We start from the raw sequence: 459,624 nt of genomic DNA, 5'->3' as shown, positions 1-459,624 counted from the left end.
AGCCGTCGGTGCCGATATCGCTGTCAAGGGCGCGGTTATTCATCAAATCATCGGCATGCCACTGGGCTGCTTGGTTTAGTTGCGGGTTGAGGTTGACGTCGTTGGTGCAGCCGGCTTGGTGCTGGAGGATGTACACGCCCTGTGCAAGGCTGTCGTTCAGCCGGCTGTTATTGGGGCCGAGCGTGTTGTTGTCATGGTCGGCATGTGCTGGTACAGCGGACAGCGACCCGGCCAAAACCGTTGTTGCCGCTAGGGTTGACGCCGCGCGAAACATGTGTGAGATCATCGGACCCCCTCCTTTGCTGATCTAAAGCCCCGGCGGACGGTAGCCTGCCGCAGAGTTGCGCAGCGGCCAGATCTGTGCCGGGCAAAGCTCGTTGACGGCCTGGGTAATGAGATACGACGCTTGAAATTCATCCGACGTGGCGAAGTCGGACTTCACATCTCCCGTGATCTGCGGGTAGCTGCGCCCGCCTGCTACCTTGTCGCAGATGGCTTGCCCGTAAGCCGCCGCCGCGTCGGCATTGGCGAAGTTGTAGCCCGGTCGCACAGTGACGTTGACCAAGTACGCGACTACGTCAGCGTGACCGGCAGGCGCGGCCAACATCGACCCGAACATGCCTGATACCAGCGCGACGCCGAACAGCAACCGTCTCAGACCGGGTCGAACTGTGTGATCAACCATCGACCACGCTCCTTGTTGAGGGTCACGCGCACTGTCGATGAGGTGCTCGTGGGCGCATCGGTGCCGATAACGATGCTCTGGTCGATGAAGACCAGGACCACGGCCTCGTTGGCTGTCGCCGAAATCGACGCGGCCGCAGGCACAGTGGCTATCGCCGAAATGTGCTTTTGCTTGGCGCCCGGGACGACGACATCGGTGATGAGTTTCGTGTATTGGTCTCTGAAAGGCTCGGCCAACCGGTCCCGAGCGGCAGTCAGTTCCTTGTCCGCGTTGTCGGGGTGATACGACAGAATCGCGATCGTGGCCTCGGTGGCCGCCTGCAATGACTGAACCCGCGCCGTCTCAGCTTGCCGCGCCGAGTCGACCTGCCATTTCAGATATCCCGAACCGGCTGCGAGGATCAAGGCCAGCGCTGGAAAGATCCCGAAGACCACAATCCGCTTGGTGCATAACCATTTCGATGGCCATTGCCTCGTTTCGATCGCGACATCGTGGGAAGCTCCGTCAGTCGACGCACTTGCGCCATCGGCGTGATCGGTTGTCTTCGATTCGGAGTGTTTCCCGTCAGGCTCGTGACTTGCCAGCGTCTGTTCGACCGGGATGCTGGTCTCCAATCCGTTCGTCATCATGGCACGAACTCCACATCGGCGACCTTTATGGCGTCGTTGACCTTCTGCACATCGATACGCATCCGCCATGCTCGCGGTCTCTGTTCAGGCCCGCCAGCGGTCGTCGTCACGGATATGGCGACCAAGACTCGCGCCTTATCCGTTTCAACGGATTGCAGACCGGCCGCGGTGACGGATCCCGACGTCTTCGATTGCGCTTTCTTGACCACGTCCACGAACGCTGGGGCGCGTTGCGCCCAGTCGTCATGGAAACTGCCAGTGGCTGAGTCCAGAATTCGCGCCACATCGGTTTCGGCAGTGTCGGCGCTGATCGTAGTGAGATTGAGCGCCGCTTGCCGACCGGCCTGGAGAAAGAGGTCGCGCTGTTGCTCGACTTGCCGGTTCTGGTAAGCGCGGTATCCGAGCCACCCGAACAGGCCGGCCAAGACCAGCACTACGACGAGAGCCAGTGCAATCGGCCATCGCATAGTCGATAACCGTTGCTGCGCAGTCGTTCCGGCGTCTGCGGCCCTATACGCAGTACCTGCCGACGACACGTCGTCGGGGGTGACGTCATTGTCTTGTTCGACCGCCGTAGTCACTTGCTCGGCGGTGTCAGCATCGACTGCCAATTCTTCTCCTCTGGTGCGTTTGTGGCCAGGTCGCTTGGGTGTAGATCCGGCCGCGGTTGGCCGCTTCTAACAAGGTGCCGATGTTGGGCGGTATCGAGCTGCGGTCGCGCGCGATCACATCGCCGTTCTTCAATGGCGCGCCAAGTGCCGCCGCCGTTCCAAGACCAACCTGAGTCGACAGCATCATAGATTCCAGCCGAGCGTGGAGAGGATTTGCTTGAGGTCACGACGTTGCCGCGGCGTCACCCTTTTCAACATGCACAGTTCAGCCTCGCGGACGAGGCGTTCCATTTGGTCCAACAAGAGGACGCCCTTCGCGGTCAGCGTGATAGGGCGCGCCCGGCCGTACAGTACCGTCGGCGGACGCTCGAGGAGGCCGCGCTCAATGAGTTCTTGAACCAATACATTCGTTGCCTGTGGCGATACCCCCAGCGCGCGAGCCAATTCGGCGTTCGATGCGCCCGCCGCACGAGACAGCATTCGCATGCAGAGATACTGCGGGAAGGCCAAACCTCGCGTTGCAAGCTTCGCGGTGACCTGTGAACGAAAACTGCTGTATACGCGGTTCAAAAGGTAGCCAAGTGGCTCGTCCCTAGGTACCCGCGCTTTGCTCAGCCCGGCACTGGGAGCTACAGCGTTTTCCTCACCGATTCTGTATACGGCGGAGTCGAGGCGTTTGTCTTTAACTCCCCACGCCACTTCGACTTCACGCTCATGTGCCACGCGAAATGACCTCACTCGGTGTCTGACGCATGGCCACACTGTCGCCCGTCAACGACCCACCGGACAGGACCTCGGGTGCTTCTTCGGCGGTCCTGTAGCCGTCATTGATGGGAGGCATCCCCCCGTACTTGAATTCGTATAGACGAACTTTCAAGTGAATCGACCTCTCTGCTAATCGCTTGCGCGCGCGGCGATCTGGCTTGATGTGAGCGGCTGTCGCGGCCAGCTAAAACTGAGCGTCGTCACTACCGCGTCAGCGGCCGCAATGACAGTTCCGCGGCCTCCTCGGATTTCGCATTCCTGCGTGCTTGGTGGGCCCCCTCTCGAGGGAATGCTTTGAGCTTCCACCGCATCGACTTCACGACCCTCTCTGGAGTTGACACAGAGATGAGGGATCGCCGGAATCGCTTTGGTTTCAATATCATTGGAACCGCGCCTCAACCATTGGGCGGCAAGAGCATCGATTGCCACGTGGGTCGCTCCGCGGACTTGGATAGGTCGGCCTGGGTGTACACCTTGCCATCCGGTCCGACGTAGGCGCCCGTGGCGGGATCGTATTTCGCTACCGAGACGGGTGGAGGTGCGGGAGTCGGAGCACTGTCGGCGGGAGGTGTCGCCGGAGCACCGGCGGCTGGGGCCGATGACGCACGCCCAGCTTGGGCGGCCGATGTTTCTGGCACCGACGGTATCTGCGGCGGCAGTTGGGGCACCGGCTGCCCTGACAAGGTGGCGCTGGGATCACCCTTCCAGTTGGTCCCATCGTTGAGCGGCACGTATTCCTCGCCGCTTTCACACATTTGGAACGTCGGCGCGCGCTTGCCGGGCACCGTCGCGCATGGAATGTTGCGGGCGCCGCGTACCGCGACCAGCGTTGAGTCCTGCGGCACACGGCAATAAAGCGCCCCGGGCGGAAGGTTGGGATAATCCTCGAAAGCCGGTGAACGCTGTTGCTGTGGGGGCAAGAACCCGGTTTTGCATGGGGGTGGCACGTTGAGGTTGAGATTGAAGTCCAGCTGTGCGCCCTTGTAATCCTGCTTGGTGTTGTGACTGGGAACGAGGATTCCTTGCAGCTCCTGAGTCACTTGCGGAACCAAGACCAGGATCTGCTCGATGTTGGGTTGGTACGCGACTGCTGTCTGACCCACAGTGACCAGGTTCGCCATCAGAATCGGCAGTGTCGGCTGTAGCCGTTCGAAAAGCTGCCTGGCCTGATCGGCGGCCTGGGGACCGTGCTCGAGCAGCCCCGCCACCGAAGTGTCGTGCGTCTTCATTTCGTCGGTGATGGTGGCCAAATGTGCTGCCCACGCGCGGACGGCGTCGCTGGTATCGGCCTGGGAATCGAGAACCGGCTGTGCCTGATCGATCAACGTGGTGAGCGGGTCGAGATTCTGCCGCGCGTCGACGGCCAGTGTCGTCGAACCTTTGATGAGACGCGCGATTTCCGGCCCCAGACCGCCGACCGCGGTGTAGCTCTCGTCGACGACGGTCTTGAGGTTGTCACGCGGAATGGCCTGCAGCCCGCGGTTGGTGGCCGCAATGAGCGAGTTGATATCGGGCGGCACCTGGACTCGGCTGAGGGGAATGACATCACCGTTGCGCAGCGGCGCCGACGTGGCGTTACGCGGCGTCAACGCGATGTACTGCTCACCGAGCGAGCTAACACTGTGCACCTGTGCGTCTAGATCGGAAGGGATGGCCACCCCAGACCGCAGCGCGAGCGTGGCTGCGACACCGGTGTCGGTCAGGTGGACATCTTTGACCAGGCCGACTTCGGCGCCCCGGTAGGTGACGTTGCCGCCGGCATAGAGCCCACCGGTGGTAGGAAGCTCGACGGTGACGGTGTAGCGCCCGATCCCGAACAGTGTTGCGGGCAGCCGGATGTAGCCGAATGTCATGATGGCCCCGGCGGCAAGCGCAATTACCGCGCAGATCGCCAATTGGATCTTGATTCGTCTATCTAGGTGCACGTCAGGGTCCCTGGTCGTGGCGATACGGGATGATCAGCGGATTACCCGCCGTGTAGGAGCTGGGAATTTGACCGATCGTGCGGCCCCACTGCATCTCCAGTTCGGTGAGATTGCCTTCCCACCGTGTTCCGGTAAACAGTGCGTTATCGATCCGGCTGAGGGTCAGATCCACGACCATGGTCAAGTTCACGTAATCACCGCGGAACGCATTGGTGATTGTTTCTTTTGCCCACGGGAATGTGGATAGCAGGCTCAGCGACCTCGTCAGGGCCGGGCCGGCATTCGCCAGCGATTCGAGCACGGGGCCAAGGCCTTTCAGCTCTTGAATCAGGTTGTCCTTGGTCTGATTGACGGCGTCGGCGGTGAGCGCGCTGAGCTTGCCGAACCTATCGAGGGCATCGGCAAGGTTGGAGCGCTGATCTTTGAGCACCTGCAGGGCATCGGGCAAGGTTTTCAGCGCGGTATCCAGTGTCGGCTTCTGCTCAGCGAATTGTCCAGCCAGGTGGTTCAGGCTGTCGATACTGTCGATGATGTCCCCGGTTTGGGCTTGGACCTTTCCGATGAACTGATCGATCTGCTGGATCAGGTTCTTGAGGTCACCTTCGCGACCTGCTAACGCGGTGCTGAACTCCTTTGTGATTTCTTGAACTTGGCCGATGCCGCCACCGTTGAGCAGCAGAGACAGCGCGGACAAGGTTTGCTCGGTTGTTGGGTAGTTCGAGGCCGACGACAACGCAATCAAGGATCCGCTGTGCAGCTTGCCCTGTGGCGGGACGCCCACGGGGGCCGCCAATTCGACGTGAGGCGAGCCGAATACGCTGGTCTGGCCGAGGGTTACGGTTGCATTTGCAGGTAGGTCGACGTCGCCGTTGAGGGTCATTGTGATCAGGCCGTGCCAACCTTGGCGTTCGATGCGGGTGACTGTTCCGACGTTGACGTCGCCGACGCGCACGCGCGAATTTCGTTCCAGCGTCGTGACATCGGGCAGCTGTGCCTGCACCTCGAACGCGCCAGGGCCGCGGCCCTCGGTACCGGGCATCGGCAGGGAGTTCAGTCCTTGCCAACCGCAGCCAGACATGCTGAACACGGTCAGCGCACCAACAATGGCGCAGAGAAGCCGTTGTCGCGGTACACGTTTCATGGCCCAACTCCCGGAGGCACCATCAAGCCGGTCAGCCCCGATGCCGGATCGATCGATGTGGCCGATTCTGCTGGAAGCGGCGGGCCTACTGGTAAGGGCTGACCCGGTGCGACATCCGGCGTCGGGGCTGCCGCCATTGGCGGAGTGGACTGTGGCGGCACATAGTCCGGACGCATCCAGTCCTCGCTGTAGGTGACCTCATTCGGCCGGGCCGACGCGCCGACGATCGGGTTGAGGCCGAACGGTAGGAAGTTGTATTGGCGATTCTTGACGATGGGCGCGAGATATTGAACGCACAGCTTTGATGACTGCTCGGCGCCGAGGCGCGACGCTGCCTGAATTGCCCCACACACGAACTGGATTGGATTGTCGAAGTTGGTTATCTCCAGCGCCCCCGACAGTGCAGCCTGCGCAGGCTGATAGACGTTGGAGTAATTCTGTGCCACCGTCGGCACGACATGAAGCAGCTGTTTGATGTCATCGATGCTGTCGACGATTGCTTGAGACACCGCGGTGGCCTTGTCCGACGTTGTGCCGATCGATTCACGATTGTCGGCTACGAAGTCGCGCACGTCACCGAGCGTGGTGTTGAGGTCGTCGATTGCGCGGCCGACTGCGTGGGGGTCGTCGGCCAGTAGCGCGGTCACCGCAGCCAAATTGCGGTTGAGTTGTCGCAACAGGTCGTCGCTGGTGTGCAGCGCCGAGGTGAGCACGGAGAGGTTCCTGACTGTGCCGAAGATGTCACCGCTGTGGTCGCCGAGCACTGAAAAAGCTTGGGACAGTTTGATCAGACTGTCCCGGATGTTGGCACCCTCTCCGCGGAGGTTTCCTGCAGCGGTGTTGATGAAAGCACCCAGTGTGCTGACCCCGCCGGGCTCGGTGGGCTGCAGCGTCTCAGTGAGTTTCTCGAGTTGCTTGCGCAGATCGTCCCACTCAACTGGGACCGCGGTGCGATCTTCGGCGATCACAGCACCGTCGGCCATGACCGGCCCCGCGGTGTACACCGGCGTGAGTTGTATGGCACGTGCAGTCACCAGCATCGGGGCCAAAATGGCGGCCTTGGCGTCCGCGGGCACCTTATATTTCCCGTCGATCCAGAACGAGATCTTGGACCGCATCGGCTGCGGTTCGATGCGGTCGACCGCCCCCACCGGCACGCCGAGAATGCGCACCTCGTCGCCGACGAAAAGGCCGTTGCTGTTGGCGAAATAGGCCACGACGTGGATTCGGTTGGCCTGCTTCCACATTGACTGACCCACGATCACCAGCGCGGCGGTCAGCATCATGGTGAGACTGACTGCCAGCGCGATTCGCGCGGTGCGTGTCGTCACGGTGTACCACCACCGACGACGGGCGGGGCCTCGTTCGGCGCGGGAACGTACACCGGAGACGGGGTGGGCTCTGTCGTCGACGCCATGGACGGCGGCGGCGCAGCTGGCGGCCCCGGTGGGGGACCACCCGGCGGCGGCGCTGGCAGCGGCTCGCGATAGGGGTAGCAGCCCGTAGGGCCCGGCAGCGGCAAGCCCGGCGGACCGCATCCCTGATCGCCCGGCTTCCCGGTGATGGCGTCTGGCAGGTTCAGACGCGGCTCCCCGCCCTGACCCGTACGCGGGTAGGGCACCGGCAGCGCCGGAGTTCCCGGCTGTCCCGTCTGCGGGTCGCTCAATTGTGACGGCGCACGCACATTCGGGTCGAGGCCGAGGTCGCTGAACGCCGCGTCGATGAAAGGCTGGAGGAATTGGCCGGGGATCAGATTGGCGACATAGGCTTTGAAGAACGGCCCTGAGGCCAGCGATTCGCCAAGAGCCATGGTTCCCACCGGCGCCAGCTTGAGTGCTTTCTGCAGGCGTTCTTTGCGGTTGTCGATGATCGCCAGCACACCGTTGAGCTTGTCCAGCGATGGACGCAATGATTCCCGATTGTCGGCGATGAAACCTGATAGCTGCTTGGACAGCGCCGACAGGTGGCCTGAGATCTCACCGAGTGCGTTGCTCTGCGTCAGCAGCTCAGCCATCAGTGCGTTGGTATCGGTGACTAGGCTGACGACCTGGTCACTGCGCTGGGCCAGCACGGCGGTCGTCTTGTTGGCATTGGCCAACAGCCGGCGCAGCTGGGCGTCGCGCTCATCGATGGTCTGGGCGAATCGGGCCACACCTTCGACTGCGACCTTCAAATCCGGTGGTGTGTCTTGAAAAGTCTGAGCCAGCGTGGCCAGCGACTGGGATACCGCATCGGTGTTCAACGCGTTGATCGTCGTCGACAAGTCACCGAGCGCATCGGGCAGCTGGTAGGGCGACTGCGTGCGGTCCTGCGGAATGGGGTCGCCTAGTTGGCGGTCTCCACGGGGGCTGACATCGAGGACCTTGGCGCCCAGAACGCTTTTCGTCTTGATCGCCGCCTCGGTGCGCTCGCCGAGACGGATGCCGTTGTCGACGTCAAACTTCACGAGTACATGGGTGCCGTACAGCTGGATATCGGAGACTTTGCCAACCCGGAACCCGGAGACCTGCACGGCTGCGCCGGTTCGCAGACCCCCTGCATCGGCGAAATAGGCTGAGTACTCGGTACTTTGGTTGATGAACGGAAGTTTGTCGTACTGAAGGGCAAGCACGCTGACGATCACGGCGGTGGTTACACCGACGGCGCCGACGACGACCGGGTTACGTTCAGTGAAGGGTTTCATTTCGGTGCGCACCTTCCAGTGGTCTGGCCAGCGACCTTCACATACACCGGCTGACCGCCCTTACCGTTGAGCTTGAGCACCGCATCACATAGATAGAAGCTGAAATAATCGCCGTATAGGCCTTGCCGGGCCAGAGCCTGATACGCCTCGGGCAATGTGTTCAGAAGATTGTCGAAGTACTCGTGGTCGGCAACCACGATTCCTGCTGAGCGATCGGTTTCATGAACCACCTTCTGCACGTGCGGGCGCGCACGAGTGAGAAGGTCGGTCACCGACGTCGCTGCTGCGTCGGTGGATGCCACCGCGTTCGCAATGTCTGTCTTTCGCTCGGCCAGGCCCTTCATCAGTTCGGACACCGCGACGACGGCCTTGTCGACCTGTTGGCTTTGATCACCCAACGACTGCAGCACCGTGCCGAGGTTTGTGATCACCTCACCGATGAGGTCGTCGCGGTTTGCCAACGTGTTTGTCACAACCGACGTTTGGGCCAGAAACGAACTTATCGTGGTGCCTTGCCCCTGCAGGGCGGCGACGAGTTGACCGGACAGTGCGTTGACCTGATCGGGATCGAGTGCACGAAACAACGGTCGGAAACCGCCGACCAGCGCGTCTAATTCCAGCGCCGGCTGCGTACGGCTTGGTGGAATGGTCGCCCCAGGGCCGAGTCGCTTCGAATCCCCCGCGCCTTCCTCAAGAGCGAGGTAGCGATTGCCGACGGTATCCGCCCAGCGGATGACAGCGTGTGTCCCCTCGGTGAGGACAACGGAATCGTCAGCTGAAAATTCGACGAGAACAAGAGAATTCGCTTCGATCGACATCTTCTTGACCTTGCCGACCTCTACCCCGGCGATGCGGACGAAATTGCCTTCTTTCAATCCCGATCCATTGGTGAATTCAGCGCGGTAGACCTTCTCGGGCTGAAATCGCAACTGCGCGAAGACAAGCAACAATGCGAAGAGCGTAAGGAGGCATACCACGGTAAAGATCGCCAGACGCCAGCTAGCACCGAGCAGGTTGTCCTTCACAACACGTTCCTCATTCGTCGACTGTCAGGGGGCGGGCGGTGCATCGGGTGCCGCGGGTGGCTGGACGCCGGGATATAGCGGTGTGCCCTGCGGCCCGTACTGGGGTGCCCCGTATGGAGGTGCCCCCGGGTACGGCACGGGGCCGATCGCGGGTGGTCCCTGGCCGCGGATGCTCGGGGGTTGTGGGACGGCGCGTGTGGCGGGGAAGAAGTCCTCCCAGAAGGGGTGTCCGATTCCGGGATTCGGCCGCCAGTCCAGTCCGGTGCCCCAGCCGGTGTTGGTGACCAGTTGTCGAACAGGGAAGTTCTTTGTGGCATCCGGTAGCGACCCGCAGCTCGGCTTGCCGCCGGGACCACCCTTGGCGGCGGTGGCGGGCAAGTTTTCCGGGTACCGGTACGGGTCGTCTCCGAAGAGAAAGGCGGCATCGACGACTAACGATCGACCGTTGCCGCCGAGCACGTCATAGCCTCCGTTGTCGAGGAACCACTTCGAGCCCACCAGCAGGCACGTGTACTCCGGGTTGTACTTCAGCAGCAGATCCGTCGTCGGTTGCGCGGTGTTGATGGCGCGGGCGAGGTTGTCCATATTGGGAGCCAGTAGTTTGATGCCGGCGTCCGACACTCCAATGGTGTTGAGCAACAACGCATCTAGGTCGTGGGCATGGCTGGTGATCGTGGTACTCGTGGTGCTGGCCGCGTTGAGGGTGGCCAGGATGTCCTGTCCCGCAGCGCCGTATGTGTCGTAGAACCCCTTCGATGAGCGCCAGTCCTGCGCCACGGTGTCCATCCGAGGATCGAGGGCCAGCAGAACCTGGTTTGAATCGGTGATGGCCTGGCCCATGCGTTCCCCTTGCCCCCGAACCCCTTCGGCCAGCGCGGTCAGTGTTGCGTTGAGCTTGGCTACGTCGATCTGTTTGAGCACGCCGACAAGGTTCTCGAAGACCGTGTTGACTTCTATGGCCACGTTGCGCGATCGCAACACGGCGCCGGCCTCGAGGCGTTTGGCGCTGGGGTCCGCTGGTGGTATCAGTTCGACGAACTTGGCTCCGAATGCTGTCGTGGCCCTGATCTCGGCCTCGACGTTGGCCGGGATGTACTTCATTTGGTCGGGGACGAGTTCGAGTTGAAGGCTGACCGGACCGTGGCCGCCGTTGACTGCTCCGACCTTTCCGACTTCGACGCCACGCATCTTCACCCGAGAACCGCTCTCCATGACCAGCCCGGCCCGGTCGGAGGTGAGCGTGACGATGTCATATGACCGAAACGCCCCTACATAGAATCCCGAGCACACCACCGTGAATGCCGTGACTGCGGCGACAAGACCCAGTGCCCACCAGCCGGGGCCGATCCGGTGTTCGCGTTTGGTGGCTTTCATTGGGTTATCCGGCGAACTGGAAGTTTCCGGTCTGGCCGTAGATAGCCAGCGACATGAACACGATCACGTACGACGCGCTGATCAACGAGGTGCGAACCGCGCGGCCGACCGCCTCGCCGACCCCGGCCGGGCCGCCCGAAGCGGTGAAACCGTAGTAGGTATGCACAAGCATGATGACTACGGCCATCGCCACCGCCAGCGCGAAGGACCAGATGATGTCGGCCGGCTGCAGGAACGTGTTGAAGTAGTGGTCATAAACACCGGTGGACTGGCCGTAGACCGCTGTGGTGCCCACACGGGCGGCCAAAAACGAGGACAGCACCGCCACGCAGTACAGGGGTATGACGACGATCACGCCCGCGATCACACGAGTTGATGCCAAGTAGGCCACCGATCGGATGCCCATCACTTCCAGGGCGTCGATCTCCTCGTTGATCCGCATCGCGCCAAGCTGCGCGGTGGCGCCGGCTCCGATCGTCGCGGCCAACGCGATGCCCGCGACCAGTGGTGCGATCAGACGCACGTTGAAATAGGCGGAGGCGAAGCCGGTCAGGGCTTCCACTCCGATATCGGCGAATTGGTTGTAACCGCGAACTGCGATCAGGGCTCCAACGGACATGGTCAGAAATCCCACGATGACGACCGTGCCTCCGATCACGGCCAGAGCGCCTGTGCCGAGACTCATTTGGGCGATCAGCCGCACCATCTCAGACTTGTAGCGGATCGCCACGTCGGGAGTAGAGCGCAGTGTCGTGAAGTAGAACTGGGTCTGGATGCCAAGGCGACTCCAGCCAGCGTACTGGTCGGCCGCGATACGGCGCAGTCTCGGATGGAGCTTGCTGGGAACGTGGGTCATAGGGTGACCTTGATTTCAATTGCGCTGAGTATCAGGTTGATGAAGAACAGCGCGACAAACGAATAAACGACGGTTTCGTTGACGGCGTTGCCCACGCCGGCTGGGCCTCCTCCCACCGATGTGCCCTTGTAGCAGGCGATTAACCCCGCCGACAGCCCAAAGAGCGCCGACTTCAGCAGTCCGAGAAGCACGTCGGCCAACCCGGTTACCAGCGTCAGGCTGGCCGCAAATGCGCCAGGCGTCACATGCTGTGTGAAGACCGAGAATCCAAACGCGCCAACCAGACCCACCAGGACGACAACCGACGAGAGCAACGAGGCAATAAGTGTCGCGGCCAAGACCCGTGGCACCACCAGCGCCTGAATGGGGTTGATCCCCATCACCCGCATCGCATCAAGCTCTTCGCGGATCGTCCTAGCACCCAGGTCGGCGCACATCGCTGTGGCGCCGGCGCCTGCGACGACCAAGACAGTCACGATCGGCCCGATCTGGGTGACCGTGCCGAACGCCGCCCCCGCCCCCGATAGGTCGGCGGCACCGAATTCCAAGAACAACACGTTGAAGGTGAAGACCAGCAGCACTGTGAAGGGGATCGCGAGCATCAGCGTCGGCAACAGCGATACTCGCGCCACAAACCACGACTGCACCAAGAATTCTCGTAGCGCGAATGGCCGCCGCGGAATTGCTACAAGAGTGTCCAGCGACATCGCGAAGAAGGCGCCGACGGCACCCATCGGTTTGAATGCTCGGTTCGACCAGAAGAAGGTCTGATGACGTTCAGCCACCGGTCACTCCGCGGTTGCGACCGCAGCGCCAGCACCTGAATCGCCGGCGTCCGGCCGGACGGTACCAGGCCAGGAGCCACCCCCCACGCACAGCCGATGCGCGCACCGGCCGCACCTCAGCCGGCGAAGAGTCGAAGCGAAATTGCACGACATGAAGCTAGCGTTGCGTCACATTATTGGCTATATGTTGTGCCGATTACAGAATCGATCAGCAACGTAAGCACTCTCGCGAGATATACCTCGCTTCTCAGTGGCGACTCCGAGGTGTACGGCACGTCCGGCAGAGGGCGTGGCGCGGACTTCAGAGCAGTTCAACGGACGTATTCGAGAATCGATTCGTCGACGAGTGTGGGATATACGGGGGGTCACGAAGAGCGCAAAACCCGCATGGCCCTATGTCAACAGGCGCAAGCTGGCTAATTAGATGCCATATATAATTATGTTCGATACCCGATTATCGATGTCATGAATATCTGTCTTTTTCGGTCTATTCGAATACCGATGCTGCACCCAGGGAGACGTCGTCCGTGCCGGTATGCATGGACGGAGTACTGGGTCGGCGACCCGGACGCTGGAAGGCGCCTCTCAGTCGCCGATTACGACGTTTTCCTCGGTGAGGAATGCAACCGCCGTCGCAGGATCGCAGAACCGCACTTCGTCCTGGGCTAGCTCGGTGAAGGCGGCTTGGCCTCGACGCTGCCGGCGGCGGCGGCCAACGCATCCTGACTGGCCTAGTAGATCTCAGCAACCCCGTCGAACGTTCCCGAGAATCCGCGCCCAGCAGCGAATTATGCGACGAGTTCGGAGTCCAGCCTCACCGACTACCCTGCTCGGCCAGCCCCACGGCGTCCGCGCGACCCTGGCCCGGCGCCGCACCGGCGATCAGCGCGACCTTTCCCTCTACGCTGCCCATCGACTGGCCGGCTTGCCATCGCGCGGCCCGCTCCGGCTGCGGCTTCCCGTCATCGGTGATGTACGGGGGCCGCAGGGAACCGCCATATCCACTTTGTTGTTGCGCGTCAACGCCCTTCGGACAGGCCAGTTGAACGTCGCTGGCATTGTCTGTCCCGCAGACGGTTCCGGCACGCGTGCAGGCAGGTGAGATTGGGGCCGCTGCGTGGCAGATGGGCTCACACCCACGCTCCCACCGGTTCCCAGGCGTTGCTGACCGAAACGCTTAGCAGATGGCGGACGAAGAAGTCTCGCGCTGCGCTACTGGCGTCACCGTGAAGACTTGTGTAGCGATCGGACGGGTCCTGAAATGTCGCCCCGCCCAACCCTCAATTCGGCAGCGCGCGCGGGAGTTCCGCAACGGGGCATTCTTGCGACAGTGCTCTCGCGGCCGTGCTTATGTCATTCGACGCCTGAGGGAACGCAGGCCCAGAGTTTGGCGTGGCGGTAGTGGGAGTCAGCCGTATGGCGTCGCGTCGACTTTGGGCCCTGTTAGCAAGGCCGTCAGCCCATCTGTTCAAAGCACTTTGGATTGATCGGGAAGACAGGTCTCGCGTCGACGCTCGCAGCACGTGACTGAACGATTCTTCGGCTCCAACAACGAGAAGCATGGCTTCGCGCTGCGACGGGTCAATCAGTAGCGCCGTCTTTGCCGGAGCCACATCTGCGTTCCACTGACGTGTCATGTCGCCGACCACATCGCAGTCACTGCGTGGCCCCCGATGTCCCCAATGCAGGATGAGCGCACCCGACACGATAGTGCAGATTGCGATCAACGCCGCCACACCTGACCATATTCGCCGTTCCCTGCAAGAAGCGTTCACCATTGCCTATGTCCTTCGAAAATCGCGCATGACCTCCGTGGCCACGTTCAGTCGAAATGAACCATCGGACGGGCCTCGGTCATTAAAAGGCCTATTGAGCAACCGATTTCGGCCACGCCATGAGTTCAATAGGGCGTCGCTCAGCCCAATCGGCAGCGCGATATGTTGTCGCGCGGCGGCCGCTGTCGCGCACCCACCGCTATCCATGGATGATGGCGTTGCTCGCGGAGATGGAAACTAGCTTCATGTCGTTCCTCTGGCCTCGTTCTATTTTCGTGGTAGCAAGCGGTTCCCTGCGCTAAGGCACAGAGGAACCCGCCGAGCGCGGGCAGCCCAAGGGAGTCGCCGTCGGCGATGGTGCGGTTTATTTTGTTGTATAACAGTCGGATTCGGATGTCTACGATCGCTACCGCTGCTCTCGATCCCGAAATGGCTGCGCTGTACCGCTAATTCCGAGGACTAACTCCGTTGCGGCGCTGGGCTTTCCAGTCGTGTCGACGGGCTTCGCGGATCGGCGGCACGTCCATGCCCTGCACGACGGCGTTGCGGATGGTGCCCAATGTCGTGACCGTCATCTCGACCACGTCCCCGGGCTGGAGCGGCTGCGGCGTGCCCTCACCGGAACGACCCCACAACTCGCCGAGACATCCGCCATTGCCCAGCGTTCCGGACCCCAGGACGTCCCCAGCCCTGACCCACGTCCCGCGCGACGCTTGGGCCAGAAGCTCGTCGAAAGACCAGCTCATGTTGCGCAGGTTGTCCCGGCCGATGACTGTGCCGTTCACCGAAACAGTCCCGTCGATGTCCAAGAGGCCATCGGCGGTCAGAAGGGGATCGAGTTCATCGGCCGTGACGAGGAACGGGCCGAGCGTGGTTGCGAAATCCTTGCCCTTGGCCGGGCCGAGGCCGACCTTCATCTCCCCGGCTTGGAGGTCTCGGGCCGACCAGTCATTGAAGATCGTGTAGCCGAAGATGTAGTCCCGAGCCTTCGCCGGTGCGACGGACGTTCCGTCCCGCGACACGACGGCTGCGACCTCGAGCTCGTAGTCCAGCACCTGGCATCCCGGTGGCACGGCCACGTCGTCAAAGGCACCGATCATCGCGTAGGGATTGCCGAAGTAGAAGACTGGCCGCTTGTACCACTCGGGCTCTACCTCGGCCGCAGCCGTCACCGATCGAGCGACCCCATCCACGTGCTCTTCGAAAGCTGCGAAGTCACGGACGGTGGGGGGCTCTATCGGCGGGAGCAGCCGCACCGCAGCGAGATCGACGGGACGTCTACCCAGTGCGGCCGCCCCGGCTTCGAAGGCCACCGGGAGTCCGGCGCGAACGAGTTCGAGGATCGTGGTCTGCCGGTCGAACGCGTGCAGGCCGTCGTCGCTGGCGACGCCGGTCGTGACCTGACCATCCTGAACCCACGTGGCGAAACGCATGGGTGAAGCTCCTATCGTGTTGGTACGCCGGTCGAGTCACTTGATCGCGACGGGGTTGACCGGCGCGCCGACGGCGCCCGTCACCGGAATGGGCGCGGCAGTCAAGAAGAAGTCGAAGATCCGGTCGGACGCGCAGTCAGCGGCAAGCTTGTCGAGATCCCACATTTCCCCGATGAAGAGCCCCATGTGCGGGATCACGACCTGGTGCAGCGGTTGGAAAGCGTTCTCGAATTCGTTGGGGCGGACTTCGAAGCCCCACGTGTCGGTGGCGATCGCGGCGATCTCCCGCTCGTGGAGCCAATCGGCGGTCGTGAAGGACAACCCCGGGGCGTCACCGCCGGCGTAGCTGCCCCATCCGTCGCGACGGATCCGGGACAGCTGCCCGGTACGGACGAGCATGATGTCGCCACGCCGGACGACGGACGATTCCCCCTGCGCGGAGATGGTGTTCTCCAGATCCTCGACCGTGATCGCGTAGCCGTCGGGCAGCTCCCCGTCTTCCCTGAGCGCGCGACCCACGTCGAGCAGCACGCCGCGCCCTGCGATGCGGTCGGCCACGGTCTCGATGCCCGTCAGAAGGTCGCCCTCGCTGGTGACGACCTTGGACGCGCGACGTCCGTTGTAGGCGACACCGTGGTCGAAGATGTGGCCCAGCCCGTCCCATTGGGTGGAGGCTTGTAGCGGCATCACCACGTAGTCATCGGCACCGCCGAAGCCGTGCGGTAGCTCGGGTGCACCGAACTCAGCATCGAGGCCGCTGACCAGCATGGTGTGCACCGGGTTATTGCGCCGTCGCCAGCCGCGCTGCGGGCCGTTGCCGTCGAAGCTCTGGGCGAGTGAGAAGGCTGCTCCCCGCCGGATTCGAGAGGCGCCCTCGACCCGCTTCGCGTCATCGAGGAAGTTCATGGTGCCCAGCACGTCGTCGTCGCCCCATCGTCCCCAGTTCGAGCAGCGCGATGCAGCTTTGGCGATGGCGTCCTCGGCGGCGGGGCTGTAGAGCGGGCTGGTCGTGTCGACGTTGCGGTTTGTGTCAACGCCGGTGGTGTCGGGCATGTGGGATCCTCACCGGATTGATGGGCGGACGATGCGATCGGCTGGCTGGGGTACTAACCCGTCGGTTGCGGCACCATGGCCGCGAAGGTGTCGGTGACCCAGTCAGCGATGAATGCGCCCACGCGGGGGAGGTGATCGATGCCGATGTGTTCGGCACCGCCCTCCTGCCGGGTGAAGATGCGAAGGTCGCGAGAGGGTGCGTTCACCGCCTGCTCATAGGACCGGTACGCATATTCCAAAGGAATCTGCCGATCGTTCTCGCCGTGCACGATCAGGAATGGCACCGTGATCTTGTCGACGACGTTATCGAGGTGGATGGAGTCGGCGAACTCGATGAACTCGTCGAGATCGTCATAGCCCCAGACCCATTTGACATGGTCCCAGTAGTGCGGAACCGGATTCTCGCCCTCGCGGTCGAGCCGACGCCGCTGCACAGCACCCCAGTTGTGGTTGGCTCCCCACGCGACGCAGAGGGCGAAACGCTTCTCGAAGGCCGCTACCCGTGGCGCGTAGTAGCCGCCCAACGACCAGCCCACGACCCCCATCCGGGCCGTGTCGACATCATCTCTGGCCGCCAGCCAGTCGACGACCCAGCTGGCCCAGGTCTCGGACTCGCGGCGTGCTATCAGACCTTGTAGCCGAAGCGCTTCCCCGGTGCCGGGTTGGTCGAGCATGAGACACGAGATGCCCCGAGCCGCCAGCTCTGCCCAGAATCCCGAGACATACATGTGCTCCTTGGTCGAGTCCAGGCCGTTGAGGAGCATGATGACCGGGGCTGGCCCCTCCGAGGTCGCCGGCGCCGCTGAGAAGTAGGCGGGCAGTGTGGTGTCCTCGAATGGGATGGCGACCCGGGTGATGCTGTGGTCTCGGAGGTCGAATGCCTTCTGTGCCAGCTCGAGCACCCGGCGGTAGGTGGGCACGCGGTCGGGGTGACCCGCCGAGAGCATCCGTTCGGCGGTGCACAGATAATTCGCGGCACGGGCGTACATCCCGCCGGCGGTCCGGTCGTGGCCCGCTTTCTCTTCGACCCGGGCCGCCTCGACCAGCGCATCCGTGAGGTCGGTCCAGACACGCAGGAACTCGTCCGTGCCGGCATCGCTACCGGCTTTCGCCGCTTCTAGCAACGGGCGGCAGGCGCGGTCGATCTCATCGATCTGGCCGCCGGAGTTCAAAGCGCCCACCACGGACAGGTTCCAGACGTAGTTGCCCGGGAAGTATTCGAACATGAGTCTCTTTCTGCTGCTTGCTATCTCGGTTGTAATAGGTGGGCGCTTAGGCGCCCGGCATCGCGGCCACGAGATCGCCGATGCTGATCAGTGCCCGGTTCAGCACACCCGAATCCGCCAGCACCGTCTGCCCTGTCATGACCCTGTTGTGTCGTGACGCCAGGAATGCGTAAAGCGGGCCGTACTCCTCGGGACAGGGCATGTGCTGAAGCGGGGCGAACCACTCGAACTGCTGCCGGAAGACGTCCGCCGGGATGTCGGACTGTCGGGACTCCTGTAGATCGAGGGCGGCAGGGCCCCGCAATTGGCTGTTCGCGATGCCGGTCGGCGCGACCGCGTTGACGCGAACCCTGGGTGCGAATTCGAAGGACAGCTGATTGACCAGGGCGCGGATGGCCCCCTTGCTGGCGGTGTAGGCCACTCCTCCCCCGTCAGCCGCGAATGCCGCCTGCGAACACGTCAGCACGACAGCACCGTCCTCGGCGTCGAGCAGGTCGAAGAAGATCCGTGCGGTGAGGGCGTAGCCCTTGACGTTGACGGCGAACACTTCGTCCAGGAGGGAGTCGAGACGTTCCACCGGAATGTCGGCCAACCGCACGTTGCCGTCCCAGATGCCTTGGGCTCCGACGACGGCCGTCAGGCGGCCGAAGCGCCCGACGACCTCCTCCCGGCAACGTGTCAGGTCAGCAATGCTGCGGACGTCACCGTGTACCACCAGTACGTCGTCGCCGAATTCGTCTCGGAGCGTCGAGACCTTTGATTCGTCGTACTCGAACAGTGCCAGCGTCGCGCCCTCGTCCCGGAAGTGCCTGGCGACGCCGAGTCCGAGGCCGGAGCCGGAGCCGGTGATGAGAACGACGTGGTCATCGAGCAGTTGCATTCTTTGCAGTCCTTCTTGGGTTGTGGTTTGCGCTGGGCTGCAGACACCGATCAACGGGCGGCTGAGCGTGCCAGATCGGGATTCGACGCGTGCGCGAGATCGATGGCGTCGTCCCAGGTGCCGCCTCGAGCGAGAAGCTTGCGATAGCCGCGCAGCGACCGTGACAGCCCGCTGGCGAAGACAGAGTGGAACTCACCATCCCGCCCGAACAGGACCAGGAATTTATCCGTGCTTAGCGATCCCTCCGCGACGAAGATCTCGTCACCGGGGGCACGCCGCCCGTAGCTGTGGAAGCGGCGTCCGAACTGGTCGCTCCAGAAGTAGGGCACGCCGCCGAAGGATTCTTCGGTGCCACGGGCGATGTTGAGCCCGACGTGCCTGCCCTTCTCGACGGCGTGTGTCCAGTGCTCGATGCGCAACGGCTCGGCGAACATGGGGTGAGCGGAACGGGCGACGTCGCCGGCCGCCCACACTCCGGGCACGTTGGTTCGACCTGCCGCATCGGTGAGGACACCGCTGTCCAGCTCGACTCCCGAGCCGAGAAGCCAGTTCACGTCGGGGTCGACCCCGATGCCAACGACGACGTAGGGCGTCTGATGGGTCGAGCCGTCCACCAGGTGAAGCGTGTACGCACCCAGTCCACCCGTCACGGACGTGACGGCACTCGACATCTTCAACTGCACACCGTGCCTGGAGTGCCAGTCGAAGATCACTTGGCCAAGTTCGGGCCCGACGATGGCGTGCATGGGGCGCTCGGTGTCGTGCAGAACCGTGATGGACACGCCGTGGGCTCTGAGTCCAGCCGCGATCTCGAGCCCGATGAGCCCGGCGCCCACGACGGTCACGTCTCCGTGGCGGGCAGCGGCCCGTCGCAGAACCCGGAGATCGTCCGGTGTGCGGAGCACCGGAAGCGCTTCACCTTCGGCCGTCGTAAACACTCGGGCGCGACTGCCACACGCCAGAACCACGGCGTCCCATGGCAGCGTCTCACCGTGGTTGGTGATCACGAACTTGCGATCGATGTCGAGACCGACTGCTTGGTGCCCGAGCAGAAGCGAAATCCGGTTCTCCCTGATTCGCTCTGCTGAGCGAATCTCGAGCAGCTCCGGCTCGCCACGCCCGAGCAGCAGACCCTTTGATAGCGTCGGACGATCGTAGGGGTGGTGCAGTTCTGCGCCCAGGACCGTGATCGAACCTTCAAACCCGCCTTCGCGCAGTCCATCTGCTGCCGCCAAGCCTGCCGCTGAGGCTCCGACCACGACGACGTTGTCGGTCTCCTTCAGCCCGGCCGTCATGTCGGACCAGAACCTTGGAAAATGGCTTGCGCCGGACACGCCCGTACTGCCTCCTCGAGATCTTCCACGTCGTCGGGATCAACCTCGTGACGCAGCAGGACAGCCGACTTGGCGTCCGGCGGAAGATCGAAGACATCGGGCAAGATGCTGACGCAGATCCCATAGGAACGACACCGGACCTGGTCGAGCCGGACGACGGTTTCGTCACTCATCGAAGCCATCCTCTGCTCACAGAAATAGTCCGAGGTTGGGAGTGGCGATCGCCACTTCGGTCAAGAGGATCTCCCTGGACAGGAGTCGTGGCCCGTCCGCTGTGATGCGGAGTTCGTCGTTGCGCCGGTAGGGGATGAGGTCGAAATGCGGATCGATCCCACGCTGTCGATAGAGCAGCACGGCGCTCGAGACTGCAATGACGTTGTCTCGGTCCGTCTTTCGGGCCAAGACCGACCCCACCAGACGCATGGTGCGAGAGGGCGGAATCTCCGAGTACGCCTTGGCAGTGCTCAGACGGTCAATGCGTAGACGTACGTGGGCCAGGGTGTCACGGACCCGGAACGCGGCGCGATTGACCTCGTCCGAACGCTGCTCGGTCGCCTGCCTGATCGGGATCACGTACAGCAGTTCAGGATCCAGCAGCTGATACCAGTCTTCCTCGCGAGCTTCATCCAACAACTTCGATTCGAGAGCCAGGAACTGGGTTGCGATGTTTTGCAGTTCGGTGTCGGCCAGAGGGCTCTCGAGCAGAGATGGTGGTACGTGCTCGGTCGTGTCGATGGTCGTCATCGTGAGTGGCGCCCTTCGCTCGTCGTGGCGGATGCGTCGCCACGCATGACGGCAAGCCAGTGCCGGTAGAAATTCAACTGATTGAATTCCCCAAAGCCGGTGGGACGCTTGATGCCTGGACCGTGATAGTCAGGGTCTGGCGTGACGTCGACCGTGGTTCGACCGGCCTGCTCGAAGTTGAAGCTCAAATTCTCGCGTTGCATCCACGCGCTCTTCGCTGCGCGAGCGGCGCCCTCCCAGGCGACGGTGTCGTCCGCTTCGAAGTTACCGGCGGATCCGAAGGTCAACTGGCCCGTCACATAGGAATCGAGCTTCTCCTGGTCGCTTTGGCACTCGTAGACGAATTGCCAATTCCACAACTCCATCTTTCCCGGCGCGATCGGCTGCCACACCCGGAAAGAGGTGACGACCGCCGGAGGGCCGCCCGGAAGCGTAGGGGAGGCGACGCGGAGGTAACTGAAGTTCGGGAAGATGGTTCCAATTGTCGGCGGGTTGGTCTCGAGGACGTACCGCTGAGCGTCGTCGAGTGCCGAGAGGTCGAACTGAGCGACGGTCTCTGGTGAATAGCCCCACAGGGGTAGGCCGATCTTCGCCCATCCGAAACCGAGCGTCGCGTGGCCGTCGCCAAGTTCGTAGGCGTGCATCATCTCCAGGTTGGCCGTCAGCCCCTGGATCATCTGTACCTCTTCGTTACTCCAGTGCAAACTGTCGGCATGGTAGGCATCACCGGAGAAGTTCTCGGCGCCGGCTTTCCAGTCCGCATTGATCTGATACCGCTCGGGCGGGCCCGCCACCTTCACACCGCCGGGTGCCAGGTTCACCAGGATGTCGAGCATCCAGCCTCCCCCGCCCAGATACTCGTCGAGCGACGGACCTTCCTGCGCTAGTGACGCGAAGATGAAGCCGGACCGGACGTCGACCCGTGGGGCTCTCTTCAAACCCCATTCCTTCGGGTCCAGCCGCGTGCCGTACGCCTCGCGCATGTGTGGCGTGCCGACGAGGTCGCCCTTGTTGGAGTAGGTCCAGCCGTGGTACGGGCATTTGAAGAAGCGTGAATTCCCGGTGTCGGTCTGGCACACCTGGGTGCCACGGTGGCGGCAGTAGTTGGACAACACGTTGATGCCACCCGTGCCGTCGCGCGTGACAATCACCGGATCGAGGCCGATGCGGCGCTGGACGAAGTCACCAGCCTTTGGGATTTCGCTCTCGTGCGCGACGAAGACCCAGCAGGTGCCGAAGACCTGGTCCAGTTCGGCGCGGAAGATCGCGTCGTCGTTCCAGATCTCGGCCGGTACCCGATTCTTCTCGAGCTCTGTCTCGACGCGGTCGAGGATCCGCGTGACTTCCGAGGCAGTCGTGGGCGTGATGACAGTCATGTAGCTCCTTGCAAGCACCGGGTGGGCCGATGTGGCGCCAGTGATGGTTGCCCCATCGTATGACCGCCATCACAGTGCCGGAAGGCGTAACTTTCGATGCCGGACAATTGATGGCATCGATGGAAGACCACACCCGGGCTGGCGTCGTGAGGGCCACGGGCCCGCAGAAGGTATCGATGTCGTCGATGGGCGAGCATTCACGAGGATTGTTTGTCGCGGGTCGCAGGGTCGTCTTAACCTGACGTTGGCCCACTTCCGGACGCGCACGCTCAACCTCAAGGACTCCGCATCATGACGCTATTGCTCGACGACCAGGCCGTCCGCGATTCATTCGGCTGGGCACGGGCAATCGATGCACTCCGCGCTGCTTACGCCGGCGATGTCGCAGACTCCCGCTACCCCGAACGGTCGATGGCTCGCGGTGACGGCAGCTGGCTCCGGACCCTCACCGGGGTATCGGCCGATAACGGTCTCATGGGCGCCAAACTCATAGCGGCGTCCATGAAGACCCGTCAGGTGTCCTACCTGATCCCCTTGTTCGACGAGCACACCGCTGAGCTCGTGGCTCTGATAGACGGTCAGTCAATCACCGGATTCCGCACCGCCGCGACCTCGGCGGTCGCCGCTGACCTCCTGGCGAGTCCCGGCGAGCTCGACGTTGCCGTAATCGGCTCTGGCTTCGAGGCCAAGAAGCACCTTCGCGCCATAACGGCAGCACGCGCCCTGTCCTCGGTCAGCGTCTGGAGCCCCCGTGCGGAGAGCCGGTCTCGGTTCGTCGCGGATCTGGACGATCTGGAACTGCCACTGAGCGCTGCCCAAGATGCCGAGAGTGCAGTCGGCGCAGCCAACCTGGTGATCTGTGCGGCCCGTTCGCGCGACGAATCACCCACCGTCCGTGGTGCGTGGCTCCGGCCCGGAACCACCGTGATATCCGTCGGATCGACCCTCCCCGAACAACACGAGGTCGACGTTGAGCTACTGGATCGCGCTGAGCTCATCGTCGCTGACATGGTCGATGAGGTTCTGCACGACACCGGCGATGCGTTGGCAGCCAAAGCAGCCGGCGTCGATCTCGGGCCGAAAACCATCTCACTGGCAGACCTCGTGGCGGGCCGGCATCCGGGCCGCACGAGTAGCGACCACATCCTGGTGTACAAGTCGGTGGGCTCAGCGGTGCAGGACATCGCCGTCGCAGCCATGTGTCTGGCCGAGGCCCGGCGCCTTCGACTCGGAGTCCCGCTACCCATCTCGATCCCCCCCGTCCACAAATAGAGGGGCGGCTATGACTTCTCAGGTGACCACACAGAGATCTAGCCTCGGTCTCGCCGACCCATCGCTGTTCAGGTCGTCCTCCTACGTCGACGGGCAGTGGCTCAGCCGCGACGGCGGCGAACGGCTCGTCGTGCACAATCCGTCCACCGGCGAACCGATCGCCGATCTGCCGTCGGCCGGCGCCGACGAGACCCAGCTCGCCGTCGAGGCCGCCCAGCGCGCATTGCCCGCCTGGCGCGGGCTGTCCGGCAAAGAGCGTTCGAAGGTCATGCGTCGATGGTTCGAGCTGGTCCGGGACAACACCGAGGATCTGGCGCGACTCATCGTTCTCGAGGAGGGCAAGCCCCTGGCCGAGGCCATCGGCGAGATGAATTACGCGGCGTCCTTCATCGAGTGGTTCGGTGAGGAGGCCAAACGCGTGCGCGGTGATGTTTTTCCCGCGCCCGAGTCGTCTCGTCGAGTCGTGGTGCTCAGGGAGGCGATTGGCGTGAGCGCTGCCATCACACCGTGGAACTTCCCCGCCGCCATGATCACTCGCAAGGCTGCCCCCGCACTGGCCGCCGGGTGCACGATGATACTCAAGCCCGCCGAGCAGACGCCGCTGACGGCACTGGCCCTCGCCGAGCTCGCTGAACGAGCCGGCGTGCCAGCTGGGGTGCTCAGCATCGTGGTCGGCGATGCCCGCGAGATCGGTCCGGTGCTGACTGGCAGCCCCATCGTCCGCAAGGTCAGTTTCACCGGCTCAACCGAAATTGGTCGGCTCCTGCTCGCTCAATCAGCGGAAACCGTCAAGAAGACTTCGATGGAGCTCGGCGGCAATGCGCCGGTCCTCGTCTTCGACGACGCCGATCTCGATCAGGCGGTCGCCGGCGTGATCGCCACCAAGTATCGCAATACGGGCCAAGCGTGCATCAGCGCCAACCGGGTCTACGTCCAGTCGGGGATCTACGATCGGTTCGCCGAAGCGTTGACACGTACGGTCGAGGACCTCGTGGTCGGTGACGGATTCGACGCAGGTGTCCAGCAGGGTCCGCTCATCGACGTCGACGCTGTCGCGAAGGTCGAGGAGCACGTCGCCAACGCGGCCAACCTGGGTGCGCGGGTGCTCTGCGGCGGTCGGCGTCACGCTCGCGGCGGCTTGTTTTTTGAACCGACGGTTCTGGCCGATGTCGACTCCACGATGCGCATCACCCGCGAGGAGACATTCGGACCCGTGACCCCGCTCATCCGGTTCGAGGACGAATCCGATGCGATCCGCATGGCCAACGACACCGAGTTCGGGCTGGCGGCATACCTCTTCACCCGCGACGCTGAGCGTACGTGGCGGGTCAGCGCGGCTCTCGAGGCGGGAATGATCGGCATCAACACCGGCCTCATCTCCAACGAGATCGCGCCCTTCGGTGGCGTGAAGCAGTCGGGTCTGGGCCGAGAGGGATCGGTCTACGGGATCGACGAGTACACGGAAATGAAATACCTCGCCTGGGAGGGCGCTGGCGCGATGTAGAAATCGCCTCCCCCGCAGAACAATTCGCACCTTCAAGAGCCCCACGAGAGGAAACACCATGGCCGTCTACACCCGCACCGAAGCCCGCGAATGGGCCCGCGAGAAGCTCATCGGCGCCGTCAACTGCACCATCCCGTCGTTCACAAGCGACCTCAAATCCATCAACGAGGCAGGCATCCGCCACGACATCCGTCGCGCGAAGGAACACGGCTTCCTCGGCACGCTGGGTGTCTCCGAGGTCAACATCACCCTGCCGGAATACCTGGAATTCCTTCGCATCATCCGCGATGAGGCCGGCCAGGACCTGGTCGTCGTACACCACGGAAGCTGGAGCACCCTCGCCGACAACATCGAGGCCGTTCGCGGCGCCGAGGAGGCCGGCGCAGATCTCGTGCTGCTGTCCTATCCGCCGAACTTCTACCCGGAGACCGAGCAGGAGATCTACGACTACACGAAGGCGGTGTGCGACGCCACCGATCTCGCCGTCATCCTCTTTCCGATGTACCTGTGGGGATTCAGCCCGCGAATCCACCCGTCGGACATCCCCAGCCGCCTCATCCGTCGCCTACTCGACGACTGCCCCAACATCGCCGTCATCAAAGCTGAAGGCGGGTTTCCCTACATCCAGGGAATCATCGAATGCCATCGTCTATTCGGCGAGGAAGTCGTCATCTCCGTGCCCATCGAGGCCGATCTGATCCCACTTTCGCAGATCATCCCCATCCAGCTCTCGGCCACCAGTGACCACGAGTTCTACGGGCCCTTTATTCCGCGGGTCATGCACCTGCTCGCCGACGGCAAAAACGATGATGCTGCCGAATTGTTTTGGCAGACGCATCCCGCGCGCAAAGCCAAGGCGGCCCTGGCGCCGTCGCTCAATGGTGGCGCGTTCATCAATCGCCAGGCGTGGAAGTTCCAGGGCTGGCTACAGGGATACAACGGTGGTCCGCTGCGTCAGCCCACCCAACGAATCCACGACGGTCAAATGCTCGCTCTCCGCAAGGGTCTCATCGACTCCGGCCTCGACCCGTCCATGGACCCGCTCCGCGAATTCTTCGTCGGCCGCAACCCGGCCTGACGCGCGCGATTCAGCGCTAAGGCGTAGCCACCAGATTGGCTGCTTGCGTCCGCAGTCGGTCACGGAACCACGCCTGGGCAGGATCCCCGTCGAGGCGGCGCAGCCAGATGAGCGTTTCGGTGATTGGCTCTAGCTGCATGGGTGGATCGATGAACTGCAGATTGGCGGCCTTGGCCATGCGTGTCGCAAGTGTCCGCGGGATCAGCGTCACCAATGTGGTGTCGCGCAACATGAACGGGGCCACGGCGATGCTGGTACTGACCTCGACTCTGCGCGGTATGCCGAGGACATCGAGGTTGGTGTCACCCAAAGAGGGCCGCCCATCCTCGAAGGTTGCCGCCAGGTAGGGCATGGCGCTGAACTCCTCGACCGTCATCGCCGAACGGACCGCGCGGTTGGCGGCATCGGCAGCCAGCACGTAGCGGTCGCGATAGAGCACCTCGCGACGGACGTCGTCTCTCCAGAGAGCAGGGAACGCCGAGATGACCTCTCGAGGCAGCACGATCACGTCGACACGTCCGCGCAGCATCTCAGCGGGAATATCAATCGAGACCGTTCGAATCTGCACACGAATGTTCGGGTACGTCGACGACATCTCGACCAGCAGCGGGTGAAGAAGCGCGGCCGCCGCGAAATCACTGGCGACCACAGAAAACGCATGCTCATCGACCCTCGGGTCGAACGAGCCCAGGGAGGACAACGTCACCTGGAGCTCGGCCAACGTGCTGCTCACCGAGCTGGTCAGTGCGTTCGCGAGTGGGGTGGCGATCATCGTTCGGCCCTGCCGCACCAGAATCGGATCCTTGAAGAGCCTGCGCAGCCGCGCCAGGGTCGAACTCATCGCAGACTGTCCGATCCCTAGACGCGCAGCTGCCCCGGTGACGCTCCGTTCGGACATCAACGCCTCGAACGCGACCAGCAAGTTCAGATCGACACGGCCCAGCTGTGCCAAAGACGGGTGTGGCGCAGAGCCGGTTTCGGACACGATCGGACTATTCACCGCGCGACGCCCGGCATCGGCGACCACGTTTTCCGGGAGGCGATATCCACCAGCCGTTCTCGCAGCCAGCGATGACTGGGGTCGTCGTCGTTCCGGCATGCCCAGACCATGGCCTCGACCATCGGCTCCAGCGCCATGGGTGGCGTGAGCAACTTCAACCGCGCGCCGTCGGCGACCGCCGACGCCAAACTGGCGGGCAGAACGGTGACGAGTGGTGTGTCGCGCAGCACGAAAGGTGCAAGACCGAAACCCGTAGTCACCTCCAGGCGCCGCGGAATGCCGAGTCGGTCCAGTTGCGTCTCGACGAGCGTGGGGGAATGTCCGTTGCTGCTTGCGAGATAGGGCAGCGACGAAAACTGTTCGAGCGTAATCTCGCTCGAGACCAGCGGGTTGGCCGCATCGACGGCGATGACGTAGGGGTCGCTGTACAGCGTCTGGTAACCGAAGGAATCGGTGATCGAATCCGCGGCCAGCGGCACGATCGTCAGATCGACGTTGTCGGCTGTCATGTCGTCGAGGAAGGTGGCCGACACCGGTTCGACGTGCAGCTCGACGTGCGGCGCTGCATTCCGTAGCTCGACCAGTAGCGGCTGGAGCACGGCCAGGGCAGCGTACTCACTCGCCATCACGGTGAAGCTGCGGCGGTCCCGTTCAGGGTCAAAGACGGGCGGTTCGGTCAGAATCGAATTGAACCGACTCAGTGCCTCTCGAACCGGAACTACGAGTTCCTCCGCAAGCGGAGTCGGGAACATGGTCCGGCCCCGGCGCTCGAGCACCGGATCGTTGAGCAACGCCCGCAACCTTGACAAGGTCGAACTCATCGCCGACTGTCCGACCGAAAGTTTGCGCGCAGCTGCCGTCACGTTCTGCTCGGTCATAAGCACGTCGAACGCCACGAGCAGGTTCAGATCGACCTGCCGAAGATCCATGGGCTGATGGTAGGTCATCGAATTGATCAGGTCGATGGCGAAGTATCGCCAAACATTGTTGGTGCCACGTGATCGGCGCCACTAGCGTTGATTTTGCAGCGTCCGTCCGGGATGCAGTAAAGAGGTGAGGAGTTCACCGATGGCTTCTGGATTCAGTCCGATCACGCATCTGCGGCACGTCGGTCTCGCTGTGCCGAACTATGACCAGGCTGTGGAGTTCTACACCAAGGTTTGGGGTCTGCTGCCAATAGCCAGCGATTCGGGGGTGACGTTCTTCGGGACGCCCGCTGATCCAGAGCACTACATCCTGCGCGTACGAGAGGACCGACAGAAGCGGCTCGACCTGATTGCGTTCGCGGCGGAATCGATCGGTGAAGTCGACCTCCTGGCTGAACGCCTGGGACGGGCAGGGGTGAAGATCGATCGCGACCCAGCCGTGATGACGACCCCGGGAGGTGGGTACGGTCTGCGGTTCTTCGACCTGGACGGCCGTCTCATCGAGGTCTCTGCGGACGTGCAGCAGCGCCCGTTCCGATTGCTCGAGGAGCGGGAGTCCATACCACGCAAGCTCAGCCACGTAGTGATCAACTCGACGGACGTCCACAAGACCAAAGCGTTCTACGAAACGCATCTGGGATTCAGACTGTCGGACTGGTTGGGCGATCTGATGTGCTTCATGCGCAGCAGTTCGCAGCATCACATTCTGGCGATCTCACGGGCGCCGTCGACATCGTTGAATCACATCTCGTTCGAGATGCGTGGGCTGGACGAATACATGCGGGGCACGGGCCGGATGATTCGCAGTGGCTACCGGCCGCTGTGGGGCCCGGGTCGCCACAGCGCCGGCGACAACACGTTCTCCTACTTCTTCGATCCCTTGGACAACGTGATCGAATACACGACCGAACTCGAACTCGTTGACGAGGCCACCTGGGAGCCAACGACATACGACCCGATGCGTGCTGAGACCCAGGATCAGTGGGGCACCGGTGGGGCCATGACCGAGGTAATGCTGCCGATCATGCTGAAACAGCGCGATGACGACGGACTCTGGAGCCCCTCACCGGTCTAGTAAGCCCGTTGTCCCCCACGGCCCGGGAACTCCGCCCGACGAAAGGAAAGACTCGTGTCAGATCTTGACGGCAAGGTGGCTGTCATCACCGGCGGCGCCAACGGCATAGGTCTGGCCTGTGCGCAGAAGCTTAGCGACGAGGGGGCGAACATCGTGATCGCCGACATCGATCTCGCAGCGGCAGAAAAGCGAGCCGACGAACTGCCGACCGACTCACTCGGCGTCCATCTCGACGTCCGGGACTCCGCTTCTGCGAATGAATTGGCCTCGACGGTATTGCGCGAATACGGTCGGGTCGACGTCCTCGTCAACAACGCGGGTATGAACATCGGAGCCCGTAACACCACTGACGTGACCGATGAGGAATTTGACCTCCTGATGTCGATCAACGTGCGGGGCACGTTCACGACGACGCGGGCACTTCTGCCGGCCCTCATCGAGCAGCGCGGCGGGAGCATCATCAACATGTCGTCGATCTGCGGCCAACGAGGCATCGCCCTGATCGCGCCCTACTCGGCGTCGAAGTTCGCCATCGTCGGCATGACCCAGAGCCTCGCAGCCGAGCTCGCCCAGTACGACATCACCGTCAACTCCGTGCACCCCGGCATCGTGGCCACTGATCTGCACGTCAAGGTGGTCGAAGAGTTCAGCGGACTCAAGGGCCTCAGCTTCGAAGACGGATGGGACGGCTTCGTTTCAAGGATCCCGCTCGGCCGGCTTCAGACCACCGAGGACATCGGCGACATGGTGGCCTTCCTGGCGTCCCCCAAGGCTCGCAACATCACCGGCTCAGCGTTCAACGTCGACGGCGGCCTCCTGTTGGCCTGACCAAGGTCTCCGCGTCAAACCTTTTGTAGCTCGTCCTTTCCCGCGATAAGAGGTACGCGGAAGAGCGCTGAGGCCCATCAATCAGCGCACCGCTCGCCTTTGGCTGGCACTTGGCCGTAGTCAACGCCGGGTGCCAGCGTGCGGACCCGAATGCCGTCCAGTGCGGATCATTCGCCGTCACTGAGGCCGCGGCCGCGCGCTATGACAGGACCGAAGGAATGCCCGGAGAACGGCCAGGCCGTCGCTTACACCTCCGACGGCTGCGCAGCGATCCCCAACTGGTGCACCAAGCTGAAGCCACCCAGGACCTCGCACACCGTCGAAATGCTCACAATGGACGCACCGGAGAATCGAATGCGGTCGACGGTACGAGCTGTGAACTGCCTGCCGGTCGGTGGAATCCCGAAGAATTCACCCCGCCAGGTTCCCGACCCAACAAAGAAGACCACTACCTCGTCCTCGTGGGCGATTTGGTCGGTAACGGAGAATGTGAGATCTGGGAAGGCGGTACAGAACGCTTGCAACATCGCAATGAGTTTGTCGCGCCCCTCGATCGGGCTTTCATGTTCGAAGACGACATCCGGGGCGAGGATGTTCGTCAGCGTTTCGAAATCCCGCCGATTGACCGCGGCAAAGTATTCCTTCGCGACAGCATCCGCCTTGGCGACTGCATCCGTTGAAGTCACAAGCTGCTCCTCACGATTTGTTATGTCGTAAGCGTAGGAGCGCTCGGGCATAGCGGGAAAACGGTTTCTGTCAATGGGGTCGCATTGATTGCGTCGATGGAATCGGCTCGCGCACGGACGCTGGATTCACGTCTGTCCAAGGCGGTCGCGCGAGCGCGAAAACATCGCGGGTCGTTACCGGGTTCGTACCGCGGTGCAGACGCCCCGAGGCCCAGGGTGATGTAGTGGGTGAGGGCGCGTGCAGGCGTCGGCGGAGCCACCAGCACTCTCACCTAATCCCGGATCGGACAGTCAGCGCGTGCCGCTCGTCTTGGCCGCACCAGATTTGGCGACCTGGCCGTGCATCGGCAACGTCCGCGCACACCGACTCCGGGCTAGGGGCTTGTGCGCGGACCACAGGGCGCCCGAGGTCTGCCAGCGCCTATCCAAGATTGGCGGTACTCGCTGAGGGGTGCTCAACGTCGTAATCGTTGCTACTCACAGAGGAGCTTCGTGGCCGGCTCGCGTGGAACGTCTAGCGCTTAGCCCGGCTTGCGACCCGAATACCGGTGCTATGCAGGATTTTCGTCGTCGCTGCGGCCGCGGCCGGTCGAAATGACGGGGCCGATCTGGCGGATTTGAGGCAACGTGGTCACCACATGCGCAGTCACTCGATCACTTAGACACACATAGTGGTGCGCCACGTCGCCTGGAAATCGGACGAAGTCCCCTGCGGCCACGTCGACCGGTTCACTGAGCGGACCGGTGCGCAGCCTCCCGGTGATCACGAACAGGTGATGAAGGGTGCCGGGTGGGTACGGATCAACCGCTTTGGGCTCGGCGCTGCCGCGCTCCAGTCGCAGCACGAGTGTGCGCACATAACCCGAGCCATAGATCTCGTCGAGTAGTCGCTCCGACCACTCAGGCCCCCCGCTCCACACCCCGTCGTCGCGGCGTTGGACATACACGGGGGTGCCCCATTCGGTGAGTAGCCGCCGGGCGGGAAGATCCAACGCAGCGCCCAGCAGCGCCAGCGTTTCTACCGTCGGGTTACCGGTGCCCTGCTCGATTTTGGACAAGGTCTGCTTTGCGAGACCGGAACGACGAGCCAACTCACCCAGCGACATGGCACGCTCGCGGCGGAACCGGCGCACGTTACGGGCGACGAGCTGGTTCTCCCCCGACGTACTGTCACTTTTAATAGTCATAGCGTCATTATTGACGAACGCCCCCAGGTTTTGCATCATGTTCACTAAGAGTGACGAACAGGCAAATAGAAGCGACCGTCACACGCCCCGGGAGGAAGTCATGACAGCCGTACTCGACTCCGTGCCCGACGACAGAGCCGCCGTCGACAAGGCGTTCAGCCTGCTGGTTGCATTCGGAGACGAGGCCAGCACCGGTGTCGGTGTTAGCGAACTCGCCCGGCGCGCAAGCCTGAGCAAGTCGACCGCCTACCGCGTGTTGGGGATGCTGGAGCGCAACGCCATGGTGGAACGCATCGGCACCAGCTACCGGCTGGGCCCCCGGTTACACGAACTGGGCCTGGCGGTGTACCCGCGCAGCCACGAGCGGGTGCGCGACCAGCTGATGCCCTTCCTCACCGAACTGTTCGAAGCGACGCACCAGACCGTGCACCTGGCGATGCTGCACGATACCGATGTCGTCTACCTGGCCAAACTCTACGGACATCGCAACGCGGTTGCGCCATCACGCATCGGCGGGCGCCTACCCGCACATTGCACCGCCGTCGGCAAGGTCTTGTTGGCCTATGACCCCGCTACGGTGGAGAGGATCACCGGCGGCCGACTTGCCGCGCTCACCACTCGCTCGATCACTGATGGCAACGAATTGACGGGTGCGCTCGATCGGGTAAGGCGCGACGGCGTGGCGACCGAGCACGAGGAGAGCCGCCCCGGGTTGGGCTGCGTTGCGGCACCGGTGTTCGGCCGCAACGGGTTACCGATCGCCGCGTTGTCGGTGTCGGTTCCCGTGTCCGCCGACCTTCGTCCGTTCACGCACAGCTTGCGGCGTGTCTGCGCTTCCGCCTCCCGGACAATGGGCCAGTCGCACCGCAATGGGTGATCAGGTGCCGGGCACTCGATCGAGGTCGGCGTCCACCTGAGTTACCCACTCCGGTTCTCGGACAAGCAGACTCAATTCCTCACCGGGAACGTCGACGTCGACGACGTGGCGAAAGCCCACCGACTCCGCCGCCGAGAATGCGGCCAGGTCATCGGGTGCAACAGCAACGACAACACGTCGGCAGGCGGGGTCTGCGGCCACAATCGCAACGCCAAGTTCGTCGAGGAAAGCAGTCAGCCGAGACGAGGGCGGGGGTCGGCGTGAGATGCGAATCTCAACATCATGGGCACCCACCGGGTAGGCGTCGCGCAGAGGACCGCCGCTGGCATACCGGGCTACCCCCTCGACGCACTCGCCGTCGTCATCACGACGGATAATGCCGAGGACGTCTTTCTCCCCGGGTGTGACCGTCCACCCCGGCCCCAAGTCCAGCGACAGCCGCTTCACAGATGGTCACCTCCAGCAGCCAAAGCGAACCCGCGCACGCCGATACCACCGTCGACCGAAATCGCCTGTCCGGTAATGGGTCCGCTCTGCTCGCGGCTGGCCAGCAGAACGTAGGATCCGGTGAAATCTCGCGGGTCGGTGCTCGAGTCGTACAGCGGGATCGGTGGCGGCGCATCACCCGCTTTCTTCTTCGCAAAGGACGCCGCCAGTGTGCGGTCCTGCATGTCTAGGGCCGCCGGCCCGCGCAACGCCGTATTCATCGCCCCACAGGCCACGCCGTTGACGCGGACCTTCGGCGCCAATTCGTATGCGAACTCACGCATCAGCCCCAGGCACGCGTGCTTGCTGGCCGTGTAGATCGGGCCGCCGCCGTTGACGTAAAACGAGGCGTTGGACAATGTCATCACGATGCTGCCGCGGGTCTTGACCAGCTCCCGCCACGCTGCCTCAGCGGCCAGCAGATAACCCTTGACGTTGACGGCGAACAACTCGTCGAAGGTCGCACTGAGCTGCGCGCCGGTCATCCGGGTCAGCTGCCGGTGGTAATCCCAGATCCCGGCATTGGCCACTAGCGTGTCGAGCTTCCCGAAGCGGTCAACGGTCTCGCCGACCGCGCGATGCAGGTCCGCCGAATCGCGCACATCCGCGCTGATCGCGTGCAGCTTGGCCGGATCGGCGCTGGCCTCGATGGCGGCGTGCAGCGCATCGGGGTCGCGGCCGAGGATGGCGACCGAGGCGCCCTCGGCGATGAATCGTTCGGCGACGGCCCGCCCGATCCCGGTACTCCCGCCGGTAATCAGCGCGACGTATCCTTGCAGCCAGCCGGTCAACGCAACTCCGTCAGGAACTGCGCCACCAGCAGTTCAAAATCGCGCTGGCGCTCTAACTGCACCCAGTGCCCGCAGTTGCCGAATACGTGCAGCTGCACGTTGCGGATCTGTTTGAGCATGATTTGAGATCCGTCGAGGGTGATGGTGCGGTCATCACGGCCCCATAACAGCAGGGTGGGGGCGGTGACCTTGTGCAGATCACGCCACAGCGGATCCATACCGTGTCGCTTACCGAAGGCGGCGTTGTGTCGGTGATAGAACTCGATGTGACTGGGGTCCAGCGATGCCTCGTACCGCGCTTTGACGACGTCGGCGCCGAACTGCTTGTGGTCGAAGACCATGGTGCGGATGAAGTTCGACATCTTCTTCTCGCTGGGGCCATCACCGTTGTAGTACCGGAACATCTCCTTTTGCACCTCGGTCGGAGTCGGGCCGAATGGCAGCCAGCCACCCCCGGGCGCCATCAGCACCAGTCCGGTGATCCGATCCGGCTGCGCCTGTGCCATCGCGATGGCCGCCGCGCCGCCAAGGCTGTTGCCCAGCAGGTGAAACCGGTCGATACCGATGGCGTCCAGCGCCTCGAAAAGCGCGCCGACCGAGATCTGGGTGATCGACTGCGCGTCGAGGTCGGCCTCGGTGGGGCGGTAGCTGCCGCCGAACCCGGGCTGATCGGGCAGCACGACCCGAAACGTCTTGGCCAGCGCAGGCAGGTTCTGGTGGTAGTTGCTGACACCGGAGGCTCCCGGGCCGCCGCCGTGCAACATGACCAGGACGGGTCCCTCGCCGGTCTCTGACATGGCGATGTCGCCGTAGGAGGTGGTTACCGTCCGCGTGAGCAACGTGGGCATTTCGTCGATCTCAGTGTCGAATTGCGTGCTGGCCACCGGCACGTCCTTTCACTCGTCGGTCTGAAGGAAATCTGTCGACTCAGAAGAAGGTGGAGATGTTCTTGGCCAGCAGGACGCTCTGGTCGAGCAAGATGACCCTGCGGGCGACCTTCAACCCGCCGTCGGGGCTGCGACGCAGGATGTCGGTGCGGCACCCCGCGAACAGGTTCACCTCGCGTTCGAGGCGGTTGCGATACACCAGGAACGCCGAGCGGGCGGCGAGATCAGAGCCACTGGCCTGATCCGAATCGACATGGTGCACCACGACATTCGTGACCAGATGCCGAGTCCGCGATGGCGGATCCTCGGCCCAGGCCATGCCGGAATCGAACCGCCGGATCCGCCAGGCCAGACTTTCCTTGGTCTCGTCGTAGAACGCGGCCTCGCCGCGTGCCGATATCGACAGCGCCTGTTGGCGACGCAACCGGTTGGTTCTCGTGGGCATCCAGTAGTCGAGGTCGTCGGCCAACAGATCGAGCCAGTCAGTGAAGCGTCCGTCGTCGAGCAACTCAGCCTCGGTGTAGTAGAACTGCTCAACCTCGAAGTGAATGTCGTGGCTGGCCCGCCGCGCTCCGTCGATGCTGGCCAATATTGTTGCCGCGCTGGTCATATGCGTACTCTCCGTGTCGTCATCATCGTTTGATCAGCCTGCGTAGGTCTACCGATCGATCGCCTAGTTCGGCCGCGGATACCGTGATGCCGCGGTCGATCATCCTGCGCGCGGCCCTAACAAACGCCGAGTCGTCGACCGCCACCGCTCCGGCAACCCGCCCACCGCGCAATCCGAAGCACGCGTAGGGCTGCTCACCGAGGCGACGGTGATCGACTGTCCGATGACGATGCCCTCGCCTTCGGCGATATCGGCGACGGCGGCGACGCGGATGCCCTCACTCATCGGCGCCCTTGCGTTCATGCCACGCCGGGGTGTTCATCAGGTCACGCCAGTGGGCGTAGAAGGAGCGCGCGGCGGCATCGCTGTAAAGTTCACTGGTTACTCCGGGATGGCGCCCGTCTTCGCGTTCGGATCCCAGCCCCATCTGATAGTTCAGATGGACGGAGTTGGTGATGAATCCGTGCGCGATGGTCTGCGCCTCACTCCAGTTCTCACCGTCGTCCTGTTCGAAGATTCCACTTGGACCGAAGGTGCGCAGGTTGTAGAGGCGCTGCGCCTCCCGCACATGCTCGGGCATCGACTTGTCCAAGATGCACCACGCCCAGACCTCCATCCGGTCAGGTCCTTTCGGGTGCGCCACCCGAATCGACCCGTTGACCGGCAGGTAGGAAAAGTTCGGAAATACCGTACCGTGCCCGGTCGTCAACGGGCCCTCAACGCGTGCCTCGCCCAGCCGCAGCCGCAAAGCGGCGTAGTCCATCCATTCATGTACGGTCTGGTTGTCGAACCGGTTGCGCGGATGCACCGGGAAGCCGTGCCCGTGCCCCCTCGGGTCGACGTACTGCCGCCCAGTACGGTGCACCACTTCGGCTTTGGGCTTCCCACCCGCCAGCACCGTCAGCGCCGAGCCGTGACTCATGTTCACGTGATACCAGTCGCTGGCGGCCTGTTCGGCGGCGAGTTTCCAGTTGCCCTCCACCACCCATTTCTCCACGCCGCCGACAACGACGGTGCCTTCTGGATCGTGGTCGAGCATCGCGTCCAAGTACCAGGTCATCCCGCCCAGCGAGTCGCGCAGGCTACTCGCTCCTGGATCCCAGTTCCCGAAGATCAACCCGTGGTAGGAGTCCACGTTCGGCACCTCGACCAAACCCCAATCACTGGACTGAAAACTGTCCGGATATCCCTCCTTGTTCGGGATGCTGATCAACTTGCCCTCGAGGTCATACGCCCACCCGTGATACGTGCAGGTGAAGCTGCGGGTGGCGCCGAGTTCCGCACGGCACACCCGCACCCCCCGGTGCCGGCACGAGTTCAGAAACGCTCGGATCTTGCGGTTCTTGTCCATCGTGACGATCACCGGGTCCTCACCCATATACGTGGTGAAGAAGTCGCCGGGCTTGTGGAACTGGTCGGTATGGGCGAGGAACAACCAGTGGGTGGCGAAGATCCGCCGCTGCTCCTGCCGGTAGATCAGTTCATTGGTGAACAACGCGCGGTCCAACAGCCCACCCTCGGCGTCGACGAGACCCGACACGTCGATAGTGCGCTCGAGTTCAGCGGGACGTCGTAGCGTGTTGGTCGGCGGCGACGTGAGTGCCTGGCCCTTGGCGCCCGGGTGCATGGTGGAAGTCATACGGACCACACGACTTGGGTCGCCCAACGAATTCAAGCGACCGTTTCGCACAACGGCACACCGACTGTGAACCGAGGCACGACGCAGCCAACGTTGGCGATGTGCTTGCCGCAGTTGCTGTCTCACAGAAATCCTCATGACCCTTTGGAGGGGCTTGAATTCCGTGAAGTGCCGGCAAACCGCAACCCCGGCCCGGATGGGCCCTAGTGAGGGTGGCGGCCTCCGCGCTGAACATGCACGACCTGTGGACCCTGCGCGGTGTCGGACATCCCGCCGACGCCTGCCGATGGTGCTGGGCTGTGACGTGTCGGGGTACGACGAGGACGGAAACCCGGTGATGTTCACCCGGTCATCGCCGACCCCGACGCCGGCCGCGGAAACGAGACGCTAGACCCCAATCGTGCGCTGTTGACCGAGCGGCACAACGGCGAATTCGCCGAGTACATCTCGGTGCCGCGGCGCAACCTCGTCGCCATGCCGCCCTGGCTGACCGTCGATGAGGCGGCTTGCCTGCCGGTGGCGTGGACGACGGCCTACCGAATGTTGTTCACCCAGGCCAACATCAAGGCCGGTGACCGTGTCCTGGTGCAGGGAGTCGGCGGCGGGGTGTCCTCGGCCGCCATCGAACTCGCGGTGGCCGCGGGCGCCGTCGTCTACACCACCAGTCGAAGCGAGGCCATATGCACCGAAGCGCTGCGTTGGGGCGCACGGGAAGCGGTGCCCAGCGGGGAACGACTGCCTGGACGGGTCGATGTCGTTATCGAGACAGTCGGTGAAGCCACCTGGTCGCACTCGCTGAAGTCGGTGCGCCCGGGCGGCACCGTCGTGATCGCCGGCGCGACCACCGGGATGAATCCGCCGGCAGACCTGGGACGCATCTTCTACGTGCAGCTGAGAATCCTAGGCTCCACAGGTGCTACGCGTACCGAGCTCGAGGCATTGCCGCGGTTGCTCGACGCCATCGGAACCCGGCCGGTGATCGACCGGACCTTGCCACTTGCCGACATCCACAAGGGTTTTCAACAGATGCTCGACGGCGACGTCATGGGAAAGATCGTCATCCATCCGTCATCCGAGACTGAGGCACCTAAATGATCGCCGCCGTCGTTGGCCTATCACACTCGCCGCTCATCGGTAAGAACGACCCCGACCCCCGAAACCCTCGCCCGGGTCGACGCGGTAATCGATGCCGCCGCCTCACCTGGAGGCCGATTCCGCGCTGGCCGAACTGTTCGTCTCGCGGGTCCCACTACCAGCCACGCACGGCCGGATCCGGCAAAGTGAGATCAGCTCTAGGCAGAGCGTTCGATCGCGGGCGGTCAGAGTTCCAGTCCACCTGTCTCTACGAAGATTTCGGCTGAGCGGGTGGTCGCGGCAGCTATGCGTTGGTATCCGGTGCGCCAGGCATCAATGGTTTTGAGATGTTCCTTCCAGACCGTTCGGCGCGTGCTGCGGCGCTGCTGGTTGCGCTCAAGGGTCTCTGCGACGATGTCTGGGAGGAGCTCAGTCGGCGTGTGTTCGGCGTGTGCTTGCATGGTGGTGGGTCGGTCGTCGTTGGCCAGGAGGGTGCGGAATGCCTGCGCGGCGGTGGATTTGGTGCCGCGGTGTAGTTGGTGGATCTGTGGTGCGGCGATGGGTGTGGCGTGGTGGTGGTCGGCTTCGTGATTGAGCTTTTGGTAGAGGTATGCGTTGTTGGTGTGGCGGCCGCGGGTCATGGCGACGTAGGCCATAGAGCGGGAGGCGCCTTCGCCGAGGATGGCGTGGCAGGTGTCGGTGGTGACGCCTTGGGCGGCGTGCACGGTGGTGGCGTAGCCCAGGGTGATGTGCTCGGTGAGGTAGTCGCCGTCGAAGACGGTGCGGGCACCGTCGGACAGACGTTCGGCGGCAAGCCGATTGGTGGCGAGGTCGTTGTCACCCGTCGCACGCACCGGTAGCATAAGCGGTAGTGAAACCGGAAGTGCTGGAGGTTTCGGGATGGCCGCTGCATTGGATCGGGCCGTCGAGGCCAGCGAGATCGTGGACGCATTGAAACCCTTCGGCGTCACACAGCTCGACGTTGCCGCGGTTACGCAAGTCTCCGACCGCGCGGTCCGCGGCTGGCGCACCGGCGACATCCGCCCAGACCGCTATGACCGACTGGCCCAGCTTCGTGACCTTGTCCTTCTGCTCTCCGACTCCCTGACCCCACGAGGCGTTGGCCAGTGGCTGCACGCCAAAAACCGCATCCTCGACGGCGCGCGCCCCGTTGACTTGCTTGCTGACGACCACTACGAGGATGTCCGCCGCGCCGCTGAATCCTTCATCGATGGCTCCTACGTTTGAGCCCAACCGATGCGGTTGCCACCGCACCGCGGCGAAAGCTGACCGGTAGTTTCTGGCATCAAGGCCCCACTCGCCATCCACTGACCTCCTGCGTAGATCCCGCCCGCGGACCCGGTCGCTACCACCAGACCGGCGAGCCGGGCGTCTGGTATGCATCCAACCGCGAGCAGGGCGCCTGGGCGGAGTTCTTTCGCCACTTCGTCGAGGATGGAGTCGACCCATTCGAAGTACGCCGCCGCGTAGGTCGTGTATCAGTCGACCTTGACGTCCTCGACCTGACCGATCCCGCCACACGATCGCACCTGGGCGTCGACGCCGACGACTCTCCGAGGACTGCACCATCACCCAGGCCATCGCCACCGCCGCCCGCGATGCCGGATTCGACGCCGTACTCGCGCCCGCAGCCGGACTCCCCGGTTGCACAACACTCGCGGTCTTCGCCCACGCACTGCCCCACGTCGCCGCCGAGCGATCACAGATACGTCAACCTCCCCCACGACTCGCAGACCTTCTCCCGCTCATACGACCCCATGAAGACGTCCCAGACGCTGTGCGCCGGCTGCTCAAAACGCTGGGAAGCCATGGCGCCGAGGAAATCCGGCGCAGACGCACCACATAGCCCAACCGCGCAACACGCCCGATCGGGTGTCAGCTCAGCGCCGACCCGATAGCGTCGGCGGCCACTTGGGCGCTGCGCCAGTCGAGGTGACCGTATACACCGATCGTGGTCTGGATTGACTCATGACCGAGGTGCTGCTGGATGACCGGGAGCGGGACGCCGGCCTGGATCATCCACGAGGCACACGTGTGTCGTAGGTCGTGCACGCGCGGCGACTTGGTCAGCCCCGCCCTCCTCGCAGCCTCACGGGCGGGTTTCCAGCCGCCGTTGAAGAACTCTTGGGCACGAACGGGATTGCCCGCGCCGTTAGTGAACAACAGACCCGGCGCGGTCAAGTCGATGACCTCCAGCGCCGCCGGCGGCAAGCTGATGGTGCGAATCGACTTCTTCGTCTTCGGCGGCCCAATCTGCGGCCGGTAATCACCGGAGTACTTCCATGCCTTATTGATTCGACAGGTCTTCGCATCGGTATCGATGTCGGCCGCGTTCAATGCGGTCGCTTCGGAGAAGCGCATACCGGTAGTCACCAACCATGTCGCCAGGTTCTTCCAGCGATCACCTTCGATGTGATCACGCAGCAGCCGGAACTCCTCGGGCGTCAGGAACACCGTCTCCTCCACACGCGTATGCGGCAGGCGGCGACCCTGACACGGGTTCGAGGCGATTACCCCGGCCCGTACCGCGGCGTTGAGCGCTCCGGAAAGAAAGCCGTGCTTGTTCGCGATCGTCTTGCCGCTGCCACCAAGCTGCTTCACCCACTTCGCGATCGTCGTCTCGGTGACCGCCGACACCGGCATCGAGCCGAACACCGGGTCGATATCGCGGGCGACATAGGTGCGGTAACGAGCCAGGGTCGCCGGCTGCACACCGGTCAGATTGTCGATGTGGCTGCTCAGCCACTCGGTGACCGTCGGGACATGGCGCCCGATCTCGTCGAACTCGATGATCCGCAGCGCCTCGTCGGGACCGTGGTCTTCGAGCAGCGTCTTGAAACGCTCTGCGGCAGGCAGATTTTCGAAGGTCAGCGAGCGCTGGCGGCCATCCTGGCGCCACAGCACGCGGTAGGTGTTCCCAGCGCGGTTCTTCTGGGCGTGGATGCTTGCCACAACCCTTGATGTTCGGTGAACTGTTACGCCGATCCCGACGCAACGTCCAAAAGTGCCTCTGAACTGCGGTTTCTTTGTGGGCCTAAGGGGAGAACTATCGAACCCCCTCACGAGAGAACGTTTAGCCCGCCTTGCGGCGGATTCTGCGGGCGACTGGTTGCCAAGGACGAAAGAAGCCCTCGAAACTGAAAACGGCTGACTTTGGCGGCACCGGTTCGAGTACGGCCGTCGTCGTGGAGGCGATAGGAAGAAACTCGAACCTTGCGCACATGTCGAGAAAATGGTCTGACCTGCGACAACGGATTGGCGAATCTTCACCTCGACAATCCCTATTGTATCAAGACAAGCCGAAAACCCGTTCGAAACGCCATCTGACCCCTCAAGACACCGCTGACATCGTTGCTTGCTACCGAGCTGGTGAGACGACCCAGCAGATCGGTACGCACTACGGCATCTCCAAGACGCGAGTCGCCACCGTCCTCCGCGAGCAGGGTGTCAACATTCGCAAGGCAAGGTCTGGATGCCGAGGAAGTCAGCGAAGCCGCAGTGCTCTACGTCGAAGGCAAGTCACTGGCGTGGCTTGGCGCCAGATATGGCGTGTTGCACACGACTATCGCAACCGCACTCCGCGACCATAGCGTTCCGCTCCGCCCGCGACGCGGGTGGCAGTGACACTCGATGACGCGAAAAGGAAAGTGTTTTCCATACCCAACCAGCGGAAAGCACATTATCTCAAACGGATAGTTGGCGATCGGCTCAGGATCGTAAGCGTCTTCCGCGGTCGGGTAATTGCGACATAGAAGTTTCGTACACTGCCGATATTGTCGGCGTCGCAGAGAATCGCATGGTCATATTCAAGGCCCTTGACCAGGAGTGTTCGAGACACAATGCGCTGCTGCCTGCGACGTCCTGTGTACCGAAGCCGATCCCGGATCATCGAGAGGTTGGCCCGCATGTTCTCACCCGGATTCAGCACAACCGCCTCTATAGCGGCGAGTGTGTCCCGCCACGCCTCGATGCAATAGAGTCTGCCTTCCCGCGCCGACTCGATCGCCCTCATCGCTGTGACGAGATTTCGTAGCGACGGCTTCGTTGCAAGAGCCTCCAGAGCCGCGAGAGTGGATTCAAGTCCGCGACGGCTCAACCCCTCTAAGCCTTCGCCGCGCTGTAACCGACGGAGGATCGGTTGATTGATCTCGCCAAAGCCTGAGAAGCAACTCTTCGCGAAGTAGGCCAACCAGAGCGCGTAACCATCCGGGTCGGACGATTCGAGAGTAGCGAGACTTTCGTGCATGAAGCGGCCGTTGAGATCTTCCATGACGGCGTATGTTCCGCCCAATCGCCCTGCAGTACTAGCGTTGTCAGATCGCCACTGATTGAGAATCAAAACCGACTCTTCGAACGTCGTGAACCCATAGGCTGCATCCGCCACCGCCTGATGGCTCGAAGCCAGCCATTGGAGTCCCGGCACCGAAGTCTGAGATAGATCGAGAGTCGCACCTGAAACGAGTTGTGACCGAACGTCAAGGAGCCATTGTCCAAGCTCCGCGTTGTGGCCTGCCCACCGCCAAGCTGTGTGCTCACGATCGAGGAGTGGATAGCTCGGGAAGACATGTTCGTCCCAGTCGACCAGAGTCTCACCCGCAAAGTCGAAGATCCCCTGCAGGCGGTCCCCAAACACCGCGGCCAATGGAATCGCGGACGCGATCTCCAGTATTAGATCGTGCTGGTTAAGGTTGCAGTCCTGGTACTCATCAACGAACAAGTACGCGAAGCTCGCGGAGTGCATTCGATTGATCGCTCTTGCTTGCGCGACATTCGCTGCACCACTGACATATTCAGGTGTCTGTGTCCAGTCGGGAACTGGTGCGATCTTGATTCCTGCGAGGTCTGGATAGTGACGCACAAGCTCGAACGCCCAGCTAGCGATAGTGTCGACATGAACCATCCGTTGAGGAACTCCAAAGTCTTTCAATCGCTTTCGCAGGGCTGCAACACCGGCATTCGTATGGGTGAGGATGAGGGAAGCCGAGCCGTCATGCGCCGCAACTCCTGCCATGGCAGCGATCAGCTGGGTCTTGCCCGTACCTGCGGGCATCTCCACAGAGAATGGCATTCGCCGCAGTAGTAGCGTCGCCTCATTGCGCAGCGCTGCATCCATCGCAACTACCAGTCCACCTCTGGACGGGTCTCCTCCGACTCAGCGCCGAACACGTCCTCATACAACTGATCAATGACAGTGATCAAGGTCGATCCCGCCAGTACATCGTGATTACCTGCAATCCACTCCGCCAACCGCCGACCCTGATACGGATTCTTAAACCACGCGTACTCCTTTGCCGCGGAAGCAATTAGAGCTCGCGCGGTGACAAGAGTGAACCCGTGGCCGGTGATCCATTCGCTCACGTCGAGTGTGTCGAGGTTGGCACCGCTGCTGTCCTGGTTGTGGAGATCCTGCAATACAGTCTGCTGATTCATACGATGCTCAAGAGCGATTTCCAAGATCACCGTGAGCTGTGCAGCCGTCAGAGTGGCGACCAACTCACGCTCCGTATCGTGGCCGCTGTTCCATCTACGGATAGTCACGCCCTCGCGTGAAGCCTTGTTTACCTCACTATCTACCGAACGATCGTCGTTGTCCATGAGAACGACTGCGTCGTAACCGGCTTCGGTCAGAAGGCGCGCGCGTCGAGTTGCGTTCGATCCGCCCCCTCCATCCGCGATAGCGACACCTAATCCAGCTGCCGGAGTCTCTCCGGCGTCAACTCGCTCCTTATTCCAAAGATCGACCAGACCGAGAAGAAGCCCGTACTCGGTCTTGCCTTCACCGAAGATCACCTTGCGTGACAGGAACGCAGATGGATTCGAGCGAAGAACTGCTTGCGCTCGGTTTGGTCTAGCGGTGAAGTCATGCGTTGAGATATTTCCGTCGCCATCAGAGCGGACAACACAGAGATCAGATGCCGTCAACTGCTCGACAGCAACAGGTGAATGGGTCGTGACAAATACCTGAGCAACTTGACCTGAGTTCCGCAGATGGTGGAGCAAGTACACAAGCCGATGCGGCTCAAGACCATACTCAATCTCATCGATCATCAGGATTGTCTTGTGCGCAAACGCTAATTGCTGTGTTGCAATGCCTGCCAGCCGACGAGTACCCAGACCGTAACTGGTGAGCGGAACCCGTTCCTCGTATAGTGCCAACACACCCGCCGACGAGGACAGCGAGGTGTCGAGACCAGGCTTCAGGGCTGAAAAGTTCCCACTGCCAAGCGAATTCAGGCGCTCTTGCACCCTCCCGGTCAGCGCCTGTAAGTCTTCAGAGATCGACCCCGCAACGGCATCTCGCGATGCGCGGGTGGCTGCTGCAAGCGTCCCTGATGTGCCGTGTACGGCCTCCGTCATCCGACCCAGTGCCGACGTACGAGTCCAACGGAGGTGCCCATCAATTCGCTCGTCTACTTTGAAAACTCCCAACGCTTTTCGGGCACCAACACCTATCTGCGGAAACGGCTCATTTCCGCCCTCGCGATAAACTGACCACACCGGCTCCAGGTCCGCATCGATCTTCAATTGGATGACGACACAGGTCGAGTCAGCGTCCGCAGGATCGTGAGTCAGCTCGCCATCGTCCTTGATGCCGCTCAGTTCCATACCGAGGACGCCGTGCTTCATCACCTCGTTCGACAGATCATCGATCGTCACGCGGATGGTGATTGGCTGCTCAACGTTTGCGTCGTAGAAGTCCGCATCCGACAGCGAAAGTGAATAACGCTCGCACAACGCCAAATACATCGCCTCGAGGATTGTAGTCTTGGTGCTATCGCCGGGGCCCACGAGGCACACGAAGTCCCGATCCTTTGGGGCGATCCAGTTCAGATTCTTGATGCCGCGGAAGTTTTCGATATCTACTCGACGAATACGCATATGTGCCTCTGATTACGAAATCCATTATGCCACAAAGCTCTAACTTAGGGCATGAAATTCTCAACGGTGCGTTTTTGAGGTGGCCTATTCGACATGACCTCTACCTTACGCACGCGAATATCTCGATATGCGTGGAATCGACTGAGCCACGCTGCCCGACGACTTGGAGAACACGCACGTGGTCGAAGGTGTCGTTCGGGTAGAGCCCCAAATGCGAATAGGCGGAGTGGTCGCGCGCGATCTGCCAAGCACAGAAGGCATCGATGATCGTCTTTGCGACGTTATCCACGTCAAGTGATCGACCGGCCTTCGACACGCCGATGCGGAATGCCCACCACAGCGGATCAGCGGGCAGATCGTTAAGAGCTGCTCCTGTAGCCGCCCGGCGATAGTTTTCGCGGCGATCCCGATCGGTCCTACCCGGCTGCATGTCTGCATAGGAATGTGCCCACGGCACTTCCAAGTCGAGCACCTTCACAAATCGTTCCACGTCGTCCAGGTTGAAGTTGTGCATCGCCCTGTCCCCCTCATCATCGCTACGCTTTGTGATCCGCCGCCGGTTGAGGTTGTGTGAAAACACCTCTTCCGGGACCCCTCAACGGACGATCCGTAATACTGGTCGCTTATCGTCGTCGCCCAACATCTCGTTCAGGTGGCTCACTGTCCAGCACAGCTCGATCGCAAGGTCGCGCCGGCTGAGCCCGTACCGCTCCGCAAGATCGAGCGCATCGCGGAGTAGTGAGGGCACCTCGCCCCTGTAGACAGAGATCGGTTCGTCACGGCGCAATTCAGCAGTCGAATTAAGTCGCTGATACGCACGTCGTACAGATACATCGGAAACGACGCGAAGTTCGCCCATCCTCCTAACTAGCGACTGCACCGAAACACCCCATTCGCTACTCAGTTTCTCAAGAGCAGCGATACGCATGGTCCGCGGCAGCAGCGGCGCGATTTCTGCTTGCGGCGTGAGAAGTTCGGCAGCAAACTCGTCAGCCTCTCTCTCCTGCTGACGGTCACCCGGGAGCGGACTCGCATGCAAGATCAAGTGTCCAAGTTCGTGCGCGCATGTGAAGCGGTACCGATAGACCGACGATGCTCTCTCAGGCGTCACGATCACCAGCGGCCGGCCAAGGGCGTCAGTGGAGTACGCGCTGACTCGTCCTACCGATTCGTTCGTCAGCGAAATCAGACTGACAACAATCCCGCGGGACTCCATCAACGCCGCGAGATGTGGCAGTGGCCCCCGTCCGATCTCCCATGCCGTTCGCAGCATCTGAGCGGCACGTGCCGGTGACGTCCCCTCGGGAATGCTTGGTAGGTCAACATCAGGTAGGCGCACTCGCTTCTCAAGTGCGTAGGTCAACTCCCACAGTTGCTCAGCATGGGTCGCGGCTTTCGCGCGATCCTTAGCTCGAGTCGATCGAAGACTACGAAAATGCGCATTCGCAGCATCAAGCCGCCCAATAGGACGGCCCGCCGCAAAGAACTCGATGGGAAACTTCAAGATCTTGGACAGCTCCGGCAGGAGTTCGTGGCGCGGTTTTGTTGCACCGGTTTCATACTGACCAACTGCCGCCGCAGACACGTTAAGTCGTTCTGCCAGTTCGCCCTTCGTCAGCTCCGCGAGAACTCGGGCCTGCGTCAGTCGAGCCGAGTCAAAGGCGCGAACAACGTCATCGATGCTCGATCCGCGCTCTCCAAAAAGCTGCAATTCGCCTTGGGTCTCGTCAGTCATCGTCTGATGCCGGGAGGCCAGAACCCTCGTCCGGTTCCGATCGGTGGCGGAGTTCCTTCTTCGGCAACTCTCCGGCAGTGAACGACTTGCTGCTGTCGACGACAGTAATCGGAGTCGGGGCAGCTACGTCTTCTAGGTCTTCAGTGAATCCCCACGCTATGCGGCCGTCGTCTGTTACCCGGGCTTCGCCCCAGCTCATCTCATGGAGACCCATCGGTGAGCTTGAGATCGCGACAACCACAACCTTGTTAGCGGTCATTGAGGAATCGCCCATTGCAGCTTCGATCGTCTCCGCCAGTTCCTTTTCTTCGTCACTGAGACCGGCGTCGGGCATACCGATCTCGAACTTGCCTTGCGTCGCAACACCATCCAGCTCGAACATCGCCAAACGGGCATCCGAGGTTGCAAACGGAACCGACCCCATCTCCTCACCACGGGCACGCCCCCAACGCCACGCAAAAAGTGCGACTCCGTTGATCACCGGAATCCGGTAGGGGGCTCTACCTGGACGGATCAACGTGGCATGAGACAGATTGTCGAATTCCTCAAACCGCTCCAAGATTCCGTGCCAGAACTGGCCGTACACGCCCTGGCTCCGGTGGCCGGAAGCTTCCTGCGCATCTACCAACGCTGAGTGTTCTTCCCGGACAAGCTCAGCGGCCCGTCCACGGATGTACGCACCGTACTCACCAAACGTCTCGATGGCCCATCGGCGGCCTTCGTCCACGAGATCACGACCTTCCTTTAGTCAACGATCAGCAGGCTATCAATACACTTTATTTTTGGACGGCATCGACACGCAGGGCATTCATACTTTGGTGGGTTTGACCGTTTGCATCGCCGTCGCCTGTACTCCAAGCAGCTGGCAGCAGCATCTGACCCGCGGCGCTAGTAGTCCACCGCGGCGTTCGACTCGTACAAGGCCTTCGCGTCCGTGGCGTCACGCACTGCATTGCGCGCGGATTGCTTCGTCAGGTCCAGCACCCGCAGCGTGTCACCGACCTTCGCCACCGCTTCTATGCGGCCGTACTCAGAGCCGAACGTCTCGGCGAAGTCGGCGAGCCCGCGCAGCTTCGGCATAGCGTCGGACATGTGATGTCCGTGAGGGTCGACGATGTCGGCGGCGATCGAGCCGTCAGAGCGGCGGGAGAAGAACAGAAAATCGGGTCGCAACGCCTTGAACGCACCGCTGGACGGGTCGCGGTATGCGATCGCCAGCGAGTCCTTCGCCATGCGCGACGGGTTTCGCCACCATGCGACAAAACCGGCAGCTTTCATCTCCTGCTCTAGTACCAGCGTCTCCCAGTCGTTCAGATTGGTTGGCAAGTCGCCATTCTCGTCGCACAGCAGATGGTGCTTCTTGGTTTGAAGGTCGGATTCGTTTCCGGCGGCGTCGCGGATCTTGGTATCTGCTTGCCCGGTCCGCGGTCGGGTAAGCAGGATGGGCTGCGGTTGAGTCGTCATCGATTCAAGCTCGTCGTAAACGGCCTGCCGTTCGTCGGGCAGGCCCTTGCGCTGCACGCGGGTTTGCAGCAGCCAGTCAGCGGCGAGTTTGTTTGCCTCGTCGTCGATATCCTCTGACGCTTCAGGCACAAGAGCCAGCGATGCCAATTGGACAGTCGCCTCGCGCAGTTCGTCATCGTCGGCGTGCTCGCCAGCCAGGTGCCCGACATAGGTCCGCGCGAGGTCGGCACTGAAGACACGGCCTGCGGCCCTGTATGAGTCCTGGATCGCACGGTTGTCCGCGGTGTCGGTGAAAGTCTTGCGGGAGATCGCGGTGTTGCTGTGCAGCTTTCCGCGCAGCTCTTCACCTTCCATCGTGAGGACATCCTTGACGGCTTCGTCGATCTTGGCCTTGTACTGGACCCGCCGCCCATCGAGTACCGCGTGCAGGTGCGCGTGCGCCTGCTTCCCAGCATCGGTGACCAGATCGTCGTCGGCGAGTGCCTTCGCGATCGCGGTGAGTCGCTTGATGGGCTTCGCCGCACGCTTCGGAATCGTCTGGGACGATATGGCTTCGAAGCGTTCCCAAACATCTTCCGGGACATCGGGATTGGGTAGAAGCACCACCGGGTCGAACAGCACCCGTCGGCCTGGCCCGCCGCCAGAATCACCGGCACCGCCACCCGTAGCGCCGCGCATCAGCTCCTCGGCGACCGCAGTGGCCGTCCTCCGGTCGAAGAATGGCAGCAGGCACTCGACGGAGTTCAACACTTGATCGCCGGGGATTCGGCGTGCGAGGGGTGTGCGCACCATGCGGCCCAGCAGCTGCGTGATATGAGTGGGGTCGACGGCAGGGCGGAAGGAGACGAGGACCTCAGCGCGCGGGCAGTCCCAGCCCGTGCTGATCGCGGTCTTTGCGAACAACACCCGTATCCACTCCGACTCCTGGACAGTCTCCGGCGCGACATACGGGACCGGGACCTGGTTCACCGACAGGTCCTGGTGCTCGCCGAAAACGTTCGCGAACGACTGGGTGGGCAGATCCGTCCACTCTTCGAAGACCGCATCGACCGCCCTCGCTACCGCGGTCTGCGTCGCGGCGGCGTCGCCATCGCGCACCTGCACCACCAGGAGGGGCACCACGGGATCAGTGTCGCCCTGCTCCTTCGCGTACCGAGCCCACGCCTTAGTGCTCGCGATCACCTTCCGCACAGCACGCTTGAGGAGCACGGTGTCGAAGACACCCGACTCACTCGGGATGGAGAGCACGATGTCGTCCTTGAGCAGACCCGACTCCTGTACTAGCGCAGCGTCCACCTCAACCGCGGGCAACGCCACCCGCCCGTGAGCACCGTCCCTGAAGGCGTCTTCGAAGTTCTGTGTCGTCGCGGAGATACCCCACACGATCGGCATCGGCGGTGTCGTGCCGTGCCCGTTAACCAGCCGCTGAACGATGGTGGTCCGATCACCCGCTGAGGTGTTCCACCCACGATGTGCTTCGTCCTGCACGAAGTACAACGTCAGCCGGTCGTCGGCAATCGTCTCGGCGATGACGTCGTAGATGTTGTTCTGCACGTCGTCGGGACGGGGCACCAACGCCATCTCGTCGGCGTCGCCGTTGCGGTCACCTCGCACGAGTCGCCCGCCCCTGCTGAGCTTCTGCGTATTGAGGAAATAGACGTTGCCGGGTTGCAGCTTCGGCTCGTTGAAGGTGGATTCGATGATCCGCAACCGCGAGTCGAGCTGCTCACCGCCCGCAGCCTGAATCCGCCGGCGTGACTGCTCATTCAGGCTGGGATCGTCGCTGAACCAGAGGACTACTGCGCCGGGGTCCGCGCCGAAGTCGAACTCGTCGCTCCCAAAGAACAGCGCTTCGATAACGGCCGCCGCCATCACAGTCTTTCCGGCGCCGGTCACGGCAGAGAGCGCGAACCGAGACCTGGAGCCGAACTGATTGTAAAGGCTGCGCGCTTGAGTGAGGTTGTCGAGTACACCCGCGACGGCGCCCACTTGGTAGTCCTTGAGCGTGTACTCCATCAGGCGAACCTCCCGGAGTTGATCTCGAAGTTCCGCAGATAGGACTCGTACAGCTGCACGGGCTGCACGCCCTTCGGGAGCTCGCGGCACACCATCTGGAAGGCGAGGTCGTCGTCGGTGACGATGTAGGCCATCACTACACCCGGCGTCTTCCTTACCTCTGCCACGAATCGCGCTGCGGAATCGAGGTCTTCGAGCAGGCCATATACGTCGGTGATTGTAGGTTCCAAACTCGCGTGGCATCTCTCAATTGCCTGACCTGCAGCGATGCAAGTTGTCTCACGCGATGTCATCCGGCTTCTGTCTCAGTTTCTTGTCATTTTTCAGATGAGGGCGCTGGCGCGTTCCGACATTCGCCACCGCTCGCGCTGCTCGCTGGTGGTGTTACGTCACGTGACGGCGCAGGCGTCTCCCGGCCTGTTTCAGTGGCGCCACTGATCGACAGCGTGATAGCTGCATCTCGCGCGGCGACTGATTACTCATTTGCGTAAGTGCAATCCTCTGTGGGACAACGGGACTGGCCCTGATGGATAGTCTCTATTCTCCATCATTGAAAACGCCGTTGTTATCAGATGAATCACGCAGGAACGGGCCGGGGTGCGGGTGTACTCGGGCAGAGGATCGGCGACTTGGGCGCTGCCGCAGCGGGACTCGGAGCGGGCTCCCCCCATTTCAACGATGGTGACGTCAAACACTGATTTCTCGCGTACACCTTCTCGTCTCGCTAACCGAACCCGCACCGTCTGGCGACGCCTTGGGTCACCGCGATCATGTAGCCCCCCAAACGTGCACTACCGTTCGGTAGTCGCAGCGGCTAGCAGCGCCGCGAGTATCGCTTCCTGGGTGGGCACATCCAACCGGCAGTATTCACCGGGCTGCGGAAGCTGGTCGCAGCGCATTACGTCGGTCCCGTCAATCAACTCCGAGAGTGACGGGAACCTGCCGGAACGCTCAACGATTGGTTCGTCGATACCAAGAGTGGACAGACACTCGACAAACACATTACGAGCCGCCTCTGCATTGGGGCAGCCCGGGCTGCTGAGAATCTCTATTCACAACCTAGCCCCTTCCAACAGGCGTCACAGCCAACATCCGGATGAGGAACTTCTTGCGATCCGCAGACGACGCAGCCTTCACCGACATTGTGAAATTTCCGCGGCCATGGCTCGCCGTTGGCGCAGCGAAAGACGCTGGGTCGATCAGCACGGAGGCGATCAGCGCTTTGCGCGAGCAGTTCTGAGCAGTTGCACCGCTTCGCGCTCCTCGACGATATCCGGTGGCACGAAGGCGCGCGGCTGTGGCGCGGTTGAGCCATCGACGGGTTCGATTTCGATCAGCGTGGTACCAGATGACGAGGCCTGCGCCAGGCGGGACGTTCCGACGTCTGCGGTGAGCACATTGGGATTACCATGGCGGTCAAGCGAACCCGATACACCCGGATCCTCCGGATCGAACCACGCTCCCGTCGCCAGCACGACGACCCCGGGCCGCACATCGTCAGTGATCACCGCTCCAGCGAGGCAGGAACCGCGGGAGTTCCACAGTCGTACTACTTCGCCGGAGAGGATGCCTCGCTTGTTCGCATCAAGTGGATTGATCTGCATTGGCTCTCGGTCGGCGACCTTGCCAGCGCGGCTGTAGGAGCCGTTGTCGTACTGGCTGTGTAGGCGACGACTCGGCTGATTCGACACGAGGTGAAGAGGCGACCGCTCGCCCGAGGGTGCGCCGAGCCATTCGCGCGGCTCTATCCACTTCGGGTGGGCCGGGCAGTCGTCGTAGCCGAATTCCGCGATTGTCGCCGAGGTAATTTCGATCTTGCCTGAAGGCGTGTCCAGCGGGTGACGTTCGGGATCGTCGCGAAGTAACATGAAGCTGCCGGTCTGCGGATCAGCGGGCTCGGGCAGTGTCACGTGATGCTGTTGCCAGAATGTGTCGAACGGTGGTATCTCCACAGTTTCAGCCAGGCCTGTGCGAGTGCGCTCGTATAGTTCGCGCACCCACGCGCTGGCGTCTCGACCCTCGGTGAACTGATCCCTGAAACCGAGCCGGGTCGCCAGATCGGAGAAAATCTCGTAGTCGGTGACAACTCCCGAGGGCGGTTCCACCGCGCGATGCATGGCGCTCAATGTCGTATCGGAAGAGCCGGAAGCGATGTCCTCCCGCTCCAAAGACGTTGCGATCGGGAAGACGATGTCGGCAAATCTAGCGTTAGCGTTCCACCACGACTCATGGACAATGACTGTCTCTGGGCGCTGCCACGCGCGCACGAGGCGATGAAGATCCTGATGATGGTGGAAGGGATTGCCGCCTGCCCAGTAAATCATTCGGATGTCCGGATAATGCAGTGACCGCCCGTTGTACTCGAATGAATCACCTGGAAAGAGCAGCATGTCGGCAATCCGTGCTACCGGAATGAAATTCTTGACTGGGTTTTCGCCCTGGGAGAGAGCGGCTTTCGGGTGAGAGCCGCGGCGAACGCCGATCTGCAGAGTGCCCAGACCAGCAGCGAACCCTCCACCGCGACGGCCGAGCGACCCTGAGATAGCGGAAAGAACAAGGCCCATCCAGTGCGCCTGTTCGCCGTGGTCCATCCGCTGCAGTGACCAGCTGACGTTGATTACCGTACGGGATGTGGCGATCTTGGTCGCCAGGGATCGGATCGTTGTGGCGTCGATCTCGGTCAACCGCGAGGCCCACTTCGCATCCTTCTGTACGCCGTCGCTCCGGCCGAGTAGGTAATCAGCAAATGCTTCGAAACCCACGCAACAGCGATTGAGAAAGTCCTTGTCGTGGTGGTCAGATACCACGATTTCGTATGCGAGGCCGAGCATTAACGCCACATCTGATCCCGGGCGAATAGGTAGCCAGTCGCCGCCGAGCGCGTCGTCGGAATCGGAACGGACAGGTGACACGTTCACGAAACGGACTCCGGCCGCTCGGCAACGGTCCTGGAGTGCGGGAACGACGTGGTCGCCAATTCCACCCTGGCAGATCGCGGCGTTCTTGCGCGCCAACCCGCCGAAAGAAACTACAAGTTCACCTTCGGCGGCGATCTCGGCGTAGGTCGGTCCCCGAGTCGAGATACTCATTGGCAGCCCGCCGATGACATGGGGCATGATCACCTCAAGCGCACCGACGCTATAAGTGTTTACCGAGTCGACGTATCCGCCGGCCATTCCCATGAATCGATGGATCTGACTTTTCGCGTGATGAAAGCGGCCGGCGCTGGCCCACCCATAAGAGCCTGCGTAGATCGCGGCGTTGCCGAAAGTACCACGTACACGTTCAATCTCGGCGGCAACAAGGTCGACCGCGAAGTCGTGAGGCACGGGTACGAAACGGTCACGGCCGCGTCGACCGCGCGCCGGGCCCGGTCCTTCGGCAAGCCATCCCTCACGCACCATGGGCTGCGTTATGCGGACGGCGTCGCGGTGGGCGCTGGCCATACCTGACCCGATCGGTGAGGGTGCGCTGTCTTCGGGGGTGGGTTCGAGCGAGACGACCCTTCCGTTGTCGCTGAGGACCGTGTAATTGCCCCAATGCGTCGCGGTGGCGGTGCGTTTCGTTTCTGCTACCACGGGGGGCCGCCCATCCCCGGCTGAGCGCCGCTGCAACTGTATGCTCGCATGCGACCTTCCTCGCGCAGTCTCGTCGCGTGATGGGGGCTTCGAGCGTTCTTCCACGGCGACTTGCCGTTCGTATCGCCGCTGCGAATACCCAACGGATGTTGTATCGTCCACGAAGACCCGCCGGGGCGACGATGAGCGAAGCCTGAGTGGCGGACACAGGAAAGTTGTCTGGACAAGGTCAGTGCACCGTCCATCCCCCGTCAACAACGAGTGTCTGTCCGGTCATGTAGCCAAGGCGGTTGGAGGCCAGAACTGCTACGGCATCGGCGATCTCATCGGGCTGAGCGACACGACCCATCGGAATCTCGGCTTCAATGGCAGATCGTAGACGTGGCTGGTTCAGTCGCCACCGTGTCATGGGTGTTTCCACCATTCCGGGACACACTGCGTTCGCGCGGATGCCGTGTTGGGCATAGTCGAGTGCAATCGACTTAGTGAACTGGATCGCTGCGCCCTTCGATGTCGTGTACGCGCACCGGCCGGGAAACGCAACCATGCCTGCTGCGGAAGCGATGGTGATCACGTGGCCGTCTCGGCGCTGAAGCATGTGGGGCAGGACCGCTCGCGTACACAGAAAAGGACCTCGAACATTGACCGCGAGTACGCGCTCCCACTCGCCGACGGCAGTGTTATGGCAATCGGCGGCCTCGGCAGAGCCACTGATTCCGGCGTTATTGATCAGCACGTCCACCCTGCCGAACCGCTCCGATACCGCGCATATTGCTTGCTCAACACTCGTGGGATCGGTGACGTCCACACAGACGGTCAATGGTTCCGCCGCTGACCCACCCAAAGGCGTGCCGGGCGGCGCACTGAGATCTAAAGCTGCAACACACATTCCATCGTCAAGTAGTCGTGACACGATGGCTGCGCCGATTCCAGACAGCGCACCAGTGACCACAGCGACACGGCGCTCAGGCATGGCGTGGTCCGACTGCGGCGATTGAACTCGCTGTCTCCACGAGGCACATGAGCCCATCCTCCAATTAGAGGTCTTCAAGGTGTGCCTGCCCGGCGCGAATTCGGCTGAGCTGAATGAAATGCTCTGGATTGAGGTAAAGCTCGTTGAGCTCGCCGATTTCGTCGATGGTGAAGCCCTCTGGCCGGCGTACGAGGTAGTCGAGGTACTGAAACGCATCCTTGGCCCCGTATCCCACATGGTGGGCGCCGACGATGCGCCGTGAGTCACCGTCGATCACAAGTTTGAACCAGCCCGAAAGTGCGGGCTCGACAAACGAATACAGCATCGATCCCTCGGCCGCTGGCAGCGGGAAGGTCTCCGGGTTGACGCGGTCCGGAGGCATCTGGATCTTCACGACATTGCTGTACCGTTGCCGCGCCTCCTGCTCGGACAGACCTAGCCAGGTGACCTCGTAGGTCGTGTGGAGGAAGTCGGGGTAGTCGGTCAGGTTGATCTCGTGCTGGTCGCCAATGATGTTGCGGGCAGCGGTTACCCCCGTGCGGCGTGCCTTGAACATCTCCATTGGCCCGGCGAGCAAGTCGCCGGCCGCCCACACGCAGTCGACGGACGTCCGCATCGTTCGATCGGTCGTGATGAACCCGCGCTCGTCGACATCGATGCCCAATGCCTCGACAAATGGCGCCGACATCGGCCGTTCGCCGGTGGCGATGAACACCATGTCGCATGGGACTTGCCGCAGCGATCCATTGCCGTCGCGGAAGCAGACACTGCTCGCGCGGCGATCGCCCTCGATGGACAGAACCTCCACGCCGTGTTCGAAGGTGATTCCCCGACGAACCATCATGTCGACGACGTAATCGCGCAGACCATCGTCAACGTGGTGCAGCGACTTCGATGTCAGAACCGGACGGCGGCTCAGGATGGTGGTCTGGCACCCGGTGGCCTGGAAGAACGATGCGTACTCGACGGCTACCTTGGATCCGCCGATGACCACGCATCGACTGGGTTCATAGTCCAGCTTGTCGACCAGTGACGCGAAATCGTAGACGTTCTCGAGTTCTGTTCCGGCAATGGCGGGTAACTGGGTTCGTGCTCCCGTGCACAGGACGATGTTCTTGGCCCGGAATCGGTAGCCGTCGGCCTCCACCGTGTGTTCGTCGATGACGCGAGCCCGGCTGTTAAGGACGTACTCCAACCCCAGCTGTTCCTTGGATTGCCAGTTCATCACGGCGTGCGGGAAGACTCGCCCGGATCTGAATAGTTCCACGACGTCGAGGATCCGCGCCTGGTCGGGATCGAATTGGGGGTACCAGAGCTTGCCGGACATGGTGCGTGCCAGGTCGAGCTCACGTGCACATTCGGAGAAGAGGTGGTGGGGAACGCAGGCCTGATGGGGACACGAGCCGCCAAGGAATGGCCATGCGTCGATAACCAGTTGTCGGCCACCGCGAGCACGCAGATAGGCTGAACCGAAGCGGCCCGCCGCTCCCCCACCGATGAAGATCGCATCGTACTCGCGGCTGTCTTCATCGGGGGTGGCGACATTCCAAATCGCCTCTTCGCTTGCGTTGCTGACGAACTCGTTGACGAGGACTGACCACTCGCCGACTGTCAACGGCTGATCACTGGTGCCCACATCGCCGACTGGGATCTCCCGGCCGGTCCCTGCGATGAACCTGCGCAGGGAGGCGAATCCATCGCTGGAGTGCCGAACGTCCATTGGTCGCCGGTCCTTTCGCTGTCCTGCGCATCGACGCATGCCTTCGGAGCACTATTCGACGCACCGAATGCACACGCTTCCCAACCCCAATACGTAGGTGCGGAAATGATCACCGTGTACGCATCCACCCGCATCGCCGGCCGCGATGTCCCGGCCCGTGTTGGTGATGAAGACAGCGAGGGAGGCGACTCCATCACTTGAGCGTCGAACGTCCATTGGTCGCCGGTCCTTTCGCTGTCCTGCGCATCGGCGCATGCCTGCGGAGCCCTACTCGGCGCACCGAATGCACACACTTCCCAAACCCAATACATCAGTGCGGAAATGATCGCCAGGCTGCGCGGCGACGGATCGGTGCATACTGCCCGTCAGCACGATATGACCGCGCCGCATCGCACTCTCAGACGCAATAAGCATCCGTGCGACCGCAATGATGCCGACGCACGGGGACTGTCGCATCGATGCGCCTTCGCCGGCGGCAACCACCCGCCCGTTTCGGTTGAGTGTCGCCAGACTGTCGCGCAACACATTCCTGCGAATCGATGGTGCGCCAACGGCGATAGCGACGGATTCGGACTCGGAGTCCCCGCAACCGGCGACGAGCCGCAGAACTGGAAACGCGGACGCGATGTAATCGGTAGGCACTGCCGCCTTCTCACGGTCGACAACGGCGGCGCCAACCAGAAAGCCGACGTGGGTTTCCACCCGAGGGGCGGTTAGTGCGCCGACGCTGACCGCCGAGCAATCCTGCACAAACACCTCGCGAGTAACCGGTTCTACATAGTCATCGATTCCGGTTCCGAAAGTAGATATCCGAGGCGACAGCACGTACCCAGCCGGCTGCGATAGGCCAGCGTCGGTGGAGATAGGGCCGGGATCGTTGAAAAAGCCATCGTCGGTGTCGTTCTCGAGGAAGGCCGAACGTAGTTCTCGAAGGTTGAGCATGGCCTACCTGCCTCCTCGGCGTGGCGAATACATTCCGGGAGGGCTTTCTATCCGGACGGGACAAAGCGGTCGAAAAAGATGTGACGGTCTTTGCAGCCGCTGCTCGTCAGAACATCAAGTGCCGCGTCGATCATGGCGGGAGGACCGCAAAGGTATGACTCGTGGCCCTTCGTGCTAGGAAAATGGCGCTTGAGAACTTCAGTGATCAGACCGGTTTCACCGTCCCAGGGCGTGTCGTCGGGATCGCTCAGTGCGGGAATGAAGGTGAACCAGTCATGTTCGTTTTCCAGTTCACGAAGTTTGTCAACCATCGGCAGGTCGGCGGCCGTGCGCGCGCCGTAGAGGAAGGTGGCCGGGCGCTCGTTGTTCGACTCGATGAGATCAGCGAGCATCGAAAGCACCGGGGCGATGCCCGATCCGCCGGCGATGAAGATGATCGGCCGGTATGACAACCGAATTGCGAACTGGCCGAGCGGTCCCCGCAGTTTCATCGTGGTACCCTCGGCGATTTCCTTGCCGACCTGCGACGTGAAACGGCCACCGGGGATGACCCGCACCACCAGGTGCACGCGCGAACTGATACTGGGCGGGTTGGCCATCGAGAACGACCGCCACTCGTCGTCTGAGCCCGGCACCTGCACCTCGATATACTGGCCGGGAACAAACGTGATGTTCGAGGGTTCGTCCAGTTTGATCTCGATGCCCGCGATGTCGTGTGTGTAGTCGACGATCCGGTCGACCGTGCCGGTGAACTCGACGATGTTCTGCCCGGCGTTGTATTCCTCGTCGGTCAGGTCATCCATCGTGTCGCTGACGTCGACGACGAGGTCGCCTTCGGGGTATGTCGAGCAGAGCAGCACGACGCCGGCGTCGCGGTCGGCGTCGCTGAGCGAGAACGATGTTCCGTCGCTCTGTGTAAAGTCGCCTTCCACCACTTCGGCGCGGCAAGTACTGCATCCGCCGTGCTTGCAGCCGTACTTGACGAATCGACCGTTGCGCAGGATCGCCGACAGCACCGTCTCTCCCGGCTCGACGGGGAATGTCTCACCGAACGGTTGCACCGTCACTGTGTCACCCATGGTGTAGTGCTCTCCAGTCATGCCAGTTGGTGGGGGTCTCGATCGAGGTCGATGGGCCCGTGGCGCCCGCAGGTGGGAAGGGGGCTGCCACGGGCCCATCAGGTTTACTTCAGCGGGTCCTTCACCTCGTAGTGCAGCCGGCGGATGTCGTCGATCGTCCACATCCGTTCGGCGTTCAGGTGCGGCTGGCCGATCAGGGTCTTCCCGTCGGGGCGGACGTAGCCCAGTGCCAGGATGACGTCGGCCAGGTCCATGCCGTCGAATCGTTCCCACCAGTTGGCGCAGCCCGAGTAGATCGTCGGGTTGAGGTTGAAGATCCACTCGCAACCCTCGCTGCACACGGCGAACTTCTTGCCTTCCCCGTAGACGATGCGCGTCTCGGGTGCATGGATACTCGGCACCACGCACGGAACGTGGCACACCTGGCAGAACGCAGGCAGGGCGGGCAGCTCCTGTAGCAGAATCCGGGCCGACGACGGATCGCTCATGTCGCGGAACGCATCCCACAGGCCGCCGTAAGACTTTGTCCACCCCGGGTAGTGGTTCTCGAACCACTCGTAGTCGGCAGGCCCCATCGGATCGGTCCGCCAGAAGTTCAGCGGCCACATCGCCGCGAGCGCGATCGCCACGGAGTGATGCATTTCGTCGACAAAGCGCGCAACATCGCCGAGACGCGCCGGCGGCTTGAGGCCGAACGGGCTCAGCCGGCTCATGTACGAGCCGACGAAGTCGTCGACGACCCACTCTTCCCATACATCCTTGTAAGCCCACGGACGCTCCACCGCGAAGTACTCCGAGAGCACACCGACCAGGGTGTCCATCGACTGATGTTGGTGCCAGAAGTGACGGTCCAAAGACTCCTGCAGGAACGGCAGGTTGTCGTGCTCCTGGATGACGCTCATAAGGGTGCCGTAGCCGTTGGCCATGTGGCGCGACTCGTCGGACTGGATCGACAGGAATGCGGTGGGCATCGCGTGCTCACCGTTGACCGCGGCGACCTGGGGCAGCGCGACCACCAGCGGGTTGGTGTAAGCCGTCTCCAACACAATGTTCAGACACATCGAGACCTCCACCGGGTCACCGGTGTTGAACGGCTGAAACGATGCCCGCGCCAGGGTGCCAACGGGGTGGTTCCCCAGACCAATCTGACCGATGTCGAAGCCGGCCGGATCGTGGTAGTTCTTCAGGTAGTACTTGCGCAGCGCGACCTCGATCTGGGTGTGGCGGACCTCGTCGAGCATCTGGCCGGCGTAGCCCTGTCTGAGTTCCTGGTTTTTCATGGACGCGATCAGGAACCCGGCCCCGCAGACGGCCTGGTATTCGGCGTCGGTGAAGCTGGGGATGCCGAACTTCATACCTTCGATGAAGCGCGGCTCGGCGGACGTTGCGTTACGGTATCGGACGTTGCTGTCCAAGCCTCCATAGACGCGGTTGTCCTTTTCGGATTCCATTGCGGCGTATCCCCGCAACATCGACCGGAACGGGTCCTTGCCTTTGGGCGGGATGATGTAACGGGTCGGGAATTTCGGGTCAGGCTTCGCGTAGTCGAAGCCCCAGTCGTACTTCTTGGACTTTTCGTGAACTACTTCGAGTTTGGGACTAGCCATGTTGGTTGACTCCGTTTCGCGGATTTAGCGGTGGATGTAGTGGGGTGTATTAGTCGCGGAATCGTTCCGGCAGGATCTCCGAATGGATCTCGATCTCGTGATCCTTAACGACAATCCGGCCGTAGTACGTGGTCATGTTCACGAGGAAGTCGTGGACGGTGTAGGGCTTGCCGAGTCGATCGCTGAGTTCGTTCATGTCGAAGCTCAGCAGACCGTCACGCTCGATCTTGTAGAAGACGTCGTTGTCGGTGATCTTGGCGTCCGGCATCAGCTCAGCGACCATGTCTACGGCAACGTTGGTCTCTTCGCTTCCGATCAACGAAATCCCAACGGTGTCACGAACTTTGGTGCGGTCGCGGGAGGGTGTGGGTGCTGACACAGTGGTGTACCTGACTTTCGGGCTAGTTGACGAGTTGGGATTCGAGGTTGATTTCGGCGAGGTATCGAGTCTGTTTGGCGCGAATCTCGGCCATCGCATCCTCGTAGGTGGTTGGCTGCACCGGGGCCCGCGTGAAAACCGGGGCAAACGCATCGCAGGCCTTCACGGAGTAGGTGTTCCACTTCGCAATCCACGAGCTGATGATGGATCGGTTGTGGGCGCCGTGCTCGGGATCCTCGACGAGATGACGTATCAGTTCCTTCGTCCACGCACGCGTTCTCACGGTGTCCGCCTCGGAAGAGGCGATGACCGAAGGCGTCACCAAATCGCCGTTGGCGCCGGCGAATCGGGAGAAGTACTCAATCTTTGCCAGTTCGCCGAACAGCTGATCGAAGCAGAGATTTAACGCGACGACGACTTCCATCCAGTCGTCGAGAGCGATGACATTCTCGATGGCTTCGCGGGCTCCCTGCCATACCGGATCTTCCTTCCAGACCTGAAGGGAGTCGGAATCGTCGAAGTCAGGATGCGCCTCGGCCAGTTCGAACGAGTAGTAGACAACGTCCTGCAGGTGGCGCAGTTTGTCGGCAGCCTCGAAAACCATCGAGAAGGTAACGGTGTCAGACAGCGCCTCTCGCTCGGCATAGCACAACGCGAGGAACATGCCGTACTCGACGAACGGGTAGGTCATGTAGTGCTTGGCGAGGCCTTCCCTCACCCACTCCGGCTTGGCGAAGTCGAACAGTCCCGCCGCGTCAGCGCCGATAAACGTGTTCTGCAAAGCCTTTTCGGCCTCGTGCACGCCGGCGATGTAGGAACGGTTCATCGTCTGATTCGGATCGCGATATGTATACCAGTCGGATGACCGCAGGGCGGTCGAACCTGCGGTATAAGGATCGCGACCGTCGTCAAAACGGACTGGCCAACCCTGGAATGCGAATTGAGCGGGGGTGGACTGCTGGCCGACGGTGAGATCCTCATACTCGGTGGGGCGTTTCCCCTTTGGCGTCACCCACGTAAAGGTCCGGTTTCCGGAAAGGACCTCACGCTGTGGTACCGCGTGGTTGACAGTCATCTAGACGACTCCTTCTTGTTTCATAGCGCGGGCACTAGCTCCGTCGTTGACTTCGCTGTAGATCTTCGATTGGTTCCCAAACCTGTTGGGGGCGCGGGAGAACCAACGTTGAAGGTCTGGACTTGATATTCGCGGGTGACCGCCTGGTTCACATCGTCCTGCGATGACGTTTTCCGTTCAGCCACATGTCTTGTCAGGTCAGGTCGCACCCGGCCGTGCCGGACGATCCACTTGAGCCGGCCGGTCCTAACTGTGTTCGAACACCTGGACTCGATTCCGGCCGCCGTGTTTGACGCAGCGTCGACCGTCAGTCGCGACATCACAGATTTTTGTCGCGGGTTTGAGCCCAACGCTCGCACCAGCGCTGACCCCAGTCCACCGCAAAGCCGGCGAGGACGGCCGCGGAGATGCCTATTGCCCATGTCATGATTTGATCCGCCTTTCGCGATGTACCAGTGCCGCAACTAGTTACGTCTGGTTAGTTCGGCACGAACGATCGCCGCGCCATCGGCCAGTGCGTGCAGTTTGCTCGCCGAGATCATCCGGTTGAGGTTGATCAATCCGCAGTCTGTGGACAGCGCAAGCTGCTCAGCCGGGACAAATTCCAGCACCGACCTGATCCGGTCGGCTACCTCGTCGGCTGTTTCGGTGATCGTTGATTTGACGTCGATGACACCAGCGACAAACGGGCGGTCCCAGTTGTTGTCGAGAAGTGGTTTGAGATCATCAGGCCCGGTCCGACCCACCTCGTAGTTCAATGCGGTGATATTGGTTTGCAGCACCTTCGGGAAGATTGCTGCCGCACGCTCAGTTCCGGCCGAGTGGCTGGTCCTCTTGTCGAGGACCCAGGCGCCGAATTCCTTTTCATTCTCCTCCGGCAAATACCCTGGTGTACCCGAGTAGTTTCCCCAGCAGGTATGAACCCAGAAGTCGCAGCTGATGCCCTCCATCGCGTAGTTGATCGCATCGACCTCCCAGTCCCCGATGCCATAGGGCCACACGAACTCGTCGAGTTGGATGATGTCGCAGCCGTTCTGCTCGATCTCTTTGAAGTCCTCTTTGAACGCCTTCGCGATTGCGATGCCCAGTTCGCGTTCTTCGGAGTAAAAATTGTTCGTCGCCGCAGCGGCCAGTACCTGAATACCAACGTAGGACACCTTGACTGGCTTCTTCGTTGCCTTTCGGGTGGCTCGAAGCGTCGCTAGATGGAAGGGATGCTCGCGTTGTACTTCGGATTCCACGATCGGCGAGTACAGGGTGGAGTAGATCGGCAGTCCGATGTTTGTTCCCGACGGTCTGAATCCGCTCATACGCTCGTAGTAGTGATAGATGATCGATGCGTACGGTGAGTCCCCGCCATAGACCTTCCCGTCGGAAATGATGTCGAGTCCAGCTGCTTCTTGGTCGTGGACGATAGCCAGAACCGCATCTTCAAACGCTTCTCTGCTGATCGCGTCGTAGACAAATTCCCCCTTGGGGAATTGAGCGAATCCGTGTCCGTCGTACCACCGCGGGTTCGGATAGTTGCCAACCATAGTCGTGGGCAGCAGGACGTCTGTCGACCCAACTTTCATTGTGTTCGCTCCTTCATAACGGGCAAATAGTCCAGCTGCCAGGCTAAAACGACACCGCTCCCACCGCGTCGTCCCCACGAGCCCAAGTGACGGGCCAGACGTGTCCTACAGGGACGTCGATTTCCAGTCGACCGCGACAGCGTCCGTGTCGGTCACGATGACCGGATTCAACGTCAGCGTCGAGATATCGGGGTACTCAGCGCACAGCTGCCCCACCTGCACGACAACATCCGCCAAGCGGTCCAGGTTGATCGGGGATGTTCCCCGGGCGCCGGACAGGATCGGGTAGCCAGCCAATCCGGAGATGAGAGCGACCGCCTCGCGGTGTCGAATTGGTGCCAGCGCGAAGGCTATGTCGTTGAGGATTTCTACCCATATCCCGCCAAGGCCCACCATCACCACGGGCCCCAACGAGGAATCGTTTACCGCACCCACCATGATTTCGACACCGGCGAGCTGGGGCTGCACGAGGAGTCCGCCGCCGCCAGCGCGGGTGATCAGATCTGCGGCGGCTGCTGTCAGCTCGTGCCGGGACTTGATGTTCAGGCGTACGCCGTCGCGCTCCGTGCGGTGTTCGGCAGCGGCGATCTTAATCACCGCAGGGAACTGGACATCGGTGTGCTCGACTTCGTCGAGGGAGCGGCACAGCCTGCTCGGGGCGGTGGGTATCCCGAAACGAGTCAGCAATTCTGCCAACTCGGTCTGATCCTTCGAAAGTTGTGGACGTGACGGATCGGGAAGCGGCTGCAGGGGCGTTACTCCGCGCGCGCGCGCTTGGCTGTAGCGGTAGACATGCCCGACGGCTCGCGCGCTGCGAGTGGGTCCGTCAAAACACGGAATGCCGGCATCCTGCAGTGGTTGTAGCGTAGCGCGAACCGCGCGGCCGACGATCGTGCACACATAGATCGGGACCGCGGCAGTCGGTGGTCTCGACCCACCACAACGGGTAGCGATGGCCTGAACGGTCTCCTCGTCCTCAGCGGCTCGATGCGTGAGCAGAACCACCACGGCATCGAGTTCTCCTGACTCAGCAAGGATTTCGGCGATCCCCGGATAGAGCTGAGAATATCGTGACCATACCGGCGTGATGTCTACCGGATTGCGCGCGCTGGCAAATCCGGGGAGCAGAGCGGCAATGCGGTCACGCAACGCATCCGATAAGACAGGAACCGACAATCCCTGTTGGGCAAGTGCGTCGACCATCTCGACGGCGGCACCTCCTGAATTGGACACCACGCCGATACGTGGCCCCGCGAGTAGCGGCTGCATGTCGAATGCCTGTGCGGTGTCAAAGAGTTCCTCGCCTGAACTCACCTGGGCGGCGCCCGCCTGCGCCAACGCGTCGCGCAGCATCGAGCTCGGCGCCGCCACGGCGCCGGTATGGCTTGCCGCTGAGCGTGCACCGGCATCCGTCTGGCCGGCCTTGTACACCACCACAGGTTTACAAGGTGTGGTCAACCGAACTTGTTCGATGAACGCTCGCGCGTCGGGCAGGCTCTCCACGGCAAAACACAACGTCGTGCTCGTGGGGTCGCTCCGAAACTCGGCCAGGAGTTCGGCGGCGGACACATCGGCGGCATTGCCGAGCGCGATGACCTTGCTGAACCGAACCCGGTCGTCATGGGAGTACGCCCGCGCTGCCATGGCGTAGGTTCCTGCCTGACTCACCAAGGCAATCCCGCCACCGGCCAGCGGTAGGCCGCCCGCGATCGACGCGTTCAAAAGAGCGTTACAGTCCTGCACGCCAAAGCAGTTCGGGCCGATCACCCGCGCGGGGCGCGCCGCAGCAATGACCTCCGCCTGCCGATCCCTGCCCGCGGTGCCAGTCTCGGCGAAGCCCGCGGACAGCACCACGATCACCGTCGCTTTGCGCGCCAGCTGATCGACTATCGAGGCAACGATTGGGCCTGGTGTCGCGACGACCGCTAAATCGATGTCGTGACAGTCCTCGCCGAGCACGTCACCGCTGCCCTTGCAGATGAGTTCGCCGGGGAATGCTCCAAGGTTCTCCGTGAGTAGCCGGCCGAGTGTGCCCGGCCGCTGTGAGGCGCCGACTAACAGCACACGCCGCGGCGTGAACAGTGCGGTCAGCAGCAGCATGGCGCGTGATCTGTCCGGCGGAAGCGCCGGCCGAGTTCACGCTGGTCGAATTCCAGGCGCCGACATGCCAGCGGGTCGATGGCGCGCACCTCCGCGAGCTCGGCGACGCTCGGTGGGTGCAACAGTCCGGGCGAGAGGTCGACGATGAGGTCGAACTTCGTTGCGGCACGAACCTCGTCGATGGTGACGTCGGGCCACACCGCACGGAGGCGCGCGTGGTTGTCGGCCGAGAAGTCGAACACCCCGAGTTCCGTGATGAGCCACTTTGGACCGCGCCCGGTGTAGCCGAGCTCTGTGCGCGACCCCTGCGGGGTCTTGTGGCCGATATCGGTGATGAAGTCCACCTTGTCGACCAACGTGCGACCGCTTCGGTGCCGTGTTGTCCACAGCGTGAGTTCCCCGATGGTGGCCGATATGTTACATCCGCCGCCGCCTCCACCCAGTTTGACTTTGGGCCGCAGCGGATCTGGGCCGATGGCGGTCACGTTGGTGTTGCCGTATCCGTCGATCTGCCCGCCGGAGACGAACATGCGGTCGATGTCGCCGCGCAGCGCAGCGTCGAAGAATTCTTCGAATCGCATTCTGTACGCCGCGTCGCGATGCAGGGCTAGGTCGTTGCCCGTTGGTGGGATAAACACGGGGTCGGGATTGACCGCATATGTGGCGCCCTCGATCAGGATCATGTCGCGCGCATGGGTGCGACGCGCAACATGCATTGCGACCTGCGCGCAGGGGCTGGCGAAACCGTGAAAGACGGCTTCCCTGTCGCGAATGGTCCGCGCCAGTGCCACCACGAACCACTCGTCGAAGCTCCATTCGTCACCGCTCATTGAAACAACTCCTGCCATTGCTGTGTCGAGCCCGTCCACCCCGTCAGACGTTGTGCATCGATTTCCTGGCGGTAGGATTCCTCCCCGCGGTAGACGTAACGCTCCAGATAGGCTGAGACGGCTTCGGGTCCTTGTTTGGCCGCGTCGAGATACGTCCTCAAATGCGTTCGGTCGTAGGCGTATTGGGGATAGCACGACGATGGATGGGCTCCGAAAGGCACCTCGGCCACCGCGGTCACCAGGTGACCGGGAATGACAATGCCCGCCGCGGCCACGGCTTCGGGGCTCTTGACGCTCTCGACTGTTGCCACCACTCGAGTCGACGCGGAGGCAAACCGCTCATCCAGAACAAACGGTTGGTCGATGTGCAAGTTGCCGTATCTGTCGCCGAGCGGTGCGTGGATGCACGCCACGTCGGGAACCAGGGGCGGTACCGCCGTGAGCTTCTCACCGGTGAAGGGGCATTCGATTTGGCCGTACTCCCGGTGCAGGCTGGCGATCCCGGTTCCTTTCACGCCACGAACGGGCAGGAAGGGTACCCCCATTTCGGCCGCGCGCAGCTGCGTGAGGATCGTCGCGCAGCAACTCTCCCGTACCTCGATCGTGCCCGAGGTGGCAGCGAGGCGAAAAGCCGGAGCCAAACCCAGGTCCTGTTCAAAGCCGACGTAGCTTTCTTCGCAGATCGCAACACTTCCCGCTGCCACCAGCATGTCGACGTCAATGCTGTGCGCGGATCCGACCAGATGCAGATCGTGGCGGTCGAGCCGAATCATCTCGCGCACCAATGCCATTGGAAGTCGGCCGCACAGACCACCGCCCAGGGCAACGATGTTGCCACTCTGGATCAGCTGCGCCGCCTCGGACAATGATCTGCGCTTGTCCACGTACGGGGAGAACCTGCTCATCGAATACCCGCGCATCCTGTCAGTCCACTGAACCGACGTGGGACATCGTGGAAAGCTAATCCGCTGAGCACGTCGGGAATCACAACGTCCCAAAGGTAATGGCCTGCCAGTCGGCGGGATATAGCCTGCGGGGCTAGACGGACGGGTCAACCTCGGCCGGCGGGGACATATGACCCTGTCCTGCTGCCAGTTCCTCCAGCGTTCCCCACGCCCGGGCTGCCAGTTCGAGATTGAATCGGGCCTCGGGGTCGTTGATGTCGATCCCGAGCAAATCCCGGATACGGGACAGCCGGTACTTCAGTGTGCTGCGGTGGATGTACAGTGCCGCCGTGGTCGTGTCGTAGTGGCCACCGCACTGCAAATAGCCTGCCAGCGTGGCTACCATTTGCGACCCCTTCGCTGCGTCGTAATCGAGTAGGGGGCCCAGCCATTGGCGTACGAAGCTTTCAATGGATTGCTGATTCTCAACTTCGGCAAGGATGCGGTAGACGCCGAGTTCGTCGTAGAAAATGACGCCGGCGGCGGTGGCTGTGCCGCTTCTCCTTTGCATCTTCAGTGCGAGTTGAGCCTCGTGGTAGGACCGGGGAAAGTCCTCCGGACGGTCGCACCACCCTCCGACGCCGACGCGAAAATTGTCGTCGCCGACGGAGGTGCTGATTGCTGACAGGAACTTCTCTCGATCCACTTCGGCGTCGGAGAGAATGACCACCGTGCTGGCGCGGGCGACAATCAGTGAACCCAGTTGAGCATTGCGCGCTGCGCGGCGGACAGCATGGAAGAACTTGTCCATGTCAGCAGTGCGGCCCTGTGGCTCAACGATCAGTACACGGTGGCATCGGCCAAGATCGTGACCTAGCGCTTCGGCGCGTGCCAGCGCGCTCTCGTCTCCGGTGCCGAGGAGCAGCTCTTCGACCAGGTCGCGACGTAGACGCAGCTCGGCCTCCGCGAGGCTACGTAGGCGTGCCAACTCCATTGCCAGCACTGTGGTTCCGTGCTCGAGAGCAACCTGGGCCTGATCTCCGGCAACAGCTTGTGGGTCAATCAGGGACAGGACACCCATGATGTCCACGCGCGGGTTGGCCACCGCGGACAGCCGACCGCCCTGACGAATCGGTTCTCCGGCCTGCACGCAGCGTTGCAGCATGGCCTCTCGCGTCGCAGGGTCGTCTTTTGGATAGGGGTCCGGGCAGTCGGGGCCAGCCCACGCTCGCAAGTTCCCGAAGCGGTCCTCGATGGCCACGGGAAGCCCGGTCAGCTCGTGCAGCGCGGTGGCAATGCCTTCTTCGCCTTGGCCCTTCGTTGCGATCTCGGTGAAGCGGGCGTGGATGTTGGCGGCGTATTCCAGGGCCGTCACACTTTCGGCCAGAGCCACATTGCTGCGCCGTAGGGCCTCAGTACTGGCCTGTTCTTTGCGATGAAGGCGGGCGTTGGCTAGCGCAACGCCGGTCTGCTGCGCCAGAACACGGATAAGGAACTGTTCGCCGGTGGACGGCTCCGCCTCCGCAGCGACAACGAAGTATCCAATGTGCGCCTCTAGGCCGCGAAGCGGCAATGCCACACACCATGAGTATCTCGTGAAGTTGAGCACGCCACCGGATGGGCCAAGGGCCTTGAGCTGAGGCTCGAGCTCGATGCGCTCCAACGAGACATCGTGGGGGTCAAGAGGATTCTGCCAGCCACGGTCGTTTAGATGAATTCCGACAAATGGACATCGGTAGAACGAGGGAACAGATGTGATGCTGAGTTGGATGATCTTGTTTTCGTCGCCACTCTGGGTCATCAACAACGAAAGCATCAGCAATCCCTGGAGATTCGAGATCTGCTCGCGCAGCTCGATATAGCTCTCCGTTGAGACATCCTCTTGCGCTACGGCCACGCGCCACGACCTAGCGAGAAGCAAGATATTCGGCGTGGTCGAGATAGTACGGATTCTCCAGCACAATCCCGCCCAAGATCACCTTTGGGTGTGTCTTGAGAACTTCGACCAACATTTCACCGCTGAATCGGCCGAGCTCATAGAGGCAGACAATAACGGCTGGATACTTCTTGAGGAAGTCGTTGAGCTCGAACTCGTAGGTCACCAGATTCTCCACACCAGGCATCGTCTCCAGGGCCCATGTCATCTCGCCAGCACCCCGGGCGAAGGTGTATCCGTCCTCCATCGCCTGACTTATCGCCGAGTCCCAGTACTCCAACATCCGATCCGCGGAGAAACCGCCACCTTTGAGGTACGTGTCGCCACTACGGTCGACGGCCAGTTGATCACTGTTGTGTGAGTGACATCGAACCGAGTCCAGCTCGCCGTCGGGCGCTGTGGCGTCCGAGACGATGCAAATGCACTTGTCGCCGGCATCCAAGCCCTCCCGCAGGTAGGGAATCAAGATTTCATTGCGCTCCGCGGCGCCCGGGTAGAAAGCGCACACGTGATCCCCGGGCGCCAGGGAAACCCCCATGACGCCAACAGTCGCCGTATCGGTGGTCAGCATGATGTCGCACCTCCTGTGCCCTCCCTACGTCACACGACGTATACGAATGAGACGCTAGTCACAAACCGGCGCCCGCGATAGTCCGTCCAGGACCAAATTCGCGGCCGATACATGTCCACCCGGGACTAACAGGCCTCCGATGATGGTTGTCGGTACTTCTGGCTGTCGCTGAAGGGGCTCCGCGCTGACGTGCTGATCCGTCGGAGGCCCCGCCGAGATGGAAACGGACCAGCCCATCGGGTGTGTCACTGGAACCGTTCATCGACGGCGTCGGCGAATTCGACCTTGCCTGGGATCGCCTTCGCGTCGGTGAACGCGTCCGCGAGTTGCTGCTCCGAGGCGATCACCGCCTCGGTGATCGGGATCGGCCTTTTGATCGAGCGGGTCAACATCAGCTTCGACGCGTCAGCACTGATCTGGGTGAGCTCGGCGTAGTTCGCCGACCACGCGTCGGTGTTCTGCTCGGACCAGGCCGTGGCGTCGGCGAAGCGCCGCAGGAAGTCCTTGATCGCGGCGACCCTGCCGCGGTCGTCGAGCATATCGGCCGAGGCGACCCAGAAGTTGAACCCGTTGGACGCCTGCTCAGCGGTGGCGATCACTTTGGCGCCGACCTCCTGCTCGGCGATCGCCGTGTAAGGGTCCCACGTCGCCCACGCCTGCACGTCGCCGCGAGTGAGCGCAGAGTAGCCGTCGCCGGGTTGCAGGTAGACCGGTGCGATGTCGCTCATCGTCAGGCCGGCCCGCTTCAGGTTCAGCAAAAGGTTCGCGTTGGCCGAAGTGCCCTTGGCCACCGCAACCCGCTTGCCCTTCAGGTCCGCAACGGAGGTGAGGGTGGAATCCTTGCCCACAAGGATCGCGTCGCCCTTCGCCGTCGCCGACAGCGCGCCGACGATCTTGATGTTCGCCTTCGCGGCCAGACCGAAGATGGGCGGCGTATTGCCGACCTGGCCGAGGTCAATCCCGCCGGCACTAGCGGCCTCGACGACCGTAGGTCCCGACGTGAAATTGGAGAAGTCGATCTTGTAGGGCAGGTTGTCCAGCTCGCCGGCGGCGCGCATCAACGGCTCGAGAGCGACCCCTTTCTGATCGCCGATCTTCAACGTCACCGACCCGAGATCGACCGGCGTATCGGGCTTCGGCGAGTCGGCGCTGCCGCACGCAGCGAGCGCGAGTGAGGCAGCAGCGACTAGTGCGATCACGGCGGTGCGAGTACGTTTCACGGTTCCCCTCCTGTGGTGCTATTGCTCGACACCAAGGAGTTCAAGCAGATGCGCCGCGTACGGGGCGCTTTGGGGTGCGGCGTGCCGTCGCGGACGGTCGAGCCGGACCTTGACTTCGTGTGCGATGAGGCCCTTGTCGAGGACAAGGACGCGGTCAGCGAGCGTCACTGCTTCGGCGACATCGTGGGTCACGAGCAGCACGCCGAAGCCGTGCTCGTCGAACAGCCGAAGCAACAAATCCTGCATGGCGATCCGGGTCACCGCGTCGAGCGCGGCGAACGGCTCGTCGAGCAAGAGCAGGACGGGCTCGGCGATGAGTGCGCGCGCGAGTGCGGCGCGCTGCGCTTCTCCGCCGGAGAGCGTGAGCGGCCAGACGTCGGCGCGACCACCGAGGCCGACCTCGTCGAGCACCGCCCGCGCCCGGTGACTACCGTCGCGGCGCTGACGTGGATCGGGCAGACCAAGGGCGACGTTGCGTACGACGGAAAGCCAAGGGACGAGCCGGGACTCCTGGAACGCGACGGCGAACCGGTCGTCGACCTCAACGGTGCCGCAGTGCGCGTCGGACAGCCCGGCCAGCACCCGCAGCAGCGTCGACTTGCCCGAGCCGCTGCGCCCGACGAGCGCCACGATCTCGCCGTGGCGGATGTCGAGGTCGACGCCCTTGAGGACGATCCGGTCACCAAACTGCTTGCCCAGTCCCGAGATTCGCGCGACTGTCCGCGTCACCGCCGCGGTCACGACCGGTTCCAGCGCAGCGCGCGGCGTTCGACCGCGCGCACGATCGAGTCGGTGAGCAGGCCGAACGCGCCGTAGACGAACAGGCCGAAAATCACGATGTCGGTACGGAGAAACTCGCGCGCGTTGTTCACGATGAACCCCAGCCCGGCACTGGCGTTGACCTGCTCGGCCACGATCAGCGACAGCCATGCGATGCCGAGGCTTTGGCGCAGGCCGACCAGGATCTGCGGTAGCGCGCCGGGAATCACGATGTCGCGCAGCCGTTCCCACCGCGTCAGCTGCAGGACCTCGGACAGCTCGAGCAGCTTGCCGTCAAGTTGCCTGATGCCGGCGTAGGTGTTCAGGTACAAAGGGAAGGCGACGCCCAGCGCGATGAGGAACACTTTCGGCTGCTCGTCGACGCCGAACCAGATGATGAAGACCGGGATCAGGCCGAACAGCGGCAGTGTCCGCAGCATCTGCATCGGCGGGTCGACGATGTACTCGCCGAGCATGCTGGTCGCGGCGAGAACGCCGAGCACGACCGCGACCGTCGCGCCGAGCGTGAACCCGATCAGGACGCGCTGCCCGGACACCAGCAGCGCGCCGATGAGATCCCCGCTGCGGTACACCTCAAGCCCTGCCCGGTAGATCACCGGCGGCGCGGGCAACACCCGCACGGACAGCAGTCCGGTGGAACTCGTGACCAGCCAGGCGATCAGCAGGGCGAGCGGGGCGAGCGCACGCAGGAATCCCGGCCGGCGGTAGAACCGGACGGACGGATCCAGCGACCAGACGCCCGCCAAGGGTCGAGCGCTCGCCTTTCGTCCGATGGCGACTGTCACGTCTCTCCTGTCGGTCCAGCGATAGCCACCGCGGTATCCGCGCCGCGGCGCTGAAATCGTCGGCGTGCCGAGGATGCGGTTGTACGCATAATCACGTGTCCTTAAGGCGGCCGTCCCTTCGACGGCGTGGGGTGATGCCTTCTGTGCCGAAACGTTCGAGTCCGATCGCGCGCACCCGCTTGCGGTCGGCCATTTTTTTGGCCATGGCGGACGAGCACCTCGAACCGATCGCAAGCACGTCGCAGCGGCCAATCCTGCTCGACGACAAGCGCGCCGGCTGCAGACCCCCGACCGGATTCACACGACGCCCTACTGTGAACTACTTGGACCGTCCCGCGGTCCTCGCCGTGCTCGACTCGTTGCCATCACTGTGCGGTCATACCCCCGTCCGCTGTGACAATGGAACCTGTCATAAACCCCGAGTCGTCGCTAGACAGGAATAGTGCGACGGCGGCGATATCCTCGGGGGTGCCGAGGCGCCCGATTGGGTACTTGGCGACGGTCTTGGCCAGACCGGCGTCAAGGTCTCCGCCGCCGCGGGCGCGAAGCATCGGTTCCATCAGCGGGGTGAACACGGTGCCTGGGCAGATTGCGTTGACACGGATGCCCTTGGGGGCGCAGTCGATGGCCATCGACCGGGTCAGCGAGACGACGGCACCCTTGGCCGCGCAATAGGCGGCGAAGTTGGGCACTGCGACTAGCGCCGCAACCGAGCCCTGGTTGACGATCGAGCCCCCGCCGGTGGCTTCCATATGTGGAATGACGGCGCGCGACAATAGGTAGGTGCCCTTAGCGTTGACGTTGAAGCAGCGGTCCCAATCGCCCTCCTCCGCGACGTCGATACTGCCGGTGCTGTCGACGCCGGCATTGTTGTACAGCACGTTGATGGCACCCAGTTGTGCTACGGCCTCCTCGACCGCAGCGGCGACGTCTGCGGCGACGGACACGTTGGCGACTACCGCGATGGCGGTTCCGCCTGTCGAGGCGACGATGTCTGCGGTCTCCTTCGCCGCGTCCGCATTCAAATCCAGAACCGCGACTTTTGCGCCCTCGGCAGCGAACTGTTGGGCGGCGGCACGTCCGATCCCCGAACCGGCTCCCGATATCAGGGCAACCTTTCCCTGCAAACGACCTGTCATGTCCTGACTCCTTAAATTGTGAACCTGAGTTGCTAACTGCGCGTCCGGCTTTCTCCGATGTCGCGCGGTCATGCGGGGCGCCTCACACTGGCCGCCTGGGCGGCCAGCAGAATTGGCTCGTACACCGGCGCGTACGGCGGCGCGTACGACAAGTCGGCGCCCAGCAACGCGTCGATATCAAACCCTGCTTGCAGGGCGATCGCTGCGACGTCAATCCGTTTCGCTACGCCGTCTCCGGCACCGATCATTTGTGCACCGAGCAGCCGGCCGTCGGGTCGATGAATCAGCCGAACGGTGACCGGGTCGGTCCCCGGGTAGTACTTCGCCCGCGTTTTTCCGACTGCTTGCGTCGCTATCGCTGGGATGCCTTCTGCTTCGGCTTCGGCGAGGGTCAGCCCGGTGCGTGCCACGGCGAGGTCGAAGACCTTGACCACGGCCGTACCGACGATGCCGGGGAAGGCTGCGTCGCCCCCGGCTGCGTTGGTGCCGGCCACCCGTCCGGTCTTGTTGGCGGCAGGGCCCAACGGGACGAAAGCGGGGCGGTTGAGGATGAGGTGATGGGGCGCAATGCAATCGCCCGCCGCGTATACCGAGGGCAGCGAGGTCCGCATGTGTTCGTCGACCACCAGTGCCTGGGCGGGCCCACAGGCTGCGCCTGCCTGCGAGGCCACCGATGAGCCGGCGCGGACTCCGACTGCGGCGACCATGAGGTCCACCTCGATAGCGCCACCGTTGGTGGTGATGTGCAGGTGTGAGCCGTTGTCATGCGCCGACTCGACCCGACAGCCCAATCGGACTTCCACTCCATGCCGCACGAGTTCGGCATGGACCAGCTCGCCAACAGGTGCATCGAAGTTGGGTAGGACCATCGGCAAAGCTTCGGCGACAATGACTTCGACTCCGCGCGCCGCGAGCGCCTCGGCCGTCTCCAACCCGATGTAGCCACCTCCGACGATGAGTGCACGCTTCACCCGGCGGTCATCGAGAAGTCGGTGAAGGCGCGTCGCGTCATCGAGTCGACGTACGGTGAAAATGCGGTCGCTGTCCACCGCAAGCGGCGGCGGGATGATCGGAGTTCCGCCGGTGGCGACTACAAGACTGTCGTAGGTCAGCTGGTAGGTGCGGCCGTCCTGCCGCACGTCCAACACTTTGCGTTCGGCATCCAGCCGCGTTGCCTCGGTGTTGAACTTCACGTGGATGCGACGCTTGTCTCGAAAGAACTCGGGACTGTAGGCAAACAAGTCGTCAGAGTCGGTGATGACGTCGGCCAGGTAGTAGGGCAATCCACACAGGCCGTAGGCGGCGTGAGCACCTGCCTCCACGACCACGATGTCGAGCTGCGCGTTCACGCGGCGGGCCGCGGAGGCTGCCGACATTCCGGCAGCTCCACCGCCGATCACGATGAGTCGTTTATTCACCTGGTGTCCTCCCTGACACCACAGACCGTAGGCGCCCGCAGCACTGTCTCTCCATGTCCGTGCGGGCTCAACTCGGCCTGATTGTTGGTACATCGGGGACAAAGACGCGGTGTGCCAGTGAATCTAGCCTGAGTGTTGAGCGCCCCATCGACACTCCCTGCGGAAGGACACAGCTGTGTGGGACAGCCCCTGCTTTCTCGATTTGCCTGCGCGGCAGAGCAAACCGCGCAAGACGGGCATCACGCATGTCCTGGACACCGGTGTGCCGACCGCAACGTTAGAAGCCGTGTTGGCCGAAACCGGCCACCTCATCGACATCCTGAAGATCGGCTGGGGCACCGCCTACATCGACCCAGGAATCAAATCCCGCGTCGCGCTGTGTCATACCCATGGGGTCATCAGTTGCCTTGGAGGAACCTTGCTCGAGCTCTGCGAAGCGCAGGGCAGAATTGAAGAGCTTCGCTTGTGGGCCAACGATATTGGCATCGACGCGGTCGAGATCTCCAACGGCATGCAGAGGATCAGTCCCGACCGAAAGGCCTCTCTGGTGGCGCAGTTCGCCGAAGAGTTCACCGTGCTCGCAGAGACCGGAGCTAAGGACAGCCGGGTACCGGTGATCCCAGACCAGTGGATCTCAGAGATGCTCGCCGACCTGGACGCTGGTGCCGCATACGTCATCGCCGAGGGAAGGGAGTCGGGAACGGTCGGGCTCTACCACACCGACGGCTCAGTCAGAACAGACCTCCTCGATTCAATCGCGGAGCTAAACACCGGCCGGGTGATATTCGAATCCCCACGCAAGGCGCAACAGAGCCAGCTGGTGCGGCGATTCGGCGCCGATGTGAACATCGGCAACGTCGCCATCAGCGACATCCTGGCGTTGGAGACGCTGCGCCTGGGTTTACGCGCGGATACCGCGCCACAATTCGACATATTGCGCCACCGATGATCGATCCGCCCGTCTCCAACGACACCACGCGCCCCTACCGGGGGTTGTCGGTGCAAGAAGTCGACATCGAACTGACGGAATCAGGCATATCCCGCTACCTGATGGGGCGAGAGGTCTACCGGCGGACGTCGTATCTGGTGCTTCAAAACAATGGCCTGGCGGCGCTCGTCGCTGTGCGGCAGGAATCGACGGTGCCGTTGTTCTCACCGGTGATTGAACTTCGCGTGTTGGCACTGCCTGAGCGCGTCGCGTTCGTCGACTCGCCCGGCACCGATGTCGGCAACGCCACGGCGCTGGCCCAGGCGGCCGCCGCGCACCGCCGTGCGGGCATTCTCGCCTACGTTGTGCGCGGGTGCTACGAACACATCAACTTCATTTGGGATCCCCACCCGATACCAGTCCACGTTATCGAAGTGGTGCCACCATGGCCGCCGAAGCTCTTCGCGATGGCTCAGCAGGCGATCGCCTTCGATGAGGATCTCCCGCCCATCGAATTGGTGCTCGATGTCGTCGACATCTCCGACATTGCACAACAGAACCCCGCACCGAACTACCTGCTGCCATGTCGAGGAGCCGGCACCGAGGTCGACGGGGGCGTCTCCTACCTCGATACCAGACCAGCAGACCGGTTGGACTGGTTGATGATCGGATGCGAACGATCGCTGGAATTCCACCGCCACTTCTATGGCAATGAACCGCGCCGCATTGACATCTGTCCCCGCCGCCGGGCACGTGGACCGGCCGAGCTGACACTCGCGAAATGCTGCCTGATCGAACGAGGGCTGGAGTTAGAACCAAAGGTGGCCGTGGTGCCCTGGGGGTCGAATCTAGACGAAGTCCGCAGTGCGCTGCGGTATCTGACTGCTGTCACCGACGTGCGTGCCCCTCAGCTCGGGAGGCGGGATGAGCACCAGCCTGTTTGATTCGGTCCTCTATCGGCACCTGTGGGGCACCGACGAGGTTCGTGCGCTGCTCAACGAAACCCTCAAGCTTCAGGCATGGCTGGACATCATCGCAACCTTGGCCGAAGCACAGGCCGAGGTGGGAATTGTTCCTCAAGACTGCGCGCAGCTGATCCGCGAACACGCCGACGTATCGTTGCTCGATATCGACGAAGTGGCACACCAGACCCGTGCCACGGGGCACTCGACGCTGGGCCTCATCCGCTGTCTGCAGCAGGTTCTTCCTGAGCGCGCCCGCGAGTGGGTGTACTTCGGCGCGACCGTTCAGGACATCACCGACACCTGGTTCGCGACGGTCATGCGCAGTATCAGTGACGTCGTGGAGCGCGATTTGAGCAGCCTCGAGGCAGAGGCGTTGCGACTGGCCGAACAGCACCGTGACACGATCATGTGCGGTCGCACTCATGGACAGCCGGGCCTGCCCATCACGTTCGGATTCAAGGCCGCAGTGTGGGCGTCTGAGCTCGGTCGGCACCGAGACCGTCTGCGCGAGGGGCGTATCCGCTGGGAGGTCGTCCAACTCGGCGGGGCCCTGGGCACTATGGAGTTCTGGGGCGACTCCGCACTGCCGCTTCTGCAGGCGTTTGCACAACGTATGAGGTTGTCGGTGCCCGACATTCCGTGGCTTACTGCGCGGGACAGCATCGCCGAGTTCGTCACCGTCCTGGCGATGGTGTCGGCCACCATCGGCAAGATCGGGCAAGAGATCTATCAGCTTCAGCGGCCCGAAATCGGTGAGGTGCACGAACCGCGAACCCCCGGCGTCGTGGGCAGCATCACGATGCCGCATAAGATGAACCCGGAGATCTCCGAGCACCTTGTGACGCTCTCACGGCTGGTCAGGGCGAATGCCTCCACCGCGCTGGAATGCATCCTCAGCGAACACGAGCGTGACGGCAGGTCATGGAAATCCGAGTGGGTAGTGCTACCGGAGGCATGCCAACTCACCTGTGTTGCACTGAAATTGGGAATCGACCTGCTGCGGGGGCTCCACGTCAATGCCGAGCGCATGAAGCACAATGTGATCGCCAGGGGCGGATACGTCTTGTCGGCGCCCGCTCTGCGGTTGCTGGCGGACATGGTGGGCAAGCACACCGCCCAGCAAATGATCTACGACGCGACAATGAAGGGGCAGCGCGACCAGTGCACGCTGATCGATGCGCTCCTGTCCGATGACCGGGTGAGCAGACACCTCAGCGCAGAGGATCTGGCGACGGTCACCGAAGCCCACAGTGCCCTTGGACTGGCGCCAAATTTTGTTGACCGGGTTGTCGGTGCCGCGGCATTAGACCAGCGGAAGAAGGCCGATGACAACTGATCTGAGCACCACTACCATGCCACCGCTGGCACGAGTTTGCCTAATGCGCGGGCCCACTCCGCTGCATTCAGCACCGCGACTGTCCGAAGAACTCGGCGTTGAGGTGTGGTTCAAACGCGACGACATGACCGGTATTGGTCTGGGCGGCAATAAAATTCGAGGCCTGGAGTATCTGCTCGCCGATGCGCTCGCACAGGGATGCGACTCATTGGTGACCGGGGCCGGGCCCCAATCCAACTGGGCGATGCTCGCCGCGTTGACCGCACGGCAAATGGGGATCGAACCCTACCTGGTGTACTACGGCGCAGCGACATCTGCCACCGGCAATCTGCTGCTCTGCGATCTGGTCGACGCGCACCGTTACTTCACGGGTTGTCCCGACCGGACTTCTGTCGATCACGAGATCGAACGAATCTGCAGTCAACTCACCGCTGCGGGAAGACGCCCCTACGCGATTCCCCGCGGGGGCGCCACTAGCCACGGAGCGGCCGGATACGTGCGCGCCGGCCTGGAGTTGGATCGACAGTGCCAGGCGGTCGGCATCGCTCCGACACAGCTGTGGCTTGCCACCGGCTCGTGCGCAACGCACGCAGGTCTTCTGACCGCAGCGTGTTGGCTGGGCTGGAGGACCCAGATCATCGGTGTCACTGTCAGCCGACCGCGCGAGGAGTGCACCGCACGCATTGAGGAGATGTCCGCGGCGGCCGCCGATCTCCTGCGCATCCCGGTGAACAGTGTTCCCCGAGTGTGGGTGGTGGACGGCTACATCGGGCCCGGCTACGGAATCGCATCTCCGGCTGGGCAAGCGGCCATGTCCCTGGTCGCGCGAACCGAGGGGATATTCCTGGACCCGATTTTCGGCGCCAAGGCGATGGCGGCACTGATCGAAGCCGCACGCGGCGGCCGCGTCACAGGGCCGGTGATATTCCTCGTCACCGGCGGAGCGCCAACGCTATTCGCCTCGACAACGGCGGTCACTGTATGACGACGCCCGCGCCAGTCGGGTACCTCGGCGCCGACGGTGCGATCAACAGCGGTCCGGCAAGCGAGCTGGTGGAGGCTGGCTATCAACTCGAGATATGCGACGCGCCGATCCTGCATCGCGGGCTCGGCCTCGCCGACCTGGCCCATCTTCTGACTCTGCACGCACAGGGGGTGCTACCCACCAACCATGCGCTGCCGCTTATCCGTGAAGTACTCGACGTACTGACCATGAAACCCGACGATTTCCCCTACGATCCCGTCTACGGCGATGCCTACAACAGCCGTGAACGCGAGTTCGAGCGCCGCCTGGGCCACGTCGCGGGCTGGCTTCACACCGGCAGGACCCGGCGCGAAGCCGGACGGATCGCGTTCCGCCTTGCCCTGCGCGACATGATCGTGGACCTGCACGATGCGATGGGCCGGTTCATCACAGCCGTCATCGAACAAGCCCGCCGCAATTGCGCCACGCTATGGGCCGACAGCACATATCTACAGCCCGCGCAACCATCAACATTCGGGCACTACCTCGCAAGCTTCGGTGAGCAGGCCGCGCGCCAACTCGACAAACTCCAGTACGACTTCGAATGGGCCGACCGATCCCCCGCGGGTGTGGGCGGCGTCGGAGGCGGCTGGATACCGCTGGACCGCGCGGTTCTCGCCCGCAGGCTCGGCTTCAGCACCGTGGGTGCGCACACCCGCGACATCATGTGGGCCACTGACGGGCTCGCTGATGTCGCAGTGACGGCGGTTCAATGTGCGACTACCGCCGATCGGCTGGCTGAGGACTTCGAGATCTTTGCCAGCCCGAACTTCGACTACATCACACTTCATGCTTCCCTGTGCCGCGCCTCAGTTCTGCTGCCCCAGAAGCGAAACCCGTACGCGCTTGCCGTCATTCGATCGGGAGCCGGGACACTGATCGGACGGGCCACCGGACTCCTAATCTCACAACGCACGCCCTCGGCCCGCACGGACAACTGGTTACACGCATACGGTGAAGTGACCTCCGCCATGGGGCTGGCCACTCAGGTCGTCGCGCTCGGCGCCGAGGTGGTGGCCACCCTCGAAGTCAACGTCGAGCGACTGGCCGCCGAAGCGAACAAGAATTTCACCGGCGCAACCGATCTGGCCGAAGCACTTGTCCTCGCACACCAGGTTGACTACCGCCGGGCCTACCGCGCCGTCGGCCGCGCGATCACGGCCGCCGCGCAACGCGGCGACGACTCGGTCAGCGTCTCTGATGTGGCAGCCGCAGCATCCGAGGTCTTCGGCTTTCCCGTGACCCCCAGTGCCGAACTAGAGAAACTCGTATGCGACCCCACACACGCTGTCTTGCGCCGGGTCGTGCAGGGTGGAAGCTCACCCGCGCTGGTACTGGAGCACATTGAAGGCTTAGAACGCCGCCTTGCGGTCGCGGCACGCTGGCGTGAAGAACAACGTCGATTGGCTCGCGACGCAGAACGACGCCTCATCGAGGAGGCCGAATCGCTCGTCTACGGACACTAAAGCAACCTCGCCGCGCACAGCGAGGATTGATCTCGCGCAGGTGCGCCCGTGAACGCTTCGCAGCAAGAGAGTGAAGACCAGGCCAGGGCGAAACAGGACAAACCGATTCTTCTTCTTGGTCCTACCGAGACAATGCCATGCAGCTCAATGGGTTCTAGGTTGGTGAACATCCTAGACGAAAACACATTGATCGGATGGCCAGCACCGGTTCCTCTTCTAAACGCTTCACCGCAGCACGGTTGCCCCATCCGTGGAAGGTGTTGGTGTAGGCCACTTTGTCGCTGAGCCTGCCCCCGGCGTCGACGGGGCTCGCCAGTTGAAAGGAATGCGCCGTTGCGCCCGGACCTGCTGCCTTTCACACAATCACATGAGGAGCCTGAATATATGGACGCCAGAGATCCGAACAACGGATCTGACTTGACACACAAGGGAATTGAGGCTGCGAATCCGCCTGTCGACGGCGGCGACACTGCAGAACATGGCTGGCCGCTGGCGGCGGGACAACAGTGGGTTCTCATTGACAAAATGGCCAATGACAGCATGAATGCGCTCCGGAGTTTGGCCGCTGTGTACCGTGCCACCACCCTCAACTCCGGGCCGATCTAGATGGAGACCGGCCAACGTGCCACCGGCGGGGCCGGCGAGGCACCCCCGCCCGCAGGCCCTGCGGGCCGCCGCGGTGCCCCAGCAGCCAAACACACCCGGCTAACGTTGCCCCAACGCGACGGGACTCCCGGACGCGGGCGGCCGCTTTGCGTCAAAGGCGACGTGGCGCTGAAGGCCGACCCGCCGACATCCCTGGGCCGGTACGAGTGGGCCATGGTGGAGTTCATCCGACGCTGGTACCGCTTCGGCGGCGGATCAGCCCGCGACATCTTTGAACAATTCGGGCTGGGCGAGCAGGAGTTCTTCACCAGAGTGCTCGATCTCGTCCAGGCTGTCGCACCAGCAGAGGCGCTAGGTTTACCCGCGATGGCGCACAACGACATTCGCAAAGTCTGCCGGTGGCGCCTGCACATCCTCGCCCCGTCCACGAACCGTTCGACGTCGGCCAAGACCGACAATCGACGCCCTGCCGACGAGCGTCTCGCTCCCCCGCAACAGTGCCGCCGTCCAGCTCAGACGTGAGGGCCGTGACAATCGCCCAAGTAGCCGAGTACGCCCACATGAGCCGCGCGGACGTCGAGGCACTCGCGGTTGAATTAGACGCGATACGCCGAGACATCGAGGATTCACGCGGCTCGCGGGACAGGACCTATATCACACGAACGATCGCTCTTCAGCGATGCCTCGAGGTGGCAGCACGGCTCACCATCTGCAGGAGCAAGAGCAACGCCGGATGGGTCATCGGCACGACAGCATTAGCGATGGCCAAGTGCATCGAGAACATGGAAATCGGACACAACATTTCCCACGGTCAATGGGATTGGATGAACGACCCGGAGATCCACTCCACCACTTGGGAATGGGACCTGGTGGGTCCCTCGTCGCACTGGCGGTACTCCCACAATTACCGCCACCACATGTTTACCAATGTCGTTGGGATGGACGACGACCTCGGGTACGGCGTTCTGCGGGTGACCACGGATCAACCGTGGAAGCCAACCTCGTTGCTTCAGCCGTTCGCCGCGGTGCTATTGGCAGCCGTCTTCGAATGGGGTATCGCGCTGCACGGTCTCTATGCACAGCAGAACCGCACGGCGAGCCCCGAAAAGCGATCGACTCACACCCGGGCGATGGTCCGCAAGATGCTACGCCAGACGGTTAAGGACTATGCCCTCTTTCCGATGCTCAGCCCGCAACGACGGCTCCGCACGCTTACGGCGAACATGGCCGCCAACGTGATACGGAATGTGTGGGCGTATGCGGTAATAGTCTGCGGGCACTTCCCGGACGGTGCACAGAAATTCGCTCCCCAAGCTTTAGTGGGCGAAACCAAGCCAGAATGGTATCTGCGGCAAATGTTGGGAACCGCGAACTTTGACGCCGGGCCACTACTGGCGTTCATGACCGGAAACCTCTGCTACCAAATCGAACATCACCTCTATCCCGATCTGCCAAGTAATCGCTACGCGGAGATCTCCCAACGCGTCCAAGCACTCTGCTCAACCTATGACTTGCCCTACACCACCGGTCCGCTGCTGCGCCAGCACCTGCGCACGGTGCGCACAATCTGCAAACTGGCCCTTCCGGACCGGGCGCCCACCGCCACGTCTTATTCAGCAGATCGAAAAGCGAGCAGACCCGGCGGTCCCCGAAGGAGACCGCTCGTGCGGCAGCGCGCATGAGTGGTCAGACGGAACCAACAACGGCTACGGGCCGCCGTTCTACACGCATTTCGTCCTAACCTCGCGTCCTTGCGCACTTTACGAATACCCCGGGCGCGCCGGTAAAGCCGCGCACATGCACGCATGAACCGACTCAACAATCACTTCACGCGACGATAAGCTCAGTGAGCCGAATCGCCGTCATCGGACGCAATCCACGATCATCGTGACCACGCTTCCCATTCTCGATCTGGGCGATGCGGACACCGATCCGGCATCGTTTAGGACAGCACTGCGCGAAGCCGCGCCCCGCGACGGCTTTTCTATCTGACCAGTCACGGTGTGCCCGAGGGCCAGGCTGTCGACGTGCTGCGACTGGCCCCGCAGTTCTTCGCGCTGCCCGCAGCGACCAAGAAAGAGATCAACCAACTGAACAGCCCGCAGTTCCGGGGCTATTCGAGGCTCGGCGGTGAGCTGACCAATGGCAAGGTCGGCCGGAGAGAGCAGATCGACAACGAACCCGAGCGCGACGTGATCTTCGGTGCACAGGGCTATTGGCGGCTGCAGGGCCCCAATCTGTGGCCGTCGGCCCTGCCAGCACTGCGGAAAGCCTTCGGGCAGTGCAGCGCCGCGCCGCGCTGTTGCACGTCGGGTTGCGGCTGCTGCGTCACTCGGCGGCCTCGCTGGGCGCCGCGGAGGTCGAGTCGCCGGCTACGCTGATTAAGGTCATCCGCTACCCAGGTACCACTGACACCGTGCAAGGTATTGGCGCGCACAAGGATTCGGGTGTGCTCACGTTACAGCTGGCGGAACCGGGATCGGCGGGGCTGCAGGTCCAGGTATCGCCTGAGTACTGCATCGACGTGCCTCCGGTCGACGGTACGTTCATCGTCAACATCCGGGAGTTGCTGGAGGTCGCGACGAACGGATACCTACGGGCCACCCGGCATCGCGTGCTGGCGCCCTCACCTGGCGCCGACCGCCTGTCGATCCCGCTCTTCCTCAACCCCGCCCTGGACGTCACGGTGCCCATAATCACGCTACCGCCCGACTTGTCAGCGCAGTCGTGCGGCATCGAGGCCGATCCGAACACCCCGATTTACAACACATACGGGAAGAACGCGTGGAAGTCGCGCATCCGCGCACACCCCGACGTGGCCGAGCGGCCCCATGGCATCGCACCCACGGCTACGGCGAGCCTCTACTTGATGGGCTGGGAGCGTCCTGCTGCGAGACGCATACGTTCACCGCGTTGCATATGCTCGCAACGGCGCTCGCAGCACGCAGAAGACCAGGACACCCCGAGTTTATTCCCACGCGACGACACCCCGAGGCGGCTACCTGCCCGGCTCCGGTGTCCGATTCCTGAAGGGCCAGCCGCTGGCCGGCAACTGTCGCTCACCTCGTATGCGTTGCGGCACTTCGTGATGACCGGCCGATGTTGGTTGTCTTCACCGCAATCACCGCCGCATGATTGACGTGTGGACGTCGAGGTGCGATACGTGCGGAGTTGCCCGAACGTGACCGTCACACGGGAGCGCCTGGCTGTGGCCCTCGACGCGGTCGGTCATTCCGACACGGATGTACGGCTGCGGCTGGTCCGAACGGCGGAGGAGGCTCAGGAACTCGGTTTCCTCGGATCGCCGACCGTACTGGTCGACGGTACTGATCTTTTCGCGAGGACAGACGCGACTGTTGGCTTGTCCTGTCGACTTTACCGCCACGGCGCTGCGATATCCGGATCGCCAAGTGTCGAGCAAATATTGGATGCCTTAACAGCGCGGCTTCGAAAGGGCTAAGGGACGCAGCGCGATCAGATCGCGCTCCCCCCGAGACCGGAGCGGGCCGGATCCAGTTCCACCGACTGTCGCCTTCACACAGACCGACACCCAGTCGACTATGACGGCTGTGGCGCCAAGACCTCACCGCAGTTCGGCGTCGTGGGTAGCCCATTGAATCTGTCGGCGACCCACTGCATGGAGCGTTCTCCGTCGACGAAGTAGGGCAGCAGGGTGTTGATGGACGCTTTGTTCAAGAAGGGAGGTTCCTCGTTGGTCCACAACTGGGCGTCGCCACCTTTGGCGCACCAGTCGCTTGCCAGATTCTGTGACGCTTGGTAAGGGTTGAATGTGTCATAGCGGTTCGCCGAAATATACGCCGGTGCAACGGGCTTGAGCGTCCCTAGGTTCTGCGCGGCCAGCAGACCCTTGACCGGGTCAGTGCCGAACAGTGTCGCCGGGTCGACGTTGAAATACCCGGTGTTGTCGGGAAAGTAGAGATGCCGGAAGCCGAAATCCGCCACCGACTGCACCAGGCAGATCTCACTTGACCACTGCACGAAGTGCGTACCCCGAGGGGTCAGCGTGCCCATAAGCAGGTCCTGTGTTTCCGGGTAGGAGTTCACGATGCCGTTGAGGACATAGCCGAGGGCTCCAACGAGTAGGTTGCCGTCGAGGAACGGCGGCATCAAGGACAGATTAGCCATAGGTGTGTTCAATGCGGCGCCGACGATGTTCAGTTCCGGCGCATAGGTCGACGCCAGTTCAAGGGCCGACCCCGCCGCCTGCCCGCCCGATAACCAGCCCCAAAACGCGACGGGGCCGTGGGGATCCAGCGATGTGCCCGGTAGCTGCATGGCGGCACGCGCGGCGTCGAGAAGCCCTGTTCCCGCGGCGATGCGGTTCATGAATTGGGGGCCGCCCGGTATGTGTGTACCCATACCGATGCCGTCGGCTACGACGATGCCGAATCCGCGGGCGACCATCGTGGCGAGGAAGGTTTCCTCGTAGTTGAACGTGAGGTCAAAGCCTTGGGAGAAGTGGATGCCCTGATCCATCAGCCGCGAAGGGGCACACTGCTCGCCAATGCCATAGGGACCCGGCGCGTAGGCGATCATGGGGCGCGGTCCTTTGCCCGGCCACGGGTTGTTCGGTTCGAGGTACATGCCGGTGGCAGCCACCGGGTTTCCCTTCGCGTCGGTGCTGTGGTACATGATCCGCGTTCCCGTGGCGGCCCAGCTGCCAAGCTGGCCCGAGGGCTCATACACCAACCGCGCCGGCTCAGAACGGATCAGGTCGCCAGGCTTGCCGGGGGGCAGTGGATCCGGGGGTGTGTAGAACGCGAGGTACTTGGTCTCATCGGCCCGCGCAGGCGGTGCCACGTCAACGGTGAATGAAGTTGCCGCGATGGCGCATACCACCGTTAGCAGTCCGGTGAATACTCGTGTGTATGCCGTTGTGCCGGTTTGCGATCGGGACCGATTTCGCCATGGTGTAGATCCGAGGGTCTGCGGGCGACACCGCTTTGTATGGGCAGCTTTGCTCATGAATCGTCCTTTTCGCTTCGAAACGTGGTGGGGAAATTGGTTGCACTGCAAGCCGTCTCATTGCGCCAGCTGAATGGTGGGCGGCGCAAAGTGCGCTCGGTGCCGGTCACACGATGTGTATTGGCTCTCACCGGCATTCTCATCGCTGACCGCAACTACGTGGGCTAGCGGCCGTGCTTCGCCCAGAACGAGGAGAAGAGCTCTTCTTCGGTGACCGCTGGTCGCTGAATTGGTCTCGACACCCACGTCAAGTTCACGAAGTGCCGGGCGTTGACATTCTCCGTGGTGATATTTCCTCCCCACGTCCCGCAGCTGAGGCTCAAGGTGAACGGCAGTCCGTTGCGTGGGCTGCCGGCGCCTTCGTTGAGATTCTGGTTGACCATCACGCGCGCCGTCTTAGTCCGCATCGCGAGTTCGTTGATGTGATCTTCGTTGGCCGAGTGGATACCGCAGGTGTGACCGAGGCCTTGGTACTCGGTGATTGCGTTGACGAGATCAACCGCGGATTTGATGCCGCCCTTGTATTTGTAGACCGTCAGGACTACCGAGAGCTTCTCGCCCGAAAACGGGTAGTCGGGTCCGGTTCCAGTCTCCTCAACGAGGAGAAACGTGCGATCCGCGCCGATCGTGAATCCGCTGATCTCGGCGATATGGGTGGCAGATTTGGCGATAACGTCAGGTGTTGGAATATGCCCACCGTCGGGCCACATCCGATGCTGCAGCGCCCTCTTCTCGGTAGCCGTGCAAACATGGCCCCCCTTGTCGACGAGCCTGGCTATCAATGCGTCGTAGGCAGATTCCTCGACGACGATAGCGTTATCGGCCAGGCAGCTGGTCGCATAGTCGAATGTCTTCGCCGCCGCAATCGCCGCGGCTGCATCGTCGAGGTCCGCAGTTTCATCGACGACGTGAACCGAATTGCCCACTCCGACACCGTAAGCCGGCGTCCCGGAACTGTACGCGGCCTTCACCATTCCAGCGCCACCTGTCGCGACGATCAAGTCAGCCTGGCGCATTAGCTCCTGTGTCTTGGTAATCGACGGCTTGTCGAGAACCTGGATTAGGTCAGCCGGAGCGCCCACCTGTTCGCACGCTTTTCGCATCGTTTCAACAACATTGATGGTTGTCTTCACAGTGCGCGGATGCGGTGCAACGACGATGGCGTTGCGGCCCTTCAGCGCCATCAATGCCTTTAGCGGAGGTGTCGCGTCCGGACCGGTGGTGGGGATCAACGCGGCGATCACGCCTACAGGTTTGGCGATCTTGACCAGCCCGCGGTCGTGATCTTCCTCCACGATGCCCACGGTCTTGACCGTTCGCATGTCGGCCAGCACACCCAGAACTCGCTTGTTTATCTTGGTGACTTTGTCGTCGTAGTTGCCGAAGCCGCCCTCGTCGACCGCCAGTTGGGCCAATGACGTGGTGCGTGCAGGGCGGGCCACTGCCCAGGCGACGGCGGTGCACAACTCGTCCACTTGCTCTTGGGTGTAGCTTTCGATCGCCCTCTGCGCGTCGCGCGCGCGGGCGACGATCGCTGAAACCTCGTCGACGGCAGGACTGACTGTCAGTGTGTCGGTCATGCCGTTAGCGTGTCGTATACGAAGCGTTAGCGGATCGACCGCACAGGACGAACAGTGACGGTCGATTTAGACCCAAGCGGGCACCTGCTGATTGAACGTGCCCATTCATACGGGGGCCAACCGTTGGCAATGAGTGGCACGTGGGTTCATGGCTTCACACGTCCAAGAACGGAGCGACACGGGCTTTCACCACGTGAAGGTGCGCGGTGAGCGGCGCGAGCGCGCATGTGAACGACACACCGCCGGCGTTGTCCCCAAAGCAGGCACTGGACGTCGCAATTGTAGGAAAGGCCAGGCTGGGGTCGGCGAGTCCGGCAGCAGACCACGCTGGCAACCGATTTCGTCACTGTGGCCGAACTCGCAGAGGATATTTCAGTCGGGACGCGAGATCCGCCCGGAAAGACTCTGTGGGACGGCTGAACCTTTCCGCGACACCGTCGGCAGATGCCCGACACGCGGATCTGTTTACCCCGAGGCGGCGCCCAACCGGCGCCGCAGCCGCCACCGACCCTCGTGATCAGCTGTCGTCGAACCCAAATCGTCAGGCGCACAACGTCATTTACCGTCACATATCTGGGCCGCAGAGGGCTGGGTAGCCGGCGGAGCATGGACGGAATATGCTAATCGACCACTTGGCGGACGGACATGAATCCTGTTGCACCTCACAAGTGGTGAGCTTCAAGGCTAGTCGACTCGTTCCAGGCAGCGCGCATGCCTCATTGTGTTTGGGCTCGCCAGTATCGCCGTTATGACCTCATTGGGTTGGGGACTATGTCCTGGATGCGAACTACCCCTCGCCCCGGGCTAATCGCACCAGGTGGTGAAGTTGTCGCCGTCGGGCTTGCCCTTGATTCGGGTACCAGTCAGTGGGCAGAAAGTCCGAGATGCATTGCAGTCGTTCAGTTTCGAATGCACGACGACTCTGCGTCAGATGTAACTCGGTAGGATCCGGTGGAACGAGTAGTGATCCCCGGGATCGTACGAATCACTGAGGCGATTCACCGTTCGCATCTACTCTTGTATTCGGTGACCTCATAGTCGTCGAACTCCCGATTCGAGACGTCGCGCTCGATGGAGTTAGCGGTAAACGTCTCGGTGGTTGGTTTGGTGATCGCATAGAAATCCGCTTCCTCGTAGATACAGTCGAAGTACCAATCGAGGACTCGACGATTGTCGTCGAAGAAGACGCCTCGGGATCGCAGATCGAGGCCAAGTCGACACCTGAGAGGGCGTCGACCCGTGGCTCGACCCAGTGCAGCTGGAAAATCGAGGCTGCTGCCGTACCGGTTGGTGTACCGCACCAAGGCTCCCTTGACGATGACGATGAACTCATTTGGCTCTTCGGTGCCGTACACCCCGCGGCCTCCGGGCTCTTTGTCCGCGTCGTCTGAAAACTGACCCCGTGTCGACGCCCAAAGTAGTCGAGACAACATGACCGCTGTCTTGCTGCAACGTCGTCCGACGAAAGTGCCCAAGAGATGGCACTTTCACGGAGTGATGTGGCTGCGACAAAAGATGATGGACTCAAGGCGGTGATGCCGACATACCCGGCGCAGGCACGGCCGCCGTCGTCTGCAGCCCACTGGGGTGGCGGGAGTTGTGCGGGCGTGTTGCAGGCTGGCGGTGGCTTGATGTGCGCAAATTGCAGTCCTGTCACCCGACGCAGCTGCCGGTCATAAACGTGACTGGAGTCGCTCCGGCTAGACCATCGGTGTCCACTCAGATGACCTAGCGCGGCAGGGCAGTGGAGTCGCCCCCGAATCGCCCTGCTGCGATCGGCTCCAGGACGGTAGGCCTAACCGGCAATCGCCGACGCGATGGCGGCGGCAGTTGCTGCGGCCGCCTTCGCAGTCGCTACCGCGGCGCGTGCGGTCGCTTCGGCTGCGGCCCAAGCGGTCTTGGCCGCAGCTTCGGCGGCCAACCGCGCGGCTCGGGCCGCAGCTTCGGCGGCGACCCGCAGCGGCGGATCAATCGCGCTGCTACCCCGGCTTGCCGTCGACTCCCAGTTTCCCCTGCTCATTCGGCGGCTGGCCCCACCGGTGCAGCGGAACGTCACCGCCGCGGTGCGGAGAAGCTCAGCGTCCAGCGCTTCGGTGAATCTGACTCTGGAAACGCTGCGCGAACCATGGCGCGTACTCGACAGGATTGGGCGCTCGTTGCCTCACCCCCGCGATGAAGGCCGCAGACTCGGTACCGGGTTGTGCGCGCGCCGGCCCGATCGCACCGCGACGGGCGGCTGCGGGCGATTGTCCCTGCTGCCAAACCACATACGGTAGTGATGCCGACTCGCGTCGGTTAGCGCAAAACACGCGCGTAGCGTCGGCCACCGATAGTCCGACATCAGATCGTCTTGACTCAGATGATCCGGTGCCATACGATTTTGTGCATGTCACCGCTTCCTGCGCCTTCCTACTGGACCAAGCCCCTTCCTGAGGCCAACCCGCCTCAGGAGATGAGCATTTACCAACTTCCCACCGGTACCTACGAAACCCGGGCGGCCTTCGCCGTCGCGGGCGGAAAGTTCCGCGACAAGCGCCAGTTCGCCGCGACGGCGATCCTGGTGCAGCACCCCAGGGGCGACCTCCTGATCGACGCAGGCTTTGGCTCGGATGTCGATGCGCACCTTGCGCTTATCCCGCGGGTCCAGCGGGCTCCGCACCACGCGACCGCGACGGTGAGTGCGCAGTTCGACGCCAGCGGCTATGACCGTGATCGGCTACTGGGCGTGCTGGTGACCCACACGCACTGGGACCACGTCGGCGGCCTGGACGAGCTGCAAGCGCCCATCTGGATCAACCCGGGCGAACTGCAGTACGCGGACCAACATCAGGGCGCGAAGGTCTTCCGCACCGTGTCTGCGGGCCACGACATCCACAAGTACGAGTTCAACGGTCCGCCCTATCTCGGTTTCCCGTCGAGCTTCGACGTCTACGGCGACGGGTCAGTGGTGATCGCCCTTGCGGGGGGGCACACGACCGGCTCCGTGGTCGTCTTCGTCACGGTGCCCTCCGGTAAGCGCTACGCCTTCATCGGCGATTTGACCTGGCAGCTCGACGGCATCACGCGGCGTGTTGAACGGCCATGGCTGATGCGTAAAGTCGCCGACACAGATCCCGAGACGGTGCGAGAGGGCCTGCTCAAGGTGATCGCTCTGAACGACCTCATGCAGATCGTCCCGTCCCACGACTGCGACGCCTACGCCGGGATTCCGCAGCTACCTGTCCGGCCTAAAGCTGTCGTGACCCCGTAGATGAGCGGGCGGCCGCTGTGAAGGGTCGGGCGCGTTTCGACAACGCTGACCGTGCCCTCACGGCTCACCCGCCGACGTCCGGCCTACCCCAGGTGTCGGTCCCTAGACATCAGGTGATGTGTATCAATGTAAGGATGACAGGAGAGGGAACCTACGGTCCGTCGGTCAACAATGAGCAAGAAACATAGGGTTCTCCCATGCAGAGTCGAACATCAGCGACCCAGGCTCCGCCGGGTAGGGCAGAGCCCAAGCCGATAAGCGTCAGCCCGTCGGTCGACTCGGAAATCACCTGGCTTCTGCATCGAGCGGCTCAGCGGATGCATAGCGCAACCGGCGAAGTAGCAGAGCAGCACGGACTTCAGCTGCGCGATTACATTGTGCTCAGCGCCCTCGCCATGACCCCGAACCTCACCCAAGGCGAACTGGGGAAGGCGCTCGGTTTGGACAAGACGACCCTGATGAGTCAGTTGGACCGACTCGAGCGCATGGGCCTTGTCGTGCGCCGCAGCGATCCGCGCGACCGTCGCACCCGTATTCCGGAGATCACCCAGGCGGGAAACGCGTTGCGGGAGAAGGTCGCCAGCGCCTGCTCCAGTGTGGAGGCCGCCGTCTTGAGCACCTTCAGCCAGAACCAGGTACAAGTCTTGCGCCGCATGCTCTTCGACATCATCGGCGACAGCGAGGATCCGGGATCGTGCCTGTGACCCACGGCGAAGCCCGCCGCACTCGCTCGAAGTAGGGCTGAAGTCGTTGCTCGATAGCGCCGCGTCGTTCGGCGCCACTAGAGGTCGTAATCGCCCGGCCCGCTTTCGATGACGCGTTGAATCGGCCCGCCGGTCACTTGAGCACCACCACCGAGCGCAGCACCTCGCCTGCGGGCATCTTGTGGAAGGCGTCCTCGATGTCCTCGAGCCCGATCCGCTCGGACACGAACTTCTCCAACGGGAACCGGCCCTGCAGATACAGGCTGATCAGCGTAGGGAAGTCGCGCTCAGGCAGGCAGTCGCCGTACCACGACGACTTCAACGAACCACCCCGGGAGAAGAAGTCGATCAGCGGCATCTCGAGGCTTCATATCCGGTGTGGGCACACCCACCAGCACCACGGTGCCCGCCAGATCACGGGCGTAGAACGCCTGCTTCCACGTTTCAGGGCGGCCGACGGCGTCGATCACCACGTCGGCGCCGTTGCCGTCGGTCAGGTCCTGAATGGTCTTCACCGGGTCGAGCTCTCGCGCGTTGATGGTGTGCGTGGCGCCGAAACCGCGTGCCCAGTCCAGCTTCTTGTTGTCGGTGTACACGGCGATGATCCGCTTTGCCCCCACCAGCGCGGCCCCCGCGATCGCGGCGTCACCCACACCGCCGCAACCGATCACCGCGACCGTGTCGTCACGGGTGACAACGCCGGTGTTGATCGCGGCGCCGATACCGGCCATCGGGCCGCAGCCCAACAGCCCGGCAACAGCGGGGTCGGCGGCCGGATCGACCTTGGTGCACTGGCCCTCATGCACCAGCGTCTTGTCGGCGAACGCCCCGATACCCAGCGCCGGTGTCAGTTCGGTCCCGTCGGTCAGCGTCATCTTCTGAGAGGCGTTGAACGTGTTGAAGCAGTTGCGCGGCACACCACGCCTGCAGGCCCGGCACTGCCCGCACACCGCGCGCCAATTCAGGACCACGAAATCACCGGGCTCCACATGTGTCACACCCTCGCCGACCGACTCGACGATGCCGGCCGCCTCATGGCCGAGCAGGAACGGGAACTCGTCGTTGATGCCGCCGTCGCGATAGGTCAGGTCGGTATGGCAGACACCGCACGCCTGGATGTCGACCACGACCTCACCGGGGCCGGGATCGGGGATGACGACATCCACCACCTCGACCGGTTCGCCCTTCTTCGGTGAAATCACACCGCGCACCGTCTGAGTCATGCGTACAACCTACAGTTGAGCGCCGATTTTGAAACCCTCACTGCTGTGGCCCTTTTGGGTGTGCGAGAAGCCGTCGGCGCCGACGGTGATGTCGGCTTCGCGCGCTTCCTCGCGTTCGCGTGTGGGTACCGCCGTCCCGTCGAGGTCCAACACCGCAGACGCGTCGGTATACCAGCTGGGCACCACCGGGTTCGCCCACCAATCGCGGCGTTGGTTGTCGTGCACGTCCCAACTCACCAGCGGATTGTCGGGGTCACCGGTGTAGTAGTCCTGGGTGTAGATCTCCACGCGGTGCCCGTCGGGGTCGCGCAGATACAGATAGAACGCGTTCGATACGCCGTGCCGGCCGGGGCCGCGCTCGATGGCCCCGGATCGGCGCAGGGCGCCGAGCTTGTCGCATATGTAGAGAATGTTGTGCTTCTCGTGGGTGGCGAACGCGATGTGGTGCATCCGTGGGCCGGTGCCGCCGGTGAGTGCGGTGTCGTGCACGGTGTCCTTGCGCGCGAACCATGCCGCGTAAATGACCCCGTCATCGTCGCGGATGTCCTCGGTGCGCTTGAAGCCGAGATCCTCCAAATACTGTGCGCCGGCGGCGACGTCGGGATGCATCTGGTTGGAATGGTCCAGTCGGACGATCGCCCCGGCGCCGTGCAGCTCGTAGTTCCACGTCAGACGGGGCACATGGGCTACTTGATGGAAGAACTCGTAGGGGAAGCCGAGCGGATCCAGAACCCGCACCACGTCGCCGACGCCGGTGCGGAAGCAGGCTTTCTCACGTCGCACGTCGCAGCCGAGTTCGCGGTAAAACTCTTCTGCGCGTTGCAGATCGGACTCGGTGCGCACCCGGAAGCCGAACGCGGCGACCGCGGGCACCGGACCCTGGCGCAGCACCAGATTGTGGTGGATGAATTCCTCCAGGCAGCGCAGGTGGATCTCGGTAGCGCTCTCCTCTGTGACGATCAGCCCGAGCACGTCGACGTAGAACTCTCGGGAAGCGGCCAGATCTGACACCACCAGTTCGGCGTAGGCGCATCGCACCACGTCGGGCGGCGGGGTGCGCAGTGGGGGGTCGGTAGTGAGCTCAGCCATGACAACTCCTTGCTGATCAGCCGGCGCGGTTGCCGACATAGGCCGTGCCTGTGGTGTGGTCGGCGTCCACGCCGAACCGGGTCGTGTGGACATCGCCGAGCGTGACGTGCACGGCCTGTTGGTCGGTGTAGAAGTCCAGTGATCGATAGCCGCCCTCATGGCCAAGCCCCGACGCCTTCACACCGCCGAAGGGGGGCGCGAAGGTCGCGCACGTTGTGGGAGTTCAGCCAGACCATGCCGGCCTCGATGCGGTCGGCGACGTTGTGGGCGCGGCGCAGGTTGTTGGTCCACACGTATGCGGCCAGCCCGTATTGCACATCGTTGGCGAGATCGACCGCCTCGTCCTCGGTGTCGAACGGTGTGATCGCCACTACCGGACCGAAGATCTCCTCCTGGAAAATGCGTGCGGTGCGAGGCACGTCGGCAAATACCCTGGGACGCAGGTAGTTTCCGTGCGTGAGCTCGGTCGGGCGGTGCCCGCCGGCGACGAGCCTGGCCTCGCCGCGGCCGATCTCGACGTAGTCGCACACCCTTTGGGGGTGCTCGGGGTGCACCAGCGCGCCGACTTCGGTGGTGGGGTCATCGCGGTCGCCGACCTTGATCGCCTCGGCTCGCTCGGCGAAGCGCCGGACGAATTCGTCGTAGATCGGCCGTTGCACGAGGATTCGCGAGGACGCCGTGCAGCGTTCGCCGTTGAGCGAGAAGACACCGAAAAGCGTTGAGTCCAGGGCGGCTTCGAAGTCCGCGTCGGCGAAGACCAGCGCGGGCGACTTGCCGCCGAGTTCCATCGACAGACCCTTGAGCCGGTCGGCGGCGTTGGCGAAGATGAGCTTGCCGGTCGTCGTCTCCCCGGTGAAGGAGATGAGGTCGACGTCGCGGTGACGCACCAGGGCGTCCCCGGCGATCTCACCGATCCCGTTGACGAGGTTGAACACCCCGTCGGGAAGGCCGGCGTCGGCGAAAATCTGGGGTCACAGCGAGGCGCTGAGCGGGGTGAATTCGGCGGGCTTGAGGACCACTGTGCACCCGGCCGCCAACGCGGGCGCCAGTTTCCACGACTCCAGCATGAATGGCGTGTTCCACGGGGTGATCAGGCCCGCCACGCCGACGGGTTTGCGGTTGACATAGTTGAGCTGCACCCCGGGGACCTTGTAGGCGTCGTCGGCGCGCGCCACCACGAGGTCGGCGAAGAAGCGGAAGTTCTCCGCCGCCCGGCGTACCTGGCCGCGGGCCTGGGTGATCGGCAGGCCGGTGGATGGACTACTCCAACCGGAGACAGGCGACATCACCGCGACAGTCGAATTCACAGACGTTCATGGGAAGACTTGGGAGGTCAGGTTCATGGCAAGCACCGCCCCCCAATGCCCACGTGAAATGGTCATCAAATCTACTGAGCGCCAATCGATCCGACGAGTCGGATGAGCCTGGCGGTCACTCTACGACGTGACGCTGCACGCGACGGTCAGCGGAACAGAGGGGCCGGCGATGGCGTTTAGCCTCAGACGGATACACACCGTCCCCACGAGTATGAGCCGCGAAGTGTTTGCGAACTTGGTGGCGCGCCGACGATCTTGACGACGGCTCCGTCATGCAGGGAAGCTATAGTCCGGTCGCATCAGACCGCGCACCGCCGTGGTGTTCGGCCCGAAGTTGAAGAACAGGTTAGCGGTGATCGAAATATCCTGGCGCAGAACGGTAAACCCTTGTCCGCCGCGATGCCCACATCACCGTGTCTACTACGCGCCCTTCCGCTGCGCTGCGGAGCGCACGCCGAAGATGCTGCGAGCCATCGGCTTCTGGCGACATTCCGACAGTACGCGTCCGTATTCGCCCAGCGATTCGGAAGAAGGAACGGGCGTGGGCAAACGACGCCATGCGATGCGCCCACAGACTAGGAAGTACCAGCTGAGTTCTTCTTGCGTAGTGAGGTTTTCGAACGCACGGGTCAGCACTCAGGTCAGCGCTCACGGTCTTGCAATTTGAATGCCGAGACGACCCGGGTTGGCCGCACCCGGACCACGACTCCGCCGGGGGCCGAGTTGCGCTGGCCGAACTCGTCGGCGCGATCGGCTCCCATGTAGCGCGCAGCGATGCGGGTTGCGGTGTCGAGCAGCTGTTCGTGGTCCTCGGTCATGGTGGCCACCCCCTGCAGCTGCACAAACGAAAACGGCGGATGCGGGTCATCGACGCACACCGCCACCCGAGGCTCGCGGGCCAACGCGCGGCCCTTGGCGCTGTCGCGCATCGTGTTGAACACCAGCTCGCCGTCCTCGACAAGGAACCACACCGGCGCCACCAGTGGCCGGCCGTCCGAGCCGTTGTAACCCAGCACCGCGGTGGGGGCGCCGGTCATCAGGAACTCTTCAACCTCTGACGGAATGGACATGCTGTGCTCCCTTCGGATGGTTCTGACCGGAGATGCGTTGGGCGTCTTAGCAATTCGGAGGCCACCGCCCTGCCGCACGAGGTTCACACGATGACGGCGTTGTCGTCGGGTACTGGTGGGACTGCGGGCGTCTGCAACGCTTGTGGTCGCAGATACCGCGTTCCACGCGCTTCGTCCCAGGCCTGGACCAACGCGTCCTCGCCGCGGCCTTTGGCCAGCGCGCGATCGAACCCGCCGGGGAGGTGAAACACCAGAACGTGGGCGCCGCCGGCCTGGGCGTGCCAAGAGCACAGCGACCCGGCGGGCGCGTAGGCGAACGATCCGGCACCGATCTCGGTCGAGGTTTCATCGACCTCAACCGAGACGACTCCATCGAGAACATAGATAGTCTCGTCGGTCCCTAACACTCGCCGCGGCGGACCGGCCCCCTCGGGGACGAGGGCATCGAGCAGGTCATAGTCCCGTTCGGTGTCTCGGCTGTCGGCAAGCACTCGCCAGCGCGCGCCGAACGCCTCAAACACCGGGGCCTGCACGGCACGCACGACGTGCGTATCGCCAACGGCCCACGCATCGGCGGGAGTGTCGATCAGGTCGTGACTCGGCTTCACGCCGAATGGCAGCGCCGCGACCGGATGGGAGCCGTATAACTGCGCGGTGATCTCGATGTACTCGAAGCCGGCGGGCAGTGGGCCCTCCGCCATGCTCGGGCGTCGCCTCTCCTCGGCCGGCCGGGCCAAACCCATCACGTTCAACTCGTTGCCGGCCGGTGCGTAGAAGTTCAGCACGCGGGCCTCGGCGGTCTCGACGGTGAAGGTATGCGGCTTCATCCGCGGAATGTGCAGAAAGGTTCCGGGATCCGCGCGCACCGATCCACCGTCGATGTGGAAGTCGACAACTCCTTCGAGGACAACGAAATTCTCGACGGCCAGTGGATGCCGATGCGTTGGGGGTCCGAGGCCGCCGCCCATCACCTGTTCGATGAGGCTGAAGCGATTACCGGTCTGCGCCGCGGTGGCGTGAAACAGCCAGAGCGTCTCGACCAGCCACATGGCGGGCGCGGTCTGTCGGTCCAACACATACGCGGGGCGATTGCGTAGCAGCCGCGTGTCCATGAGTTGCTCCTTTGTCCAGTTCGGTTGGTCAGGTGCGCATTTGGCTGCGTTGGGACCACTCGGTCACCAAGTCGTCGATGAACTCATCGGTGATGGTTTCTCGCGCGATGACGCGGCCAAATATCACCGGACCGGACAGCCGGGAGTAGTCCTCGGGGGTGACACACCGGCCGGCGGGTTCCAGCAAGGCGTTCAGCGCGTCGCGGACGCCGACCACGACCTGCCCGAGGGCGCAGCGGCTGGCCGGTTCGTGGTGAGCCTGGGCCATCACCGCGACGAGCGGAGCCGAGTAGTAAGGGTCGCCCAGGTCGTCGCGCATCCGGCGCAGGAACTCGCTCACGATCTGCTCGGGAGTGCCTGTGCCGTCGGGCATTCCGGCCATGGACTGTTCGAGGACGAGATCGACGATCAGCGCTTCGCGTGTCGGCCAGTGCCGATACAGGGTCTGGCGGGTCACCCGCGCGCGCGCGGCAAGTTCGCTGTAGGTGACCGCACTTGGGCCTCCGGATGCCAGCAGGTTGCGGGCGTGGTCGAGCACATGTGCGCGTGTGCGCTCGATACGCGGATCTTGCGACGGGCTGCCTACATCAGCTTGGTCGACCATGTCCATTATCATACATTTTGTTCTTTATAGAGCAATATGGGTGGCTATGATACATCTTGTATGATACGTTGGAGTTGTGATCGATTGACCGTGCGGTACCGCCGAGTGCACGCCCAGCGGCTCGGCAGAACAGGAGAAGTCGCCATGATCCTCGTCACGACGGCCGGCAAGGTCGGTTCGGAAGCGTCGCGCCTGCTTGCAGCCCGCGGCGATGAAGTTCGCATCCTGGCTCGACACCCGGAGACGGCTGCCGCGCTCGCAGCGGTAGGGGTGGACGTCGTCCGGGGCGATCTCGAGACGCCCGCGACTATCGACGCCGCAATGAACGGCGTGTCCAGCGTGGTACTCGTCAGCCCAGCAATACCCGCCCAGGAGCGCAACGTCATCGACAGCGCCGTGCGCGCCGGAGTCGCACACGTCGTGAAGATCACCAGCGAAGCGTCGGCGGACTCCCCTATCGCCCGGCGGCGCGGCCAGGCCGCGATCGAGGCCAGGCTGATCGCCTCGGGCCTGGGCTACACGCTTTTGCGCAACAACGCCTACATGCAGAACTTCCTCGTGTTGGCACCGGCGATCGCGGCCACCGGCGCCTTCGCGTCGTGTGCAGGCGACGGCCGAGTCGGCATGGTGGACACCCGCGACGTCGGCGCTGTGGCCGCCGAGATCGCCGCGTCACCCGCCCTGCACGCGGGAAAGACCTACTGGCCGACCGGGCCCGAGACACTGTCCTACGCCGACGCGGCAGCGACGCTGTCGACGGTGCTCGGCCGGCCCATCACCTTCCGGCCGCAGACCATCGACGAGGAACGACAGGCGATGATCAGCGCCGGACTCCCCGAAAGCGTCGCCGAGGACAACGCCCGCGCGCTCGCCCTTTTCGCCGACGGCGACGCGGACTACCTCACCGGGGACGTGGCGGCCCTGCTCGGCCGGCCCGCGCGCACGTTCGAACAGTTCGCCACCGATTACGCCGAAGCGTTCTCACCAAGCCCAGCACAGGTGCGTTTAGCGATGGCCGCCGACCGGCAACGCCGGGTGCGACAGCGACACAACAGGTTTCGCCGATTCGAGAGATCAAGGTAGGAAAGGAAGCGATAGGTATGACTACCTATGGAGTTACTGGGGCCTCAGGCCACCTCGGGCGCTTCGCCGTCGAGGAACTGTTGGCCCGCGAGGTGCCCCCCTCTGACGTCATCGCGCTGGTACGCGACCGCGACAAGGTCACCGACCTTGCCGCACGCGGCCCGCAGGTGCGCGAGGCCGACTACAGCCAGCCCGAGACACTGGAGCCGGCACTGGCCGGCGTGGACCGGTTGCTGCTGGTCTCGGGCAGCGTGGCAGGCCAGCGGGTGGCCCACCACACCAACGTGATCGAGGGCGCGAAAGCGTGCGGGATCTCCCGCATCGTCTACACCGGCATGCTCAACAACGACAACACCACTAATCCGCTGGCCGTTGAGCACCAGGACACCGAGCGGGTACTGGGTGAGGCAGGCGTGCCGTTCACGTCGCTGCGCAACGGCTGGTACGTCGAGAACTACACCGACCAGCTCGGCCAGTACCTGGCCACCGGCGAGATCCTCGGCGCCGCCCGCGACGGAGAGATTTCGGCGGCCTCCCGCCAGGACTACGCCATCGCGGCCGTCAGCGCACTCCTTGGCGATGAGGGCGGGGATCGGATCTACGAGCTGGGCGGGCCGGCATTCACCCTGACCCAACTCGCCGAAACCATCACCAAGGTGACCAGCACCCCGGTGATCTACCGCGACCTCCCGGTCCAGGACTATGCCGCGGCGTTGCATGGCTTCGGTCTCGACGAGACCACCGCCCGGTTCGTGGCGGCTCTCGATGCGTCCCTGGCCGTCGACGACCTGTACACCACTAGTGAGGACCTCACCAAGCTGCTGGGACGCCCCGCCACACCCCTGGCCGACGTCGTCCGCGCGGCATACGACGCTGTCCAGCACGGGGGTAGCGACCCGAGGTGATCATGGACAGGAGTGCATCCGCATCGGTGGTGCTCGTCCACGGGGGCATGCTAGGCCCGTGGATGCGGTCGGACGTCGCGACAATGCTTGAACGACAAGGACTTTCCGTCCGCGTGCCCGATCTGCCGAGCATGGGAAGCGACCCTGCGCAGACGCCGCTGGGCGACTTTTACGCCGACGCCGCCGAGGTGCGCCGCGTGCTGGACCAGTTGCAGCCGCCGGTGGTGGTGTGTGGGCACTCATACGGCGGCGCGGTCATCACCGAAGCCGCCGCCGGCCCGCACCCGGCGGTGACACATCTGGTGTATCTGGCCGCCGCGATACCCGACAAGAACCAGTCCATCGAGGATGCGGCGGCCGCGACATCCGATCACACCGGGCTCGCGGAAGTGCTGACCCCAGTGGGTGGGCTGGCCGGAACCATCATGTTGGAGCCTGATCAGGCGATTTCGGCGTTATTTCACGACTGCACAGATGAGCGGGCCCGGGAAGCCGCCGCCCAGCTGCGCCCGATGAACCCCGCGGGCCGCTTTCAACCGCTGACCGCCGCGGCCTGGCGCGATCTGCCGTCGACACTTGTGCGGGGAAGCCACGATCGGATTCCCGAGATCCTCACCGCGGTCTTTTTAGACTGCGGCCCGGAAGTGCTGACGCTGCCCACCGGACATTGCCCGAACTGGAGCCGCCCCGATCTCGTCGCCGAACGGCTGCTGAGGTGTGTCGAGAAGCTAATCCAGCCGATCGCGACGTGACTGTGCGTTGCGGTTAGGCGATGTGGCAGACCCTCAGGAGGCGCACATGAAGATTGTGATCTTCGGAGCGAACGGCCCGACGGGCCGGCTGGCGACCCGACGGGTGCTGGCCGCCGGTCATCGCGCGGTGGCGGTGACGCGGCGCCCCGTCGATTTTCCGTTGGCAGATCCTCGGCTGAGCGTCGTCGGTGCCGATGTGCGGGAGCCGGGCGCTCTTGCTGACATCGTTGTCGAAGCCGATGCTGTGCTCTCCGCATTGGGGGTGCCGTTTACCCGAAGCCGGGTGGATACCTACTCGGTCGGCATGGCCAACGTGATCCGCGCGATGCGCACGGCGGGTGTGCGCCGAGTCGAGGTGGTGAGTTCCTCGGGCGCATACCCCTCGGCCGGCCGCCGGCGCGGCGTGCCGTTGTCGATGCGGCTACTCGGGCCGATCATTACCCGAACCATTGGCAAGACGGTCTCCGACGACATCCGGCGCATGGAGATGATCGTGCGCGACAGCGGGCTGGACTGGACGATCGTGCGCGCCTACGGGTTGTTCGACCTGCCAGAACCCACCAATTACAGTGCGGGTGAGATCGATCCGATCAGTGGGTTCACCGCTCGAATCGACTTGGCGGATTGTCTGGTCCGGATCGTCACCGACTCCGCGACGATCGGTTCGACCCTGAGCGTGTCCACGACTGAGGACACGCCGACGTTGTGGCAGGTGATCGCGCGCGAAGCGTTCAAGATGCCGAACCGAGAGCTACACATGCGTCGGAACGCCGTAGTAGGCGACGACTGTGTTCGTGGCATTCGTCGTGCGGGTCAAGACGGCGTATGAGCGGACTAGCGCTGGCCCCATGCAGTCCACGTGGACGTTGAAGTCGTCAATCGCAGTCGATAAGTCGGCTCCATTGAAGTTCCGTTCAAGAACCTCGGTCTTGACATACCCCGGATTTACCGCCGCGATCAAACCTGCAGCAAGGCACTGCGCTTCATATCCAACCGCGATGGTGCCGGAAGGCTTCGGCGCTGTTGCGTTGCCGGGGCCACGCAGGGTTGCGTTGAAGAGGCCCGCGACAATGAAGTCGCGTGTGGGCAGGTTCGGATCGGGCGGCGCGAAGAAGGTCATCGTTTCGCTGTTGGCCGATGCCGTCAGCGTCCATCCGTCCGTGGTTCGGGCGGAGGCCGGGTGGAGGGAATCGGCCTAGTGGCCGGCAGGACCGACAACGCATCGTCTCCGGGCGCGGCGGGCTCGGCCGATGCCGATCCAGTGTCGACACCTGTAGCGAAAGCGAGAACCAATCCCAAGCTGACGGCGATGCGGCCGCCCATCCGAATGGCAGACCGGGCGACCGCCAGCGGGAAGGGCCGCTCTGACGCAGCAGGTGAGCGATCGCGCCCCAGCCACAGTCGACGCCAGCCACCGCGCAGTACGAGAAGCGATGCCATGCTGTTCGGGGACTGAATCACGGCCACTTGAAGGCAGCCGACATCGAGGAGTCGAAGTCGTTTCTACACCAACGGGTTCCGCAACACCGTCACGGTCTCGCAGTTCAGCGGCAGCAGATGCTTGGAGCTCGACCGCTGGACTCAGCAGGGCGACGTGGCCGAGATGGAAACGTCCCGCATCGCGGCACGTGCCTGCCGAGCTACACAGGCGCACCCTGTGCCGATGTCGGACCCAGTCATGGCACTGGCCAACGGGTTCATCTCGACGGCGACTTGAAAGGTGGGCCGCTCACCGGAAGACCACGGTGCAGAGCGAGTTCTCGGGGTATTCCGGTGAGCCGTTGCCAGAACAGAATCAGAACATGCCGTTGTTGTTGGCCGACTCTTCCGGGACCTGCTGAATGACATCCCAGTGCTCGACCACCTTTCCGCTCTCGAGGCGGAAAAAGTCGGCCAATGCCTGACCGGGCGTGCCGGGCTCGAGGATCAGGTGAGAATGGGTCACGACCATGTCGCCTTCGGCGATGACCCGCTTGATGTCCAGCTGCAGATTGGGATATTGCCCGCGCGGCCAATTCACGAAGCCTGTGAAGGCCTCGGGCCCGTCTGCGGCGTCGGGATTGTGCTGAACGTAGCGATCACCGAAGTGATCTGCGATTGCCTTTTCCGGATTTCCGCCGAACGCGGTCTGGTAGTAGTCGATCACGATCGCCTTGTTGCCTTCGAGATCAGGCATGCGAATTCACCTTCCGGTTCTTTCTGGTCCCGGATGAACTCGCGAGAAAGGAGAGCGACCCGGGAACCCAGGGATGCTGGATTTGCCCTACGCGTCACCAGGCCACGTGCACGGGTGTGGCTGGCGCTGGTCATACTTTCCCTTGCCGTCCCAGTTCGGAACGTACGGCTGGATCTACCGCCAGTCGACGGCGATTTCCAGTCGCGCGAACCATCGTAAGCGGACCACGAGGCCCGAGCAATCGACGTTTGTCCATGTCCTTGGGTACCTCTTCGCACCTCTGTCGTAAGCTCGCGCCCTCGAGTACCTTTCGGCCGCGGGCTCGTTCCCGCGGCCGTTCGCGAAGCGATCCGACTAACGCCACCCTCAGCCGGTGGGAGTGGAGACCTGTTCAGCAAGAGGTAACTCCTACGGCAGCCACGTTGCCGGACGCGGCGCGAGCCGCGCTGAGGCCAAAACCAGAGTTGATCGACGGCATCGATGCGTGGGATCCGAACATGTTGGCGCACAGACTAATTGATTCTCATCCAAGGACAGCAGGGCAAAGATGCCCGCGCCGAAAATGACGAATTGAACACCGCGGAGCACGAATTAAGCAGCGGCCTCGCAAGCCTAGGTGTACTGACCCCGGGCGTTGGGTGACGGCGTGGCGTCTGACATGACAAAGAACCTCCGAGTGAAGTGTGTGGGCGGCTCGCCGCGGGCCGGTCGACGCCGCCTTTAAGGGCACTCGTCGCGGGTACGGGTCAGGCCGGGAATCAGCACCTCGTCCACCAGCGCGCGGACCGTCTCTTCCGTGGGCGGACGCCCGGAAATCATGGATCGAAACACCAGATATCCCGGCAGTACGTCCCAGACTTCGTCGTGTATCGCCGCGGCGTCGATTTCTCCCCGCCGAGCGGCATCGAAGAGTACCTCAACGATGAGCCGCTTGCGCTGGTGGACGAACTCGTCCTGCACGGCCGCATTCAGCGCCGGGCTGCGCGACACCTCAGGCATGACCGCGCTCATCGTGCGGGCGTGCCGGCGTGCGTGCTCACAAACGGACGCGCCAATATGCAGCAGGTCGCCGCGTAGTGAGCCGGTGCACGGCGGCACCAGTTCGACCCGAGTCCCCTCGATGAACGCTGCCAGCACCAACTCGGCCTTCGACGGCCATCGCCGATAAACGGTGGCCTTGCTGCACTTGGCGTCGTTTGCCACCGCTTCCACGGTCAACCTGTCGTATCCATTCTGCTGCAACAACCGCAGTGTCACCGCCAAGAACTCCGCCTCGCGCGCGGTCCACCGTGAAGCCGACGACGGGACCGCCACGTCGGGTGTCGAGTCAGAAAACACGCGCACTACCTTTCCCTCCGGCGTCGACGCGACCAATGAGCACGTTGCTCGGCTCGACCAACGCATTCGCCGACGCAACGCTGCACAGCTATCCACGCGTCATCGGGTCAATGTTGCAACGGCGCTACCGCGTTAACTAGCACCACGATCTGATCACTGTACAGATTGTATTTGATCGATGTTAAGATGCTGCAGTGACCAAGGAGCGCTACCACCATGGCCAGCTGCGCGAAGCGCTGCTGGACGCGGCTGAAGCACTGGCCCGTGAGCGCGGGGCCGACGGCTGGTCACTGCGGGAAGTCTCGGCGCAGCTGGGTGTGGCACCAAGTGCTGCCTATCACCACTTCGCCTGCCGCGAGGAAATCGTCATCAAGCTGGCCGAGCGTATTCAGGCGGATGTGGGACAGCGACTCAGTCGTGCGGTGGCCCGGGCGGATACCACCGATCCCCTGCAGCCACTGATCGCCTACGCCCGTACCTATGTCCGGTGGACGATAGACAATCGTGGTCTTGCCGCCCTCGCGTTCGCCGCTGCGCGCGATATCGACCTCCAGGCGATGATCAGCCCCCATCCCTACGACATCCTGGCCACAGAACTGGACCGTCTTGTCGATACCGCAGTGTTGACTCGCAGCGCCCGGGTGGGGGCCGAATTCATGGTGTGGCCGGCGGTGCACGGGCTGGCGGTGCTCTGTGCCGACGAAATGATCCGCCACCGCAACCGCCGAACCACCGACCTGGAAGCCGAACGTCTTGTGCGCGCGCTGCTGGCGGGCCTCAACGACGTGACAACACCCGCGCCCGACCCGACAGCGGCAACGTCACCGCATGGGGAGCGCGCCGCCAAACTACGCCGAAACAAGAGCTCCTCGCAGGGACGCTCTAGAGAGAGCGTGGCACCCCAACAGGTTTGACCAGCACGCGGACCGAGGAGGGCAACCGGATATCGCTGGCGCCTTGCTTCGCGAGCGTACGACATTCGCCGCTGACCTCGATGAGTGCCTCGCCATCTCGGTGGCCTCGGTAAAGTGCGCCACGATGCTCGTCAAGCTCGTCGATCTTGCGGCGCAACAGTTTTCCTGTTAGCGCGGCATCCAGGCAATCGAGCCGATCCGTGCGGTAGCGGTCGCCCAGGCGTGGACCAGCGCCGGCAGCTCATCGCGGGTTGGAGCGGCGGCCGTGGTGGCACATCAGATGGCGTCCTGCGGTTCTGGTTCAAGCAGTCCTCGGACTGCGGTACGGGATCCGTAGGGGCGCAACATTCGGCTGGCGGGCCGCGGTCGCACGTTCTGTGGCCACCAGAACCAGCGGCCGAGCAGCGCTGCGACGGACGGCGTCATGAACGACCGCACGATCAAGGTGTCGAAGAGCAGACCGAGGCCGATGGTGGTGCCGATCTGGCCGAGGACACGCAGATCGCTGAACACGAACGAGGACATGGTGGCGGCGAACACCAGACCTGCTGCGGTCACGACCCCGCCGGTGCCGGCCATGGCGCGGATCACGCCGGTCTTGAGTCCCGCCCCGATCTCTTCCTTGAACCGGGATATCAATAGCAGGTTGTAGTCGGCGCCGACGGCCAGGAGCAGGATGACCGCCAGCGCCAGCACGATCCAGTACAACGGGATGCCGAGGACGTACTGCCACACCAGCACCGACAGGCCGAACGATGCCCCCAATGACAGCGCTACCGTGCCGACTATGACCAGGGCGGCAACCAAACTTCGGGTGATGAAGATCATGATGAGCAGGATGAGGCTCATTGCGGCCAGCGCGGCGATGATCAGATCGTATTTGGCGCCGTCCCGAATGTCCTTGTACGTTGCCGCCGTTCCCGCGAGGTAGACCTTGGCATCCGCCAGTGGAGTGGCCTTGATGGCGTCGAATGCGGAGTTCTTGATGGCGTCGACGTGCGAGATGCCCTCAGGGGTAGCGGGATTGCCCTCGTGGGTGATGATCATGCGGGCGGCTTTGCCGTCGGGCGAGAGGAACAGTTTGAGTCCGCGCTTGAAGTCGGCGTTGTCGAAGGCTTCCGGTGGGAGGTAGAAGGTGTCGTCGTTCTTGGCGGTGTCGAAGGCTTGGCCAAGTGCGGTCGCGTTGCGCAGTGCCTCCTGGTTCTGGGCGTCGGTTCCGGCCGTCGTGGCGTAGTTGGACAGGGTGAGGTCGCGGTTTCGTTCTTGAATGGCGATCTGCGGAGGCAACAGGGCCACCAGTTGCGGTTGGAGGGCGTCGAGCTTGTCGAGGCTTGTCGTGATCTGCCCGAATTGATCGGTGAGCGCGTCGATGCCGTCGAGCGCGTCGAAGACCGATCTCAAGGCCGCACAGGAGGGGATGTCGAAACAATGCGGCTCCCAGTAGAAGTAATTGCGCAGCGGCCGGAAGAAGTCGTCGAAGTTGGCGATCTTGTCGCGCAGTTCGTTGACCGTTGCCACGGTCTGGTGGAACGCCTGGGTCTGCTCGTGGGTGGCGGCAGCGCTGGCCTGCTGTAACGCCACTTGTCGTTTAAGGATGTCGATGGTGTTGGAGATGTCGTTGGCCTGCTTGAGCAGATCGGTCGCCCGGTCCTGTTGGTAGCCGAGGTTCATGATTTGGCTGGCGCTTGATGCGCTGATCTGAAATGGAATGGAGCTGTGGGTGATTGGCGTCCCCAGCGGCCGGGTGATCGACTGCACCAGGGATACGCCGGGAGTGTGCAGAACGGCCTTGGCAACGCGTTCGAGGATGAGCATGTCGGCGGGGTTTCGCATGTCATGATCGGTCTCGACCATCAGCAACTCGGGGTTGAGCCGGGCTTGGGAGAAATGGCGTTCGGCCGCAGCGTAGCCGACGTTGGCCGGCGCCGACGCAGGCAGATAGGGACGGGCGTCGTAGCTGGTCTTATACCCGGGTAGGGCGAGCAGACCGACCAGAGCGATCGCGCACGATACGACCAGGACCGGACCGGGCCAACGCACGATGGCGGTACCAATGCGGCGCCATCTGCTTGCGCGCACTTTGCGTTTCGGCTCCAACAGTCCGAAACGGCTGCCGATGACCAGCACGGCCGGCCCCAGGGTCAGCGCGGCCGCCAAGGTCACAAGTACTCCGATGGCGGCGGGCACGCCCAAGCTCTGGAAGTACGGCAGCCTGGTGAAGTACAGGCACGCCACCGCCCCGGCGATGGTCAGTCCAGAGCCGACGATCACGTGCACGGTTCCGCGGAACATGTCGTGATACGCCGCTGCTCGCTCCTCTCCGCGGTTGCGTGCTTCCTGATAGCGGCCAACCACGAAGATGGCATAGTCCGTGCCCGCGGCAATCGCCAACAGCGTCAGTAGATTCGTCGAATAGGTCGACAGCCCAATGATTCCCCAATTCGCGAGCACGGCGACGACACCTCGGGCGGCGACCAATTCGACGAGGACCGTGACGAGCATGATGAGCGTCGTGGCGATGGAACGGTAGACGACGAGCAACATCAACGCGATGACCAACAAGGTGATAGTGGTGACCTTCTCGGTGCTCTTGCTGCCCACCTCGAAGTTGTCGGTGACCAGTGGCGCCGCACCGGTGACGTAGGCCTTGACCCCAGGCGGTGCCGGCGTGCTCGCCACGATCTCGCGGACGGCGTCGACGGATTCGTTGGACAGTGCCTGGCCCTGGTTGCCGGCCAAGTACACCTGGACGTAAGCGGCCTTGCCGTCCTTGCTCTGCGAACCGCCCGCCGTGAGCGGGTCACCCCAGAAGTCTTGAATGTGCTCGACGTGTTTGGTGTCCTGGGACATGCGCTTCACCAGGGTGTCGTAGAAGTGATGGGCATCCGCGCCAAGAGGCTGGTCGCCTTCGAGCACGATCATGGCCGCGCTGTCGGAGTCGAACTCGCCGAAGACCTTGCCGATGTGGTTGAACGCCTGCAACGCCGGCGAGTCCGGCGAGCTCTGCGCCACCGAATGTGCCGCTCCGACCACTTCCAACTGTGGCGCAAGAACATTCGTGAGAACGGCGACGGCGACCCAGGCCAGCAGGATCGGCACGGCGAGCCGCCGGATGATTCGCGCCAGCCTAGAACCCTCGGCCGTCGATTCGACTCGATCATCCACGCGGTGGTCGTTCATGCTGACTTGTCCAGGCAAGCGATGTAACCGTTCACGTTGTTGATGGACCTTTCGTCCTTGACCACACCATTGACGGTGATGCGGCAACCGATGGAAACGCCATCCCCCTGCGCACGGAGGTCAGCGAAGAGGACTGGGTCATCCGTGGTCAACAGTTGTGACCACGGCAGGGGCGCATCCGTGACGCGCTGGGGTTGGGCGTGTTCGTCCAGGAAGTTGATGGTGGCGACCGAGCCCGGGGACCCGAAGACTTCGAACAGGACGCGCTTGGGGTTATAGCCCGTGTTCTCCAGGGAGTCCGCACTGGGACGTGACACCGCGTTGTTCGAGCCGAATATGCCATGCAACCGATAAACGGTGAAGCCGACGAGAGCCACCACGAGCACGGCCACGATGAACGTCCATCGCCGTCTGACGAGGGTGCGTGCCGAGAACCCTTGCATCTCTGGGCCTTTCGAGAATAGGTCCACGTCGCACCTTTAGGCGAGAGGTCCTTAGCTGTCCTACGACACCCAAGCCGGTGCCATAACGCTTCTCCGTGAGTGGCGGTCGATCACCAATAGGCTTCGGCGGGAAGCGTCGCCGGGGTGTCCCTGTTGGTCAGTTCGGATATGCGCATGGCGATCGCGCGTCGGACACCGGGTAGCCGACCCACCACCCTCAAAGCGATGTTGCGTAGTCGGCGGTTCACGGTGGTGCGCACCGTCACCAGGCGGGTGAACCGATCGGTCAACCGGATCACGCCCTTGGCGACTTTGCGGCGTCGGCGCTCGTACTCGTCGAGCAGGGTCAGATCGTCTAGGCGCAGAGCGGCATGTGCGAGTTCCGCGAGTACGACCGCGTCCTGGATACCGGTGTTCATGCCCTGCCCGCCGGCCGGGCTGTGTTGGTGGGCTGCATCGCCGGCCAGTAAGACGCGGTCCCGTCGATACGCCGCGGCGATGCGATGGGCCACCCCGTAGCGCGACATCCAGGCTATCGACCCGATCCGTGCCGTCGTGGTGGCTCGGGCATGGACCAGCGCCTGAAGCGCCTCGCGGGTGGGTGCGGCCGCGGTGGGCACGTCGGTGGTCACGATGCGCCATTTGCCGTCGGGCAGTCGTTCGATCACCATCATGCCCTCGGGCGCCAGGAAGTTGTGGATCGCGTCATCACTGAGGTCCGCGGTCATGTCGACGTCGGCAAGAAGGAAGTCGCCTGCGTAATCCTCACCGACGAACGGGATCTCGACTGCACCGCGTACCGCACTCCTGCCGCCGTCGGCGCCTATCACGAGCTGGGCTCGAATCACACGATGCGCGCCGTCGGGGTCGTCCACCTGGACGTCGACACCGGCCACGTGCTGGCGCAGTCCGCGGAACGTCCACCCGTAACGGACCTTCGGGCCCAACGCGGTCAGGCGTTCCTCGAGAATCTGCTCGGTGCGCCACTGCGGCACCAACAGCATGTAGGGGTACTTCGTCGGTAGACCGTCGAAAGGTAAGCGCAGCAGTGTTTTTGCGCCCTCATGGAACATGAACGCGGAGGCGCGATGACCGCTGGCCACCAGAGTCTCGGTCATCCCGAGGTCTTCGAGGACCTCCAGAGTGCGGGCGTGGACCACCATCGCGCGCGATGTCGTCGATTCACGGGCGTACCGCTTCTCCAACACGATGACGTCGACACCGGCCTGCTGCAGGGCGATTGCGGTCGCCAGTCCTACCGGACCGCCGCCGACGATGAGGACTTCGGTGGATATGGGGGTCAGCTGATCGCGCGTCTGGCCGTTGGCGGGATTGGCGGTCATGCGGCCTCGATGCTTCGGTAGAACGCGTTGGCGACAAAGGGGATCCAGTCGGGGTTGTCCCAGTCGCTCCAGCGGTCACGGGCGTCCAGAACGATCGCTTCGGCCGCCTCCTTGGCGGACGCGCCGGCCTTGTGCAGTCGGGTCGTCTCGGCGCGCACGTAGTCGAAATAGTCGCGGTAGGCCACGATGGTGTTCTCCGCGATCTCGCCGTGGCCGGGTACCACGACTTCTGCCTTGAGGCTCAGCAGTTCGTCCAGCAGCCCGATCCAGCGGGCGACCTCGCTGTCGACGTCAAACGGCGGAAAGTAGGGCGCCAGCGGAAACATCCGGTGCTCCACCAGATCCCCGGTGAACAGCACCCGGTCATCGACGAGAATCACCTGGTCACCCGCACTGTGCGCGGGCCCGATCGAGCGCAACGTGACCCGCGTTCCACCCAGATCGATTTCGGACGAAGTCTGGTAGACCACATCGGGGTCCACCAGCTCGACATCGTCAAGTTCGGCGGCGAACACCGGACTGAGGCCCTTGAACATGCCCAGATACGCCTGTCCCTTGCGGTGCAACTCGTCGCGTTGAGCGGCGTTGTAGACGATGGTCGCCGCACCCTTGAACGCCTGCGCACCGAAACCGTGCTCTGGATGAAAGTGCGTAGTGGTCAGAAACAGCGGGCGATCCTTGGCCAGCTCCCTGGCCTGCTCCAGCACATAGGCACCGTTGCGCGGACCGATACCGGTATCGACCACCAACGCCGCGCGCTGTCCCACCACGATCCCCACATTGGGCACCAGCGGCACCCGGCGATCGGGAACTACATACACCCCCGCACTGACCTCGACGGGCTCGCCCGCCACGAGCGGGGCCGTCGCATCATGCACCTCGGCCACCCCGTCGGGACCAGCCGCCTCGACGTCAATGCTGCACATCTACCCACTCCCTATCTGATCAGTGTTCAAATGCTGTCGCCACGATAGCACGCTATCTGAACACCGTACAGATTTGATTTGATCGATGTTAAGATGCAACGCGTGACCAAAGCCCGCTGCCCGTATGGCGTGGACACCGATCCGTTTGGCGCGCGCGGGGCGCGGCCTCAGCGAATGCAGCGCGGCCAACTTACTCGCACACTCGGCCCGCCACCCCATGGCGCCGCAGTGGATCTATATCCCCTTTCACTCCAATAGATTTCGACCACGATCAGATCAGCACCGCACTGGCAAAGGAGCACTCATGAGCAACCCGGACACATTGCGGGGCTGCGACGGTCATCTGACCTCGAGGGCCGATGGATACCTTCCTGGAATCGTCGACCCCGCGGTCTCAGGAGAACCCGTCGAAGTCTCCGAGGGCGTGTTTGTCATCGGCGATAACCGCGTACCGTTCGTTCCCAACATCGGCATCGTGCTGGGTGACCACGCCGCCCTGGTCGTCGACACGGGGATCGGACCCAGCAATGGAGCCGTCGTCCTCGAGCACGCCCGCCGGTTGGCCGGCGATCGCAAATTGTTTCTGGCCATCACCCAGTTCGATCCAGGTCACGGGTTTGGTGCGCAAGCGTTCCAAGGGGCGGCCACCATCGTTTACAGCGATGCGCAGCGCCACAGACTGCACCATCACGCCGCAACGTACGTGCACACCTTCCAAACGCTCAGCCCCCACGTGGCTGCCAGATTGGATGGCCTCGAGCTCGTCGACTGCGACGTCTCCTACGAGCGGCGTCTGGAGATCGACCTCGGCGGCACACGCGCGGTGCTGAGACAGTGCGGACCTGCCCACACCACCGACGACCAAACCGTGCACATCGACGATCGGGTCCTGTTCGGGGGCGACCTCTTCGAGACTCGAATGTTCCCCATACTTCCGTACTTCCCCCCCTTCGACACTGACTTCGACGGGCGACGCTGGATCGACACACTCGACCGGCTCATCGCAACGTCGCCCGACATCGTGGTGCCCGGCCACGGCGAGCTCACCGACGTCGGTCAGATCGCCGCGGTCCGCGACTACTTGGTCTATCTGTCCGAGCAAGCCCGCCAACAGCGGCTCGCGGGAGCATCACACGCCGAAGCGGCCGCCAGGATCGCCGAGCACGCTCAAACCACCTGGCCCACGTGGGATGGACCACGCAACATCCGATACGCAGTGCGTGCCTTCTACGACCAACTCGACCGCGAACAATGACGCTGTGACAGCAGATCCCAACTATTCGCTCTCATAGGCGTTGTCGTCCGGGCGCACGATCACAGCGGCCCTCATGTGACGGCAGCGCCAAACCGCACGCGCCGACTCCTGCGATGGCGTGGCGGGCGGTCAGCCGCGGCGTGTGCCGGTGACCGCTGAGCGCGGCAGCCGCCCGGCCCGTGAGTGACCGGATAGCTCGTCGCCACTGACCACCACATCGAAGTCCAAGTTGAGCCGCATCGGCTTCTTGACCGACTGGTGCCACGTCACCCGGTCGCCGTCGACCGAAATATCTTGCAGCGGAACCGTATCGCCCTTCAGCGTCGCGGTGCCAGCCAGTCCTTTATCGGCCTGGCTGAACGTGTAACTCACCGCCAACGAGCCGATCGGCGTCTTGATCGTGACGTCCCAATCCCCTACCACGCTCATCTATACCTCCACCGGTTCGTGCCCGGACGGCGCCCACACCGTGCCGCGGCGTTCGTATTCGAATAGTTGCTCAACGGCGTGAGCGACCCGCGGCCCGTAGGAGCGGTGCAACAGGTGCAGCCCGAGATCCAGTCCCGACGTCACGCCTCCGCCGCTGACGAAGTCGCCGTCGTCGACGACGCGGGCGCGCACCGCACGTACACCGGCGGCGTCCAGGACGTCGATTCCCAGAACATGTGTGGTGGCGTGGCGGTCCTCGATGAGCCCGGCCATCGCCAGCAGAACAGAGCCGCCGCAGACGGTGGCGACGGTGACGTCGGGATGGTCAAACGCTTTGCGCATCAACGGGATCAGCGCAGTGTCGACCGCGTTGGCCAACAGCACAGGGATCGTCTCGATGCCATCGTCGGGGTCAGCCGAAATCGGGCCGCTGGCCCCGGGAACGATCACGTATCCGGGCTTGGTGGGGTCCAGTGCCGCGGTGGCGGTGAGCGTCAAGCCGCCGGTGCCGCTGACCACCTCGCGCGGCCCCTCTGCCGACACCAGCTCGACGACGAGATCGCCGCCCACGGCGTCGCTGCCTGCCGAGAGCACTTCGAACGGGGCGATGGCGTCCAGTGGATCGAACGCGTCGAATAACACGATTTGCGCATGCATGTCAGCCATTATTGGGGCGGCTACGCTCATCCACTAGTGGCGTGATAGCCACATTCCACCGGTATTTTGCCGCTGCTGTGGTCGTTGAGCGCAGCCTCGCAAACCAACGCTCTGCCAGTAACAATACTGCGCGGGCAAAGGCAGACATCTAGGTCACACAGGGATCAGCGGCGATCGCCGCCAGCTGTGGTCGCCGTGCGCGGCTGACCCCGCTGCGGTGGAAACCCGGTAGGCACCGCTGCTGGCCGGATACTTGCACACCGAGTACAGATTGCCACCCCACGGACGTAGCATGCAGCAATGCACACGGTCGCGGTGTTGGCGCTGCCCGATTCAGTGGCGTTTGACCTGTCCACTCCGGTGGACAGTCTGGGCCGAGTGCGGCTACCCGACGGTCGCTGCGGCTATGAGGTCGTCGTTGCCGGCGACGAGCCCGCGATTGCGGCGGGTCCGATGCGGATCGTTCCCACCTGCGGCTTAGACCGACTGGCAGGTGCGGACACGATCGTGGTGCCGGGCCGGCACAGTATCCTCGCGCCTGCGCCCGAGGCTGTCGTAGATGCGCTGCGGACAGCATTCGACCGCGGCACCCGGATCGCGTCAATCTGTGTGGGCGCCTTCACGTTAGCGGCGGCGGGGCTGCTCGACGATAGACGCGCAACCACGCACTGGCGCGCCGCAGCCGCATTCCGCGAGGCGTTCCCGCGCGTCCATCTCGAACCGGACGCGCTGTTCGTCGACGAAGGCCAAATCTTGACCTCGGCAGGTGCATCGGCGGGTTTGGACTGTGTCTGCACCTCGTGCAGCGAGACTACGGCGCAGCAGTCGCCGCCGACGCGGCACGTGAGGCGGTGGCTCCCCTGTACCGCAGTGGCGGGCAGGCACAGTTCATCCTGCGCAATCAAGGCTTCGTCGGTACCGACCTCGACGAACTGCTGACCTGGATCGAGGCCAACGTCAGCCAGCCGTTGACACTGCGAGACCTCGCCGAGCACGCGGCGATGAGCCTGCGCACGCTGAACCGGCGATTTCGCGCCGAGACGGGCCAAACCCCGATGGAGTGGTTGATCGGTGTGCGAATCCGCCACGCCCAGGAACTGCTCGAAGCGACACCGGAGAGCGTCGAAAACATCGCGCAGCGAGTCGGTTTCACCTCCAGCACCAACTTCCGCGAGCAGTTTCGGCGCATCGCCGGCGTCACGCCCAGCAGCTACCGCTCCACGTTCCGTGGACGGTTATCGGCCTAGGCTGGCGTGGCAGTTGCCGGACCGGCAGCACACGGCGGGCGACGGCGTGCCGATGGCAAGAATCCGGTGAAGAATGGCTCTCAGCCCGCTGGTATTTCTACCAGGCCCGCCACGATGATGTGGGCAATGACTGCGCTGATGGCGCGCAAGGGCCGTCAGCGCGCACTCGCGGCCGGGCCCTTCACCGCGCCTCGTGCCGAAGGCGGGAATGACTTTTGAACAAGTTGTTGTTGAGCGTGCATGTCGCTGCGTCGATCATCTTTATCGGTCCAATTACGGTGGCCGCCAGTCTCTTTCCGCGGTTTGCCCGCCAAGCCCTCGTTGATGGCGGCGGCGGGTCGAGTGCGGTCGCAGCGGCGATGCACCGTATCACCTGTGTCTATGCCGTGCTGGGGTTGGCCGTACCGGTCGTGGGTATCGTGCTGGCGGTGAAGATGGGCGTGCTGACCGATCTGTGGATAGTGCTGTCGCTTGTCGTCACGCTCGGCGCGGCCGGTGTGCTTGCCGGCCTGGTGCTGCCGGCGCAGCGCGGTCTGATGGCCGCCATCACCGGAGCCTCAGAAAAGCCGAGCGCCGACCAGGATTCGCGCCTGCTGCGCACCGCGCGTCGTCTGTCGATGTTCACCGGCGTGTTCTCACTGCTATGGCTGGTCGTCGTCGTCCTCATGATCGCGCGGCCCGGCTCGACCACGGGAATATGACGATGCGTATCCAACCGTTGGTGGCCATCTCCACCGTCGAAACCTGCTCGTTGGCGGTGCTTCTCGTCAACCTGGCGACCGTTCACAATCCAGCTGTCTCCGGTGTTGTCGGTCTACTGCACGGCCTGGCCTACCTGGGCATCATCGCCAGCGCGACGCTGCTGTCGGTTCCGAACAGGGTCAAGGCGCTGTCGCTGGTTCCCGGGATCGGCGGATTCCTCTTGCTGCGCAATGCACCAGACGAGGCCCGCCTGGCGCGCGCACACATCGATGATCGCGCCGACCCCGACGCCGTCTGAGGTGTGGCGAATTATCGTGGGCGGGCAGGACTCCTGCGTGGTGTTCGGTACTCCCGGCGGACCCGCAGTGGGCGCGTCGTCACCGGCCGGGCGACTTGTCCGTCGACAAGTTCCGGCGTGGCAAACCGATGCGCCTTGCTAAGGAGGTCGCGCAACGCGGGCTCAAAAGCGACTCCGCGATAGCGGTCCAGCCACTCGTCGGTCATCCGCAAGAGCGAGCCCGGAAGGCCGACGTAGCCTTGCACCGCAGCGGTCAGTATCCGGGAGATCGCCGATATGTCGTCACCGCAGCCTATTTCGACAAATGCGGCGGTCCGACTGACGCTGTCCAAATTGGATTTAGCTGTTTCGACCAGTGCCCACGCGAGCTCCGCGTCGGTGATGCGACGGCGTTGCGGCGCAACAGTGGTTTGGCCGCGGATTCCGCCCGCTGCGTTTGGCGCTGGGCTCCCCATGGTGATGGGCACTCCCCTCAGGTCCCAACGTGCTGCGCCGGCCACGCGGCTCGACGGTGCAGCGACGCGCTACCGAACAGCTCCTGCTGCATCACGGTCAGCTGTTTCTCGAGCTTGCTGTCACCGCGGCCGTCAGAGTCGAATGTCGTTTCGACGGTGTTGATCCCGATACCGAGCGGGGTTGGCCAGCCGCGGAGGGCGTGCACAATCGTCCTGAGCTGGTTGAGGGTCGTGACGACGCCTTGCCAGCCAGCGCCGGTGGCGATGCACCCGACCGGCAACCCGTGGAAGTAGGGCCGTGGGTCGGCGCGCAAGTCCTCGGTGTAATCCAGCGCGTTCTTCACCAGACCCGAGACGCCTCCGTGGTAGCCGGGGGAAGCGATGACGATGGCGTCGGCCTTGCGCAGCTCGCTCAGCAAAAACATGGCCATGCTGGATCGCGCCGAGCTGCGCGGGTCATACATCGCCAGCTCGCTGAGTTCGGCTCCGCCGAAGCATGTAGTGGTGGCGCCCATCGCTTCTACCCGCGCGAGCGCAGAACGCAACGCCTGTTCGGTTGAGGAGCCTGGACGGACAGTGCCGCCGATTCCCACGACGTGAAGCGGTTGATCGATCACAAAACCTCCTACAGCGAGTCGGATGTACGCCGCCGCTAGGCCGGCACCGCGTACGTCCCCCTTGGGGTGGGTGCTATTTGAGATAGCCCATCTCTGTCCAGAACTCCTTGGCCGCCGGGTGGAAGGGGACACCCATTTGCGGCGTCTCCGGGGTTTCCACCAGCATCTTCTGCAGCGGCAGGTCCTGCTGTTTGACCGGGCCGATGTTCCAGGGGATGGAGTCCTTCCTGACTTCCAGCGCCTGACAGAATTTGCGGACCAGCAGATCGGGGGCGTCGGCGCGGGCATAAATCGGCCACCCGCTGAAATCGACCGTCGTGACGTCGGCCGCGAGCCCGGTGTAGCGAGATTTTTCGATCTTGGCGGGCGCGAACCCGAGTCGCTGCAGCTCGGCGAGCCGCTCGGGTGCGATGTCCAAGAAACGCAGGCCGGCCCCCACAGCGGCGTTCACCCAGATGAAGACGCCCTCTTCGAAGATAGCGTCGTAGTGCCCGGCGGCGGCGAGCTCGATCCGAGATGGGTTGTTGGGGAACCCGATCGGCGGCATCTGCTGGTCGTAGGAGACGCTGCCGCCCCACTCGACAATGTCGGCGTAGCCGAACCCGTGCACGTTCAAGACCTCCTCCACCAGTTCGGTGGTGCTGTGATCCAGCGACCCGCGGACCGACAACCGCAGCGGATAGCGCTTTTCGCGAATGTCGTCGAGCGAGGTCAGGCCGGACGCCTCGCTGACGGCGAACCCGAGCTGGTCGTCGTGGGGCATCACGGCGATCAGCGCCACCTGCATGGGCTCGTCATACGGACCCACGCCGCGGTGGGCCATCGACAAGATGACCGACGGATTCATGATCGAAATGTCGAGTTTGCGTTCGAAGACCTGGCGGATGGAATCCGGGTGGTTGGCGCCGAAGAACCGGAATACACCCAGTTCGTCACCGGCACTCTGCATCTGGATGGTCGTCTCGCGGTACGGCCACTCGTCGTCGACCATCAGGTACTTCGCGACTTCGAGCATTAACAGGGCGCGGATGTTGACCGGATCCACCGGGCCGAAGCCGGGCACCACCGATGGCATCCCGCCCTCTTTGATGGGCGCGGGGGCATAGGTTTTGTTCGCTGCGTTGCTCATCGTGTGCCTTTCCCTTCGGTTGATTCGGTTCCTTGCTGTGCACCGCCCCGATGGGCTGGGTGGTCAGTTCGCCGCTGCGTCACGACACGGCTGTCGGGACGGGCCCGTTCTTGTTGTCGGCGAGGAGGTTGTCCGGATCACCGTTGGGCGTGAGCCGCAAGAGCCGCTCGGCGTTCTCGTGGGCGATCTTTCGCTTGTCCTCGTCGGAAATGTTCGCCTCGTCCAGAAAGCCGGTCGAACCTGCCATGGGCAGGATTGGATAGTCCGTCGAGAACAGGATGCGGTCGATCGAGAGCATCTCGAGGCAGTACTGAAGCTGTGCCTGGCTGAACATGCCGCTCGGGGTGATGTAGACGTTGTCGCGGAAGTAGTCGATGAACGGTCGGTCGAGCTTGGTGACCCGTTGCGGAAGTTCCCCGTTGATCCGATCCAGGAAGAACGGAACCATCTCGCCCCAATGCCCAAGGATGAACTGAAGCTGCGGGTAGCGGTCGAGCACGCCTGAGAGGACCAGGTGCAGGAAGTGGGCTGCGGTCTCCTGGTGCCAACCCCATGCACTGGTCTGCAGGCGCGCGGTCACGATCGGCGAGAGGCCGCCGACGTAGCAGGCGCAGGTGATGGCCCACGGCGGGACGGCAGGGTGCAGATAGATCGGAACGTCAAAGTCTGCCGCGCTTTTGAGGATCGGATCAAAGCGCGGGGCGTCGAGATACTCCCCATCGGTCCTACCCGTGATGAGCGTCCCCACGAAGCCGAGCTCGGTCACACACCGCGCCAGCTCGGCGGCGGCTGCGTCGGGCACGGCGGTGGGCAAGGCCGCGAAGGCGGCGAAGCGATCCGGATGCCTGCGGGTGGCGTCGGCCGCTTTGTCGTTGACATGGCGGGCCACCTCGACCGCGCACTCCGCGGGGAGAAGTTGGGCGTTCGGGCAGGACAGCACCTGCATCGCAATCCCGCTGTCGTCCATGTCGGCCAACCGCCGCTCGCCCAACCCCTGCGCCACGTCCGGCGGCGGAAAGTCGCCCGTCTCGACGAACGCGGCCATGAAATCGGGGCTCAGTTCTTTGAGCGCCGGCGCAGTCGCCGCCGCGATCTCGGGATCGAGGAAGTGCTCTTCGACTGCGATGATCCTCATTGGCTTCTCCTTGGCGATTCGGCTGCCGCTGGCTCGGCGGTCAGTCCGTGGGCGTCGCGTCGGCTGCACGCAGCACGTTCTTGTTGTGCGCAAGCCGGTTGTCGGGATCCCATTTGCGCTTGAGCTCCACGATCCGGTCCCACTTCTGCGCCGAGCCGTACACATTGCGCAGCCACTCCGGACCGCGGTGCGCTGTCAGATTGATGTAGCCGGTTCCTGTCGAGTAGGGCTCCAGCGCCTCCACACCCTCGGCGACCCAGCCCATGTACTCGTCGTCGGCTGGCTCGGTGTCCCACATCGCGACCACCTCGGATACCCAGGCGGCGCCGGTGCGGGAGAACGCGCAGGCCTCCTCGTCGCCGTCTTGCAATGCGCCGCCAAGCATGGGGAACGAGATCAGACACCCGGTGCTCGGGCCGGTGGGCACCGGCGCCGCCGCGACGCGTTCCAGTGCGAGCGCGGCGATCTCGGCGCTCATCGCCGACAGGTATCCACCACCACTGTGGTAGCGCCCGCCGATCGGTTGAAAGGCATCCACCAGCGAGTTCGTCGCGCACCACGTGGTTGGTCCCACCATGTTGGCCAAAGGTGTTGCCAGGGCGTTGACTTCGCTTATCGCGGCGTCGTAGTCCTCGACTGGGCCGACATAGATGACGACTGCGAGCAGCAGCGGCGTGCCGATCAGCTCCTCGGGCAGGCCCGGCAGCGGCGGTGCGGGCGTGAAGATCATGGGTATGGAGAGGCTCCGGGGAGATCGGCTCATCGCCTCGTCAATGCCGGCGCAGAACGACAGCGCCTCCTGCGGCGAGTAGACGAGGACGCCACTGACGACCTGCGGGCCGACCTTCTGCGCCTGGAAGGTGAACGACGTCGCGATCGCCAGGTTGTGCCCGGCGCCGCGCATGCCCCAGAAGAGGTCGGGGTTGGACTCCGCCGACGCAGTGGTGACACGGCCATCCATCGTGACGACGTCGATCGAGAGCAGATTGTCGACGGTGGCGCCGAAGGTGCGCGAGAGATGACCAACTCCGCCGCCCAGCGCGAGACCCGCTACCCCGGTGTTGCTGACCACCCCGGCGGGCACCGCATAGCCGTGCTCCTGGGTGGCGGCGTCCATCTCGCCAAGCAGGACCCCGGCTTCGAGTGTGGCGCGTCCCGTCGCCGCGTCGACCGAGATCCGCTTCATCTTCGAGGTGTCGATGACCAGCGCGTCGTGCGGCATCGCGTAGCCGTCGACGCCGTGACCTCCGCTGCGGACCGCGACTGTTACGCCGTGGCGACGGGCGTAGTCGACGGCCACCACGACGTCCTCGGGATCAAGGGGCTGCACGATCAAGGCCGGGATGTCGTTGGCGCGCCGCATGTTCCACAGCAGGCGAGATTCTCTGAAGCCTTCGTCGCCGGGCCGCAGCGTCGGCCCTTTGAATACCGGCGGGAAGTCGTCAAACTTCTGGGTGGTCAACTCGCTCGTCACAACCGCACCTTTCGATGATCGTTACTGTCCGCGCATTTGATCCCAAACGCCACGGGCCCTCCCTGCCTGGTGATGACTGTCATGCCGAGGCCGCAACCGTGTCACTGCCGGTCGCCGCGTTGATGGCGGGCATGACTTCCTCGGCCATCAATTCCATCGAGCGACGGCTCAGCGCCGGATCGGTCCAGTTTTTGCCGGCATAGACCAGGGTTCCAAAGGGTCCGGCCGCCTCGCGGATGGCCAGTATCTCGTCAATCACCTGATCGATCCCGCCGGCGATGATGCACTCGTCCACGAAGTAGTCCAGCGTCACGTCCTCGTCGGGCATCTGCGGATCGGTCTTGACCATGCCCAAGGAGCGCCCCTTTTTGAACTTCGTGAACAGGTGCTCAAAGTGCTGGCGATACGGACTCTGCGGATCATCCTTGCCGTAGGAGCGCGCGGTCTTCTCGTCCTCGCAGACGAATATCGAACGCACAACACGCCATTCGTCGCGATCTGCCTGCCGATCGCCGTCAACGCACCCGGCCTCGTAGTTCTCCCAGTGCTCGGCCAGCCGGTTGGCAGGCACGGTGTCAGACGACATGAGCAGCCAGCCGTTTCGCCCGAAAGCCGACACCCGCTTGGAGGCCGGATCGCCTGACGCTCCGAGGATCGGCGGATGCGGCTTCTGGAATGGCTTGACCATGGACCCCAACCCGAGTTCGGGCCACAGCGTGCGCTCGGTGGAGATGTTCCAGTACTTGCCCGCGAGACGGTAGGGCGCCTCCGTCGTCCACAGGGCCACGATCTGCTCGATCGCCTCTTCGAACATCGCGTTGCGATCTTCGTCAAGTCGACCCACGATCTCTGCGTCTGCCCGACCGACGCCTGCCCCGATCCCGAGCATCAGCCGGCCCTGCAGCATGTTGTCGAGCATCGCGACGCTCGCCGCGATGACGGCGGGATGGCTGAACGGAAGATTAAGCACGCCGGGGGCCAGCTTCATCGTCTTCGTCGAGTCGACGAGCGACGCGAGGAACAGCAGTGAGCTGGGAACGTTTTCGATCTGGTCGACCAGGTGCTCGCCGCAAAATGCCTCGGAGAATCCCAGCTGATCAGCAAGGATGAAGATCGCACGATCTTCCGCCAATGTTTCGGCGTAGTCGCGGCCGAGCGGATGGACCGGCTGGGTAAAGAATCCGAGTTGCATCAGCTTCTATCTCTCCTCTGTCGGGACCTCGGGATCCGGTGGGACCGAGGCTCCCTATCCGGGGCGCTGCACATCTTGTCCGATCGGGGCCGTCTTGTTCCTCAGAACAGAACACCATACCGATAGTCAGAACTTCAGTCAGATTAGTCCGCGGAACTATGAGCGTCAAGCAGGCGTTGGCAGCGCCGTAAGAGGAGGTCTAGGCGGCGAGGATGGGCGTCATCAGCTCGACCATCGTTGGTGACGTCCCACGGTTCGAGTGTGCCGCTGACTCTGATTTGCTACAGAATTTGCGGCGAGAGCACAGCTCGACCGCTGTGTACTGAGTCGTTGGTGCGGGCGCACTAGTTGGCGATGCTGGCCATCGACTGCGTCGATCAATGCGTGACATCCTGCGAGGTGGTCTTCAGCGTCCCTCCAACTCAGTCCGCCTATCAATGCTCAACACGATCTTGGCGTCATGGGGCGTCGGCACAACCCAGCAAGCATCTCGAGGCTGATTCGTCGGAATCTGCACAGTGTTCAGATTCGCGCTAGCATCGGATCGTTCATTTGAACACCGCTCAGATAGGACATGGAGATCGCCGAGAACACCATCGAAGACGTCGGACACTCAGTGGATCACTTCGTCGCCAACGCGTAATACCGCGTCGCTCAGTCAGCATCACGGGGCTCTCCGGCGTCAGCGCAGAAGGGGTCACCCGTGACGGGCACGTTCACCGCGGCGACGTTTCTCTCATGCGAACTCGCCCCGATGCGCTAGTCGACTGTCCTGACATCGCCGTCTCCGCCGAGAACTTCGATTCATAGGAAGTAGAAGTGTTGAATTCCCAAGACGTGACCAACGCGATACGCGTTCCCATCCAGACCGCACGGCAGCACCGCAGCGGTGAACCGATGATGACGAAAGTGCCTCAGATCACCGCCCTGTTTTGGGTCATCAAGATATTGAGCACTGGCATGGGTGAATCCGCATCGGACTGGGCGCTCAGGAGGGGCCAGGGTCTACCCGTAATAGGCATTGCAGGCACGCTTGGTCTCGACACGCTGATCTTCGTGGTGGCGCTAGTGCTGCAGTTTTCACGGCGGCGCTACGTACCGGCGGTGTACTGGTTCGCGGTAGTCGGGGTCAGCATCTTCGGCACCGTAGCCGCCGATGTAGTGCACTTCATCATCGGCGTCCCGCTATGGGCGACGACTGCGGCGTATGCGGGCGCGCTTATCGTGGACTTCGGACTCTGGTATCTGCTTGAAAAGACACTGTCCGTGCACAGCATCAACACGCGTCGCCGTGAGACGTTCTATTGGATCGCGGTTTTCTTCACGTTCGCCCTCGGCACCGCGCTGGGCGATGTCGCGGCAACAACTCGCAACCTGGGGTTTCTCTTGTCGGGCGTCTTATTCGCGGTCCTGATCGCGCTGCCAGCGATTGGGCATCGGTGGCTGGGTCTGAACGCTATCGTGGCCTTCTGGTGCGCCTACGTCCTGACACGTCCGCTGGGTGCGTCTTTTGCGGACTGGCTCGCAGTCGTCCCGAACGAAAGCGGCCTCGGATTGGGCGCTGGCTGGGTCACACTGGTCGCGACCATCCTGATCGTCGGCCTGGTCTCCAGCGAGGCGGCGCGACACAAGCACTCCATGACCGCACCCGAACGAGATTCCTAGTTGGCCAAACGTTTGTGGTTCAGGGTTACGTGCTGGCACGTCTCCGGACGGTGCCGAGAGTGACGACATGGGCGCGGCGGTCGCGATGTCAAAGGCGTCTGAAATTGACTCTTTTCTATGGGGTGGTCACCGGCAGCACAAGACCCGGCGGTAAGGCGTTGGCTGACAAGCCATCCCCGGCTCGTACTGCACTTCACTCCAACCAGCTCATCGTGGCTCAACCTGGTCGAACGGTGGTTCGCTGAACCGACCACCAAGAACCGGCGCCGCGCACCCACACCTCGGACCGTCAACTCAACGCCGACATCCGCCGTGATCGACACCTGGAACGACACCCCCACGACGCGACGTCTGGACCAAAGCCACCTGCCAAATCCTGGCCAGCATCGCCAACTAGTGCACCCGAGTTAACGACTCAGGACACTAGGTAGTTTCACCGAGCGCGTAGCCGATCGCATCGTCGAGGTTGAACGACCGGCCCGGCCGACAAACCGGTCTCCCGCTGCTGCACCGATCAGACAAGTGTGTACGCGCGCAGACCAGTTCATCGACACCACGTCGCAGCCTGGTCCGACAACCAATGACACCTGGCAAGCGGGCCGGCGGCCGTTGGCGGTCTGGAATGGCCATCACCGGCAACGTGAGTTGTGTGCGTCGCAGGTCTAGGGCCGCCGTCAATCGAGAGCGGGAAGTGCCCGAGGCCTGCACTTCGGCTCACGCCGCGGAGGACTGCACTGGCGCGTGCTAACCATGGGCATGCAGTGGCTTCCCTGCAAGCGCGAGGTGGGCCTCGCCGAACGCCTCGTTCTGGGTGGGGTGGGCGTGCACCAGCGGGGCGACGTCGCCTGCCTCGGCCTGCCAGTTATAGACAAGCTGGGCCTCGCCGATGAGTTCACCGACGCGGGCGCCGACCATGTGGATCCCGACGACCGGCCCGCCAGTGCCATTTGCGCCGGCCTTGATCAGTTTGATCGCCCCGGAGGTCTGCAAGATCTGGGACTTGCCGTTGCCGCCGAGATCGTATGTGAGCGTTTCGATCTCGGCGAACCTGTCCTTCGCGGCGGCTTCGGTGAGCCCGACCGAGGCGATCTCGGGTTGGCAGTAGGTGACTCTGGGGATCCCTGCTTCGTCGACGGGTCGAGGGTCCAGGCCGGCGATGTCCTCGGCGACAAAGATGCCGTGGGCAAATCCGCGGTGGGCCAGCTGCAAGCCGGCGACCACGTCGCCGACCGCGTAGACGCCGTCGAGGTTGGTGCGAAGACGTGCGTCGGTGCTGACGAAACCGCGGTCGAGCGCAAGTCCGACGTCCTCGTAGCCGTGGCCGGTGGTGTTGGGACCGCGCCCAACGGCCACCAGCAGCAGGTCGGCCTCGATGTGGTCGCCGGAGTCCAACGTGACAGTGACTCCGTCCGGGTGGGCGCTGGCCGCTTTGAGCGCCACGCCGGTCTTGGCGGTGATGCCGCGGCGGCGGAAGGCGCGCTCAAGCGAGGCAGAGGCGAATTCGTCCTCGTTGGGGATTAGCCGCGGCAGGGCTTCGACGACGGTGACCTCGGCGCCGAAGGATCGCCACACGCTGGCGAACTCGACGCCGATCACTCCGCCGCCAAGAACGATCACGCGCCGCGGCACCTCGGCCAGGGTCAACGCGTGATCGGAGGTGATGATCGGACCGCCGATGTTCAACCCTGGCAGCGTCTTTGCGTAGGAGCCGGTCGCCAGCACGACGTTACGGGCGCTGTAGCGGATCCCGTCGACCTCGACCGAATTCGGGCCGACCAACGTGCCGATGCCCTCGATGAGCTCGATGTTGCGGGATTTCACCAGCCCCTGCAGCCCCTTGTGCAGCCGCGCGACGACGCCGTCCTTGTAGGTGTTGACACCGGCCATGTCGATCCCGGCCAGCTGGGACAACACGCCCACCTTGACGCCGTCGCGGGCGGCGTCGGCGACCTCGGCGGCGTGCAGCAGCGCCTTGGTCGGGATGCAGCCGCGGTGCAGGCAGGTTCCACCGAGTTTGTCCTTCTCGACCAGTACCACCGATGCGCCTAACTGCGCGGCCCGCAGCGCGCACGCGTAGCCGCCCGAGCCGCCGCCCAGGATCACCAGATCAGCGGTGCGTTCGATCATCAGACATTCCTTTGCGACGCGGTCGGCGTTTGGGCTCTGCAGTCCGGTGTTTGAGCGGTCCGCAGCGGTCGTCGATGACGTGCGTCGTGCGGGCCGAGGGCTCAGTGGACGAGGGCAAGTGACGGCTGGGCAAGCAGTCGGGCGACGTGGGCGAGCACCTGGCTGCCGAGTTGCCCGTCGACGAGCCTGTGGTCGAAGGACAGCGACAGGGTGCACACGCTACGTAGCGTGATCTCACACTGGTGTTCCCAAGGCCTGCGGGCAATCTGGCCCACGCACAGGATCCCGGCCTCACCCGGGTTGAGGATCGGCGTGCCGCCGTCGACGCCGAAGACACCGATGTTGGTGATGGTGAACGTGCCGTTGGCCATCGCCGCCGGTTGGGTCTTGCCGTCGCGGGCCGTCGTAATGAGTTCGTCGAGCCGGTCGCAGAGTTCGCGAGTGGAAAGCGTCTGTGCCGCCTTGATGTTCGGCACGAGCAGACCGCGCGGTGTGGCCGCCGCGATACCGAGATTCACGTCGCGGTAGTGCACGATCTCGCCCGCCTCGGCGTCCCATTTCGCGTTGATCTCGGGATGTGCGCGCAGCGCGGACAGCGTCGCGCGAACGATGAGCACCAGCGGGGTCGGCCGGACGCCCGCGAAGGCCAGGTCGCTGCGCAGCTGTTCCAGCAGCGCCAGGGAGTCCGTGACGTCGACGGTGACCCACTCGGTGACGTGCGGCGCGGTGAAGGCCGAGGCGACCATCGCGTCCGCGGTCGCTTTCCGAACGCCTTTGACCGGGATCCTGGTCTCTGCGGGATCGGCGGCCTCGTCGGCGGCCGCCGAGGTTTGTGCTGCGTCGACGTCGGTTCGGGTGATCTGTCCCCACGCACCCGTCGGTCTCACTGTCGCCAGATCGACGCCGAGGTCTCTGGCCCGGAGTCTGACCGGCGGTGTGGCGTACGGCCGGTGGGGCGCGCCGGCCACCGGTACCGGATGTACCGGGCTGCGATATCCGGGTTTACGTGGACGCCGCGTTACCGTCGCCCGGCTGGGCCCGTATCCGACAAGCACCGGCTGCCGTTCGTCTGCGGGTTGCTCCGTTGGCTGCGGAGCTGCCGCCTGGTGCGGTTCACCCGCGGGCTCGGATTCCGAATCAGCAGCGTCGCGCTGCGCCGGGTCGCTGGCCGCCGCCGCGCCGGTGAAGCTGACGATGACGGAGCCGACCGCGACCGTCTCTCCCTCGACCGCATGAAGTTTGGCGATGACACCGGCGTACGGGGAGGGCAGATCGACCAGCGATTTGGCTGTCTCGACCTCAACAAGGGTGTCGTTCACCTCGACCGTATCGCCAACTGCGACATGCCATTTGACGATCTCGGCTTCGGTGAGTCCTTCCCCGACGTCGGGCAAGGTGAACTGGTGGGTTTCGGTCATCGTGGTCCTTCAGCGATTCGGGCGGCGTTGCTCAGTACTGATACGTGGCGTCGACCGCATCGAGTACACGGTCGATATCGGGCAGGTAGTGCTCCTCCGTGCGCGCCGGCGGGTACGGGATGTTCCAGCCGCCGACGCGCTGCACGGGAGATGCCAGCTGAGCAAAGCAACGCTCGGTGACCGCCGCGGCGATCTCGGCGCCAAGCCCGGCGAACGTCGGCGCTTCGTGGACGACGACGACTCGGCCTGTCTTGGCGGCCGACGCCGTGAGCGTGTCGAGGTCCAGCGGCGACAGGGATCGCAGATCGATCACCTCCAAGGACCGGCCCTCCGAGTCGGCGACGGTCGCCGCGTCCAGCGCGACCCGAACCGTCGGACCGTAGGCAACGACGGTGCAGTCGGTTCCGGTGCGTGCGATGCGCGCGCGATCGAGCGCCGGAGCATCAGGTGCCACCTCACCGAGGACGACCGGCGCCTTATCCCAGTACCGACGCTTGGGTTCGTAGAAGATCACCGGGTCGTCACAGAAGATGGCCTGCTGGATCATCGAATGCGCATCGGCGGGGCTGGCGCATGCGACAACCCGCAGTCCGGCGGTGTGGCAGAAGTAGGCCTCGTTGGATTCGCTGTGGTGCTCGACCGCGCCGATTCCGCCGCCGCACGGCACGCGGATGGTGACCGGTACGGTGATCCGACCCCCCGACCGCGCCCGCAATTTGGCCAGCTGCGAAACGATCTGGTCGAAGGCGGGATAGATGAAGCCGTCGAACTGTATTTCACAGACCGGCCGGTAACCACGCAACGCCAGGCCGATCGCCGTGCCGACGATGCCCGATTCGGCGAGCAGGGAGTCGATTACGCGGTCGGCGCCGAATTGGGCTCGCAGGCCGTCGGTGACCCGGAAGACCCCACCGAGCGCGCCGATGTCCTCGCCGACGAGCACTACGGAGTCGTCGGCTGCCATCGCTTCACGCAGTCCGGCGTTGAGTGCTGCGCCCAGCGTGATGTTTTCAGCGAGTTCCGCGGAAGTCTCGGCGGTCGCGCTCATGCGAAGGATTCCCGCCACGCCGTGTAGCTCTCACGTTCGGCGCGCAGCGCGACGGTTTCGGCGACAAGCGTGTTGCGGAAGCTGTCCTCCAGCGCGGGTGCGTCCAGCGCCCGGCAAGCCGCGCGCGTAGCTTCGGCAAGCGTTTTCGCTTCGTTGCTCAGTGCGGCGTGGAATTGCGGGTCGGCCCAGCCTTGGGCGTCCAACAGGCGACGTACCCGAAGCAGTGGGTCACGTTCCTCCCAGCGGCTCACCTCATCGGCCGGGCGGTAACGCGTGGGATCGTCGGAGGTCGAGTGTCCAGCCATCCGGTAGGTGATCGCTTCGATCAGTTCGGGTGGCCCTCCGGCGCGTACCCGCCCGGCCGCCGCGGTCGTCGCCGCGTGCACGGCAAGCACGTCGTTGCCGTCAACCAGTGTGGTGGTCAGCCCGAAACCGGCCGCGCGCGTGTGCAGCGGAGTTCGGCTCTGCGCGGTCGACGGGGTCGAGATCGCCCACTGATTGTTTTGGCAGAAGAACACCACCGGCGCGTTGGTCACCGCAGACCAGTTCAACGCTTCGTTCGCGTCGCCCTGGCTGGCGGCGCCATCGCCGAAATAGCACAACACGATCTCTTCGAGGGCAGGATTCTTGCGGCGGTCGGCCGCCACCCCCAGCGCGTACCCGGTGGCGTGCAGCAGCTGCGTCGAAAGCACCAATGAGTAGATGTGGAACCGGTAATCGTCTGGGTCCCAACCGCCGTGGGCGGTACCACGGAACTGCGTCAACAGTTCCGCAGGGCGGATGCCGCGGCACAACGCAGCGGCTTGCTCGCGGTAGGACGGGAAGACGTGGTCGCTCGCTTCCACGGCGCGGATGCTGCCGACTTGAGCCGCCTCTTGTCCGCGACAGGACAGCCACAGACCCAGTTCGCCCTGTCGTTGCAGGTGATACGCCTCTTGGTCGAACTCGCGGGCCAGCACCATGTCGCGATAGAAACCGCGGACCAGCTCGGGTGTGACGCCCGCACTGAGACTCCCGTCGCGCAGCGCACCGTCGGTGGTGATCAGCTGCAACGGTGTCGTGGGCGCACCACCGCGGTCAGCGACCACGATCGGTGCCTCGGCCAAATCCGTCATGGGTCTTCTCCTGTTCGGAACTGCGTTGCTGAAGCTGGTCAGTGGGCGGCGGCAGCCGCGACGAGCGGAGGCCAGTTGGCCGCGCGCGTCGCAGAGCCCGGCACGGCATCTGTCATGACCTCGACGACACCGTGGGATCGAAGTGCCGAGATGAAGGTCGCGCACTGATCGGGGGTTGCGTTCAGGTGCAACACCATTGCGTCGGTGTGGGTTTCGACGATCTCGGCGTGGAAGCGCGCGGTCAGCTCCACGATCCGAATGAGGTCGGTGGGGGCGGTCACCGTTCTCACGTACACCGACTGCGTGCACCGCTCGTCGGGATCGAGCATGGTGACGTTGAAGACGTCGACCAGCCGGTTGAGGCGGCCGATGAGCAGTTCCAGTCGTTCCCGCGACGGCGCGTGTACCGCCAGGTGAACCCACCACAGTTCGGAGTTCGGTGGGTGGCTGAACTGCATGCTGATCATCTCGATGTCCGGGGGCAGCAGCAGCGTGGTCACCCGGGCCGGCACGTCGCGTCCCGGGGCCGCGACGATCTCGAGTTCGAACTCCGGCATCGGGACCACCTCCGACCGATTCGGCTGTGCGGTGTTGTATTCCGCGGTGAGGGATACATTAGGTGAGCAGATGGCCGCCAGCAATATCCCACCCATCAAATACCTCAAGAGGCATATAAGTGGAACCGGTGCTGCCCATGAATAGTCATATAGTTGCTTTGCGGCGCTACTTGTTGCATGGTCATACGATGCTCGACGAGATCGATCGGGACATCCTGCGCCTGCTTCGCGAAGACGGCCGCAGAACCGTGCGCGACATTGCGCATCAGGTCGGCCTGACCGTCGCTCCCGTCAAGCGGCGCATCGACCGCCTCGAACAGACTGGCGTGATCAACGGCTACACCGCACGAGTCGATAGTGCGAAAGTCGACGGCGAACTCGAAGCCGTCGTCGAGCTGCGTGTCGCGGGCAATCTGGAGCTGGAGATGATTTTGGCGTTCGCCGAGAGCGTTCCCGAAGTCACCGAGGTCCTGACCCTGGCCGGAGATCCGGATGCTATCGCCCGCATCCGCGCCGCTAACATCCATGATCTTCAGCGCGTGGTCAACCTCCTGCGCACCAACGGTCGGGTCACGGGGACGAAAACGCTTGTGGTGCTCAATTCTTGGTCCCGCCTGGGGTGACAACGGGGCTGGAGTGAACGCGACATCGGAGAGCCGCCGAGCCGGACCATCCCGTGGTGACTGGTTGGCCTGGGTCAAACATCGGACGGCACAAAGCTATTCATGCTCGGCCAGCCGTCCGTTCGCGGGCTAATAGCCACTAACTCGGCGAGCGCCGAGCGCGACGGGCTTCTTCACGGTGCGCGATATCGCCGCTTGTTCGAGGAGATATCGGCGAATGTCGTTCGCGACCGTCTCGGACTGATACAGCAGGCGCTGATGAAGGTCGAAGATGCCTTGGGCTTCGAGCACCGCGTCGTCGGGGGGATGAAACCACTGCGCCGCTTCAGCGTGACTGTAGTAGTTGGCTTCGGAGAACTCCGCCATATAGCGGGTACTACCGACGTGCACGAGTATCCCCTGACCCGCTTTGGCCATCGCCGCCAAGGCCTGATCCAACTGGGCTCTGCACTGGCAGTCTACGGCGCCCACCACATCGCCGGAAATACACTCGTGATGGACCGCAAGTGGAGTGGATGCGCTGACAGCCGCGAACTCGCCGAAGACGAAGGCGTCATGTCTGACCGGCAGGAATCGACCACCAAAGGCGAACTGCATGCAGTCACCATGGGCCAACCCGACGGATCGTCGCCACAACGGCACCAGCGTGGTGTCGGTGCTGCGACGGTAGGCGACCAGGTCCGGTAGGAATACCTGCGCAAGATCGTGGGTGCGGCAGAACTCGGTCAGATCGGCGCTATCCATCAAACTGCCCGCATCGGTGACCAGCTCACCCAGCGCTGCTGCAGGCCGCAGGCCGGCGATCACCGCCAGATCCACTGCGGCTTCGGTGAATCCGGGTCGCCGTAGAAGCCCGCCGCGCACTGCGCACACGGGCAGAACGTGGCCTGGACGGGTGAGGTCGCTGGGCGCGGTGGTTTCGCTGGCGAGCCGCCGGATCGTCGTCGCCCGATCGGTAGCGCTGATCCCTGTCGTCACATCGGCTGCCGCGTCGACTGTCACCGTATAGAAGCGCGACAAGACATCTGGTCCCGGATTGACCATCAACGGCAAGTCCAACTGGACAAATTGGTCCGGCGTCAGAGCCACCCGCAGGAAGCCCGACGTGAAACGAACTCCGAACGACACGACCGCGGGGCTGGCATGTTCGGCGGCGAAGGCCAGATAGCCGCGGTCCTGGCGGTTTTCACTGACGAGGACAACCGGTCGCCCGGCCGCGAGGTCGGCAACGGCACGCGCGATCGACGCCGGCATGGCCTGGATACCTAGGGGGTCATTCATCGTGGCCGACCTGATCGCGCTGCGGCACCGCTTCGGGTAAGTCGCGGTTGATGCAGGCCCACCCCGGACGGGTAAGCCCTTCTCGCCCTTGGGTCAAGGGATGCAGTCATCGCCGTCGACGATTGCCGATTGCCGGTTGAGAACCGTCATTGCCATTGGAACCGATGGCGAGCCCCGGTGTTTCATCGTGCTGGCGATACAGCCAGTCGACGAAGCGGAAATCGTCCGGCTTGACCTGGCGCAGCAGTTCGTTACGAAGGATGGCCAGCACACCGTCTCCGTGGACGATGTCTCCCACTCGTCGTGCCCAAGTTTGTGCTTGGCCGGCGCGGGGCAGCCGGATCTGCTCGTAGCGCGCCAGGGCGTCGGCCACGTCGACGTCGGGATCGGCCAGGCACGCCCCGATTGCCATCGCGTCTTCCAGCGCTTGACATGCACCCTGCGCCAAGTACTGCAGCATCGGGTGCGCGGCGTCACCGACGAGTGTGACACGGCCTCTGGTCCATGACGACGCTGGCGGTCGATCGAACAGCGCCCATCGACGTTCCCGATTCAACAGGGCAGCCGAGGCCCGCACGCGTTCATCGAGATCGCAGAATGTCGCATCGAGTTCCTGCGGTGTACCCCATTGATCAGACTCTGGATCCACGCCCGGGTGATAGGCGTCGCTGGTGAATACCCCGACTTGATTGAACAGGCTTCCGCCCCGCACCGGGTACTGGATGAGGTGCATTTTCGGTCCGATCCACCATGTGACGGACGGCTTTTCGCTCACGTGGCGGGCAAGCGCGATGGGTACTGCGCCTCGATATGCGACATCGCCTCGACATACCGGGGGGCCATCACCGAGCACGTACTCCCGACACGTTGATCGCAAACCGTCGGCGCCGATCACCAGTGCAGCAGAGTAGCGGGTTCCGTCCTCGCAGGTGATCAGAACATCGGCGCCGCGATCCTCGACTCGACTGACACACCGCGAATTCTCCAGCGTCACAAGGTCACTGGCCACGCACTCACTCAGCAGCGCCGCCAATAAGTCGCTGCGGTGGGTGACGACGTAGGGCGCGTCATACGTTGCTTGGAACTGTTCACCGAAGTCGATCTCCATCAAGAGATCGCCGGTCAGGGCGTCCATCAACGCACCACGCACGGGTCGCACGGCTTCGCGCAGCGCCGGGCCCAGCACGCCTAGCGCGTTCAGCACGCGCAGTGCATTCGGCGCGAGCTGGATCCCGGCACCGATCTCCTCGAATGCCGGTGCTCTCTCCAGAACATGAACCCGACGTCCCCGCGATGCCAGGGACAGCGCGGTCGCCAAGCCCCCGATTCCGCCACCAACGATGACGATCGGCGCTGCCGAGACGTCAGACATCTCTGCGCCTGGCCGATCGCGATCGGTTCGTATTCACCGTACTTCCGCCTTCTGCGTCCCAATGACGCATCGTCGCAGCGGGATTCGATGCTTGGTGGTGGCCGGTGTGAGAGTCACCGTGATTCATCGATCCGCCCCCGGGCCCGAAACGATCCTGATTTTCACTGCTTCGACAATTCAGCTGCTGACCAGCGTGCTGCGTGCGTTACCGTCGAAAAGGCCCGTGACCTCCTGCGGCTGGTGCTCGACGACCTCCCGATACAGACCGAGCGCCTTCATCACTGGCCTATCGGTGACGGAGAACAGGTCGCTTTCGATGTCCGCGTAGTGCTCGACGCAGGCCCACGACGGCGCGACGAAAATATCCCCGGCGCTCCAGGCGAATTTGGTGCCGTTGATGATGGAATTGCCCCTGCCTCGATAGACGACGAACACCGAACTGGCAACCTCGCGACGAGGGGCGCTGCGTCTTTCCCCGGCGATGCGGTGTGCGTAGCAGCCGATCGTGGGCAGCACGCTGGCTCCAGAAAGCGGGTTGACGTACTCAAGGGACACCATCGAGGCATCCGAATTTCTCAGCAGCGCAGCAAGGGTCTGACTGGTGTCGGTGTAGCGGTATGCCAGCAACGGGGAGAATTGACCGGCCCTCGAGCCCTCCACTTGCGGGACTGTTGCCCGACCGCCATAGATCGCCTCGGAGATATTGCGACCCCTGATCGGCTGCATATCTTCGCGCGGGAACTGCTCAAAGAAGATGCCGTCCAGCGCACAGACAAGAGGAAGATCAAGTCCGTCGAACCAAATCATCGGCGAGTCGGACTCGTTCGCGTGATCGTGGAACTGCCACGGCGGCGTGAGAATCAGGTCGCCGGCGCGCATGTCGCACGCGTCGCCGTCAACAGTGGTGAAGGTGCCGCTACCTTCGATGACGAACCTGACAGCGGCCGGCGTATGGCGATGCCCGGGTGCGCTCTCCCCGCCGCCTAGATACTGAATGGCGGCCCACAATGTCGGTGTGGCGAACGGCTTGCCGCCCAGACCCGGATTCGCCAGGGCCAATACCCGGCGATCGCCGCCACGCGAGATGGTGATGAGGTCCTTGCATCGGTCGGCCACGCGCCACAGATCGCTGCGCTGCCACAACCACGGGATGGCAGATGGCCGAGGTTCCTTGGTCAGCAGACGACGGTTCTGGGTCCACAGTGGCTGCAGGTCCAGCGCGTCGAGTTCCGCATAGAGGTCAGCGATCTCGGCGATGACTCGTTCCGACGCGTCTGGACCAAGGTCGGTCGACGTCGGAAAGCGCACCTGGGCAGGAATCTCCACAGATGTCCCTTCTCCGAAGGTGATTCGATATAGTGGAACTATGTCACGCTGATCCGAATGCGTCAACTAGGGTAGAATGGTGTTCCGCCTATCCGAATCGATGATATGAAGCGGATTTGCACGTCGGCGCGACGACGCCGACGGCGGGCCGGAAGGTCCTGCGCGCAGGGGAGCGGTCGATGGCTGTAACATTGTTGCGCGGAGTGCAACTTATAAGGGGACGCGCCACTGACAAGCCGCTACGTCAACGCCATGCAGCCACCTGCACGAGACTCCCCCATTACGGCGTGCACGCTGGATTGCCGGGTCACGTTGAGAATTGCAACCATCCATGACCGACGTAGCTCCCCCTCGGCGTCACGGTGCGGGACATCCGAGTGATGTCCAGCCCGGCGCGGATCTGCATCGATTCCACCACCCCAGCTGCCAGTGTCGAGATGAAGGGGCCCGCGATGGAACCCAAGCCCGTTAGCTCAGTCGACAACGCGTTGCACGTCCTGCAGCTGTTCAAGTCGAGACGAGTTCTTCGCGTCGCTGACGTCGCCGACGATCTGGGGGTGGCACGGTCCACGGCTCATCGATTGCTGGTCGCGCTCGTGCAGCGAGGATTTGCTGCCCAAGAGCCGGTGACACGCGCCTACATACCGGGACCCGAGCTCACAGAGATCGGCCTTGCGGTGGTCGACATGCTCGACGTCCGCGGCCGAGCCCGTCCCTTCATGACCGCGCTAGCCGACGAGCTGCACGAGACGGTGTCGCTCGTGGTCCTCGAGGGAGCCAACGCACGCTTCCTCGATGCCATCGAGTCTCCGCACGTCGTGCGCGTCAGCGCCCGTACTGGACAAGTTCTGCCCGCCCACTGCGTGTCAGGTGGCAAGGTGCTGCTCAGCATCCTGAGCCGCGAGGCGGTCGACAGCCTGTACCCCGATGACGAGCTGCCGACCCTGACGCCGCAGTCGATCAGCACGAAGAAGCAGCTGTTCCAAGCACTCGACGAGATACGCGAACGCGGCTATTCCACCAACGAGTTGGAGAGCGAGCCTGACGTCAGTGCCGCGGCGGTCGCACTCGAGATGGCGGGCTCGTTGGCCGCCGTCACCGTCGCCGCTCCGACATCACGAGTTCCGATGGGCTCCACCGGTTCGCTGGGCGTCGAAGTTCAGCGCATCGTGGCGAACCTTCGCAACGGGGACGGATCGACAACGATCAGCGCCTGACGTAGATGCCTGTCTCCCGCGGATGGCGAGCCACTCAGTCTGCGGGTGCGTGGGCGGCGCCTGGCGCCATCGGCGTCCGGGAGATCGTCTCGATCATCAGCTCGCCGATGCGTGAAACCCGTTGCGCGCTGCGCCGACTCGACGGTGCCGCCACCGCGATGGCGGCGGGCCTGCCCGCGAAGTCGCGGAACGCGACGGCCACCGAGCCGACGTCCTGCTCGGTCTCGCCCGCGTTGACCGCGTAGCTGCGCGCCCTGGCCTTGCCCACTTCTTTGAGCAGCTTCGCCTGGGTCGGGTTGGCAACACCAGACCGGCCCTTGTACCGACGCGTGATACCTCAGTGCCGTCGTGCCGTCGCCCTGCTCGCGACCCCACCTGAGGTGCAATCCGCCGAGGAACCCTCAATCGCTCTGGGCGCCAACGGACCTGGATGTCGGCACGGGGCCGCAGCGTTACTTCTTCGCAATCGGGTGGACGTTGGTGAACGCGCCGCCGCCGGCTACACCAGGCTGCACGCTCTCGGCACGCTTACTCAGCCCGTTGTCGTAAACCGTCTCCCAGCCGCTTCCAGATCGCCGACGGATGTAGTCGGGTCCCAGCTGGTCAACGCTTGTGACTCCGACAAGTTGCATGGCATGCAGGATCTCGGTGCGCAATTGTTCGAGCATTTCATGGACGCCGTCCGCGCCGGCGACAGCGAGTGCAAACAGCCACGGACGCCCGACGAGGCACGCTGTCGCGCCCAGGCTCAGTGCCTTGACCACGTCCGTCCCGCGACGGATCCCGCCATCGATGAGGACCTGTGCCCGGCCGCCGACAGCGGCCACGACCTCCGGCAGCACCTCGATCGACGCCGGAGACCCGTCGAGTTCGCGTCCGCCGTGGTTGGACACGATCACCCCGTCGCATCCGGCTGCGATCGCAAGGTCGGCGTCTTGGCCGCACATCACTCCTTTCAGGAGCAGCGGGCCTTCCCAGACGGTGCGCAACCACTCAAGGTCTTCCCAGCTCTGGTTGACGTGGAAGACCGCAGGAACCGAGAGTGGCTGCTGATGACGCTGGGCGAGCAGCGTGCGGATACGTGCGGCGAGCCCGGGATCGGCGCCACCCGCCTTGGGGTCGGTTGTGAAGTAGTCCCACATCCATTTCCAATGCCGGACGTTTTGGAGTGCCATTGTCGGCGTGGGTTTCAGGGGCAGCGCAAACCCATTGCGGATGTCACGTTCCCGGTTTCCTTTCACCGGGCCATCGACGGTGAGGACTAGCGCCGAGAACCCCAGCCGCTTAACACGTTCCACGGCTTGCTGGGTGACCTGGCGATCGCGATAGAGGAAGATCTGGGCCCACCCCGGCTCGGGTACGGCCGCGGCCACTCGATCGGGGGGCATGCTCGCGACGCCGCTCAAGATGCTGATGGTGCCAGCGGCGTTTGCTCCCTTGGCTTGGGCAAGTTCGGCCTGCGGACCCAGTATGCGGCTGTCTCCGGTGGGCGCGAGAAGCACCGGAAGCGCCAAGCGGTGGCCGAACAGATCCGCTACTTCCGTCGACGCGTTCTCCACCCCTGCCAGCACCCGCGGGATCAGGCTCAGGTCGTCGAACGCAGTCCGATTGCGTCTGAGCGTGACCTCGTCGTCGGCCCCGCCGTCAGCGAAGTCGAAGGCGAATCTGGGCAGCCGGCGCCTCGCCCCGGCCTGCCAAGCCTCGAACGTTTTCAGCCCAGCCATGTCTCTCCCTCGTCAAACGGGTGGTGTCATGGGCATCGCGAAGATCGCGATCAACCAGTTGACCAGATCGCGCAAGCCTGCACGTGGTCATTTACTCGCTGTCGACGAGGCCGGCGTAGAACCAGTGCTGGTCATCAGCGAGTCCGGCGAGTTCGCGTCCGGCGTCGCGCAGCACCGGTGGAGCCGACATGATGTGGGCCGCACCCGCGTGCAGGTCGCGATAGAAACGCTGGATCGTGCCGGCGCGCAGGGACTTGGTGCCCGCAGCGGTGAAGACGAATGTGCCGACCCGGAACGCGGACCACGTCGCGTTGTTCAGCGACAGTCGAAGCAGTGTCTCCTGGCGGTTGCTGAGATCCTCGCCGCGGGAAAGGGTTTCCCACGCATCGGTCCATGACTCGTAAGCCAAGGCTCGCGCCGAGCGCAGCTGCGCCTCGGCGTTGGCGTACTGCTCGTGGACGCTGTCACTGCCGGCCTGCGCGCCTGCACGTCCGGCCTTCTCGCGCATCGATGTGCTGAACTCGTCGAGCAGTCGGCGCCCTACGCCGAACGCCCAGCCGGTGTGCCCGATCACCGACGTCTGCACAAGACCCAACCGGCACGCCGCGCCACCGCGGACCGGATTGCCGTCGATCGCTGCGGAATACGTGCGGGCCTCGGGGACGAACACATCATCAATCGAATAGTCGAAGCTGCCCGTGCCGCGTAGGCCGAGCACGTCCCATGAGTCGGTGTCGATCGTTACCTGCTCCACGGGCACGACGAAGAGGCGCGGCTCGTTCGTTCCCTCGACAATGCCGAGGGTGAAAATGTAGCTCGCGTACGGCGCGCTCGACGCGAAGTTCCATTGCCCGCTCAGGCGATAGCCGCCGTCCACTGGGACCGCGATTCCGGCGCGTGTTCCCTGACCGGCGCCCACCGGCATCCGGTCGCCGGCGAACACCTCTTCGACACCGGCGTCGGGCAGGTAGATGGCGGGCGTGGCGATTCCCACCGATCCGGTGAACAACACCCAGCCCGCCGACGCGTCCTCGTAGGAGATCTGTTCGGTGAGCTCAAGGACGCTGAGCGGATCGAGTTCGGCGCCTCCCAGCACTTCGGGCACCCACATGCCGAACAGGCCGGCGTCGTGAAACGCCTCGATGACCTCGGGCGCAAGCGTCCCGTTGAAGTCCGCGTAATCGGCGTGTTGGCGGATGAGCGGGGCAAGCTCCCGCCCGGATTTCAATAGCGAGGCGGCCCGAGAAGTCGTTGACATGACCCTCAGGCTATCGGAGCAGAAGCGGCTTTTCAACGACAAATTTCGTCTTACGGGAATCTGTTCTGTTATACAGAACAGATTCCCACGTCTGGATGCGTGGCTATTGGCCGCAGCGCGCGGCCTTCTGTGGCACTGGTACGAGCTAGCGCGTCCGCCGTGCCAGCGCTGATCGAGAGAAACGTCTCAGGGGCGACCGCGCGCACGCCAGACACCCGTAGACAACACGGATCGGTGATGGCCGGCTCAGCTCTGATCGCGCCATTCGAATAACGGCTCAACGTTTGTCGGCACCCGACCCGACGGCATCAGCGCTTCGAACCGCGGGTTGAACCAGCGAGTGAAATCGGTCGGCGGGTACGCCCGGATCCGGCGTCGCACCTCGCCTGGATCGTCGATGTCGCAGTCGAGATGAACCAGCAGCAGTGCGCCACCGTCCTCGGTCGGCTGCAGGTGCATGCTTTCGCGTACGTAGCCGACCGCGCGGGCTCGATCCGCCAGTCCGTCGACATCGTTTGCCAAATCGGCTGCCAGCGAGCGCATCTGCGCCACCTGCTCGGCGTTGAGTGCCACCGCGAACGTCGTCATTGCCATGGTCGATCTCCCGTGTCCCCAGCTAATTACTGGTGCTCTCGGTTGTTCTCGTCGTCTCCCGCCGCACTTCGGGCGCCCACGGGAATGGTCCGACTGTGGCGCGCGCCCCTTCGACGGCGCGTGAGCGGTTCTGCTCGCCCAACTGGTCGAGCAGCCGCTCGGACAGCGCAACCAGTGCGTGGAAGGTGTCCGGCCGAAGTGCGCGTGGTTGCGCGGCGAACAGCAGATCCTCGATCGCGGTGTTGCCGCTCGCCCCGGGAGCAAACGGACACCCGCCCAGGGCACCGAGCGTGCCGTCGACGAACGCAGCTCCGGCCTGCAGCGCTGCCAATGAGTTGGCCACGCCCAGTCCCCAGGTGTCGTGGCCGTGGAAGGCGATGCGTTCGGGCACCAGCTCCTGGCTGACAGCTGTCACCAGTTCGGCCACTTGATGCGGCACCGCCTGCCCGATGGTGTCGGCGAGCACGACGTGGCTGACGCCGGCGACCCGTTCGTCGGTGATGATCGAGAGCACCCGGTCAGGATCGACGGGGCCCTCGAACGGGCAGGTGAAGCTCGTGGCCAGTGCCAGTTGAACGGTAGCGCCGAGTTCTTTGGCCACCAGCACGGCTGCGGCCAGCCCGTCGAGACTGCGCTGCACCGAGCGGTTGACGTTGGCCTGGTTATGGGACTCGGAGGCCGAAAAGCAGAACTGGAACCGAGTGGCTCCGGCATCGGCGGCCCGGATAAGTTGGCGCGGCACCGCGACCCAGATCCAGCAATGCTCGAGCTCCTCGGCGGACAGAAGCGAGATCACCTCGGTGGTGTTGGCCATCGGCGGGACCAGATCCGGCCGCGCCATCGAGCCGATTTCCAGTTCCGGCACGCCGAGCTCGAACAGGCGGCGGATCAGCGCAACTTTCGACTCGGCGTCGACAAGCTTGCCGGTGAGTTGCAGCCCATCGCGCAGGGTGACATCGCGGAACTGCGCCATCGAGGCAGTCATGCCGAGCCCTGTCCGCGGTCCCCGACCGCAGCGGCGATGTCTTCTTCGCTCATGCCGAGCAGGCCGGACAGGACGTCGTCGGTGTGCTCGCCGAGATTCGGGCCGATCGAGCGGATCGGCACCGACACCGCGTCCAGGACGGGCACCACGCCCGGGAAGCCGACGTCTCGGATGGTGCCTGCGCCCGTCGCGACGTCGAAATACTGAATCATTCCGCGGGCGCGCAGCTGCTCGTCGTTGGCGAGATCGGCGGCGGTGTAGATCGGCCCGGAGGGGACGCCGGCCTGCTGCAGCCGATCAAGCGCATCCGCCGATGTGGTCGCGCCGACCCACTGACCGATGGCCTCATCAAGGTCGTCACGGCGTCGCCAGCGGCCTGCGTTATCCGATAGTTCCGGGTCGGCGGAAAGGTCGTGGCGACCGATCACGTCCATCAAGCGGCGGAAGATTGCGTCGCCGTTGCCGGCGATGACAACGCTCGTCCCGTCGGCACACACGTACGCACTGGACGGGGCGATGCCCTCCAGTCGTGCACCGGTCCTCTGCCGCACGACGCCGAACGCGTCGTAGTCGGGGATCAGCGATTCAGTCACCGACAGCACAGCCTCGTTGAGGGCGACGTCGATGGCCGGGGATGGTGCTGCGTGTGGCCGGCGACCGCGGTCGAACAGCGTCATGACGACACCGAAGGCGGCGTAGATCCCGGCCAGTGTGTCACCGATCGACACACCGACCCGCGAGGGCGGGCGGTCCGGCTCCCCGACAAGCGCCCGCAGCCCGCCGTACGCCTCGGCGATCGCCGCGAAGCCGGGCATGTGCGCCATGGGGCCCGTCTGGCCAAACGCCGAGATTCGCGCAACAACCAGGTCAGGATTGACGTCGGTGAGAACGTCCGGGCCGATGCCCCACCGCTCGAGTGTGCCCGGCCGGAAATTCTCCAGCACGACGTCGCTGTGGCGGGCCAGCCCCACCACGGCTCGGCGTCCAGGCGCACTGGCCAGGTCAAGGACGATGGACTTCTTGTTCCGGTTGATCGTCCGGTACAGCATGGAGGTGTCACCGTCGTAGAGCCGCCAGCGTCGTATCTCGTCGCCGCTGCCCGGACGCTCGACCTTGATCACCTCCGCGCCGAAATCGGCGAGCAGTCGACCGGCGGTTGGCGCAGCGATGTAGTTGCCGAGTTCCAGAACACGCACCCCGTCCAGCGGAAGCGAACCCATCAGGTCGCCCGAAGGCCGGTCGGCCCGGCTGTGTGATTCACCGGCGGCTCAGCCATCGACGGTCGCCCGATCGTCGCTGACCCTGTCCCGAACGGGGGTCAACTGGCGGGGAGCCTGCGGGCCGGAATCGGCGCCGCGCGTGGGACACGGGACCGCGCCCTGTGCGCTGACCGTGACACTCAATGTCCCGATCCGATCGATCGACACCTCCACGGTGTCTCCGTCGGAGATCACGCCCACTCCCGCGGGTGTTCCGGTGGTGACGATGTCCCCGGGTTCGAGAGTGGTGACGGAGGACGCATAACTGACGAAAGTCGGTACATCCCAAATCAGTTCGGCGATGTCGGCATCCTGGCGCAGCACACCGTTGACCGAACACCGCAGTGTCAGCTCCGCGAGGTCGCCGACCTCGTCTGGGGTGACGAGATACGGGCCGACCGGGGTGAAGGTGTCGAACGACTTGCGAGCCGAGCGGTCTTCGCCGCCGCGCATGGTGATGTCGAGCAGGCAGGTGAATCCCGCGACATAGTCGGCATAGTCGTCGGGGTCGATGCGGCTCGCCCGTTTCTTGATCACGACGGCGAGTTCGCCCTCCTGATCGAATCTCCGGTCGGTGTAGGGCAACTGGACCGTGCCGCCGTGGGCCAGCACCGATGTCGGGGACTTGAGGAAGAACCCGAGCGCTGACACGTTGCCCAGCTGCTTCATCTCTTCTTGGTGATCGGTGTAGTTCACGGGCGCCGCAACGATTTTGCCCGGACGCGAGACGAGCGGCAGAAACGAGGGCTGCCCCTCGACCAGGGGCTGCGCCGCGATCACGTCGCGGTCCAGATCGTCGAGGACACCGATGATCTGCACGAGGGGATCTGCAGTGGTGTGCGGGACTGGAAGTTGACCGCTGAGATCGCGAAGGCCGTCGTCGGTCACCGCGACCACGATCGGCGCTCCCTGATGGTTCACGCTTGCAAAACGCATGCCTAGCCTTTCGGCGCTGGAGGGGACTGTGCCGAAACACCAAGGTTCCGAGGATCTTTGGCGCGCCGGTGAACGTCTTGGACCAGGCGGATCGCCTGGCCGACGGCGCAGGTGAGGTTGTGCTTGGATTTCTCCTCGGGCGCGACGAGCAGCCCGGCGTACATCGCTTCGCCCATCGTCAGCGCGCCTGCGAAGATGCCTTCGAACACTTGCTGATCGCCGCGCAGCTCCAGCGTCCAGTAGCCGATCGCGGCGTCGGCTCCCGCCGCTCTGACGACGCCGGGCCAACCCTCGTGGAACGGCACGATGAGGCGCTCCTGCGGTGTGGTGATCATCAGCTCGACGGGGTAGGCAACAAGCGGGGCGCGTGCCGCCGGCGCGGAGTCCAGGGCCGAGAAGAACTCCCCTGCCTGGTCGATCAGCGCGATCACGCCGGCGTCAGCCATGCGGTTCCTCCGAATCTCTCGCAGAGTTCGATGATCTCGGCGTCGGGCTGATCGGCCATGACAAGGCGCCCGTCCTTGACGACGGTCACATCGCCTGCGGTAATCGTCGGCCGCTTGACGACACCGAACATCGGTGTCGCGCTGCTCGGGTCGGTCCCACCGAGCAGCTGGTTGCCGCCCATGGCGATGAAGAACGTGCCTGCGCGTCGAGACCACGACATGATGTTCACCGCCCGCGCCACATCGGATCGCGAAACTGCGGGCAGTAGCGGGACTTTCGGGTTGAGGCCGAAGCCGCACTCGGCGAGGCGAGTGGCGTTGCGGGCAGATTGCGCGGTTTTCCACATGAAGTCCGCCTCGGGTCCTCCGGATATACCGGTTACCCATCCGTCCTTGATCGTGAAGACGATCGGCTCGCTCGGGATGTCGAAAGTCAGCGCCGCATCGAGCACGAGCCGGCCGTTGCCGGTGTAGTTGAGATCTCCGAACACCGTTGTCGCGCCCGGGAACGTGCCGATGTAGCCGGGCACCGCCGGTCCCGACTCGTAGGGTCGCGGTCCGATGTACGCCCCGATCGTCCCGGGGATCGGCTCCACCCGGAAGTCGCTGCCCTTGTCATCGGTGATGTGCAGCGCGGGGTTCTCACGGACGATCTTCTGCGCCCGGGTACCGAACAGGTAGATGAGCTCGTTGGGCACCAGCGCCGATTCTGCGATCAACGCCTCGGGTTCGGGCCGGACCAGAAGGTAGCGCGTGCCGTAGTCGAAGGACGCCAGAAAGCCGGCCTCGGAATGGGAGGTGGGGCCGCCGAAGTCGTAGAGCATGTCGGTCGCCTTGATCGCCGCGGCGACCACGGGATTGAGCGGTTGGCCGAGCTTCGTGGGCTCCTTGACGAGCACGCAGACCTCGGCGCCGACGCTCTTCGCGGCGAAACTGATCGCCTCGATGACGTGATCGTCCATCCCGTGCTCCGTCAGGAGCAGGACCGTCTCACCCGCTTGGACGTTTCCGAAGCGAATGCAGTTGGCGGCCCCAGCGGCAAGCCGCAGTAGTTCGTTCATTCTCCGCTTTCTCGACTCGCAACAGACGAGTTATTCTGCCATATCGAACCATCGCCTGCTATACGGAACACGTGTACGGTACCGACGCGGGCGGGGCTGAGTCAACCAAGGCGAGTCGCACGCACCCCCACACCGTTGGCAGTCGGCGATGCCCGCGGCGGTCCCAGCATGAACCGTTGTCACGTGCCGAAATAGGTAAGTGTCTGGGGCCGGTCGACCGATTCACTCGACGCACACCTAGAACACACCGCATTGATCAGGTGGTCGGCAAGAGCGGTTCGAGGATGCGGGCGAGTCGGGTCGGGTCGGGGACGACTTCGGGATCCAGGAGCCATTGCACGAACAGACCGTCAGCGACAGCGACAAGTACCGCTGACAGCGCTTCGGGATCGGTGATCAATACGTTGTGCCCCTGGCTCTCCGACGTCACGAGAACCACAGTGCCAGCGCGAAATTCGCGGTAGTACCCAGCGAGTTGGTCACGTAGCTCACGTAGCTGAGGCGATCGCTGCGCCTGGGTCCACGCTTCCAGGTAGCCGATCGCGATCGGTCGGCCCTGCTCGATGGTGTGGTGCGCGGCAGTGATCACCTGCTCACAGCGACTACCACCCCGTGGCGCGGTCGTCGCGGCAACATCTGCGAGTTGGCCCCTCGCGGGTTGTCTATTCGGCGTGTCATCTGTGTGACTGCCTCACAGAGCTCCTTTGCTCTCGCTATGCATCCCACCGCTTCGTCAGCAGGTCCAACCGCGGTATGTCGCGGCGGCCCATCGCCGAGGGCACCAACCCAGATTCGACCTCAGCGTCTGCCTTGGCCTGCGCCTGGATCATGAGGCAAACCCCAAGCACCACAGCCAAAATCGCGCGCAAGACCACTATCCCCAACCGCATGTGTGCACGACCTCTTCGGACTCTCGGGTTCGCCACCCGTCAGCTCGAAGCGGGCTGACCGTAGACGGCGACCACCACACTTCGACTCAGGCTGTTCTCTGACCACACGCCGATCTGAGTGCTTGCGCAATCGGCCATGACGCCGTAGGTCGCCGGGTCGTAGTACCACAAGTTCAGAATGTCGAGGTTGTTGATGGCCAGAGCCGGGTTGATCGCGACGGTCTCGCGTACTGTGCCGCGATACCCGGCGGCGTTCGCGCGGTCTTGGGGTGTCGAACCGTCGGTGCCGGCGTTGCCGTCGAGCGCAACGTTGTTCAGAACGTCGTCGGTGTGCCACTGCGCGGCGAGCTGCAGCTGTGGACTGATTTTGATGGTGGTGGTGCAGCCGGCCTGCTGGTGGATCGTGTCGATGTTGGCAACGACGCCGCTGTTGAGGCGTTTGTTGTCAGCCTGGGCGTGCGGAGCGGTCACCGTCGCCGCAGTCAAACCGACCGCCAAGATCGTCAGCGCTGCACAGGGTGTGGTCATGGCTGTCCCCCGCGGTATCCGGCGGCTGATTTTCGCAACTGCCAGATCAGCGTTGGACACAGTTCATTGGCGGCCTGGTTGACCAGGTATGCGGCTTGGTAGTCATCTGTGCTGTCGAAGTCGGTCTTGACGTCGCTGATGATCTGCCCATAACCGATACCGAGATCGACCTTGTCGCAAATGCCGTGCCCGTAGGCAAGGGCCTGATCGGCGTTGGCGAAGTTATAGCCAGGGCGCACTGTGACATTCACCAGATACGCCACCGCGTCGGCGTGCGCGTCGGCCGGAGAGGCCAGGGAAGTCGCCGCGACCCCGACGAGCGCCGCAGCGACGGATAAGTTGCCCTTCATCGCAGAGTTCCTTTGTTCTCGTTATACCGGCGTGAAGTCCGAGATGAGCCAACGGCTATCGACCCTGTCCAGCGTGACTTTCACACTCGACGCGGTGTCGGTGGGCGGCTGGCTGCCGATGGTTGTGGTCTGGTCGACGAAAACGATGACGACCGCACGATTCTCGGTCGCCGACACCGACGCCGCGGCGGGGACGGTTGCGACCGCGGAGACACCCTTCTGCAGCGCACCAGGGATCACCACATCGTGGACAAGCGCGCTGTAGGAGTCGCGGAACGCTCCGGTGAGTCGGTCTCGCGCCGCACCGAGATCCTTTTCCGCCGTGTCCGGTGTGTAGGAGAGCATCGCGATGGCGCCTTCGGTCGCGGCCCGCACCGACTGGGTCCGCGCCAGGGTGCTCTGATGTGCGATGCCGCTCTGCCACTTCAGGTATCCCGCACCCAGAGCCGACAGCAGGGCCAGGGCAGGTAGTACGCCATAGACGAGCGCGCGCCGCCAACTGCCGGTGGCCCTGCCAGCCGTGGCGTCGTGGTCAACGTCGACTGTGCGCGCCGGCGCGACGTCGCGTTCGGCGGTGTCCTCAGACAGGGCGGTCATCGGGCCTGCTCCCCTGGTCGATGCATCGTCGGATCTTTCACGGCACGAATTGGACGTTGGATATCTTGACGCCAGGTCCGGCGTCGGCGACATCGATGCGCATCCGCCACAGCCGTGGTTGTTGTTCTGCCGCACCGGCATTCGACGTCTTCACCGAGACGGCGACAAGCACCTGCGCCGTGTCGCCCTGAAGCGACTCGAGACCGGCGGCGGTGACCGTGCCCACCGTGTCGGTTTGCGCCTGCTTCACCACGGCGATGAACTGCTGTGAGCGATTTTGGAAATCGTCGTGAAAGGCACCGGTCGTCGAATCGAGGATCCGGACCACATCATGGTCGGCCGAGGTGTGGTTGATGGTGGTCAGGTTCACCGCAGCTTGGCGTGCTGTCTGAATGAACTGCGCAACCTGCTGCTGGTTGTGATGCGACTGAGACAGATTCAGCCCGAGCCACCCACAGACGCCGGCGAGCGTGACGACCGTGATCACACCGAACGCGAACGCCGCCCGAAGGCCCAAGCCCCGAACTGGCGGTCGCTGCCCCGGCTCGTCGCGGTCACCATCGGCGTGATCGTCGCCGTCCACGGTTTCGGCGGCCGCCGCATCGGCTCCGTGTTCAGCGTCGGCATCCCGGTCATGCAGCGGTGCCTGCTCGCTGGTGTCAGCGTCGACTGTCATCTGGACTCCCCTCCTCACGCTGGCGGAGTCAGCAGTGACTGCCACGTCTTGGGTGATGCTGCGCTTTGAGCGAGATCGGTTTGGGTGTAGCGCTTTCCGTCCGGTCCGATGTATGAGCCCGTGGCCGGGTCATATTGGGCGACCGCGGCCGGCGGTGGGCTGGGCGGTGGCATCGACGCCTGCGGCGCGGCGGGTGATCCGCCGGGCGCGACCGGCACGGCAGACCCTGGCGGCAGCTGGGGAACGTCCTGACCCGACAATGTAGCGTTGGGGTCACCCTTCCAGTTGAAGCCGTCGTTGAGCGGTACGTAGTTCTCGTCGCTTTCACACATCTTCACCGTCGGAGCGCGTTTGCCCGGCCTTGTCTCGCACGGAATGTTCCTGGCGCCACGCACGTTGATCGGCGAGTCCTGCGGGATCCGGCAGTACAGGTCGCCGGGGGGCCGATCCGGGTAGTCCTGCTCGGCGGCTGATCTCTGCTGCTGGGGTGGAAGGAAGCCGGTCATGCATGGGGAGGGCAGGTTGAAGTTCATGTTGAAGTTCAGGCCGAACCCGCGATACGGGGTGTTGACGGCGGAATCGGCAAGCGACGTAGCTTGCAGCAATTGGACGCCTATCGGCATCAGTACCAGCAGCTGCTCGAGGTTCGGCTGATAGGTGACCAGCACGGGTGCCACGCTCACAAGGTTCGCCAGCACGATCGGCAGTGTCGGCTGGAGCCGGTCAAGCAGCGCTCGGGTCTCGTCTACTGCTGCGGGACCGTGTTCCAGCACCCCGGTGACGTCGATGTCGTGCGACTGCAGCTGGCCGGTAACGGTGGCCAGCTGCGCGGCCCAGGCCCGTACTGCGTCGGGCGGGTGGGTGTTCGTGTCCAGCAGCGGTGCGGAGTTGTCGGCCAGGTTGGTCAGTTCGTTCAGGTTCGCGCGGGCGTCTGTGGCTAGAGCGGTGGATCCCTTGACGATTCGGGCGATTTCAGGCCCCAGCCCGCCGACGGCGGTATAGGACTCGTCGATCACCGTCTTGAGGTTGTCTCCAGGGATCGCCTGCAGGCCGCGATTGGTGGCATCGAGCAACGAGTTGATATCGGGAGGTACCGACGCCCGGATGACGTCACCGTTCTTCAGCGGCGTCGAAGTGTTGTTGCGCGGCAACAACTCCACGTACTGCTCGCCGACCGCTGTCTGACTGTGCACTTCGGCGTCGAGATCTGACGGCACCGCAACACTGGACTTCAGCGACAGGATCGCCTCGGCCCCATCGTCGGTCAGGTGAACATCCTTGACTTGGCCAATCTCGGTGCCGCGGTAGGTGACGTTGGCGCGCGGATACAGACCGCCCGAGTTGGCCAGGGCGACGGTGACCTCGTAACGGCCGGCGCCGAACAAGAGGCTCGGAAGACGCATGTAGGCCAGCGAGATGATCGACGCCGCGGTGACGGTGATGACGACGAACACGGCCAGCTGGATGCCGGTCTTCTTTCTGATGTGCAGTGCGGGCATGTCACGGCCCCTGGTCGAAGTGGTAGGGAGCCACCAACGGGTTGCCCGCGGTGTAGGGGCTGGGGATTTGGCCGATCGTGCGGCCCCACTGCAATTCGAGTTCGGTCAGGTCGCCTTCCCAGCGGGTGCCGGTGAAGAACGCCGAGTCCAGCCGGCTCAACGTGAAGTCGAAAACTGTGTTCGCGTTGGCGAAGTCACCGCGGAACCACTTCGTGACGTGCTCCTTCACCCACGGGAAGGTGGTCAGCACGCTCAGCGAGCGGGTCAGGGCAGGACCCGAGTCGGCCAGTGACTGCAGCACCGGTCCGAGTGCGTTGAACTCTTTGACGAGGCTGTCCTTCGTCTGGTTCACCGAGTCGGCGGCCAATGCGCTGAACTTGCCCAGCGTGTCGAACGCATCGGCGAGGTGCTGGCGCTGGTCCTTGAGGACCGACAGCGCGTCGGGGATGGTCTTGAGCGCCTTGTCGAGCACCGGTTTCTGGTCGGCGACCTGCGCGACCAGGTGATTGAAACTGTCGGTGGCGGCGATGATGTCGTCGATCTGGTCGTTGAGGTAGGAGATGAACTTGTCGAATTGTTCAATGAGGCTGCGCAGATCGTTTTCACGTCCGCCAAACGCTGTGCTCAACGCCTGGGTGATGTCCTGGATCTGGCCGATCCCGCCGCCATTGAACAGCATCGAGATCGCGGCGAGGGTCTTCTCGGTTGTCGGATAGGTACTCGCCGACGACAACGGGATCAGTGCTCCGCCGTGCAGCCTGCCCACCGGCGCGGTGTTCGTGGGCGGCGCCAGCTCGATGTGCTTGGACCCCAGCAGGCTGGTCTGGCCGACCGTGGCGGTCGCGTTGGCGGGCAACGTCACATCGGCATTGATCGACATCGTGACCAGCGCATGCCAGTCCTGACGTTCGATGTTCGTCACGGTGCCGACCGTGACGTCGCCGACGCGGACGCGGGAATTGCGCTGCATCGTGTCGACGTCGGGCAACTGGGCCTGAATGGTGTACGAACCGGCGCCGTGCCCCTGGGTGCCGGGCAACGGCAGCGAGTTGGCACCCTCCCAGTCACAGGCGCAGAGTATGACGGCGAGGATGGCTCCAAGCGCTGTCAGGCTGGCGGCGCGGCGCCGGATCATGACCCCGCTCCCTGCGGGATCATCATGCCCTGCAAGCCATTTGCCGGGTCGGTCTGCTGCACATCGGCGGCCGGCTGCGCGGCATCGGGTGGCGGCGCACCGGGCGCCTCGGCGGCAAGGGGTGCCCCCGCTGGTGGCGTCGGCGCATCCGCAGCTGGCGCGGCCGCCGGTGGCTGCGGCGGGACATAATCCGGGCGCATCCAGTCTTCGCTGTACGTCAGCTCATTGGGCCGGGCCATCGCGCTGACGAAGGGGTTTATCCCCAACGGCGGGAAGTTGTATTGGCGGTTCTTGAAGATCGGTGCCAGGTACTGCACGCACAGCTTGGCCGACTGCTCGGCGCCTAGCCGCGAGGCGGCCTGGATAGCGTCACAGACGAATGTTATTGGGTTTTGGAACATGTTCAGGACCATCGCGCCGGACACCGCCGCTTTGGCCGGTTGGTAAATGTTGACGTAGTTCTGGATGGCGTTCGGGGCGACGTGCAGGGTCTGCTTGAGATCATCGAGACTTTGTACGACCGCGCCGCTGATCGAGGCCGCCTTGTCCGACGCGGTGCCGAGGGTGTCGCGGTTGGCGGCCACGAAGCTTCGTACATCGCCGACGACGGCGTTGACGTCGCGGATGGCGTCGCCGACTTCGGTGGGCTGGTTGGAGAGCAGATCGGTGGCCGTGGCCACGTGCTGATTCAACTGCCGGATCGCCGTTGTGCTGTCCTGCAGCGCCGTCACAAGGATCGACAGGTTCTTGACGGTGCTGAAAATGTCCTGGCTGTGATCGCCGATGGCCGAGAAGGCCGCCGACATCTCGATGATGGCTTGCCGGATGGTCGCACCCTGGCCGCGCAGGTTGTCCGCGGCAGTGTTGACGAGAGCGCCCAGTGTGCTGACGCCGCCGGGTTGGGTCGGTTGCAGTGTCGCGCTGAGCTTTTCGAGCTGTTGGCGCAGGTCGTCGAATTCCACCGGAACGGCCGTGCGTTCGGCAGGGATGACGGCGTCCGCGGCCATCACCGGTCCGCCGGTGTACGCCGGTGTCAGTTGGATGGCGCGCGCCGGCACGAGAGACGGTGACAGGATCACCGCTTTGGCATCTGCGGGTACTTTATATTTGGCGTCGTACCAAAAGCTGATCTTGACGCGTGCGCCCTGAGGCTCGATGCGATCGATCTTGCCGACGGGTACACCCAGGATCTCCACGTTGTCGCCGACGAATACGCCGTTGCTGTTGGCGAAATACCCGACCACCTGAGTCCGGTTGGTCTCGTCGCTGGACCGCAACGCCACGAACACTCCCGCGACCAACGTCACCGCCAACGCGGCCGCCAGCACGATTCTCCACCGGCGCGCGTTCATTGACCTGCCCCTTCTGGTGCGGGTGCCGGGGTCGCCCCGGGCAGCGGATCTGACACCGGCGACGGCGACGGCGGTGGCCCGGCCGACACCGCGGCGGGTGGTCCTGGCGGCGGTCCACCTGGGGGCGGCGCGGGAAGCGGGGGGCGGTAGGGGTAGCAGCCAGTCGGGCCGGGCAGCGGCAATCCGGGCGGACCGCAGCCCTCATCGCCCGGGTTGCCCGTAATCGCATCGGGCAGAGTCATATTCGGTTCCCCGCCTTGACCCGTGCGGGGGTAGGGAATGGGCAGCGCGGGGGTGCCACGCTGACCGGTCTGCGGATCATGCCGCTGCGACGGCAACAACGTCGCCGGATCCAGGCCAAGATCGGAGAATGCCGCGTCGACGAAGGGCTGGATGAACTGGCCCGGCAGCAGGTTGGCGATGTAGGCCTTGAAGAACGGGCCACCCGACGCCGCTTCGCCCAGTGACAACAGGTACGGGTTGAGTTTTCTGATGGAGTCCTGCAGCTGAGACTTGCGGTTGTCGACGATGGCCAGGACGCCGTTGAGTTTGTCGAGGGCGGGCTTGAAGGTGTCACGGTTCTCGGAGATGAAGCCCTTGATCTGGTCGGCGAGGGCCGAGACATTGCGCGACACCTGGTCCAGGGCCGAGCTCTGCTGAAGCAATTCAGCCAGCAGCGCGTTGGTGTTGGTGATGAGGCCGACCACCTGATCGCTGCGGTCGGCCAGCACCGCCGTGGCCTTGTTGGCGTTGGCGAGCAGTTGGCGTAGCTGCGTGTCGCGGGTGTTGAGGGTGTCGGAGAACCGTGTGATGCCTTGCAGCGCAACCTTTAACGTCGGCGGGGTGTCTTTGAAGGTTTCCGACAGGGTGGCCAGCGACTGCGAGAGCTGGTCGGTGTTGAGGCCGCTGATCGTCATCGAAAGATCACCCAGCGCGTCGGGTAGCTGATAGGCCGACTGCGTCCTGTCGACCGGGATCGGGCCGCGCAGCGCGGTGTCGCCGCGCGGGGTGAGCTCCAAGATTTTGGCGCCGAGTACGGTCTTGGTCTTGATCGCTGCCTCGGTGCGATCGCCCAGCGCGATGTCCTTGTCGAGGTTGAACGTGACGAGCACCCGGGGCCCGTCGAGGCCGATGCTTTCCACCTCGCCGACCTTGAGTCCTGAAACCTGCACCGCCGCACCGGAAATCAGGCCGCCGGCTTCAGCGAAATACGCCGAGGACTCCTTGGTTTGGTTGACGAACGGCAGCTTGTCATAGTTCATGGCCACGGTGGCGATCGCGACCAGCAGTCCGACGCCGATGGCTCCCGTGACGACGGGGTTGCGCTCCGTGAATGACTTCATTTCGGTGCACACCGCCCGCTGGCCTGGCCGGCGACCTTGATGTACACAGGCTGTCCCCCTTTGCCGTTGACCTTGAACAGGATGTCGCAGAGGTAGAAGCCGAAGAAGTCGCCGTAGAGGGCCTGCCTGCCCAGCGCTTGGTAGGCCTCCGGCAGCGTCGCCAGGAGGTTGTCCAGGTAGTCGTGATCGGCCACCACGATGCCTGCCGAGCGGTCGGTCTCGTGGATTACCTTCTGGATCGCCGGACGTGTCTGTGACAGCAGATCGGCGATGGAGCCGGCCGCGGCGTTGGCGTAGGCCACCGAATTGCTGATGTCCTGTTTGCGGTCGGCCAGTGTGGAGACCAGTTGGGCCAGCGAGTCGACCGCCTTTGCGAACTGGGTGTTTTGGTCGCCGAGCGAACCCAGCACGGTGTTGAGGTTGACGATGACCTGTCCGATCAGCTGGTCGCGGTCTGCGAGCATATTGGTCAGCGCGGCGGTGTGCTCGAAGAAGGAGCCGATGGTGTCACCTTGTCCCTGGAAGGCGGCGATCAGTTGGCTCGACAACGCGTTGACCTGATCGGGATCCAGCGCCCGGAACAAAGGCCGGAACCCGCCAATGAGTGCGTCCAAGTCCAAGGCCGGTGAGGTGTTCGACGGCGGGATCTTGTCACCTGGCTTGAGTCGGGCGCTGGGCCCGGCGCCGTCCTCCAGCGCCAAGTAGCGGCCACCGATGAGGTCGGCGTAGCGGATCACGGCCCTGGTGCCCTTCGTCAGCACCACCGAGTCATCGGCGGTGAATTGCACGTCAACCGTCGTGTCTCGTTGCAGCGCAATGTGTGTCACCTTGCCGACCTCGACTCCGGCGATGCGGACGAATTGGCCCTGCTCGAGACCGGACACGTTGGAGAATTCAGCGGTGTAGACGTTTTCGGCTTGGAAGCGTGGCTGGGCGAAGATCGCGAACATCGCGGCCAGGAAGCATAGGCATACCGCCACGAAGACACCGAGGCGCCAGAGGACGCCGGTCAGTCTGTTTCTCATGGCTGTTGCCCGCTCATCCCTTGTGGCCCTGCACTTTCGGTCGAGTTCGCCGCCGGCGGTGGCGGAGGCGGCACGACGAAGGGCTCTGCGCCTGGGGGCAGGTGTGCCGGATCGGGCGGCGGCGAGGTCGACGGCACGCCGGGGGGCAAGCCGGGAAACAACGGCGTGCCGTCTGGTGCGTACCAGGGTGCGCCGTAGGGCGGTCCGCCCGGGACGGCGGGCGCCGGACCGGGCGCGGGGCCACCGGGGTAGCGGATGCTCGGCGGTTCGGGCACCGCACGAGTGACGGGGAAGTAGTCGGCCCAGCCGGGAAAACCGATGCCGGGGTTGGGCCGCCAGTCCACTCCCGTGCCCCACCCGGTGTTGGTGACCAGTTGGCGCACCGGCCAGTTCTTCGACACATCGGGCAACGAGCCACAGCCCGGTTTGCCGCCGGGTCCACCCTTGGCGCCGGTGATCGACAAGTTATCCGGGTACTTGTACGGGTCACTGCCGAACTGCAAAGCACTCGAGATGGTGGCCGCGTAGCCGTTACCGGCCTGGATGTCCGGCTGGTGGTATTTGGTTTGGACGAGGTGGGCACCCACGAGGGCGCACGTCAGTTCGGGGTTGTACTTCAGCAGTAGCGCCGTCGTGGGTTCGAGGTCGTTGAACGCGGGGATGAAGTTGTTCTTGTTGGCGCCCAAAAGCGTGATACCGCTTTGCGAAAGGCCGGTTGCGTTGAGCAACAGCGCGTCGAGCGCCGGCGCGTTTTTGGCCACGGTGATGCTTGTAGTGCTCAACGCATCCAGTACGTGCACTATGTTCTGGGCTGCGCCGCCGTAGGTGTCGCCGAAAGTCTTCAGCGTCCGCCAGTCGTGCCTGATCGTCTCCGCACGCGGATTGAGCGCCAACAGCACCTGGTTCGCGTCGGTGATCGCCTCGCCGATCTTGGGCCCCTGCCCACGCAGGCCCTCAGAGAACGCCGACAGGACACTGTCGAGTTTCGCGGGGTCGATGTGGTTGAGCAGGTTGACCAGATTCTGGAAAACGGTGTTCACCTCGGTCGCGACGTTCAGCGAGGCGATTACCGCCCCGGCGGTGACGCGCTTGGGGCTGGGGTCGCTGGGGTAGACCAGATCGACGTACTTCGCACCAAAAATGGTGCTGGCCCGGATCTGGGCGGCCACGTTGGCCGGGATGTACTTGACCTGATCCGGGTCGATCGCGAGGTCCAGTCGCACCGCATCGGGGACGCTGTGTACGTCGGTGACCTGACCGACCTGCACGCCCCGCAGCTTGACCTTGGCGCCGGGCTCCATGACCAGGCCGGCGCGATCCGATGTCAACACCACCGGGACCGACGAGGTGAACGTCTGCCGGAACTCGCCCAATGTCACGAACACGAATGCGCCTACGAGGACAACGAATATGAGTGCCCACCACCCGGGGCGAAGCTTGCGTCTTGACCGCGATGTCATCGAGCTATCCCGAGAAGTTGAAGCGGCCAGTGGGGCCGTAGATGGCCAGTGAAACGAGCAGTGTGACGACGACCAACGCGACAAGTGATGTGCGCACGGCGCGGCCGACGGCCTCGCCGACGCCGGCCGGACCGCCGGACGCCGTGAACCCGTAGTAGGTGTGCAGCAGCATGACGACCGCGCCGACCACGATTGCTTGCAGGAAGGACCACAGCAGGTCGATCGGGTTGAGGAACGTATTGAAGTAGTGGTCGTAAACACCCGACGCTTGGCCGTAGGCGGTTGTGGTGCCGAACCGGGTGGCGGTGTAGGCCATGAGCACCGCGACCGCGTAGAGCGGCATCACGACGATGACACCGGCCACGAATCGGGTTGAACACAGGTAGGAAACCGCCCGGATGCTCATCGCCTCGAGGGCGTCGATCTCTTCGTTGATCCGCATGGCGCCCAGTTGCGCGGTCGCGCCGGCGCCGATCGTGGCGGCCAAGCCGATACCTGCGATCAACGGTCCGAGGAACCGTGTGTTGAGGAAGGCAGAGCTGAACCCGGCCAATGCATCGACACCGATCTGCTGCAGCTGGGGGTAGACCTGAATGGCGATGAGCGATCCCGTTGTCGACGTCAGGAACGCGATGACGGCCACCGCGCCGCCGATCAGTGCGAGTGCCCCGACACCGAGGCTCATCTCGGCGATCAGCCGCAACACTTCACTGGGATACTTGGTGATCGCGTGCACGCTGCCTTTGAGTGTCTCGGCGCAGAACTGGACTTGCTGTCCCAGTCGATTCCAGCTGTTCGATGTGTTGACGACGGTGCGGCGTAGTCCGGGGCGAAGGGTGCTCGGCACGGATCGGATCATCGCTGTCTGGGTCATAGCGTTGCCTTCACTCCGATGGCGGTGGCCACCACGTTGATCGCGAAGAGCGCCACGAAGGTGAACACCACGGTTTCGTTGACCGCGTTGCCGACTCCGGCGGGCCCACCACCCACGGACATGCCCTTGTAACAGGCGATCAGGCTTCCCGCGAGGCCGAAGATCGCGGCCTTCGCCAGGCAGATGACCACCTCGGGCACTCCGACGAGCAGTGGCAGCCCGGCCGCAAAGGCGCCCGGCGTGATGTGCTGGAAGTAGATCGAAAAGAAGTACGCAGCGATGATTCCGACCATGGTGACCACCGACGCAAGGAGTATCGAGACCACCGTCGCGGCAAGCACCCGCGGAACCACGAGCGCCTGGATCGGGTTGATGCCCAGCACGCGCAACGCGTCGAGCTCTTCGCGGATCGCGCGGGACCCGAGATCGGCGCACATCGCCGTCGCTGCCGCACCGGAGATCACCAGAACCGTCACGATCGGACCGCCCTGCGTCACGGCGCCGAACGCAATACCGGCTCCGGACAGGTCGGCCGCGCCGAACTCCAGAAGCAGGATGTTCAGCACGTAGACCGCGAGGACGATGAATGGGATCGACATAAAGATCGTCGGCAGGATCGAAACACGCGCGACGAACCACGTCTGGGTCAGGAATTCCCGCCACGCCCAGGGCGGGCGGAACATCAGGACGAACGTGTCCAGACACATCGCGAAGAAGCCGCCGATGGGGCGAACGAGTGTCGCGGCACGGTAGGAGGTTCTCAACGCATGCCCTCACCGAGCAGCACGTACGGGGTCGCAGCCACGATGCACCAAACCTCCGTTTGCGATGAATGTGCCCACCACTGTTGGTGTGATGCGCGCCTCAACGATGATGTCCGACCGTAGCCGGTCTGTGCCGCAGAGCGCAACATCTTTCTTTTAAAAGGAATTTGCAGGGTGCTGAGGGTGGCGGTTCGAGGTAGCCAAAAGAGGCCTCCGTAGCCTTTTTCCCGGCGGTTGCCCGGGGCGGGGAGGTCTCTGAACTGCGCGAACTGTGGTGTCGCGTTGTCGGCCGGGTGCATCGATCGCTCGTGGCGCCGCTGAGGGCCCCGCGGGTAGCCATCGGTGGCCGCACCGTGAGCGACTGACCGACAGGGACCCGATGATGGCGGCACGTGCCGGGCTGCCGGCTGACGCACGCAATGTCACCGAATGCACCCAACCGGCGTAGGTCGTGGGTATCGGCGTCAGTCGATGGATCTCGACGAGATCAGGGGGCGCGCTCGTCGATTACGAGTCACGCCATGGGATATCAGTGTGGCGACACCGGGGCGACGGCAGACTCGGTCGTTCGACGGGGCACGCTCAAGCCGGGAACACGCAGCGGAATCCTGCCGAAATCCGTGTACGTGGTGAAGTAGAGGGTGGTCAGATCGGGTCCGCCAAAGGTGAAGTTGGTGACGCTGTGACCACGCACGGGCACAATGCCCAGACACGTGCCTGTTTGCGGCTCGATGACCCAAATCCCTCCAGGTCCGGTGCACCACAGGCGTCCTGCGGCGTCGAGCTTCATGCCATCCGGCGCTCCGGGTTCGTCCCCGAACATCGTGATAACGACGCGCTCAGTTGCGATATCCGGTCGACCACCGTCGGCGCCCCAGTAGTCCATGTCATAGGCGCGGATTTGCATTCGGCCGGTGTCGTTCACGTAGAGCGTCTGCTCGTCCTGGGAGAAAATCAGCCCATTGGGAAAGGCGAAGTCGCGCAAGACGAGATTGATCCGCGCCAGGTCCGGTGATACGCGATAGACGCCGGCGATATCGAGTTCCGTGTCGACTCCAAACGTGAAGGGATCGGTGAACCAGATCGCACCCTTGGAGTCGACGATGACGTCATTCGGCCGATTGAGCCTGCTTCCACGGTATGCGTCTGCCACCGTGGTGATGGAGCCGTCAGCTTCGCGGCGGCGCACACGCCGTCCGGTGTGTTCGCACCAGACGAGTCGTCCCTCGTTGTCGAGTGTTTGACCATTCGCGTTGAAGGTGTCCGTGTCGAGCACGGTGACGCCGCTGACGTCGTCGTAGCGATAACGGACGCCGCGCCCGTTGTCGGTGAAGACTAGAAATCCGCCGTCGGTGTCCCACACCGGTCCCTCGGCCACACCGAGGAACACACCCTCATCATTGGTACCGCCATACCCTGAACCCAGCCACTCGATCTCCGCGGCCGGATCGATGATCTCATTCATCTGTGCATCAATACTGTCGGTGGACGTCACGACATTGCTCCTTTGACCACTGGATTGCTTAGTCCCCCAAGATGATTGGCTTCAGCCGACGGCGGCAGCGGCCACCGTCGCCACCTCTTCGTCCATCGCGGGCAATCCGCCACTGGCGCCCACCGCGCCGATCGGGACGCCGTCGACGAACAGCGGCACCGCGCCCTGAACGAAGACCATCTGGTCGTGATTGAGCTGGTTGAGCTTTTGACTGACCGGGTTGTCGTCGGCCACCGCCCCGCTGGGTTGCAGGAGGATGGCCGACACCATCGCCTTGCCGCGCGAGATTTCGACGGTGTAGCGGTAGGCGCCGTCCATGCGCACCTGGGCGACCAGGTCCGCGCTCGCGTCGACGACGGCGATCGTCATCGGAACACCCATCTCGGTAGCTTTGGCAATCCCGGCGTTGAGGATGCCAAGGGCCTGGCCGTGATCCATGAAATCTCCTTTGTGACGAGCCCGGATTCAGCAGTCGACGTGCGTGTGGCGACGTGTTCATTGCTTCATCGCCTCTCTAACCGTACAACAACTGTCCATGTATGCAAAACACTGTTCGGCATAGCAGAATATCTGGGCCTGGCCGGCACCCACCCGCGACATAATCGTTCTTTTATGGAACGTTGGCGTTCTAAAGGCTGGCGTGGCTAATATCGCCCGATGCGAATGCTCGAGCAGCCGCTCGCCGGCGCGGCAGGCCGCACGCGAAGCGCCATCTTGGCCGCCGCCGCGGCAGTACTGGGCACCAACAGCTTGGCAACGATTGCCGACATCGCCCGTGCTGCGGATGTGGGCCGGACGACGGTGCACCGCTACTTTCCCGACCGTGAAGCGTTGCTCTACGCGGCGACCTCGGATTCGATCCGTGTTCTCAGTCAGTCTTTGGCCCAAGCAGCCCCCAGCGAGGGGCCGGCCCGGGAGGCGATGCATCGTGTGATCGCTGGAATGGTGGCTGTCCGCGACCGGATCCTATTTCTATTCGGCGATCCGGCGATCGTGCGCGACATCTCCCCCGATGACATGCCATCAGAAGGCCCGCTGATGGAGCTGATCGAACGCGGCCAGCGCGAGCACGTGTTCGATGACGAGCTGAGCCCGACGTGGATCGAGCACACGCTGTTCGCGCTGGTATATCGAGGCTGTCAGGACGCCGCCGCCGGTGCCCTGCCGATCCATGCGGTGGCGCCAACGGTGATCCGGACCTTCGAGAGCGGAGTCCGCAAACCGTAACGCCCGCACAGGGTTTCACCTGCGATCGTTGCGGGCCGACGAGTGGGAAGTGATCAGGTGCATAACGGCGGCGAACCGGCTTCGTACCCGAATATGAGGTCTCGTATATAGGGCAACGCTGACGTGCACGCGGTTGACCACGACGACCCCATTCGGCGCCGCCCGAGCACCGAATGCGGTTCGGAGACAGGCGCAGTCGCATCTATCGTGCGGCAGGCACACCGCCATAGGTGTGCCACGATGTGGCCGACAGCCAGCCCGCTTCCACGGGCAAATTGATTCCCGTGATGGCAGATGCCTCGCTCGAACTCAGAAACGCGACGGCCCGTGCGATGTCGTCGGCCGCGACGAGTCGCCCCAGCGCCGAGTCACCTTCCATCACGCTCGGGTCCCGCTCGCCACGGTCGATCATGCCTTGCAGCATCGGGGTCAGCGTGTAGCCCGGTGACACACAATTCACCCGAACTCCCGAACGCCCCCATTCGGCGGCCAGATTGGACGTCATGGCGATGACGGCTGCCTTGGCCGGACTGTAGGCGTGCAAGGGGACAGAACGAATTCCCGAGGTCGATCCGATCAAGACGATCGATCCGCGGCCGCGCCGACACATCGCGTTGCCTACGGCTACAGCGCTTACGTACGCACCCCGGAAATCGATGTCAACGATCCTGTCCCAGTCGGACATGAGGTAGTGCTCGGTACGGGTGGGCATCTGCGCCACCCCCGCTGACAGGACGGCAATCTCTAGTGGTCCAACACGTTCCTCGAGTGCCGCGATGTCCTCGCCGATCTGCTCGTCATCAGTGATATCGAGTTGTATGGCGTGTCCGGCGATCGACTTCGCGACCTCTTCTGCCCGGGAGAGATTCACGTCGGCGACCACGACTATCGCGCCCCGTTCGGCAAGGAGTCGCGCGCAACACTCCCCTATGCCACTGGCCCCGCCGGTGACGATGGCCACTTTGGCTTCCACGCTATATCCGACCGCGTTTTGAATCATGAAAGTCTCTCCGTTCACAGCGTCTGCAGTTCAGCAATGCCGGAAGGGGCACATTGCATCTCGGGCGTTCGCCATCGCCGATCAGCCTCCCGACGAGACGAGCCTCCGGGTTATCTCCTCGAAATCGGCCGCCGTCAAGGTCCGGTGTAGTCGTATGCCCTCGGCCTTGACTTCTGCGAGCAGTGCGGCCTTGAGCTCGTCTGGAAACGCAGGTTGTTGTCGTTGCAGAGCCCAGTCAACGTTGGCCATGCCGCTGTACTTGCCGAGGACCAGCTTCGGCGGCTGGGCGCCGACCAGTTCGGGTACGTAGGGGAACAGCCACTGCAGATCGCCGCCGCGCTCAGACCAGCGCGCGAATTCCGTTGCCACAGTGCCTGACTCAATGTCGCCGATCCTGGTGCCGACGATCGGTCTGTTGGTGGCAATCGGATGATTGGCGTCCTGGCTCACCATCTGTGCCAGCCCAGACAAGTGGCCCAGCTGCACCGAGGTGCTGGCCCGGTGCAGCAGTGCGGCCGCCATCACGACTTCCTCCAGCGCCGCGTTGCCAACCCGTTCGCCCAGCCCCAGCACAGTGGTGTGAATGATCGACGCACCCGCGCCCAGTGCGGCAACCGAATTGGCCGTGGCCAGGCCGAAGTCGTTGTGCGCGTGCAGTTCCAGTGGGAGGTGGGTCCAGGCTCGGATCGCCCCGATCAGACGTCGGGTGCCTGCCGGATTGAGAGTTCCGAACGTGTCCATCAGCGATATCGCCGTGAATTGACCTGACGCGTCGATCACTTCAACCAGGTGTTTGAGTTCATCACGCGGATATCGGGGAGCATCGGCCAGCAGCAAGGTCGTCTCTAAGCCGGCCTCGCGAGCGGTTTGCGCGGCGTCGATGGACAGGCCAATGGCCGCATCCAGTGTCCAGTTGAAGATTTCACGGTATTGCCTGTTTGCAAGCAGGATGATGCCGACACCGTCCACGCCGACGTCGATCGACATTTGTACGTCAGAGGCCACACTTCGCGCGATCGTCCAAACCTGGGCGCGCGGTGCGGATTCGACGATCGAGAGGATGGCCTTTCGGTCGTCGTCTGAAACGGCCACCATGCCTGCTTCAATGCGGTTGACGCCGGCGGCGTCCAGCGCGGTTGCGATCCGAAGTTTCTCGGCGGGAGTAAAGACGACTCCAGCCTGCTGCTCGCCATCGCGCAACGTCGTGTCGTGAATGACCAGCGGCTGCGCTGGCATGTCATCGTCCGAGAAGTTCCATGGACTGACAAACGATGTATCGGTGAAAGTGCTCAAACGGTTCTCCGCATCCGACATCCAGGGCTCCTTATCGCGGTGCCAGGGTCGCGATCGATGATCTCAGCTCGCTGTTCTTCCCAACGGAACATAGTCCCGTTGGACGGAATGTAATGTACTTTGCCAACACGCGTCAAGGGGCGGGAGAGGCGGTCGTCTACGGGCTACTTCCGACGACGAGGGATAGCCGACATATGTCGATTCGAGGCGATCGGAGCCCCACCCACCGTGGACGGGGTTAGCGTCTTCAGACTCTTCGATCCCCGGACCCACATCACTCTTTCGAACGTCCGGCATTCGTCGACCCAAAAGCACTACGCACCAACACCCCCGTTGATGAGGCCAGGTGACTAATGCACAACAGTTCGAGCGAGTCCACGATAGGCCATGTCCCGGTAGCTGTCAGCCGCTCAGGCGACACGAATCGGAACGGGTCCATGCCGGGCACCCGCCGACACCTTCCAGACCTGCCGATCGCACGCACCACCACCGACGCCCGACGACGACGACGCTTCTTCACGACGACGACGACGTGATGTCCCAGCCCTTGTCACCGATCTCAGAGATGATCGGCCCACGTGCGCCGGCTCGCAGCCATAACATCGGTGCGATCCTGGCATAGGCACGGTGATGGGCCACCGATAGCGGACCTTCATAGGTCAGGGTGAAGAACGCCGCGTTCTCATCGAAGCCGTCGGACATCGGGAACTCGTCGGTAAATCTGTAACTGCCTTCGACGGGTTCACCGTCTGGCTTCATGCCTGTGATCGCACCTCTGACACGGGGTTTGGTGATGTGATCGCAGATGCCCAATTTTTCCCAGTCGACGTCGCCTGCTCGCAAGCCCTGCCGCCAAAGGCGAGTCTGTTCCTCAGCTGACACCTCGTTGTTCGTCACCGAGATGCACTGCCGGTGTCCCCCGTCCTGGCGGTTCAAGCGCATGACTGCGTGAGCCGTGGTTCCTGACCCCGCGAAGAAGTCGATCACTACAGCGTCCGGCTTGTTGTCGATGAAGAATCGCAACGTATCTTCCACGGCGTAAAGCGATTTCGGGAAAAGGAATCTCCGATCAGGCATGAGGCCGCGGAGCAGTCCGCTTCCGCCGGAGCCACATGCCTCGTGTGATGCGATCCGCCACTGCGTTCCGGGAACGAATACGGGCGCGTAATCCGATGCGTCGACGATGATGGAGCCGTCAGCTCTTCGGTCCAAGATCGGGAACAGACCCTCCTCGACCTTTCGCTGCTCGCCGCGCTTGAGGTAGGAGATGGTGGTTTGGCTCTCCCGCCAGGCCCCCAGTTTCGCATAACCCTTGGCTATCAGTGCTGTCAGAGCATCTCCATTGATCTGCCAGTTTCCCTCGGTTCCGTCTGAGCGAATAGGCCATACAGCGACGCACCCCGCGGGCGGAGAGACTGCAGCGCGGTCACCTTCGATGCTCTCCCCCATAGAGTCAAAGACAGGGCCATTGTCGGTGTTGCGCACGAACACTGGGTAGAAGAGCCGTGGCCGGTCCGATCTTCGCGCATTTGTTCCAGAGCGTAGAAGCTCCGCCCAGCGCAACCGCTCGGCACGGGCATCCACCACTACCTTCCACTCGTTACCGAGTGGAAGTGCGCGCGGGCCGACCCTGCCAAACATGACGAAGTATATGTACTCGTCAGTGCGGCCGAATGCTGATGAGCGAGTTGCCCCTTTCGGGTTGATGATGCTGCTTACCATCTGAATCCGCGCCTCGGGGAACGTCTGCTCCAGCAGCAGTCCCAGCCTCAGATACTCCTTCTCGTCGATGGTGACGATGAGCACCGAGTCGTTCGGGTTGAGCAGCTCACGGGCAATCAGTAACCGCCGCTCCATCATCGCCAGCCACTTCGAGTGCCGGTAGTCATCGTCCGCTGCGACGTAATCGTTGTTGTACTTCCAGTCTTTCGCTCCAGTGTTGTACGGCGGTTCCGTACATGGTTTCGGCGTGTTGCACACAGGCTCCCAAATATCTATTCGACTTGCCGACAAATTCGTTCGCGTACCCCGCACGGAGGTGAACGTCGGTCCCCCGGTTTAGTCGTGTGCGAATGCGATCTGTAGGGGTGTTGCTGAATGTTGCTCCCCTGTCCAGAGGGTCCAGCGTTTGCGTTCGCGCGGACCTTCAACTCATTCCCGGTAAGTTTTCGACGGGCGAGTGGTATTGGGCCTGTTGACGACCGCGGCTATAGCGCCCCGGCTGTCGCTGTTCGCCGATACTTGACTACTGATCGCATAACGAGACGAAACGTTTGCCATGATGTGAGCGATACGTACGTGAGCACAGCGCTCTGCCGAATAACCAGACAGGGGGATTCGCCACATGCATCCGACACCTCAACGCAGTGATGGGCTTGAACCCAAGTGGTGGACACAGCGTCAGGCCTATCCACTCCAACGCATTTTTATGGGGGCTTGATGGCTCGATTCGCTGTGTGCACGATTGCGGCCGCCATCGCGGTCGTGACGTTCGCGGCAGGGTGCGGCAATGACACTGGATCGCCTGGATCCTCTGGATCGCATGCGTCGGGCGACTCTAACGGTACGAAGTCGTCGGCTGGAGAAGGCAGTGCGGGCTTGGGATCAGACAAGTTTGTGCCGGTCATCACCATCGACGGTCAGTCGGTGTCTTTTCCTGCAGTACTACCACCGGCATTCCATGCAAACAGAACCTCGGTGAACCGTTGGTGAGGCAAATCGACTGGGCTGGCACCAAAGCCGGCAATCCCGGACAGGCAACCTCGATCGTCAACATCGGCTTGAGCAGCGCGGATTCGACCGATCCAGTCGGTGAAGTTACTTCGCTAAGCATTGACCTTGATTCCCTCAAATACGATACATATCAGGGCAATCCAGCAGAGGGTGTCTACAACACGATCAAATTGGCGGACTTCAGTAACAGCCAAGTGACAAAAACCCCCGATGGCTTCGAGCTGACGGTGGATGCTCGATGGGAGAATGAACACGCCGTCGCCCTGGATAACATTTGGCACAAAGTCGCAATCAAGGTTGCCTGCCAGTAGTCGCATTGCCGCGTATCGAGTATTCCCTCACTCTTGACTTGACGGTTCGCAGCCCTGGACGTGCCCCACACGCTCGGTGTTTGCGTGTTCTGTTTCGGGAATCTGCGCGCTGTCACGGAAAGTGTTTGGCTTCTGGTAGTCGACGAATTGCAGGACGCTGCAACGGAGATCGATCCGCTGCGCGCGGCGGTGGAAACACGCCACGACGGCTGAGCCGAACGTTTGGTAAACCGGGCAAACCGTCAGCGGTCAAGGACGAACTGTTGTACGCCGTGCAGGGCGGGGCCGCGTTCCATTTCGATATCTGCGGTGACAGTGTAGGTACCGGGGTTGTAGAGCTCGAGGTTGGTGCTGAACGCGCCACCGCCGTAGCAGGCGTTGAAGTTGTCGTCGTCGAAGTGTGCGATTACGGTGCCTGAGCTGTCTGTGACGGTGACGTGGCCTTTGCAATAACCCAGGTCGCTTCCGTCAGGACGGTTGATCGTCCACTTGTAATTCACGTCGGCGTAGTAGCCGTTGCGGTGGTGGTAGCGCTTGGAGATCTGGAAGTGGTTGGGGGCGAGTTCCAGTCCTGCGCCATTGCTGGTGATCCCGGTCGTCAGGTTCAGGGTGGCAGCGCCGCCCGCCGTCGATGTGGCGGCATCGGTTGCGGTCGTGGTTGCGCGCACGACGATGGTCTGGGTGTTGTCTCCGGTGAACTCACCGACAAACCCACGCAGACTGGCGGCCAGTTGACTGGCAAGGCCGGGACCGAGCGACAAGACTGCCCCGAGGCTTTTCGCGGCAATCGATGCGGCGGGGATGGGCGCGGCGCCTGGCTTCGGTTTGGTGGACAAGGCGTGCGTGACACTGGTCACGCAGTTGATGAGCGAGTTGATGTCAGCGCCGATAGCGGTAGTGCTCGGCTGGCCCCAGGTGTTTCCTTGTGGTCTGGTCGTTTTGAGGCAGTCGACCATCCCTGGGATATCCAGCAGGACGGAATTTGGGAACAATGTGTGGAAGCCGATCATCATACCGTTGAGCAGCATCACCCCCGGATCGGCGCGCAACACCACTTGCTGTGGCGGAGAGGCTTTCCCGAAGCGGAGGTGGGTTGTGCTGCCGGGGAGCATCACCGTCCCATCACCCACTACACCGGAAAAGATGGTGTGATAGGCGGCTTGGTTGATCGCATAGCCGACGTCGGGGGCGAGTTCCACCCCCATGTCAGTGGTGACCGGGGTGGAGTGCACGATCCAACCGTTGGGGGAGTTTGAAGCCAAATCGATACTGATGGTGTCGCCGCGCGACGAGAGGCAGGGCCAAGCGGCGGGAACGGATGGTGGGTCGAGGGTGAAGGTTGTCGCGTCGATTTCCAGCGATTGTCCAACGCACTGGGGTTTACGCGATGCCAAGCCAAGGTATCCGTTAAGCCCATTTGTGAACTCTCGCGCGATCGCCCCGAAATCGACACTGATCGGGAAGAAGCCACTGAGATGCTCGGTCTCGGCCGTCAGGGTCCGCGTGGCGGGATCCCAATGGGAATTAAGGATTTCTGGCTCGGTGCTCCCCTCGCTGACGGCCACAACCGCGGGCACCATCGAATCGGTGAACGTCGGCATTGACGGGTGGTTGCTGAAGTCGTAGCGAAGTGTCAATGGACTGTTGGGCTGCGCTTTGTCTGGCAGTTCGATATCGGCGACAGGGCCCACGACCGTGGCAAACGTCGGTAGGGCTACCGAAGGCGCACCGCCCTGTGTGACGGACAGATCCGTCGCGCCACGGATCGTCAATTCGTATGACGTCGTGTTGAGGGGATTTTGAAGATTGGGCGAAGCGCTGGACGGCGTCGGCGTGGCTAGATGCTGAGTGCGGGGGCTGCATCCGACCACGACACCGACGAGAACGATGATGGCGCAAGCCACCCCGTGCCATGTGCGCCCTGGCAAGCGAGAGTGATCTTCTGGCGCCGCATGGTTGGGCCGCCATACATGCGAGCCATCGTTGGACCGGCCGGCGAGGTTAGGAGTGACCATTGCCGCGAATCTCATCGGGTGTTCGGAACGTCAGCTGATCTGGCAACTCGTAGAACGTGGGTGCCGGCGCGACGAGCGTAATTCCGACTGGTGTGGTGTCGTAGCACCACCAACGCTCGCCACCCTGACCAACAGAGGACTCCGTGGCGCCTGTCCTCCCGTAAGTTTCGCCGTTTTTGCTCCATGGATCGGTTTGATAGCAATCGCTCTTGGCGACTGCAGCAGACGAATACAGCTTGATCGTCAACTCGCCCGGCGAGTCCCGCCATGTACAAACCAACAGTTCATCTGCGGTTTCAACGGGGCTGTAATCGGTCGGAAGCCGTTTCCCGCACGTAGGTGCGGGACCCGATGAGCGCTGTGGCACAAGCCATTCGAGAGCAGCTTGGCCCTTCAGCGGTGGACAGCTGCTGCCCGATGAACCGTCCCAGCACGTCACTGTCGGCGTTGAGGGCGAGAGCGCAGGCTGCGCTGATCCTGCGTCAGTCGAAGTACAACCAGCAATAGTGGACGCGGCAAGGCCAAGTAGCGTCAATGACAACGGCGCAAGCCCATAGCGCCGAATCCGTTTGTCTGTCATCGGAAACTCCTTCGGATGATGGAGAGATCATGCCAGCGACGCATCCGCCTAGCTAAGCTAGCTTGGTGCGAAGGAGAACTTGGCGCTCGGATCCGCTGAGTCGGTTGCGGTGATGCTGTCGCGCTCGATGGATACGTCCCAATCGATATAGCGACACGGTCCTGAGCTGACGGGTCCCGAGGTGACATCCGCAGTGACCAACCGCGACGTGTCCGAGCGGCGCTCTGTCTCTGTCCAATGCACCGCACACATTCCAGGAATCGTGATGTCTCCGATGAACGGACTGATGCTGGCCAGTGACAGGGTGGCAGCCGATTCAGTGCCTCGAACAGTCCACGTGCCTGTCCAACTGCCTGCGGTCGGCAATTCAGTCGACGGCGTAGCCGTGGTGGACTGGGAGTCGACAAGCGGGGTCTTGAATGTGTCATCGGTCGTGAAGAGCGAATCAAGCTCGCCCCTTTTCGCTTGGGCGCTAGCGGGTCGGGCGAAGTTCCCTCGGCCGAACTCAACGTCACCCCCTGGCGTGTCGTAGTAGTCCAAGATGATGACAAAGAATGCCTCGCTGACCGTTTTACCCGTTTGAACGGGGGTGTTGAACTCGACGCCAAATGAGGGCCAGCGCCCGTATTCGTCGTTGGTGTCGCAGGCCGAGTTCCCGCTGGTGAACGCCTGGGCGAACATCAGCCGATCCGATGAACCGCCGATCTGCATGTGCATGTCGATCTTGGTGTCAAAGTTGGGAGTCGTTGCGGTGGCGGACATTTGGCCAAGGATGACCGCGGCACTCTGATACTTGGGCCCGTCTCCGCACTGTTGACCGACGACTAGCGAGCTGTTGTTCGGATGGCTCCTGCCCCGCACCTCCGAGAACTTCACCGGCGCACTGAGCGCCACGGTCATGTCATACGAGTAGCCGTCGCGATTCGAGAACTTCCACGTACCTCGATTGACGAGGGTGGCGGCGATGGGGTTTGGCGCGGCGCCGCTCGTACTGGTGGGAGTATCGCTGCCGGAATCGCCAGCCAATGACTTTGAGAAGTGCTGTCTTGCTGAAGCGTTGACGACCAAGACCACGATAAGTGCGACGGCAAGGATGGCGCCTACGCCGAGGAGAAGGGGCCTTCTTCTAATCCGGGGGCCAGATGCAATCTGCTCGCTTTCCGGACCGGTTGCGTCGGTATTCGAGTCGTCCTCGGTCCAGAACGACCACCCTGGCGGCGCGGGTGGCCAGGAAGGGTCGGGCATCCAGCCTTTAGGGGGTTCCCAGCCAGCGGGCACCGGCCATCCGGGTGGAGGGTTGAAGTATTGGCGGCTCATTGCGGCAGTGCTCTGTGTCTGAGGGAAGGAGATGTTGCTACCGCAGTGGGCATCAGCGCTGTTGGGCGCACGTTGCTGCGCCCGGGTATCGGCGGAGATTGTCAGCGGTGAGCATCAGGGCGTAGCCGAGAATCGAGCGATGCCACGGTGCACCTGTACTCCCAGATAACCGAAGGCGATGAGCATCGCCACGCTGAATGTCGCCGAAAGCATCAGGAGCCCGGAGGGCACGGGTTCCGAACCGAGAACCGCGCTCAGGCTCTTGTTGATGAACATCGCCGAGGCAGCCCCCCACGCTCCGCCGATAGACGCCAATACACCAACAAGGCAGATCCCGTAGGCAGCGAACTGATGAGCCAGCTTTGTCCCCAAGCAGATGTAGAGATATCCCACGCCTACCCATAAGGCGTTCACCAAGACGCTCACCACGATCGATGAGCCGAAGAAGCCCGACGTGGCAAAGAACGTGGACGGCACCAGCATGTCCAAGAACAACGTGATCAAGAATGCCCCACCATAGACAGCGAAGACGAAGATGTCGGGGCTGTTCTGGGCAATCTTCTTGAACCATGGTTGTTGCAACAGCTCGCCTTTCGCGCCGCGCACCATCAGCTGCTGTACGAAGGGAAGCCCCTCCGTCGATGCTCGGGACGCTCCGTATCTCTGCGACTGGCCGACCGGCGCCCCGTTATCCGAGGACCCCGTCGGCGCACCGGGCAGCGGCGGGCAATACGAATAGGCGCTTTGCGGGCGGACACCGTACTGCTGGTCGACCTGGCGACGAGATTCAGCGTGTAGATCGGCTGTTGTCGCGATCGGCTCCGTTTGAGGGCACGGCCCGTCCGCGCCACGCTGATGCGGAGTCTGAGGGAAATGCGCACGTGCCGGCGCAGCCGCAGGTGATCCGTCCGCAGAGGTGCGGAGTTCGGCCTGGCGACGAAATTCAGCGTGTGGATCGGCTGGTGTCGCGAGGCGCTCGCTCTGCGCATCGGCTATGCCGGGCGGTTGCAGCGGCCGCGTTTCATCAACTGCCATACCCCAATGTCCTCCCCTTGGTCCCGCGCAAGCTCTTTGCTGTGCACATTTAACAACATCGCCTGTGACTATGCTGCGATTCAGAATGAGCTGCGGTATTCGAAACCCGTTGTCATCATGGGTCGGATAAAGCCACAGCACCGGACCAGTGGGTCAAAATTCGGCCACGCGGGGTTTCACGTGCCGCTGACAGATTTCCCGCCGGCTGTGTGCGGCACTTGCCCCCAAGGCAGCGTGAACTGCTCGAAACGGCGCGGTGGGATACCAAACATCAACTGCCCCAGGCGATCTTCGAGTGGATCGAAGCGTGGTACAGCCCACTGCGGCGCCACACCAGATCGGCGACTTCTCGCCGGTGGCCTTCGACCACCACACCGCCAGCGACGCTGAACCGGCGGCTTAGCATCGCGCCGGCGGCCCCCACCACGGCTGTAGCGGCGGCAAGGTCGGTCAAACCCGGATTCGGCGGTTCCGGGCTTTCCCGTCGTCGCTGTCCCGGCGGCGCCCGTACTGGTCGCGGATCGCGCGCCCCACCCGCGTACGGAAGTGGGGAGCGAGGCACGCTACCGAACTCGGAATCCGGGCCAATCCGAGCCGACCCCACGGTGCCGTAACCACGGTCAATCCCTGGCCTGCCCAGGCATAGCATGCCAGCCGTGTTTGTACATGCCGAACGGACAGCGTCTTCCTGCGGAATATGTCACACCTCCGGGTGCCGCGGCCAATGTAACGCTTCGCGGCGTAGCAGGTATATGTCCTCATACATGGCGACCATGCCGGAGGCTGCAGGTATTGGGTCGCTGCGCTCGTTGCACGGGCGCTCGAACCGATGGGGGGTCAACGAATGTCGGTCGGCAGGATTCTCACGATGGGGATTGCCAGCGGTCTGCTCGTCACCTGCGCTGCAACAGGAACCGGTGCGGCCCATGCCGACGCCTCAGCAACGGTGAAGACGCACACGCAACGGATGTCAGATGCGAATCTCAACTCTCAGCAGAATGGTTGGTACAACGCGGGCGACCATCTGACCCTCGTGTGCTCTCGACGCGGCCAGGCCGTCAAGGGATATTTCAGCTTCAACATCCCTAATGGCGGCTGGGACAATTTGTGGTACAAGACATCTGACGGTAACTTCGTCGCCGACGTCGACATCGAAACCGGCACACTGGATGTCGTGGCACCCGACTGCGGGAACAGCGGCCCAGCGCCAGCCCCGGCGCCGACGGCCCAAGATGGTGACCGAGTCGCCAACGCTTTGGGTTGGGCGCGTAACCAAATGGCCAACAACCCGAACAGTTCCATCCAATGCTTCGAGTTCGTCGAAGCCGCCTACGCTACGAAGTGGCCCGGCGGAACAGCCCTAGACTTCTACAACACGCTTAAGGGCCAAGGCAAGATTCACACCGATACCAATCCGCCGGCTGGCGCCTTGGTGTTCTCCAGCGACCCCCGATTCGATGGGGGCGCCGGGCACGTGATGCTCAGTGAAGGTAACGGCAATTTCATCACGGCGAACTACTACAAGGCACCGAAGATCCGTGAGGTGCCCTTGACCTATCCAGGAAACACCTACCTGGGTTGGGCAGTCGCGCCGTAGGCGATCCGCCAAAGAATGCTGGCTTAGAAGCGTTGGGAAATCAGTCGTTCCAGGGACGGTCGGAGCAGCTGTCTCTGACGACGAACTGTCAAGTTCACGAAGGGGGCAACGATGAAAGAAATCAAACCAACAGCGGGCTATAGCCGCGTCAAAGCCGGGCGCTCAAGTCCTCGCCGCTGCCGACCGCCGCGTTGGGATTCTCGCTGTTCGTCCGAACGAACGACAGCGATCTATCGATCTGGTCGGATACGATCCACACCGGTCCGACGAACTCGACACGACGAGGCAACGATGCACACCCGATGTACCGCATCCTTAGTACTTGCGATCGCGGTGGCTGCCACAGTCGCGGGATGCGGTCACCGCGGAATCAGCAGCAGCGGATCATCGATGAGCTGCTCCACGTACAACACCGTGAACACGAACGCTGCGCAATACGCTGCGAACACGAGCGCGGTGAGTGATCTCCTAACCGCGCACGGTATCAACCCGGGTGCCAATCATCACTACAACGCCGCCGCTGGTGATTACGTCATGAACGTTACTGTGGCGTCTGACGAGGTTACAGCCCACTGCGCGAGCAACCCAGGCTCGACGATCGACCAGGGCGTCGTCTGGTCAAATTTCAAGACCCAATAGCCGACGGTCGCTGTACAGCGTCCGCCTCTTCATACTTTTGAATCAGTGCAGCGGACAGCTGCGCACGTCCGGCGCTATCAAGTACCGGACTCAGATCGATGACCACCGTGACGAATCCGCCGACCCGCGATCACAACAAGGATTGCGGTCTTCTTCGGAGGACGGCGATGAAGATTTGCCCTCATTTGGGTTCCTCCTGGGGCGTAACGGCTTCGTGTTCTGTAACGTTTTGCCATCGCCCGGCTATAAGGACGTCGACAGCGGCCCTTCGGGAGCAGTGTTCCGACGCGGCCGGGGTACGCATCTCGTGCAAATCCCTGCGTGGAGAAGGGGGAAGCGGTGGCGGTCGGCGGATTGCTCAAGTTCGTGACAGGACTAGAGCGCGGCGACCCGCCGAGCGAGTCATGGTTGGGGTGATCGAGGGAGACATGATCAAGCTCATTGGCGCTACTACGTCAGCAGTCGCCGAACGAATCGGCCCCCCAAAGCGCGGACGGGAAATCGGAAGATGAGAGCGCTGTCGCTCAAAAGTACCTCTGCCCCCAGTTACCTTTTAACTAACACGCGTTGCGACCAGCCGTCGTGACTACTTCACTGTGCAGTGATCACATGAGCTGGCATCGACTCGCTGATTTCGATGCCCTGTTAGCAGGATGATCTGCTAGACGGACCTGACCTTGGGAGGCATGTATGAACTTCGTGGGGTTGTTCTTTGGTGCGCTGTTCGTATTGGGAGCGGGCTGGGCCGTATGGCGCTTTGTCACCGGGCCAGTGCGCCTAGGGCGGAGCGTCCAAAGGCTCTTCGGTGCCGTGCAGCAGCGCCGGGCTGACAAAGCTGCTGGAAGGCCTGTGACTCCGATCAACTACGTGGGGATTGCCGGAGTTGCGCTGGCGATCGTCGGCATGATCATTGCCCGCACGACAAGTGCTATCGCCGGGTTGGGCATGATGGTCATCGGCATCGGTGTGATTCTGATCGGCGTCAAAATGGCTAAGGAGAAACAAAGCAGCACCGGCCAGGCCGAGGCCACGCCCGGGCCGCTAGAGGTGCAACCACCCGTTACCCCGCCCCCCGCGGCGAGCGACCAGCGTGCGCACGACGCGGGTAGCCACATTAGTGGACTTCAGCATCAGGCGTCGGGACCGCCAATCAGCACTCCCCCGGAAAGCCTTGCGCACGAGCACCTTCAGGCATCGGATAGCGTACACACAGATAGCGGTGACTTCGCTCCGTTTAGGACCGGGCTAGCCGGCGACGTGGGCGGGGTCCCTGATACGACCTACCCCAAATCGGCCGGCCGGTTTGAAACTCCGACTACCGGGCATGTCGTGGGGAGCGCCGAGCGGACCGACTCGAATCCTCCGCGACCGCTCCAAAACCCGCTACCACCTCCCCATACGCTGGCACCTAAGTCGTCCGAGACGTCAAACGCGACTCGATGGGCGCTTGGGGGGGTGGCCGCCGCAGTAATCATTGTTGTCACCGTTGTTCTTTCGGTTGTGGTTTTTGGTTCAGGTGGCAAACCACCTGTCGGCCAGTCGGCCCAGACTTCTCCGTCGATGCCGCCATCGGAAGGCGTCGCGGAACAACCTCCTGCTGTAGGCAGCGGATCGCAGTGCGGCACGGTCCGTCTCCCAGATACGGATAGCTACAAGGCCGTGACCATCGTGTCAGGTGATATTAATTGCGACGAAGCGAGTTCTGTCATCAATAGATATTTCAGCGATACCGGACTCATCAAGACGGGCAACACGCTGGCCGCTCAGTTCAACGGGTGGGGGTGCGCGATGCCCACAGCTACTGCAGCGGAGCAGGACGGGTACTCAGTGCAGTGCCGCCGAGATAGCGACGTGATACGAGTGGCTTCCTAAGGCATAGGCCGATCGAATCCAGCGAATCAACCGGAACAGTGGTCGCCGTGAAGCAACCTCATCCACAGGCCTGAATGACGATGTCTCTCGCACCAAGATGCCGCAGCAGAACTCTGACTTGGGACTACGCGCCACCGAAGAGTTGGTCTACTTCGACAGCCCGTTGAAGGACGCACCACATGCCTTCGTTGGTGAGGCTGGCCATGTGCGTGAAACGGACTGGCACACAGCCGAATTCACCAGGGCGCCCTTACGACCGGTGCGGCGTGCATCAGAGCGTAGGTTCTCCCAGAGCATGGAGGACCTTGTTGATACGTGCACCACGTGCCCGAATCGATTTGTGCGGTCGAGCTCGGCTGCCGATTCGTACGGCCAGGAACGCTCGACGCGTAGCCCCGGCCGCGGCGTTGCGGAGCTTACGTTTGGTTCCATACGATGTGCAGCATAGTTGCGCTCACTGAGGTTATGCGCCTTCCCTTTTCGCCGTGTAACCAATAGGGACTTGGCGGTTGCCATCGTGTTCCGTCACAGTGGCGGCGGCGAAGTCAGGGTTCACGGGCGTGACGGCAAGATCCGTGACTCGAACACCGTCGACCCCGGCAACGATCCTTTTCCCCCGAAGGGCTGAACGTGACTCAACGAAAGCCTCCGCGAATTGGCTTGGGCGGTTTCGCCGAGTTCGCCTCGGCCATGTCCAGTGGTCGCATCACGGCGGTACAGAACGTCATCACGAATGAGTTCGGTGGTTACGAGCCGGGTCACGATTTCTACCGCCAGTTCCGCACCGCGCTGTCCGAAGGCATCGCGAACGGCGACGACCCGCTCCGGGTCCGCCGGGCGATCGATGAGTGCACGATGCCGAGCAAGAAGACCCACTACGAGGAACTGGCTGTCGGGTGGGTTCGTTGGCGCGCGAAGAAGAAGCTGGAGTGTTCTCGCAGCCGCGCGTCTGGCAGAGCGAAGGCCTCGAAGTTCGAGTGTCACCGCAGTTCACCTGGCATCACCGAGACGAGCAGTACCTCGTCTGGCCGTATCTGAAGGGGCCCGAGCTGTCGCGAGATGGTATTCAGGCTGCTGTCCGCTTGATGGAGATTACGCATTCCGACAGCGGGCGATGTCCAGCCGTGTTCGATGTCCGCCGCGGAAAGCTACATGTGGCAATGAAGCGCCGCCGCAATGGTTTTGACGCGTGGCTCACGAGTGAAGCCGCTGCGTTCATCTCGCTTCTCGGGTCAATCAGGACCGTGGCATAGACGGCCGCCACGAAGCGTACGAAAACAATTGCCCGGCATTCGTCAGACAGTCGTGATTCCATCCCCTCGCCCAGAGCGTTGGGCTGCCTGGTGAACGAGAACAGAAAATGCAACGACCTGTTCGACGGTGCCGTGCACGGCTAGCTGACGCAACGCGTACCCGAGCGCTTCCGGCGAGAACTTCCTGTGTGCGACCCACCCGAAGATCTGATCGACATTGATGTCGCGGCCGCGCGGCCGGTCACCCTGTTCGGGAACTACGGGCTCACGCCGTACTTCGGTTTCGGGACGACTGGCCACCGCGGTCCTCACAGTCCCAGTGTCATCCTTGCCACGCTGTTCTCGAGGACCGCCACGCCGTGAATCTCGCCGCCGCTCAGCGGCTTCCGAGGTATTCATGGCTGCGACATCGCCCTCAGCCACATCGAGGATGGTGCCCTGCCGTCGCGCCACATCGACTACGACGCGGCGTGCGGGCCACGCGCCTGCCGGAAGTTGGCGAAGCTGTAAGCGCTGTTTTAGCAGGACGGTCTGTCCAAAGTCGGTTCTCATCCAGCGCCATATGTTGTTCTGGAACTCGGCTGGCTCTAGTCCGGCGATGGGTTCGCACCAGCCGAGCCCCGCTAGGGCGGGGCGGTCGTCGGCCAGTCCGCATGCATCGGATTGTGTACGGGGCGCCTCCCAGTCCAGCAGATCGGGGTAGGCGAACCGTTTGGTCGGCTCACCCAAAGCGATACTGGCAAGTCGCTGCGCTTCTGCGGCGATGTAATCGCCGTCAAGGACCTCGGGTGCGTCATCGGCGCCGTCCGCAGCGCCAGATACCGCGGCCGCCATGGTGGCGATCGTGTCAGTGTCGGTGCCGATGGCGCGCGCAGCGGTGACGGCAGCAGCCCGCACATCAGGGCCAACCGCTGCCGATAGTGCGAGCGCCGCAACAACCGTGTGTAGACCGCTGCCACGGATCTCCTCGTTCTTGAGACCAAGCCCATGAACCAAGTTCACGTAGCTTGCGGCCAGCGCGTCTAGGTCAGTCGCATCCCCATGACCATGAGCGTCGACTCCTAGAGCGTCAGCGGCCAGCTCAAGCATCTTCTCGCACTCGGTCGACACATCAGCCCAGGCTTCCGCTAGCGACATGCCGACCTGGCTCTCCCACGATGGCCGCCATATCCCGTTGATCTCGGGGTACCGATCGATGAGCTGAACGGCAGACATAGTTCTGGACAGTAGGCTCGGCCACCGCCCTGGTCCCGGCACAGTGCCAGTGGCCAGGGTCTCGCCGAGTGCGGCAGCGTGAAGTATCGCCCCAACCAATGCACGGGGATGGCCGTGCGTGGTGACGGCGTCGACGAGGACATCCCCGAGATACAGTGCGTGCCCGGCAGGGTCCGCAGCCGCCCACACGTGAGGCTGGATGCGCATGGAAACACCATTTCCGCCTCCATTGGTCCATCCGTCATAGAAGTTGGCGAACCAGGCAGCGTCGGGCTTGGCAAGGTTCCTTGCGGCGGCCTTGCTGGAGTGACCACCGCCTAGCGCGTACGACGGCCACACCGCAAGCTCGACCCGCGCGAACGCCTCAACATCGAAACCGCTGCCCGTCACCGCGCGTCCGACCGCTAGCCGAAGCTGCGTGTCATCGGAATAGCAGCCCGCCGGCAGAACTGCCTCCGCCCCGAAGCGGCCACCCACCCGACGGCGCCATTCGACAGGAAGGGCAAGCTGTGGCCCGTGCTTGCCAAGACGGCGTCGTAATCCGCGCTCGTCGGTGAGTTCACTGATGAATCCGAGCGCATCGGCCCATGCCGCCCACAGCGCTGAACGTGTCACCCGATCCACGTGGACAGAGCTGTTAATCGAAGCTCCCGATTTGGAGCTCATGCGAACACATCCGGTCGGTGTGTGACGGCCACTCCCTCTGCGGCAGAGAAGAATTGGATCCAGGTCTTTACGTCGTCGATGTGGTCTTCCACCGCAACATAGATGCCACGCAAATACTCCAAGGACACCGCGTGCGGGTATAACACCTCGGCCTGATCGTGGGTCGGGAGGTGCGCAGGCATGTCGGCCCGTCGGCGAATGCGCGTGTAATAGTGGCCCCACTGCATGGAGTCGGCGAATAAGGCCTCAAGCCCATCTCGGCCCGTGCCCCGCTTGACTGTCTCGACATATGTGTTGTTGGTCGTGGTGAAATGCACGCCCTCGTGCGCCATGATCATCGGATCAAAACTGAGCACGGTCCACCACATGCCAGTTTCAGGCGGGTGCCAGTCCTTTGACGACTTGTCCAGCATGTACTTGTTCACCTGGCTGATAGAGAGGTTGACGTAGTCCGTCCACGCTGAATCCTTCAGTCGAGAAGCGCAGTTCGGCGCGTATATGTGCTCAATGTACTTCTCCTCCTCCAACCGGTCGCGGGATAGAACAGCGCCGGTCGCACAGACGCCGACCAGACCGTTCGGAGCCGTAGTGAAGTGCAACACCTCGGTGATGCCCCGCTCGGCGATCAGCGCGGCCACCTCATGATCGATATCGATTGCAGGAGGGCCCCCCGAGCTCGACGTCGGTACGGTCGCGCTCACAACATCACCTGCTCGTAAGTCGACGGATCGAGCAGTGACACCACGGTCGACTCCTCGCCGGGCTTATAACCGAGCATCACAGATTTCCTGGCGCGGCCGACGCCCATCGCGATCAGGCGACGGTGCCCATCAAGTTGGCCGTCTCCGGGCTCGACGCCGTGCGGGGTCACCTTGGCAGCCAGACCGGGCATGACGACGTGGTCGAATTCGAGCCCTTTTGCTGACGCGAGGGTGCACACGGCGATCGCTTCGGGGCCGGTCGGCCAGACACTGTTGCGGGTGAGTTCCACGAATGGGATCTGTGCCGCATGGAGGCGGCCCTTGAGTTCGGTGAACCAGGCGCCGCCCTTCGGCTTCAGGAAGGCAACTGAGTCGCCGGCCTTCACCGTGCTCGACAGTCGATTCAGCATCGCGTCGATCTGCTCGCCGTACTTGCCGACGAAGACCACCGGTTTGTCTCCCGATCTCGTACATGCATCGAAGTCGGGGAGATTACCGTCGTCGTCCGGTGGCAATCCTTCAACGAGGGGCCGCGCAAAGGCGGCAATCTCCCGGGTGTTGCGGTGGTTCGACCTCAGTGTGTGAGTGCGCGCCGGATCGATGGTGATGCCTACCTCCCCCCAGCTGAAGTACCGCGGGTAGATCCGCTGCACCGCATCCATCACGAAGGTCAACGACCCGGGTTTGGCAAGGTGGTGCCAGATAGTCCTGACCTGATTCGTGGAGAAGTCCTGGGCCTCGTCAACGATGATGACGTCCCAGGGCGGCACTCCGGACACGAATCCGGCGGCCACAGCCACATCGTTCCAATCGAGAACTCCCTCGTCGAGCTTCTTCGCGTTGTAGGGAAGGATCACGTCGTCGATCAGCCTGCGCCGCAACGGTTTCTCGACGCGCGGCGTGATCCCCCGGCCCGTGCGAGTCGCCGTCATGTAGTCCTCGATGTGATCGGGAGGAAACCGATGAAGTATGTAGCTGATCTCCTCCATGAGGAATTCGTCGCTGTACGGCAATCCGACGAGGAGAGGCTTCAGCAACTGCTCGGACATCCTGTCGCCGCAGATATCGGGTAGACCGAGTAGATGTACAGCCCACTTGCTGAACGTCGATACCTCGAGGTGAAGAGCTGAGCTACCCGTGACCTGGTCGCTCGCAAGCTGGGCGATGTACCCCTCGAGGGTCTTGTTGAACGTAAGAACGAGGATGCGGACCGGATCCTCCAACCCCATCCGATCCCTGCGGTTCAACCAATACGTGGAGAGTTGTCGAAGGCGAAGTAGCGCCGTCGTTGTCTTCCCGCTGCCCGCGGCTCCCTTGATCAACATCACGCCGGGCCGGTTGTCGCTGACGATCTTCAGCTGCTCAGGAGTCGGGGTCTGTGGTTGGAGAATTCGCATGGCCGCCTCCAGCGGGTTGGGTCCCAGTGCGCCGGGACCACGTGCCGCGAAGTCTACTCCTGCCAGCCGTTTGCCACGGATCCCGCGCGAAGCAGCAGAAGGCCAGCGTTTCGCGTTCGGTGCTGCAGGTATTGACATCGGGCGACTCGGAAAACTAGCCCAATCCTGGCCGGGCCGCCCGATGGCAATCGCAGGCGGGGGTGAACTCACCAAGGCAGAGGAGCCGGGCCGGATACCGGGTCAGAACGTCGGGGGCCGTCAACGCGCCGATCTCACCAATGACCGCGACATCCTCGCGAAGTCGACGGGAAGTCCAATGACTCCGTGGCAATTGACCACGCCCTATAGCGAGCTGGTCTGTTACCTCCTCCGAAGGTAAGCAACCACTCGAAGTCTGGAGATCAGTCAGTGGCCCGCCCACGCGGCACCTCCGACGCCGTAACCACTGACTCTTCAGGATCTTCAGGCTTGGCAACCGTCCACAGCTCACCGCCAATCTCGGCGACGCTAGCCTTCCGTCCCGGCGACGCCTGGCACTACACGTGCCGCAACGAGCCCACCCTTATTTGGAATTGGGAGTCCGAGTGCGGCGGCAACGAGTGGGTCGTTGTCCTGGTGTCCAAGCAGGCCATCTTCAGCCCCGGGAGTCGCACGAGCGGTGATGCGGAGCGCGCGGACCCGTTCCTATATCAAATCTATTGAGCAACAATGTCGTTCGATGTTTTGCCTGATCAGACGACTTTTTGGGGCTCCCGAGGCTGCGCATAACGAAAAGGCTTGTGTATGGCAGTTTTTGATGTCACTCGCGTCTACCGCTATACCCCCGGTTGCAACCAGGCCATGTGCGACTGCGGCTAGGAGGGTGAGCCAAGCCGGTTGCGTTCAACCGCCGTGCGGGATACTGAAAAGCACTGCCGCGGCGCTGAATGCGAGCTAAACCGGTCGTTAGTGCTAAGGGGCTTCCGATGCGCTGGTTCAAGCGCCGATACGAGCGTCCTTCGCCGTACAGTGCGCCGCCGTCCGAACAATTCCTGGAACTGTTGAGGCAGGAAGCCGACGCGATCGCGCAGGGAAACACCGCGGGGTCTCGATCCGGCGAAGACGTACCTTGCTGTGGCGTAACGCGCGAGAACCAGCCATCATGGGTCATCTCCGCGTCGCCATTTGACCCCGGGTCCATCATCGACGCAGAGATCATGTTCGTCGCGAGCGTGACGTTTGCGACGGCCATCTACCTTGTGAAGCAAGGAGCGGAAGTCATCGACTAGTAGGAGCCCTCGAACGGGTTCTCGTCGAAGACACAACATCTCGGTACAAGATGGCCACTTGTCGGTTCTGGAAAAGCCAGCATTGATGTTTCCTCGTCCAAACGGCGGCGGACACCTCGGCATGGCAGTTGCGTGCCCGGCGGGTCTCCGAAGTGCAGCGTGGGCAGCTCGCTGCGACAATTGTCTATGGTCGAGGAGCCGTATCGCACAGGCACCATGACCGTGTTGCTTCCCTCAAGCACCCCCGAGCACACGGTGCGTTCATTGGCGCGCCGACAGGTGATCAATTCCCTTCGCGCGACGAATGAATGGCCGGTCCGCGTGCGGGTCGTCGGCAGCGGTCCGGCGCGACGCGACGGCACGAAACCCTGGTACGTCACGTACGATACCGGGCCGCATGGTGAGGTCCACGATGTACACGATTTGTTCGATTAGTTGGTCGCGGCCGTCCGCGCCGCCGGTAGCCCGCCCAGAACTGCCTGACCCATGAACCGATGGCAGGAAGCTGATCTCGCGTGGGACTTGATCGACGCCGTGTCGGCGGGGAGTGATTCAGCAAAACGTGTGCGTATTATCGCGAAAATCGGTGCGGGCGAACCGCATAGCGCCATCGAGGACTTGCTCTATGCCGCAGTACTCGCGCGTGTATCGCTTCGCGCGAACGTCGCCTTGCGTCTGCAATCCTGGGTCGACTGCTACGCCGGTAGCCCCGATGAGCCACGCCTACGACGCCTGGTGGAACGCGCCACGCAACGGGCTCACCCAACACCGTGAGCGACGATCGTTCTGGTTTCACCCGCTTGACCCTCGGCATCTTGAATGCGGCTGGTGTAGCCCTACGACCGCAAGGTCATAGTAGTGAGCCCGCAGCTGGACGAAGACTAGTCGCCTACCGCAACTAGTGTCGGCGCAGACGAATACGTGGCGGTGAACGTTCCGCCAGCAGCGATACGGTACGTATCGCCTACTGCCAGAGTCCCTGACACCGCGACGCCATTAACCGAGACGGCTGTAACAGTGCCTGCCGCCGTGACGTAGAGGGTGACGTCGACGCCAGTATTGTTTGTCCACGCCACGGTCGATGCGGCCAAAGCGAATGCAGTGCCCGGCACAGATGAGCCCACTGGGTTGTAACCAGAGTTGCCCCGCAGCGCCCAAACGGTCTTGGTCACCCCAGCATTGACACTGAGAGCTCCAGAGGTATTGGCGGCTGAACCGGTGAAGTCATTCCCAAACATGCTGAAACCGGTGATCACAGCCGACGTGTAGCCCGCACCGATGTTGACGCCATAGCCCTTCGAGCCAGTGATGGTGTTGGTCTTTATTCTCAAGCCCGTAACAGATGTATTCACGGTGATGCCATCATCAGAACCGGCCGTATTGCCGGTGCCGTTACCGATGATTCGGTTACCGATGATGTCCAGATCGGTTACCACGGCCCCGGTTGAGCCGAAATAATTCAATAGGATGCCAGGTGAAACGTTGGTGAGGATGTCGTTATCGGTGATCGAGATGTTGGCCATGGTGGATGCGGAACCGACCTGGATACGTACGCCGCAGGAACTGTTGGTCCAGATTCGATTACCCGTGAACGTGTACAGGCCTGTGTAGACGGGGGTTCCAGTGCCGCCGGTGTTCGTTGGCTTGAAGTTAATGCCCGAGCCACCATTTCGGAAGATCTGGCACCCGCTCACTAATCCCTGCTGTCCAACGTTCATGCCGGTCTCGGTAAACGACGGCCCCCGAACTGCAAAGCCGTCACCAGTGTTCTGGAACAGTTGAACGCCAATCACCGTGAGGCTGCCCGCACCGGAATCGCTAATGCCGTCATTCCAGTTCAGGTAGTACTGCCCGCCGATGACACTGGCACCACGTGAGCTACCAACCACAGTGTTGGTGTTGTTCTCGAAGAACAGTCCGTGGTTGCCGTTCAACCGGGCGATGCAATTAACCCAGCTCGCCGTTTCTTGGGTGAAGATGTCGATAGCATGACCGAAGCCCGAACCGCCAGGCATGAAGCCATTTTGCAGACGACCGTTGTTGGCTGACTCGCAAGCCGTACCGACGGTGTCGACGTTGTCGTCGGCGGCAATACCGGTAGCCGGGAAGTCATGCACGTAGAGGTTTCGATAGCGCATGTGCATACCGGTGTCGAAAGCCAGGCCTTTGTAGCCCACGACATAAGATGTGGCGCTGTGCCCGCTACCGTCAATCTCCAAGTCGGCGAATGTCACCCCTTCAAAGTGTTGATTCGAGGGGGCTTTTTGAATCGCTCCTTGCGTCGGTGCGCCGATCACGTGAATGCTGGAAACCTTGTGCCCGTAGCCGTGCAATGAGACTCCGTGGGCTGGATTGCCTGATGAATCTTGCCAGAGGATTGACGACGAAATGACGCAACGCCCCGGCAAGACAAACGGGATGCTGACGGCCGGGCCTGCGCTTGAGGCGAGAGCGGCTGCGTTGTAGACGGCTTGCTGAAAAGCCGTCGTGTCATCGGTACCCCAAATGCAAGTGCCTACTGGTGTTGGCGCGTTGGAGCCGAAGGTGCTGGGGTTTTGTGAACCGGACGCAGTGACGGTTTGAGAAGCGTTCGCCGGGGTCGATCCACCCGAGGTGGTAACGAGATTGATGGTGCTGCCCGATGAGCCAGCCCCAATGAAGCCGACGAGCGGCGCGTACTGATTCTGGGATAGCGTTTGGCTGCGCGCTATCAAAAGTGCTGTGGGGGTCCCAGTGGCAGTGGCGTTGGCACTGAGTGTCCCCGCGGTGGTCGAGGTGATGGTGATCGATGCACCAGCCGGTATGCCGGTACCCGAGATCGGATACTGGAAGTTGGTGAGAATTTGCGACGGCCATGAACCAGAAGTCACGGTGACCGAGGTAGAGCTACTTGTTGTATTGATCTGAACCGAAGCATCAATGACTGCGCCAGCTCCTGTGATGACGCATGGCTTCCCAATATCACTTGACTGAATGGCCGGTGCCCATGCGGGGAGCGTGATGACATTGGAGCCAGAGGTGATAGCGGCGCCGTAGACACGCTGAGCATCGCAGACCATGCCAGCTTTTTTGGCGATCCCGAGCCCCAGTTGGGCAAGGGCGGGATTACTGACATCGCTCAAATTGTTGGTTTTCTGCAACTTAGTGGCATCGGCGACAGTGATATCGGCTGTGCCGTCGAAGGCCACGCCGTTGATGTTTCGGGCAGTAGTGAGCTTCAATGCCGAAGCGGCACCATCGCCATCAAAAATAGCCGTATCAGAACTATCCCCGCCGACGGTCTTGGTCGTCGTCTGGCCGAGATTGCCGCCGTGGTTAATCCGGGCGTAACAGCCAGTGGCAGTACCGAAGTCAATGAACGGGCGCGACGGCGTAGTGATGGTGCTGGACGCGTCATTGAATCCGTTGACGATCAGATGGCCGAAGGTTCCGAGAAATTTGAACACCGGATTAGAGCCAGACCCCGAGAAGAAGCTGTACCGGGTCGAGAACCCATTGAACACCGCTCGGGAACTGGAAATCACGACCTGGGGCTTGCCGTCTGCCGTCAGCTCCAACCCCTCCATATGCGTGGAGTTGAAGACGGCGTTGCCAACGTTGGACAACCCGATGCCGCCGGAGCCGTCGATCTGGTGCTCGATGTTGAGCTGGTTGAACACCACCTCGTCCCACGACGCCAGACGCAATCCATATCCAGTCGCACTTTGCCGGGTGCCGCCTGAATTGTTGTGAATGTAGATATTGTTGAACACCACGCCAGTAGCGTTCGCCCCACCGGTGCCGTTGGCTGCTTGCAGATCGATACCCGAGATCGAGAATCCGAGAATATGGATGTTCTCGAACACGCTGGAGAATATTCCTGCATAGTCAATGACGCCGGGATTAATTCGGATCCCCACAGCCGCATAGAGAATCGTGATGTCAGTTAGCCGTGACATAAACACGTCACCGTTACTCGTGTTATCACCAAAACCGATGCCGATCGCATTGGTTGAGGTGCTCGGCTGTTGCGATTGATAGCGCAACACGAGGCCGCTGATGTTCTGATGATGACCCCCGATCGAGAGGATCTGGGTATTGCTGGTGGCCTGTAAGATGACTGTCTGATTGCTACTTTGGCTCGGTTCGGCAGCTCCGGATCCGACGACCGTCAAACCTGGGATAATCCAATTCAGCATCGATGTGATCTTGAAGACTCCTGGCGGGAAAAACACTGCACCCTTTGGCGTCCCAGTCGTTGCCGCTGACACACAGGCGTTGATAGCGGCCGTATCGTCGGTCGTGCCATCTCCGGTCGCACCATAGTCTTTGACATTGAAGATAAGTTCACCTTTAGCGACCTTTCCGTTGAGGGCCGTTTGGGTTGCAGTAGAGACCGGTTTGTTGGCATCGCTGGTGTTATCGACATTGCCGAGCCCAACAGCTGTCTTATCCAAGGCTTGCCATGATTTGTCACCTCGCCAATATTGAGAGGTGGTCCCAGCGGTGATGGTTGGTTCCTTGGCCGTTAAACCTGGAACCGTTGGGGCGGATGCTGTTCCGCCTAAGTCACCGGCGAGCTGAACGATGCCCTTGCTGGTCGTCGTCGCGTCCGCGGCCGGGACAATGGCCGCGTTCTTCCACTTGCTTGAGGTGCCGTCAAACGTGAGAACTTGGCCGTTGGCAGGTGAAGCAATAGAAAGGTCCGTCAGGTCAGTGCTTGCCAGCGTGACTGCGCCGGTCTTCCCAGCCACACTGGTCACGGGCGCGCTGGCTGGGGCGCTCCAACTGGCGGCAGTGCCGCTGGAAGCGGTCAGGACTTGTCCGCTAATGGGTGTACCAGAAACGGCAATCCCCTGGATTTTGGCGACTTGAGGAGATGCAGCAGTGCCAGCCAAATCGCCGGCGAGTTGTAGCTTGCCTTTGGTGGAGCTTGTGGCGTCAGGCGTGCCACTGGCAGCGGCGCTATCGACATAGGCTTTGGTGGTCGCGTCTGTGCCGTTGGTAGGGGTGGGAACGGTGACGGTGCCGGTAAAGGTGGGGTTGGCTTTGGGGGCGTAGGTCGACGCTGCAGTCGACGTATCGAGCTTGTTCGCGAGGCCGGGAACTGTTGGCGCCGATGCAGTTCCACCGAGGTCGCCGGAAAGCTGGACGATACCCTTGCTAGATGTGGTTGCATCGTTGACGGTGGTGCTTGAGACGGTGGCAGGCACCCAGGCGCTGCCAGCCGAGGAATAGCTAAGAACCTGACCATCAGCGGGGGCAGAGCTATTGACCGAGCGCCCTTGAAGTCCGGTTACCGTTGGGCTGGCAGCAGTTCCGCCGAGATCGCCTGCGAGCTGCACCTTGCCTTTGACGGAGCTTGTCGCGTCAGCGATGGTTGGATTGTCGATCTTGTTCTGCAGTGCTACAGCGAGTTTGGCTTCCTGAATGGTGCCATCAGTGATGAGCGCATTGGTAATAGAGCCATCGGCAATCGACGTCGCATTGACGGCGTCGCTCGCAATTGCGGTGTTGGTAACACTATTGGGTGCGATCGTGTTGGCTGTGACCGCATTGTCTTTGATCAACCCATCGGGTTTGTGAGCTTGTGAAAGATAATCGTTAAGGACGTCGCCCCACGTGCCGCTGTCGCCGCCTGGTTGAGGCAGGCGGGCCACTACCGATGGCCCTCCTGGCCGCCGTAGGTAGCACTGCTATAGCCAGTGTCGGCTGAAGTCGGTCGCTTTTGCGAGCTAAGCCGGACAACCCATCCAAGGCCGACAAGTGCGGCAGCACTAATAGCCAGATGTTTGAGAAAACCCTTTCGGTCCATCTGTTTATTGAGAATTGCATCTATTTCAGTCTTGAGTGTCATACGATATTTCGTTGTTTACGATTGTTGTTATCCCTATCGGGGAAGCATTCACTACGCTTCCTCGTGCCTCCTGGTCTTCGCAGTCTTCGCTTCGTCACTAGCCATGCCTTTGCGAAGTTCCTGCATCGACTGGCCGACGCTGCGGGCCAGCTCCGGAAGCTTTCGGCCGCCAACCAGCAGCAATATAACCAGTAAGATAATGATTAATTCGGGCGTTCCTAATCCAAACATGTTTACCCTCGTGTTAATTTCCTGTTCATAATATTATGTTTGTGCTAATGTAGCAATAGAAAAATTTGGAGAAGTAAACGAATGGCAACTTATAACTGTAGTGACAGTACCGATAATGCTTATGGCGCCGGCTCATTTGGCACTTGCACCGGCCAATCGGTCGGCGCACCAAACACCGGCCTCTTCGAGCAAGTGATGAGCGGCGGCACGTTCACGATTTTGGTACCGCTTGCGGCCGCAATAGTCGTTGCACTTATTGCATCCCTGTTGATTCGAAACCGCAGAAAGGCTTGAGCGGCCCGAATGCCTAGCCGAAAGCCCGCTGCCTCGAACTAGCTTTTGGAAAATGCGTCGGGAGGAAAGACAGGATCGGACTTATATATCGACTGCCGCCGTAACATCTTCTTGGGTTTAAGCTTCGCGGCGTCATTTGACCCGGCATGGACATGGATCCTTATGCGCTTGGGTATCGTCGTTTGATTCTTGGCGTTAATGACGAGAATGGCCTTGTTGTGGGCGGTTATCGTAAATGGTTGGAAACTATCGCCTGTAAAACCCGAGAATTCAACCTTCTCTTTACCGTAGACAACGTTTTGTCGATGATCACGCTCGAATAGAGCGATAAGGTTGACCGTACCCGTAGTTCGCCCGATGTTCCGAATCAGTAATTTGATCCCTTGGCGCTGCCTATCGATCGTCGCGCCCATTACCCATATAACGCCGCCCTTGCGAAATATACGCAGACTGACACGAGTAGTGCCAAACCAAAGGACGATTGCGATCGCGGCTGGTATGACGACCTTCGTCCACTCCTGAGCAATCCAATCCGTCACGCGGTTTGCAAGAACGGTGTTAGCTGCCTCAAACAGTAGTGCGCCCACTCCGCTGCCCTCACTTTCCGTGTAGGCAGCGACAGGTTTTGACCTCGCCCCACTTCGCGTCGCTCAGCGCAGTCAGTTCACACGGATTGCCACATTTCCCAGGACTACACGTGTTCCAGCTCGGCGGACCACAGTGAGTCGGCGAAAAATGGATGAGCGCCCGCTTCAAAGGGTCGAGCACGACTAGTTGCGCGTTGAGGGGATCACCCAACCATGCGCCAACGAAGTCAGATATTTCTGTATTCTGCGGGACGGCAATTCCTTGCTGACCGGTTTCGTCAGTAAGGAACATCGTGAACCACTCAGACTCCCCCAAGAATTCGCCATCCTGCCACCCATACGGTACCTGCCGCCAAGCTTCTGTCGGCCAGACGGGAAAGAAGGCACTGCTGAAGGCATCTATTATTTCTGGGTTCTCCTGGATATCAGCCAATTCGTCTCCGCTGAAGAGCTTATCTCCGAGTTGTTCGGCAAGCCAGAGAAACGGTATCGGATTCGTGGGCGAAGGTAGATCTGATATGAACCCCGGAACATTTTGAAGGATCGGCACTAACCGATTCACAATTGAGACCTCCCCATAATGGCCTGGCTGCGCGACCAGTCCGTCGAGAAGCAGCATACGGCGGAACGCACTGCGATAGCTGGCAAATCGCCGCGAGGCGACGTGGCCGGATGCAGCCCTTTAGTTAGTGATAGCGGCGCATGAAATGGTCGCCGCTGGGCATCGTGGGTGATCTGGGCGTAGCCGTTTGATCCCGGTCCATCTCCGAGGGGGAAGGCATGTTCGTCGCCAGCGTGACGTCCTCGACCGTGGTCGCGTAGGCATCAGAAGTTGTCGATCTTGCGCAGGCAGCCCCCACCGCTGGTCGGCCCCGTTGTACGTGAACAGCAGGTACAACCATTTGCCTGGGGTTGTGGCCGCAGGCGCGGGTAGGTCGGAGGAGAAGCGGAACGCTCCAGCAGAGCCAACGTGAATGTGAGTGTCTGAGAGCTGCCGTTGTCCTTGATCCAAAGCTTCGGCTCCTCGCCGCTTTGTGGTGCACCCGTCGGCCGTTCAACGTCAGTGCTGCGGCCTGCGCAGACCATCGGTATATGTCATAAAGCGTCAGATCCGGAGCGACGGCACTTGCCGATGATGTCAGTATATTTAATACGGGGGATCATCCGTTTGTTTTGAAGCGTTTGCGAAAATGACGTATTACCATTGACTTCATAAGCGTTTTGTGTTATTATTTAGCTGTCCTAAGTTGAGGTGAACTCCTGGGACGTTAATTGACAAGCAGGCAGCACAAAATGAGGCTCCGTCTCTTTATCGAGAGCCGAAGCCTCATCTTGTGTGCATAGAAAGACACACGCTCGCTGAGGCGAGTGGCATCCCCGCTAGAGATGTGGAGAGAGCATGAACAATGCAGCACGATATAAGTGTGGCAACATACGTCGTCTACACGGACCATGACCATTTTGGTGGCGGCTACGGAACGCGTCAGGTCGATGTTCGAGATCCCCAGCTAGATGTGCGATACGCTTCAGGCAATACGACGATGTTTATGTACTACGACGTCCTGACGGCCTTCATTCCAGTTGGGCGTCGACGGATCGAAACCAAAAGCGGCCACATCAAATGCAGTTGCTCGTACGTCATCGACGGACAAGTGCTGGATGTCGATGCCCTTCGAGCGCAACCTGGTGATCATTCCGCCTTGCTGGCATACATGGAGAGACACGGACGAAGCGCCCTTCGGCTTCGTAACGGCTACACCGACGTGTACTTTCCCGAGCACCAGCGGCTGATCAGCAGTTGTTGACGAGCCGAGCGAATCTGGCAAGTGGCCATGGGTGAAAACCTGAGAGCCGCGGCCGCACCGTGTGTTTTCTGACCCATGTCTGCTTGTCATATTCGCTTCCATGGATGTGTCCATGCTGACGAGTCCGAAAGGACGAAAAGCGAGAGTCAATTCCTGCCGCACGATTCTGCCGTGAAGTCAGTCTTTGATCCGCTCGGCCAGGACGAGAATGACTTGACCGCAGCGCTTGATTTCATTGTTGCCTACTGCCGACCCGCGGCACTCAAGCATGTGCAGGCCCAGCAGGTTTGCTCGGCGCTCCAAGTAACGATACCCGGCGGTGGAGAATCCCAGCGACGCCAAAATTGCGCTTCTCAAAACCGGTTTCGGTCTATTTGGAAGCCTCGCGGTTCGGTGCAAGGGATCGGTGTCGGTCGTGGCTCATAGGCTCTCTCCATGAGTAAGTACCGCGGCGGCCCGAAGCCATGGGACAAGCCGGACGATCAGGGTCGAAGTCTGGACACTCGCCAATTTCCGGAATTGAACGCAACGTTCTACACAGCCCGACCGGCTGACCTCATCAACATGCGGATCAACATGTTGTCGCTCGTCGCGTGTAGCGACGAGGTACTGGCGTCGGCGTTTGCATCTGAGCGGCGCATCGGTGACGTGTTCATTCCGGGGGGAGACTTGCCAAGCGCCGATGACCGTGATCGCTACCTCCAAATGGAAGCGATGATGATCGTGCACCATGCCTCAGAGGCCCTCCTGCGGCTGTTCTTCGCCCATGTCGACCACCCCGAATGTCCGTGGATAAGCATGTCGGCCTCAACGAACTTCAACGAGTTCAAGGATCGAGTAGGTGCAGAGCTGAAGGCCGGCTTTAATCCCGAGCAGATCGCGACAGTGTTCCTCGGTGGAAGCGACCCCAACGACGCGGCAATCGAAGTGACACAGGAAGAGTTCAACCAGTCAGTCGAAGGTGTGGACCGGCTGCTGTGGGATTGTGCCCTGCGCATCCTGCAAGATGCGTTCCTGTACAACGGCGTCAAGCATGGCCTGACCGCGATTGCCCTCAGCGACAAGTCGTCCAAGATGACATGGACAGTCGGTGAAAAAAATATCGTGATTCACCGCGGCGCGCTCCACGCATTCCTTCACCGCTTGCGGTTCCCGACCGCCAAGAAGAACGAGAAGCAGTGGTTCTTCTCGATTGCCGACGCCAACCCCCAGCGCGACGTTGCGGTCACGCGGTACATCGCGGCGGCCATCGGATCGTTGTGGGCGGTCGCCAGACGTCGCTACATGGGTGCGCCGGGATCAATACTCTGCTTCAGCAAGGACTCGGTAGAAGTGGCGATTTATCTGCCAATCGAGCAGTCGTTGAACGCTATGAAGCGGATGACCTCGGAGCTGGCGAAGCTGAAGAGCGATGGCGAGGTCGACGGCATCGAGATCGATTTCGAGGGCTACAACATTCCGGACAAGTGGGAAATGTCTGAAGAGACGCCCCAGAAGAGCCGCCGCGTGCAGCTTCCGGTCCGTCAACAGGACAAGAAAATCTATTCGATGAGTAACCGGTCCTATCTTCCGTTTAGCCCCAAGGGGTTTCAGTCGGGATAGCTGCGCCCGAGATTCCCCATCTGGTTCCCGGGAGCCTGACAATGGGACTTGCTGCCAGCGAAGCCATGCACGCATCCGACCCCCGGCTCCCCTCGACTACGCGCTGGTGACCTAATCCGAAACGAAAGCTCCATCTTCCGGACCACTCACTTCTCCCCAGTTGCCGTTAAACTCGGCTGCGACCGTGCGCGGCACGGAGCGATTACACAGACGTGGGGGCTTTTGTGATCCGTCGCATCAAAGGCACGACTGCCATCCTGGCAACTCTCGTCGTGCTTCTGGCAGCCATTTCGATGCCAGTTGCATCTGCTGATACCCGTCTACAGGTGCAATGGACTGGGATCGGCATTTACCCGCAGAGCGCACCGGCCATGGGTTCCGGACAGGTAGGCGCTGCCTTAGGTGACGGAGCATGGGTAACCGTGGTTTGTGAGCAACAAGGCCAGCCTGTCGGTAACGGCGACAAGGTTATTGACGTATGGGATCGTCTCGACAATGGGGCCTGGTTGCCGAACGCTTTCCTCAAGACAAGCGCCGACGGGTGGACACCAGGTGTTCCGCGATGCAGTGACTACCTGCATAAAGCCGCCGTGCCCGCGCCTGATCGCTCCGCCAATCAAGGCGACGTCCAAAAGGCAGTCAATTCTCCTTGCGGGGATTACATCGAATCATGGAAGTGGATTGACCGCGGCGGTGTCAAAGCGCTGGCAGTTACCCCAACCACGTGTGGCTTCTTCGCCGCGTTTGCCAATGTTCAGGGCTCGTTCGACGAGCTGTATCACAAGGCGAATCTCAACTGGGGCGGCGACCAATACTGGAGTGGGTGGAATCAGTGGGCCTGCCACGCAAGCTTTTGGTGGACCCGCGACCGCACAGAGTGGCATCTCGAACCAAGCCGCCCGAACGTCGGCTTCTGGCCGACCGTTTTTAGCCAATGCAATCCGTGATATTCTTGAATAAGTAAATGATTATCGTTCCACTAATTATTTTGACCTTAATTATCGCGGTGTGGGGCCGACGTCGTCAGCGCTATAAAACAATACTCACAATTGCCATCGCGGGGTTGGTCGTTGCAACCGCGGGCATCATCGGCATAAACATAACTGCCGATTACCGAGACACCCACCTTGATGTGCACGGCTTAAGCGTGTGGGGGCTGTCGACGATGTTCATATTCGGTGTCGGGGCGCTCTTGATAGCGATTGCGGCAGCCCTCACCTTGTTCGGCGCCCGTCGCTAAACTCTCTTCGGTACCGTGGCCGCCAGCTGCGACTGCGGACGTTTGGACTTGTGGACAGCGTTGCAAGTATCGATAGATTGGCGTACCCGCCGAGCATGATGCCCGGGGTCGTTTGCTTGCAATGGAACAATTGGTGGTATGAAACGCATCTCGGCGCAGGCCTACCAGGCGCTCCGGGACGCGCTGCCAGGCCAGGTGCCAGGTTGCCCGCTTTAAACACGATGCCGATCGCATCGTCTGATGTTTTCGTGTAGCAATCCGCTTGCCCTAAGTCGTCGAAATCGTAGGGGTTTGAGTTCGTGAAGCCACCGACATAGACGGTGGCGCGCGGGTCCTTGGTGTAGTAGAAAACTGTCAGCTGCTTGCCCGTCAACGTCTCGTATGGATCGCCAGGCAGGCTCGTTGCTGTCACCAGCGAGTACTTGTCCGTCGTCGACTCCGCGAGAACCGTATTGACGGTCGTATTCGATCCACCCAGCGCCCGTGTATTGTCCGGGTCGAATGATCGCATGTACTCGACGTCGGTTAGCGTTGTTCCGGAAACGTTTGTCAGAGTCACCGTGGTCTTGTAGGCCGTATCGTTCACGCCGAGGGTATGAACTTGGCTGACGGCCAACGTATTGTCAACCGTCCCTTTGAACGTGCCGGACAGCGTGGTTCCCGTGGATCCCATGAAAACCACAGACTATTACGCAATCATTGCAATAATTCGGATGGTGATCAATATGATCGAGACAATGAATAATGCCCACAAAACGCGCATGCTTGCTGTCCACTCATACACAAATCCTGATTTACGGCTTCTAAAGTACACGGTTCCAGTACAGAGCAAGATCAAAGCAATCGGAGCGACAGTGATCGAGAGAATAGTGACAAGGCCTATTTTGCGAAATTTGGAGATGAACTCGTAACGCTCGTCTGAGCGCTTATACCAGCGGTCGGGAAGATGCTCGTCTTGCGCGGCTGCGTTATTGACGTCAGATTGGTCAGGAGTCAGAGAATCGTTTTGCATGTTTTTATGTTTGCATTGTAGCATGATTATTGCGTTTTATTCACACCACCTTCATCCATTCCGAACCCGTGACTCCACCACAAATACGGGGTAAGTCACACCGACACGCCCTATATCAATAGGTAACTGATGAACTACAGACCGAAAAATGAATTGGTTAGGAATGCCAGCGCACCAAGGCCTATCGTTACCGCAGCGGCTACCGGGATTGCCGGAGCGGCAACAACGAAACCGCTACCCACCGCGAGTGTAAGCCCTAACGTGGTGGCACCTGCCAATCCGCCAAGGATGGTCAGGGTGCCGCTTACGGGATGTCCGTGGGTGCCTTCGTACGTTCCGGAAAATACATCGATCGCAGATGAAACAATCCCGAATGCACCGCGTAGCGCCGTCACGGCGATCGGAACCGCGCGAGCACCGACATCGCCGATAACATCCAACGCAGAGTCTGCAATACCCGCTATTTGACGGAACACTCCATTAATGGGGTTCAGGAATAGGTCAATGAATCCGCTGAGACCACCGTTTCCGGTGTTGCCCCCGCCAGAATTATCGCCTCCACCAGACCCTCCCCCGGAGTCGGAACTGTCGGCCGGAGCTTGTATGACGGCCACTTCACCCCTGGACGTCACGTAAATCCGCATCCCGTCCGGGCTAACGAGAATGCCGTCGGGAATCGCCCCTACGGCAAAATTCGCGATCGCCTGACCGGATTCAGCTTCAATGACGGTCACACCGCTATGCTGAGTATCTGACTCGCTTGCATAATAGGACTGAACGTAAAGATACTTCCCGTCGGGACTGATTTGCATTTGCATTGCGGTGGTATTTAGCGGTACCGGGTGACCAATAACGCTATTAGTGGCCGCATCGATGGCGAACAGTTGACCCGGTCCAGCCGAATCAGAGGCGATTGCGTATAGACGATCTCCTGCAGGTGACAAGACTAAATTCCCTGTGCTGGCGACCGGAAGCGTTGTCAGAACACTGTCATTAGAAAGATTGAAAACGGTAAGGCCCCGATCGCCGGCGGCGTTACTGGCGTTCACATATAGGCGTGTACCTGCTTGGTCTACGGCCGATCCGGCGTCCAACGTTCCTGCAAGAGGAACAGTGGCAACGATCGTGTTATCTTCCGTGTTGAGAACCGTCAACCGCGCCGACGTAACAACCCCATCGTCGTTATAGAAGTTGCTCGTCACGTATAGGTGTTGGCCGTCTTTGCTCAGAAGTGCGTTCGTCAGCCGACCGCCAACCGTGACGCTTGGTGATATGACCGAATTGGTGGCCGGATCAACCGTATACACCGAAGCGCTATATTTGGATGACGGAATGAATGACGAGTTGCCATACGTGTTGTAAACCGCGTCGCTGCTAAATCGATCCACCACGTATAATTTTGAACTGTTTGGAGAAAATAAGAGCGAACTCGGACCGCGCTTATCCACGATTGCATCGCCAGTCGGCGACAAATTCGACAAGTCTGATATGTCTAGGCCGATCACATCACCGAGCGGCTCGGCGCCGCCGTGCGGTACCGGCACTGTTCGGAGGTACATATATTTGCCATTGGGGCTAATGATTATGTCGGCCGGATGTAGAACAGGAAGCGGGGCAGTACTCGTGAGCGTCGCTGTATCAATGAACTGGATGCTGTTAGCCTCATAATTTGCAACCGCAAGGAGCTTGCTATCAGGAGTTATTGCCGTGGCGCCGCCTCCGTTATAGCTCCCCGCGGAGACGCTGCCGACGGGGATCGTCGCAATCACGCCCGGTGCGGTTAAGGCGGTCGCCGAAGCGGCCACCATCCCGATTGCTTTCGGCTCGGTAGAGCGCACACCTGCATTTCCGGCGGCAGAACTGAACTGTGTGGAATCAGAGATCGCGGTCTTCTTAGCCGATGTCCCCGTGTTATCGCCAGACGTCCTGTCGGGCGCGCCCGAGCTGACATCATCGGCGCGATGCATTGACTGCGTCAGCGGTTGCGCGCTATCGGCGACCGACCGCGCGACGTCAGTGTCAGCGTCGGCGACCGAATGCTGATCTTTGCCTCCACTTCCGGCTGGATGATGCACAAGACCGCCGCTGCTCAACGGAGCAGATGGTGATAACGAGTCGGTTTCTGCACCTTTTGACTCGGTCCTGTTCTTCGAGGCGTTAGACACGCCTGCCAGATTGGTCGTCTCATTGCTCACCACGTGCGCCGGCTTCGAGGTATCGGTGCTGGAAGTCGCACTATTGGTTGTCTGTCCGCCCGACGACGTTGATGACGGTGAACTGGAGGAGCCACCAGTATCGGCACTCGCAACACCTGCGGCGCTGGTCGCAAGCGCCGCGCCGACACCTACTGTGAGTGCCCCCGCGCCGAGCCAGACGCTAACCGCGCTATAGCTGTCGATCGGCCTCTTACGACGGTGGCGGCCCTTCGCTCGACGTGACGAAGTGGAGGTGCGGTGCTTTGCCATGGTTTCCCTTCAGCCCCACCAGTAGAGCAGCCGACCGATAGAAGGGTCGCTGGTGGCGAGGCAGACTATGCATAGCATGGCGGCCCACCGTTTGCCACCAGATTGCGTCGATGTAGTTACCGCGTGTCAGCAAAAATTTTCGTGCGCGTAACTGAGCGTTTGTACTGCATATTGTCGCTACTGCCGCATCGCCCAGTCGCTCGGCGAAACCTTGACCCGCTGCAGAGGAAGTTTGCCTGCAAAGCTGATGCCTTCCGAGCTCCGTGTTTGCTCCATAGGCAAAGGCTTTGAGTCGAAGCGACGTAGAGCGCGGATCCGCGCCACGATTCAGCGCGCTTGACGTTCACACAGTTCGTCACGAAATCCCTTGCACTGCAATCAAGCCCAGCCTGTCCTGCCTTGTCTTAGGGTCACGTCCCGGATAGCATCGCCCGTCCTGAAGGGCATTAACCATCCCTGAGCTGCAGATTCGCGGCACACGGGAGATCTTGGCCTGCGGAAGGCGAACCAATGACGAATGAAGACCAAAACGATGGCGGACGCCTCGAGCTGTGCCCATTCTGGTGCATCGGCGAACACGACCAGGACGATGACGATGCCAGTCGACGCCACGTATCGCGCAGCGTGCTGGTGCCGGGCATCGCGCTCATACCCCCACAAGGGTTGAATGCGATCGGCACGACTGACGCGCGTATCGATCTGCCTGGCGGCGAACAGGCCGTCGGCGTCATGCTTAGCGTCGTCCTCCACGGCAGGACCGGCTCGCCATTGACGTGGGTCTACCTCGGCGACGGTGGCCGCAACGGTTGGGACATCAGCAGCGAGACAACCTGGCTACTGATTGAGGCCGTGAAGGAGCTACTCAACGAATTGCCGTGACGCCCCGACTATTCGGATGGTACCGGTAGGCCTGAAATGAGCTGTCCCGCATCAATGTCCAGTCCGGCCGCGATCTTCAAGATGGTCTCGAGGCGCAGACTGCGCTGACCGCGCTCGACCTTGCCCAACTGTGTCCAGTGAATGCCGCAGCGCACGGCGGCAGCTTCCTGGCTCAGGCCAAGTTCCATCCGGCGGTCGCGCACCCGTTCGCCGAACGCACGCGTCGTCTCACTTAGGGCGTCCTTGGCCCGCTCAACCGCCATGACCCCAACCACATACGGCCCGGGCGAAATCGACCAGAGCGTGACGTACCCATGTTTGTTACTCCCATGTTTAATGTACGCGTGCCTAAACAACCCATGTGTGTTGCGCCCATGCGTAATGACCCTTACGATGGCCTGACCGGCCACTAGACCGGGATTCTGACGACGTTTTCTGCCCCTATCAGGGCAAGAAGGGGGATGGCCGATGGCCACGCCTGTATTTAAGTCCGTCCTACTCGGCGGTCTGGCCGCTGTGGCGCTCAGCCTGGCACCGACGGTGCACGCAGACGACAGCAAGCTTCCGCCCGGAGCGCCGATCATCCGGACGGCAGACCGTGGGATGGCGCAGGCAGGGCCGAGCGACGTCCGGATCGCTAAGAAGGGCGAAGTTCAAGGCGGAGCGGCTTCGGCGGGCGCGCCGGTACTAATCACCGACGGGAATCCAGCACCCGCCGCGTGTAATCCGATCGAGAAGTTCCAAGACCCAATTCTTCCCTCTTGCAGTTAGCAAGTGTCGATGAGGTGGCGCGCGCGAGGGCGGGTACGACGGTCAAACTCAACGATGGCAACGCGGCATGCTGCCGTCGGTGACGGGCGAGGCTGGCGTCGTTTGCTCACCGGGACAGACCAACGCCAGCACAATCATCCAGTGCGATTGATCGCTAAATCTGCGACAATGACAGAGGGCGCGGGGTCGAAATGCCTTGCGCCCCTTGTCCAACTTGGTATGTCTCCTCTAATCCTCAGGTGACTCGACCGAGCGGAGATACTCGGCGATGTCGATGTCGATGCCCAACGCTTTGGCGACGAAGGCGAGTAGTCCGAAAGGCAAATCCATCGCAAAACCATCGTTGCCGACCTCGATGTGCGCGCGTTTCTTCGCATCCTCGTCAGAAGAGCTTGCCGTCCAGATATCTGCGTTGTCGATCTCCACCATCAACTGCGCGAGGATAACCAGTGATCGGTCCAGGGTTTTCCAGAAAACGTCAGTGGGTTCGCCTTCTTGTAGGTCAAAGAAGAGTTTTCCGGTCATGCGCAGCTGCTTCACGTGATCGTCGGAAACCCGCAGTGGCCCCCAAGTTGTCAACCCGCGCAAGAAAGTGTCTGAACTCGCTGCGAGCGACACGTAGTACTTGGCGCCCAACCAGCGATCGAACGCGATCCAGCGGTGCAACCGGTCCCAGGGGAAGATCAGGCCGCCAGTGTGGAGAAGCTCCCTGTCGAAAAGTTGCGCATACTGGTCGTAAAACAACCCCCCGACCGCCCGGACGACGGCTTTCAGTATCTCCCCAGGTTGGTCGGTGACGGGAACGCCGATCTGCTGCAGCGCTTCCACGAGGTTGGGCATCGTCGCCGACAAGACGTGCGCGGTCACAAACTTGTCGAAGTAGGCATCCTTGCCGTACATAAAGAGAAAATTGATCCGATGGATCTTTTCGACATTCGACAGCTTCAAGATGTTGGTCGTCTCGACGGCTTCGAGTTCGCCGTCGAGCCAACAGAGGGAGCGCGTCAACGTCGTGACCTTGAACGCAAACATCTCCAGCGTGGCTTTTGACCTCCTGGCGTACATGGCCTCACTCATGCCGTTCAATCGATCGCGCGCCGCGAGTCGACGTTCGGTCAGTCCAAAACCGAAGTCGCCGTCGAGATTGAGCTCGTGGTAGAGGATGAGCCAGTTTTGGCTTTCGTAACCGCCACGTGCTACTTCCGAACTGCGGTACTGCGCGACAACGCATTTCAGCGCCTCGACGGTTGCGACGGCCAGATCGACGCCAACACCTCGGCGGCGGCGGTACTCATCCTGACTGATCCATAACCGCTGCAATGTCGGCCCCGCCTTGCGCACCTTGGACGGCGTGATGCCTTCACGCTTCTTCAATTCCTCAAGCTCAAACCAGACCTCCGCTAGGGTCGGTGGCGGCAAAACAACGGATGCGTCGTCGCCGGGTGTCGTCACGCGCCCATTACATCATTCAGCCTCAGCGCACCACCCCAGATAGCGTCCCGTTTTGCGGCTGAATCCGGCCTCTAAGTGGCCCCTGAACCGGCCTGTCGCCGCAACGCAATCTCCGGCTGAATCGAAGCAAGCCGCCACGGCTGTCGATTCGACCGAAAGGAGACCTGCGCATGGACGACGACATTGACGTCAAGGCGACGGTTCACACTGTCGACGCCGCGCTCAGAGAGTACGAGAGCGCCACCGTCGATGCCGCTACTGACGTCACGATTCTGCTCGGCATCGGACCCAAGCAGCTGAGCCAGACCGCCCCGAACCTGCGCGAGCTGCGCACCGAGATCGTCCGGCTCAGAAGCGAACTCCACGGCATACCAGTCACTCCCACCCGCCATCACGATACGTCGGGCGCCTTATTCGGCGACGAGGAAGCCGAGTCGGCACGTTATCTCCTGCGCTCGGCGATCCGTCTGGCGCACGACCGCGCCTATACGACCCGCGACGAGATGGCGGTCGGCGAAATCGCCTACACGGCCGTCACTGTGTACGGCGGCTTGTCGCCGCTTGCAACTCGTTTGGCCTACGCCGACCACGTCTCGGCGTACGAGGCGGTCGCGACGCTCGGTCGCCCCCTGAAAGTTCACCGCGACTTCGTCGTGCGCTGCGCCGTGCTCGGACAGGGCGAGGCCCTCAACGCTGAGTACGACTCGGATGTGCCCGCCTCGGTCGCCGTCGAAGCCTGGCTAGGTGAGGCCCGCTCGATCCACAACTGCCAAAGGAGAAAACCATGAAATCTGTTGCAGCGGCGATGGGTGCCGCGATGGTCGTTGCCGGGTTGTCCGGCTGCGGCCACAGTGCAACGCACGAGCTGGACCATGCGCAACAAGTACTCGCGACCTGTCCGCCGAATGACCAAAAACTCGCGGCGCTCGTGACTAGTGACGAGTCCGGCACGCGCCGCGGCTCGACGGCCGAACCGGCCCAACAAGAGGTCATCCGCAAGGCGGTCGAGCGAACGGCGATCTGCGGCGGCCACTTTCGGCTGTCACTGTTCGCCGGTGGCGTCGTCACCGCAGGCGTCTACGACGGCGACCTCAAACTGGAAGGCGCGACCGAGACGGCGCGGCTTCGCAAAGCACCCAAAGTCATTGACACCACTATGGCGGCGATCAACGGGGCGCTGCCGTCGGCGCTGGAGCGCCTCGATGGCGGCCAGACCGATATCGTCGGCCAGCTACAGCCCGCCCAGCAGTACCGGGACCAACTGAGCGCCAATGGGCAGCACTACCAGCTCGACCTTTCGGAGCTGACCGACGGTATCGAGACCGCCCAGGTCGATCTGAGCGATCCAGCGTTAAGCAGCGCGCAGGCCGAGCAGCTGGCTACCACTGTGTCCGTTCCCGATCTGTCGGGTGCGCGTGTGCGGGTGATCGGAGTCGGGCGCAAGGCGGACGGCGAGCAGTTGCCGACGCCGTACGTCGAGGCGCTGCGGGCGTTCCACCTCGCGGTGTGCACGCGGACCCGCGCGACAACGTGCGTGGCTGTCACCGATGCGGCTGGAGCCTGACGGTGGTGCAGATCCCGCGTCGCAAGCAGGACAGTGGCAGGCCGCTGCCGCCTGACAGCAGCCCCCGATTGACGACCGTCCTGGAGACCAAGGCTCAGGTACGTCCAAGTCACATCGGTCCGACCTATCTGGAACTGGAGTTCGACGCCCGTCGCGACGAGCAGACCGATCTGTTTCGTGCCACGGGTGTGAAGGCCGCCCGAAGCTCCGCGGTCGACGCCAAGGGCCGTGAGTTTGGAGCGGACCAGGCGCGCACCGTCGCGACGAACGACATGGCGGTGGTTGAGAAGGCCTGCGCCGAGTACCAGCAGGCGCGGGAGCTGCTGAGCCGTTACACGCACCGTAAGAGCACGTCGTCCATCGGCTACATGGCGCGGACGGGCGGGCTGCTGTTCGGTGACGTCGCTGGCCTCGGGACGGCCGCTGTGGCGCTCGGCGAGTTGCCCGCGCTGGCCTGCGTTCAGGCCGTCGCGGCCGGCACTGCCACGATCACTGCCGGCTTGGTCGGGACTCACCTGCGGCACCGCCACGATGCCACCGAACGCCAGCGCCAACTCGAACACTTGCCTAAAGACCTTGAGTCATACCGACACTTATTTCTGGGCATCACAAACAGCGGCATCAGCGCCGCCATTTTCGCCATCGCGGCAAGCATCATGGCGCTCATCGCGCTGGGCGTGGGAACCCTGCGGATGAGTGTCGAGGGCATTGCCTCGGGTATCACGTTCGGGGCGCTCGCGGCCGCAATCGCGATGGCTAGCTTTGTCAACTCATGGCACCACGCCGATCTCGTGGCCGACATCGTCGAGAACGCCGACCGCACCTACCGGCGAGCCATCAAACGGCACCAGAAGCTTGCCGAGGCGGCGACCATCCGCAACCAGGCGCGTAGCAGCGAGGAAGCCAGCTCGATCACGACCGAACATGTCCAGCGCGGCACCGCTGCCAGCTGGCGGGTGGAGGCGCTCAAGCAGCAGGCCTTGCTGGCGAATCCAGATGTAGTTGGCCACGGCCTGCCTGCATCGATCCGATCGACTCGGATGCCGCCGACGAACGGCCAGAAGCCCGAAGACGTCAAGGTCACCGCTCGTAGCCCGCGGCGAAACGGGACCGGGCGATGACGACCAACGACACCACCATGTCGCTGCAGCGGGCAGCCGTGCTGGACCAGGTGCTGCTGCAGCAAGAGCTTATGCGCGCCAATGGGAATCGCGGTGATGGGCTGGGCAACCGGTCGGCCACTGCTGCTTATGAGGTCAACGACTATCTGTCCCAGATCACCCTTGGCGATCCCGGGACGTGCGGCGACAAGGCGACGACGACCTTCGTCGTCACCGACAACTCCGGCAGTGTCTGCGGCCCGGGTGGCAACGACCCGACCAGCCAGCGACACGACGAAGCACTGCTCACGATCCGCCATGTAGCGGCGGCTTGCACCTGCGGGCGGGATCGGGTGGCACTGCTGCCCTTCGACCAGCCCTCGCTGGGCCTGGTGCTCCCGCAGTGCTTGGACGGGAATGGGATCCGGCGGTTGAAGCGCGGCATGGTCATCGCCGAACGCACCGGCGTCTCCAGCTCGCTCCTACCGGCCCTGACATTCGCGGAGCGCCTGGCCAAGCTGACGCCCAACCACGCGGCCATCGTCGTGCTATCCGACTTCGAGCTCACCGACCCCTATCCCAACCAGGAGCTCGAGCGCCTGGCGAACTTCCCCGGATACGTCCACGTTGTCGTGCTCGGCGGGTTCACCCCCGGTCAGCTGGAGGACGACGAGCGGGTGGCGATCTCGGAGATCACGCCGGAGTCGCAGCCAGGCGAGGTCGCCCACGCGATCTTCGACGGCCTGACCCACTATCGGCAGGGGGTGGTCGCTCGCTAAGCCATCGCGCAATCCGGATCCCCACCTAGGGGCCGGACAACTCCAGAAACAGCCACCAAGGCACCACCCAAGACACCTAGCGGGTGGATGCCCTAACCCTCTGCACCCAAAAACCCGTATGAGACAGGAGCTTTGACCAATGCCCAACCACCACAGCACCGACATGCATCGGTCGGTACTGGCGGCCACCAGGGCGCTGCACGCCAGCCGTCTGAGTGACCAGATCGCTGAGGCGGCCGCCAAGCTCAGCGACTTCATCGAGGAGATGGCACATGCGACAGCCGATGAGGTCGGCTTCGGCTACGTGCTGCGATCGAATGCGCCGAGTACCTACCCAGCGCTAGTTGCGGCCTATAAGCACAGCTTGACAACTGGTGCGCCGCTGCCGATCTCGAGCGAGAACAGCGACGCGGTGATCTACACCAAATCGGATGTCAACTTTGCCTTGCGCTTCTGGCACGACATCAACCACGTGCGGCATGGGTTGAGCTTCGACTTGGTGGACGAGTTGGAACTGTCGCTGTGGCACCTGGGCGAACTGGAGAAGGCCGGACACCAGCCCGGTTCTTTGGTCTGGCGGCTGTTGCACGCCGATCTGACCGGGCAGGCCTACGTCCAGGCGTTCGCCAGGCGCTTTCCGTTCGACCAGCGGCGGTTCGTGACCGGCTGTGTCACAGCCGGATTCGACGGCGGCCTCCTCCATGAACTGCGGAATGGCACATCGTGAGCTCGGACAGTCCTCCCCGCTGGATCGACCGGCTCATCGGGTGGTGCTGGGGCATTCTGGGCGGAGCCATCGCTCTCTACTGCGCGGTGAAACTGCTCCATGCCATCTTGCCGGCGCTCATCGTTGTCGTCGGAGCACTCGCGATCGTCGGCTTAGTCGTGGGTGTTGGGATCGTTGTAATTCGTACGTTGCGAAATCGATGGTGAATCAAGGCAATTCGATCTCGAGGCGATTCGTTCCTATCGATGTTGTATTTATGTACGAGTGCTATTGAGCTTTGAATCAATTCAACGCATAGTGAGTGCAGACTCTTTGAATTGATTCAAAGGCAACGTCATTCATCAAATCTACTCAATTGTGAGAGGGGCAAGCTATGTCAAAAACAGGACGACCAAACTATCGCCGCGGCCAGCGCGGTGCACCAAAAGCCGAGCGGCACATCATCGTCCGCAGTGTTAAGCGCGAGTCGCCTGACCTCCGGAAGCTGAGCCGGGCGGTCATCGCTATGGCGCTGCGCGAGGCCGAAGCTGAGGCAGAGGCGCGGGTAGCAGCAGCCAAGAACGACGTCACACCGTCCGAGCGGCATAGCGCAGCGTCGGTCAAACCATTCGACGAGGAGGTCGGCCATGACTGATCAACTCGACCTCCCCCTCACCGCCGATTCGCTGGTGTGGCAGCAGTTCTTTTGGCCGCAACCGTTTTCGGAAGCTGCCGCTTTCGGCTTGCTGCGCTATTGGGCCGCGTTGAAACACGCGCCGCAGCTGATCCTGGAAGCGCGCTCCGACGTCACCGGTGTTGAGTATCTGGTCGGGAGCCCACTGCGGCACGCCCAGCCGGTCCGCCACTCGGTGCAGCAGCTCGTTGACGGCGCGATCGTCACCAGTTTCGAGGCCGCTGATCGCGAACAGATGAGCACGGCCCGCCGCCTGCAGCTCACAACCACCAACCGGCCGCTCGAACCGTCTGACCCTGTCGCGTCCGGTCGCTCGATTCTGCATGCACTCATGGCCGTGGGGCGCGGGGAGCGGCTGGCTATCCAAGTAGTGCTCGGGCCACGCCGGCAACCGCGGCTCGGCCCACCAACGCCCAGCCGAGACGGCCAACCGGTGATATCCAAAGTGCTGCACGGCGTTCTGCCCGAAAATCGGCCAGATGGCAGGCAAGCTCTGATCGAGAAGCTCGGCCAACATGGCTTTCAGGCCGCGGTGCGGATCGGCGTCCACGCCACGACAGCCGAGCGTCGCCGCACACTGCTGCTCGGCCTTGCGGCCGCCATCGGCACGGTCGAAGCGCCCGGCGTGCACCTCAAACTAAAGAGCGAGAAGGCCGAACGCCTCAACACACCGCGTTCGTCATGGTCGATGTTTATGCCGTCGCAACCGCTCAACGTCGTCGAGGTCGCTCGGCTGACCGGCTGGCCGCTCTCCGATCGCGATGAGCCGTTTCCCGGGCAACCGCCGAAGCATCCAAAGCCAGTTCTGCCCAGCACGGCTGCGCAAACGGGTGAGCGGGTGGTCGCAACGGCCAATGCGCCTGGGGCACAGGGCACTATTGCCTACAACGTGACGGACGCGCTCCGCCACACGTGGGTCATTGGTCCTAACGGCGTCGGCAAGTCGACGCTGCTACTCAACCTAAACGTCCAGGATATGGAAGCCAATCGGCCGGTGGTCGTCATCGAGCCGAAAGACCTGATCCGTGACCTGCTGCAACGCATACCGGAACACCGCAAGCAAGACATCGTCGTGCTCGATCCGTTCGATGAAGCGCCGGTCGGCATCAACCCGCTCGACAGCAGTCATCGCCACGGCCGTCCGCCGGAAGTCGTCGCCGACAGTCTGTTTGGCACCTTCAGAGCGATCTACGGTGACAGCCTTGGCCCACGGTCTGCAGATATCCTGCGCAATTGTCTTGATGTTCTGGTACGGCGCGATGATGCCTCGCTGACGATGATTCCGCTAATACTGACGAATCCCGGCTTTCGCCGCTCGCTGACCCAGCGGGCAATGCGCGACGATCCGTTCGCCGCTGGACCGTTCTGGCAGTGGTTCGACAGCCTCTCCCCGGAGGCGGTCGCGAACATCGTTGCGCCATTGAGTAACAAGCTGCGGCCGCTGCTCTCCAAGCAGCTGCGTGCAGTGCTGGCGCAGCGTTCGCCCAAGTTCAACATCCGCCAGGTTTTGAACGAGAACAAAGTCTTGCTCGTGCCACTCCAGAAGGGTGTCATTGGCCCCGAAAGTGCACAGTTACTCGGTGCCCTCGTCGTGGCGGAACTCTGGCAAGCCATTCGCGAACGGGCCGGAACGCCGGAAGCTACGCGCACACCGGTCATGGTCTACATCGACGAGGTGCAGGACTATTTGCGGCTGCCAACTGATTTGGGCGACGCCTTAGCCACGGCCCGTAGCCTTGGCGCGGCCTTTCACGTGGCGCACCAGTACGAGAAGCAGCTGCCGCCGGCCATGCTGGACGCCTTCCGCAACAACGCCCGCTCACGCATCGGGTTCCAGCTCCGTCCTGGTGACGCCAAGGAAATGGTGGCCGGGCAGTCCGTCTTGAGCGTTGAGGACTTCACGACGCTCCCGGCGCATCACGTCTACGCCAGCCTCGTCCGCGACAACGCCGTCCAGCCGTGGGCTTCAGGCGTGACGAATCCACCACCACCGATCACCAGCGACCCCGAGGAGATTCGCCGACTGAGCCGCGAACGCTACGGCCAGCCGCTCAACGAAATTGAGGCTGGCTTCGCTGAGCTCCTCAGTGGCGCAAGCACTGCCGACGGCGCAGATGACGTCGGTGTGCCGAAACGGCGACGGAGACAGACATGAAAAGGGAAGAACACAACCACACCACTGATGCCAGCCCTACCGGTCGCCCGATCCCACACCCGTTCACGTCCACTAACAAACCACCTCTGACCTCGTTAAACCACGACCTAATGGCTCCGAATGATGGTGCCCATACAGGCACCACAACCGCCAAGCCGCGTCGCATGCAACGCATGAAAACTCTCGACATCGCCGAGCTGGCGAACTGGCTCAATGAGCGTGACTTCGCCATTCTCCGTTCGGTCGATGAACACCAATTCCTCACCGTCCGGCAAGTGGAAGTGCTCCACTTCGCCAACCATGCGCCGGTTTCCGGCTCTCGCATCGCTCGGCGAACGATGGCTCGTCTCCGCGACCACCGCCTCCTGGGCACACTGAAGCGACGGGTCGGCGGTGTGAGAGCCGGTTCGGCAGGCCTGGTGCACTACCTCGATGACGTCGGCAACCAACTGCTGCATGGGGGACGCACACGACGCGTCTACGGGCCCTCAGCGCGGTTCGTCAGCCATCGCCTGGCAATCGCGGACAGTCACGTGTCGCTCATCGAGGCCGACCGGTACGGTCAGCTCGAACTCGTGGCATGCGCCGTCGAGCCGGCATCGTGGCGCCGATTCACCGGCATCGGGGCCGCACGCCAAATCCTGAAGGCCGACCTGTACGTCGAAACCGCTACCGCAACCGACAGCGAGTTGGTGCATCCATGGTTCGTCGAGATCGATCTCGGCACCGAAAGTATTCCCACGCTCATCAAGAAATGCCGCGACTACGAGACCTATCGACGGACCGGAATCGAGCAGGAGCAGGGCGGATTTCCGCTCGTCGTCTGGAGTATGACGCACCCTGATCCGCGAACGGCCGAGCGGCGGCGGCTCGACCTTCACAAGGCAATTGAGCGTGACCGCACTCTGCCTGCCGCCCTGTTCCGCATCGTCGCGCCCAATCAACTGAATGCCTTGCTGCAGAAAGGAGGTGATCTATGACCGAACCCCGAACAACCACAACCCCCATCCCTCGCCGCGAGCTGCTCGTCGGCGACGCGCTCGAACGCCTTCGTGAAGTACCGGACGCCTCCATCGACATGGTCCTCACCAGCCCGCCATACTTCCGCCTGCGCGACTACGCCGCCGACGGCCAGATCGGTTTGGAGGGCAGCGTCGACGACTGGCTCGACAAACTGGCCGCCGTTTCTGACGAGATTCACCGCGTCCTGGTACCGACGGGCAGCTTCTGGCTCAACCTTGGTGACACCTATGCGACGCACCCCTCACAGGGCGCACCGCGCAAGAGCCTGCTCATGGCACCCGAGCGGCTGGCACTACGGCTACAAGCATCCGGCTGGATCGTGCGCAACAAGATCGTCTGGGCCAAGCCGAACCCGATGCCGATCAGTGTGACGGACCGGCTCAGCTGCACCTACGAGTTCGTTTACCTTCTCACCAAAGCGCCGCGCTACTTCTTTGACCTCGACGCCATACGCGTGCCGCACCGATCACGGATCACGCGGCCGTACACGGTCCGCCGACCAGTCGAAGGTTGGCGCGGACCCAATAGCGACACCGCCACTGGCCTTGACGCCATCAAAGCCAGAGGCAGAGTGGGCCATCCGCTGGGCAAGAACCCTGGCGACGTCTGGACACTGGCCACCAGCAGCTTCCGCGGCGCCCACCACGCCACGTTTCCGCTTACTCTGGCGACTCGGACGATCGAGGCCGGATGTCCGGAAGCCCGCTGCAGCGTCTGTCGGCTGCAGTGGCGGCGACGGGTCATCCGCGCCATCGGCGGAACTGCCATGCGGGCAGCGCTGGCGGCGACTTGCGACTGCGACGCGCCCAGCGAGCCGGGATTGGTCCTCGATCCATTCATCGGCAGCGGCACGGCGGCCGTCGCAGCGGAAGCACTCGCGCGCGACTGGCTCGGAATTGAGATCAGTCCTGAGTTCGCCGCTATGGCGAGAACCCGGATTGCGAACGCGCGATCAACCGACAAGCGGGCTGCATGATGGTCAGCCCTCGTCGGTGTCATGCGGTCGTTCCCGTAAGCGCACAACGCGTTTACCGGCCGCACAGCACCGAGGAGGTCGCAATGTCCATTGCGGACGAGTCGGCCACGGGCTTCAAAACCCTTGGTATCCGGCTCAACCCCGACGTCCATGCACAGCTCAGCTTCATCGCTGGACTGCGCCCGGGCAAGGGCACTATCACCGATGAGATCCAGGTCGCCATCGCCGAGCACATCGCTCGAGCGAAGGACGATCCGGAACTCCGCGGCAGGGCGGACGCGGCACGCGCCGAGATTGAGCGTGAAGCCGCTGCCCGCCAGGCAGCTATCGCCACCTTGTTCGCCAGCGGCGATCAAGCACCGGCCCGGCCAGTCCGCCGGGGCCAGAAAGGAGGCGAAGGCGCGGAGAGCTGACCTGTCGGTCAGCGCCTCTGGTGCAGGGCCGGCGGGAAGTGGATCGAGTGCTATGCGCTCTCCATTTCCCGACCGGCCCCTCATAAACCAAATGACTCGATCAACTCAGGTGAAAGGAGGTGATGATGAATGAGAAACAACCACAGACCAATTCGGGCGAGGAACCCTCCGCGAGCCCAGAGCTGCAGGGCGGTCACGAGACTGAGCCCCGACCAACTCCACGGATCTATGTCGCCAGCCTCAGCGACTACAACAACGGCGTCTTGCACGGACAGTGGATGGACGCCGCGCGCGATCCGGCCGACATCTATGCCGACATCAACGCCATGTTGGCTCAGTCTCGGCAGCCCGATGCTGAGGAATTCGCCATCCACGACTACGACGACTTCGGTGTCTGCCGGATCGGCGAATACGACTCGATCGACCGGGTGGCGCGGATCGCTCAGGGCATCCACGAGCATGGCGATGCCTTTGCCGCCTGGGTATACGTCAGCGAAGGTGCGTCGGAGCGGTTCGACGACTTCACGGAGGCATATCTGGGCCATTACGACTCAGTTATTGCCTATGCCGAACAGCTTATTGATGACTTGGGTTACAACCACGAACTTGACCGCCTGCCAGAGTCGCTGCGTTCGTACCTTCGCTTCGATACTGACCAACTCGGGCGAGATCTCGTATTCGGTGGGGATATTCACGTCGTCCCGTCGCCAGACGGCGGCGTGTGGCTGTTTGACGGCCGATCCTAGCCGATGCCACAACATAGCGACTGCCTGCTCGCCCATCGCCGACGTAGGAAATCCTCTCCTACACAACAACTTTCGTGTTGTGAAATTGACAATCGACATTGAACGAATTCAAAGACCAGGCGTACAATTGAAAATGAGTGGAAATAATAAGGGAGACAACCGAAATGACGCCAGAGCAGACAGTTCACCTCATCAATCTCCTTGCATCAAAGCGGGCGGAGGCTGGTCTGAGTACCGCCGAAGTTGCGCGCCGCGCCGGTGTCGATGTCGGGACCGTCTGGCGCATCGAGCAGGGGCAGATCGCCAACCCGCGGCCCGAAAGCTTGCAGGTCATCGGCGAGGTGCTCGGCATTCCAGCTAGTGACCTCTTTGCCACCGTCGGTTGGGTGCCACCAAAGGAATTGCCGACTATGCGGCCCTATCTCCGCACGAAATACCGGGCGCTGCCAGCCGACGCAAGACAAGAGATTGAAGCCCACTTCAACGCTGTCGCCCGTAAGTACGGCATCAGCTTTAACCAGAACGAAGGCCCGGTCGACGGAGAAGACGAATAGCGATGTAGCACAACAATTAACGCCCTCCCAATTGGGACGAAAGGAGACCGCCATGCACCAAGAAGATCAATCGTACTCAACGAGTGTGCTCGCGCAGCTCCGAGCCGTCATCCCGGTGCATGCTCAAGTGAGTTTCGCCGATGCACTACGCGTTGCGGAACTCCAGGCCAACAAGCTGATCGAACTCCATGGCATCGTCACTGGTCCCGTACCCACCGAACTGATCAGCGAGTTGCCGAAGCTGACTGTTGGTTACACCGGCCGCCTGGTCTCCGGCGCCACCTTCTGGGACAAACATCACCAGGTATGGGTGATTCAGTTGTCGCGGACCGACTCTCAGGCCCGCCGCAGGTTCACACTGGCGCACGAATTCAAACACATCATCGACCACGGACGGCAGACAATCCTGTACCGCGGGACGCGAAGGATCACCGCGGTCGCTCAAGCGGAGCAAGCCGCTGACTACTTCGCCGGGTGCCTCCTCGTACCACGCCGACTCTTAAAGCAAGCCTGGGGCAACGGCATCCAAGATCCCAGCGAGCTTGCGCAACTGTTTGAGGTTAGTGAGCAAGCGATCGCGGTGCGACTGCGACAAACGGGGCTGGTCGATGGTCGGTTTCGGCACGTACCTCGGCCGTTTCCTTTGGCCGCAGAGCTTGAGCCCGAACCTGACGATGAAGGCGAAGTTTCCAAACCCGTGGAAGAGGAAGGACTAGCGGCGTGAGCACCGCCATTGATATCCATACGCGTCGCTTGTTGCGCGTCCTCGGCGAGACAGCGCTTCGCCTATCTGACGGCCAGCCGGTCGATCACCAATGGCTTGAGAGGCAACTTTCCGCCGCGGTTTTGGCAGCATCATCAACGGTAGGCAGTGAGAGCAACCTTCTCACCGTGCCGGAAGCCTGCGCACAACTCCGCATTAGCCGATGGAGCTTCTACCGACTGATTCAACAGCAACGCCTGACCACCGTCACCATTGGTCGGCGCCGGCTAGTGCCGCAAGCCGAACTCGAGCGATTTGTTTCGATTTTGAGCGAAACCGGAGGCGCGGCATGACGGGACGACGGGCAACTGGTGAGGGCACAGTCTATCGCCGGAAGGATGGACGTTGGGAAGGCGCTGCCTACCTACCAACCGCGAGCGGCAAACGTCGTCGAATTCGGGTCTATGGCACGTCGTCGCACGACGCGAAAGCGAAGCTTACTGCCCAAATGGCCGCGGCCGAACGGGGTATACCCGCGGCTGATCGGTCGTGGACCATCGCCCAATATCTCGACTATTGGATGCGCGAGGTCACGCCAATAACTCTGCGTCCGAAAACCCTCGAAGGCTATGAATCCGTCATCCGTGTCCACCTCAAGCCGTGGCTCGGCGCGCAGTCACTGACGCAACTTTCCGTCACCACACTCCAGCAGATCTTGAACCAACAGCTCGCGAACGGCCATTCAGTGCACACCGTCCGCTCAGCTCGAAAAGTGCTGAGCGCGGCCCTGACGCGGGCCATGCGTGAAGACCTCATCCCGAGGAACGTCGCTCGCCTGGCGTCACTGCCACGCTGGGAGCGCAACGACATCACACCGTGGACGGTGGCCGAAGCGGGACGGTTCCTGGCTGCCGCCCGGCGCGAACGGTTGTATGCGGCGTTCTTACTCTTGACCCTCTACGGCATGCGCCGTGGCGAAGTGCTCGGCTTGCGGTGGAGCGATATCGACTGGGACCAACACCAACTGCACATCCGCCAGCAACTCCAGCAAGTCCGCGGCCAGATTTACCTCGGGCCGGTGAAGACCAACGCCGGCAAGCGCGACTTGCCACTGCTCGCGCCCGTTCGCGATGCCTTGCGCCAGCATCAGGCCGCAAGCGCGGACATCGCCACCGAGTCCGATCTTGTCTTTCTCAGCGATGAAGGCACGCCGCTGTGGCCGCGCAACTTCGTGCGCGTGTTCCAGCGACTACGTGAGCAGGCGGGACTGCGTCGCATCAAGCTGCACCATCTGCGCCACACCGCGGCCACGCTGCTCAAGAACTTCGGTGTTCCCACCCGCGACGCCCAGCTGATCCTCGGCCACGCCCACATCACTACGACCCAACAGCTGTATCAGCACGGCGACGTCGGCGCCCAACAAACAGCGCTCGACCGCGTGGGTCGAGCGCTGCTCGTGTCTGCTGATGACAGCGGCCGTAGCCGTCAGAATCAGCCGTCAATGGCCGAATCTGTTGTCATCAATGCATCATTTCAATCTGGAGGGCCAGCGGGGGATCGAACCCCGGACACCCTGCTTAAGAGGAGATTTTCGCTCGGTGAGCGCAGCTCCCTCACCTCTGTAATCACACACCTACGAGCACGGACACAGGCGCAGGTGCTCGGCGTTGTTGCCGTCAGAAGTAGCCGTCAAACAAGCATCCGACGCGAAGGATGCTGACGCATGACTTTTAATCCAATCAAATTGTTGACGCACGTACTTGGTGTTGTCACGTACTTGGTGTTGTAGCCGTCAGGAGTAGCCGTCAAGTTCTTCAAACGGGCAGCCCCTGACCGCTTTTCACCCAAGACACAGGTATATATCAATCCCCACAAGGACCGTCCCGAATGGAGAACCCGTGACAACCGCCGTGATCTACCTCAGGGTCAGCACCAAGGAACAAGCCACACGCGGCAATGAGGCAGAGGGGTTCTCAATCCCCGCACAGCGACAGGCATGTGAACGCAAAGCACAGGAGCTCGGCGCGGCCGTCGAACGAGAATTCGTCGACGCCGGTGAGTCCGCCAAGTCGGCAGACCGCCCGGAACTGCAGAGAATGCTTACCTACCTTGCCGAACACCCGACCACCTATGTGATCGTCCACAAGATCGACAGGCTCGCGCGCAACCGAGCCGATGACGTGCAGATCAACCTCGCGATACAAGCGGCCGGTAGCACGCTCGTCAGCGTCACCGAGAACATCGACGCCACGCCGAGCGGCGTCCTCATGCACGGCATCATGTCGAGCATTGCCGAGTTCTACAGCCGGAATCTCGCGAACGAAGTCATGAAAGGCGCCAAACAGAAGGCACTGAACGGCGGCACACCAACGATCGCGCCGATCGGCTATCTCAACGTTCGCGAAACGGTCGATGGACGCGAAGTCCGAACCGTCCGTGTCGACGCTGAGCGTGCGCCCCACATCGTCTGGGCATTCGACCAGTACGCCACCGGAGACTGGACGCTGTCGGGACTCGCTGCTGCGCTTGACGCCCGCGGGCTGTCGCAGCGGCCAACAGCAAAACGACCCGTGCGGCCGCTCCCGACGAACAAGCTCTACAAGGTTCTCCGCAACCGGTACTACCTCGGTTACGTCACCTGGCAAGGCATCGAGTACCCCGGCATCCATCAGCCGCTCATCGAGGTCGCCACATTCGAGCAGGTTCAGCACGTATTGGCCGCGCACCGCCAATCTGGCGAGCGGTCCTATCGTCGACGCCATCACCTAGCAGGAGCCCTGCACTGCGCGCGCTGCGAGTCAAAGCTGATGTACGCCATCTCGACCGGGAAACAGGGCACGAAGTATGCCTATTGGTTCTGCGGCGGTCGGCACAATGCCAAGAACGGTTGCGGTCTTCCATATATGGCCGAGAACCGCGTCGACGCTGCCATTGTCAGCCTTTGGCGCAAGACTCAGATGCCGGCGTCAACGCTTGCGACGATCCGTGCCAGCCTGGCAGAAGACCTGGCCGCCTTCACTGTTCATTCCGACCGGGAGCAGACGCTCGTGCAGCGCCGCATCGATGACATCAAACGCGAACGCCTTAAATGGGCCGATCTCGCTATGGACGGAGCCGTGCCGCGAGACATCGCCCGTGACAAACAAACCGCACTCGCCAACCGTCTCGGCCAACTCGAACACCAACGGGCATCACTTGAAGCAACCACTGTCGACCACGTGGCCACCATCGACAAAGCCCTCGACCTCGTCGGCCGCTGCGGCATTGCCTACGAGACCGCACCTGAGTCGATCCGGCGCGACTTCAACCAAGCCTGGTTCGAACGAATCCTGCTCGATGTAGAAGACGGTGGCACAGTCGTCCACACCGCCGAACGGACAGACATCTTCGAGATCCTGGCGACGGCCACCGTCGGTGATGATGCCAAACCGGGACGTCAGGACGTCCTGAATATGCGAACCCATTCGACCGTCAAGGGTTCGATGGTCGTCTCTTTGGTGGAGCTAAGGGGACTCGAACCCCTGACCCCCACACTGCCAGTGTGGTGCGCTACCAGCTGCGCCATAGCCCCGTGAAGTTGTGCCCATCGAAGTTACACCACCTGCGGTTCCCGCTCAAAATCGCAGGTCAGGGCAGTTCGCCACCAGCCTCGGGGCCCAGCGCGCGCGCCGGCGTGTGCTCGCCCGGGCGCACGCGGGTCTCGGGAGCCAACACCCAGCCGACCGCTGCGGCTAGCAGAATTCCGCCGCTGATCACGAACGCCGCACCGAAGCTGACATGCTGCGCGATCTCGCCGACCGCGAGCGAGCCGACGATCGCGCCGGCGTCGGCCATCATCTGGTACGTCGCGACGGCCGTGCCGCCGCGGGCCTTGCTACCGATGATGTCGGCGACGGCGGCCTGCTGCGGCGAGGTGAACATGCCCGCGGCAGCGCCGGCCACCAGCGCACCGGCCAAGAACAACGTCAGCGATGACGCTAGGCCCACCGCCATCGTCGCCACCCCTGACACCGACAACCCCACGATCAGCAGTGTGCGTCGCCCAATGCGATCCGACAGATAGCCACTTGGAATTACGGCGGCGACGTTGCCGACCGCGAACGTCGCCAACGCCAGCCCCGAGACCCGCGGCCCACGATGCAGCAGTTCAGTAACGAACAAGGGCACCAAGGCAATACGCAAGCCGAACACCGACCAGCCCGTCGCGAAGTTCGAGAACAGCGCCGCCCAATACGCCTTGTTGCGCAACGCAATTCGCAGCGTCACCGGATCTTCGGTATCCGTCGCCGGCGCCGCCACCGCCGAATGCCTGAGGTTGATGAACACGACGGCCGCCGCGATCATCAGCGCCACGCCATAGATCGCGAACGGCGCCGACAGGCCCAGTCCTGCCGTCAAGCTGCCCAGCACCGGGCCGCCGACGGACCCGATCAGGAATGAGCTCGAGAACAAACCGGCGACACGGCCGCGGGCGTCGGGCGGCGAGATCCTGATCATCAGCCCCAGCGAGGACACGGTGAACATCGCGGACCCAAACCCGCCGAGCGAGCGGAACAACAACAACTGCCAATACGTCTGCGCGAATGCGCACGCGCCCGTCGACAGCGCGACGATCAGCAGTCCGCTGACGTAGACCCGCCGCTCCCCGATCTTCTGCACGAAGAGCCCGCTTGCCGGTGCGGACACCAGCCGCATCAGGGAGAACGCAGTGATGACGAACGTGGCGGCGCTGATGCTCACGCCGAAGTTGCGAGCGTACTGGGGCAGCACCGGCGAGACCACGCCGTAGCCGAGGGCGACCACTACGTTTGCGGTGATCAGAACCCAGACTTCGCGCGGCAGCTTCGGCTTGGGGTCAGCCGGACACTCGCCCTCCGCGACAGAACTCACGCTATGACTGTATTCACCACGTCCTTGGCCGCTTGCTGGACCTCTGCGAGGTGCTCAGGGCCCTTGAACGACTCCGCGTAGATCTTGTAGACGTCCTCGGTGCCCGACGGCCGGGCCGCGAACCACGCGTTCTCGGTCGTCACCTTCAGGCCGCCCAGCGCCGCGCCATTGCCCGGCGCGGTCGTCAGCTTCGCCGTGATCTGCTCGCCCGCCAACTCCGTTGCGGTCACCTGCTCGGGCGAGAGCTTGGCCAGTCGCGCCTTCTGCTCACGGTTTGCGGGCGCATCGATGCGGGCATACGTTGGCGCACCGTACTTTTCGGCCAACTCCGCATACCGCTGCGACGGCGTCTGCCCCGTCACCGCCAAGATCTCCGAGGCCAGCAGCGCGAGAATGATGCCGTCCTTGTCCGTCGTCCACGTCGACCCGTCACGACGCAGGAACGACGCGCCAGCACTCTCCTCACCGCCGAAACCGATTGTGCCGCCGATCAATCCGTCGACGAACCACTTGAACCCAACCGGAACCTCCAGCAGCTTGCGGCCCAACCCGGCGACAACCCGGTCAATGATCGACGAGCTGACCGCCGTCTTACCCACCGCCGTCGAAGCCGGCCACTCCGGCCGGTTCGAGTACAGGTAGTCAATCGCCACCGCTAGATAGTGATTCGGGTTGAGCAGTCCGCCGTCGGGTGTGACAATCCCATGCCGGTCGGAATCGGCGTCATTGCCAGTGGCGATCTGATATTTGTCGCGATTGGCGATCAGCGACGCCATCGCGTTCGGCGAGCTGCAATCCATCCGGATCTTGCCGTCGGTGTCGAGCGTCATGAATCGCCAGGTGGCGTCGACCAAGGGGTTGACCACCGTCAACTGCAGGTTGTGGCGCTCCGCGATGGCACCCCAGTAGTCGACACTCGCCCCGCCCAGCGGGTCGGCGCCGATACGGATCCCCTCGGCGCTGATGGCATGCAGGTCCACGACGTTCGGCAGGTCCGCCACGTAGGCGTCCATATAGTCGTGCCGTTGCGCGGACTGCAGCGCACTGGCCAGCGGCACCCGCTTCACACCCTTGAGCCCGTCGCGCAGAATCTCGTTGGCCCGCTTGGCGATGACGCCGGTGGCGTCGGTGTCGGCGGGACCGCCGTTTGGCGGGTTGTACTTGAACCCGCCGTCGCGCGGCGGGTTGTGCGACGGCGTTACCACGATGCCGTCGGCCAGATCACCGTCGCGGTCGCGGTTGAACGTCAGGATCGCGTGGCTGACCGCGGGCGTCGGGGTATAGCGATCGGCCGAATCTATCATCGCGACAACGTCATTGGCGGCCAGGACCTCGAGCGCCGAAGCCCATGCCGGCTCCGACAACGCATGCGTGTCGCGGCCGATGAACAGCGGCCCCGTGGTGCCCTGCGCCGCCCGATACTCGACGATCGCCTGGGTCGTCGCGACGATGTGCGCCTCGTTGAAGGCCGCATCCAGACTCGAGCCGCGGTGCCCCGACGTTCCGAACACCACCTGCTGATCCACGTTGTCCGGGTCCGGTTCGACGGTGTAATAGGCCGTCACGACCTGAGCCACATCGATGAGGTCTTCGGGTTGTGCCGGGGTGCCGGCACGTGGATTCGCAGCCATAGCCCCGATTCTGCCCCTACAAGTATCGCGTCTTTGGCCGGAGCGAAAGCTCGACGGCGATACTTTGGCTCATGTTCAGTTTCGACGGTCGCGAGCTGGCCGCGGTCTTCGTCGGTGGCGCGCTCGGCACGCTCGCGCGCGCGGCCCTTGCGACCGTCGCGGCGCCCGAACCCGGACACTGGCCCTGGCCGACCTTCATCGTGAACATCGTCGGCGCATTCCTGTTGGGCTACTTCACCACCCGGCTGCTCGAACGGTTGCCCGTGTCGAGCTATCGGCGCCCTCTGCTCGGTACCGGGGTGTGTGGCGGCCTGACCACGTTCTCGACGATGCAGGTCGAGATCGTCAGGATGCTCGAGCAACGCCACTACGGTCTTGCCATCGGTTACACCGCCGTGAGCATCGTGGTCGGGTTGCTCGCTCTCTATCTCGCAACCGCCCTGGTTCGCCGCGCCCGGGTCCGCGCATGACGGTCGCCGTCTGGGCGGGCGTCGTGATGATCGGCGGCGTCGGCGCGGTGCTGCGCTTCCTTGTTGACCGCACCGTGTCGGGCCGCGTCAACGGGTCATTCCCTTATGGCACGTTCGCGGTCAACATCAGCGGTGCGCTGCTGCTCGGCTTCCTGTCCGGTCTCGCATTGAGCCCGCATCTCGCGCTGCTGGCGGGCACGGCGTTCGTCGGCTCCTACACCACGTTTTCGACGTGGATGCTGGAGACGCAGCGGCTCGGCGAGGAACGCCAGATACGACCGGCCGTCGCCAATATCGCGCTGAGCCTGGTGTTCGGTCTGGCCGCGGCATGGCTGGGCCTGTGGATCGGCGGTCGGCTATGAGCGACGAGTACCTCAAGCTGACCACCTACTTCGCCGAACGTCTGCGCAGCGGCGACCGCTTCCTCGCCGACGCGCTGCTCGATCTCTACGAGGAGAGCGCGGTGGCCACCAGCGTGGTGCTGCGCGGCATCGCCAGTTTCGGTCCGCATCATGTATTGCGCAGTGACCAGTCGTTGAGTTCGTCGGAGGATTCGCCGATTGCAATCGCCGCAGTCGACTGCGCCGACAAGATCGCTTCGCTCGCCGACCATGCCGTGGCCGCGACGACGCGAGGGCTGGTGACCCTGGAGCGCGCACGAATGCTCGTCGGGTCGGAGGCCGCACCGTCGTCGGACATCGTCAAGCTCACCCTCTACATCGGACGTCAGGACCGGGTGTCGGGCCGACCCGCGTCCCATGCCGTCTGCGATGCCCTGCATCGGCACGGATTCGCCGGGGCCTCAGTGTTTCTCGGCGTCGACGGCACCAAACACGGACAACGGCGACGCGCGCGCTTCTTCAGCCGCAATGTCGACATTCCAATCATGATCATCGCGATTGGCACCGCAGACCAGGCCACTGCGGCGATCCCCGAACTCGAAACGATGCTGCGGCAACCGCTGCTCACGCTGGAACGGGTGCAATTGTGCAAACGCGACGGCCAAGTGATGGCCCGTCCAGCAGCGCTGCCCGCGACCGACGACACCGGCCGGGCACTGTGGCAGAAGTTGATGGTCTCCACGTCGGAGGCGACGCTTCACGACGGCGTGCCGATCCACCGCGCGATCGTCCTGCGGCTGTTCGACTCCGACGCGGCGCGAGGCGCGACCGTGCTGCGCGGTATCTGGGGCTTTCACGGAGACCATAAACCCCACGGCGACAAGCTGATTCAGCTCACTCGCCAGGTGCCGGTCACCACGATCGTCGTCGACAGCCCGGACCGGATCGCGGCCAGCTTCGACATCATCGACGACGTGACAGAGCAGCACGGCTTGATCACCAGCGAACTGGTGCCCGCACTGGTGTCGATCGACGACGGCGAGCGGGTCGGCGGCACCGAGTTGGCGCGTTACCAATACTGATTCGCCAGTGCCGCTCAGCTTGGCGAACGGCGGTTCGACGCCGATGGGCGATGTTTCACGGGCGCCGCTTGCGCGGGAGCGTTTCACCACGGATGAAGTGCGTACGCCCGGGAGCAGCAGGCCGCCGGGACTGCGCGAGCACACGTCAGCGAACTGTTGGACTAACCGACGCGCCACTTGTCTGCCAGTGCCGAAACCCATTCGGCGGCGGCGACGGCGTGGTCGGGCGGGGCCTCGACGAGAACCAACTCGTCGACGCCCAGACTCGCGAGCGTGCGCGCGTCGTCGACGCTCACGTCGCGGAGTGCGACCGCCAATTGGAGTTCGGCGCGGTCGCGTCCGCTCTCGACGCAGAGCTCGCGCAGAAACTGGAGGCGCTCTGCAACCTCGTCCACTCCGTCGAGATTGAACCCGTACCAGCCGTCGCCCCACGCGACCACCCGCTGTAGCGCGGTATCGCTGTTGCCACCGAGCACGATCGGGATACGGCCGCTGGCAACGGGTTTGGGGTTGACCCGCACAGATTCAAAGTGGACGAATTCGCCGTCGAACGAGGCGACGTCGTCGCGCCACAGCGTGCGCATCGCTTCGACGTATTCGGCGGTGCGTGCGGCGCGCCGCTCGAACGGGACGCCGAGCGCGTCGAATTCCTCACGCGACCAGCCGATGCCGACACCGAGCGTGAGCCTGCCGCCGCAGAGGGTGTCCAGCGTGGCGGCCTGTTTTGCGATCAGCACGGGATTGTGTTCGGGCAACAGCAGCACGCCGGTCGCAATGCGAATCGTCGAGGTGGCCGCGGCGGCGAAGCTCAAGCCGATCAGCGGGTCGATCCAGTCGGCCGTTGCGGGCACCGCGATCTGTCCGTCGTCGGAATAGGGATAGCGTGACGCCGACCGGTCCACCATGACGACATGCTCGCCCGACCACAACGTTGCGAACCCCGACTGTTCCGCGGCAACCGCCACTGCGTCGATGACGGCGCGGGTCGCCCCCGAGCCGATGCCAAGTGCGTGCAATCCCAGCCGCATCTGGCGATCGTCTCACGCCGCGAGTAGCCAGACACCCGCGATGAGCAGCGCGACCACCTTGACGACTTCCAACCCGACGTACACCCAATGCGCATGTGAGCGTGGGCCCTCGCCGCCGGCGAGCACCGCTTCGGATCGTCGCGTGAGCCGCGGCCGCACCGCCAGCACTTGCGCCAGCAGACCGACAACGGCGACCGCCGCCGCGACGGCGATGCCGGTCGCAGGCGGAGCGATGACAAAGCAGACCACGATAACGGCGGCCAACCCGAGTTCGCAGACGTTGAGCGCACGAAAAACCAAGCGGCCGATGCCAAGACCGATCTGTAACGTCACGCCGCGCGCGCGGAATTTCAACGGCGTCTCGATGAACGAGATCGCCACCACCATGCCGAGCCAGACGAACACCGCGGCAACACTGACCGCCACAGCTGCACCCACAGCTGGAGCCTACGAGAAGAGCCGGGCCAGAACGGCGACGTGGCTGCCGTCCCTATCGCGGGCGGCGGTGACCAGCCCTACCGGGCCCGCACTCATAGGATGCAATCGTAGAGAGATGCACATCGATCGGATTGCAGAACTGCAGCGCTGGCAGGACGCCGGTGCGGTGTGGGAGGTCATCATGCGCACCCGCGACAGCGTCACGATCGGCCTGTTGCGCTGCGACGGTGGCGAGGAGGTCGACCGGTTCACCTCCGACGACCCCCGCCTGCTGGAGTTCATCGGCGACCGACGGAGCAGCGCGCAGTGACAGTGGACATTGGAGAGCTGACCTTCGTTCCGGCGAGCGAGGCGCCTGAGCTCGTCGCCGCACCGGTCCGGCCATACCTGGGCGACGGGCTCTGGGTCAGCGCGATCGACCCCGACCTTGCCGACACGGCGGCGTTCTGCGAGCACTACGACATCGGCTTGGACATCTCTGCCAATTGCGTTGTCGTCGAAGCACGGCGAGCCGACCGGGTGTGGTACGCGGCCTGCGTCGTGCTCGCCACCACACGCGCCGACGTGAACGGCGTCGTGCGTAAACAACTTGGCGCCCGCAAGATTTCATTTGCGCCAATGGAGACTGCGGTGACGTTGACCGCGATGGAGTACGGCGGGATCACGCCGGTCGGCCTGCCCCGCGACTGGCCGGTTCTTGTCGACGTGAACGTGATCGACCGCAGCCGGGTGATCGTGGGTAGCGGGATCCGTGGTTCCAAGCTTCTGGCAGCCGCAGACATACTGGGTTCGCTGCCGACGGCCGAGGTGGTTTCGATCACCAAGCCTGTTGCCTGACAAGGTTTTTCCCAGTTTCGCCACAGCAAGATTGCAGACTCGCCGAGCAAATCAGCATTTCTTCAGACTTGAGTCGAACATCGGCCGTTGCTGTGTCATCGTTATGCGTCGTTCGCACTTGAGGAAAGGGCCTGACATGGCGCGATTGGTTGCACGAACCGCTCTCGCGGCTGTGGCCGCGGCGAGCATGGCCACGGCCGGCTGTTCATTTTCCGTTGGCAGCAACCACCAGAACACGGTCGCAAAAGCTGATGTCGCCGATCAAATCAGCCAGAAGGTGAACGAGAAGTCTGGCCACAAGCCGCAGTCGGTCACCTGTCCCGACGACCTGAAGGCGACAGTTGGTGCCTCCCTCGACTGCGAGATGACCGACGACGGCCAGAACTACGGCGTCAACGTGACGGTGACCAGTGTCGACGGCACCAAGGTGAATTTCGACATCGTGGAGACGGTCAACAAGGACGACGTCGCCAAATCGATCAGCGAACAACTGACCCAGCAGTTCGGCCGGACTCCCGACGTGACCTGTCCGGACAACCTCAAGGGCGACGTCGGTGCGACCACACGCTGCCACCTCACCGACCAGGGCAGCACCTACGGCGTGACTGTCACCGTCAACAGCGTCGACGGCGGCGACGTCAAGTACGGGTTCAAAGTCGACGACCAACCGGAACAGGGCTAACCGTGACCACGACGCCACCCCCGCAGACCAAGGCCTACCTTCTGCAGAGCCGCGCCAACTCGTTCTTCGCGGTCGGAGATCTTGAGCTGACCGACACCACACTGCGCTGCCGAGTCACCGGCCACGCCGGCTGGATCGCCAAGGAACTCGGAATTCCCGATCTCAAGGAGCGCCTGGCGGCCGGCGAGTCGATCACCGCCTTCGAATTCCCAAGGGACGGAGTGAAAATCAAGTGGCTCAAGCAGTTCATGGGTGCGGGATTTCAGGTCAGCCACGGCGACGGTAAGGAGTGGATCGTGTCGCTGATCTATCCGAGCGGATTCCTCGCGCTGTTGGAGACCTTCGAGGCCCGCAGCGCCCGTAAGCAATGGCGCGCCGCGCTGCCGGCCAGCTAGGTCGCGCGCGAACGTTCCGTGTTAGCCGGCCCGGCGTGGCGGCCACGCCGGTGATCCGAGTTCACGCGACACCGTCCTGGCGGTGTCGCGTAGCGCGTCGAAGGCAGCGGCTTCCAACGGCCAGCGGGCTGCGGGCACCACAAGGCCGATGGCACCGGTGGCCTCGCCAGATGAGTCGAAGACAGCTGCGGCTGCGGCACATTCGCCCAGCACCGCCTCTTCGACCTCCATCGCGATGCCAGATGCGCGGGTCTGTTCCAGCTGATCGGCCAGCACAGCCGGGTCGATGATGGTTTCGCCGGTCATGCTACGTAGCTCGTCGGCCTTGTAGTCAGATTGGAATGCCAACAGCGCCTTGCCCAGAGCGCTGGCGTGCGCCGGAATCACGATGCCGACCTCAGGCATCTGGCGCGTGCCGTCAGGCCTTGGCTCGTGTGCGACGACCACGACCTCATCGAACAGCAGAACGGCGGTGCGCACCGCGCAACCCGTCCGTCGGGCCAGGCTCTCTGCCCAGATCGTCACGCGGGACCGCAATTCGAGCGTGTCGAGATAGACGTTGCCGAGCCGCAGGGTCGCCGGCCCGAGCCGGTAGCGGCCAGAGTCGATTTCCTGCTGGACCATGCCATGCGCCAACAAGGTGCGCACCAATCCGTGGACGGTGGATGGAGCCAGGTCGATGGCCGTGGCGATCTCTCCCAGGCTCATCCGCCGGCCGCCCTGCAGCACCGTGAGGATGCGCAGCGCGCGATCCACGGCCTGGATCATCAGTTCACCTTTCGCGGAAATCGGCCCTTGTGATGATCGAAGCATAAGCGTATGGTCCAGATCACATTCGACATTATCGAATGTGATCCGAGATAGTCGATCACCAAACGGGAAATCGGCTTCGACCCAGGTCTCAGGAGAACGTCATGGACGAACCCTCGCTCACCCAGAAACTCGCGGCCGAAGCGTTCGGCACCGCCTTCCTGGTCTTCATCGGCGTTGGATCGGTGCCCGCCACGATCATCGTCAACGGGAACGCGCCGTTCACGATGGCCGACCTCGGCATGATCTCGTTCGCATTCGCGACGATCGTGGTGGCGACGATCTACGCGCTCGGACACATCTCCGGAAACCACATCAACCCGGCGGTCACCGTCGGGCTCGCAGTCACCGGCAAGTTCCCGTGGTCACGGGTTCCCGCCTATATCGGTGCACAGGCCGTCGGCGCGCTCGTCGGGGCGGCCGCCATCCTCGGCGTGCTCGGTACCGCCGCCCGCGACGCGGGCCTCGGGGTCGCCACCTATTCCGGGAATGTGAGTGCAGTACAGGCCTTTTTCGCCGAATTCGTGGGTACGTTCATTCTCGTGTTCACCGTCTTCGGCGTGATACACCGCAAGGCCTCCGCGGGATTCGCCGGTGTGGCTATCGGTTTGGTGGTGTTCGCAGCAATCATCCCGGTGGCCCCCACCACGGGCGCGTCGATCAACCCGGCCCGCACCTTCGGCCCGATGCTCGTCCAGCAGATCGCAGGCGGTTCGGTCGCATGGAGCCAGCTGCCGGTGTATCTAGCCGCCGAATTCCTGGCCGGCGCACTCGCCGCACTCGCCTACGTTGCAATCTCGAAGACCCGCGCCGAGGAGACACCCGCGCCGGTCGCCGTGCCCGCCCAAACGACCGCCGCCTGAGGAGCCCGGACATGAAAAAGCTCATCAACGATCCCGCCGACGTCATCACCGAAGCGCTGCGCGGAATGGCCATCGCACACCCAGAGTTGCGGATCGACCACGCCAACCGGATCGTCTACCGCGGTGACGCACCCATCTCCGGGAAGGTCGGTCTGATCTCCGGCGGAGGCTCCGGCCACGAACCGCTGCACGGCGGCTTCGTCGGGCATGGCATGCTCGACGCGGCTTGTGCCGGTGAGGTTTTCACCTCCCCGGTGCCCGACCAGATGCTGGAGGCAACCAAGAACGTCGACGGCGGCGCGGGCGTGCTACACATCGTGAAGAACTACACCGGCGACGTGATGAACTTCGAGATGGCCGCCGAATTGGCCGACGCAGAGGGCATCACCGTGGAATCGGTTGTCGTCGACGACGATGTGGCCGTGCAGGACAGTACCTACACCGCGGGACGGCGTGGAGTCGGAGCCACGGTGCTCGTGGAGAAGATTTCGGGTGCCGCGGCAGATCAGGGCCGCAGCCTGCCCGAGGTGGCGGACATCGCGCGCCGGGTGAACGCCGCCTCGCGCAGCATGGGTGTGGCGCTGACGTCATGCACGGTGCCCGCCGTCGGCCATCCGACGTTCGACCTGTCCGACACCGAAATCGAAGTGGGCATAGGCATTCACGGCGAACCGGGCAGACAGCGGATGCCCCTGCAGTCAGCGCGCGCGGTCGCCGAACTCATGCTCGACCCGGTGCTGGCCGATCTCGACTTCGCCGGCGATGATGGCGTGATCCTCTTCGCCAACAGCATGGGCGCCACCCCGCTCATCGAGCTGTACGTCATGTATTCGGAGTTCGCCGCAATCCTTGACAAGGCCGGCGTCAGAATTGCCCGCTCCCTGGTGGGCCCCTACATCACCAGTCTCGACATGGCCGGCTGTTCGGTCACGCTGCTGCGCGCCGACGACGAGCTGCTACGGCTATGGGACCACCCTGTCAACACACCGGCGCTGCGGAGGGGATGCTGAATGGACCTCGCCCAACTCACCGCGTGGATCCGCGAATACGCGCGCGTGATCGGTGAAAACGCGCAATATCTCACCGATCTGGACGCCGCCGTCGGCGACGCCGACCATGGCATCAACATGGAGCGGGGTATGACGGCGGTGGTGGCCGCGCTGGACGAGGCGGCCCCCGCCGATATGTCTGCGCTGTGCAAGCAGGTGGGCATGACGTTGGTCAAGTCGGTCGGTGGCGCCAGCGGCCCGCTGTACGGCACGTTCTTCCTGCGGATGGCCGGCGCCATGAGCTCCGGCGATCGCGTCGACGCGACCGACTTCGCCAAGGCGTTGCGTGCCGGTGTCGAAGGTGTGGTGCAGCGCGGCCGCGCCGAGGCCGGCGACAAGACAATGTTTGACGCGCTCGCACCGGCCTTGGATGCGCTCGACGCCGTGCTGGCGTCCGGCTCCGGTCTTGACACAGCGCTCACCGAAGCTACTCTGGCGGCCGAAAGCGGCAGGGACGCAACCGAAGCCATGGTTGCCCGCAAGGGCCGCGCCAGTTATCTCGGGCAGCGCAGCGTCGGTCATATCGACCCGGGTGCAGCCTCGGCCACAATGCTGATCGCGGCTGCCGCGACCGTGTTTGGCGAGTGATGCCGTGACCGTCGGACTCGTCGTCGTATCGCACAGCCGGGCGCTGGCCCGCGCCGCGGTGGCGCTGGCCCAGGAAATGTTGCACGGCAAGCAGATCCGGATAGCTGTTGCCGCAGGCCTTGACGACACCACATTCGGCACCGATGCAGCGCAGATCGTCGACGCCATCACGGCCGCCGATCAAGGTGCCGGCGTCGTAGTGCTGATGGACCTGGGCAGCGCCGTGCTCTCGGCCGAACTCGCGCTCGAACTGCTCGACGACGACGTGCGTGCGCGGGTGGTGTTGTGCCCCGCTCCCCTGGTCGAGGGACTGGTGGTCGCGGCTGTGTCCGCCGCCACCGGGGCCGATCGCGGCGAGGTTGCCGCAGAAGCTGCCGGCTCGCTCGCCGGAAAGGTCGGCCACCTCGGCTCCGCGCCGGTAGCAGTGGCCGACGTCGAAACCGGCTCCGACGAGCTGACCGGCACCTTCGTCATCGCGAATCCCCATGGGCTGCATGCCCGCCCGGCCGCACGATTGGTGCACGAGGTGCGCCGGCGCGACGCGCGCGCGCTGATCCGCAATTGCAGCACCGAATCGGCATGGGTTGACGCCGGAAGCCTTTCGAAGATCGCCACCTTAGGAGTGCGGTCCGGCGACGAGGTCGCGGTGCGGGTATCGGGTAGCCAGGCCGCTGAATCGCTTGACCACATTCTGGCGCTCGCGGCGCGGAACTTCGATGAGTCGGTCGAAGAGACTGCGCTGGCGCCGGAGCCAACGGCGCGGCTAACACCCATCGGCGCGGCACCCGGCCTGGGAATCGGGCCTGCGCACTCGGCGCGGTTGGGCGACATCACAATTCCAGACACCCCCGCCGGCAAACCCGCCGTGGAGTGGCGCGGCCTCAGCATGGCAATCGCCACCGTCCGGCGCACGATCAGCCAGCTGCGCGCCCGCACCGCCCACGACGTCGGTGAGTCCGAGGCGGCGATCTTCGATGCTCATCAGCTGCTACTCGACGACGCCGCACTGCTCGACAGCGCACGGCGCGGCATCGAATGCGGGCGCTCAGCCGCGGCTGCGTGGGCGGAGGCTGTGCAGGCAGTGGCCGCCGATTTCGCGGCCGTCCCGGATCCGTATCTGCGGGCGCGAGCCGAAGATGTCCGCGCGGTCGGCGATCAGGTGCTGCGAGCGATGCTGGGCGGAACAGAGAGTTCGGCAGGGCCGGCCGGGGTCGTGATCGCCGCGGACCTGACTCCCGCGGAGGCCGCCGATCTCGACCCCGCGCGGGTCGCAGCGGTATTGCTGGCATTTGGCAGCCCACACGCCCACAACGTCATCCTGTTGCGAGCAAAGGGAATTCCAGTAATCGTCGGGGCCGGACCGACGGTGTTGTCGATTCCCGACGGCACCGTCGTCGCGGTGGACGGCTCTCGGGGCGAGTTCGTCGTGGATCCCGCAGGGGACGTCCGCCAGGAATTTCAGGGGCGCGTCGCCAAGCTCGCGCAGCGACAGCGTCAGGCACACGCCCGCGCCGGCGAAGCTGCGGTCACTGCTGACGGCGTAACGATCCCGGTCGGTGCGAACGTCGGCTCGGTGGACGACGCCCGCGCCGCGGCGGCACATGGTGCTGATCTCTCCGGACTCGTCCGCACCGAGTTCCTGTTCCTCGGCAGGCAGGACGCACCCGATGTCGAGGAGCAGTTCGCGGTGTATCGCAAGATCGCCGAGTCGCTCGATGGACGGCGAATTACGTTGCGGACCTTGGATATCGGTGGCGACAAACCGCTGGAGTTCCTGCCGACGCCAGCAGAGATGAACCCTTATCTGGGTGTCCGCGGCATCCGGTTGTCGTTGGCGCATGCCGACCTGTTGGCCGATCAGTTGTTGGCGATGGTCCGGCTGGCGCAACAGACTCCCGTCAGCGTGATGTTCCCGATGATCGCCACGTTGGACGAATTGTTCGCCGCACGTGAGCATTTGGACTCAGCGATCACCCGCGCCGGCGGTGGTCGTCCAGCCGGCCTGCAAGTGGGCATGATGGTCGAGGTGCCTGCGGCCGCGCTAAAGGCGGCCGCGTTCGCGCGCCACGTCGACTTCATGTCCATCGGCACCAACGACCTGACGCAGTACGCGCTTGCCGCCGACCGCAACAACGATGCGGTTGCGTCGATCGGCGATACCTTCGATCCCGGTCTGCTGCAACTGATTCGGGCTACCTGTCGAGGCGCCGAAGGACAGGCCGCGGTCTCGGTGTGCGGCGAGTTCGCAGCAGACGAGCGCGCCGTGCCACTACTGCTCGGGATGGGCGTCGAATCGCTGTCCGTCACTCCCCCGGCCATACCTACTACGAAGGAAACCGTGCGCGCGGTGGATCGCATCAGCGCACAGCGCCTGGCCGAAACGGTGCTGTTCGCCGATAGTGCTGCCGCCGTTCGAGATCTACTCGAATGACGCAGAACGGAACGGTCGCCCCGCGCAGGCGAGGCGACCGTCCCAGTGAGCGTGTTATAGCGTCTGGAAGCTACCGTTCCACCAGACACCCCATGCATTGAGCTCGGTATTCCAGCTGACTGGCAGCCACGGCGCCCAGACTGGCGGCGCCGGGGCAGGCGGGGCCCACACCGGCACGACCGCGTCCCGCGGTGTCGGCCCGCTGTGTCCAGGAGGCGGCATGTAGCCCTGCCCCGGCGGCAGCGGATTGCCCGGTGCGCCAACGTTGGCGCCCGGCCCGTCGTCCGGCGCAGGGACCGGCCACGGTGGCGGTGTCGGGAACGGCGGATCGGCGTGTGCCAACCCTGCGCCGAACCCTGCCGCAGCGATGCTCATCGCACCAATCAGAGTGGCTTTGGCAGCGGTTCGCTTGAGCTTCATATCGTCTCCTTCGATCGGCGAGACCTACGACGTGCGCGGCCGCGCTGGTCAGCACCGACCCCCCGGGCGCATAGGGCTATCCAACGATTCCTGTGCGCTAAACCCCAGGTCGCTGAAAAGAACCCGCGAAAGTTGTGACGTGCACGTAAATCAGCGAGCTCACAGAAGCGATCCAGTGATCCCTACGAAAAGCGCGCGACGATCCGGATATGAACACGAAACGAACGGCGATCAGTCGTCGCGGTGTGAAGTTGATAGGAGGGGTGTGCGCCGCAGCAGCAGTCCTCGGGGCAGGCGTCTTGACCCTGGCCCTTGATAACGGTGGTGCGAGTCACACGAGCACTCTTGCTGGATCCGGCGACGCACCGACCAACACGGTCTATGTCCAACCGTCGGTTTCGGCAATGACCATGGGTGCGACGGCCACATTTACGACGCCCGCCACGGTCGAGCCGACGACTGAAGCGGTCCCGCCAGTCAAGGCGGGCTCCTGATGGACGCACGTGCTGTCCTCGGCGTGGGCGGCGCCATGGCGGCCTTTGCCGCGCTTGCTATTTCGGGTAGCGGTCTAGCCTCGGCCGCCACAGACGTCACGGGACAGAAGTACTCCGACGCCCAGACTGCGCTCAACAGCGCGGGATTCAAGCCCATCGTGGTTTCGACCGTCGGCGACGAAAAGGCATGGCCAGATTGCATCGTCACCCGCACGCAGAAGCGCACGGTGCAGCCACCGGCCAACAGCAGCGGTTCGGCCTCCACTGAGATGTTGGTGTCGCTGAACTGCAACGCGGGCATCGCCTCGGCCACCGCGGCGGGCAATTCGGCTGCCAGCCCAGAAGGAAAGGCTGCCGCCGCCGCGGCCGCCCAGCAGCCGAGTGGCGGTTCGAGCTAGCGGGACGCCCGGACCAACTCCACGAACGCCTGCGCGGCGGCGTCGACCCCAGCCTGATCTTCGGTACCGACAAGGTCGAGCAGCAGTCCGCGCATGACGGCTAGACCGAGTCGGACCAATGCCGGGTCTGCCGCTCCGGCCTCGGCGAGCCACGCCTCGACGGCGCCGGGGAGCATGCGCGCGAACGGCTGCTCACCCTGGGCACCGCGCGCGTAGCACTCGAAGAACAGCCGCTCGAAGGGGCGAAGCTCGTCCCGGCGAAGGTCGGCCCACATGGCCGCTGTCGCCGCGGCCGGCTCGCTCGGCAGCTCAGGCAACTGGGCTCGCTGGCGACGTTCGACCTCGTCGACGATCGCGAGTAATAGTTCATTGCGTGAGCCGAAGTGGTGCAACAACATTCGGTGGCTAGTGCCCACCGCGACCGCAACGTCGCGCAACGACCGGTCACCGATGCCGCGCTCCGCGCACTCCTTCACCACCGCGTCGAGCAGCTCCTGGCGCCGCTCGAGATCAGGCCGTCGGGCCATCGACGCGCCGCTGCTCGCTTCGGGACTTGAGCCCCGCCGCCTCCAAATCCAGGTAGCGCCTTGTCATTCCACGCATGAGCAGACCGACCAGCGCGCCAATCGGCCCGCGCTGATCGATCTGCTGTCGAACCTGGGTGTGGTTGTCGGATTCGGCGATGACCTGGTGGCTGGCCACCGTGAGACCGCCGGGCGAGCGCTGCACCCACGTCCACGACGAGCCTGGCTCGAGCTCGGTGACTTCCCACACCAACTTCGGCATGCGCGGTTGCTTGATCTCGAATCGCTTGCCGACTGCGAGACCGGGCCCGTCGAGCGCGACGATTCGGGTGACAGACGCGGTCCATTCCGGCCAGCGCTCGACGTCGCTGAACACCTCCCACACGAGGTCGGTTGGCGCATCGATTGCAACGCCGCAATCAGTAATCATGTACCAGATGGTACATGATTACTGGGCCTCACGGTAGCGCTCGAACCAGTTGTTCACCACCAGCGCCTCGTCATCACTCCGGTCCGGGCCCGGCTGCACGCTGCCCATCATTGCGACGAGCTGCTAAAACCAGCCCGCCGGCGCGCGGCCGGATAACGCCTGGGTCAGCTGGCGCGCCGCGGCGCGGACTGCGTCGACCAACGCGGGCAGTTCGGTGTTCGGCCTGTCCTCGCGACGAGTCGCGCTGAACGCCGCGACCGGACGCCCGGCGTGGTCGAACGCGCACGCAGCAACCGATTGCAGGCCCTCGGTGATCATGCCCGCCTCCTCCGCCCAGCCCTGGGCACGTTCGGTCTGAAGGATACTGCGAAGCTCCGCAAGGGAATTGGGCCCGCGTTCGGTGCGGTGGATGAACGACGCCGACGACGGAAACAACGCCCGCACCTGGGCCGCCGACAGATGCGCGAGGATCGATCGGCCGTTCGCCGTCAGGTGCGCAGGCAGTCGCACGCCGACGTCGGTGACCAAAGTGACCGGAACGCCGGCCATCTGCGGTTGCTCCTTGAGCAGATAAACACTTTCCGCGCCGTAGAGGATTCCGAGGTGTGCCGTCTCGCCGACCGCGGCCACTAACCGCTTCAGGATGGGCCGCGCGATGTGCTCGAGCGGTTCGTGACGCAGATACGCCGAACCCACCTCGAAGGCCGAGAACCCCAGTGCGTACGCGCGCTGGTCGGGCAGATGCACGACGAAGCCACGCTCGATCAACACCTCGAGCAAGTGATACGCCGAGGAGCGCGGCATGCCGATGTCCCGGATCAGCGCCGAGCCCTGCACTGGCCCCGGCCGTGACGCCAGGTGGAGCAACACATCGAGTGCCCGGCCGACCGCTGGTGACGTGCTGGACACGGCCCACCTCCTTGCGTCTCGAATACGAGACACTATCGCCGCATTCTCCCTACCGCAACGGGCTCAGGTGCGGTGTCCTGTACTCAACCGAGTTTGACCAGCGAAAAGGAACGATCATGACCTCCACCGCGCGCCTCGTCCGAGCCCCCCGCGGCACCGAGTTGTCCTGTAAGGGTTGGCAACAGGAGGCGGCGCTGCGGATGCTGATGAACAACCTCGATCCTGAGGTGGCCGAGCATCCCGAGGATCTCGTCGTCTACGGCGGCACCGGCCGGGCCGCGCGCAGCTGGGAGGCGTTCGATGCGATCGTGCGGACGCTGCAGAACCTCGAGAACGACGAGACCATGCTCGTCCAGTCCGGGAAGCCCGTCGGCGTGTTCCGCACCCACGAATGGTCGCCGCGCGTGCTGATAGCGAACTCGAATCTCGTTGGCGACTGGGCGAATTGGGAACAGTTCCGCAAGCTCGAGGCCGAGGGCCTGATGATGTACGGGCAGATGACCGCGGGCTCGTGGATCTACATCGGCACCCAAGGAATTCTGCAGGGCACCTATGAAACCTTCGGCGCGGTCGCCAAGAAGCGGTTCGGCGGCACGCTGGCAGGCACGATCACGCTGACCGCGGGCCTGGGCGGCATGGGCGGCGCGCAGCCGCTGGCTGTGACCATGAACGACGGCGTGGCGATCTGTGTGGACTGCGACGAATCTCGCATCGACCGGCGCATCGAACACCGTTACCTCGACACCAAGGCCGTCGACATCGACGACGCACTGCGGCTGGCCGTTGAGGCCCGCGACGCCAAGCGGCCGCTGTCCATCGGACTGTTAGGCAACGCCGCCGAGGTGCTTCCCGAGTTGCTGCGCCGCGACGCCCCGATCGACATCGTCACCGACCAGACCTCGGCGCACGACCCGCTGTCCTACCTGCCCATCGGCATCGATTTCGACGACATGAAGAAGATGTCCGAGAAAGATCCCGTCTACTTCACCGAGCAGGCGAGGGCGTCGATGGCCAAGCACGTCGCCGCGATGGTCGGCTTTCAGGACCGCGGCGCCGAGGTGTTCGACTACGGCAACTCCATCCGCGATGAGGCCCGAAAAGCCGGATACGACAGGGCTTTCGAGTTCCCCGGCTTCGTGCCCGCCTACATCCGACCACAGTTCGAGGAGGGCCTCGGGCCGTTCCGGTGGGCGGCGCTGTCGGGCGATCCGAAGGACATCGCCGCCACCGACCGCGCGATCCTCGAGCTGTTCCCCGACAACAAGCACCTCACCCGGTGGATCGAGATGGCAGGCGAGCGGGTCGCATTCCAGGGACTGCCCGCGCGCATCTGCTGGCTCGGCTACGGCGAGCGTCATCTCGCGGGGCTGAAGTTCAATGAGATGGTGGCATCGGGTGAACTGTCCGCTCCGATCGTGATCGGCCGCGACCACCTGGACTCCGGTTCTGTCGCCTCGCCCTACCGCGAGACCGAGGCGATGCTCGACGGCTCCGACGCGATCGCCGACTGGCCACTGCTCAACGCGTTGGTCAACACCGCGTCCGGTGCGACGTGGGTGTCGATTCACCACGGCGGCGGTGTCGGAATGGGCCGTTCCATTCACGCAGGCCAGGTCACCGTCGCCGACGGCAGCGATCTTGCTGCGCAGAAGCTCGCGCGGGTGCTCACCAACGATCCCGGCATGGGTGTGATCCGCCACGTCGATGCGGGCTACGACCATGCGACCGATGTCGCCGCCGAGCGTGGTGTGCGAATCCCGATGCGGGAGAACGTGTGACGGCATTCGACGCCCTGTGGCCGACGATCCTCGACGTCGGCAGGCACCACGCCAGCGGCGGCTACCGCCGCTATGCGTGGTCGGATGCGGACCTGACTCTGCGCGAGTGGTTCACCGGCTGTGCCGCCCAGCGCGGAATGGATGTCGAAGAGGACCGCAACGGCAACCTCTGGGCGTGGTGGCTGCCAGCGGGCTGGTCCGGCGATCCGACCGACGCCTTCGTCACAGGGTCACACCTGGATTCAGTGCCCGACGGCGGCGCCTTCGATGGGCCGCTCGGTGTCGTGTCCGCCTTCGCAGCCATCGACATCATCCGCGAACGGGGCGTGGTACCAAAGGTTCCCGTCGCCATCGCAGCGTTTTCCGACGAGGAGGGTGCGCGTTTCGGCGTCGCATGCATCGGCTCGCAGCTGTCCACTGGCGCACTGAGCGCCGAACGGGCCCGCGGGCTGCGGGACGTGGACGGTGTGACGTTGGATGAGGCGATGTCGAAGGCCGGCCGCAATCCGCATCACCTCGGCGCCGATCCGCGGCTCACCGATCGCATCGGTGTCTTCGTCGAACTGCATGTCGAGCAGGGCCGTGCACTCGACCTCGTCGACCGACCGATCGCGGTCGCGTCGGCCATCTGGCCCCACGGCCGTTGGCAATTCACGTTCTGCGGCGAGGCCAACCACGCAGGCACGACCCGGCTGGCCGACCGGCGCGACCCGATGCTGGCGTTCGCATCGTCGGTGCACACCGCGCGGTCGCTGGCCGCCGCCCACGACGCCGTGGCCACATTTGGCAAGGTCATCGTTGCGCCCAACGGGGCCAACGCTATTCCGTCCTCGGTGCATGCGTGGCTCGATGCCAGGGCCGCCGACGAGGCGACGCTGCGGTCGCTGGTCGACAAGATCACCACAGAAGCACGACAGCACGCTGCGGCCGACGGCATCGAACTCGGTGTCGACGCCGAATCGGTGACACCGATCGTCGAGTTCCCCGAGGCACCACGAAACCGGCTCCAGCGCGCGCTCGCCCACCTCGGCGACATCCCGGTGCTGCCGACGCAGGCGGGCCACGACGCGGGCATCCTGTCAGCTGTGGTTCCGACGGCGATGTTGTTCGTACGCAACCCAACCGGCATATCGCACTCCCCTGACGAATTCGCCGAGGCATCCGATTGCAATACCGGGGCAGAGGCGTTGGCCGACGTCATGGCGGAGTGGGTGACGCGGTGACCGATACGTGGTGGTGTGAACACGCCTGGCTCGGCGGCGAAACTGTGGCGCACGGCGTTCAGGTCACCGTCGCCGAAGGCCGCATCACCGCGATCGACACCGACACCACCGCGCGCCCCGGCGCACATCGGCTGCGCGGGCTGGTGATGCCCGGCCTGGCCAACGCGCATTCACACGCGTTCCACCGGGCGCTGCGCGGCCGCACCCAACGCGACCGCGGATCGTTTTGGACCTGGCGCGATCTGATGTACCGGGCCGCCGAGCAGCTGAACCCCGACCGGTACCGGCGCCTGACGCGCGCGGTCTACGCCGAGATGGCGCTCGCAGGAATCACTTCCGTCGGCGAGTTCCACTACGTGCATCACGGCAATGGCGGAACGCACTACGGCGACCCCAATGCGATGGGACAGGCCGTCATCGGCGGCGCCGCCGACGCAGGCATCCGGCTCACCTTCCTCGACACCTGCTACCTGAGCTCCGCCCCGGACGGCACACCCCTGGCCGGCCTGCAGTTACGGTTCGGCGACGGCAGCGGCGACCGGTGGGCCGAGCGTGTCGAGGCGTTGCGGCAGCAAGCACAAAGTCAATCCGTCCTGGTCGGCGCGGCCCTGCACTCGGTCCGCGGCGTGCCGGTCGAGCACATGCCAGCCGTCGTGGAATGGGCTGAGACACATGGTGTTCCGCTGCATGTGCATTCCTCGGAGCAGACCCGTGAAGTCGAACAGTGTCTTGCCGTGCACGGCCGCACACCGACCGCGGTGCTTCGGGACGCCGGGGCATTGGGACCGCGGACGACGGCCGTGCACGCCACCCACCTCACATCCGAGGACATCGCCGACATGGACGCGACGTCGACGGGCGCCTGCTTCTGTCCCACCACCGAGCGCGACCTCGGCGACGGCATCGGGCCTGCGCCCGCGCTGCTCGCCGGGCGCGGAGTGTTTTGTCTCGGCTCCGACAGCCACGCCGTCATCGATCTGTTCGAAGAGGCGCGCGCGGTCGAGCTGAACGAACGCCTGGCCTCCCACACCCGCGGGGTGATCACCGCCGACCGGCTGTTACAGGCCGCCACGTACGACGGTCACCACGCCCTCGGCTGGACCGACGCCGGCGAGCTGGCGATTGGCGCACGCGCGGACCTCGTTGCTGTGCAAACTGATTCGATCCGCACCGCTGGCGGCGGGGCCGCCGTCGAGAACGTCGTGTTCGCCGCGGCCGCCCCGGATGTGACCGATGTGGTGGTGGACGGACGCGCCGTGGTGGTCGACCGCAAACACGTCACCGTTCCCAATGTGGAGGCCGAACTCGCTTCGGCCATTGCCGACCTGATGGATGTCCGATGACCGTCCTGTACACCGACATCCGCGAGCTCGTCACCAACGATCCCGCGAATGCCGACGGCGATGCCCTCGGCATCATCTCGGACGCGGCTCTGATCGTCGACGGCCAGCAGATCGCATGGGTGGGCCGACGCACCGAAGCTCCCGATGCCGACGACCGGGTCAGCTGCGCCGACGTCAGCGTGATCCCCGGATTCGTCGACAGCCACAGCCATCTGGTGTTCGCGGGCGAACGGTCGGCGGAATTCGCAGCGCGGATGAGTGGCGAACCGTATGGCGCAGGCGGTATCGCGTCGACGGTCGCTGCCACGCGGATGGCCGACGACGCCACCCTGCTCGCCGGGGTCGAGCGGCTCGCCGACGAGCTACTGCGGACAGGCGTCACCACCTTCGAATGCAAGAGCGGCTACGGGTTGACCGTCGACGACGAGGCCCGCTCGCTGCGAATCGCGAAAGCCGTCACCGACGAGACGACATTCCTTGGCGCACATGTCGTCCCCGCCGAGTTTCGTGACGACCGCGCCGCATACATCGATCTGGTCGCCGGTCCCATGTTGCGGGCCTGCGCGGCGCACGCCCGGTGGATCGATGTGTTCTGCGACCGCGGTGCCTTCGATGTCGACGAGTCCCGGCACATTCTCACAGAAGGCATAAGGGCCGGGCTCGACGCGCGGCTGCATGCCGGCCAACTCGGGCCAAGCGCGGGTATCCAGCTCGCCGTCGAACTTGGTGCGGCGTCGGTCGATCACTGCACCTATGCCACCGACGACGACGTCGAAGCGCTCGCCGCAGCGGCCGACACCACGGTCACCACGCTGCTGCCCGGCGCCGAGTTCTCAACGCGGGCACAGTATCCGGACGGTAGGAGGCTGATCGACGCCGGCGCGACCGTCGCACTCGCGACCGATTGCAACCCGGGCAGTTCGTACACCACAAGCATGCCGTTCTGCATCGCGGTCGCGGTGCGGGACATGAACTTCACCCCGGCCCAAGCGTTGTGGGCCGCGACCGCCGGCGGCGCGGCGGCGCTGCGCCGCGACGACGTCGGGGTCCTCGCCGCCGGGCGACGGGCGGATTTCGTCCTGCTGGACGCCCCGTCTTACATCCATCTGGCGTACCGCCCAGGTGTGCCGCTCGTCCGCCAGGTAGTGCGGGCGGGCAAGCAGCTCAACGAGAGAGTGGAGTCACGACCGTGAGTAGCGAAACCGTCGTCGTGGGCGTCGGCCCCGTGAGCTTCGACGAGGTGGTAGCCGTCGCTCGCGACGGTGCCGCGGTGGCTCTTTCCGATGAATCACTGGACGCGATCGCCAAGAGCCGCGCCCGCATCGAGGAACTCGCCCACAACCCGAAGCCGGTCTACGGTGTGTCCACCGGGTTCGGCGCACTGGCCAGCCGGCACATCCCGCACGAGCTGCGAACGCAATTGCAGCGCAGCCTGATTCGCTCGCATGCCGCCGGCTCGGGTCCCGAGGTCGAGCCAGAAGTCGTCAGGGCGATGATGCTGCTGCGGTTGTCGACACTGGCCACGGGCCGCACCGGGGTGCGACCCCAGGTCGCGCAGACGTACGCGGCGATGCTGTCGGCCAGTCTGACGCCCGTCGTCTACGAGTACGGCAGCCTCGGCTGCTCGGGCGACCTCGCTCCGCTCGCCCACGTGGCGCTGGCCGTCATGGGCGAGGGTTCGGTGCGTACGGCCGACGGCGAGCTACTGCCCGCCGCCGACGCGCTGGCCCAACACGGCATCGAGCCGGTGGTGCTCGCCGAGAAGGAGGGGCTGGCACTGATCAACGGCACCGACGGCATGCTCGGCATGCTGGTGCTCGCACTGCGCGACCTCGACGGTTTACTGAAGCTGGCCGACGTCGCGGCATCGATGAGCGTGGAAGGTCAGCTCGGGACCGTCCGCGTATTCGCCGAGGATCTGCACGCCATGCGGCCCCATCCCGGTCAGGCCGCCGCGGCCGCCAACATGCGCCGCGTGCTCGCCGAGTCGCCGATCGTGGCGAGCCACAGCGGGCCGGACTGCTCGCTGGTCCAGGACGCCTACTCGCTGCGTTGTGCGCCTCAGGTGGCGGGCGCGGTGCGCGACACCGCCGAGCATGCCCGCACCGTCGCGGGCCGCGAATTGGCCAGCGCCGTAGACAATCCCGTCGTCACGCTCGACGGGCGGGTCGAATCCAACGGCAACTTCCACGGCGCACCGGTCGCCTACGTGCTGGACTTCCTCGCCATTGCCGCAGCCGATCTGGCCAGCATCAGCGAGCGGCGCACCGACCGGTTCCTCGACGTCGCGCGCAGCCACGGCCTCAACCCGTTCCTGGCCGACGACCCGGGTGTGGACAGCGGCCACATGATCGCGCAGTACACGCAGGCCGCGATCGTGTCCGAGCTCAAACGGCTGGCCAATCCTGCCAGCGTCGACTCGATCCCATCGTCGGCGATGCAGGAAGACCACGTCTCGATGGGGTGGTCGGCGGCGCGCAAGCTGCGCAGGGCAATCGATGGCCTGACCCGGGTGCTGGCGATCGAGGTGTACACCGCCGCGCGGGGCATCGAGATGCGCGCCCCACTGGCGGCATCGCCTGCGACCGCGGCAGTGATCGCCGCGGTCCGGGAATCAGTTCCGGGGCCCGGCACCGATCGGTATCTGTCGCCCGAGATCGACTCGGTCGTCGGGCTAGCGGCGTCGGGTGCGTTGGTCGCGGCCGCCGAAGCAGTCATCGGCCCGCTGGCCTGAGAACCAGCGCCCGCTCAGAACACGCTCCACCCGTACTGTTCGGCCCGAAGCTCCTTGATGGTGTGAAGGACGTTCTTGTCGCGCATGGACCGGGCCAGTTCGGCGGGCGTGGGCAGACGCAATTCATGCCCCTGGAAAACCGACAGACCGCTGCAGTTGGCGCAAACCGAGATATCGCCATCATGCGGGGTGTTGTCGGGATTCCGCGGATCGACGTATGTATTCACGATGTGCTGGCAGAACGGACAGCGCCGTGCCTCGACGACGTGGACATTCATCTTGTCCACGTTAGGCCCGTCGGCGGTGCCTGCAAATGCGTTCGGCGAAACCACTTTGCATTCTTTGCAAGTGAAACGAATGCGATCGCTAGCTAAAATCGCCTGTGGCAAAGGCGATTTCGTGCACGTAAGTTTGCCGAGCTGCGCCGCGAGCGGTGAAAAGTCCACATAGCGAAACTCGGCCTATGTCGTGACCGGCTTTTCGGGTTCGAGAATCCGAGCGACGGTGTTGCCCACCGACCGGGCGAACGTCCGATCGTCCAGGTCGTCCAGACCAGTCGACGCGCGAAGGAAGTCGCCGAACAGACACCAGCCCAGCTGCAAGGCGATGGTGTGCGCCGCGGCCAGCCGGGCGCCGAGTTCGGACGGGTGCCGACCACGAACGCTTTCCAGCAACACCTCCATTGTCGGAAAGCGGCTCTGGAGTTCTCCGATCGCATACCCGTCGAGCGACGTACGGGCAATCACGCGAAGCTGACGGTCGACGGCTTCGCCGACTGCGCTGCCATCGGCGTTCGCGGCAAGCAGGCCGGCGAGATGCTGGCCGAGGTGATCGAGCACCGCCGCTACGAGTCCGTCCTTGCTGCCGAAGTGCCGGTGAATCAGTCCGTGGTTGACGTTCGACCGCGCGGCGATGTCACGGATCGAGGTTGCCGCCGGCCCGTGTTCGGCAAACAGGTCAGCAGCCGACTCGAGAACCGCGGCGACGACCTCGGCCCTGCCCAGGGGTGCATCTGCGCGGGCTGTATGGACGCTTGCCCGGGCTGTAGTCATGTGACTACAGTACGCGCGAGGCGTTTGCGGTAGGCAGATGCCCGGCGGAAGGATTCGCCCGTGGCAACGACGCCATACTCGTACGGTCGCTTCATCGGCAGGGTCGGCGGACTCGCAGTCGCGCTGGGGATCGGGGCGGCGATTGCCAACAGCCCAGCGATCGCCTCCGCCGATGACGGCACCTCGGCCTCCTCGAACTCTTCGAACTCTTCGAACTCCTCGGAGTCAGGCTCCTCGAGTCCGAGCACGAGTTCTCGTGACGCCGATCAGAAGACGACCCAGCAGACTGCCGCCCCGGACTCGGAGTCGGCGGCCTCATCCAATGACGACGTGCCGGCGACCAACAAAAAGAAGAAGAAGGTCGCGGAGCCCAAGCCGAAGTCGGGGACTGCGACGGCGTCCACCGACGAACCCGCGCCTCACACCACGACGACCATCGCCAAGTCGGCCGACGTCGCTGATCCCACCCCGAAACCCGCCGCGCCCGCTGAAACGTTGGCGATGGTGTCCACCGTGGGTACGGGCAGCCGCGAGGTCGCCCAGGCCACCGTCTCCTCGCCCGCGACAACACCGACAGTCAGGGCCCAGACCTTGGCAGTCAGCCCGCTGGGCACCCCGGAGCAAGTCGCCGCCGAGCAGCGCGCCGCGCAGACTGTCGACACGCTCCCGGTTCAGTTGATGAAGCTGGTGCTCCAATTCGGTTGGCGCTCAACGGCACAGCAGCAGTTCAACCTTATTGGCGGCCCGGATCAGGAAAACCATGACGCGCTGAACCAAGCGGTCAACGAGTACGCAATGGGGGCGGCGTTCCAGCAGCAGCTGCTCAATCCGATGACGCCAACAGCGGTTATGCAGGTGGCGCCACCGCACACCTGGTATGGGCAGGACGTCAGCGGATCGCGGATCCTCTACGACAACCCGGACACGATCTACCGCTTCATGGCGGTCAACAAGGCCTCGACGTACGTGATCACCGGCCGGTTCACCGGCGAGGACCCTGCAGAAACGACGTTCAGCGTGCTGACCGGCTTGTCGGGTAACACGGCGGCGGTCCTCAACGGCAAGGATCTTGTTCGCAATCCGGATGGCTCGTTCACCGTCACTGTCAGCGGTTCACCGACCGGCCCGGGGCCCAACCATATTCAGATCACCGACGACACCACACTGATCGCAGTCCGAAATACGTTGTCGGACTGGAACGATCAGGATCCGATGAGCCTGTCGATCGAGCGGGTCAGCGGGCCGCCCAACAGCTTGTTCGCTCAATTGGGCGGATTCGCGATCCCGTTCATCGGGCCGACGGTGACCAAGAACCCATTGTTGACGTCGCTGGTGTCGCTGATCCCGCCGCTGCCGGACCCGCCACCGCTGCTGCGAGGCACCGTCACGGCGGTGATCATGGCGCTGGGTCTGCAGATGGAAGCCGAGTACATCAAAGTGGCCACGATCGATCCCACGACGGGCGCACGTAGACAGCCCAACGTGTTCACCAATCCGACGCGCAACGCGGAATTCCTTGCGACACAGATGCAGAGCGCCGGCTACTTCCAGCTCGCCGACGACCAGGCGCTGGTGCTCACCATCAATCCCGGCGACGCCGGCTACTTCGTGGTACCCGTGACCAATGATTGGACCATCACGGACAACTACTGGGACCAGCAAACCAGCCTGAACATCTCGCAAGCCAAGAAGAATCTCGACGGGACCTACACGATCGTGGTCTCACCGCAGGATCCGGAGATTTGGAACTGGGTATCGACCGGCGGGCTCAACCAGGGCACGATCTCGATCCGGTTCCAGGACATCGACTCGGACGCCACGAATCTGCCGACCGTCAGTTCGCAGGTGGTGTCCCTTGATCAGTTGGCCAGCGTGGTCCCTGCAGGAACAGTCCCAGCCACGGCGCTGGATCGGGTGGACCAGATAGCACTACGAAAGTCAGGCTTCAACAACCGATTCGCCCCTTACCCGCAGCCATAGATGTTCGCGACGGCGGACCAGGAGGCTCGGCAGCCATGGCCCAACATCGACTGCGTCAATCCACGAGCATCCGGCGAGCACCGCACGCAATAAGATCTCGGCTTCCAGCCGGGCAAGCGCCGCGCCGACGCAGAAGTGCAGACCCTTACCAAACGTGATGTGCCCCTTCCCAGTTGATCGGTCGAGCCGAAACTCGTTGGGTGCGTCGAAGTGGGCCGGGTCCCGGTTCGCCGCGCCCCACAACAGCAGCAGGCGTGATCCAGCAGGCAGGTCCGTGCCACCCAGCGTGGTATCGGCGACGACGTGGCGGTAGTGACCCCGGAAAGGCGGTTCATACCGCAGGGTTTCTTCGACGAACGGGCCTAGTAGATCTGGGTTTTCGCGGAGCTGCTGTTGAATGTCGGGTCGCGTGGCCAGGATCTCCATCGAGTTGCCGAGCAGCGAGGCCGTCGATTCGCCACCGGCGCTGAACAGGATGATCATCATCAGCTGGGCGGTGAGCCCGTCGAATTCGCCAGCGCTGCATGCGGTTGCGAGGGCGCCGAGCAAGTTGTCCTGTGGATCGGCGGCCGAGCGGGTGAATTGGTCGTGAATGTAGTTGCCCAGCTTCATCGCCGCGACGCCCGACGCAGTGAGTCGCTCCTCGTCGACCAGCCCGTCGAGCAACTGTGTGCTCAAATACGCCCACCTGATCAGTTGGTCGACATCTTGGGCTGGCACGCCGATCAATTTCGCGACGACCATCATCGGCAGCCTGTTGGCCAGTGCGCCCATCCACTCAATGCGTCGGTCGCGGAGACCGTCTGCCCACAGTTGCTCGAAGGTCTCGGCGATGGAGGTTTCCATCACGCGAATCCGCTTGGCCGCCAGTTGCGGCACGAGCATCTTGCGGTGCGCAGCATGCGACGGATCGTCGGCGGTGGCGAGGATCTGGGTGGGTCCGCCGAGGCCGTCCAGCTCGAACGGGACGACGGTGCCCTCAGCCGTGAACATCATCGTCGCGGTCAGGTTCGACGAGAACTCCTCGGGTCGGTTGATGGCGTCGTTGATCGCGGCCCAGTCGCACACCACATAGAACCCGGAGTCGCCGACCTGGTGGACCGGCCCGTCGGAGCGCAGGCGGTCGTACAGCGGATAAGGATCCTGGATCGCGTCGACATCGAAGAACTCGCGCGGGTCGTGAAGCACCGTCATTTGTCCAGGTTGACCAGCGTGAATGCCCACGGTCAACGACCTGCGCAAGGGTCGATAACCCCGCCATCGGTAGAGGGCTCCTCGCCGTCTCACGCCAGCCGCTAGACCTGTGTCGACGGGTGAGAATTTCCAGGAATTCGTCTCACATGTGAGATAAATTGAAACTCATGTCGCGACACGATTGGCTGTTCGACGACGGTCGGCGCGCCGCCGCGGTCGAGCGGATCTACGCGGCGGCGACCGAGATGATCTATCGCGACGGCATGGACGCCTTCAACGTCGACGCGTTGGCCGCACACACCCACTGCTCGCGCGCCACCATTTACCGCTACGCCGGCGGTAAGAAGGACATTCGCGAAGCAGTGCTCGCACGTGCAGGCGCCCGCATCGTCGACACCGTGCGGGCCAGCGTCGAGGGCCGCACCGGCCCGGACAGAGTGCTGACCGCAATCGAGGTGGCGGTCAAGGAAATCCGCGCCGATCCAGCAGGCCAACTGTTCGTCGATTCGGCGCGAAGCGGTGGATGGACCTGGCTCAGCGCGTCCGACGCCGTGGCCGCCTTCGCATCCGAGCTCACGGGCATCGCCGATGACGACCCGCACGCCGCGCAGTGGATCTTGCGAATGGTGATGTCGCTGATGTTGTTGCCCGGTACCGATTCCCGTGCCGAACACCTGATGCTGCAGCGGTTCGTCGCACCGGCGTTCGCCGAGAGCGGTGGGGCTCAGGCCGCGAGCAGCCGTTCAAAGAACTCGCGATAGCGCTTTAAGGCTTGACGAAGGTCTTCGGTAGACGCCTGCTCGCCACGAGCCCATTGCGCCTCCAATCGCGAACGCGCATCAGAGAAGCCCTCGGTGAGCTGTTGGACGACGTCCGCCACCAGGGCATCTGCCTTCTGAACGCACTCTTTGGGATCGTCGACGAAACCCGCCTGCACGTCGTCCCAACGGGAGCGCAGGCTGGAGCGGTCGTCGTCAGCGAAAAGCGCCATGTCCGTGGGTACTTCGGCCACATTCGTCGACGCTGACGTTTCCGACGGCACGGCAGAGGTCTCCGGCGGCGGGGCGGCCGCTGTCGCGGGTTCCGGTTGCGCCGGTGCCGCGTCGACGTCTTGTGGTGCCGAGTCGACGTCCTGTGGCACCGACGCCGGTTGGGCAGCCGGAGCTGAGGTGTCGGTGTTAATTTGCTCGTCGTGGGTTGTCATGCTCGTGCCTCCTTCGGCTTGTCGTTATCACTCTCGAAGTCGCTCGCGAGCAACCGGTCAAAGAGTGCGCGATAGTGGACGAACGCCTCGCGTTGCGCTTCTACGCCGATGTCGCCTTTCTCCTGTGCGAGGTGCAGCGTGTGCGCTGACCGGTAATGCTCAACGACATCCGGATGATCGACCGACACATCTGCGACTTGCTGATCAAAGTCATCAACCGGATAACCGCGTTCGCGCATCACCGCGGCCACCAGACGATCTGCCTCGCCAACTGCCTCCGACGGATTGTCGATGAACGCGGTCTGCACTGTCCGCCAACGCTTGTCGTACGTTTCTCGCGCCTCTGGGGCCAACGCGACGATGTCGAGCTTTTCTCGCCTGCGTTCTCGGGCGACAAGCTCTTTTTCCGCGGCCCGTTGATCTCCGGTCTCGTCTACCACCCGCTCGTACTCAGGACCAAAGTGCGTCTCGAGCCGCTCCGTCCTCTTACGACGCGCAGTTGATATCGCAAGGAATACGGCCAGCGCGACCGCGAGAACGACGACCGCGGCTATCAGAAACCAACTCCAAGTGGGCATCTCTTTCCACCTCCTGCGTCTTCAGGAAGCGGATACCCGTGCGGCGTCTTCGGAAACGTCAATTTTTTGAAGGATGGTGCGCGTATTTGCTGTCAGTCGTCCTGAGCTATTCACCGCTGCGGTACGCAGTCCAGACCATGTCGACGTAATCCGCGGCAAGTCGATAGCAGTCACCCGGCCAGCGAGCAGAGAGGTAATTGCGGTCCTTGACCGTGAATCCGCGGTCGAGGTGATTCGGGCTGTCGCGTAGTGTCATTCGCGGCCCGATCTCGAAGTCATTCGGCGAGGCCAGCGCCGCGGTGACTTCGGCCTGCACTGTCGTCGGATATGTGCGGTAATAGTCGCCAAGCCACAGCCGCGTCATCGCCCAGCCACCCAACTCCAGCGCCGCCGTCAGCGCTGTGGTTCGCCGCCCATAGAGAACCGATCGTCCAGTCGACGGATCGATCGAGCGGGCCAGCAGGAGCACCCCGTGGCACACCGCGCCGACGGGGATATTCCGCGACATTGCAGTTGCCGCAACCGCTTGTGCTGCTGAGGATTCGAGTAGAGTACGAACTCCCTTGGCGTGGCCGCCGGGGACCAAGACGCCATCGATGCCGCCAGCTTCGACGTCCTCGTAGGCGGAGGCCCTGAGGAAGTGTGGGTCGCTGATCATGCGTTGATATGCCTTCAACGGCTCCGGTCGCGTCATGAGCACCGGCGAGAGCACTGAGAACCCCTTGTCGACGAGGCGAGCGTCAGCGTAGGCAGGCTCACCGTCCGGCGTGGCGAACCGCACCTCGACACCGGAACTGGTCAAGGCGTCCCAGATGACAGCCGATTCGGTTGGGTCGTAATCGACTGCAGGCAGCAGCATCGCCACGGTGGGGATCTCATTCACTGCAAGTCCTCCCACGACCCTCGATGCAGAACGCCGCTCACGGCGAGGTCCGAGTCAAGCACGACCAGATCGGCGGCAGAGCCGGGGACGAGTCCCCTGCATGGCAGGCCGAGCGCACGTGCCGGGTTGATCGACGTCTGACGCACTGCCAGCATCAGAGCCTCGTCGCGGGGCAGCCCGCAATGGGTCACGGCGAACCGGAACACCCGATCCATGGTCGCCGTGCTGCCGGCAATGGTGTCTGTCCCCGCCACCCTGGCCACCCCGGCTACGACGTCCACCTGGACCGGCCCGAGGTGATAAGCCCCGTCAGCCATCCCGGTCGCGGCCATCGCATCGGTAATGAGCGACACTCGGTCGGGGCCCACGCTCTGCGCGACGTGGCGGTACAGCGCGGGATGAACGTGTACGCCGTCGGTGATCACTTCGACTGTCACGCGGGCGTCTTCGAGCAACGCGATCACCGGTCCGGGCTCACGAGTGTTGATCGGGCGCATCGCGTTGAACAAATGTGTGCCCACCGTCGCGCCTGCCTCGATCGCCGCCCGCGTCTGTTCATAGGTCGCCTCGGTGTGGCCGACGGCGGCCACCACCCCGCGATCGACGATGCGCTCGATCGCCGCGAGCGCACCGTCGCGTTCCGGCGCCAGCGTGATCATCCGAATCGCGCCCGCCCCCGCGTCGAGGACGCGGTCGAGTTCGGCGATGTCAGGGTCGCGCATCAGGGACGGTTGGTGGGCTCCGCACCGTTTGGTAGACAGCCATGGCCCTTCCAGGTGGATTCCAGCAAGCATGCCCGCACGCACGTCCTCGGCCAAACCCGTTACCTGTCTTAGCAATTCGTCCGGGCTCGCGGTTACCAGTGACGCGGCGAGTGTCGTGGTTCCATGCCTGCGGTGCAACGCGACGGCGGTAGCGGTGTCGGCGGCCGAAGCGGTGGAGAAGTTGGCGCCGCCTCCGCCGTGCACATGGGTATCGACGAATCCTGGCACGATCGTGACCGCAGCGAGATCGCGGTCCGGAGGGCGCGGCGCGGCGCCCCTGCCGAACGCATGAATTTTGCCGTGCAGCACATCAATCCATCCGGGCCGCAGTGGTTCTCGGCCGGTAAGCAGGGTCTCGGCGGTCAACAGCACTCAGATGCCCTGCCAATCAGGCTTGGCGCGGTAGGTCTCACGGTAGTAACCGGCGAGCTGAAGCCGTTGTGCCGCAGCATCATCCAAGAGCACCGTGACGTGCGGGTGATGTTGGAGGATGGTGGCAGGCCACATCGCGCTCACCGGTCCTTCGACGAGATGATGGACAGCTTCGGCTTTACGACCACCGGTTGCGACCAATATGACGTGGCGGGCCTCCATGATGGTTGCCAACCCCTGGGTCAGGCAGTGCGTCGGCACGGAGTCGACGTCACCGCCGAAAAACCGGGCATTGTCGATGCGGGTCTGCCTGGTCAGCGTCTTGATCCGGGTGCGCGACGCCAGCGAAGAGCCCGGCTCGTTGAACGCGATGTGTCCGTCGGTGCCGATCCCCAGGATCTGCACGTCGACGCCACCCGCCTCGCGGATTGCGGCCTCGTACGCCGCGCAAGCGGCCGGGATATCGCGCGCCAGACCGTCGGGCCCTTCGACCGCGCCGGGCGCGAAGTCGACCCGTGACACGAAGACCTCGTCGATGACGTTGCGGTAGCGTTCCGGGTGGTCGGCGGCGAGCCCGACATACTCGTCGAGCGTGAATCCACGCGCCCGCCGGAAAGAGATCAGCCCGGCCTCGCATCGCGACACCAGCTCGTCGTAGATCGCAACCGGCGACGATCCCGTCGCGAGGCCGAGGACGCCGTCCGGCTTGCGCGCCAACACAGAGCCGATCGCATCGGCTGCGACACTACCGATCTCCTTGGCATCCGCCAGGATTACGACTTCCATCTACTTGTTCGCAGTGAAAAGGCTTGCACCGGACTCGATCTGCGCACCCTCGAAAACCGCTTCGCAGGGCACCACATTTGAGGATTCACGTTCATCCATCACGACAACGGGAACAATCGGATTGAGTCCCTTGGCCTCGATCGACGGCACGTCGTAGGTGATGACAAGCTGGCCGGCACTGACCTCGTCGCCCTGGCTGACGTGGGTGGTGAAGCCCTCGCCGTTCAGCCGCACGGTGTCAATACCGAGGTGCACCAGCACTCCCACGTTGTCCGTTGTCATGACGATGTAGGCGTGCGGCAGCAACTTCAAGATCTTCCCGCTGACGGGAGCGACCGCGTCGATCACTGCGCGGGGCGGGTCAACCGCCGCTCCGTAGCCCACCATGCCCTGCGAGAACACCGGGTCGGGCACGTCCTGCAGCGGAACCGCTCGACCTGCGACCGGGGAAACAACTGACGTTGTACTCACGCACCAACAATACGAGCGTGTGCGCAAGACGGTCTCAAGTTCACCCGTTCTCGTCTAGGCTTCCGCTCAGCTTCGGCGCGGACGATGTTTGCGGTAGTGGAGGGTGATACGAAAATGAGCGACGCAGCGAAACCTCAAGGGACGACGGCAAAGTCGGGTCGACGCATTCCCGGCTTCGCGCAACTGCAGCGGCTCGGCAAGAGCCTGATGCTGCCGATCGCAGTTCTGCCCGCGGCCGGAATCCTTCTGCGACTGGGCCAGGATGATCTGCTCGGCAAAATTCACGCCCCGGTCATCGGGTCCTTCTTCAAGGCGATGACCGCTGCCGGCGACGCGCTGTTCAGCAATCTTCCCCTGCTATTCGCCGTCGGCGTCGCAATCGGATTCGCCAGGAAGGCCGACGGTTCGACGGCACTGGCTGCCGTGGTCGGCTATCTAGTGGTGCAGGCGGTGTTCAAGACAATGTCGCCGATCGTGCTCGCCGGCCAGGTCGACAAGGCGGGTGACCAAGCCCAGATCAACTACAGCGTGTTCGCGGGCATCGTGGTCGGTCTGGTCACTGCGTGGCTGTTCGACCGCTACCACACCATTCAATTGCCGTCGTACATCGGATTCTTCGGGGGCAGGCGCTTCGTGCCGATCGTCGTGTCGCTGGCCTGTCTGTTCATTGCCTTCGCGATGAGTTACTTCTACCCGATCTTCGATGCGGGGCTGACGGGCCTCGGCAAGTTCATCGGTGGCTCGGGAGCGTTGGGCGCTTTTGTGTATGGGTTCGCCAACCGCATGCTGATTCCACTCGGCCTGCACCACATCCCGAACTCCTATGTCTGGTTCCTCTACGGCGACTATCAGGCGCCGAACGGCAAGGTCGTCACCGGTGAGCTCACCCGCTTCGCTGCCGGCGATCCCACGGCGGGCCACCTGACGTCGGGGTTCTACCCGATCCTGATGTTCGGGTTGCCCGCCGCCGCACTCGCGATGATCCACGTAGCCAACAAGAAACAGCGCAAGGTTGCGGTCGGCATTCTGGCAGCGGCCGGACTGACAGCGTTTCTGACCGGCGTGACCGAGCCGCTCGAGTTCTCGTTCATGTTCGTAGCGTTCCCGCTGTACCTGATCCACGCGGTGCTGACCGGGCTGTCGCTGGCGATCGCATACGTGCTCGATATACACCTGGGCTTCTCGTTCTCCGCAGGCCTGATCGATCTGCTCCTCTACGGGACGGCGCCGGCGGCGAAGAACATCCCGCTGCTCATCGCCATGGGCGTCGTGTTCTTCGTCGTCTACTACCTGCTGTTCCGGTTCGCGATCACGCGATGGAACTTGCGAACCCCTGGACGTGAGCCGGAAAGCGAGTTCGAAGCCGAGGAAGCGGCCAACCTCGGGGAGGGTGCGGACTCCGCGACGGCCATTACGGTTGGCGGGTCCGGAGTAGCGACAGCGGTCGCACCCGCTGCGGTCGACAGCAAGGCCGAGCAGGTCATCGCGGCGTTCGGCGGCCGGGAGAACCTGGTGAATGTCGACGCCTGCATCACGCGGCTTCGCATGGAGGTTGTCGATGGGACCAAGGTGGATCAGGCTCGCTTGAAGGCGCTGGGCGCTGCGGGTGTTGTTGAAGTCGGAAACAGCGTCCAAGCGGTGTTCGGCACCGAGGCCGAAGCGCTCAAGAACGACATCAACGACATCCGTTAAAAGGAGCGGGCGCTGGCTCCGGTGGGCGTCCTGCCGGGCGAACTGAGGCGAGCCACCGTGCGAAGCATCCATGGCGATCGACGAGCGATCACCCCCACAGCACGATCCGACCGACGCATCGCAGTCCGGGGGCCGGGGGTGGGCAACGCCGCCAGTTGCGCCTCCGCCGATTCCGACTGCGCGCCGTGACGGTCGACTGCAAGCAGCTGCCAACTCCCGGGCACCCCACGCAACTCGACAGTGCCACGATCCTCGAAGCCCGTGCCCGAGCCGACGACCAGATCACGCACGGTTCGGGAAACCAGGATTTCGCCGGCACCGGCCTGACCGAGGATCCGCGCCGCGATATGGACCGCGATTCCCCCTATGTCGGCGTCCAACAGCTCGCACTCACCGGTGTGAATCCCCGCGCGAATCTCGATGCCCAGCTTCTCGGCGTCACCACGCAAGGCCTCGGCGCAGCGGATGGCCTGCGTCGGCCCCTCGAACGTCATGAGGTGGCCGTCGCCCGTACCCTTCACCACGGTGCCACCGAATCTTTCGGTGAGTTCGGCAGTGATCTCACTCAACCGGTGAAGCAGTGCACGCCACCGTTCGTCCCCAGTCGCCGCAGCGCGTTGCGTCGACGCGACGATGTCGGTGAACAACACGGTACGCAGAGCCCGATGGGACTGTGGTGGCGCCAAATGGCTGCCGGTGAGGAACTCCTCGATCGCGCTCATGATCTCGTCGGGGTGGGTGAACCAGGGCGCGTGGTCGTTGCCGTCCACCTCGATCATTCGGGCGCCGGGGATGTGGTCAGCGAGGTATCGGCCGCCCTGCACCGGCACAAAGTCATGCGTGGCGTGGAGCACGAGCGATGGTGCAGTGATCGCGGGCAGGACCGGTCGCACGTCGATCCGGAATGCCGATTCGGCCGTCGCGCGCGCCATTCCGGGGCTGGCGCTCATCCGCTCCAACATCCCCAATTGGCGTCCCGACTTCACTGACGGCAGCAGACAGCGCAGCGCCTCGCCACTGCCCCATGCCGAGCGGATGGCCCTGCCGAACTCCTGGAACCGGGCGGTCTGTTCTGTCGACGGCGTATAGGCCTCACCCAGGCCGGCGACCGCCCGGGCCCGCACCTCGGCCGCGTCGCGGTCAACGTCATCCCACCCGGTGAAGCCCGTGTACGCGAAGGTGCCTGCGAGGATCAAGGCCCGCGTTCGCTCCGGTCGTGTCGCCGCGAAGACCATGGCGGCCGGTCCGCCCTCGCTTATGCCGAAGAGAACCGCGTGCTGGAAGCCAACCGCGTCCATGACAGCTTCGATCTCCGCCGCACGATCATCCAACGTGCGAACTTGCGGCACGGGGTCTGACAACCCGACGCCGGCCTTGTCGAACATGACGACACGACAGAACGTGCCGAGCTGCTCGAAGAACGCCTCGAATTCGGGCATTGTCCAGAACAGCTCGATGTGACTGACGAACGACCCGGCGACAACCAGCTCCACTGGCCCCTCGCCGAACAGCTGATAAGCGATGCTGAGATCACCGCACGTTGCGTACAACGTGTCCCCCACGCATTGAGCCTAGCGAGGCCGGGTGCTGCGGATCTGCAGTTCCTACATACTGGCCAGCGGGGAAAGGAGCGATCGCAAATGTCTACCTGGCTCATCACCGGCTGCTCGACGGGACTCGGCCGCTCGCTCGCAGATGCCGTCATCGGCGCAGGCCACAACGCCGTCGTCACGGCCCGCGACGTCAGCAGGGTCGCCGATCTGGCGGACGCCGCACCCGACCGGGTGCTTGCGGTCGCGCTGGACGTCACCAATCCGGCGCAGGTGGCGTCCGCGGTGCGCCAAGCAGAAGAGCGCTTCGGTGGCATCGATGTGCTGGTCAACAACGCCGGCTATGGGTACCGCGCCGCCGTCGAAGAGGGCGACGACGCCGATGTCCGAACCTTGTTCGAGACCCACTTCTTCGGCACTGTCGCGATGATCAAGGCCGTCCTGCCAGGTATGCGCGCCCGCCGCTCGGGCGCGATTGTGAACATCTCCTCGATCGGCGTTCAACTGACCCCGGTCGGCTCCGGCTACTACGCCGCGGCCAAAGCCGCGGTCGAAGGGGTAAGTGGTGCCCTACGTGGTGAGCTTGCGCCCCTTGGCATTTCGGTTACCGTCGTCGAACCTGGTGCATTTCGCACCGACTTCGCCGGACGTTCGCTCACCCAATCGGCCACGGTCATCGACGACTACGCGGCGACCGCCGGACAGCGTCGCAAGGAGAACGACACGATGGATGGCACCCAGGCCGGCGATCCCGCCAAGGCCGGCACCGCGATCATCGAGGCGGTCGAATCCAGTGAACCGCCCGGATTCCTGCTCCTCGGACCCGACGCATTGGCCGCCTACCGCTACATCGCCGACGCCCGCGCGAATGAGATCGGAAAGTGGGAGCAGCTCACCGCCAGCACGAACTTCGACACCTGAACCCATGCAAGACGGGCGGACGCTATGGCAGTCGAGCGCGAATTGCGCGGTGCCGCAGCCGCCACCTGACCTGAGCCCGAAGATGGCGCGGGAGAATCGCGTCCGACATGTCCGATAGCGAGAGCCCCACGACCATCGGCCGACGGCGCCATATCGTGCGGCTGGCGCTGTTCGGGGCGTTCCTGCTCGCACTGTTCTATCTGGTCGCCGTCCTGCGCGTCGTCGATGTGGAGGACGTCCGGCGATCAGTCGCCGCCACGGGACCCGCCGCGCCGCTGACCTACATCGTGGTTGCCGCCCTCCTCGGCGCCGTGTTCGTGCCGGGCCCGATCCTGGCGGCGGGCAGCGGGGTGTTGTTCGGTCCAATGCTCGGAGTATTCGTCACGCTCGGCGCGACGGTCGGGACCGCGATCATCGCCAGTCTGATCGGCCGTCGTGCCGGCCGCGACAGTGCGCGCGCCCTCCTCGGACCTGAGCGCGCCGACCGTCTGGATCGACTGATCGACCGCCGTGGATTGTGGGCCGTCGTCGGCCAACGCTTCGTCCCCGGCATCTCGGATGCACTCGCCTCGTACGCATTCGGCGCGTTCGGAGTTCCGTTGTGGCAGATGGCTGTTGGCGCGTTCATCGGCGCATCGCCGCGGGCGTTCGTCTACACAGCGCTGGGCGCGTCGATCGGAAACCTGTCGTCGCCGTTGGCGTACTCCGCGATCGCGGTGTGGTGCGTGACCGCAATCATCGGGGCCTTTGTCACGCACCGTGGCTGGCAGAAATGGCGTGCGCGGCGACGGGAAGCAGATCCAACGCCGTAGACCGTCGCGGCCCAGCTGTGGCAAACCCCAACGTCGGTCGCCCAGCTGGCGTTACTGTCGTGATCGTCGCGACCGCCGGCAAGGAGGCGACCATGAGTGGCTATCGAACGGTGATCGTCGGAACCGACGGCTCGGACTCATCGATGCGTGCGGTCGAGAGAGCAGGAGCGTTCGCAGCGCAGGAGAACGCGAAGCTGATCGTGGCGACCGCGCATTTTCACCACCCCGAAAAGGGAGGCTGGGCGAGGCCGCCCTCGCCTGACCCGGCGAGCGATAGGCGCGCCGAGGACGCGCTCGGGCGCGAGGGCTACAAGGTGCACGGCGATGCCGCCGTTTACGAGATCCTTCATGACGCCCGCGACCGGGCCAAGGCCGCAGGCGCCAAGGACGTCGAAGAGCGGGCCATTGTCGGCGCTCCTGTCGAGGCACTGATTAAGTTGGCCACGGAGGTCAAGGCCGACCTGCTCGTCGTCGGCGACGTCGGACTGGACTCCGTCGCCGGGCGGTTGCTGGGGTCGGTGCCCGCCGACGTCGCGCGCAAAGCCAAGATCGACATCCTGATCGTCCACACCGCCAGCTAGCGGCTTCGACGCCGGTCGATTTCTCCTCGCCGCGACGGGCCGGGCTCTAGTTCTCGACAAGGTCGGGTAACGGCTCCGCGTCGGTCAACCAATGGCGGCCCGCCTGACGGGCCGCCTCCCATTTGGGAATGCTCACCGAATCGTCTTGGCCGAGGTCCTCAGGTGTCGGGCCAATGCGTCCGACGAGCGGCGCGAGAGCCGCGAGATCGAAGTTGTAGATTTCGGCTGCGGCCAACCCCAGCATCTGCCTGGTCTCCTCGATGGGGACGTCCCAGAACGCGTGACGGAGCCATTTGCGGGTGTTCGGCCACGTTCCTTCCGGATGCGGATAATCGTTGCCCCACAGCATGTTAGAAACACCGATCTCGTAGCGCCGCGCAAGTTCACGACGCTCGGTCGTGGTGGCCCCGATGAAGCAGTTCCGATCGAAGTATGCCGAGGGAGGCATCGTCAGATCGCCCTCGAGCAACCGGCTCATCTTCTTCGCCGAATGCTCACGCAGGAAGCGGGTGTCCATCAGCCACAGCAGATCATTCGCCCAGAACGCACCGCACTCGGTGGCGCCCCACCGCAGGTTCGGGAATCGTTCGAACACGCCGGCCCACAAGGCGAACCACAGCGGCCGGGCCCCCCACCACCGCACCTCGGTCGTATAGATGCCCAGGTGCGGTCCGTAGTCCTCACTCGGGGCCGGGCCCACGTGGGTGTGCACCGGCATCTGCAGGTCTTGGCAAGCGGCCCAAACCTTGTCGTACTTGCGGTCGTGGTAGGGCGCGTACTTACCCCACAGCACGGGGATCAGGATGCCGCCGCGCAGACCGGCCTCGGCCGCTCGGGTGATTTCGGCGACCGCCGCATCGACGTCGGCCAGGATCGGAATGACGGCAACGCCGGCCCGTCGTTCGGGGCTGTGACTACATAGCTCGGACAGCCACCGATTGTGGGCCCGTGCGCCGGCCATCGCCCGGCCCGGATCGAGGTTGCCCGACTGCCCCAGGCCGGCGCCGAACGGAGCTCCCGCCACACCCGTCACCGCGTCGGCGTCGGGGAAGATGACCTCGCCGGCCACCCCATCGCCGTCGAGCTCTTTATCTCGTTGTGCGACATCCCATCCGCCAGCGATGCCTTCGCCGTTCTCGGAGAACCATGCTTGCGCGAACTCCTCATCGATGAAGCCTCCGGCCTGCGACGCCGCGATCTTCTCGGCCAGATAGGCCTCGAAGTCCTCGCGGTATTCGGGGTCGACGTACTGCCGATATTGCTCGGTCGGGAGCTCGGCGTGGGTATCGGCGGAGATGATGACGTACGGGTCCACTGAGAGTCCTTTCGCTACCAAGTACGGATCGGGTCGGGCTCGAAGACGGTGCTGCTCGCACCCGCGGGTACGGCCGGCAGCGGTTCGGCGACCTCGGCCACGGTCGGGCCGATCCGGTCGGTCAGGGGTCTGAGCGCTTCCAAGTCGAAGCCGTAGACAGCTGCCGCGTTCCCGCCGAGCATGGCCGCCACTTCATCGGCCGGAACACCGGAGAAGGTGTAGCGCAACGCTTCTCGGGTGAATGCCCCGGTCCCCTCGAGATGGGGGTAGTCGCTGCCCCACATGATCCGGTCGACGCCGATGTCGTGGCGCTCGGCGCACTCGACCGGTCGCATGAAGCTGGCCCCGACATAACACTGGCGAGCCCAGTACTCGCTGGGCTTGAGACCTAGCGAGCCGGCGGTAGGACCGGCGAAGCGGGCGATCGCCGAGCCCTCTCGCGCATAGCGGGCGGCCGCGACGTCGAGCGAACGGAGAGTGGCCGGGATCCACCCCGCACCCTGCTCGGTGAGGACCACGGTGAGATCTGGATAACGATCCATGACACCGCTGAAGATCAAGTGCCACAACGCGCGGTGGGCAAACCAGTGCGTCTCGTACACCCACACCGCGAACGAGCTGCCCCATCCGTCGAGCGGGCTCGGCCCGGCATTGCCGCCGTGGTGGTTGACCACGAGGCCGGCCTCGGCGCACGCCGCCCACAGCGGTTCCCAATGTTCGGCGTACAGCTGCGGTATGGCGGCACCCGGTGGGATCCCGGGCAACAGGACACCGCCGCGCAGACCGAGTTTGGCGATCTGCGCCACCTCCGCGACGGCTTCGCCGAGGTCTTGAAGCATGATCTGTCCCACTCCGGCACGCCGCTCAGGGGACAGGGAGCAGAAGTCGGCCAGCCAGCGATTGTGCGCACGGAGGCCGGCCCAGCGCAGCTCGAGCTCGCGGGGACCTTCCGGCGGCATCGCTGCCAGGCTCGACGACGGAAAGAACGGCGGAATGGTGTTCGGGTAGATGACCTCCCCCGCGACGCCTTCGTTGTCCAAGTCCGCATTGCGCCGGTCGCTGTCCCAGTTGCGCTCGGCGTCGGCGTCGGCGAGGTCGGCGAACGGGTTGACGTATGTCGCTGCCCACCTGTCGAATTCGTCCCGGAATTCCGGATCGAGGTAGTCGCGGTAGTCGAGCAGGTCGGCGCCCGCGTGGCAGTCGGCCGAGATGACGGTGTACCGGTCCATCCGCTACACCCGTGTCGGCTCGGGCCTCGGCGCGGCGAGCAGCGCCACGTCGTCGTAGCGCTGGTGCACGTAGGGCAACAACCATTCCGCTGGCACCCGCTCGGCGATCCGCCCGACCTGCACGGTCCGCCGCCGGCACCAGGTGATCGACTTGATCTGGCGGACAACGATATCGGCCACCGGGTCCAACGGCGACTCCCCCAGTTCGAGGGTGCCGTCGATGTCCTCCAGTAGCTCGTAGTGCCGGTGGTATTCACCGTAGACCAGGTGTGGGTCGGTGATGCCGCTGCCGTCGGGAGCCCGTAGGAACTTGAAGTAGAACTCGGTGTTCACCTGATCGGGCGGCAACTCAGCCGGACCGGTGACGCGGCCGGTCACCGTGATGAGCTGATAGCCCAACCGAACAACGGTGGCTGTAACGGAGTTGTCGTCGCGGTCGACGGCAATGTCGGCGAGTTTCTTTGGCTCGCCGAAGGTTTCACGCCCCCCAGTGACCGATTGTTCGGTGGACTGCGGCATGAAGAGCGGATAGTCGCCCTCGAGGTCGCCGTGGCGGGCGGTCACCGAGAACACCGCCGACCCGAACGGCGGCCTGCCCTCGATCTGGACCCGCTGAAGTTGGAGTCGCACCAAGGGCTCGGCTGCAGGCTCCAGCGGTTTCGGCAGGACGGCAGCGACGGTCCCCGGGTCGGTGAGGTAGGTGACGGTGACGGCCTCGGTAGCGATGGGCGCTTTCGTGGCGTCGATCTCGTGGTCTACACGCGCCTCGGGCGGGCGAGGCCCGTAGCGAATGACGTTGGTGCTCACCGGTTTCCTCCTTCGGTTTTCAGCGCGTTCTCGGCGTTCTTGCTCAGGACGTCGACCAAGTAGTCGGGCTCCCCGCGAGCCAGGATCGATGCAGCTTTCTTGCTCACGACCGCGTCCGACGGTGCGGGCGGCCCCATCATCCAAAAGCTGTCGGCCCGGATTCCCTCGATGACTTGATCGGCAACCGTCTCAAGCGGCGTGAATTCGACTCGGGCACCGGCTGATTCGAAACGAGCCACAACGTCATCCAACGTCTGGTCGGGTGTGCGGCGTTCCTGTGTCGCGGCGTACCGCTGCGGTCGGTGTCGCCACGACTCCCAGATACCGGTGTTCAGGAAGCCACCGGGAAAGAGAACGTGCGCGCGCACGCGTGTCCCCGTCATGGCCAAATGCGTGTAGAGACTTTCGGTCAGGCACAGCACCGCCGCCTTGGTCATCGGGTAGACGGCCATGGCGGGGCCGCCCATCGCGCCGCGGGCGATCGGTGCGAAACCGCCGTTGCCCGAGCACGTGTTGACCACGTGCCCCTCGCCCTGCTCGAGCAGGATCGGCACGAAGGCCTTGATGCCGTGGATGACGCCGAGCACATTGACGTCGATCCCCCAGCGCCAGTCGGCGAGGTCGTGTTCCCACATGTACCCCTCGGAGACCCCGCCGGTGCCCGCGTTGTTGCAGACGACGTGCACTGCGCCGAAGTGATCGACCGCCGCCTTGGCGAGCGACTCGACCGACCAATAGTCGGTGACGTCAGTGACCACCCCGAGGACGTCGATGCCCTCGCTCGCGAGTGTCCGAACCGCCTCGTCGAGTGGTTCGGCGAGGACGTCGGCCAGCACCACCGTCATCCCCTCTTGGCCGAAACGCCTGCCCATGGCCCGGCCGATTCCGCCGGCGCCACCCGTTACGACGGCCACCTTGCCGCGAAGGTCGTTCATTGTGGCCATCGTCACATGGTCGCTTAAAACACCGCAAGCGGTCGCATTATGCGACCATCAGTCGATGGCTCCCCGACCTTCCCCACAGACCCAGCGGGTGGTGAACCTGTTCGAACACCTGGCGGGTGACGGGACCCAAGGCGTGACATTGGCCGAGGTATCGCGATATTTGTCCGTCCACAAGGCCAGCTGCCACTCGATGTTGTCGGAATTGCTGCGGGCCGGGTGGCTGCTGCGCGATCCGGTTCGCAAGACCTACCATCTCGGCCCGGCGCTGGTTCGCATCGGCCGGGAAGCGTCCGGCCGCTATCCGGCACTTGTGTTGGCGCGGTCGGCGATGACTGAGTTGTCGGCCGCAACGGGCGCTCACTGCGTGGCCTTCTCGGTGGACGAGAACTATTCGACCGTGGTCGATCAGGTCCGGAGCAGTCACGGCGGCGGTCATCCGATGCCGATCGGCACCCAATTCCCGCACCGGCCGCCGTATGGGGCGTCGACCGTCGCCTGGGCCAGCCCGGAGGTCCGAGAGCGCTGGCTGGGTGTCCTCCCCGCAGACGTACGCGGTCGATACCGGAAGGCGATCGGAAACGCCGAGCAGCGCGGGTACGCAGTAGGACTTCATCTACTTCCTGACTTACGTCTACAGGAACTTGCGCTGATCGTGCGTACTGCCGAGGTTCGTTCCGGGCGGCTGAGCCAGCTGGCGCAAGAGTTGACCGACGAGCTCATCCATGAGGAGCAGTGGTTCCCGGTCAGCCTCGCGCCCGACGGCACCTACAAGGTGAGCCACATCGACTCCCCGATTTTTGGGCCAGAAGGCATCGCCCTGATGCTCAGCCTGGTCCCCAGCGCCGAACCCATGAGCGGCGTTGCAGTCACTCGTCTCGGGGACCAGCTGTCATCTGCAACCCGCCAGCTCAGCGCCGTCTTGACCAAAGAGGCCCACCTGCAGTTGGACGAAATAGACTAGTAGGCAACACTTTTCGGCCGACAGCTTCGGTAGCGGTAAATCCACCGCGATGCTTCTTTATCGGATTTTTGAGATTCCGGACCTTCAAAATGCTTGCAAATCAATCAGATTCGTGAACGCTCTCAGCATCACGAATTGATTTCGTCGCTTCTGTTTGCTGCGGCGCAGGCCAGCTGGCCCCAGCTTTCTGGCGCAATGCGACACCGCAGACGCCTGCACCCCTCGTCGCGTGCTGCTCAGTCTTCCGACAACGAAAACACGGTGCGCAGCGACTCGATGGCGTCGGGTTCACCGTCGAATTTGATTCGACGCAGCGCCGCCTTGCGTTTTGCTTTGGTGGAGCCGAGGTGCGCGGTGAGGAGATCCGCGGCGCTGGCGGTAACCGTCACGTCTGGTTCACCGCGAGCGGCCGCCAAACGGCCCCGATCCACCGCGACTTCGAAACGCCGGCCGTCGATCTCGACACGGTAGGCCGCAGTCAACCCAGCCGCCTTGATCGGGTTGAAGGGGACGACAATTAACGCGAGAAATCCAGTCAGCGGCGAAACCGGACCATCCTCTATGGAATCAAGCCGATCAAGGCCAAATCGCGCGACGCTCTGCAGGACAGGTAGCACCCGCTGCCAGCCGGCGTCGCTGAGCGTGTAAACGGTGCGAGCGATCGGCGGCGGCAACTCGGCACGATCGACCAGCCCCGCATTTTCTAGTTCCTTGAGTCGCCCGGCCAGCAGGTTGGTCGCAATGCCCGGCAGCTCGGTTCGCAGATCGCTGTAGCGGCGCGGTCCGGCAAGCAGCTCACGCAGGATCAACAACGTCCACCGCTCACCGAGGATGTCGAGTCCCTTGGCGATCGGGCAGGTCTGGTTGTAGCTCTTGCGGCCGGCCACAAGGCCTACCCTACCAGCAAGACTACTAATTCAACTTACTACTTGAAAAAGTTATCCGTCGAGTTTAAAGTCATGCTCAGCTAGCCATCTTGCTGAGGACAGAAAATCCAATATGAGAAGGGAATCCGTGATGTCGTCTGTTGCCAGCCCCCCCGGCACCCATGTCGTCGCTCACCAAGTCAATCGCCTGGTGATCGACTCCGATAGCGGCTTCGACGATCTGTGCCGACGCTACGAGACACTTGTCCCCGATATCGGGTCAGCTGAACTGAGAGCCCTGCTGGAAAAGGGCGACCTGGACGAAGTCGTGCGCTACACCGCCGAACACACACCGCACACGTTTGCGCGGTTTTGGTCCTTGGATCCCACACCGATGATGCGGCTACTGGGGCACAAGACCCGAGTGATGACCTACATGATGGGCAATAACGTGGTTGTGGAGACGATGTATCGCCACAACCCGGCGGTCATGCTCTATGCCCCGCTGCGCACCGCGATCTATGAGGATTCTTCCGGCGCAACCCATTTCAGCATCGACCAACCCTCGACACGGTTCGCCAGCTTTGGAGATCCCCGCATCACCGAGGTGGGCCGCCTGCTCGATGCCAAGCTCGCCGAACTGCTGTCGCTACTCATACTGCCGGTGCCCGTCGAACTCGAGCAAACCTAACGAGATCGACGCCGCCACAACGAAGGCCAGCACCATGGATGAACCAACCGAACGACTCCTCGACTACGACGGTGGTCAATTGTATGTGCGCGACCATCCAGGCCGCACTCCGGCGATCGTGGCGATGCACGGATTTCCCGACGACTCCCGTATCTACGCCCGGCTCATCGGTCCACTCGACCCGCAGCGGGTGGTGACATTCGACTGGATCGGCTACGGGCGATCAAGCCGGCGCGATTCGGGAGAGTCGAGCGCCATCAGCCGTCAACAAGAGCTCCTGGCCGTCTGCGACGCCCTACAACTCGAGCAGGCGGTGCTGGTCGGACATGACGCATCGGGACCGGAAGCCGTCGAGTTCGCCTTGGCCCACCCGGATCGCGTTGCCCGGCTGGTATTGCTGAACACTTACTACGGGCGTCAGCCGAACCTTCGGTTACCCGAAATGATAGCTCTGATGGCCGATCCCGCGTTGAAACCGTTAACCGACGCTCTCGTTAACGACCCCAGCCAGAGGTTGTGGCTATTGGCTTATACCGGCCGTCGCTTCGGCCTCGATGGCAGCCTTCCCCCAGACGGCATCGGCGCCTGCTCAATCGTGCCGCAATTTTTCGGCGACAACAGCCAATCCGATGCGCTCGCCGAAATCCGGTCATGGACCCGCGGTCTTCCCGCGGCGCTAGACCGGCAGGATGCTGTGATCGCATCCGCCCTACTACAGACCGTCCAGGTGCCGGTGTCGGTGATATTCGGCTGCGATGATCCGAATCTGACCCCTGATGTGGCACAACACATCAGCGCTCTATTCACGAACTCTGAAGTGCACCTGATCGATCGCGCATCCCACTGGCCCCAATGGGATCAACCCGACGAGGTCGCCGGTCTCATCAAGCAATCCATTGCCACTATTGCAACACCGCCCCCTAATACACCGCCCAATTAAGGAGATACAGATGAGCAGCGAGCTTCTCGATAATGTGCTGGACGCCCACGGCAGGCTGGCGAACTGGACCCACGTCACCACAGTCACCGCCGAAATCGCAGTGGGAGGGCCATTTTGGGCACCTAGAGGCTGGCCGAACCTGGCGTCCACACTGACGGTCTCGATGGACGCCCACCGCGAACACATCACGACGACAGCCTTTCCTGGGCCTGATCACTGTTCAGTATTCGACGTGGATCCAGAACGGCTTGCCATCCAAACCCGTAACGGCACCGTCGTTGAGGAGCGCACCGATCCGCGGTCGAGCTTTCCCCCGTTTGACCTGCAAACCACGAAGTGGGATGCGATCCAGGCCGCTTACTTCACCAGCGCCGCAAACTGGAACTACTTCACCCAGCCGTTCAGCTTCACCTACCCCGGCGTACAGGTCAGCGAAATCGACCCATGGCGGGAAGGCGACGAAACCTGGCGGCGCCTCGCAGTGCACTTTCCGTCGAGCAACGCCAACCACAATTCCGATCAGGTCTTCTATTACGACGAGCACTTCATGCTGCGCCGGATGGACTACGCTCCCGATGTCACTGGCAGCGCTCCGGTCGCGCACTACACGGACGACTCCAAGACGTTCGACAACTTCGTGTTCCCAACCCGTCGCCGCATCTACCGGCGCGGCGAAGATGGCACCGCTGACCAACGCCTCGCGATCATCACCGTCGATGTTTCCTTGGTCTGCGTCCAGTACTCACCTAGCGCTGACGCGTCAGCGTCTCGCGTACCGAATAGCCCGGCAAAACGCTTAGGCCACAGCAATGGTTGATCACCACGACATCTCCGCTCTCGACGCGGCGTCGCTGGGGCGCAACCCGCTATCTGGCACGACAACGTCCTACCTGCTCGGTCACGCCGACGCGGAAGTTCAGCGGCTGCGGCTACAGGCGCACCTCTACGAGCAGCCCACCGATCAGGCGCTGCGCGTTGCGGGTCTTGAGCCCGGGATGCGCGTGCTGGACATTGGGTGCGGACCCGGCGACGTATCACTCATCGCAGCGCGCCTGGTCGGACCCACAGGCCGGGTGATCGGGATCGACGCCTCCCCCGACATCGTGGCACTAGCACGTCAACGGGCCGCCGAAAACAGGGTCACCACTGTCTCATTCGAGCGCAGCGCCGTCGACGACATCACGCCCGATGAACCCGTCGACGCGGTCATCGGACGGCTCATCCTCATGCACCTTCCCGACCCGGTCGCGGCTTTGCGGCGGCTCGCCACCTTGGTGCGTCCCGGGGGCGTAATCGCATTCTGCGAATTCGACGTGACGGCCGCGCGCAGCGTTCCGTGGCTACCAACATGGGAGACCGCGACCGAGGCAATCGCAAGCGCGTTCCGCGGCGCCGGGCTGGACCCGCAGTTCGGTACCACGCTGCATCGGCTCTTCCGGCGCGCGGGCTTAGCCGCACCGACACTGACCATCAGCGCACCGGTCGGCACCGCCGAGGACACCGAACACGCTGCCTACGTTGCTAACTCATGGCGACTCATGCGGCCGTTCGCCGAACGACCCGGCGACGTTGACGGTCGGCTCGCCGACCTCGAGACTCTGCAATCCACCCTGTGCAACGAAATCGCCACCGCAGATGGGATGGCCATGCTGCCAGCATTGATTACTGCCTGGTCTCGGCGTTGAGCCGCGGATCAACCTCAACGAGAATCTTGGAGATGCACGAACTGCATCAACGGTCGCAGTAAAATCGCAAATCGTGCGTCGAAACCTGTTGGCTAACGGCCGTGGCCGTTGGCTGGCGCTTGCCGCGTCGCTGACACTCGCTGGCGGCATGGTGTACGCGCAAGAATCACAGTCTGCTTCCCACGCCGAGCAATCGTGCTGCGCCGCGATCTCGACCGCCGCTGCGGCGAACCCGGCACCACCACCGGGCGCGGCGGCTCCGAGCGCCGATGCAGCGGGACCGGCACCTTGGCCGGGCGCACCTCAGATCGCCTCTGCCGCCGAGGCCGCGCAGTTGGCGGCGAATGCGCCCGCCCCCACGGCCACGGCCATGCCCTTCGAGCTGCCGGCCGGCGTCGCGCCCGAAAATGGGCTGCAGGTCGACACGATTCGGGTGGCACGAGCCATCAGCGTGCTATTTCCCCAGATCACCACGATCGGCGGCTGGCGCCAGGACGCGCTGAAATGGCACCCCAACGGGTTGGCGATCGATGTGATGATTCCCGACCACGACTCCCCAGCAGGCATCGACCTCGGCAACCAGATCGCCGGCTTCGCGTTGGCCAACGCGCAACGATGGAACCTCGACCACGTGATCTGGCGGCATGCCATCTACCTGGGACCGAAGTCGGGCCAGTACATGCCCGAAATGGGCTCAGAAACCGCCAATCACTACGACCACGTCCACATCGCCACCGCCGGAGGTGGATACCCGACTGGCAACGAGAAGTACTACATCTGACCAGCTGGACGCGATCGTTGCCGATCGGACCATCATCGAAACAGGCGAAGGGAATGTTGATGGCCGCCTACGACGTCGGCACCTTCTTGATGCCACTTGCCACCGAATGACGCCGCAAGCCCAGTCCGTCGCGATCCGCGCGTGGTGGAGAGTCAGCTGCCTGGTGATCGCGGTCGCACTGACACTGATCGGCTGCCATCAGGCACCAGCCGATCGCCGGGCCGACGCCGAGAAACTCACTCAGCAGATCCGGGCTCTGCCGGGGGTGGCAGGCGCCAATACCGACTTCGCCGATCGCTACGCGGAGGGCAACGTTCATTTCTGGCTCACGGTCGACGTCAGCGACGCCGCGACCGCCGAACAGGTCGGCGCTGTCGCCGCCCGCTACCTGGACGGACTACGCGCCGTTGATTACGGCGGCTACGACACCGAACTCGACGTGCGGCACGGCGCGGACCTCTTCGCGGTCGACAGTGGACAACGCGTGGTCGCCAACACCGCTCAGATCGTGGCGCAGGCCCGCGACTGGGTCGGGTTGCGTCACGAATTCCCCGGCGCCACGGTTACTTTGCGTGCCGCGGTTGAACACTCTGCGGACGGGTCGGCGCACCCCGACCGCGGGCATCCCAGCTTCGGCGTCATCGACATGCCCGATGCCGGCTACACGGCAGTCGGCGCCGCAATCACCGGCCTCGGTGCCCAATTCCCCCAATTGTCCAGTGGTACATGGACGGTCAGTACGAGCGGCAACGCAGGCTCCGCGCAGATCACCGCCTCTCAACGTTTCCCGACAGGCCAGGAACTGCAGGTGTGGAGCGTGCTCAACGCCGACCAAACCATTGCGCACGCCGACGCGATGACGATCAACGCGCCCCAGGTACCGCCGGTCTGGATCTCAGAGCAGGTCTTCTCGCACGACCCCGCGACCGCGCTGGCGCTTGCCGCGCGACACCTACCGACCGTCGCTACGCTGCCTGCGCCGCTTCTCTACACCGCCACCGATCAGCTGCAAGGGCACCGCGACTACAACGCTCGCACTACCGGCCCCGTTGCCGTCACCCTCGGCGGCTGCACCGTACGCACCTACCGGCCGGAGCCAACGGAACAGGGTTTCATCAACGCCTACGAACGATGCCGGGCATAGCATTTGGCGTTCGATCCGCATTGCACTAGTACGCAGGCGATACGGTCGCTGGCCGCGGGCACGAGCCGGCCCGTCGATTAGGCCCACCTCGGCGCGGGCATGTACCCGAGCAGACCACCGAGGCGATGGTCGGGGGGACGGGAGCGTGACATGGCTGCGCACAGGCTGCAATGGCTTACTTGCCAGGCGCACAGGATGTTTCGCCATATCGCGTCGGGACTGTTCGCACTATTTCTTGCTATGAGCCTGGTCGTAATGCTGGGTGCCTGTGCCCAGGGATCGCTGCCCGCGAGCGCGCCCCCATCCGACCCGGCTGAGCCCGCCGCGCTCAAGATCGAGCCCGCGCCTGGCGCCCAGGATGTCGACCCGATCGCCCCGGTGTCGATCAGTGCACAGACCGGGACGCTGACCGACGTGGCGATGGTCAACGACGCCGGCAAGCCAGTCGACGGCGTACTCACCCCCGACGCGAAGTTCTGGCATCCCGTCGTGCCGCTGGGCTACGGGCGCACCTACACGATCACCATCACCAGCCGCGGGCCCGGCGGCAAGGCCGTGACGCAACCAGTTTCGTTCTCCACACTGACCCCACCCAACCAGACCAAGGTGTCCTTTCAGACCGCCTCGGAGGCGGCGCTGGCCGACGGCGCCACCTACGGAGTGGGCGTTGTCATCGTGGCGCACTTCGACGAACCGATCACCGACAAGGCCGAGGCCGAGCGGCGGCTGGTCGTCGCGGGCACCCCCGCGGTATCGGGTGCCTGGAATTGGGTCGACGACCAGAACGTGCACTGGCGCCCGGAGCACTACTACACACCGGGCACGACGGTGAACGTCGATGCGAAGATCTACGGAATCCAGCTAGCCCAAGGCGTGTTCGGACAGCAGGATGAACACGTCAAGTTCACGATCGGTGAGTCTCACGTTTCCATCGCGGACGATCACACCCATCAGGTCAGCGTGTACCGCAACGGCACACTCGTGCGCACGATGCCCACGTCGATGGGCATGGGCGGCACCGAGCAGGTAAATGGTCGGACTCTGTCGTTCTGGACGCCGCCGGGCATCTACACGGTCCTCGACAAGGGCAATCCGGTGGTGATGGACTCCTCCACCTTCGGCCTGCCGAAGAACTCGCGGCTGGGATACCGGGAAACCATCAACTACGCGACGCGCATCAGCACCGACGGGATCTATCTGCACCAGCTCGACGCGACTGTGTGGGCGCAGGGCAACACCGACACCAGCCACGGCTGCTTGAATCTCAACGGCGACAACGCGAAATGGTTCTACGACTTCTCGATTCCCGGCGATGTCGTCGAAGTCCGAAACACGGGCGGACCACCGTTGACGCTCGCTCAGAACGGCGACTGGACCATCCCCTGGGACCAGTGGCGCGCAGGCAGCGCGCTGAAGTGAGCAGCGCTGCCCCCCATATTGTCGACGAATTTCCGCTCGTGGTGACACGATGTCGCACAGCGCATCTCGAATGCTTGTTGCTCGAGCGTCATGGGGTCCACGCGCCGAACGGCACGAGGGGGTCGGTGCCGTAGGGCACGTACGGATTCGCACCACCGCCGAGCGCGGCCTCGGGTAGCACGGTGACGGGGCCGCCAGGCGGTAAGGCCACAGGTCCGCCCACCTGGCCGGCGGGTGCGGTGGCCGCCGCGCCCGCGGCGGTGGGTCCGGCGATCACAGGACCGGGAGTGACGTTGGCCGCGGTGGCGGGCACAGCGACCGCGATCGCGGCGCCCGCCACTAGGGCGAGAAGTGTTGACGACAACGCCGGTTTGGTGATGTTCATGTTCGTATCCCTTATCTTCTTGTCCGTATTGAGGCTTCGGTGAGGAGATATGCGGTCGGGTTACACGGGCCCGGTTTATTGATATGCAACTCGACAGCCAAGTAGCCGCCCATCGAATGGCCAACCAGATTTGGCCCCCGATGAAGATGTGCGATTTCATCGAATTGACTCCTCGAACCGCGTCAGCGTCGAGGCCGCGTTTCAGAATCGTGTTCGCCCGGGCGGACCTTGACGACGGGGTCTGGTGCGTTGGGTTCGAGGCCGCGATCCGCAGCGGGCACGACGCAGCCTTGCAAGCGACGAACAGCCTTGATCTGACCGAACCTGCACTGCAATGGCGCGTGATCAGCCGGTGGCCAGCGCAGAAAGGTCTGCGCTGTCCTTGCCGGGCGCTATTGGTACGCAGCTGTCGGGGAATTCCTGAACGACTTCCGCCCCGATGCGGTCAAGCTGGTTCAGGAACTGCGCGAGGTGGTCCACTCGCGCACACCACCGCGATTCCTGACCGCAGGATCGGTCATCCACTCCACCATCGAAGGATTGGGACGATTACGCAACCCCTGCGTCACTGTCGACAACTAGCGGCGTCAATTGCAACGGGCGGCACGGTCATCGCTCGTTGCCCCCCTACTCAACACTCCCGAGATCCATGGTTATCGGCCTGATTTCGGCTACCGGGTCTATAGGGAGATGGCCACCGAGATGTGCCGGCCGGTGGAAGCACCAGTGCCGAAGCGACGCCAACAGGATGATCGGCGCGATCGACTAGCGATTCTCGGCTTCGTGGGTCACCCAGGGCCTCAGCAGCTCTCGATACAACCCGCCGACGTAGTCTCGGCCGGCGTTCGGCGGCAATTCGTAGATGGCGAGCCCAGCGACGTGCGTGGGCTGCGCCGGCGTCTCACCCAACAAGAAGGCCGCATCCTGGGGCGCGATGAGGCTCATCGTGGCACCCGCTCCGCGCTGCGGATCGCGCGGGACAACCCGGCGTTGGCGAGCATGAATTCGTCCATCAGCGGCCCGGCAAGGCCGCGCAACGGCAGCAACGGCTGGATCCAGCCCGGCGCCGTCACTGTTGCGGCACGGGATTCGATGCCGTCAACCAGCGAACGGCCCGCCTTGGTCACCGGGATCGGTTTGGTGACGAATGTGGGCATGATCGCGCGCGCCTCGGCAACCTGTTGCTGTTCGAACACATCGCCCACCAGGTCGGTGTCGACGAAGCCGAGGTACGCCACACCGGCAGTGGCACCATGATGGGCGAGTTCGACCCGCAGCGCCCTGGTGAGCTGGTCAACCCCTGCCTTGCTGGCGGCGTACGACGCGTTGAGCGCGCCATTGACGAACGAATAGATCGACGCGACGACGAGAACGTGGCCGCGGCGCTCGATCACCGCGGGCAGAGTGGCGCGGATCGTCCGCCACTGCCCGAGCAGGTCGATGTCGACAGTCCGCTCGAACTCCGCGGGATCGATGGTCAGGATGGGTTCGGAAGGCGGCGCGATGCCGGCGTTGGCGACCACGACGTCGATGCCGCCGAACCTCGCGACGGTGGCGTCGGCGGCGCGCTGGAGCGCATCCAGATCGCTTACGTCGGCCTGGAATGCCGCCGCGCCGTCACCTAGCTGAGACGCCAACTGCTGCAAAGGTTTCAGTCGACGACCGACCAGCGCGACACGCGCTCCTCGCGAGTGAGCCTGGCGAGCGACTTCGGCACCGATACCGCGAGCCGCCCCGGTGATGAACACGACGCGGCCGTTGAGGGGGAGCCGCGGCGTTGAACCGAAGATTTGACCGGCCAACGGCAGTTTGCGGGCGGTACTCAAGCCGACGGCGCCCAGTGCGCGCCCGGTGTCCACGATCTGGTTCGCCATCACAAACCCATGTCCTTGGCGATGATCATCTTCATGACTTCGCTTGTGCCACCGTAGATTCGCTGAACGCGGTTGTCGGCGTACAGGCGGGCGATGGGGTATTCGTTGATGTACCCGTAGCCGCCGTGCAGCTGCAGGCAACGATCGATCACCCGGGCGGCGGTCTCTGTGCAGAACAACTTGGCCGAAGCCGCCTCGGCCGCGCTGAGCTCGTCGTCGTCGTGGGCCTGCAGCGCGCGGTCGACGACTGCCTCCATGGCATCGACATCGGATTTGCATGCGGCCAGTTCGAACTTCGTGTTTTGGAACGTCGCCACAGGCTTGCCGAAAACTGTTCGCTCCGCGACGTATTGGTGGGCGAACGCGACGGCAGCCTTGGCCTGGGCGTAGGCTCCGATCGCGATGCCTAACCGTTCCTGCGGGAGATTCTGGCCGAGGTAGGCAAAGCCCTGGTTCTCCTCGCCGAGTAGGTCTTCAACCGGAACCTTGACGTCGGTGAATGACAATTCGGCGGTGTCGGACGTACGCAGGCCAAGCTTGTCGAGTTTGCGGCCCACGCTGTACCCCTCGGACTTGGTGTCCACCACCAACAGCGAAATACCGAAACGACGATCGTCGGGCTTGGGCGCGGCGGTGCGCGCGCAGACGATGACACGGTCCGCGTGCACGCCGCCGGTGATGAAGGTCTTAGCGCCATTGAGCACGTAATGCGTGCCGTCCTCGGACAACTTGGCGGTGGTCTTCATGCCCGCCAGGTCGGATCCGGTGCCGGGCTCGGTCATGGCGATCGCGAACATGATCTCGCCGGTGACGAACCCCGGCAACCAACGCTGCTTCTGTTCGGCTGTCGCGTATGCCTTCAGATAAGGCAGGCACAGCCCGACATGCACACCGCTACCGCCCAACGCCACGCCGGCGCGTGCGACTTCCTCGGTCACGATCGCCTGGTACTTGAACGACTCCTCGCCGGCGCCGCCGTATTCCTCGGGCACCTCGATTCCGAACAGGCCCAATTCGCCCAGTTTGTAGTAGACCTCGCGCGGCGCCTGCGCCGCGTCGAACCATTCGTCGAACACCGGGACGACCTCGGCTTCGATGAACGCCCGCAGGGTTTTGCGGAACGCGTCGTGGTCGTCGTTAAAGATGGTGCGGCGCATCGGCCACCTCCTGTTGCTGAAGACCGGTGACTGCCCACCGGCATGAGGATTTGGCCGGGGCAAGGCGAAGATGCTTCACGTCGAGGCCATTTCGGCTACCGCCCGGCTTGGAATCAGATTAAACTAGCGGTGGTAGTTTAACAACGTGATCCATGCCACGGCCCCGCGGCGGAGCGAAAACTAGCGGTGCAAGGTAACTTGGCGGCTGGGTGGTGACGAGCGTGAGGGGGCGAGGTGGGACGTCCAGCGAACCCGCTGTTGAGCCGCGAGGCGATCGTGTCGACCGCTCTGGCGCTGGCGGACTCTGAGGGCTTGGAAGCGCTGTCGACCCGGCGGCTGGCCGCTGAGCTTGGTGTGGCGGGACCCTCCCTCTACAACCACGTCGGCACGAAGGATGAATTGCTGGACGACGTGGTCGATACGGTGCTGGCCAGCGTGGACACATCGATGTTCGCCGAACTGAGCGCAGAGAATCTGCAATGGCGTGCCGCGCTGGAGAAATGGGCCCGGACCTATCGAGACGCGATCGCCGCGCACCCCAACATCGTGCCCGTCCTGGCGGCGGGTTTGGGTCGCCGCCCGAACGCGCTGCGGATTGCCAACGAAGTGTTCGGCGGATTGGTTTCGGCGGGTTGGCCACGCCGCGAGGCGATCAGCGTCGGTGCGGTCGTGCGCTACTTCGTGCTTGGCTCGGCGCTCGGGTCGTTCGCCTCGGCCTTCCCCACCGACGCCGCCGTGTACAGCAACCGCTACCCGCACCTCGATGGTGCCCACCTGCTCGCCACACGGCAGCAGCGTGTCGATCGGAGGGCCTTCGACACGGGTCTGCGGGCGGTACTCGACGGGCTGGAGCTGCGATACCGGTCGCTTGATCGTCGCTGAAGGGGTGCTAAATGAGCAGATGTTGCCCGCCGGCATTGTGGATGTGCGGTCGTCAGCGACATCGCCACAGCGCCGTATCACCCGATCGAGCATTCACCCAATGACACTGTAGACCCGATGATTTGAAGGTTCGTCGTCGTTAATTGGACAGAGAGCGCAATTTCTCCAATGCTGTCGCGGAGGGACTGCCGGGCTCGGCGGGATACATGATCACGTGGTCCCCACTGGAACCGGGTGCGTTGAGCCGGTTCCGGTACAGGAATAGTTCACCGACTTGGGGATGACGCAGCTGGTGGATTCCCGAGCGGTGGTAACCGACGTTCGCGCGTCCCCACAGTTCCCTGAATCGTGGACTGGCAGCAGATAATTCAGCGAGCAACGCCTTGAGGCGAGGATCCCCCAGCGGACACAGACCGCTGAATTCGCGAAATCCACTCACCGCGGAATCAGTCGCCTCGTTCCAATCGACATAGAGTTTCTTGGCAGCGGGATCTAATAAGCGCCAGCACAGAAAGTTCTGCCCCGGTGTGAACTCGGGTGACAGCGCGCGCGCGAGCGGATTCGCCGCCACGACGTCCAGATACCTATTGGCAACGAGGGCCGGCATCAAGAACTGATCGACTAGCTCGGCCAACGGCCGAATCCCTGCGTCCACCTCTCCGGTGTCCGGCTCGGTCGGCTCTGCCAAGTCGTAAAGATGGTTCCTGGCTTTGGCGTCCAGCTTCAGCGCCCGAGCCAGGGCCTCGAGAATCTGGGGGGACGGATGTTGGGCGCGGCCCCGCTCGAGTCGCAGGTAGTACTCGGCGCTGATGCCGGCGAGCATTGCCAGCTCCTCGCGACGCAAACCAGGCGCGCGGCGATGCCCGCCGGGAACCAACCCGACATCCTCGGGACGAACCTGGTCCCGCCGCGCACGCAGGAAATCCCCCAGCGCGTTGCCTTTCGGCACCACGGCTGGAGCCTATGCCCTGCCAGTACCCGGGATCAACGCGGCATCCCGTAGCCATCGGCAACGGCCCGATGGTGGATGCATGGCTCAAGAGACACGATCAAGAGAGGACACCATGACCGTCAAAGTGGACCTGCCGGCTACGCACCAGTCCTACCTGGAGTCGGGGTTACTGCCGGCCGATTTCTACGCCTACGAGGAGCTTCTGTCAGATTCAGAGCGCGAAAAGGTCGCCCGTATCCGCGACTTCTTCCGCACTGAGGCTGCACCAATCGTCGACGACTATTGGGCACGGGCGGAGTTCCCGCATGAGCTCGTCAAGGGTTTCGCGAAGCTGGGTCTGCTCGATTGGGCCGACCCCGATTCGTCGGAGCCCGCGCCAAGCAACCTGATGACGGGCATCACCGCGATGGAGATGGCGCATGCCGATCCGTCGCTCTCGGTGTTCTTCGGAGTGCACTCGGGGTTGGCGATGGGCGCGATCCTCACCTGCGGATCCGAGGAGCAGAAGCGCCGCTGGCTGCCCGCGATGAGCCGTTTCGAGAAGATCGGCGCGTTCGCGTTGACCGAGCCGCACGGCGGCTCCGACGTGGCAGGCGGCATGGAGACCACCGCCCGCCGCGAGGCCGACGAGTGGATTCTCGACGGTGCCAAACGCTGGATCGGGAACGCCACGTTCGCGGATCTCGTGGTGGTGTGGGCCCGCGATGTCGAGACGAACCGGGTGCTGGGCTTCGTGGTGGAGAGGGGCACGCCTGGGCTCACCGCGACGAAGATAGAGAACAAATTCGCGCTGCGGATCGTGCAGAACGCCGACATCATGCTCGATGAGTGCCGGGTTCCTGAGGCCAATCGGCTGCAGAACGCGAACTCGTTCAGGGACACGGCGGAAATTCTGCGTCGGACGCGCAGCGGTGTGGCGTGGCAGGCGGTAGGGGTGCAGTTCGCCGCGTACGAGCTCGCACTGCAGTACGCCGAGGAACGCACTCAATTCGGCCGTCCGATTGGCAAGTTCCAGATGGTTCAGGACCTGCTTGTCAAGATGCTCGGCAACGCCACGGCGTGCGCCGGGATGATGACGCGGCTGGCCCAGCTGCAGCAAGCGGGTGTGTACCGGGATGAACAGTCCGCGCTGGCGAAGGCCTACTGCACGGTGCGAATGCGTGAGACCGTGCACTGGGCGCGGGAATTGTTCGGCGGCAACGGCATCGTGCTCGATTACAACATCGGCCGGTTTGTCGCCGACTCCGAGGCGCTCTACTCTTACGAGGGAACCCGCGAGATGCAGACGCTGATCGTCGGCAAATCCATCACCGGCCTTAGCGCATTCGTTTAGAGGTGATGGAAATGGCAAAGCAGACAGAGCAATCCGTGTTCGGCGGCCTGAAAGTCGTTGAAATAGCGAGCTTCATCGCGGCCCCAGCTGCAGCGACGATGCTGTCCGACTTCGGTGCGGACGTCATCAAGGTCGAGCCACCAGGAATGGGCGACCCGCAGCGACTGCTGAGCTCGGTGCCACCAAGCCCCGCGGCCCCGGGAAACTACAGCTGGCATTTGGCAAATCGCAACAAACGCGGCATGGCGATCGATCTGAAGTCAAAAGGCGGGACGAAGATCCTCAAGCGTCTGGTCGAATGGGCCGACGTATTGATCACCAACTACCCGCACGGCACCCGCGAGGCCTTGCATTTGGGCTATGAGGAAGTGTCGGGCTGGAATCCGCGGATCATCTACGCCGACATCACCGGGTTCGGGGATGCCGGACCGGATGCCAGACTGCCAGGGTTCGACCTGACCGCGTTTTGGTCACGCAGCGGGCTGCTGGCGTCGACCCGCGACGCGGGTGCCGCACCGACGTCGCCGCCATGGGGTAGCGGCGATTACACCACGGCCACCGCCATTTACGCCGCGATCACGACCGCGCTGTACCACCGGGAACGCACAGGGCGGGGTGCCAATGTCGGCACCTCTTTGTTGGCGACCGGAGTATGGGCGACAGGAACTCTGGTGTCGGCGGCGCTTGCGGGCGGCAAGCCGTACGAGCTGCACGACCGCACTGCGCCGGTGAACGCGATGACCAACCCGTACCAAAGCCAGGACGACCGTTGGTTCATGCTGGCCGCCAGGCAGTCGGCTTGGCCGGCATTGGCCAAAGCGATCGGGCGGTCTGATTTGTTGTCCGACTCGCGCTTCGCCGACCCGAAGACCATCGGTCAGCACGCCTCACAGTTGGCCCACCTACTCGACGCGGAGTTCAGGAAGCAGCCGTTGGCGCACTGGAAGAAGGTGCTCGACGAGGCCCGCATTCCCTACGGCGTTGTCAAAACGCCCGAAGAGGCGGCCAAGGATCCGCAGTTGCGCGCGGCCAACATCGTCGTGCCGATCGAAGGCGCCAGAGACCTGGAGTTCACGGTCAACAATCCGATCACTCTGCGCGGGCTACCAAGGGCGCCGTCCCAGGGCGCACCCGAGCACGGCGAGCACAACACCGAAGTCCTCGCAGATCTGGGATTCAGCGCGGATGAAATCAACCAGCTACGGGAGCAGAAGGCGATTCCCTTTGCCGCAGAACAGGAGACCGCGAGATGACCACAACCGAAGTAGCGACGGATTTGGTGCTCACCGACCGCTATCATTCAGTGCTGACGATCACCATCAACCGTCCGGCGCAGAAGAACGCAGTCAGCCGCGACGTCGCAGAGCATCTCGCGTCCGCGCTGGATGTCCTTGACGCGGATCCGACGCTGGCGGTTGGGGTACTCACCGGCGCCGGCGGGACGTTCAGTGCAGGCATGGACTTGAAGGCGTTCGCGCGGGGACAGACCCCGATCCTTCCCGGTCGTGGATTCGGCGGGCTCACCCAGGCAGTGGTCCGCAAGCCGCTAATCGCGGCCGTCGAGGGATGGGCATTAGGCGGTGGCTTCGAAATGGCGCTGGCCTGCGACCTGATCGTCGCGGCGGACAACGCGAAATTCGGGCTGACCGAGGTGAAGAGGGGGCTCATCGCAGGCGAGGGCGGCGTGATCCGCCTGCCGCAGCGACTCCCCTACCACGTCGCTCTGAAGGTGCTGCTGACCGGCGAGCCGATTTCGGCTATCGACGCCAACCAGTACGGCCTTCTCAGTGAACTGACTTCACCAGGCGGGGCATTGGCCGGAGCGCAGGAGCTTGCTCAGCGTATCGCTGTGAATGCACCGCTTGCGTTGGCGAGGGTGAAGCAGGTTCTGCGGGAAACGCAGGGCCTGAATGACGTCGAGGCGTTCAAGCGCCAGGCCGAGAGCGCGTCCGGCCTGCTGGACAGCGAGGACGCCCGCGAAGGCGCCCTGGCGTTCGCCGAAAAGCGTGCACCCGTGTGGCACGGGCGCTAACAGACCGACCAACTAAAGGAGTCAACAGTCATGACACTGCCAAAGCCATTGGAGCGCATTGCAATTGTCGGTACAGGAACTATCGGTGCGAGTTGGGCGACGCACTACCTTGCCCACGGGTTCGATGTGACGGCCACCGATCCGGCTCCGGGCGCAGACGCGGCGCTGCGGTCCTACGTCGAGGGCGCATGGGATGCCGTGACGACGCTGGGTCTCGCCCCCGGAGCCTCCCCGGATCGCTTGAAGTTCACCTCGGACCTGTCGGCGGCCCTCGCCGACGCTGACTTCGTCCAAGAGAACGCGCCCGAGCGTCCAGAACTGAAAGTCAAACTGTTCGCCGACATCGACGAGGGGACGCCGCCCGACGCGATCATCGCCTCGAGCTCGTCAGGCATCACGATGAGCGTCATGCAGGCCCAATGCCGGCGTCCGGAGCGAACCGTCATCGGCCACCCCTTCAACCCGCCACACATCATCCCCCTAGTCGAGGTCGTGGGCGGGGCGAAGACCGACCCAGAGACGGTCTATGACGCGATGGACTTCTACGCCTCGATCGGAAAGAAGCCCATTCATCTGAAGAAGGAGCTGCCGGGCCACGTCGCGAACCGCATCCAGTCGGCGCTCTACCGGGAGGTGGTCTATCTGATCAGCGAGGGCGTGCTCGACGTCGCCGACGCAGACGACGCTGTGTCGTGGGGGCCCGGATTGCGTTGGGGCGTCATGGGTCCCAATCTGCTGTGGCACCTCGGCGGCGGTCAGGGCGGGATCCAGCATTTCATGGATACCCTGATGCCGCGTATGGCGGCCGGGTGGCCGGGGCTCGGAAACCCCGTCCTCACCCCGGAGCTTCAGCAACAGATCATCAAAGGTGTCCTCGAAGAAGCGGACGGCCAGTCGATCGACCAGCTCGCCGCGCATCGTGACGAGATGCTGTGCGATTTGATCGCCACGCGAGCCAAGCACCAGCCACCCCTCGGGTAGGAGCAACCATGCTGAGGCGTGTTGTCAATGACGCCAATAACATTCGTCGTCGCGGACTACATGCGTGCCACATCACTGAGCGCTGCTGTTTTGGCATCACGCTCAACTCGTCTCCATGACGAACGTCTCGAATCCCAAGCTGTTCAAACCGAGAGGACCAACGATGACAACCCTCAGTGAGAAACTGTTCGTGCTCGAAGCCAGCGGCGGCCGACTGTTCTCGATCAATCCCGATGGCTCCGGTAAGACGGTCATTGTCGCCGGCTGCCGGGTCCCCGACGGTATCGCAGTCGACGTGGCGGCCGGGCATATCTATTGGACCAACATGGGGGTGCCGTCGGCCAACGACGGCTCGATCGAGCGGACAGACCTCGACGGGCACGACCGCACCACCATCGTCCCGAGCGGAGGCACCTACACCCCCAAGCAGCTTCATCTGGACCTGGATGGCCGCAAGTTGTACTGGGGTGACCGCGAAGGAATGCGAGTGATGCGCTGCGACCTGGACGGGTCGAACGTCGAGACGTTGGTGCAGGCCGGGGACGGCGACGAGGACCGCCGCGACGAGACGAACTGGTGTGTCGGCGTCACCGTCGACCACGTTGGCGGGCATCTGTACTGGACCCAGAAGGGTCCGAGCGATGCCGGGTTCGGCCGGATTCTGCGCGCAGGGATCGATGTTCCGGCGGGCGAATCCGCGACGCGCCGCAGCGATATCGAGGTGGTGTTCAAAGACCTGCCCGAGCCGATCGATCTCGAAATCGACCACACCACAAGGACGTTGTACTGGACCGACCGTGGCGACCCGCCGAACGGCAACACCGTCAACCGGGCTCCGCTAGACGATATCGGCAGGAGCGAGATCAAGACCGTGGCGACGCACCTGATGGAGGGCATCGGCATCGCGTTAGACCCAGAACACAACCGGATGTTCGTCACCGACCTGGGCGGCAACATTTGGATCGCGGCGCTGGACGGATCCGGTCACCGCCCCATCCGTGCCCTGCAAGGCAACCTCACCGGCATCGCGTACGCCGAACTGCCTGACCGGAGGTAAACACCAGCGGCACCACCTTCATCACCGAGCGCCAGGCCCTCACTTAACGGTCGGCGGACGGCGCTTCGCGTGACGCGGCGGCTGGCCAACGTGTCCGGGCGCTTGTTCGCCGTCGGCGGTGCTCGGCAGGGCATCGGCGATCTTCTCTGCGGCCGTCAGCTCCGGTTTGCCGGATATGTCTGCCTACAGCGGTTCGAACACCAGCAGCGGTTTGGCCCCGTGCGCGGGGGCTTCGGCCAAATAGACGGCTTCGCTGAACTTTTCGACGGGGATCGGCTGGCCCTCCGGCACGCGCAACGCGCCGCCGTCGGCGAGCTGAATTGTCCGGTCGATCGCTACAGCAATCCGATCCTTCGGGGTCTCGGTGAACCAGCGGAACAGCCAAACCCCCCGAACGGTCTTTGTTTCATAGATCAGCGAGCGCGCGAAGACGGGGATGGTGAGTTTGTCGGGATCGATTTGGCGGGCGGCGCACCGTCAACCCCTTCCATATCGTGAGGCCGGCGAGCAATCCAATAACCACGGTGGCGATCACCAGCGTCACCCAGGCGAGCAACCGACTCTCAGGATTAGGTGCCGCAATCGCCCAGTGGCACACGGTGTTCGCCGTTGATGCCAACGGGAAGCTGAACGACCACGCGGAGATCGTGAACGGGCGGCGGAGGTACTCGGGAAGGATGAACAGCTGGATGAGCGCCATCATGGCCAGCACGCCCGCCAGTCCGGTGCCGACCGTGGTGATCCGATTGTCGTTCAGCGCAAACCAGGCGATGCTCGCAGTGGCCGGGGGGACCATCAACACCGCTAACGTGGGAAAGCGCGCGTCGCTGAGGCGTTCCTCGGTCATCAGGCGGCCAACGATCAAGGTACCGAACATCGTCCAGAAGAGCACTCCGATGGCGAAGCTCGCCTGAGCGAGAGAATGCCAGCCGTTGGCCTGCAACGAAATACAGGCGATGAAGGGTCCGCCAATAACGGGCAACGAGAAGCCGGGATGGATGGCGTGACGTTCCCGCGGCGTCGTGATCCAATGCGCCACAAGCGCTGCCGTCGCAATGGCCCACACCGCTGCAACGGCAAGGTCAAGGACGTTGAATGTCCGTGCGCGGGGGGCCTGCGCCAAGAGCACCAGCGGAATCAAGGGAATGTAGGCCACCGCGAAGCCTTGGTCCGGGTGGCGCAAGTCGGCGATGAACGCCCGTGGATCCCCGCGACCCGTCACCACGTACATGACGGTGACCGTCGTCCAGACGCCGAGGCACAGTGCCGCCAAGCTCACTGCCGGCCAGCCGGGGGCGCCGAATCCGACAGCCGTACGCCACGCCCCGCCTAGACCACCTAGGCCGAGCGCAATCGGATACACGCGCAACCATTGGTTGCGTTCGGTGGCGTGAGATTCCATCGACACGGTTCGAAATTTCCTACGAGACTGCCGCGCCGCGCGCTTCGATGGCTTTGACGCTCTTGACGAAAGCCTTTCGCAATGAACCCTTGCCGACAGTGCCGAGTACGCCCGAGAGCACCCGCCCTTTGAGGTTCTTGCCTTCGCGGACGATGACGACGTCGACGTCGGTCTTTCCGTTGGGCTGCCGGGTCATCGTGTAGGTGTAGCCCGATGCGCCACCGAACACGTTCGAGTCGGTGGTCGTGAGCTTGACGTGGTTGGGATCGGACCAGTCGTATTGCAGACGCTCCCATATACCACCTGAGCCCTCGGTGACCTCGGCCTCGCGGGCACCCTGGTGATGCACCTTGAGGTAGGAATCGGCGCTGTTTGAAAAGACCTTCTCGCGGCCTGGTCCGAAGTCGGTGAGTCCCGCGACGAACTGCTCTGGGGTCGACGTGGTGGTCTGATGGAAGTGAATGGTGGACAAGAGAAACTCCGTTTCCATAACGCTTTTCGTGCGATGTCGCACTCCATCAGCGCGCTGAAGGTGTTCCGGATTCCGGAAACACGATGCACAAGCTGGCCCAGGTGATCCTGGTAGTGGCGGGAACAGCCTTCGTCAGGTCTGCCGAAGTGCCTCGAGGGCTCTGGCCGAGTCGCTGCCAGGGTCAGCGTGATAGATCAGCATGTGCTGTCCGCCGGAGTGCGGGATGTTGAGCCGGTAGCGGTGCAGGTACAAGTCGCCCACCCTCGGATGGCGCATGTGGAGGACGCCTACCCGGTAGCCAACATCCGCGCGTGCCCACAATTCTCTGAATCGTGCACTGGCGGCGGACAATTCGTCGATCAACAACGGTAAGCGCGGATCGTCGGGATCGCCGCCAGCCGCTTCACGCAGCCCGCTGACTGCGACCTCTGTCGCTTCATCCCAATCGACATAGAGCTCGCGGGCAGCGGGTTCCAACAGCCGCCACCGAAGGAAGTTCGTCCCTGGCACGAAGCCTGGCGACAGGGCCTGGGCGACAGCGTTGGCCGCCAACACGTCAAGGCACCGACTGGCCACGATCGCAGGCATCGGGAACTGATCGATCAGCTCCTGCGTACCCTCGGGCATCGCCTCGGCACCCGTGTAATCGCGTCGTGCCGTCGACGGGTTGGCGATCTGGTGGAGATATTCGGTGGCCTTGATGTCGAGTCGCAGCGCCCGCGCGAGCGCGTCGAGTATCTGGGCCGACGGGTTTTTGTCGCGGCCCTGTTCGAGGCGCAGGTAGTAATCGGCACTGATCCCGGCCAGCAGTGCCAGCTCCTCACGGCGCAAGCCCGCTACCCTTCGCCGTGAGCCGGCCACCAACCCGACGTCTTCGGGCCGCAGCTGCTCACGCCGGGCCCGCAGATAATCGCCAAGCGCGTTGACCCGCTCCGCCACCAGCCGAGCGTAATCCTGTTCCTCCCAATACCAGGGTCATTGCGGTCTCTCCTATCCGGACGAAGTGCGGACATCGTGTTGTTGTGCCGCTTGAAGACCCGTGGAAGGAACCGACGATGCACCGACAAGACGTCGAATTCACCGCCGACGGTGATGTGATTCTGCGGGGCTGGCTGTTTGTTCCCGACGGCGTTGGTCCCTATCCGGCCATCACCATGGCGCACGGCTTCGCCGGTGTGAAAGAACATGGGCTCGAGCGCTTCGCCAGGGCTTTCGCCGAAGCGGGATTCGTGGTTCTGGTGCACGACCACCGCGGCTTCGGGGCCAGCGAAGGCTCGCCGCGGAACGACATCGACCCGTGGGTGCAGATCGCCGATTGGCGCCGGGCGATCTCTTTCCTGGAGAGCCAACCGTTCGTAGACCCCGAGCGGATCGGCCTGTGGGGCAGTAGCTATGCCGGCGGCCACGCGATCGTCCTGGGGGCCACCGACCGACGGCTCCGGGCCGTCGTCGCGCAAGTCCCCACCATCAGCGGCTATCAACAGGGCCTGCGACGCGTCGCGCCCGACCAGGTGCCGGCCTTGGAGGCGGCGTTCGCCGACGACGAACGCCAACAGTTCCGCGGCGCACCACCGGCCACCCAGGCTGTGGTCAGCGCCGACCCGTCGGTGCCTGCGGCCTACCGGTCACCGGAGGCGATCGCGTTCTACACCCAACCGGTGCCCGACGGCATGTGGGAAAACATCATGACACTTCGGTCGACGCGCGCCGCCCGCATGTACGAGCCGGGCACATGGATCACCCGCGTCTCGCCCACACCCCTGCTCATGGTCGTGGGCCTGCACGACACCATCACCGTCACCGACCTCGCTCTGGCTGCCTATGAAAAGGCCTTGCAGCCAAAGAAGCTCGTCACCATCGACGGCGATCATTTCGATCCGTACGTGAAGCGGTTCGACGAAGCGAGCGGCGCGGCCATCGCTTGGTTCACCGCGCATCTCATCAAGCCCGAAAACACCTGATTCTGAAGGAGATAATGACATGTCCGAATTGCGTTACGAAGTTCTGGTCAATGACGGGTTGCGACGCCACCGCGAGCAGCGACTACCCGACGGCAGCCCGATCATCTCGTCTCCGGTCGCCTCCACGTTGATCTACGGTGACCGCGACGCCGTCCTGGTCGATCCACCGTTCACCTACGAGCAGGTGAAACGCGTCGGCGATTGGATCGAAGCATTTGGCAAACACCTGACCGCCGTATACGCCACCCACGGGCACGGTGATCACTGGTTTGGCACCGAGCTTCTGCTACAGCGCTTTCCCGACGCGGTGGCGTATGCGACCACCGGCACGATCGCGATGATGCATCAGCAGGGCACTGTCGGCCGCGCCGAACTGTGGGACGTCGACTTTCCCGGCCTGATTCCGCCTAGCCCGGTGAACTACCGCACAATGCCGGCCGACGGGATCGAACTGGAAGGTCACCGGCTGCTCGCGGTCGAGGTCGGCCACACCGACACCGATGACACCACGGTATTACACGTTCCTTCGATCGGTCTGGTCGTCGCTGGCGACGTGGTTTACAACGGAGTCCATCAATATCTTCTGGAGAGTGCTGGCGGCGGCATCGACGCTTGGCTGGTCGCGTTGGACAAGGTCGCGGCGCTACAGCCGTCCGCTGTCGTTGCCGGACACAAGAACAAGGGACTGCCCGACGACCCGGCGACCATCGAGCAGACCCGCGATTACCTGCTCAACGCACGGCGGCTACTCGCCGAAAAGCGGAGTCCGCGTGAGTATTTCGATGCAATGGTGGCGCTTTATCCGGATCGACTGAACGTGGGTCCAGTCTGGTATACCGCTGTCGTGCTGCTGCCGGAGCAGACGACTGAAGAAGAGGTCGCCAACTGGTTCTTCGCCGATTATCTGGCGACCTGGATCGGAGTCGGCGCCGGCAGGGTCGCGCGTGGGCCTGAGTTCATCCTCGATTACTGGTCCGCACCGCTGAATTGGAGCGACGACGAAGGCAGCCGGTGGTTTCTTGACAAGCCCTCTGTAGTGGCGCTGTTGGACGCGTTGCAGACCAGGTTACGCGCCGAAGACTACCGAGACACCGCAGTGCCCGACTTCAGAGTATCGGCCTATCACGCCAACGGCGCAGCGGTCGAAGTGATCTGGTCACGCCGTCGCACCGACGGCAGCGAGATCGAAAGACTGGCTGCTCATTTCGAGGTAGTGCGCGGCCCCGAAGGCTGGCGAATCATCAGCATCCAGGCCAAGCCGACAAGCAGCGACTCGTTGAACGCCGTATGGCCGCAGGCGAATTGAACAAAGGAGAAAATGATGATCACCATCGACCCCGGCGATCTTGACCCGACGTCGAGCTACAAACTTCTCATCGGCAGCATATTGCCGCGCGCAATCGCCTGGGTCAGCACCCAGTCGACCACCGGAGTGGGCAATGTCGCGCCTGTGTCCTTCTTCACCGTCGTCGGACGTTTCCCGCCGGTGCTCTCGATCACGTTGCAGCCGCGCTCCGACGGGACCACGCTCAAAGACACATTCGTCAACATCCGCGACACAGGTGAGTTCGTCGTCAATATCGCCAACATCGGGCTGGCGGACGCCGTGCACCGCTCCGCGTACGAATTCGATAGCGACGTAGACGAGTTCCAGGCCCTCGGCCTGAAGAAGGCTGCATCCGAAGTGATCTCCGCGCCGCGCATCAGTGAAGCGCCGATTTCCTTCGAATGCGTGGTGGACCGCATCATCCCGATGCCACCGCTGCCGGACCATGTCGTGTGGGGACGAGTCACGCGCATCCACATCCGCGACGATCTGTATCTGCCCAACGGGCGCATCGACACCGGCGCACTGGGAGCGTTCGGGCGACTCGCCGGCGAATACACCATGGTGAACAACATCTTCACCACGCCGCTCCCCGAACAACTGGTCGAAGAGCTCACCGCGCTGCGCGCCGGCCGCCTCGACGGGCGCGCCACCGACTACTCGCCCATCGACACGGGTGAATGGTCACCGTCGGGCTCCACCAAGGCGGCGTCATAATGACTAACTCAGCGAACGGGTTTCGCGTCACTCGCACACCAGCGGACACAGCCGGCGCGCCCACATTGCTGTTGATCCACGGCTTCCTCGACGACGCGTCGATATGGGACGGCCTGGTCGATTGCCTTGCCGGCGAGGCCGGGGTCGTGCGCTACGACCTCCCCGGCTTCGGCACGCGAAGCGCGTCGGTCGATGACGCATGCCTTGTCACGCTGGAATCGCTCGCCACCGAGGCCGCCGACATCATCGCGCGCATCGATGGTCCGATAATCGTCGTCGGCCAAAGTCTTGGCACGCAGGTCGCAGAACTGGTGGCCGCGCAGCATCCCGACCGCGTTCGCGGACTGGTGCTGCTCACCCCCGTCCCGCTCGGCGGCACGCAGTTGCCCGACGAGGTGGTCGCCCCGTTCCGCGCCCTTGGTGGTGACCATGCGGCGCAACGCCGCCTGCGCGCCGAGTTGTCGCCTCACCTCAGCGAGGAGCAGCTGGACCGGCTCACCGGCATCGGCGCCCCAGTCGCTAGAGATGTCACGGCCCACTACGTCGACGTCTGGAACACCGGGATCAGCGATGCACCTGCGACGAGCGCATACCGCGGTCCGGTGACGATCATCCGCGGCGGCGCCGACGGTTTCGTCACTGAACAGCTCGTCGACACCATCAGTCCGCGCTTCGACCAACCCGACGTCAAAGTCATCGACAAGGGCGGGCACTGGGTGCACGCCGAGTACCCCGGGACCGTCGCGACACTGATCCTCGACTTCATCGACGCCATCGAAGAGGTGGCCAAGTGAACCGGAAATTGCATTACAGAACCTTTGTCACAAAACAGATTCCGCAATCGGGCCGAGGGCCGCTGCCCGATGGCAGGACCCGAATGTGGTCGCCGATCACCTCGACGCTGATCATGGGTAGCCGCGACGCGGTGCTCGTCGATCCGCCACTCACCACAGCACAAGCCGAAGACGTCGGCGATTGGATCGCTACGTCGGGTCGCCAACTGCGCCAGATCTACATCACCCACGGCCACGGGGACCATTGGTTCGGGGCCATCCCTCTGCTGCAGAGATTCCCTGGCGTCACGGTGCTGGCGACGGAAGGAACCGCCAAAATGATGGCGGCACAAAATGATCCAAAGTTCCGCGCCGAGTTCTGGGATCGGGTGTTCCCGGGCCAGCTGCCGTCGGGGGAACTGGACGTGTCCGCCGTCGACGAGGGCTTCGAACTCGAGGGTGCAGCGCTGGTTCCGGTCGAGGTCGGTCACACCGATACCGATGCGACGACGATGCTGCATGTGCCCGAGATGGGCCTGCTTGTCGCGGGTGATGTCGTCTACAACGGTGTGCATCTGTATCTGACTGAATCCGGCGGAGTCACCGGCATTGACGAGTGGCTAGTAGCCCTAGACACCGCCGAAGCACTGCGCCCTGCGACGGTAATTGCCGGTCACAAGGACCCGAACGCCTTCAACAACCCGTCACAGATCCAGGCAACTCGGCGCTACCTCACGGACGCGCGCCGCCTGCTCGAGTCGTCGGAGTCCGCCGACCAGTTCTACGGGGAGGTGCTGCGGCTACACCCCGGGCGAATCAACCCTGGGGCATTGTGGGGCGCAGCGATCACGCTTTTACCGCCACGCTGAGGCGGTCGGTGTTCGGTGCCGTGTTGCTCTACTCAAAGCCGATGTCGCTGAGGTCGATTGAGACCATCACCCGATCGGGTATTGCGTTACCTTGGTCGTCGGCTAGGTAGGCCAACCGTTTTGAGGGCAGCTTGATGCCGTCGGCCTCAACGATGTCGTGAACATATTGAACGGCAGGGAAGCCTCCGGCGACTTCGACACGGTAGTCGTGGCGACGCAACAGATTGTCGTCTCCGAAGTAAAACTCCTGCGCCGAACTGTGCGTCGCGATCTGCGATGGAAACCGCGCCTGTAGACCGCGCCAGGTTTGACCGTCTTCGGTAACCGGGGCTATTTCGTAAACCGAAACGCCCTCAAGCCTCAACAGAAATGGTGTGGTGAGGTAGGTCCACATCGCGTAGCCGTTGAAATAGGCGCGCTGTAGCGGGTCCCACGGCGACGAGAATTCATGGCCGTTGAACGACGCGCGAGGGTGAGTTCGTTCGGAAACAACTGCGCCATCGAGCTTTTCGATCGCGACGCGTCCAGGAGTGAAGTCGGTCTTCTGGTCATCCGCGCCGAAGGGTCGTACCGATGCCCACTCGTGATGCAATGTGGCGGACATCCGCCTTGGCAGCGGATCCTGAGGTTGGCCCTTGATGGCCCAGAGCTCTCCCCCCGTGACGATGGTCGCTACTACGCGGGTGAACTGATTCCAGCGGTCCAGTCCGCCGTGGGCCTGAAGTACGGCGTCAAGCAAATCGGCCATCCTAATCTCCTTGCTCGGCGGCAGCGGCATGCGCGAGACCGCGCCCGCTGCCGTCCGGCGTCCAGATGCAGCGGCGCCTTGCTGGTCTGCTTGGCATGCAGCCATGGGAACTCCTTACGCACAGGGAGTCAACGTTCGCTGAGACTCGGGACTAGTCGGCCGGGGCGGGGCCGCGTGCCGGATCTGGCGACAAGGGGCATGACGCGAATGTCACTACAGAACAAGATATCTCATGAGAAGCATCAAGTTCGACGAACGTACTCTGAGCATCGACGTCAGCGACCTTGAGTGTCATCTGTAGAGCGCTTGGCTATCAGCGCTTGTCTGCGGCGGAAGAGTCCTGGTCCTCGGTGAGGTGGTGCAGTATTCGTTCGTGGAGGGCGGCAAGCATGTCGAGTTCAGCGGGGGTCATCAGGTCGATGAAGTTCCGGCGGACGTCCTCCACGTGCCCGGGCGCCGCCTTCTCGACGGCAGCGCGGCCGGCCGGCAGCAAGCAGACCATGGTGCTGCGGGCGTCGTCGGGATTGGGTTCACGGCTGATCAGACCGTCGGTCTGCATGCGCCGAACCTGGTGGGACACACGGCTTTTCTCCCAGCCCAGTGCGTTGCCCAGGTCGCGGGCGGGCATGCGATCCCCGTCCAGAGCCGAGAGCAACGCCAGGACCTCGTAGTCGGCACCGGACAGGCCCGATTCCTGCAAGCGTCGGGATAGGTGGACTTCGAGCTGATGGTGTGCGTGCACGAAGGCACGCCAGGCGCGGGCTTCACGCGCGTTCAGCCAGTTCGGTTCCATCAGCGTCTACGCCTCCTGGTTTGGTTGACAGCTCTACCAAATCTCTTATGGTGGAGGAGTCAACCTTCAACTGTGAGTCTAGACGGGATGCGTGATGAGCAGTATCAGCGTCATCGCGACCGGAAACATGGTCAGCGCCCTAGCCGGTCGGGCGCTCGCCGAGGGTCGCGCATTGGACGTGTTCATCGCCGACGACGACGCCGAGGCGAAGGTGACTGTGTCGGCGTTCGTCGAGAGCATGGGAATGCGCCCGCTGGACACCGGGCCGCTGGCGATGGCGCGGGCCCTGGAGCACGCCACCCTGCTGCATCTGGGCCTCGTCGCCCATTCCGTCAAGCACACCAACTTCTTTCTTGGCGTCAACATTCTCAGCTGATCGCTACCCACCACCAACCATCACCATCACCCCTATCAAAAGGAGAGCACCATGCGCGTTTTCGTTACCGGCGGGACCGGCCACGCCGGCTCGCACATCATCCCCGAACTGATCGCCGCCGGGCACGACGTCACCGGCCTGGCCCGGTCCGACGAATCCGCGGTGGCCCTGTCGGCGCTGGGCGCGACGGTGTGTCGCGGCAGCCTCGAGGATCTCGACGGGCTCAAGGAGGCGGCCGCGGACTCCGACGGTGTCATCCACGTAGCCCATAGGCAGGACCTGCTTCCGTCCGGCGGGATGGACGCCGTGGCCGCCGCCGAACTCCAGATCATGCTCGCCTACGGCGAGGCACTCGCGGGAACCGGAAAGCCGCTGGTCGCGGCCGGCAGCATCGGCGGCCCCGGGCAGGGACTGGGCCGGGCGGCCACGGAAGAGGACCCGGCCCTTCCCAGCAGGGAGGAGGACAAGGGCACCCTGCGGGCGCGCAATGTCGTGGAAATCACCGTAGTCGGCCTTGCCGAGCGAGGAGTGCGGTCATCGATCGTGCGGCTTCCGCTCATCGCGCACGACACGACCGATACTGCCGGCTTCCTCCCGCAGCTGATCGCTCTCGCGAAGGACAAGGGCTTCGCCGGATACCCCGGAGACGGCGCGAACGCGTGGAGCGCCGTGCACATCCGCGATGTCGCCTCGCTGTTCCGTTTGTCGCTGGAGAAGGGTCCGGCTGGCAGGTATTGGCACGCGGTCCAGGACGAGGGCATTTCGTTCCGAAAGATCGCCGAGGCCATCGGCAGCCGTCTGGACTTGCCCGTCGTCAGTGTTCCCGCGGATGAACTGATGGTGCCGGGGTACTTCGGGGCCCTCGCGAGCATCGTCACGAAGAACTACCCGGCCGCCAACCTCATCACCCGCCAGACCCTGGGTTGGGAACCGACTCAGCCCGCACTTATGGCCGACCTGGATAACGGTCACTACTTCGCCGCCAGCTGACGGCCTCGGCGCACCAACCGATTTTCCCCCACTACGAGGAGTGACCATGACCACCTTCGCCGCGCACCGCGACACCTTGGCAGCCTTCGTGGACTGCATTCACGGCGGCGTCGACGAGAACACCCTCGCCGGCCTGCTCGCCGAGGACGTGGCGCTGTACGGCCCGTTCGGCGATGAGCCGGTCACCGGCCGCGACGCCGCCGTGCAGACCATCAAGAAAGTCAACACACTGTCCTCCGACGACACCTACATGGAGGTCCTCAGCGGAGAGACCCACCACGCCGCACACTTCCGGCTTCAAGTCGGACACGCCGCGGTCAACGGCATCTTCTTCGTCCTGCTCGACGCGGACGGCAAGATCGCCGACGTGAGCATCTTCTACCGAACGCTGCCGGCCGGCATTGCGCTGCAGCGCAACCTCGCCGAGGCGATTGGCATGCCGCCGTGGGAATTACGCACCAACGAGGAGTGATGGCCACGCCCCGGAACGCACCGCGAGGATCCGGTAGTCGGCCCAGGACAGGCCCCCGGCGCACGTGCACGCCAAAGGTGATGCCGGGCGTGCGAGAAGGCTCGCCGGGACGCTGTGTCCACGCGGGCTCGCGCGGTTCGCTTCCATCCGCCTCGATCCTCCTGGATTGGTTGACATGGTCACCAATCCGCATATGGTGGAGTAGTCAACCTTTTATCCAGTAGGAAAGACAGGACATCTCATGAGCAGCATCAGCATCATCGGCACCGGCAACATGGCCCGCGCCATCGGCGCACTGGCGGTAGCGGGAGGCAACACCGTCGAGGTCATCGGCCGCGATCGGTCCAAGGCAGCTGACCTCGCCACGACTCTCGGCGGCAGCACCACGACGGGAGAGTTCGGCGCCGCCCCGGCCGGGGATATCGTGATTGTGGCCCTGAGGTACGCCGATGTCGTGCCGGTCATCACCAAGTACGGAAACGCGTTGGCCGACAAGGTCATCGTCGACATCAGCAACCCCTTCAACGCCGATGCCGACGGGCTTGCCCTCCCCGCCGACACCTCGATCGCCCAGGAAGTCGCCAAGGCGGCTCCGGCCGGCGCCCGCGTGGTGAAGGCCTTCAACACCGTCTTCGGTCACGTCCTGGAGAAGGGTCGGACGTTGGATGTGTTCATGGCCGGCGATGATGCGCAGGCCAAGGCGGCCGTGGCCGAACTCGTCAAAAGCCTTGGGCTGCGCCCGTTGGACGTCGGCGGCTTGACCATGGCGCACTGGCTGGAGGGAACGAGCCTGGTCCTCATGGGCCTCGCCCGTCATGGACTGGACAACTTCGACGTCGCACTCGGTGCCACCGAATTCTCCGGCTGAGCCGCCCTGCGCCAATCCCACGTCTTCGAGGAGCCCTCGTGAACATCGCGGTATGGATCGCGTCCGTACTACTCGCCGCTGCATATCTCTTTATCGGTGGCACGAAACTGCTGAAGTCCAAGGAGCGCCTAGCGGAGAACCCCTCCACGGCAGGCGCCGCCGAGGCGTTGTCTGCGACGTCGATCAAACTCATCGGCGGCGTCGAGGTGGCTGGCGCTCTCGGTCTGATCGTGCCGTGGCTCACCGGCATCGCGCCGATCCTGACGCTGGCGGTCTTCATCGCCGCCGCCCGGACCGCGGAGGTCGTGCGATGACCAGCACTGTGCAGTACGCCGTCGTCGGCACCGGCACCGTTGGCACGGTTCTGGCGCAACGGTTCTCCGACCACTGCGTCCCGGCACTCTGGGCCAACACGCGAGGTCCGGAGACGATCGACGTCACCGAACTGTCCGCCTCGATCACACCGGCCACCCTCGACACGGCCCTGGATGCGGACGTGATCATCTTGGCCATTCCGTTCCTCCAGGTCCGTGAGCTGGGTGGGCGCCGACCAGACTGGTCGGGCAAGATCGTCGTCGACGCGACGAACGCGTTTCTGGTGCCCAACTCCGAGCAAATCCTCGCCGGCCGCCTGTCGACCGAGTACAACGCCGAGGCGTTTCCGGGCGCCGCGGTGGTCAAGTCGTTCAACCAAACCGCTGCCAGGCAGCTCGCCGAGAAGCGCCCACCCGAATTCGGGAAACGCGTGGTCTTCGTGTCCAGCAACGACCCCGCGGCAAGCGCGACGGTAGCCGGACTGTGCACCGAACTCGGCTTCGCCCCAATCGAACTCGGACGTCTCGACGAGGGTGGCGTACTCATCCAAGCCCGCAACGCCCTGGTCTTACGCGAACTCTACGAGCTGCCGTCCGAACTCGAGAAGGATACTCAGGTGACGTCGGCGTACCACTGGCGTTCTCATTTCTCGGCGTGAGCCCCGGCATGGGTCACGGTGAAGTGGCCGGGTTCGAAGGCGTGATCCAACTGAAGCGTAACGACTTCGGCGTCCTGACCGACACTCCCGTGCTGGCCGGAGGCGGCCCAATGCTCGGAGACACCGTCGACGTCACCGTGTGTTTAGAGGCGGTCAAGGCACCCGCCGCGCCGACCGGATCAGAGGGCGACGCCGCACCCGCGTAAGGCCGCACATCGCTCTGACGAATCAGAACTAAAGGGATAACCCGCCGCCAGGCTTATGGCGTTGGGGGTGGGACTCGCCGAAATTCGGCAGACGTCGACGTCGCTTGCCGCCGCGGGTGAGTCCGAAGATTCCGGCGGCGACGAACGGCACCGGGGACAGGATGGCGATCAACGAGCTCCTGGCGTCGGGAAGCAACCCCCTAGCGGTAAGTCCTGCCACCACGTCGGCGCTGTCGCTCAATAGCCCCATCGATGCCCAGCGCCGAAACTCCCCGTCGGCCCCGGCGGCCAACGCGGCAAAGGCGCCCGACCCGATGACCAGATCCCGGATCCCCACCGTCCGCATGAGTAGCGTTTCGGTACCCGAGGCCTGATTGAAGAATCGGCCTGGCTTCAAGACCATAGCCACACCCACGCAGATGCGGGCCGCAGCAACGGTGGCCAGCGCCGTGGTGTGCTCTCGCCGCGCCATCCTTTCAACACTAGCCAGGCATCACGAAGGGCAACAGAATCTGAAAAGGAATTGGCCGCCGATCCCCCACGCAGTGTGGCGGTCGTGGGCTGGTTCAAAGGAGAACCCGGGCCAGCTGCCGGTAGCCAGGCATAGGGTTCTCGCCGTTGGCGGTGAGCACTTGTATCCCGATGTGGTCGGCACCCGCCTCGAACTGGGCGTGCAGGCCCGCAGAGACGCTGTCGGCAGAGCCGTGTAACACCAGCGCATCGATCAGGCGGTCGCCGCCGCCGCCCTCGAGGTCGGCGTCGGTGTAGCCGTAGCGCCGAAAGTTGTTGGTGTAGTTGACCAGTTGCAGGTACGGGTCAGAGACGAATGCGCGACCGATGTCGCGCGCGGTGTCGGGGTTAGTTTCGACCACGACTGTCTGCTCGGGTGCGATCACGACATCCGGCCCTAGCATGCTGCGGGCCTCGCGGGTGTGATCGGGGACCACGAGGTAGGGGTGGCTGCCCAGCGATCGGGCAGCGGCCAGCCGTAGTGCTCGGGGGCCCAGTGCGGCCAGGATCCGGCGATCGGGCGGGACGCCGCCGGCATCTAGGCGGTCGAGGTAATCGACCATGGTGGCATAGGGCTGCCGGTAGTCGGAGTTGGCCTCGGGGTGTCCGATCCCGACTCCGAGCAGCACCCGGTCGCCATAGCGTGAGGTGAGTCGCCGGTAGGACGCCGCGACTTCGTCGGCGTCGTTGGTCCACATGTTCACGATCGCGGTGGCCACCACGATGGTGGAGGTGGCCTGCAGGATTTGTTCGACCACAGCAAGATCGGCCACCGACGCGGGCCCGAAGCCCAACCATGCGACCGGGTAGCCAAGCGTTTCGGCTTCGACCGCGAACTGCGTGCGCGCCTCGTCGCCGTACCCGGGGTGAAACCAGGCCCCGATCCGGCCCAGCCGTGACCTGTAGGCCGCGCTCACGACGTCACCGCGGTGGGCACGATCTGCAGGCCCACGATCAGGTCGCCGCGCAGGGTGAAGCGATTGGTCAGATCCACCTGGCCGCCGGGAAAGTTGCCCTCCAGATGGGTGTACACCTCATAGCGTTGCCCGCCGTCAACCTCGCCGAGCGCTTGTGACCCGATGAGCGCGACGGTGTATTCGTAAGCGGTGGCGACACTTTCGCGCCACTGCCGAATCGCCTGCGCGCCACGCCAGCGCCGGCCCTCATCGTGCACCACGGCGTCATCGGTGAAACACGCGACGATGGCGTCGATGTCGTCGCGGTCGGATGCGGCCAAGTAATTGGACACCACCGCCGGCAGCGATCCTGACGCGGCCAAGTCCGCCGGATCTGTGTTCATGGGAAGCCTCCTCGCACTTACTGCTAGAATAGAAGCTAGTCGCTTCTAAAACAGAAGTTAGCAGCTTCAAAAGTAGCAGTCAATGAAAGGAACGGCGCGACATGGCTGAGAAGATCAGACTCGAGGACCGGGAGTGCCCGCTGTCGGCCACCCTCGGCCTGGTCGGCGAATGGTGGACGCTGCTCATCCTTCATGACGCCTTCGACGGCTACACCCGCTTCGACCAGTTCCAGGACAACCTTGGCATTTCCTCGAGCCTGCTGACCAGCCGACTCAAGCGCCTGGTCGATGTCGGCTTGCTCGAACGGCGGCAGTACCAAACCAAGCCGGTCCGCCACGAGTACGTGCTGACCGAACTCGGCCGTTCCCTGCGGCCGGTGATCGTCGCACTCGCCGCGTGGGGCAACGCGCGCCTGGACCCGAGCCAGCGCAGCATGGTGCTCATCGACAGCGAAACCGGCGTCGAAGCCGAACCGATTCTCGTCGACCGCACCACCGGACGACGCGTCGACGGACCCGACTTCATCTTCACCGCCGGCCCCGCCGCCAGCAAGCCATTCCGGGACCGCTACGCCAGCCGACCCACCCCGGCATCCGCGGCTAGGGACTCCTCGGAAACAGCTCGACGACGAGCATGAGACGCGGGGACTCGGCGCGGTGGTCGAGGTAATCCATATAGCATTGAGCTGCCTAAACACGGTGGGGCCTAGGGGGATTCGAGCCAACCGCCGGCGGGCTGGACTCCGACCTTAATCGCGCAACATGCGCGGCAGTGATTAGCACGAACAGCAGGCAACCGTCGAGGCGATCACCAACCCCGGGTAGGCACCGAGCACCGCTCGAGCTAGGAAGCAGGTTCAGACATCTGGTTGCGCGTGGGAGCGATAACGCGCTGAGCGGTGATAGCTGTGAGGATGCCGTCCCACAGCCGAGAACGCGCGGCCAGCGCCGCACCGGCGGCCTGGGTGCACTCGCGCCACTTGCCCTTGTCCTCGTCGCACAGGTCGGCGAGCATCTGCATAGCCATCGGGGTGTGCGAGTCGCCGTCGACCTCGATATGCCGCTGGAGGTATTCAACGAACGTCTCAAGCCCACCCTCGTCCTGGTTGACGGCGACCACCTGGGTGAACATGTCGGGGATGAGTTCTTCGCGGCCAAAGGCGAAGGCCGCGGCCTGACAGTGAACCGGAGCGGACGCGATCAAGCCCCATGTGGCTGTGACGAACTCCGCCGCCGCACGCGGTACGCCGGCATCCTCCAGCGCGCACGGCACCGGCTCTTGGGCACGAATCAGATCGATGAAACGGTCGACGACAGAATGGTCGGCCCCAGCTTCAGCCATGCCGGCGACATACCACTCGAAATGGCTGATATGACCGCGCTGGAACACGTCGCTTTCCTCTGCCAGCACGATGTCGTTGATAAGGCGGCGGCTGCCGGCCGGCCCGGTGGGCACCCACGGCACTGTCACGCACGTCAGGTTGGATTGGAGGGACTTCAGCAACGACATAAAGTCCCACACCGCGAACACGTGATGCTCCATAAACGTGAGGATCGCCGCGCGGGTGTTGAGGCTGGCGTAGAGCGGATGGGTGATGACACGCCCACGGGGCGACCTAACCGCCGCCAACAGATCAACTCCCGGGTGTGTCCTACCCCACCCCTCCCACGACATAACCCGCCCCGTCTTCCTCCCCGACCCACACCATTGCGGCTACCCGCAGCAGCGGCTTCGTTTCTGTTCACGAACGGGGCCGCCCGGAGGTTCAATACGCGCCGCGGCGGTCCCGCCGCCGCAATGGCAGCCAAATCCGCGAGTTCTGGCATGCGGTGGCTTGATCAGCCGGGCGCCGATTGCCCGCTGCGGTTGCCGGCGGATGCAGCGGCAGAGCGCTTTTGGCGTGCGCGGCACCCTTTGGCTAATCCCCGCGAATGACGACACGGTCAGTTAGCCGTTTCACGATGCAAATCAATTAACCGATTTCCGAACGCATTTCGAACGTAATCGGCGCGTCGAGGATCTACTTTCTGGTCCCGCTGCTCATTTTCGCGGTCTGACCCACCGATGCCCGATACAGGTCGGGCGAATCGAGCGTCGATCCCTGGAGTTGCGTGGTGCTGCGTGACTGCGGCGTGTCGGGTCGCGATCAGGACGATGAGAGCGAGGGCGAGTAGTGCGGACTCAACCACGAGACTTAGGACACCGAGTGGTTCGGTCCAGTTGCCGAGGTCGTCGTCGTAGTCGGGTAGTCCGGCACGCAACTGACTCGCCGAAGTTGTGGGCCCGGTGCAGCATCCCGAACAGTACGAATCATTTCCGCCGACCGCGGCGCTGGGGCTGCAGCGAAGCCTCTGACCAAACCCCCAAGGCGCTGAACCGAAGCCAGTCTCCCGTCGTGTCTCTAGCAGGGCAGAAAGCAGGTGATGAGATGGCCAGACAGCAGCGGGTCATCGACCACAGGGTCATATCGCGGACTGGGCATCACCGGCTACCGGACGGGTCACTGCTGCGGGTGGACAGCGAATTGGGTCGCTGGGTGGGCACGCTCTACACCCCCGAGATGAAGGTCAAGATCCGAATCGTCGGTAGTGATGCGGAAGTTCATGCCTGGGCGGACAAGATCGCGGCATAGCAGTCGAGTTTCAAGGACAACAGGCGAGATAGGGATTTCCTTGGCAGTGACCCGACTTGGGCCAAATTGTTGCACATGGACCGGCGAATGGATCGCGGCGATGGCTTCGCGGAGGTCATCGGGTAGTGAGTCGGCGGCGGTAAGTGTCTGCCGGCTGGCGCGGATGTGGACGGTGCGGTAGCGGCGCGCCCGCTACGCACGAATTTCTTGATACTGCAACCTGTTTGGTGCTCGATGCAGTGGCCGACCGCCAGTGCGGCGAACACGATCTTCAGGTAAGCCTCGATCGCTTCCCGCTTGTGGTGATATCTGACTCGGACCGAGGAACGCTGGATCGAACCGTCGCCGACGCTGTTCAACAAGACGATCGACGACTTCCTTGCTCAAATCCCTCCAAACACGAAGCCATAAGGGGCGCACAACAAGCGCCCAAGACCTCATCCGTGGCTCAGCGTCGGGCTTCTCAATGTGGTCGTGAATGCCGTCCGACACGCTCGGGATCAACGGATAGCTAGGTGGAAACTAGGGCGTACGCACCCACGCCACATTGACAATCACTTAGTCAGCCACCTTGCCCAGCGCTAGAATAGGTTGCTAACCAAGCACTTTCAGCTCGTTAATCTGTGCTGCATCTCGACAACCATGACTACTGTCGAGATGCACTGAAGATTGACGAGACTCGCCGGGCTACTTTGACAAAACTTCGGCGTGTCGCCCTGGCTTGTTAATCTTCGCAGCATAAGTCCTGGTCAAAGGTGAGGTACGTTGTCGGCCGCCACGGGGCTTATTCACTCTTGGCGGCCTCCTGCAGCCGGCCGAGAAACGAAGCCCGTCGGCCGACTCCCACACCGCGTTATCCAACGCGCGAGACCGAAATCTTCAGTTCGTAGGTATCGGTCTTCATCGCGCCAGTCAGCGTTCAGATCAATTGCACCCACCGGCGTTGACCCAGCGGCCGTTGTAGCTGACACAGCCGGTGATGTTCGGCGGTGGTGGTGGGTCGTCGGGCAGTGGGGCGTAGTAGGCCGGTGGGGGAACGTATGGCGCGACGGCGTCGGCGACGTTCGCGCATCCGCTGACAGAAACGCGCCGGCCGGCGCTTACGCACACGTCTGCTCTGGCTGTCCCCGAAGCCGGGATTGTGGCGATGGTTCCAAGGACCGCCGCGAGCGCCAACGCAGCCGCCCCGACCGTCGGTAACCGCAATCGATCACTCATGTTTGGTTTGCTCCGCGTCGGCGTGACGAGCAGTGTCTACGGTGAATCAGGCGACGATGGCTGCTGAGCAGCTGGCCGCCTATACACCGGAGCGGACTACTGGCAGCCATTGCGCAAGTCGGTGAGAGGTTGCCGGATCGCGGTTAGGTCCGCGCGAACCTGGGGGTTGGCGTCCATGTAGTTGCGGACGTCGTTGGGGATCTCGTCGTTCGGCAGCCCGTGAAGGCTGGTGAAGAAGTTGTTGACGTCTGGGTGGCTGTATAGATAGTCCGATGTCGCCGACGCAACACCCGACGACACTCTGGCCAGGTCGGCTGCCGAGCAGCCCGGTGGCGCGGGCGGCGCCGGCGTAGGAGGCTGACCAATCGCGGATGGCGCAAAGCCAAGCAGCATCGCAGCGATTGGCCCAGCGGCGATGGCACCGACTACCGCGCGGCGCACCGTACACGTTGACGGCAACATGATTACCCTTACATCCGAGCATTGAGCGCCACTTTTCAGCGTTCAACACTGGATACGTAACCACACTGAGGACGACAACTTCGGGAAACAGGCGCGTCAATCGAGACAGCCTCCAATTCCATAGCAATTCATCGGGATTTGGCAGGTCGATCCGCCAAGCGCATTGCAGGTTCGGAGTAGATTCGGCGACGCCTTGGCAGGATCGAGCGCCGCGGCATCACAGCTTCGAGAAGGGGAGCGCCCATGTCGGATACAGCCGTAGACAGCAACCCCGATTCGACCGGTGCGGTGGTGGTGCCGAAGCTCCCCGGCGGTGCGACGCTGCCGTTTCCGCCCACGCCGTCGGCGAGCGTTGCCGGACGAACCCTGCAGGAATCCACCTACGCCCAACGTGTCACTCCGCCTCGGCTGCATGAGGATTCGCCCAATATTGTGATCGTTTTGATCGACGACGCTGGGCCGGGTCTGCCGACGACTTTCGGGGGCGAGGTGCGTACCGCGACAATGGATCGGATCTGCGCGGAAGGCGTCAGCTACAACCGGTTTCACACGACCGCGATGTGTTCACCGACGCGGGCGTCGCTTCTGACCGGGCGCAATCATCATGAGATCGGCAACGGGCAGATCGCCGAGTTGGCCAACGACTGGGATGGCTATGCCGGGAAGATACCGCGCAGCAGCGCTCTGGTAGCCGAGGTGCTCAAGGACTACGGGTACAGCACGGGTGCGTGGGGCAAGTGGCACAACACCCCGGCCGAGGACACGACGGCGGCCGGTCCGTTCGAGGACTGGCCCACCGGGTTGGGCTTCGAGTATTTCTACGGGTTCTTGGCCGGGGAGGCTTCCCAGTACGAGCCCCATCTGGTGCGCAATACCACGATTGTGGCGCCGACCAAGACCCCCGAGGAGGGCTATCACCTGTCGGAGGACCTGGCCGACGACGCGATCAACTGGCTGCGCAACCCCAAGGCGCTGCAGGCCGATAAACCGTTCTTCATGTATTGGGCCAGCGGCTGCCTGCACGGCCCGCACCACATCATGAAGGAGTGGGCCGACCGCTACGCCGGCAAGTTCGACGACGGCTGGGATGCCTACCGGCAGCGCGTCTTTCAGCGCGCCAAGGAGAAGGGCTGGATCCCACACGACTGCGAGCTCACCCCGCGCGACGAGCGAATGACGGCGTGGGATGACATCCCCGAGGACGAGAAGCCGTTCCAGCGGCGGCTGATGGAGGTGGCGGCCGGGTTCGCCGAACATTGCGACGTGCAGGTCGGCCGCATCGTCGATGAACTGGATCGGCTCGGTTACGGCGACAACACGCTGTTCCTCTACATTTGGGGCGACAACGGATCATCGGCCGAGGGCCAGGACGGCACCATCGCCGAACTGCTTGCACAAAACGGCATTCCGACCACCCCGCGGATGCACATCGACGCACTGGAGCAGCTCGGCGGCCTGGACGTGCTGGGATCCCCGAAGGTCGACAACCAATATCACTCCGGCTGGGGCTGGGCGGGCAGCACGCCGTACAAGGGTGTGAAGCTGCTCGCCTCCCATTTGGGCGGCACCCGCAACCCGCTGGCGATCCGCTGGCCCTCGAAAGTCCAGCCCGACCCTGTGCCGCGGGATCACTTCCTGCACTGCAACGATGTCGTGCCCACGATCTACGACATCGTGGGTATCGAGGCACCGCTGATCGTCAACGGTGTGCCCCAAATCCCGATAGCCGGAGCAAGTTTCGCCCACACCCTCACCGACCGATCGGCGCCCGGGGGCAAGAAAACTCAATACTTCGAGATCATGGGCAGCCGGGCCATCTATCACGACGGCTGGATGGCGTCGGTGTTCGGTCCGCGGGTGCCCTGGCTGGCGGGACTGCCGCCGGGCATCCACGATTGGACACCCGATGACGACCGCTGGGAGCTGTACCACCTCGACGAGGACTGGTCCCAGGCCCACGACCTGGCCGCCGAGCTGCCCGACAAGCTCGCCCAGATGCGCGAACTGTTCGCCATCGAAGCCGCACGCAATTCCGTGCTCCCGATCGGCGGCGGCCTGTGGGTGCCCATCTTCCATCCCGAATTGCGCATCACCCCGCCCTATCGCGAGTGGGAGTTTCCCGGCGAATTCACCCGGATGCCCGAGTTCTGCGCGCCCGCGCTGGGCAATAAGAACAACACCGTCACCATCGACGCCGACCTGGCCCCCGACGCCAGCGGGGTGCTCTACGCGCTCGGCGGGGTCGCCGGCGGCCTGACCTGCTACCTCGACGAGGGGTACCTCTGCTACGAGTACAACCTGTTCATCATCTCGCGCACCAAGATCCGCTCGACGACCAAACTGCCGCCCGGACCGGCCACCATCGTCGTCGAAACCCGCTATGCCGAGCAGCGGCCCGGCGGACCGCTCGATATCACCATCCGAGTCGGCGGGGAGGTCCTCGCCAAGGGCCTGGTACCGATCAGCGCACCGCTGCTGTTCACCGCCAACGACTGTCTCGACATCGGGGTCTGCCTCGGCTCACCGGTGTCACTGGACTACTACGACAAGGCGCCCTTCCCCTTCGACGGCCACATCGATCGCGTCCACGTCGCATACACCTGACGGACCATTGCGGGCGAAGTCACCCGGAAGCCGCGAACGTGTCAGCGGCGGACAAGTCGCGGGCGTGCACCGCGTGGTAGGCGTTGAGGTCGAACGTGCGGGTCCGTTGGCGGAACCGGAACGTGAAACCCGGCCACATGGTGGTGATCTTGCCGAACCGGTCGCGGTACCAGCTCGAGCATCCGCCCACTTCCCACACCGATTTTCGCAACCCACGCTGGATACCGGCGCTGTAGGCGCTCTGCACGTCCTTGCGGACCTCGACAGTCGCGATGCCGCGGGTTGTCGTCGTGCGGATGAGATCCCGCAGATAATTCAGCTGCGACTCGATCATGAATACGGCCGACGTGTGACCTGATCCGGTTCCGGGACCAGTCATGACAAATAGGTTGGGGAAACCGTGCACGGTCGACCCCTTGTAGGCTTGCGCGCCGGCCCGTTGCCATGTGTCGGCCACGCTGTGGCCGCCGCGGCCGATGATGCGCTCGTTGGTCGGTGAGTCGGTGACGTGAAAGCCGGTGGCAACGACGATCGCGTCGACCTCACGCACGCTGCCGTCGGCGGTGACGATGGCGTGGGGCCGCACCTCGGCGATGCCGTCGGTGACGACGTCGACATGCGGTCGTGCCAGTGCCGGGTAGTAGGTGTTCGACATCAGCATGCGCTTACAACCGATCCGCCAACGCGGGGTGACTTTGGCGCGCAGCTCGGGATCGGCGATCGCGCGCTCGATGTGGCGCTTGGCTAGTTTCTGTACCGGCACAAGCGTTTTGGGTGCATAGGTCAAGGCGAAACCGATGACCTCCTTGCTCAAGTACATCGCGCATCGTACTAAGCGCTGATAGCCGGGAACGTGTGCGAAGGCTAGGCGGTCCGCGGCCGTGTAATCCCGGTCCAAACGGGGAAGGACCCATGGGGCGGTGCGCTGGTACACGTCCAGCTGCCGCACAGTTTTGGCCAGTTCGGGGACGACCTGGATGGCCGATGCTCCCGTGCCGATGACGGCGACGCGCTTGCCGGTCAGGTCGAAGTCGTGGTTCCACCGCGCAGTGTGGAAGATCTCGCCCTCGAACTCGTCGAGACCGTCGATGTCCGGCAGTGCCGGCTCGGTCAGCGGACCCACTGCCGAGACCACAAAATTCGCCGCGAAGACCCCCGCCGACGTGCTCACGTGCCACCGTGCCTCCTGGGCATTCCAGCGCACTTCGTCAACCTCGCAGCCGAACCGGTGTCTGTCCAGCACCCGATGCCGTTGAGCCACCTGCTGGATGTATGCCTCGATTTCGGGCTGTTTGGAGTACGAACGAGTCCACGTACGGTTCGGCGCGAACGAGTAGGAGTACAGGTGCGACGGCACATCACAGGCCGCGCCAGGGTAGGTGTTCACCCGCCAGGTCCCGCCGACGTCGTCTCCCCGCTCGAGCACCAGAAAGTCGGTGTAGCCGTCCTTTTGGAGGGTGATGGCGGCGCCAAGCCCGGAGAAGCCGGCCCCGATGATCAATACGCCCACATCGCGGGGGCCGGGTGGATTCGCGCTCATCTAACACCCGGTTGTGCGTTCTCCGAACCTCCGGTCGTGAAAACACCAGCAGCCGTGGATGTTTCGATGTACGGCCTGAGCCGTCCGTCGAGCATGCTTAGCAACTTGGCTTTTAATACCTTCTGCAGAAGCGCGCCGGTACCGGCGAGCTTGGGCCGAAATCGGATGACCCAATGCAATTCGGTGTGACCGTCGGATTGCTTCAGCGTGATCTCGCCTTGGTGACATGTCAGCGGTGAACCTTCAATGACTCGGTAGCGCAGGCTTTGCTGCGAACTCGTGGCAATCACTTGCTCAACGATCCGACCGACCCCGCGCGGGCCTTGCATCAGGCGTTCGGACCCGGCACCGTGCGGTTGCGTCCAGCCTTCCTTGCGCACCGTGACCGGGTCGAAACCGATCCATTCGGCCATGCTGTCCTGATCGGTGATTGCCTCCCACACGACGTCGACCGGCGCGTTGATGTTGACACGGTGTTCGATTCTGCGGGTATCCGGGGCGGGTCGCTTGTGCATGGGTCGAGGCTCGAATCCGAAGATCCGGTCGGCCAGTCCAGGCTTGGTTCGCAGGATCTCGACCGAGAGGCCGTGCGGATCGTTGACGTAGACCACAGAGCCTGCCCCGGGTAGGTGAACGGGTCGGCAATTGGGCTTGGCCCCGAATGCTTCGGCCCGTCGATAGACGGCATTGAAGTCCGCCTTGCGGCGCGCCCCGAACGCGATGTTGAGGATGCCCTGGTCTGACAGGTGGTAGTCACTGGGTCGCGGCTTTCCGGCGGGATCGAGGTACTGCACCACCTCGATCAGCACCTCGCCGCCATCGAACAGCCTGCTGTCCGCCGTGGCGCCCGCGAGCCCCCACAGCGCCTCGTGTTCGGGTGTGTGAAGGGCCACGGTGCTGGGCTTGAGGCCGACGCCTGTCTCGAAAAACGCTGCAGCATCGGATAACTGGTGAACCGACACTGTCACCGACCGGATTGCTGACGGGCAATCGGCGCGCCCGCGTTGGTTGACGTGCGGCAGGGGGTCGTCTTCCATGATTTCGACGTAGACGCCGTCGGGATTGCGAACGCAGGCGCGCCGCTCGCCCCGCTCGCCCGACGGCACAGTCAGCGGCTGACTGCCAAGTCCGGCAAGCCTTTTCAAGGTCGCGTCGAAATCGTCGACCCAGATACCGATGCGGGTGTAGCCGATGTCGCAGGGCCGGAAATCCGCCGGCTTCAGGTTGGCGATCGGGCGTTCGAATTGGAACAGCTCGAGCTGAAACCAGGAATTTCGGCCCAGTAACCACCAGCACGTCGAGGCCGCCCGGGGTAGGGCCTGCACGTTAGCCGCCACCGGGCCGCGCATCAACGCGCGGCTGCCGCCGGCCGGTAGCAGGCCGAAGCCTTCGCGGAACCAACGTTCGGTGAGTCGCAGGTCGATCACCGAGAAAGCGATTTGATTCAGCGGCGGCGTGAAACTGCCGGCTCTGGGCGTCATTTCGGTTCAGCCCCCGTGATCGCCGGGGTGTGCGCTGCGTTGTCGAGACCGGCGAGGAAGTCGAGCAATGCCGTGTTGACTTCCTGTGGTCGCTCGATGGGAAGCCAGTGTCCGGCACCTTCGAGGACGACGTTGCCTCGCAGGTTTGGTGCGTTGTGTTCCAAGTTGGCAAGCGGATCCGCGAGGAGCAGGTTCATCGGGTCCTGGCTGCCGATCATGAAGTGTGACGGCTGCGTGATCTTGGTGCCCGTGAGGTGACGGGTGAGCTCGATGCCGCGGTCGATGCTGCGATACCAGTTGATCGGCCCGCGGAACCCGTCGCGGTAATCCTCGCAATACTGGTCGAGGTCCTCGTCGGTGAGCCAGCTCGGCAGCGGATCAGGGTCGACCAAGCCGTCGAGCATCTTTGAGCTGGCCGGCTTGGGACGCATGAACCCGAACGCCGGCGCGTCGCCGCTAACCGAGTAATAGAGCATGCGAATCGACTTGCGCACGTCGGCGTCCAGCTCAGCCTCCGCGACACCGGGCTGCTGAAAATAGACGGTGTAGACGAAGTTGTCGCCGAAATTCTCTTGGCGCGTCAGGGCGCCGACCGGTGTCCCCATAGTCGGTGGCACGCTCAGCGCGAACACTGCATTGACCCGTTGCGGGTACAGCAACGCGACGTGCCAGCCGACGATCGCGCCCCAGTCGTGGGTGACCAAGGTGAACGTCTCGTGGCCCAGTGCATCGGCGATACCGACTGCATCAGCGGACAGCTGCAGCAGATCGTAGGCTTCAACTTCGGCCGGTTTGTCGCTGCCGCCGTAGCCGCGTTGATCGGGCACAGCAACCTGATAGCCGGCGGCGACCAACTCGTCGATCTGGTGGCGCCACAGGTATCCGCTTTGCGGAAAGCCGTGCAGCAGAAGCAGTAACGGGCCACTGCCTTCCACGACCACCTTCAGTGTGATGCCGTTGGTTTCGATCACGCGGACATTGCGTTGTTTCATCGGTGCCTCCTTGATGGCGTTTCGAGCTGGGGGTCTATTTGGCCAGGACGGCCGATGTGCGCGCGGCAAACCAGCGCGCGACCGGCGGCGCGACGCGGGTCAGCGCGAACATGAGGTGTGCCGCTGCCGGCGCCGGTATCGAGCGCGACGCGGTCGCGCAGATTCTTGGCGTTCACCAGTGACTCCACTGGGCGGAGGTGTTCGGGTCGCGGCGCGGTCCGATGGGTGACAGGTGGCGGTCCAGGAAATCGAGCTGATCCGCCAAAATGCGCTGGTGTGCGGGCTCGGTGTAGACGTCAACGTGGTCGATGGGGTACTCGCGCAGCTCCGCGTGAGCGCCGGTTCTAGCGGCCGCTCGACGGGCGGTGGCGAGCGGGGCGATGCGGTCTTCGGTGCCGGCCTGCACCAGCAGCGGGCAACGCACACGCGCCACGAACGTGATCGGCCGGTTGAACGCCACCTCCAGCGCCGTGCGCGCACATACCTCGTTGCGCCAGCTCGGGCCCGCGACGTCGGTGTAGTCCTGCTCGGCGCCGTCGCGCACGACGTGTCCGCCGGAGAGCGAAATACCCCACAGCACAATCCGTTCTGGGTCGACGCTCGGAAGCTGCCGGGCAGCGGCAATGGCGCCGCGGTAATCGCGGCGTTGGCGGGCGGCCGACACCAGCTGGCGCGGTGACCCACCCGACCCGCCGAACCCGCGGTAGTCGAACAGCACCACGTGTAATCCGGCAGCGGCGAAGCCGCGCGCATAGTCCATCAAGGCGCGGGTGTCCCGCGTGCCCGCGAATTCCGGTGCCATCACCACGCACGGCACTCCGCGCGCACCGGCGAACGCGTCGCCATTCGCGTCGAAATTCCAAGCTGCGCAACGGTCGCGGCCACTGATAAAGCTGATCTCGTCCATACCGGTCCTAGTCCGAAGGCGTTTCTTCTGAACGCAGAACCTATGGCGCGAAAGCATCGGACGGAATCGCCACGCGCACACTTCTAACGCGAAGCAGTGTGCAGCAGCACACCAGTTTGCAGGCGTGGGTGTGCCACGCCAGCCGCATGTCAATCCGCGACTACCAGATCGAGATCTACCTATAGGTCTGGCCGGGCCGGCGCCGTTGCTATCGATGGCCATCCAGCCGCAAAGACCCGAACCGACGCCGTGGTGTCGGTTAAGTAGATCGGTGAACAAGTGCGACAACTGACGGCACTCGACGCCTTGTTCCTGGCTGGCGAAAACGACCGCACACAGGGCCATGTGAGTGCACTCGGGGTGTATGACCCCATCACCGCATCGGGCCGACCGCTCGATGCGGCGCTGATTCGTGGCCACCGCGCATTGCCGGCGTCACTGATGCGGGACGTCAACGAGTCATTCCGCCCGCCCTGTTCTCCCTAGCCGCTCGTGGGATGTCCCAGGCGACCGGAGTCCCAGGCATCCATCAGCCGGTCAACCTGATGATCTCCAACGTCCCCGGTCCCTCGGCGCCGGTGTACCTGGCCGGCGCACGGCAGCGGGCGCAGTTCCCGATCTCCGGGGTAAAGGACGGGATCGGCCTGAATATCACGGTATTCAGCTACGAGGATTCCCTCGAAATCGGCATCGTTGTCGACCGGGAGCAAGTCGACGACCCGTGGCTCCTCTTCGGCGCCCTGCAGGCCGGCCTGCGCGAGCTTCGCGCTCTCGGCGATGTCGGCGCTTGGTCGTACACCGCACGCTGCAGCGCTAGGGGCAGTTGACCCTGGCGATTGTGTGCGGTGGCACACTAAACCAATGACGGCGGTTGCGCCGACCGCGCGAACGTACGAACTACTCGTTGCTATCGCGGACCGACTAGCCCTCGAGGCCGACGAGACCGTTGCCGCGATGGACGCCGCGGTCATCGAGGTCGTCCCAGAGTTCGGCGCCGACGCCGCGATCGCGGCCGAACTGACCGCGACCAACCGCGGCAATTGGCAGCGATTCCTGGCTGTGGCGCGCCACGCGGAAACCCCGATATCGGATGCGATCCCACCCGAAGCGCTTGACGCCGCCCGTACCGTCGTGCGCCGCGGCATCGACCTGGCCAGAATCTATGAGGGTTATCGGCGTGGCCAGCAGGTTGGACTTGAGCGCTGGCTGGCCTGCGCATATGAAATCGTCGAGCCAGGGCCCGAGCTGATCGGTGTCACCGAGCTGTCGCTGTCGCTCGCGTTCCGCTTTATCGACCAGACACTCGGTCGCATGCTGGCAGAGGCGCAGCACGAACGCGAAGAAGTCATCGGCGGCGCGCTCGCGCGTCGCACAGAAACCATCCGATTGATCCTCGACGGCGCCCCCATCGACCCGACCGCCGCGAGCCGCCGCCTCGGCTACGAGCTGGACCGCCGACATACTGCGGTCGTGGTGTGGGCGGAGTCGTCCGTCGCACCCCACGGCGCGCTCGAGTCGACGGCAGTGCTGCTCGCCCAGGCCGCGGGATCCCAACGGCCGCTGACTCTTCCGGCCGGAACCACGACGCTGTGGGCGTGGATCGGCACCCCCGACGAACCGGCCATCGAGGACCTTCGCGCAGCCGTTGGGCAATCAGTCGACGAAGTTCGCGCCGTCGTCGGTCCGACCCGCCGAGGCATCGAAGGGTTCCGCGCCCCCCACGAGGCCGCGCTGACCGTGCACCGGCTTCTGCTGGGCAACCCGGCCAGCGGGCGTTTCAGCTCCTATCGGGAACTTGAGGTCACAGCACTCGCCGCACACGATTCGCGCGCGGCGAGCGAGTTCGTCGTCTCGACTCTCGGTCCGCTTACCGAAGACAGCTCCGCCGCGGCGCGACTGCGTGAAACGCTGCGGGTCTACCTCGAGGAGGCCGACAACGCGCCGCGCGCCGCGGCCCGGCTGTATACCCATCGCAACACCATCCTCAAGCGGATCGCACGCGCGACTGAACTGCTCGGTTTTCCTCCCGCCGAGCGACGGCTCGCTGTCGAGCTAGCCCTGGAGCTTCAACGGCACCTCCCGCCGCCGGCTAGCTGAATGCCCCTGATGTTTTCCTAGACTCGCCGCCCCCTGTGCGGCCGCGAGTCGCTCAGCTTGTATACCGCGGTCGACACATCGATGCAGCGGCACAGACGTTGTGTCTTCCAAGTCGTCGGGCTCGGGAATGAGGTGGGAGTGACGTCTATCCCGCGATGATTTTCCGGTCGCGGCGCTGTTGTATGACTGCAGCATGACAACCGCGTAGTGACTATCCGGCGCCGAGCCGTACCCCGGTGATCGCGCTGGCCATGTGTCCGATGAGGAAGACGAGCAGTGCAGCGATTCCGCCGACGAGCAGTTGGCGTGTCCCCGATCGCAGTCCGCCGCGACCGTTTAGCACGCCGATGGTGGCACCGACGCCGAAAAGGGCAAGGCCTGCCAGCGCAATCGCCGCGACGAGCGCAGCCACACCCGACCCGAACATGTACGGCAGCACCACCACGACCGCGCCAACGGCGAACGCGAAAAGGCTGGAAAGCGCTGCCGACCACGGTGAGCCGAGTTCATCGGGGTCAAGCCCGAGTTCCTCGCGCGCCATGGTGTCAAGGGCGGACTCGCGGTCTTTCATGATGGTGATCGCGACGCGCTCGGCTTCGTCTTGGTCCAGTCCTTTGGCCCGATAGATCAAGGCGAGCTCCTCGGTTTCTGCCTCTGGGTCATCGCGCAGTTCCTCCTCTTCGAGGGCGATCTCACGCTGGTAGGACTCTTGCTGGCTGCGCATCGAGATGTACTCGCCTGCGGCCATGGACAACGCTCCAGCGAGCAGTCCGGCCAAGCCGGCGAACAGAATGACGGCGGCGCTGGCACCTGAGCCCGCGAAGCCCATGACCAACGAGGTGTTGGACACCAGGCCGTCGTTAACGCCGAAAACCCCGGCCCGCAACGCACCTGAACGATCACCACGGTGCCAGCGTTCGAGGCGACGAATGCTGCCTGGGTCATCGCTGCCGCCGCCACTCCGCAGGTGGGTCAGCACACGAGCATGCGAACGCTCGTCGACGGCCATCGCCGAGGTGGCGTCGGGATCGTCGTGGTAGAGCCCGGCGTCAGCGTGCTCGGCGCGCTCTAGAAAGGGCAATACCGCGTCCAAGGAGAACCGCCGCGCCAGCCACGACACGGCGCGGGCGCGGATGCCCCGAGATCGCGGCCCGGGCACCGGCTCCCCCAGTTCGGCGAGTTTGTCGGCCCAGTGCGCGGCATGACGGCGCTCCACGGCGGCGAGTTCGTTGAGGACATCGCGCCGGTCTCCCGTTGCCGCTTCGGCCAATCCGGTATATAGGTCGGCGCTGCGCCGCTCGGCGGCTAGTAGCTCCCGAAACCGATTCGCTTCCCCGCTGCCCACGATCGCTCCTTCGCGCTGTTGATCCCGGCACACGCGCCAGCGGGAGGCGTTAAGCGAGAACGGCCACCCACGGCTACACGGGGATTAACGCCTCGATTTTCTGGAATGATTCCACTCAAGATGTCATCGCGGGAATGATGATCATCACGGCCGACAAGACGCAAGGGCGGGGCGCGGAACGGGATGCGCGAGTGCATTATTCAGTTCCCACTCCGGGCACCGCAGATAGAGTTCCCACTCCGGGCACCGCAGATAGGTGGAATCGCTCCGATGGTGGGTCGTACCGAGAGGCAACGACGTCGCCCTCCATGGCCACGATCGGGCAGAACGGCGCGTACGCGTAACTGATGTGTTTACCCGTACAAACTGCATTCAGGGCGGAAGGCAAAGCTTCCGCCCTGAGTGCACGCGCTGCGTCGATGGTTAGCGATGCCCCCCATGGTCCCCGTAGCCATATCCAAACCCATACCCAAACCACGGGTATTGCTCCTGGCCAGCCTGCAGTGCGGCCGCCCCTGGCGTAGCGGTGACCTGGGCGTTGCCCGGCGTCTGGACCACGGTCGAATCGGCCGCGGCAATCGGCGCCAACCCGATCGCTGCCGCCGTCGCGGCCATGGCGAGTGGTGCGATAAGCCGCATCTTTTTCATTTCCTACTCCTTAGCTCACGCAGCGATTGCCCGAGAGGGATCATCTCTGCAATTCGAAACTGAACGTTCAGTATCTAACTCTGACAACAGCAAGCTAGGCGCGCAGCGTCCCAAAGATCCGGGTGATCTCAGTCACCGGGGGCCAGTCCGCGCATCGCTGCGTCGACGATCGGGTCGACCCCCGCGTCGTCGAGCGGCGCGTGGCCGATGAGGAGCCGGTATATCAGCGGCCCGAACACCAGATCGAACGCGGCCTCCGGGTCGACGTCGGTGCGCAATTGACCACGCGCAACACCGCGGTTCCAGATCGCCCGTATCAGTTCGCGCCGAGGTGCCACCAGATGCTCCCGCAATTCCCTCTGCACCGAGGGATCAGATTGCCCCTCGCCGACAAGCTGCGCGAAAACCCGACCTGTGGGCCCCGAGTAGACCTGCACCATGCCGCGCACCACGCTGCGGAAGTCCTCGTGCGCCGACCCGGTATTGGGATCGGGCGATTGGGCCATCATCTCCGACAGAAACGCCTCAACCGCGACCGCGTACTTGTTGGGCCACCACTTGTAGATTGTCGCCTTGCTGACTCCGCTGCGGGCGGCGATCTCCTCGGTCGTCATCGCCTGCGCGCCGACCTCATGCAGTAACTCCGACGTCGCGCGCAATACCGCCGCGCGCGATTGTTCGCTACGCGGGCGGCCCCGGCGCGTCTGCGCCGATGCGTCCGGCGAATTACTGAACGCGGCGTTCATCTGTCTCACTATCGATTATTCGCCCGAGCCCGCAACCGCTTTCCGGCAAATTGGCCCGCAGCGCAGCCGTGCGGTCCCGGCAGCGTCACCGTGCCGCAAGCAGCCTAGCGCGGCATCGCCCGGCGAGACGGACATCACACGTCGTGGGCGGTATCAAATGCGGCGGTCGAAGGCTTGATCCATTCCAGAAAACTAAACGTTCAGTTTCGGATAAGGAGTTGACAATGGCCACCGCCACCGCGCAGACCACGCAAGCTTGCGAGCTCTCGAACACCGTGATTTTCGGTACCGGCCGCAAGCTGGTCGTCGAGCTGATCGGAACCTTCTTCCTGGTGTTCACGGTCGGTGCCAGTGTGCGCACCGGGACCGCACTTGCCCCGCTGGCCATCGGTGCCGTTCTCATGGTCATGGTCTACGCCGGCGGGCACATCTCGGGCGGGCACTACAACCCCGCAGTGACGATGGGCGCGCTCGTCCGCGGCCGGATCGGTGCCAGTGACGCGATCCGATACTGGGTCACTCAACTCGTCGCCGGCTTACTCGCTGCGGCCGTTGTCCGCACGACCGTCAGCACATCGCAGGCCCATCCGTTGGCACCGGCCGGTCACGCCCTGGCAAGTGCGCTCATCGTCGAGTTCCTCTACACCTTCGCCCTGGCCTATGTCGTGCTCAACGTCGCCACCAGCAAGGACCACCCGGACAACTCCTTCTACGGGCTCGCGATCGGCTTCACCGTCCTTGTCGGCGCCGTGAGCGTCGGTGCGATTTCCGGCGGTGCGTTCAACCCCGCGGTCGTCCTGGGCGGCGCAGCCATGGGGCTGTTCGCCTGGTCGACGCTCATCTATCTGGTCCCCCAACTGATCGCCGGCGTGGCGGCAGGCGTGGTTTTCCGCGCACTCAACCCCACCGACAAATAAGGAGCTGGCGCGATGAGCCAAGAGACGAACGCAGCGGGCCGGTCTGCAGCCGACTTTCCACGGCATCCAGCCGGCCGCGCTGTTCTCGAGGCGCCCTGCGCCCTGAGGTCTTTGGGCCGTCGCGCGGGGGTGCCCGTCGACGTGAACATCGCTGTCGAACAACGGTTGCCCGAATCAGTTGAGATAGCGGCCAACTACGGCGGCGCAGTACCGCTGACCAACACCGCTAAGCACGCACACGCATCGCTGGTCACTGTCACCGCGACAGCCGACAGCTATCTGGATATCTCGATGGCCGTCGAGGGGTCGGCGCCAATTCCGGTGGCGGATCCGGACTGGTCGGCCTCGACGACCGCGTCGAGACGCTGGGTGGCCACCTTCACCTCACCAACCACGACCTCACGCGCCGCCGGGTGTCGGTGGATGCCGCGTCGTCGCACCTTCTCGGTGCCTTACTCCGAGGCCGACGTCGCCAATCCAGCTGCTACCGACTGTGACGGGGCGACGGCCGAAACCGTCAACACCGCGCGCACGGCAGCGTTCACCCGGTCCGCAACAGTCTCCGGAGTTGCGGCGTCGAGTTTGCCGTCGAGGTGCAGGAACGCCAGGCCGTGCACGAGCGCCCAGATCGCGGTCGCGAGCGCCTCCGGCTCGGCTACGGGAAAGCAGCGCTTGCCGATCGCCTCAACGTAGGCGGAGATCGCACTCACCGCCGCGACCCTTTCGTCGCTGTCCGGGTCGCAAGGTTCACCGAACATCACCCGAAACAGCGCTGGGCGTCGAAGTGCAAACTGGACGTAGGCGACTGCAACATCGGCTAGATCATCCGGAGTCGCGGGCTCCGGATGCACCGCCGCAAGGTGTTCGGAGAGGTCGCGATAACCCAACGCTGCGACCGCGGATATGAGCGCCTCGCGGTTGGCGTAGTGCCGGTAAGGCGCTGCGGGTGATACCCCGGCCTGTCGCGCGACTGCGCGCAGCGAAAGCGCGGTCGCGCCGCTTTCTTCCAGCAGGTCCATCGCGGCCCGCAGGCAGGCGGCCCGCAGATCGCCGTGATGGTACTGACCCGATGTTGACATGGCTCACATTCACAATGTTGACAGTGCTTACACTACCGCTCTAATGTATGCGGCGTTCACATTCTAAGCGATTAGTAAGGGCGGTCCCCTGGTGTCGAGTGAGCTGTTCTCGCCGTTGTCGCTGCGCTGCGGGCTGGTGGTGGAAAACCGGATCGCCAAGGCGGCGATGGAAGAAAACATGGCAGGCCCGGGGCAGTTGCCCGACGAGCGGCTGTATTCGCTTTATCGGCGTTGGGGCGTGGGCGGTGCTGGGCTTGTGATCACCGGCAATGTGATGGTGCACGCCGAGGCGCTGACCGGTCCCGGTGGTGTGGTGCTTGACGCCGCTTCCCCGGTGCAGCCCTTTGCGCAGTGGGCGGAGGCCGGCAAGGCAGGTGGCGCGGCGATGTGGATGCAAATCAACCATCCGGGTCGGCAGGTGCGCGCCGAAATGCCCGGCGTCGTATGGGGACCCACGGCGATCGGTATGGAAATGGGTAAGCACACCAAGCGCTTCGGGCGCCCAGTCGCGATGACTCCGGAACAAATCGACGCCACTGTCGAGCGGTTCGTCGTGGCCGCCGAATCCGCCCAGCGGGCCGGATTCGATGGAGTCGAGGTGCATGCCGCGCACGGGTATCTGCTGTCACAGTTCTTGTCGCCGCTGGCCAACCGGCGACCCGATCAGTGGGGCGGCTCGCTGCAGAACCGGGCCCGGATGCTGCTCGATGTCGTACGGGGGATCCGCTCGCGGGTGGAGGCATCGTTTGCGGTTGCGGTGAAACTGAACTCCGCCGATTTTCAGCGCGGTGGGCTCGAAGCCGACGATGCCCAGCAGGTGATAGCCATGCTCGAGCCGCTCGGCGTCGACCTCGTGGAGCTGTCGGGCGGTAACTACGAGAGCCCGGCGATGTCGGGACGGCCCGCCGACACTCACACCCAGGCGCGCGAAGCTTACTTCCTGGAAATGGCAACGGAATTGGCCAAGACCAGTCCGCTGCCGTTGATGCTGACCGGCGGTATCTCGCGGCGCGAGACCGCCGAGAAGGTGTTGGCAAACGGCGTCGCGATGGTCGGCATGGCTACTGCGCTGGCCGTGACACCAGACCTTCCCAACCGCTGGCGCGATGGCGCCGAGGCAGCCGGACATCTGCGTCCGGTGTCGTGGTCGGACAAGACGATGGCCGCCGCGGCGAGCATGGCCCTGGTGCGCCATCAGATGCGACGAATCGCCCGTGGCCGCATGCCGGCGCGGCGCACCCATCCGCTGCACGCCCTGATCGCTGATCAATGGGCTCAGCGCCAGGCGTTGCGTCGCTACCGGTCCTGGCTGCAGGCCTCCGCCAACGCCCCACGTCCGCTGATTCGCCAACATCCCTCGGAGATTTCATGACTACCGCGCGAAAGACCGCGTACGACTTACGTGGCGGATCCCCCACGACTTCGCCCCTGCTAATGGAAATTCGCCACGCGAAGTGGAATCCCACAAAGCCATTCCACACGAAAGAGTCCACGTAACGACCCCGCGGCCCGAAAAGCAGACTGCGCCAAGCTGATCGGTGCAAGGTCACCTAACACGGCGATGGGCTTGATAATCAAAAGGCGCTACTCGCTAATCTTCGCTGCATCTCGACACCATCACCGCCGACGCTTGACTGTGACGGCGCTCACAGTAATATGACCACTGGTCATATTGACGCGAGGAGGTGCCGATGCCGACAGTCACGTGGGCTCGTCTCGATCCGCTTCGTCGTGCCGCCGTGGTCGAGGCCGCCGAAGCGGAGTTCGGCGCACACGGCTTCTCAGCGGGCAGCCTGAACGTCATCGCCCGCCGCGCGGGGGTGGCCAAGGGCAGCCTGTTCCAGTACTTCGCGGACAAGCGCGACCTCTACGCGTTCATCGCTGATGTGGGCAGTCAGCGCGTCCGCGCCTACATGGAAGCCCGCATTGTCGAACTTGATCCGAGCAGACCATTTTTCGACTTCCTGACCGACCTGCTGGACTCCTGGGTCGCCTACTTCGCCGACCATCCGCACGAACGCTCCCTACACGCCGCCGCGAGCCTGGAGGTCGACACCGACGCGCGCATCAGCGTGCGCAGCGTCATTCACCGCCACTATTTGGAAGTCCTGCGGCCGCTCGTGCGGGATGCGCATATACGCGGCGACCTACGCGAAGACGCCGACACCGACGCACTTTTATCGCTTCTGCTGCTTCTCTTTCCGCACCTGGCGTTGGCGCCCTATGTGCGCGGCATGGATCCGATCCTCGGTCTTGACGAACCCACCCCAGAACAGCCCGCGTTGGCGGTCCGCAGGCTCGTCGCAGTACTGAAAGACGCATTCGCCAAGGCTCCGCGGAACGCTCCAGTCACCGCATGATCTAGGAGGTCAATCACATGTCACGGACACGCTCACACTCGCTCGACGCCGGCGGCCTGAACTGGAACAGCTTGCCGCTCAAGCTGTTTGCAGGTGGCAACGCCAAGTTCTGGAATCCCGCCGACATCGACTTCTCCCGCGACAGGGCCGACTGGGAGTCGATGACCGACCTCGAACGCGACTGGGCCGCCCGGCTGTGCGCCGAGTTCATCGCAGGCGAGGAAGCCGTCACCCAGGACATCCAGCCCTTCATGGCCGCAATGCGCGCAGAAGGTCGACTCGGCGACGAGATGTACCTGACGCAGTTCGCTTTCGAGGAAGCCAAACACACCCAGGTGTTCCGGATGTGGCTCGACGCCGTCGGCATGACCGACGACCTGCAGCACTACCTCGACGACCTTCCCGCGTACCGGAAGATCTTCTACGAGGAACTTCCGGAGTCACTGGATGCGCTGGCGACGGATCCGTCGCCAGCCGCCCAGATTCGGGCGTCGGCCACCTACAACCACGTCATCGAAGGCATGATGGCGCTGACGGGATACTACGCGTGGCACCGGATTTGCGTTGACCGCGGCATTCTTCCCGGCATGCAGGAACTGGTGAAACGCATCGGCGACGACGAGCGCCGCCACATGGCGTGGGGCACGTTCACCTGTCGGCGCCACGTCGCCGCCGACGAGCGCAACTGGGCCGTCTTCGAAAAGCGGATGAATGAGCTGATTCCGCTGGCGTTGCAGAACACCGAAGACGCGTATGCCCTGTACGACGAGGTCCCGTTCGGTCTGGAAAAAGACGACATGCAGCAGTACGCCACCGACAAGGGGATGCGTCGGTTCGGCACCATCAGCAGCGCACTGGGCCGTCCGCTCGAGGAGATCGATCTGGACTACACACCGCTGCAACTCGAGGACACGTTCGCCAGGGAAGATGAAAAGGTCTTTGCCGCACTGGCGTAACGCCAGAGTCAGAACACCGCCCCGATGGGCTTACGGACGCGAAAGACTTCGGTCTCTTCGGCCAACCCTTTGAGTTTCTGGGCGCCAAGGCTTTCGAACTGTAGCCCGGACCCAGCGGATAGATCACGGATGGTACGGCTGGCTAGAACCTCATCGGCTTGTGCCATGCCGCCGATTCGCGCCCCCACGTGAACCGCCATACCGCTCCACTCGTCGCCGCGCCGCTCACATTCGCCGATGTGTACGCCGACTCGAACGTGGATGCCGAGGCTGGCGAGCGTCGGCACGAGTTCGAGGCCGCAGCGTGCCGCCTTCGTCGGTCCATCAAAGAGCGCAAAGACGCCGTCGCCGGTGTGCTTGGCCCGCTGCCCGCCGTACTTCATCAGCATTCCGTCGACAAGCCGATCATGGGCATCGAGTTCGTGGCGCCAGTGCGCGTCCCCGTGAGCGCTGAGCAATTCGGTGGAGCTGACGATGTCGGTGAACATCGCCGTGGAGAGCACCCGTTCCCCGGGCTCCTCCGGGATTGTGCCGCAGGCGAAGTCAAGGATTGCCGACGCCATCGCATCGTCGAACAGGCCATGGGGCCCCGGCGGCAACTCCCTGAATTCGGCGTCAGGGATGGCCTCGGCCAGCGCACTGGCAGCGTCAGGCGGGGCGACGATGTCGCCTCGCCGGCCGAGCACAAGTGTCGGGGTGCGGATCGCCCCCAGCACCGGCCGCACATCGATTTCGGAGACCGCATCCCACAGCATCCGCGCCATCATCGGGCTGGCCGAAGCACGCTGGATGCGGCCATACATCTCCCGGAAACCAGGCACATCAGCGATCGAGCCGAAGAAAGCCGTCGCTAACGCCCCATCGCCCCAGTCAGATTCGATCTCCCGGCGAAAATCTGCCACTACCTCAGGAGCCAAACCCCACGGGTACGACGGTGGCTCGGGGGTAAAGCGAGGCAACGTGCCGTACAGAATCAGCGACCGAACGCGTTCCGGATACGTTGCCGCGAACAGGATGCTCATCGGCCCGCCCTCGGACACACCCCACAGCACCGGGCAATCCGAGCCGGTTGCGTCCATGACGGCGTGCAGGTCGTCCATGCGCTCGTCGAGCGGTGGAACGCGCGTGACAGGGTCCGACTGGCCGGTGCCGCGCTTGTCCCAGCAGACGAGCCGGGTCCGATGGGCCAGCTGCTCGAAGAACGGGGTGAACGGTAGGTCGGGGTCGCCGAGCATGTCGACGTTGCTGACCCAACCAGGTACCCAGACCAAGGTGGTAGCGCCATCACCCAGCACACGATAGGCAAGCCGCACATCCCCATTGCGCGCGTAATGGACTCCCCCGTCGATCACCTAACCATCGTGCACCCGACGATTGGTTCCGCACGGCCGTTTTCTGCCTTTGTCCACCAATCGGGGGACGGCCCAATCCTCCGGTGAACAGGCAGATCGCCGGACAGCCATGGCACCGCGGCGACGAAATACTCGTTGCATGACAATCACGCTGGACACGGCAATCACAGTGAGTTCGCCGTCGCTTTCGTCACGCATCACGGCCCGAGTGGGTGCGCGTCATCTGGACCGGCTTCTCGTGACCGGTGCCAGACCCGAGCCCGGCAGCGCCCTCGACGTGCACATCATGCGGTTGTGTTCGTTCGCATACCGCGAGCAGCTCGCGGCCGAGTTGCGTCGCCGCGGCACGGCAATGCTGTGCGATCGAGTCGTGCTGACCCCGTCGCGCCTGAACGCTGCCGCAGTGTCGGATGCGGCCGACATGATCGAGCGCGTGGAGCAGCGACTGCTCAACCGTCACGTCAGCCCGCGCGGTGTCGCACGGCTTCGCCGCCTGCTGGCGGACTGGAACGGTCCGGTGCGGCGCGGCTGCGGCGATCTGTGCGGCGAACTGCGGGCAGTGCTTGCCGCGCTGTGAGTGCCATTGAAGGGTCCGACAAGCGATAACTGAATTGCCCGGCTCTGGGCGACTTTGTCGCTGCCGACGACTTTGTCGCCGAGAGCTGGGCATCAGCAAGCGCGGCGCGGTCGATCGGCATGCGTGCAGCCTAGGGCTTCGGATCAGCAGACGGTGAACAGTTCGAGCTGAATGTTGTCTGGATCGCGAAACACCAATGTCGCGAACGGGAATGGTTGGTCTCCAACCCTGACACCGGAGTTCTCAATCCCAAGCTCGTCGAGCCAGGACGCCCACGCTTGAAGGTCGTCACGGGAGGCCACGTTGAACCCGACATGGTCCAAACCCGTACGGGCCTCGTCGAATTGCTCGCCGTCGTTGCCGGTGTTGGTGTGCAGGCCGATCGCCAGTCCCGATCGCGAATCGACGAGCAGCACGCCGTAGCCGGTGTCCTCGCGTTCGTAGTGCGGGAACGTCATCGGCACCCGGTCGGCGCGAAACACCCGCTGGTACCAGCCCACGCTGGCTTCGAGGTCACGCACGGTGACCGAGAAGTGGTGAATTCCGGTGATCCTGGGCGTCTGTCATGTCTGGTCCCTCCTCGGTGCGAACACCGGAACAAACACTGCGTCACCGTCGACGTCGTGGGGTTCGAAACCCACCTCGACGCGAAGACCGACGTGGACCGAGTCCGGTTCACAATCAACGATATTCGACGCGATGCGCAGATCGGGCTGCTCGTCCAGTTCGACGATCGCGATTACGTATGGCACCGGTACGTCAGGGTTGAACGGTTGATAGTTGACCGTGTAGGTGAACACCGTGCCACGACCGGACACCGGCCGTGCCACCAGTACTCCCCCGCAGTCGGGGCAATCCGCGGCAGGTGGACTGACCCATAACTCGCATTGCGTGCACCGCGCAATCATCAGGTGCCCGTCGGCGCCCCCGGTCCAGAAGGCCCGGTTGTGCTCGTGGAGTTTGGGCAGCATCCGCCCCGGAATTGCGGGTGGGGCCGCATCTGCCATGACAGGAAAGTACAGTCCAATCGACTGTCATTACAAAAATAGAGGTTTGAACGGGGTCCCCCAGCGGTGAGCTACTTCGAGAAGGACGCGATCATCAGCGGCCTCGGCATCTCCCGAATAGGCCGCCGAACAGGCATCCCGGGGTTGGAGTTGACGCTGGAGGCCGCCCACGCCGCCATCGAAGACGCCGGTCTCAGCGCGAACGACATCGACGGAATCGGCACCCTGGGCGACACCCCGCCCGCCGAGGTGATGAAGGCTCTGGGCATCGATGCGACGGACCAGACGCTCGGCTTCGGCACCGGCGGTGTGCTCATCCCTGTCATGTCTGCGTTTCGCGCCGTATCGGAGCGACGGGCCCGACACGTTCTCGTCTATCGGACCGTCGCGATGCTGGGCGGCGCGATGAATCAAACCGCAGCATCACCGATGCTCAACCCGCTGGCCAATCCGCCGGCCGAACCCCGATTGCCCGGAGCACGGCGCAAGCTCAAGCCATTCGAGGACATCGATGCGTTGGTGGCCGCCCACGCCTACTCGGCGGCGAACTGGGTTGCACTGCACTGCCGGCGCCACATGGAGCTGTATGGCACCACTAAGGAACAGTTGGGCTGGCTGGCGATCAACAGCAGGCGCAACGCCGGACTCAATCCGCGTGCGGCGTACCAGGATCCGATGACCATGGACGACTATCTTGCCGCGCGTCCGGTGTCGACGCCCCTCGGCCTGTTCGACTGCGACGTGCCGATCGACGGATCGATAGCGCTCGTCGTGTCACAAGCCGAATACGCAGCGGACTGCCCGACCCGTGCGGTGTCGGTGGAGGCTATCGGCGGAGCGTACGGCTCTGGCGGATGGTTCCATCGCGATGACTTCCCGAAGATGGCGTCATCCGAAGCGGCGGCGGAGATGTGGTCGCGCACCGAGCTGCAGCCGTCGGACGTGAATGTCGCCGAAATCTACGACGGCTTCACGTTTCTGACGTTCGCGTGGCTTGAGGCGCTAGGCTTCTGCGCCGACGGCGAAGCAGGACCATTCGTGGAAGGCGCGAAACGAATCGCACTCGACGGCGAATTCCCACTGAATACCTACGGGGGGCAACTGTCGGCGGGACGCATGCACGGTTACTGGCTGCTGCACGAGGCGTGCCTGCAGCTGCGTGGGCAGGCCGGCGACCGGCAAGTTGCTCAGCGGCCAGAAGTGGCGGTGGCCGCCGCCGGCGGCGGGCCGATCGCGGGGTGCATGGTGCTCACATGTTGACACGACGCGACGCCCTCAAATACGGCCTCGCGGCGCCGGTTGCACTGGGCCTGGCGACATTCGGCGCATCGAGGGCGTCCGCCGACAATCTTCGGCTGGTCGATTTCACCCACCGACTGGTCGCGCCGGAATTGATCAAATCCGCGGGTTTCGACGGCGCGCTGGTCTATGTGTCCGAGTTGCGGCCAGGGGCCGACTTTGATTTCAAACCCGTCACCCGCGAGTATGCCGATGCCCTAAGGGCCGCCGGTCTGCACATCGTCAGCTGCTATCAATACGGCAAGCCCGGCTGGCCCACCCCGTCGGATTACACCCGCGGATACGACGGCGGTGTGGCCGACGCTCAGACCGCCTTGCGGTGGCACGGCGCAGCAGGCGGCCCGGATTCCGCGCCGATCTTCTTCAGCGTCGACGAGGACATCGACCTCGACACCTGGAAAACCGTTGCAGTTCAGTGGTTTCGCGGCCTCAACTCGGTCCTGGGTGTGAACCGCACCGGCATCTACGGCCATGCTCGAGCCTGCGGGTGGGCGATCGCCGACGGCGTGGTCGGGCGCTCCACCTCTGCTGGGCACTCGTGGGCGTGGCAGACGAAGGCATGGTCGCACGGTGAGCGCGAGCCCGCTTCCGTGCTCTTCCAGTCCGTTGTCGTCACGTCATCGGACCCCGGTGCTGTGGTTGGTGGAATCAGCCTGGATGTCGACGACGTCCTCGCACCCGACTTCGGACAGTGGGATCTCCAGCGATGAGGACCCCAGAGTCGTTCAGCGTCAACGGTGTTGACGGCGTTCGCATCGTCGCCGACCGCCTCGGCGATCCGCTGGCACCGGCCGTGGTGTTCCTGCACGGCGGAGGTCAGACCCGCCGTTCGTGGGGTCGGGCCGCTGCGGCGGTGGCCGAGCGCGGCTGGCAGGCCGTCACGGTCGACCTGCGCGGCCACGGCGAGTCCGACTGGTCGGAGGATGGCGACTATCGCGTCATCACCTTCGCAGGCGACGTCCTCGAGGTGCTTCGCCAGCTTCCCCCTGAACCGGTTTTGGTCGGCGCCTCGTTGGGCGGATTCACGGCAATGCTTCTGGCAGGCGAACTTTCGCCGGCCACCGTGCGCGCGGTCGTCCTTGTCGACATTGTGCCGAACATGGATCCCTCCGGCGCCACCCGCATACACGGCTTCATGAACGACCGCATGGAATCAGGATTTGCCTCGCTCGACGAAGTCGCCGATGCCATTCAGGAATACAACCCGCACCGACCGCGACCCAGCGATCTCGACGGCCTTCGCGCCAACCTCCGTGAACGCGACGGCCGCTGGTACTGGCACTGGGACCCGAAGTTCATCGACGGCACCTCCGCGCTGCCGCCCATCGAGGTGACCGAGGTCGATCGCCTGTATGCAGCCATCGAGGAGATTCTCCGCACCAACGTGCCCATGCTTTTGGTGCGCGGCCAGATCAGCGATCTGGTCACCCAGGAACGCGCCGACGAATTCATCGCGCGTTTCCCCCAGATCGACTTCGTCGATGTCGGCGGTGCGGGGCATATGGTGGCCGGTGATCGCAACGACCTCTTCGCCGGGGCGGTCGTCGAATTCCTCACGCGGCACGCACAAGTGAAGGACTGAGTATGCAAGCCAAGCGAATCATCGCGAATCTTCGAGTGGCTGACATCGAGACGGCAAAAAGTTTCTACACGGACTTTCTCGGGCTGAAAACCGAAGAGTTCAACATGGGCTGGGTGGCCCGCTACACCTCGCCCGACGGCAGAGCCAACGTCCGGTTGGTCACCCGCGACGAGACTTCTCCCGAAGACTCGGTGATCTCCGTGCACACCGACGACGTCGACAGTGCCTACGACGAAGCGCAGCGCCTCGGCTACGAAATCGTGCACCCCTTGAGCAAGGAGCAATGGGGCGTGCGGCGGTTCCTTGTGCGCGCACCGGACGGCAACGTCGTCAACGTCGTGGACCATCGCGACTGATTCAGCGCCCGTGGGTGGCGAAGAACTGCCCACTTTGTTGCGAAGCGTCTGCCGGCCACGTGTGGCCGCCGCCGTCGATTTGGACGAAGACGACCTCGCTGCCGGCCGCGCACCCCGAGGCAGTGAATCGATGCTCGGCACCGGCCGGACCGTTGTCGACCGGGGCAGGACAGCGATCCACGTCTCGCCACCGCTGCGCCATCGCCGGTGCCGCGACGACGTCGCTGTAGCCGCCCCTGCCCAGCATCGTGCCGCCGGTAAACGGCACCACCGCATCGGCTGTCCCGTGCATCTGCAGAACGGAGACCGGTCGGGACGGCGCGCATGGGAACGCGGCGCCCAACGTCCCTGCGACGGGTGCGATGGCTGCAACCAGATCCGCACGTTCGCAGGCCAGCCGCGTGGCCATGAATGCACCGGCCGACATGCCCGTCGCGAAGACGCGCCCACGGGCGATGCCGTAGTCGCGCGAGAGTTGATCGATGAGAGCGCTCAGGAAGCCCACGTCGTCGACACCCTGGCGGTCAGGTACCGACGCGCCGCGGCCGTCGGCCCAGCTGAAGTCGATGCCGTCGGGATACGCGACGACGAACCCGTTCTGATCGGCGACGGCGTTGTAGTTCGTCACTGCCGCCTGCTCCGCGCCGGTCTGCCCGGCGCCGTGCAGGTTGATCACCAAACCCGCAGGATGATCAAGGCCGGCAGGCACATGCAGTTGGTAAGTACGGGGCAGTCCGCCGAACACCAGCTCACCGGGGAGGTCGCCGCCGGGAAGGGCCGACGCGGAAGCAGGACCGTAGGCGACGAAACCGAAGAGCACGGCGGCGATGGCCGTCATGCGGGCGATGGCATTCACACTGAGCATCCGCGACCGAGACTATGGGATCTGACGACGGCCAGCATGCGAATCAGTATTCGCATGCAACCTCGACGGCAGGTGAACAGCACATGCCAGATCAGGCGAATCAGTAGGCGCTGTCCCCTACCCTTTCCCGACTTGCGGAGCAGGCCGACAAACTCGTGGAGCGGAATGGGTCAATGTGCCTTGATCTTCCCGCGACTACGTGCCACCGGTCCGTCGGTTTACGGAGCATGCATTCGGGGGACGCGATACGCGTGACGAAGAGGCCTAGGCGCCAGGCCGTGGAAGGACATTCATCGGCCGCCGACAAGCGCTTCGAACTGCGACTCGGCGCGAGTATCGTCGCCGCACCCGCGGCTGGGGTCGCGTTCGCGCTTCTTCTGCTGCTCGTTCGCGGCGGCTGGCCGCCACTGCGCAGTTTCGACATCGGGACAGCAGAAGCGCTGCACCGGCTAGGTACCGAACATCCGGAACTGGTGAAGTCAGCCGAGATCGTCAGCGACGTCTTCGACCCGAACGTGTTCCGCGTCGCGCTGACGTTGATCGCACTGCTGTACCTCATCCATGGCGAACGACACCATGCGATTTGGCTTCTCGTCACGGTATTCGGCGGCGCGGCAATCGGTTTCGCGCTGAAGGTGATCGTCGGCCGGGCCCGCCCGGTGCTGCCGGATCCGCTTGCGACCGCGCCCGGGATGTCGTTCCCATCGGGCCATGCGCTTGGCGCGTCAATCGGCTGCTGTCTGCTCCTGCTCATCACTCTGCGCTTTCTGCCGCGGGGCGGCCGTATCGCCGCTGTCATCGGGGCAACATTGACCGTCGGCGCTGTCGCGCTCGCGCGGGTCGTGCTGGGCGTGCATTTCGTCAGCGATGTGCTGGCCGGCATCACGCTCGGCATTGGGTGGGTGGCCGTGACGACATGGGCCTACGTCGCGTGGCGTCGCGAGACCGGACAGCCGATCGAGGGGCCAGCCGACGTGGGCAATCCCGAGCAGCCGATAGCACAGCCCTGAACTGCCGGTTTTCGATTCTGATCAGCACCGAGTTAATTAACGGCAACGTGGGTATCCCACAGCATGACCGCGCAGCGTTTCCGTGGTGTCGCCCGCGACGTTGGTTGGCTACTGGTTGCGGCCGTCTGCCTTATCGCGATGATGGTCGCGCTGGGCTATCTCCTCACCGATGTTCTCCCCGCGACCGCACTTGGGAAGTGGGACGCCGAGGTGCCAAGGCAGCTCGTGGCGCACCGCCGGCAAGAGGGCGTCTCGGAGAGCAAGCTCATCACGACGCTGTCCGAGACCCTGACGATCGTGATCCTGACGGCGTTGGCAGCTGCCATGTTCCGCTGGAAGTTCGGCCGCTGGCGCGAGTCGCTCGTCGTCATCTACGCGGTGGTCGGCGAGACGGTCATCTTCGTCGCGACAACGCTTTTCATCGACCGACCGCGGCCGAGCGTGCCGCACCTCGACGATGCGCCGCCGACGTCATCATTCCCGTCCGGCCACACCGCAGCCGCGGTTTGCTTTTACGGCTCCATCGCCGCAATTATCTTCTGGCACAGTCGGTATCGGTGGATCAAGGTGGGAGTAGTCGTCATCTGTGCTGCCGTGCCCCTTTTGATCGCGGCCAGCCGGGTGTATCGCGGGATGCATTACCCGACCGATGTGTTCGCGGGAATGCTGCTCGGCGCGATCTGGCTGGGCGTCGTCCTTGTCTATGTGCGTACTCATGATGCCGGCGGCAGGCAGGACGCGGCCGTCGACGCCGACCGGCCTTCGCGCCCTAATCGATTGAGGAGTCTGCGATGAGCACTGCTACCCGCGTGCCGGAGACGGTCACCATCTCTGGCGACGAACTTTCAGCGGACGACGCCGTCACGACGCTGCGTCGCTACGGGCGCTGGAAGCTGGTGAAGAACTCGTTCGTTCGCTTCAGGTACGCCGACGGATTCACCAATGCGCGCGCCTTAGCGCTGCAGTTCTGTCTGGCGTTCATTCCGCTCATCATCGCAGTGGTCGGACTGTCGAGCGCCCTGCATCACGAGAAGTTCGCCCGGGTCGTCACTGAGACCTTGGGCCGGGTGCTCCCCGGCAGGGACAAAGGCGACATGATGCAGGAGGCGGCGCAGCAGAGCAGCGATCGAGGAGCCACCGGCGGCCAGCTCGCGCTGTGGCTCGGCCTGCTTGCTGCGGTCATCGCGCTGACCACCGCGATGGGCCAGATCGAGCGTGGGGCCAACCGCATCTACGGCATCGAGCGAGACAATCCCGCCCTGCGCAAATACGGTCGGGCGTTGCTGATGGCGGTGACAGCCGGGCTGCTGTCGCTACTCGGATTCCTCGTCATCATCGCCGGCGACGCTCTCGGCGAATCGCTCGCAACCGTGTACGGCTGGAACGACCTGTCGGAGACGCTGTGGCGCCTTGGCCGCTGGCCGTTGGGCGTCATCCTCGCCTGGGTGTCCTTCACCGTCGTCTTGGAGCGCTCACCGCGACGCCGGCAGCCGGGGTACTCGTGGCTGGCGTTCGGATCCGCTGTGTCGCTTGCGCTTTGGCTACTCGTCACCGGCTTGCTGGCGCTCTATGTAGCGTGGGGCGCGTCGTTCGGCACCACCTATGGCCCATTGACCGGAGTCTTCGCCCTGTTGCTGTGGGCCAATCTGTCGTCGGTGGCGCTCTTCCTCGGTATCGCATTCGCCGCCCAGCTCGAGGCTGTCCGCGCAGGTGTGCCGACGCCGATTTTGGCTGACCCCGAGAAGGGACATGTACGCGAAGGGGGTGAGATCGGTGCGCCGAGGAAATTCGAACCAAGCCTCACCTGAGCTCTCCAGCACCGAACTCGCAGTGGCCTGAACACACCAACAGTCGACCGGGTAGGAGGCTTCATGGAAGCCGCTCGCTCAGCACCGCCAAAACGGGTCGCGGTCATCGCCCATCGGAAGAAGTCCCTCGGTGGCGGTCTGGACGAACTCCGAAAGCTGGTCGCAGAGGAGGGATTCGACGACCCCGTCTGGCACGAGGTGTCCAAGAGCCGCAAAGCCCGCAAGCGGGCACGGCGCACGCTCGAGGATGGTGTCGATCTGGTCCTCGTGTGGGGCGGCGACGGCACGCTTCAGCGGTGCGTCGACGCGCTGGCCGGCTCGGACGCCGCTGTCGCGATCATCCCGGCAGGCACCGCGAATCAACTTGCCAACAACCTCGGTGTCCCGACCGATCTGCAGGAGGCCGTACGCATAGCGTTCCACGGCGCACGCAGGCGCCTCGACCTCGGCACGTTGAATGGCGAACACTTCGCCGTTATGGCCGGGGCCGGGTTTGACGCGCAGATGATCAGTGATGCGGATGGACGATTAAAGGACCGCGCCGGACGGCTGGCCTACGTGTTGACCGGACTGCGCCACGTGCGAGACAACCCGGTGCGGACGAAGATCCGAGTCGACGGGCGGAAATGGTTTGAGGGGCCGGCAACCTGCGTCCTGTTCGGCAACGTCGGCACCATCACCGGCGGCATCCGCGCTTTCGACGACGCCGAGCCAGACGACGGCTACCTTGACGTCGGGGTCGTCACCGCCCAGGGTGCACTGCAGTGGGCACGCACCCTCGGCCGCGCCGCGACGGGTCGGTCGGACGTCTCGTCGTACGTCGAGATGACGCGGGGTCGGATGATCGATGTCAAGTTCGCCGAGCCGATCACGTACGAACTCGACGGCGGGGAGCGCGGTTCCAGCAAGAAGTTGAAGGCTGCGATATTGCCTGCGGCGCTTACTTTTTGCGTGCCTGTCCAGTGAGCGAGCACGGACGCAGGGCGCAACCAGCTCATGGTGAACACCGGCTTGAGGAGTAGCGGCACGTAGTTGTTGATCAGCGAGCACACGAGTTGATGGACCGCGGTGCCCCACTCCGCCGAGCCACTGCCGCACAGTGAACGTCCCCGCTGCGTAACCGAGGACCTCCGCTGTTCCCGGGTGCTCGGTTTGGACCCACACCAGCGCCGTCGTGTCTGAAACGTGCCGCAGGACGGGGCCGAGCAACAGCGTCACCACGCCACCTTACGAGCGGGCATTGGAGGCTTTACCCATTTCGACGATGACCGCCAACTGCGGAGTTCGCGACCGAGCCGTGCTGGTTTGTAGGCTTTCGGGATGCCGTTCAACAACGGTGACGTCTTCGCTGGTTACGTCATTCAGCGGATGATCGGCACCGGTGGGATGGGCGAGGTCTACCTCGCCCAGCATCCACGCCTGCCTCGGCGAGACGCGCTGAAGATCTTGTCGTCGGCCTCGACCAGGGACGACGAGTTTCGAGCCAGATTCACCCGTGAGGCCGAGTTGGCCGCGACGCTGTGGCACCCGCACATCGTCCGCGTTCTCGATCGTGGCGAGTTCAATGGCCGACTGTGGATCTCCATGGACTACGTGGACGGCACTGACGCGGGTCGTTTGATTCGGGAGCGCTACCCGAAAGGCATGCCCGAAGAAGACGTCGCGGAGATAGTGACAGCGATGGCGGATGCGCTCGATTTCGGCCATGAGCGCCGTCTGCTTCATCGCGACGTCAAACCCGAGAACATTCTCGTGAACGCGTCCGACGGTCACCGACGCAGAGTGCTGTTGACCGACTTCGGCATCGCCCGCCGCATCGATGACGTCAGCAACCTCACCGACGCCGATGTCGCCGTGGGAACGATCAGCTACATCGCCCCCGAGCAGTTGCTGGGCAAGCCGCTGGACGGCCGGGCAGACCAATATGCGTTGGCGGCCACGGCTTTTCACCTGCTGACCGGATCGCCACCGTTTGAAGACTCAAATCGCGCCGTTGTCATCAGCCACCACCTCGGCACCCCGGCACCTCGGCTCTCGCAGCGCCGACCCGACCTCGCGCACCTCGACGCCATACTCGCACGGGCACTGGCCAAAGACCCGGCCGACCGATACCCGACGTGTCTTGACTTCGCCCGTGCGCTCACCCAGCAGACCCCGCGCCCCGATGTGGCTGCGCCTGTAGGCCAATCCGGCCAAGCGTCGGGATCTGGCGGCCGATCACACACGCAACGTCTCGAGCGTTTGGTCGTTCACGGCACCGCACGCGGAGTCCAGCACAGCGGCGCGCACGGTGAGGTCGGGATCTTGTCGTTCGACGTCGTGCCACATGACCCAGTAGCCGGCGGGCGTGCCTTGGTACCCGTGGAGATCCCGACTCAACTCGGAGCGGGTCAGCTCGCTGACGGCGATGAGGTCGAGGTCAGTGGCGTCTGGGACGGCAACCTGCTGGACGCCGACACGATCGTCAACGTCTCGGCCACCCCGTCACCCAAGAGGCGATGGCCGAAGCCGCGCGACAAGGCACCGCGCGACAAGGCACCGCGCGTCAAGGCACCGAAAGGGCGACGGAATCGGATCGCAATGCTCGGCGCACTCGCCGGCGTGGTCGTGGTGGCGGCCGCTGCGGTTCTGTGGTTCACCGACGGCTTCGGTCTTTGGAGTCGTCCCGGGCCAATGGTCAAGCCATTGAGCGCCACCGTATTCTCGCCGGCCGGCGCCCCGGACAATCCGCAGCAAGCCGGCAAAGCGATCGACGGCAATCCGGACACGTCATGGTCCACAGTCACCTATAAAGACGCGGTGCCGTTCCCGAATTTCGTTGAGGGCGAGGGACTCTTGCTGCATCTGTCCGAACCGACCGCGCTGAGCGCCGTCACCATCGACTTGTCCAGCACGGGTACCGAGGTGCAGATCCGTTCGTCGCCGACCGAAACCCCAACCAAGTTGGCTGACACCACCGAGTTGACGCCAACGACACCGCTGCAGCCGGGGCACAACCGCATCGAGGTGCACGACGAGACCAAGACGTCGAATGTGCTCGTGTGGATCTCCAAATTGGGCACGACCGACGGCCAAAGCCGCACATCTATTTCCGAGATCACGCTGCAGGCGACCTCCTAGGGGTATCTCCCTCGACGGCTCGACGTTGACACTTCCGGCCGTCACTGTAATAGTGATGCCACGTTATCTGAAAACGCTGTTCTCAGATAAGCAGATCTAGATCCTCGGAGCGGAGGCCGCGTGAGCGTGGAGCAGAAGCCATTGGCCTGGTTACCGCACTCGATTGCGGAGGCGTCATTGACGGGCAGCGCCGGCGACGACATGGGGTTATCGGCAGCGTGGGCATATCTGCTTCGCAAGCTCGAGGGCGCCGCACGGATCGTCGAGTCCGATCCAGCAGCCCGAAATGAGGTCGACTTCGCGTCAGGCATGCGCCATCTGTTGGTACTGCTCGCCGCCGGCGTCGACGAGGCGCTGCGGTTCGATCCGGAGCCGATTCTGTCGGTGCAGCGCGCCACCACTGACGATGTGATCACGTGGGGCATGGAATGCCCGGACTGCATCTACACCCGCGCATCGTTGCGAGGCGGTGAAACCTACCGGCTATCCGGCAACCGTGGCACCGCTCGCTATGTCGGCTTGCAGACGATGAACGGAATCGTGTCGACCGCAAACGAATTGGTCGACGAACTCGAGGTGGACGCGGATGGCAACTTCGAGGTGATCCTCTCTGCCGAGGAGCGCCCCGGGAACTGGATGCGGATCGAAGGCGATCATCCGACTTTGACAGTGCGCCACTTCTTTTACGACTGGGACACCGAGGTGGCGTCCTCTCTGCGAATCGACAGGCTCGGCGAAGGCGTCATCCGCGAACAGTCCACCGTCAGTCCGGATGCCCTTGTGTCGCGTCAACTCGTCGCGCTCGGCGACTTTGTGCACGACAACCTGCAGTTCTTTCTCCAGTTCGGCGGGGCGGCGCCGGCGAACGGCTTTCTACCCCCGATCGACCACACCGCGATGGGAGCGGCAGCCGAAAACAGACCCGTCATCGGTCGCTGGGAAATCGCTGCCGATGAGGCGCTGATCCTCGAAGTTGAACCTCCGCAAGGTGTTTACTGGAGTTATTCGCTCGGCAACCCGTGGTGGGAGACCATCCACTACGGGCGCCACCAATCGAGTCTCAACGGCCACCAGGTCTGCACGGACGCCGACGGTCTGGTTCGTGTGGTGGTGTGCGAACGCGACCCCGGAATTGCGAACTGGCTCGACACCGCAGGCCACAGCAATGGCGCAATGATCCTTCGTTGCGTGCGCACCACGACGGCACCGACACCCCTCGCTCGGGTGGTCCCCTTCGACAAGGTCGCATCCTCGTTGCCGGCAGACACCACGCGGGTGACCGCCGCTGAGCGCTCAGCTGTCCTTGCCCGCCGCCGTCGCGCGGTGCACGAGAGGTTCGCGAAATGACATTCAGCGCAGACGAATTGGAAGAGGGTGCCCGCGCAGCGACAGGCCTCGACGACTTCGGATCGCCCTACTACCGGGAGGGACTCGAGCGCACAGTCGAGGCGTTGAATTCCGAAGCCGAGCTGTCCGAGATGGGCACGGTGATCCAACACGCCACGATCAGCAACGCTCTCATCCAGCGCCTCAAGATCGAGGACACCTATACCCGGCATCCCGAAATCGATAAAGAGGTGGTGGGCGGCCCCGTCTTCGTCATTGGACTACCGCGCACGGGCACAACGGCTCTCAGTCAATTGGTGGCCGCCGACCCTCAATTCCGGTCGCTACGGATGTGGGAGTCGCAGGCTCCGACCCCGCCGCCGGAGGCCGCAACGCAGTACACCGACCCCCGCATCGCGCAGGCCGAAGCCGGCCTGAAGTTGATGGACGAGATGTTCCCGTTGATGAGGATGCTCTACAACTCGGAGGCGACGGCCGCGACGGAATGCCAAGACCTCATGGGGATGAGCTTTCGCACCTTCCACTTCGATGGCGCGGTGCGTGTACCGAGTTATCTGGCCTGGCTGATGGATTGCGATATGCGCGAGACGTACACGTTCCATCGCCGGGTGCTCAAACTTCTGCAGTGGCACTGCCCACCGGCCCTGTGGCACCTCAAGACACCTGTACACATGTTCGCGCTCGATGCGCTCGTCGAGGCGTACCCCGAGGCAAAGTTCATGTGGAGCCATCGCGATCCTGCCAAGGTGATGGGTTCGGTCTGCAGCCTCATCCGTTACGTTCGTAGCTGGAGCAGCGATCGCGATGACCCGGTGGAACTCGGTGCAGAGCAACTCGACAGTTGGGCCGAGGCTGTCCGCCGGGCGATGGACTTCCGCAAACGTGTTGGCGAGGAACGGTTTTCCGATGTCGCGTTCGCGGAGCTGCAGTCGAATCCGGTGAGCACCCTGCGATCAAGTTACGAATCCCTTGGCTTGGTGTTCTCCGAAGCGGCCGCCGATTCGGTCGCGCGGTGGGCCGCCGAGCACAGGCCGGGTGCGCGCGGCGCGCACGACTACGAACTGGCCGACTTCGGCCTCACCCCAGAAGGAGTTCGAGAACGGTTTACGGAGTACCTACACACGTACGACGCAACCGGATGAACGCCCCAGCGACGCGGCGGCGAAGTAAGCTCGCTCCCGATCCCGATACGCGCAGGGCGCTCCTGGCCGCAGCGTCGGCCGCCCTGCGCGAGCACGGGGTCCAGGGACTGAGCATCGCTGCAGTCCTCCAACGCGCTCAACTGAGCACTCGCGCGTTCTATCGCCATTTCGAATCGAAGGACGAGCTGGTAGCTGCGGTCTTTCTGGACATGGCGAAAACTGAAAAGCGAAGGCTTAAACGGAAAATGGCGGTCGCCAGCGATCCGGCCGACGCTGTTGCCTCCTGGATAGACGGACGTCTGGACCTCGCGTTCAGCCAGAGCATCAAAACCGATCTGCGCCGCATGTCGCTGGAGGCACAATCGCAGAGTTTCGCAGCGCCGGAGCTGATCCAACCGGCCTACGCCGAGATGCTGGAGCCACTCATCGACCAGATTCAACAGGGTCTGGAGCAGGGTGTGTTCCACGATGTCGAAGCCACAAGTGCGGCACAGTCGATCCAGGGTGTGGTGTGGGCATGCACCGAACGGCAATGGGCAACAGGCGATTGCGAGCGCGCGGAGGTCCGAGAACGCACACTCCGATTTTGTTTGCGCGGCTTGGGAGTCATGGAGGAACCGCGATGGACCTAGGGCTAGCCGGATCAACAGCCGTCGTCACAGGCGGAAGTAAGGGCATGGGGTTGGCCATCGCTGAAACCTTGGCAGCCGAGGGAGCCAGCGTCGCTGTGATGGCGCGCGGCGCCGCCGCGCTCGATGCTGCAGTGGAAAAACTCAGGGCCGCAGGCGCTCCTGATGCCGTGGGCATCAGGGTAGACATGGCCGATCCCGCGTCCATCGTTGCGGGGTTTGCTTTCGTCGCCGATCTGTGGGGTCAACTCAACAGCCTGGTGCACACGATCGGCCCCGGCGATGGGTATTTCGAGGACATGGACGACAGCGATTGGGATGCTGCCTTCGCGCTCGGGACCATGTCGGGTGTGCGCTCAATTCGTGCTGCACTGCCTATGCTGCGCGCGGCCGACTGGGCGCGCATCGTGACCCTGTCCGCGCATTCCATTCAGCGGCAGAATCCACGGATCGTCGCCTACACCGCGTCAAAGGCCGCACTGTCCAGCGTCACCAAGAACTTGTCCAAAAGCCTTGCCAAGGATGGCATTCTGGTCAACTGCGTGTGCCCGGGCACCATCGTGACCGCGAGCTTCACCGAAAACCTCAAGGACATTCTCGCTGCCGACGGTCTTGATGCGTCGAATCCGCACGATGTGATGACGTGGATCGACAGGCACTTCCACCAGCCGTGCGATCTCGGCCGCGCCGGCCTTCCGGAGGAAATTGCGTCGATCACGGCTTACCTGGTGTCGAAACGCAACGGATACGTCACGGGGGCAACGGTGAACGTCGACGGGGGCTCGGACTTCGTGTAACGCCAGACCCTCGGTTTGGTCACGACAACGGCTGTGCGCTTCCGCATTGACGACCAAGGTGATTAGGTCGCCACATGAGTGCGGCCGGACCGCTGCAACTGCTTCTGCTCGCGGCGATCGCCGGCACCGGCGCGATGTGTGGCTTCCTCGCGTCGGCGTGGATTCTGCGGAAGAAAAGGCGAGCCCGCGGTTACTTCATCCTCGGCGTCCTCACCGGGTTGACGGCGGCAACGGTCACCCGCGGCAGGTATCGCAAGCTCGTCACGTTCAGATCTCTTGCGCGCGGCTTCGCACGGTCGGCTCGGTGACTGACCTGCGCTGCCACGGCCACGTCATCAGCGCCCACACGGCAAGGACGATCGCGATCTCGGTCAGCAGATAAATCGGCCACGGACCCAAGACATCAAGCACGGATGCAGTGGGCGGCTTGCGGTTGAGGTAGCCGTAGTTCGTTCCCGTTATCGCGTTGAAGATGAACGTGAACGCCGCCCACAGGAAGGTCACTCCGACCGTGAAGCGGTAATCACGCCAGCTCGGCCGGTTTCGTTGCCCCCACGTGAGATAGATGGCGGCCCACACGACGAGGACGTGCAGCGTGAAAAACGTGAGGAAAAGATGGTGGGGAAAATCCGGCGCACCTTCGGCCGGCGTGCCGACGTCAGGGGTGATCAACGCTTGCGAGCTCAGCAGCAGCCCCCAGTAATAGGCCAGCGCGAAGGCCCAATGCCGTTGGGACCACAGCGCGTAGGCCGCCGCGAGCTCGGCGACGTCGCACAGCTGCAGCGGCACCGAGGTTTGGATGTCGGGTCGGATCAGCTTGTACACCAACGCCACCGCGTACGCCGCGATGAGTAGAACCGCCAGCACGCGGCCAAGGACGCGGGCTTGCGCTTCGCTCTGCCGTCGCCCGATCCAGACCAGAAGCACAGCGCCCACAGCGAATATGGCGAGCACGACCAAGTGCGACGGCCCGTACGCCGTGAACTCCCGCTGCGTGGCCAGTGACAACATCAGCTCGCGATTCCGACGGCTTGCTCCAAGTCCGTCAACGAGTCCTCGAGGTGAATCAGCAAGCGCTGCAGGTGTGGAACGCTGCGGCGGCAGCCGACGAGGCCGAAGTCGAGGTTGTCGGCGGTGTTGGTCAGCGTGATGTTCAGGGCTTGCCCGTCCAACGCGATGGACAGCGGATAGTTGCCGTCCAGGCGGGCGCCTTTCCAGTACATCGGTTCGCGCGCACCGGGAACGTTGGAGATGACGATGTTGAACGGCGGCGGCGCCGACGACACGAACCCGGGTACCAACGCCAATGCAATACCCGACATCAGGAACGCAGACAACGCGAGCGCCTGGGGTCGGGGCAGCTCGGCGAACACCTTTTTGTTGTCGCGCATGGACGTGTTGATCGCTTCGAGTCGCTTGGCGGGGTCGGCGGTGTCGGTGGCGAGGTTGCACAGAATGGTGCCGACCATGTTGCCGCCGGCATCCTGCTCGTCGGCCGTGCGCAAGCTGACCGGAACCATTGCCACCAAAGGGTTTTCGGGCAGTGCGTTGCTTTCGATGAGGTATGCGCGAAGCGCTCCCGAGCACATGGCCAGCACCACGTCGTTGACGGTGACGCCGGCGGCGGACTTGATGGCACGGATCCGCGCGAGCGGCCACGACTGAGCGGCTACCCGCCGCGCTCCCCCGATCGGCACGTTGAACATCGTCTTGGGCGCGCGAAACGGCAGGGTCAGTTGCTGTTCCAGCAGCGCGGCCCTCGCGACTGAAAGAGTGGAGGGGGCCAGCGAGGCGACCGAACCGACCGCGCCGGTGATCGACTGCAACGCTGACCGTGACTGCCCCGGTTCCTTCGCTGCGCGCTTCGGGCCGAGTGTCCACGGCACCCGGATCTCGCGGTCGTCAGGATCGGTTGTCATCGACCGGATGGTCAGGCGTTGCGCGGAGATACCGTCGAGCAGCGCGTGATGGATCTTGGAGTAGACGGCGAAGCGGCCGTCTTCGAGGCCCTCGACGAGATGCGTCTCCCACAACGGCCGGTGCCGGTCGAGTAGTGTGCCGTGCCACCGCGACGTCAGCTCGAGCAGCTCACGAATCCGGCCTGGCCTCGGCACCGCCGACCTACGTAGGTGGTAGTCGATGTCCACCTCGTCGTCGAACGCCCAGGCGAAGTTGGCGATCCCGCCGAGAAGCCTGCCTGGGTGCTTTCGAAAAGTCGGCTGAAAGTCGTCGTTCTTGACGATCGTCTGGTGAAGGTCGCGGACGAAGTCGGGACCGCTGTCCGCGGGCGGTTCAAACAGTTGCAGGCCCGCGACATGCATCGGGTGTTCACGGGACTCACCGATGAGGAACATCGAATCGGTCGGCGAGATCAGTTCCATTGACGTGACGGTACCCACCCCGCGCAGGAATCGGGCAAGGTATAGAGGCTATTCCTTCGCTACGAGAGGCAACAATGTCGAACACGGTTGGCAGGGTGGCCGGCAAGGTCGCGTTCATCACGGGTGCAGCGCGCGGTCAGGGCCGCGAACACGCGGTCCGGCTCGCAGAGGAAGGTGCCGACATCATTGCCGTCGACGTGTGTGACGACATCGACGCCGCCGGATATCCGGGCGCGACGGAGGCGGATCTCGATGAGACGGCGGCTCTGGTCGAGAAGCTGGATCGGCGCATCGTCACAGCGAAGGCTGACGTCAGAGACCTCGAGGGCCTGCGCGCCGCGCTGCAGCTGGGCGTGGACCAGTTGGGCAGGCCGGATATCGTCATCGCCAACGCGGGTATCAGCGGCAACCCCACCCCTGCCGCCTCGATCGACGAGTCTGCTTGGCAGACAACGCTCGACATCAATCTGACCGGCGTCATGCACACCGTCAAAGTAGCTCTGCCCCACATGTCCGACGGCCGCGGCGGATCGATCATCCTGGTGAGCTCGATGCTCGGATTGCGCGGCGGCGGCTACATGGCCGGCTACGCCTCGGCCAAGCACGCCGTTGTCGGCCTGATGCACTCGCTCGCCAATGAGCTTGCACCGCAGTGGATCAGAGTGAATTCGATTCACCCCGGCAACATCCTGACGCCGATGCTCGACAACGACCACTTCCGTCGCACCGTGCGACCGGACCTCACCGAGCCGACGATGGCCGACGCGACACAGGTGATCGGGCACTTTCACATGCTGCCAAAACCGATCATCGAAGCCCGAGCAGTCAGCAATGCCGTCCTTTTTCTTGCCTCCGACGAGTCGCAGTACATCACGGGCGCGGCATTACCCGTCGACGCCGGAGCAGTCGCAAAGTTCTGACCGACGTTGTGGTCCGCGCGGGACTACCGTCGCGACCGGTTTGGGGTTTTGGCGCGCTTGGTGCCAGCACGCAGCGCGGCATTGTCATCCTCGAGCGCGATATTCCGGTCGCCGAGGGCGGCGTTGCGGTCCTCCAACGAGAGAATGCGGACGACACCGGCGAGGTTGACCCCCGCCGCGACGAGCTCGCCGATGCGCTGCAACCGCACCAAGTCGTCTGCGCTGTAGCGTCGGGTGCCACCAGCGCTCCGCTCCGGAGTCAGTAGGCCATGACGCTCGTAGAGCCGTAGCGACTGCACACTGATTCCGGACAGTTCGGCAGCCACCGAGATTCCGTAGACCCCGCGGTCGGATGGCGGGGGTTCGACCTTGCTGACCTTGTCCGTTGTGTCCTGTGTGGCCATGGGTGTGCCAAGTCCTGACGATATCGATGGGAAATCTGTGCCTAGTAAAGGGCAACATATATGCACTGCATTGCACAAGTCCTCTCATGGTGCTATACCAAATCTATGTCCGGAGACATAGATTGCCGTGGTCAGTGAACACCGGGAATCTTGGGACGGGAGTGACATCATGCCAATGCGCACGGATCGTGATGGGCGTGATCACGATGGCACTCGCTCCGCGTGCCTGACGACACTGCAGCAACCCACAGCGGCCTCAATCGCACGTCGAGTCGCCGCGGCCCTAGATGGCGGTAGCGCCGCCTCGCGCGTAGGAAGCTTTAGCTTCTGGTTTGCCGATCAGCGCTGGGAGTGGTCCGACGAGGTCTTCCGAATGCACGGTTATGAGCCGGGCTCGGTCGAACCGACGACGGAGTTGGTCTTGTCGCATAAACATCCCGACGACCGCCAGGCGGTGCAGGATCTCCTCGACCATCTGCTGCATACGGGCGGCTCGTTTTCCAGTAGACATCGGTTCTACGACACCGCGGGTGATGAGCACAGCGTGATTGTGGTCGCCGACCAGTTCGTCGATGAGACAGGCGAAGTCGTGGGCACGCGCGGTTACTACGTCGACGTCACTCAGGCGATGGAGGAGAACCGGCGCGACGTCCTCCACGAAGCCCTGCCGAAGGTCGTTGAAGCCCGCGCCGAGATCGAGCAGGCCAAAGGAGCGCTGCGGGTCATCTACGGCATCAGCGATGAACAAGCCTTTGCGCTCCTTCGATGGCGATCACAGCAGACCAACACCAAGCTGCGCGCGCTGGCCGCTCAACTGCTAACCGAACTTGAACGCCTGAGAGCCGAAACAGCTTCGCTGCGAACCCAAGTCGATCATCTGCTCCTGACCGTGCACGAGCGCGTCCCATAGCTAAAAGACGTGCTCAGTTCCTCGGCGTTACCTCGCCGGCTCTGTTTGTCGCGGCGGCGGGTTCGCGCGCTTCGGCGGTGGCACGGCCGATGAATTCGAGACCGGCGTTGATCGCGGGGCGGTGCCGCAGGATGCGATAGTGGGCCAAGCGTCCGAGCCCGCGCGTGGTCACCAACGTCGACCCTGGCCAAACGTCGACGATTTTCTGGCTCATGTCGTACGGACTGTCGGGGTCATCGGGGTCGTGGACCACCAGAAGGGGCGGCGGATCGTCGAGAGTTGCGGCCACTCGGCTGATATCGGTATCGAACAGCGGCATACCTATCCGTCGGTCGAGGCGGCGATGCAGCCCACTGAGGATGCGCGGTCCAAAGCCGTGGCGATCGGCGAAAATGTCCAGGTACCAAGAGAAGTCGCCCATCGGTGCCAGAAACACCAGACGTTCGACCTGGGCGCCCCGCGACACCGCGAGTGCGGCGGCCTTGGCGCCAAGGGAATGCGCCACGATCGCACGCGCCGGTCCGTGCGCGCGCACGAATGCTCTCACCGCTTCGGCACATTCGACGATCGTTGTGCGTCCTGGCGCGAGGTCACCCGGTTCTGACTCGTTATGGCTGGGCAGGTCGAAGGCGATGACCCGGTGGCCCGCTTCGACAAGCGGTTTCACGAAGACGCCGAGATGCGCGCGGCATCCGCCCCATCCGTGCACCAGATACACGGTCGGGCCGCCACCCCAGGACTCCCCCGCGATTCGGTGTCCAGACCACGTTGCCTCGACAGGCACGCTCGCGGGCACGCCCGGCGGCATGCGCAAGCTCGCTTCTACGTCCGGCGGTGTGCACCACAACTCGACGGCCCACCTGGAACCAAGCGCGGGCGCGAATCGCTCGAGCAGCCCGAGCGCGCGGCGAACCCGCGGCTCGACGGGCGGCTCAATGCCAGACCCTGCATCGTCCCCGGATAATCCGGCTTCGCCGACCATGCGGCCAAATCTTACCCGTGAGTAAGTTCACGTCTGCACATGGGCGGTCCACTGTGCTGCTTGACTATTGCGATGACGGCGACTGAGTCCTTGCTGGCGGAGATGCTCGACGAGTTCGCGCTGCGCAAGCTCGTCCATACCTACTGCCGCGCGGTGGATCGCGGCGACTTTGCGACGCTGCGTGGGCTCTACCACCACGATGCGGCGGACGCCCACGGCGAGATCTCAACGGGGTCAGTCGATGAGTTTCTCACGACGCTCGAAGCCTCGCGTCCACACATCCGATCGATGCAACACAACGTGACCACCGTGAACTTCGTGATCGACGGCATTCTCGCCGAGGGCGAGATCTACACCATCGCGACGCACACGTTCGGTGCAGGTTCTCGGGATGTCGACGTCATCGTCGGTGGGCGCTATCTCGACAAATACGAGAAGCGCGACGACATCTGGAAGATCATCGAACGCACGATCGTCACGGACTGGGCGCACGTGAACAATCCGTCGACAGTCGACCTCAGCCATCCGATAACCAGGGGCACACTCAAAGGGCGCCCCGGTGCCGATGATCCATCACACCAGTTCTTTTCGCTGTTTACCCAGTGACCTGCCAGCGCTACCGGATGCCCACCCTCGGCGGTCAGGTCGGGCAATAAGCAGTCTTCGCGGCGGCTGTCGCAGGTGCGTTCCTGCTTGCCGGGCTGCAGATGTTCCACTCGATTCTGGATTCACTGCCGATTTTCGGCGCACTGGCGACCGGCAACGCGCCATTCGGGTATATCAGCTGGCTTCATTGGTTCGGGTACACCGCCGTCGGGAACATGGTCGGCGGCCTGGTTCTCGTCACGCTTCTTCGTCTGCTGCGAAGCAAGGATTGACTACAAGAGGAGCGTGACGAGGCAGACGCGCCGTAACCGTTTGGCAGGAGAGGTTATCCGCTAGCCATGGCTCCAGTCTGCAACTCGCGCAACGCCGTACGCAGGCCTCGGCGCTTCCCCGTGAGGTGATCGACACCAAAGCTCTCCCGCACGCCGTCGCGGATGCGGAACTTCAACTCCGAATTCGTTTCGGGAGCGTCATCGGCAGTTGCCTTCAGTAGCTTGTCGGGCAATGCGAGCTTGGCGATGGTCCAGAACGACTGCGCGTATTGGCGCAGCAGAGGCCCGGTCGTGTATGGCAGGTCGTACTTCTCGCAGAGCGCCTGGACGCGTTCGCTGATTTCTGCATACCTGTTGCTAGGCAGGTCGGGAAACAGGTGGTGTTCGATCTGATAACACAGGTTGCCACTCATGAACGCCATCGCCGGCCCCGCGTGAAAGTTCGCCGAGCCCAGCATCTGTCGCAGATACCATTCGGCTTGAGTCTCGTTCTCGAACTCATCTTTGGTGAACTTCTCTGCACCGTCGGGGAAGTGCCCGCAGAAGATCACCATGTAGGACCAGTAATTGCGGATCAGATTGGCGACGGCGTTGGCGCCCAAGGTGTGCTTCCAGTTCGGTCCGGTCAGAGCGGGGAAGACGATGTAGTCCTTGCCGACCTGCTTGCCGACTTTCTTGCCGATGATCCGCAGATCCTTGCGAACCTCCTCCATCGACTTCTCGCCCCGGCGGTACTTCGTTGTTTCCACACCGTGCAGAGCGACGCCCCATTCGAACAAGGTTCCAAGCAGCACGTTGTAGATCGGGTTGCCGATCATCCACCGTTCCCAGCGTTGGTCTCGGGTGAGACGCATGATGCCGTAGCCGATGTCGTCGTCCATCCCGACGACGTTTGTGTACTTGTGATGAATGAAGTTGTGCGACTTCTTCCAATGCACGCTCGGCGAGGTGGTGTCCCACTCCCATTCGGTGGAATGGATCTCCGGATCGTTCATCCAATCCCATTGGCCGTGAATGATGTTGTGGCCGAGTTCCATGTTCTCGATGATCTTCGCCGCGGCCAGCATCGCTGTGCCAACGACCCAGGCCACCTTGTTCTTGCTCGCGAACAAAGCCACGCGGCCGCCGGCGGCCAACGCCCGCTGCAGTTGGATGGTACGTCGGATGTACCGGGAGTCGCGCTCACCGCGCGATTCCTCGATGTCGCTTCGGATCGCGTCCAGTTCCGTCGCGAGTTGCTCGACGTCCTCGGCGGTCAGGTGTGCGTATTGCTTGATGTCGGTGATAGCCATTTGTCCCCCTTAGATTTTCAACGTGCAGTCGCCCGATGCGGTGGAGATGCAAGTGTTGATCCGGTCGCCCTCGCCGTGCTCTTCTCCGGATCGAAAGTCGCGGATGTGCCCTGATTCCAGCGGGAGCACACACGTCTGACAGATGCCCATCCGGCAGCCGAACGGCATCTGGATACCGACCTTCTCGCCGGCCTCCAGAAGTGAAGTAGCGCCATCTATCTCGACGCTCTTGTCCGAGATGGAGAAGGTGACGGTGCCGCCTTCGCCGCCCTTGTCGGTACGCGCGATGGTGAACCGCTCCATGTACAGGTCGTCGCGCACTCCCGCGTCTTCCCATATTTTCTCGACCGTATCGAGCATTGGGGTGGGACCGCATGCCCACGTGGGTCGGTCTTTCCAGTCCGACACCAGCGTTGCCAAATTCTCGAAATCGAAGTGGCCGTCCGTCTCGGTCAGCTGCAGATGCAACCGATAACCGGGCTGCTGCTTTTCGAGCTCGCGTAGTTCGTCGTGAAAGATCACCGCGTCCGCCGATGGTGCCGAGTGGATGTGCACGATGTCGGGACTCTGACCGCGCGCCGTCAGTGAACGCAGCATCGCCATGAGCGGAGTGATGCCGCTGCCGGCGCTGACGAACAACAGCTTCGGTGGGGGTGGGTCAGGCAGGGCGAAGTCGCCTTTGGGTGCCGCCAAGCGAACAATCGTTCCCGGTTTCACACCATTGACCAAGTGTGTGGACAGAAACCCTTCAGGCGTCGCCTTGACAGTGATCCTGATGAGCTTGCTGTCGCGGCGTGGGACTGACGTCAGCGAATAGGACCGCCAGTGCCATCGGCCGTCAACGCGAAGCCCGATGCCCACGTATTGACCGGCCTCATAATCCGCAGAGAAGCCCCACCCCGGCTTGATTGTCACGGTGGCCGAATCCTCGGTTTCGGCCTGTACATCGACCACTTCACCGCGAAGCTCGCGCGCCGACCACAGTGGATTGAGCAACTTGAGGTAATCGTCGGGCAGCAAGGGCGTGGTCGGCCCGTGCCGCTAGGCCCCGCAGAACATTGACTTTCGGCGTCGTCGCGGTGTCGACATTCTTAGCCGGTTTGATACTCCATCTCGCAAGATCGCGCAGCGACGCAGCCATTCGACGAGGTCCCCTCCCGGTTCGTTCAGCTTCGATTCGGTGTACACGTGTACACCGAATACCCAATCGCTCCGGTGCGCACACCTTGGATGCAGACTTCACGTCACGCGCGCCGTTGTCTTCGAGGAATTCGGCGGTGCGGTGGATGTCCGTTCGGCCGCGTATCCGACACCATCGCCTGGGTGCGTCGTGGAGGTGCACAGCGCCGGTCTTTGTCGCATTGAGTGGCATGCGCGGACCCGGGCGTGACGCCGATATCACTGTCAACGAAGTGTCCCCGATCCCGCCATGGCACGGCAACTAGCTCAACGCATTGCCGTTGGCCGGGTTGGGGATCCGGAACTCGACGTCGTCCGCGCTGTGGCCACGCTGCTCGCTCTGGCAAATTCACGAATCGAGACCGTTTGGAAGTGATCACGGGTTGGCGCATGTCACGCTCGGGTCGTCTGCCCGCCATGAAGCTAGCGCACAGATTGCAAATGGCAACAACCGCATGCCATTGGTGCTAGCGTGGTGGCGGCTATGGACAGTTCGACGCGGCGAACAAGGGGCGTGCAGCGCGGTGCCCGAAGCCAGCGGGTGGTCGAGAAGGTGCGCGAGGCCACCATGGCCGAACTGGCACGGGTGGGGTTCCCGGGGCTGACCGTCGAGGGAGTCGCCAAGGCGGCCAATGTCAATCGCACCACGATCTATCGGCGGTGGCCGTCCAAGGGCGCACTGCTGTTGGCCATCCTCGAGCCCGGGCTTGAACGCTTCGACCACGATCCCGATACCGGTTCGCTGGGCGGGGATCTGCTGGCCCTGATGCTCCTGATGGGAGAGACCGCGGCCTTGCCCCCGGGGCAGGCGGTCCACCGCGCGGTCGGGTCGACCTCGGACGAACTCAAGGAGCTCGTCGATACCGTGAATGAGCGTGCGCTCGGCGCCTTTCGTCGCGCCTTCGATCGCGCCCGCGCCCGAGGCGAGGTGGGACCCACCGACGACACCGAAATGATCGCGCACCTGGCGTTCTTCGGCGTCGTGCTCTGGGCGGAGACCCACGAGCGCACAGCCTCCGAGCAGGAGTGCCGCCGGATACTGCGCGTCGTGCTCGCACCTTTAGCCGGCAGCACCTGGACGCCACCCGCGCGCATAGACGACTTACCGCACTAGGCGGCGTCTTCGCTGGCCGTCCAGAGCCGGTCGATGGCGGCAAGCGCCTGGTTGAGGCTCTCGGCGGCAAGCGGTTTGAGATGGGCCATCTTCGGGTCGGCGTCGGCGGTCGTGAGTTCGGCGGTGATGATCTGCGGCTGCAGCCCGGTCACCGATAAGGCGTGTCGGAGCCAGGTCTGCGCGTGATCCCAGCCTTCGCGCGGCGTGCCTGGACCGTAACCGCCGCCGCGGCTGGCGAGCACGATGAAGTCGGTGTCGCCGAGCAGGCCGGTATGGGTCTCGGCGTCGATGGACAGCCCGAGGGCGATGATGTGGTCGACCCAGGCCTTGACCGTGCTGGGCGGACCAAAGTTGTACAGCGGAAGACCGAGCAGGACCGTGTCCGCTTGTTTGATTTCCTCGATCAGTTCGGCGCTGAGCGCGAGCGACGCGTCTTGTGCCGCGGTGCGCTGCTGTGCGGCCACCATTCGCGCCGGTCCGGTCGCGGCATCCAGGTGTGGAATCGGGTCGGTGCCGAAATCGCGGTAGGTCACCGTTGCGCCGGCATGGGCGGCCCGCCACCGATCGGCGGCGCGGGCGGTCAGTCGACGACTCACCGAGTCGTCGCCTCGGACCGAGGAATCGATGTGAAGCAGGGTTGACATCTCTAAACCTCCATAGATTTTTTGTTTGACCGGAACTACTTCGCTGGGAAAGGCCGTATAGTCACCTCCCCTGCGCCGCAACGTCTTTCAGGACCGTGGCGTCTTTTACTTCCTGCGGCTGTGCACTGAGGTCGAGGTAGTTGATGGTCGCGACGGCGCCCGCTGGCCCGAAGATCTCATAGGTCACCCGTTTGGGGTTGAACGGCTTTGCGTGGTTCGCGAGACCGGCGCCCGCATTGGTGGTTTCGTTGTCCGAGCCGAACACTCCCCGCACGCGGTAGACGGTGAATCCCGCGATCGCAACGACGACCACGACCAACAGCGGTATCCACGCTCGTTTGACAACGTTCATCTCCGAATCCCCTTCGCCCCTCAGCCTTTCGGATCATTTCGGCGTGGCGAACACCGGCGCCATATCAGCCCAGTCCGTCAGCTCCACGGTCAATTACCTGTGTCCTCGCTGGCGGGCCGTCCAACGTGAAGCTAGCGCAGAAATGCTCGTATGGCAACACTCTGTTGCCATTTGTGCTAGCGTGGTGGCTCATGGATAGTTCGACGCGCCAAACGAGGAGCGTGCACACATGACGCTTGACCTAACGCCGGATCAGTTGTTGTCGACCACGCGCACAGTGCGCAAACGCCTGGATTTGTCGCGCCCTGTCGAGCGGGAACTGTTGGAGGAGTGCTTCGACCTCGCCTTCCAGGCACCGACCGGGGGCAACCAGCAGGGCTGGCACTTCGTCGTCGTCACCGACGTCGACCTGAAGAGGGCTCTTGGCGAGCTGTACCGGAAGGCCCAAAGAGAGACCGAGCCGCCGGAGGCGCCTCCCGGACAGCAGGCCGTGATGAAGTCCGCCGCCTACCTGGCTGAGCACCTCCAGCAGGTGCCGGTCCTGGTCATCCCGTGCATCGAAGGCCGGTATGAACACGCTCCTCACCTTTGGCAAGCCATAGCGTGGGGATCGATACTGCCCGCAACCTGGAGTTTCATGCTCGCCGCCCGCGCCAGGGGCTTGGGAACCGCATGGACGACATTGCACCTGGCCCACGAACGCGACGCTGCCGCAGTGCTTGGGATCCCGTATGAGCAGGTGACGCAGGCGGCGCTCATACCGGTTGCCCACACGATCGGTACCGAGTTCATGCCCGGGCCCAGGAGTCCCCAAGCCGAGCATATTCACTGGGATCGTTTCACTAGCTAAGTATCTGGCTTGGCGGAGATTAGAAGGGACAGCGCATGGCGCGCACAGACAACGACACCTGGGACGTGGCGACCAGCGTCGGCGCAACGGCAACGATGGTCGCCGCTGCCCGGGCGATAGCCACCAAAGCCGAGAATCCTTTGATCGACGACCCGTTCGCCGAACCCCTGGTCCGCGCGGTCGGAGTCGATTTCTTCACCCGGTGGGCCACCGGTGAACTTCACGCCGCCGACGTCGACGACAGCGAGTCCGCGTGGGGGCTGGAGCACATGCCCGACGCGATGGCCGCCCGCACTCGCTATTTCGACTCGTTCTTCCTCGACGCCACCCAGGCCGGCATCCGCCAGGCGGTGATTCTGGCGTCCGGTCTCGACGCGCGCGCCTACCGGCTGTCGTGGCCCGCCGATATGACGGTGTTCGAGATCGACCAGCCACAAGTCATCGAGTTCAAGTCCACCACTCTGGCGGGTCTGCGCGCCGCCCCGACGGCCGACCTGCGCACCGTATCCATCGACCTGCGCCACGACTGGCCGGCCGCCTTGGTCGACGCGGGTCTAGACAGCGACCGGCCCACCGCCTGGATCGCCGAGGGCCTTTTCGGCTATCTGCCGCCGGACGCCCAGGACCGCCTGCTGGACAACATCACCGCGCTCAGCGCCCACGGCAGCCGCCTGGCCACCGAAACCGTCCCCGACATATCGCATCTGGATCTGGAAAACGCCCGGGAAATGATGCGCAAAGCCACCGCCAAATGGCGCGACCACGGCTTCGAACTCGAGGTTGCGGACCTTGGATACGAGGGCGAGCGCAATGCGGTCCCCACCTACCTGCAGAACCTGGGCTGGCGGTCGGCCGGTACGCCGATAAGTCGGCTTCTGGCCGACAACGGACTAGCCCCCATGCCGCACAGCAGCCACTGGGTCCCGATGGCCGGCACCGTCTACTACACCTCCGTCTTGAACAAGTAGGCGACCACTATGCCCCTGGGGCCGATATGCGGGTAGGGCCGGCACTGATGCGCCTAGGCCTGCCGTCGCGGTTGGTGCGCCCGGCGCCCCCGGGTGTTATGCACCGGCGGACCCGTTCGGATGGACACGACTTGCCCGCGCGGGGTCGACGCTGGCCCGTGCGGGGGGATCAGCAACCGTCATCCGGCCTTGCCCCCTCTCGGTTTGATCGTTGACGGCGTCAAGACCGAGATCCGCCGCATAAACGTCCGCTGCCTCCCTAGAGCCTGGCTGCTCGACGAGCTGTTCGTGACGACCCTAGCGTCGCAGGAATAACGTGACATGTCACGTGTTGGACTGACCTAAGAGGCTATGGCGATTCCGCCGACCTCGAACAAAGGAGATCACCATGGGTCAGCTTTCCGGCAAGACGGCACTCATCACCGGCGGCAACTCCGGCATCGGCCTCGCCACCGCAAAGCGGTTGGCCGCCGAAGGCGCACACATCTTCATCACCGGGCGAAACCAGAAGACTCTCGACGACGCCGTGGCGTCGATCGGAGCGGGCGCAACCGGCATCCGCGGCGACGTGTCGAATCTCGACGACCTCGACAAGGTTGCCGATGCCATTAGGGCCCGTGGACGCGGCCTAGATGTTGTGTTCGCCAATGCCGGCGGCGGCGAATTGGCGACGCTGCCCGACGTGACCGTCGAACAGTTCACCAACACATTCCAGATCAACGTCGGCGGAATCCTGTTCACGCTGCAGAAGGTGTTGCCGCTGCTGAAACCGGGCGCGTCGATCGTGTTGACCGGTTCGACCGCGGCGTACGGGGGCACACCTGCGATGGGCGTGTACGCGGCGTCGAAGGCGGCCATCCGGTCGCTGGGCCGGACGTGGGCGGCGGAGTTGGTCGACAAAGGCATCCGGGTCAACACCGTCGTGCCGGGTCCAGTCGAGACGCCGGGGCTAAAGGGCCTGGCGCCGAGCGGCCAGGAACAAGCGCTGCTAGACGCGCAGGCGTCGCACGTGCCGATGGGCCGGGTGGGGCGGCCCGAGGAAGTCGCCGCCGCGGTGCTGTTCCTCGCCTCCGACGAGAGCAGCTTCATGACCGGAACCGAGCTGTTCGTGGACGGCGGCGAAAGACAGCTATAACGCTAGGGCGGTGCGTGCCGGCAGTGGGACATCGACGTCGGGCCGAGGCAGCGTCCCGTTGCGCAGGATCGTTTCGTAGACCCCGGTCAGCACATCGGCTAGGGCCTTCACCGGGTCACGATTCAGCTCGGAGAAGGATAGTTTGATGTCATCAAGTCCTCGATAGTGTCCACGAGCGCCTTCCGATGCGTGATCTTTCACGCATCCTAGCCGCATCACAGCAACGAGTCGGATGTCTGGAAGCCGGAATATGCCCCCAACGGTCACGCAATCGCGTTGACGGCCAGCTGTTGGCCACTGATATGGGCCGAAACGCGTGACGTGGATGATCCAAAGAAAAAGGGCCGCATCTCTGCGGCCCCTTTTGTGGAGCTGCCGGGAATCGAACCCGGGTCCTACGGCATTCCCTCGAGGCTTCTCCGTGCGCAGTTCGCTATGCCTCTACTCGGATCTCCTGATCACGCGAACAAGTCAGGATGACGATCCCAGTCGCTGTTGGTGTCCCGATGAGTCCCGCGACCAAACTCATCGGTTGATCCCTCTAGCTGATGCCAGGGTCCGGGCCGAGGGCTTTCCCGGTCTGACAGACTCACCGTCGCTTAGGCAGCGAGGGCGAAGTCGCGCTGATTTGAATCGGCGCTTAATTGGTTGCAACGACGCTTACGGTGGTCTCTTGCCTGCACCGGCACGCTTCCCTTGATTCGATGCGCGAAGTCGAAACCGTTCAGCCCCTCGCACCCCCGCCGACCATCGGCAGGACATTTCATTCTACCGGTGCCTTCAACAACGGCCAGCGATTAAATAGTCCCAGCTAGATCACGTAATTGAGGTGCTCGACGATCCGCTTGCCGACGACCTGGTCACCGCCATAGCTGATCGCGTCGTGGTCGACGCTCGTCCGGCCGCCCGCTAACCGCGTGAACAGCAGGCCGTCGAGGATGATCGTCGCCGTCGGCTCCTGGCCGCCGAAGTCGTCCACCACCTGGGCCCTCCCGTCCACCGCGACGTTGATCGTTCGGGCCAGCGGACCCGTCAGAACGATCGCCACCCGCGATCCATCCGGTGCACCGCCGAGCTTGCCGACGACGAAGCCCATGCTCGCCGTCATCTCGTCGAGGGCCACCCGCGCGGCCGGTCCTGCCGGGTCCGCGGCCGGCCGGTCGAGCGCGTCGCGAATGTCGTGCAAATGCATCCAACAGTCGAAGTCGCGTACCCGCATGAACCTCCCGTACGTGTCGGGGCCGGCAGGCGTCACAGTGACCTGGTTCCAGTCCGCTTCGCTCATGGCGGTCAGCTGCTCGCGGCGCTTGGCGGTCGTACTGCGGAACCGGTCGAGCATCTCGGCTGGGCTGCTGCCGCGGAGCTTGCGAACCCACCGCTCGTTCATCCCGCCGATGTCGTTGCGCACGTGGCTGAGCGTCGAGAAATCGATGTCGGCATCTGGTGTCGCGACGCCCTGCAGCATCGACTCCGTGCCGATCAGGTGGGCCGTCACGTCATGAACCGACCAGCCCGGCAGCGGCGTCTGGGCCAGCCATTGCTCGTCGGTCAAGCCTGTGAGCACCGTGTCGATCTCGTCCCATACGGCGAACAGGCCGGCCAGTACGTCGGCTTTGTCGAGGGTGGTCACGGGGCGCGATGGGCTGCTCACTCGGCAGAACCTAGCGCTCGCCGCGCGCGAGCGTGCGCGAAATGCGCGCCAATAGCCGCGTGTCGCGGCGCAGACGCGCACGCTCGCGAAAAGAGGGGGGTTAGCCGGCGGCGATCATCGCGACGGCAGTGACTGCGAGCACCATGCCGATCGTCTGCCATCTCGTCACCCGCTCGCGCAGCACCACGATGGCCAGCAGCACGGTCGCCGCCGGATACAGCGACATCAGCACGCCGGCCAGCGAAAGATACGAGGACTGCACCGCCAGCAGCATCGCGACATTGGCTCCGGCATCCAAAAGCGCGGCGAACACCGCAAGCCGAAGCGGCGTGCCGGTCGGCGGGTGCAGATTCGCGCTCACCGCGGCAATGACGAAGACCAGCGTGCTGGCCGACAGCCGCGCGAACACCAGCGGCCACAGCTTGGCCTCGACCGGCGCCTCGTGAATCAGCACGAAGTTGAGCCCGAATGCCAGGCCGGACCCGACCGTCATCCACGCCACCTTGGCCGTGAACCTGTGCGGCGTGACATCCTCATCGGTGGCTTGCCTGGACACCAGCACCACCGCGATCAACGCCAGCACCACGCCGGCGGCCGCGATCACGCTGGGGCGCTCCCCCAGCACCAACCCGGCCCCGACGGGGATGCCCGCCACCAGAATCGCCGTCAGCGGCGACACCACCGAGATCGGTCCGGCCCCGAGCGCCGCGTAGAACCACCAGATGCCGAACGCCTGCGAGATGCCGCACATCGCACCCCAGAACATCGCGCCGTGACTCATCTCACCGCCGACGACAGACGCCGAAACGGCGAGCAGCACCAGCGCGATCGGATAGGAGACCAGCACCACGCGCAACGCCGCCACCCGACGCGACGCAATGCCGCCGATGAAATCGCTGATGCCGTAACCGAACGCCGACATCAGCGCCAGGACGACGCCGGTCAGGTCATGCCCTTGGCGCGTCGGCCCAACTCGCGCGTGACTTCCCGCTGCGCATCGCGGCGGGCCATGTCCTGCCGCTTGTCATGCGCCTGCTTACCGCGGGCCAGGGCCAATTCGACTTTCACCTTGCCGTCGGAGAAGTACAGCGACAGCGGCACCAGCGTCAGGTTGCCGTCCCTGATCTTGCCGACTAGGTTGTCAATCTCCTTGCGGTGCAACAACAGTTTGCGGTTGCGCCGCGGCGGGTGGTTGGTCCAGCTGCCGTGGTGATACTCTGGGATGTGCAGGTTGCGCAGCCAGATCTCGCCGTCGTCAACAGTGGCGAACGCATCGGCCAGCGACGCTTGGCCGTCGCGCAGGCTCTTCACCTCGGTGCCCACCAACTGGATCCCGGTCTCGTAGGTGTCGAGAATCGAATAGTTGTGTCGCGCTTTGCGATTCGTCGCGACGACTCTGTTGTTGCTGTTCCTCGTCGGGTCAGCTTTCTTTGCCATGGTTATCTTCGAACGTAGAGTCGTAGCGTGACGTAGCCGGTGACGCCGGCCATCGCCACGCCGACGAACAGCAGGATCGGTGCGATGTAGAGGATGTCAGCGTAGTCGATCCTGGCAATCAGATTCGCTTGATAAAACTGGTTGAGCGCGTTTTCCAGGAACATGGCGCGCACCACGATCAGGCCGACGATCGAGATGACCACACCGATGAACGCGGCCAGCATCGCCTCGACCAAGAACGGCAACTGGGTATACCACCGACTGGCCCCGACCAATCGCATGATGCCGATCTCGGTGCGGCGGGTATACGCCGCGACTTGAACCATGTTGGCTATCAACAGGACTGCGCCGACCGCCTGCACCAAGGCCACCGCGAACGCCGCGTTGGAAAGTCCGTCGAGCACCGCGAACAATCGGTCGATCAAGTCCTTTTGATTGAGCACGTTGAGCACACCGGGTTGGCCGACCATCGCCTGGTCGAAGTCCTTGTGTTGCTCGGGGTTGTCGAGCTTGACGATGAACGACGCCGGGAACGCCTCCTTGCCCGCCACATCCTTGTATTGCGGAAACTTCTTGATCGCGTCGTTGTAGGCGTCGTCGCGATTCAGGAATCGCACCGACTTCACATCGTCGCGGCCCTCGATCTTGGCGCGCAACGCCTTACACGCATCGCCGTCGCAGGTGGGGTCGTTGGCGGAGACGTCGTTGGTCAGAAAGACCTGGCTCTCCACCCGGTCCAGGTAGATCTTGCGGGAGTTGTCGGCCAGCCGCACCACAAGCAACCCGCCACCGAACAAGCCGATGGAGATGGCCGTGGTCAGGATCATCGCAATGGTCATGGTGACGTTGCGACGAAAACCGGTTAGAACTTCATTGATAAGGAAGCCGAAGCGCACTTAGCGGTCCATTCCGTAAACGCCGCGCTGTTCGTCTCTGATGAGCCTGCCGAGCTCGAGTTCGAGGACGCGCTGACGCATCGAGTCAACGATGTGGTGGTCATGGGTGGCCATCAGCACCGTGGTCCCGGTGCGGTTGATCCGCTCGAGCAGATCCATGATGTCTTTGCTGGTTTCGGGGTCCAGGTTTCCCGTCGGCTCGTCGGCGATCAGCACCAGCGGGCGGTTGACGAATGCGCGGGCGATGGCGACGCGCTGCTGCTCGCCGCCCGACAGCTCACCCGGCAGCCGGTTGGCCTTGCCGGAGAGCCCGACCATCTCCAGGACGTCGGGCACCACGCGGTTGATCACCTCGGAGCGCTTGCCGATGACCTCCAGCGCGAATGCGACGTTGTCGAACACCGACTTCTGCTGCAGCAGCCGGAAATCCTGGAACACGCAACCAATGACTTGGCGCAGGCCCGGTATGTGACGGTCGCGCAGCTTGTTGACGTGGAACTTGGACACCCGGATGTCGCCCGCCGACGGATGCTCCTCGGCCAGCAGCAGTCGCATGAACGTCGACTTGCCCGAACCCGACGGGCCGATGAGGAAGACGAACTCACCCTTGTCGATCTTGACCGACACGTTGTCGAGCGCCGGCCGGGCCGACGACTTGTACTGCTTTGACACGTGGTCGAGGGTGATCATCATCGGATATTTGCGGTGTGGAAGGAATCGGCTTCGGCCGAGGGAGCAAACACCGCTTCTCCTTTCGGTGACCTGTCGGTGGTGGCGGTTACGTTTCCAGTATGTCGCGTTACCGGCTGCTTCCTACCGCTGAGCAGGCGGTGCTGATGGCCGAGCATTGTCGCCACGCCCGTTACGTGTGGAACCTGGCGGTCGAGCAGCAACTGCACTGGCAGCCCGGTCGCCACGCCCCCGGGTACCACGAGCACTGCGCTCAGTTGACCGCGGCCCGTGCCGAGCACGACTGGCTGGCGGCCGGCTCGCAAACCGTACAACAGCAGGCGCTGCGCGACTTCGCCCAGGCAAGGCGCAAATTTTTCAACGGAATGCACCGCCGCCCAACTTGGCGTAGAGCCGGTGTGCACGAGGGATTTCGCCAGGTCGCGGTCAAGCCGCGTCAAGTCAAACGGCTGAACCGCCGGTTCGGTCAAGTGTGGTTGCCCAAGGTTGGCTGGGTTCGCTTCCAGCTCTCCCACCCGGTCCCAACAGGTGTTAAGTCCTACAGGGTCACCTGCGATCGGGCGGGCCGCTGGCATATCGGTTTCGCCCACGTCCCGGATCCGATCACCGGTCCGGGTGACAGCAGCGTGGTTGGTATCGACCGCGGTGTTGCCGTGTCGGCGGCATTGTCTACGGGTGAACTGCTGCACGCCCCTGTCCTTAGCGGCGGTGAGGTCAAGCGGTTGAAGGTTCTGCAGCAGCGGCTCGCTCGCGCCGAGCGCGGCTCTAACCGGCGGGCGCGCGCAAAGCGCGCGATTGCCAAGCTCAGAGCGCGTGAGACCGACCGACGCAAGGACTGGATCGAAACGGCGACCACAGACATTGCGCGGCGCTTCGACACCATTCGCATCGAAGCCCTTGATGTACGTGCGATGAGCCGATCTGCGCGGGGCACCGTCGGGCAACCCGGCCAGCGGGTCGCCCAAAAGCGCGGCCTCAACCGTGGCATCAGCAGAAGCGGCTGGGGTTTGCTCGCTGCGCGTTTGCAGCACAAGGCTTTCGGCCGGGTCCAACAAATCCCGGCCGCGTACACGTCGCAACAATGCTCGGTATGCGAACACATCGCTCCCGGAAACCGCAAGAGCCAAGCGGTTTTTGAGTGCGAAGCCTGCAATGCGGGTCCGTGCAACGCCGACGTGAACGCAGCTCGCAACATCGCCGCCGGACGGGCGGTGACAGCACGGGGAGACCTCGGCGCTAGCCGGTCTGCGAACCGTGAACCTCAACTCTGCGCTCCTGCCGCCTAGGTAGTAAGTGTGGGGTTGGAATCCCGCGGCTCCGGCCAGGGGAGGACGTCAACACGGCACGCCAGTGTAGCGGTGACGACAGCGAACGCCGCTCAACGTCAACTCGCCGGAGCCGGCGTCGTCGGTAGCGGCCCCAACCCTGCCCCAGGCGGCGTGGTCGCCGTGACCGTCGGCGGCAACGTGACGGTCTGCGGCCCCAGCGGCCCGGGCACCACCGTGGTGGTCGGGGTCGATGTCGTGGGCGACGTAGGGCTGGTCTCGCCCGGCGACGTCGTGGTCTCGGTCGGGCTGGTGGTGGTCGTCGTGGTTGTGGTGGTCGTCGGCTCGGGTTCCTTCGGCCGCCGCACGTTGGTTCGCGGTACCCAGGTGTAGTTCGGGTCGGGCACAAAGCCGGGTGGGACGACCGCAGGCGTCGGCGCTTCGGTGGACGCAGGCTTGGGCTCGAAGTTGTGGTACACCCAGAACAGCGCCAGGAACGCGACGATCAGCACAATCGTCGACACTCGCATCCGCCCGAGCCGGGCGGTGAACCATGACCTCATGACTTGTTCTGCTCCGTCGGGCCCTGCGTCTCTTCGGCGCCGCCCGCGGTCGCTGGATGCACGATGGCCTCGACCATCGGGGTGTGACCGTCGCCCGACGTCACGATGCCTGCGCGGCGCAGCGCGCGAACCACCAAGACCCTGATGCGCCGACCCACCTCGAACTGCTTGCCGGGCAGCGTGCGCGCGACCATCCGCAGGTTCACGGTGTCCAGCTCGATGCTCTCCACGCCCATCAGCTGGGGCGCGTCCAAGAGCAGCGCACTGAGGCCGGGATCTTCCATCGCCTTGTCGGCTACCCCGTGCAGCACGTCATTCACCAAATTGAGGTCGGCCGACGTCGGGACCGGGATGTCGATGACCGCGCGCGCCCAGTCCTTCGACAAGTTCACCGTCTTCACGATCTGACCGTTGGGGATGGTGTACATCTCGCCCTCGGTCGAGCGCAGCTTGGTGACCCGCAGCGTGACGTCCTCGACCGTGCCATCGGCCGGGATGTTGATACCTGCGACCGTGAGCGACACCAGGTCACCGAAGCCGTACTGCTTCTCCGTGATGATGAAGAACCCCGAGAGCAGGTCCTGCACCAGGCGCTGCGCGCCGAAACCGAGCGCGGCGCCCAACACCGCGGCCGGCGCGACGAGCGAACCGATCGGAATCGCGAGGATCGAGGTGACCTGCACCATCACGATGACGAACAACAACGCGACCGACACCCACGAAATGACCGACGCCACGGCCTGGCGGTGCTTGGCGCTCTCCGTGCGCACCAGCTGGTCGCTCTCCATGTACTCCGCATCGATGCGGCGCACGATCCTGTTGGCCAACCAGTTGATGAACCGGGCCGCGAGCAGACCGCCGATCAGATACAGCGCGATCGGCACTCCGCGGACGAGGATCCATTCGCCGATGGTGCCGACCCAGAAGCCATGCCACCGGTCGGCGAAACTCATTGCAAGTACGGTGCTATTCGTCATCTCGTCTGTTGCGCCACCGGATTCCCGCTTCGAGGAATCCGTCGATGTCTCCGTCCAGTACCGCCGCCGGATTGCCGACCTCGTAGTCGGTGCGCAGGTCCTTCACCATCTGGTACGGGTGCAAAACGTAGGAGCGCATCTGGTTTCCCCACGAACTGCCGCCGTCACCCTTCAACGCATCCAGCTCAGCACGTTCTTCTAAACGCTTGCGTTCCAACAACTTTGCCTGAAGAACTCGCATCGCCGAGACTTTGTTCTGCAGCTGCGACTTCTCGTTCTGGCAAGTCACGACGATACCTGTTGGGATGTGGGTGAGTCGAACCGCGGAGTCGGTGGTGTTCACCGATTGACCGCCGGGGCCGCTGGAGCGGTACACGTCAACACGCACATCGCTTTCCGGAATGTCGATGTGGTCAGTGGTTTCGGTGACCGGCAAGACCTCCACTTCGGCGAACGACGTCTGGCGGCGACCCTGGTTGTCGAATGGGCTGATGCGCACCAACCGATGGGTGCCCTGCTCCACCGACAACGTCCCATACGCGTACGGCGCGTGTACCGCGAAGGTCGCGCTCTTGATGCCCGCCTCTTCGGCGTAGGACGTGTCGAACACCTCAACCGAATACTTGTGCGCCTCGGCCCACCGGATGTACATCCGCATCAACATCTCGGCCCAGTCGGCCGCGTCGACGCCGCCGGCGCCGGAGCGAATGTTGACCAGCGCCTCGCGCGCGTCGTACTCGCCGGACAGCAGCGTGCGCACTTCCATCGCCTCGATGTCCTCGCGCAGCTTGCGCAGCTCGGCGTCCGCCTCGGCGACCTCCTCGGCGCCACCCTCTTCGGCAGCCAGCTCGTACATCACCGGCAGATCGTCGAGGCGCTGCCGGAGTTCCTCGACCCGGCGTAGCTCGCCCTGCGTGTGGGAGAGCTCGCTGGTGACCTTCTGGGCGCGTGTCTGGTCGTCCCACAGGTTCGGGTCGGACGCCTCGTGCTCGAGCTTTTCGATTCGACCGCGCAGCCCGTCGACATCGAGCACCCTCTCCACCGTGGTCAGGGTGGAGTCGAGAGCAGCGATGTCGGCTTGACGGTCGGGATCCACGGGAGTTCAGGGTACCGGCGGTTTAAAGTCGGACTGGTAATCAGCCTGGCCACGGCGCGACAGCCCCTTGCGCGCGGCCTGGCAGCGACGGAAAACTTCAACAAAAGGTATCCATGCGCCCCTATCACGTGGCGATCGTCGGCTCAGGGCCTTCGGGCTACTTTGCCGCTGCCTCGCTTCTGAAGTTCGCTGACGCCAGCGAGGACGCCGACGTGCGCGTCGACATGCTGGAGATGCTGCCGACCCCCTGGGGCCTGGTGCGCTCGGGTGTGGCGCCCGACCATCCGAAGATCAAGTCGATCAGCGCCCAGTTCGAGAAGACCGCACTAGATCCCCGGTTCCGGTTCTTCGGCAACATCGTGGTCGGCGACCACGTGCAGGCCGCCGAACTGGCCGAGCGCTTCGACGCCGTCATCTACGCGGTCGGCGCGCAGTCCGACCGGTCGCTTGGCATTCCCGGTGAGGACCTGGACGGCAGCGTCGCGGCCGTCGACTTCGTCGGCTGGTACAACGCCCACCCGCACTTCGAGGAGATGGCGCCGGACATTTCGAGCGGTCGCGCCGTCGTGGTGGGCAACGGCAACGTCGCTCTGGACGTAGCACGCATCCTGGTGACTGATCCCGACGTATTGGCCACCACCGACATCGCCGACCACGCATTGAAGTCGCTGCACGACCGCGGGGTCGAAGAGGTGCTGATCGTCGGCCGGCGCGGACCGCTGCAGGCGCCGTTCACGACGTTGGAGCTTCGCGAGCTCGGCGACCTGGAGGGCCTCGGCGATGTCGACGTCATCGTCGACCCTGCCGAATTCGCCGACATCTCCGATGCGGACATCGAGGCCGCGGGCAAGACCGTGCGCAACAACATCAAGGTGCTGCGCGGCTACGCCGAACGCGAGCCGCGCGGTGCCAAGCGCCGCATTGTGTTCAGGTTCCGCACCTCGCCGATCGAAATCAAGGGCGAGGGCCGCGTCGAGTCAATTGTGTTGGGCCGCAACCAATTGGTGGAAGACAACGGGCGCATCGTCGCCAAAGACACCGGCGAGCGCGAGGAGGTGCCCGCGCAACTGGTGGTGCGGGCGGTCGGCTATCGCGGTGTGCCGACGCCGGGGCTGCCGTTCGATGAGCGCAGCGGCACCATCCCGCATGCCAACGGCAGGATCGAGGGCAGCCGCAACGAGTACGTCGTCGGCTGGATCAAGCGCGGTCCCACCGGCGTGATCGGCAGCAATAAGAAGGACTCGCAAGAGACCGTCGACACGCTGATCTCGGACCTTTCGGGCGCTCAGCTGTCGGAGGTCGACGCGGACTATTCCGAGAAGCTTGTCGAGTGGTTGCTCGAGCGGCAGCCGAAGCTGATCACCGACGACCACTGGACGCTGATCAACGAACACGAACGCGCGGCGGGAGAACCGTACGGCCGCCCGCGGGTCAAGGTGACCAGCGTCGCCGAGCTACTGCGCATCGCGCACGGCTGAACGACTCGTTCCCGCCGAACGTGGGTTACCCGCACACGATCGGCGCGGCAGATGTGTATCAATCCCACACTCGCGCGTTATGGCGTCGCTGGAGGCGCGGCGAATGTCCAGCGGTCGGGGTTGTTCGGCGCGTACACCACCGGAAACAGCTGGCCCATGCTTGGCCAGTCCTCGACATCGATGGCGAGCTGCTGATAGACGACGTGTTCGTCGACCGTCGGCCCGTTGATCACGCCGGTGATCGTGACGAACTGTTCGCCGGTGGCATCGGGTTTCGGGCTGACCCCGGTGACCACCAGGTTCCCGTGCACCCAGTCGCCCCCGGCGCCGCGACGCCGCATGATCCAGGGCGCCGCGAGCGCGACCAAGGCCCCGATGAGCACGATGATGATCACGAACTCCAGCACAAGGACATGGTAGGACTGCTGGGTGACGATCCGGGATGACGTCGAACTGGCGCTGCGGTTGGCCGATCACGCCGACGCGCTGACGATGGAACGCTTCGGCGCGCTCGATCTTCACATCGACACCAAACCGGACCTGACGCCGGTCACCGACGCGGACCGCTCGGTGGAAGCGGCCGTGCGCGACACGCTCTCAGCGAAGCGTCCCGACGACGCGGTGCTCGGTGAGGAGTTCGGCGGCACAGCGGTTTTCACCGGGCGCCAATGGGTGATCGATCCGATCGACGGCACCAAGAACTTCGTGCGCGGGGTGCCGGTGTGGGCGACGTTGATCTCGCTTTTGCACGACGGCGTTCCGGTTGCTGGAGTCGTGAGTGCGCCTGCGCTGCAACGACGTTGGTGGGCAGGCGCGGGCGAAGGTGCATTCACGTCATTCGCAGGCGGTGCGCCCCGGCGAATCTCGGTGTCGTCGGTGGCCGACCTCGAATCGGCGAGCCTGTCGTTTTCCAGCCTTTCCGGATGGGCCGAATTGGGCCTGCGCTCTCGGTTCATTGACCTCACCGACGCCGTCTGGCGGGTACGCGCGTATGGCGACTTCCTGTCGTACTGTCTGCTCGCCGAGGGCGCCGTCGACATTGCCGCCGAGCCCGAGGTGTCGCTGTGGGACCTTGCGGCGCTCGACATCGTGGTGCGTGAGGCGGGCGGCGCGTTCACCAGCCTGGCCGGCGCGCCGGGTCCGCACGGGGGCAGCGCCGTCGCCACCAACGGGCTACTGCAGGAAGCGATTCTGAACAGGCTCAACGGCGAGTAACCTGGCGCTCGAGTGCGCCATGACCTTCGACTCGTTCACCGTCCCCACTGCGCACTGGCATCTTCTAGACGACGGCAGGATCCAGTGCGATGTCTGCCCGCGCGCGTGCAAGCTGCGCGAGGGCCAGCGCGGACTGTGCTTCGTCCGCGCCCGTGCCAACGACCAGATCGTGCTCACCAGCTACGGCCGGTCCAGTGGCTTCTGCGTCGACCCCGTCGAGAAGAAGCCGTTGAACCACTTCCTGCCGGGGTCGGCGGTGCTGTCCTTAGGGACCGCGGGCTGCAACCTCGCGTGCAAGTTCTGCCAGAACTGGGATATCTCCAAGTCGCGGGAAATCGACACGCTCGCAGACCAGGCCACACCCGAGGATCTCGCCCGGGTCGCTGACGAAATAGGTTGCCGCAGTGTGGCTTTCACCTACAACGACCCGACTATCTTCTGGGAGTACGCCGCAGACGTCGCCGACGCCTGCCATGAGCGTGGGATCAAGGCCATCTCAGTGACCGCCGGCTACATGTGCCCAGCCCCACGGGCCGAGTTCTATCGGCACGTCGACGCGGCCAACGTCGACCTCAAGGCGTTCACCGAGGACTTCTATCACCGCGTATGCGTCGGGCATCTCGACGATGTGCTGGACACCCTGGTGTACTTGCGGCACGAGACCGAGGTGTGGGTGGAGATCACCACGCTCCTGATCCCTGGCCAGAACGACAGCGACGCCGAAATCGCCGCGGAATGCGCGTGGATACGTGAACACCTCGGCACCGATGTGCCGTTGCATTTCACCGCGTTTCACCCCGACTACAAGATGCTCGACGTCTCGTCGACGCCTCCCGAGACGCTTACCCGCGCGCGACGGATCGGGCTCGACGAAGGGTTGCGGTTCGTCTACACCGGAAACGTTCACGACCTCGACGGCGACACCACGCGGTGCCCCGGCTGCGGTGATGGGGTCGTCGTTCGCGACTGGTATGCGATGCGGCATTACGGGTTGACGGAGTCCGGTTGCTGCCGCCGGTGCGGCACCCAGCTGCCCGGCGTGTTCGACGGCCCCGTCGGGACCTGGGGCGCGCGCCGGTTGCCGGTCGTCGTGCGTTAACCGACTCCGGCCGAGATCGTCCTCGTCCGATCGGGTGGTGGTACCGCGCGTACTGTGAACTCGATAACAACTTACTCTAGAGTCAGTTCCCATACCTTACTCTGGAGTCAGTTGGGTATTCGCGCACTTCAACCAGCAAGCGAGGCAGCTGACAATGACCAACACACTGCCGTCCAAGAAGCGCTCAGGAAAACAGAGCGCCGTTGGCATGCATAAGCACAAGCGGACAGCGACCGACATCGGGTTGGCGCTGATCACGCCAATCGTCGGACAGGAGTTCCTTGATCGCTACAACCTCAGAGACCCGCTCAACCGAGGCCTGAAGTACGGGGTCAAGCAGGTGTTCTCGGCCGCGGGCGCGGCCAGCCGTCAGTTCAAGCGAGTCAAGGGCGCCCCGAGCGGCCCGACTCGGCTGAAGAAGAGCGGCGCGGACTACTTCGACCTGACCCCCGACGACGAGCAGAAGATGATCGTCGACACCGTGACCGAGTTCGCGGACGAAGTCATCCGCCCCGCGGCCCACAGTGCCGACAAAGCTGCGTTGTACCCCGAAGATCTCGTTGGCAAGGCAACCGAACTCGGCATCACCGCGATCAACGTGCCAGAGGACTTCGAGGGCATTGCCTCGCGTCGCGCGGCGGTAACGAACGTCTTGGTGGCCGAAGCGCTGGCCTACGGCGACATGGGCCTGGCGCTGCCGATCCTCGCGCCTGCCGGCGTCGCGTCCGCGCTGACCCATTGGGGCAGCGCCGATCAGCAGGCCACTTATTTGACGGAGTTCGCGGGCGAGAATGTGCCGCAGGCCTGTGTCGCGATCGCCGAACCGCACGCGCTGTTCGATCCGACCGCGCTGAAGACGACCGCGATGCGTACGCCGAGCGGCTACCGCCTCGACGGGGTGAAGTCGTTGGTGCCCGCGGCCGCGAAAGCCGAATTACTCGTCGTAGCAGCACAACTCAATGGCAAGCCGGCACTGTTCGTCGTCGAATCCTCGACGAAGGGGATCACAGTGACGCCGGACCCGAGTATGGGTGTTCGCGCCGCGGCGCTGGGCCGCGTCGAGCTCAACCGTGTCACGGTGCCCCTTTCCGCGCGACTCGGTGAGGACGACGCCACCGACCAGGACTACTCCGAGGCCGTTGCGCTGTCACGGCTCGGCTGGGCGGCGCTGGCGGTCGGAACCGCACATGCGGTGCTCGACTACGTGGTGCCATATGTCAAGGAGCGCCAGGCATTTGGTGAACCGATCGCCCACCGGCAGGCAGTCGCGTTCATGTGCGCCAACATGGCGATCGAATTCGACGGGCTCCGGCTCATCACGTGGCGCGGGGCCTCGCGCGCCGACCAGGGGCTGCATTTCGCCCGCGAAGCCGCGCTGGCCAAGCGACTAGCCACCGACAAGGGGATGCAGATCGGCCTGGATGGCGTGCAGTTGCTCGGCGGTCACGGTTACACCAAGGAACACCCGGTCGAACGCTGGTACCGCGATCTGCGGGCTATCGGTGTCGCCGAGGGCGTCGTCGTAATTTAGTCAAGCCATCTTTCCTTATACCGAAAGTCGAGTCATGGCAATCAATCTGGAGCTTCCCCGCAAGCTAGAAGCGGTAATCGAAAAGGCCCATCAGGGCGCGGCGGAGATGCTGCGGCCGATCTCACGCAAGTGGGATCTTCGCGAGCACGAGTATCCCGTCGAGCTGGACACGCTGGCCACACTCTTCGAAGGTATTTCAGAGGCAAAGGCTTTCGCGTTCGCCGGCGCCGAGGCCTTCGCCGCTGGCGACGAGTCTCGCGACGCGAACCATAACGGCGCGAACATGTCGGCCGTGCTCAATGTGATGGAAATCAGTTGGGGCGACGTCGCTTTGATGCTCTCGGTCCCCCGCCAGGGTCTCGGCAACGCGGCCATCTCCAGCGTGGCCACCAAGGACCAACTCGAGCGTCTGGGCAAGGACGTATGGGCGGCGATGGCGATCACCGAGCCGGGATTCGGTTCGGACTCGGCGGCGGTGACGACGACCGCCAAGCTCGACGGCGATGAGTACGTGATCAACGGCGAGAAGATTTTCGTCACCGCCGGGTCGCGGGCCACTCATATCGTGGTGTGGGCAACGCTCGACAAATCGCTTGGCCGCGCGGCCATCAAGTCATTCATCGTGCCCCGCGAGCATCCCGGTGTGACGGTCGAGCGCCTCGAGGACAAGCTGGGCATCAAGGCCTCCGACACCGCCGTCATCCGGTTCGACAATGTCCGGATACCGAAGGACAACCTGCTCGGCAGCCCAGAGATCCAGGTGGAGAAGGGCTTTGCCGGGGTCATGGAGACCTTCGACAACACCCGGCCCGTCGTCGCCGCGATGGCCGTCGGCATCGCCCGCGCGGCACTGGAAGAACTGCGCAAGATCCTCACCGAGGCGGGCGTCGAGATCTCCTACGACAAGCCCGCCCATGCGCAGAGCGCCCCGGCCGCTGAGTTTCTGCGGATGGAGGCCGACTGGGAAGCCGCCTACCTGCTGACGGTGCGGTCGGCGTGGCAGGCCGACAACGATATTCCGAACTCCAAAGAAGCGTCGATGGGCAAGGCCAAGGCCGGCCGGGTGGCCAGCGACATCACCCTCAAAGCTGTCGAATTGGCAGGCACCACAGGCTATTCCGAAGAGACGCTGTTGGAGAAGTGGTCCCGCGACAGCAAGATCCTCGACATCTTCGAGGGCACGCAGCAGATTCAGCAGCTGGTGGTGGCCCGCCGCCTGCTCGGCCTTTCGTCCGCGGAGCTGAAGTAAGCCGGCGCTAGAAGCCGTCTTTCACCACGACGCGGGTGCGGCCGGTGACACCACCACCGACGATGGTGTGCAACGTCTCGGGTGCTTCGAGGATCGAGACGTCACGCGTGATGTCGTCGAGGTGACGCGGCAGCAGGTCGGTCGCAATCGACCGCCACAGCTCACGACGCTTGTCGATGGGCAACAGGACCGAGTCGATGCCGGCCAGTGTGACGCCACGCAGGATGAACGGCATCACCGTCGTCGGCAGGTCCGCCGACCTGGCCAAACCTGAGATCGCAGCCACCCCAGCGTAATTCAGGATGCTCAACGCGTACGCGAGCGTGTCACCGCCGACGCTGTCGACGACGGCCGCATACCTGGACTTGCCCAGCGGTCGGACCTTCTCCCCGTCAGCGGGCAATCGACCAACGACCTCGGTCGCGCCGAGGCCCATCAGGTAATCATGCGCCTCGGCCTTGCCCGTCGAGGCGATCACCTCGTACCCGAGGCCGGCCAACAGGTCGACGCTGACGCTGCCGACCCCACCCGTAGCCCCGGTGACCAACACCGGGCCGTCCTGCGGATGCACCCCATGAGCACGAATTGCGTTGACGCTCATGGCCGCCGTGAATCCTGCGGTACCGATCGCGGCTGCCTGGGCGGTGGTCAACGCGTCGAGCTTGACCAGATAGTCGGCCGGAAAGCGCGCGGTGTCGGCGTATCCGCCGTGACGACCGGTTCCGATGTCGTAGCCGTGCGCGACGACGCGGTCCCCCACGGTGAAGTCGGCCGACGAACTCGCCGTCACCGTCCCCGTGACGTCGATACCAGGGATCAGCGGATATGACCGTGCCACACCGCCCTTCGGCGTGATGGCCAGCGCGTCTTTGTAGTTGACGCCGGAGTATTCGACGGCAATGGTGACCTCGCCGTCGGGCAGGAAGGTTTCGTCAACGACCTCGTGTTTGAGATCTATCGATCCCTCGGCGTCCTGGTGTGCGACCAATGCATTGACTGCGACCATGCGGCTCAGTATTCACTAGACGCAAAAGCCCCCGACAGGTGTGTCGGGGGCTTTTGCGTCTTCGGTCGTCAGCCGAGGTAGGAGATCAGGTCCGGCTTCATCTGCTGAAGCTGCTGACCCCAGTACTCCCAGCTGTGCGTGCCGCTCGGCGGGAAGTTGAAGACCGCGTTGTGGCCGCCCGCTGCGAGGTAGTTGTCCTGGAAGGTCAGGTTGGTACGGATCGTCAGACCCTCGAGGAACTGAGCCGGAATGTTCGCGCCACCAAGCTCATTGGGCGTGCCGTTGCCGCAGTACACCCAGAGCCTGGTGTTGTTGGCCACCAGGGCTGGTATCTGCACCATCGGGTCGTTGCGCTTCCACGCCGGGTCGGTCTCGGCCGGACCCCACATCGGGTCGGTCTTGTAGCCGCCGGCGTCGCCCATCGCCATGTTGATCAACCCCGGCCACTGGCCCTCGGACGGGTTGAGGAACGCCGACAGCGAGCCTGCGTAGATGAACTTATCGGGATGGTAGATGGCGAATACCATCGCGGAGTTACCCGACATCGACAGACCCACCGATGCGTTTCCATTGGGCGACACGCCCTTGTTCGCCGAGAGCCACTGCGGCAGCTCACCGGTCAGGAACGTTTCCCACTTGTAGGTCTGGCAGCCGTTCTTGCCGCAGGCCGGCTGATACCAGTCGGTGTAGAAGCTGGACTGGCCGCCGACCGGCATCACGATCGACAGCGGAGTGCCCAGGAACCACTCGAACGCCTGGGTGTTGATGTCCCAACCGTTGTAGTCGTCCTGGGCGCGCAGGCCGTCGAGCAGGTACACGGCGTGCGAGCCGGTGCCCTTCTGGAACTGGATCTTGATGTCCCGGCCCATCGACGGCGACGGCACCATCAGGTACTCGACCGGCAGGCCCGGTCGGGAGAACGCACCTGCGGTGGCTGCGCCTCCCGCTAGACCGACCACGCCCGGCAGAACGGCCGCCGTGATGGCTGCCACCGCGAAGCGGCGCGCCCAATGGCCACGAATCTTGTCAACGAACCTCATAGAGCAAACCCATCCATCTTCCGGTTACCGCCGTAACACGCTTCCCCCGACGATCACAGATCGCCATTCGGCACCGCAGCATTTGCTTTACTGCGCTGTCGTGCCCGCTCTACTTGTGCCCGGTGCGGCGGAAGAGCGGACCGAGAAAATTTCAGTTGTGCGCGTGCAGTAAAACATGTGACCAGTACGCGAGGAACCCCGACTGGCGCTGACTGTCATTTTCCTGTGACCAAATAGAAGTATCGCCAGCGTTAGTTTCTGCGGGTCACGAGGGCCGTAGGCTGCCGCTCATGGGGAGGTCTAGGGCCGCGTCGAACACCCGATTATCGGTCGACGACTGGTTCCAGGCCGGCTTCGCGATTCTGGCCGAAGAAGGCACCAAGGCGCTCAAGATCGATCGGCTGTGTAGTCGCCTTTCAGTGACCAAGGGCAGCTTTTATTGGCATTTCGCCGACATCGCGGCCTATCGCGCCGCGCTCGTGCAGGCGTGGGGTGAGTTGCGCGGTGACGATCGGCGCGATCTGGGCGAGCTGGCCGAGCTGCCACCGCGCGAACGCCTCCTGGAGATGATGTCGTCGCTGGTCAGTCCGCGGCACTGGACGCTGGAGCGGGCGATGCGGGAGTGGGCCCGCACCGACGACGCCGCCGCCGCCAGCGTGCGCGCAGCCGATCTGCGCGTTTTCGCCGCGGTGCGCCAGGCGTATCTGGACTACGGCTTTGACGCTGAGCAGGCCGAGCTGCGGGCCGGGGTGACCTTCGCGGCCCGCGTTGGCTTCCTGCACGTCGCGGGTCCGCAACTCAACGCGCACGTGGCCGCGAGCCGCGAAGGCTTCCTCGACATCATGCTCAAGCGCTGACGGGCTGCCGCGAAACGGCATTCCAGCACGGAAAGTGCGAGAACGGGCGTGCCGGAATGCCGTTTCGGCGATCATGACCGCCGTAACCGCCACCGCATCGACCATCACCCGGAATTTGTGGCCCGGCGCAGGGTTGCGCGACGCCGACACCTACCGCTGGCCAATGGTGCCCGCGCTGGCGCTGCTGGCGCCCACGCCTGCGCACGGTGGCGCCGAACGTGCCGCTGACATCTACGCCGCGCGGCTGTCGCAGCGGGTGCTCGCATATGAGGGCGTCGTCCAGAAGGACAAGCCGATCGCGCAGGCCCACCGCGCTGAGGCGCTCGTCCGGTTGCAAGCGCTGCGCGGGCTGCTCGCCGATACCGTCGGCAAGATCGAGATCATCATCGCCGCAGCGCTCACACTGGGGATGAAGGTGCCCCGGACCGCAATGGTGTGAAAGGACTGTCATGCCCGACGACACACGTGATCGCGTTACCAACTTCTTTCAGAGACGGGTGGCCAATCCGCTGATGCGGCGGTTGCCCATCCAGACGCTGTTGGAGACGACGGGCCGCAAGTCGGGAGAGCCCCGTCGCACCCCGCTGGGCGGCAGCCGGGTCGGCAATCAGTTCTGGTTCGTCTCGGAGTTCGGCGACAAGTCCCAGTACGTCAAGAACATTCAGGCCAACCCTCGTGTCCGGGTCCGGCTGCGCGGGCGCTGGCACAACGGCACCGCGCATCTCGTGCCCGACGACGATCCGACGGAACGGTTGAAGTCGTTGCCACAGTTCAACAGCTTCGGCGTGCGCACCTTCGGGACCAACCTGTTGACGATCCGAGTCGATCTCGACGATTGACTCCGGCCTCGAAGTAAAACTAACATCACTTTTAGTTTCCGTTGTCACCGTCGATGGAGCGATCCCATGGAATCCTTCGTTCACCTGCGAAAAGGACGGACGCCCAAGCGTCTGCACGCAGACCTCGACGGCCTGAAAGACGATGAACTTGGTCGCGGCGGATTCACCGGTCGCACGGCCAACATCTACCGGCGCAACGACCCCACCGCGTACCGGGCTTCCGGTCCATTGCGGCCCGTCGATGTGCTGGCCGATCAGCGGAAACCCAGCGACGCCACCGATGCCGCGGGCGCTCCGCTGCTGATGTTCTCCAACGCTGATTGCCAGGTATTGCTGTCCAAGCGCAGCGAGGCGATGCCGTTCTTCGTCCGCTACGTGGACGGCGACCTGCTCAGCTTCGTGCACGCGGGTTCCGGTCTGTTGGAGACGGAGTTCGGCCCGCTGCGCTATCGAGCGGGCGACTGGGTGTACATCCCGAAGGCGTGCACGTTCCGCCAAGTCCCCGACAGCGGCGAAGAGTGGGCGTCGACGCTGTTGATGATCCAGGCCACCGACGAGTTCCGGGTGCCACCGCCCGGATACCTGGGACGGCACTTCCCGTTCGATCCGTCACAGGCCACCATCCCCGACCCGGCGCCGATCGACGATGACGGCCGGGACGAGTATGAGGTCCGGCTCATCCATGACGGCGGGCCGACTTCGCTGTTCTACCAACACCATCCACTCGACGTGGAGGGTTGGCGCGGCGACAACTTCGCGTTCACCTTCAACATCGACGACTACAACGTGGTGACGTCCAACAGTGTGCACCTCCCACCGACCGTGCACCTGTTCATGCAAGCCACCGGCGTGTACGTGATGAATTTCCTGCCCAAGCCGGCCGAGGGCGTGCCAGGCACCGAGCGCACGCCGTGGTATCACCGCAACGTCGACTATGACGAGATCGCCTTCTTTCACGGCGGATCGCTCTACGGGATCCCGATGCCACCGGGGCTGATTTCGCATGCCCCGCAAGGGGTTCACCACGGCGCACCCGAGAAAGCACGGGAGCGGGCCCGCCGCAAGTTCGACGATTACGACTCGGTGGACTGGTCGGTGATTGCAATAGACACACGGCGCAGGCTGGTGCCGTCGGCCGAGATCCTGGCGAACGATTTGGGGCAGCACTGATGAGCGCTTGCGCGAAGAGGCAAGGACACGATGACGACGACTGAATCTCCGGTCAAGTACGAATACGACCGCATCCCGTATCTGATTGCCTACCAGAATCTTTCGGGTGTCCGCGACGTCTACGGTGGCGTCTCGGAACTGATCGTCCTCGAGAGTTATCTGCTCAAGCCGAAAACCAAACCGTCGGATACCGCGCTCGTGTTCATGCACCCCATCGGCGGCGGCGCCTACCTGCCGATGATCAACGCACTGGCCCGCGCGGGGCATCACGTCATCTACTGCAACAGCCGGTTCCGCGGCACCGACTCCGCGCTGTTGATGGAGAAGGTCGTTGAGGACCTCGGCGAGTGCATCAAGGACGCCAAGAACCGCCTGGGCTACGACAAGGTGGTGCTGGCCGGCTGGAGCGGCGGCGGCTCGCTGTCGGTGTTCTATCAGCAGCAGGCCCGGCACCCGACGATCACCGCGAGCCCGTCCGGTGACGGGCCCGACCTGACCAAGCTGGGGCTGATCCCCGCCGACGGCATCATGATGCTGGCCGCGCACATCAGTCGCCACGGCACGCTCACCGAATGGCTTGACGCGTCCATCCTCGACGAATCGGACCCGTCCAAGCGCGATCCGGAACTCGACCTGTACAACCAGGACAACCCGAACCAGCCGCCGTACACCGCGGAGTTCCTCGAGCGCTACCGGGAAGCGCAGATCGCCCGCAACCGGCGAATCACCAAGTGGGTCGAGGACAAACTCGTCGAGTTGAAGGCCGCCGGGCGTCCCGATGACGAGTTCTCCTTCGTCGTGCACGGCACCATGGCCGACCCCCGTTGGCTGGACCCCACCGTCGACCCGAACGAACGCGAACCTCGAACGACCTATCTTGGCGACCCACAGGTGGTCAACATGGGCCCGTTCGGCCTCGCGCGGTTCTGCACGCTGCGCAGTTGGCTTTCGCAGTGGAGCTACGACGACGCCAACGGCGACGCCGTCAAAGCCGGTCCGGAAATCGACGTGCCGACGCTGGTGATAGGCAATCTGGCCGACAACGCGTGCACGCCCAGCCATACCCGTCGACTTTTCGAGGCCATCGGGCATCCTGATAAGGAGATGCACGAAATCCCCGGCGCCAACCACTACTACTCCGGACCAGGCCAGCGTGACACGCTGCGCCAGGCCGTCAACGTCTGCACGGACTGGCTGCATAGACACGGGTTCTCGCTATGACTGCAGGTCCGTTGGACGGTATCCGGGTCATCGAGGTCGGCACGCTGATCTCCGGGCCGTTCGCCGGGCGCCTGCTCGGCGACATGGGTGCGGAGGTCATCAAGATCGAGCCGCCGGGCGCGCCAGACCCGTTGCGGACGTGGGGCCAGGCTGAACTCGACGGCCATCACTTCTTCTGGACAGTGCACGCGCGCAACAAAAAAGCCGTGACGCTGAACCTGCGCGACGGAGCGGGCCGGGCATTGTTTCTCGACCTGGTCGAGCGGTCGGACATCATCGTGGAGAACTTCCGGCCCGGCACACTGGAGAAGTGGAACCTCGGTTACGACGTGCTGCGCCACCGCAATCGGGGCATCATTCTGGTCCGCGTCTCCGGCTACGGCCAGACCGGACCGGAGGCGCACAAGGCCGGCTACGCGTCGGTCGCCGAGGCGGCCAGTGGCCTGCGGCACATGAACGGATTTCCCGGCGGCCCGCCGCCGCGGCTGGCCCTGTCGCTGGGCGACAGCCTGGCCGGCATGTTCGCCGCGCAGGGCGCGCTGGCCGCGCTGTACCGGCGCACGGTCACCGGCGAGGGCCAGGTGGTCGACGCTGCGCTGACCGAATCGTGTTTGGCCGTACAGGAATCCACGATTCCGGACTACGACGTCGGCGGAGTGGTGCGCGGGCCGTCGGGCACCAGGCTGGAGGGCATCGCTCCGTCGAACATCTACCCGACTGCCGACGGCAGCTGGGTGGTGATCGCCGCCAATCAGGACACGGTGTTCCGCCGACTGTGCGCCGCAATGGGCCAGCCCGAGCTCGCGACCGATGACCGATTCGCCAATCACGTTGCCCGAGGCCGCAATCAGGACGAGCTGGACAAGATCATCGGAGCGTGGGCCGCAGAGCGGCAACCAGCTGACATCATCGCGACGCTGTCCGATGCCGGCGTGATTAGCGGACCGATCAACACCGTCGCCGAAGTCGTCAACGATCCGCAAATGCAGGCCCGCGGCATGATCGCCGACCACTGGGACGAGCGGATCAACCGAAACGTCAAGGGCCCCGGCGTCGTGCCGGTGCTCTCGGAGACGCCCGGAACGATCCGCAACGCCGGGGCCGCCAGGCCGGGCCAGCACAACGACGAAATCTATCGTGGGCTACTCGGCAAGACCGATGTGGAGATGGCGGCGCTGCAGGAGAAGGGCGTGCTATGACCGACCTACCCCGCCACGTCGATATCCGCGACGTCTCGTTGCGCGACGGCCTGCAGATCGAAGATCCGATTCCGTTGGCCGCAAAGCTCGAATTGCTTGCGGCCGTCGCCGCGACCGGCGTAAGGGAGATGGAGGCGACGGCCTTCGTCTCGCCATCCAAGGTGCCGGCACTGGCCGATGCGGCCGAACTGGCCGCCGAACTGCACAACTTCGCAGACATCGAGTTTTCCGCCCTGGTCGCCAGTCCCAACGGCGCCAAGCGTGCCGTCGCCGCCGGCCTCGGATCGATCGAATACGTGGTGTCGGCGGCCGACGGCCACAGCCGCTCCAACGTCGGGCGCTCGACGGCTGAGTCCACCGCGCTGATTCCCGATATCGTCGCGATCGCGCACGACAGCGGCGCCACGGTCGAGGTCATTATCGCCACGGCGTGGGACTGCCCCTTCGACGGTCCGACGCCCCCCGAACGCGTGGTCGATGTCGTGACGGCTGCACGTGAGGCCGACGTCGACCGGCTCGCAATCGCCGACACCATCGGCACGACAACACCGCGGCGGGTGACCGACCTGATCGCGCGGATCCGACCGCTCATCGCCGACACCCCGCTGGGCGCACACTTTCACAACACCCGCGGCGCCGGACTCGCCAGCGCGTACGCGGCAGTCAGCGCCGGTGTCACCCGGCTAGACGCCTCGGTCGGCGGCCTCGGCGGCTGTCCATTCGCTCCTGGGGCCAGTGGCAACATCGCCACCGAGGATCTTGTCTACCTGTTGCGTGACAGCGGAATTCACGTCGACGTCGACCTTCAGGGTGCGATCGCCGCAGCGGAGGTGGCCCAACGCGTGGTCGGCCACCGTCTGCCGAGTTCGCTGTTGCGCGCCGGCGACCGCCTCCTCGGCGAGTAGCCCATGCCAGTCGACACGCTGAGCGCCAAGGGCCGCCAAACCCGAGAGGCCATCGAGCAGGCCGCCAGAAAGCTGTTCGCAGAGCGGGGTTTTCACGGCACCACGTTGGCCGACATCACTTCGGCGGCGGGCAAGTCCCCCGCGGTGTTCTACCGCTACTTCGACGACAAAGAGGATCTGCTCGCCGCGTTGGCCGAATCGTTTCTGCACGACATTGTGGCGCCGTCCGGCGGCAGCCTTCACCTTTTGGATTCACCGGATGACGACAGCTTTTTCACCACCGTCGTCACCGGTTACTGGAACATGTTCAAGCAGAACATCGGCATCATGATCGCGATGGCACAGCTGGCCGCGACCCAACCGCGTTTCGCGGCCGTGCAGAACGAGTTTCGCCGGTTCGGAATGGACATCGTCGCCGCATCGGTGCGCCGCGCCCAGGAACAGGGCTACGGTGCCGAACTGGTCCCCGAGCACACTGCGGCCGCGATCGCGCTGCTGTTCGAGAACTTCACCACCGTCTTCGTCGGCACGTCGGGACTCGGGTTCGAAATCAGCGACGAGGACGCCATCGCCACGCTGGCGAGGATTTGGAAAAAGACGCTGTACGGATCTTAGACACCAGAGGAGAACCACCGTGGATTTCGCCCTCCCAGAGCACCTTCCGGGTCTGCTCGCCGAGATGGACGCGTTCATCGAGGCAGAGATCAAACCGCTGGAACGCGAAAACATGCAGTACTTCGACCAGCGTCGGGAGAACGCCCGCACCGACTGGGACAACGGCGGCATTCCCCGGCGGGAGTGGGAGGATCTGCTCGGCGAGATGCGCAAGCGTGCCGACAAGGCGGGCTGGTTGCGTTACGGACTGCCATCACAGTTCGGCGGCCGCGACGGCACCAACATCGACATGGCGGTGATCCGGGAACACCTGGCGCACAAGGGCCTCGGGTTGCACAACGATTTGCAGGACGAGTCGTCGATCGTCGGCAACTTCCCGCAGGTGATCATGATGGACCGGTTCGGCACGGACACCCAAAAAGCCGAGTGGACCGATGCGTTGATCACCGGTGAGCGGTCGATGGCCTTCGGCCTGACCGAACCGAACCACGGCTCGGATGCCACCTGGCTGGAGACACGGGCCGTCGCGGACGGCGACGGCTGGGTGATCAACGGCGCCAAGCGATTCAACACCGGCGTACACCGGGCGACTCACGACCTGGTGTTCGCACGCACATCGGGCGAACCGGGACAGGCCCGCGGCATCACGGCGTTCCTTGTTCCCTCCGATAGTCCGGGGTTCACGGTGCCCTACTACTGGTGGACGTTCAACATGCCGACCGATCACGGCGAGGTCGAATTGAAGGACGTCCGAGTCCCGAATGACGCGGTGCTCGGCGAAGTCGACCGCGGCCTCGAGGTAGGTCAGACATTCCTGCACGAGAACAGGATTCGGCAGGCCGCCAGTAGCCTGGGCGCCGCCCAGTACTGCATCGACCGCGCCGTCGGTTATGCGAACGAACGCGCGGTGTTCGGCAAGCCGCTCTCGGTGAACCAGGCGGTGCAGTGGCCGCTCGTTGAACTGCAGACCGAGGCCCAGATGGTCCGGCTTCTGGTGTACTACGCGGCGACCCAACTGGACGGCAACCACCACATGGAGGTTTCGGACAAGGTGTCGATGGCCAATTACCGTGCCAATCGGTTGGTGTGTGAGGCGGCCGACCGGGCCATGCAGGTGTTCGGCGGGGTCGGCTACAGCAGGCACGAACCGTTCGAGCACATCTACCGTCACCACCGCCGTTACCGCATCACCGAGGGGGCCGAGGAGATCCAGATCCGCCGAGTAGCCCAGCGGCTCTTCGGATTCGGGCGCAAGTGAAGGAACAACTCGAAGCTGTACTACGGCCGGTACTCGGCGATGTGAGCGTCGAGAACCTGCGCGCGCTGACCGGCGGCGCGAGCCGGACCACGTGGGCGTTTGATGCGCTGACCGATCGACGCCGGGCCTTGATCCTGCGCGCCGGGCCGCCCGACGACATCCATGCCGGCATGGAGCTGGAGGCCGCGGTGCAGCAGCGAGCCGCCGCAGCAGGCGCGCCTGTCCCCCACATTCTGGCCGCCGACAACTCCCCTGCCGCACTGGGCAACCCGTACCTGATCTGCGACGCGATCGCAGGCGAGACGATCGTCAGGAAGATCCACCGCGGACTCGATGACACCCGCCGAGCGCGGCTACTGCAGCAGTGCGCGCAGGCGTTGGCCGCCATTCACCGCGCCGATCCCAACGGCGTCAGCCTGACCGAAGGCGATCAGCTCATCGAATGGCGCAACCGGCTCGACGAAATGGGCGACACCACAGCCACATTCGAGTGGGCCTTTCGGTGGCTCGACGGGCACCGGCCGCCGCCGTCGCCCCACGTGCTCGTGCACGGGGATTTCCGGATGGGCAATGTGATCGTCGACGAGTCGGGTCTTGCGGCAGTCCTGGATTGGGAACTGGTGCACAACGGCGAGAGGTATGAGGATCTGGCGTGGTTCTGCATCCGCGCCTGGCGCTTCGGCGCGCCCGAGCATCTCGGTGCGGGCGGGCTCGGCGGCGTAGAAACGTTTCTTGCCGCATACGAGGGGGCCGCGGGCGTCGCGCTCGAACGCGACGTGTTCCGCTGGTGGCTCACCGTCGCCACCCTGCGCTGGGGCGTCATCTGCCGCTTCCAGGCGGAGCGGCACCTGTCCGGGCAGACGCCGTCGATCGAACTGGCCGCGATCGGCCGTCGCGTCGCCGAAACCGAATGGGATTTACTGGATCTGCTCGAAGGACGTGGCCCGATATGAGCCGGCTGTATGGCCGGCCGACGGCGGCCGAACTCGTCGCCGCGGTCGCCGACTTCCTCGACAACGACGTTCGGGCTGCGACAGGGCCCGATAGTCGGCGCGCCGACGTGAGTCAGGTCAATTTCCATGCCCGCGTTGCCGCCAACGTGCTGCGAATCGTTCAGCGCGAGCTGACAGACGATTCGGCTACGGAGGTCACCGCCAGGCTCGCCGAACTCGGGTTCTCCGACGAGGCGCAACTCGCGGCAGCAATTCGCGCCGGAGAGCTGGACGACCGAGCTGCGGACCTATTGCCGGTACTGCGCACGCTGGTCCGTCGTCGGCTGGCGGTGGCGCACCCCGGCTACGACCAATCGACGCCCGACAACTCCTGAAGAATCCGCAGAAACGCCGCACGGTCGGACGCCGACAGTGTGCCGAGCCAGCGCTCCTCTCCACGCTGAATCGCGGCCTGCGCAGCCTCCTTGACCCGTCGGCCGTCTTTTGTGATAGCCAACAGCCGCGCCCGGCGGTCCTCGGGGTCGGCCACCCGCTCGATCAGCCCCTTGTCCTGAAGCTCGTCGAGGATCGCGATGATGCGTGTCTTGTCCGCGCCGATCGCCTCCGCAAGCGCGGCCTGCGTGCGGATCGCAGACCGGTCGAGTGCGACCAGCACGCTGTAGCCCCACATCGACAGCCCGTGGGCTGCCAGCACCGGAAGCTCGGCGGCCATCATGTCGCGCACCAGCGGCGCAAGCATTGCGGCCAGGTCGGGGCGCTTACGCCGAGACGTCACATCGGGATACTAAACATCGACCAATAGTAGGCATAGGCATATGGTCTATACATGCTTATTAATCAAGACATCCGCTCCTTTCATCGCACCGCCGTTCTGGCGTCCGTTGACATCGTCGACAAAATCCGCCCAGAAGATCTGCAACGTCCGACGCCATGCGACGGCTGGAACCTGACGCAGCTACTTGCTCACATGACGGTGCAGCATCGCGGTTTCGCGGCAGCGGCCCGCGGTGACGGCGCTGACCTTGCGCGCTGGGACGTAGCCACCGTGGTCGACGCTGTGGCGTCCGATCCGGCGGCCACCTACGCCGCGGCCGCGGCTGACGTCCTCGAGGCCTTCGCCGACGACGGCGTGCTGCAGGCGTCGTTCGCCCTTCCCGACTTCGGCCCTGGCGCCGCGTTTCCTGGCGAGCAGGCGATCGGCTTTCACTTCGTCGACTACGTCGTCCACGGCTGGGACGTGGCCCGCAGCCTCGACGTACCGTTCACGTTGCCCGACGACGTGATCTCCGCGGTCCTACCGTTGGTATTCGCGGTTCCCGACGGTGATTTCCGGACCTCTCCCGAGTCGCCGTTCGCCCGCGCCATCTCCGCAGACGGCGACGTGAGCGACCTCGATCGGGCGCTGCTGCACCTGGGCCGCTCTCCCGCCTGGACGCCGCAGCGCTGATCTCGCGGGGATCGGCCCGCGAGCGACCCCCTTTGCACGGTTTTGCGCGGCGTGTCGCGCACAAACGCGGCCGCTCGCGCTGGAACGGACCTAGTCGCTCGCGCCGGGATTGAGCTAGAGGCGGCGGGCGCGCGCAAGCCAGGCGGGCTCGTCGACGCGCGTCCCGACCGGCAGGCCGATCGCGTCGGCCTGCGCGTCCTGCACCACGCCGCGGTAGGTCGTGGTGTCCAGCGCCTCGAGCACCCAGCCGTCGCCGAAGGCTTCGCGGATCTCGGCCTCGCTGACCTGGGGACCGAACCCACGGCCTGCGTCGGACAGCGCCAGCACATGCACCAGTCCGCCCGGCCGGAGTGCGGTATGCAGGCTGCTCACATACCGCACGCGATCGGCGTCGTCGAAGATGTGGAACAGCGCGCTGTCGACGATCGTCTGGTAGCCGGGCTCGGCGCCCAGGTTCATCGCGTCGGCCACCTCGAAGCGCGCGTCGACGCCCTTTTCGGCGGCGTTGGCCCTGGCCTGCTCGACCGCCTGCGGCGCGAAGTCGATGCCGACCACGTCGTACCCCAACCGGGTCAGCATGATCGTGTGTTCGCCTGTCCCACAACCGATGTCGAGCACATTGCTGTGAATCAAGCCAGCGCGTTGCAGTTCGACGATCGCGGGCTGCGGCTCACCGATGACCCAGGGCGCCGTTCGGGACTTGTAGGCATCGTCGAATCGGGAGAGGGTTGGTGTTGAATCCATACCGACCAGAGTTCTACCTAAACCCAACTTGAGGTCAAGGGGGACGACGAATATGTCCGTCGCGGGTACCGAAGCAGTTGCTGACGTCGCCGATCGACTGTTCCATGCGATCGAGAACAGCGATATCGCCGCGGTGGAGCAGTTGTGGGACGACGACGTCGTCGTCTGGAAGGTTGCCGACCGCGACCGCGACCGGGAACGTGCGCTGCGGGTCATCGACTGGTTCGTCAACGCGACGACCGATCGCCGCTACGAGATCCTCGACCGCCGATTCTTCGACGGCGGGTTCGTACAGCAGCACATTCTGCATGCCAACGGTCGCAACGGCCGGTCGATCTCAATGCGTGTCTGCATCGTGATAAAGGTGGGCGTCAACGGTCTGATCAGTCGCATCGACGAGTACTTCGACCCGGCAGAAATCGCCCCACTGCTGGAGTCGTAGCGGAGGTGACATGCCAAGCACACAGGCACTTCTCAGCGATCCCGCGTCGGTCGGCGTCTGGAACGTCGATCCGAACCAGTCCACAATCGGCTTTCGCGCCAAGTCGATGTGGGGCCTTGCCCCGGTCAAGGGACGGTTCACGGAATTCAATGGCGATGGCCAAATCACAGACAGCCAAACGATTTTCGGGCGCATCGACATCCGCACCGCATCGCTGGACACCAAACTAGGCACGCGCGACAAGCACCTGCGCTCGGCCGACTACTTAGACGCGGAGAGGTTTCCCCACATCAGCGTGGTGGTGACGGGCGCCGAGGCGGTCAACGGCGATACCGTCGACCTGCGTGCGCAACTCACCGTGAAAGGCACCACCGCGCCATTGCCGCTGCGGGCCAAGGTCGCAAGGGTCGACGACGGCACGATAAGGCTGACTGCGCACGCCACCGTCGATCGCACGGACTTCGGCGTAGACGGAAATATGATCGGGATGCTCACCGACAAGGTGACGATTTCCGGCGACGTCGTGTTTCGCAGAGCCGGCTAGCCGTACGATCGGCCGCATGGCGGAACGTGCACTGCGGGTCCTTGTTTACAGCGACAACCCTAGGACCCGTGAGCAGGTCCAGCTGGCGTTGGGCAAGCGGGTGCATCCCGACCTCCCCGAGCTGACCTACGTCGAGGTCGCGACCGGCCCGATGGTGATTCGCCAGATGGATGAGGGTGGTTTCGATCTGGTGATTCTCGACGGCGAGGCCACCCCTACCGGGGGCATGGGAATCGCCAAGCAGCTCAAGGACGAGATTGCCGACTGCCCGCCGATCTTGGTGCTGACCGGCCGGCCGGACGACGCCTGGCTGGCCAGCTGGTCGCGCGCGGAGGCCGCCGTCCCTCACCCGATCGACCCGATCCGGTTGGGCGACGCCGTGGCGTCTCTGCTGCGTGCACCCGTGCAGTAGGCACGGCGCGAAACAACCTGTTGCCCTTGCCTTTTCGAGGCACGCCAACATGGCCGCAGGCAGCTAATAGCGACTCTAACCAAAATGCGTGGCACCCGTCTCAAAGCTCGATAGGGTGTGGGTAAGCTCACATCGACAGCCCACGAGGGAGCGTTTGCTCGGTATGGATTTGTACACGCCAATACTGGTTCTTGGCGCCATTGCGGCTGCGTTTGCAGTCGGTTCGGTCGGCATTGCTCTGCTGGTCGGACCACGGCGCTACAACCAGTCGAAACTAGAGGCCTACGAGTGCGGCATCGAACCGGTGCCCGAACTGGCGTCGGCCCACGCATCAGGCCAGCGATTTCCGATCAAGTACTACCTGACCGCGATGTTGTTCATCATCTTCGACATCGAGATCGTGTTCCTCTACCCGTGGGCCGTCGCGTTCGACAGCCTTGGCCTGTTTGCCCTGGTAGAGATGCTGCTCTTCATGGTCGTGGTGTTCGTGGCCTACGCGTATGTGTGGCGGCGGGGAGGCCTGACATGGGACTAGAGGAAAAGCTGCCCGGCGGAATCCTGCTGTCGACAGTCGAGAAGGTGGCCGGCTACATCCGGAAGGGCTCGCTATGGCCCGCGACCTTTGGGCTGGCCTGCTGCGCCATCGAGATGATGGCCACGGCGGGACCGCGCTTCGACATCTCCCGCTTCGGCATGGAGCGGTTCTCGGCGACGCCCCGACAGGCCGACCTGATGATCGTGGCGGGCCGCGTGAGCCAGAAGATGGCGCCGGTGCTTCGCCAGATCTACGACCAGATGGCCGAGCCCAAGTGGGTGCTGGCGATGGGGGTGTGCGCCTCGTCGGGCGGGATGTTCAATAACTACGCGATCGTCCAGGGCGTCGACCACGTCGTGCCCGTCGACATCTATCTGCCCGGCTGCCCGCCGCGCCCCGAGATGCTGTTGCACGCAATCCTCAAGCTGCACGACAAGATTCAGGAGATGCCGCTCGGCGTGCACCGCGAGGAGGCGATCCGCGAAGCCGAGCAGGCAGCGTTGGCCGTGACGCCGACAATCGAGCTCAAGGGATTGCTGCGGTGACGGAGAACAACGGCGACCAGACAGCGGTGACTGAGAACAATGGCGACCAGGCAGATCTCAATCCACCCGAGGTCATCGGTGTGCGCCGGGGCATGTTCGGCGCGAAGGGCACAGGCGACACCTCGGGATACGGCCGTCTGGTCCGTCCGGTGGCGTTGCCAGGCAGCTCGCCGCGTCCGTACGGAGGCTATTTTGACGATGTCGTCGACAAGCTGACCGCCGCCATCGGCGACGACGGCTACGCCGCATCCATCGAGCGGGTGGTGGTTTACCGCGACGAGCTGACGCTGGAGGTTCGGCGCGAGCAGCTGTCCACGGTGGCCCAGACGCTGCGGGACGACCCGGGTCTGCGATTCGAGTTGTGTCTGGGCGTCAGCGGTGTGCACTACCCCGACGACAGCGGACGCGAACTGCACGCGGTGTACCCGCTGATGTCGATCACCCACAATCGCCGCGTCCGCGTGGAAGTCGCGGCGCCAGACGAGGACCCGCACATTCCGTCGCTATACGGGGTGTATCCGACCGTCGACTGGCATGAGCGGGAAACCTACGACTTCTTCGGCATCATCTTCGACGGCCATCCCGCCCTGACTCGCATCGAAATGCCTGACGACTGGGTGGGACACCCGCAGCGCAAGGACTATCCGCTGGGCGGCATCCCAGTGGAATACCACGGCGCCGAGATTCCACCGCCCGATCAGCGGAGGGCCTACAACTGATGAGCGCACCCACCAACCCGCCCGACAGGGTGGTCGTCGTCGGCGGCCAGGACTGGGACCAAGTCGTTGCTGCCGCAAGGGAAAACGCGGCTTCGCATGCCGGCGAACGGATCGTCGTCAACATGGGACCGCAGCACCCCTCCACCCACGGAGTGCTGCGGCTGATCCTCGAGATCGAGGGGGAGACGATCGTCTCGGCCCGGGCGGGCATCGGCTATCTGCACACCGGCATCGAGAAGAACCTGGAGTTCCGCAACTGGACCCAAGGCGTCACCTTCGTGACCCGAATGGATTACCTCTCACCGCTTTTCAACGAAACGGTGTACTGCCTCGGCGTCGAGAAGCTGCTCGGCGTCACCGAGGACATCCCGCAGCGAGCCAGTGTCATCCGCGTGATGATGATGGAGCTCAACCGCATCTCGTCGCATCTGGTCGCGCTCGCCACCGGCGGGATGGAGCTGGGCTCCATGGGCGCAATGTTCTACGGCTTCCGCGACCGCGAGCAGATCCTGTCGATCTTCGAAACCATCACCGGGCTGCGGATGAACAACGCGTACATCCGACCCGGCGGGGTCGCAATGGATCTGCCCGACGAAGCCGTCCCACAGATCCGCGACATGCTCGAGCTGATGCCGAAGCGCCTGAAAGACCTCGAAGATCTGTTGAGTGAGAACTACATCTGGAAGGCGCGCACCCAGGGCATCGGTTACCTGGACCTGACCGGCTGCATGGCGCTTGGCATCACCGGCCCCTGCCTACGCTCCACTGGCCTCCCCCACGATCTGCGCAGGGCGCAGCCGTATTGCGGCTACGAGAACTACGAGTTCGACGTCATCACCGACGATGCATGTGACTCCTACGGCCGCTACCTGATCCGGGTCAAGGAGATGCACGAGTCGCTGAAAATCGTCGAGCAGTGCCTCGACAAGTTGCGGCCCGGCCCGGTCATGATCACCGACAAGAAGCTGGCGTGGCCGGCCGACCTCAAGCTCGGGCCCGACGGCCTGGGCAACTCGCCCGAACACATCGCCAAGATCATGGGCCACTCGATGGAGGGACTCATCCACCACTTCAAGCTCGTCACCGAAGGCATCCGCGTTCCCGCGGGTCAGGTGTATGTCGCAGTCGAGTCGCCGCGCGGTGAGCTCGGCGTGCACATGGTCTCCGACGGCGGCACCCGACCGTATCGGGTGCACTACCGAGATCCCTCGTTCAACAATCTGCAGGCCGTCGCCGCAATGTGCGAAGGCGGCATGGTCGCCGATGCGATCACCGCGGTGGCGTCGATCGACCCGGTAATGGGTGGGGTTGATAGGTGAGCATCTTCATCGAACTGGGTCAGCGGCCAGACGAGCCCGGCCCGCCGATCCACGGTGCCAAGACCTATTCGGCCGACGTCGAAGCACGGCTGGCCGCCGATGCCGAAAAGGTGATCGCCAAGTATCCGCAGGGCAGGTCGGCGTTGCTGCCGTTGCTGCACCTTGTGCAGTCCGAGGACGGCTGCCTCACCTCGGCAGGCATTGCGTTCTGCGCGGCACAGCTGGGATTGACCGACGCTGAAGTCACCGCCGTCGCCACGTTCTATTCGATGTACCGGCGCACGCCCACAGGCGAGTACCTGGTCGGCGTCTGCACCAATACGCTCTGCGCAATCATGGGCGGGGACGCGATTCTCGAAGCGCTGCAAGATCATTTGGGCATCCACGCCGGTGAGACCACCGACGATGGCCGGGTGACACTCGAGCACGTCGAGTGCAATGCCGCCTGCGATTACGCGCCAGTCGTGATGGTCAACTGGGAGTTCTTCGACAACCAGACACCGTCGTCGGCACGCGGTCTCGTCGACGAGTTGCGGGCGGGTCAGCCGCCAACGCCGACCCGCGGCGCTCCGCTGTGCACCTTCAAGGAAACCGCGAGAGTTCTTGCGGGACTGCCTGATCCGGAGAGGGCCGCCGCGCAGGGGCCGGCAGGCGACGCTACCCTCGCCGGGCTGCGTGTCGCTCGGGAACGCGGCATGGAAGCGCCCGACGCCGGGGCCGTGACGGATTCGCACGACGGCCCCGACGACGCCAAAGAGGCGACGGAAGCGACAAGGAATCAGGCGGCTCCGGACCCATCGGCTAGCGTGCCGCCCGAGCCCAAGGAGCCCGAAACCGACCCGGACGCAACGGAATCGAAGACATGACGCAACTGACTCCGGTGTTGAGCCGGTTCTGGGACGAACCCGAAGCATGGTCGATGGAAACCTATCGCCGCCATGACGGGTACAAGGCGCTCGAGCGCGCGCTCGGCATGACCCCCGACGACGTCATCGCCAGGGTGAAGGATTCGGGTCTGCGCGGCCGCGGCGGCGCCGGCTTCCCGACCGGCACCAAGTGGTCGTTCATCCCGCAGGACGACACGGGCGCCGGCGCGAAACCGCACTTCCTGGTTGTCAACGCCGACGAGTCGGAACCCGGTACGTGTAAAGACATTCCGCTGATGTTGACGACGCCGCATTTCCTGGTCGAGGGCGTGATCATCGCGGCGTACGCGATCCGGGCGCACCACGCATTCATCTACGTTCGCGGTGAGGTCCTGCCTGTGCTGCGGCGACTGCAGGCCGCGGTCGCAGAGGCCTATGAAGCCGGCTACTTGGGCACGGACATCTTGGGCTCGGGCTTCGATCTGGAACTGATCGTGCATGCCGGCGCGGGCGCCTACATCTGTGGTGAGGAGACCGCGCTGCTGGATTCCCTTGAGGGTCGTCGCGGCCAGCCCAGGCTGCGGCCCCCGTTCCCCGCGGTCGCGGGGCTTTACGCGTCTCCCACGGTGGTCAACAATGTGGAGTCAATCGCCAGTGTGCCGCCGGTTCTGCTCAACGGGGTCGATTGGTTCCGGTCGATGGGGACGGAGAAGTCACCCGGGTTCACCCTGTACTCGCTGTCCGGACATGTCACCAATCCTGGTCAATACGAAGCGCCGCTGGGTATCACGCTGCGCGAGCTACTCGAATACGCGGGCGGTGTCCGGGCAGGCCACTCCCTGAAGTTCTGGACGCCGGGGGGTTCCTCGACACCGCTGCTGACGGACGAACACCTCGACGTGCCACTGGATTACGAAGGAATGGCAGGCGTCGGCACGATGCTCGGCACCAAGGCGCTGCAGATCTTTGACGAAACCACCTGTGTGGTGCGCGCGGTGCGCCGCTGGACCGAGTTCTACGCCCACGAGTCCTGCGGCAAGTGCACACCGTGTCGCGAGGGGACGTACTGGCTGGCGCAGATCTACGAACGCCTGGAGACCGGCGCGGGTACCGAAGAGGACATCCAAAAGCTGCTGGACATCTCCGACAACATCTTCGGAAAGTCGTTCTGCGCCTTGGGCGACGGTGCGGCGGCGCCGATCATGTCGTCGATCAAGTTCTTCCGCGAAGAGTACATCGAACACCTGTCCGGGGGATGTCCTTTCGACCCGCATGCCTCGACGCTGATGGCCACGGAAGAGGTAGGTGTCTAGATGACGCAGACCGTTGACTCGGGCGCCGCTGGCGCCTCCACCCCCGTCGAGATGGTGACCGTCACCATCGACGGCGTCGAAGTCAGTGTGCCCAAGGGCACCTTGGTGATTCGGGCCGCCGAACTGATCGGCGTCCAGATCCCGCGGTTCTGCGACCATCCGCTGCTGGACCCGGTGGGCGCGTGTAGGCAATGCCTCGTCGAGGTCGAGGGTCAGCGCAAGCCGATGGCGTCGTGCACCACGACGTGCACACCAGACATGGTGGTGCACACTCAATTCACCTCCGAAGCCGCCGACAAAGCGCAGCAGGGGGTGATGGAGCTGCTGCTCATCAACCATCCGCTGGACTGCCCGGTGTGCGACAAGGGCGGAGAGTGCCCGCTGCAGAACCAGGCGATGTCCAACGGCAGGCCTGAGACGCGGTTCGAGGACGTCAAGAGGACTTTCCCCAAGCCGATCAACATCTCCTCCGAGGTGCTGTTGGACCGGGAGCGCTGTGTGTTGTGCGCACGGTGCACGCGCTTCTCCGATCAAATCGCCGGCGACCCATTCATCGAGCTGCTCGAACGCGGTGCGCTGCAACAGGTTGGCATCGCACCCGGCGAGCCGTTCCAGTCGTACTACTCCGGCAACACCGTGCAGATCTGCCCCGTCGGCGCGCTCACCGGTGCCGCGTATCGGTTCCGCGCCCGGCCGTTCGACCTGGTGTCCAGCCCCAGCGTGTGCGAGCACTGCTCGTCGGGCTGCGCTCAGCGCACCGACCATCGACGCGGAAAAGTGATGCGCCGCTTGGCCGGTGACGATCCGCAGGTGAATGAGGAGTGGAACTGCGACAAGGGTCGGTGGGCGTTCACCTACACCACCCAGGGTGATCGCGTGACCACTCCGCTGATCCGCGACGAAGACGGTAAGTTGCGACCGGCCTCCTGGTCGGAAGCCCTTGCCGTCGCGAGCGCCGGCCTGTCAGCGGCATACGGCAGCACCGGGGTGCTCGTCGGCGGTCGGGTAACCGTCGAAGATGCCTACGCATACGCGAAGTTCGCCCGAATGGTGTTGGGCACCAACGACATCGACTTCCGCGCCCGCCCGCACAGCGCCGAGGAAGCTGATTTCCTCGCCGCGCATGTCGCGGGCCAACCGATGGCGGTGACCTACGCCGACCTGGAGAAGGCGCCGTCGGTGCTGCTTGCAGGTTTCGAACCCGAAGAGGAATCGCCCATCGTCTTCCTGCGACTGCGCAAGGCAGTCCGCAAGAACGGCGTGCAGGTCAAGGCGATAGCGCCCTTTGCCACCCGTGCCCTGACCAAGATGCGCGGAGAGCTGATCGCGACGACGCCGGGCGGCGAGGCTGCCGCCCTGGAGAACCTCGCCGACGATGCGCAGCTGAGGATGCCGGGTGCCATCATCCTCGTCGGCGAGCGGCTGGCCACGTCTCCAGGAGCGCTTTCTGCCGCAGCAAAATTGGCCGCGGCAACCGGTGCCCGACTGGCATGGATTCCCCGACGGGCCGGAGAGCGCGGCGCGTTGGAAGCTGGTGCGCTACCCGGGCTGCTGCCTGGCGGCCGACCCGTCAGCGACGCATCGGCCCGCGAACAGACTGCCGCCGGCTGGAATTTCGGCGACCTGCCGTCGACCCCGGGCCGTGACACCGCGGGCATCCTCGACGCGGCGCGAAGCGGTGAACTCGGCGCACTCCTCATCGGCGGTGTTGAGCTCGCCGACCTGCCCGACCCGGACGCGGCACTGACCGCGATCGACGCTGCGCCGTTCGTGGTCAGCCTCGAGCTACGAGAAAGCGCCGTCACCTGTCTGGCCGACGTCGTGTTCCCCGTCGCGCCGGTCGTGGAGAAGGCAGGCTCTTTCATGAACTGGGAGGGGCGAATTCGCCCATTCGCGCCGTCGCTGCAGACCAACGCTTTACCGGACTTGCGGGTGCTGGCATTCCTGTCCGACGAGCTCGGGATCGACCTGAACATGGCGTCCGCATGGGTCGCAGGCGACGAGATGGCGCGCCTGGGTCTGTGGGCAGGGCAGCGAACCGCTTCCCCGCAGGAGACACCGGCGCCGCCAGCAGCCCCGGGCAACGGACAAGCCGTGCTGGCGAGCTGGCGCATGCTGCTCGACGCGGGACGGCTACAGGATGGCGAACCGCATCTTGCCGGCACCGCGCGGCCGCCCGTCGCGCGGTTGTCAGCGGCCACCGCCGCCGGAATCGGCGCAGCCGATGGCGATCTGGTCACAGTGAGCAGTGATCGCGGCACTATCACCCTGCCGCTGGCGATCACGGAGATGGTCGACGACACCGTGTGGTTGCCGCTCAACTCCCCCGGTTCGGCGGTATATCCGCAACTCGGCGTGACGGCGGGTTCCGCCGTATCAATCGGACGGGCAGAGCGATGACATATCCGGATCCCACACTGTTCGGCCATGATCCGTGGTGGCTGATCATCGTCAAGGCGCTCTTGGTCTTCGTGTACCTCATGTTGTCCGTGCTGATCGCGATTCTGATCGAGCGCAAGCTCCTCGGCTGGATGCAGATGCGGCCTGGCCCCAATCGCGTCGGCCCGTGGGGGCTGTTGCAATCTCTGGTCGACGGCGTCAAGCTGGCCCTCAAAGAGGGCCTCATCCCCGCGGGAGTGGACAAGTTCATTTACCTTGCAGCGCCGGTCATCTCGGTAGTGCCCGCGTTCATCGCGTTTGCCGTCATCCCGATGGGCGGCGCGGTGTCCGTCTTCGGACATCGGACCGCGCTGCAGCTGACCGACATGCCGGTCGCGGTGCTCTATGTTCTTGCCGCGACATCCATCGGGGTGTACGGAATCGTGTTGGCGGGGTGGGCATCCGGCTCCACCTACCCACTGCTCGGTGGGCTGCGATCGAGCGCCCAGGTGATCTCCTACGAGATCGCGATGGCTCTGTCGTTCGCGGCGGTCTTCATCTACGCGGGCACGATGTCGACCTCTGGGATCGTCGCCTCACAGCAGGGCCTGTGGTACATCTTCCCGCTGCTGCCGTCGTTCCTGGTCTACCTCACGTCGATGGTCGGCGAAACCAACCGAGCCCCTTTCGATCTGCCCGAGGCCGAAGGCGAGTTGGTCGGTGGATTCCACACCGAGTACTCGTCGATCAAATTCGCGATGTTCATGCTCGCCGAGTACGTCAACATGACAACGGTTTCGGCGCTGGCCACGACGTTGTTCCTCGGCGGGTGGCACGCCCCGTGGCCGATCAACATGTGGGAAGGCGCGAACCACGGTTGGTGGCCGCTGCTGTGGTTCGTCGCGAAGGTCTGGACCTTCATGTTCTTCTTCTTCTGGTTGCGTGCCACCTTGCCCCGAATGCGCTACGACCAATTCATGGGCCTGGGCTGGAAGGTGCTGATTCCGGTCTCCCTGGTGTGGATCATGATCGTCTCCAGCACGCGCGCGCTGCGTAATCAGGGGTATGACCAACTGACGACGGCGCTGATCACCGTCGGCACCGTCGTAGCACTGGTCATCCTGTTCCTGTTGGCCAGATCGCTACGGTCGAGAACCGCAGCAAAGCTTCCCGCGCAAGCCGTTGATTCGGGCGCGTTCCCAGTGCCGCCGCTACCGACGGCGGCCAAGGAGATTGCGCCAAAGGAGAAGTCAAATGCCTAAGTTCCTGGATGCGATCGCCGGCTTCGGGGTCACGTTCTCCACCATGTTCAAGAAGCGGCTCACCGAGCAGTACCCCGAGAAGCCCGGCCCCGTCGCAAAGCGCTACCACGGCCGGCATCAACTCAACCGGTATCCCGACGGGCTGGAGAAATGCATCGGCTGTGAGTTGTGCGCATGGGCCTGCCCGGCCGACGCCATCTACGTCGAGGGCGCGGACAACACTGCAGAAGAACGGTTCTCGCCCGGTGAACGCTATGGCCGCGTCTACCAGATCAACTATCTGCGGTGCATCGGCTGCGGGTTGTGCATCGAGGCATGCCCGACACGTGCGCTCACGATGACCAACGAATACGAGATGGCCGACGACAACCGCGCCGACCTCATCTGGGGCAAGGACAAGCTGCTCGCGCCGATGCAGCCAGGAATGCTGGCACCGCCCCACGAGATGGCCCCAGGAAGCACCGACGAGGACTACTACCGGGGCAACATCAAGCCGATTTCGGGCACGCAGGGAGCAGAAGCCGTCAAAGAGGATGCCAAGTGACGGTCGAGTTCGTCGCCGCGCTCCCCACGGAAGCCGCAGGGCACACCTCCACGACGGAAGCAGTGCTGTTCTGGGTGCTGGGGACGGTCGCGGTGCTCGGCGCAATCGGCGTGGTGTCCGCGCCGAAGGCGGTGTACTCCGCGATGTTCCTTGCCACCACCATGATCGTGCTGGCGGTCTTCTACATCGCGCAGGGTGCGCTGTTCCTCGGCGTCGTGCAGGTGGTGGTGTACACCGGCGCGGTGATGATGCTCTTTCTGTTCGTGCTGATGCTCATCGGCGTCGACTCCTCTGAATCGCTTGTCGAAACCATTCGGGGACAACGCGTTGCGGCGATCGTCGTCGGGCTGGGCTTCGGCGTTCTTGTCATCGCAGGTATCGGCAGCGTTTCGGTGAACGGCTACACCGGGCTCGCGGAGGCCAACGCCGGCGGCAACGTCCAGGGACTGGCGGTGCTGATCTTCACCAAGTACCTGTGGGCGTTCGAACTGACCGGCGCGCTGCTGATCACCGCCGCCCTCGGCGCGATGGTGCTGGCGCACCGCGAGCGGTTCGAGCGACGCAAGACCCAACGGGAGCTGGCGCAGGAACGTTTCATGCCCGGGGGACACCCCACCACGCTGCCCAATCCCGGTGTGTATGCCCGCAACAACGCCGTCGACATCGCCGCCCGACTTCCTGACGGGTCTGCCTCAGAGCTGTCCGTAAGCCCGATCCTGCAGAAGCGCACCGTCAGTCAGACCAACGGCAGTGCGGGTAACGAATGAATCCCGACAACTACCTCTACCTGTCGGCGCTGTTGTTCACCATCGGCGCGGCAGGAGTGCTGTTGCGCCGCAATGCAATCGTGATGTTCATGTGCGTGGAGCTGATGCTCAACGCAGCGAACCTCGCGTTCGTCGCGTTCTCGCGCATGCACGGCCATCTGGACGGCCAAGTGGTGGCGTTCTTCACCATGGTGGTGGCCGCATGTGAGGTCGTAGTCGGGCTCGCGATCATCATGACCATCTTCCGCACCCGCCGGTCGGCTTCGGTCGACGAAGCCAGTCTGCTGAAACACTAAGGCTGCCATGACAACTCTTGTGTGGCTGGTGATCGCCCTCCCACTGGCGGGGGCCGCCATCCTTCTGCTCGCAGGCAGACGAACCAACAGCTGGGGTCACCTGCTGGGCTGCCTGGCCTCGCTGTCCTCGTTCGGTGCGGGCGCCGTGCTTTTCGTCGACATGCTCGGCCGCCATGCAGAAGACCGGGTGGTTCACCAGGCCCTGTTCTCCTGGGTGCCGGTGGCTCGACTGCAGGTGGACTTTGGCCTGCAACTCGACGCACTCTCGATGTGCTTCGTGCTGCTGATCACCGGCGTCGGCTCGCTGATCCACATCTACTCGATCGGCTACATGGCCGTAGATCCTGAGCGCAGACGGTTTTTCGCTTACCTCAATCTGTTCCTCGCCGCGATGCTGCTACTGGTGCTCGCCGACAACTACCTCGGACTGTACGTCGGGTGGGAAGGCGTCGGCCTGGCGTCCTACCTGCTGATCGGCTTCTGGCAGCACAAGCCCACCGCGGCAACGGCGGCCAAGAAGGCCTTTGTGGTCAACCGCGTCGGCGACATGGGGCTTGCCATCGCGCTGATGGTGATGTTCGCCTACATCGGGTCGATCTCTTACGCGGGAGTCTTCTCGGCCGCACCGAAGCTCAGTGAAGGCGTACTGACCGCGATCGGCTTATTGCTGTTGCTCGCCGCGTGCGGCAAGTCGGCACAGGTGCCGCTGCAGTCCTGGCTCGGCGACGCGATGGAGGGCCCGACGCCGGTGTCCGCGCTCATCCACGCCGCCACCATGGTCACCGCTGGCGTGTACCTGATTGTGCGGTCGGGTCCGGTATTCAACTTGGCGCCCAACGCCCAGCTGGGCGTCGTGATCGTCGGCGCGGTGACGTTGTTGTTCGGCGCAATCGTCGGCTGCGCCAAGGACGACATCAAAAAGGCGCTTGCCGCCTCGACCATGTCGCAGATCGGCTACATGGTGCTGGCCGCAGGCCTCGGCCCCGCCGGCTACGCGTTCGCGATCATGCACCTGCTCACCCACGGCTTCTTCAAGGCCGGCCTGTTCCTCGGCGCCGGCTCGGTCATGCACGCCATGAACGACGAGGTGAACATGCGCCGCTACGGCGGCCTGCGCAAGGCGCTGCCGATCACGTTCGCGACATTCGGGCTCGGCTACCTCGCGATCATCGGCGTCCCGCCGCTGGCCGGCTTCTTCTCCAAGGACGGCATCATCGAGGCCGCGCTTGGCAGCGGCGGAATCAAAGGCCCGATCCTCGGTGCCGCCGCGATCCTCGGCGCAGGCATCACCGCGTTCTACATGACCCGCGTGATGCTGATGACGTTCTTCGGCGAAAAGCGTTGGGCTGACGACGTTCACCCGCACGAGTCACCCGCCGTCATGACGTGGCCGATGATCCTGTTGGCCGTCGGCTCGGTGTTCTCCGGCGGCTTTTTCGCGATCGGCGGCACCCTGCAGCATTGGCTCGAACCGGTCGTCGGCGCGCATGAGGAGGCACACGCGACGCCGGTGTGGGTGGCCACCACGGTGATTCTCGTTGTGGTCGCCGTCGGAATCGCGCTCGCGTACCGCATGTACGCCGGGCGCCCGGTGCCCGAAGGGGTGCCGGCGGGTTCGGCACTCACCGTTGCGGCCCGCCGGGATCTCTACGGGGACGCCTTCAACGAGCGGGTGTTCATGCGGCCCGGTTGGCAGCTCACCGAGGGACTCGTCGAGATCGACGACGACGCGGTCGACGGCGCCGCCAACGGACTGGCCGCCATCGTCGGCCGAATCTCGGACGGATTCCGGCAATTGCAAACCGGATTCGCCCGCTCGTACGCCCTGTCGATGTTGGCCGGTGCGGCCCTTGTGGTCGCCGCGATCCTGGCGGTGCAGCTGTGGTGACGTCTATCCCGTGGCTCACGATCCTGTGGGCGATCCCGATGCTCGGTGCGGCACTGGTGATGGTGCTGCCCGCAGCGCAACGCGTCATGGCCAAGTGGCTCGCACTGGTGACCTCGTTGGCCGTGCTCGCGGTGACGCTGGTGGTCGCGGTCGGCTTCAGGCCGGGCGGCGATCAGTACCAGTTCGTCGAAAACCACAAGTGGATCCCGTCTTTCGGGACCGGCTACATCCTGGGCGTCGACGGCATCGCGCTTGCCATCGTGGTGCTCACCGCCGTCCTGGTGCCACTGCTGATCATCGCGGGCTGGAACGACGCCAGCGACCAGATCGGCTGGGCGGGACGATCGGTGCACACGTACTTCGCACTGACGCTGGCCGTCGAGGGCATGGTGCTGATGTCGCTCGTCTCGCTGGACGTGCTGCTGTTCTACGTGTTCTTCGAGGCCATGCTGATCCCGATGTACTTCCTGATCGGCGGGTTCGGCGGCGAGAACCGTTCTAAGGCAGCGGTGAAGTTCCTGCTGTACAACCTGTTTGGCGGGCTGATCATGCTCGCCGCGGTAATCGGCCTATACGTGGTGACCGCGCAGAGTGACGCGTTCGCAGGGGGCACGTTCGACTTCCGCGCGATCGTCACCGCGGTGTCCAGCGGCCAGTTTGTGATGAGCCCGGCGGTGATGAACCTGTTGTTCGGCGGGTTCATGTTCGCCTTCGCGGTCAAGGCGCCGCTCTGGCCGTTCCATCGATGGTTGCCCGACGCCGCGGTAGAGGCCACCCCGGCCAGCGCCGTGCTCATGATGGCCGTCATGGACAAGGTCGGCACGTTCGGCATGCTGCGCTACTGCCTGCAGTTGTTCCCTGACGCGTCAACGTATTTCCGGCCACTGATCATCACACTGGCCGTGATCGGCATCGTCTACGGCGCGATCGTCGCGATCGGTCAGGTCGACGTGATGCGACTGATCGCCTACACGTCGATCTCGCACTTCGGCTTCATCATCCTCGGTATCTTCGTGATGACCAGCCAGGGCCAATCCGGGTCGACGCTGTACATGGTCAACCACGGCATCTCGACCGCGGCGCTGTTCCTGATCGCCGGATTCCTGGTGTCGCGCAGGGGCACTCGCCTGATCAACGCCTACGGCGGTGTGCAGAAGGTTGCGCCGGTGCTGGCCGGTACGTTCCTGGTGGCTGGTCTCGCGACGTTGTCGCTGCCCGGTCTGGCCCCGTTCATCAGCGAATTCCTGGTGCTGATTGGAACATTCACCCGCTATCCGGCGTTCGCGGTGTTCGCCTCGTTGGCCCTTGTGCTCTCGGCGCTCTACATCCTCTGGGCCTACCAGCGGATGATGGGCGGCCCGATCAAGGAGGACAACGATCGGTTGCGCGACTTGGTGCCGCGCGAAATCCTGGTCGTCGCACCGCTTATCGCGCTACTGCTGCTGCTCGGCGTGTATCCGAAACCGGCTCTCGATGTGATCAACCCGGCGGTCAGTCACACGCTGACCACTATCAACCAGCCTGACCCGGCACCGAAGATGGCGGAAGGGCCGGCACGATGAACCTACCTACCCCCAGCGTCGAATACGGCCTGCTGTCCCCCATGCTGATCGTGCTCGGGGTGGCCGTCGCCGGCGTGCTCGTCGAGGCTTTCCTGCCACGCCAGCAGCGCTACGTCGCGCAGTTGGTGCTCAGCATCGGAGGGCTGGCCGCCGCGTTTGTGGCAGTCGTCGGACTGACAAGCGACCTGAAGGGCAGTCCCGGACGAACCGCGGTTGGCGGCGCGGTGGCCGTCGACGCCCCGACCCTGTTCCTTCAGGCCACCATCCTGCTGGTCGGAGTGCTCGGCATCCTGCTGATCGCCGAACGCCGCATCCCAGCGCCTGCCGACGAGGAGCCGGGCCCTGGCCTGGATGGGTTTACCCCGCAGGCGTCGGCCATCGCGGGCAGCGTCGTCGAGAAGCTGGCCACCAAGGCAGGCGTCATGCAGACCGAGGTGTTCCCGCTGACGATGTTCGCCATCGGCGGCATGCTCATTTTTCCTGCCGCCGATGATCTGCTGACGATGTTCATCGCGCTCGAAGTGCTGTCGCTACCGCTGTACCTGCTGTGCGGCCTTGCCCGCAGGCGGCGGCTGCTCTCGCAGGAAGCGTCGGTGAAATACTTTCTGCTCGGCGCGTTTTCGTCGGCGTTCTTCCTTTACGGCGTCGCCATGCTCTACGGGTATGCGGGCACGCTGAACCTCGACGGCATCGCCGACGCGGTGGCGGCCGGCTCCGGCAAGACGTCGCTGGCGCTGATCGGTACCGGGCTACTGCTCGTCGGCGTGCTGTTCAAAGTCGGCGCCGTGCCGTTCCACTCCTGGATTCCGGACGTGTATCAGGGCGCTCCCACCCCGATCACCGCGTTCATGGCTGCCGCCACCAAGATCGCCGCGTTCGGCGCGATGCTGCGCATCTTCTACATCGCGCTGCCCGGTCTGCACGATGACTGGCGGCCAGTCATGTGGGCGATCGCGATCCTGACGATGGTGATCGGCACCGTCACCGCCGTGACCCAAAACGACGTCAAGCGGATGCTGGCGTATTCGGCCGTGGCACACACCGGCTTCATCCTCACCGGCGTCATCGCGCAGAACGAGGCAGGCGTGTCGTCGACGCTGTTCTATCTGTTCGCCTACGGGTTCAGCACGGTCGGCGCGTTCGCCGTGGTGGGTCTGGTTCGAAATCCTGCCGGCGAAGAGGACACTGCGCTTGCCCGGTGGGCTGGTCTCGGTCGGCGGTATCCCGTTGTCGGCATTGTCTTTTCGCTGTTCCTGCTCGCTTTTGCCGGCATCCCATTGACCAGCGGATTTGTCAGCAAGTTCGCGGTATTCAAGGCTGCTGGTGAGGGCGGCGCGATTCCATTGGTCGTCATCGGTGTCATCGCCAGCGCGGTGGCCGCGTACTTCTATGTGCGGGTGATCGTGTTGATGTTCTTCACCGAGCCGCCCGATGATGCGCCCGCGGTGGTGGTGCCCAGCGTATTGAGCACTGCTGTCGTGACGATCACCGCGGCTGTCACGTTCGCGCTGGGCGCGTTGCCGCAGCCGCTGCTCGACCTGGCGAATACCGCCAATCATTTCCTGCCATGACCGAATCGCTTGTCCTCGTCGCCGACCACGGCGCTGTCAGGCTGCTGACGCTGAATCGGCCTGAAGCCCGGAATGCGTTGAGCCGAGACCTGATCCGGGCGACGTACACGGCGCTGACGGAATCCGACGCGGACGAGTCCGTGCGGGCGGTGGTCCTGACGGGTGCCGATCCGGCGTTCTGCGCGGGAGTCGACCTCAAGGAGGCCCAGCGCGACGGGCTGAAGTATTTCGAGGAGTTCCGTTCGCAGAGTTGCATCGCCGCTGTCGCGAAGATGCGCACACCGATCATCGGCGCGATCAACGGGGCATGCTTCACCGGCGGCCTGGAGATGGCCCTCGGCTGTGACTTCCTGGTGGCATCGGAGCGTGCGGTGTTCGCCGACACGCATGCCCGCGTCGGCATTCTGCCAGGTGGCGGCATGACGGCGCGACTGCCGCAGCTCGTCGGCCTCGCGATGGCGCGTCGACTGTCGATGACGGGCGAGGTGGTCGACGCTGCGCGCGCCGAGCGCATCGGGTTGGTCACCGAGGTGGTGCCGCACGACCGGCTGCTCGACCGGGCGCTTGAGCTGGCCAGCCAGATCGCCGAGGTGTCTGGCCCAGTCATGTTGGGGCTCAAGGAGATTTACACGACCGGTGCGGCCGCTATGGTCGACCCGGGGCTGGCCGCGGAGGAGAAGATCGCGTTCGCGCAGCACCGGGACTTCGACGGGCTCGGCGATCAGTTCCGTGCCGTCTCCGAGCGGAACAAGCGCCAGATCGAGGGCTGACGGGTCCCGAGCGTGCGCAAAATGTACGCGAATTGCGGCGCGTCGCTGCGCAGACCCGCACGCTCGCGGTCAAGGGTCCAACGTGAACGGGTCGAACGGGTAGTCCGCCCAGATCAGCTGCGAGGCTTGCTCCGGATATCGCTGCGTCCGTGACTGCATATCAAAGACTCTGGTGAGCTGCACAACCGGCTCGTAAGCCGGCCAACCGGGATCGCCGTTGGTGGCGAACGCCCGCCACGCGGCGCTCATTTCGTGCGCTACGGACTCAGCCTGGGGCGCCGCACCGTACAGCGCTGACCCTAGCTCTGAATCGAGTGTGTCAAACACCATCGGCATCTCCGTGGTGTGCGCTGCGCCGACCGCCGAAGCGTCGAAACAGAATTCGTACAGATACGTGGTGCCGCCGCCCGCTGCGTGCGCCTGCGCGATGTGCAGCGTCGGCATCCGGTAGACGAAGTCCGAACACACCAACTCGTATAGTTCGCGATCATCGGCATGCGGGTAGCCCGAGCGGTACGCATCAGCGCCGTCGGCAATCGGTGGCAATGAGCTCAACGCGCGCTGGGCAGCTTCGGGCGTGACCTCGTCGCCCCCAAGAACAATCCTGTACTCGTCACGGTTGTGTCCGATCAGCAGCTCGATATCGCGACCCGTCCCGGCCGCCAGCGCACGAAAAGGACTGTCCGGCAGTATGTCACCGTCGATCACCGGGCCGAAATGCGACCCGCGCACCGCCAGGCCATAACCCCAACGAGCCCGGTAGTCGATGGCCCCCGCCGCGTCAGCCAGCGCCTGCGGCGACACGCCCGCGAGCTCACTTGCCGTGGCGCGCACCCCCAACTTGTCCGCGACGGCAGCAGCGACGTCGGCGGCCAGATCGGAGCCGAACAGGAAGTTGGGCACGCTCTCGGCGATGCCACGGCGGAAAAGCCCGGCGGCCGACGGCATCACCATCAGCATTGCCACCGATGCGGCGCCCGCAGACTCGCCGAACACTGTTACGGTGTCGGGGTCGCCCCCGAAACCGGCGATGTTGTCGCGCACCCAGCGCAGCGCGGCGACCTGGTCGAGCAGCCCACGGTTGGGTACTGCGCCGTCGATCAGCATGAATCCCTCGCCGGCGACGCGGTAGTTCAGGCTCACGACCACCACGCCGCCTGCGGCCAATCGGCTTCCGTCCGAGTAGGATTCGTCAGCCGCGCCGGTGGTGAACCGGCCGCCGTAGAGCCACACCATCACCGGCAGACCCGAGGCGCCTGGGTCCGGCGTCCACACGTTCACGGTCAGCCACTCGTCCGATGTGGTGAGGCGCATCGGTTGCGGCGGCGCGGAGCCGAATTCGGTTGCGTCGACCACGCCCTCCCACGGTTCGTGCGGCAGCGGTGCCGTGAACCGTAGCGGACCGATCGGCGGTTGCGCATACGGGATTCCGCGGAAGGCGTGCACGCCATCGCGCAGTTTGCCCCGAACCTCACCAGTCCGTGTCGAGACGGTGGTCACCCAACGATGGTGGCAGGCATCAAGATTTCTTGCTTGGAATGACGATGATGACAATCAGCGTCAGGATGCTGAAGAACAGCCCGAGAATTCCCCATCCCAGGGGATTGCGCCCCTTCATAGCGGCCACCGCGCCGCAAATGATGGCTGCGATGATGCTGCCGATCGCAACGAAGATGCCCTTGATTCCGCGCAGGATGAACCCTGCCGCCTCGACGTTGTCCTGGGCCGCCAGCACGACCGTGTGCAACATTGCGACCTCCTTCTCGTTCCGTTGGTGACGTCCAGTTACCCAGTGCCGGACTTATTCGAAACGGATTCCCGCCGACCCCCAGTCACTTCACAGGTCGTCGCAGAATGAACTCCACTGTGCGCCGGCCGCCGAACTCGGGCCGCGGCGCCGTAGTCATATCGACCTGCTTACGTGCCTGCTCGAGCACCGGAGTGTCCGGATCGAGTACCGACAAATACACCTCGTGTGCCGCGAGGGACGCGACGGCGCGGTCGAAGCAGTCGTCGTCGATCACCTCTGCATGGGTGACGTCCGGTCCGTTTTCGAACAGCCATCGCGGCGGATCGATCAGCGAGTCATAGGCGGCCGCAACGGCGTTCGAGAACTCGATGTGGTCGCGCTGGTTCGGCGCCCCAGGCGCCCACTCCGGACCGCTGTAGATGGTGAGCACGACGTCGGGCGCCAACGCGGTGATCGTCTCGGCGATCTTGGCGCGCAATTCGGGTGTGTTGCGGATCCGGCTGTCCGGGAAGTCCCAGAACTGCAATTCGTCGACCCCGACGATGGCTCCAGATCGGCGTTGTTCGGCTTCCCTCAGCGGCCCGGCTTGCTCGGGTGGCATGCCCGCAATGCCGGCCTCGCCGCGACAGGCCAACGCGTAATGGACGGTCTTGCCCTGCGTCGTCCACTTCGCCACCGCTGCCGCGCAGCCGTACTCGGGGTCGTCGGGATGTGGCACGAGAAGCAGGGCGGTCTGCCAATCGGTGGGGAACGGCTCAAGCATCAATATCTATGCCACCACACCGTGGACCACGATGGCAGTCGTCTGCGCGACCCAGTCCTCACCGAGCGGTTCGTCTGGCTGCAGCAAGACCCGCAGCATTGTGGCGCCGCCGATCACCTCGACCAGCCGGTCGGGATCGACGTCGACGTGCACCTCGCCGCGACGCACCGCATCCGCCAACCGTGTCCGCACCGCGACGAACACGTCGGTGAAGCGGCTCATCACTCGGGCGTTGAGGTCCGCGTCGCCGGCCATGTCGGCGATCAGGCCCGGCAGCGCGGCGCGCACCAGTGGACTGGTGAAGACATCGCGGGCGGCGGCGATCATCGCGTGGATATCGGCGGCGATGTCGCCGGGCGGCGTCTCGATCGCGGTCGGCGCCGCCGGGAAGGCCGCCTCGTGCACTAGTTCGGCCTTGCTCGACCAGCGCCGGTACAGCGCGGTTTTGGTGGTTCCGGCGCGCTCGGCGACGGCGGCCATGGTCAGGTTCGAATAGCCGATTTCCACAAGCAGATCCGCGGCGGCACGCAGTATGGCAGCGTCGATGCGCGGGTCCCTGGGCCGTCCTGCGGTCGGGCTCTTGTCAACCGCGGACGCGTCTGCTTTCATAACGCTACCCACCGTATCGTAATTACCGGCCGAAGGAAGAACTTGTGGCTACTGAACCGGCTGTCGAAGATGTCAGCCGCCTCGAACACTCCAGTCGCGACCTGAGCACGCTGCCCGGCGTGATGTCGGATTGGTTGTTCACCGTGATGCCCGGCGGTGTGAGGCCCGAGATCACGGTGGAAAGCGGCGTCGATTCCAACGGCATGTCGTCGGAGACGATCATCCTGACGGGCCGTTGGGACGACGACGGCGAGCAACGGGAAGAGAAGTGGGTGGCGCGCGTAGCGCCCACCGCGCAGGACGTGCCGGTGTTCTCGTCGTACCGAATGGACCACCAGTTCGACGTGATCCGCCTGGTCGGAGAAAAGACCGATGTTCCGGTGCCGCGGGTGCGGTGGCTCGAGCCGACGGGCTCTGTGCTGGGCACGCCGTTCTTCCTGATGGATTACGTCGAGGGCCAGGTGCCGCCGGATGTCATGCCGTACACGTTCGGCAACAACTGGTTCGCCGACTCGCCCGCCGAACGTCAGCGCGAGCTGCAGGACAGCACGGTCGAGGTGATCGCCAAGCTGCATTCGATCCCCGACCCAGAAGCCACCTTCGGCTTCCTTGATGACGGATCTGAACCAAACGCGTTGCGGCGCAACCTCAATTGGCTGCAGTCGTGGTATCAGTTCGCGGTGCCCGATATCGGCCGCTCGGAACTACTGGAGCGTGCGCTGGCTTGGCTCGAGGCGAACTGGCCAGCCGATGTCGCGGCCAAGGATCCGGTGCTGGTGTGGGGCGACTCGCGCGTCGGCAACGTGCTGTACTCCGATTACCGGCCGGTGGCCGTGCTGGACTGGGAGATGGCGGTGCTGGGGCCGCGGGAGATGGACGTGGCCTGGATCATCTTCGCACACATGGTGTTTCAGGAACTCGCCGGCATGGCTGGGCTGCCGGGCTTGCCGGACTTCATGCGCGAACAGGACGTCAAGGCGACCTATTCACAGCTCGCCGGCGTCGAACTTGGGGACCTGCACTGGTTTTACGTGTACTCGGGTGTGATCTGGGCATGCGTGTTCATGCGGACCAGCGCGCGGCGCGTCCGATTCGGCGAGATCGAGAAACCCGATGACGTGGAGTCGCTGTTCTATCACGGCTCGGTGCTCAAGCGACTGATCGGAGAAGCGTGATGCTCGGCCCCATGGATGAATACCCGGTACATCAGGTCCCGCAGCCGATCGCGTGGCCGGGCTCCAGCGACCGCAACTTCTACGACCGTTCCTACTACAACGCGCACGACCGCACCGGCGACATCTTCATGATCTCGGGCATCGGCTATTACCCCAATCTCGGGGTGAAAGACGCATTCCTCTTGGTTGCCCGGCGCGGAGACGGCAGATTCGGCGGGAATGGCGACCTGCAGACAGCCGTGCACCTCAGCGACGCCATCGATCAGGACCGGCTCAACCAACACGTCGGCAACTACCGCATCGAGGTGATCGAGCCGCTGCACAAGCTGCGCATCGTGCTCGACGAAACCGAGGGTATGGCAGCGGATCTGACGTGGGATGGCCTGTTCGACGTCGTGCAGGAACAGCCGCACGTCATGCGGCGCGGCAACCGGGTGACACTCGATGCGCAGCGGTTCGCTCAGCTGGGCGCGTGGAGTGGCCATCTGTTGATCGACGGTGAAGAAATCGCGGTCGATCCGTCCCGCTGGATCGGCTCCCGCGACCGGTCATGGGGTATCCGGCCGATCGGTGAAGCGGAACCCGCGGGCCGTCCCGACGATCCGCCATTCGAGGGCATGTGGTGGCTGTACGTGCCGATGGCGTTCGACGACTTCGGCATCGTCGTCATCATTCAGGAGGATCCACAGGGCTTCCGCTCGCTCAACGACTGCACCCGCATCTGGAAGGACGGCCGTGTCGAGCAACTCGGCTGGCCGCGGGTGAAGATCCACTACCGCTCCGGTACCCGCATTCCCACGGGTGCGACCATCGAGGCGACCGCATTCGACGGCAGCCCAGTACATTTCGACGTCGAATCCAAACTGCCGGTCCCGATTCACGTCGGCGGCGGATACGGTGGCGACTCGGACTGGTTGCACGGCATGTGGAAGGGCGAGAACTTCACCGAACGCCTGACCTACGACATGACTGATCCCGCGATCGTCGGGCGTGCCGGTTTCGGCGTCATCGATCATGTAGGTCGCGCGGTCTGCCGCGACGCCGACGGCGTCGAACGCGAGGGCTGGGGCTTGTTCGAGCACGGGGCGCTGGGCCGGCACGACCCGTCCGGCTTCGCCGACTGGCTGACCGTCGCGCCCTAGCCGACTTCGGGTAGTCAACCGTTCATGCCGTGACCCCACCCTGCCTTCTTTGTTGTCGTCGGTTGCTTGCTGGTCTGGGCCGCCTACGAATGGCGTTACCGGGACTGATGTCACGTAGTGCTTGCCCCGCATTCGGGCTCTGTATGGTGCCTGGCGGTCGACATCGACGGCCGCTCACCGTCGCCACCGCGGACGGCGCCAACCGCACCGCGCACAGCTTGCTGATCCCGCCACGGTTGACCCACAAGCTCACCTGCATCGGCACCGGGTTTGTCTCCTGCTAACTGGAACCGACATCGGAGCGCGCCGACACCAGCAGGCACAAATTCAGCGACCGGCAAGGCCAAGTCGGCGTGGGCCACGTCGACGAAGCGCGGTTGCAGTTCAGCCGTGCGACGACGAAAGCGCTTCGCACTGGCTCGATCTGGCAGCACCCGCCGCGAAGCGACATATCGATCCACGCATCGTCGCCGCGACGCGCACAATCCGCGACGACCCCGCGGCAACGGCCTCCTCACAGGAACTCGCGGCCGCCGCAAAGCTATCCGAATCACGGTTTTTGCATTTGTTCCGCGACGGACTCGGCACCAGTGTGCGCAGCTATCGGCTGTGGGTCCGGTTGACGCGCGCGGGTACGGCCATCGCGGCGGGCGACAATCTGACCGCGGCCGCGATGAAGGCCGGTTTTGCCAGCCCGTCGCATCTCGCCGACAGGTTCAAGACGACATTTGGGTTGTCCGCGTCGGCGCTGCTCGGGTCGGGGCTGACCCTGCGGACGCCGTAGCCGCTCGCCCGAACACCATCGATTCGTCGATGGATTCGAGTGGCCGGCGAAGAACGTCGAGTAGGAAGTTCTGCGACATCTGCCACGGCCTGCGACTGCCTGCCTTCGGCAGCATGTGCAGGCCTCGCTTCACGTAGCCCGATTCCAATTTGAACGCGGGCTCTTCGGACATGCGCACCGTGCCGAGATGCGGATACGCATGGGTGTAGCCATGGGAATTCATGTACGCCAACAGCTTCGAGAACGACTGCGCGGTCAGGTCCGCCCCCAGTGTCCACGAGGCGTTGGTATAGCCGACACACCACGCGGCATTCGGAACATCCTCCAGCATGTGGCGGCGGTACAGGAACCGATCGTGCGGGTTGACCTGCTTACCGTCCACGGTGATCGCCGCGCCGCCAAGGGACTGCAACTGCAGGCCGGTCGCGGTGACGATGACATCGGCGTCAAGATGCCGGCCCGAGCGCAGCACGATGCCGGTGGCATCCAGGTGGTCGACGTGGTCGGTCACCATCTCGACCCTGCCCTTGGTGATCTCCTTGTACAAGTCGGCGCCGATGATGAAGCACAGCCGCTGATCCCACGGGTTGTACGGCGGGTTGAAATGCGTATCGATGTCGTAGCCAGGCGGTAGCGTGCTCTCGGCGGTGCGTCGGAGAAAACGCCTGCTGAATTCCGGTGCCCGGCGCGCGACTACCCACAAGACCACCCCGACGATCGCGTTGCGCCACCGGACGATCCAGTGTGCGAGCTTGAGCGGCAACACTTTTCGTATCGCGACCGCGGTGGGTTCGATCTTGATTGACGAAATCATGTACGACGGTGTGCGCTGCAACATCGTCACGTGGGCGGCGGCGTCCGTCAGCGACGGAATAAGGCTGACCGCAGTTGCCCCGCTGCCGATGACCACGACTCGCTTACCGGCGTAATCGAGCGATTCGGGCCAGCGCTGGGGATGCACCAACTCGCCGTTGAAGGCTTCCATACCGGGAAACGTTGGCGCATAAGGCTCGTCGTAGTTGTAGTAGCCGGTGCCGAAGAACACAAACCGACTCTGGTAGGTGGTGCGTCGGCCGTCCTGTTCAACCCGCAGCGTCCAGGTGTCAGTCCGCGAGTCCCAGTCAGCGGAGCGGACGTAGGTGTTGTATCGAATGTGCTTTTCGATGCCGTGCTTGCGGGCGGTCTGATCGAGGTATTCCCAGATGTGCTCTCCGTCGACGATCATCTCTGGCCGCGTCCACGGCTCCCACGGAAAGCACAGTGTGTAGATGTCACTGTCCGACCGGATGCCCGGATACCGGAACAGATCCCAGGTACCACCCAACCGCTCGCGTCGCTCCAAGATCGCATACGACAGGTGCGGGTTGCGTTCGTGGATCCGGTACGCGGCGCCGATACCGGAAATGCCGGCACCGATGATCAGGACGTCCGAATATTCGGGCTCTGTCACTGACGCCACCTCCTAAGCGGGCTCGGCCTCCCGAGCCTCCGCGCGGCCGAACACCATCGACTCCTCGATGCGGTCGAGACGATGGTCGATGGCATCGAGCACGTAGTTGTGCCGCACGTTCCACGGTCGGCGCGTGCCGGATTTCGGCAGCGCGTGCAATGCGCGCTGCACGTATCCCGCGTTGATGTTCCACGCCGGCTTCTCTGGCATCGGTTTGTCACCAAGGTGCGGGTAGGCGTGGGTGTACCCGTGATCGTCCATGTACGCCAACAGTTTTGCGACCGACCGGGCGGTGAGATCGGCGCGCAGCGTCCACGATGCGTTGATGTAGCCGACGCACCACGCCATATTCGGGATGTCTTCGAGCATGTGCTCCTTATAGACGAACCGGTCCTGCGGCTTGACTTCGGCGCCGTCGATGCTGATCGCCACCCCACCCAGCGCCTGCAACTGCAGGCCCGTCGCGGTGACGATGACGTCAGCGTCGACGTGTCGGCCGGAGTTCAGGACTATCCCGTTGCTGTCGACGTGATCGATCGTGTCGGTGACGACTTCGGCGCGGCCGTCGCCGACGGCGGTATAAAGGTCGTTGTCGAGAATCAGACACATCCGCTGGTCCCACGGGTCGTATCGCGGCTTGAAGTGAATGTCGACCGGATAGCCCTCTGGTAGCGCCTTTTTCGCGAGCCCGCGGAGCAGTCGTCGACTAAACCTCGGTGCCTTCCGTGCGACGACGTAGGTAACGACGGTGAACAGCGTGTTGTACAACCGGACGGCGTGGTTGGCGGCCCGCAGCGGCAACACTTTTCGGATCGCTTGCACCACCGGATGGATGCGCGGCATCGACAACATGTACGTCGGTGAGCGCTGCAGCATGGTCACGTGGCCGGCCTTCTCGGTCAGCGACGGGATCATGCTGACGGCCGTCGCGCCGCTGCCGACCACCACAACCCGCTTGCCTGCGTAGTCCAGCGACTCCGGCCAGAACTGCGGGTGCACCACCTCGCCGCTGAAGTTTTCGATGCCGGGAAACTCCGGGCGGTAGGGCTCGTCGTAGTTGTAGTAGCCCGTGCCGAAGAACGCGAATCGGCCGCGATAAGCCTTGAGACTGCCGTTCTGCTCGGTCTGCACCGTCCACGTGTCGGTGTTCGAATCCCAATCGGCGGACAGCACCTTCGTGTTGAACCGGATGTGCTCGTCGATGCCGTTCTTGCGAGCCGTCTCGGTCAGATACGCCCGGATGTCGTGGCCGTCGGCCACGTTCTCCGGCCGTCGCCACGGCTCGTAGGGAAAGCTGAGGGTGAAGATGTCACTGTCGGAGCGGATACCGGGATACCGAAACAAGTCCCAGGTGCCGCCGATGCGCTCACGCCGTTCCAGCACCGTGTACGACAGCCCGGGATTCTTCTCGTGGATCCGGTATGCGGCGCCAATCCCTGAGATGCCTGCGCCGATGATCAGCACGTCGGAGAATTCGGCGTCCGTCGTGGTCATACCCAATCCCCTTTGGTCCGGCTGAGTACCAGAATATGGGCTCAGTGGTTGAGCGCGTCAACGATCGAGGCGAGTGACTCCACCGCAATTGGTCCTGGCTGGTAGATGCAGATTCGGTCGGAGACGCCTGCCACCCGGTCGCGGATATGGGCGGCGATCTCGGCGGGGCTGCCGCATGCCGCGATGCTGTGCAGCACCTCGTCGTCGATCAGAGCGCCCATGTCCTCCCAGAGGCCCTGTTTGGACAGCTTGTTGAGCTCGGGCTGCAGGTCACCCCAGCCGTGCACGTCCAGGACGGGCCGGTACGCAGGCGTCGACCCATAGAACGCAAGCAGCCTGCGGGTGGCGGAATGATCGTCACCGGCGGACACGATGATCTCAGGGACCACCGCGAAGTCGGCCTCGCTGCGGCCCGCGGCGGCGAGCCCCTCGCGTACCGCGGGCATCGTCGCCTCCTGCAGAAACCGCTTGGAGCCGAACGGCATGACGAGCAAACCATCGGCGACCTTGGCGGTGGCGTGTGTCAGCCGCGGGCCGAGCGCACCGACGTAGATGGGCGGCGGACCATAGGGGTTGGCGCCGGGGCTGAAGGTGGGCGTCATCAGCGTGTGCCGGTAGTACTCCCCGCGGAAGTCCAGGCGTTCGCCGGAGTTCCATGCCCCGAAGATGGCGCGCAACGCGCGCACCAGTTCCGTCATCCTGGCAACGGGCCGGTCGAACTCCGCGCCGAACCGCTTCTCGATCTGCGTGCGCACCTGTGTGCCGAGCCCGAGTGTGAACCGCCCCTTCGTCAGCAACTGCAGGTCGTTGGCTTGGTGGGCGAGGTGAATCGGGTTGCGGGGAAACGCAATCGCGACATTGGTCATCAGGTCAAGGTCTTCGACGGCCGCGGCCAATGCCAGCGGTGTGAACACGTCGTGCGGCCCCTCGAAGGTGAACACCCCGCTGGCGCCGGCCTCGCGCAACAGGTGCGCGCGTTCCTTGGCATCCGTCGGTCCAAACAACGCTGTCATGACCTTCACGACGTGAGAGCCTAGTGGCGTGAGCATTCCACCCAAAGTCGACGTCGTCGTCGTGGGTGCCGGGTTCGCGGGGCTGTCGGCCGCCCGTGACCTGGTGCGGCTCGGGCACGACGTCGTGGTACTCGAAGGCCGGGATCGCGTCGGGGGACGTTCGTCGACGGCGAGGATCGCGGATACGCCGGTCGATCTCGGCGGAACGTTCGTCGGGCCAACCCAGGACGCCGTGATCGCGCTGGCGAAGGAATTGGGTTGTGAGATGGTGCGGACGTACAGCCGCGGCAAGAATCTGATCCGGTGGCACGGCAAGGTCCGGTCGTACCGCAGCACCATTCCGAAGCTGTCGATCATCGAGTTGCTCGACGTGTCGCGGATTCAGTGGCGGTTCGAACGCGTCTGCAGGCGGGTGCCGGTGGACAAGCCGTGGACGTCGTCGATCGCGGAGATCCTCGATTCCAAGACGCTCGACGAATGGCTGCGCTATGTGCATGCGTCCGCGTCGACGCGGAATCTGATGGCGATCATGTCGCGCGTGACGTGGGGCTGTGAGCCCGAGGAAGTGTCGATGTTGCACGCGACCCGTTACATCAAGGCGGCGGGTGGGCTCGGCAGGATGCTCGACGTCGAGGGCGGCGCCCAGCAGGACCGCTTTCCCGGTGGCACGCAACAGATTGCGCTGCGGATCGCCAACGAGCTCGGCGACCGCGTGGTATTGAACGCGGTCGTGCACAGCATCGAGCGGCGCTCCGACGGCACGCTGATCGTCGGCTCCGATTGTGGCGACGTCGCCGCTAACGCCGTCATCGTGGCGGTCCCCCCGCAGCATCGGGCAGGTATCGCGTTCGACCCGCCTCTTGCGCCCGAGTACGAAAAGCTCACGGAGCACTGGCCACAAGGCAACTTGAGCAAGGCGTACGCCGCCTACGAGACGCCGTTCTGGCGGACCAACGGCTGCTCCGGTGAGGCGCTGTCCGACGAGGGACCCGTGTTCATCACCTTCGACGTCAGCCCGAGCGACGCCGGGCCGGGCATCCTGCTCGGCTTCACCGACGCGCGGGCATTCGACCCACTCCCTCCCGACCAGCGGCGCGCGCAGGCGCTGGACGGCTTCGCGGCGCTGTTCGGTGACGAGGCACGACAGCCGATCGACTATCTCGACCATTGCTGGGGCACAGAGGAATTCGCGCCCGGCGGCCCGACGGCCGCGGTTCCACCAGTGTCATGGACGACGTACGGGCCGTGGCTGCGCAAGCCGGTCGATGGCATTTTCTGGGCAGGCACGGAGACCGCCGACGAATGGACCGGGTTTCTCGATGGCGCGGTGCGTTCGGGTAAGCGAGCGGCCGACGAGGTGCATCGGGCGCTGACCGGTTAGGCGCTGCGCTGCCGGGCCACCGACTCGATCAGCATCCGCAGATGCTTGTTGACGTCGTCGGGACGCTCGACGATTGCGCAGTGCCCGCCGGGTAGCTCGACGAAGGACGCCAAGTTGGGCACCATCTTCGCGATGTGCCGCGATGAAACCATCGGCAGTAGACGGTCTTTCGTGCTTCCGATCACTAACGTCGGCACGGTCAGGTTGGTCAGCCCGATGTGGTCGGGACCCAGCGCGTCGACGAGTGTGCGCGCCCAGCCGCCACGCCCGGCGGGCGGCGTCGAGGTGAACAATTCGTAGATGAAATCGGCGACGGCGGGATCGGCGTCGCGACCCACCGCAATCGTCGAGACAAACCGACGGCTCGGCCGATCCACCGCACGCAGAAGTGGTGCGGCACCAAAGGTTTTGAGCAGAGTGCCTGCCGCACGAACCCTGACATCGGCCAACGGCGGGGGCATCGGCATGAATCGAACATTGCGCAGTAGGTCGCCTGTGGTGGTGTTGATCAGCGCAACCGCGTCGGCACGATGCAGCACCCGGTCGGGATAGCGGTCGGCCCATGACGTGATCGCGATGCCGCCCATGGAGTGGCCGGCGATGACTGCGCGCTCGCCCGACGACAACGTCGCCTCCAGCAAGGAGTCGAGATCGCTCGCCAGGATGTCGAGGCTGTAGCGGTGGCGGCGGGCCGGCACAGCGCTTTTGCCGTGGCCGCGATGGTCGAACGCGATGACGCGGTAGTCGGTCGACAGGTCCGCGATCTGGTAGGCCCATACCCGTAGGGCGCAGGTGATGCCGTGCGCGAGGACGATCGGGTAGCCGTCCTCGGGTCCGAATACCTCGGTGTGCAGGCGGATGCCGTCCTTGGACCGAACAGGAACGACGCGGCCCTTAGGCAATGCCTCGGCCGCGGCGAATTTTCTGGCCGGCGAACCGGCCTCCTGGCCACGTCCCATGCGTGCTCCCATCGAGTTCGGCAACGCTGCCGTCAATACCAGCCTACCGGTCGGTTGGGCGCGATCGGCGCAGGAGTTAAATGATGCGATGCGCGCGATTCAGATTGCCCAGCTCGACGGGCCCCAGGCCGCCAAGATCGTCGAGGTAGACGAGCCCAGTGCCGGCGATGGCGAGGTCCTCATCGACGTCTACGCCGCGGGCGTGGCGTTTCCCGACGCCCTGCAATCGCGGGGGCTCTACCAGTACAAGCCCGAGTTGCCCTACACGCCCGGCGCCGAGATCGCGGGCGTGGTGCGCAGTGCGCCGGATGGCGCACACGTGGCGGCGGGTGATCGGGTCGCTGCACTGACCATGCTCTGCGGCGCGATGGCGGAAGTCGTTGCGTTACAACCGGATCGAGTTTTCAAGCTGCCGGACGCGGTGTCGTTCGAGGCAGGTGCCGGGTTGCTGTTCAACGACCTCACCATGCATCACGCGCTGCGAACGCGCGGTCGGCTGGCTGAAGGCGAGACGGTACTGGTGCACGGTGCAGCGGGCGGCATTGGCACGTCGACGCTGCGGCTTGCGCCGGCGTGGGGCGCGTCGCGCACGATCGCGGTGGTGAGCACCGAGGACAAGATCGCGATCGCGAAGGCGGCCGGAGCATCGGACGTGGTGCTGGCCGACGGGTTCAAGGACGCCGTCACGGAGTTGACCGGCGGACGGGGCGTCGACATCGTCGTCGACCCGGTGGGTGGCGATCGGTTCACGGACTCGTTGCGGTCGTTGGCGCCAGGCGGGCGGCTGCTGGTCATCGGCTTCACCGGCGGTGACATCCCAACGGTGAAGGTCAACCGGCTGCTGCTGAACAACGTCGATGCGGTCGGCGTCGGCTGGGGTGCCTGGAGCCTGACTCATCCGGGCTACCTGGGCGAGCAGTGGGCCGAGCTGGAGCCGCTGCTGGCGTCGGGCAAGGTTTCGGCACCGGAACCGATCGTCTATCCGCTCGAGCGTGCCGCCGACGCGATCGCATCGCTGGAGGACCGGACGGCGAAGGGCAAGGTCGTCGTCAAGGTGCGATGAGCGCTCGCGCGAAGAGCCAATGGACCCGCTGAGCGCTAGCGCGAAGAGCCAATGGACCCGCTGAGTGCTAGCGCGAAGAGCCAATGGACCGGCCGAGTGCGGGTGCGAGCCGTTCTCCGACCTTGGCGAGCAGCTCAGCCGCGTGGCTCATCGACCGCGCTGGGTCGGGCTCCAAGTCGCTGAGCGCGTAGACGCCTGCGAAGCCCGCGGCGTTGGCCTCGGCGGGCGTCAGCGCGGACACGCCTGCGATGGCGAAGGTCGGGATGCCGTGCGTGCTAGCCCGCCGACACACGCCAATTGCGGCCTTGCCGCGCAACGACTGTCGATCCAGTGACCCCTCGCCGGTGACGACCGCGCACGCACCCAGCAGATGGCTGTCCAGCTCGATGCGGTCGATGATGACGTCGATGCCTGGTTGCATCTGCGCGCCGAGTACGGCCAGCGCCGCAAAGCCGACGCCGCCGGCGGCGCCTGCACCTGCGGCGGTTCGATAGTCCACTTCCGTTTCGCGCTCGACAATGTCCGCCCAGCGCCGAAGGCCGCGGTCGAGCTCGAGAACCTGATCCGGGCTGGCTCCCTTCTGCGGCGCATAGACGCTCGCGGCGCCAAGCGGACCGTACAGCGGGTTGTCGACGTCAGAAGCGAGAATGAAAGAGGCACAGGCGATGTCGGGATGCAGCGCGGTGAGGTCCAGGTGGGCTGCCTCGCCGACGGGTGTGCCTGCCTGCAGGCGTATCCCGTGCTGATTGCGCACGGTCGCGCCAAGGGCCGTGAGAAACCCTGCGCCTCCGTCAGTACTCGCACTGCCCCCGACGCCGATGATGATGTCGCGGCAGCCATGATCAAGGGCCTGCACAACTACTTCGCCGAGGCCACGACTGGAAGCCGTCATTGGAGCAGGCGTGCCGCCGGGAAGCCGTTGCAGGCCACAGATTTCCGCCATTTCGACGACGGCAGCCTTGCCGCTACGCGCGTACGCGGTGTGCACAATCTGACCCGTCGGCCCCTTGGCATAGACCGGGATCCGCTCGAACCCGGCCGCCAAGACGGTGCCGAGCGTGCCATCTCCGCCGTCGGCAATCGGACAGTGCACCGTCGTCAGCGTTGGGTCGCCTCGTCTGAGGCCCATTGATATCGCCTCGGCGGCCTCAGCTGCCGTCAGTGAGCCCTTGAACTTGTCGGGCGCGATCACCACATGGCCAGCCATCGGACCACCAATCATCTGCGGGATAGGGATTTATTTCGTATCGCGGAATATATTTTTCATTGAAGACCGTGTCACTCGCTTCCGCCGCCGTCAAGCGGTGCGATCTCACCCTTGACATAGGGACGTAGTGCAGGTTCACTGATTTGTGTATACGGTATGCAGATTCCACGATACGGAATAGGGGATTCGAGATGGCCACGTTGTACGGCGCACTCGCAATGCTCCCGCTGGGATGGGCGACCGCCGGCTACGTCCTGGTGTCACGCGCACCGTCGGGCCCCGAGAAAGGAACGCCGAGATGACGGCCTATACGGTCAACTGCTCGATCCTGCTGACCGATCTGCCACTTCTGGATCGGCCGCAGGCGGCCCGCAACGCCGGCTTCGAGGCAGTCGAGTTCTGGTGGCCGTTCGACACCCCAACGCCGCCGGACGCCGACGTCACCGCCTTCATCCGGGCCATCCAGGATGCGGGTGTCCAGCTGACGGGCCTCAACTTCGCCGCTGGCGACATGCCCGCCGGCGATCGCGGAATCTTGTCGAATCCGGCCTTGACGCAAGCATTTCGGGACAACGTCGAGGTCGCCGTCGGAATCGCCGAGACGCTTGGCACCCGCGCATTCAACGCGCTGTACGGCAATCGCATCGACGACTACTCCCCCGCGAACCAAGATGACGTCGCCACAGAGAACCTCGCCTACGCCGCACGCGCAGTGGATCGCATCGGGGCGACGGTCCTGATCGAGCCGGTCAGCGGTGCACCCCGGTATCCGCTGCTCACCGCAGCCGATGCCATCCGCGTCATCGACCGGGTGCACGCCCAGCACGGCGCGACCAACCTGCGGTTGCTCGCCGACTTCTACCACCTGCACGTCAACGGCGACGACATCGCCACCGCGATAACCGACTACGGCCCCCGTGTCGGCCACGTACAAATCGCCGACGCGCCTGGCCGGGGTGAACCGGGGACCGGGGAAATCCCGCTGCGCACTTACCTCGAGCAGTTGGCAGCACAGGGCTACCAGGGATACGTCGGCCTGGAGTACAAGGCAACCAAGCCGGACACCTTCGAATGGCTGCCGCGAGCAGAGCGCGGCGCCACCTTGCACGCACAAGCAGAAACGAGGATCTAATGAGCACAATCGCTTTCATCGGACTGGGCATCATGGGCAGCCCGATGGCATGTCACCTGATCAATGCCGGCCACACCGTCGTCGGCGTCGACACGTCGCCCGAACGGACGGCCGCCGTCGTCGAAGCAGGCGGCAAGGCAGCCGAATCCATCGAACAGGCCGTCAAGGACGCCGACGTGGTCGCGGTCATGGTGCCCGACTCCCCACAGGTGCAGGCCGTTTTGTTGGGCGACGACGGGGTCTTCGCCCACGCCCAGCCCGGCACGCTGGTGATCGACTTCTCCTCCATCCGGCCCGATGTCACCGCGGAGTTCGCCAAAAGCGGCGTCGAGCGTGGACTGCGCATCCTTGACGCGCCGGTGTCCGGCGGTGAGCCGGGCGCGCAGAACGCGACGCTGTCGATCATGGTCGGTGGTTCGGCAGACGACTTCGCCGCTGCCAAACCGATTTTCGACGTGGTCGGCAAGACCATCGTGCACGTCGGCGGCAACGGTGCGGGGCAAACCGTCAAGGCGGCCAACCAGCTGATCGTTGCCGGCAACATCGAACTGCTCGCCGAGGCGATCACGTTCCTGAAGGCTTACGCCGTGGACATCGAGGCCGCTGTCAAGGTGCTGGGCGGCGGGCTGGCCGGTTCGGCCGTGCTCGACCAGAAGGCATTGAAGATGCTGGAGCGTAACTTCGATCCCGGTTTCCGAATCGCGCTGCACCACAAGGACATGGGCATCGTCACCGCCGCCGCGCGCGAAGCGGGTGTGGTCACCCCTCTCGGTTCACTGGTCGCACAACTCATGGCGTCGGCCATGGCCAACGGCGACGGCGGACTCGACCACTCGGCCCTGCTGTTGGGCGTCGAGCGGCTCTCGGGCAAGGACAGCTGATGACACGGATGCGAACCGTCGACGCGGCGGTCAGAATCCTCGAAATCGAGGGCGCCACTCAGGCATTCGGCCTGCCGGGCGCGGCGATCAACCCGTTCTACTCGGCGATGCGCGCACACGGCGGTATCAAGCATGTGCTTGCCCGCCACGTCGAGGCCGCCAGCCACATGGCCGAGGGCTTCACCCGCGCCGCGGCGGGCAACATCGGCGTGTGCATCGGCACCTCGGGCCCTGCGGGCACCGACATGATCACCGGGTTGTACTCGGCCTCGGCGGATTCCATTCCGATCCTCGCGATCACCGGGCAGGCGCCGGTAGCCAGGCTGCACAAAGAGGACTTCCAGGCCGTCGACATCGCCTCGATCGCTGCACCGGTCACCAAGATGGCGATGACCGTGCTCGAACCCGGCCAAGTCCCAGGCGCTTTCGCGCAGGCCTTCCATCTGATGCGGTCGGGCCGACCGGGACCTGTGCTGATCGATCTGCCCATCGACGTTCAGCTTGCCGAGATCGATTTCGACCCCGAGGCCTATCAGCCGCTGCCGGTCTACAAACCTGCGGCGTCGCGTGGTCAGGCCGACAAGGCCATCGACATGCTGGTGTCCGCCGAGCGGCCGTTGATCGTTGCCGGCGGCGGCATCATCAACGCCGACGCCTCGGATCTGCTGGTCGAGTTGGCCGAGATCCTGAATGTTCCTGTCGTGCCGACGCTTATGGGCTGGGGCACCATTCCGGACGATCACCGGCTGGCGGCAGGCATGGTCGGTCTGCAGACGTCGCAACGCTACGGCAATGCGACCATGCTCGCCTCCGACTTCGTTCTCGGAATCGGTAACCGGTGGGCCAACCGGCACACCGGTGGACTGGATACCTACCGGCGGGGACGACGGTTCGTTCACGTCGACATCGAGCCGACCCAGATCGGCCGCGTCTTCGCGCCTGATTTCGGGATCGTCTCGGATGCGAAGGCGGCGCTCGAGCAGTTTGTCGCCGTCGCGAAGGAGCGCCGCGCGGCGGGGACCCTGCCGGATTGGAGCACCTGGGTCGACGATTGCAGGCAGCGCAAGCAGACGATGCACCGCAAGACCCACTTCGACGACGTGCCGATCAAGCCGCAGCGCGTTTACGAGGAGATGAACCGCGCGTTCGGCCGCGACGTTCGATACGTCACCGCGATCGGGCTCTCGCAGATCGCCGGCGGGCAGTTCCTTCAGGTGTACGGACCGCGGAACTGGATCAACTGCGGACAGGCCGGCCCGCTGGGGTGGACCGTGCCCGCGGCGCTCGGTGTCGCCGCCGCCGATCCCACCGCGACCGTGGTGGGGCTGTCGGGCGACTACGACTTCCAGTTCCTCATCGAGGAGCTGGCCGTCGGCGCGCAGTTCAACCTGCCCTACGTCCATGTGGTGGTGAACAACTCGTACCTCGGACTGATCCGCCAGGCGCAGCGCAACTTCGACATGAACTATCACGTGTCGCTGGGCTTCGACAACATCAACGCGCAGGAGACCGACAGCGACGTTCCGAAGGGCTACGGCGTTGACCATCTTCGTGTCGCGGAAGGCTTGGGCTGCAAGGCAATCCAGGTGGTCGAGCCGGCGGATATCGGCCCGTCGTTGGCGAGGGCGCAACAACTGGCCCACGAGCACAAGGTTCCGGTGGTCGTCGAGATCTTCCTCGAGAAGATCACCAACATTGCGATGGGTACCGAGATCGACAACATCATGGAGTTCAACGATCTCGCGGAAACGCTCGAGGACGCGCCGACGGCGGCGGCCCTGCTGCTACTCGACTAGTTCCGCCGAACGTGGGTTACCCGCACGCTTGCGCCGCTTGAAGCGTGACATAAGCCCACACTCGGCGGGATCTATGCAAGCGCTTCGAACTCCGAGGCGATATCGCGGGCAACGCGTTTCAGCAGCGGCGTCACTTTCGTCGCCGACTTCAACGTGAGACGGGCAGCCGGTCCCGAGATCGAGATCGCGGTCGGAGTGGGGGCGTCCGGTACGGGTACGGCGAAGCACCGAACGCCGATCTCTTGCTCGCCTTCGTCGACGGCATAGCCGCGGGACCGGCTCAGCTCGATGTCTCGGATCAACGCCTCGGGGGTGGTGAACGAATTCTCGTTGGCCGCAGGCATGCCCGCGCGCCTCATCAGCGCCTCCACACTGTCATTGGGAAGTTGCATGAGCAGCGCCTTGCCGACGCCGGTGCAGTGCAGGTGGACCCGCCTGCCCACTTCGGTGAACATCCGCATCGCGTGCGGCGACGGCACCTGTGCGACGTAGACCGCCATGTCGTTGTCGAGGACGGCCATGTTGGCGCTCTCGCCCGTCCGCTCGACCAGTTCGGTCAGGTGGGGCCGCGACCACGCGCCAATCAGCTGCGCGGCGCTTTCGCCAAGCCGAATCAGTTTGGGTCCCAGCGCATAGCGACGGTTCTCGAGCTGCCTCACGTAGCCCATCGCGAGCAGCGTCCGGACTAGGCGGTGAATGGTCGGCTGCGGCAGCTCGGCGCGAGCGGCCAACTCCCCCAACGCCACACTGCCGCCCGAACTCGACATGATCTCGAGCAGCTCGAAGGCACGCTCAACTGATTGCACGCCCTCCGCCACAACGACCTCCGATCCGTAAAGTGACAAGCCTATTCCGTATAGCGAAATTATCCGAAGGACGACGCGGACCGCTTGAGCCCGGACGGGTGTGCGGCATGTCTCAGCGCTAAGGCGGAGTCGATTGGATCCTGACGACTGTATGCTGTTAAGACCCTGCCGCGACTAGAAGGGCGGCCCAATGCCCCACCCGTTAACCTCGACCGCCACCCTCGGTGGCGCGGCGGCGCTGAAAAGGGCGCCGATCGTCGAGCGCCCCGCACCGTTGCGCGAGGCTGTCTTCGAGGCCCTCGTCGAGATGATCATCACTCGTGAGCTGGAGCCAGGTCAGCATCTGGTCGAGAAGGATCTGGCCGATGCGCTCGGAGTCAGTCGACAGCCCGTCCGAGAAGCGTTGCAGCGCATGCATACCGAAGGATGGGTGGACCTGCGCCCGGCGCTCGGCGCGTTCGTCCACGTCCCCACCGAGTCTGAGGCCGATCAGCTGCTCGCCGCACGCAGCCTTCTCGAGGCGGAGTCCGCGCGGCTCGCGGCCGAGCACGCCACGCCCGAACAGATCGAGCACCTGCACGAGCTCCAGCGCATCGGCGAGGAAGCGCTTGCCGTGGATGATGAAGAGGTTCTCGTCGCCGCAAACGCCTCGCTACACACCCATATCGTGACGATGTCAGGCAATAAAGTTCTGGCCGACCTCAGGGCGTCCGTCGAGCACAGGGTGCGGTGGTACTACTTGCCCATTGCCCAGGTGCGTTCGAAAGCCGCCTGGGGGGAGCATGCCGAGTTGATCGAAGCGATCGCCAATCGAGACGCCGGACGAGCCTGCACCCTGATGCGGCTGCACACCGAGCGCACCAGGGAGATCTATCAAGAGCAGCGACGCCAGAAGGCGGCCAAGGGGAACGTCTGAGCGTTCACCCTCGGCCGCCTCGGCGCCCGGATCAGTCGGCCAACGTCGGTGTCAGCGATTTTTCGCTGACGGCTGGATCTGACTGGGCAACGGGTACTCGCGGGCGACCCGGCTGCCGCAGGAAGGTTGCGATCGCCGCTGACACCAGAGCACTCGCGGCGGCCAGCCAGTACGCACCGGTGTAGCCCCACGCGTCAATCACGCTGGCGCCCACGCCAATTCCCACGATCGAGCCCACCAGCTTGGAGCTGTAGACCAGGCCGTAGTTGCTGGCATTGTTGTTCTCGCCGAAGTAGTCGGGCGTCAGCGAGGCGAACATCGGGTAGAACGCGCCGCCGCCGAAGCCGACCAGGAAGGCGAAGCCAAGGAATGCGATTTCGCTCTCGGCTTTGCCGGCGTACAGCAACCCGACCAGCGACAGGGCCTCGATGAGGAGCACAACCAGCAGGGTCTGCTTACGTCCGAACTTGTCCGACAGCCAGCCGGTAACCGTGCGTCCTGTGCCGTTGATGATCGACAGCACACCAGCGGACGACGCGGCGATCAAGGGCCCGAACCCGAGATCCTTGGCGAACGGCACCATGTAGCTGATGCCGAAAAGCGAGACGCCGGCGCTGATTCCGAGCGAGAGCCACATCAGCGGCAACATGCCGGTCTTGATGGCCTCCATCGGGGTGTACTGCCGCGCCGCGGGCGGGTTCTTCTTCAGGCTCGCCGCACCGCTCTTGCTGTCCGCCCACTTCAACGGGTCGACGTCGGACGGCCACCAGTTCTTTGGCGGATCGCGGAACAGCCAGCCACATGCCGCGCAGACAATCAGCATGTACGCCGCAACCAGATCGAGCACCCAGACGTACGTGTGCGGGTGCAACGCATAACTGAAAATGAAGATGAATGGGACTGCGCCATAGGCGAATCCACCGTTGACGAATCCGGTCTTGCCACCGCGGCGTTCCGGATACCACTTGCCGACGAGGTTGATGCACGTCGCATAGACCAGGCCTGCTCCGATGCCCCCGCATACGGCGAAGCCGAGGTAGGCAAGCACCAGGTTGCCCTGGGTGATGCTGGCGAAGCCGAGCGCCGAGAGGACCGCGCCGAGCAACATCGCCGCACGCGGCGACACGATGCCCTTTTCGCGCAGCTTGCCTGCGGGGAAGGCCACGCCTGCCTGGAAGAAGGCCCAGATCGACAGGAGCCAGAACGTTTCGGGCTGGCTCCAATGGTGAGCTTCCCTGATGGCTTTCGCGGCGGCGCCGTAGCCATACTCGTACACGCTCACGGCCATCATGGCCATCCACGGCAGCCAGATCATCCACGTCCGCGATCTGCCGAGTAGTTCACGGTCGGTTTCGCCGACACGGTATACCCGGCCGTTCGCGTCGATGACCTCGCGATAACTTGCGAAAGTTGACGACATGCTCGATTCTCTTTCTACGAATTGATGAAGGCACGCGCACCGGAGCGCTTGCTTGGCTTCATGCGGGTGCCAGCCCGCGTGACGCAATCACTAACCGCGGCTGCGGTTTTCGCGCGGTCTATCGCATGACGGTTCTGTCCTTTCGTCGCAGATCGCTTGGCTCAGATGACGCCGGCGACCCTGAACAGCTCGAGCTGCTCGGGCGAATAGCCGAGCTCGGCGCAGATCTCGTCGGTGTGCTCGCCGAGCAACGGCGAGCGAACGATGTCGACCGGGGAATCAGACAGCCGCAGCGGAGAGCCGACCGTCTTGAACGCACCGCGCTCGGGATGCTCGACGGTGACGATCGCACCGAGTTCGGTGAGCGTCTCATCCTCGATGAGCTCCCGAGTCGAGAGCACCGGGCCGCACGGGATGTTCAGCGCGTTGAGCGCTTCCAACGCCTCCCATTTGGTGTGTCGCTCCGACCAGTCCTCGATCAACGCAAAAACCTTGTCCAGTTTGGGAAGCCGGTCCTCCGGACGTGACCAGTCGGGGTGATCGGCAAGGTCGGGCCTGCCGATCAGTTCGGCCAGCGGCGCCCAGCCGAGCGGCTGCACGATCACGTAGATGTAGTCGTTCGGGCCACCGCCCTTGGTCTTGACCGCCCACCCCGGTTGGCCGCCACCCGACGCGTTGCCCGAGCGCGGGACCTCGTCGCCGAACTGTTGGTTCGGATACTCCCGAAGCGGGCCCGCGGCGAGCCGCTGTTGATCGCGAAGCTTGACACGGCACAGGTTGAGCACCGCCTCCTGCATGGCCACCTCGACACGCTGCCCGCGGCCGGTATTGGTTCGCTGATAGAGCGCGGCCAAAATCCCTGACACCAGGTGGATTCCGGTACCAGAATCACCGATCTGTGCACCGGTCGCCACGGGCGGGCCGTCCTCGAAACCGGTGGTAGCCATCGAGCCGCCCATCGCCTGCGCGATGACTTCGTAGGCCTTGAAGTCGAAATACTTACCCGGACCGAAGCCCTTGATGGACGCATAGATCAGCCGCGGGTTGATCTCGCGCAGCCGCTCCCACGGGAAACCGAACCGATCGACCACGCCGGGGCCGAAGTTCTCGACCAGGATGTCGACGCGAGACACCAGATCGGTGAAGATCCGCTTGCCCTCCTCGCTCTTCATGTTCACGGTGATGCTGCGCTTATTGCAGTTGAGCATCGTGAAGTACAGACTGTCGGCCCCGGGGACATCGCGAAGTTGGCTGCGGGTGACGTCGCCAGTGCCCGGCGCCTCGAGCTTGATGACGTCTGCGCCCAGCCAGGCGAGCAATTGGGTGGCCGACGGACCTGACTGCACATGCGTCATGTCGAGCACTCGAACGCCAGAAAGCGCCTTGACGGTCGGCGCATCGGAATCCGCCATGTCGCTGACCGGGGGGAGCTGAATCATCCGTTGTACTTCCTTCACTCGAGCCGGTTGCTTCGTCGTGCCGAGAAGCTCGTCACAAGATTGCATACCGTATGAGGTAGACAACAGTGTGGTGTACGCAACACGGGTTGTCCAGCGATCGGCCAGGACTCACAGACTTCTCTGTCAGGGATAAAAACTGCGCCCCGCTGACACTCGGCGACAGGCCAATTCACCGTTACAACGACCCCGCCCACAGGGGTTCGAAACGGCACAACGACGCGTGTCGATACGCGACCGCGTCGCATCGACAAATCGTTGTAACACAACGGATTACATGACACGGCTGGGTGGATTGATCATGCGCGTGTGCCCCCGCGGGAGCCGTGTGGGCGAGACCGGGACGCTGGCGGCGACGCGGCATGATACGCGGCTATGGGCGGTAGTTGAAGACACGTCAGGCAATCGGCAGGAAACTCGGGGCTTGCATCCAGATTGTATGAGGTATACCGTACGCCCTGTGATGTCCGTTACTTTCCGACGAGACGAGTGACTGCCTTCACAAACCACTTCGAAGCAGCGAGCTGTGCCGGGTCCGGCAAGCGGTCACTGATCAACGTGTGGTCCGGCTTCGACGCGCGAGCGTCGGGGTGCGCTGACGACACGTCCACCAAATAAGGGGACTGTCTTGGGAAAGGCACTCGAAGGCGTGCGCGTCCTGGATATGACACATGTCCAGTCCGGCCCGTCGTGCACGCAGATCCTGGCCTGGCTCGGCGCGGACGTCGTGAAGGTGGAGGCACCCGCGGGCGACGTCACGCGCAAGCAGCTTCGGGACATCCCTGGCGCCGACAGCCTCTACTTCACGATGCTCAACTGCAATAAGCGCAGCATCACGCTCAACATGAAGTCCGCAGAGGGCAAGCGCATCTTCACCGACCTGCTCCCCCGGTTCGACATCCTCGCCGAGAACTTCGGCCCCGGCGCAATCGAGCGCATGGGCTTCGGGTGGGAGGAACTGCAGCGCATCAACCCGCGGCTGATCTTCGCCTCCATCAAGGGTTTTGGCGACGGCCCCTACACGCACTACAAGGCCTACGAAGTCATCGCGCAGGCGATGGGCGGATCGATGAGCACGACCGGCTTCGAAGAAGGACCGCCGATGGCCACCGGAGCCCAGATCGGCGACTCCGGCACAGGTATCCACACAGTGGCCGGCATTCTGGCCGCGCTCTATCAACGCGAGCACACCGGTCGCGGGCAGCGCGTCACCGTCGCCATGCAACACGCGGTGCTCAACCTGTGCCGGGTCAAGTTGCGCGACCACCAACGGCTGCAGCACGGACCGCTCGGCGAATACCCCAACGAAGACTTCGGCGACTGCGTCCCGCGATCGGGCAACGCGTCCGGCGGTGGGCAGCCGGGCTGGGCCGTCAAATGCGCGCCTGGTGGGCCGAATGACTACATCTATGTGGTCGTACAGCCGGTGGGCTGGGAACCGATCGCGCATCTGATCGGCAGGCCCGAGCTGGTCACCGATCCCGAGTGGAGCACGCCGCAGGCGCGATTGAACAAGTTGGACAAGATGTTCCAGCTCATCGAGGAGTGGACGATGGGCCTTGGCAAATGGCAGGCGCTCGCGCAGCTGACCGCGCACAACATCCCCTGCGGCCCAATCCTTTCCACGAAGGAAATCATCGAGGACGCCTCGTTAGCAGCCAACGACATGGTTGTGCGGGTGGCTCACCCCGAACGCGGCGAGTTCACGACGGTCGGCTGCCCGATCAAGCTGTCCGACTCCCCTGTCGACGTCGTCCGCTCCCCTTTGCTGGGCGAGCACAACGCACACATCTACGGCGACGAGCTCGGGCTTGGTGACCAGCTCTCCGCGCTGAAGGCGAAGGGAGTCATCTAACGATTCCGCCACCAAGAAAGCAGACAGTCGGCAGTATACAGAGACGAAAAGGAGATTCGACAGGCATGAACGCGTCAGCTCAGCCGGCATACCGCGAGGTAGTCGACGATAACGGCCGGGTGTATCGAGTCGGCGAGACCGACCGCGACATCCTCGGACGGTCACGGGCCTGGATGGTATGGCTCCCGTGGATTTCAATGATGGCCATCAGCTCTTCCGAATATGCGTTCACGTCAGCCGACGACACGCTGTCGGAGGCACACGGTTGGCACGGCGCCCACATCTTCTGGTTGCTGGGCGTGTGGGTGATGTTCCAGGCCGCCGTCGCATTCCCAGTCGGCCAAATGCGGGAGAGCGGCAAGCTGTCGGCACGCTCTGCGATGTTGCTCGGTGCGGGCGGGGCATTCCTTGGATACCTGTCGCTGGCGTTCGCCCCGCACGTCATCCTTGCCTACCTCGGCTTCGGATTGTTCGGCGGCGGCGGCGCCGGCTTCGTGTACGCCACGTGCATCAACATGGTGGGCAAGTGGTATCCGGAACGCAAGGGCGGCAAGACGGGCTTCGTCAACGGCGGCTTCGCCTACGGCTCGGTGCCTTTCATCTTCTTGTTCACCAACTACATGGACCTGGAGAACTACGAGGGCATCCTATTGGCGGTCGGCATCTTCCTGGCGTCGGTCGTCGCGCTTTGTGGCTTCTTCTTCGTCGACCCCCCGAAGAACTGGTGGCCGCCGCACGTCGACCCACTAAAGGTCAACGACGACCCGAAGATTCGCCGCGCACTGCGGAAGAACCCGCCTGCGGTCAAGCAGTACACCCCGAAGGAAGCCATCAAGACCGGCATTCTGCCGCTAATGTGGTTCGTGCTGCTGTGCACCGCGGGCATCAACATCTTCGGGATCGCGATGCAGGTGCCGTTCGGCAAGGAGATGGGCTTCGCCGGCGGCATCGTCGCACTCGCGATGAGTTTCAAGGCGATCGTCAACGGCACCGGCCGCGGCGTGATCGGCTGGATCTCCGACCGCGTGGGCCGCAGGGACACGCTCATCATCGTGTGCGTGGTGCTGGGCCTGGCCCAGTTCGCGGTGTACTTCTCCGGTTCGATCGGCAGCATGCCGCTGTTCCTGTTGGCGTCGATGGTGTCCGGCTTCGGTGGTGGCGCGATCTTCCCGTTGTTCGCGGCGATGACGGCCGACTACTTCGGTGAGAACAACAACGCCACCAACTACGGCCTGGTCTACAGCTCGAAGCTGGTGTCGGGTCTGGTCGGTGCCGGCCTGGGCGCGGTCGTCGTGGATACGTGGGGTTACGGCGCCGCGTTCGGCATCGCCGGTTCGGTCGGCATCGCCTGCGCCTTCCTTTCAATCCTGCTGCGTCAGCCCAAGCTCAAAGAGTCAACGCCGACGCGGTCCGATCCGACACAGGTAGAGGCCAAGGTCCTCGTCGTCGACTAACCGGCTTCGGCACACAACACCCCGGGTGACCAGACGTCCTGCTCAGGACCTCTCACCCGGGGTGTTCTGTTGCCGGTCAGCGGGTACGCACTACAACAATTGCGGCAATAGCAGTTTATTGCATACGAAAGCCGGTAATCTGTTGACCGCAACCAGCTAGTTGGCCGGAGGAACGCGCATGTCACTACCCACCCCGAGTCCCCGTAAGCGCGCGTCCACGCTGATTGATGGCGCAGCGCGCCGGGTCCAGCGTCCGGCTCCCCTGCGCCAGGCGGTGTACGACGCGATCGTGGACCTGATCGTGCAGGGCACCCTGCAGCGCGGTCAGCACCTGGTCGAAAACGAGCTCGCCGAATATCTCGGCGTGAGCCGCCAGCCGGTGCGTGAAGCATTGCAGCGGTTGCAGACCGACGGATGGATCGATCTTCGCCCCGCGCAGGGCGCGTTCGTACACACGCCGTCGGAGGACGAGGTGGACCAGCTGCTCGGGGTCCGGACCGTCCTCGAGACGTACTCAGCCCGGTTGGCCGCGGAGAACGCAACTGCTGAAGACGTCAACCGGCTGTGGGAGTTGCAACAGGACGGCATCAACGCACTGGCCGCCAATGACTCGGAAGCGCTGGTAAGGGCGAACGTGAATCTGCATGAGGCGATCACGGAGATTGCGGGAAACTCCGTACTGGCCAAGCACATTGGGCTTGTCGAGCGTCGGTGGCACTGGTATTACCTGCCGATCGCGCAGCCGCGCGGCCAAGGCGCATGGACCGAACATGCCGAACTGATCAAGGCCATCGCGGCCGGTGACGCCGATTTGGCGAGCAGCATCATGCAACGCCATACGGAGCACACGCGGAAGGTCTACCACGACCAGCGGCAGGCCAAGTCAGAGGCCGAGTAGTTTGCGATCTTCGCCGAACGTTCCGTACCGCTCGAATTTTCGGCAATTTTTCGAATGGTAAGGAACGTTCGGCGCATGAGCCTAGGTCGTGTTTCAGCTCAGCATGGCAACGGTTCGACCGACTCGATCCGCTCGGTCCCGGAGTAGACGTTCATCGACGACCCGCGCAGAAAGCCGATCAAGGTCATTCCCATCTCCCGCGCCAGATCGACCGCAAGCGATGATGGCGCGGACACCGCGGCGAGCGCCGGGATCCCGGCCATCACGGCCTTCTGCACCAATTCGAATGAGGCTCGGCCGCTCACCATCAGCGTGCTGCCGCTCAGCGGCAGGCGGGCCTGATCCAGAGCCCATCCGACCACCTTGTCCACCGCGTTGTGCCTGCCGACGTCTTCCCTGACGCACCACAGTTCCCCCGTCGCATCGAAGAGTGCGGCGGCGTGCAGTCCGCCCGTAGAATCGAAGACCCGTTGGGCGGCCCTCAGCTTGTCCGGCAGGGTGGCAATCGTTGCGGGGTTGAGCCGCAACGGATCACGGTCGACGTGCCACCTGCTGATGGTGCGCACAGCGTCCAGGCTGGCCTTGCCGCACAAGCCGCACGATGACGTTGTGTAGAAGTTGCGCTCCAACGACACATCCGGCAGTGGCACACGGTCAGCCAAAAGCACATCGAGCACGTTGTACGTGTTGACACCGTCAGCCGTGGCGCCCGCGCAATACCGGATCCCGGCGACGTCAGTGTCGGCCGCCACTACGCCCTCGCTGACCAGAAAGCCGCGGGCAAGGTCGAAGTCGTTCCCCGGGGTTCGCATCGTCACCGTGAGGGGGCGGCCGGCGACACGAATCTCTAACGGTTCCTCCGCCGCGAGCGAGTCCGGACGGGCGGTGGCCAACCCGTCGGTCATCCGAACGACCCGATATCTGCTGGTTACGCGTCCCACGCCGGTGCTCCCTTCGGTTGTGGTTGAACGCTGGACAAGTGATCCACGTCATAGTTATGCTATCCGCATACTGTATGCAATCGTATCGTTCGGAGGCGGACATGACCAGCAGCAGCCACGGAGTCGCAGTCGCCGAAGTTCGGGATCTGCACGGACGCTCCTACCGGGTCGGCGAGCGGCCGCAGGACATCATGGGGTGCTCCCGGGCCTGGATGTTCTGGTTGCCGTTGACGGCGATGGCAGGAATCAGCGTGCTGCAGTACGGCTACAGCGTCGCGGCCATCGCACTGCGGCCGGCGGGCGCCGCGGCGTTCTGGGTGCTCGCGCTGTGGGTGATGTTCCAGGCCGGCGCTGCCGCGCTGACCGCCGCATTGCGCCATCACTCGGCCGTCTCGCCGTCGCGGGCCATGCTCGTCGGCGCCCTGCTGTGCGCCACCGGACCACTCACGCTCGCCTACACCGACGGCGTCGGCCTGGCCGTGCTCGGCTACGCGGTGCTGAGCGGCATCGGTGCAGGCATTGTCTACGCGACGTGCAGCTCCACCGTCGCGAAGTGGTATCCAGAGGCGCGAGGACTGCGAATCGGTTTCGTCACTGGCGCATTCGGCTACGGTGCCGTGCCGTTCATCATCCTGTTCGCCACGGATCTGTCCCCGGCCAACCATGGTGCGATCTTCACCGCGGTGAGCGTTGTCGTCTTGGCCGTTGTCGCCTTGTGCGGCGTCTTCTTCCGGGATCCCCCGCAGGGCTGGTGGCCACCCGACATCGATCCCAGACTGTGGGCCATCGACAAGCGAATCAACCGGAGTCTGTGCAGCAATGCGCCGGCGGCCCGGCAGTACGCACCGGGTCAGGCTGTGCGGACGACCGCGTTCGTGGTGATGTACCTCATCATGGTGTTCGCCGCCGCCACCTTCCTGCTAGCGGTCGCCTACATCCCAACCGTCGCGATTTCCAATGGATTCGGCGCGGTGGTGGCCGCGTCGGCCGTCGGGCTGCTCGCCGTCGTCAGTGGTGGCGGCCGCGCGGTCGCCTGCCGGATCTCCGACCGGTTCGGGCGACGTCAGACACTCAGCGCCGCATTGCTGCTCGCCGGATGCGCACAGCTGGGCTTGGTGTACTCGACCTCTGTTCATCAGCCCGAGGCGTTCGTAGGGTTCGCGGCGCTCAGCGGGTTGGCCGGCGGCGCGTTCTATCCACTGCTGGCGAGCCTGGTGGCCGACTACTTCGGCGAGCGCAATGCCGGGCGAAACTTCGGAGTTGTCTACAGCGCCAAGATGTTCGGCGGGCTCATCGGCATCGGGCTGCCGGCATTCTTGGTGTCCTCCCCCGCACTGAACGGTGTGTTCGTCGCCGCGGGTTTGATCGGGCTGTGTGCCGCCGTCACCACGCGTCTGCTTCACCAGCCGGGCCATCTCATCTCTCGGCTGCCGCGCTAGACCCGAATTCGTCATCATCACAAGGAGATCCGATGTCCCTGGCTAGCAAAGTAGACGAGCTGCAGCGGCTGATCACAGACCTGCGCGGGTGCATGACATCGCTTGTCGCAGCATGTGGCGATCGCCCAGCCACCCGTCGTGTCCTGAACGACGCGGAGTGGATCCTGAACGGCATCCGCCGACTCGAAATCGATATCGAAGAGCTGGAAGCGCACCGGGGGCTCGCACAACCCGCAACGTCGAAGCAGCGGATCCAGATCCCTGACACCCAATACGACATCGACTTCTGGCGAGATGTCGACCATGAGGGCATTGGCGGCCTTCGGTCCTGAGCCCGTAACCCGACTGGCTCAATCTACTGCGCACGTCGCGTGGATCTTCATGAGGGCCGTGGCTAGCGGATCAGCGGCGGCATGCGTGGTTGCGCGGATCGTCAACGAATTTCTCTACGCACCAACCTGTTTGAGCATGGGGCGCTCGTAACCAACTTAGTTGTTGTTTGTTGGTGGTGGTTGGGGCTGGAAGGGTTCGTACCACCACCAGTCGGCGCGCTCACCCAGGGGCCCGTTCCAGGGTGGCACATCGGGTGGGGGTTTGGTCGGTGGCCGGGCGAGCGAGGCCGCGCTGAGTTGTCGACCCGCGCTGTCGGTGACGATCAAACGGTCGGCGGGTCCGGTGATGGTGATGGCGCCGCGGTGATGCAGCCGATGGTGGTACGGGCAGAGCAGCACCAAATTGGACAGTTCGGTGGGGCCGCCGTCTTCCCAGTGCACGAGGTGATGCGCATGCAGACCGCGGGTGGCGCCACAACCAGGAACCGCGCACATGCGGTGACGATGCTCCAGCGCCCGGCGCAGCCGCCGGCTTATCGTCCGCGTGGTGCGTCCGGCCCCGATCGGTTGGCCGGCCCGTTCGAACCACACTTCACAGGTGGCATCGCAGGTCAAATATTGGCGCTCGGCCTCGGTGAGCAGCGGACCCAGATGCAGTGCCGCGGCGCGCTGTTCAACGTCGAGGTGTACCACCACGGTGGTGTGCTGCCCGTGCGGTCGGCGCGCCGCCTCGGCGTCCCAGCCCGCCTCCACCAGACGCATGAACGCCTCCTCGGTGCCCGGCACCGGAGCCCGCTGCTCCGAGGTGTGGTCGGCGCTGTCGCCGTCGCCGTGATCATGTTTCCACTGCGCAATCAACGCATCCTGGTGCGACGCCAGTGCGGCGTCGAACTTCGCCGCATCATGGGGCGGAAGTTTGATCCGCCAACAAGTTCCGTCCTCATGGGTGGTCTTGGTGATCGAGCGTTGCGGCTCAGCCCCAGCATCGGGTTCGGGTTCGGGTCGCGGTTCCAACTTGACCGCGGTACGCAGCTGCTTGACCGCGGCGACCGCGGCCAACTGCGCATAATGCTCATCAGAACCCTCGGCTGCCCGTGCGGCGATGACGCCGACCTGATCCAACGACAGCCGACCCTCGCGCATCGCGGCCGTGCACCGCGGAAACTCCTCCAACCGGCCCGCAATCGTGGTGATCGTGTGGGCGGTTGTCGACGACAGACCCAGCTTCCAGCCCACCAATCCCGCCACCGAGCGTGCCCCGGTCATCCCGCACAGCCCGTCACGGTCGATCTCGGCGACGATCTCGACGATGCGCCCATCAATGGCGTTGCGCTGACCCGCCAGCTCCGCTAACTCCTCGAACAACACCTCAAGACGCTCTTTAGGGCTCGTTGTGGTCGAGCCGAGCACCGCCGTCGAGGACATAACACCATCATTGCAGCCGCCTCCGACAAAAAACGGCCACCACAAACCGCGCGACGTCTCGGAAACCACACGATCTGCACCCCGCAATTGCCCAGCTCCGCAGGCGGTCTGGGGACGGTGCCCACGTTGGCGACCCCACACTGCACCAAGTTGGTACTCCGCGCTGTCGGTCGCAATGATCAGTACGCCGCCGCGCTGCCTTGCATACCGACGGCTGGCACGACGCGGATGTCCATGCACGGTGGGCCGACGATGCCGCCTAATATTGCCGGTCGACGCACCGCACGCTACGGCTAGTCATCCCAACCCACACCTACCGCAGCAACGAAGCGGCGGTGACCGCCACCGGATCGAGATCCGTTGTGTCCGAGGCGACGAGCAACAGCAGACGTTGTTTCATACGCGGGTCCCAGAACCGCTTGATGTGATCGGCTACCGCTGTCGCGGCATGCTCGGCGCGCAAGTAGCCAAAATGTGCGGCGATGTTGTTGATCATCTTGATCTCGGCAGGAGCGTTGAGCGCCATATCAATCCACCAGTTCCGCGGCCAGCTCGCCGTCCAGCGCAGGCTCTTCCTGTTCCCTGACCACCGGGTGAGCAAGCGCGACCTGCACGGCGGTCACCTTGTACTCCGGACAGTTCGTGGCCCAGTCGGAGTTGTCGGTGGTGACCACGTTGGCGCCCGTCACCGGATAGTGGAACGTGGTGTAGACGACGCCAGTCGGCATCCGGTCGGAGAGCTTGGCGCGTAGTTTCGTCTTGCCGACCCGGCTGGCTAGTGTCACCTCGTCGCCGTCGGTGATCCCGCGGTCTTCCGCGTCGTGCGGATGGATCTCCAGCAGATCTTCTTGGTGCCAAGCGATATTGGCTGTGCGACGGGTTTGCGCACCGACGTTGTACTGGCTCAGGATCCGGCCCGTCGTGAGGATCAACGGGAAGCGGCGTGTGCTGCGCTCGTCGGTCGGCACGAAGGGTGTCGGCACGAACCTGCCCTTGCCCCTGGTGAACTCGTCGATGTGCATGATCGGCGTGCCGTTGGGCGCATTCTCATCGCACGGCCACTGGATGCTACCCACCTCATCGAGCCTCTCGAACGATACTCCGGCGAATGTCGGTGTGAGAGCGGCGATCTCATCCATGATCTGGCTGGGATGGTCGTAGTGCATTGGGTATCCCATGGCTGTTGCGACCCTGCAGACAATGTCCCACTCGTGCATTCCACTCTTCGGCTTCATCACCGCGCGAACCCGATTGATTCGGCGTTCCGCGTTGGTGAACGTGCCGTCCTTCTCCAGAAACGATGCGCCTGGCAGGAACACGTGGGCGAACTTGGCGGTCTCATTGAGGAACAGGTCCTGGACCACCACCAACTCCATCGCGGCCAGCGCGGCGGTGACGTGGCCGACGTTCGGGTCCGACTGCGCGATGTCCTCGCCGTGCACAAAAAGGCCCCGGAACGTGCCCTCGATCGCAGCGTCGAACATGTTCGGGATGCGTAATCCGGGCTCCGGCAGAAGCGCGGTCCCCCAGAGGTTTTCGAAGATGCCGCGCACCGCGTCGTCCGACACGTGCCGATAACCAGGTAGCTCATGCGGGAACGAGCCCATATCGCATGACCCCTGCACGTTGTTCTGGCCGCGCAGCGGGTTCACCCCGACGCCGTCGCGGCCGATGTTGCCGCACGCCATCGCCAGGTTCGCCATGCCGATCACCATCGTCGAGCCCTGGCTGTGTTCGGTCACGCCGAGGCCGTAGTAGATGGCGCCGTTGCCCGCCTGCGCGTACAGGCGGGCGGCAGCACGCACGTCGGAGGCCGGCACGCCGGTAATCGACTGCACTGCTTCAGGGCTGTTCTCCGGACGGGAGATGAATTCCACCCACTGGTCGAACCCCTCGCAACGCTCCGCGATGAACGACTGATCGACCAGCCCCTCGGTGACCACCACATGCGCGATCGCGTTGACCACCGCAACGTTCGTGCCGGGCTTCAACTGTAGATGGTGATCGGCCTCGATGTGCGGCGAACGGACCAGGTCGATACGACGGGGATCGACCACGATCAGCTTCGCGCCCTGGCGAATCCGCTGCTTCATCCTGGAGGCGAAGACCGGGTGCCCATCGGTGGGGTTGGCGCCGATCACCATGATCACGTCGGCCTGCGCGACGGACCGGAAGTCCTGGGTGCCCGCCGATTCGCCGAACGTCTGCTTGAGCCCGTATCCGGTTGGCGAATGGCACACTCGCGCGCAGGTATCCACGTTGTTGTTGCCGAACGCCGCCCGCACCATCTTCTGGACGACGTACACCTCTTCGTTCGTGCACCGCGACGAGGTGATCGCGCCAATCGAGCCGGCGCCGTGCCGCCCCCTGATGTCGAGCATCCGGCGGGCGACAGTGTCGATCGCCTCGTCCCATTCGACCTCACGCCACGGATCGGCGGTGGTATCGCGGACCATCGGCTTCAGTTTGCGGTCCGGGTGGGTCGCATAGCCAAACGCGAAGCGGCCCTTCACACACGAGTGGCCCTCGTTGGCGCCGCCGTCCTTGTGGGGCACCATGCGAACCAGTTCATCCCCGCGCAGCTCGGCCTTGAACGAACACCCGACGCCGCAGTACGCGCAGGTGGTGATCACCGAACGCGACGGCATGCCCAATTCGATCACCGAACGTTCCTGCAGGGTGGCTGTCGGGCAGGCCTGCACACACGCGCCGCAGGACACGCATTCCGAGTCCATGAACAATTCGCCAGCGCCCGGCGAGACTTTCGAATCGAAGCCGCGGCCCTCGATGGTCAGCGCGAATGTGCCCTGGATCTCGTCGCAGGCGCGCACACAACGAGAGCAGACAATGCATTTCGACGGGTCGAAGTCGAAGTACGGGTTGCTCTGGTCTTTGACGGCGTCGAAGTGGTTCTCACCTTCGTAGCCATACCTGACCTGACGCAGCCCGACAGTGCCTGCCATGTCCTGCAATTCGCAGTCGCCGTTGGCGCCGCACGTGAGGCAGTCCAGCGGATGGTCGGAGATGTAGAGCTCCATGACGTTCTCGCGGAGCTTGGCGAGTTTCGGCGTCTGCGTGCGGACGACCATGCCGTCGGCCACCGGGGTGGTACATGACGCCGGTGTGCCACGGCGGCCGTCGATCTCCACCAGGCAGAGCCGGCACGAACCGAAGGCGTCAAGCCGATCGGTGGCACACAGCTTGGGGACGTCGATGCCGGCGAGCGCCGCCGCGCGCATGATCGACGTGCCTTCGGGAACCGCGACGGGCAGCCCGTCCACTTCGACCGAGATCGTCGCCGCACCCTCCTTGGCCGGAGTGCCGAAGTCGGGTTCCTTGAGCAGGCTCATGGCTTACCTTCCGTCCTCACGCTGATGGGCAGGGCAACGAAGTCGTCGGCGAAATGCGTGATCGCACTGCGCACCGGCATCGGGGTGAGCCCACCCATGGCGCACAACGAGCCCTCGGTCATCACGTCGCACAGGTCTTCGAGCAGCGCCAGGTTTTCGTCGCGGTGCTCGCCGGCGGTGATGCGGTCGATCACCTCGACACCGCGCACCGCTCCCACCCGGCAGGGTGTGCACTTGCCGCACGACTCGGCCGCACAGAACTCCATCGCAAACCTGGCCTGCGCTGCCATGTCGACCGTTTCGTCGAACACCACGATGCCGCCGTGTCCGACCATCGCGCTGGCCGCTGCGAACGCCTCGTAGTCCATGGGCAAGTCGAATTTGGTTCTCGGCAGATACGCCCCGAGCGGGCCGCCGACCTGGACAGCACGCACCGGCCGACCGGACCGGGTGCCGCCGCCGTAGCCGTCGACGAGTTCGCCGAGGGTGATCCCGAACGCGGTTTCCACGATGCCGCCGTGTTTGATGTTGCCGCCGAGCTGGAACACTTGCGTGCCGCGCGAACGCTCAACACCCAGTTCCTGATACGCCTGCGCGCCGTGCGCCAGGACCGTCGGCACGGTCGCGAGCGTGAGGACGTTGTTCACTACAGTCGGCTTGCCGAACAGGCCGTGGATCGCCGGAATCGGTGGCTTCGCGCGAACCATCCCGCGCTTGCCCTCGAGGCTCTCGAGCATGGAGGTTTCTTCGCCGCAGATGTAGGCGCCGCCGCCCACCCGCACATAAAGGTCGAAGTTGAGCGACGAGCCGAGCACGTTGTCGCCCAGCCATCCTCGGCCGTATGCGATTTCGATGGCAGCGCGCATCGTGGCGACCGCGTCCGGGTATTCGGACCTGATGTAGACGTAGCCCTCGGTGGCGCCGACGGCGTAGGCCGCGATCGTCATGCCCTCGATGAGCAGGAACGGATCGCCCTCCATCAACATCCGATCGGCGAAAGTGCCACTGTCGCCTTCGTCGGCGTTGCAGCAGACGAACTTCAGTTCATCGGCGCAGTCGAGCACAGTCTTCCACTTGATGCCGGCCGGGAAGCCCGCACCACCGCGGCCGCGCAGACCGGATTCCGTGACCTCTGCGACGACATCTGCAGGCGAATTCTCCAGCGCGCGAACAAGTCCGACGAGTCCACCGTGGCGCAGGTAGTCGTCGGGCGATAGCGGGTCGGTGATGCCGACCCTGGTGAACGTCACCCGATTCTGCGCTGCGAGCCAAGGCAATTCGTCGACCATCCCTAACCGCTGCGGGTGCGCCGCACCCTCGAACATGCCGGCGGCCACCAGGCCGTCGACGTCGGAAGCCGCCACCGGACCATAGCCGATGCGGCCGTCGAGGGTCGCCACCTCCACCAGTGGCTCCAGCCACAGCATGCCGCGAGAGCCGTTGCGAACCACTCGAATCGAGTGTCCGCGTCGCGCCGCTGCGGCCTCGAGTGCGTCGGCGACATCGTCAGCACCGACCGACCGCGCCGCGGAATCCCTTGGCACGTACACGGTAACCGGGCTAATCATGGCGTGACCGCCTCGTCGAGTATCGCCGACAACTCCGCCTCATCGAGCCGGCCGCGGAGCCTGCCATTCACTTGCGCCGCGGGGCCAAGCGCGCAGTTGCCGAGGCAGAAGACCTGCTCGACAGTCAGTGAACCGTCCGGGCTTGTCTCGCCCAGCGACAAGCCGCAGGTGTCCTTCAGATGGTCCACGAGTCGCTCTGCCCCGACCGCCTGGCACGCCTCGCCCCGGCAGATGCGCACTGTGGTGCGACCTGCGGGTGCGGAGCGGAAGTCGTGATAGAACGACACCACCCCGTGCACGTCGGCGCGGGACAGGTTGAGTTCCTCTGCCAGCACCGGAATTGCGTCCGGCGGAACATATCCCAGGCTCTCCTGCACCGCGTGCAGGATGGGAAGCAGCGCGCCGCGCTGCCCTCGATAAGTGGCGACGATATCTCGGACGAGAGTGACGCTCATAGCGCTCGCCTCCTAAGCGAAAGGGTGAGAACTGCCCCGGAGGGGGGATCTGGGGCAGTTCTCACCCGTGCGGGCGGGTTAGACGACGACCTTCTTCTCGTGCCACGCAGCGATGGTGTCCGCGTCGTACCCAAGCTCGGCAAGAACCTCGTCGGTGTGCTCACCGAGCAACGGCGCACCCTTGATGTCGGGCTTGAACTCCGAGAACTTGATCGGGCTGCCGACCGTCAGGAACGTGCCACGCCCCTTCTGCTCGACCTCCACGATGCTGCCGCTCTTGCGCAGATCCTTGTCGTCGGCGAGGTCCTTCATCGACATCACCGGCGCACACGGCACCTCCCACTCACGCAGGATGTCGACGGCCTCCCACTTCGTCTTGTCGGCGAGCCACTTCTCGATCTCGGCGAAGATGTCGAAGATCTTGTCCTGGCGGGCACGCGCGGTGGCATAGCCCGGGTCATCGACCCACTCCGGCCGGCCGATCGCCTCGGCGGTGCGCTTCCAGTTCTGCTCCTGGATGGTGAAGTAGATGTAGGCGTTCGGGTCGGTCTCCCAACCCTTGCACTTCACCACCCAGCCCGGCTGGCCGCCGCCGCCGGCATTGCCGCCACGGGGCACGGCCTCGCCGAACTCGCCGTTCGGCCACTGCGGGTACTCCTCAAGGTAGCCAACACGTTCCAGCCGCTGCTGGTCGCGCAGCTTGACCCGGCACAGGTTCAGCACGGCGTCCTGCATTGCAGCCGAGACCTTCTGGCCCCTGCCGGTCTTGTCGCGCTGGATCAGCGCGGTCAGGATGCCGATCAACAGGTGCATGCCGGTGTTGCTGTCACCGAGAGCAGCGCCGGCTACCGTCGGCGGGCCGTCCCAGAAGCCGGTGGTCGAGGCGTTTCCGCCCGCGCATTGCGCGACGTTCTCATAGACCTTGAGGTCATTCCACGACGAGTCGTCGTTGAAGCCCTTGACAGAGCCGAAGATCAGCCGGGGGTTCCACTTCTGGATGTTCTCCCACGACAACCCCATGCGGTCCATCGCGCCCGGTGCGAAGTTCTCGACCAACACGTCGGCGCCGCGGATCAGCTTCTCCATCACCTCGAGACCCTCGGGTGACTTCGTGTTGATCGCCAGCGAACGCTTGTTGCTGTTGAGCATGGTGAAGTACAGCGCATCCTGATCGGGGATGTCCCGCAGCTGACTACGGGTCACGTCACCCCCGCTCGTGCGCTCCACCTTAAGTACGTCGGCTCCGAACCAGGCGAGCATCTGGGTGCACGCCGGGCCCGCCTGGACCCCGGTGAAGTCGATCACCTTGATCCCGGAGAGCGGCAAATCGGTCATGACACGTTTCCTTTCGTTAGTTGATCGTGTCGGTGTTCAGTGCTTTGCGGTGATGCCCTTGGGGTTGAGGTGCGCGATATTGCCGCTCTCGGTGCCGTCCGCGGGGTCGATGACGCAGTCGATGAGTGCAGGTCTGCCCGACGCGAGGGCTTCACGCAGCGCGGCGCCGACTTCTGCGGGCGTGGTCGCCTGATATCCCTTGCCGCCGAAGGCCTTGATCATGTATTCGTGGCGTGCCCGCAGCGCCGTCGGCGCCGGATCGGACGTGGTCGAGGCGTCATCGCCGCGGTAGACACCGCTGTTGTTGAGGATGACGGTGACGATCGGCAGGTTGTAGCGGCAGACGGCCTCCAGCTCCATACCGCTGAAGCCGAATGCGCTGTCGCCTTCGATCGCGACGACCGGATCGCCTGTCTCGACGGCGGCGGCGATCGCGTAGCCCATGCCGATGCCCATCACGCCCCATGTCCCGCTGTCCAATCGGTGGCGGGGTACCTGCATGCCAATGGTGTTGCGCGCCAAGTCGAGTGCGTTTGCGCCCTCGTTGACGACGTAGGCCTGTGGGTTGTCGTGCAGCACGTCACGGATGGCCTGCAGCGCGCCGAGGAACTTCATCGGGTGCGCGGTCAGCGCGGCTTCCAGCCGGCCAGCCATCTTTGAGACGTTCCCTTCCGACTTGGAAGCGAGCTCTTCTCGCCACTCGGTCTGGACGGTGATCTGGCCCGGCTTCGCCCGCTCCAGCATGGCTTCCATCACCGACTCGATGTCACCGACGAGAGGGGCAGCGATGGGTTGGTTGCTATCCATCTCGCTGGCCGCGATGTCGACCTGGATGAACTTGGCGTCCGGATTCCATTGCGGCGCGTCGCCATGCCCGAGCAGCCAGTTGAGCCGGGCACCGACGAGCATCACCACGTCGGCCCGTTTCAGGGCGAGCGAGCGCGCCGTGGCCGCGGACTGCGGATGGTCGTCGGGCAGCAGTCCCTTGGCCATCGACATCGGCAGATAGGGCACGCCGGTGGTCTCGACGAACTCGCGGATCTGCTCGTCTGCCCGCGCGTAGGCCGCACCCTTGCCGAGCACGATCAGCGGCCGCTTCGCGTTGGCCAGCAAATCGATTGCGGAGTCGACCATCTCGGTCTCCGGTAGCTGCCGCGGCGCCGGATTGACGACCTTCCACAGCGTCTTGGCTGCCTCCTGTGCGTCGATGACCTCACCGAGCACGGCGGCAGGGATGTCGAGGTAGACGCCACCGGGACGGCCAGACACCGCGGTGCGGATCGCGCGGGCGACGCCGCGGCCGATATCCTCGGCCCGCGATACGCGGTAGGCCGCCTTGGCGAACATCCTGGCCGCAGCCAGCTGATCCATCTCCTCGTAGTCCCCACGCTGAAGATCGACGAGGTGGCGCTCGCTCGACCCGGAGATCTGCACCATCGGGAAGCAGTTGGTGGTCGCATTGGCAAGCGCGACAAGCCCATTGAGAAATCCTGGAGCGGAAACCGTCAGGCAGATGCCGGGCTTCTTGGTGAGGAAACCGGCCGCGGCAGCAGCGTGGCCAGCGTCGCTCTCATGGCGGAAGCCGATGTAACGGATGCCCGACGCCTGCGCGAGCCGGGCCAGGTCGGTGATCGGGATGCCGACCACGCCGTAGATGGTGTGCACGTCGTTGAGCTTGAGCGCGTCGACAACCAGATGGATCCCATCGGTGAGTGCACCCGGCTCTTGCGGATCGGGAATGCTCTCTACCTCCGTGTCCGGCAGGGAAGCAATGGTCATGGTGTGAGCCCTTCCTGGCTGTTCGCGCTTATTGCCTTGTTGGAATTAACTTTCCGCGTCGCTGCTGCGTGCGTCCAAGACTTGTCTGTGATCGCTTGATAACCGTCGGTTATCACCGTGAGACACGTCGGTGCCCGCAAGAAATGCGCCATTATGCGACGTGCACGAGGTCCTTTCGGTGGAGTTCAAATATGTCGTTCAGCGGCGTTCCGACCGCGACGTTCAAGAACGCCCTTGCGGCAACCGAACCCGGCATTCCCGCGTGGATCGCCATCGAGATCTGTGCCCTGGTATCCGGTTCGACGAGGCGGATGGCTCGCGCCGCTCCGTTGACCGGCATTGCCCGCAGCCAGGTGTGGGGCACCACGCTCGCCCATGCGCCCGTGGCCACATGGGCGTAAAGCGATGCGACGGAATCGGTTTCTACTTGAGGCGCCGCCGTCGCGCCGCTGTCGGCGAACGCCTTGTCGATGAACTGGCGGAACCGCATATCCGGCGTCAGCAGCGCCAACGGCAGCTGCGCAGCCTCGGCCCACGTGATGGTCCGCTCGGCGGGCACCAGCTGATCTCCCGACACCAGCAGCACGTACTGCTCTTCGTAGAGCGGCACCACCTCGAGGCCTGATTGGTCGTCGGGACCGAAATGCGCTATTGCCGCGTCCAACTCGAAGTCGCGCAGTTGGCGCAGCAGTTCGGTGGATGACAGCCGCGAACACACCTTGACCCTGGCCAGGGGATGCAGCGCGCAGAAGGCGGCCACGGGAAGCGCGGCGGTCGTCGACACCGTCGGCCCGATTCCGAGCCGCAGGGTCGCGGAGATACCGGACCGCATCGCGGCCGCCTCGGCCTTGAGCGCATCGTGTTCGGCAAGCACGCGCTTGGCCCACACGACCAGGCGCTCCCCCTCGGGCGTCAGCCCCTCGAAGTTCTGCCCGCGGTTGATGAGGGTGACGCTCAGCTCGCGCTCCAGCTTGGCGATCGACGTCGACAGGGCCGGCTGGGACACGTAACAGCTCTCGGCCGCGCGGGCGAAGTGCCGTTCCCTGGCCACCGCCACGAAGTACTCCAGCTGGCGCAACAGCACAGGCTTTCCTCCGTCGTTCACAAGATTGTATTCAGTATTCGATATTGCGTATGCTAGGCCTCCGCTGCGAGGATGTCCAGCGAGCGATCGGATAAGGAACGGAGTGTGACGTGACTGAAGGCGCGAGCGTGGCCGGCGTGACCGAGGAATGGCTTGCCACAGCGGTCGTGAAGGAATCCGCCGAGGCCATCGTGGTGACTGACCCGGCAGGGATCATCCGACTGTGGAACGAAGGGGCCGCGCGAATGTTCGGCTACCCCGTCGAAGAGGCGATCGGCCAGAACCTCGACATCATCATTCCGGAGAAGCTGCGCAACCGGCACTGGAAGGGCTATTTCCAGACGATGGCCACCGGCTACACGCGTTACGGCGACAAGCTGTTGAGCGTGCCCGCCACCCACCGCGACGGCCAGCGGTTGTCCATCGAGTTCAGCGTGGCGTTGCTGCGCGACGGCGCCGACCAGATCGTTGGGATCTCCGCGATCATGCGTGAGGTCAGTGAACGGCGTATCGCTGAGCGGGAGTTGCGCGCGAAGATCTCCGAGCTCGAGAGCCGCGTGGGGCCGGCTTAACCGGCCCCACACCGCTTCGTCACTCGATGCGAAGCACACGCATCCGGTCGGTGTAACCGGCTACCCCGCTGCGACTTCCGGACACCACGACCACCAGGCTGCCCGGATGGGAGATACCCAAGGCGGATAGACCCCGGCTCACTTCGGCTGGGATAGTCTCCGCCGTGCTTGACGCCGCCAGCACAGCCGACTGGATGCCCCAGGAGAACGCCAACCGGGCCCTGACCGACTCGTTGTGCGCGAAGGCAATCAACGGCAGCGGCGACCGCTGCTTAGCCAACCGCATGGCCGTCTCCCCCGAGCGAGTGAAGCAGCACAGCGCCGCTGCCCCGATCCGCCTGCCGAGTTCGCAAGCGGCGGCCGCAACGGCATCACTGATGCTGGCATCCTCGTCTTCCTCGAGCGGATCTTCCGTCGTTTTCCGTTGGCGCAGTCCGTCTTCCGCCGTCACAACGATGCGTCCCATCGTCTCGACCGTGTGGGCGGGATAAGCGCCGACACTGGTCTCCGCTGACAACATCACCGCGTCGGCGCCGTCGAAGACTGCGTTCGCCACGTCGGACACCTCGGCCCGAGTCGGACGCATGTCGGCGACCATCGAGTCGAGCATGTGAGTCGCCACGATCACTGGCTTGGCCGCGTGCCGGCACAGGTTGATGGCCCGCTTCTGCACCAACGGCACCTGTTCCAAGGGCATCTCCACCCCGAGGTCGCCGCGGGCGACCATCAAGCCGTCGAACGCGTCGACGATCGCACGCAAGTCCGTAACCGCCTCCGGTTTCTCGAGTTTCACCATGACGGGAACTCGCTTGCCCATCTCGTCCATCACCGCGTGCGCGAGCTTGACCTCCTCGGGCGCACGGACGAATGACATGGCCACCATGTCCACACCGAGTTCCAAGGCGAACCTCAGGTCCTCGATGTCCTTCTCGGACAACGGCGGAACGCTCACCGCGACGCCCGGCAGCGAGATGCCCTTGTTGTCGCTGACGGGTCCGCCGTGGATCACCTCGCAACGGACGTCGTCGGTGTGCACGTCGAGCACCCGCAGTTCGATCTTGCCGTCGTTGACCAACAGCCGATCGCCGGCCCGCACGTCGGACGCCAAGCCGTCGTACGTCGTCGACACTCTGTCGTGGTCGCCAGCGCACGGCACGGTGGTGATGACGATCTGCTCACCGGCGGCCCAGTACACCGGTCCGTCGGCGAAGCGGCCCAGCCGGATCTTCGGGCCCTGCAGGTCCGCGAGCACGCCCACCGCCCGTCCGCGCTCGGCGGCGATTTGGCGGACCGTGTCGTAAACAACGGAATGCTCGGCCTGGGTGCCGTGGCTGAAGTTGAGCCGCGCCACATCCATTCCGGCGTCGATGAGTTCGACGAGTCGGGAAGCGGTGGCGGTGGCCGGCCCAAGGGTGCAGACGATCTTTGCGCGTCGGTTCACGGTGTTCCTTTCTCAGCGCAAGGCCGGGACGGGGTCGGTGCGCAGGGCGCGTGGCACGCAGGTGCGCGCCAGCAGGTCGGTGGCAGCGTGGACAGTGCGCAGAGTTGGGGCGGGCGCACCGGTGAGGTCCGCCATCTCGACGACCGCGGTGACAATGGCATCGAGCTCCAGCTGCTTTCCAGCCTCGAGGTCCTGCAGCATCGACGTCTTGTGGTGCCCGACGTTTTCCGCTCCGCGTAGCCGCTTCTCGATCGAAATGTCCGGCCTGCTACCAACTCTCGCGGCGATGTCGAGCGTCTCTTCCATCAGCTGGGTGACGATCCGGCGCGTATTCGGGTTCTGACAGATCTCGACCATGGTCGCCCTGGTGAGTGCGCTGATCGGGTTGAACGCGACGTTACCCATCAGCTTGATCCAGATGTCGTCACGCAGGTTGGGTTCGACCGGGGCCTTAAGCCCACCGGCAATCATGGCGTCGCTCAACGCTTTACAGCGTGGAGAGATGTCACCCGACGGCTCGCCGATGGAGAACCGGGTGCCCTCCAAATGCCGGATCACGCCCGGCGCCTCGATCGTCGTTGCGGGATACACCACGCAACCGATGGCCCGCTCCGGTGCCAGCACAGCACTCGTCGCGCCGCCGGGATCCACGGCCTCGATGCGGCGACCCTCGTATGGACCTGCCAGTTGGTGGAAGTACCACCACGGAATCCCGTTCTGCGCGGGCAGCACCGCGGTGCGCTCGCCGAGCAGCGGCTCGACGAGCGGACCGCACGTTGGGTAGCTGTGCGCCTTCAGACCAAGGAAGACGTAGTCGACGGGGCCGATCTCGGCGGGATCGTCCGTCGCATGCGGATATGCGACGAAGTCGCCGCGCGGGCTGAGAACCTGCACACCGTTCTCCCGCATCGCCCGCAGATGCTCGTTGCGCGCGATCAGATGAACTTCTGCCCCACCCCGGTGCAACGCGGCACCCCAATAAGCGCCGATCGCTCCGGCACCCACGACTGCAATTCTCACGGCGACTCCTCTGCGCATACTGCATGTACAGCCACGACCGGCCAGTGGCCGAGCATGTCTTCAAGGGGACTGTTTGCATACAGTATGCGATCTGATCTATTGTGGCAATGGTCCAGCCTGGGCGTAGCGCCAGAGGCGCACTGTCTTGCCCGGCCACAGCCAGGAAGAGGCTTATGACGCTGATCGGAGTGCCGCGCGAGACCGCGGCGGATGAACGTCGTGTTGCGCTGGTGCCTAAGGTCATCGAGCGATTGCATGCCGCAGGTGTCGCCGTCGTCGTCGAAAGTGAGGCCGGCACAGGGGCATTGATTCCCGACCAACAATACGTACAGGCGGGCGCCACGATCGGCGACCCATGGGCCGCCGACCTTGTCGTGAAGGTGAACCCGCCGACCGCCGACGAGATCGCACTGCTGAAGCCCGAATCAACCGTCGTTGGGTTCCTGGCGCCGCGGACCCGCCCTGAGGTCGCCGACGGCCTACGACTGGCGGGCGTCACCGGCTTTGCGATGGAAGCAATTCCGCGCATTTCCCGCGCGCAGGCCATGGACGCGTTGTCGTCACAGGCCAATGTCGCCGGATACAAGGGGGTGCTGCTGGCGGCGTCGGAGTCCACGCGGTTCTTCCCGATGCTGACCACCGCTGCGGGCACGGTCAAGCCGGCCAGCGTGCTGGTGCTCGGCGTCGGGGTGGCCGGCCTTCAGGCCCTGGCAACCGCAAAGCGACTGGGCGGCAAGACCACCGGCTACGACGTGCGTCCCGAGGTGGCCGACCAGGTGCGCTCGGTCGGCGCGCAATGGCTGAACCTCGGCATCGACGCGGCCGGTGACGGCGGCTATGCCCGTGAGCTCACGGACGCCGAGCGGGCGCAGCAGCAGGATGCACTGGAAAGAGCGATCACCGGTTTCGACGTCGTCATCACCACCGCGCTGGTTCCCGGGCGTCCGGCGCCCCGGCTGGTCACTGCCGCCGCCGTGGAGGGCATGAAGCCCGGCAGCGTGGTGGTCGACCTGGCCGGGGAGACCGGCGGCAACTGCGAGCTGACCGAGCCGGGGCAGACCGTCGTCAAGCACGATGTGACGATCGCGTCGCCGCTGAACCTGCCAGCCTCCATGCCCGAGCACGCGAGCGAGCTGTACGCCAAAAACATTGCGGCGCTGCTGGATCTGCTGATCAAGGACGGCGAAGTGGCACCGGATTTCGACGACGAAGTCGTGTCCGCTTCATGCGTGACGCACGAGGGGAATATGTAATGTACGACCAACTACTGGCCAATCTGGCGATCCTGGTGTTGTCGGGGTTCGTCGGATTCTCGGTGATCTCCAAGGTGCCCAACACCTTGCACACGCCGTTGATGTCAGGCACCAACGCCATTCACGGCATCGTGCTGATCGGCGCCCTCGTCGTGCTGGGCCGAGTTGAGCATCCGAACCTCGCCGAGCAGATCATCCTGTTCGTCGCGGTGGTGTTCGGAACGCTCAACGTGGTCGGTGGCTTCGTGGTGACCGACCGCATGCTCGGCATGTTCAAGGCCAAGAAGGCCGCGCGATGAACTATCTCGTTACGGTGCTCTACATCATCGCGTTCGCGATGTTCATCTACGGCCTGATGGGGCTGACCGGTCCGAAGACCGCGGTGCGCGGCAACTGGATCGCGGGGGCGGGCATGGCCCTCGCGGTGGTGGCGACGCTGATCGCGATTCGGCACACCGAGAACTGGTTGCTCATCATCGCCGGCCTATTGCTCGGCGTGGCACTGGGGGTGCCTCCCGCCCGGTTGACGAAGATGACCGCGATGCCCCAGCTGGTCGCTCTGTTCAACGGCGTGGGTGGCGGCACGGTGGCCTTGATCGCATTGTCGGAATTCATTGATACGTCAGGCTTCTCGAACTTCAAGCACGGTGAGTCGCCGACGGTACACATCGTGGTGGCCTCACTGTTCGCCGCGATCATCGGGTCGATCTCGTTCTGGGGTTCAATCATCGCGTTCGGAAAGCTGCAAGAGATCCTGCCCGGCCGCCCGATCGGCGTCGGTAGGTTGCAGCAGCCGCTCAACCTGTTGCTGCTCGCCGGTGCGGTGGCCGCTGCCGTGGCGATCGGGCTGGCCGCGCGTCCCGCCAGCGGCGGTGCGTCGCTGTGGTGGATGGTCGGCCTGTTGATCGCAGCTGGCGTGCTGGGCTTGATGGTGGTGCTGCCGATCGGTGGTGCCGACATGCCCGTCGTCATCTCGCTGCTGAATGCTCTCACCGGATTGTCAGCTGCTGCAGCGGGTTTAGCGCTGAACAACACCGCGATGATCGTCGCGGGCATGATCGTCGGTGCGTCCGGTTCGATCCTGACCAACCTGATGGCCAAGGCGATGAACCGCTCCATTCCCGCGATCGTGGCAGGCGGCTTCGGCGGCGGCGGGATGGCCGCGTCGAGTGATGACGGTGTCGACAGGGTGGTGAAGGCAACCTCGGCGGCCGACGCCGCGATCCAGATGGCGTACGCCAATCAGGTGATCGTGGTCCCCGGCTACGGCCTTGCCGTCGCGCAGGCGCAGCACGCCGTCAAAGACCTGGCGGGGATGCTCGAACAACGCGGAGTGCCAGTCAAATACGCGATCCATCCGGTTGCCGGGCGGATGCCCGGACACATGAACGTGCTGCTGGCCGAAGCCGACGTCGAGTACGACGCGATGAAGGAGATGGACGACATCAACGATGACTTCTCACGCACCGACGTGACCATCGTCATCGGCGCCAACGACGTCACCAATCCGGCGGCGCGCACCGATCCGTCCAGTCCGATTCATGGCATGCCGATCCTCAACGTCGATCAGTCCAAGTCGGTGATCGTGCTCAAGCGCTCGATGAACTCCGGCTTCGCAGGCATCGAGAACCCGTTGTTCTACGCCGACGGCACCACCATGCTGTTCGGTGACGCCAAGAAGTCGGTCACCGAGGTCGCCGAGGAACTCAAGGTTCTCTGAGCGCGGACCCGCGAGCACGAAAGGCAACTGAAGACATGGGCGTCGAGAACCCAAAGATCAAGGCGCCCAAGAAGTCAGCTGCCGGGATGCCTGCGGTGATGCACGCACTGGAGTACTCGCTGGAGCAGACGTCGCTGGTGCGAACGGCGATCAATCTGCTGAGCATCAATCAGGCCAACGGGATCGACTGTCCAGGCTGTGCCTGGCCGGAACCCGCCGCAGGCAAGCGACACAAGAACGAGTATTGCGAAAACGGCGCCAAGCACATCGCCGACGAGGCCACCACCCGCAGGATCACGCGAGAGTTCTTCCGGGAGCACTCGATATCCGAGCTGGCGACCAAGTCCGACACCTGGCTCAACGAACAGGGCCGGCTGACCGAGCCGATGGTCAAGCTGCCAGGGTCGGATCACTACGAGCCGATCAGCTGGGACGGCGCCCTCGACTTGCTGGCGGCCGAGCTGCGCGGGCTCGACTCTCCCGACGAGGCGCTGTTCTACACGTCCGGGCGGCTCAGCAACGAAGCGGCTTTCCTGCTGCAGTTGTTCGCCCGGGCCTACGGCACGAACAACCTGCCCGACTGCAGCAACATGTGTCACGAATCCAGTGGTGCCGGCCTGACCGAGACACTCGGCGTCGGCAAGGGCAGCGTGAGCCTCGACGATCTGCACGAGGCCGATCTACTGCTCGCCGTCGGCCTCAACCCCGGCACCAATATGCCTCGAATGCTCTCGGCCCTGGAGGAAACCAAACGCAACGGTGGATACGTCATCGCCGTGAACACGTTGCCGGAGGCGGGGCTGATCCGTTTCAAGAACCCACAGAAGGTCAGCGGAATCCTCGGCCGCGGAACGCCGATCGCCGATCAGTTCCTGCACATCAAACCGTGCGGCGACCTCGCGCTGTTTCAGGCCATCAACGCGCTGCTGCTCAAGGCCGAGGATGCCGCCCCTGGCACGGTGCTGGACTTCGAGTTCATCGACACTCACACCTCGGGCTTTACCGAGTTCGCCGATCACGCGCGGCAGCTCGCATGGGCAGATGTCCTCGACGCGACCGGCCTTTCGCGCGAGGAGATCCAGCACGTCGTCGACAAAGTGCTGGGGAGCACGAAGGTCGTCGTCTGCTGGGCGATGGGCGTCACCCAACAGAAACACGGCGTGGCGACAGTCCGGGAGATCGTGAACTTCCTGATGCTGCGCGGAAACCTCGGACGACGGGGTACGGGGGTCTGCCCGGTGCGCGGGCACAGCAACGTGCAGGGCGACCGCACGATGGGCATCTGGGAGAAGATGCCGCAGTCGTTCCTCGACGCGCTCGCGCAGGAGTTCGGCTTCACTCCCCCTGCCAGGCACGGCCTGGACGCGGTCAACTCCATCCGCGCGATGCGGGACGGCAGGGCGAAGTTGTTCCTCGGTTTCGCAGGCAATTTCGTGCGCGCGACCCCGGACAGCGAAGCGACCGAGCGCGCGGTGCGCAACTGTCGGCTGACGGCGCACGTTTCGACGAAGCTCAACCTCTCGCACGCGGTGTGCGGCGAGACGGCCTTGATCCTGCCCACACTTGGCCGCACCGACCGCGATGTCCAGTCGACCGGCGAGCAGTTCGTCACGGTCGAGGACTCGATGAGCATCGTGCACCCATCCCGCGGGAGGCTCACCCCAGCGTCTGAACATCTGCTGAGCGAGGTGGCGATTGTGTGCAGGCTCGCTCGGCGCACACTTGGCGGCCTGCCCGAGATCAATTGGGAGAAGTTCGAATCCGACTATGACGTGATCCGCGATGCGATATCCCGTGTGGTGCCCGATTTCGAGGACTTCAACGACCGGGTGCGACGGCCGGGCGGCTTCGCATTGACCAATCCGGTCAACGAGTATCGGTTCAACACGACATCCGGCAAAGCGCAGTTCACTGCCAACACGTTCGACAGGATCCAGGTTCCTGCAGGACATCTCGTGCTTCAGACGATGCGATCACACGACCAGTGGAACACCGTGCCCTATGCCCCGAACGACCGGTACCGAGGCATCAAGAACGCCCGACGGATCGTCCTCGTCAATCCCGCTGACATCGAAAAGCTCGGGCTTGCCGATAGGCAGTTGGTCGATCTGGTGAGTATCTTCCATGACGGTGTCGAGCGGCGGGCAAGAGACTTTCGCGTAGTCGCCTACCCCGCCGCGCGCGGATCGGCGGCGTCGTACTACCCGGAGACCAACGTGCTCGTTCCGCTCGACAGCGTGGCCGACATCAGCAACACCCCGACGTCCAAGGGCGTCCTCGTGCGGCTGGAACCAGCCACCACCACGGTCGGTTGTTTCAGCATCAACAACATAGTTCTCGATACGCAACCTCAGGAGCGGATAGTGATCCAGCGCACACCGCCTAGTCAAGATCTGGAGTGAGCCCCAGCGAATTCCTGAAGAAATGGTTGTTGGGCGGCTGCTCAACACTTAGTCTGCCTTCGTGTCCAGCACCGCAGCTGACGAGCGACCCCGCGTCCGACGTGAGGCGACCCGGGCTGCGCTGATCGAGGCAACCGCCCAAATCATGCTCGACGAGGGCTATGCGGCAGCCACGTCGCGACGGGTGGCGGGCAAGGCCGGTGTGAAGGCCGCGCTGGTGCACTACTACTTCCCGAGCATGGACGACCTGTTCGTCGCCGTCCTGCGCGACAAGGCCGAGGACAATCTGGCACGCCAGCGAGAGGCGATCGCCGAGGCCCAGCCGCTGCATGCGCTATGGCAGCTCAACAGCGCGCACGACGCGCAGTTGTTCACCGAGTTTCTCGCGATGGCCAACCACCGCAAGGCAATTCGGAGCGAGATCGTGGCTTATGCCATGCGATTCCGCGATCTAGAAGAAGGCGTCGTCACCTTGGCTTTGAAGGCCCGCGGCATCGATCTCGGACTGTTCCCGCCAGTGGTCATGACCATGATCATGGGCGGCCTGGCCCGGATCGTGCTCCACGAACAGGGACTTGGCATCACCCGGGGACACCGCGAGGCCGCCGCCTTCATCGACCGCTGGCTTGATCGCCTCGAAATGCCGGACTGGGATCAGCCTGGGCCAGGAACGGAGCGCCGCTGATGCTGCGTTTCGCGAAGCGTATTTGGGTAGTGCTGGTCATCCTGCTGGTGGTCATGATCGCGGTGTTCGTGGTTGGCCGTTTCCGCGGATTCTTCGGCCACACGGTGCTGACCAAGCCGGGCGCGGGTTTGGTCAACGACCCCGAGCCGTTCAATCCCAAGGTCGTGAAATACGAGATCTTCGGCACCGGGTCGGTCGCCACGATCAACTATCTCGATCTGGACGCGCAACCGCAGAAGGCCCTGAATGCGCCGTTGCCCTGGGAGCTGACCCTGACGACCACCGCCCCGGCAGCCAGCCCCAACATCATCGCGCAGAGCGACGGCGGCACCATCAGTTGCCGCATCACCGTCGACGGCGTTGTCAAGGACGAGAGGACGACCAACGGCGTGAACGCCCAGACCTTCTGCTTGGTGAAGTCCGCATGAGCGAAGCTTGCGAGCGAATCATCGGCACAGAATGCGGTCACCGAGCCTGCGAGGTGACCGCATGAGCAATACGCACGTGGGTGCGCACCCGATGATCCCCCGATTCATCCGACTGTTCTGTGTGCCGATCTTCTTGGGCTGGATCGCGCTCGTGGTGATCGTCAACGTCATCGTGCCGCAGCTGGAAGTCGTCGGCGAGGCGCACGCGGTCTCGTTCGCTCCGAAGGACGCGCCGTCGATGCAGGCGATGCAGCGAATCGGTCACGATTTCCAGGAGTTCAATTCCAACAGCTCGGCGATGATCGTCCTGGAGGGCGAGCAGCCGCTCGGCGACGCCGCGCATAAGTACTACGACGGCCTGATCAAGAAACTCGAGGCCGACACCAAGCACGTTCAGCACGTTCAGGACTTCTGGGGCGATCCGCTGACCGCAACGGGCGCGCAGAGCGCCGACGGAAAGGCCGCCAACGTCCAGGTGTACCTGGCAGGCAACCAGGGTGAAACCCTGGCGAACGAGTCCGTCCAGGCCGTGCGGACGACCATCGACCAGTCGTCCCCGCCGCCGGGAGTCAAGGTTTACGTCACCGGCCCTACGCCGCTCTCGAACGACCAGCACCACGCCGGCGATAAGAGCGTCAAGCTGATCACCGCCATCACCATGGGCGTCATCTTCGTGATGCTGTTGCTCGTCTACCGGTCCATCGTGACGGTGCTCCTGGTCCTGGTGATGATGTTCATCGAGTTGTCCGCCGCCCGGGGAATCGTTGCGGCCCTTGGCTATTACGACTTGATCGGGTTGTCGACGTTCGCGGTCAATCTACTCACCACACTGGCGATAGCGGCAAGTACGGACTATGCGATCTTCTTGTTGGGCCGCTACCACGAAGCGCGCAACAACGGCGAGGACCGCGAAACCGCCTTCTACACCATGTATCACGGCACCGCCCATGTCATTCTGGGTTCGGGTCTGACCATCGCAGGCGCGACGTTCTGCCTGCACTTCACCAGGCTGCCCTACTTCGAATCGTTGGGCATTCCGTTGGCGATCGGCATGCTCGTCGCAACCATCGCAGCGCTGACGATGGCGCCCGCCCTACTGACGATCTGCAGCCGCTTCGGCCTGTTCGACCCGAAGCGAAAGACGGACACCCGCACCTGGCGGCGAGTCGGGACTGCCGTAGTGCGTTGGCCCGGACCGATTCTCGCCGCGTCCGTCGCGCTCGCGCTCATCGGGCTGTTGGCGCTGCCGTCCTACAAGCCGGGCTACTTCGACCGCGATTACCTTCCGCCTGACATTCCCGCCAATATCGGCTACGCCGCCGCAGACCGGCATTTCCCCAAAGCCCGGATGAACCCCGAGTTGCTGATGGTCGAGACCGACCACGACGTGCGCAACCCGGCGGACATGCTGGTGATCGAGCGAATTGCGAGAGCGATCGCGCACACCCAGGGCGTCGGCAGGGTGCAAGCCATCAGCAGGCCGCGGGGCGTCCCGATTGAGCACACGTCGATTCCTTTCATGGTCGGCGCCCAAGGCACCACCCAGCAGATGAATCAGGACTACATGGACAAAGTCATGGCCAACATGCTCACGCAGGCCAATGACATGCAGACCACCATCGACACGATGCAGAAGATGCAGAACATCACGACGCAGATGGCGGCCACCACACACAGCATGGTCACCAAGATGGTGGTCACCACGGCCGATCTCGAGCAATTGCGGGACCACATAGCGGATTTCGACGACTTCTTCCGCCCGATCCGCAACTACCTCTACTGGGAGCCGCACTGCTACGACATTCCCATCTGCTGGTCGATGCGCTCGATCTTCGACACGCTCGACGGTGTCGACACCATGACCGACGACATCAAGAACCTGTTGCCGGACCTGCAAAAGCTGGACACGTTGATGCCGCAGCTGGTCGCCATCATGCCCGCTCAGATCGAGACCATGAAGAGCATGCAGCAGATCACGCTGACGATGTATCAGAGCCAGAAGAGTCAGCAGGACCAGACGAAGGCGATGCAGGAGAACCAGGGCGCGATGGGCCAGGCGTTCGATGCGTCGAAGAACGACGACTCGTTCTATCTGCCACCAGAAGTCTTCGATAACGCCGACTTCAAACGCGGCCTGAAGATGTTCGTCTCACCGGACGGAAAAGCCGTGCGGTTCATCATCTCTCACGAAGGTGACCCCGCCACTCCTGAAGGCATCAAGCTCGTCCCGCAGATCAAGAGCGCGGCGTTCGAGGCCATCAAGGGCACACCGCTGGAGGGGTCGAAGATCTACATGGCGGGCACCGCGTCCACCTACAAGGATATGCAGGAAGGTGCCAACTGGGACCTTCTGATCGCCGGAATAGCATCGCTCTGTTTGATTTTCATCATCATGCTGTTGCTCACCCGGGCGGTGATGGCTTCGGCGGTCATCGTCGGCACGGTGTTGATGTCGTTGGGCACATCGTTCGGCTTGTCCGTGCTGATTTGGGAGCACATCCTTGGCAAGCCGCTGCATTGGCTGGTTTTGGCGATGTCGGTGATCATCCTGTTGGCGGTGGGATCCGACTACAACTTGTTGTTGGTGTCCCGATTCAAAGAAGAGATCCATGCCGGCATCAAGACCGGGATCATTCGGTCGATGGCGGGCACCGGCGCGGTGGTCACGTCCGCCGGCCTGGTGTTCGCGTTCACCATGATGACAATGATGGTCAGCGATCTGGTGGTGGCCGGGCAGGTGGGCACGACGATCGGCCTGGGCTTGCTGTTCGACACGTTGGTGATTCGCTCGTTCATGACGCCGTCGATCGCGGCGATGATGGGTCCGTGGTTCTGGTGGCCACAGATCGTACGGATGCGGCCGAGGCCATCCCCGTGGCCGACGCCGCGAGAGCGTGCGGCCGATACGCCGGTCCGCGTCGGCGCTGATGAAAACCCAACGGGCCCAATCAGTTAGGGATGCGCCGACGAAGCAGCTGCTCGGGGCCTCGCTTCGCTACTACTGCCCCGAGAAGCTGCCGATCGTCTTGGCGGCCACGCGGCAATAAGAACGCGAAACCGGCGAGTCGCGGGTTGGCCCGGGGTCGAACATATGTTCCAATAGGCTCTCGCCGACCCGCTCAACTGCGGGCGATGTTCAGAAGGAGATCGCTGCAACGATGACTGTAGACACTCTGCCAGCAGAAGCCCTGTCCACCGACTTCGACACTCCCGACGTCTTGGTTCCTGCCACCGAGCGCACCGCGCCTGGAAGTACGTCGACGCCCGACGAGACCCGCACTGCCGCTCCCGCCGAGGGGAAGCCGAAGAAGGCTCCTGCGAAGAAGGCCGCCGCCAAGAAGACCAAGACCCTTGAGCTGACTCTTACGGTCACCGGCACCGCTGACGGCGAATGGCGCGCCGAGCTCAAGCGAGGCGCTACGTACCTGGCTCGCAACGTCGCGGTCGCGGCCGCTGCCGTCTCCCGCGCCGCCAAGGAACTGCACGAGGACCTGTCCACCCCGATCGACGAGGTCATCGAAGAGGCGCGCTCCCAGCAGGCCGCCAAGGTCGCCGCCCTCGAAGCCGAACTAGAAGCCGCCCGCCAGGCCCTCGCCGAACTCGACTGAGTCTCGCCGCGCTCGACCATCAGGTCGGAAACGGCCTGTGACACAGAACATTCAAACCACCCAACGGTCCGGGATGATCTCTCGGGCCGGCTCGCGTACCACCAGGAAGGAGGGAAATTCGGTCAACAGGAGGCAATATGAGCTTGGACAACATTTCACACCTCGGTAGCACCGGCGTCGACGAGTTGGTTCCGTCGCGCTATGCGCAGCAGGTCGGCGACATCGAGGTCTTGGTGATCAGCGATGGGGTGCTACCGATACCCGCCACCACGATGGCCTACAACGCCGACCCTGCCGACCTGTCGACCTGGCTGGACGACATGTTCCTCCCGCACGACGTACTCGAGTGGCCGCTGAATGTGGTCGTGGTGCGCAGCGGCGAGCAGACCATCCTCGTCGACGCTGGACTGGGCGTGGAGTTCCCTGACTTCCCGCGGGCCGGTCAGACGGTTCACCGGCTGGAGGCCGCCGGCATTGATCCCGGATCCGTGACGGACGTGGTGCTGACTCACATGCACATGGACCACATCGGCGGGCTGCTCACTGACGGACTGAAGGCCCGCCTGCGCCCGGACCTGCAGATCCACGTGTCTGCGCGGGAGGCAGAGTTCTGGGAGGCGCCCGACTTCTCCCACACCAACATGGTGGAGGGCGTGCCGGACGCGCTTCGGTCGGCCGCCACGCGGTTCTTGGACGAGTACCGCGGCCAGTTGCGGCCATTCGAGACGGAGCACGAGGTCGCACCCGGAGTCCTCGTCAGCCGCACCGGCGGTCACACTCCCGGGCACAGCATCGTGCGCGTGGCGTCCCGCGGTGACCGGCTGACGTTCGCCGGCGACGCTGTGTTCCAGGTCGGGTTCGATCAACCCGATTGGTTCAACGGCTTCGAACACGACCCCGAGGAGGCGGCCCGCGTTCGGGTTCGTCTTCTGCAAGAGCTGGCGTCGACCGGCGAGGCGCTAGTCGCCACTCACCTACCGTTCCCATCGGTCTGCCACGTGGCAGCCGCGGGCGACGTCTTTCGGTGCGTACCCGCCGTCTGGGATTACTGATCGCACAACGCCACAAGACGAACGGCCGCCAGTTTGATGCTGGCGGCCGTTTCATTCAGCAGCGACGTCTGGGTTACCGATCGTTGAGGCACTCATCCCCACCAGAACGACGTGGCGATCGCTACATAGAGCGCGATGAGCACTGCCCCCTCGAACCAGGTCGACTCACCATCGAAGGTCACCAGCACCGCGACCAGCGCCGACATGATCATCGACGCCAACAACAGCGGCGAGAACACTAGATCGAAACCGGGCTGGCCAAGCAATGCCGCCGCCAGGCAGACGATCGGGGCTATGGTGAGCGCGATCTGGACGGGCGACTGCAGGATCACCTGAACCGCATAGTCCATCTGGTTCTTGGCGGCCAGCTGAATGCCGACGAAATTCTCGACCGCGTTGCCAGCGATGGCCACGATCACCAGACCGGCGAAAACCTCGTTGATACCCGCCGCATGCATCGCCGGCTCCAAGGCGGCGACGAACCATTCCGACACGAATGCCGCACCGATACCGGCGACGGCCAGCATGCCGATGGCCATCGCCAGCGGCCATTCCCCGTGTGCTGTCGCCGCACTGGCGGCTTTGGCCGAATCTGGGCTGGCCACAATGGGAGACGACGCTCTGGATGGTTCATGAGCTACTTGCACAACCGGGTCGGGAGCCCGGTTTCCGAGCGTGGCCGGCAGTGAGAGTGCAAACAGCGCAAGCATGACGATGGAGACGACGACCGACAGCGCCCGCTCGTGCGGTTGCGCCGGGGTGTGTATTGCAGCGGTGAGCGAGGGGACAGCAAGGATGAACACCGCGAGGGTGAACATCAGCCCTAGGGTGCGCCCGTCGTCGGCGGCGAAGCGCTGGCGGCCGTGCTTGATCCCGCCGGCCACGAATGCCAACCCGAGCACCAGCAGGGCGTTGGAAAGAATCGAGCCGACGATGGTGGCCTTCACCACGCCGTAAAGGCCTGCCTTGAGTGCGAACAGGATGACGAACAACTCGGGCAGGTTCCCCAGCGCCGTCTGCAGTATCCCAGTGGCGTTGGGCCCGAGCCGGTCTCCGAGCGCTTCCACCGAACGGCCGACCAAAGATGCCAGCGTTGCCAACGCAAGCGCGGACATGATGAACGCCAGCACAGCATTCACATGGGCGAAGTGCAGAACTCCGGCGCCCACGGACGTGATCACCGTAATGGTGATCATGATGCGGTCGCGCCGGGTCAGCAGCGGGAGCTGTTCAGTATGGGTGGTCGTCACGCGCCTCTCCTGCTCCGATCGCTCCGAACTTTTCCAGAATCGGACGGTTCGTGTTGAAAAACCCCTCGCGGCCAAGATCTGCCGATACGAACCGAGACCCGTTCACCCCACTCGACGCATCGGCTGCAGGGCGCCTGGCAGCTTATTGCGGTTCCATCCGAATCTGGTGCGGCAGGGCGGCAGACGCAGAGGCACGAGGAAATCTTCAGCCGGCTAGTTCAGCGATACCAGATGACCGAAGCGATCGAACTCATCCGCGCCGTCACCTGAGCGTCTTGCCGAGGCGACTACCCCATCAGCCTGCATCGCTGGTGCAAGCATCGGCAGACTGTGGTTGTGGAGGCACGGTTCTCGGGCGAGCTGGAGACGTTGCGTGCCGACAATATGCGCTTGCGTCGACTACTCAAACTGAGCGGAGAGCGGGCCGCGCGGCAGATCCAGATCAAGCCACCCTGACCGGAGCATCGGAATCGCCGGTCAACATGAGATCAGCGACATCGGCGAGTCGAATCTCGCGTCGTGCGTTCCGCGGCCGGACGACAGATAAGTTGGCATCTTGAATCACCATGCGGAGTACACGCTTTCGGCTCCGCATGGTCGGATGTGGCACACGCCACACATCATTCACAGCATCGTCTTCGCGGCCACACATCTACCGCTCACCATCGGTCGGCAAAGTCAAGATATGACCGAAATACCCGAAGGGCCTGGCAATCCGCCCTCTGAACCAAACCTGCAAGAGACGACCGAGCCAATACCCGAAGTGACACCCGCACCCGACATCGAGGCGGCAGGACCCGCATCGCCTACCGCCGAATCGCGTTCGCGGTGGCGTTGGCCGACGAAGACACGGAACCGAATCGCAGCGTCAGTCGCAGTCGCCGCCGGAGCTGCCGCCATTGGCGCGGCTGTGTTCACCGGCGGACTCGCCGTCGGTGCGCACACCGCCGGACACGGTGCAGGTCACCACCAGTGGGGCCACTACTCAGCGGCGGCGGCTCAGCGTGAAGGCGCACCGGTGGAACAGATTTGGATCGTCCCCGGAGGCCCGGGTGCCACAGGACAGGACGGTTTCATCATCACCGGAACTGAGTCGGCATCTATGGCCAGTCCGGGCTGACACCGATCGGAGTGCAAACGGTTCCATCGTTCGCCGGTCTCGATCGGTTGCACTGGTCCTCATAACTCATCGAGGCACCGATCCCGCTTTGCCGAACCATGTCGAGCGGATGCTCGGACCCGTGCTCGCGTACGAGACGCGGCACAAGGCCGACCTGCTGTCTGTTGTGGATGCGCTGGTCAGGTAGTCCGCTATCCAGCCACATTCGTCACATGGTGAACACCATGTCTATGAACACGCATTGGGTCGGCGAAGCCGGAACCGCGTATCTCAGGCGATGCCGAATTCCTTGATCTTGCGGTAGATCGTGGCGCGCGACATTCCCAGCGCGTCGGCGGCGGCGGCCTTGCTGCCTCCGTTCTCCTGCAGGCTGCGTACTATTGCGTCCCGTTCCAGCGCCTCGATCTGAGTGAGTTTTCGTCTTGCCAGAGAGCGGCATTCAGCGGGCAGCTTGTCCATGCCGATCGGCCCCGACCGTTGCCAGGCGACCGTCTCGGCGAGCACTTTGCGTAGCTGCCGGACATTGCCCGGCCACGGCAGCTTGGCCAGTTGCCGCATGGCGTCGCGGTCCAGTCGCACATCGGCGCCACGGGTCAGATCTCGCAGCAGGTTTGGCACCAGTTCCTCGAGGTCTTCGATACGGTGCCGCAAGGCGGGAACGGTGACGGTGTGCGTGAAGAAGGGCAGCACCAGCATGTCAACCAACGGTGACCGCGTCCCCGCGCCGACCGTTGCGGCCACCCACCCCCGCCCGGCGCGGGCGTGCAGCACCGCAGCCAGCGGTTCAAGCGCGTCAGTGGTCAAGCTGTCCACATTGGCGATGACCACCGCGAAATCCTCGTCGTCCGTTATGGATTCGAGCTCGGCGACGAGATCCCCGGCGGTCGCGAAGTCGTGCGCGCGCAACACCCGCACGGCACGCTCTGGAGCCACATGCTGTGCGACCGCCTGCCCGAGTTTGGCCCGCCCGGATCCACTCTCGCCTTCCAACACCACCCAGTCGCCGTCCCGGCAACATCGCTCCACCTGCTGGCAGCTGCGGCGCCAGGAACTGCTGCGTCCCGCAAGGGTGGGTATCGACAGGCGAGTGGTGTCACAGCCGGTTCCGCCGACCGCCGCGCTCTCTGGCGAGAGGTGCACATGGAACACGACGTTGCTGCCGCGGCTGCCGGTGGTCATCCGGTCGGCGGTGGTGATTTTGGCGGCCATGCCACTGGGCAGGGTGGCCACGACCGTCGACGCGGCCGTCGCGTTGCACAGGTCAGACGCATGGTCGAGAAGCGTCCGCTGATCGTTGGCGTCCAGTGTCTGCCGCAAACGGGGGTTCATCAACACCACGTCGCCGCCGATCGCCAGCACTCCGCCCGGATAGCGCCGGTTTTGCTTCAAGTAGGCCTCCAGCAGCGCGGTTTCGCTTTCGGTCCTGAATGCGCTGATTCTGTCCTCGATCTGGCTGCCGGCGCTCTTGGCCAGCACGAACAGCAGCGGATCGGAAAGGTTTGCCCAGCAGGTCAGGTCGACGACGCCGAGAAGTTTTCCGGTGATCGGATCGCGGATCGGGGAACCCGCGCACGCCAGCCGACCCAGCGTGCCGACGTAGTGCTCATTGCCCTGAATGAACGTGGCCGCACCGGTCTCCAGGGTAGTTCCGATGCCGTTGGTGCCGGCGAATTCCTCGGCATAGCTGTAGCCGCGCGCCAACCGCACGTCGTCGAGGGCCTTCAGGATCGCCGGATCGGAGGTGACGCGCTCCAGCACCAGGCCGTCTGCGGAGGTCAGAATGACGCTGACCGCCTGAGACGATAGGTCGGAGGCGATCCGGCGCAGCACAGGGGCCGCAGCACGAACCAGGGGCGAATCGGTGTTGGGCTCTCGGACATAGGGCAGGTCGACCCGGTCCGGATGCACTCGCAGATCGCGAGATCGGCGCCATGAATCGAGGACCCGGGGGGCGACGGCGTCGGTGTTCAGCGCCCCCGCGCTCAGGAACTGCTCCCGGGCTCGCTGTAAGCCCACGGCGCTAATACGTGTGACATCCGTAGCCATGGCGGCTGCACCTCGGTCCTCAATGGCTGTCTCCGCAGGGTAGACCTCGGCGGTGTGACGTGCATCTCAATTTGAGACAAGCCGCGCAGCCCGCAGCAGCCTCCACAGGCCCCTTCGCATGTGACGTGCGTCTCAGACTGAGACGCCTGCGCGCCGGAACACACGGTTCTATCAGTTCTTGCATCGTCCCCCGCCGGCCTCGAACCGGCTCGCACACAGGAGGCGCATTTTGAGCAGGCAAAGCCTGACCAAGGCCCACGCGAAGATCACCGAACTGTCCTGGGAACCGACATTTGCGACCCCGGCCACCCGGTTCGGCACCGACTACACGTTCGAGAAGGCCCCCAAAAAGGACCCGCTCAAGCAGATCATGCGGTCCTACTTCCCGATGGAAGAGGAGAAGGACAACCGCGTGTACGGCGCCATGGACGGCGCCATCCGCGGCAACATGTTCCGTCAGGTGCAGCAGCGCTGGCTGGAGTGGCAGAAGCTCTTCCTGTCCATCATCCCGTTCCCTGAGATCTCGGCGGCCCGCGCGATGCCGATGGCGATCGACGCCGTGCCCAACCCGGAGATCCACAACGGCCTGGCCGTTCAGATGATCGACGAGGTTCGGCACTCGACCATCCAGATGAACCTCAAGAAGCTCTACATGAACAACTACATCGACCCTGCCGGGTTCGACATCACCGAGAAGGCGTTCGCCAACAACTACGCCGGCACCATCGGACGGCAGTTCGGCGAGGGGTTCATCACCGGTGACGCGATCACCGCAGCCAACATCTATCTGACCGTGGTCGCCGAAACTGCCTTCACCAACACCCTTTTCGTGGCGATGCCGGACGAAGCCGCGGCCAACGGGGACTATCTGCTGCCGACGGTGTTCCACTCGGTCCAGTCCGACGAGTCGCGCCACATCTCCAACGGCTACTCGATCCTGCTGATGGCGCTTGCCGACGAACGTAACCGCCCGCTGCTGGAACGTGACATGCGCTACGCGTGGTGGAACAACCACTGCGTCGTCGACGCCGCGATCGGCACCTTCATCGAGTACGGCACCAAGGACCGGCGTAAGGATCGCGAAAGCTACGCCGAGATGTGGCGGCGCTGGATCTACGACGACTACTACCGCAGTTATCTGCTGCCGCTGGAGAAGTACGGCCTGACCATCCCGCACGACCTCGTTGAGGAGGCGTGGAAGCGCATCGTCGACAAGCACTACGTGCACGAGGTGGCGAGGTTCTTCGCCACCGGCTGGCCGGTCAACTACTGGCGCATCGATGCGATGACCGACAAGGACTTCGAGTGGTTCGAGGAGAAGTACCCGGGCTGGTACAACAAGTTCGGCCGCTGGTGGGAGGACTACAACCGGCTGGCGTACCCCGGCCGCAACAAGCCCATCGCCTTCGAGGAGGTCGGCTACCAGTACCCGCACCGCTGCTGGACCTGCATGGTGCCTGCGCTGATCCGCGAGGACATGGTGGTGGACAAGGTCGACGGTCAGTGGCGCACCTACTGCTCGGAAACCTGCCACTGGACCGACGCTGTCGCTTTCCGCGGCGAGTATGAGGGGAGGCCGACGCCGAACATGGGCCGGCTCACCGGATTCCGCGAGTGGGAAACCCTGCACCACGGCAAGGATCTCGCCGACATCATCAGCGATCTTGGCTACGTGCGCGACGACGGCAAGACGCTGATCCCGCAGCCACATCTGGATCTGGACGATCCGAAAAAGATGTGGACCCTTGACGACGTCCGCGGCAACACGTTCAACAGTCCCAACGTGCTGCTCAACGAGATGTCCGACGCGGAGCGTGAGGCCCATATCGCGGCGTACCGCACCGGCGCCGTACCCGCCTGATGTCCACCCGGTGGGTGGCGCCGTGCCCACCCCGGCGCCCCCACCGGTCACCAACCGAACTAACCACTGTCCCAGGAGATTTCCGTGGCCGACACGCACCGCATCAACTTCGAGCCCGTCGACATCGAGATGGAACTCGGCGAGGAGGAGAACATCCTCGACGCCGCATTCCGGCAGGGTATTCATCTAATGCACGGCTGTCGGGAAGGCCGTTGCTCGGCGTGCAAATCCTATGTCCTCGACGGCGACATCCAGATGGAGAACTACTCGACGTTCGCCTGCAACGACGCGGAGGTGGACGAGGGTTACGTGCTGCTGTGCCGCTCGCACGCCTTCAGCGACTGCACAATTGAGCTTCTCAATTTCGACGAGGATGAGCTGCTCGGCGGCGTGCCGATCCAGGATGTCCGCACCACGGTGACCGCGCTGCAGCGGGTGACGCGGGACATCGTTTCGCTTCGGCTGCAGGCGGTGGAGCCGAAGACGTTCGAGTTCAAGCCCGGCCAGTACGCCGACATCCACATCCCCGGCACAGACGAGCACCGGTCGTTCTCGATGGCGACCACCCAAGCCACCCCGGGCGAGGTCGAGTTCCTCATCAAGAAGTACCCGGGCGGCAGGTTCTCCGGTTTGCTCGACGACGGCATCACCGTGGGCGATGAACTGTCGCTCACCGGGCCCTACGGCACGTCCACCTTGAAGGAGGGTCATGTCCTGCCGGTGGTCTGCGTCGCCGGCGGCGCGGGGATGGCGCCGATCCTGTCGATTCTGCGGCACATGAGCGAGACGGGCAGCGATCGCCCGGTCCGCTTCTACTACGGTGCCCGCACCACCGCGGATCTGTTCTATGTCGACGAGATCGCCGAGATCGGCAAGGGCCTGGTCGATTTCACATTCGTCGCATGCCTGTCGGAGTCGATGGACGGAGAGCTGCCCGAAGCCGCCCGTGTCGAGGAGGGCAACGTCACCGACGTGGTTACCAGAAACGAGCCCGATATCGGCAAGACCGAGGTCTACATGTGCGGCCCGCCGCCCATGGTCGACGCCGCACTGGCCCTGCTCGAAACCCATGCCGTGCCCAAGGACCAGATCTTCTACGACAAGTTCACCAGCCCAGCATTCGACTGAAACCCCTTTCAGCCCAACAGAAAGAGAAAACGCGATGTCCGCACCTGCTAAGCAGCGCAGCTTCCCCAAGATCGAGTTCACCGACTCGGAGGCTGGTGCGCTGGAATTCCCGAGCAGCAAGAGCCGGAAGTACAGCTACTACACGCCGGCGAAGCTGCGCGCGACCATGTACGAGGACGTCACGGTCGACGTGCAGCCCGACCCGGAGCGTCACCTGTCCCAGGGCTGGATCTACGGGTTCGGCAACGGCCCGGGCGGCTACCCCCAGGATTGGACGGTCGCCAAATCGTCGAACTGGCATGCATTCCTCGACCCGAACGAGGAATGGGACCAGACCATCTACCGCAACAACTCAGCGGTGGTTCGCCAGGTCGACCTGTGCCTGAAGAACGCCAAGCGCGCCCGCGTATACGACGGCTGGAACGCGGCATGGCTGAAATTCCTCGAACGCGGCCTCGGTGCGTGGATGCACGCCGAGAACGGACTGGCCCTGCACGTGTTTACGTCCATCCAGCGTTCTGGGCCGACGAACATGATCAACACCGCCGTCGCCGTCAACGCCGCCCACAAGATGCGCTTCGCGCAGGACCTGGCACTGTTCAACCTCGACCTGTCCGAGGAGGCCGAAGGTTTCGACGGCAGCGCCCACAAAGAGGTCTGGCAGTCCGCGCCCGAATGGCAACCGACCCGCGAGGTAGTCGAACGGCTGACCGCCGTCGGCGACTGGTGCGAGCTGCTGTTCGCCACCAACATCGTCTTCGAGCAGTTGGTGGGCTCACTGTTCCGCAGTGAACTGGTGATGCAGATCTCGGCACGCAACGGCGACTACATCACTCCCACGATCGTGGGCACCGGTGAGCACGACTACGACCGCGATCTTGCCTACACCCGAAACCTGTTCCGGCTACTGACCCGCGACGAGCAGCACGGGCAATCCAATCGGGAGCTCTTCTCGGCGTGGCTGGCCACCTGGGTGCCGAAGTGCCTGGCTGCCGCCCGCGCGCTGCAGCCGGTGTGGTCGCAACCGGCCGAGAAGACCGTCACCTTCGCTTCCAGCCTCGGCACCGCCGAAGAGGAGTTCACATCCCTGCTCGAGTCGATCGAGCTCGACATCCCTGAGGAGCTGAAGAAGTGACCATGCAATTCGGATCAGCCACCGAGTTCTCGAACAAGTGCGGTGTGACGCTGATGAACACCCCGATCGGTCGCGTCGTCGCCGACGTGATGGGGGCCAAGGACGGGGTAGAGCTCACCGAGTACCCGTCGATGATCCGGGTGGACGGCGTGCGTGTGCTCAACTTCGACTACGCCGAACTGACCGAGGCCCTCGGCGAGGAGTTCGACGGATCGATTTTCGAGGAGATCAGCTCCACGCACTACGGGCGCATGGTCCATCTCGACGACAAGACGGTGTTGTTCGCCAGTCCCGAGGACGCTGCCGAGTACATCGGCTTCGACCTCCACGTGAAATAGCGCTAATAGTAAGGATTTTCGATGTATACCAAGGACGGCAACTCCTACTTCATCGTGGACGGCCACATAGCCATCTGGGACGGCCGCGAGTCCAACCACAAGAACGTACACGGCAAGCAGTTCATCGACTGCTTCTACGACTACCACCGCAACCTGTCTCCCGACGACGCGGTGTGGGACTACGACACCTACACCTACTACGGCGGCGAGCGGCTGATGCGCGACCTGTTCGTCGACGGTTACGTCGACCACGCCATTTTCCAGCCCGCCTTGCTGAGCGACTTCTACATCAACGGGTTCGGACAGACTGAGGAGGCATTCGGCCTGGCGCAACGCCATCCCGACAAGCTGACCTACAACCACGCCTACGACCCGCGCAACGGCGAGGCGGGCCTGGCCCAGCTGCGCCACGACGCTGAGCGGATGAAGCTGCAGGGCGTCAAGCTCTACACCGCCGAGTGGCATGGCGACTCCCGCGGCTACAAGCTCGACGACCATTGGTCGCGGCGTTACCTCGAAGAGTGCATCGAGCTGGGTATCCGGAACATCCATGTGCACAAGGGTCCGACGATTCGCCCACTGGACCGCGACGCGTTCGACGTCGCCGACATCGACAAGGTCGCGACCGATTACCTGGAGCTCAACTTCATCGTCGAGCACGTCGGCCTGCCCCGGTTGGAGGATTTCTGCTGGATCGCCACCCAGGAGTCCAATGTGTATGGCGGTCTGGCCGTGGCGATCCCGTTCATCCACACCCGTCCGAGGTATTTCGCCCAGATCATCGGCGAGTTGTTGTACTGGATCGGCGAGGACAAGATCCTCTTCGCCAGTGACTACGCACTGTGGACACCGAAGTGGCTGGTCGAGAAGTTCGTCGACTTCCAGATTCCCGACGACATGCTCGGGGAGTATGCCCCGATCACCGTCGATCAGAAGCGAAAGATCCTCGGTATCAACGCCGCTGCGCTCTACGACATCAAAGTTCCCGCGGAACTGCGGCTGGCCGCACCCGGGCAGGACACGGTCGATGTCGCAGCCGGCGCCAAGGAGGCGGTGCCGCTATGACCGTCACCGCCGTGTCGCTGGAATCTGAGATTCTGGCAGCCCTGGACACGGTCGCCGACCCCGAGCTCGATGAGCCCATCACCGCACTGGGGTTCGTGCGATCAGTGAGCATCGCCGACGACGGCGTCACCGTCCGCCTGCGGCTACCGACGGCGTTCTGTTCGCCCAACTTCGCCTACCTGATGGCCTCGGACGCCTACGACGCGCTACGCGCGCTCGACGGTGTCGGGCAGGTTCGGGTGTTGCTCGACGACCACCATGACAGCGACAAGATCAACGAGGGGTTGGCTGCCGAGGCTGGTTATGTCGGCACGTTCGGCGAGGAGGCCGAAGAGAGCCTCGACGAGCTGCGCACTACCTTCCTGCGCAAGGCGCATACCGCCGCGATGGAGCGGAGCGTGTCGGCGCTGATGCGACGTAAAGGACTGAACCCCAATGAGATTCACCAACTGACCCTGCGTGACCTGCCCGACGGCAGGGAGAAGTCAGCGCTGCTGCGCCGCCGGTTCGCCCTCGGGCTCAGCATGTGCCCGAACAGCACGGTCGTTGTCGGCGATGACGGCCGCCCGCTGCCTGCTGAAGCCGTGCCGATGCGGCTGCGCTTCGCCAGGTCCGTGCGGATCTCGATGGAGGGCAACGCCCACTTCTGCCGCGGGCTGCTCGCCACCCGCTACGACGACGGCGGCGCAGGCACGCCGCAGATCACCAACACCAGAACGAGGAGCTCACGATGAAAGCCGTACAGGTGGTCGGATACCACACCAAGCTTCAGCTCACAGACATCCCAGAACCTAAGATCGAAGGCCCGCTCGATGTCATCGTGCGGATCGGCGGTGCGGGTGTGTGCCGCACCGACATCCACATCCTGGAAGGGCAGTGGGCGGAGAAGAGCGGCGTCGCCCTGCCCTACACCATCGGCCACGAGAACGCCGGCTGGGTGCATTCGGTCGGCGACGCGGTCACCAACGTCACCGTGGGCGACAAGGTCATCCTGCACCCGCTGATCACCTGTGGGCTTTGCCGCGCATGCCGATTCGGTGACGACGTGCACTGCGAGAACAACCAATTCCCGGGCATCGACACCAACGGCGGCTACGCGGAATACCTGCGCACCACCGCCCGCAGCGTGGTGAAGATCGACGACACCCTCGAACCCGCCAATGTCGCGGCGCTCGCGGACGCGGGCCTGACTGCCTATCACGCGGCGGCGAAGGTGGCGCGCACGACACGTCCCGGCGACGTGTGTGTCGTCATTGGCGCGGGCGGCCTCGGTCACATCGGAATCCAAGTGCTCAAGGCGATTTCGGGCGTGACAGTGGTCGTTGTCGACCGCAACCCCGCTGCCATAGCGCTGGCCGAGGAAATCGGCGCCGACCGCGGCATTGTCGCCGACGGCACCCACGTCCCCCAGGTGCTCGACCTAACGGGCGGCCACGGCGCCGAAGCGGTGCTCGACTTCGTCGGCGAGGGCGGCGCGACCAAAGAGGGGGTCGCCATGCTTCGGCGCGCCGGTAACTACTTCGTCGTCGGATACGGCGAGAACATCGACGTCCCGACCATCGACATCATCTCCACCGAGATCAACTTCATCGGCAACCTGGTGGGCTCCTACAACGACCTGCAGGAACTGATGACCCTGGCGGCGCAAGGGAAAGTCACGCTGCACACGACGACGTACCCGCTGGAGGAGTTCCAGCAAGCCCTCGACGATCTCGACGCGGGCCGGGTGCGCGGACGCGCGATCCTCGTCCCCTGAATGTCCCCGGCTCATCGAGCCACCCACGAAAGGAAGTAGAGCCATGGCAAAGGAGCTGCGGTACAACAACGAAGCGCGATTGCGCCTCGAACAAGGCGTCAACGCGCTGGCCGACGCGGTCAAGGTCACGCTGGGTCCAAAAGGTCGTAATGCCGTCCTGGAGAAGCTGACCGGACCACCCACGATCACCAACGATGGCGTGACCATCGCGAGGGAAATCCAACTGCGCGAACCGTTCGCCAACATGGGCGCGCAGTTGGTCAAGGAAGTCGCCATGAAGACCAACGGTCTGGTGGGCGACGGCACCACGACCGCCACCGTGCTCGCACAGGCGATGGTCCGCGAGGGACTGCGCGCCGTCGACGCCGGCGCCAACCCGATGCGGGTGCGCCGTGGCATCGAGCGCACAGTGCCCATCGTCATAGAAGCGCTGAACAACCACGCCGTCGCGGTCAACGGCAGCAACGACCTTCTGCGCATCGCGACGCTGGCCGCAAGCGACGACGAGGCAATCGGAGAGGCCATCGTCCGCGCGGTGGACCACGTCGGAGAATCCGGTGTGATCACCACCGAGGAGAGCGACACACTCGGGCTGGCGGTCGACGTGGTCGACGGCATCGAATTCGACCACGGATACACCTCGGGGTACATGGTGACTGACCCCGAACGCATGGAAGCCGTCCTGGACAACCCGCTGATCCTGCTGACCAACAAGAAGATCACCGCGGTGCAGGAAATCATGCCGACCATCGAGGTGGCCAAGCGTGCCGACCGCCCGCTCGTCGTGCTCGCCGAGGACGTCGACGGCCCGGCACTTCAGCTACTCGTCGGTGGCAACATGCACAAGACCATGCAGTCGGTTGTGGTGCGGGCGCCGGGATTTGGGCACCGCCGGGTCGCCGAACTGGAGGACCTCGCGGTCGCCCTCGGTGGGCATGTGATCGCCAAGGACACCGGGATCGAGCTGTCCGAGGTGGCGCGCGAACATCTCGGCTCGTGTGACCGCGTTACGGTCACCGAGAACGAAACCACCATCGTCGGGGCGCACGGCCAACAGCGGCTCGTCGACGCCCGCGTCGCCCAACTCGAAGCCCAGCGCGAACGGGCCAAGATCGACGCCGACCAGGAGAGCCTGGACCTTCGCATCGCGCGCCTGACTGGTCGCGTCGCGGTGATCCGGGTCGGCGGCGCGACCAGCGTCGAACTCAAGGAACGCATGCTGCGGGTCGAGGACGCCCTCGCCGCAACCCGCGCCGCGCTGGAGGCCGGCATCGTCGCCGGCGGCGGCACCGCGCTGGCCCAGACACATCGCGCACTGGCGAGTACGGAGCTGATCGGAGACGAGGCGATCGGCTGCCAGGTGGTGCGGCGAGCGCTCGCAGAGCCGTTGCGCTGGATCGCGGTCAACGCTGGCTTCGAAGGCGATGACGTCGTCAAGATCGTGGAGGACCTGCCGCTGGGTCACGGGTTCAACGCGTTGACCGGCCAGTACGGCGACATGTTCGACGAGGAGGTCATCGACCCCCTCAAGGTAACCCGCGCGGCGCTGGAGAGCGCCGCGTCGATTGCGGCGCTGCTGATCACCACCGAAACCGCGATCGTCGAGGAAGTCATCGGCAATCCCGGTGCCATCCTCGCGCCCGGCTTCGGTGATCTCGCCGAGGGCATGATCCGGCCGTCGAACATCTACTGAGAAGGCTCGAGTTCGCCGCGGCGACTTGGGAATAGACGCACGGGCGAATTTATCCGAACCCAGCGGAAGCATCTCAACACGTGCGCCGTACGGCGCCGCGGTCGACCCACCAGAAGGCCCGCGGCGCCGCAACTTCGCGTCGCCGGCGTCGGCCTGAGTGTGCAATTCGAGAACGGCGGCGTCGAAGACGCGAGGTTACCCGTCGCCGCCTCCCTGTTTCCAAATGTCCTAAGCCGCAACGGTTGCACGTATGGAAACGTGCCCCAAGGCCGTACTGCGTCGGCTACGGCTCGTTACGCCAATCTGAGGGACGACCTTGGCCACCGATGGTGACCGGCAACGCAGCAGCAGTGCCCGGTTCCGCATTCACCGACTCATATTGAGACGCTCAGGCTGTGTCGACGGCGGTGTCATAGGCATACGAGCTAATACATCGGCGTGACTAGGAGGCAACGGTGAGTACTCAACGTAAACCGCGCCAGACCAAGTACCTCCATCCATCGAGTCAACTGCCGCGGATCTGGCGCCGTCTCAACGGACACCCGAAAGAGCAACACGAGATGGCGCTCTACCGCGTGACTGACCGGCTTCCTGGCGGACGAACGGCATACGTACCCGGAGATCGGATTGTGGCCACAGTATCGGCATGGTTGGCTGAACTAGGGGCCGAGAGCACATTCGTCGATGACCTCGCCCATGCAGTGCGCGCCGGCAACTGGCCGGCAGCGCACAGCATCGCCGAATATCTATCGGTGGAAGTCGAATTCGTCGCATGACTTCGGACGCCGCAGCAACGTCTGGGCGCGGATCTTGGCAGCACGCTGGTTCGCTTCAACGGCGGCGTTCGGGTGAACGACTTCGGCGCGCAGGCGAGCGGGTGTGTTGATCGACCAGGGACATGATTCTGGTGTCGAGCGTGATCATCGGCGGTACGGCCAGCGGCGTTCCGCTCGTCTCACCAGACTGAACTGGTCGGGTGGATTGTCCGTGTACAACGCAGGGGCGTCGGTTTGCACCGAGCCACACGTTAAGGCAGGTCACGACATGTCATCGCATACTCGGGCAACCGGCTTACTCCGACGGGGTGGTGTCAGCCACCGCACACTGATGGCCTGGCGACTACTTAGTGCGATCATGCTGCTGGTGATGGGCGGGATCCATCTGTTCCTCGTGTTCTACGGCGTAGGCGGCCTGCTTGGCAGGCTGTTCGAGCTCAACGCGGTTGGCGCGCTCGTGCTGGCAGTCGCAATCACCGTGCTGCGTGGGCGGCTGTTGTCGCTTGCGATCGGACTGAGTCTGCTGTTCATGGTGGGCACGCTGCTTGCGCTGGTGCTCGCGCTGACCGTGGGGCTGTTTGGCATTCACGAGATTTTGAGCTTCAAGCTGGTGCCCACCACGTTGGTGGTGGAGTCAATCGGCACGATCATCCTGGCAGTAACCGTCGCCCTGGTGTTGGAGTCGCGACGAGCACCCTGACGGCGCCTCACAACCATCATCGCCGGTCAGTATGTCGGGGTCTGGATGCAGCTGTCGGCGACCAGCCAGAGTCGCATTTGGG

Annotated in this window: 444 protein-coding genes, 1 tRNA gene, 1 other RNA gene and 14 pseudogenes (1 of these 460 running past the window's edge); 218 read left to right on the top strand and 242 right to left on the bottom strand. The window is 63.8% G+C overall.

Going from position 1 to position 459,624, the window contains the following annotated elements; genetic code table 11:
• The 21 genes from MYCSM_RS09350 to MYCSM_RS09250 all read right to left on the bottom strand — a co-directional run.
• Positions 1-283: the start of a CAP domain-containing protein gene (locus MYCSM_RS09350; RefSeq protein WP_442928526.1), read on the bottom strand. The gene continues 362 nt to the left of window position 1, outside the view; only the first 283 of its 645 coding nucleotides appear in the window; it begins with the start codon at positions 281-283; the stop codon falls past the left edge of the window.
• 24 nt (positions 284-307) lie between these two features.
• The gene (locus tag MYCSM_RS09345) at positions 308-685 is read right to left on the bottom strand and encodes a DUF732 domain-containing protein (protein ID WP_015305903.1); all 378 of its coding nucleotides are present in this window, start codon (positions 683-685) and stop codon (positions 308-310) included.
• Positions 655-1,314, bottom strand: a complete 660-nt coding sequence (locus MYCSM_RS09340) for a hypothetical protein (RefSeq protein WP_015305902.1) — start codon at positions 1,312-1,314, stop codon at positions 655-657. The genes MYCSM_RS09345 and MYCSM_RS09340 overlap by 31 nt, the downstream gene beginning before the upstream one ends.
• A complete protein-coding gene (locus MYCSM_RS09335; protein ID WP_015305901.1) occupies positions 1,311-1,925 on the bottom strand; it encodes a tetratricopeptide repeat protein in 615 nt (204 codons plus the stop codon). Before MYCSM_RS09335 ends, MYCSM_RS09340 begins: the two co-directional genes overlap by 4 nt.
• 183 nt (positions 1,926-2,108) lie before the next feature.
• The gene (locus MYCSM_RS09330; RefSeq protein ID WP_015305900.1) at positions 2,109-2,648 is read right to left on the bottom strand and encodes a MarR family winged helix-turn-helix transcriptional regulator; all 540 of its coding nucleotides are present in this window, start codon (positions 2,646-2,648) and stop codon (positions 2,109-2,111) included.
• Positions 2,649-3,085: 437 nt separating this feature from the next.
• Entirely contained in the window at positions 3,086-4,615 is a 1,530-nt protein-coding gene (locus MYCSM_RS09325; protein ID WP_015305898.1) for an MCE family protein, read from the bottom strand.
• Between the two features lies 1 nt (position 4,616).
• A complete protein-coding gene (locus MYCSM_RS09320; RefSeq protein WP_015305897.1) occupies positions 4,617-5,756 on the bottom strand; it encodes an MCE family protein in 1,140 nt (379 codons plus the stop codon).
• The gene (locus tag MYCSM_RS09315; RefSeq protein WP_051073882.1) at positions 5,753-7,042 is read right to left on the bottom strand and encodes an MCE family protein; all 1,290 of its coding nucleotides are present in this window, start codon (positions 7,040-7,042) and stop codon (positions 5,753-5,755) included. Before MYCSM_RS09315 ends, MYCSM_RS09320 begins: the two co-directional genes overlap by 4 nt.
• Positions 7,043-7,083: 41 nt before the next feature.
• Positions 7,084-8,439: an MCE family protein gene (locus tag MYCSM_RS09310; protein ID WP_015305895.1), complete on the bottom strand. Its 1,356-nt coding sequence runs from the start codon at positions 8,437-8,439 to the stop codon at positions 7,084-7,086.
• On the bottom strand, positions 8,436-9,464 hold the full coding sequence (locus MYCSM_RS09305; RefSeq protein ID WP_015305894.1) for an MCE family protein: 1,029 nt from the start codon (positions 9,462-9,464) through the stop codon (positions 8,436-8,438). Before MYCSM_RS09305 ends, MYCSM_RS09310 begins: the two co-directional genes overlap by 4 nt.
• 24 nt (positions 9,465-9,488) lie before the next feature.
• Complete coding sequence (locus MYCSM_RS09300) at positions 9,489-10,838, bottom strand: MCE family protein (protein ID WP_015305893.1); 1,350 nt, start codon at positions 10,836-10,838, stop codon at positions 9,489-9,491.
• Between the two features lie 4 nt (positions 10,839-10,842).
• Positions 10,843-11,694: an ABC transporter permease gene (locus MYCSM_RS09295; RefSeq protein WP_015305892.1), complete on the bottom strand. Its 852-nt coding sequence runs from the start codon at positions 11,692-11,694 to the stop codon at positions 10,843-10,845.
• The gene (locus tag MYCSM_RS09290; RefSeq protein ID WP_198345065.1) at positions 11,691-12,428 is read right to left on the bottom strand and encodes an MlaE family ABC transporter permease; all 738 of its coding nucleotides are present in this window, start codon (positions 12,426-12,428) and stop codon (positions 11,691-11,693) included. The genes MYCSM_RS09295 and MYCSM_RS09290 overlap by 4 nt, the downstream gene beginning before the upstream one ends.
• A gap of 2,272 nt (positions 12,429-14,700) precedes the next feature.
• Positions 14,701-15,687 carry a fumarylacetoacetate hydrolase family protein gene (locus tag MYCSM_RS09285; protein ID WP_015305890.1) on the bottom strand — a complete coding sequence of 329 codons (987 nt, stop codon included), beginning with the start codon at positions 15,685-15,687 and terminating at the stop codon, positions 14,701-14,703.
• Between the two features lie 36 nt (positions 15,688-15,723).
• The gene (locus tag MYCSM_RS09280; RefSeq protein ID WP_015305889.1) at positions 15,724-16,740 is read right to left on the bottom strand and encodes a cyclase family protein; all 1,017 of its coding nucleotides are present in this window, start codon (positions 16,738-16,740) and stop codon (positions 15,724-15,726) included.
• Positions 16,741-16,793: 53 nt separating this feature from the next.
• Positions 16,794-17,966 (bottom strand): alpha/beta hydrolase family protein, encoded by a 1,173-nt coding sequence (locus tag MYCSM_RS09275; RefSeq protein ID WP_015305888.1) that lies wholly within the window; start codon positions 17,964-17,966, stop codon positions 16,794-16,796.
• Between the two features lie 46 nt (positions 17,967-18,012).
• A complete protein-coding gene (locus tag MYCSM_RS09270; protein WP_015305887.1) occupies positions 18,013-18,846 on the bottom strand; it encodes an SDR family oxidoreductase in 834 nt (277 codons plus the stop codon).
• Between the two features lie 50 nt (positions 18,847-18,896).
• On the bottom strand, positions 18,897-20,141 hold the full coding sequence (locus MYCSM_RS09265; protein WP_015305886.1) for an NAD(P)/FAD-dependent oxidoreductase: 1,245 nt from the start codon (positions 20,139-20,141) through the stop codon (positions 18,897-18,899).
• Positions 20,138-20,353, bottom strand: a complete 216-nt coding sequence (locus MYCSM_RS09260) for a ferredoxin (RefSeq protein ID WP_015305885.1) — start codon at positions 20,351-20,353, stop codon at positions 20,138-20,140. The genes MYCSM_RS09265 and MYCSM_RS09260 overlap by 4 nt, the downstream gene beginning before the upstream one ends.
• Positions 20,354-20,369: 16 nt before the next feature.
• Positions 20,370-20,924: an aromatic-ring-hydroxylating dioxygenase subunit beta gene (locus tag MYCSM_RS09255; RefSeq protein WP_015305884.1), complete on the bottom strand. Its 555-nt coding sequence runs from the start codon at positions 20,922-20,924 to the stop codon at positions 20,370-20,372.
• Positions 20,921-22,300: an aromatic ring-hydroxylating oxygenase subunit alpha gene (locus MYCSM_RS09250; protein ID WP_015305883.1), complete on the bottom strand. Its 1,380-nt coding sequence runs from the start codon at positions 22,298-22,300 to the stop codon at positions 20,921-20,923. The genes MYCSM_RS09255 and MYCSM_RS09250 overlap by 4 nt, the downstream gene beginning before the upstream one ends.
• A 291-nt stretch (positions 22,301-22,591) precedes the next feature.
• Between MYCSM_RS09250 and MYCSM_RS09245 the strand changes: the two genes are divergently transcribed.
• The 3 genes from MYCSM_RS09245 to MYCSM_RS09235 are packed head-to-tail and all read left to right on the top strand — an operon-like array spanning position 22,592 to position 26,154.
• A complete protein-coding gene (locus tag MYCSM_RS09245; protein ID WP_015305882.1) occupies positions 22,592-23,572 on the top strand; it encodes an ornithine cyclodeaminase family protein in 981 nt (326 codons plus the stop codon).
• A gap of 10 nt (positions 23,573-23,582) precedes the next feature.
• A complete protein-coding gene (locus tag MYCSM_RS09240) occupies positions 23,583-25,076 on the top strand; it encodes an NAD-dependent succinate-semialdehyde dehydrogenase (protein WP_015305881.1) in 1,494 nt (497 codons plus the stop codon).
• Between the two features lie 58 nt (positions 25,077-25,134).
• Positions 25,135-26,154, top strand: a complete 1,020-nt coding sequence (locus MYCSM_RS09235) for a dihydrodipicolinate synthase family protein (protein WP_015305880.1) — start codon at positions 25,135-25,137, stop codon at positions 26,152-26,154.
• 16 nt (positions 26,155-26,170) lie between these two features.
• Here the strand turns inward: MYCSM_RS09235 and MYCSM_RS09230 are convergent, their stop codons facing one another.
• Entirely contained in the window at positions 26,171-27,139 is a 969-nt protein-coding gene (locus MYCSM_RS09230; RefSeq protein WP_198345017.1) for a LysR family transcriptional regulator, read from the bottom strand.
• Positions 27,140-27,150: 11 nt separating this feature from the next.
• On the bottom strand, positions 27,151-28,083 hold the full coding sequence (locus MYCSM_RS09225; RefSeq protein WP_051073729.1) for a LysR family transcriptional regulator: 933 nt from the start codon (positions 28,081-28,083) through the stop codon (positions 27,151-27,153).
• Between the two features lie 139 nt (positions 28,084-28,222).
• Here MYCSM_RS09225 and MYCSM_RS09220 point away from each other — a divergent pair, with 139 nt between their 5' ends.
• The gene (locus MYCSM_RS09220) at positions 28,223-29,155 is read left to right on the top strand and encodes a VOC family protein (RefSeq protein ID WP_015305877.1); all 933 of its coding nucleotides are present in this window, start codon (positions 28,223-28,225) and stop codon (positions 29,153-29,155) included.
• Between the two features lie 54 nt (positions 29,156-29,209).
• The gene (locus MYCSM_RS09215) at positions 29,210-29,983 is read left to right on the top strand and encodes an SDR family NAD(P)-dependent oxidoreductase (RefSeq protein WP_015305876.1); all 774 of its coding nucleotides are present in this window, start codon (positions 29,210-29,212) and stop codon (positions 29,981-29,983) included.
• Between the two features lie 245 nt (positions 29,984-30,228).
• Here the strand turns inward: MYCSM_RS09215 and MYCSM_RS09210 are convergent, their stop codons facing one another.
• Both MYCSM_RS09210 and MYCSM_RS09205 read right to left on the bottom strand, forming a co-directional pair.
• A complete protein-coding gene (locus MYCSM_RS09210) occupies positions 30,229-30,720 on the bottom strand; it encodes an ester cyclase (protein ID WP_015305875.1) in 492 nt (163 codons plus the stop codon).
• Between the two features lie 500 nt (positions 30,721-31,220).
• Positions 31,221-31,856 carry an XRE family transcriptional regulator gene (locus tag MYCSM_RS09205; RefSeq protein ID WP_041313640.1) on the bottom strand — a complete coding sequence of 212 codons (636 nt, stop codon included), beginning with the start codon at positions 31,854-31,856 and terminating at the stop codon, positions 31,221-31,223.
• A 100-nt stretch (positions 31,857-31,956) separates the two neighbouring features.
• On the opposite strand from MYCSM_RS09205, the gene MYCSM_RS09200 reads away from it, so the two are divergent.
• Positions 31,957-32,733 carry an IclR family transcriptional regulator gene (locus MYCSM_RS09200; protein ID WP_015305873.1) on the top strand — a complete coding sequence of 259 codons (777 nt, stop codon included), beginning with the start codon at positions 31,957-31,959 and terminating at the stop codon, positions 32,731-32,733.
• Here the strand turns inward: MYCSM_RS09200 and MYCSM_RS09195 are convergent, their stop codons facing one another.
• The 7 genes from MYCSM_RS09195 to MYCSM_RS09170 form a co-directional block, all read right to left on the bottom strand.
• Positions 32,734-33,180, bottom strand: a complete 447-nt coding sequence (locus MYCSM_RS09195; protein ID WP_015305872.1) for a hypothetical protein — start codon at positions 33,178-33,180, stop codon at positions 32,734-32,736.
• Positions 33,177-34,010, bottom strand: a complete 834-nt coding sequence (locus MYCSM_RS09190) for an SDR family NAD(P)-dependent oxidoreductase (protein ID WP_015305871.1) — start codon at positions 34,008-34,010, stop codon at positions 33,177-33,179. The genes MYCSM_RS09195 and MYCSM_RS09190 overlap by 4 nt, the downstream gene beginning before the upstream one ends.
• The gene (locus MYCSM_RS09185) at positions 34,007-34,858 is read right to left on the bottom strand and encodes an alpha/beta fold hydrolase (protein ID WP_041313633.1); all 852 of its coding nucleotides are present in this window, start codon (positions 34,856-34,858) and stop codon (positions 34,007-34,009) included. Before MYCSM_RS09185 ends, MYCSM_RS09190 begins: the two co-directional genes overlap by 4 nt.
• A gap of 79 nt (positions 34,859-34,937) precedes the next feature.
• Positions 34,938-35,507, bottom strand: a complete 570-nt coding sequence (locus MYCSM_RS09180; RefSeq protein ID WP_015305869.1) for a 3-phenylpropionate/cinnamic acid dioxygenase subunit beta — start codon at positions 35,505-35,507, stop codon at positions 34,938-34,940.
• Between the two features lie 22 nt (positions 35,508-35,529).
• Complete coding sequence (locus tag MYCSM_RS35860; protein WP_083906263.1) at positions 35,530-35,679, bottom strand: oxidoreductase C-terminal domain-containing protein; 150 nt, start codon at positions 35,677-35,679, stop codon at positions 35,530-35,532.
• Positions 35,607-35,792, bottom strand: a complete 186-nt coding sequence (locus MYCSM_RS38120; RefSeq protein ID WP_015305868.1) for a hypothetical protein — start codon at positions 35,790-35,792, stop codon at positions 35,607-35,609. The genes MYCSM_RS35860 and MYCSM_RS38120 overlap by 73 nt, the downstream gene beginning before the upstream one ends.
• Complete coding sequence (locus MYCSM_RS09170) at positions 35,785-36,960, bottom strand: aromatic ring-hydroxylating dioxygenase subunit alpha (RefSeq protein WP_041313630.1); 1,176 nt, start codon at positions 36,958-36,960, stop codon at positions 35,785-35,787. Before MYCSM_RS09170 ends, MYCSM_RS38120 begins: the two co-directional genes overlap by 8 nt.
• 287 nt (positions 36,961-37,247) lie before the next feature.
• Between MYCSM_RS09170 and MYCSM_RS09165 the strand changes: the two are divergent.
• Positions 37,248-38,241, top strand: a pseudogene (locus MYCSM_RS09165) (zinc-binding dehydrogenase).
• Between the two features lie 224 nt (positions 38,242-38,465).
• Here MYCSM_RS09165 and MYCSM_RS37755 read toward each other — a convergent pair.
• Complete coding sequence (locus tag MYCSM_RS37755; RefSeq protein WP_198345016.1) at positions 38,466-39,074, bottom strand: helicase C-terminal domain-containing protein; 609 nt, start codon at positions 39,072-39,074, stop codon at positions 38,466-38,468.
• Between the two features lie 46 nt (positions 39,075-39,120).
• Here MYCSM_RS37755 and MYCSM_RS09155 point away from each other — a divergent pair, with 46 nt between their 5' ends.
• Positions 39,121-39,468, top strand: coding sequence for an antitoxin Xre/MbcA/ParS toxin-binding domain-containing protein (locus tag MYCSM_RS09155; protein ID WP_015305866.1), 348 nt, complete (start codon positions 39,121-39,123; stop codon positions 39,466-39,468).
• A pseudogene (locus MYCSM_RS35855) lies at positions 39,465-40,087 on the top strand (RES family NAD+ phosphorylase). The gene MYCSM_RS09155 and the pseudogene MYCSM_RS35855 overlap by 4 nt, the downstream one beginning before the upstream one ends.
• Before the next feature lie 29 nt (positions 40,088-40,116).
• Here the strand turns inward: MYCSM_RS35855 and MYCSM_RS09150 are convergent.
• The 27 genes from MYCSM_RS09150 to MYCSM_RS09010 form a co-directional block, all read right to left on the bottom strand.
• The gene (locus MYCSM_RS09150) at positions 40,117-41,193 is read right to left on the bottom strand and encodes a tyrosine-type recombinase/integrase (protein WP_015305865.1); all 1,077 of its coding nucleotides are present in this window, start codon (positions 41,191-41,193) and stop codon (positions 40,117-40,119) included.
• 727 nt (positions 41,194-41,920) lie between these two features.
• On the bottom strand, positions 41,921-43,354 hold the full coding sequence (locus tag MYCSM_RS09145; RefSeq protein ID WP_015305864.1) for a UvrD-helicase domain-containing protein: 1,434 nt from the start codon (positions 43,352-43,354) through the stop codon (positions 41,921-41,923).
• Positions 43,355-43,359: 5 nt separating this feature from the next.
• On the bottom strand, positions 43,360-45,120 hold the full coding sequence (locus tag MYCSM_RS09140; protein WP_015305863.1) for an ATP-dependent nuclease: 1,761 nt from the start codon (positions 45,118-45,120) through the stop codon (positions 43,360-43,362).
• Positions 45,121-45,220: 100 nt separating this feature from the next.
• Positions 45,221-45,634 (bottom strand): hypothetical protein, encoded by a 414-nt coding sequence (locus MYCSM_RS09135; RefSeq protein ID WP_015305862.1) that lies wholly within the window; start codon positions 45,632-45,634, stop codon positions 45,221-45,223.
• An 81-nt stretch (positions 45,635-45,715) separates the two neighbouring features.
• Positions 45,716-46,855: an XRE family transcriptional regulator gene (locus tag MYCSM_RS09130; RefSeq protein WP_015305861.1), complete on the bottom strand. Its 1,140-nt coding sequence runs from the start codon at positions 46,853-46,855 to the stop codon at positions 45,716-45,718.
• Positions 46,848-47,582 (bottom strand): hypothetical protein, encoded by a 735-nt coding sequence (locus MYCSM_RS09125; protein WP_015305860.1) that lies wholly within the window; start codon positions 47,580-47,582, stop codon positions 46,848-46,850. Before MYCSM_RS09125 ends, MYCSM_RS09130 begins: the two co-directional genes overlap by 8 nt.
• Before the next feature lie 161 nt (positions 47,583-47,743).
• Positions 47,744-50,335, bottom strand: coding sequence for a DEAD/DEAH box helicase (locus MYCSM_RS09120; RefSeq protein WP_015305859.1), 2,592 nt, complete (start codon positions 50,333-50,335; stop codon positions 47,744-47,746).
• The gene (locus MYCSM_RS09115) at positions 50,335-50,565 is read right to left on the bottom strand and encodes a hypothetical protein (protein WP_051073727.1); all 231 of its coding nucleotides are present in this window, start codon (positions 50,563-50,565) and stop codon (positions 50,335-50,337) included. Before MYCSM_RS09115 ends, MYCSM_RS09120 begins: the two co-directional genes overlap by 1 nt.
• A 984-nt stretch (positions 50,566-51,549) precedes the next feature.
• Positions 51,550-53,913: a molybdopterin-dependent oxidoreductase gene (locus MYCSM_RS09105; protein WP_015305858.1), complete on the bottom strand. Its 2,364-nt coding sequence runs from the start codon at positions 53,911-53,913 to the stop codon at positions 51,550-51,552.
• A 229-nt stretch (positions 53,914-54,142) separates the two neighbouring features.
• Positions 54,143-54,886 (bottom strand): SDR family NAD(P)-dependent oxidoreductase, encoded by a 744-nt coding sequence (locus MYCSM_RS09100; protein ID WP_015305857.1) that lies wholly within the window; start codon positions 54,884-54,886, stop codon positions 54,143-54,145.
• Between the two features lie 64 nt (positions 54,887-54,950).
• Entirely contained in the window at positions 54,951-56,606 is a 1,656-nt protein-coding gene (locus MYCSM_RS09095; RefSeq protein WP_015305856.1) for an FAD-dependent oxidoreductase, read from the bottom strand.
• 267 nt (positions 56,607-56,873) lie between these two features.
• Positions 56,874-57,548 carry a hypothetical protein gene (locus MYCSM_RS09090; RefSeq protein WP_015305854.1) on the bottom strand — a complete coding sequence of 225 codons (675 nt, stop codon included), beginning with the start codon at positions 57,546-57,548 and terminating at the stop codon, positions 56,874-56,876.
• A 47-nt stretch (positions 57,549-57,595) separates the two neighbouring features.
• A complete protein-coding gene (locus tag MYCSM_RS09085) occupies positions 57,596-58,627 on the bottom strand; it encodes an NADH:ubiquinone reductase (Na(+)-transporting) subunit F (protein WP_041313616.1) in 1,032 nt (343 codons plus the stop codon).
• Positions 58,628-58,731: 104 nt separating this feature from the next.
• On the bottom strand, positions 58,732-60,234 hold the full coding sequence (locus MYCSM_RS09080) for an aromatic/alkene/methane monooxygenase hydroxylase/oxygenase subunit alpha (protein WP_015305852.1): 1,503 nt from the start codon (positions 60,232-60,234) through the stop codon (positions 58,732-58,734).
• 49 nt (positions 60,235-60,283) lie between these two features.
• Positions 60,284-60,613: an MmoB/DmpM family protein gene (locus MYCSM_RS09075; RefSeq protein ID WP_015305851.1), complete on the bottom strand. Its 330-nt coding sequence runs from the start codon at positions 60,611-60,613 to the stop codon at positions 60,284-60,286.
• 22 nt (positions 60,614-60,635) lie between these two features.
• Complete coding sequence (locus MYCSM_RS09070) at positions 60,636-61,688, bottom strand: aromatic/alkene monooxygenase hydroxylase subunit beta (RefSeq protein WP_015305850.1); 1,053 nt, start codon at positions 61,686-61,688, stop codon at positions 60,636-60,638.
• Between the two features lie 464 nt (positions 61,689-62,152).
• A complete protein-coding gene (locus tag MYCSM_RS09065) occupies positions 62,153-63,340 on the bottom strand; it encodes a cobalamin-independent methionine synthase II family protein (RefSeq protein ID WP_232425751.1) in 1,188 nt (395 codons plus the stop codon).
• A 27-nt stretch (positions 63,341-63,367) separates the two neighbouring features.
• The gene (locus tag MYCSM_RS09060) at positions 63,368-65,362 is read right to left on the bottom strand and encodes an acetate--CoA ligase family protein (RefSeq protein WP_015305847.1); all 1,995 of its coding nucleotides are present in this window, start codon (positions 65,360-65,362) and stop codon (positions 63,368-63,370) included.
• Complete coding sequence (locus tag MYCSM_RS09055; protein WP_015305846.1) at positions 65,350-66,192, bottom strand: acyl CoA--acetate/3-ketoacid CoA transferase subunit beta; 843 nt, start codon at positions 66,190-66,192, stop codon at positions 65,350-65,352. The genes MYCSM_RS09060 and MYCSM_RS09055 overlap by 13 nt, the downstream gene beginning before the upstream one ends.
• Complete coding sequence (locus MYCSM_RS09050; RefSeq protein ID WP_232425750.1) at positions 66,189-67,097, bottom strand: CoA transferase subunit A; 909 nt, start codon at positions 67,095-67,097, stop codon at positions 66,189-66,191. The genes MYCSM_RS09055 and MYCSM_RS09050 overlap by 4 nt, the downstream gene beginning before the upstream one ends.
• A gap of 133 nt (positions 67,098-67,230) precedes the next feature.
• Entirely contained in the window at positions 67,231-68,973 is a 1,743-nt protein-coding gene (locus MYCSM_RS09045; RefSeq protein ID WP_015305844.1) for a PucR family transcriptional regulator, read from the bottom strand.
• Between the two features lie 10 nt (positions 68,974-68,983).
• The gene (locus tag MYCSM_RS09040; protein ID WP_015305843.1) at positions 68,984-69,583 is read right to left on the bottom strand and encodes an MEDS domain-containing protein; all 600 of its coding nucleotides are present in this window, start codon (positions 69,581-69,583) and stop codon (positions 68,984-68,986) included.
• 245 nt (positions 69,584-69,828) lie between these two features.
• Complete coding sequence (locus MYCSM_RS09035) at positions 69,829-70,803, bottom strand: ABC transporter substrate-binding protein (protein ID WP_015305842.1); 975 nt, start codon at positions 70,801-70,803, stop codon at positions 69,829-69,831.
• Between the two features lie 18 nt (positions 70,804-70,821).
• Complete coding sequence (locus MYCSM_RS09030) at positions 70,822-71,544, bottom strand: ABC transporter ATP-binding protein (RefSeq protein WP_015305841.1); 723 nt, start codon at positions 71,542-71,544, stop codon at positions 70,822-70,824.
• Positions 71,541-72,368, bottom strand: a complete 828-nt coding sequence (locus MYCSM_RS09025) for an ABC transporter permease (RefSeq protein ID WP_015305840.1) — start codon at positions 72,366-72,368, stop codon at positions 71,541-71,543. Before MYCSM_RS09025 ends, MYCSM_RS09030 begins: the two co-directional genes overlap by 4 nt.
• Before the next feature lie 365 nt (positions 72,369-72,733).
• Positions 72,734-73,507 carry an SDR family NAD(P)-dependent oxidoreductase gene (locus MYCSM_RS09015; protein WP_015305838.1) on the bottom strand — a complete coding sequence of 258 codons (774 nt, stop codon included), beginning with the start codon at positions 73,505-73,507 and terminating at the stop codon, positions 72,734-72,736.
• 68 nt (positions 73,508-73,575) lie between these two features.
• On the bottom strand, positions 73,576-74,925 hold the full coding sequence (locus MYCSM_RS09010) for an FAD-dependent oxidoreductase (protein ID WP_015305837.1): 1,350 nt from the start codon (positions 74,923-74,925) through the stop codon (positions 73,576-73,578).
• Between the two features lie 175 nt (positions 74,926-75,100).
• On the opposite strand from MYCSM_RS09010, the gene MYCSM_RS09005 reads away from it, so the two are divergent.
• The 9 genes and pseudogenes from MYCSM_RS09005 to MYCSM_RS08965 all read left to right on the top strand — a co-directional run.
• Entirely contained in the window at positions 75,101-75,874 is a 774-nt protein-coding gene (locus tag MYCSM_RS09005; RefSeq protein ID WP_015305836.1) for a phosphosulfolactate synthase, read from the top strand.
• Positions 75,871-76,797, top strand: a complete 927-nt coding sequence (locus tag MYCSM_RS09000) for a DUF7714 family protein (RefSeq protein WP_015305835.1) — start codon at positions 75,871-75,873, stop codon at positions 76,795-76,797. The genes MYCSM_RS09005 and MYCSM_RS09000 overlap by 4 nt, the downstream gene beginning before the upstream one ends.
• A complete protein-coding gene (locus MYCSM_RS08995; protein WP_015305834.1) occupies positions 76,778-78,154 on the top strand; it encodes a class-II fumarase/aspartase family protein in 1,377 nt (458 codons plus the stop codon). The genes MYCSM_RS09000 and MYCSM_RS08995 overlap by 20 nt, the downstream gene beginning before the upstream one ends.
• A gap of 16 nt (positions 78,155-78,170) precedes the next feature.
• Positions 78,171-79,139, top strand: a complete 969-nt coding sequence (locus MYCSM_RS08990) for a pyridoxal-phosphate dependent enzyme (protein ID WP_041313613.1) — start codon at positions 78,171-78,173, stop codon at positions 79,137-79,139.
• Entirely contained in the window at positions 79,136-80,644 is a 1,509-nt protein-coding gene (locus MYCSM_RS08985) for a lyase family protein (protein WP_015305832.1), read from the top strand. The genes MYCSM_RS08990 and MYCSM_RS08985 overlap by 4 nt, the downstream gene beginning before the upstream one ends.
• Positions 80,645-80,977: 333 nt before the next feature.
• Positions 80,978-81,250 (top strand): hypothetical protein, encoded by a 273-nt coding sequence (locus tag MYCSM_RS08980; RefSeq protein WP_232425748.1) that lies wholly within the window; start codon positions 80,978-80,980, stop codon positions 81,248-81,250.
• Entirely contained in the window at positions 81,251-81,772 is a 522-nt protein-coding gene (locus MYCSM_RS08975) for a hypothetical protein (RefSeq protein WP_015305830.1), read from the top strand.
• Positions 81,773-81,777: 5 nt separating this feature from the next.
• The gene (locus MYCSM_RS08970; protein ID WP_041313607.1) at positions 81,778-82,932 is read left to right on the top strand and encodes a fatty acid desaturase family protein; all 1,155 of its coding nucleotides are present in this window, start codon (positions 81,778-81,780) and stop codon (positions 82,930-82,932) included.
• Positions 82,933-83,134: 202 nt separating this feature from the next.
• A pseudogene (locus tag MYCSM_RS08965) lies at positions 83,135-84,092 on the top strand (isopenicillin N synthase family dioxygenase); the annotation flags it as partial.
• 716 nt (positions 84,093-84,808) lie between these two features.
• Here MYCSM_RS08965 and MYCSM_RS08955 read toward each other — a convergent pair.
• The 4 genes from MYCSM_RS08955 to MYCSM_RS08940 form a co-directional block, all read right to left on the bottom strand.
• A complete protein-coding gene (locus tag MYCSM_RS08955) occupies positions 84,809-86,236 on the bottom strand; it encodes a lipase family protein (protein ID WP_015305828.1) in 1,428 nt (475 codons plus the stop codon).
• Positions 86,237-86,400: 164 nt separating this feature from the next.
• Positions 86,401-87,816: an aldehyde dehydrogenase family protein gene (locus tag MYCSM_RS08950; protein WP_015305827.1), complete on the bottom strand. Its 1,416-nt coding sequence runs from the start codon at positions 87,814-87,816 to the stop codon at positions 86,401-86,403.
• Between the two features lie 998 nt (positions 87,817-88,814).
• Positions 88,815-89,249 carry a hypothetical protein gene (locus MYCSM_RS08945; RefSeq protein ID WP_157681307.1) on the bottom strand — a complete coding sequence of 145 codons (435 nt, stop codon included), beginning with the start codon at positions 89,247-89,249 and terminating at the stop codon, positions 88,815-88,817.
• Between the two features lie 362 nt (positions 89,250-89,611).
• A complete protein-coding gene (locus tag MYCSM_RS08940; RefSeq protein WP_041311629.1) occupies positions 89,612-89,836 on the bottom strand; it encodes a hypothetical protein in 225 nt (74 codons plus the stop codon).
• Positions 89,837-90,202: 366 nt separating this feature from the next.
• Between MYCSM_RS08940 and MYCSM_RS08935 the strand changes: the two genes are divergently transcribed.
• A complete protein-coding gene (locus tag MYCSM_RS08935) occupies positions 90,203-91,066 on the top strand; it encodes an MBL fold metallo-hydrolase (RefSeq protein ID WP_041311626.1) in 864 nt (287 codons plus the stop codon).
• 197 nt (positions 91,067-91,263) lie between these two features.
• Positions 91,264-91,770, top strand: coding sequence for a MarR family winged helix-turn-helix transcriptional regulator (locus MYCSM_RS08930; RefSeq protein ID WP_015305824.1), 507 nt, complete (start codon positions 91,264-91,266; stop codon positions 91,768-91,770).
• Positions 91,771-91,903: 133 nt separating this feature from the next.
• Here MYCSM_RS08930 and MYCSM_RS08925 read toward each other — a convergent pair.
• The 6 genes and pseudogenes from MYCSM_RS08925 to MYCSM_RS08900 all read right to left on the bottom strand — a co-directional run bounded on the left by MYCSM_RS08925 (position 91,904) and on the right by MYCSM_RS08900 (position 98,184).
• Positions 91,904-92,993: pseudogene (locus MYCSM_RS08925) on the bottom strand (S-(hydroxymethyl)mycothiol dehydrogenase).
• A 9-nt stretch (positions 92,994-93,002) separates the two neighbouring features.
• On the bottom strand, positions 93,003-94,082 hold the full coding sequence (gene hpaD, locus MYCSM_RS08920) for a 3,4-dihydroxyphenylacetate 2,3-dioxygenase (RefSeq protein ID WP_015305823.1): 1,080 nt from the start codon (positions 94,080-94,082) through the stop codon (positions 93,003-93,005).
• A gap of 16 nt (positions 94,083-94,098) precedes the next feature.
• Positions 94,099-95,335 (bottom strand): annotated as a pseudogene (locus tag MYCSM_RS08915) (aldehyde dehydrogenase); the annotation flags it as partial.
• Positions 95,336-96,039: 704 nt separating this feature from the next.
• Entirely contained in the window at positions 96,040-96,468 is a 429-nt protein-coding gene (locus tag MYCSM_RS08910) for a PPOX class F420-dependent oxidoreductase (protein ID WP_015305822.1), read from the bottom strand.
• An 83-nt stretch (positions 96,469-96,551) separates the two neighbouring features.
• Positions 96,552-97,580, bottom strand: coding sequence for a cupin domain-containing protein (locus MYCSM_RS35210; protein ID WP_015305821.1), 1,029 nt, complete (start codon positions 97,578-97,580; stop codon positions 96,552-96,554).
• Positions 97,581-97,608: 28 nt separating this feature from the next.
• Positions 97,609-98,184, bottom strand: a complete 576-nt coding sequence (locus MYCSM_RS08900) for a TetR/AcrR family transcriptional regulator (protein WP_157681306.1) — start codon at positions 98,182-98,184, stop codon at positions 97,609-97,611.
• Positions 98,185-98,328: 144 nt separating this feature from the next.
• On the opposite strand from MYCSM_RS08900, the gene MYCSM_RS08895 reads away from it, so the two are divergent.
• From MYCSM_RS08895 to MYCSM_RS08880, 4 genes are read left to right on the top strand one after another with little or no spacing between them, the layout of a single operon-like run.
• Positions 98,329-99,267 (top strand): SDR family oxidoreductase, encoded by a 939-nt coding sequence (locus MYCSM_RS08895; RefSeq protein WP_015305819.1) that lies wholly within the window; start codon positions 98,329-98,331, stop codon positions 99,265-99,267.
• Between the two features lie 17 nt (positions 99,268-99,284).
• A complete protein-coding gene (locus MYCSM_RS08890) occupies positions 99,285-100,172 on the top strand; it encodes an SDR family oxidoreductase (protein WP_015305818.1) in 888 nt (295 codons plus the stop codon).
• 2 nt (positions 100,173-100,174) lie between these two features.
• On the top strand, positions 100,175-100,924 hold the full coding sequence (locus MYCSM_RS08885; RefSeq protein ID WP_015305817.1) for an alpha/beta fold hydrolase: 750 nt from the start codon (positions 100,175-100,177) through the stop codon (positions 100,922-100,924).
• 46 nt (positions 100,925-100,970) lie between these two features.
• The gene (locus tag MYCSM_RS08880; protein ID WP_015305816.1) at positions 100,971-101,753 is read left to right on the top strand and encodes an NAD(P)-dependent oxidoreductase; all 783 of its coding nucleotides are present in this window, start codon (positions 100,971-100,973) and stop codon (positions 101,751-101,753) included.
• Here the strand turns inward: MYCSM_RS08880 and MYCSM_RS39025 are convergent.
• The 3 genes from MYCSM_RS39025 to MYCSM_RS08870 all read right to left on the bottom strand — a co-directional run bounded on the left by MYCSM_RS39025 (position 101,676) and on the right by MYCSM_RS08870 (position 104,444).
• Entirely contained in the window at positions 101,676-102,044 is a 369-nt protein-coding gene (locus MYCSM_RS39025) for an MspA family porin (RefSeq protein ID WP_085976562.1), read from the bottom strand. The genes MYCSM_RS08880 and MYCSM_RS39025 overlap by 78 nt on opposite strands.
• A 675-nt stretch (positions 102,045-102,719) precedes the next feature.
• Positions 102,720-103,100 (bottom strand): nuclear transport factor 2 family protein, encoded by a 381-nt coding sequence (locus MYCSM_RS08875; protein ID WP_015305815.1) that lies wholly within the window; start codon positions 103,098-103,100, stop codon positions 102,720-102,722.
• A gap of 720 nt (positions 103,101-103,820) precedes the next feature.
• Positions 103,821-104,444: a TetR/AcrR family transcriptional regulator gene (locus MYCSM_RS08870; protein ID WP_015305813.1), complete on the bottom strand. Its 624-nt coding sequence runs from the start codon at positions 104,442-104,444 to the stop codon at positions 103,821-103,823.
• A 188-nt stretch (positions 104,445-104,632) separates the two neighbouring features.
• Between MYCSM_RS08870 and MYCSM_RS08865 the strand changes: the two genes are divergently transcribed.
• Positions 104,633-105,352: a TetR/AcrR family transcriptional regulator gene (locus MYCSM_RS08865; RefSeq protein ID WP_015305812.1), complete on the top strand. Its 720-nt coding sequence runs from the start codon at positions 104,633-104,635 to the stop codon at positions 105,350-105,352.
• A gap of 276 nt (positions 105,353-105,628) precedes the next feature.
• Here the strand turns inward: MYCSM_RS08865 and MYCSM_RS08860 are convergent, their stop codons facing one another.
• From MYCSM_RS08860 to MYCSM_RS08845, 4 genes are all read right to left on the bottom strand, one after another.
• Positions 105,629-108,532 (bottom strand): MMPL/RND family transporter, encoded by a 2,904-nt coding sequence (locus MYCSM_RS08860; RefSeq protein WP_015305811.1) that lies wholly within the window; start codon positions 108,530-108,532, stop codon positions 105,629-105,631.
• A complete protein-coding gene (locus tag MYCSM_RS08855; protein ID WP_015305810.1) occupies positions 108,529-108,975 on the bottom strand; it encodes an MmpS family transport accessory protein in 447 nt (148 codons plus the stop codon). Before MYCSM_RS08855 ends, MYCSM_RS08860 begins: the two co-directional genes overlap by 4 nt.
• Before the next feature lie 110 nt (positions 108,976-109,085).
• Positions 109,086-110,318, bottom strand: coding sequence for an FAD-dependent oxidoreductase (locus MYCSM_RS08850; protein WP_015305809.1), 1,233 nt, complete (start codon positions 110,316-110,318; stop codon positions 109,086-109,088).
• Positions 110,315-111,244 (bottom strand): MBL fold metallo-hydrolase, encoded by a 930-nt coding sequence (locus MYCSM_RS08845; RefSeq protein ID WP_015305808.1) that lies wholly within the window; start codon positions 111,242-111,244, stop codon positions 110,315-110,317. Before MYCSM_RS08845 ends, MYCSM_RS08850 begins: the two co-directional genes overlap by 4 nt.
• Positions 111,245-111,548: 304 nt before the next feature.
• Between MYCSM_RS08845 and MYCSM_RS08840 the strand changes: the two genes are divergently transcribed.
• Complete coding sequence (locus tag MYCSM_RS08840; RefSeq protein WP_015305807.1) at positions 111,549-112,499, top strand: MBL fold metallo-hydrolase; 951 nt, start codon at positions 111,549-111,551, stop codon at positions 112,497-112,499.
• Between the two features lie 129 nt (positions 112,500-112,628).
• Here MYCSM_RS08840 and MYCSM_RS08835 read toward each other — a convergent pair whose 3' ends face one another.
• Together MYCSM_RS08835 and MYCSM_RS08830 are read right to left on the bottom strand one after the other, a co-directional pair.
• The gene (locus MYCSM_RS08835; protein ID WP_015305806.1) at positions 112,629-112,928 is read right to left on the bottom strand and encodes a hypothetical protein; all 300 of its coding nucleotides are present in this window, start codon (positions 112,926-112,928) and stop codon (positions 112,629-112,631) included.
• Complete coding sequence (locus MYCSM_RS08830; RefSeq protein ID WP_041313575.1) at positions 112,929-113,585, bottom strand: DJ-1/PfpI family protein; 657 nt, start codon at positions 113,583-113,585, stop codon at positions 112,929-112,931.
• Between the two features lie 300 nt (positions 113,586-113,885).
• On the opposite strand from MYCSM_RS08830, the pseudogene MYCSM_RS08825 reads away from it, so the two are divergent.
• The 3 genes and pseudogenes from MYCSM_RS08825 to MYCSM_RS08815 all read left to right on the top strand — a co-directional run bounded on the left by MYCSM_RS08825 (position 113,886) and on the right by MYCSM_RS08815 (position 115,832).
• A pseudogene (locus MYCSM_RS08825) lies at positions 113,886-114,832 on the top strand (GlxA family transcriptional regulator).
• Between the two features lie 215 nt (positions 114,833-115,047).
• Entirely contained in the window at positions 115,048-115,533 is a 486-nt protein-coding gene (locus MYCSM_RS08820; RefSeq protein WP_015305803.1) for a DUF2269 family protein, read from the top strand.
• 2 nt (positions 115,534-115,535) lie between these two features.
• Positions 115,536-115,832, top strand: coding sequence for a hypothetical protein (locus MYCSM_RS08815; RefSeq protein WP_015305802.1), 297 nt, complete (start codon positions 115,536-115,538; stop codon positions 115,830-115,832).
• An 11-nt stretch (positions 115,833-115,843) separates the two neighbouring features.
• Here the strand turns inward: MYCSM_RS08815 and MYCSM_RS08810 are convergent, their stop codons facing one another.
• The 6 genes from MYCSM_RS08810 to MYCSM_RS08785 form a co-directional block, all read right to left on the bottom strand.
• On the bottom strand, positions 115,844-116,287 hold the full coding sequence (locus MYCSM_RS08810; RefSeq protein ID WP_015305801.1) for a hypothetical protein: 444 nt from the start codon (positions 116,285-116,287) through the stop codon (positions 115,844-115,846).
• Between the two features lie 17 nt (positions 116,288-116,304).
• A complete protein-coding gene (locus MYCSM_RS08805; RefSeq protein ID WP_015305800.1) occupies positions 116,305-116,904 on the bottom strand; it encodes an NADPH-dependent FMN reductase in 600 nt (199 codons plus the stop codon).
• 73 nt (positions 116,905-116,977) lie between these two features.
• Positions 116,978-118,033, bottom strand: coding sequence for a TAXI family TRAP transporter solute-binding subunit (locus MYCSM_RS08800; protein ID WP_015305799.1), 1,056 nt, complete (start codon positions 118,031-118,033; stop codon positions 116,978-116,980).
• 79 nt (positions 118,034-118,112) lie between these two features.
• Entirely contained in the window at positions 118,113-119,168 is a 1,056-nt protein-coding gene (locus tag MYCSM_RS08795) for an amidohydrolase family protein (protein ID WP_015305798.1), read from the bottom strand.
• A 40-nt stretch (positions 119,169-119,208) separates the two neighbouring features.
• Positions 119,209-120,642 (bottom strand): FAD-binding oxidoreductase, encoded by a 1,434-nt coding sequence (locus tag MYCSM_RS08790; protein WP_015305797.1) that lies wholly within the window; start codon positions 120,640-120,642, stop codon positions 119,209-119,211.
• 79 nt (positions 120,643-120,721) lie between these two features.
• Positions 120,722-121,834, bottom strand: a complete 1,113-nt coding sequence (locus MYCSM_RS08785) for an LLM class flavin-dependent oxidoreductase (protein ID WP_015305796.1) — start codon at positions 121,832-121,834, stop codon at positions 120,722-120,724.
• Between the two features lie 819 nt (positions 121,835-122,653).
• On the opposite strand from MYCSM_RS08785, the gene MYCSM_RS08780 reads away from it, so the two are divergent.
• On the top strand, positions 122,654-123,499 hold the full coding sequence (locus MYCSM_RS08780; protein WP_015305795.1) for a COG4705 family protein: 846 nt from the start codon (positions 122,654-122,656) through the stop codon (positions 123,497-123,499).
• Between the two features lie 144 nt (positions 123,500-123,643).
• Positions 123,644-123,896, top strand: a pseudogene (locus MYCSM_RS35840) (IS630 family transposase); the annotation flags it as partial.
• Positions 123,897-124,243: 347 nt separating this feature from the next.
• On the opposite strand, the gene lpdA reads toward MYCSM_RS35840, so the two are convergent.
• From lpdA to MYCSM_RS08755, 5 genes are all read right to left on the bottom strand, one after another.
• Positions 124,244-125,626 (bottom strand): dihydrolipoyl dehydrogenase, encoded by a 1,383-nt coding sequence (gene lpdA / locus MYCSM_RS08775; RefSeq protein ID WP_015305794.1) that lies wholly within the window; start codon positions 125,624-125,626, stop codon positions 124,244-124,246.
• Positions 125,627-125,727: 101 nt separating this feature from the next.
• Complete coding sequence (locus MYCSM_RS08770; RefSeq protein ID WP_015305793.1) at positions 125,728-127,044, bottom strand: dihydrolipoamide acetyltransferase family protein; 1,317 nt, start codon at positions 127,042-127,044, stop codon at positions 125,728-125,730.
• Positions 127,045-127,075: 31 nt separating this feature from the next.
• On the bottom strand, positions 127,076-128,092 hold the full coding sequence (locus tag MYCSM_RS08765) for an alpha-ketoacid dehydrogenase subunit beta (RefSeq protein WP_015305792.1): 1,017 nt from the start codon (positions 128,090-128,092) through the stop codon (positions 127,076-127,078).
• Positions 128,089-129,207, bottom strand: a complete 1,119-nt coding sequence (locus tag MYCSM_RS08760) for a thiamine pyrophosphate-dependent enzyme (RefSeq protein ID WP_015305791.1) — start codon at positions 129,205-129,207, stop codon at positions 128,089-128,091. The genes MYCSM_RS08765 and MYCSM_RS08760 overlap by 4 nt, the downstream gene beginning before the upstream one ends.
• A 38-nt stretch (positions 129,208-129,245) precedes the next feature.
• Positions 129,246-129,764, bottom strand: a complete 519-nt coding sequence (locus MYCSM_RS08755; protein ID WP_041311619.1) for a hypothetical protein — start codon at positions 129,762-129,764, stop codon at positions 129,246-129,248.
• Positions 129,765-129,952: 188 nt separating this feature from the next.
• On the opposite strand from MYCSM_RS08755, the gene MYCSM_RS08750 reads away from it, so the two are divergent.
• Complete coding sequence (locus MYCSM_RS08750) at positions 129,953-130,387, top strand: Lrp/AsnC family transcriptional regulator (RefSeq protein WP_041311616.1); 435 nt, start codon at positions 129,953-129,955, stop codon at positions 130,385-130,387.
• Between the two features lie 129 nt (positions 130,388-130,516).
• On the opposite strand, the gene MYCSM_RS08745 is transcribed toward MYCSM_RS08750, so the two are convergent.
• The 3 genes from MYCSM_RS08745 to MYCSM_RS08735 form a co-directional block, all read right to left on the bottom strand.
• Positions 130,517-131,668: a 3,4-dihydroxy-2-butanone-4-phosphate synthase gene (locus MYCSM_RS08745; RefSeq protein ID WP_015305788.1), complete on the bottom strand. Its 1,152-nt coding sequence runs from the start codon at positions 131,666-131,668 to the stop codon at positions 130,517-130,519.
• 106 nt (positions 131,669-131,774) lie between these two features.
• A complete protein-coding gene (locus tag MYCSM_RS08740; RefSeq protein WP_015305787.1) occupies positions 131,775-133,040 on the bottom strand; it encodes an FAD-dependent oxidoreductase in 1,266 nt (421 codons plus the stop codon).
• Positions 133,041-133,217: 177 nt separating this feature from the next.
• Positions 133,218-134,366: a cupin domain-containing protein gene (locus tag MYCSM_RS08735; protein ID WP_015305786.1), complete on the bottom strand. Its 1,149-nt coding sequence runs from the start codon at positions 134,364-134,366 to the stop codon at positions 133,218-133,220.
• A gap of 362 nt (positions 134,367-134,728) precedes the next feature.
• Between MYCSM_RS08735 and MYCSM_RS08730 the strand changes: the two genes are divergently transcribed.
• Positions 134,729-135,583, top strand: a complete 855-nt coding sequence (locus tag MYCSM_RS08730; RefSeq protein ID WP_051073724.1) for an IclR family transcriptional regulator — start codon at positions 134,729-134,731, stop codon at positions 135,581-135,583.
• 34 nt (positions 135,584-135,617) lie between these two features.
• Here the strand turns inward: MYCSM_RS08730 and MYCSM_RS08725 are convergent, their stop codons facing one another.
• From MYCSM_RS08725 to MYCSM_RS08610, 24 genes are all read right to left on the bottom strand, one after another.
• Positions 135,618-135,863, bottom strand: coding sequence for an IclR family transcriptional regulator domain-containing protein (locus MYCSM_RS08725; protein ID WP_257720758.1), 246 nt, complete (start codon positions 135,861-135,863; stop codon positions 135,618-135,620).
• 172 nt (positions 135,864-136,035) lie between these two features.
• Positions 136,036-137,307, bottom strand: a complete 1,272-nt coding sequence (locus MYCSM_RS08720; protein ID WP_015305784.1) for an alpha-hydroxy acid oxidase — start codon at positions 137,305-137,307, stop codon at positions 136,036-136,038.
• Positions 137,308-137,398: 91 nt separating this feature from the next.
• Positions 137,399-138,565, bottom strand: a complete 1,167-nt coding sequence (locus tag MYCSM_RS08715; RefSeq protein WP_015305783.1) for an acyl-CoA dehydrogenase family protein — start codon at positions 138,563-138,565, stop codon at positions 137,399-137,401.
• A gap of 246 nt (positions 138,566-138,811) precedes the next feature.
• Positions 138,812-139,159, bottom strand: a complete 348-nt coding sequence (locus MYCSM_RS08710) for a hypothetical protein (RefSeq protein ID WP_015305782.1) — start codon at positions 139,157-139,159, stop codon at positions 138,812-138,814.
• A 22-nt stretch (positions 139,160-139,181) separates the two neighbouring features.
• Positions 139,182-140,144: an isopropylmalate/homocitrate/citramalate synthase gene (locus MYCSM_RS08705; protein WP_015305781.1), complete on the bottom strand. Its 963-nt coding sequence runs from the start codon at positions 140,142-140,144 to the stop codon at positions 139,182-139,184.
• Complete coding sequence (locus MYCSM_RS08700) at positions 140,141-141,364, bottom strand: CaiB/BaiF CoA transferase family protein (protein ID WP_015305780.1); 1,224 nt, start codon at positions 141,362-141,364, stop codon at positions 140,141-140,143. The genes MYCSM_RS08705 and MYCSM_RS08700 overlap by 4 nt, the downstream gene beginning before the upstream one ends.
• 48 nt (positions 141,365-141,412) lie before the next feature.
• Complete coding sequence (locus MYCSM_RS08695) at positions 141,413-142,324, bottom strand: fumarylacetoacetate hydrolase family protein (RefSeq protein ID WP_232425745.1); 912 nt, start codon at positions 142,322-142,324, stop codon at positions 141,413-141,415.
• Between the two features lie 17 nt (positions 142,325-142,341).
• Positions 142,342-142,785 carry a hypothetical protein gene (locus MYCSM_RS08690; RefSeq protein ID WP_015305778.1) on the bottom strand — a complete coding sequence of 148 codons (444 nt, stop codon included), beginning with the start codon at positions 142,783-142,785 and terminating at the stop codon, positions 142,342-142,344.
• Complete coding sequence (locus tag MYCSM_RS08685; protein ID WP_015305777.1) at positions 142,767-143,846, bottom strand: hypothetical protein; 1,080 nt, start codon at positions 143,844-143,846, stop codon at positions 142,767-142,769. Before MYCSM_RS08685 ends, MYCSM_RS08690 begins: the two co-directional genes overlap by 19 nt.
• Before the next feature lie 256 nt (positions 143,847-144,102).
• On the bottom strand, positions 144,103-144,435 hold the full coding sequence (locus tag MYCSM_RS08680) for a TetR family transcriptional regulator C-terminal domain-containing protein (RefSeq protein WP_051073723.1): 333 nt from the start codon (positions 144,433-144,435) through the stop codon (positions 144,103-144,105).
• 340 nt (positions 144,436-144,775) lie between these two features.
• On the bottom strand, positions 144,776-145,264 hold the full coding sequence (locus MYCSM_RS08675) for a CAP domain-containing protein (RefSeq protein ID WP_015305775.1): 489 nt from the start codon (positions 145,262-145,264) through the stop codon (positions 144,776-144,778).
• Positions 145,261-145,614: a DUF732 domain-containing protein gene (locus tag MYCSM_RS08670; RefSeq protein WP_015305774.1), complete on the bottom strand. Its 354-nt coding sequence runs from the start codon at positions 145,612-145,614 to the stop codon at positions 145,261-145,263. The genes MYCSM_RS08675 and MYCSM_RS08670 overlap by 4 nt, the downstream gene beginning before the upstream one ends.
• A gap of 21 nt (positions 145,615-145,635) precedes the next feature.
• Positions 145,636-146,211, bottom strand: coding sequence for a hypothetical protein (locus tag MYCSM_RS08665; RefSeq protein WP_015305773.1), 576 nt, complete (start codon positions 146,209-146,211; stop codon positions 145,636-145,638).
• A 37-nt stretch (positions 146,212-146,248) separates the two neighbouring features.
• The gene (locus MYCSM_RS08660; protein WP_015305772.1) at positions 146,249-146,887 is read right to left on the bottom strand and encodes a hypothetical protein; all 639 of its coding nucleotides are present in this window, start codon (positions 146,885-146,887) and stop codon (positions 146,249-146,251) included.
• A gap of 14 nt (positions 146,888-146,901) precedes the next feature.
• Positions 146,902-148,386: an MCE family protein gene (locus tag MYCSM_RS08655; RefSeq protein WP_015305771.1), complete on the bottom strand. Its 1,485-nt coding sequence runs from the start codon at positions 148,384-148,386 to the stop codon at positions 146,902-146,904.
• 1 nt (position 148,387) lies between these two features.
• Entirely contained in the window at positions 148,388-149,521 is a 1,134-nt protein-coding gene (locus MYCSM_RS08650; protein WP_015305770.1) for a virulence factor Mce family protein, read from the bottom strand.
• Entirely contained in the window at positions 149,518-150,873 is a 1,356-nt protein-coding gene (locus MYCSM_RS08645; protein ID WP_015305769.1) for an MCE family protein, read from the bottom strand. The genes MYCSM_RS08650 and MYCSM_RS08645 overlap by 4 nt, the downstream gene beginning before the upstream one ends.
• Entirely contained in the window at positions 150,870-152,216 is a 1,347-nt protein-coding gene (locus tag MYCSM_RS08640; RefSeq protein WP_015305768.1) for an MCE family protein, read from the bottom strand. Before MYCSM_RS08640 ends, MYCSM_RS08645 begins: the two co-directional genes overlap by 4 nt.
• A complete protein-coding gene (locus MYCSM_RS08635; RefSeq protein WP_015305767.1) occupies positions 152,213-153,241 on the bottom strand; it encodes an MCE family protein in 1,029 nt (342 codons plus the stop codon). The genes MYCSM_RS08640 and MYCSM_RS08635 overlap by 4 nt, the downstream gene beginning before the upstream one ends.
• A complete protein-coding gene (locus MYCSM_RS08630) occupies positions 153,238-154,701 on the bottom strand; it encodes an MCE family protein (protein WP_015305766.1) in 1,464 nt (487 codons plus the stop codon). Before MYCSM_RS08630 ends, MYCSM_RS08635 begins: the two co-directional genes overlap by 4 nt.
• Positions 154,702-154,705: 4 nt before the next feature.
• A complete protein-coding gene (locus MYCSM_RS08625; protein ID WP_015305765.1) occupies positions 154,706-155,575 on the bottom strand; it encodes an ABC transporter permease in 870 nt (289 codons plus the stop codon).
• A complete protein-coding gene (locus MYCSM_RS08620; protein WP_051073722.1) occupies positions 155,572-156,282 on the bottom strand; it encodes an MlaE family ABC transporter permease in 711 nt (236 codons plus the stop codon). The genes MYCSM_RS08625 and MYCSM_RS08620 overlap by 4 nt, the downstream gene beginning before the upstream one ends.
• 586 nt (positions 156,283-156,868) lie before the next feature.
• Positions 156,869-157,834 (bottom strand): SMP-30/gluconolactonase/LRE family protein, encoded by a 966-nt coding sequence (locus tag MYCSM_RS08615; protein ID WP_015305763.1) that lies wholly within the window; start codon positions 157,832-157,834, stop codon positions 156,869-156,871.
• A gap of 51 nt (positions 157,835-157,885) precedes the next feature.
• Entirely contained in the window at positions 157,886-158,272 is a 387-nt protein-coding gene (locus MYCSM_RS08610; RefSeq protein WP_015305762.1) for a GlcG/HbpS family heme-binding protein, read from the bottom strand.
• 219 nt (positions 158,273-158,491) lie between these two features.
• On the opposite strand from MYCSM_RS08610, the gene MYCSM_RS08605 reads away from it, so the two are divergent.
• Complete coding sequence (locus MYCSM_RS08605; protein ID WP_015305761.1) at positions 158,492-159,061, top strand: TetR/AcrR family transcriptional regulator; 570 nt, start codon at positions 158,492-158,494, stop codon at positions 159,059-159,061.
• 202 nt (positions 159,062-159,263) lie between these two features.
• Here MYCSM_RS08605 and MYCSM_RS08600 read toward each other — a convergent pair whose 3' ends face one another.
• The 3 genes from MYCSM_RS08600 to MYCSM_RS08590 all read right to left on the bottom strand — a co-directional run bounded on the left by MYCSM_RS08600 (position 159,264) and on the right by MYCSM_RS08590 (position 163,214).
• On the bottom strand, positions 159,264-160,061 hold the full coding sequence (locus MYCSM_RS08600) for an SDR family NAD(P)-dependent oxidoreductase (RefSeq protein WP_015305760.1): 798 nt from the start codon (positions 160,059-160,061) through the stop codon (positions 159,264-159,266).
• Between the two features lie 81 nt (positions 160,062-160,142).
• Positions 160,143-161,375, bottom strand: coding sequence for an isopropylmalate/homocitrate/citramalate synthase (locus tag MYCSM_RS08595; protein WP_015305759.1), 1,233 nt, complete (start codon positions 161,373-161,375; stop codon positions 160,143-160,145).
• 495 nt (positions 161,376-161,870) lie between these two features.
• Complete coding sequence (locus MYCSM_RS08590; protein ID WP_335337508.1) at positions 161,871-163,214, bottom strand: DNA methyltransferase; 1,344 nt, start codon at positions 163,212-163,214, stop codon at positions 161,871-161,873.
• Positions 163,215-164,062: 848 nt separating this feature from the next.
• On the opposite strand from MYCSM_RS08590, the gene MYCSM_RS08580 reads away from it, so the two are divergent.
• Entirely contained in the window at positions 164,063-164,398 is a 336-nt protein-coding gene (locus tag MYCSM_RS08580; protein ID WP_015305756.1) for a hypothetical protein, read from the top strand.
• 84 nt (positions 164,399-164,482) lie between these two features.
• On the top strand, positions 164,483-164,611 hold the full coding sequence (locus MYCSM_RS38700; protein ID WP_257720735.1) for a hypothetical protein: 129 nt from the start codon (positions 164,483-164,485) through the stop codon (positions 164,609-164,611).
• A gap of 29 nt (positions 164,612-164,640) precedes the next feature.
• Here the strand turns inward: MYCSM_RS38700 and MYCSM_RS08575 are convergent, their stop codons facing one another.
• From MYCSM_RS08575 to MYCSM_RS37085, 4 genes are all read right to left on the bottom strand, one after another.
• Entirely contained in the window at positions 164,641-166,089 is a 1,449-nt protein-coding gene (locus tag MYCSM_RS08575) for a hypothetical protein (RefSeq protein WP_157681305.1), read from the bottom strand.
• Positions 166,090-167,050: 961 nt separating this feature from the next.
• Entirely contained in the window at positions 167,051-167,893 is an 843-nt protein-coding gene (locus MYCSM_RS08570; protein WP_157681304.1) for a hypothetical protein, read from the bottom strand.
• A gap of 531 nt (positions 167,894-168,424) precedes the next feature.
• Entirely contained in the window at positions 168,425-169,345 is a 921-nt protein-coding gene (locus MYCSM_RS37090; RefSeq protein WP_015305752.1) for a hypothetical protein, read from the bottom strand.
• Positions 169,346-169,616: 271 nt separating this feature from the next.
• Positions 169,617-169,799, bottom strand: a complete 183-nt coding sequence (locus tag MYCSM_RS37085) for a hypothetical protein (protein ID WP_157681303.1) — start codon at positions 169,797-169,799, stop codon at positions 169,617-169,619.
• A 414-nt stretch (positions 169,800-170,213) separates the two neighbouring features.
• Here MYCSM_RS37085 and MYCSM_RS08560 point away from each other — a divergent pair, with 414 nt between their 5' ends.
• From MYCSM_RS08560 to MYCSM_RS38105, 4 genes are all read left to right on the top strand, one after another.
• Positions 170,214-170,942 carry a hypothetical protein gene (locus MYCSM_RS08560; RefSeq protein WP_015305751.1) on the top strand — a complete coding sequence of 243 codons (729 nt, stop codon included), beginning with the start codon at positions 170,214-170,216 and terminating at the stop codon, positions 170,940-170,942.
• A gap of 1,488 nt (positions 170,943-172,430) precedes the next feature.
• Positions 172,431-173,453: a hypothetical protein gene (locus tag MYCSM_RS08555; protein ID WP_157681302.1), complete on the top strand. Its 1,023-nt coding sequence runs from the start codon at positions 172,431-172,433 to the stop codon at positions 173,451-173,453.
• Between the two features lie 517 nt (positions 173,454-173,970).
• On the top strand, positions 173,971-174,081 hold the full coding sequence (locus tag MYCSM_RS38110) for a DUF2188 domain-containing protein (RefSeq protein WP_232425744.1): 111 nt from the start codon (positions 173,971-173,973) through the stop codon (positions 174,079-174,081).
• Positions 174,082-174,083: 2 nt separating this feature from the next.
• A complete protein-coding gene (locus MYCSM_RS38105; protein WP_015305748.1) occupies positions 174,084-174,491 on the top strand; it encodes a hypothetical protein in 408 nt (135 codons plus the stop codon).
• Between the two features lie 257 nt (positions 174,492-174,748).
• On the opposite strand, the gene MYCSM_RS08545 is transcribed toward MYCSM_RS38105, so the two are convergent.
• The 3 genes from MYCSM_RS08545 to MYCSM_RS08535 are packed head-to-tail and all read right to left on the bottom strand — an operon-like array spanning position 174,749 to position 178,685.
• A complete protein-coding gene (locus MYCSM_RS08545; protein WP_157681301.1) occupies positions 174,749-176,536 on the bottom strand; it encodes an ADP-ribosylglycohydrolase family protein in 1,788 nt (595 codons plus the stop codon).
• A gap of 47 nt (positions 176,537-176,583) precedes the next feature.
• Positions 176,584-177,288 carry a DarT ssDNA thymidine ADP-ribosyltransferase family protein gene (locus MYCSM_RS08540; protein ID WP_015305746.1) on the bottom strand — a complete coding sequence of 235 codons (705 nt, stop codon included), beginning with the start codon at positions 177,286-177,288 and terminating at the stop codon, positions 176,584-176,586.
• Complete coding sequence (locus MYCSM_RS08535; RefSeq protein WP_015305745.1) at positions 177,285-178,685, bottom strand: 3'-5' exonuclease; 1,401 nt, start codon at positions 178,683-178,685, stop codon at positions 177,285-177,287. Before MYCSM_RS08535 ends, MYCSM_RS08540 begins: the two co-directional genes overlap by 4 nt.
• A 965-nt stretch (positions 178,686-179,650) precedes the next feature.
• On the opposite strand from MYCSM_RS08535, the gene MYCSM_RS08530 reads away from it, so the two are divergent.
• Both MYCSM_RS08530 and MYCSM_RS08525 read left to right on the top strand, forming a co-directional pair.
• Entirely contained in the window at positions 179,651-179,953 is a 303-nt protein-coding gene (locus MYCSM_RS08530; protein WP_015305743.1) for a hypothetical protein, read from the top strand.
• A 159-nt stretch (positions 179,954-180,112) separates the two neighbouring features.
• Complete coding sequence (locus tag MYCSM_RS08525) at positions 180,113-180,388, top strand: hypothetical protein (RefSeq protein ID WP_157681300.1); 276 nt, start codon at positions 180,113-180,115, stop codon at positions 180,386-180,388.
• A 446-nt stretch (positions 180,389-180,834) separates the two neighbouring features.
• On the opposite strand, the gene MYCSM_RS08515 is transcribed toward MYCSM_RS08525, so the two are convergent.
• Complete coding sequence (locus tag MYCSM_RS08515; RefSeq protein ID WP_015305740.1) at positions 180,835-185,592, bottom strand: glycosyl hydrolase family 28-related protein; 4,758 nt, start codon at positions 185,590-185,592, stop codon at positions 180,835-180,837.
• Between the two features lie 248 nt (positions 185,593-185,840).
• Positions 185,841-186,020 (bottom strand): Sec-independent protein translocase subunit TatA/TatB, encoded by a 180-nt coding sequence (locus tag MYCSM_RS08510; RefSeq protein ID WP_015305739.1) that lies wholly within the window; start codon positions 186,018-186,020, stop codon positions 185,841-185,843.
• 81 nt (positions 186,021-186,101) lie between these two features.
• On the opposite strand from MYCSM_RS08510, the gene MYCSM_RS37080 reads away from it, so the two are divergent.
• Positions 186,102-186,314 carry a hypothetical protein gene (locus tag MYCSM_RS37080; protein ID WP_015305738.1) on the top strand — a complete coding sequence of 71 codons (213 nt, stop codon included), beginning with the start codon at positions 186,102-186,104 and terminating at the stop codon, positions 186,312-186,314.
• Positions 186,315-186,352: 38 nt separating this feature from the next.
• Here the strand turns inward: MYCSM_RS37080 and MYCSM_RS08505 are convergent, their stop codons facing one another.
• On the bottom strand, positions 186,353-186,901 hold the full coding sequence (locus MYCSM_RS08505; protein ID WP_157681299.1) for a hypothetical protein: 549 nt from the start codon (positions 186,899-186,901) through the stop codon (positions 186,353-186,355).
• Positions 186,902-188,325: 1,424 nt separating this feature from the next.
• Between MYCSM_RS08505 and MYCSM_RS08495 the strand changes: the two genes are divergently transcribed.
• The 4 genes from MYCSM_RS08495 (at position 188,326) to MYCSM_RS08480 (ending at position 191,548) form a co-directional block, all read left to right on the top strand.
• Positions 188,326-188,706, top strand: a complete 381-nt coding sequence (locus MYCSM_RS08495) for a hypothetical protein (protein WP_157681298.1) — start codon at positions 188,326-188,328, stop codon at positions 188,704-188,706.
• Between the two features lie 435 nt (positions 188,707-189,141).
• Positions 189,142-190,308: a hypothetical protein gene (locus MYCSM_RS08490; RefSeq protein WP_015305735.1), complete on the top strand. Its 1,167-nt coding sequence runs from the start codon at positions 189,142-189,144 to the stop codon at positions 190,306-190,308.
• 224 nt (positions 190,309-190,532) lie between these two features.
• Entirely contained in the window at positions 190,533-191,255 is a 723-nt protein-coding gene (locus tag MYCSM_RS08485) for a DUF2599 domain-containing protein (protein ID WP_085976560.1), read from the top strand.
• A gap of 17 nt (positions 191,256-191,272) precedes the next feature.
• The gene (locus MYCSM_RS08480) at positions 191,273-191,548 is read left to right on the top strand and encodes a hypothetical protein (RefSeq protein WP_015305733.1); all 276 of its coding nucleotides are present in this window, start codon (positions 191,273-191,275) and stop codon (positions 191,546-191,548) included.
• Here the strand turns inward: MYCSM_RS08480 and MYCSM_RS08475 are convergent.
• The 3 genes from MYCSM_RS08475 to MYCSM_RS37070 form a co-directional block, all read right to left on the bottom strand.
• Positions 191,523-192,221 (bottom strand): hypothetical protein, encoded by a 699-nt coding sequence (locus MYCSM_RS08475; protein ID WP_041311587.1) that lies wholly within the window; start codon positions 192,219-192,221, stop codon positions 191,523-191,525. The genes MYCSM_RS08480 and MYCSM_RS08475 overlap by 26 nt on opposite strands.
• A gap of 15 nt (positions 192,222-192,236) precedes the next feature.
• Positions 192,237-192,560, bottom strand: a complete 324-nt coding sequence (locus tag MYCSM_RS37075) for a hypothetical protein (RefSeq protein WP_015305732.1) — start codon at positions 192,558-192,560, stop codon at positions 192,237-192,239.
• Positions 192,561-192,694: 134 nt separating this feature from the next.
• A complete protein-coding gene (locus tag MYCSM_RS37070; protein ID WP_157681297.1) occupies positions 192,695-194,755 on the bottom strand; it encodes a YncE family protein in 2,061 nt (686 codons plus the stop codon).
• Between the two features lie 780 nt (positions 194,756-195,535).
• On the opposite strand from MYCSM_RS37070, the gene MYCSM_RS08460 reads away from it, so the two are divergent.
• Positions 195,536-195,904, top strand: a complete 369-nt coding sequence (locus MYCSM_RS08460) for a hypothetical protein (RefSeq protein WP_015305730.1) — start codon at positions 195,536-195,538, stop codon at positions 195,902-195,904.
• Positions 195,905-195,912: 8 nt separating this feature from the next.
• On the opposite strand, the gene MYCSM_RS08455 is transcribed toward MYCSM_RS08460, so the two are convergent.
• Together MYCSM_RS08455 and MYCSM_RS08450 are read right to left on the bottom strand one after the other, a co-directional pair.
• Complete coding sequence (locus MYCSM_RS08455; protein WP_041311576.1) at positions 195,913-196,167, bottom strand: helix-turn-helix domain-containing protein; 255 nt, start codon at positions 196,165-196,167, stop codon at positions 195,913-195,915.
• Between the two features lie 736 nt (positions 196,168-196,903).
• Positions 196,904-198,127, bottom strand: a complete 1,224-nt coding sequence (locus MYCSM_RS08450) for a hypothetical protein (protein ID WP_015305727.1) — start codon at positions 198,125-198,127, stop codon at positions 196,904-196,906.
• A gap of 170 nt (positions 198,128-198,297) precedes the next feature.
• Here MYCSM_RS08450 and MYCSM_RS08445 point away from each other — a divergent pair, with 170 nt between their 5' ends.
• From MYCSM_RS08445 to MYCSM_RS39015, 16 genes and pseudogenes are all read left to right on the top strand, one after another.
• Positions 198,298-198,915: a hypothetical protein gene (locus MYCSM_RS08445; RefSeq protein WP_015305726.1), complete on the top strand. Its 618-nt coding sequence runs from the start codon at positions 198,298-198,300 to the stop codon at positions 198,913-198,915.
• Positions 198,912-199,691 carry a hypothetical protein gene (locus tag MYCSM_RS08440; RefSeq protein ID WP_015305725.1) on the top strand — a complete coding sequence of 260 codons (780 nt, stop codon included), beginning with the start codon at positions 198,912-198,914 and terminating at the stop codon, positions 199,689-199,691. Before MYCSM_RS08445 ends, MYCSM_RS08440 begins: the two co-directional genes overlap by 4 nt.
• A gap of 5 nt (positions 199,692-199,696) precedes the next feature.
• The gene (locus tag MYCSM_RS08435; RefSeq protein ID WP_157681296.1) at positions 199,697-200,812 is read left to right on the top strand and encodes a hypothetical protein; all 1,116 of its coding nucleotides are present in this window, start codon (positions 199,697-199,699) and stop codon (positions 200,810-200,812) included.
• Positions 200,809-201,570, top strand: a complete 762-nt coding sequence (locus MYCSM_RS08430) for a hypothetical protein (protein WP_015305723.1) — start codon at positions 200,809-200,811, stop codon at positions 201,568-201,570. Before MYCSM_RS08435 ends, MYCSM_RS08430 begins: the two co-directional genes overlap by 4 nt.
• Before the next feature lie 139 nt (positions 201,571-201,709).
• On the top strand, positions 201,710-202,297 hold the full coding sequence (locus tag MYCSM_RS08425) for a hypothetical protein (RefSeq protein WP_015305722.1): 588 nt from the start codon (positions 201,710-201,712) through the stop codon (positions 202,295-202,297).
• 373 nt (positions 202,298-202,670) lie between these two features.
• The gene (locus MYCSM_RS08415; RefSeq protein WP_015305720.1) at positions 202,671-202,931 is read left to right on the top strand and encodes a hypothetical protein; all 261 of its coding nucleotides are present in this window, start codon (positions 202,671-202,673) and stop codon (positions 202,929-202,931) included.
• Complete coding sequence (locus tag MYCSM_RS08410; protein ID WP_015305719.1) at positions 202,924-205,125, top strand: type IV secretory system conjugative DNA transfer family protein; 2,202 nt, start codon at positions 202,924-202,926, stop codon at positions 205,123-205,125. Before MYCSM_RS08415 ends, MYCSM_RS08410 begins: the two co-directional genes overlap by 8 nt.
• Before the next feature lie 173 nt (positions 205,126-205,298).
• Positions 205,299-206,105 carry a replication-relaxation family protein gene (locus MYCSM_RS08405; RefSeq protein ID WP_232425743.1) on the top strand — a complete coding sequence of 269 codons (807 nt, stop codon included), beginning with the start codon at positions 205,299-205,301 and terminating at the stop codon, positions 206,103-206,105.
• Positions 206,102-207,124: a DNA-methyltransferase gene (locus MYCSM_RS08400; protein ID WP_015305717.1), complete on the top strand. Its 1,023-nt coding sequence runs from the start codon at positions 206,102-206,104 to the stop codon at positions 207,122-207,124. The genes MYCSM_RS08405 and MYCSM_RS08400 overlap by 4 nt, the downstream gene beginning before the upstream one ends.
• An 83-nt stretch (positions 207,125-207,207) precedes the next feature.
• Complete coding sequence (locus tag MYCSM_RS08395) at positions 207,208-207,537, top strand: hypothetical protein (protein ID WP_015305716.1); 330 nt, start codon at positions 207,208-207,210, stop codon at positions 207,535-207,537.
• A 122-nt stretch (positions 207,538-207,659) separates the two neighbouring features.
• On the top strand, positions 207,660-208,283 hold the full coding sequence (locus MYCSM_RS08390) for an antirestriction protein ArdA (protein ID WP_335337507.1): 624 nt from the start codon (positions 207,660-207,662) through the stop codon (positions 208,281-208,283).
• A 164-nt stretch (positions 208,284-208,447) separates the two neighbouring features.
• Positions 208,448-208,837: a helix-turn-helix domain-containing protein gene (locus MYCSM_RS08385; protein ID WP_015305714.1), complete on the top strand. Its 390-nt coding sequence runs from the start codon at positions 208,448-208,450 to the stop codon at positions 208,835-208,837.
• A 52-nt stretch (positions 208,838-208,889) separates the two neighbouring features.
• A complete protein-coding gene (locus tag MYCSM_RS08380; protein WP_015305713.1) occupies positions 208,890-209,561 on the top strand; it encodes an ImmA/IrrE family metallo-endopeptidase in 672 nt (223 codons plus the stop codon).
• Entirely contained in the window at positions 209,558-209,893 is a 336-nt protein-coding gene (locus MYCSM_RS39020) for a helix-turn-helix domain-containing protein (protein WP_015305712.1), read from the top strand. The genes MYCSM_RS08380 and MYCSM_RS39020 overlap by 4 nt, the downstream gene beginning before the upstream one ends.
• Positions 209,890-211,260 carry a tyrosine-type recombinase/integrase gene (locus MYCSM_RS08370; RefSeq protein ID WP_015305711.1) on the top strand — a complete coding sequence of 457 codons (1,371 nt, stop codon included), beginning with the start codon at positions 209,890-209,892 and terminating at the stop codon, positions 211,258-211,260. Before MYCSM_RS39020 ends, MYCSM_RS08370 begins: the two co-directional genes overlap by 4 nt.
• Before the next feature lie 178 nt (positions 211,261-211,438).
• A pseudogene (locus MYCSM_RS39015) lies at positions 211,439-212,473 on the top strand (recombinase family protein); the annotation flags it as partial.
• Positions 212,474-212,506: 33 nt separating this feature from the next.
• Here MYCSM_RS39015 and MYCSM_RS08360 read toward each other — a convergent pair.
• The 5 genes from MYCSM_RS08360 to pgm form a co-directional block, all read right to left on the bottom strand.
• Positions 212,507-212,725 (bottom strand): hypothetical protein, encoded by a 219-nt coding sequence (locus MYCSM_RS08360; protein ID WP_157681295.1) that lies wholly within the window; start codon positions 212,723-212,725, stop codon positions 212,507-212,509.
• A 6-nt stretch (positions 212,726-212,731) separates the two neighbouring features.
• Positions 212,732-213,004 carry a hypothetical protein gene (locus MYCSM_RS08355; RefSeq protein ID WP_041311558.1) on the bottom strand — a complete coding sequence of 91 codons (273 nt, stop codon included), beginning with the start codon at positions 213,002-213,004 and terminating at the stop codon, positions 212,732-212,734.
• 31 nt (positions 213,005-213,035) lie between these two features.
• Positions 213,036-213,111: transfer RNA gene (locus MYCSM_RS08350), tRNA-Ala, on the bottom strand.
• Positions 213,112-213,167: 56 nt separating this feature from the next.
• Complete coding sequence (locus MYCSM_RS08345) at positions 213,168-214,430, bottom strand: MFS transporter (protein ID WP_015305710.1); 1,263 nt, start codon at positions 214,428-214,430, stop codon at positions 213,168-213,170.
• Positions 214,427-216,061: a phosphoglucomutase (alpha-D-glucose-1,6-bisphosphate-dependent) gene (gene pgm / locus MYCSM_RS08340; protein ID WP_015305709.1), complete on the bottom strand. Its 1,635-nt coding sequence runs from the start codon at positions 216,059-216,061 to the stop codon at positions 214,427-214,429. The genes MYCSM_RS08345 and pgm overlap by 4 nt, the downstream gene beginning before the upstream one ends.
• A 71-nt stretch (positions 216,062-216,132) precedes the next feature.
• On the opposite strand from pgm, the gene crcB (MYCSM_RS08335) reads away from it, so the two are divergent.
• From crcB (MYCSM_RS08335) to MYCSM_RS08325, 3 genes are read left to right on the top strand one after another with little or no spacing between them, the layout of a single operon-like run.
• On the top strand, positions 216,133-216,531 hold the full coding sequence (gene crcB / locus MYCSM_RS08335) for a fluoride efflux transporter CrcB (protein ID WP_015305708.1): 399 nt from the start codon (positions 216,133-216,135) through the stop codon (positions 216,529-216,531).
• Positions 216,528-216,893: a fluoride efflux transporter CrcB gene (gene crcB / locus MYCSM_RS08330; protein ID WP_015305707.1), complete on the top strand. Its 366-nt coding sequence runs from the start codon at positions 216,528-216,530 to the stop codon at positions 216,891-216,893. Before crcB (MYCSM_RS08335) ends, crcB (MYCSM_RS08330) begins: the two co-directional genes overlap by 4 nt.
• Positions 216,890-217,954: a DUF190 domain-containing protein gene (locus tag MYCSM_RS08325; RefSeq protein WP_015305706.1), complete on the top strand. Its 1,065-nt coding sequence runs from the start codon at positions 216,890-216,892 to the stop codon at positions 217,952-217,954. The genes crcB (MYCSM_RS08330) and MYCSM_RS08325 overlap by 4 nt, the downstream gene beginning before the upstream one ends.
• 161 nt (positions 217,955-218,115) lie before the next feature.
• Here the strand turns inward: MYCSM_RS08325 and MYCSM_RS08320 are convergent, their stop codons facing one another.
• Together MYCSM_RS08320 and MYCSM_RS08315 are read right to left on the bottom strand one after the other, a co-directional pair.
• Positions 218,116-218,982, bottom strand: coding sequence for an LLM class F420-dependent oxidoreductase (locus tag MYCSM_RS08320; RefSeq protein ID WP_015305705.1), 867 nt, complete (start codon positions 218,980-218,982; stop codon positions 218,116-218,118).
• A gap of 12 nt (positions 218,983-218,994) precedes the next feature.
• The gene (locus MYCSM_RS08315; RefSeq protein WP_015305704.1) at positions 218,995-219,420 is read right to left on the bottom strand and encodes a hypothetical protein; all 426 of its coding nucleotides are present in this window, start codon (positions 219,418-219,420) and stop codon (positions 218,995-218,997) included.
• Between the two features lie 115 nt (positions 219,421-219,535).
• Here MYCSM_RS08315 and MYCSM_RS08310 point away from each other — a divergent pair, with 115 nt between their 5' ends.
• From MYCSM_RS08310 to MYCSM_RS08295, 4 genes are all read left to right on the top strand, one after another.
• Entirely contained in the window at positions 219,536-219,730 is a 195-nt protein-coding gene (locus MYCSM_RS08310; protein ID WP_015305703.1) for a hypothetical protein, read from the top strand.
• Entirely contained in the window at positions 219,727-220,257 is a 531-nt protein-coding gene (locus tag MYCSM_RS08305; RefSeq protein WP_015305702.1) for a YbaK/EbsC family protein, read from the top strand. The genes MYCSM_RS08310 and MYCSM_RS08305 overlap by 4 nt, the downstream gene beginning before the upstream one ends.
• Positions 220,258-220,393: 136 nt before the next feature.
• Complete coding sequence (locus MYCSM_RS08300; protein ID WP_015305701.1) at positions 220,394-220,939, top strand: DUF4333 domain-containing protein; 546 nt, start codon at positions 220,394-220,396, stop codon at positions 220,937-220,939.
• Positions 220,940-220,941: 2 nt separating this feature from the next.
• Positions 220,942-221,334 (top strand): hypothetical protein, encoded by a 393-nt coding sequence (locus MYCSM_RS08295; protein WP_015305700.1) that lies wholly within the window; start codon positions 220,942-220,944, stop codon positions 221,332-221,334.
• Between the two features lie 21 nt (positions 221,335-221,355).
• Here the strand turns inward: MYCSM_RS08295 and MYCSM_RS08290 are convergent, their stop codons facing one another.
• Positions 221,356-222,102 carry an IclR family transcriptional regulator gene (locus MYCSM_RS08290; protein ID WP_015305699.1) on the bottom strand — a complete coding sequence of 249 codons (747 nt, stop codon included), beginning with the start codon at positions 222,100-222,102 and terminating at the stop codon, positions 221,356-221,358.
• Between the two features lie 146 nt (positions 222,103-222,248).
• On the opposite strand from MYCSM_RS08290, the gene MYCSM_RS08285 reads away from it, so the two are divergent.
• The 4 genes from MYCSM_RS08285 to ptsP are packed head-to-tail and all read left to right on the top strand — an operon-like array spanning position 222,249 to position 227,075.
• On the top strand, positions 222,249-223,007 hold the full coding sequence (locus MYCSM_RS08285; protein ID WP_015305698.1) for an MIP/aquaporin family protein: 759 nt from the start codon (positions 222,249-222,251) through the stop codon (positions 223,005-223,007).
• 11 nt (positions 223,008-223,018) lie between these two features.
• The gene (dhaK, locus tag MYCSM_RS08280; protein ID WP_015305697.1) at positions 223,019-224,017 is read left to right on the top strand and encodes a dihydroxyacetone kinase subunit DhaK; all 999 of its coding nucleotides are present in this window, start codon (positions 223,019-223,021) and stop codon (positions 224,015-224,017) included.
• Positions 224,018-224,644: a dihydroxyacetone kinase subunit DhaL gene (gene dhaL, locus MYCSM_RS08275; protein WP_015305696.1), complete on the top strand. Its 627-nt coding sequence runs from the start codon at positions 224,018-224,020 to the stop codon at positions 224,642-224,644.
• Between the two features lie 4 nt (positions 224,645-224,648).
• Positions 224,649-227,075 carry a phosphoenolpyruvate--protein phosphotransferase gene (gene ptsP / locus MYCSM_RS08270; protein ID WP_015305695.1) on the top strand — a complete coding sequence of 809 codons (2,427 nt, stop codon included), beginning with the start codon at positions 224,649-224,651 and terminating at the stop codon, positions 227,073-227,075.
• Positions 227,076-227,129: 54 nt separating this feature from the next.
• Here ptsP and MYCSM_RS08265 read toward each other — a convergent pair whose 3' ends face one another.
• The gene (locus tag MYCSM_RS08265; protein ID WP_015305694.1) at positions 227,130-227,495 is read right to left on the bottom strand and encodes a hypothetical protein; all 366 of its coding nucleotides are present in this window, start codon (positions 227,493-227,495) and stop codon (positions 227,130-227,132) included.
• A 209-nt stretch (positions 227,496-227,704) separates the two neighbouring features.
• Here MYCSM_RS08265 and MYCSM_RS35820 point away from each other — a divergent pair, with 209 nt between their 5' ends.
• Together MYCSM_RS35820 and MYCSM_RS08260 are read left to right on the top strand one after the other, a co-directional pair.
• Entirely contained in the window at positions 227,705-227,989 is a 285-nt protein-coding gene (locus tag MYCSM_RS35820; RefSeq protein ID WP_083906257.1) for a hypothetical protein, read from the top strand.
• The gene (locus tag MYCSM_RS08260; RefSeq protein WP_015305693.1) at positions 227,989-228,387 is read left to right on the top strand and encodes a PASTA domain-containing protein; all 399 of its coding nucleotides are present in this window, start codon (positions 227,989-227,991) and stop codon (positions 228,385-228,387) included. Before MYCSM_RS35820 ends, MYCSM_RS08260 begins: the two co-directional genes overlap by 1 nt.
• On the opposite strand, the gene MYCSM_RS08255 is transcribed toward MYCSM_RS08260, so the two are convergent.
• The 3 genes from MYCSM_RS08255 to MYCSM_RS08245 form a co-directional block, all read right to left on the bottom strand.
• On the bottom strand, positions 228,384-228,914 hold the full coding sequence (locus tag MYCSM_RS08255) for a TetR/AcrR family transcriptional regulator (protein ID WP_015305692.1): 531 nt from the start codon (positions 228,912-228,914) through the stop codon (positions 228,384-228,386). The genes MYCSM_RS08260 and MYCSM_RS08255 overlap by 4 nt on opposite strands.
• The gene (locus MYCSM_RS08250; RefSeq protein WP_015305691.1) at positions 228,898-229,341 is read right to left on the bottom strand and encodes an SRPBCC family protein; all 444 of its coding nucleotides are present in this window, start codon (positions 229,339-229,341) and stop codon (positions 228,898-228,900) included. The genes MYCSM_RS08255 and MYCSM_RS08250 overlap by 17 nt, the downstream gene beginning before the upstream one ends.
• 123 nt (positions 229,342-229,464) lie before the next feature.
• On the bottom strand, positions 229,465-230,250 hold the full coding sequence (locus MYCSM_RS08245) for an IclR family transcriptional regulator (protein WP_015305689.1): 786 nt from the start codon (positions 230,248-230,250) through the stop codon (positions 229,465-229,467).
• 116 nt (positions 230,251-230,366) lie between these two features.
• Between MYCSM_RS08245 and hutU the strand changes: the two genes are divergently transcribed.
• From hutU to hutH, 5 genes are read left to right on the top strand one after another with little or no spacing between them, the layout of a single operon-like run.
• Positions 230,367-232,028 carry a urocanate hydratase gene (gene hutU / locus MYCSM_RS08240; RefSeq protein WP_015305688.1) on the top strand — a complete coding sequence of 554 codons (1,662 nt, stop codon included), beginning with the start codon at positions 230,367-230,369 and terminating at the stop codon, positions 232,026-232,028.
• Positions 232,025-233,251 carry an allantoate amidohydrolase gene (locus tag MYCSM_RS08235; RefSeq protein WP_015305687.1) on the top strand — a complete coding sequence of 409 codons (1,227 nt, stop codon included), beginning with the start codon at positions 232,025-232,027 and terminating at the stop codon, positions 233,249-233,251. Before hutU ends, MYCSM_RS08235 begins: the two co-directional genes overlap by 4 nt.
• Positions 233,248-234,594, top strand: a complete 1,347-nt coding sequence (locus tag MYCSM_RS08230) for a formimidoylglutamate deiminase (protein ID WP_015305686.1) — start codon at positions 233,248-233,250, stop codon at positions 234,592-234,594. Before MYCSM_RS08235 ends, MYCSM_RS08230 begins: the two co-directional genes overlap by 4 nt.
• Positions 234,591-235,787, top strand: a complete 1,197-nt coding sequence (hutI, locus tag MYCSM_RS08225; RefSeq protein WP_015305685.1) for an imidazolonepropionase — start codon at positions 234,591-234,593, stop codon at positions 235,785-235,787. The genes MYCSM_RS08230 and hutI overlap by 4 nt, the downstream gene beginning before the upstream one ends.
• On the top strand, positions 235,784-237,328 hold the full coding sequence (hutH, locus tag MYCSM_RS08220) for a histidine ammonia-lyase (RefSeq protein WP_015305684.1): 1,545 nt from the start codon (positions 235,784-235,786) through the stop codon (positions 237,326-237,328). Before hutI ends, hutH begins: the two co-directional genes overlap by 4 nt.
• Before the next feature lie 14 nt (positions 237,329-237,342).
• Here the strand turns inward: hutH and MYCSM_RS08215 are convergent, their stop codons facing one another.
• From MYCSM_RS08215 to MYCSM_RS38090, 3 genes are read right to left on the bottom strand one after another with little or no spacing between them, the layout of a single operon-like run.
• Positions 237,343-237,774 carry a hypothetical protein gene (locus MYCSM_RS08215; RefSeq protein ID WP_015305683.1) on the bottom strand — a complete coding sequence of 144 codons (432 nt, stop codon included), beginning with the start codon at positions 237,772-237,774 and terminating at the stop codon, positions 237,343-237,345.
• A gap of 15 nt (positions 237,775-237,789) precedes the next feature.
• Positions 237,790-238,380 carry a TetR/AcrR family transcriptional regulator gene (locus tag MYCSM_RS08210; protein WP_015305682.1) on the bottom strand — a complete coding sequence of 197 codons (591 nt, stop codon included), beginning with the start codon at positions 238,378-238,380 and terminating at the stop codon, positions 237,790-237,792.
• On the bottom strand, positions 238,377-238,628 hold the full coding sequence (locus tag MYCSM_RS38090) for a hypothetical protein (RefSeq protein ID WP_232425740.1): 252 nt from the start codon (positions 238,626-238,628) through the stop codon (positions 238,377-238,379). Before MYCSM_RS38090 ends, MYCSM_RS08210 begins: the two co-directional genes overlap by 4 nt.
• Before the next feature lie 82 nt (positions 238,629-238,710).
• Here MYCSM_RS38090 and MYCSM_RS08205 point away from each other — a divergent pair, with 82 nt between their 5' ends.
• Positions 238,711-240,360: a DUF1214 domain-containing protein gene (locus tag MYCSM_RS08205; protein ID WP_232425739.1), complete on the top strand. Its 1,650-nt coding sequence runs from the start codon at positions 238,711-238,713 to the stop codon at positions 240,358-240,360.
• Here MYCSM_RS08205 and MYCSM_RS08200 read toward each other — a convergent pair.
• Positions 240,319-241,554 carry a cytochrome P450 gene (locus MYCSM_RS08200; RefSeq protein ID WP_015305680.1) on the bottom strand — a complete coding sequence of 412 codons (1,236 nt, stop codon included), beginning with the start codon at positions 241,552-241,554 and terminating at the stop codon, positions 240,319-240,321. The two genes, MYCSM_RS08205 and MYCSM_RS08200, sit on opposite strands and share 42 nt — an antisense overlap.
• Positions 241,555-241,721: 167 nt before the next feature.
• On the opposite strand from MYCSM_RS08200, the gene MYCSM_RS08195 reads away from it, so the two are divergent.
• On the top strand, positions 241,722-242,315 hold the full coding sequence (locus tag MYCSM_RS08195; protein ID WP_015305679.1) for a TetR/AcrR family transcriptional regulator: 594 nt from the start codon (positions 241,722-241,724) through the stop codon (positions 242,313-242,315).
• Here MYCSM_RS08195 and MYCSM_RS08190 read toward each other — a convergent pair.
• From MYCSM_RS08190 to MYCSM_RS08165, 6 genes are all read right to left on the bottom strand, one after another.
• Positions 242,279-242,758 carry a hypothetical protein gene (locus tag MYCSM_RS08190; RefSeq protein WP_015305678.1) on the bottom strand — a complete coding sequence of 160 codons (480 nt, stop codon included), beginning with the start codon at positions 242,756-242,758 and terminating at the stop codon, positions 242,279-242,281. The two genes, MYCSM_RS08195 and MYCSM_RS08190, sit on opposite strands and share 37 nt — an antisense overlap.
• On the bottom strand, positions 242,755-243,336 hold the full coding sequence (locus MYCSM_RS08185; RefSeq protein WP_015305677.1) for a hypothetical protein: 582 nt from the start codon (positions 243,334-243,336) through the stop codon (positions 242,755-242,757). The genes MYCSM_RS08190 and MYCSM_RS08185 overlap by 4 nt, the downstream gene beginning before the upstream one ends.
• Positions 243,337-243,442: 106 nt before the next feature.
• Positions 243,443-244,219 carry a type 1 glutamine amidotransferase domain-containing protein gene (locus MYCSM_RS08180; protein ID WP_015305676.1) on the bottom strand — a complete coding sequence of 259 codons (777 nt, stop codon included), beginning with the start codon at positions 244,217-244,219 and terminating at the stop codon, positions 243,443-243,445.
• Entirely contained in the window at positions 244,216-245,355 is a 1,140-nt protein-coding gene (nagA, locus tag MYCSM_RS08175) for an N-acetylglucosamine-6-phosphate deacetylase (protein WP_015305675.1), read from the bottom strand. The genes MYCSM_RS08180 and nagA overlap by 4 nt, the downstream gene beginning before the upstream one ends.
• Complete coding sequence (gene nagB / locus MYCSM_RS08170) at positions 245,356-246,141, bottom strand: glucosamine-6-phosphate deaminase (protein ID WP_015305674.1); 786 nt, start codon at positions 246,139-246,141, stop codon at positions 245,356-245,358. It lies immediately after the preceding gene.
• Positions 246,142-246,612 (bottom strand): PTS sugar transporter subunit IIA, encoded by a 471-nt coding sequence (locus tag MYCSM_RS08165; protein ID WP_015305673.1) that lies wholly within the window; start codon positions 246,610-246,612, stop codon positions 246,142-246,144.
• A 114-nt stretch (positions 246,613-246,726) separates the two neighbouring features.
• Between MYCSM_RS08165 and MYCSM_RS08160 the strand changes: the two genes are divergently transcribed.
• The gene (locus MYCSM_RS08160; RefSeq protein WP_015305672.1) at positions 246,727-248,304 is read left to right on the top strand and encodes a PTS transporter subunit EIIC; all 1,578 of its coding nucleotides are present in this window, start codon (positions 246,727-246,729) and stop codon (positions 248,302-248,304) included.
• Here the strand turns inward: MYCSM_RS08160 and MYCSM_RS08155 are convergent.
• Complete coding sequence (locus MYCSM_RS08155) at positions 248,301-249,866, bottom strand: adenylate/guanylate cyclase domain-containing protein (protein WP_015305671.1); 1,566 nt, start codon at positions 249,864-249,866, stop codon at positions 248,301-248,303. The two genes, MYCSM_RS08160 and MYCSM_RS08155, sit on opposite strands and share 4 nt — an antisense overlap.
• A 78-nt stretch (positions 249,867-249,944) precedes the next feature.
• Here MYCSM_RS08155 and MYCSM_RS08150 point away from each other — a divergent pair, with 78 nt between their 5' ends.
• The 3 genes from MYCSM_RS08150 to MYCSM_RS08140 all read left to right on the top strand — a co-directional run bounded on the left by MYCSM_RS08150 (position 249,945) and on the right by MYCSM_RS08140 (position 252,168).
• Positions 249,945-250,775, top strand: coding sequence for an oxidoreductase (locus tag MYCSM_RS08150; RefSeq protein ID WP_015305670.1), 831 nt, complete (start codon positions 249,945-249,947; stop codon positions 250,773-250,775).
• Positions 250,776-250,882: 107 nt separating this feature from the next.
• A complete protein-coding gene (locus MYCSM_RS08145; RefSeq protein ID WP_015305669.1) occupies positions 250,883-251,587 on the top strand; it encodes a TVP38/TMEM64 family protein in 705 nt (234 codons plus the stop codon).
• A gap of 92 nt (positions 251,588-251,679) precedes the next feature.
• Positions 251,680-252,168, top strand: coding sequence for a universal stress protein (locus MYCSM_RS08140; RefSeq protein ID WP_015305668.1), 489 nt, complete (start codon positions 251,680-251,682; stop codon positions 252,166-252,168).
• A gap of 46 nt (positions 252,169-252,214) precedes the next feature.
• Here MYCSM_RS08140 and MYCSM_RS08135 read toward each other — a convergent pair whose 3' ends face one another.
• The 4 genes from MYCSM_RS08135 to MYCSM_RS08120 are packed head-to-tail and all read right to left on the bottom strand — an operon-like array spanning position 252,215 to position 256,454.
• Complete coding sequence (locus MYCSM_RS08135) at positions 252,215-253,483, bottom strand: amidohydrolase family protein (protein WP_015305667.1); 1,269 nt, start codon at positions 253,481-253,483, stop codon at positions 252,215-252,217.
• A gap of 14 nt (positions 253,484-253,497) precedes the next feature.
• The gene (locus MYCSM_RS08130; protein ID WP_015305666.1) at positions 253,498-254,712 is read right to left on the bottom strand and encodes an amidohydrolase family protein; all 1,215 of its coding nucleotides are present in this window, start codon (positions 254,710-254,712) and stop codon (positions 253,498-253,500) included.
• A gap of 3 nt (positions 254,713-254,715) precedes the next feature.
• Positions 254,716-255,519: an acetoacetate decarboxylase family protein gene (locus tag MYCSM_RS08125; RefSeq protein ID WP_015305665.1), complete on the bottom strand. Its 804-nt coding sequence runs from the start codon at positions 255,517-255,519 to the stop codon at positions 254,716-254,718.
• On the bottom strand, positions 255,516-256,454 hold the full coding sequence (locus MYCSM_RS08120) for an SDR family oxidoreductase (RefSeq protein ID WP_041311534.1): 939 nt from the start codon (positions 256,452-256,454) through the stop codon (positions 255,516-255,518). Before MYCSM_RS08120 ends, MYCSM_RS08125 begins: the two co-directional genes overlap by 4 nt.
• 64 nt (positions 256,455-256,518) lie before the next feature.
• On the opposite strand from MYCSM_RS08120, the gene MYCSM_RS08115 reads away from it, so the two are divergent.
• The gene (locus MYCSM_RS08115; protein ID WP_015305663.1) at positions 256,519-257,424 is read left to right on the top strand and encodes a helix-turn-helix domain-containing protein; all 906 of its coding nucleotides are present in this window, start codon (positions 256,519-256,521) and stop codon (positions 257,422-257,424) included.
• 236 nt (positions 257,425-257,660) lie between these two features.
• Here MYCSM_RS08115 and MYCSM_RS08110 read toward each other — a convergent pair whose 3' ends face one another.
• Positions 257,661-258,311, bottom strand: coding sequence for a winged helix-turn-helix transcriptional regulator (locus tag MYCSM_RS08110; protein WP_015305662.1), 651 nt, complete (start codon positions 258,309-258,311; stop codon positions 257,661-257,663).
• Between the two features lie 130 nt (positions 258,312-258,441).
• On the opposite strand from MYCSM_RS08110, the gene MYCSM_RS08105 reads away from it, so the two are divergent.
• The 7 genes from MYCSM_RS08105 to MYCSM_RS08075 all read left to right on the top strand — a co-directional run bounded on the left by MYCSM_RS08105 (position 258,442) and on the right by MYCSM_RS08075 (position 264,950).
• On the top strand, positions 258,442-258,981 hold the full coding sequence (locus MYCSM_RS08105) for a DUF302 domain-containing protein (RefSeq protein WP_015305661.1): 540 nt from the start codon (positions 258,442-258,444) through the stop codon (positions 258,979-258,981).
• Positions 258,982-259,099: 118 nt separating this feature from the next.
• The gene (locus MYCSM_RS08100) at positions 259,100-259,921 is read left to right on the top strand and encodes an alpha/beta fold hydrolase (RefSeq protein WP_257720733.1); all 822 of its coding nucleotides are present in this window, start codon (positions 259,100-259,102) and stop codon (positions 259,919-259,921) included.
• A 10-nt stretch (positions 259,922-259,931) separates the two neighbouring features.
• Positions 259,932-260,738, top strand: a complete 807-nt coding sequence (locus tag MYCSM_RS08095; protein ID WP_015305659.1) for a hypothetical protein — start codon at positions 259,932-259,934, stop codon at positions 260,736-260,738.
• Positions 260,731-261,606, top strand: coding sequence for a methyltransferase domain-containing protein (locus MYCSM_RS08090; RefSeq protein WP_015305658.1), 876 nt, complete (start codon positions 260,731-260,733; stop codon positions 261,604-261,606). Before MYCSM_RS08095 ends, MYCSM_RS08090 begins: the two co-directional genes overlap by 8 nt.
• A 73-nt stretch (positions 261,607-261,679) precedes the next feature.
• Positions 261,680-262,387, top strand: a complete 708-nt coding sequence (locus MYCSM_RS08085) for a hypothetical protein (RefSeq protein WP_015305657.1) — start codon at positions 261,680-261,682, stop codon at positions 262,385-262,387.
• Between the two features lie 106 nt (positions 262,388-262,493).
• Complete coding sequence (locus MYCSM_RS08080) at positions 262,494-263,531, top strand: hypothetical protein (RefSeq protein ID WP_015305656.1); 1,038 nt, start codon at positions 262,494-262,496, stop codon at positions 263,529-263,531.
• A gap of 255 nt (positions 263,532-263,786) precedes the next feature.
• The gene (locus MYCSM_RS08075; RefSeq protein ID WP_442928525.1) at positions 263,787-264,950 is read left to right on the top strand and encodes a L,D-transpeptidase; all 1,164 of its coding nucleotides are present in this window, start codon (positions 263,787-263,789) and stop codon (positions 264,948-264,950) included.
• Positions 264,951-265,038: 88 nt separating this feature from the next.
• On the opposite strand, the gene MYCSM_RS08070 is transcribed toward MYCSM_RS08075, so the two are convergent.
• The 5 genes from MYCSM_RS08070 to MYCSM_RS08055 form a co-directional block, all read right to left on the bottom strand.
• Positions 265,039-265,335: a hypothetical protein gene (locus MYCSM_RS08070; protein ID WP_015305654.1), complete on the bottom strand. Its 297-nt coding sequence runs from the start codon at positions 265,333-265,335 to the stop codon at positions 265,039-265,041.
• Positions 265,336-265,680: 345 nt separating this feature from the next.
• Positions 265,681-265,860 carry a hypothetical protein gene (locus tag MYCSM_RS37055; RefSeq protein ID WP_157681293.1) on the bottom strand — a complete coding sequence of 60 codons (180 nt, stop codon included), beginning with the start codon at positions 265,858-265,860 and terminating at the stop codon, positions 265,681-265,683.
• 240 nt (positions 265,861-266,100) lie between these two features.
• Positions 266,101-266,280, bottom strand: coding sequence for a hypothetical protein (locus MYCSM_RS08065; RefSeq protein ID WP_015305652.1), 180 nt, complete (start codon positions 266,278-266,280; stop codon positions 266,101-266,103).
• Complete coding sequence (locus MYCSM_RS08060; protein ID WP_083906255.1) at positions 266,277-267,209, bottom strand: SDR family oxidoreductase; 933 nt, start codon at positions 267,207-267,209, stop codon at positions 266,277-266,279. Before MYCSM_RS08060 ends, MYCSM_RS08065 begins: the two co-directional genes overlap by 4 nt.
• On the bottom strand, positions 267,209-268,366 hold the full coding sequence (locus tag MYCSM_RS08055) for an acyl-CoA dehydrogenase family protein (RefSeq protein WP_015305650.1): 1,158 nt from the start codon (positions 268,364-268,366) through the stop codon (positions 267,209-267,211). The genes MYCSM_RS08060 and MYCSM_RS08055 overlap by 1 nt, the downstream gene beginning before the upstream one ends.
• Positions 268,367-268,600: 234 nt before the next feature.
• Here MYCSM_RS08055 and MYCSM_RS08050 point away from each other — a divergent pair, with 234 nt between their 5' ends.
• A complete protein-coding gene (locus MYCSM_RS08050; RefSeq protein ID WP_015305649.1) occupies positions 268,601-269,248 on the top strand; it encodes a TetR/AcrR family transcriptional regulator C-terminal domain-containing protein in 648 nt (215 codons plus the stop codon).
• 139 nt (positions 269,249-269,387) lie between these two features.
• Here MYCSM_RS08050 and MYCSM_RS08045 read toward each other — a convergent pair whose 3' ends face one another.
• Positions 269,388-270,200, bottom strand: a complete 813-nt coding sequence (locus MYCSM_RS08045; protein ID WP_232425737.1) for a helix-turn-helix transcriptional regulator — start codon at positions 270,198-270,200, stop codon at positions 269,388-269,390.
• Positions 270,201-270,312: 112 nt separating this feature from the next.
• Between MYCSM_RS08045 and MYCSM_RS08040 the strand changes: the two genes are divergently transcribed.
• The 5 genes from MYCSM_RS08040 (at position 270,313) to MYCSM_RS08020 (ending at position 275,603) form a co-directional block, all read left to right on the top strand.
• Positions 270,313-271,533: an acyl-CoA dehydrogenase family protein gene (locus MYCSM_RS08040; protein WP_015305647.1), complete on the top strand. Its 1,221-nt coding sequence runs from the start codon at positions 270,313-270,315 to the stop codon at positions 271,531-271,533.
• A gap of 11 nt (positions 271,534-271,544) precedes the next feature.
• Positions 271,545-272,786: a CaiB/BaiF CoA transferase family protein gene (locus MYCSM_RS08035; protein WP_015305646.1), complete on the top strand. Its 1,242-nt coding sequence runs from the start codon at positions 271,545-271,547 to the stop codon at positions 272,784-272,786.
• A complete protein-coding gene (locus tag MYCSM_RS08030; RefSeq protein ID WP_015305645.1) occupies positions 272,783-273,565 on the top strand; it encodes a crotonase/enoyl-CoA hydratase family protein in 783 nt (260 codons plus the stop codon). Before MYCSM_RS08035 ends, MYCSM_RS08030 begins: the two co-directional genes overlap by 4 nt.
• 30 nt (positions 273,566-273,595) lie before the next feature.
• Positions 273,596-274,546 carry a 3-hydroxyacyl-CoA dehydrogenase NAD-binding domain-containing protein gene (locus tag MYCSM_RS08025; RefSeq protein ID WP_015305644.1) on the top strand — a complete coding sequence of 317 codons (951 nt, stop codon included), beginning with the start codon at positions 273,596-273,598 and terminating at the stop codon, positions 274,544-274,546.
• Between the two features lie 163 nt (positions 274,547-274,709).
• Positions 274,710-275,603, top strand: coding sequence for a hypothetical protein (locus MYCSM_RS08020; RefSeq protein ID WP_015305643.1), 894 nt, complete (start codon positions 274,710-274,712; stop codon positions 275,601-275,603).
• Between the two features lie 406 nt (positions 275,604-276,009).
• Here MYCSM_RS08020 and MYCSM_RS08015 read toward each other — a convergent pair whose 3' ends face one another.
• The 3 genes from MYCSM_RS08015 to MYCSM_RS08005 all read right to left on the bottom strand — a co-directional run bounded on the left by MYCSM_RS08015 (position 276,010) and on the right by MYCSM_RS08005 (position 278,416).
• Complete coding sequence (locus MYCSM_RS08015) at positions 276,010-277,005, bottom strand: tellurite resistance protein-like permease (RefSeq protein ID WP_015305641.1); 996 nt, start codon at positions 277,003-277,005, stop codon at positions 276,010-276,012.
• A 19-nt stretch (positions 277,006-277,024) separates the two neighbouring features.
• The gene (locus tag MYCSM_RS08010; protein WP_041313508.1) at positions 277,025-277,477 is read right to left on the bottom strand and encodes a hypothetical protein; all 453 of its coding nucleotides are present in this window, start codon (positions 277,475-277,477) and stop codon (positions 277,025-277,027) included.
• A 132-nt stretch (positions 277,478-277,609) separates the two neighbouring features.
• The gene (locus MYCSM_RS08005; protein ID WP_015305639.1) at positions 277,610-278,416 is read right to left on the bottom strand and encodes a helix-turn-helix domain-containing protein; all 807 of its coding nucleotides are present in this window, start codon (positions 278,414-278,416) and stop codon (positions 277,610-277,612) included.
• Between the two features lie 116 nt (positions 278,417-278,532).
• On the opposite strand from MYCSM_RS08005, the gene MYCSM_RS08000 reads away from it, so the two are divergent.
• The 5 genes from MYCSM_RS08000 (at position 278,533) to MYCSM_RS07980 (ending at position 283,124) form a co-directional block, all read left to right on the top strand.
• A complete protein-coding gene (locus tag MYCSM_RS08000) occupies positions 278,533-279,438 on the top strand; it encodes an alpha/beta hydrolase (RefSeq protein ID WP_015305638.1) in 906 nt (301 codons plus the stop codon).
• Between the two features lie 19 nt (positions 279,439-279,457).
• Entirely contained in the window at positions 279,458-280,744 is a 1,287-nt protein-coding gene (locus tag MYCSM_RS35815) for an MBL fold metallo-hydrolase (protein WP_015305637.1), read from the top strand.
• Between the two features lie 15 nt (positions 280,745-280,759).
• Positions 280,760-281,482, top strand: coding sequence for a flavin reductase family protein (locus MYCSM_RS07990; RefSeq protein WP_015305636.1), 723 nt, complete (start codon positions 280,760-280,762; stop codon positions 281,480-281,482).
• Positions 281,482-282,276, top strand: a complete 795-nt coding sequence (locus MYCSM_RS07985; RefSeq protein ID WP_015305635.1) for an alpha/beta fold hydrolase — start codon at positions 281,482-281,484, stop codon at positions 282,274-282,276. The genes MYCSM_RS07990 and MYCSM_RS07985 overlap by 1 nt, the downstream gene beginning before the upstream one ends.
• Before the next feature lie 83 nt (positions 282,277-282,359).
• The gene (locus MYCSM_RS07980) at positions 282,360-283,124 is read left to right on the top strand and encodes an MBL fold metallo-hydrolase (protein WP_198345012.1); all 765 of its coding nucleotides are present in this window, start codon (positions 282,360-282,362) and stop codon (positions 283,122-283,124) included.
• A gap of 28 nt (positions 283,125-283,152) precedes the next feature.
• Here MYCSM_RS07980 and MYCSM_RS07975 read toward each other — a convergent pair whose 3' ends face one another.
• Both MYCSM_RS07975 and MYCSM_RS07970 read right to left on the bottom strand, forming a co-directional pair.
• Entirely contained in the window at positions 283,153-283,902 is a 750-nt protein-coding gene (locus MYCSM_RS07975; RefSeq protein ID WP_232425736.1) for a hypothetical protein, read from the bottom strand.
• Between the two features lie 283 nt (positions 283,903-284,185).
• Complete coding sequence (locus MYCSM_RS07970; RefSeq protein ID WP_015305632.1) at positions 284,186-284,665, bottom strand: MarR family winged helix-turn-helix transcriptional regulator; 480 nt, start codon at positions 284,663-284,665, stop codon at positions 284,186-284,188.
• 94 nt (positions 284,666-284,759) lie between these two features.
• Here MYCSM_RS07970 and MYCSM_RS07965 point away from each other — a divergent pair, with 94 nt between their 5' ends.
• From MYCSM_RS07965 to MYCSM_RS07935, 7 genes are all read left to right on the top strand, one after another.
• A complete protein-coding gene (locus MYCSM_RS07965) occupies positions 284,760-285,041 on the top strand; it encodes a hypothetical protein (RefSeq protein WP_015305631.1) in 282 nt (93 codons plus the stop codon).
• A gap of 51 nt (positions 285,042-285,092) precedes the next feature.
• Positions 285,093-286,031: an SDR family oxidoreductase gene (locus MYCSM_RS07960; protein ID WP_015305630.1), complete on the top strand. Its 939-nt coding sequence runs from the start codon at positions 285,093-285,095 to the stop codon at positions 286,029-286,031.
• A 46-nt stretch (positions 286,032-286,077) separates the two neighbouring features.
• Positions 286,078-286,503: a hypothetical protein gene (locus MYCSM_RS07955; RefSeq protein WP_015305629.1), complete on the top strand. Its 426-nt coding sequence runs from the start codon at positions 286,078-286,080 to the stop codon at positions 286,501-286,503.
• Between the two features lie 241 nt (positions 286,504-286,744).
• A complete protein-coding gene (locus tag MYCSM_RS07950) occupies positions 286,745-287,371 on the top strand; it encodes an NADPH-dependent F420 reductase (protein ID WP_015305627.1) in 627 nt (208 codons plus the stop codon).
• 38 nt (positions 287,372-287,409) lie between these two features.
• Positions 287,410-287,685 carry a DoxX family protein gene (locus tag MYCSM_RS07945; RefSeq protein WP_015305626.1) on the top strand — a complete coding sequence of 92 codons (276 nt, stop codon included), beginning with the start codon at positions 287,410-287,412 and terminating at the stop codon, positions 287,683-287,685.
• Entirely contained in the window at positions 287,682-288,344 is a 663-nt protein-coding gene (locus MYCSM_RS07940; RefSeq protein ID WP_015305625.1) for an NADPH-dependent F420 reductase, read from the top strand. Before MYCSM_RS07945 ends, MYCSM_RS07940 begins: the two co-directional genes overlap by 4 nt.
• On the top strand, positions 288,341-288,550 hold the full coding sequence (locus tag MYCSM_RS07935) for a YceI family protein (protein ID WP_041311525.1): 210 nt from the start codon (positions 288,341-288,343) through the stop codon (positions 288,548-288,550). The genes MYCSM_RS07940 and MYCSM_RS07935 overlap by 4 nt, the downstream gene beginning before the upstream one ends.
• 28 nt (positions 288,551-288,578) lie before the next feature.
• On the opposite strand, the gene MYCSM_RS07930 is transcribed toward MYCSM_RS07935, so the two are convergent.
• The 3 genes from MYCSM_RS07930 to MYCSM_RS07920 all read right to left on the bottom strand — a co-directional run bounded on the left by MYCSM_RS07930 (position 288,579) and on the right by MYCSM_RS07920 (position 290,360).
• A complete protein-coding gene (locus MYCSM_RS07930) occupies positions 288,579-289,022 on the bottom strand; it encodes a hypothetical protein (protein WP_015305624.1) in 444 nt (147 codons plus the stop codon).
• A 94-nt stretch (positions 289,023-289,116) separates the two neighbouring features.
• Positions 289,117-289,977, bottom strand: coding sequence for an LLM class F420-dependent oxidoreductase (locus MYCSM_RS07925; protein WP_015305623.1), 861 nt, complete (start codon positions 289,975-289,977; stop codon positions 289,117-289,119).
• On the bottom strand, positions 289,974-290,360 hold the full coding sequence (locus MYCSM_RS07920) for a nuclear transport factor 2 family protein (protein WP_015305622.1): 387 nt from the start codon (positions 290,358-290,360) through the stop codon (positions 289,974-289,976). The genes MYCSM_RS07925 and MYCSM_RS07920 overlap by 4 nt, the downstream gene beginning before the upstream one ends.
• Positions 290,361-290,461: 101 nt before the next feature.
• Here MYCSM_RS07920 and MYCSM_RS07915 point away from each other — a divergent pair, with 101 nt between their 5' ends.
• Entirely contained in the window at positions 290,462-290,998 is a 537-nt protein-coding gene (locus MYCSM_RS07915) for a winged helix-turn-helix transcriptional regulator (protein WP_015305621.1), read from the top strand.
• Between the two features lie 206 nt (positions 290,999-291,204).
• On the opposite strand, the gene MYCSM_RS07910 is transcribed toward MYCSM_RS07915, so the two are convergent.
• Complete coding sequence (locus MYCSM_RS07910; protein WP_232425735.1) at positions 291,205-291,990, bottom strand: DUF3050 domain-containing protein; 786 nt, start codon at positions 291,988-291,990, stop codon at positions 291,205-291,207.
• A gap of 799 nt (positions 291,991-292,789) precedes the next feature.
• Here MYCSM_RS07910 and MYCSM_RS37050 point away from each other — a divergent pair.
• Entirely contained in the window at positions 292,790-292,993 is a 204-nt protein-coding gene (locus MYCSM_RS37050) for a hypothetical protein (RefSeq protein WP_015305619.1), read from the top strand.
• 84 nt (positions 292,994-293,077) lie between these two features.
• Here MYCSM_RS37050 and MYCSM_RS37745 read toward each other — a convergent pair.
• The 3 genes and pseudogenes from MYCSM_RS37745 to MYCSM_RS07895 all read right to left on the bottom strand — a co-directional run.
• A pseudogene (locus MYCSM_RS37745) lies at positions 293,078-293,316 on the bottom strand (IS1634 family transposase); the annotation flags it as partial.
• 601 nt (positions 293,317-293,917) lie between these two features.
• Positions 293,918-294,211 (bottom strand): hypothetical protein, encoded by a 294-nt coding sequence (locus MYCSM_RS07900; protein ID WP_015305618.1) that lies wholly within the window; start codon positions 294,209-294,211, stop codon positions 293,918-293,920.
• A 96-nt stretch (positions 294,212-294,307) separates the two neighbouring features.
• The gene (locus MYCSM_RS07895; RefSeq protein ID WP_015305617.1) at positions 294,308-294,673 is read right to left on the bottom strand and encodes a heme-binding protein; all 366 of its coding nucleotides are present in this window, start codon (positions 294,671-294,673) and stop codon (positions 294,308-294,310) included.
• Between the two features lie 243 nt (positions 294,674-294,916).
• Between MYCSM_RS07895 and MYCSM_RS07890 the strand changes: the two genes are divergently transcribed.
• A complete protein-coding gene (locus MYCSM_RS07890) occupies positions 294,917-297,277 on the top strand; it encodes an arylsulfatase (protein WP_015305616.1) in 2,361 nt (786 codons plus the stop codon).
• Between the two features lie 19 nt (positions 297,278-297,296).
• Here the strand turns inward: MYCSM_RS07890 and MYCSM_RS07885 are convergent, their stop codons facing one another.
• The 4 genes from MYCSM_RS07885 to MYCSM_RS07870 all read right to left on the bottom strand — a co-directional run bounded on the left by MYCSM_RS07885 (position 297,297) and on the right by MYCSM_RS07870 (position 302,197).
• On the bottom strand, positions 297,297-298,817 hold the full coding sequence (locus MYCSM_RS07885) for a flavin-containing monooxygenase (RefSeq protein WP_015305615.1): 1,521 nt from the start codon (positions 298,815-298,817) through the stop codon (positions 297,297-297,299).
• A complete protein-coding gene (locus tag MYCSM_RS07880) occupies positions 298,814-300,298 on the bottom strand; it encodes an SRPBCC family protein (RefSeq protein WP_015305614.1) in 1,485 nt (494 codons plus the stop codon). The genes MYCSM_RS07885 and MYCSM_RS07880 overlap by 4 nt, the downstream gene beginning before the upstream one ends.
• Positions 300,295-301,290 carry an alpha/beta fold hydrolase gene (locus MYCSM_RS07875; RefSeq protein ID WP_015305613.1) on the bottom strand — a complete coding sequence of 332 codons (996 nt, stop codon included), beginning with the start codon at positions 301,288-301,290 and terminating at the stop codon, positions 300,295-300,297. Before MYCSM_RS07875 ends, MYCSM_RS07880 begins: the two co-directional genes overlap by 4 nt.
• 172 nt (positions 301,291-301,462) lie before the next feature.
• A complete protein-coding gene (locus MYCSM_RS07870) occupies positions 301,463-302,197 on the bottom strand; it encodes an alpha/beta hydrolase (protein WP_015305612.1) in 735 nt (244 codons plus the stop codon).
• Positions 302,198-302,476: 279 nt separating this feature from the next.
• Here MYCSM_RS07870 and MYCSM_RS07865 point away from each other — a divergent pair, with 279 nt between their 5' ends.
• The 3 genes from MYCSM_RS07865 to MYCSM_RS07855 are packed head-to-tail and all read left to right on the top strand — an operon-like array spanning position 302,477 to position 304,294.
• Positions 302,477-302,683: a hypothetical protein gene (locus tag MYCSM_RS07865; protein ID WP_041311520.1), complete on the top strand. Its 207-nt coding sequence runs from the start codon at positions 302,477-302,479 to the stop codon at positions 302,681-302,683.
• An 11-nt stretch (positions 302,684-302,694) separates the two neighbouring features.
• Positions 302,695-303,024, top strand: coding sequence for a WS/DGAT domain-containing protein (locus MYCSM_RS07860; RefSeq protein WP_041311517.1), 330 nt, complete (start codon positions 302,695-302,697; stop codon positions 303,022-303,024).
• A 34-nt stretch (positions 303,025-303,058) separates the two neighbouring features.
• Entirely contained in the window at positions 303,059-304,294 is a 1,236-nt protein-coding gene (locus MYCSM_RS07855) for a PucR family transcriptional regulator (RefSeq protein ID WP_015305611.1), read from the top strand.
• A 211-nt stretch (positions 304,295-304,505) separates the two neighbouring features.
• Here the strand turns inward: MYCSM_RS07855 and MYCSM_RS07850 are convergent, their stop codons facing one another.
• The 3 genes from MYCSM_RS07850 to MYCSM_RS07840 all read right to left on the bottom strand — a co-directional run bounded on the left by MYCSM_RS07850 (position 304,506) and on the right by MYCSM_RS07840 (position 307,033).
• Positions 304,506-305,639, bottom strand: coding sequence for a VIT1/CCC1 transporter family protein (locus tag MYCSM_RS07850; RefSeq protein WP_015305610.1), 1,134 nt, complete (start codon positions 305,637-305,639; stop codon positions 304,506-304,508).
• 423 nt (positions 305,640-306,062) lie between these two features.
• On the bottom strand, positions 306,063-306,287 hold the full coding sequence (locus MYCSM_RS07845; protein ID WP_015305608.1) for a hypothetical protein: 225 nt from the start codon (positions 306,285-306,287) through the stop codon (positions 306,063-306,065).
• 128 nt (positions 306,288-306,415) lie between these two features.
• Positions 306,416-307,033, bottom strand: a complete 618-nt coding sequence (locus tag MYCSM_RS07840) for a TetR/AcrR family transcriptional regulator (RefSeq protein ID WP_015305607.1) — start codon at positions 307,031-307,033, stop codon at positions 306,416-306,418.
• 224 nt (positions 307,034-307,257) lie between these two features.
• Here MYCSM_RS07840 and MYCSM_RS07835 point away from each other — a divergent pair, with 224 nt between their 5' ends.
• Positions 307,258-307,950 carry an MIP/aquaporin family protein gene (locus tag MYCSM_RS07835; protein ID WP_015305606.1) on the top strand — a complete coding sequence of 231 codons (693 nt, stop codon included), beginning with the start codon at positions 307,258-307,260 and terminating at the stop codon, positions 307,948-307,950.
• A gap of 275 nt (positions 307,951-308,225) precedes the next feature.
• On the opposite strand, the gene MYCSM_RS37045 is transcribed toward MYCSM_RS07835, so the two are convergent.
• Positions 308,226-308,390 (bottom strand): hypothetical protein, encoded by a 165-nt coding sequence (locus MYCSM_RS37045; protein WP_157681290.1) that lies wholly within the window; start codon positions 308,388-308,390, stop codon positions 308,226-308,228.
• Positions 308,391-308,402: 12 nt separating this feature from the next.
• Positions 308,403-309,029, bottom strand: coding sequence for a TetR/AcrR family transcriptional regulator (locus MYCSM_RS07830; RefSeq protein ID WP_015305605.1), 627 nt, complete (start codon positions 309,027-309,029; stop codon positions 308,403-308,405).
• 91 nt (positions 309,030-309,120) lie between these two features.
• Between MYCSM_RS07830 and MYCSM_RS07825 the strand changes: the two genes are divergently transcribed.
• The 3 genes from MYCSM_RS07825 (at position 309,121) to MYCSM_RS07815 (ending at position 312,345) form a co-directional block, all read left to right on the top strand.
• The gene (locus MYCSM_RS07825) at positions 309,121-310,401 is read left to right on the top strand and encodes an NADH:flavin oxidoreductase/NADH oxidase family protein (RefSeq protein ID WP_015305604.1); all 1,281 of its coding nucleotides are present in this window, start codon (positions 309,121-309,123) and stop codon (positions 310,399-310,401) included.
• Positions 310,402-310,720: 319 nt separating this feature from the next.
• Positions 310,721-311,389, top strand: coding sequence for a TetR/AcrR family transcriptional regulator (locus tag MYCSM_RS07820; protein ID WP_015305602.1), 669 nt, complete (start codon positions 310,721-310,723; stop codon positions 311,387-311,389).
• 17 nt (positions 311,390-311,406) lie between these two features.
• Positions 311,407-312,345: a R2-like ligand-binding oxidase gene (locus MYCSM_RS07815; protein WP_015305601.1), complete on the top strand. Its 939-nt coding sequence runs from the start codon at positions 311,407-311,409 to the stop codon at positions 312,343-312,345.
• An 8-nt stretch (positions 312,346-312,353) separates the two neighbouring features.
• On the opposite strand, the gene MYCSM_RS07810 is transcribed toward MYCSM_RS07815, so the two are convergent.
• A complete protein-coding gene (locus MYCSM_RS07810) occupies positions 312,354-313,697 on the bottom strand; it encodes an adenylate/guanylate cyclase domain-containing protein (RefSeq protein WP_015305600.1) in 1,344 nt (447 codons plus the stop codon).
• Between the two features lie 139 nt (positions 313,698-313,836).
• Here MYCSM_RS07810 and MYCSM_RS07805 point away from each other — a divergent pair, with 139 nt between their 5' ends.
• Complete coding sequence (locus tag MYCSM_RS07805) at positions 313,837-314,274, top strand: hypothetical protein (RefSeq protein WP_015305599.1); 438 nt, start codon at positions 313,837-313,839, stop codon at positions 314,272-314,274.
• A gap of 143 nt (positions 314,275-314,417) precedes the next feature.
• Here MYCSM_RS07805 and MYCSM_RS07800 read toward each other — a convergent pair whose 3' ends face one another.
• Complete coding sequence (locus tag MYCSM_RS07800; RefSeq protein WP_041311512.1) at positions 314,418-314,825, bottom strand: VOC family protein; 408 nt, start codon at positions 314,823-314,825, stop codon at positions 314,418-314,420.
• A 12-nt stretch (positions 314,826-314,837) separates the two neighbouring features.
• Positions 314,838-315,245: a Zn-ribbon domain-containing OB-fold protein gene (locus MYCSM_RS07795; RefSeq protein ID WP_442928524.1), complete on the bottom strand. Its 408-nt coding sequence runs from the start codon at positions 315,243-315,245 to the stop codon at positions 314,838-314,840.
• Between the two features lie 102 nt (positions 315,246-315,347).
• On the opposite strand from MYCSM_RS07795, the gene MYCSM_RS07790 reads away from it, so the two are divergent.
• The 4 genes from MYCSM_RS07790 to MYCSM_RS07775 are packed head-to-tail and all read left to right on the top strand — an operon-like array spanning position 315,348 to position 318,518.
• Complete coding sequence (locus MYCSM_RS07790; RefSeq protein ID WP_015305597.1) at positions 315,348-316,541, top strand: thiolase family protein; 1,194 nt, start codon at positions 315,348-315,350, stop codon at positions 316,539-316,541.
• A complete protein-coding gene (locus MYCSM_RS07785; RefSeq protein WP_015305596.1) occupies positions 316,535-317,290 on the top strand; it encodes a DUF1906 domain-containing protein in 756 nt (251 codons plus the stop codon). Before MYCSM_RS07790 ends, MYCSM_RS07785 begins: the two co-directional genes overlap by 7 nt.
• Positions 317,287-318,162: an alpha/beta fold hydrolase gene (locus MYCSM_RS07780; protein ID WP_015305595.1), complete on the top strand. Its 876-nt coding sequence runs from the start codon at positions 317,287-317,289 to the stop codon at positions 318,160-318,162. Before MYCSM_RS07785 ends, MYCSM_RS07780 begins: the two co-directional genes overlap by 4 nt.
• Positions 318,163-318,164: 2 nt before the next feature.
• On the top strand, positions 318,165-318,518 hold the full coding sequence (locus MYCSM_RS07775; RefSeq protein ID WP_015305594.1) for a VOC family protein: 354 nt from the start codon (positions 318,165-318,167) through the stop codon (positions 318,516-318,518).
• Between the two features lies 1 nt (position 318,519).
• Here the strand turns inward: MYCSM_RS07775 and MYCSM_RS07770 are convergent, their stop codons facing one another.
• Positions 318,520-319,356: an extracellular catalytic domain type 1 short-chain-length polyhydroxyalkanoate depolymerase gene (locus MYCSM_RS07770; RefSeq protein WP_083906387.1), complete on the bottom strand. Its 837-nt coding sequence runs from the start codon at positions 319,354-319,356 to the stop codon at positions 318,520-318,522.
• 305 nt (positions 319,357-319,661) lie between these two features.
• Here MYCSM_RS07770 and MYCSM_RS07765 point away from each other — a divergent pair, with 305 nt between their 5' ends.
• The 4 genes from MYCSM_RS07765 (at position 319,662) to MYCSM_RS07750 (ending at position 323,167) form a co-directional block, all read left to right on the top strand.
• On the top strand, positions 319,662-320,393 hold the full coding sequence (locus MYCSM_RS07765; protein WP_041311504.1) for a phosphatase PAP2 family protein: 732 nt from the start codon (positions 319,662-319,664) through the stop codon (positions 320,391-320,393).
• A 63-nt stretch (positions 320,394-320,456) separates the two neighbouring features.
• Positions 320,457-321,188 carry a phosphatase PAP2 family protein gene (locus MYCSM_RS07760; RefSeq protein WP_015305591.1) on the top strand — a complete coding sequence of 244 codons (732 nt, stop codon included), beginning with the start codon at positions 320,457-320,459 and terminating at the stop codon, positions 321,186-321,188.
• Entirely contained in the window at positions 321,185-322,201 is a 1,017-nt protein-coding gene (locus tag MYCSM_RS07755) for a YihY/virulence factor BrkB family protein (RefSeq protein WP_015305590.1), read from the top strand. The genes MYCSM_RS07760 and MYCSM_RS07755 overlap by 4 nt, the downstream gene beginning before the upstream one ends.
• Positions 322,202-322,264: 63 nt before the next feature.
• Entirely contained in the window at positions 322,265-323,167 is a 903-nt protein-coding gene (locus tag MYCSM_RS07750) for a diacylglycerol/lipid kinase family protein (RefSeq protein ID WP_015305589.1), read from the top strand.
• 126 nt (positions 323,168-323,293) lie between these two features.
• Here MYCSM_RS07750 and MYCSM_RS39010 read toward each other — a convergent pair.
• Positions 323,294-323,419, bottom strand: a pseudogene (locus tag MYCSM_RS39010) (DUF7800 domain-containing protein); the annotation flags it as partial.
• 102 nt (positions 323,420-323,521) lie between these two features.
• Between MYCSM_RS39010 and MYCSM_RS07745 the strand changes: the two are divergent.
• From MYCSM_RS07745 to MYCSM_RS07720, 6 genes are all read left to right on the top strand, one after another.
• The gene (locus MYCSM_RS07745) at positions 323,522-325,321 is read left to right on the top strand and encodes a serine/threonine-protein kinase (RefSeq protein ID WP_015305588.1); all 1,800 of its coding nucleotides are present in this window, start codon (positions 323,522-323,524) and stop codon (positions 325,319-325,321) included.
• A 120-nt stretch (positions 325,322-325,441) separates the two neighbouring features.
• On the top strand, positions 325,442-326,668 hold the full coding sequence (locus MYCSM_RS07740) for a DUF1214 domain-containing protein (protein ID WP_015305587.1): 1,227 nt from the start codon (positions 325,442-325,444) through the stop codon (positions 326,666-326,668).
• Positions 326,665-327,810, top strand: a complete 1,146-nt coding sequence (locus MYCSM_RS07735) for a sulfotransferase family protein (RefSeq protein ID WP_015305586.1) — start codon at positions 326,665-326,667, stop codon at positions 327,808-327,810. The genes MYCSM_RS07740 and MYCSM_RS07735 overlap by 4 nt, the downstream gene beginning before the upstream one ends.
• The gene (locus MYCSM_RS07730) at positions 327,807-328,442 is read left to right on the top strand and encodes a TetR/AcrR family transcriptional regulator (protein WP_015305585.1); all 636 of its coding nucleotides are present in this window, start codon (positions 327,807-327,809) and stop codon (positions 328,440-328,442) included. The genes MYCSM_RS07735 and MYCSM_RS07730 overlap by 4 nt, the downstream gene beginning before the upstream one ends.
• Positions 328,433-329,236: an SDR family NAD(P)-dependent oxidoreductase gene (locus tag MYCSM_RS07725; RefSeq protein ID WP_015305584.1), complete on the top strand. Its 804-nt coding sequence runs from the start codon at positions 328,433-328,435 to the stop codon at positions 329,234-329,236. The genes MYCSM_RS07730 and MYCSM_RS07725 overlap by 10 nt, the downstream gene beginning before the upstream one ends.
• A gap of 74 nt (positions 329,237-329,310) precedes the next feature.
• Positions 329,311-329,544, top strand: coding sequence for a hypothetical protein (locus MYCSM_RS07720; RefSeq protein ID WP_015305583.1), 234 nt, complete (start codon positions 329,311-329,313; stop codon positions 329,542-329,544).
• Here the strand turns inward: MYCSM_RS07720 and MYCSM_RS07715 are convergent.
• Together MYCSM_RS07715 and MYCSM_RS07710 are read right to left on the bottom strand one after the other, a co-directional pair.
• Entirely contained in the window at positions 329,504-330,247 is a 744-nt protein-coding gene (locus MYCSM_RS07715) for a YwaF family protein (protein ID WP_015305582.1), read from the bottom strand. The two genes, MYCSM_RS07720 and MYCSM_RS07715, sit on opposite strands and share 41 nt — an antisense overlap.
• Positions 330,247-331,617: a WS/DGAT/MGAT family O-acyltransferase gene (locus MYCSM_RS07710; protein ID WP_015305581.1), complete on the bottom strand. Its 1,371-nt coding sequence runs from the start codon at positions 331,615-331,617 to the stop codon at positions 330,247-330,249. The genes MYCSM_RS07715 and MYCSM_RS07710 overlap by 1 nt, the downstream gene beginning before the upstream one ends.
• Before the next feature lie 74 nt (positions 331,618-331,691).
• Between MYCSM_RS07710 and MYCSM_RS07705 the strand changes: the two genes are divergently transcribed.
• A complete protein-coding gene (locus MYCSM_RS07705) occupies positions 331,692-332,537 on the top strand; it encodes a mycofactocin-coupled SDR family oxidoreductase (protein ID WP_015305580.1) in 846 nt (281 codons plus the stop codon).
• Positions 332,538-332,560: 23 nt separating this feature from the next.
• On the opposite strand, the gene MYCSM_RS07700 is transcribed toward MYCSM_RS07705, so the two are convergent.
• Positions 332,561-332,941 (bottom strand): MerR family transcriptional regulator, encoded by a 381-nt coding sequence (locus MYCSM_RS07700; RefSeq protein ID WP_015305579.1) that lies wholly within the window; start codon positions 332,939-332,941, stop codon positions 332,561-332,563.
• A 169-nt stretch (positions 332,942-333,110) separates the two neighbouring features.
• Here MYCSM_RS07700 and MYCSM_RS07695 point away from each other — a divergent pair, with 169 nt between their 5' ends.
• Complete coding sequence (locus tag MYCSM_RS07695) at positions 333,111-333,851, top strand: PAS and ANTAR domain-containing protein (RefSeq protein ID WP_083906252.1); 741 nt, start codon at positions 333,111-333,113, stop codon at positions 333,849-333,851.
• A gap of 13 nt (positions 333,852-333,864) precedes the next feature.
• Here the strand turns inward: MYCSM_RS07695 and MYCSM_RS07690 are convergent, their stop codons facing one another.
• A complete protein-coding gene (locus tag MYCSM_RS07690) occupies positions 333,865-334,833 on the bottom strand; it encodes an alpha/beta fold hydrolase (protein WP_015305578.1) in 969 nt (322 codons plus the stop codon).
• Positions 334,834-334,905: 72 nt separating this feature from the next.
• Between MYCSM_RS07690 and MYCSM_RS07685 the strand changes: the two genes are divergently transcribed.
• Together MYCSM_RS07685 and MYCSM_RS38085 are read left to right on the top strand one after the other, a co-directional pair.
• Positions 334,906-335,439: a nuclear transport factor 2 family protein gene (locus MYCSM_RS07685; RefSeq protein WP_041311493.1), complete on the top strand. Its 534-nt coding sequence runs from the start codon at positions 334,906-334,908 to the stop codon at positions 335,437-335,439.
• Positions 335,440-335,498: 59 nt separating this feature from the next.
• Positions 335,499-335,711: pseudogene (locus tag MYCSM_RS38085) on the top strand (formate/nitrite transporter family protein); the annotation flags it as partial.
• A gap of 53 nt (positions 335,712-335,764) precedes the next feature.
• Here the strand turns inward: MYCSM_RS38085 and MYCSM_RS07675 are convergent.
• Positions 335,765-337,003: a fatty acid desaturase family protein gene (locus tag MYCSM_RS07675; protein WP_015305576.1), complete on the bottom strand. Its 1,239-nt coding sequence runs from the start codon at positions 337,001-337,003 to the stop codon at positions 335,765-335,767.
• A gap of 9 nt (positions 337,004-337,012) precedes the next feature.
• Positions 337,013-338,144, bottom strand: a pseudogene (locus MYCSM_RS07670) (ferredoxin reductase).
• Positions 338,145-338,666: 522 nt separating this feature from the next.
• On the opposite strand from MYCSM_RS07670, the gene MYCSM_RS35205 reads away from it, so the two are divergent.
• The gene (locus tag MYCSM_RS35205) at positions 338,667-339,296 is read left to right on the top strand and encodes a TetR/AcrR family transcriptional regulator (RefSeq protein WP_015305575.1); all 630 of its coding nucleotides are present in this window, start codon (positions 338,667-338,669) and stop codon (positions 339,294-339,296) included.
• On the opposite strand, the gene MYCSM_RS07660 is transcribed toward MYCSM_RS35205, so the two are convergent.
• Both MYCSM_RS07660 and MYCSM_RS07655 read right to left on the bottom strand, forming a co-directional pair.
• Complete coding sequence (locus tag MYCSM_RS07660; RefSeq protein ID WP_015305574.1) at positions 339,293-339,940, bottom strand: FMN-dependent NADH-azoreductase; 648 nt, start codon at positions 339,938-339,940, stop codon at positions 339,293-339,295. The two genes, MYCSM_RS35205 and MYCSM_RS07660, sit on opposite strands and share 4 nt — an antisense overlap.
• Positions 339,941-340,001: 61 nt before the next feature.
• Entirely contained in the window at positions 340,002-340,292 is a 291-nt protein-coding gene (locus MYCSM_RS07655; RefSeq protein WP_015305573.1) for an MmpS family transport accessory protein, read from the bottom strand.
• A gap of 229 nt (positions 340,293-340,521) precedes the next feature.
• Between MYCSM_RS07655 and MYCSM_RS07650 the strand changes: the two genes are divergently transcribed.
• The 3 genes from MYCSM_RS07650 to MYCSM_RS07635 all read left to right on the top strand — a co-directional run bounded on the left by MYCSM_RS07650 (position 340,522) and on the right by MYCSM_RS07635 (position 343,245).
• Entirely contained in the window at positions 340,522-341,142 is a 621-nt protein-coding gene (locus MYCSM_RS07650) for a nitroreductase family protein (protein ID WP_015305572.1), read from the top strand.
• Positions 341,143-341,177: 35 nt separating this feature from the next.
• Positions 341,178-342,110, top strand: a complete 933-nt coding sequence (locus MYCSM_RS07645; protein ID WP_015305571.1) for a class I SAM-dependent methyltransferase — start codon at positions 341,178-341,180, stop codon at positions 342,108-342,110.
• Between the two features lie 388 nt (positions 342,111-342,498).
• The gene (locus tag MYCSM_RS07635; RefSeq protein WP_015305569.1) at positions 342,499-343,245 is read left to right on the top strand and encodes an SDR family oxidoreductase; all 747 of its coding nucleotides are present in this window, start codon (positions 342,499-342,501) and stop codon (positions 343,243-343,245) included.
• Positions 343,246-343,609: 364 nt separating this feature from the next.
• On the opposite strand, the gene ssrA is transcribed toward MYCSM_RS07635, so the two are convergent.
• The 6 genes from ssrA to ftsE all read right to left on the bottom strand — a co-directional run bounded on the left by ssrA (position 343,610) and on the right by ftsE (position 347,919).
• Positions 343,610-343,977, bottom strand: a transfer-messenger RNA (tmRNA) gene (gene ssrA, locus MYCSM_RS35800).
• A 79-nt stretch (positions 343,978-344,056) separates the two neighbouring features.
• Positions 344,057-344,896 carry a maleylpyruvate isomerase family mycothiol-dependent enzyme gene (locus MYCSM_RS07625; RefSeq protein WP_041311486.1) on the bottom strand — a complete coding sequence of 280 codons (840 nt, stop codon included), beginning with the start codon at positions 344,894-344,896 and terminating at the stop codon, positions 344,057-344,059.
• A 100-nt stretch (positions 344,897-344,996) separates the two neighbouring features.
• On the bottom strand, positions 344,997-345,842 hold the full coding sequence (locus MYCSM_RS07620; RefSeq protein WP_257720757.1) for a DMT family transporter: 846 nt from the start codon (positions 345,840-345,842) through the stop codon (positions 344,997-344,999).
• Positions 345,839-346,333, bottom strand: a complete 495-nt coding sequence (smpB, locus tag MYCSM_RS07615; protein ID WP_015305565.1) for an SsrA-binding protein SmpB — start codon at positions 346,331-346,333, stop codon at positions 345,839-345,841. Before smpB ends, MYCSM_RS07620 begins: the two co-directional genes overlap by 4 nt.
• Before the next feature lie 2 nt (positions 346,334-346,335).
• Entirely contained in the window at positions 346,336-347,229 is an 894-nt protein-coding gene (ftsX, locus tag MYCSM_RS07610; protein ID WP_015305564.1) for a permease-like cell division protein FtsX, read from the bottom strand.
• Entirely contained in the window at positions 347,230-347,919 is a 690-nt protein-coding gene (gene ftsE / locus MYCSM_RS07605; protein WP_041313443.1) for a cell division ATP-binding protein FtsE, read from the bottom strand.
• A gap of 101 nt (positions 347,920-348,020) precedes the next feature.
• Here ftsE and MYCSM_RS07600 point away from each other — a divergent pair, with 101 nt between their 5' ends.
• Positions 348,021-349,205 (top strand): RNA-guided endonuclease InsQ/TnpB family protein, encoded by a 1,185-nt coding sequence (locus tag MYCSM_RS07600; protein ID WP_083906250.1) that lies wholly within the window; start codon positions 348,021-348,023, stop codon positions 349,203-349,205.
• Positions 349,206-349,303: 98 nt separating this feature from the next.
• Here the strand turns inward: MYCSM_RS07600 and MYCSM_RS35795 are convergent, their stop codons facing one another.
• The 3 genes from MYCSM_RS35795 to prfB are packed head-to-tail and all read right to left on the bottom strand — an operon-like array spanning position 349,304 to position 351,820.
• The gene (locus tag MYCSM_RS35795) at positions 349,304-349,747 is read right to left on the bottom strand and encodes a hypothetical protein (protein WP_015305561.1); all 444 of its coding nucleotides are present in this window, start codon (positions 349,745-349,747) and stop codon (positions 349,304-349,306) included.
• On the bottom strand, positions 349,744-350,724 hold the full coding sequence (locus tag MYCSM_RS07590) for a mechanosensitive ion channel family protein (protein WP_041311481.1): 981 nt from the start codon (positions 350,722-350,724) through the stop codon (positions 349,744-349,746). Before MYCSM_RS07590 ends, MYCSM_RS35795 begins: the two co-directional genes overlap by 4 nt.
• Complete coding sequence (gene prfB / locus MYCSM_RS07585) at positions 350,714-351,820, bottom strand: peptide chain release factor 2 (RefSeq protein WP_015305559.1); 1,107 nt, start codon at positions 351,818-351,820, stop codon at positions 350,714-350,716. The genes MYCSM_RS07590 and prfB overlap by 11 nt, the downstream gene beginning before the upstream one ends.
• A gap of 113 nt (positions 351,821-351,933) precedes the next feature.
• On the opposite strand from prfB, the gene MYCSM_RS07580 reads away from it, so the two are divergent.
• Positions 351,934-353,298, top strand: a complete 1,365-nt coding sequence (locus MYCSM_RS07580; protein WP_015305558.1) for an FAD-dependent oxidoreductase — start codon at positions 351,934-351,936, stop codon at positions 353,296-353,298.
• Positions 353,299-353,375: 77 nt separating this feature from the next.
• Here the strand turns inward: MYCSM_RS07580 and MYCSM_RS07575 are convergent, their stop codons facing one another.
• The gene (locus MYCSM_RS07575; RefSeq protein WP_015305557.1) at positions 353,376-353,705 is read right to left on the bottom strand and encodes a hypothetical protein; all 330 of its coding nucleotides are present in this window, start codon (positions 353,703-353,705) and stop codon (positions 353,376-353,378) included.
• Positions 353,706-353,733: 28 nt separating this feature from the next.
• Between MYCSM_RS07575 and hisN the strand changes: the two genes are divergently transcribed.
• The 4 genes from hisN (at position 353,734) to MYCSM_RS07555 (ending at position 358,392) form a co-directional block, all read left to right on the top strand.
• Positions 353,734-354,513 carry a histidinol-phosphatase gene (gene hisN / locus MYCSM_RS07570; RefSeq protein ID WP_257720756.1) on the top strand — a complete coding sequence of 260 codons (780 nt, stop codon included), beginning with the start codon at positions 353,734-353,736 and terminating at the stop codon, positions 354,511-354,513.
• 19 nt (positions 354,514-354,532) lie between these two features.
• Positions 354,533-355,612 carry an AmmeMemoRadiSam system radical SAM enzyme gene (amrS, locus tag MYCSM_RS07565; RefSeq protein WP_015305555.1) on the top strand — a complete coding sequence of 360 codons (1,080 nt, stop codon included), beginning with the start codon at positions 354,533-354,535 and terminating at the stop codon, positions 355,610-355,612.
• Between the two features lie 154 nt (positions 355,613-355,766).
• Complete coding sequence (locus tag MYCSM_RS07560; protein ID WP_015305554.1) at positions 355,767-357,143, top strand: acyl-CoA dehydrogenase family protein; 1,377 nt, start codon at positions 355,767-355,769, stop codon at positions 357,141-357,143.
• Positions 357,144-357,177: 34 nt separating this feature from the next.
• A complete protein-coding gene (locus MYCSM_RS07555) occupies positions 357,178-358,392 on the top strand; it encodes an acyl-CoA dehydrogenase family protein (RefSeq protein WP_015305553.1) in 1,215 nt (404 codons plus the stop codon).
• A gap of 7 nt (positions 358,393-358,399) precedes the next feature.
• On the opposite strand, the gene MYCSM_RS07550 is transcribed toward MYCSM_RS07555, so the two are convergent.
• Together MYCSM_RS07550 and MYCSM_RS07545 are read right to left on the bottom strand one after the other, a co-directional pair.
• The gene (locus tag MYCSM_RS07550) at positions 358,400-359,398 is read right to left on the bottom strand and encodes an MDR family oxidoreductase (RefSeq protein WP_015305552.1); all 999 of its coding nucleotides are present in this window, start codon (positions 359,396-359,398) and stop codon (positions 358,400-358,402) included.
• Between the two features lie 68 nt (positions 359,399-359,466).
• Positions 359,467-360,438: an esterase family protein gene (locus MYCSM_RS07545; RefSeq protein WP_015305551.1), complete on the bottom strand. Its 972-nt coding sequence runs from the start codon at positions 360,436-360,438 to the stop codon at positions 359,467-359,469.
• Between the two features lie 290 nt (positions 360,439-360,728).
• Here MYCSM_RS07545 and MYCSM_RS07540 point away from each other — a divergent pair, with 290 nt between their 5' ends.
• From MYCSM_RS07540 to MYCSM_RS07490, 11 genes and pseudogenes are all read left to right on the top strand, one after another.
• Positions 360,729-361,295, top strand: coding sequence for a TetR/AcrR family transcriptional regulator (locus MYCSM_RS07540; protein WP_015305550.1), 567 nt, complete (start codon positions 360,729-360,731; stop codon positions 361,293-361,295).
• 121 nt (positions 361,296-361,416) lie between these two features.
• Positions 361,417-361,689, top strand: a pseudogene (locus tag MYCSM_RS07535) (acyl-CoA dehydrogenase); the annotation flags it as partial.
• A gap of 55 nt (positions 361,690-361,744) precedes the next feature.
• Positions 361,745-362,134 (top strand): nitroreductase/quinone reductase family protein, encoded by a 390-nt coding sequence (locus MYCSM_RS07530; RefSeq protein WP_015305549.1) that lies wholly within the window; start codon positions 361,745-361,747, stop codon positions 362,132-362,134.
• A 66-nt stretch (positions 362,135-362,200) separates the two neighbouring features.
• Positions 362,201-363,304, top strand: a complete 1,104-nt coding sequence (locus tag MYCSM_RS07525; RefSeq protein WP_015305548.1) for a homogentisate 1,2-dioxygenase — start codon at positions 362,201-362,203, stop codon at positions 363,302-363,304.
• A gap of 30 nt (positions 363,305-363,334) precedes the next feature.
• On the top strand, positions 363,335-364,525 hold the full coding sequence (locus MYCSM_RS07520; protein WP_015305547.1) for an alpha/beta hydrolase family protein: 1,191 nt from the start codon (positions 363,335-363,337) through the stop codon (positions 364,523-364,525).
• Positions 364,522-365,724, top strand: a complete 1,203-nt coding sequence (locus MYCSM_RS07515) for a CaiB/BaiF CoA transferase family protein (RefSeq protein WP_015305546.1) — start codon at positions 364,522-364,524, stop codon at positions 365,722-365,724. Before MYCSM_RS07520 ends, MYCSM_RS07515 begins: the two co-directional genes overlap by 4 nt.
• Positions 365,721-366,629, top strand: coding sequence for a hydroxymethylglutaryl-CoA lyase (locus tag MYCSM_RS07510; protein ID WP_015305545.1), 909 nt, complete (start codon positions 365,721-365,723; stop codon positions 366,627-366,629). The genes MYCSM_RS07515 and MYCSM_RS07510 overlap by 4 nt, the downstream gene beginning before the upstream one ends.
• Positions 366,630-366,632: 3 nt before the next feature.
• Positions 366,633-367,244, top strand: coding sequence for a TetR/AcrR family transcriptional regulator (locus tag MYCSM_RS07505; RefSeq protein ID WP_015305544.1), 612 nt, complete (start codon positions 366,633-366,635; stop codon positions 367,242-367,244).
• 19 nt (positions 367,245-367,263) lie between these two features.
• Positions 367,264-368,502 carry an acyl-CoA dehydrogenase family protein gene (locus MYCSM_RS07500; RefSeq protein WP_015305543.1) on the top strand — a complete coding sequence of 413 codons (1,239 nt, stop codon included), beginning with the start codon at positions 367,264-367,266 and terminating at the stop codon, positions 368,500-368,502.
• Positions 368,499-369,455 (top strand): phosphotransferase family protein, encoded by a 957-nt coding sequence (locus MYCSM_RS07495; protein ID WP_015305542.1) that lies wholly within the window; start codon positions 368,499-368,501, stop codon positions 369,453-369,455. The genes MYCSM_RS07500 and MYCSM_RS07495 overlap by 4 nt, the downstream gene beginning before the upstream one ends.
• Entirely contained in the window at positions 369,452-369,829 is a 378-nt protein-coding gene (locus tag MYCSM_RS07490) for a DUF6285 domain-containing protein (protein ID WP_015305541.1), read from the top strand. Before MYCSM_RS07495 ends, MYCSM_RS07490 begins: the two co-directional genes overlap by 4 nt.
• Here the strand turns inward: MYCSM_RS07490 and MYCSM_RS07485 are convergent.
• Complete coding sequence (locus MYCSM_RS07485) at positions 369,799-370,230, bottom strand: MarR family winged helix-turn-helix transcriptional regulator (protein WP_015305540.1); 432 nt, start codon at positions 370,228-370,230, stop codon at positions 369,799-369,801. The two genes, MYCSM_RS07490 and MYCSM_RS07485, sit on opposite strands and share 31 nt — an antisense overlap.
• 51 nt (positions 370,231-370,281) lie before the next feature.
• Here MYCSM_RS07485 and MYCSM_RS07480 point away from each other — a divergent pair, with 51 nt between their 5' ends.
• Complete coding sequence (locus tag MYCSM_RS07480; RefSeq protein WP_015305539.1) at positions 370,282-370,902, top strand: TIGR03086 family metal-binding protein; 621 nt, start codon at positions 370,282-370,284, stop codon at positions 370,900-370,902.
• Between the two features lie 114 nt (positions 370,903-371,016).
• Here the strand turns inward: MYCSM_RS07480 and MYCSM_RS07475 are convergent, their stop codons facing one another.
• A complete protein-coding gene (locus MYCSM_RS07475; RefSeq protein ID WP_015305538.1) occupies positions 371,017-371,646 on the bottom strand; it encodes a class I SAM-dependent methyltransferase in 630 nt (209 codons plus the stop codon).
• Positions 371,647-371,698: 52 nt separating this feature from the next.
• Between MYCSM_RS07475 and MYCSM_RS07470 the strand changes: the two genes are divergently transcribed.
• The 18 genes and pseudogenes from MYCSM_RS07470 (at position 371,699) to MYCSM_RS07385 (ending at position 389,380) form a co-directional block, all read left to right on the top strand.
• Complete coding sequence (locus MYCSM_RS07470; RefSeq protein ID WP_015305537.1) at positions 371,699-372,088, top strand: nuclear transport factor 2 family protein; 390 nt, start codon at positions 371,699-371,701, stop codon at positions 372,086-372,088.
• Positions 372,089-372,098: 10 nt separating this feature from the next.
• Positions 372,099-372,632 (top strand): YceI family protein, encoded by a 534-nt coding sequence (locus MYCSM_RS07465; RefSeq protein WP_015305536.1) that lies wholly within the window; start codon positions 372,099-372,101, stop codon positions 372,630-372,632.
• A gap of 16 nt (positions 372,633-372,648) precedes the next feature.
• Positions 372,649-373,044, top strand: a complete 396-nt coding sequence (locus tag MYCSM_RS07460; RefSeq protein ID WP_015305535.1) for an Rv3143 family two-component system response regulator — start codon at positions 372,649-372,651, stop codon at positions 373,042-373,044.
• A 163-nt stretch (positions 373,045-373,207) separates the two neighbouring features.
• On the top strand, positions 373,208-373,579 hold the full coding sequence (locus MYCSM_RS07455; protein ID WP_015305534.1) for an NADH-quinone oxidoreductase subunit A: 372 nt from the start codon (positions 373,208-373,210) through the stop codon (positions 373,577-373,579).
• Positions 373,570-374,124: a NuoB/complex I 20 kDa subunit family protein gene (locus MYCSM_RS07450; RefSeq protein WP_015305533.1), complete on the top strand. Its 555-nt coding sequence runs from the start codon at positions 373,570-373,572 to the stop codon at positions 374,122-374,124. The genes MYCSM_RS07455 and MYCSM_RS07450 overlap by 10 nt, the downstream gene beginning before the upstream one ends.
• Before the next feature lie 26 nt (positions 374,125-374,150).
• Positions 374,151-374,843, top strand: a complete 693-nt coding sequence (locus tag MYCSM_RS07445; protein WP_041313439.1) for an NADH-quinone oxidoreductase subunit C — start codon at positions 374,151-374,153, stop codon at positions 374,841-374,843.
• The gene (gene nuoD, locus MYCSM_RS07440; RefSeq protein WP_015305531.1) at positions 374,843-376,162 is read left to right on the top strand and encodes an NADH dehydrogenase (quinone) subunit D; all 1,320 of its coding nucleotides are present in this window, start codon (positions 374,843-374,845) and stop codon (positions 376,160-376,162) included. Before MYCSM_RS07445 ends, nuoD begins: the two co-directional genes overlap by 1 nt.
• A complete protein-coding gene (nuoE, locus tag MYCSM_RS07435) occupies positions 376,159-377,028 on the top strand; it encodes an NADH-quinone oxidoreductase subunit NuoE (protein ID WP_015305530.1) in 870 nt (289 codons plus the stop codon). The genes nuoD and nuoE overlap by 4 nt, the downstream gene beginning before the upstream one ends.
• Positions 377,025-378,341, top strand: coding sequence for an NADH-quinone oxidoreductase subunit NuoF (gene nuoF / locus MYCSM_RS07430; RefSeq protein ID WP_015305529.1), 1,317 nt, complete (start codon positions 377,025-377,027; stop codon positions 378,339-378,341). Before nuoE ends, nuoF begins: the two co-directional genes overlap by 4 nt.
• Positions 378,342-380,741, top strand: coding sequence for an NADH-quinone oxidoreductase subunit G (locus MYCSM_RS07425; RefSeq protein ID WP_015305528.1), 2,400 nt, complete (start codon positions 378,342-378,344; stop codon positions 380,739-380,741).
• On the top strand, positions 380,738-381,982 hold the full coding sequence (gene nuoH, locus MYCSM_RS07420; protein WP_015305527.1) for an NADH-quinone oxidoreductase subunit NuoH: 1,245 nt from the start codon (positions 380,738-380,740) through the stop codon (positions 381,980-381,982). Before MYCSM_RS07425 ends, nuoH begins: the two co-directional genes overlap by 4 nt.
• Positions 381,966-382,526: pseudogene (nuoI, locus tag MYCSM_RS07415) on the top strand (NADH-quinone oxidoreductase subunit NuoI); the annotation flags it as partial. The gene nuoH and the pseudogene nuoI, both read left to right, overlap by 17 nt.
• Entirely contained in the window at positions 382,523-383,293 is a 771-nt protein-coding gene (locus tag MYCSM_RS07410; protein ID WP_015305525.1) for an NADH-quinone oxidoreductase subunit J, read from the top strand. The pseudogene nuoI and the gene MYCSM_RS07410, both read left to right, overlap by 4 nt.
• A complete protein-coding gene (gene nuoK, locus MYCSM_RS07405) occupies positions 383,290-383,589 on the top strand; it encodes an NADH-quinone oxidoreductase subunit NuoK (protein WP_015305524.1) in 300 nt (99 codons plus the stop codon). Before MYCSM_RS07410 ends, nuoK begins: the two co-directional genes overlap by 4 nt.
• 7 nt (positions 383,590-383,596) lie before the next feature.
• On the top strand, positions 383,597-385,477 hold the full coding sequence (nuoL, locus tag MYCSM_RS07400) for an NADH-quinone oxidoreductase subunit L (RefSeq protein ID WP_015305523.1): 1,881 nt from the start codon (positions 383,597-383,599) through the stop codon (positions 385,475-385,477).
• Positions 385,474-387,039: an NADH-quinone oxidoreductase subunit M gene (locus tag MYCSM_RS07395; RefSeq protein WP_198345010.1), complete on the top strand. Its 1,566-nt coding sequence runs from the start codon at positions 385,474-385,476 to the stop codon at positions 387,037-387,039. The genes nuoL and MYCSM_RS07395 overlap by 4 nt, the downstream gene beginning before the upstream one ends.
• Entirely contained in the window at positions 387,036-388,610 is a 1,575-nt protein-coding gene (gene nuoN, locus MYCSM_RS07390) for an NADH-quinone oxidoreductase subunit NuoN (protein WP_015305521.1), read from the top strand. The genes MYCSM_RS07395 and nuoN overlap by 4 nt, the downstream gene beginning before the upstream one ends.
• Complete coding sequence (locus MYCSM_RS07385; protein WP_015305520.1) at positions 388,607-389,380, top strand: enoyl-CoA hydratase; 774 nt, start codon at positions 388,607-388,609, stop codon at positions 389,378-389,380. Before nuoN ends, MYCSM_RS07385 begins: the two co-directional genes overlap by 4 nt.
• Positions 389,381-389,449: 69 nt before the next feature.
• Here the strand turns inward: MYCSM_RS07385 and MYCSM_RS07380 are convergent, their stop codons facing one another.
• The 4 genes from MYCSM_RS07380 to MYCSM_RS07365 form a co-directional block, all read right to left on the bottom strand.
• Positions 389,450-390,880 (bottom strand): carboxylesterase/lipase family protein, encoded by a 1,431-nt coding sequence (locus MYCSM_RS07380; RefSeq protein ID WP_015305519.1) that lies wholly within the window; start codon positions 390,878-390,880, stop codon positions 389,450-389,452.
• Between the two features lie 19 nt (positions 390,881-390,899).
• The gene (locus MYCSM_RS07375; protein WP_015305518.1) at positions 390,900-391,130 is read right to left on the bottom strand and encodes a hypothetical protein; all 231 of its coding nucleotides are present in this window, start codon (positions 391,128-391,130) and stop codon (positions 390,900-390,902) included.
• Positions 391,131-391,212: 82 nt separating this feature from the next.
• The gene (locus MYCSM_RS07370) at positions 391,213-391,893 is read right to left on the bottom strand and encodes a PIG-L deacetylase family protein (RefSeq protein WP_015305517.1); all 681 of its coding nucleotides are present in this window, start codon (positions 391,891-391,893) and stop codon (positions 391,213-391,215) included.
• 6 nt (positions 391,894-391,899) lie between these two features.
• Positions 391,900-392,502 carry a TetR/AcrR family transcriptional regulator gene (locus MYCSM_RS07365; RefSeq protein ID WP_015305516.1) on the bottom strand — a complete coding sequence of 201 codons (603 nt, stop codon included), beginning with the start codon at positions 392,500-392,502 and terminating at the stop codon, positions 391,900-391,902.
• A 44-nt stretch (positions 392,503-392,546) separates the two neighbouring features.
• Between MYCSM_RS07365 and MYCSM_RS07360 the strand changes: the two genes are divergently transcribed.
• From MYCSM_RS07360 to MYCSM_RS38080, 3 genes are all read left to right on the top strand, one after another.
• Positions 392,547-393,677 (top strand): phosphotransferase family protein, encoded by a 1,131-nt coding sequence (locus tag MYCSM_RS07360; protein ID WP_015305515.1) that lies wholly within the window; start codon positions 392,547-392,549, stop codon positions 393,675-393,677.
• A complete protein-coding gene (locus MYCSM_RS07355) occupies positions 393,677-394,819 on the top strand; it encodes a hypothetical protein (protein WP_015305514.1) in 1,143 nt (380 codons plus the stop codon). The genes MYCSM_RS07360 and MYCSM_RS07355 overlap by 1 nt, the downstream gene beginning before the upstream one ends.
• 565 nt (positions 394,820-395,384) lie before the next feature.
• A complete protein-coding gene (locus MYCSM_RS38080; protein WP_232425733.1) occupies positions 395,385-395,603 on the top strand; it encodes a helix-turn-helix domain-containing protein in 219 nt (72 codons plus the stop codon).
• On the opposite strand, the gene MYCSM_RS07350 is transcribed toward MYCSM_RS38080, so the two are convergent.
• The 3 genes from MYCSM_RS07350 to MYCSM_RS07340 are packed head-to-tail and all read right to left on the bottom strand — an operon-like array spanning position 395,536 to position 399,569.
• Positions 395,536-397,053, bottom strand: a complete 1,518-nt coding sequence (locus MYCSM_RS07350; RefSeq protein ID WP_015305513.1) for a flavin-containing monooxygenase — start codon at positions 397,051-397,053, stop codon at positions 395,536-395,538. The genes MYCSM_RS38080 and MYCSM_RS07350 overlap by 68 nt on opposite strands.
• 12 nt (positions 397,054-397,065) lie before the next feature.
• Positions 397,066-398,547: a flavin-containing monooxygenase gene (locus tag MYCSM_RS07345; protein WP_015305512.1), complete on the bottom strand. Its 1,482-nt coding sequence runs from the start codon at positions 398,545-398,547 to the stop codon at positions 397,066-397,068.
• A gap of 41 nt (positions 398,548-398,588) precedes the next feature.
• Positions 398,589-399,569, bottom strand: coding sequence for a TIGR03617 family F420-dependent LLM class oxidoreductase (locus MYCSM_RS07340; protein WP_041311474.1), 981 nt, complete (start codon positions 399,567-399,569; stop codon positions 398,589-398,591).
• A gap of 19 nt (positions 399,570-399,588) precedes the next feature.
• On the opposite strand from MYCSM_RS07340, the gene MYCSM_RS07335 reads away from it, so the two are divergent.
• A complete protein-coding gene (locus MYCSM_RS07335; RefSeq protein WP_015305510.1) occupies positions 399,589-400,941 on the top strand; it encodes a flavin monoamine oxidase family protein in 1,353 nt (450 codons plus the stop codon).
• Here the strand turns inward: MYCSM_RS07335 and MYCSM_RS07330 are convergent.
• Positions 400,938-401,900, bottom strand: a complete 963-nt coding sequence (locus tag MYCSM_RS07330; RefSeq protein WP_015305509.1) for an alpha/beta fold hydrolase — start codon at positions 401,898-401,900, stop codon at positions 400,938-400,940. The genes MYCSM_RS07335 and MYCSM_RS07330 overlap by 4 nt on opposite strands.
• Positions 401,901-401,988: 88 nt before the next feature.
• Between MYCSM_RS07330 and MYCSM_RS07325 the strand changes: the two genes are divergently transcribed.
• A complete protein-coding gene (locus MYCSM_RS07325) occupies positions 401,989-402,963 on the top strand; it encodes an NADPH:quinone oxidoreductase family protein (RefSeq protein ID WP_015305508.1) in 975 nt (324 codons plus the stop codon).
• Between the two features lie 67 nt (positions 402,964-403,030).
• On the opposite strand, the gene MYCSM_RS07320 is transcribed toward MYCSM_RS07325, so the two are convergent.
• Positions 403,031-404,170: a glycerate kinase gene (locus MYCSM_RS07320; RefSeq protein WP_015305507.1), complete on the bottom strand. Its 1,140-nt coding sequence runs from the start codon at positions 404,168-404,170 to the stop codon at positions 403,031-403,033.
• A gap of 298 nt (positions 404,171-404,468) precedes the next feature.
• On the opposite strand from MYCSM_RS07320, the gene MYCSM_RS07315 reads away from it, so the two are divergent.
• From MYCSM_RS07315 to gcl, 3 genes are read left to right on the top strand one after another with little or no spacing between them, the layout of a single operon-like run.
• A complete protein-coding gene (locus MYCSM_RS07315) occupies positions 404,469-405,302 on the top strand; it encodes a hydroxypyruvate isomerase family protein (protein ID WP_015305505.1) in 834 nt (277 codons plus the stop codon).
• Positions 405,302-406,183, top strand: coding sequence for a 2-hydroxy-3-oxopropionate reductase (locus tag MYCSM_RS07310; protein ID WP_015305504.1), 882 nt, complete (start codon positions 405,302-405,304; stop codon positions 406,181-406,183). The genes MYCSM_RS07315 and MYCSM_RS07310 overlap by 1 nt, the downstream gene beginning before the upstream one ends.
• Positions 406,183-407,979, top strand: a complete 1,797-nt coding sequence (gene gcl, locus MYCSM_RS07305; protein WP_015305503.1) for a glyoxylate carboligase — start codon at positions 406,183-406,185, stop codon at positions 407,977-407,979. The genes MYCSM_RS07310 and gcl overlap by 1 nt, the downstream gene beginning before the upstream one ends.
• Positions 407,980-408,050: 71 nt before the next feature.
• Here gcl and MYCSM_RS07300 read toward each other — a convergent pair whose 3' ends face one another.
• Positions 408,051-408,824: an IclR family transcriptional regulator gene (locus MYCSM_RS07300; RefSeq protein WP_041311472.1), complete on the bottom strand. Its 774-nt coding sequence runs from the start codon at positions 408,822-408,824 to the stop codon at positions 408,051-408,053.
• Between the two features lie 151 nt (positions 408,825-408,975).
• On the opposite strand from MYCSM_RS07300, the gene MYCSM_RS07295 reads away from it, so the two are divergent.
• The gene (locus tag MYCSM_RS07295) at positions 408,976-409,701 is read left to right on the top strand and encodes a GntR family transcriptional regulator (protein WP_015305501.1); all 726 of its coding nucleotides are present in this window, start codon (positions 408,976-408,978) and stop codon (positions 409,699-409,701) included.
• Positions 409,702-409,732: 31 nt separating this feature from the next.
• On the opposite strand, the gene MYCSM_RS07290 is transcribed toward MYCSM_RS07295, so the two are convergent.
• Positions 409,733-411,121, bottom strand: coding sequence for an OFA family MFS transporter (locus tag MYCSM_RS07290; RefSeq protein WP_015305500.1), 1,389 nt, complete (start codon positions 411,119-411,121; stop codon positions 409,733-409,735).
• A gap of 161 nt (positions 411,122-411,282) precedes the next feature.
• Positions 411,283-412,560 carry a formyl-CoA transferase gene (frc, locus tag MYCSM_RS07285; protein WP_198345009.1) on the bottom strand — a complete coding sequence of 426 codons (1,278 nt, stop codon included), beginning with the start codon at positions 412,558-412,560 and terminating at the stop codon, positions 411,283-411,285.
• A 646-nt stretch (positions 412,561-413,206) separates the two neighbouring features.
• Here frc (MYCSM_RS07285) and frc (MYCSM_RS07280) point away from each other — a divergent pair.
• From frc (MYCSM_RS07280) to MYCSM_RS07270, 3 genes are all read left to right on the top strand, one after another.
• Positions 413,207-414,433: a formyl-CoA transferase gene (gene frc / locus MYCSM_RS07280; protein WP_015305498.1), complete on the top strand. Its 1,227-nt coding sequence runs from the start codon at positions 413,207-413,209 to the stop codon at positions 414,431-414,433.
• Between the two features lie 65 nt (positions 414,434-414,498).
• The gene (locus tag MYCSM_RS07275) at positions 414,499-415,887 is read left to right on the top strand and encodes an OFA family MFS transporter (RefSeq protein ID WP_015305497.1); all 1,389 of its coding nucleotides are present in this window, start codon (positions 414,499-414,501) and stop codon (positions 415,885-415,887) included.
• A gap of 178 nt (positions 415,888-416,065) precedes the next feature.
• A complete protein-coding gene (locus MYCSM_RS07270; protein WP_015305496.1) occupies positions 416,066-416,785 on the top strand; it encodes a GntR family transcriptional regulator in 720 nt (239 codons plus the stop codon).
• Between the two features lie 98 nt (positions 416,786-416,883).
• Here MYCSM_RS07270 and fdhD read toward each other — a convergent pair whose 3' ends face one another.
• Positions 416,884-417,726 (bottom strand): formate dehydrogenase accessory sulfurtransferase FdhD, encoded by an 843-nt coding sequence (gene fdhD, locus MYCSM_RS07265; protein WP_015305495.1) that lies wholly within the window; start codon positions 417,724-417,726, stop codon positions 416,884-416,886.
• A gap of 101 nt (positions 417,727-417,827) precedes the next feature.
• Between fdhD and MYCSM_RS07260 the strand changes: the two genes are divergently transcribed.
• Both MYCSM_RS07260 and MYCSM_RS07255 read left to right on the top strand, forming a co-directional pair.
• Positions 417,828-419,165, top strand: coding sequence for an OFA family MFS transporter (locus MYCSM_RS07260; protein ID WP_015305494.1), 1,338 nt, complete (start codon positions 417,828-417,830; stop codon positions 419,163-419,165).
• Positions 419,166-419,197: 32 nt separating this feature from the next.
• On the top strand, positions 419,198-419,497 hold the full coding sequence (locus tag MYCSM_RS07255) for a hypothetical protein (RefSeq protein ID WP_015305493.1): 300 nt from the start codon (positions 419,198-419,200) through the stop codon (positions 419,495-419,497).
• Positions 419,498-419,653: 156 nt separating this feature from the next.
• Here MYCSM_RS07255 and MYCSM_RS07250 read toward each other — a convergent pair whose 3' ends face one another.
• The 8 genes from MYCSM_RS07250 to MYCSM_RS07215 all read right to left on the bottom strand — a co-directional run bounded on the left by MYCSM_RS07250 (position 419,654) and on the right by MYCSM_RS07215 (position 430,493).
• Positions 419,654-420,922, bottom strand: coding sequence for an HNH endonuclease signature motif containing protein (locus MYCSM_RS07250; RefSeq protein ID WP_015305492.1), 1,269 nt, complete (start codon positions 420,920-420,922; stop codon positions 419,654-419,656).
• Between the two features lie 313 nt (positions 420,923-421,235).
• The gene (locus tag MYCSM_RS07245) at positions 421,236-421,448 is read right to left on the bottom strand and encodes a formate dehydrogenase subunit delta (protein WP_015305491.1); all 213 of its coding nucleotides are present in this window, start codon (positions 421,446-421,448) and stop codon (positions 421,236-421,238) included.
• Position 421,449: 1 nt separating this feature from the next.
• Positions 421,450-424,272 carry a formate dehydrogenase subunit alpha gene (fdhF, locus tag MYCSM_RS07240; RefSeq protein WP_015305490.1) on the bottom strand — a complete coding sequence of 941 codons (2,823 nt, stop codon included), beginning with the start codon at positions 424,270-424,272 and terminating at the stop codon, positions 421,450-421,452.
• Positions 424,269-425,840, bottom strand: a complete 1,572-nt coding sequence (locus MYCSM_RS07235) for a formate dehydrogenase beta subunit (RefSeq protein WP_015305489.1) — start codon at positions 425,838-425,840, stop codon at positions 424,269-424,271. The genes fdhF and MYCSM_RS07235 overlap by 4 nt, the downstream gene beginning before the upstream one ends.
• Positions 425,837-426,295 carry a formate dehydrogenase subunit gamma gene (locus MYCSM_RS07230; RefSeq protein ID WP_015305488.1) on the bottom strand — a complete coding sequence of 153 codons (459 nt, stop codon included), beginning with the start codon at positions 426,293-426,295 and terminating at the stop codon, positions 425,837-425,839. Before MYCSM_RS07230 ends, MYCSM_RS07235 begins: the two co-directional genes overlap by 4 nt.
• Positions 426,296-426,373: 78 nt before the next feature.
• A complete protein-coding gene (gene frc, locus MYCSM_RS07225; protein WP_015305487.1) occupies positions 426,374-427,630 on the bottom strand; it encodes a formyl-CoA transferase in 1,257 nt (418 codons plus the stop codon).
• A 36-nt stretch (positions 427,631-427,666) separates the two neighbouring features.
• On the bottom strand, positions 427,667-429,409 hold the full coding sequence (gene oxc, locus MYCSM_RS07220) for an oxalyl-CoA decarboxylase (RefSeq protein ID WP_015305486.1): 1,743 nt from the start codon (positions 429,407-429,409) through the stop codon (positions 427,667-427,669).
• A gap of 151 nt (positions 429,410-429,560) precedes the next feature.
• On the bottom strand, positions 429,561-430,493 hold the full coding sequence (locus MYCSM_RS07215; RefSeq protein WP_015305485.1) for a LysR family transcriptional regulator: 933 nt from the start codon (positions 430,491-430,493) through the stop codon (positions 429,561-429,563).
• A 110-nt stretch (positions 430,494-430,603) separates the two neighbouring features.
• Between MYCSM_RS07215 and MYCSM_RS07210 the strand changes: the two genes are divergently transcribed.
• On the top strand, positions 430,604-431,065 hold the full coding sequence (locus MYCSM_RS07210; RefSeq protein ID WP_015305484.1) for a PAS domain-containing protein: 462 nt from the start codon (positions 430,604-430,606) through the stop codon (positions 431,063-431,065).
• A gap of 19 nt (positions 431,066-431,084) precedes the next feature.
• On the opposite strand, the gene pyk is transcribed toward MYCSM_RS07210, so the two are convergent.
• Together pyk and MYCSM_RS07200 are read right to left on the bottom strand one after the other, a co-directional pair.
• Positions 431,085-432,506 (bottom strand): pyruvate kinase, encoded by a 1,422-nt coding sequence (pyk, locus tag MYCSM_RS07205; protein ID WP_015305483.1) that lies wholly within the window; start codon positions 432,504-432,506, stop codon positions 431,085-431,087.
• 12 nt (positions 432,507-432,518) lie between these two features.
• Entirely contained in the window at positions 432,519-433,526 is a 1,008-nt protein-coding gene (locus MYCSM_RS07200) for a 2-dehydropantoate 2-reductase (RefSeq protein ID WP_015305482.1), read from the bottom strand.
• Positions 433,527-433,699: 173 nt separating this feature from the next.
• Between MYCSM_RS07200 and MYCSM_RS07195 the strand changes: the two genes are divergently transcribed.
• From MYCSM_RS07195 to MYCSM_RS07155, 9 genes are all read left to right on the top strand, one after another.
• A complete protein-coding gene (locus MYCSM_RS07195) occupies positions 433,700-434,779 on the top strand; it encodes a Re/Si-specific NAD(P)(+) transhydrogenase subunit alpha (protein ID WP_015305481.1) in 1,080 nt (359 codons plus the stop codon).
• Positions 434,779-435,078: an NAD(P) transhydrogenase subunit alpha gene (locus MYCSM_RS07190; protein ID WP_015305480.1), complete on the top strand. Its 300-nt coding sequence runs from the start codon at positions 434,779-434,781 to the stop codon at positions 435,076-435,078. Before MYCSM_RS07195 ends, MYCSM_RS07190 begins: the two co-directional genes overlap by 1 nt.
• A complete protein-coding gene (locus MYCSM_RS07185) occupies positions 435,075-436,499 on the top strand; it encodes an NAD(P)(+) transhydrogenase (Re/Si-specific) subunit beta (RefSeq protein ID WP_015305479.1) in 1,425 nt (474 codons plus the stop codon). The genes MYCSM_RS07190 and MYCSM_RS07185 overlap by 4 nt, the downstream gene beginning before the upstream one ends.
• A gap of 35 nt (positions 436,500-436,534) precedes the next feature.
• Positions 436,535-438,901, top strand: a complete 2,367-nt coding sequence (locus MYCSM_RS07180; protein ID WP_015305478.1) for an FdhF/YdeP family oxidoreductase — start codon at positions 436,535-436,537, stop codon at positions 438,899-438,901.
• Positions 438,902-438,962: 61 nt separating this feature from the next.
• Positions 438,963-439,586 carry a TetR/AcrR family transcriptional regulator gene (locus MYCSM_RS07175; RefSeq protein ID WP_015305477.1) on the top strand — a complete coding sequence of 208 codons (624 nt, stop codon included), beginning with the start codon at positions 438,963-438,965 and terminating at the stop codon, positions 439,584-439,586.
• Positions 439,586-440,014, top strand: coding sequence for an MmpS family transport accessory protein (locus MYCSM_RS07170; RefSeq protein ID WP_015305476.1), 429 nt, complete (start codon positions 439,586-439,588; stop codon positions 440,012-440,014). Before MYCSM_RS07175 ends, MYCSM_RS07170 begins: the two co-directional genes overlap by 1 nt.
• Positions 440,015-440,075: 61 nt before the next feature.
• Positions 440,076-442,970: an MMPL/RND family transporter gene (locus MYCSM_RS07165; RefSeq protein ID WP_015305475.1), complete on the top strand. Its 2,895-nt coding sequence runs from the start codon at positions 440,076-440,078 to the stop codon at positions 442,968-442,970.
• Between the two features lie 202 nt (positions 442,971-443,172).
• Positions 443,173-443,622 carry a DUF6319 family protein gene (locus MYCSM_RS07160; RefSeq protein WP_015305474.1) on the top strand — a complete coding sequence of 150 codons (450 nt, stop codon included), beginning with the start codon at positions 443,173-443,175 and terminating at the stop codon, positions 443,620-443,622.
• A 137-nt stretch (positions 443,623-443,759) separates the two neighbouring features.
• Positions 443,760-444,674 (top strand): MBL fold metallo-hydrolase, encoded by a 915-nt coding sequence (locus MYCSM_RS07155; protein ID WP_015305473.1) that lies wholly within the window; start codon positions 443,760-443,762, stop codon positions 444,672-444,674.
• A gap of 92 nt (positions 444,675-444,766) precedes the next feature.
• Here MYCSM_RS07155 and cax read toward each other — a convergent pair whose 3' ends face one another.
• Positions 444,767-445,924, bottom strand: coding sequence for a calcium/proton exchanger (cax, locus tag MYCSM_RS07150; protein ID WP_015305472.1), 1,158 nt, complete (start codon positions 445,922-445,924; stop codon positions 444,767-444,769).
• Positions 445,925-446,609: 685 nt separating this feature from the next.
• Between cax and MYCSM_RS07145 the strand changes: the two genes are divergently transcribed.
• On the top strand, positions 446,610-447,044 hold the full coding sequence (locus MYCSM_RS07145; protein WP_232425732.1) for a hypothetical protein: 435 nt from the start codon (positions 446,610-446,612) through the stop codon (positions 447,042-447,044).
• 270 nt (positions 447,045-447,314) lie between these two features.
• Here MYCSM_RS07145 and MYCSM_RS07140 read toward each other — a convergent pair whose 3' ends face one another.
• Complete coding sequence (locus MYCSM_RS07140; protein WP_015305470.1) at positions 447,315-449,090, bottom strand: sigma-54-dependent Fis family transcriptional regulator; 1,776 nt, start codon at positions 449,088-449,090, stop codon at positions 447,315-447,317.
• 229 nt (positions 449,091-449,319) lie between these two features.
• Between MYCSM_RS07140 and MYCSM_RS07135 the strand changes: the two genes are divergently transcribed.
• The 10 genes from MYCSM_RS07135 (at position 449,320) to MYCSM_RS07090 (ending at position 459,542) form a co-directional block, all read left to right on the top strand.
• Positions 449,320-450,951, top strand: coding sequence for an aromatic/alkene/methane monooxygenase hydroxylase/oxygenase subunit alpha (locus tag MYCSM_RS07135; RefSeq protein WP_015305469.1), 1,632 nt, complete (start codon positions 449,320-449,322; stop codon positions 450,949-450,951).
• Between the two features lie 84 nt (positions 450,952-451,035).
• Positions 451,036-452,079 (top strand): FAD-binding oxidoreductase, encoded by a 1,044-nt coding sequence (locus MYCSM_RS07130; protein ID WP_015305468.1) that lies wholly within the window; start codon positions 451,036-451,038, stop codon positions 452,077-452,079.
• Positions 452,080-452,113: 34 nt separating this feature from the next.
• On the top strand, positions 452,114-453,214 hold the full coding sequence (locus tag MYCSM_RS07125) for an aromatic/alkene monooxygenase hydroxylase subunit beta (RefSeq protein ID WP_015305467.1): 1,101 nt from the start codon (positions 452,114-452,116) through the stop codon (positions 453,212-453,214).
• Positions 453,211-453,552: a propane 2-monooxygenase effector subunit MimD gene (gene mimD, locus MYCSM_RS07120; RefSeq protein ID WP_015305466.1), complete on the top strand. Its 342-nt coding sequence runs from the start codon at positions 453,211-453,213 to the stop codon at positions 453,550-453,552. Before MYCSM_RS07125 ends, mimD begins: the two co-directional genes overlap by 4 nt.
• A gap of 21 nt (positions 453,553-453,573) precedes the next feature.
• Complete coding sequence (locus tag MYCSM_RS07115; RefSeq protein ID WP_015305465.1) at positions 453,574-454,617, top strand: amidohydrolase family protein; 1,044 nt, start codon at positions 453,574-453,576, stop codon at positions 454,615-454,617.
• Complete coding sequence (locus tag MYCSM_RS07110) at positions 454,614-455,351, top strand: iron-sulfur cluster assembly protein (RefSeq protein ID WP_015305464.1); 738 nt, start codon at positions 454,614-454,616, stop codon at positions 455,349-455,351. The genes MYCSM_RS07115 and MYCSM_RS07110 overlap by 4 nt, the downstream gene beginning before the upstream one ends.
• Entirely contained in the window at positions 455,348-456,373 is a 1,026-nt protein-coding gene (locus tag MYCSM_RS07105; RefSeq protein WP_015305463.1) for an NAD(P)-dependent alcohol dehydrogenase, read from the top strand. Before MYCSM_RS07110 ends, MYCSM_RS07105 begins: the two co-directional genes overlap by 4 nt.
• 43 nt (positions 456,374-456,416) lie before the next feature.
• Entirely contained in the window at positions 456,417-458,066 is a 1,650-nt protein-coding gene (gene groL / locus MYCSM_RS07100; RefSeq protein ID WP_015305462.1) for a chaperonin GroEL, read from the top strand.
• 455 nt (positions 458,067-458,521) lie between these two features.
• On the top strand, positions 458,522-458,842 hold the full coding sequence (locus tag MYCSM_RS07095) for a hypothetical protein (RefSeq protein WP_015305461.1): 321 nt from the start codon (positions 458,522-458,524) through the stop codon (positions 458,840-458,842).
• A gap of 331 nt (positions 458,843-459,173) precedes the next feature.
• Positions 459,174-459,542 carry a hypothetical protein gene (locus MYCSM_RS07090; RefSeq protein ID WP_051073718.1) on the top strand — a complete coding sequence of 123 codons (369 nt, stop codon included), beginning with the start codon at positions 459,174-459,176 and terminating at the stop codon, positions 459,540-459,542.
• Positions 459,543-459,624 lie beyond the last annotated feature (82 nt).

The organism is Mycobacterium sp. JS623 (assembly GCF_000328565.1).
Classification (GTDB): Bacteria; Actinomycetota; Actinomycetes; order Mycobacteriales; family Mycobacteriaceae; genus Mycobacterium.
This window is presented reverse-complemented; position numbering and strand designations above follow the sequence as displayed.

Bases quoted from the DNA above. Each gene is read 5' to 3' on its own strand.
- MYCSM_RS09345 (WP_015305903.1), bottom strand. From the start codon at position 685: ATGGTTGATCACACAGTTCGACCCGGTCTGAGACGGTTGCTGTTCGGC.
- MYCSM_RS09340 (WP_015305902.1), bottom strand. From the start codon at position 1,314: ATGATGACGAACGGATTGGAGACCAGCATCCCGGTCGAACAGACGCTG.
- MYCSM_RS09320 (WP_015305897.1), bottom strand. From the start codon at position 5,756: ATGAAACGTGTACCGCGACAACGGCTTCTCTGCGCCATTGTTGGTGCG.
- MYCSM_RS09315 (WP_051073882.1), bottom strand. From the start codon at position 7,042: ATGATGCTGACCGCCGCGCTGGTGATCGTGGGTCAGTCAATGTGGAAG.
- MYCSM_RS09310 (WP_015305895.1), bottom strand. From the start codon at position 8,439: ATGAAACCCTTCACTGAACGTAACCCGGTCGTCGTCGGCGCCGTCGGT.
- MYCSM_RS09300 (WP_015305893.1), bottom strand. From the start codon at position 10,838: ATGAAAGCCACCAAACGCGAACACCGGATCGGCCCCGGCTGGTGGGCA.
- MYCSM_RS09295 (WP_015305892.1), bottom strand. From the start codon at position 11,694: ATGACCCACGTTCCCAGCAAGCTCCATCCGAGACTGCGCCGTATCGCG.
- MYCSM_RS09290 (WP_198345065.1), bottom strand. From the start codon at position 12,428: ATGGGTGCCGTCGGCGCCTTCTTCGCGATGTCGCTGGACACTCTTGTA.
- MYCSM_RS09285 (WP_015305890.1), bottom strand. From the start codon at position 15,687: ATGCGTTTCGCCACGTGGGTTCAGGATGGTCAGGTCACGACCGGCGTC.
- MYCSM_RS09280 (WP_015305889.1), bottom strand. From the start codon at position 16,740: ATGCCCGACACCACCGGCGTTGACACAAACCGCAACGTCGACACGACC.
- MYCSM_RS09275 (WP_015305888.1), bottom strand. From the start codon at position 17,966: ATGTTCGAATACTTCCCGGGCAACTACGTCTGGAACCTGTCCGTGGTG.
- MYCSM_RS09270 (WP_015305887.1), bottom strand. From the start codon at position 18,846: ATGCAACTGCTCGATGACCACGTCGTTCTCATCACCGGCTCCGGCTCC.
- MYCSM_RS09265 (WP_015305886.1), bottom strand. From the start codon at position 20,141: ATGACGGCCGGGCTGAAGGAGACCGACAACGTCGTCGTGGTCGGAGCC.
- MYCSM_RS09260 (WP_015305885.1), bottom strand. From the start codon at position 20,353: ATGAGTGACGAAACCGTCGTCCGGCTCGACCAGGTCCGGTGTCGTTCC.
- MYCSM_RS09255 (WP_015305884.1), bottom strand. From the start codon at position 20,924: ATGACGACCATCGACACGACCGAGCACGTACCACCATCTCTGCTCGAG.
- MYCSM_RS09250 (WP_015305883.1), bottom strand. From the start codon at position 22,300: ATGACTGTCATCACGCCCACGACTGCCTCGGAAGTCACGCGGATCCTC.
- MYCSM_RS09245 (WP_015305882.1), top strand. From the start codon at position 22,592: ATGACGCTATTGCTCGACGACCAGGCCGTCCGCGATTCATTCGGCTGG.
- MYCSM_RS09240 (WP_015305881.1), top strand. From the start codon at position 23,583: ATGACTTCTCAGGTGACCACACAGAGATCTAGCCTCGGTCTCGCCGAC.
- MYCSM_RS09235 (WP_015305880.1), top strand. From the start codon at position 25,135: ATGGCCGTCTACACCCGCACCGAAGCCCGCGAATGGGCCCGCGAGAAG.
- MYCSM_RS09225 (WP_051073729.1), bottom strand. From the start codon at position 28,083: ATGGATCTTCGGCAGGTCGATCTGAACCTGCTCGTGGCGTTCGACGTG.
- MYCSM_RS09220 (WP_015305877.1), top strand. From the start codon at position 28,223: ATGGCTTCTGGATTCAGTCCGATCACGCATCTGCGGCACGTCGGTCTC.
- MYCSM_RS09210 (WP_015305875.1), bottom strand. From the start codon at position 30,720: ATGCCCGAGCGCTCCTACGCTTACGACATAACAAATCGTGAGGAGCAG.
- MYCSM_RS09205 (WP_041313640.1), bottom strand. From the start codon at position 31,856: ATGACTATTAAAAGTGACAGTACGTCGGGGGAGAACCAGCTCGTCGCC.
- MYCSM_RS09200 (WP_015305873.1), top strand. From the start codon at position 31,957: ATGACAGCCGTACTCGACTCCGTGCCCGACGACAGAGCCGCCGTCGAC.
- MYCSM_RS09185 (WP_041313633.1), bottom strand. From the start codon at position 34,858: ATGCCCACGTTGCTCACGCGGACGGTAACCACCTCCTACGGCGACATC.
- MYCSM_RS09180 (WP_015305869.1), bottom strand. From the start codon at position 35,507: ATGACCAGCGCGGCAACAATATTGGCCAGCATCGACGGAGCGCGGCGG.
- MYCSM_RS38120 (WP_015305868.1), bottom strand. From the start codon at position 35,792: ATGAGTGAGGGCATCCGCGTCGCCGCCGTCGCCGATATCGCCGAAGGC.
- MYCSM_RS09155 (WP_015305866.1), top strand. From the start codon at position 39,121: ATGGCCGCTGCATTGGATCGGGCCGTCGAGGCCAGCGAGATCGTGGAC.
- MYCSM_RS09145 (WP_015305864.1), bottom strand. From the start codon at position 43,354: ATGGATGCAGCGCTGCGCAATGAGGCGACGCTACTACTGCGGCGAATG.
- MYCSM_RS09140 (WP_015305863.1), bottom strand. From the start codon at position 45,120: ATGCGTATTCGTCGAGTAGATATCGAAAACTTCCGCGGCATCAAGAAT.
- MYCSM_RS09135 (WP_015305862.1), bottom strand. From the start codon at position 45,634: ATGCACAACTTCAACCTGGACGACGTGGAACGATTTGTGAAGGTGCTC.
- MYCSM_RS09130 (WP_015305861.1), bottom strand. From the start codon at position 46,855: ATGACTGACGAGACCCAAGGCGAATTGCAGCTTTTTGGAGAGCGCGGA.
- MYCSM_RS09120 (WP_015305859.1), bottom strand. From the start codon at position 50,335: ATGGAGTACACGCTCAAGGACTACCAAGTGGGCGCCGTCGCGGGTGTA.
- MYCSM_RS09100 (WP_015305857.1), bottom strand. From the start codon at position 54,886: ATGCCTGAGCGCCGTGTCGCTGTGGTCACTGGTGCGCTGTCTGGAATC.
- MYCSM_RS09095 (WP_015305856.1), bottom strand. From the start codon at position 56,606: ATGGACGTTCGGCACTCCAGCGATGGATTCGCCTCCCTGCGCAGGTTC.
- MYCSM_RS09090 (WP_015305854.1), bottom strand. From the start codon at position 57,548: ATGCTCAACCTTCGAGAACTACGTTCGGCCTTCCTCGAGAACGACACC.
- MYCSM_RS09085 (WP_041313616.1), bottom strand. From the start codon at position 58,627: ATGGGTGACACAGTGACGGTGCAACCGTTCGGTGAGACATTCCCCGTC.
- MYCSM_RS09080 (WP_015305852.1), bottom strand. From the start codon at position 60,234: ATGGCTAGTCCCAAACTCGAAGTAGTTCACGAAAAGTCCAAGAAGTAC.
- MYCSM_RS09070 (WP_015305850.1), bottom strand. From the start codon at position 61,688: ATGACTGTCAACCACGCGGTACCACAGCGTGAGGTCCTTTCCGGAAAC.
- MYCSM_RS09060 (WP_015305847.1), bottom strand. From the start codon at position 65,362: ATGCTGCTGCTGACCGCACTGTTCACGCCGCGGCGTGTGCTGTTAGTC.
- MYCSM_RS09055 (WP_015305846.1), bottom strand. From the start codon at position 66,192: ATGAGCGGTGACGAATGGAGCTTCGACGAGTGGTTCGTGGTGGCACTG.
- MYCSM_RS09050 (WP_232425750.1), bottom strand. From the start codon at position 67,097: ATGAGCAGGTTCTCCCCGTACGTGGACAAGCGCAGATCATTGTCCGAG.
- MYCSM_RS09040 (WP_015305843.1), bottom strand. From the start codon at position 69,583: ATGCTGACCACCGATACGGCGACTGTTGGCGTCATGGGGGTTTCCCTG.
- MYCSM_RS09015 (WP_015305838.1), bottom strand. From the start codon at position 73,507: ATGACAGGTCGTTTGCAGGGAAAGGTTGCCCTGATATCGGGAGCCGGT.
- MYCSM_RS09000 (WP_015305835.1), top strand. From the start codon at position 75,871: ATGATCGATCCGCCCGTCTCCAACGACACCACGCGCCCCTACCGGGGG.
- MYCSM_RS08995 (WP_015305834.1), top strand. From the start codon at position 76,778: ATGAGCACCAGCCTGTTTGATTCGGTCCTCTATCGGCACCTGTGGGGC.
- MYCSM_RS08990 (WP_041313613.1), top strand. From the start codon at position 78,171: ATGCCACCGCTGGCACGAGTTTGCCTAATGCGCGGGCCCACTCCGCTG.
- MYCSM_RS08985 (WP_015305832.1), top strand. From the start codon at position 79,136: ATGACGACGCCCGCGCCAGTCGGGTACCTCGGCGCCGACGGTGCGATC.
- MYCSM_RS08975 (WP_015305830.1), top strand. From the start codon at position 81,251: ATGGAGACCGGCCAACGTGCCACCGGCGGGGCCGGCGAGGCACCCCCG.
- MYCSM_RS08955 (WP_015305828.1), bottom strand. From the start codon at position 86,236: ATGAGCAAAGCTGCCCATACAAAGCGGTGTCGCCCGCAGACCCTCGGA.
- MYCSM_RS08950 (WP_015305827.1), bottom strand. From the start codon at position 87,816: ATGACCGACACACTGACAGTCAGTCCTGCCGTCGACGAGGTTTCAGCG.
- MYCSM_RS08945 (WP_157681307.1), bottom strand. From the start codon at position 89,249: ATGTTGTCTCGACTACTTTGGGCGTCGACACGGGGTCAGTTTTCAGAC.
- MYCSM_RS08940 (WP_041311629.1), bottom strand. From the start codon at position 89,836: ATGAGCAGGGGAAACTGGGAGTCGACGGCAAGCCGGGGTAGCAGCGCG.
- MYCSM_RS08935 (WP_041311626.1), top strand. From the start codon at position 90,203: ATGTCACCGCTTCCTGCGCCTTCCTACTGGACCAAGCCCCTTCCTGAG.
- MYCSM_RS08930 (WP_015305824.1), top strand. From the start codon at position 91,264: ATGCAGAGTCGAACATCAGCGACCCAGGCTCCGCCGGGTAGGGCAGAG.
- hpaD (WP_015305823.1), bottom strand. From the start codon at position 94,082: ATGGCTGAGCTCACTACCGACCCCCCACTGCGCACCCCGCCGCCCGAC.
- MYCSM_RS08910 (WP_015305822.1), bottom strand. From the start codon at position 96,468: ATGTCCATTCCGTCAGAGGTTGAAGAGTTCCTGATGACCGGCGCCCCC.
- MYCSM_RS35210 (WP_015305821.1), bottom strand. From the start codon at position 97,580: ATGGACACGCGGCTGCTACGCAATCGCCCCGCGTATGTGTTGGACCGA.
- MYCSM_RS08900 (WP_157681306.1), bottom strand. From the start codon at position 98,184: ATGGTCGACCAAGCTGATGTAGGCAGCCCGTCGCAAGATCCGCGTATC.
- MYCSM_RS08895 (WP_015305819.1), top strand. From the start codon at position 98,329: ATGATCCTCGTCACGACGGCCGGCAAGGTCGGTTCGGAAGCGTCGCGC.
- MYCSM_RS08890 (WP_015305818.1), top strand. From the start codon at position 99,285: ATGACTACCTATGGAGTTACTGGGGCCTCAGGCCACCTCGGGCGCTTC.
- MYCSM_RS08885 (WP_015305817.1), top strand. From the start codon at position 100,175: ATGGACAGGAGTGCATCCGCATCGGTGGTGCTCGTCCACGGGGGCATG.
- MYCSM_RS08880 (WP_015305816.1), top strand. From the start codon at position 100,971: ATGAAGATTGTGATCTTCGGAGCGAACGGCCCGACGGGCCGGCTGGCG.
- MYCSM_RS39025 (WP_085976562.1), bottom strand. From the start codon at position 102,044: ATGACCTTCTTCGCGCCGCCCGATCCGAACCTGCCCACACGCGACTTC.
- MYCSM_RS08875 (WP_015305815.1), bottom strand. From the start codon at position 103,100: ATGCCTGATCTCGAAGGCAACAAGGCGATCGTGATCGACTACTACCAG.
- MYCSM_RS08860 (WP_015305811.1), bottom strand. From the start codon at position 108,532: ATGAACGACCACCGCGTGGATGATCGAGTCGAATCGACGGCCGAGGGT.
- MYCSM_RS08855 (WP_015305810.1), bottom strand. From the start codon at position 108,975: ATGCAAGGGTTCTCGGCACGCACCCTCGTCAGACGGCGATGGACGTTC.
- MYCSM_RS08850 (WP_015305809.1), bottom strand. From the start codon at position 110,318: ATGACCGCCAATCCCGCCAACGGCCAGACGCGCGATCAGCTGACCCCC.
- MYCSM_RS08845 (WP_015305808.1), bottom strand. From the start codon at position 111,244: ATGTGCAGCATTGACGTCGAGGCGGCTGGTCCCGACGGGGTGGCCGAG.
- MYCSM_RS08840 (WP_015305807.1), top strand. From the start codon at position 111,549: ATGAGCAACCCGGACACATTGCGGGGCTGCGACGGTCATCTGACCTCG.
- MYCSM_RS08835 (WP_015305806.1), bottom strand. From the start codon at position 112,928: ATGAGCGTGGTAGGGGATTGGGACGTCACGATCAAGACGCCGATCGGC.
- MYCSM_RS08830 (WP_041313575.1), bottom strand. From the start codon at position 113,585: ATGCATGCGCAAATCGTGTTATTCGACGCGTTCGATCCACTGGACGCC.
- MYCSM_RS08815 (WP_015305802.1), top strand. From the start codon at position 115,536: ATGCGTATCCAACCGTTGGTGGCCATCTCCACCGTCGAAACCTGCTCG.
- MYCSM_RS08810 (WP_015305801.1), bottom strand. From the start codon at position 116,287: ATGGGGAGCCCAGCGCCAAACGCAGCGGGCGGAATCCGCGGCCAAACC.
- MYCSM_RS08800 (WP_015305799.1), bottom strand. From the start codon at position 118,033: ATGAGCAACGCAGCGAACAAAACCTATGCCCCCGCGCCCATCAAAGAG.
- MYCSM_RS08795 (WP_015305798.1), bottom strand. From the start codon at position 119,168: ATGAGGATCATCGCAGTCGAAGAGCACTTCCTCGATCCCGAGATCGCG.
- MYCSM_RS08785 (WP_015305796.1), bottom strand. From the start codon at position 121,834: ATGCAACTCGGATTCTTTACCCAGCCGGTCCATCCGCTCGGCCGCGAC.
- lpdA (WP_015305794.1), bottom strand. From the start codon at position 125,626: ATGATCGAACGCACCGCTGATCTGGTGATCCTGGGCGGCGGCTCGGGC.
- MYCSM_RS08770 (WP_015305793.1), bottom strand. From the start codon at position 127,044: ATGACCGAAACCCACCAGTTCACCTTGCCCGACGTCGGGGAAGGACTC.
- MYCSM_RS08765 (WP_015305792.1), bottom strand. From the start codon at position 128,092: ATGAGCGCGACCGCCGAGACTTCCGCGGAACTCGCTGAAAACATCACG.
- MYCSM_RS08760 (WP_015305791.1), bottom strand. From the start codon at position 129,207: ATGACGGATTTGGCCGAGGCACCGATCGTGGTCGCTGACCGCGGTGGT.
- MYCSM_RS08755 (WP_041311619.1), bottom strand. From the start codon at position 129,764: ATGCCGGAGTTCGAACTCGAGATCGTCGCGGCCCCGGGACGCGACGTG.
- MYCSM_RS08750 (WP_041311616.1), top strand. From the start codon at position 129,953: ATGCTCGACGAGATCGATCGGGACATCCTGCGCCTGCTTCGCGAAGAC.
- MYCSM_RS08745 (WP_015305788.1), bottom strand. From the start codon at position 131,668: ATGAATGACCCCCTAGGTATCCAGGCCATGCCGGCGTCGATCGCGCGT.
- MYCSM_RS08740 (WP_015305787.1), bottom strand. From the start codon at position 133,040: ATGTCTGACGTCTCGGCAGCGCCGATCGTCATCGTTGGTGGCGGAATC.
- MYCSM_RS08720 (WP_015305784.1), bottom strand. From the start codon at position 137,307: ATGGCTGGGCTGAAAACGTTCGAGGCTTGGCAGGCCGGGGCGAGGCGC.
- MYCSM_RS08715 (WP_015305783.1), bottom strand. From the start codon at position 138,565: ATGTCAACGACTTCTCGGGCCGCCTCGCTATTGAAATCCGGGCGGGAG.
- MYCSM_RS08710 (WP_015305782.1), bottom strand. From the start codon at position 139,159: ATGGCAATGACGACGTTCGCGGTGGCACTCAACGCCGAGCAGGTGGCG.
- MYCSM_RS08705 (WP_015305781.1), bottom strand. From the start codon at position 140,144: ATGACTGCCTCGATGGCGCAGTTCCGCGATGTCACCCTGCGCGATGGG.
- MYCSM_RS08700 (WP_015305780.1), bottom strand. From the start codon at position 141,364: ATGGGTTCGCTTCCGCTGGACGGGGTGCGTGTTCTGGAACTCGGCAAC.
- MYCSM_RS08690 (WP_015305778.1), bottom strand. From the start codon at position 142,785: ATGGCTGACGCCGGCGTGATCGCGCTGATCGACCAGGCAGGGGAGTTC.
- MYCSM_RS08685 (WP_015305777.1), bottom strand. From the start codon at position 143,846: ATGAACGAACTACTGCGGCTTGCCGCTGGGGCCGCCAACTGCATTCGC.
- MYCSM_RS08675 (WP_015305775.1), bottom strand. From the start codon at position 145,264: ATGACCACACCCTGTGCAGCGCTGACGATCTTGGCGGTCGGTTTGACT.
- MYCSM_RS08670 (WP_015305774.1), bottom strand. From the start codon at position 145,614: ATGAAGGGCAACTTATCCGTCGCTGCGGCGCTCGTCGGGGTCGCGGCG.
- MYCSM_RS08665 (WP_015305773.1), bottom strand. From the start codon at position 146,211: ATGACCGCCCTGTCTGAGGACACCGCCGAACGCGACGTCGCGCCGGCG.
- MYCSM_RS08660 (WP_015305772.1), bottom strand. From the start codon at position 146,887: ATGACAGTCGACGCTGACACCAGCGAGCAGGCACCGCTGCATGACCGG.
- MYCSM_RS08655 (WP_015305771.1), bottom strand. From the start codon at position 148,386: ATGCCCGCACTGCACATCAGAAAGAAGACCGGCATCCAGCTGGCCGTG.
- MYCSM_RS08650 (WP_015305770.1), bottom strand. From the start codon at position 149,521: ATGATCCGGCGCCGCGCCGCCAGCCTGACAGCGCTTGGAGCCATCCTC.
- MYCSM_RS08645 (WP_015305769.1), bottom strand. From the start codon at position 150,873: ATGAACGCGCGCCGGTGGAGAATCGTGCTGGCGGCCGCGTTGGCGGTG.
- MYCSM_RS08640 (WP_015305768.1), bottom strand. From the start codon at position 152,216: ATGAAGTCATTCACGGAGCGCAACCCCGTCGTCACGGGAGCCATCGGC.
- MYCSM_RS08635 (WP_015305767.1), bottom strand. From the start codon at position 153,241: ATGAGAAACAGACTGACCGGCGTCCTCTGGCGCCTCGGTGTCTTCGTG.
- MYCSM_RS08630 (WP_015305766.1), bottom strand. From the start codon at position 154,701: ATGACATCGCGGTCAAGACGCAAGCTTCGCCCCGGGTGGTGGGCACTC.
- MYCSM_RS08625 (WP_015305765.1), bottom strand. From the start codon at position 155,575: ATGACCCAGACAGCGATGATCCGATCCGTGCCGAGCACCCTTCGCCCC.
- MYCSM_RS08620 (WP_051073722.1), bottom strand. From the start codon at position 156,282: ATGTGTCTGGACACGTTCGTCCTGATGTTCCGCCCGCCCTGGGCGTGG.
- MYCSM_RS08610 (WP_015305762.1), bottom strand. From the start codon at position 158,272: ATGGATCACGGCCAGGCCCTTGGCATCCTCAACGCCGGGATTGCCAAA.
- MYCSM_RS08605 (WP_015305761.1), top strand. From the start codon at position 158,492: ATGCGAATGCTCGAGCAGCCGCTCGCCGGCGCGGCAGGCCGCACGCGA.
- MYCSM_RS08600 (WP_015305760.1), bottom strand. From the start codon at position 160,061: ATGATTCAAAACGCGGTCGGATATAGCGTGGAAGCCAAAGTGGCCATC.
- MYCSM_RS08595 (WP_015305759.1), bottom strand. From the start codon at position 161,375: ATGTCGGATGCGGAGAACCGTTTGAGCACTTTCACCGATACATCGTTT.
- MYCSM_RS08590 (WP_335337508.1), bottom strand. From the start codon at position 163,214: ATGATGGAGCGGCGGTTACTGATTGCCCGTGAGCTGCTCAACCCGAAC.
- MYCSM_RS08570 (WP_157681304.1), bottom strand. From the start codon at position 167,893: ATGACCGTGGCGCTCAGTGCGCCGGTGAAGTTCTCGGAGGTGCGGGGC.
- MYCSM_RS37090 (WP_015305752.1), bottom strand. From the start codon at position 169,345: ATGGCAGTTGATGAAACGCGGCCGCTGCAACCGCCCGGCATAGCCGAT.
- MYCSM_RS08560 (WP_015305751.1), top strand. From the start codon at position 170,214: ATGGGGATTGCCAGCGGTCTGCTCGTCACCTGCGCTGCAACAGGAACC.
- MYCSM_RS08535 (WP_015305745.1), bottom strand. From the start codon at position 178,685: ATGCGAATTCTCCAACCACAGACCCCGACTCCTGAGCAGCTGAAGATC.
- MYCSM_RS08530 (WP_015305743.1), top strand. From the start codon at position 179,651: ATGCGCTGGTTCAAGCGCCGATACGAGCGTCCTTCGCCGTACAGTGCG.
- MYCSM_RS08510 (WP_015305739.1), bottom strand. From the start codon at position 186,020: ATGTTTGGATTAGGAACGCCCGAATTAATCATTATCTTACTGGTTATA.
- MYCSM_RS37080 (WP_015305738.1), top strand. From the start codon at position 186,102: ATGGCAACTTATAACTGTAGTGACAGTACCGATAATGCTTATGGCGCC.
- MYCSM_RS08490 (WP_015305735.1), top strand. From the start codon at position 189,142: ATGAGTAAGTACCGCGGCGGCCCGAAGCCATGGGACAAGCCGGACGAT.
- MYCSM_RS08480 (WP_015305733.1), top strand. From the start codon at position 191,273: ATGATTATCGTTCCACTAATTATTTTGACCTTAATTATCGCGGTGTGG.
- MYCSM_RS08475 (WP_041311587.1), bottom strand. From the start codon at position 192,221: ATGGGATCCACGGGAACCACGCTGTCCGGCACGTTCAAAGGGACGGTT.
- MYCSM_RS37075 (WP_015305732.1), bottom strand. From the start codon at position 192,560: ATGCAAAACGATTCTCTGACTCCTGACCAATCTGACGTCAATAACGCA.
- MYCSM_RS08460 (WP_015305730.1), top strand. From the start codon at position 195,536: ATGACGAATGAAGACCAAAACGATGGCGGACGCCTCGAGCTGTGCCCA.
- MYCSM_RS08455 (WP_041311576.1), bottom strand. From the start codon at position 196,167: ATGGCGGTTGAGCGGGCCAAGGACGCCCTAAGTGAGACGACGCGTGCG.
- MYCSM_RS08445 (WP_015305726.1), top strand. From the start codon at position 198,298: ATGGACGACGACATTGACGTCAAGGCGACGGTTCACACTGTCGACGCC.
- MYCSM_RS08440 (WP_015305725.1), top strand. From the start codon at position 198,912: ATGAAATCTGTTGCAGCGGCGATGGGTGCCGCGATGGTCGTTGCCGGG.
- MYCSM_RS08430 (WP_015305723.1), top strand. From the start codon at position 200,809: ATGACGACCAACGACACCACCATGTCGCTGCAGCGGGCAGCCGTGCTG.
- MYCSM_RS08425 (WP_015305722.1), top strand. From the start codon at position 201,710: ATGCCCAACCACCACAGCACCGACATGCATCGGTCGGTACTGGCGGCC.
- MYCSM_RS08415 (WP_015305720.1), top strand. From the start codon at position 202,671: ATGTCAAAAACAGGACGACCAAACTATCGCCGCGGCCAGCGCGGTGCA.
- MYCSM_RS08410 (WP_015305719.1), top strand. From the start codon at position 202,924: ATGACTGATCAACTCGACCTCCCCCTCACCGCCGATTCGCTGGTGTGG.
- MYCSM_RS08405 (WP_232425743.1), top strand. From the start codon at position 205,299: ATGAAAACTCTCGACATCGCCGAGCTGGCGAACTGGCTCAATGAGCGT.
- MYCSM_RS08400 (WP_015305717.1), top strand. From the start codon at position 206,102: ATGACCGAACCCCGAACAACCACAACCCCCATCCCTCGCCGCGAGCTG.
- MYCSM_RS08395 (WP_015305716.1), top strand. From the start codon at position 207,208: ATGTCCATTGCGGACGAGTCGGCCACGGGCTTCAAAACCCTTGGTATC.
- MYCSM_RS08390 (WP_335337507.1), top strand. From the start codon at position 207,660: ATGATGAATGAGAAACAACCACAGACCAATTCGGGCGAGGAACCCTCC.
- MYCSM_RS08385 (WP_015305714.1), top strand. From the start codon at position 208,448: ATGACGCCAGAGCAGACAGTTCACCTCATCAATCTCCTTGCATCAAAG.
- MYCSM_RS08380 (WP_015305713.1), top strand. From the start codon at position 208,890: ATGCACCAAGAAGATCAATCGTACTCAACGAGTGTGCTCGCGCAGCTC.
- MYCSM_RS08370 (WP_015305711.1), top strand. From the start codon at position 209,890: ATGACGGGACGACGGGCAACTGGTGAGGGCACAGTCTATCGCCGGAAG.
- MYCSM_RS08355 (WP_041311558.1), bottom strand. From the start codon at position 213,004: ATGGGTTCGCATATTCAGGACGTCCTGACGTCCCGGTTTGGCATCATC.
- pgm (WP_015305709.1), bottom strand. From the start codon at position 216,061: ATGGCTGCGAATCCACGTGCCGGCACCCCGGCACAACCCGAAGACCTC.
- crcB (WP_015305708.1), top strand. From the start codon at position 216,133: ATGTTCAGTTTCGACGGTCGCGAGCTGGCCGCGGTCTTCGTCGGTGGC.
- crcB (WP_015305707.1), top strand. From the start codon at position 216,528: ATGACGGTCGCCGTCTGGGCGGGCGTCGTGATGATCGGCGGCGTCGGC.
- MYCSM_RS08325 (WP_015305706.1), top strand. From the start codon at position 216,890: ATGAGCGACGAGTACCTCAAGCTGACCACCTACTTCGCCGAACGTCTG.
- MYCSM_RS08320 (WP_015305705.1), bottom strand. From the start codon at position 218,982: ATGCGGCTGGGATTGCACGCACTTGGCATCGGCTCGGGGGCGACCCGC.
- MYCSM_RS08310 (WP_015305703.1), top strand. From the start codon at position 219,536: ATGCACATCGATCGGATTGCAGAACTGCAGCGCTGGCAGGACGCCGGT.
- MYCSM_RS08300 (WP_015305701.1), top strand. From the start codon at position 220,394: ATGGCGCGATTGGTTGCACGAACCGCTCTCGCGGCTGTGGCCGCGGCG.
- MYCSM_RS08290 (WP_015305699.1), bottom strand. From the start codon at position 222,102: ATGATCCAGGCCGTGGATCGCGCGCTGCGCATCCTCACGGTGCTGCAG.
- MYCSM_RS08285 (WP_015305698.1), top strand. From the start codon at position 222,249: ATGGACGAACCCTCGCTCACCCAGAAACTCGCGGCCGAAGCGTTCGGC.
- dhaK (WP_015305697.1), top strand. From the start codon at position 223,019: ATGAAAAAGCTCATCAACGATCCCGCCGACGTCATCACCGAAGCGCTG.
- dhaL (WP_015305696.1), top strand. From the start codon at position 224,018: ATGGACCTCGCCCAACTCACCGCGTGGATCCGCGAATACGCGCGCGTG.
- MYCSM_RS08265 (WP_015305694.1), bottom strand. From the start codon at position 227,495: ATGAAGCTCAAGCGAACCGCTGCCAAAGCCACTCTGATTGGTGCGATG.
- MYCSM_RS35820 (WP_083906257.1), top strand. From the start codon at position 227,705: ATGAACACGAAACGAACGGCGATCAGTCGTCGCGGTGTGAAGTTGATA.
- MYCSM_RS08260 (WP_015305693.1), top strand. From the start codon at position 227,989: ATGGACGCACGTGCTGTCCTCGGCGTGGGCGGCGCCATGGCGGCCTTT.
- MYCSM_RS08255 (WP_015305692.1), bottom strand. From the start codon at position 228,914: ATGGCCCGACGGCCTGATCTCGAGCGGCGCCAGGAGCTGCTCGACGCG.
- MYCSM_RS08250 (WP_015305691.1), bottom strand. From the start codon at position 229,341: ATGATTACTGATTGCGGCGTTGCAATCGATGCGCCAACCGACCTCGTG.
- hutU (WP_015305688.1), top strand. From the start codon at position 230,367: ATGACCTCCACCGCGCGCCTCGTCCGAGCCCCCCGCGGCACCGAGTTG.
- hutI (WP_015305685.1), top strand. From the start codon at position 234,591: ATGACCGTCCTGTACACCGACATCCGCGAGCTCGTCACCAACGATCCC.
- MYCSM_RS08210 (WP_015305682.1), bottom strand. From the start codon at position 238,380: ATGACTACAGCCCGGGCAAGCGTCCATACAGCCCGCGCAGATGCACCC.
- MYCSM_RS08200 (WP_015305680.1), bottom strand. From the start codon at position 241,554: ATGACGGTGCTTCACGACCCGCGCGAGTTCTTCGATGTCGACGCGATC.
- MYCSM_RS08195 (WP_015305679.1), top strand. From the start codon at position 241,722: ATGTCGCGACACGATTGGCTGTTCGACGACGGTCGGCGCGCCGCCGCG.
- MYCSM_RS08190 (WP_015305678.1), bottom strand. From the start codon at position 242,758: ATGACAACCCACGACGAGCAAATTAACACCGACACCTCAGCTCCGGCT.
- MYCSM_RS08185 (WP_015305677.1), bottom strand. From the start codon at position 243,336: ATGCCCACTTGGAGTTGGTTTCTGATAGCCGCGGTCGTCGTTCTCGCG.
- nagB (WP_015305674.1), bottom strand. From the start codon at position 246,141: ATGGAAGTCGTAATCCTGGCGGATGCCAAGGAGATCGGTAGTGTCGCA.
- MYCSM_RS08160 (WP_015305672.1), top strand. From the start codon at position 246,727: ATGAGCGACGCAGCGAAACCTCAAGGGACGACGGCAAAGTCGGGTCGA.
- MYCSM_RS08150 (WP_015305670.1), top strand. From the start codon at position 249,945: ATGTCTACCTGGCTCATCACCGGCTGCTCGACGGGACTCGGCCGCTCG.
- MYCSM_RS08145 (WP_015305669.1), top strand. From the start codon at position 250,883: ATGTCCGATAGCGAGAGCCCCACGACCATCGGCCGACGGCGCCATATC.
- MYCSM_RS08140 (WP_015305668.1), top strand. From the start codon at position 251,680: ATGAGTGGCTATCGAACGGTGATCGTCGGAACCGACGGCTCGGACTCA.
- MYCSM_RS08130 (WP_015305666.1), bottom strand. From the start codon at position 254,712: ATGGACCGGTACACCGTCATCTCGGCCGACTGCCACGCGGGCGCCGAC.
- MYCSM_RS08120 (WP_041311534.1), bottom strand. From the start codon at position 256,454: ATGAACGACCTTCGCGGCAAGGTGGCCGTCGTAACGGGTGGCGCCGGC.
- MYCSM_RS08115 (WP_015305663.1), top strand. From the start codon at position 256,519: ATGGCTCCCCGACCTTCCCCACAGACCCAGCGGGTGGTGAACCTGTTC.
- MYCSM_RS08105 (WP_015305661.1), top strand. From the start codon at position 258,442: ATGTCGTCTGTTGCCAGCCCCCCCGGCACCCATGTCGTCGCTCACCAA.
- MYCSM_RS08095 (WP_015305659.1), top strand. From the start codon at position 259,932: ATGAGCAGCGAGCTTCTCGATAATGTGCTGGACGCCCACGGCAGGCTG.
- MYCSM_RS08090 (WP_015305658.1), top strand. From the start codon at position 260,731: ATGGTTGATCACCACGACATCTCCGCTCTCGACGCGGCGTCGCTGGGG.
- MYCSM_RS08080 (WP_015305656.1), top strand. From the start codon at position 262,494: ATGACGCCGCAAGCCCAGTCCGTCGCGATCCGCGCGTGGTGGAGAGTC.
- MYCSM_RS08075 (WP_442928525.1), top strand. From the start codon at position 263,787: ATGCTGGGTGCCTGTGCCCAGGGATCGCTGCCCGCGAGCGCGCCCCCA.
- MYCSM_RS08070 (WP_015305654.1), bottom strand. From the start codon at position 265,335: ATGAACATCACCAAACCGGCGTTGTCGTCAACACTTCTCGCCCTAGTG.
- MYCSM_RS08065 (WP_015305652.1), bottom strand. From the start codon at position 266,280: ATGAGCCTCATCGCGCCCCAGGATGCGGCCTTCTTGTTGGGTGAGACG.
- MYCSM_RS08060 (WP_083906255.1), bottom strand. From the start codon at position 267,209: ATGGCGAACCAGATCGTGGACACCGGGCGCGCACTGGGCGCCGTCGGC.
- MYCSM_RS08055 (WP_015305650.1), bottom strand. From the start codon at position 268,366: ATGCGCCGCACCATCTTTAACGACGACCACGACGCGTTCCGCAAAACC.
- MYCSM_RS08040 (WP_015305647.1), top strand. From the start codon at position 270,313: ATGACCGTCAAAGTGGACCTGCCGGCTACGCACCAGTCCTACCTGGAG.
- MYCSM_RS08035 (WP_015305646.1), top strand. From the start codon at position 271,545: ATGGCAAAGCAGACAGAGCAATCCGTGTTCGGCGGCCTGAAAGTCGTT.
- MYCSM_RS08030 (WP_015305645.1), top strand. From the start codon at position 272,783: ATGACCACAACCGAAGTAGCGACGGATTTGGTGCTCACCGACCGCTAT.
- MYCSM_RS08025 (WP_015305644.1), top strand. From the start codon at position 273,596: ATGACACTGCCAAAGCCATTGGAGCGCATTGCAATTGTCGGTACAGGA.
- MYCSM_RS08020 (WP_015305643.1), top strand. From the start codon at position 274,710: ATGACAACCCTCAGTGAGAAACTGTTCGTGCTCGAAGCCAGCGGCGGC.
- MYCSM_RS08015 (WP_015305641.1), bottom strand. From the start codon at position 277,005: ATGGAATCTCACGCCACCGAACGCAACCAATGGTTGCGCGTGTATCCG.
- MYCSM_RS08000 (WP_015305638.1), top strand. From the start codon at position 278,533: ATGCACCGACAAGACGTCGAATTCACCGCCGACGGTGATGTGATTCTG.
- MYCSM_RS35815 (WP_015305637.1), top strand. From the start codon at position 279,458: ATGTCCGAATTGCGTTACGAAGTTCTGGTCAATGACGGGTTGCGACGC.
- MYCSM_RS07990 (WP_015305636.1), top strand. From the start codon at position 280,760: ATGATCACCATCGACCCCGGCGATCTTGACCCGACGTCGAGCTACAAA.
- MYCSM_RS07985 (WP_015305635.1), top strand. From the start codon at position 281,482: ATGACTAACTCAGCGAACGGGTTTCGCGTCACTCGCACACCAGCGGAC.
- MYCSM_RS07980 (WP_198345012.1), top strand. From the start codon at position 282,360: ATGTGGTCGCCGATCACCTCGACGCTGATCATGGGTAGCCGCGACGCG.
- MYCSM_RS07975 (WP_232425736.1), bottom strand. From the start codon at position 283,902: ATGCCGCTGCCGCCGAGCAAGGAGATTAGGATGGCCGATTTGCTTGAC.
- MYCSM_RS07970 (WP_015305632.1), bottom strand. From the start codon at position 284,665: ATGGAACCGAACTGGCTGAACGCGCGTGAAGCCCGCGCCTGGCGTGCC.
- MYCSM_RS07965 (WP_015305631.1), top strand. From the start codon at position 284,760: ATGAGCAGTATCAGCGTCATCGCGACCGGAAACATGGTCAGCGCCCTA.
- MYCSM_RS07960 (WP_015305630.1), top strand. From the start codon at position 285,093: ATGCGCGTTTTCGTTACCGGCGGGACCGGCCACGCCGGCTCGCACATC.
- MYCSM_RS07955 (WP_015305629.1), top strand. From the start codon at position 286,078: ATGACCACCTTCGCCGCGCACCGCGACACCTTGGCAGCCTTCGTGGAC.
- MYCSM_RS07950 (WP_015305627.1), top strand. From the start codon at position 286,745: ATGAGCAGCATCAGCATCATCGGCACCGGCAACATGGCCCGCGCCATC.
- MYCSM_RS07940 (WP_015305625.1), top strand. From the start codon at position 287,682: ATGACCAGCACTGTGCAGTACGCCGTCGTCGGCACCGGCACCGTTGGC.
- MYCSM_RS07930 (WP_015305624.1), bottom strand. From the start codon at position 289,022: ATGGCGCGGCGAGAGCACACCACGGCGCTGGCCACCGTTGCTGCGGCC.
- MYCSM_RS07920 (WP_015305622.1), bottom strand. From the start codon at position 290,360: ATGAACACAGATCCGGCGGACTTGGCCGCGTCAGGATCGCTGCCGGCG.
- MYCSM_RS07915 (WP_015305621.1), top strand. From the start codon at position 290,462: ATGGCTGAGAAGATCAGACTCGAGGACCGGGAGTGCCCGCTGTCGGCC.
- MYCSM_RS37050 (WP_015305619.1), top strand. From the start codon at position 292,790: ATGGCCAGACAGCAGCGGGTCATCGACCACAGGGTCATATCGCGGACT.
- MYCSM_RS07900 (WP_015305618.1), bottom strand. From the start codon at position 294,211: ATGAGTGATCGATTGCGGTTACCGACGGTCGGGGCGGCTGCGTTGGCG.
- MYCSM_RS07895 (WP_015305617.1), bottom strand. From the start codon at position 294,673: ATGTTGCCGTCAACGTGTACGGTGCGCCGCGCGGTAGTCGGTGCCATC.
- MYCSM_RS07890 (WP_015305616.1), top strand. From the start codon at position 294,917: ATGTCGGATACAGCCGTAGACAGCAACCCCGATTCGACCGGTGCGGTG.
- MYCSM_RS07885 (WP_015305615.1), bottom strand. From the start codon at position 298,817: ATGAGCGCGAATCCACCCGGCCCCCGCGATGTGGGCGTATTGATCATC.
- MYCSM_RS07880 (WP_015305614.1), bottom strand. From the start codon at position 300,298: ATGACGCCCAGAGCCGGCAGTTTCACGCCGCCGCTGAATCAAATCGCT.
- MYCSM_RS07875 (WP_015305613.1), bottom strand. From the start codon at position 301,290: ATGAAACAACGCAATGTCCGCGTGATCGAAACCAACGGCATCACACTG.
- MYCSM_RS07870 (WP_015305612.1), bottom strand. From the start codon at position 302,197: ATGGACGAGATCAGCTTTATCAGTGGCCGCGACCGTTGCGCAGCTTGG.
- MYCSM_RS07860 (WP_041311517.1), top strand. From the start codon at position 302,695: ATGTCCCAGGCGACCGGAGTCCCAGGCATCCATCAGCCGGTCAACCTG.
- MYCSM_RS07855 (WP_015305611.1), top strand. From the start codon at position 303,059: ATGACGGCGGTTGCGCCGACCGCGCGAACGTACGAACTACTCGTTGCT.
- MYCSM_RS07845 (WP_015305608.1), bottom strand. From the start codon at position 306,287: ATGAAAAAGATGCGGCTTATCGCACCACTCGCCATGGCCGCGACGGCG.
- MYCSM_RS07840 (WP_015305607.1), bottom strand. From the start codon at position 307,033: ATGAACGCCGCGTTCAGTAATTCGCCGGACGCATCGGCGCAGACGCGC.
- MYCSM_RS07835 (WP_015305606.1), top strand. From the start codon at position 307,258: ATGGCCACCGCCACCGCGCAGACCACGCAAGCTTGCGAGCTCTCGAAC.
- MYCSM_RS07830 (WP_015305605.1), bottom strand. From the start codon at position 309,029: ATGTCAACATCGGGTCAGTACCATCACGGCGATCTGCGGGCCGCCTGC.
- MYCSM_RS07820 (WP_015305602.1), top strand. From the start codon at position 310,721: ATGCCGACAGTCACGTGGGCTCGTCTCGATCCGCTTCGTCGTGCCGCC.
- MYCSM_RS07815 (WP_015305601.1), top strand. From the start codon at position 311,407: ATGTCACGGACACGCTCACACTCGCTCGACGCCGGCGGCCTGAACTGG.
- MYCSM_RS07805 (WP_015305599.1), top strand. From the start codon at position 313,837: ATGACAATCACGCTGGACACGGCAATCACAGTGAGTTCGCCGTCGCTT.
- MYCSM_RS07795 (WP_442928524.1), bottom strand. From the start codon at position 315,245: ATGCTGCCCAAACTCCACGAGCACAACCGGGCCTTCTGGACCGGGGGC.
- MYCSM_RS07785 (WP_015305596.1), top strand. From the start codon at position 316,535: ATGTTGACACGACGCGACGCCCTCAAATACGGCCTCGCGGCGCCGGTT.
- MYCSM_RS07780 (WP_015305595.1), top strand. From the start codon at position 317,287: ATGAGGACCCCAGAGTCGTTCAGCGTCAACGGTGTTGACGGCGTTCGC.
- MYCSM_RS07775 (WP_015305594.1), top strand. From the start codon at position 318,165: ATGCAAGCCAAGCGAATCATCGCGAATCTTCGAGTGGCTGACATCGAG.
- MYCSM_RS07770 (WP_083906387.1), bottom strand. From the start codon at position 319,356: ATGACGGCCATCGCCGCCGTGCTCTTCGGTTTCGTCGCCTACGGTCCT.
- MYCSM_RS07760 (WP_015305591.1), top strand. From the start codon at position 320,457: ATGACCGCGCAGCGTTTCCGTGGTGTCGCCCGCGACGTTGGTTGGCTA.
- MYCSM_RS07755 (WP_015305590.1), top strand. From the start codon at position 321,185: ATGAGCACTGCTACCCGCGTGCCGGAGACGGTCACCATCTCTGGCGAC.
- MYCSM_RS07750 (WP_015305589.1), top strand. From the start codon at position 322,265: ATGGAAGCCGCTCGCTCAGCACCGCCAAAACGGGTCGCGGTCATCGCC.
- MYCSM_RS07745 (WP_015305588.1), top strand. From the start codon at position 323,522: ATGCCGTTCAACAACGGTGACGTCTTCGCTGGTTACGTCATTCAGCGG.
- MYCSM_RS07735 (WP_015305586.1), top strand. From the start codon at position 326,665: ATGACATTCAGCGCAGACGAATTGGAAGAGGGTGCCCGCGCAGCGACA.
- MYCSM_RS07730 (WP_015305585.1), top strand. From the start codon at position 327,807: ATGAACGCCCCAGCGACGCGGCGGCGAAGTAAGCTCGCTCCCGATCCC.
- MYCSM_RS07725 (WP_015305584.1), top strand. From the start codon at position 328,433: ATGGACCTAGGGCTAGCCGGATCAACAGCCGTCGTCACAGGCGGAAGT.
- MYCSM_RS07720 (WP_015305583.1), top strand. From the start codon at position 329,311: ATGAGTGCGGCCGGACCGCTGCAACTGCTTCTGCTCGCGGCGATCGCC.
- MYCSM_RS07715 (WP_015305582.1), bottom strand. From the start codon at position 330,247: ATGTTGTCACTGGCCACGCAGCGGGAGTTCACGGCGTACGGGCCGTCG.
- MYCSM_RS07710 (WP_015305581.1), bottom strand. From the start codon at position 331,617: ATGGAACTGATCTCGCCGACCGATTCGATGTTCCTCATCGGTGAGTCC.
- MYCSM_RS07705 (WP_015305580.1), top strand. From the start codon at position 331,692: ATGTCGAACACGGTTGGCAGGGTGGCCGGCAAGGTCGCGTTCATCACG.
- MYCSM_RS07700 (WP_015305579.1), bottom strand. From the start codon at position 332,941: ATGGCCACACAGGACACAACGGACAAGGTCAGCAAGGTCGAACCCCCG.
- MYCSM_RS07695 (WP_083906252.1), top strand. From the start codon at position 333,111: ATGCCAATGCGCACGGATCGTGATGGGCGTGATCACGATGGCACTCGC.
- MYCSM_RS07690 (WP_015305578.1), bottom strand. From the start codon at position 334,833: ATGGTCGGCGAAGCCGGATTATCCGGGGACGATGCAGGGTCTGGCATT.
- MYCSM_RS07685 (WP_041311493.1), top strand. From the start codon at position 334,906: ATGACGGCGACTGAGTCCTTGCTGGCGGAGATGCTCGACGAGTTCGCG.
- MYCSM_RS07675 (WP_015305576.1), bottom strand. From the start codon at position 337,003: ATGGCTATCACCGACATCAAGCAATACGCACACCTGACCGCCGAGGAC.
- MYCSM_RS35205 (WP_015305575.1), top strand. From the start codon at position 338,667: ATGGACAGTTCGACGCGGCGAACAAGGGGCGTGCAGCGCGGTGCCCGA.
- MYCSM_RS07660 (WP_015305574.1), bottom strand. From the start codon at position 339,940: ATGTCAACCCTGCTTCACATCGATTCCTCGGTCCGAGGCGACGACTCG.
- MYCSM_RS07655 (WP_015305573.1), bottom strand. From the start codon at position 340,292: ATGAACGTTGTCAAACGAGCGTGGATACCGCTGTTGGTCGTGGTCGTC.
- MYCSM_RS07650 (WP_015305572.1), top strand. From the start codon at position 340,522: ATGACGCTTGACCTAACGCCGGATCAGTTGTTGTCGACCACGCGCACA.
- MYCSM_RS07645 (WP_015305571.1), top strand. From the start codon at position 341,178: ATGGCGCGCACAGACAACGACACCTGGGACGTGGCGACCAGCGTCGGC.
- MYCSM_RS07635 (WP_015305569.1), top strand. From the start codon at position 342,499: ATGGGTCAGCTTTCCGGCAAGACGGCACTCATCACCGGCGGCAACTCC.
- smpB (WP_015305565.1), bottom strand. From the start codon at position 346,333: ATGGCAAAGAAAGCTGACCCGACGAGGAACAGCAACAACAGAGTCGTC.
- ftsE (WP_041313443.1), bottom strand. From the start codon at position 347,919: ATGATCACCCTCGACCACGTGTCAAAGCAGTACAAGTCGTCGGCCCGG.
- MYCSM_RS07600 (WP_083906250.1), top strand. From the start codon at position 348,021: ATGTCGCGTTACCGGCTGCTTCCTACCGCTGAGCAGGCGGTGCTGATG.
- MYCSM_RS35795 (WP_015305561.1), bottom strand. From the start codon at position 349,747: ATGAGGTCATGGTTCACCGCCCGGCTCGGGCGGATGCGAGTGTCGACG.
- MYCSM_RS07590 (WP_041311481.1), bottom strand. From the start codon at position 350,724: ATGACGAATAGCACCGTACTTGCAATGAGTTTCGCCGACCGGTGGCAT.
- MYCSM_RS07580 (WP_015305558.1), top strand. From the start codon at position 351,934: ATGCGCCCCTATCACGTGGCGATCGTCGGCTCAGGGCCTTCGGGCTAC.
- amrS (WP_015305555.1), top strand. From the start codon at position 354,533: ATGACCTTCGACTCGTTCACCGTCCCCACTGCGCACTGGCATCTTCTA.
- MYCSM_RS07560 (WP_015305554.1), top strand. From the start codon at position 355,767: ATGACCAACACACTGCCGTCCAAGAAGCGCTCAGGAAAACAGAGCGCC.
- MYCSM_RS07555 (WP_015305553.1), top strand. From the start codon at position 357,178: ATGGCAATCAATCTGGAGCTTCCCCGCAAGCTAGAAGCGGTAATCGAA.
- MYCSM_RS07550 (WP_015305552.1), bottom strand. From the start codon at position 359,398: ATGGTCGCAGTCAATGCATTGGTCGCACACCAGGACGCCGAGGGATCG.
- MYCSM_RS07545 (WP_015305551.1), bottom strand. From the start codon at position 360,438: ATGAGGTTCGTTGACAAGATTCGTGGCCATTGGGCGCGCCGCTTCGCG.
- MYCSM_RS07540 (WP_015305550.1), top strand. From the start codon at position 360,729: ATGGGGAGGTCTAGGGCCGCGTCGAACACCCGATTATCGGTCGACGAC.
- MYCSM_RS07530 (WP_015305549.1), top strand. From the start codon at position 361,745: ATGCCCGACGACACACGTGATCGCGTTACCAACTTCTTTCAGAGACGG.
- MYCSM_RS07525 (WP_015305548.1), top strand. From the start codon at position 362,201: ATGGAATCCTTCGTTCACCTGCGAAAAGGACGGACGCCCAAGCGTCTG.
- MYCSM_RS07520 (WP_015305547.1), top strand. From the start codon at position 363,335: ATGACGACGACTGAATCTCCGGTCAAGTACGAATACGACCGCATCCCG.
- MYCSM_RS07515 (WP_015305546.1), top strand. From the start codon at position 364,522: ATGACTGCAGGTCCGTTGGACGGTATCCGGGTCATCGAGGTCGGCACG.
- MYCSM_RS07510 (WP_015305545.1), top strand. From the start codon at position 365,721: ATGACCGACCTACCCCGCCACGTCGATATCCGCGACGTCTCGTTGCGC.
- MYCSM_RS07505 (WP_015305544.1), top strand. From the start codon at position 366,633: ATGCCAGTCGACACGCTGAGCGCCAAGGGCCGCCAAACCCGAGAGGCC.
- MYCSM_RS07490 (WP_015305541.1), top strand. From the start codon at position 369,452: ATGAGCCGGCTGTATGGCCGGCCGACGGCGGCCGAACTCGTCGCCGCG.
- MYCSM_RS07480 (WP_015305539.1), top strand. From the start codon at position 370,282: ATGCTTATTAATCAAGACATCCGCTCCTTTCATCGCACCGCCGTTCTG.
- MYCSM_RS07475 (WP_015305538.1), bottom strand. From the start codon at position 371,646: ATGGATTCAACACCAACCCTCTCCCGATTCGACGATGCCTACAAGTCC.
- MYCSM_RS07470 (WP_015305537.1), top strand. From the start codon at position 371,699: ATGTCCGTCGCGGGTACCGAAGCAGTTGCTGACGTCGCCGATCGACTG.
- MYCSM_RS07465 (WP_015305536.1), top strand. From the start codon at position 372,099: ATGCCAAGCACACAGGCACTTCTCAGCGATCCCGCGTCGGTCGGCGTC.
- MYCSM_RS07460 (WP_015305535.1), top strand. From the start codon at position 372,649: ATGGCGGAACGTGCACTGCGGGTCCTTGTTTACAGCGACAACCCTAGG.
- MYCSM_RS07455 (WP_015305534.1), top strand. From the start codon at position 373,208: ATGGATTTGTACACGCCAATACTGGTTCTTGGCGCCATTGCGGCTGCG.
- MYCSM_RS07450 (WP_015305533.1), top strand. From the start codon at position 373,570: ATGGGACTAGAGGAAAAGCTGCCCGGCGGAATCCTGCTGTCGACAGTC.
- nuoD (WP_015305531.1), top strand. From the start codon at position 374,843: ATGAGCGCACCCACCAACCCGCCCGACAGGGTGGTCGTCGTCGGCGGC.
- nuoF (WP_015305529.1), top strand. From the start codon at position 377,025: ATGACGCAACTGACTCCGGTGTTGAGCCGGTTCTGGGACGAACCCGAA.
- MYCSM_RS07425 (WP_015305528.1), top strand. From the start codon at position 378,342: ATGACGCAGACCGTTGACTCGGGCGCCGCTGGCGCCTCCACCCCCGTC.
- nuoH (WP_015305527.1), top strand. From the start codon at position 380,738: ATGACATATCCGGATCCCACACTGTTCGGCCATGATCCGTGGTGGCTG.
- nuoK (WP_015305524.1), top strand. From the start codon at position 383,290: ATGAATCCCGACAACTACCTCTACCTGTCGGCGCTGTTGTTCACCATC.
- nuoL (WP_015305523.1), top strand. From the start codon at position 383,597: ATGACAACTCTTGTGTGGCTGGTGATCGCCCTCCCACTGGCGGGGGCC.
- nuoN (WP_015305521.1), top strand. From the start codon at position 387,036: ATGAACCTACCTACCCCCAGCGTCGAATACGGCCTGCTGTCCCCCATG.
- MYCSM_RS07385 (WP_015305520.1), top strand. From the start codon at position 388,607: ATGACCGAATCGCTTGTCCTCGTCGCCGACCACGGCGCTGTCAGGCTG.
- MYCSM_RS07375 (WP_015305518.1), bottom strand. From the start codon at position 391,130: ATGTTGCACACGGTCGTGCTGGCGGCCCAGGACAACGTCGAGGCGGCA.
- MYCSM_RS07370 (WP_015305517.1), bottom strand. From the start codon at position 391,893: ATGCTTGAGCCGTTCCCCACCGATTGGCAGACCGCCCTGCTTCTCGTG.
- MYCSM_RS07365 (WP_015305516.1), bottom strand. From the start codon at position 392,502: ATGAAAGCAGACGCGTCCGCGGTTGACAAGAGCCCGACCGCAGGACGG.
- MYCSM_RS07355 (WP_015305514.1), top strand. From the start codon at position 393,677: ATGCTCGGCCCCATGGATGAATACCCGGTACATCAGGTCCCGCAGCCG.
- MYCSM_RS07345 (WP_015305512.1), bottom strand. From the start codon at position 398,547: ATGACCACGACGGACGCCGAATTCTCCGACGTGCTGATCATCGGCGCA.
- MYCSM_RS07330 (WP_015305509.1), bottom strand. From the start codon at position 401,900: ATGGGACGTGGCCAGGAGGCCGGTTCGCCGGCCAGAAAATTCGCCGCG.
- MYCSM_RS07325 (WP_015305508.1), top strand. From the start codon at position 401,989: ATGCGCGCGATTCAGATTGCCCAGCTCGACGGGCCCCAGGCCGCCAAG.
- MYCSM_RS07320 (WP_015305507.1), bottom strand. From the start codon at position 404,170: ATGGCTGGCCATGTGGTGATCGCGCCCGACAAGTTCAAGGGCTCACTG.
- MYCSM_RS07315 (WP_015305505.1), top strand. From the start codon at position 404,469: ATGACGGCCTATACGGTCAACTGCTCGATCCTGCTGACCGATCTGCCA.
- MYCSM_RS07310 (WP_015305504.1), top strand. From the start codon at position 405,302: ATGAGCACAATCGCTTTCATCGGACTGGGCATCATGGGCAGCCCGATG.
- gcl (WP_015305503.1), top strand. From the start codon at position 406,183: ATGACACGGATGCGAACCGTCGACGCGGCGGTCAGAATCCTCGAAATC.
- MYCSM_RS07295 (WP_015305501.1), top strand. From the start codon at position 408,976: ATGCCCCACCCGTTAACCTCGACCGCCACCCTCGGTGGCGCGGCGGCG.
- MYCSM_RS07290 (WP_015305500.1), bottom strand. From the start codon at position 411,121: ATGTCGTCAACTTTCGCAAGTTATCGCGAGGTCATCGACGCGAACGGC.
- frc (WP_198345009.1), bottom strand. From the start codon at position 412,560: ATGATTCAGCTCCCCCCGGTCAGCGACATGGCGGATTCCGATGCGCCG.
- MYCSM_RS07275 (WP_015305497.1), top strand. From the start codon at position 414,499: ATGAACGCGTCAGCTCAGCCGGCATACCGCGAGGTAGTCGACGATAAC.
- MYCSM_RS07270 (WP_015305496.1), top strand. From the start codon at position 416,066: ATGTCACTACCCACCCCGAGTCCCCGTAAGCGCGCGTCCACGCTGATT.
- MYCSM_RS07260 (WP_015305494.1), top strand. From the start codon at position 417,828: ATGACCAGCAGCAGCCACGGAGTCGCAGTCGCCGAAGTTCGGGATCTG.
- MYCSM_RS07255 (WP_015305493.1), top strand. From the start codon at position 419,198: ATGTCCCTGGCTAGCAAAGTAGACGAGCTGCAGCGGCTGATCACAGAC.
- MYCSM_RS07250 (WP_015305492.1), bottom strand. From the start codon at position 420,922: ATGTCCTCGACGGCGGTGCTCGGCTCGACCACAACGAGCCCTAAAGAG.
- MYCSM_RS07245 (WP_015305491.1), bottom strand. From the start codon at position 421,448: ATGGCGCTCAACGCTCCTGCCGAGATCAAGATGATCAACAACATCGCC.
- fdhF (WP_015305490.1), bottom strand. From the start codon at position 424,272: ATGAGCCTGCTCAAGGAACCCGACTTCGGCACTCCGGCCAAGGAGGGT.
- MYCSM_RS07235 (WP_015305489.1), bottom strand. From the start codon at position 425,840: ATGATTAGCCCGGTTACCGTGTACGTGCCAAGGGATTCCGCGGCGCGG.
- MYCSM_RS07230 (WP_015305488.1), bottom strand. From the start codon at position 426,295: ATGAGCGTCACTCTCGTCCGAGATATCGTCGCCACTTATCGAGGGCAG.
- frc (WP_015305487.1), bottom strand. From the start codon at position 427,630: ATGACCGATTTGCCGCTCTCCGGGATCAAGGTGATCGACTTCACCGGG.
- oxc (WP_015305486.1), bottom strand. From the start codon at position 429,409: ATGACCATTGCTTCCCTGCCGGACACGGAGGTAGAGAGCATTCCCGAT.
- MYCSM_RS07195 (WP_015305481.1), top strand. From the start codon at position 433,700: ATGACGCTGATCGGAGTGCCGCGCGAGACCGCGGCGGATGAACGTCGT.
- MYCSM_RS07190 (WP_015305480.1), top strand. From the start codon at position 434,779: ATGTACGACCAACTACTGGCCAATCTGGCGATCCTGGTGTTGTCGGGG.
- MYCSM_RS07185 (WP_015305479.1), top strand. From the start codon at position 435,075: ATGAACTATCTCGTTACGGTGCTCTACATCATCGCGTTCGCGATGTTC.
- MYCSM_RS07180 (WP_015305478.1), top strand. From the start codon at position 436,535: ATGGGCGTCGAGAACCCAAAGATCAAGGCGCCCAAGAAGTCAGCTGCC.
- MYCSM_RS07170 (WP_015305476.1), top strand. From the start codon at position 439,586: ATGCTGCGTTTCGCGAAGCGTATTTGGGTAGTGCTGGTCATCCTGCTG.
- MYCSM_RS07165 (WP_015305475.1), top strand. From the start codon at position 440,076: ATGAGCAATACGCACGTGGGTGCGCACCCGATGATCCCCCGATTCATC.
- MYCSM_RS07160 (WP_015305474.1), top strand. From the start codon at position 443,173: ATGACTGTAGACACTCTGCCAGCAGAAGCCCTGTCCACCGACTTCGAC.
- MYCSM_RS07155 (WP_015305473.1), top strand. From the start codon at position 443,760: ATGAGCTTGGACAACATTTCACACCTCGGTAGCACCGGCGTCGACGAG.
- MYCSM_RS07145 (WP_232425732.1), top strand. From the start codon at position 446,610: ATGACCGAAATACCCGAAGGGCCTGGCAATCCGCCCTCTGAACCAAAC.
- MYCSM_RS07140 (WP_015305470.1), bottom strand. From the start codon at position 449,090: ATGGCTACGGATGTCACACGTATTAGCGCCGTGGGCTTACAGCGAGCC.
- MYCSM_RS07125 (WP_015305467.1), top strand. From the start codon at position 452,114: ATGTCCGCACCTGCTAAGCAGCGCAGCTTCCCCAAGATCGAGTTCACC.
- MYCSM_RS07115 (WP_015305465.1), top strand. From the start codon at position 453,574: ATGTATACCAAGGACGGCAACTCCTACTTCATCGTGGACGGCCACATA.
- MYCSM_RS07110 (WP_015305464.1), top strand. From the start codon at position 454,614: ATGACCGTCACCGCCGTGTCGCTGGAATCTGAGATTCTGGCAGCCCTG.
- MYCSM_RS07105 (WP_015305463.1), top strand. From the start codon at position 455,348: ATGAAAGCCGTACAGGTGGTCGGATACCACACCAAGCTTCAGCTCACA.
- groL (WP_015305462.1), top strand. From the start codon at position 456,417: ATGGCAAAGGAGCTGCGGTACAACAACGAAGCGCGATTGCGCCTCGAA.
- MYCSM_RS07090 (WP_051073718.1), top strand. From the start codon at position 459,174: ATGGCCTGGCGACTACTTAGTGCGATCATGCTGCTGGTGATGGGCGGG.